The sequence below is a fragment of the Myxococcales bacterium genome (assembly GCA_022184915.1).
Taxonomy (GTDB): domain Bacteria; phylum Myxococcota_A; class Polyangia; order Fen-1088; family Fen-1088; genus JAGTJU01.
The window spans coordinates 115344-576716 of record JAGTJU010000001.1 but is presented as its reverse complement, the minus strand read 5'-3'; the positions used below and the strand labels follow the sequence as shown (position 1 = coordinate 576716).

Below are 461373 nucleotides of genomic sequence, written 5' to 3'. Positions count from 1 at the left end.
CCGAGCTTCGTGGCCCGCTCTTCCATGCCCTTGAGCCCGAAGTGGGCGCCCCCCTGGCGCGCGACTTCCGCCGGGTCGAACCCGGCGCCGTCGTCGTTGACCCGCAAGCGCACCTGTTCGTGGTCTCGCACGAGCTTCACGCTGACGTTGCGGGCCCTGCCGTGGACCAGCGCGTTCGTGACCGCTTCGCGCGCGATGGCCACGAGCTCGTCGCGGACCTCGGGCACGTTCGCCGCCCGGGGCGTGCCCCCCACCGCCTCGAACTTCACGACGGCGTTCGAGGCCAGGGTAGCTTGGTCACAGAGCCGCGCGAGCGCGGTCTTCAGATCACCTTCGCCGTCTTGACCAGAAAGCCGCAGGTCCCAAACAGTCTGCCGTGCCATCAGCCGGCACTGCGTGACCAGATCGTGGGTCTTCTCCAGCATCTGCTGGGCGCCTTGCGGGTCCTTGCCCAGCCGGGACGCCACCCGCTCGAGCTGGTAGCTGATGGCGGCGAAGCCCTGTGCGAGACCATCGTGCAGATCGCGGGCGATGCGGTTGCGCTCTTTGAGAACGGCTGCAAATCGCGAGGTCTCGCGATGTAGACGGGCGCGGTGCACGGCGAACACGGCGCCCGTGAGCAGCGCCAATCCCGCCATCCACGACACGGGCGAGTCGAGCCATCCTTTGCGCCGGACCCCGATGGACACCGCACGCGTGCGGCTAGAGTCGTCGCCCAGGGAGGCGCGCAGCACAAACGTGAACGAGCCTCGGGGAACACGGTCGTACCTCACCAGGTTCGATGCGCCCGCCGTCGTCCATTCCGCGTCGTATCCCGCCAGGCGATAGGAGGTCCGGACCCGATGAGACGCCGTGAGATGGGGCACGACGTACTTCACCGTCAAAGGCCCCTGGCGTACGGTGACGCGTCCATCGGGTGGCACGGACACAAAAGGTCCCTCGTCGACGGAGACCTGAATCACGGGCGCGGTTACGGGGAGCATGCGCGGCGGCGCGGGTGTGGGGAAAGCCACCGCCCCATCGTGCGTGGGGAACCACAGGCGCCCGTCCGAGGCGCGCAGCGCGGCCGGAAGCTGCCGCTCGGAGGTCCGCGCCGAAGCCATGCCTTCCGCTTGCCCGAAGGCCTCGTGGTCGAGCGAGTGCGCCAAGCCCGCAAAGGCCGCGTCAACCTGTGCCCGTGAAAGTCGGTAGACCCCCGTGGGACTGGCCAGCCACACATGCCCCACGCCGTCTTCGACGATGCCGTTCACGCTGTTCGTGGGCAGGCCCTTGCGCTCGTCGAGCCTCTCGAAAGCGCCGGCCCGCAGGCGGGCGAGCCCGGCGTCCTTGGTACCGATCCACAGGACCCCCAAGCCATCGACGTAGAGGCTGAGCAGGCGGAGGGACGGCAAGCCGTCGGCCGGCGTGAAGCGCTGCACCTGCCCCTCCTTGATCCGGTAAAGGCCCATGCCTTCCGTGGCGAACCACACGGCGCCGTCGGGGGTCTCGGCCAGGCTGGACCCTGCGTGGGGACAGCCCGGGCTCAGGGTGGGACGGCAGTGAGAAGGCGGCTCGACCACGAAGTGATCCTCTTCACCAGGGCGGCGCTGAATGAGCCCGCCGAGCTGCGGAGCCAGCCAGAGCGTGCCGTCGCGGGACTCGAAGACCAGACGCGTGAAGGAATCTCGGCCTGCGGGGTTGGGCGAAAGGGTGAAGGTGCGGCCATCGAAGAGTGCCAAGCCCTTGCCACATCCAGCCAGCCACAAACCGCCCTCGCGCCGCGGCCACAGCGAACGCACACAGTCGAGCGGGATATCGTTGTGTACGGTGAAGGCCTGCGTCTCACCGTGCGCCACGCGGACGACGCCGTTCATGGTGGCGTACCAAATCGCGCCTTGCGCATCCTCCTGAACGGAAAAGACGATGCCGTCGGGCTTTGCGCCCGGGTACACCTCGAGCGGCTTGCGCGCCAACCTGTAAAGGGCGATGCCACTTGCCACCCACACGGTGTCGTCCCGATCGACGTAGAGAAGCGCGGGCTCACGCCGGTGAAGAGGCCCGAGCGGGCGGCTGTGTCCATCGCGAGGATCCCAGCCCCTGACGAGGCCACCCGCCGAGAACCATACCCGCCCTGCGCTGTCGGCGGCCAGATCGAAGGGGGGTGAGGCCTCCGGGAAGTGGGTGAGCACGCGCGAAGCATCCCCCAGCCGCACGACCTGGTTCCGGTCGTCGACGATGAGAGGCGGCTTTTCTTCGAGGGCCGCAAGCGCCCGCACGGTGAGCGCGGCAGGCTCGGGGCGCACCACGGCCGCTTCGATGCGGAACACCCGCGCGCCTGCGAGCGCCCACACGTCGCGCCCGGCGCCCGGCACCAGTTTGCTCACGGTGGCCTCGAAGCGGGCATGGGGAGTGAACGCCGCGGCGTCTTTGGTTTTGAAAAAGAGCTTGCGGTCGAACGCAACCCACACGCTGCCATCGGCGGCCACGGTCACCGCGGTGGCCGCTTCGGGGGCCACCACGCCGTAGCTCTTCCATGCGCCCTGCGTGAGCTGGCTCACGCTGCCGTTCGCGAGGCCCACCCATAACGAGCCGTCTTTGCCGGCGGCGAGGGTGCGAATTTCGTCGGCGCCGAGGCCGCCCTGGGTGCTGCGGCTGGTGAACGACTCGAAGTGCGCACCGTCGTACCGGTGAAGCCCCACTTCGGTGCCCACCCACAAAAAGCCGTCGTCCGTTTGGCCTAGAGCGTTTATGCCGTACCAGTTTCGGTTGACCTCGACCAGCTGATACGCCCTCGTGGCCGCGTGCACGGGGAGGGCGGGCACGGCCACTCCCAGGCCCAGGAACAGGAATAGGAATAGGAACGCGAGCCGAGCCACCGACCACCGGATGCAGGACCGCCCGCAACGAGTTGCATGAAGCGAAGAGCTGGGCACGCCGGATCCCATCGACACGGGGAGGGCGTCAAGCATGGCGCAAGCGGCCCGCGAGGCCAACAGAGATGTTAGCCTGACGATCCGCTAGTGCTTTCGCGGCTCGAGCCCCCACATTAAGCAGGATGTTCAGGCGTTCGCCCTCAGCCTTTCGGGCTTTTTCGACTCTCACCCGGAGGCAACTTGGCATCGCGCTCGGGTCGGGCTCGCTGCTGCTGCGTCGGCCCGCCCGCGCCGCGCTGCCCGCTCCCGCGCCCGCTGCGGGTGGGGACGCGCTTTGGCAGGGCTTCCAGGCGCCCCCCCGTTCCTGCCGCCCTCACACCCGCTGGTGGTGGCCCGGTAACGCCCTGACCCTGCCGGAGATCAGCCGGCAGCTCAAAGAGATGGCCACGCAGGGCATGGGCGGCGTGGAGATCATGTCCACCTGGCATCTGTATGAGCGGGGTGGCACGGACTACCTTTCGGACGCGCACCTGGCGCAGCTCAAACATGCGGTGAGGGAAGCGAAGCGCCTGGATCTCGAGGTGAGCTTGACCTTCGGGGCGGGCTGGAGCTTCGGTGGCCCCTGGGTGGGGCCGGACGATCGCAGCAAATGTCTGGCGCAGACCTTCACGGACGTGGCGGGCGGCCAGCGCCTCACGCCGGAGTTGCCGCGGTACCAAGCTCCCAAGGTCACGCTGATTCACCACGTGGTGGACCCGAGCTTTCGAGGGCAAGCCCAGGACGAGGACAGTTTGCTGGCCGTGGTGGCGGTGCCGGCGAAGGGTGACGCCTGGGATTTCGCGCAGGCCCACGTTTTGCCGCTTGCGGAAGGGGGGACGCCAAGACCGTGGGAGGCGCCGCCGGGTCGATGGCGCGTGTTCGGGTATTGGCTGCGCTACACGGGCCAGGAAAACAGCGCGCAGGACTTCGCGGGCCGACATTTCGTGGTCGACCACTTGAACCCCAAGGCCGTCGAACGCTACAGCCGCCACCTCGTGGACAAGCTCGTGGGCGCGCTCGGCCCGGACCTGGGTCACACGATCGATTCTTTTTTCTGCGACAGCTTCGAAATCGTTCCGCTGCCGGAGACGGTCTTGTGGACGAACGACTTGTTCCAGGCCTTCACGGAGCGCACCGGGAAAGACCTACGGCCGCTCTTGCCTCATCTGTGGCACGACGGGGGGGCCGAGACGGCGGCGGTGCGCTTCGAGGTGAACCGCATGCTCCACGAACGGGGGCTCGCGACCATTCGGCAGTTCGCGAGCGCCTGCGAGGCGATCGGGGTGCAGGCGCGCGTTCAGCCTCACTACCGCTTCGTGACGGAGATCGTGCAAAGCGCAGGCGCCGTGGCGCGCCCCGAGACGGAGGTGACGACAGCGTGGCGACAGAGCGTGGAAGATCCGCGGCGCGCGACGGTTTCTGGCGCTCGCTACTATGAACGCGGCTTCGTGTCGGCCGAGGCTTTCACCTTTTTGCACAAGGACCGCTACCGCGCTTCGCTGCAGGACCTGAAGATAGCCACGGATGCCTTCTTACGCGATGGCATCACCCAGGTGTACAACCACGGCTTTTTGGCCTCATCCGAGCCCTTGGTGGCGCCTTCGCGTGACATGCCCTGGGGCAACCCCATCAACCCGTGGATGCCCTGGTGGAAGCACTACCACCATCTTGCCGCGTACACGGCGCGCGCCAGTCACATGCTCCGGCAAGGGCAACCCGTCTCTGATATCGCGGTGTACTCACCCCACTGCGATCGCTGGGCCGCAACGGGTGTATGGAACATCCAAAGGCGCTTCCTCGCGTACGGTGGCCTGGGTGACCTGCTCGTGAGGGCCGGCTACGACTACGAGATCATCAACGACGACGTCCTCCAAAACCGCAGCCAGATCGGTGAGGGCCGCTTGCTAGCCGGGGGGCTTTCGCACGCGGTGGTGATCGTGCCCGACGTGCACTTCATGCCCACACATACCCTTGCCCAGCTCGCGCGCTTTGCCACCGCCGGCGGCAAGGTGCTGGTGTTGGGCGAACCCCCGCAGGCCGCCCCAGGGTGGGCTGACGCCGCGGCCTTCGCCCGCGCGCGGGACGCGCTGTTTCTGGGCGCGCGGGGCAACGTGGTGCGTGTCCCCGCGTGGAGGCGCCCCCTCAAACACGAACCGGCGCCGTGGAGCTTGGTCGAGCCCGCACCGGGTGAGCGCGAGGGCGCCGCTGAACTGCGGCAGGCGCTTGCCCTGTGCGTGCCTCCCGACGTCAGCCTGCCGCGCGGCGAACGTGGACGGCAGGGGCTGACCTGGGCACATCGCCAGCAAGACGGCAGGCACGTGTATTTCGTCGCGAACGTGCAAGCCACAGACTTCGAGGGTGAGCTGTCGCTCCGCATCTTGGCCCGCGAGCTCGAGCTGTGGGACCCCCGGCGGGGAAGCCGCAAAGCACTCGAGCCGCGCACGGAGGGCCCAGGGCCCGAAGGGCGCACCCAGGTGACGCTGCGCCTCGCACCTTACGAGTCGGTGTTCCTCGTGGCCTCGGGGCCGCCTCAGGACCTGCGAAGCGATCGCCCCGCCCGGAGGCAGCCAGGCCCGCTCTTGGTGAACGCTCCGGCGCTCACGCCGGCCCCGTCGCACCCCGGGCCCGCCCGGACCGAGCGCGCTCTCGAGGAGTGGACTTTGCGCGCTGAGGGACGATCACGCCGGCTGACCTCGCTTGGCTCATGGCACGAGCTCGAAGGGCTCGCGCACTTTGCGGGCAGCGCCACCTATGTCACCACGTTCGACTTGGAAGGCAACGACGTGGGACCTGCGAACGCGCTTTGGCTCGACCTTGGCCTGGTGGGCGACGTGGCCGAGGTCTTCCTGGAAGGCCCGGCACGAAAGCGGATGCTCGTCGAGACCTTGTGGATGGCACCTCACCGCGTGAGGCTGGGTCAGGGCATGAAACCAGGACGCTACCGTCTGGAGGTGGTGGTGACGAATGGCCTCGTCAACCACGTGCGCGGCCTGCGTTCGCCCAAAACACCCGTACCTCGCAGCCTGGCCCGGCGGCTCGGGGAGCAACGCCAGACCTACCACGACGGTGAAAAAGCGTTCTTCGACAAGGACCTGCCCGCGGGACCCGCGCTCGCAGGGCTCGTGGGGCCCGCGAAGCTCGTCATCTGCCCGAGCGCAACGGGAGGGCCTTCAGTCGCCGGGTGAGATCAGGCCGCGGGCAAGGCCCAAGGTCACGGCCTCGGTGCGGTTCGAGGCTCCGATCTTCTCGAGGATCTGGCTGACGTACATACGCACGGTCCCCGGAGACAGGGCCAAAGACTCGGCGATCTCCCTGTTGTTGCGCCCCTTGTGCAAGAGCTGGAGGATCTGTCGTTCGCGCGATGACAAGGTGGGGCCGCGTTTGCGGCTCTCGAGGCGCTCAGCCACCGAGGGCGGTGTGTGCCGGCCCCCGGTCGCCACCGAGCGCACCGCTTCGAGGATCTCGGCCCGCCGCGATTCCTTGAGGAGATAGCCCTTCGCCCCGGCCTCGTGAACGCGAAACACTTCTTCCTCGGTATCGTAGGACGAAATCACGAGGACTTTGGCCTTGGCATCTTCGCGGAGCAACGCGGCCGTGGCCTGGATGCCATCGAAGGTGGGCATCCGGATGTCCATCAGCACGACGGTGGGCTGGCAAGCCCGGTAGGCGGACACGGCATCGATGCCCGACCGCGCTTCCCCCACCACCACCATGTCGGCCTCGTCCTCGAGCAATCCCTTGAGGCCCGCGCGGGCCAGATCGTGATCGTCGACGATCAGAATGCGGATTCGTTCGTTCGTCATGTCGAAGGGCGCCTTCTATCGGGGACTTGTCGGTTTTCAGCCTACGGCAAAGCCTCGTTCGTGTCATGTGAGGTCGCTGCCCAATCGACGCGCCGCCATGGGCGCGACGCGACATCATCTTCGACTCAGATTGAGCAAGAGACCGCGCGGCCGCGGCCCCAGACTCCCCGCGGACCTTCCCGCCCCGTGGGCCCGGCGTGGTGCCCTTTTGGCAGGTGGTCGTGGTATATCGCTGCGCTTGAGTTCGGGACTTCAAGCGCTGTTGGCCGCCCTGCCCCTTCTGTTGGGCGGCGTTTTGCTCATCGGGTTTCGCCTGTCCGCCAAGTGGAGCATGGCCACGACCTTTGCGATCGCGGCTGGCATCGCCCTGGGGCCCTGGCAGGTGGGCATGGCCCATGTGGCCGCGGCCTCCGTGAGCGGTTTGTTTGCGGCGTTCGACATTCTTTACATCGTGTTCGGCGCGCTCTTGTTGCTTCACACGCTGGAGCGTTCAGGGGGCGTCAATGCCATCCGCCGAGGGTTTCATGCGGTCAGCGAGGACCGCCGCGTGCAGGTGGTCATCGTGGCCTGGCTGTTCGGAAGCTTCATCGAGGGCGCCGCCGGCTTCGGCGCTCCCGCTGCGATCGCGTCCCCCTTGATGGTGGCGATGGGCTTTCCGCCGGCATGCGCGGTGATGCTGGGCATGATGATCCAGTCCACGGCCGTGACCTTCGGCGCGGTGGGCACTCCCGTTTTGCTTGGCGTGAGTGTTGGGTTCGGGGAGGCCTTCATGACCCGCAGCACCGCCGCGGGCGTCGACGTGCTGCGGGAGGTGGCCGCGCGGGCCGCTTCGGTCCATGCGATCGTGGGCGTGTTCATGCCCTCGTTGATGTGCATGATGATGACCCGCTTTTTTGGCGCCCGGCGGTCCTGGCGCGAGGGGCTGGGCATGCTTCCTTTCACCCTCCTGGGGGGCGTGGCCTTCACGTTGCCCTACGTGCTGGCCGCCTGGTTTTTGGGCCCCGAATTCCCGTCGCTGTTGGGGGGCCTCACCGGCCTTGCCACCATGACGTTCGTGGCCCGAAAAGGGTGGCTCCGTTCCCGAACGACGTGGGATTTTCCGCCGCGCACGGAGTGGCCGCCGAGCTGGGGAGGCCACCTGAACGCGAAGGCCGAGGCCAGCGCCGCAGCGGCCACCTCGTCGCTGCCAGCCTGGAAAGCCTGGATCCCCTACGTGCTGCTGGCGAGCCTTTTGGTTTTGACCCGCGTGGACCTGGGGTTGGGTGCAGCGCTCAAGCGGGTGGCCCTGGTGTGGCCTGGGATCTTCGGAACCAACATCGTTGCCAAGACGACCCCGCTTTACCTGCCCGGCACGATCCTGGTGCTCGTGGTGCTCATCACCAGCCGGCTTCACGCGATGCCGGGTCGTGCCCTCAAGCAGGCCTTCGTGGAGTCCTCGCGCGTGCTGCGCGGTGCAGGGGTGGTGCTGTGTGTTCACCGTTCCGATGGTGCGGATCCTGATCCACTCCGACGTCAACGGAGGGGGTTACGCCAGCATGCCCATCGCGCTGGCGAGCTGGGCCTCGCAAAATGTGGGCGCCGTGTGGCCGGGGGTCGCGGGCGTGGTGGGGGCGCTCGGGGCCTTCATCGCGGGCTCGAACACCGTGTCCAACATGATGCTCGTGCAGTTCCAGTACGGCGTGGCCCAAAACCTCGCGATCAGTGGTCTCATGGTGGTGGCGCTCCAGGCCGTGGGCGCGGCCGCGGGCAACATGATCGCGATTCACAACGTGGTGGCCGCCTCGGCCAGCGTGGGGCTTTTGGGGGAAGAGGGCACCACGCTTCGAAAGACACTGCTTCCCACGCTCTTTTACCTCACGATGGTGGGGATCTTGGGCATGGTGGCGGTTTATGGGTTGCACCTCGCCGACCCGCTCCAGCTACCGAAAGGATGAACATGCATCACGACTACATCGAGGTTGCGGGGTTGAAGGTTGCCCCCGCTTTGGCATCGCTGATTCGCGACGAGGTGGCACCAGGGACAGGTGTGACACCGGAGGCTTTTTGGCAGGCTTTGGCCGTCCTCGTTCGGGACTTCGCCCCGCAAAACAGGGCCTTGCTCGACAAGCGCAACGAGCTGCAGGCCAAGCTCGACGCCTGGCACGCCACGCACAGGGGCGAAGCCTTCAACCTGCCCACGTACGAGCGGTTTTTGAAGGAGATAGGCTACCTCGTCGAGCCAGGTCCGGCGTTTCAGATCGAAACGGCGAACGTGGACCTCGAGATCGCGCGCACGGCGGGGCCTCAGCTGGTGGTGCCCGTGGACAACGCGCGCTACGCGCTCAACGCGGCGAATGCCCGATGGGGCAGCCTCTACGATGCGCTTTACGGCACCAACGTGGTCGCCGACCCCGACAACCTGCGGGCGACCGCAGGCTTTAACGCCACCCGAGGCGCACAGGTGGTGGCCGAGGCCATGAGCCTGCTCGACGGGATCGCTCCCCTCGAGGGGGGATCGTGGGCCGAGGTGACCGAGCTCAGCGTGGGGGAGGGCGCATCCCCAAAGGCGCTGCGCTTGCGTTTGGTGGGCGGACAGGACACGGCGCTCGTGAACCCCAACCTGTTCGTGGGCTTCCGTCTCGAAGCCGGCCGGCCCAGCCATGTACTGCTTCGTCACAACGGCCTCCACGTGGAGATCGCGCTCGATGCCATACATCCGGTGGGCAAAATGCATCCCGCCGGCATCAAGGATGTCACGCTCGAAGCGGCGCTCACCACCATCGCTGACTGCGAAGATTCGGTGGCGGCCGTGGATGCCGAGGACAAGGTGCGCGTGTACCGCAACTGGACCGGCCTCATGCGAGGCACGCTGAAGGCGCGCTTCGACAAGGGCGGCAAGGTCGTCGAACGCGGGCTCGCTCCCGACCGCACGTATGTAGGCGTCGACGGAGCCGCGTTGACGCTGCCCGGGCGCTCCGTGCTGCTCGTGCGCAACGTGGGCATCCACATGTACACGGATGCCGTGCTGTCGTCCGAGGGTGAGCCGATCCCCGAAGGCCTGCTGGACGCGATGGTGACGACCTTGGCGGCACGCGCCGACCTTGGGGGTCTCTCGCCTCTTCGCAACAGCCGCACGGGCAGCGTCTACATCGTCAAGCCGAAGCTGCACGGCCCCGAAGAGGTGGCATTCACCGTGGCCGTATTCGCAGCGGTGGAGCGTGCCTTGGGTCTTGCGCCCAACACCATCAAGATGGGCATCATGGATGAAGAGCGGCGCACCACCACGAACCTGTGGGCGTGTTTGCGACATGCGCGCGAGCGTGTGATCTTCATCAACACGGGGTTTTTGGATCGCACGGGTGACGAAATTCACAGCGTGATGGAAGCCGGACCCGTGGTGCGCAAGGCGGACATGAAGAACGCCACGTGGATCCGGGCCTACGAAGACCACAACGTGGACGTGGGTTTGGCCGCGGGCCTCGCGGGGCGCGGGCAGATCGGCAAGGGCATGTGGGCCATGCCGGATGAGATGAGGGCGATGATGGACACGAAGGCCGCTCATCCGCGGGCCGGGGCCACCACCGCGTGGGTGCCCTCCCCCACCGCGGCCACGTTGCACGCGCTTCATTACCACCAGGTCGATGTGGCCGCCGTACAGGCCCAGCTGGCTTCGCGCGAGCGGGCGCCGCTGCTGTCCCTGCTCACGCCGCCCGTGCTGACCGAACGTCCAAACGCCGAGACGATCCAAGCGGAGCTCGAGAACAATGCCCAGGGCATCTTGGGATACGTGGTGCGCTGGATCGATCAGGGCGTGGGCTGCTCGAAGGTCCCGGACATGCACGACGTGGGACTGATGGAAGACCGCGCCACGCTGCGCATCTCGAGCCAACACATCGCCAACTGGCTGCACCATGGGTTGGTGACACGCGCACAGGTGGTAGCCACGTTCGAGAAGGTCGCTGCCCTCGTCGACCGACAAAACGCCAAGGATCCCGCTTATCAGCCGATGGTTCCGGTCGAGGGGAACATCGCGTTCGCCGCGGCGCTGGATCTGGTGTTCGAGGGACGCCAGGAGCCGAACGGCTACACGGAGCCGTGCCTGCACCGCCGCCGCCGCGAACGCAAGACCGCCTTGCGCACGGCCAGCTGAGCCAAAGCGCGTAAGGGCCTCTCGCCCGGGCCCGTCTCGAAGCGACGGGGGCTCGGGGGGAGGCCCGCGCCGCGTGCGCGACCCGGCGGCTACGGCACCGCCGGGACTGCGCCGAGGTCCAGGAGGAAGAGGCCGTGGCCCTCTCCGGCCTCGTCACCCGAGCGGCCCATTTGGAAGACCAAGGAACGGCCATCGTCGCTGACGATCGGCTGGGCTGCCTTGTATCCCGGGTAATCCGTAAAACGTGTGAGCTGCTGCTTGCGGCCGCTGCCGTCGAGCCACAAGCGATACACGTCCACGAGGGGCCAGGCGCTGCCGCGGCTCGGCGCCGATTCCACCGCGGTGGACAGGCCATCAGGGAAGATGCCTTCGGCCTCGTCGTAGTCGTTGGGGGCCTGGCTCTGGTTCGTGTACACGCCCGTTTTGAGATCGAGAAGATAAGTCTCGGTTCCTTGGAAGCCGTACACGGTGACGGTGAGGGCTTCATCGTGCGGCGGCACGAAGTTCTGGGTCTCGAGCGAATGGATGCGTAGGCCCATCTGCCGGCTGTCGAGCACCTTGCGCTTGTTCGTGAGCGCAAACGTTCCGGCATCCGCGGTGAGCTCGGCTACGAAGATCTCGGTTTCGGAGTCTTTGAGGTCATCGGGGCGCTGGCGCCAGGTCTCGGCCCAGGCGATCCGCATCCTGTAGCGCGACACGGCCGGACCTTCGCTGGCCAGCACCCCAAGCGGAGTGGGCGTCGCGCGCCGCGTGCGCGACAACACGGACAGCTCACAGCCGTTGCGGGCGCGCTCGCGATCGGCGCGGTCGCGTTCATCGAAGGGCGCACGCGGGCCCGAGAGCAAGATGTCGCCGCCCGGAAGATAAAGCGCGCGGGTGAAACCGTAGTGGCGAAAGTGCAGGGTCACCGGGATCAGGGACCCCGTCTCGAGGTCATACTCGTAGACGTCGCCGAAGACCTTGCTGAGGAACAAAATGCGCTTGCCATCGTGTGACCAATCGGGACGCTCGCCAAACTGGGTGAGCCGTTTGATGTGCGCGGGAAGGTGATCCGCCGGGCTTCCCGAAGGCGGGGATTCGGCCGGGGCAGACTTGGCCGCCCGTGGGGCCTCTTGCCGTACGGGCAGCGGCCTTGCGCTGGCGCAAGACGACGCCAGCCACACCACGGACGAAACGAAAGACACCAAGGCGGAGGTTTTCATGGGCTTACTTCTTCGCTTTCAAGTAGGTCAGCAGATCGGCGGCCTCTTGGGCCGTGAACATCTGCAAGAGGCCCTCGGGCATGAGGGAGCCTTCGAGCGGGGTACGCACCTCGACGTCGTCTTTGGCGATGCGCACCCGGTCGCCGGTGGGGACCTTCAGCACGATCGTGCGCGCGTCTTCCTCCACCACGAAGCCCGAAACGCCGTCGCCTGCTTTGGTGCCAATCGACACCGCCACGAACGCGGGGTCCACCTTCGCGTTGGGAGACAGAATGTGTAGGAGGAGTTCACGCGCTTCGTACCGTGCGCCGATGGTGGACAAGTCGGGGCCAAAGTCTCGGCCCTCGTCGCCCATTTTGTGACAGAGGGTGCATTGCCCCTTGCCCGACGAACCGAAGAGCTTCGCGCCGCGTACGGGATCACCCGCACGCGCCAGGATCCCGTCGAGTGCGGGGGCTTCGCCCAGCATCTCTTCGCGCCCGGCGTTGGGATCGAAGCGGCGAAAAAGATCGGCGATGACCACGTCGGGGGACGCCACGCCGGCTCCCCGGGCCGCTGCAGCGGCCTTGCCTTTCAGGACACCGCGCTCGAGGGCGTCGAGCAGCGCCAAGGCATCGGAGACGTTGGTGAGCGGTTCGCTTCGCCGCCGAGGTGAGGCATAACGCGCCACGATCTGCCGCTGGCGCGCGGCCGCGGCCCGCCGCTCCTTCTGGGTGCCAAGGGAGGTGATCCAGGTGCGAAGCAGCGCGAGGCCCTCGGGATCAACCTGCCGGGGGCCGACGAGGGGCATGTGCCCCCGCCCGGGAGTGGCGACCCGCGCGTAGAGCACCGAACGCCAAGGATCACCCGGCGCCACGATACGCGCCTCTTCGAGCCCCAAATCTCCTTGCATGGCAGACGCCCCCACGAGGCCTGTCCGCGCGAGCGGCGGCTCGAGGTTGACCTCGATGGCCACGGAGCCCCCCGCCTGGAAGCGGTGGCAGTGCGAGCAATTGACGTGCAACCAGGAGCGCGCGCGGGCTTCCAGGGTGGCCTTGTGGTTCTTGGGTGCAAAGACGGGGTACGTTGCGCCGGTCGTTACGAAGGCCGGGTCCACGAGGCCGAGGTCCGCGAGGCGCTGGCCTTCGCTGGGTGTGCCCGCGCGCGCCGCGCGCGCCAGCTGCCCGGGCTGAAACGACAGGAGCGTTCCGGCGTGTGGGTTGTGGCAGCGCAGGCACTCCGACCGTGCGGGAAAGCGCCAGGAGGCGGGCGACTCACCATCCGCAGCAGCCAGACGCACCACCTCACCCTCGCCGGGAACGAGGTCTGCATCGGTCTGAGCTTCGTTCCAGCGGTAGCTGTACCCACGCCAGGTCTCGCCATCGAAGTGTAGAAGCTGGGTCTCGATGTTGCGCGCAGGGGCTCCCGGGCGCCGTGACGGCAGCGCGAGGGTTTTGACGAAGACCGCACCCTTGGGACGCGAGGTTCCGAGCACGGTGCGGCCATCGTTGCGCGTCGTCAGCCGCGTGGTCAGGCGTCCCTCACCTGGCAACCCCACGAAGCGCCGCGAGATCGCGCCGTCGGCGAACGCGGGCAGATTGATCTGAAACTCGTACACCCCAGGGCTCGGGACCTGGGCCGCAACCTCTCTGAACACCCCCGTTTCGCTGAGGCGAGTGGGGAAGGCGGCGCTGCGCCCCGCGTGAGGATTCGGGGCAAGCCGGTAAAGGCCCGCTTGGTTGCCCCAGTCGAGGAAAAAGAGCTCACCCGCCCCACTTTCGCCGAACGAAACGATCTTCAGGTTGGTGCTGGCGATCTCCTGCGCCTTGGGCTGCGGCGGGTCGGTGGGCAGGGCCCAGATCTTGCCCGTGACGTAGTCACCGTAGACGTAACGTCCCGCAAGCGCCGGCAAGCGCTGCCCCCGGTAGACATAGCCTCCCGTGATCGACGCGGCTTCCGTATGCGGATGCGCGATCACCGGCGGCAGGATCGGTGTGGGACCCGGTTGGGCCTCCTTGCGCACCGACTGCGGGCCTTCCACGATGGGCCATCCGTAGTTGCCGCCCTTTTTGACGTCGTAGATCATCTCCCAGGCTTCCCAGCCCACATCCCCCACCCACAGGGACCCGTTGTGCGGGTGAAACGCCATCTTCCATGGGTTTCGCAACCCGTACGCGTAGATCTCGGGACGCGCCCCGGGGGTGTTCACGAAGGGATTGTCGGCGGGGATGGCGTAAGGACGCGTGGGGCCCGTGTGGTCCACGTCGATCCGCAAGACCGCGGCCGTAAGATCGGTGAGGTCCTGCCCCGTGTTCAGCGGGTCCGGGGGCGACGGAGCCTGCGCATCGCCCGTGGAGACGTAGAGGTACCCATCGGGGCCGAAGCGCAGGTTGCCTCCATTGTGAGAGCCGGCGGTGAAGGTGAAGAGCACCTGTTCGGACGCGGGCACCAGGCGCAGCGTGGGCTCCCCAGACACCTCGAAGCGCGACACACGCGTCGCTTCGGCGCCGTAGCGCTTTTGCGTGTAGCACAGGAAGACCTGCCGTTTGCGCGGAAACGCCGGATGAAAGGCCATGCCGTAGACGCTGTCGAACTTCGGCAAGAACGACTTGAGATCGGCGAAGGGTTGTCGATCGGGGGGCGCCGCCGGATCGTCGGCGATGGAATCGATCCGGCCGTAGCGCTCGAGCACGAAGAGCCGCGCAAGCCCCGGGGCCGTGACGATCTCGAGCGCCTCGTCGAAGGTGAGCGTGGGCCAGACACGTTCGGGTTTGTAGAGCGGCTCGGGATCCGGGGAGCCCTGCACCTGTGAGCTGACCCATGGCACGCGGGACGCCGGCGTCTCTGCGGCCCACGCCTTTGAAGGCGGCCCGCCCCCCAGGCTGCCGGTCGCCACGAGGATCGCGGCCCCAAGCAGGCGGCGGACTTTGCGTCCCACGCGCGGCCTGTCACTCTGAAATCCGTGAAGCATCATCGCCTATCGAGAGTATGGGCTTGCCTGGGTCTCATGCTCGCCGTGCCTGCCTGTCGCCACACGGTGCCTGCGCCGCCCGCACCGGCACGCGCGTCCGCAGCCCCCCGCACGCCGCCAGAGTGGCGAAGGCACGACGTGGCCACGGGCGTCGACTGTCGCAGCGCGGTGGCTCTCGATCTCGACGGAGACGGGCTGTTGGACGTGCTCGGGTCTGATCGCATCGGGCAACGTGTGGTCGTTTACCACGCGCCGTCGTGGACGCCCTATGACGTGGCCCACGACGTGGCGCCGATTTCGATGCAGACGTGGGACGTGGACGGCGATGGCCTGACGGATGTTGTAGGCGGCGACTTTCGACCCGGCCAGGTGTTTTGGCTGCAGCAGCCGCCGCAGCCCTTCGCAAGCCCCTGGAGCAAGCGGTTCATCGACAGGGCCGAAGCGGGGGGCAGTGATGGCGTTCACAGTGTGCTGGTGGCGAACGTTGATGAAGAGCCCACGCCCGAACTGGTGGTCACGAGCAACCTGCCCGAGGGGGCTCTGCCAAACTCCATCGTGGCTTACAAACGTCCCGCGGCGCTCGACGAGGCGAGCTGGCCCCGCGTCGTGCTGGCCGACCGGGACGCACCAGGGTTCGTTCACTACCTGGCCATGGCCGACGTGTTCGGCACGGGGCATGCGCAGCTTTTCACGGGCGCGAAGGTGGGCAACACGTTCATGGCCTGGCAATGGCCTGGCGTGGACGGCGTGCCCTGGACGCCCAAGCTCATCGCCGCCGCACAGCCGGGAGCCACGCATCTATATCCGGCCGACCTCGACGGCAACGGCAAGCTCGACCTCGTGGGGGCGCGGGGGCACGGCGAAGGCCTGGTGGGCTTTTTAGCGCCAACCTTCACGCCCTTCGCCATCGACACGACCTTGAAGTCGCCCCACGCGCTGGCGACGGGAGACGTGGATCGGGATGGAGACCTGGATCTGGCCAGCTGCGGAAGCGATTCGAACGAGCTCGCGTGGTTCGAGAACGACGGGCACGCGCGGTTCCGCAAACACACGATCTCCTTTGCTCAGCGATCGTACGAAGTGCAGCTCATCGACCGCGACGGAGACGGTGACCTCGACGTATTGGTCTCGGGAGAAAAAACGGGCAATCTGGCGTGGTACGAAAACGTCCAGGCCCCCTGACCCCCGAAACGCCGCCGGGCCCTAGGCCGCGGCGCGCTGGGTTTGGGCCAGGAGCTCCAGCAAAACGTTCTCGTCGCCGAAGCCACCGGGCTTGGTGAAAAACTCCAGAGTTCGTGAACCATAGCGCACGAGGGATCGACACACCCCGCGGGTCACCTCGCCCTGCGAGCCGAAGCTCTTGACGCCCAGGCTGTCGAGCAGGGCGCCCGCGGTGTCGCCTCCGCACGCAAACACCGCGTGAAGCGACCACCGGTCCACGAGCTCGTGGGCGGCGCGGGCCAGGGCGCGCGCCACCTGCGCAGGTGAGGCCTCGATGGCGGGGTGAGGGGCGAGCACCACGGGCACGTTCTCGGCGGGCAAGCTCACGAGCTCGCCCCCCGGCTCACGCGTGGGGTCGATCTGCCAAAGATGCCCTCCCCCGGACGCACACAAGCGTTCAATCTGGCGGCGGCTCTCGTCGGCCCGCGAGCCCACGACGAACAGGCGCGGCGGCTTGCTGGGCCGTGCGTGCGCGTCCTCGGTCGGATGGTCGACGCGCGCCAGGAGTTCGGCCAGAGCGCCCGCCAGCCCGGCCGCGCCGGCGATCACCCCGCGTGCGGCGTGAGCCAGCGCGAAGGCGGCCACCCCGGTGAGTTCCTCGGGCGTGCTGGCGTCGGCCACCCACACGGTGACCTCGCCCTCGAGGGGCACGGGAGGCTGAACGCCCGTGACCACGCGGGCGGCGGGCAGGCACTCCTGAAACTGCGCCGCCAGGGGCTTGGCGCTCGCGGGCGCGCTGTCATCACGGGCGTAGCGCGTTTGCGAGACGGGCTTTCCGTGTACCCACAGCGCGCCGTCCACGAAGAGACGCCCCTGGGCCGGATGGGCCGGCGTGACGACCACGAGGTCGCGCTTGAGCAACGCGAGCACGTCGGCGGTCTCGCGGGCGGGCTGCCCCCGCAAGGTGGAATCGATCTTCTTGAAGAGCACGTCCGCTTTGCGAATCGCGGGGTGACTCGTGGCCTCTTGAAGCCGCCCCCAGGCCTCGACCGAGTCGCAGGCGCGGCTGTCCGTGTCGAACGCCGCCACCGGCACCCGGACGGGTTCGCTGGGCCTCACGCCCAAGCGCAGGATGCGCGCCCGGTAGTGGCGCGCCATGAAGGCCGAGGCCGCGTCGATGGCCCCGGTCAGGTCGTCCGCCACGATGCCCACGCGATGGCCGCCGGAGCGGCCAGGGGCTGGCTCCGTCATCCGTGATAGCCTTCCAGGCGCCACGCGTACTCGATCGCCGCCACCATGTTTTCCGGCCGGGCGATGTTCTTCCAGGCGATGTCGAACGCGGTGCCGTGGTCGACGGACGTACGATCGATGGGCAGGCCCAAAGACACGTTGACCGTCCGGTCGAAGGCCAGGAGCTTCGTGGGGATGTGGCCCTGGTCGTGGTACATCGCGACCACCAGATCGAACTCGCCCTGCGCGGCCCTCAGGAAGACGGAATCGGGCGGCATGGGACCGCGCACCTCGATGCCCTTGGCTTTGGCCATCGCGATCGCGGGCTCGAGCTGCGAGGATTCCTGATCTCCGAACAAGCCGCCCTCACCCGCATGCGGGTTCAACCCGGCGACGGCGATCCGCGGGTTGGCGACGCCGAGCCGCTTGAAGTGCGCCACGCCGACTTCGATCGTGGCGAGCACCCGCTCGGGGCGCACGCGCCGAATCGCCTCTTCGAGCGACACGTGCGTGGAGACGTGAATGGTCGAGAGCTTGTCGCCCGCGAGCAACATGAAGGACGAAGGTGCCTTCGTAAGCGCTTGCAGCAAGCCGGTGTGGCCGTCGTACTTGTGACCGGCCTCGTGAAGAGCCGCCTTGTTCAGGGGGGCCGTGACGAGGGTCGACGCCAGGCCTGCCTGGGCGAGCTGCACGGCCTTTTCGATGTACCCGAAGGCCGCCGCGCCCCCGGCGGCGGAGACCAGCCCGGGCTTGACGGTCTCGATGCCCGCCGTGGCCGCGTTGACCACCTGCACGTCGCCCTGGCGGCCAGGCCCCTCGACGAAGCGCAGGCCCGCCTGGGTGACGACGTTGGCCCGCTCCATGGTGGCCCGGTCGCCGACCACGAGGAGCGTCTCCCTCTGCTCCGGCGAAAGCCGCGCGAGCGCCCCGCAGATCACCTCGGGGCCGACGCCGGCCGGGTCGCCCATGGTCAGAGCGAGGGGCGCGCGCAGCTGCGGTCGGGGGTCACCGGCCTGCCGACCTGGAGGAGTTCCGGGTTGGTTCGTGGATTCACGCGGGAGGTCGGACGTCGTCGGAGGTAGTGACACCCCGAGAGTTGACCGCAGGCCCCCGGTCGCGCACCTTGACGAATGTCAATTGATCGGCAGGGGGGACCCGGTTGGAGTCACCGGTCCAGTGTTCACGCCGACTGATTCGAGTGTTGCCCGGGCTTCCTTCGCCATTTTGTGCCCGGGGGCCCTGCTCCTGGCCCTGGTGACCGCAAGCGCTTGTACGACGGCGCCTGCCAAGCCCGCGGGCACCGCCGCGCCGGCGCGCCTGGCCGGCGTCGTGGACATGCACTGCCACACCGGGCCCGACGTGGTGCCCCGCGCCCTGGACGACACGGCCCTGGCCCGTGCGGCCGAGGCGGCCGGTCTTCGCGCCATCGTGCTCAAAAACCACGTATCGCCCACGGCAGCCCGGGCCGCCCTCGCCACGAAGAGCGTCGAGCGGCTCACGGTGATGGGTGGCATCGTCTTGAACCGCGCCGTCGGCGGGTTGAACGCCACCGCGGTGGACGCGATGGCGCGCATGGAGGGCAGGCACGGGCGAGTCGTGTGGCTGCCCACCTTCGATGCCGAAAACCAGGTGCGGCGTGAGGGCCGCGTGCCCACGGAAGCCGACAGCGTGGCCGTGGTCCGCGACGACCAAGTGGTGGCTGCGCTCGAGCCCATCTTGGAGCTGGTCCGTACGCACGGCCTGGTGCTGGCCACCGGGCACCTCTCGCCTCGTGAGGCCCTGGTGGTGGTCAAACACGCGAATGCCCGCGGCATCGACAAGCTGCTGGTGACGCACGCCCTGTCCTGGCCGGTCAACGCCACACCCGAAGACCTCGCGGCGCTGGCGGCGGCGGGCGCGTTCCTCGAGTTGGTCTTGCCGATCTCCCGGGGCGGCAAGGCACCTCCCCCCGACCTGGAGGGCGAGATGAACGGCATCGTGGCCGCCTTCGCCGCGCTTGGGGCAGGGCCGCTGGTGTTGTCTTCGGACCTGGGGCAGCAGGGTAACCCCTCTCATCCCGACGGCCTCGGAGCCCTGTTCGAACGGCTGCGGCAGCGGGGCATAAGCCAGGCCGACCTCGATCGCGCGGCGAAGGAAAACCCGGCGCGGCTCCTGGGCCTGGCGGGGGCAACGCCATGAAGCTCCTCGATCGTTTGGGCAAAATTCCAGGGGCCCTGATGTTGGTGCCCTTGCTGCTGGGCACGTTGCTCAACACGCTCGACCAGATGCATTTTGGCTTCGTGGGGGCCGCCCTGGAGGCCCTGGGCGTGCCGGCCGATGCAAATGGGCATCGTTCGTTTCTTCGCCTGGGCGGCTTCACCACGGCCCTCACCGGGCCTGGCGCCACCACGCTGATTGCGTTTTTCCTCGTCTGCGTCGCGGCGCAAATGGATTTCGCCGTGGGACGCCGGGCGCTCAAGAAGGGGCTCGCGATCACATCCACGAAGTGGGTGGTGGGGCTCGGCGTGGCCTACGCCGTGGCAGCGCTCGGCGATGGCTTTTCGGGCCCCCTCGGGCTCTCCATGGTGGCGGTGTTGGCGGCGATGACGAACGGGAACGGGGGCCTTTACCTCGCGCTCACGTCCCGCTTCGGCGACCGCTCCGACGTGGGGGCGATCAGCGTGATTTCGCTGAATGACGGCCCGTTCCTCACCTTGCTCGGCCTGGGCATCCTGGGCGAACGGTTTCCCTTCGCCGCGTTCCTGGCCGTGCTTTTGCCCTTGCTCGTGGGCTTCGCGCTCGGCCGCTGGGACGAACGCATCCGCAAGTTCCTGGCCCCTGGCGAGCGGCTCGCCATTCCCTTTTTTGCTTTTGCGCTGGGCACCACGCTCACCTTCACCGTGTTCACCAACTTGCAGGCCCTGGTGGGCGGGGTCGCGCTGGGTGTGCTCACGGTGCTGTGCACCGGATCGATGGCGGCTCTCACCCTGCGGCTCGTGGGCGAGCGCGTGCCCGTGGCGGCCTGGGCTGAGGCGAGCACGGCCGGAAACGCCGTGCAAACGCCCACGGCCGTGGCCCTCGCCGCCGCGGCCCTGGGCACGAACGCCGCGAGCGAGCGCCTCGCAGCCGCCGTGCCGCTCGCCACGGCGCAGATCTCCGTGGCGGTGCTGGTTTCGGCGCTGCTGTGCCCCTTGGCGGTGGCGATCGTGGCACGACGCCAGGCCACGCGTGCCACACCCAACCTCCCAACGCCCGCGGGCCCCTGAGCCCGTGCACATCCAGGGGCGCAAACGCCCTCCACGTCAAGCTGCAGACAATTTGCGCTCGCTCGCGCATCCTACGTACATGCTGAGCTTCGCTCTCACCACGATCTTGTTGGCCACATCGGCCTCTGCAAAAGCACCCAAGGAGAAGACCATGAGCTTTTTCGATCTGAAGGCCGATAGCATCGACGGCACCGCGCAGGAGCTGTCAGCCTACAAAGGCAAGGTGGTCCTGGTGGTCAACACCGCCTCGGAATGTGGCTTTACGCCGCAGTACGCAGGCCTCGAGTCGCTCTGGAAGGCCTACGAAAAAAAGGGGCTCGTGATCCTGGGCTTCCCCTCGAACGACTTCGGGGGACAGGAGCCCGGTAGCGCCGCGGAGATCAAGAAGTTCTGCAGCCTGAAGTTCGGCGTGACGTTCCCGCTCTTCGCCAAGGTGAAAACCAAAGGCCAAGGTCAATCCGCCGTCTACACGTTCCTGGCGGCCAAACACGGCGAGCCGCAGTGGAACTTTCACAAGTACCTCGTGGGCAAAGACGGTCAGGTGAAGCAGGCTTTCCCCTCGAAGGTAGCCCCCGAATCGGACGAGCTGCGAAGCGCGATCGACGCTGCCCTCCGCTAAGCCGCACAAACGCGCCCTTGGGCCTCGTCAAAACGAGGCGATCGGCCCGAGGGTGGCATTGACGGCGCGCACGTAGTCATCGGGTGCGAGCAGAATCTGGGTGCCTCGCACCCCTGCCGAGATGGAAACGCACGCGAAGAGCTGCATCGTTTCGTCGACGAAGACGGGGTAGTCTTTTTTGCACGCGAGCGCGGTGACCCCGCCCCGCACGTAGCCCGTGAGCGGCTGGACCTCCTTGAGCGGCACGGTGTCGATGCTGCGGTTTCCTGACAGCTTCGCCAGCCCCTTGAGGTCGAGACGGGCGCTGCCCGGCAAAACGGCAAGGCAGACGCCTTCCCGATCGCCCCGCGCCACCAGGGTCTTCCAGACCTGGTCGAGGGGCATGCCGATTTTTTGGGCCACGGTTTCGGCCGAAAGGTCCTCGGGGTCGACCTCGTAGGTGCGAAGCTCGAACGGAATGCCCAGGCGTTCCAAAATTCTAACGGCGTTCGTCTTCATGGCATGCGTGGGAAGCGTTGCGCGCCCGTGCTAGGCCTTGACGGAGGTGGCCTTGGATCCGCGCACCCGGCAGCTTACCAGCGCGAACGCGCCGCGCCTCGCCCGTGACACCGGCGCGCGGGTGGTGGCTCACCTCGGCCCCACCAACACGGGCAAGACCCACCACGCCATCGAACGTATGCTCGAGCACGGCACGGGCATGATGGGCTTTCCTCTGCGCCTGCTGGCCCGCGAGGTCTACGACCGCGTGGCCCGGAGCTGCGGGGCGGAGGCGGTGGCGCTCATCACGGGCGAGGAGCGACGGGTCCCCGCGGCCCCCCGGTACTGGGTGTGTACGGTGGAGGCCATGCCCAGGCACCCCGTGGATTTCCTGGCGGTGGACGAGGTACAGCTGGCCGCTCACGTCGAGCGTGGGCACGTGTTCACCGAACGACTCCTGCACTGGCGGGGACGGCAGGAGACCTGGTTTTTGGGGGCCGACACCATCCGCCCCGTGCTCGAAAGGCTGGTGCCCCACGCCCGCGTGGAGCGCCGTGCCCGCCTCTCGCGCCTGGACGGACGGGGGCAACTGCCGCTCGGGCAGCTTCCTCCCCGCACGGCCGTGGTCGCCTTTTCGGCGGCCCGGGTCTACGAGCTGGCGGAGCGCCTCAAGCTCAAGCGAGGCGGTGCGGCCGTGGTGCTGGGGGCGCTGTCTCCCCGCACCCGCAACGCCCAGGTGGCGATGTACCAGGCGGGCGAGGTGGATTTTCTGGTGGCCACCGACGCCATCGGCATGGGCCTCAACATGAACGTCGACTGCGTGGCCTTCGCGGACCTCAAGAAGTTCGATGGCCGCCAAAGCCGGGCCCTCGAACCTGCGGAGCTGGCCCAGATCGCGGGCCGGGCGGGGCGCAACCGCAACGACGGGCAGTTTTGCACCCTGGCCCCGCTGTCGCCCCTGCCCTTGTCGACCACCCGGGCGATCGAGCAGCACGACTTTCCGCCCCTCGAGCGCCTCTTCTGGCGCACCGAAGCGCTCGACTTCAGCAGCGCCGAGGCGCTTTTGCGAGGCCTCGGCACCCGGCCCTTCGATCCCTGCCTTCAGCTGGCCGACCACGCCGAAGATCAACAGGCGCTCGAGCGGCTCGTGCGGCGGGGGGACGTGCAGGCGCTCGCACGCGGCGCGGAGCGTGTGGAGCTGCTTTGGCAAGTCTGCCAGATCCCGGACTTCCGCAAGCTGCTGCTGGATGATCACTTCGAGCTCTTGGCGTCGATCTACGTGCAGCTGTGCCAGCGGCATCGCCTCGACACCACGTGGGTGCAGCGCCAGGTGGAGCGGCTCGACGACGTGAGCGGTGAGCTCGACATGTTGCTGGTCCGCATGGCCGCCGTGCGCACCTGGACGTTCATCACGCACAGGACCACCTGGCTCGATGACGCCCTGGGGTGGCAAGAGCGCACCTTGGCCATCGAGGACCGCCTGAGCGAGGCTTTGCATGAGCAGCTGGTGAGCCGTTTCGTCGACGTGCGCAGCCGCAGGCGCTCCCCGCGCGCAGCAGGCCCTGCGCCCGCGGCCCAGCCCTTGTTGCGCACGGATGGCCCCCGCACCGCCCGCTCGTTCGCGGAGCTTGCCACCTTCCAGGCATCGCCCGAGGCGCCCAACAAAGTGGCCCTGCGCGAAGCCTCAGCCTGGGACGCTGCCCCGGACGAGCGCTTTGCGCTCACGGACACCGGACACATTCTCGATCGTGCACAGCCCGGAGCGGACCTGGCACGGCTCGGCATCGGCCCGGAGCTCCAGCGGCCCGAGATCGTGCTGCTGGGCACGCCGGCGGCCCACGCCGCCCACGCCCTGAAGCGGCGCCTCAGCGCGTGGCTCAAGACCCATCTCGGCACGCACCTGCCGCACCTCGAGCCCGAGGCCGCGTCGTCGCCGGCGCTGCGGGCGGTGCTCTACGGGCTCCGTCGCAGTTTGGGCTCGGTGCCTGCCGATGTCGTCGAAGCCCCCTGGGATGAGCTCGCCGACATCGAAAAGCAAGACCTTGCCGCACGCGGCATCGTGTACACGCCCGCCGCCGTGTTCGTGGTGCACGCCATGACGCCCCTTGCGCTCGCCACCCGATGGGCGCTCTTGGCTCCCCACTGGCCCTGGCCCCGTCCTCCGCGCCCGTCCCCCGAGCGACGCGTGGTCCCTGCCCGCAGCGCCGGGGGCCCCGCCCTCCTGTGGCAAGCCGCCGGCTACGTGTGGCTCGAGGGCACCTTCGTGCGCGCCGACTGGCTGGCGGCATCGTGGGCACGCACGGACCCCGACACGCCCGATACGAAACTCGCGCGCTGGCTGCACTGCCGCCCCGCGGTTGCCCGGCGCATCAAGGCCCGCTGGCTGCACGCCCGTGCCCCGTGAGCGTCGCTTCGCCGCTATGATGAAGCCGCCTTGGACCTGACCGACTTCGTCAACCGCATGGGCTACGGGGTGCGCAGCCGGTTGCGCGTCTCGGCGCCGGCATGGAAGCGCACCGCCCGGCGCTGGGAGCCCCTCCTGGCGCGCCTTGCGCCCGCGGCCGCCGCGCGGGTGCAGCAGCTGCGGGACGAATACGATCTCGAGGCCTGGCCGCGCCTGTCGACGCCCCGCGAGCTGCATGAAAACCTCTTCTGGCTCGACGTGCTGACGAGCGCCTTGCCACGCGCCCGCTCGTGCGGCCCGGCGCTCGACGTGGGAAGCAAAAACGGCAGCTACTTGCCCGCGCTTCACGCGCACGCCCCCGTGCCCTGGGACCTGGTCGAGCTGGACGCGCACCGCCGCTACGCCGATCTGTCCACCCGCCGCGCCCACGGCGAATCCATGTGCCGCGCGTTCGCGGGCTGCCGCTACCACGCCACGTCGGTCACACAGCTCGAGGGCACCTATGCCCTCATCACGTGGTTTTTGCCCTTCGTGCGCTTGCCGCCACTCGTGGCCTGGGGGCTGCCCACCCGCTTCTTCGCGCCGCAGGCGCTGCTCGCCCACGTCGCCAGTCGGCTGCAGGCCCCCGGCACTCTGTTCATCGTGAATCAGGGCGAAAAAGAGGCCGAAGAGCAGCACGCTTTGCTGAGCCGGCTTGGGCTGCCCTTCCGCTCCGTGTCCGAGGTGCCGCGCACGCTTTCGCCCTTCGTAGCTCCTCGTTTCGGGTTCGTGGTGGAAAAGCCCGCGGCGCGTTGACGCCCTGTGTTCTGCGCGCGACACTCGCAGGCACGATGGCGCGCCACAGACCTCAAAGTTACGCCCGGGTGGTCGACGGTCGCGGACGGTTTCGGCTCTCGCAGCTCGATCCCGCCGAAACCTTTGGGCTCGACAAAGACCAGGGCAAATCCCACATCCAGGCGATCGACGACGAGTTTCGCGAGCTGGCCGATCTGTTGGCCTACGCAGGCTCGCACTCCCTGCTGGTGGTCATCCAGGGTCGCGACGCCGCTGGAAAAGACGGCTGCGTCCGCCATCTTTTGTCCGTCTCGAACGTGCAGACCGTCAGGGTGACGGCCTTCAAGGTGCCCTCCGCCGAGGAGCTCTCACACGACTTCCTCTGGCGCATCCACCAACACGCCCCCCGCAAAGGCGATCTGGCAATCTTCAACCGCTCGCACTACGAGGACGTGCTGGCCACACGGGTGCACAACCTGGTTCCACGGGCTGTATGGAAACGACGCTACGCCCACATCAACGCCTTCGAGGAGCTGCTGACCGACGCCCAAACGATTTTGGTGAAGTTTTTCCTACACGTCAGCAAAGACGAACAGGAAAAGCGCCTGCTCGAACGAGAGAGGGATCCCCGCAAGTTCTGGAAACTGAACCCGTCCGACTGGGTGGAGCGGGATCTGTGGGACGAGGCAACGGCCGCCTACGAAGACGCTCTCAACCTGTGCAGCAGCAAGGAGCGTCCCTGGCATGTCATCCCCGCCGACCACAAGTGGTTTCGCAACGTGGCCGTGCTCGACACGTTGGTCAAGGTGCTTCGCCCTTACCGCAAGCAGTGGATGGCCGAACTCGAGGCGATTGGGAAGAAGGCCAAACAGGAGATCACGCGCGCCCGCGAGGCGAGTCAAGCGAAGGGCACGACGAAGGCCCGTGAGGGCTGAGCGGGCGCGCAGTGCGAAGGCGGCTCAGGCGGCCTCGAGGGAGGCCAGCTCGTCGATGTACCGGCCTTGGCCTTCCCGGCAGAGCAACCGCTGCACGACCAAAGAGGCCAAAGCCGCCGCTTGCCGTGAATCGTGTGTGATCTCGAACGCTTGCTCGAAGGCCTCCGAGACCAAGTCCCCGAGCGCCAGCGTGGTCCGCGCGGGCTGCGCTCTTTGAGGTCCCTTCCGTACGGTTTTGGTTTGTTTCGCCATCGTGGTCTCCCTGCGTGGATGGACTGCAAGCGATGTGCCCCACACCGCTCGCGAGCAAACCGACGAAACCCTTGTCACCAAAAACCTGCGACGAGCAGCGCTTCCGTCAAATTGACGCCGGCCCCGTGCAAAGTTGACACAGACCTTCCTGCCCCTCGCAAAAAGCTGGGCGGGCTGCCCGCATCTGCCGCCCTGTGAGCCCCGCTGTGGGGGCGGCGGAACGGCTGTTACCCGCCTGTGCGCCCCGGGGCGCGCCCCCCTTACGCCGACTGGTGGGACGCGGACGTCCGGCTGGACACGACGGGGCAACCAAGGTGGCCGTCAACCCGCCGTCTTTCGAAAAGCCACGGCCGTCATCGTTGACGGTTCCTCCGGCAAAGAAACCGTCAACGATGACGCCGCCAATCTATCGCCTCACTGAAGCGCCCCCTCGAAGCCCTCCCCGACCCGCCCGCACGCCCTCCCCACACGCCGCCCTCCTGCTTCGACCGCTCACCTCGCCCTACACACTCCCGCCGCCCTCACGCGCCTCACACGACCCGCACACACCAAAACTTGTACCAACCCGCCCGCCGCACCGCCGCCCGCCACGCCCTGCCTTGCGGCACAACAACCATCACCCGGGCTCAGTGTGGATCAGATCGCGTTTCGGAGGCGTGACGCGCTTGCAAAATCGAGGTAACGCCCACTTCGGGCGCATAAGCCCCGGGGCAAGCTCCGCGAGCTGGCGTTGGCCTTGGGGCTTGGGGCTTGGGGCTTGGCCTCAGGGCGAAGGCGCGCTTCTAAGCTGGGTGTCGGTGGCCTCGAAGAACGCGCGATCCACGGCGAGCTTCAACATGAAATGCTGATGGATGAAGCTGCGCACGAGAGCGAACCAACGCAGGGAAGGCATGCGGCGTTGGAAGAACACCACCACGCGCGTTTTGCCCTGGAAATCACCTTGCTTCGGCACCGCGTACATCGCCTCGGTCATGATGCTGACGAGCGTGCCGCCCTTGCTGCCGAGCGCGGTGAACAGCTCGGCGTTGCCTTCGAGCGCGAGTGGCCAGCCCAGGTGGCGGCGCACGATCTCCCCTTGCTTCGGTGTGCCCCAGGCCCCGACGGCCACGCGCGCCAAGAGGTCCGCGTATTCCCCCGCCGCCCCTTGAGTCATCGCTTGATCGGACCACAACGATTGAACACCGGCTTCGGGCGTCGGGTGTTTGTCGAGCCACGTTCGTTGAGCGGGGGTACCGGCCTCGTCGCGCAAGAACGCCTGCCACGCGGTGCGGGCGGCTTGTGCCACCGCGGGGCGGCCTTTCGCCAGCAGCGCGCGGGCCCCCGCCTCGTCACCGGCCGTGGACGCAAGAAGGAAGAGCGCAGCGTTCGGCAACACGGGATCGTGATGTTGCAGGCCCGCGTCCCGCACCACGGCGTCGACGAAGCCTTCGCCGAGACGGCCTATCAAGTAATCGCCTGCGGCATGGTCGCCGTGGGTGATCATCGCGGTGGCCAGCTGGTCCAGCGTGACGGTCTTGCGAGGCTCGAGGGCAAAGCCCCCCTGCGCGAGCTTGAGGTCGAACGCGCGCAACGCCTTGCCATGCGCACCGCCATCGGTGCCCGGAAGGTAGTGTCGCTCCCACTCCGAGACCGTCACAGCCTCGTCGGCTGTCACGCGCCCTTCGTCGACCGCCCGCGCGTAGGCCAGCAGCACGGGGATGCGGGACACGGCCGCCAGCGGGAACATCTGGTCGGCGTTGTGCCGAACCACGCCCTCGCCGGGCACGGGCTTGCCCTCGGGCCCCACGGTAAAGGCCACCAGGGCCACGTCGTCACGCAGGGGCGGCAGCGCCTCGAGGAACGCATCCGGATCGGAGGGGCCTCGCAGTTTGGCGCGGAACACCAGGATGAGGGTGCCCACCACGCCCAAGATCAGGATCACCACCAGCGAACGCAGGCTGCGGCGGCGGCGCAGGGCTTCGGGGGACAGCGGCAGGGCGGCTGACATGGAGGCGCGCTACTCGAAGCGGGGGTGGTCAGGGTGCTTGCGGTAAACGAGCACCGTGCGGCCGAGGATCTGCGCCACGCTGAGAGCAGGCTGCGCGGACAGCGCCTTGGCCACGTCCAGGCGCCCTTCAGGACACTCCGTTCCCACTTTCACTTTGACCAACTCGTGGTCGAACAGCGCCTGGTCGAGCTGCTTCAACACGGCCGCGGTGGTGCCTTCCTTGCCGATCTGAACCACCGGCCGCAGGTTGTGACCGGCGGCCCGAAGCTTGCGGCGCAGAACGCCGGCGGGCATGAGGGACTGCTTTTTCGTACTGGTGGCGGTGGTCATGGCGCTTGGAACGGTCGCGACTGTAGCAGGTGGCCTCGGCCGGGTCCGGTGCGTTCTGCGGCGCGCGCGACCGGAACCAGGCGCCCCCGGAGCCTTGCGCCGCGTCTCAAAAACGCGCACGCAGCTTGTTCTGTAGGTTCAAATCGGTTTTTTCGACCCCGGGGGGGGGCTGGCTGTCGTGAAGCACGGACACGGCCACCACCAGCGACAGCGCCTCGGTCAAGGCCACCTCGAGCGCCGCTTCGTCCAGCAAACGAAAGTCACTGGGTGCGGCAAAACGGGGCTGAAAGAACACCGTGTTCGTCACGAACACGTCGTCTTTCAGATTGTAGCGCGCGGTGGCGTACGACGTGGAGCGGTGGTTCAGGGCGTCCTTGGGGTGCGGCGCCAGGTCGACGGCGGAGCCCTGCAGGAGCTCCCGCTCGAGCATGTAGCCGGTGGCGACGAACAGCTCGAAGCGCTCGGCGTGAACCGCCCACACCCGCAGGCCAGCCCCCCACAAGGCCCGCTGTTGCAAGCGCCAAAACCGGTTGAACTGGATTTGTGAGAACACTTCCGTGCCGAGTCGCGGCCACCACATGGCCGTCCAACGGGCGTGGGCGAACCCGTTGTAGATGAAACGCTGTCCATTGCGCTCGGCCAGCGCCAAGGTGCCATGGAGGAAGGGAGAATGACGCCCCTGCGTGTACTCCACGCGCCCCGAGGCCTCGAGGCTGAGAAAGTCGACGTTGCCCTTCTTCAGGGCAAATGCGGCATCGGCAAGTCCCCCAAGGCCGCTGCGCGCCTTGTTGAGCCGCAGGCTCTCGGTGTTGACCTGGGCGCACGCGGGGGGCGTGCGCATTGCCAGCAAGGACAAGGCGAAAGTCAAAGCGCAGGCCGGTACAAAACGTCGCACCGTGGGCAGAGGGAGGGGCCACATGGGGGCGCCACCTTAGCAGCCGTGGGGGCCGGCTACGGGGCGTGTGCGACCCCGCATGTTCAAGCCGCCTCCGACATGCTTTAGTCTCGGCAACTTGATAGGCGTTTTCGACTCTGGCTTCGGGGGCCTCACCGTGTTGCGGGCGCTGCTCGCGCGGCTCCCGGGCTACGACTACCTCTACCTCGGGGACAGCGCGCGCACCCCCTACGGCATCCGCAGCCACGAGACCGTGACGGCGTTTACCCGCCAGGCCGTGGACTTCATGTTCCACCAGGGCTGCCCCTTGGTGGTGCTTGCCTGCAACACCGCCTCGGCCCGGGCCCTGAGGACCCTGCAGCAGCGCCACCTGCCCGCGGCCTTCCCCGACCGCCGTCTGCTGGGTGTGGTGCGGCCCTCGGCCGAAGCGCTGGCGGGTTTACCCCCGGGCGCCCTTCCCGGCGTGACACCGCCGGCGCTCGTCGAAGGCACGGTGGCCGTGCTGGGCACGAAGGGCACGATCGCCTCCGATTCGTACCGCCTCGAGCTGGCGAAGCTCGCGCCCCGGCTACACCTCGTGCAGCAAGCCTGTCCGCTCTGGGTGCCGTTGGTGGAGGCCGGTGAGCTCGAGGGGCCCGGCACGGAGCATTTTCTCCACCAATACCTGGATCCCCTCTTCGCCGAAGCCGCCGTGCGACCAAGCCGCCTTCTGCTGGGCTGCACCCACTACCCTCTGCTTCAGGCGGGCATCCGCGCCATCGTACCCCCGGATGTCGAGCTGCTCGCACAAGGACCCATCGTGGCTGAACGGCTCGCGGATTGGCTCGTGCGCCACCCGGAGATGGAGACCCGGCTCGGGCGCGGGGGCACGCGGCGCTATGCCACCACCGATGATCCCGCGTGGTTCGCCGAGCACGCTGCCTGGATCATGGACAGCGCCGTGCACGTGGAGAAGGTCGAGATCGGCTAAAGCGCCCCGCGGAAGGCGATCAAGGCTTCGGGATCTTGATGGTGCTGATCATGAGCGACCCCGAAACGGCGAAGAGCATCACGAGGGGATGTAAGGTTCCCGGCCCGATCGCGAAGGCGCCGAAGTAGAGCGCCTCGTTCACACGCTCGGCCCAGGCCGCAAAGGCCAGGACCCCGACCAGCACGATGCTGGTGGGAATGGGGGTGCCCTCGAAGAACTTGACCTTGTTGCCGCCATCGGACAGCTGCTCCGCGGTGACGTTGAAGCGGGCCAACCGGCTCACGCCGCAGCCCACGAAGTATGTGAGCACCATGCAATCCCACAAGCCACGCATGCCACTGGCGTACGCAAGCGCCGCCGGGGCGACGCCGAACGAGATCACGTCGGCGAGCGAGTCCAGCTCGCGTCCCATGGCCGAGTGCTTCCGGCGCCAGCGGGCGATGTTGCCGTCGAGCGCGTCGAACACGAAGGCCAGCGGAATGAACGCCGCCGCCGCAAGGAGGCCCCGGGCCGAGCCCGCCTCCATGGCCGACATGGCCGCGAACACGGCGCCCATGCCACAGAAGGCATTGGCCAGGGTGAAAAAGTCCGCCAGGTGAAACGAGCGGATCATCTGAAAGGGTTGCCCCATGGGTAGAACCATACCGGTCTCGATGGGCCTTCGTCATCCGGGATCGGGCCCCTCGCGCCCAGGCGGCCGCCCGCCACGTCCAGCGCGTGGATTTCACGGGCAAACCTTGTAGTATCCGGGGCCCGTCGTCCGAGTCCCCCTGCTCGTAGGGAGCCAACGCACAATGTCATCACCATCCCAGACCTGGAAAGATCAACTCAGCACGCAGATGCCCGAAGCGCTCGCGCGTGAAATCGACGTGTTCGAGACCCAGATCACCCTACGCAAGCAGGGTAAGATCGAGGAGAAGCTGTTCGCGGAGACCCGTCTGCGCCGCGGCGTTTACGGCCAGCGCTACGACAACGGCCAGCGACACGACGGCGAAAAATCGCAAGAGCTGAACTTCCCGTGTGGTGCCCTCACGAAGGGCCCGATCACGGTCTGGGACGCGCCCGGCATGATGCGCATCAAGATTCCCTACGGGAAACTGAGCGCGCGGCAGCTCGAGGTGCTGGCCGAGCTGGCCGAAGAGTACTCCGACCAGATCCTGCACGTCACCACCCGGCAGGACATCCAGCTTCACTTCGTGCACATCGAGGACACACCCGACCTCATGCGCCGCCTGGCCGCCGTGGGCATCACCACGCGTGAGGCCTGTGGCAACAGCGTCCGCAACGTAACGGCCTGCCCTTACGCGGGGGTCTGCAACACGCAGTCCTTCGACGTGACCCCGTACGCCAACGCCCTGACGTACTTCCTGCTCGGCCACGACGATTGCCAGGACTTTGGCCGTAAGTTCAAGATCGCGTTTTCGGGCTGCGAGGGCGAATCCTGCGGCCTCGCGAACTTCCACGACCTGGGCGCCGTGGCCACCACGCGCACCGAGAACGGAACCACCCTGCGGGGCTTTCGGCTCTTCGTGGGCGGCGGCCTCGGCTCCGTCCCGCAAAACGCGCAGCTCTTCGATGCGTTTTTGCCCGAGTCCGAGCTTTTGCCCACGGCCCAGGCGATTTGCCGGGTGTTTGCACGCCTCGGCGAGAAGCAGAACCGCGCCAAGGCGCGCCTCAAGTTCCTGGTCAAAAAGCTGGGGCTCGAAGAGTTCAAGCGCCTGGTGTTGGAAGAGCGTGACAAGCTACGGCCCGACGAGCGCTGGACCGCGTTCCTCTCGGACTTGCACGTCACTGACGAGGCGCCGCTACGTCCCGGCAGCCCGGTGCCCTCCGGCGCCGACGCAAGCTTTTCGGCCTGGCAGCGCACGAACGTGCGCCCGCAGGCTCAGGAAGGCTATGGGGCGGTCACCATCACGCTGCCGCTCGGTGACTTCACCTCCGACCAGGCACGCGCGCTCGCCGATCTCATGCGCAAGTACACGGGCGACAGCCTGCGGTGCACGGCGGATCAGAACCTGGTCATGCGCTGGGTGCCCAACGGCGATCTGCCCGCGTTGCGCGCGGACCTCCAGGCCATAGGCCTCGGCACCGGCGGCGCCGGCACGATCACCGACATTTGCTCGTGCCCCGGTACGGACACCTGCAAGCTGGGCATCTCGTCGTCGCGTTCGCTTTCCTCCGAGCTTTCGCGCCAGCTCAAAGAGATGGGCGACGAGCTGCCGGAAGCCGCGCGCGGCCTACACATCAAGGCGAGCGGCTGCTTCAACTCGTGCGGACAGCACCACGTGGCCGACCTGGGCTTCCTGGGCGTGAGCCGCAACGTGGGTGGCCGTCGCGTACCTCACTTCCAGCTGGTCGTGGGCGGCCAGTGGGAGAACAACGGCGGTTCATACGGCATGGCCATCGGGGCCATTCCCTCGAAGCGTGTGCCCGACGCGGTCAAGCGCATCGTGGGCAAGTTCGTGAACGAACGCCAGGGTGAGGAGACCTTCCACACGTACATCAACCGGGTCGGCAAGAAGGAAATCCGTGCCATCGTCGACGAGCTGCAGGTGATCCCGCCCTTCGAGGTCGACCCCAGCTTCTACAGCGACTGGGGCGATCCGCGGGTGTACACGATCGGCGACATGGGTGTGGGCGAGTGTGCCGGCGAGATCGTGCCCTTCGTCGAGATGGGCCTGGCCGGTGCCGAGCGCGAGGTCTTCGAGGCACAGGAGCTGCTCGAGAAGAACGACGTGGCTGGAGCGGCCAAGCGGGCGTACGGCGCCATGCTCCAGGCCGCGCGCGCCCTCACGAAGGATCGCAACCAAAACCTGGGAGACGACCCGGCCGAGATCGTGGCCGAATTCAAGACGCACTTCTTCGACACGAAGCTGTTCTTCGACCAATTCGCAGGCCCGAAGTTTGCCAACTTCCTGTTCAAGACGCACGACGAGGGGGGCAAGGCCGAGTCGAAAGAGGCGGCCCACCAGCTGGTGGACGAGGCGCAGCTCTTCGTGGATGCGGCTCACCAGTGCTACGCGCGGCTGGGCTCGTCGCTGTCAACCCCGGTGCAGGCCTGAGGCCCGCGCACGAGAAGGACTTGTTCGTCATGCAAGCCGAAAAGCTTCAAATCAAACTGTTTGCCACCACCCACACCGTGTCGCTCGAGGCCTTCGTGCCTGTGTTCCACGAGTGGATTCGCGTGAACAAACTGCCCGAGTTGATGATCGACGTGGCCCCCTACGACCACGTACCCCACGGCCCTGGGATCCTCTTCGTGGGTCACGGGTCCGACTACTTCATCGACGAGGGCAAGGGCCGCCTGGGCCTGCTCTACAGCCGCAAGCGGGAGGCCCCGGCCCCCGGTGAGCGCCTGCGCGACAGCCTGCGCCGCGCCGTGTACGTGGCGAGCCAGCTCGAGGCCGAGCCCAGCTTGGCCGGTCACCTGAAGTTCGCCACCAACGAGCTCCTGCTGCGGGTCAACGACCGGCTCAGGCTCCCAAGCTCTCCCGCCGCGTTCGAGGCGAACAAGGCCGAGCTCCAGGCCTTCTTCGGTGACGTGCTCGGCACCGCGGTCGAGCTGTCCCTGGTGTCCGAGCCCCGAGAGCTCTTTACGGTATCCGTAAAGCTGCCCCCCGGTGCTCCCTCGCCCTCGCTCGCCGAGCTGCTCACCCGCCTCGGCGGCCCGCCCACGGCGTGACCGCAAGTTCCGCGCCCCCGGCCGCCGTGGTCGGGGAAGCGGAACGCCGAACTACCGGGGAGGCAGGTACTCGGCGTAGCTTTCGACCGGGTGCAAGGTCTCGTAGACGCGGGTCTGTGCCACGCGCACGCGCTCGTCGGACATGCTTTCCTTCGTGGCGTGGTAGAGCCACTCCGCCAAGCGCTCGGAGGTAGGGGTGAAAGGAAACACCGCCAACTTGATGCCACCAGGCCACACGTTGCGCGCACCCGCCAGCTCGCCTTCCAGTGCGGGTTGGCGTGTACCGAGTGTGCCGCTGATCTCGAGCCGTGAGGCCACGAGCTTTTCTCCCACGGGCCCCAAAACCGGCTCGAGCTCCGAGAAGCTCTTTTGGCCGAGCGCCAAAGAATGATCGAGCAGCTGATGACAAGGCGTGAGCACCCGGTCGAACAGGATGTCAAAGTCTGCGACGAAGCCCTGCTTGTCGAGATCCTGCGACTCGAGCGTGACCTGGAACAGCCAGGTGTGCCCGTGAAGGGAGATGCAAGGCCCTGCGTGCCCGCGCACGTGATGCCCAAAGTGAATGTGAATTCCGCTCGTGACGCGATACATGATTTTCGGCTCGTTTCCGCTTAATATGGGATGCCGGCCGACGGCTGCAAGGCGCGAACGACCACCCGGGGGGGACGTCAGGGTTTTTCGCCCAGAAGACGCATGCGGCGAAAGCGCTTGCCCTGGATCCGCGCGGCGTTGGCAAGCTTGCAGGCCTCGATGGCGGCCACCGCCTCCTCGGGATCGTCCGTGACGGTCAGAAGATCCACATCGGAGGGGCCAATCATGCCCGAGGTGCGCATGGGCCCTGCGATGAAATCGATGAGAGGCGCCCAGTAGTCCACGCCCATCAGCACGACACGGAACTCGTGCATCTTCTTCGTCTGGATAAGCGTCAGCGCCTCGAACATCTCGTCGAGCGTGCCAAAGCCCCCTGGCATCACCACAAAGGCGTAGCTGTACTTGAGCAGCATCACCTTCCGCACGAAGAAGTACCTGAACTCGACGAATTTATCGACGTAGGGATTGGGCTCCTGCTCCATGGGCAACTTGATGTTGCAGCCCACCGAGTGTCCCCCCACGTCCTTGGCGCCCCGATTGGCAGCCTCCATGATGCCGGGCCCACCTCCCGTCATGACGGTGAAACCCAGCCGTGAAATGCGCGCGCCCATCTCCCGGGCCAGTCGGTAGTGGGGATGCTCTTCCTTGAGCCGCGCCGAGCCGAACACCGTGACACAGGGGCCCACGAAGTGCAGCGCCCGAAAGCCGCGTACGAACTCCCGCGCAATGCGAAACACGCGCGCGAGCTCAGCGGTGCGCCGGCGCGGGCCTTCCAAGAGCTCGGGATCTTCGTGGGAGGCCCCCGCTTTGCCCCACCGGCCTTCCGGGGACGCGGGAGGCGCCACGAAAGGCTCGGGCGAAACCAGCAACGAGGACTCGTTCTTGTCGTCGGCGGCCATGGGCTCTTTAGGTTTAGCACCCCCTGCCCCTGCCTGGCACGCCCCCACCAGGCCGCCCCCCACCAGGTCAGGATCCCAACAAGGAGCGCCTAAACGCCTCGTTCACCGAAGCGGCGATGAGCATCGAACATAAAAGACCCAAAGAGACGTAGGCCACGTCCTTGGCCAACATCCGCAAGGCCATCCGCGCGTTGCCCTTGGCCACGCCCCGAAAGCTCATGGCCAGCTCGCGCCCTGCCAGCAGACCGATGAACACCCAGGTGGTGCTCATGGGGATGTGGCTCAGCGTCTTGAAGACGTAGAGAATCACGGCGTAGATGAAATCGATGACGGTGGCGGCGCGCACGTCCACCACCGATGACTTTTCGTTGATCACCGCCTGGATTCGTTCACCCCGCAGAAAAAACAGCACGCCGAGCCCGCAGAAGATGACGGCCGTGAAACCCAAAAACTGCATGGCACTGAGGGACCGGGGCAGGTAGACGGCTATGTTGGCCGCGTCCTGCATGATCCAGACACTCCACAAAACGCCGCTTGTCACCCACTGGGCACTCCGCCAAAGCGAATGAGCAGGACGTTGGTACCAGCGGGAAAGGGCCGGGGCGCTCACCCCCCAGACCAACGCCGAAACCACGAAGGCCACCACGTATCCCGACAAGCTCTTCGTGAGGATCTGGCCGACGCTGTCGATGCTGGTCGCGAAGCTGCTGAGGAGCAAAAAGGTGGTGGACACGGGCATGCGCATCCGGGTCATCACCATCAAAAACAGCGGCGCGGCGACCTGAAGAAACGAGAAGGACAGCGGCGTGTGCTCGAAGCCCTTGGCGGACAGCCTCTGGAACGAGACATCCCCATCATGTCGGAAGAAGCTATAGGTCACCGTGGCGACGAAGATCCCACCGATGAAGAGCCACAGCGCCCACCAGGGCTTGCGGTCGTTCGAGGCAATGAACGTCCCGATCGTTTGGATGCTGTCGTTCGCCACCACGGCATAGCTTGCGAACAAAAAGCCCAACCAACGCGCCACCTGGGGGGTCTCGAAGAACAAGCCCGCCGCCAAGAATCCCATCGTCACGAAGACCAGGAACGCCCGTTCGCGGACGAAGAACTGAACGAAGTAGTCCGTGGCGTTGGCAAGCCCATACGAACGTTCGGGCGTGTCCTCCACGGGACCGGTAGCGGGCTGCGGGAACTGGTCGGACACGGCGAGGCTTTCTGCCGAGACAACGGCGTGAAGGAGCCCTGCGATTACCGGATCTCGCGAAGGCTTTCAAGCTCCCTCCGCGTGACGATTTCACGACGAACGGCGCGACGGCCCCTGCGGCAGCTCAGAAGGGCGCCACACCGTGGCCGGGAGGTGGAGCTGGCGTAGGGCGTCCTCCCACCTTCCACCGGGGGTCAGGACTGTGCTCCTCGGCCATGAGGGCGGCCATCTCCTGGACGAGCTCGGGATGCTCGCCGGCCAGGTCGTGGGCTTCGCCCAGATCTCGCTCGAGGTCGTAAAGCTCGATCGGCCCCTGTCCGAGACCGGCGCGCACGGCTTTCCACTTGCCCTTGCGCACCGCCTGTTTGCCCCCTTGCTCGTAGAACTCGAAATAAAGGTGTGGGGTGGCCTTTTGCGCGCGCCCCAGGAGCTCTGGAAGGAAGGAGAGAGAGTCGGTGGCAGGGGGGGTGGGCGCACCCGCCAGTTCGGCGAGGGTGGCCATCACATCACCCAGGTACGCCACGTGCCGGCTGATGCGACCGGGAGCGATGTGTCCAGGCCACCAGGCGAGCGTGGGCGCCCGCACACCGCCTTCGTAAAGGTCGCGCTTCATGCCGCGCAGGGGCCCGGCCGGCGTGAACACAGAGGGGTCGAAGCCCCCTTCGTTGTGAGGTCCGTTGTCGGAGGTGAAGATCACCAGGGTGTCGTCATCGATCTTCAGAGCGGCCAAGAGCGCCAGCAGCTTGCCCATGTCCTCGTCGAGCCGGGTGATGCTGGCCGCGTGGCCCTTTTGCGGGTTCGGCCAGGGTTGGTCGGCGTAAGGACCGTAGTCGGGAACCTCTTGCCCATCGCCGAGATCATCCCGGGCCTCGTTGTTGCCGTGAGGCACGGTCAAGGACAGGTAGAGAAAGAACGGTCCCTCTTTGTGAGCGCGTATCCAACGCTCGGCTTCGTTCATGAAAAGCTCGTGCGTCCAATCGACCTTCTTCGTGGCATAACCGCCACGGAAGTCGCCGTAGGCGTTCTTTGCGGGCTCGACTTCGTTGCGCAGCTTCTCCTGCGCGCCGTTCCGCCACAAAAACTCGGGATAGTAGTTGTGCGCGTGAACTTGGTTCAAGTAGCCGTAAAAAAAATCGAATCCTCGATCGTTGGGCGTGGCCCCCGATCCGGCTTCACCCAGGCCCCACTTGCCCACGAGCGCCGTGTCGTAGCCTGCGCTCTTCATCACCTCGGCCACCGTGGGCTCACTCGGTTTGAGCTGTTGGATCTCCCGGTGGGCGTTGCCTCGTACCGAGACGTGCCCCGTGTGGCGCCCGGTCATCAACACGGCCCGGGACGGCGCGCACACGGCGGAGCCGGCGTAAAAATCCGAGAATTTCAGGCCTTCGGCCGCCATGCGGTCGAGGTGCGGGGTGGCGATGAGCTTTTGTCCGTAGGCCCCCAGCTGGCCGTAGCCCAAGTCGTCGACCAGCACGAAGACCACGTTCGGTTTGCGTGGGGCGGACGTGCGCGGTGCGGCCGCCTTCGTGTCGCTCCGCCGCGCGCTGGCACACCCCGAAAATGCAGCCAAGCTCGAAAGAATCGTGAGACCCACGCCTGCAAAGGCCAGGGCTCGGAAGCGCAGCAAGGAGGGCATGCGGGCGACTATCCTTCAGCCGCCCTCATCCTTCAAGCGTGAGCTGCCCTCTCATCCTGCAAAAGTCAGGGGCAGTGTGATCCGGGCGGGTCCGCGCATGCGCGGAAACGACCAGGCCCGCAGGGTGCGCGTGACGAGGCGCAGAAGAGCGAGGCGGTTGGGCTCGTCGACCCGTGCGGTGCGGGTGTTGTCGGAAAGCACCTGGACCCGGCTCACCTGCCCCGCGGCGGCCACGTCGACGCGCAAGCTCACCATGCCCGTCAGCGCAAGGCCACCGGACAGCACCGGCGCCAGGATCTGCGACAGCCCATCGATGCGGCTCTGCAGAGCGGCCGCCCGCAAAGGCCCCTCGACAAAGGGGCGCGGCTGGACGAACCAGCCGTGAATCACCAAGCGGCCCTCGCGAGGATCGAGCGTGCCCTCGACGCGCCGAACGCCGTGCGGGATGCGCGGATCGAACACCACCAGCCGGTTCATGCGGGGCTCGATCTCCTGCAGCACCTCGGGCTCTTCGAGAGCACCGGTCGAACGGGCACCCTGCCAGTAGTCGAGGATCTCGTCACGCAAAAGCAGCGTCTGGCCACCCCGGAAGCGCCGTGTTTCCCAGGGGGTGAGCGAATACACGAACGCCCAAGGGCCGTGCGGCACGTCTCCGTGCAACTCCTGGCGACAGCCCTCGACGTAGCAGGAGAGCCACGGGGGCGAGACGTCATGGCAGCCCAGCACCCGCCGGCCCCACCACACGAGATGGTTGTGGAAGGCCTGGTAGAGCCGCTGCGGGAAGTAGTGGTACGCAGGCGTGCGCAGCGTGGTGTACTGCCCGGGCACGTGCCAGAAGTCCCACACGAAGCGGTCGCCCGTGGCTTTGCGCGGATCGGCGAAGCGCTCGTCGAAGGCCGCCCGCAAGGCACGGCCCTGGGGGGCGAAGCGGTCGACGACGAGAAGGGTGCGGGCCGATCGGGGAGGCATGAGCAGGCACGAGCCGAGGCGCCTGGGTGGGCGCAGCCGGCGATGCGATCAGGCGGCCGCGTTTGCAGGCTGAGGGTGAACCACCAACACCGAACAGGGCGAGGACTCGACCACGTTTTCGGCCACGCTTCCCAGGGCCAGGCGCCCAAGCCCCGTGCGTCCATGCGTGCCCACAACCACCAGCTCCGCCTTGCGCTCGCGGGCGGCCTCGGCCAGGCCATGCGCCGCGGGGCCCTCGCGCAAGAGGCTCTCGGCCCCCACCTTGGCCGACTCTTCGTCGAGCAGGTGGTGCATCTCGGCCCTCACGCTGTCGAGCGCCGACAGGCTCGGCATGGGCACGTCCACACCCGGCAACGCCACGCCCGGCGGGATGAAGTCGAGCGAATACACGAGCCCCAGCGGCTTGTGACGACGCTTGGCCTCCTCCGCCGCGCGCGCCACGGCCGGCTTCGAGGGCTCGGAGAAGTCGGTGCCGGCAAGCACCATGCCGTGGGGCGACGGGCGCACCACCAGCACGTCACACGGCGCGTGCCGCACCACCCGACGTACGGTGCGGCCGAGCATCGACGACAGGCCCCCGCCGCTGGCCCCGAGCACGATCGTTCCCGCATGCACGTGATGAGCCTCTTCGATGATCACGTGGTGGGCGGAGCCCGACCCCAAGAGCACGTGGTACGAATCGGTTTTGCGGCCGGTTTGCTCCTCGACGAACCTTTGGATGGCCGCACCGGCCTTCGGCTCGAGCTCCGACAGTGAAAAGGCATCCTGGAGGTTCAGCTGCGGGAACAGAGGGTGCACAGCGAGCAGCTCGGGCAAAGCGTGAACGACGAAGAGCGGAGCCCCAAGCTCACGCGCCAGCATGTCGGCCTGGCGCAACGCCAAGGCGTTGGGTTCACTCAAATCCACGGCAACCAGAACGGGGCGTGCTGACGACATGAAGGGACGTTACCAAGAAGTGAACGGAGCAGAGTGCGAAAAATTTTCCCTGAAGCCCACGAAGCCTCACGAGTGCCCGCAAATCAAGCCGGCGGTGCGGGCGGCACGGGCAGCGGCGGCGGTTTGCCGGGGGGGCCCACGCCGACCTTCGGAACGCTTGCGGGCACGCCCACGTCGTGAGGGGGCGCGTTGCGCTGAAAGATGAGCCGACCGCTTCTTTGGAAGGTGAAATAAGCCCAGACCCAATTGACCAGCGTGACCATGCGGTTGCGAAACCCGATGAGCGTCACGAGGTGCACGAGCGCCCATGCCAGCCACGCCAGCGTTCCCTTGATGTGCCATCTGCCGATCTGCGCCACCGCATGGGAGCGTCCGATCGTGGCCATGTTGCCTTTGTCGTGATAACGGAAGGGCACGAGCGGCTTGCCGTTGATGGCCCGGCAGATATTGTCGGCCGCCAAGCGCCCCATCTGCAACGCACCCTGGGCCACGCCGGGAACTCTCTTGCCATCGGTCTCGATGCTCGCCAGATCGCCCACCACGAAGATCTCGGGCCGCCCGGGCACCTGTAGCGTGGGCTCGACCTTCACTTGACCGTTGCGTTCGAGCGGCGCCCCGAGCTGGGCGCCCAAGGGCGAGGCCTTCACGCCTGCGGCCCAGAGCACCGTCCGCGCGGTCAGCAACTCGTTGCCATTCACCACGGCGCCTTCTTCCGAGATGGACGTCACCTTGGTGTTCAAGCGCACCTCCACACCGATGCGCTCGAGCGACTCTTTGGCGGACGCGGAGAGATTGGCAGGAAACGTCGGCAAAACTCGATCGAGTCCCTCCACCAAAACCACGCGCGCGGCGCGGGGATCGGCGATGCGGAACTCACCCGCCAAGGTGTTGCGCGCAATCTCGGCGATGGCCCCGGCCAGCTCGACGCCCGTGGGGCCTCCGCCCACCACCAAAAACGTGAGGTGGGGTGTGCGCTCGGCGGGGGTCTCGAGCCGCTCGGCCGTCTCGAAGGCTTGGAACACACGCCGACGAATCTCGAAGGCGTCTTCCACGCTCTTGAGCCCGGGCGCCACGGATGACCATTCGTCGTGGCCGAAATAGCTATGCGTCGCGCCCGCGGCGATGACGAGGTAATCGTACGAGAGCCTACGGCCATCGGTGAACGAGAGCGTGCGGGCTTCGGGATCGACCCGCTCGACGTCCGCCAGCCACACGGTCACGCTCTCGTGGGCGTGCAGGATCTTGCGAATCGGCATGGCGATCTCCGCCGCCGAAAGGCCTCCCGTCGCTACCTGGTAGAGCAGCGGTTGGAACAAGTGATGGTTGCGTCGATCGACGAGCGTCACGCGCACGTGCTGCTTCGCCAGCCGCTTGGCGGCCTGCAACCCTCCAAACCCACCGCCCACGATCACCACGTGTGGCCCCTGCACCCTCATGGGTTCGAGCCTAGCAAACGCAGGCCCCTTCCGCCGGGCGCGGGGCCTTGCCGCGGGGTTCAGATCTCTTCGCCCGGGGCCACGGGCAGCAGCACCAGCCGCAGGTCAGAGCGGGTCGAGGGGCCAAGTTCCACCGTGTAGCTGCCCACGGGCAGCTCGAGGAACACGTGACGGCCGATGCTGTCGCAGCTCAGCGCCGATCCCAGGCTTTTCAGAAAAGGCATGATGGCGCTGCTTTCGTCACGCACGAGGAACGTGATCGAAGGCGCCGCGTAGATGCCGTACTGCCCCGGCTGGCTCACCTGCCAGCGCACGATGCCGCTGTACGCACCCGGGGCCGGCGAGGCGGGCAACGTGAGGTCGTACCGAGAGGCGCTGCTGGCCACGAGCACGGGAGCCGGAGGGGAACCGTAGGGAGCCGCCAACCCGGCGACACCGACAGCGCTGCCCAAAGCCGTGCAGGCCTGCGCGTCGGTGACGGGCGTCGACGAGGTGTCTTCGTTGCAGGCCAGAAGGAGCCCAAGGCCCACGGCCCCCATTTGGCAAACGAGACATCGTCTTCGAGAACTGCGCGCTTCGACCATGGCCTGGAGCATAGTGTTTTTTCGAGGCGCTGGGCCTAGGGCTGTTAGGCTGGCTGCATGAATGGTCGTGCTGGTTCGGACGCCCCGGAAACGGAGACGCCCCCCCCAAAGACCCCCGCGCCCTTCGGCACCTGGCCCTCTCCTTTTTCCCCGCGTTGGTTGACCGCGGCCGCCGTGCGTCTGGGCTTTCCCACGGTGAACGCAGGCGCGCTTTACTGGGTGGAAGGCCGCCCGGTGGAGGGGGGACGCAGCGTGCTGGTGCGCGACGACGGAACGGGCCCCTGCGCGCTTTCACCTGCGCCGCTCGACGTGCGTTCGCGGGTGCATGAATACGGGGGACGGGCCTATGCCGTGGCGGGGCCTCGCGTGTTCGTGGTCGACGACAAAACCCAAAAGGTCCACGCGCTCGTCCCGGGTGAGGCGGCACGGGCGGTACACCCGCCGGGGCCCTGGCGCTTCGGCGACCTCGAACCCGACGAGGGACGGAACCGCCTCATCGCGGTGGGCGAAAGGGCGCGCGAGGGACACGAACCCGAAAACGCCCTGGTCGCGATCGCGCTCGACGAGGGGACGGTGACGGTTTTGGCCACGGGGCATGACTTTTTCGCATGCCCCCGCCTGTCGCCCGATGGAACCCTCGTGGCCTACTTGGCCTGGGACCATCCGTACATGCCCTGGGACGCCGCCCAGCTCTTCGTGGCCCGCGTGGGCCCGGGAGGAGGCCTGGAGGCCCCCCTGCACGTGGCGGGCGACACGACAGCCTCGGTGTTCGGCCCCACGTGGTCACCCGAAGGCCGGCTGGCGTTCGCCTGGGAACGCGACGGGTTTTGGAACCTCTTCGTGCACAGCACGGAGGCGCCCCTGCGCGCGCTCACGGCGGGTTGCCAGGAATACGCGCTGCCGCTGTGGCAGCTCGGCATGAGCACCTTTGGTTGGTTCGACGAACACACCCTTGCGGCTGCGTGCACGGAGAACGGCCGCTGGCGCCTCGAGCGCATCGACGCGGACACCGGCGTCCGCACCACGCTGTCCACGGCGTTTCCGGCGGTGGCGCATCTCGAGGCCCGCGACGGGCTGGCCGTGGCCGTGGCCGGGGGCCCCGCAACGCCCCCCGCGATCGTGCGCTTCGATGCCACGGGGCAGGTGGCCGTGGTGCGGGCCTCACATGAGCTCGGGCCCGACGAAGCCGCCAGCGTCGCACGGCCCCGGGCTCTGCGCTTTGCGTCCACGCGGGGTCAGCACGCGCACGCCTCGTATTATCCACCGCACAGCGCCACTCACGAAGGCGAAGCCGGCGCCAAGCCCCCTCTCATCGTGATGGCACATGGCGGGCCCACGGCGGCCTCGAGCGCCGCGTTCAACCCAGTCATCCAGTTTTGGACGTCGCGGGGCTTTGGCGTGGTGGACGTCGATTACCGGGGCAGCACGGGCTACGGCCGGGGCTATCGCGAACAACTCGCGGGCCTGTGGGGGCTGGCCGATGTCGAGGACTGCGTGGCGGCCGCGCAGCACCTGGCCGCCGCCGGCGACGTGGACCCCCGGCGCCTGGCGATCCGGGGCAGCAGCGCCGGGGGCTTCACGGCGCTCGCCGCGCTCACCTTCCACACCACGTTTGCGGCAGGCGCCAGCCTCTACGGCGTGGCGGACCTCGAAGCCTTGACGCGTGACACGCACAAGTTCGAGTCGCGCTACCTCGACGGGCTCATCGGCCCCTATCCCGCGCGCGCCGATCTGTACCGCGAACGCTCGCCCCTCTTTGCCGTGGAGCGCTTGCGGGCACCGGTGATCTTCTTTCAAGGACTGGAAGACAAGGTGGTTCCCCCAAGCCAGGCCGAGCTCATGGTGAATGCCCTGCGCGCGCGCGCGGTGCCCGTGAGCTACGTGGCCTTCGCCGGTGAACAGCATGGCTTTCGCAAGGCCGAGACCATCGAGCGGGTGTACCGCGAAGAGCTCGCGTTTTACGCCCGTGTGTTCGGGTTTCCTGCGACGGATCCGGCTACGGATTAGGGCTGGTCGGCGCTGTCTTCAGGGGCGCAGCCAACGCATAGTGCGGATGCGTCGAGGGGCGCCCATCGATCCGCAAAGCCCGAAGACCCGGGTGGGTCTGGTCGGGGCGCAGATACGCCACGGCCCCGGCAAACCGCTCCACCACGCGCGCGAGCATCTGCGGGGGTCCAAGATTCCGGGGCGCCCCTTTGAGGCCTCGCACCTTCTGATCAATCCAGTAGCGCGCCATCTCATCGGGTGACAAACCGAGCACACGGCGATCGAACGCTTTCCGCTCGGGCGTGCCGGGCTCCTGGTTGAGCGGCACCAGCGTGCCCCCCTGGTCGTCACGAAGGGTGGCCCCCAAGAAGAGCTGTCGCAGATCACCCAACGAGAGGTTTTCGAGGGGCGTCTTCGTCGAGGTGACCAGCACCAAGGCCACCTCGGCGCCCAGGCCGGTCCGCGCCCCGCCAGCGGTCACGAGGCCCGCGCAGAGCGAGCCCATGAACCCACGACGGCCAATCCGTGATGGCACCGACGACACCCGACCGCTGAACATCGGCGCAACTGGTCAAGCCTTGAGCCTTCGCCGGCGTCGCGCCTCACCGTTCGATGCGGCTGTAGACACGCCGGGCGGGAACGGCCTTGATGACTCGCCCCGGCACCATCAGGGCGGTCAGCCGGTTTCCGTAGACGCAGCCCGTGTCGAGCCCGGTGGCGAAGGGGTGCTGCTGCAGCCCGCGCACGGCGTCGTGCCCGTACACCGCGTGCGCGGGCCCGGGCCACATCGCCCCCCACGGGGTGCCTTCGATCCGCCGCGAGGGTGAGCCGTCCGCGCGAAGGCTGCGCAGGTTGAGCAGCTCTTTTCGCGATTGGGCTTGCAGAGGCACGCCGGGCACGAGGCCCCCGTGCACCGCCAGGTAGCTGCCTCCGTCCAGGTCGAAGGTGAGGGTGAGCGGCAGGTCCGCGAGCCATCGCAGATCCTCGGGGCGCAGCGAGGCGGCCACATGGGCGTGGTGTTCACGTTTCGCCTCGCGGGGGTCCTTGTCGCGCATGTGCAAAACGTGGTCGTCGTGGTTGCCCAGGACCGCCGAAAAGCCGCGCTCGCGGGCCAGCTGGACCACCCCTTGCGAATCTGGGCCCTTGGCCGTGAGATCTCCCACGAGCACGACCTGGTCTTGCCGGCTCCAGCCACACGCGGCCAGCAGGTCCTGCAATTCGTCGAGGCAACCATGGACATCGCCAATGAAGAGGGTTCGAGGCATCGGAACGATCGCGACCCTACCGCACATCCTGGCGCGGGTCAGGCCAGCCCGGGTGACCACCGGCGCGTATAGTTCGCGCATGCTCCTTCCCCGCGCGTTCTGGCTCGCTGCCCTGCCCTTCGGGGTGCTGGGGCTGGGAGCGCTCGCCCCCGCCTGCAAAAAAGAGGCAGTCCCGCCGCCGGCCCCGCCGCCGCCTCCGCCCGCCGCTGTCGAGGCGCGCGAGGCTCCCAAGCCCCCGCAGGGCATGGTGTTCATTCCGCCCGGGCGCTTCGCGATGGGCTCCGACGACGAGATGTTTCCGGACGCGCGACCCATCCACCCGGTCAGCCTCGACGGCTTTTTCATCGACGAGACGGAGGTGACGAACACCGCCTTCGCCGCCTTCGTCGCGGCCACGGCCTACGAGACGATCGCCGAGCGGCGCCCCGATCCCAAGGACTTCCCTGGCGTGCCCCCGGAGGCCCTGGTGCCGGGCTCGGTCGCATTCCACCCCCCCGATCACCCCGTGGCGCTCGACGACCACAGCCAGTGGTGGGCCTACGAGGCCGGCGTGGACTGGCAGCACCCCGAGGGGCCCCAAAGCGCGATCGCCGAGCGGCAGGATCACCCCGTGGTGCACGTGGCGTGGCTCGACGCCCAGGCCTACTGCGCGTGGGCGCACAAGCGGCTTCCCACGGAAGCCGAGTGGGAATACGCCGCGCGCGGGGGGCTCGCGGGCAAGCGGTTCGCCTGGGGCGACGACCCCAAAGAAGGCGGCCAGTGGATGGCGAACGTCTGGCAGGGGCGCTTTCCTTCGGAAAACACCGCCGAGGACGGCTTCGCGCGCACGGCGCCCGTGCGGCGGTACAAACCCAACGGCTACGGCCTTTACGATGTGGCCGGCAACGTGTGGGAATGGGTGCAGGACTACTACCGACCCGATGCCTACGCGCACAGCCCCAACCAGAACCCGAAGGGCCCGAACGACAGCTTCGATCCCAACGAGCCCGGCATGGTCAAACGTGTGATGCGGGGCGGCTCGTACCTGTGCAGCGACCTCTATTGTGTGCGCTACGTGGTGGGATCGCGCGGCAAGGGTGCGGAGGACACGGGCTCGTCGCACGTGGGCTTCCGCTGCGCCCGCGATCTTTAGAGCGCGGACGCTACGGCTTCAGCGGATCTTCCGGTTGCCCTTGCCGCGTCCCGTGCCAGGCCGCACCCGGGCCGCATGCCGCAGAGGCTTGGCGCTCGCCTCCAGGGCGGCCCGCAGTTCGTCCACCACCACGCCCCGTTGCCCCACGTTGCGCAGCCTGACGAGGGCGTTCGAGAGCGTCTCACGCACGTCGGGGCGCTCGGCGCGCGCGCACTCCTCGGCGAACCAGACCTGCGCCGCTTCACCCTTTTGCGTGATGACGGCGGCCAAGGTGGGGGGCAGCGATGAGAGCACCGAGCGGCGGAACCAGGAGCGCTCGGCCGAACGCGGCGCTTCGGCCATCTCTTCGAGGGTGCGCGAGAGGAAGGCAAAAAGCCCCTCGTCGTCATGCAAGTTCTCGAGCACGTGGGTGTCGCCGAAGGCCTTGACCGCCAGCGCGAGCGCCGCATAGCGATCTTCCCGATCCTCGGTGTCCGCCCAGGCCTGGGCGTTGGCGAGCAAGGCAGCGGCTTGCTCAGGGCGCGCGGCCAAAGACACGACGGCATCGAGCACGCCCACCAGCACTTGCGGCCGTACGTCGGCGGCGAGTTGGCCCAAGGCCGCCCAGGCGGGCCGGACTTCGCGCCCTGCCCGTAAGCGCCCCGCCCAGCCGTGCGCCGCGGCCACGGGCAAAAACGCCCGCGGCGAATCGTCGGCGGAGTCTTCGGCCCCCAGATGGTCGAGCAGGGGGGCCAAGGTGCCGGGCTTGTCGCCCAGCTCGGCCCCAAAGGCGGCGGCCAGGCGCACGTTGGGCATGGGACCGGGCAGCCCGCCCGCGCGGGCGAGCAGATCCTCGAGGCGCGCGGGACGGCCCGCCAGGGCCTCATCCAGGGCGTGAATCAACGCTTCGCTTTTTAGCCCTTCGTCCGCCGAGGCCATGGGGGTAACAAGGTATCATCCGCGCGCTCCCGCGCCACGCCCCGCCCTCCAAGATGACCGCCCGCCCCGATTCCCCCGAAGTCATTCTGCGCACCGTCTTCGGCCTGCCGGGCTTCCGCCCGGGGCAAGCCCGCGCGGTGGCCGCCGTGACGGAGGGGCGCGACGCGGTGGTGCTCTTGCCCACGGGGGGCGGCAAATCTCTGTGTTTCCAGGTCCCTGCCCTGGTGGCGCGCCGGCGCGGGCAAGGCACCACCGTGGTGATCTCGCCGCTCATCGCGCTGATGCACGATCAGGTGAGCGCGCTCAGGGGCCTCGGGGTGGCGGCCGCTGCGATGAACAGCCACCAGGACGAGGCCAGCCGCCGTGACACCGTTCGTAGCCTGCTCGCCGGAGCGCTCGACTTGCTTTACGTCTCGCCGGAGCGGGCGGCGCTCGAGAGCTTCCGACGCCTGCTCGCGCGCGTGCCCATCGCCTTGCTGGCGATCGACGAGGCCCATTGCCTGAGCCAGTGGGGACACGATTTTCGCCCGGAGTATCTGCGGCTCGGCGAGCTGCGCGCGCTCGTGTCCTGCCCCGTGATTGCGCTCACCGCGACGGCCACGCCGCGGGTGATGGACGAGATCGTCACGAGCTTGCACCTGCGCGAGCCCGAGCGGGTACGGGGTGATTTTTCCCGCCCGAACCTGCGTTTTTGCGTGCGTCCCCTGCGCACCGATGTGGCACGGCTCGAAAATCTCGTCGCGACCGTGCGCGATCACCTCGGCGAAGGACGGAAGGCCGAGGGGCGCGCGATCATCTACTGCAGCACGCGCAAAAAAGCCGAAAGCGTCACGAAGGCCCTGAAGTCAGCCGGCATCGCCACCGGCTACTACCACGCCGGGCGCACGAAGCTGGCTCGCGAACGGGCGCAGCTTTCGTTCGAGGCCCGGCGCACGCGGGTGCTCGTGGCCACGAACGCCTTCGGCATGGGCATCGACTATCCGGACGTGCGGCTGGTGGTGCACTTTCAGTGTCCGGGAAGCCTCGAGGCCTACTACCAGGAGGCGGGTCGCGCGGGACGCGACGGCAAGCCCGCAAGCTGTGTGCTCTATTTCGGCCCCGCCGATCTCGTCACGCAACGCCGCCTGCAAGACAAGACGGCCAGCGGCACGAAGGGCGCCCTTCTGGACGCGGCGCTCGCGTCGATCGAGCAGTACACGCGCGCGCAGGTCTGCAGGCAGGTGCTGCTGTGCGCGCACTTCACGGGCAGCGAAGCGCATCCCGCCTGCGGCCAGTGCGACGTGTGTTCCGGAACGGCCGAGGCGGAACCCGACCGCAAGCCGCACGTACCCGCCCCCACCCTCGCGCTTCCCGAAGCGGCGCGCGCCGTGATCGTGGAGGCTGTAGGCGCCCTGGCGCGCCCGGTGGGAAAAACCAACTTGGCCCGCGCGTTGCGGGGCAGCCGCGCGCGACCCCTGGCGCGGCTGGGTCTGATGCAGCTCGCGCACCACGGCCAGCTGCGTGCGTACGACGAAAAAGCCATCGTGGCCGCCATCGACGAGCTGCTCGCGGCCGGCACGCTCGTACGCAAGGGCGTCAAGTACCCCACGGTGTGGCTGCCGGGCAAAGCCGTGCGGGCAAGCGCACACGAGCCGCGCAAGGACCCCACGACCCGGACGCGCCCCCGACGCCCCCTTTACAACGATTTCGTGCGCAGCCTCGAAAACTACCGCAAGCGCATGGCCCGCAAGCTCAAGTGGAAGCCCTATATGGTCTTTCAGCAGCGGGTGATCGCGGCGCTCGACGAAGCGCGCCCGGCCTCCCGTTCGGCGCTGGCGAAGATCCCGGGACTCGGGCCCTCCCGCATCGAGCGCTTCGGGGCCGACCTGCTCGACCTCGTGCGCGCGCACGAACGCACAGCTCCTGTCAACGGGCCGAAGGCGTAGTCCGCTCACCGCGGCGCCTTTTGCGCGCTGCCACAAGCAGCGCCAGGCCCATCAGCGTGGCCGACGCACCCGCAGAAGCGCCGCCCCCGCCCACCCGACACCCACAGCCCGCATCGGCCGGTGATCCGTCGCCGTTGACCATCACCACCGGGGGCGTCCTGCCTGCCCCGCCGGGATCCAGGTTCGAGCCCGTGCGTTCGTCGGGCATACCGCCCGCCGTGGGAAGGTCCTTGGGCGCGGCCCCCAGATCCCCGCTGGTGATCTCCTCGGCCGTTTTGGTCATGAGGAGGGTATCGATGTACGCCGCCTGCGCGCGGGTGAGGAAAACGGGCGTCTGGTTCGGCCGCGTCAACGCGATGTGCTCGGCGCTGGGTTCGCCCTGACCCACGCCCCACGGCGTGCCGCCGAACGGCGAGATCTCGCTCACGAACTGAATGACGTCACCCGAGGGCAGCGCCAGCCGGCCGTCCAGGATGCGCCCCCCTTCGCAGCGGCCCGTGCCCTCCGCCACGTGCACGTTGCTCACGTCGGGCAGATTCGGGCTCAGGGTGAAAAAGGGGTCACGGTTCATCTCGTCGGGCGACACCGTCGAAAACAGCCGCGTGAGGTAGGGCGCAGCGTCCAGCAGGGCCTGCGCCTCGCGCAGGGGCTGAACGAGCCGGGTCTCGAGGGCCTGCGCCAGCGCGGCCCCGTCCACCGTCAGCAGAGCCAGGCGCTCGGCATGCTCTTCAGGAAAGCTGTAAATGAACGTGTCTTGCGGCGCGAGGTCCGCTGGCAAGGGCGCGTATTGGCGCAGCAGCGACAGCACGATCCCGCTCGAGCCCTGAGGCAAGGACCCCGACAGCACCGAAACCGCTTGAATGGCCGCGCGCGCGTTCGTGGCTGCACGCACCGACGCAAGGTCGTACGCACCCAGGCGCCACAGCGTGCCCGCGAACTCAGGAGGCATGGCGCCTGCGAACTCCGTGATGAAGCCGTGGCCGGCCGCCTCGTTCACCGCAGCCGTCGCGAGGGCGGGGTAGTTGAACCCTCCCGAGAACCAATCGATCTGACGAGGGTTCACCTCGACGTGAAACCAGTTTTTCGGAATGGCCCGCGAAGCGCCTACCACGAAGATGCGAATGGGCATGTCCGGCGTGGCGGCAATGCGGGTCAGCACGAGCGGCACGCAGCCCTCGGGCTCGTCGAGCTCCAACGACAGGGGCACGATCTCTCCCACCCCCGTGTTCTGTCGCAGCTTGATCGCCACGAAGTGCATCTGCTTGTCGACGTAATGGCGTATGGCGGGCAAGGCCGCGGGGGGCTGGTCGTAGCCGTTGTCGGTCAGCCACTTCGAAAGGGCCTCGGCATCGGTGGCGCTCAAGATGGCCGCGTCGTAGGGCCCCACGTCCTCACGCGAGAGGACCATCACGCCCGGCGCATCGTTGCCGGCGACGGGCGCCCCCGCATCCGCTGCCCCTGCCGCGGAGGGAAAGGAAAAGGCGGCGCAGGACTGAACCTCGGGGGACCAGTTCACCTGAAAGCTGGGGTTCGTACGGTTGCGAAGCAAGGCAAAGAGCGCCTCGCTGCCCACGCCAAGCTTCGGCACCGAGGCCACGGGGACCACCCACGCGAAGCGCTCCGCGGTGCCCGTGTAAGAGATGCGCACGTGTGCGGTCACCTTGCCCGGGGACAGCGCAAACGCCACCTCTTCTGCGCTTTGGTCTATGGGTGCGCTCGCGCAGAAGAAGCCCCCACACGCGCGGGCGACGCTTGGGCCTGCCGCCCACGCACAGACGAAGATTCCCACCGCGAGCCAGTTCCGTGACATGCCCGATGCGGCCAGCAAGTTCCGCGCCAACGCACCGGTTCCCTCTTTTTCGGCCCCTCCGCCCGTCTCGCGCCGGTGGCGTCTCGCCGCATGCGACAAGACCACGACACGAACGTCACGCATCCTCGAGAAACCACGGGAGGTCGAGCCGGGTCCACCGGCAAGCCCACCCTCAAGCCAGCTTCGCGCTCTGCCCCGACTTGATGTGAACGTCCCGCTGAGGGAAAGGAATGCTGATGCCTTCTTGGTCGAAGGCCAACTTGACCCTCTCAGTGAAGTCAAAGCGCACGTTCCAGTAGTCGTCGGGCTTGACCCAGGGGCGCACGACGAGGTCCACACCGTGCGGCCCCAGCTCGGAAACCGCTATCACAGGTACCGGCTCGGCCAAGATGCGTGTCTCCTCTTTGACGAGCTTGTCGAGCAGCGCCTTGGCCTTGGGAATGTCGTCCTGGTACGAAATCCCGAAGACCATGTCCACCCGACGCGTTTCGATGTCGCTGAAGTTGGTGATGGTGGCGCTGAGGATCTGAGAGTTGGGCACGATGAACTTGCGGTTGTCGGGCCCGAACAAGATCGTGGTGAAGAGCTGAATTTCGGCCACGGTTCCCGCCGTGCCCCCGGCTTCCACGAAGTCACCGACTTTGAACGGACGGAACAAGATCAGCAGCACACCCGCAGCGAAGTTGGACAGCGAGCCTTGCAGCGCCAGACCCACCGCGAGGCCCGCGGCCCCCAGCACCGCCAGGAACGAGGCCGTCTGAACGCCAAGCTGGCTCAGCACGGCCAGCCCCACCGCCGCCAGGAGCGCCGAATAGGTCAGGTTGCGCAGGAAGCGCACGAGAGTGCCGTCCACCTTCGCACGCACGAGCGCGCTCTCGGCCACGCGCGACACCCAGCGCGCCATCCAACGGCCGACCAGCAGGATGGCCAGGGCCCCCAGCACACGCAGCCCGTACTCCACGGAGAGGCCGTACAGAACCTGCGCCATCTTGTTCACGTCGAGATCAACGTCCATGCCGGTCGGTATACCTCAGCGGCCGTTTCGAAGGCGTGACAACCGCGCGCACGCAAAACAAAAAAGGCGCCGGGGCCATCCCGACGCCTCTTTTAGCCCTTCGCGAGGGGCGTTCAGCGCTTGGCGACGAGGCCGCTTGGCTTCGGCGCGAGGTCGAAGCGATCGAGGTTCATCACCTTGTTCCAGGCCGCCACGAAATCCTTGACGAACTTCTCCTTGGCATCGTCGGCGGCATACACCTCGACGATGGCACGCAGTTGGGAGTTCGAGCCGAAGACGATGTCCACGCTGGTCCCCGTCCATTTGACGGCGCCCGTGTCGCGCACCTTACCCTCGTAGACCAAGTCGTCCTGGGCAGACTTCTGCCACACCACGCCCATGTCGACGAGGTTCACGAAGTAATCGTTGGTGAGCGTTCCGGGACGGCTCGTGAACACACCATGCTTCGAGCCGTCGTAGTTCGCGCCCAGCGCGCGCAGACCACCCACGAGCACCGTCATCTCCGGGGCCGTGAGGTTGAGCAGGTCGGCCTTCTCCACGAGGAGCTCCGGAGCAGGACGTTCCTGCTCCTTGCCCACGAAGTTCCGGAAGCCATCCGCCCGGGGCTCCAGCACCGCAAAAGATTCCACGTCGGTCATCTCCTGGGTGGCATCCGCACGGCCTGGCTTGAAGGGCACCTTGACCGGGACACCCGCGCGCTTCGCCGCGTCCTCGATGGCCGCCACACCACCCAGCACGATGAGGTCCGCGAGGGAGATCTTCTTCCTTCCAGCCTTCTTGTTGAACGCGGCCTGCACCCCCTCGAGGGCCGCGAGCACCCGGGCGAGTTCAGCGGGCTGGTTCACCTCCCAGCCCTTCTGCGGAGCCAAGCGCAGGCGTGCGCCATTCGCGCCTCCGCGCAGGTCGGTGTCGCGGTACGTGGACGCCGACGCCCACGCGGTCTTCACGAGGTCAGAGGTGGAGAGCCCTGAGGCCAGGATGCGCCGCTTGAGGTCGGCGATGTCAGCCTCACCCACGAGGGCATGGTCGACGACGGGCACGGGATCCTGCCACAGCTGAGGCTTGGGCACTTCGGGCCCGAGCAAGCGCACGTGAGGGCCCATGTCGCGGTGAGTGAGCTTGAACCACGCCCGCGCGAAGGCGGCCTCGAACTCCTTGGGGTTTTCGTAAAACCGCTTCGAGATGGGCCCGTAGACGGGGTCCATCTTGAGGGCGAGGTCCGTGGTGAACATCACGGGCTTGTGGCGCTTGGTGGCGTCGTGAGCGTCCGGAACCATCCGGTCGATGTCGCCCTTGGGACGCCACTGCTTGGCCCCGCCGGGGCTCTCGGTGAGCTCCCACTCGAACTCGTAAAGGTTCTCGAAGTACTGGTGCGACCACTTCACGGGTGTGAAGGTCCAGGCGCCCTCGAGGCCGCTCGTGATCGTATCGGCGCCCTTTCCCTTGCCGTAGCTGTTCTTCCAGCCAAGGCCTTGCTCTTCGAGCGAAGCGCCCTCGGGCTCACGCCCGACGTACTTCCCCGCGTGGGCCGCACCGTGTGCCTTGCCCAGGGTGTGACCGCCGGCGATCAAGGCCACCGTCTCTTCGTCGTTCATGGCCATGCGGCCGAAAGTGGTGCGGATGTGGTGAGCCGCGGCAAGCGGATCGGGATTGCCGTTCGGGCCCTCGGGGTTGACGTAGATGAGCCCCATCTGGGTGGCACCGAGAGGACGCGCCAAGGTTTTGCCCCCGTCGGAGAAACGTTCATCGGCAAGCCACTGGGTTTCGGGCCCCCAGTTGATGTCCGTGGGCTCGTAAACATCTTCCCGACCGCCACCGAAGCCCAGGGTTTGAAAGCCCATCGATTCGAGAGCCACGTTGCCCGTGAGCACCATCAAGTCAGCCCACGAGAGGCTGCGCCCGTACTTTTGCTTCAGGGGCCACAGCAAACGTCGCGCCTTGTCGAGGTTGGCGTTGTCGGGCCAGCTGTTGAGGGGTGCGAAGCGAATGGTTCCCGAAGCCGCCCCCCCGCGGCCGTCGGTGATCCGGTAGGTGCCGGCGCTGTGCCAGGCCAAACGGATCATGAGACCACCATAGTGGCCCCAATCGGCCGGCCACCATTCCTGAGAGGTGGTGAGGACCTTCTCGATGTCTTTCTTCACCGCGGCCAAGTCGAGCTTGGCGAACGCTGCCCGATAATCGAAGGACTCGTCGACAGGATCGCCCTTGGGAGCGTTCTCCTTGAGAACGCGCAGATCGAGGCGGTTGGGCCACCAGTCCTCGACCTTGTAGGCAGATATTCGCTTCTCGCTGGGCGCCATGGCCTCGGCAGGCTTGGCTTCCTCGGGAGGGGCAGAAGGTTCCGACGTGGCCACAGGGCCAGGTGCGGGGGTCTGCTTCGTCGGGGCCGCGCAGCCAAGCGTCGTGGCTGAAAAAGCCAAGGCCACAGCGGCTGTTGCGAAAAAGCGCGACGGGGCCAGGCCCATCGCTCCTGTCGTTTTTTGAAGTCGGTTCATTCTCATCTTGCTTCACTTGCTCCTGAGGCGGTCATCCATTCCACGCGGCCGAGCACCGCGCATCGAAACGAGGGAATGGTAAGCCCTTCGATGTCCTGGTGCGCACATTTTCGTCTCACCCACCGCCCTATGGGCGTACGGGGCCTACGTTTCCCCACCGTCAATTGACAGGCTTCACCGTCGTTCGACCGTCTTCCGGAACGCGCGGGGTGAGGCGCCCATCATGCGCTTGAACGCCTTGGAGAAGGCAAACGCATCAGCGTACCCCGTATGCGCGGCAAGCTCTTGCAAGGAAGGATCGTTCGTCTTCATCAGGTCGACCGCGCGCTGGACCCGCAGGCGCGTGAGGTAGTGAAAAGGCGTTTCGCCCGTCAGGCTCTTGAAGCGGGCCGCAAACGCCGCACGCGACAGCCCCGCCTGTTGCGCCAGGCTCTCCAACGTCCAGTCCCGAGCCACCTCGGAGTGCATGGCCTCGAGGGCCCGGCCGAGCCCCGGATCTCGGAGCGCACGCGACCAGCTGGGCCCGAGGGTCGCACGCACGCTCTCCTCGGCCATCCAGTGGCGAAGCAACGCCACGAAGAGCAGGTCCGTCAGCCTGTGTAAAACGATCTCGCGACCCGGTTGCTCGTTCTTTAGCTCGGCGGTGAGCAGCAAGAGCGCCGCTTGAAGCGCAGACGGTGCGGGCACCTCTTCGGCGGTGAGCACGAAGAAGCGCGGCAGCGTATCGAAGAGCGGGTGGACCGCTTCGTTTTGAAAGGTGTAGACGCCGCACACCAAAGTGGAAAGCGGGCGTGCACCCCGCGGAGGCAAAGCGGCGTCGTGCTGCTGCGAAAACGCCTCGAGGCTCACGGCCGGTACCTCGGGCCCCGACGCAAGCTCGTGGGCTACACCCCGCCCGACCAAAAGCGCGTCGCCCCGTGACAACGACAGCGGCGCTTCGAGATGGGGCGAGCGCACCCACACCTGGCCCTGCGTGACGATGTGAAAGCCCGCGCTGCGGGGACAGGGAAAGTGGAGGCCCCACGGCGAATGAAAACTCGTTTGGTGCAACAAACGCCCCTCGAGCCGGGTCGAGGTGATCACGTCCGTGAGCAGGTCCACTTGGTAAAGTGTTGCAGAACCGGCAGAAGAATCCACCGAGACGATACTCGAAGACATGTATTTTGGACTTTTCTCCATTCTCGTCGTCGCCTCGAGTTCGTATCCTGATTCCAGGCACAACAAGGAGACCTGACGATGAGCAATGCGAAAGACATCTTGGTGGTGGGAGCCAGCGGCACGGTGGCCTCGAACGTCATTTCCGCTCTGGCGAGCACGGGACAGTCCGTTCGGGCCGGAACCCGCAACCCTGCCAAACAAGCCTCCCAAGAGGGCGTCACCTGGGTCGAGCTGGACATCGACCGCCCGTCCACGGTGCAGGCCGCCTTCGCCGGGGCGCGCCGCGCCTTCCTGCTGTCACCACCCGGCTACGCGAACCAGTACCCGATCCTGTCGCAGATGATCGCCGAGGCCAAAAAGAACGAGCTCGAGAAGGTCGTGATGATGACCGCGATGGGGGTCGACGCCGATCCCAGCATCCCGTTCCGGCGCGCCGAGCTCGAGCTCGAGGGCTCGGGCCTTCGCTACAACATCGTTCGCCCCACCTGGTTCATGCAGAACTTCAACACCTTTTGGCGTCACGGCATCGTCGCCGCTCACACCATCGCTCTGCCGGCGGCCGACGGGAAGGTGGGCTTCGTGGACGCGAGAGACATTTCCCAGACCGTGGCGGGCCTGCTGCTGGACGATACGCACGACAACCAGGCCTTCGATCTGACCGGTCCCGAGGCCATCACCCACGCTCAGGCCGCCGAGATCCTCGCGGCCGCCACGGGGCTTCCCATTCGGTACGAAAACGTCTCGCCCGAATCGTTCAAACAAACGCTGCTCCAGGTGGGGCTGCCGGCCGACTACGCCGACCTCTTGGTGCAGCTTTTTGCGGGTGTGCGCGCGGGCTGGGCGAACCGCACCACGCCCAGCGTCGAGCGGGTCACCGGCAAGCCGCCCCGCAGCCTGCAGACGTACGCCCACGACTACAAGCAAAGCTGGCTGTAGGCGACCCCTGCGCCGGGCAAGCAGCCTAGCCCACGAAGCTGATCACCCACTCGTGGGCGTCGCCTTGCAGGTCAACCTCGATCTCGTCGCCCTCGCGCTTGCCCATCACGGCACGCCCGATGGGCGACTGCGGGGTGACCACCGAGAGAAAGCCGTCTCCGCCTGGCCCGGTCAGCTCGGTGCCCGCCCCCACCGGGGCCAAAAAGAAGGTTCGCCCCTGGCTCCCGTCCTCCACCTCCACGATGGCGCCCAGCGCGATCCGCGAGCCCGGGGGCAGGGGCTTGGGGCGAAACGAATCCAGCACGGCCGTTTCGTGGTAACTGCGTTCGGCGCGCACGGCCTGGGCGCGGGCCAAATTGGCGCTGCGCAGCCGGTTGTCGGTGCCAGCGGCGGTCTTCACGCCCACCACGGCACCCTCGGTGGCCTTGACGGCCACCCGCGCGGAGGTCTGCAGGTGCTGCCTGAGCTGCTCGACGAGAAAGCTCTTGTCCATGGGTCCGAGCCTAAAGTCGGCCCGGCGGGTGCCGCAAAAAACCGGACAGCCTAAGCCGCATCGCATCGTGGCCCCGAGGCTCGGATGATTGATCCTTGTCAACCCACGCGCCGGTCCTTGGTGGCAACAGAGGCGCATGAGGATCTCATCCGATCTACGCCCCCGGACCCTTCGTGCGGCGGCCCTTACCGCGGGGATGGCGCTTGCCCTCCTCGTGGGCTGCAGCGGATCCGTCGGCCCCAAAGCGGCTTCCACCGACGAGCCCGAGCCCGAACCCGAGCCCGAACCCGGGGAGCCCGCGAAGCCCGACGAGACGCCCGTGGGTCCCCCCCCCGACCCGATCAAGGACGAGGCGATCACCCAGCCCTCCTGCGGCATCGCGGCGGTGTCCCCCCGCCTTCGGCGCTTGAGCAACTTCGAGCTCGTCAACTCGGTTCGGGACCTCTTCGGCGCCGAGGTGGCCCCCACGGTGGCCGCGCACCTCGTGGGCGACAACCAGGTGAGCCACTACGACAACAACGAAAAGGTGCAAACCGTGCTCGCCGCCGAGGCCAAGGGGTATCTGCGGTTTGCGGAGGATCTCGCCGGAAAGCTTACCGCCGATGTTGCTGGGCTCACAAAGTGCGGCGCCAACGACAAAGCCTGCCTCGAGACCTACCTGACCCAGATCGCGTACCGGGCCTACCGGCGGCCCCTCTCGGACAGCGAAAAGGCCCGCCTGGTGGGCCTTTTCAACGATCTCGCGGACAAGTTCGACACGCAAACCGGGATGTCAGCAGGACTCGAGTTCGTGCTGCAAGCGCCCGAGTTTCTCTACAAACGCGAGGGCGTGGACAGCAAAAACGCTTTCGACGTGGCCACGCGGCTGTCCTACTTGCTGTGGGGCAGCTTGCCCGACGCCGAGCTTTTCGCCGCGGCCGAAGCCGACAAGCTCCGCGAGCCCTCCGAGCTCGAAGCGCAAACACGCCGCATGCTGGACGACCCGCGCGCCCGCAGCAGCGTCAAACACTTCTTCCACCAACTGCTCTTGCTCGAAGAGGTGGACCAGCGGCCCAAGGACACCGCGCTCTTCCCCAGTTACGATGAATCCACGGTGAAGGCCCTGCATGCGCAGGCGGATCGCTTCATCGAACACGTCGCGTTCGACGAGGGAGTCAAACCGCTGGAGCTCTTTGGCGCCCACTACAACTTCTACGATCAGAAGCTGGGCACCCTTTACGGCAAGGACGCGAAGGCAAACACCTTCGAGAAAAAAGACGAGGATCCCACCCGCTCGGCCGGCATCCTCACGTCCGGCGCCGTGCTCGCGGGCACGGCTTTGTCGGACATCTCGTCACCGATTCTGCGCGGCAAGCTGGTGCGCGAGCGCATCCTGTGCACCGAGATCGCCCCGCCCTCCACGCCGGTGCCGGACCTTCCCGCCTCGGACACGGCCGAAACCACGCGCGAGATCTTCGAGCAGCACTCGAAGGATCCCGCCTGCAACGGCTGCCACCGCTACCTGGATCCCATCGGTTTTGCCTTCGAGAACTTCGACGCCATCGGGCGCTGGCGCGACAAGTACCCGAGCGGCGCCAACGTGGACGCAACGGGAGAGCTGGCAGAGGCCGGCGACGCCTCAGGTACGATCTCGGGCGTGGGAGAGCTGGGCGACAAGTTGGGGGCCAGTGATTTCGTCGCCCGCTGCATGGCGCGGCAGATGCTGCAGTTTTCCGTGGGTCGCGATCTGACGGCCCAAGACCAATGCGCCATGGACTGGCTGGCCTGGGATCTCGGCAACGGCGGATCGGCAAGCGTGGTCTCGGCGCTCGAGCGCATCGCCACGAGCGCCCTCGTAACTGGACGACCCTGACCCTTCGAGGAGTGCACTACATATGAGTTCCATCAAAAGCGTGAAGACAACCCGTTTCGGCCGACGTGCGGTGCTCCGGGCGGCCGGGGCTTCCGTGGCGCTGCCTTTCCTCGATTCGTTGCTGACCGCAGAGCGTGTGGCTCATGCCGCGCGACCCACTCGCTTCGTGATCTGGTTCCAGCCCGACGGCAACATGGAACCCAAGGAATTGGGTGGCGAAAAGTGGTGGCCCACGGGTGGGGGCTCGAGCTTTCAGTTGAACGATCACACGGCGCCTCTGGGGCCGGTCAAGGACGACCTGGTCTTCCTCAAGGGCGTACACAACGATGCGTCGAAGTTCTTGAGCGTGGGCAGCGTGCACGGCGGCCTGCTGGCGTCGATGCTCACGGGCGCCGGCAAGGACTCGATCGATCAGGTCGTGGCAGACAAAATCGCAAACGGACGCAGCTTGCAGCTGGGCGTGGCCACCGAAAACAACGGCCGCGCCGATACGCGCATGAGCTACCGCGGGGGCAACATGGTGTCTCCGCAGGGCAATCCGTTCACCGTCTATGCCGAGCTTTTTGGCGGCACGCCCCCCACGGGCGGCGGCACCACCACCCCGGGGGGTGGAACGCCCAGCGGCGGCGACATGGCGCTTTACCGGCTTCACCGCCGACGCCAAAGCGTGCTCGACGCCATCAAGGGTCAGATCGACGACGTCAAAAAGGTGCTGGACCAGGCTGACCGTACGAAGCTGGAACAGCACACGGAATCCATTCGCAAGGTGGAAAGCGATCTCATCGACCTCAAGGTGCTGGAAGACGAAGGCCGCGGGGGCTCCACCATCGTGATCCCCGGAGGCACGTCGTGTGGCGCCCGGCCCGCGCTCGACATGCGCGGGCTGGCAGAAGGGCACAAGTGGACTGACACGGTGACCAGCATGGACAAAATCGCCGCCATCCAGCACGACCTTCTGTTGACGGCCATTCACTGCGAAAAACATCGTGTGGCCACGGTGATGTTCATGAAGGGGCGGGATGATCAGCAGACGTACGAGTTCCTGCCGATCAGCTCCAGCAGCAAAAACACGGCCCAACACAAGTTCGCACACGCCTGGCACAAGGCGAGTGGTGACTACTCCGTTCCGGACGGCCGCAAAGACTACCCTGTGGTGCTCAAGTGGCGCGCGGAGCTGTTCCGGGATCTCATCTTGGCGATGAAGGCCCGCGACGACGGCGAGGGCAGCACGCTCTTCGACAACACGCTCATGGTGTGGACGAGCGACATGGGCCTCGGCAACCCTCACGACCCCAAGAACATGACCATGGTCTGGACGGGCAAGGCCGGCGGCAAGCTGCGGCTCGGGCGCTATCTGAGCTTCAACGATCCCCACTCGAAGGCGTGGGTCTCGGCAGCCCAGATGGTGGGCGCCAACATCTCGTCGTTCGGGCGGGACGGCAACGGCCCGCTCTCGATCTGAGGGTCGCCGACCCGGGTTCTTCGGGCCGCGACACGGCGTCGCGGCCCGGAGGGCGCGTGGGCCGCGGGGCCGCGTTGGCAATTCGCGAGGCGCAGATTGACGCCCGGCATGGTCAGCTGGCAGCATGCCGACCGATCATGCCCAACATCCGAAAACTCTCCTAACGTTTGACAGCCGCCGTGACGCTCGCCGCTCTGACGAGCGCTTGTGCCAGCAGCACGGTCATCCGCAGCGAACCCTCCGGGGCGAAGCTGTACCTCAACGGCGAGCCGGTTGGCCGCACGCCCTATACGATGACGGACACGAAAATCGTGGGCAGCACGACCACCGTTCACATGGAGCTCGATGGCTACGAATCCGTCGACGGCGTCATCAGCCGCAACGAAGAGTTCGACGTGGGCGCGTGCATCGGCGGGGTGTTCCTGCTCGTGCCCTTCCTCTGGATCATGCGCTACAAGCCCGTGCATACCTTCGAGTTGCGGCCCCTCAACGGCTCGGGATACCCGCCGCCCGCGTGGCCGAGCGCGCCTCCGGCCGGATGGCAGCCGGGCGCCGTGCCCCAGGGCCCCCCTCCGGCAGCCGCCCCCCAGGCGCCCCCGCCGGGAGCTTGGGCGCCTCCCCCCCAAAGTGCACCGGCGCCTCGCACGCCCTGAACCAGGCCGGACGTGCGGCGCTTCGAGCCCTACCCGTGGTCATGCCTCGCTCTTCTATGGGCAAGCGGCTGCACGGTGGGGCTCATGAAGCGCCCCGAGATGAACGCGCTCGACGCGCGCTATCGGGTGGAGGGCGCCGCGGCGTGGTTCGGCGCCAGCGCCCCCGGGGCCACGCCCGCCCCCCCCTCGACCGCCGTGCGCACCTATCGCAACGTCATCAGGAAAGCCGTGGGGTCTTCTTGCCCGATGTACCCGTCTGATTCGGCGCTGTTCGCGTTGACGAGCCAACGCTGCGGTCCCTTGGTGGCGCTCACGCTGAGCGGTGCACACCTTCTCCTGGAGCCCAGCGCGCCGCTGGCTGGTCTGTCACCCGTGACCATCGAAGGACGGTTGCGGTGGTTTCACGCCCCCGCACATCGCTCATGTGGTTGGCTCTGGTAGCGGCCTTGTGGGCGTCCGAGGACGCGCCCCCGCATCGCCCCCCCGGGGTGGCCGCCGTGGTGGAGCGCCTGCAGGCGCAAAGGTACCTGGATGCGCACCTTCTGGCACAGGCCGCATCGCTGCAGGCAGCCGACGATACCGAGAGGGTCGAGCTTCTGCGTCTCGACAGCTTGGCTTTGTTCAGACTGGACGAGCGGGCCCATGCCCGCACGCTCTTAGAGAGGGGCTCCCGTCTGGCCCCGAGCGAAGCCGAGCGGCTGCACCTCGACACACTCATCGCCCTTTCCTTTCTCGAGGACAAAGACACACAGGCGTTCGAGGCACGTCTCGCCCGGCTTCCCGCAGAGCAGCAGGCGCGGCTTGGCCTGCTGGCAAAGCCCGAAGCGCCGACCTTTGCATCTGACCTGGCCAGGCTGCCGCTCGCGCCAGAGCTTCGGATGCACATCGCGGGCGCGCGGCAGGACTACCTGGAGGCGCGTGCGACCAAGTCGATCCCACTGGCCGCCGTTGCGAGCGCCCTCCTTCCCGGTGCCGGGCAAGCGTATTGCGGCGCCTGGCAGTCGGCGGCGCTGGCCTTGGTGTTGAACGCCGTTTTCATCACCGCCACCGTCGAGCTGGCGACACAAGATCTGCCCTTTTCTGCCACCGCCGCAGGGCTTGCCGCTTCGTTCTTCTACGTGGGCAACATCGTGAACGCAGCCCAGTTGGCCCAGCAGGCCAACCGCGCGCGCGCGGAGGCGCCCTACGAGGCGCTCGAGCGCGCGCTCATCCCGGCCGCCAACCCGTGAGCTTCCAGGCCACCGGCGGGCTGCCGCGCACCGCGTGCTGCTCGTGCCCGCGCTAGACTGTGCGAAATGGACCTCGCTTCGGAACTGAGGGCGGTGGTGGGTGCGCTCACGGCGCACGAAATTCCCTACGCCCTGGTGGGAGGGCTGGCGGTGGCGGTGTGGGGGGCCCCCCGGGCCACCAAGGATATCGACTTGCTGATTCGCCCCGAGAGCCTTGCAGGGGCGAAAAGCGTTCTTGCGCAGGTGGGGTACACGCTCGAAGCGGGGTTGATGGACTTCTCCGATGGGATGACGATGGCAAGGGTAAACAAGGTCAAAGACGGCGATCTCATGACCGTGGACCTTCTTTTCGTGAACGAAAACTTGCGCGAGGCCTGGGAGGGCAGGGCCACCCGCATGTTCGGGGACGTTCCGTTAGTGGTCGTTTCGCGTGAGGGGCTTCTTCAGATGAAGATGCAATCGGGACGGCCGCAAGACCGGATGGATGTCATCAAGCTCAGCGAGATGGATCGATGATTCACCTGGACATGAGCCCCGGTGCCATCGAGCAACGAATCGTTGCGGCCAGTGCCCTGTCCGACTTGCGGCCCGAGAGGCGACTCGACGCGAAGCTCGACATGTCCCCCGAAGGCATTGCAAAACGCATTCAAGAGGCCTCCGACCTTCGTACGCTATGCCATCAACTGGCGGCCTCGAAGGGCTGAGCGTCCCGTTACTCGTTCGCGTCGCCCCTTCGGACGGAGAGGTCGTCGTATTCGCAATTCGTCCCGGTGGTGTTCGCGAGAAAGATCTGAAGCCAGCGAAGGTCCGTCGGAAGCGTAAAGACGAACGAGCGCTCCGACCACGTAGGGCCGAACGGCTCGCTGTCACGCCTGATTTCGCCCGCACTGGCCCCTCCCTTGATGCCGATGCGGCAGCCGCCCTGCGGGGCGCGCCCCCACCCGGAGATCACGTAAGCCCTGCCCGGAACGAAACGTCCCAGATCCTGTTGCCACCAGCCGAGAAGGCTCGGCTCGAGCAAGCCGGTCATGCTCTCGTAGCCGGGCTCAAACAGCCCTCCTGTACCCCTGACGTTCTTCCAATCCAGAAGGCCCTTCTCGAAGCCGGCGTTGTCGACCAAGTTGGGGCCCTTGCCTGGGGGAATCTGACCGCCCCCCTCACCGCCCTGCCCCCCGAGGCCCGTCTGGCCGCCTTGCCCCACGGGGCCCATGCCACCGCCACCCGGCGATCCACCTTGCGTTCCCGGGTCTGGGGTTCCCCCCGTGCCCCCGGAGGCCGGAATGTCGCCGGATCCGCCGGCGCCCACGACGCCTCCCATGCCTCCGCCGCCAAGGGGCTGGCCGCCCGCTCCCCCGGACCCGTCGGAGCCGGTCTCGGGTTCCCCGACCACGGACGCGTCGGGCGAAACCATGCCGACGCTTCCTCCCGCACCTGGCACGATCCCCGTGTCGAGCAGAGGCTGCGCCCCCGCATCGAGCAGGTTGGGGTCGGGGTCAGCCGAGCCGATCCCTTCGGCCTCGACCGTGCAACCCACAAAAACCAGGAGGGCCAAAAGGCCCGAGAACGCCGTGAAACCGTCGACCGGCCGTACCCGAATGACCATGCCTGTGGGTATGCCACAACGGCAGGTAGCGCACAGGGTTGTTATGTAAGTCAATTGAGGGAGTCATGACAAAACACGATATTTCGCACCGATGAGCGGCGAGCCCCTGGCCCCGCGCGGGTGCCCGCAAGGGCTGTGCGTCCTGGGTCTTGGGCGCTCGGGGGAAGGCCCCGCGGGCGGGCCCGGTGCGCCCGTGATCACGTGTTAGGGTCCGATACGACGGAACGCGGCGCGCGTCGGCGTTCTGCGGGTGGAGCGCTCCTCTTTCGGGCCCTAAACTCGACCGCGACGCGAACGCAACGCACCGCTTCTGTTTCTGAAAGCTCTTCGACCCATGCATCTGCCTGCACCCCAACGTCTCGTTCTCTTCGTCGTGGCCCTTCTGCTCGGGCCCCTCGCGGCCCCACGGGCCTTTGCAGCCGCTCTCCCCCGAGGCGGGGCTGAAGCTTACCGGCCCAACGTCGTGTGGCTGGTCGCCGAGGACATCGGGCCTCATCTGGCCGCCTACGGCGACCGGACCGTGAAAACGCCTCATCTCGACCGGCTGGCCGCCGAAGGCGTCACGTACACCAAAGCCTTTGCCGTGGTGGGTGTCTGCGCGCCGAGCCGCGCTTCGATCATCACGGGCAAGTACCCCACGCGCATCGGCGCGATGAACATGCGGACCAATGCCAAGGGCCTCACGCACGTCAAGCCCTACGAGGCCGTACCTGCGCCCGAGGTCAAGTGCTTCACCGAGTTTCTGCGCGCGGCCGGCTACTACACCACGAACAACCCCAAGGAAGACTATCAGTTCGCGCGTCCGCTCACCGCGTGGGACGAGAGCAGCACAAAGGCACACTGGCGCAACCGGCCCACGCCCGAGACGCCCTTTTTTGCGGTCTTCAACTACATGGAGACCCACGAATCTCAGGTCTGGGCCCAAGCCGACGAGCCCATGGCCGTCGACCCCAAGAAGGTCAAGCTGCCGCCCTATTACCCTGACACCCCCGCCGTGCGGCAAGACGTGGCCCGCTACTACGACAACCTCGCCCACCTCGACATCAAAGTGGGCGAACAGCTGGCCGAGCTCGAAAAAGCAGGGCTGCTCGACAAGAGCGTGGTGATCTTCTACGGCGATCACGGCGCAGGGCTACCCCGGGCCAAGCGCGAGGTCTACGATTCCGGTTTGCAGGTGCCGCTCATCATTCGCTGGCCCGACAAGCGCGGGGCGGGGACCAAGTCGGACGAGCTCGTGACGCTGATGGACCTCGGGCCCAGCATGTTGTCGCTGGCCGGAGCGCCCGTCCCTTCCTGGATGGATGGCCGCCCCTTCCTGGGTCCTCAGAAGGCCAAGCCCCGTGACGTGTTCTTCGCCACGCGCGACCGCATGGACGAAGCCTACGATCTGGTGCGCGCCGCCCGCGACACGCGCTGGAAGTACATTCGCTATTTCCAGCCGGACAAGCCGATGCACCAGACCATCGCGTTTCGGCGCAACCAAAAAGGCATGCTGGACATTTACGATCTACGTGATCGAGGCAAGTTGAACGACGTGCAGTCGTTGTGGTTCCGGCCCCGCAAGCCCGCCGAAGAGCTCTTTGACACCGCGTCTGATCCGCACGAGGTGCGTGATCTCGCGCAGGACCCCCGCTACCGCAAGGAGCTTTTGCGTTTGCGCAACGCCGTGGATGAGTTCGTCATGGAAGAGACCGACTGGGGCTTCGTGCCCGAGCCCGAGATGGTCGAAACGTTCTGGCCTGGCGGCAAACAGCCAGCCACCGCGGCGCCTGCGTTCGAGCGGTATCACGGCTACCTGCGCATGAGCTCCCCCACGCCAGGCGCGTCCATCGCCTATCAGGCGGCAGACGGTATAGGAAGCTCCGCGTGGCAGCTCTATCACGAACCGCTGAAGCTTCCGAAAGGCACCAAGGTGCGCGCAGTGGCCATTCGCATCGGCTACGCCCAAAGCGCCGCCATGGACTCTGAGATGCCCTGAGGGCCCTTCCTTCGTCCGGGCGCGAACGCATTCAAAAACCCTATGATTGTCGCGCTGATTTCGTATTGGGCGCGACGGCCTTCGGGGCCCAAGCTTTGAGAGTCCAGACCACGGCAGCTGACCCCCGCGATGCGCGGGGGCGCTAGGTGGGAAACAACCCTCAGGAGGTTCGGCCATGAAGTCGTTCGCAGCACTCGCAAAGGTGGCAGGTCTTTCGTTGGCACTGCCAGCCCTGTTCACGGCATGCGCGCACTCGGAAGGAACGGCAACGTCGAGTGCCAAGCGCGCCCAGTGCCCGATTGCCCTCCAAAAAGCCCGGGTAGGCATCGAGCACAAAGCAGACGCCGTCGTCGTACGTGTCGAAGCCACCCCCGGGGTCAGCCCCGCCGCGCTCGCGGTTCATGCCGAGCCCCTCGCCGAGGCCTTGGGGCGGCACCCGAGCACGGACGAAGACGGTGCGTGGGGCGCCCGAGCTGCCCTTGGACGCAGGGTCACCGTGGCTTCACACGACTCCGGTATGGACCTGACCTTCACGGCCACCGACCCCCTCGCCTTCGCGGCTCTCCGGCAGCGCGTGCACGAGCGCGTGGAAGGCTGGCAACAGGGGCAATGCCCGATGGTTCCCCACGACGAACGCTCGAGCACGTGGTGGGGCCCCTCGGGACGCATCTAAACGGATGAGAACCGCCGGCGGGCGTCCGTGGTGAGCGGGCGCCCGCCGGTAGGCTCGAACGATGCCCGGGGCTCAGCGCACGCGTCCCACCTCGACGGCGCGCGAGTCCAGGCTCCGGTAGGTCTCGAGCGCCTTCATCGACATGTCGTAGCTCCGCTGCGCCGAGATCATGCCGATGCTGGCCTCGAGCGGATAGCCCATCTCCAGCTCCCCCACCAGCAAAACGGGCTCGGCCAGCTGTCGCGCTACACCTCCGGGCCCGGGCGCGTAGAGCGTTGCCCCGAGGCGTTGCACGTTGCCCTCGAGCTTGAACGTGGCCAGCTGACCCACCACCTGCTCGCCCACGAACACGGCGCCATCCGTTTCGACGCGCACGTCACCTTCGGGGGGTATGGCGATGGGACGGCCCGTGACGTCCAGCACCGGCAGCCCCCCGGACACCAGGACCTCGTTCGACACCTGCAGCGCGCCGTTGCGCGTGTACACCACCGAACCATCGGGGCGTCCCACGGCCATGAAGCTCATGCCGTCGGGCACCACATCCATGGGATTGTCGGTGACCACCTGCTGCCCGGGTGACATGTCCAGACCGGACGACACCGCGGCCGGGAACACCTTGTCCGTGACGCCGCTCGACGCCAGAAACGACTGAAACGCCACCTTCGTGGCGCGGAACCCCGGCGTTTGCACGTTGGCCAAGTTGTCGGCAATCGCGTCGAGCTGCTCGGCCCGGGCTGCGGCGCCGGCCATGCCTACGTAGAGTCCATTCGACATGTGGGAGACCTCGGAGGAAAGTGTCGCGTTCGCGACACAATCGTCTGGCAGCAAGATGCAGGCCCAACACCGAGCCGCCACAAACCTGTCGCGCCGCCGTTCTCACTGGGCACTTTTTGCCCACGGCTGCACGGATATTCAGCCCTTATAGCTGATTTCCGCGATGGTGAGCTCACGCGTGCCCGCGTGCCACTTCACGACCACGGTGTCGTCCAGGCGTTTGCCGAGCAGCGCCTTGCCCACGGGCGATTTCCAGGAGATATCCCCCTGGCCGCCGTCGATCTCATCCACGCCCACGATCCGATAGGTGTGACGCACGCCCTCCTCGTCCTCCACGGTGACCTTGGCGCCGAAGAAGACGCGCTCGTTTTGGCGCTGTTCCCGCGGATCGGTCACCACCGCCACGTCCAGGCGCTTGGCCAAAAAGCGAATGCGTTTGTCGATCTCGCGAAGCTGCTTCTTCCGATAGATGTACTCGGCGTTCTCGCTACGATCCCCCTCAGCCGCCGCATCTGCCAGTGCGCTCACGACCTCGGCGCGCTTTTTGAAGCGAAGATAGTCGAGCTCTTCGGCCAGCTTTTTGTATCCGGCTGGCGTGATGTAGTTCTTCTCGGCGGGCTCGACCTTTTTTTCGGCGCTCTTTGGGGAAGCCATCTGGCGTGCAAGTCTGCAGCTCCGGTGACGAAGTCACAACCAAGTCCTGGAAACTCCACGAGTTCTTTGGGAATTCACGTCTGCGAAGAGATTCTTCGTGGCGGGGGCGCACCGAAAGCGGGCCTTGGGGGTCATCCCTTGCGATCGAACCGCGGAGTCGCACGGGCGCCGCGGGCCCCGAACCCCTCGTGGAGGAAAAAATGATGTACGACGCGTTCCCAAAAGGGCGGCGAACGGCCCCCGTATCCCGCAAGCCCGCATGGCTCGTGGCCCTGGGCTCGATCGCCCTGGCAGCCTGTGAGCCCGCTCCGTCCCCCGACCCTACGATCGAACAACCGGTGGACGTGAACCTGAAGTCCCAGGCGCTGAACGCCAAGCCATCGGCCCGCCAAGTGCTCGCGGGCCTGCCCGACGAAAGCTTGGTCCTGCGTGAGCACGCAGGGCAAAGCGAGGTCATGGTGGAGGTGACCAGGGCCAAACCCGCCAGCATGGCTGCAACGACCTGCTTCCAGTCAGCCGGGCTCCGTATGGTGGCCTCCGCAGGCCTGAAAGCCACCGGGTGGGTCCCCGTTGCCCAGCTCGACACCCTCGAAGAGCACCCCTGCATCTCGGGCGTTCGGCTGCTTGGCAAGGCGCTCACCGACAGCGAGCCCACCTCGTCTTTTCCAAACGGTGACACAGGCACGCCCAATCAAGCGGTCCAGGCCCACGGCGTCGACCGCGTCCGAGCGAAGTACAAGGTCGATGGACAAGGGGTACACGTCTGCATCATTTCGTCTTCGTTTGACCTCGAAAACGGCTTCGCCGCCGGCGTTGCCGCGGGTGAGCTTCCAGGACCCGGGAACCCTCTTTATCCCCAGGCGATCAACGTTCTCCAGGAGGGGGACGCCATATTCTTTCCTCCCGTGTTCGTCGACGAAGGTCGAGCAATGGCCGAGTTGGTTCACGACATAGCCCCCGGAGCTCGCCTTTCGTTCGTGGGATTTGCCGGGGGCGACACTGCAAACTTCGTCGCGGCCGCGGTGGACAAACTGCGGGCCGAAACGGACTGCGACATCATCGTGGACGACGTGGCCTCGAACGACATTTCTCCCTTCTTCCAGGATGACGCCAATGTGGAGTCCATCGAGGCTGCGGTGAAGGAAGGCATCTTCTACGTGAGTTCGGCAGGGAACTCAGGCCTGGGAGGCCGTAGCCGCGGCTCCAACGCGCGCTACTACAGCTCGCCGTTTCGGCCGGTATCTGCCTTGGGAGGCATCTTCCATGACTTCGATCCTGACCCGAACAACGTGGTTGTGCTGGTTCCTCTCGAATTCAACACCAGTGCATCGAGCACGGATCCGGCTTCGACCATCATGCGCCTTGCGCTTCAGTGGGACGAACCCTGGGGCTCACTCTGCGATGAGTGCGCAGGAATCTCGCGTAATCTTCGCTTTCTCATTCTTCGACGCCGCCCCGGCGAAGCCTCGTTCACGTTCTTCGCCGCGGGCGGTTCCTACAACGGACTCGACGCTCTTGCGTTCTTCAGGCAATCGCTCGATCCCAGCGCCGAATACCTCATCGGTCTGTTCCAGGCGAGCGTGGACGGCCCACCGCCGAGCTACGTGAAGTTCGCCCTCTCGAGTCCTTCGGTCAGGATCCCGAGTCTCACGTTCGAGGGCCCCACCATTTGGTCTCGGGCGGCCGCGCCTTCAGCCGTGAGCGTGGGAAGCGCGTCGTGGTTCAACACGCCCTTGGGGGCGTCGCACTGGAACGCGACCTTGGGGGGGCAACCCATCGAGGGAGGCTTCGTCTCCTTCGCGCCCCTACCCGAGCGCCCCATCCTGAGCCACGAAGGCGGTCCGAGCCTCGTATTCCGTGCGGATGACGGAGAGACGCTGATCACGACGTCGTCGGTGGGGGGCGACCCCATCTTCTTCGACACCCTGGGCAACAGGCTGAGCGAGCCCGAGGTGCGCCAGAAGCCAGATCTCGTCGGGGCAGACGGCGTGGAGACGACGTTCTTTGGCGTCCGTACGCGCCGAATCGTCAAGAACTTCTTCTTCGGAACCTCAGCCTCAGGACCGAACGTGGCCGCGATCGCTGCCTTGGCCCTCCAGGCCTCGAACAAAACCCTCAGCCCTTCGGGGTTGAAGTCGCTGCTCATCGAGCGCGCCATCGACATGGACAATCCCTTCGACCAGGGCCTTCAATCTTCAATCGACGACCCGGCTTTCGCTCGCGGCTTCGACTACGCCTCCGGACACGGCTTCGTCGACGCCGAGGCCACCGTGGATGCGGTAGTACAAGCCCAGGAGGTGGAAGCCATGGACCTCGCGCCTGTTTGCGAGAGGACCGATGGCGCCCACCTTTGGTCGGTCACGAACCCCAACGGATTCGCCGTGAGCGGGACGTTCATCACAGCCAGCGGGCTAGAGTTTCCGGCGATCCAAGGTGAAGCGGCAGGGGGACCAGACTGGTTGGTGCCCCCGGGCCGTTCGACCTTCTTGAGCATCCCCGCAAACCCCAGAACCGAAAGTCTTCGGCTCTTTGCGGAGGGAACGCGCGCGAGCTTCACAAAGCGCGGTGGTTGGTCGCGCTGCCCGTGAGCGGCGGAACATAGCTGAACTCCGCGCACGGGACCTCTCGTGGCTGTTCCAGATGGTGACATCTGGGCGCCCCCAGGGGTCCCGTACGCATGCAAGGCGATGGCGTCCACTCTCAATTGCGCTTGCGCCGCTGGAAGAGCGGACACATGCTGGCAAGCCATGCCTGACAGCGAAGCCCTCGAGCGGCACCGCCCCACCTTGACCGGACACTGTTACCGCATGCTGGGCTCCGTCGTGGACGCCGACGACGCCGTGCAGGAGACGATGGTGCGTGCCTTGAGGGGGCTGGATCGCTTCGAGCTTGGCGTTCGTCGCAGCGCTGCAGACGCTGCCTCCCAAACAACGAGCGGCGCTCGTCTTGACCGAGGTCGCGGGATACTCCGCGGTCGAGGTGGCGGAGGCGCTCTCGTCTTCGGTGGCGTCTGTGAACAGCGCACTACAAAGGGCGCGGGCCACACTGGGCGATGGCTTGTCCCGTCCACCGGTGCCTTCCAAAGGTGAAGCGGAGGCTCTCGCTGACCGCTTCGTGGACGCCTTCGAGCGCTACGACATGGACGCGCTGGCCGCGATTCTCACGACCGAGACCACGATGAACATGCCGCCCTACACGTTGTGGTTGCGAGGACCCGCGGCCATAAGCGCCTGGATGCTGGGACGCGGGTGCGGCTGTCGCGGCTCGCGTTTAGTGCCTACGTCGGCCAACGGGGCCCCCGCCTTCGGACAGTACAAGGCCGACGGCTCACCCTGGTCGCTGGTGGTGCTCGAGCCCGCCGGATCTACCCTTGCGGGGATGACCTTTTTTCTCGACACGCAGACGCTTTTTCCTGCCTTTGGCCTACCCCCGACCTTCCCCTGAACGGGCGGGCGCCGAAGCGAGCAGCCAGCGGAACACCACCACGTGTCCCGCGGCGGCCACCACAACCAGAATCGTGGGGAGATACACGTACGGAAACTGTGTGACCCACACGTTGAGGCGCGAGGGCTCGGTCCCAAACGCAGCGATCACGGGGGTGGAGACGACCGCGATGACGAGCACGTTCACGAGCAGCAGCGAACCCGCCACGTTCCAGGCCCACAGTGCCGCACGCGGTAGGGTGAGCCCCCGCCACGACGCCCATGCCAGAAGCGCCGCGCTGGCGCCCGTGACGATGTCGAAGTTGAACCCGGCATAGGACATCTGGGGCGGCATCACGCCCTCGACCGCAGCCTGGTGCATCGCCAGCTCGAGCGGCAGCCGGAACGCTTGCAGTCCGATGAGCGCGGAAACCGGCGTCGCAGCCGCCAGCTGCCCACCGATACGAGACAAACCGAGCGCGAGTGCGGCAGCCATCACGGCCGCCCCCATGAGCATCATGGGCGGTGGCCGAAGGTCAAAGCGCGCGAGCAGGCCCGTGGCAGCCAACATCCCCCACGTTGCGAACCAGGCCCCGATCACCGTCAACGCGACGGCTCCTCGGGGAGCCTTGCCCAGATCCCGCCGCGCGCGTTGCCACATGCGCAAGGCGATCCCGGTGACCGCGACAGCCAGGGCGGGGACCGAGACCTGAACGACGAGGGAAGGTGTGGCGTTCATGGGCTCAGACGTACTACATCCGCTAATGGTTGTGAACGGCGACAGGCGGTCCGGAAGGCCGTGACACGGAGCCGAAACATGCGAGCCCTTGCAAGTCCCTACTTGCTGCACAGCCCTCTTTCGGCGCAGCATGGTTCGCGAGGCACCACGATGAGCACACGGGAAGAAGTCAAAGGCAGCCACAGCGTGCTGCGGTTCGAGGCAAACAAGTGCATCCATTCACGCAGCTGCGTGTTGGACCGACCGGACGTGTTCGTCCCCAACGTGCAGGGGGCCTGGATTCATCCCGATCGCGCCACGCCCGGCGAGCTGGACGCTTTGGCCCGCAACTGCCCGTCGGGCGCCATCACCTGCGAGCCGCTCGACGGACGAAAGCCCGAAACGGCACCCCTCGTCAACGTGGCCCGCCTGCGGGAAAACGGCCCCGTGGCCTTGAGTGCAGAGCTCACGCTCGACGGGCAGCCTGCGGGGCTACGGGCCACGTTGTGTCGCTGCGGCGCCTCGGCAAACAAGCCCTATTGCGACGGCAGTCACGGCGGGGCTGGCTTCGTGGCTTCGGGTGAGCCGGCCGTCATCACATCGCAACCCCTGGCAGCCAGGAACGGCCCCCTTTCCGTGACAGCGTTGCCGAACGGTCCGCTTCTGCTGAGTGGCAACCTCGAGATCTGCTCGGGTACGGGCAAAACCATCAACCGGGTGACGAAAACGGCCCTTTGCCGTTGTGGCCAGTCTGCCAACAAACCCTACTGCGACGGCACTCACACCAAGGTGGGTTTCAAGACCGAGTAGCCCAAACGTCGTGACCATCACGCTTTGCGAGGAGGCGTGAGCGCGGCCGCCCGTTGCGTGAGAAACGTGCGGACAGAAGCGTCCTCGGTGAGCCCGATCGCCCTGGCGAACGCTTCACGGGCACGGTCAGCATCGCCGAGCTGCTCATGTACGCAAGCTTGGGTCACCCAGTAGGGCTGGTAGGTGCTGGCGTGCGCGGCCGAAACGGCCGACAGCGCGGCAAGCGCAGCATGCGCATCGCCGCCTTCCAGCAACACCGCCGCCCATCCCACTTCGACGCCCAACGACGGAGCAAGGGCCAGGAGCAGCTGATAAAGCGTGCGGAGAGCCTCGTGGTTCTTCGTGCCCGTGATCGCACGCTGGACGTGAACAGATTGAATCGCTGCCTCACATTGGAAGCGTCCGAATCGGCGACGCTCCGATGCCGACGTGAGCAACCTTTCGGCTTCCATGACCATGCCCTGATCCCAAAGGGCTGGGTTCTGCTGGTCGAGAGGAACGAACACGCCGCCGGCCGTGCGACGGGCGGACCTCCGGGATTCGCAAAACAGCATCAGGCTCAACAAGCCCTTCGCTTCAGGCTCTTCGGGCATGAGCGCCACCATCAACCTACCCAGGAAGAGGGCCTCGTCGGCAAGATCTCGAACCGCGTCGTTGGCGCCGGGGACAACCTCCCATCCGGCTCCGTAGGCTGCATAGATGGTCGCAAGGACGTCCGACAATCGATGGGGTAGCTCCTCGCTATCGGGGACAGCGAAACGAAGGCCTGCGTCTCGGATCTTGGTTTTGGCGCGCACCAAGCGCTGTCCCATGGTTTTCGGCGCGACCACGAAGCTGCTGGCGATGCGCGCGGCGTCCAGGCCAAGGACCACCTGAAGCATGAGCGGCGTCCGTACGGCCTCCTCGATCGCGGGATGTGCGCACACGAACAGCAGCTTGAGTCGCTCGTCGGGGAACTCGATGTCTGCTTCCCTCCCCTGCTCGAGGCGGCGTGTGAGCTCGATGGCCGCGGCATCCGTCACTTTGTGATGCCGGAAGTGGTTCTTTATCTTGTTGCGAGCCGCAGTGACGAGCCATCCCTCGGGGTTCTCGGGTACGCCGCGCACAGGCCACGTGGCAAGGGCTGAAGCAAAGGCCTCTGCGAGCGCATCTTCGGCCGACGCGATGTCACGTGTGCTGGTGGCCAGCACGGCAAGGAGCCGCCCGTACGATCGACGGGCGGCTGACTCCGCAACACGCACGGCGTGGGGTTCGCTCACGCGCCCCCGGCCTTCATGGGCAGAACAGGCCGCACCTCCACGGAGCCGTCGAGCACACACGGCGCTTTCGTGGCCCACGCGAGGGCCGCGTCGAGGTCAGGCACTTCGATGACGAAGTATCCCCCGAGCTGCTCCTTGCTGTCGGCGAAGGGGCCGTCTTCCACGGAGCGTTTGCCCTGCCGCACCCGAACCGTGGTGGCAAGTTCCGGGCCCTCGAGGCCGTCCCCCTTCACGATCACACCGGCTTGCGCCATGGCCCCAATGAACGCGTTCCAGCCCCCCCAATATGCCTCGGCCTGCTGGGGATCGGCGCGCTTGGCGAACTCGGCCTGCGTTTCGTTCAACATCAACATGTATTGCACTGGGATCGTCCTTTTTTGTGGAGCACAGCGTCGCGCTTGGCTCCGGTCAATGGCCAAAGCCACACCGGAACGTCTCCGGCAGCGTTGGTCTCGACTGAATGACCCCCGACGACTGGTCAATTCTACAGCGGACGAAAATATCTTGGGCATTCCCTCGGCGCCCGCGGAACCCATGACTCGCGTCCGTCGTTCGGCGCTCTCCGAGCGCCGGAAGCCGAAGTTGGTTTCGCCTTGCTCAACGCCCCGACTGTCAGGGAAATTGGGTTTTGTATGCCTGCAGAGCCGCGTCGAGTTCGTCGCGCCTGGCGCTGTGCGTCTGAAGGTTTGCGAGGTTCGACAGTTCGTCGGGGTCTTCGTCCACGTCGTAGAGCTCGAGCCGGCGGGTGCCGCCCTGTACGAATTCGATGAGGCGCATCCCGGGTGCGCCCAGAGCGCGCGCAAACACGACGCCGCTATTGGGCTGCGTGGTGAGCAGCGTGACGGCTCGGCCCCCATGCTCGACGTGGGGTTCTTCATGATGGGGACAAGGCTGCGTCCTGCCAGCCCGGCCCTTGGAGGCAGTCCCGCCAGGTCTACCAACGTCGGATAAAGGTCGACGAGCTCAACCACCTCACGGGTGGCAACGCCTCCCGTAAACCCCGGTGCGGCGATCATGAGAGGCGTGGCGTCGGCTTCGTCGTAGGGGGTGTGCTTGCCCCACCACAAGCGCGAACCAAGGTGGTACCCGTGATCACCGAGCACCACGACGATCGTGCGCTTCCAAAGGTCGTTGGAGTCCATGACATCGAGCAACCGGCCAAACTGGGCGTCCGCAAACGACAGCGCAGCGTAGTAGCCTTGTAGCGACTTGCGGTACTTGGCGGCTGAGAGGGGCATGTTCTGCGGCGACCGCGAAACCCACTCCCCGTATACATTTGGGGGTGCAGGCAAAGAACTCAGCGGATACAGGTCGAAGTACCGTTTGGGCGCTGCCCAAGGCAAATGTGGGCGACGGAAGCCCACCGCCACGAAAAAGGGTTTGTCTCGCTCCTTGCCTTGCTTGATGAAGTCGATGCCCTTCTGGGCGATCATCTCATCCGAGGTTTTGTCGTCCACGTCGCTGAGGACGTACGTCTGCCCGTTCTCGGCCCCCCCCTGGGGAAACACGACGTCCCCGTGGTTGCGCGACTCGAGCACGCTGAGCCCCAACTTCTGAGGCTCTTCGTACTGATACACGTTGCCCTGCCCCGGCGTGCCTTCAACGGAAATGTTCCAGCTCTTCGGATCGTCCTCGCCGATTTCGTAAACCTTGCCCACGCGGGACGAGTGATAGCCGTTGTTCTTGAAGTGCTGCGGGAGAAAAACGTGGTTCGGCAGCCACTTGCGTGGTGTTTCGCCGTTTTTGAGCACTTTCGTTTGTTCGGGCCGGAGACCGCTGAGAAAGGAGATACGTGAAGGTCCGCACACGGGGTACTGCGCATAGGCACGCCGAAAGAGCACGGCCCTGTCCGCGAAGCGCTGGAGGTTCGGCGTTTTGGCGAGGGGGTCCCCGTAGGGGCTGATGTGGCGGTTGAGGTCGTCGAAGACCACGAACAACACGTTTGGTTTCGTGAGCACCGGGGTGCCGCCCGCTCCCCCAGGTCCAGAGCCCGCCCCCCCGCCGCTGCCGCCGTTTCCTCCCCCGCCGCTGCCGCCATTTCCTCCCTCGCCGCTGCCGCCATTTCCTCCCTCGGCGCCCCCGCCACTTCCCCCCTCGGCGCCCCCGCCACTTCCCCCCTCGGCGCCCCCGCTGCCCATGCTGGCAGGAACACCGCCTTGTCCCATCGGGACATCGCCCACTCCCCCGGTCGAGCTGCCTCCCGACCCACTTACGCCCCCTGCCAGCGATGGCTCATCCGCGTTGCCGCCCTGGCCTCCGTAATTAGGGAGGCCCCCGGCCCCACCCGAACCGCTCGAGCCTCCGGCCAAGGCCGAGCCTGCCCCGCCCCTTTCGGAGGCATCTTCGTCGGCCTCAGGCGTGTCTGCATTTTCGTCGTCCATGGACGGCGCGGCACAGCCAAGCGCCACGAAGAAGAGTGACACCAGCACCCCGGGGCGACCCACGGCGCGGCGAACGACGCTTTTGTTGTTCACGATCTCGTGAGTGGAAAGCGCGGCGCATTACCTTACATCCTTTCTACCGCCGAACGACGAAGGATCCTCAGCAGACCGCGACGCCCGCCTCGGCGAGAAGAACGTGAACGCATTCTTTGTGATCTCCGACGCTGACTTGGGTGCATGCTGCAGGCATGCAGAACGAGGAGAGGCATGATGACGCCCGCCCGCTTGCGGGACGCGTCGCCGTGGTCACGGGGGCCAGCCGCGGCGCAGGCAAGGGCATTGCGATCGAGCTCGGGGCGGCCGGCGCCACCGTGTATGTCACCGGGCGAAGCACCCGCAAAGAAGGAGCGCCGGCGGCGTACGCCGACATCATGCGGCTATCGAACCTCTCGGGCATGCCGGGCACGGTCGAGGACACCGCCCTGGAGGTGACCCGGGCCGGTGGCCACGGCGTGGCCTGCGTGTGTGATCATTCCAGCGAAGAGCAGGTGGCGGACCTCTTCCAGCGCCTCTCGCGCAACGAGAAGCGACTCGACCTGCTGGTGAACAACGCGTGGGGTGGGCACGAGGTTTTCGATGGCGTCTTCGAAGCGCCGTTTTGGGAACGCCCCTTGTCGGAGTGGGACGCCATGATCGATCGGGGCGTGCGCAACCACTGGCTGGCCTCTCGACAGGCGGCCCCAATCTTCGTCGCGCAGCGAAGCGGGTTGGTGGTGACGACGACGTTTTGGGATCGCGGTCGGTACCTGCGCGGCAATCTTCTTTACGACCTCGCCAAGTCGGCGATGAGCCGCCTTGCCTTTGCCGTGGCCGAGGAACTGCGTGCGTACGGCGTGGCCTCGGTGGCACTTTCACCGGGCTGGATGCGGACCGAGCTCGTCCTCGCGGGTAACGGTACCGATGAAGCCCGATGGCAAGAGGTGCCCGCACTGGCACAAACTGAATCGCCCCGCTACCTGGGTCGCGCCGTCGTGGCGCTTGCGCGCGATGAAGGTGTGTTGGCCAGGACCGGACAGACCCTGCGCGTCGCGGATCTCGCCCGGGAGTTGGGCTTTACGGACCTGGACGGCCGTTGGGTCCCGCCCTTCGAGTTGCCAGAGCACCACTAAACGCCCCGTGGCGACCCTGAACGTGGCTGCCGCACTACACAACGCTCGCTTCGGCGAAGGGCCTGATCGATGCGCTACCTCGACCGTCAACGCGGCTCCACGAACACCCGACTGGCTGCGGTCCGTCCGAAAATTCCCGGCGATTCTCGATCCTTCACGATCGCTTCGGGCCACAGGAACTCACCCGCCGTAAGGACGTCGGCCACGTACGAAAACTCGTGTCTTCCCGCGGGCAAGCGTGAGGCAAGCGCCTTCATGGTGCCGGGCGACTGTGTCACGACATCCGCAAAGCGCGCTTCGCCATCGTGCTCGTGGCGATACGATTGCCCGTTCAACCGTGGATCGACAGCCGCGAAACCCGCCGGATATGGACTTTCGGCGAGAACATCGAAGCGAGGGGCATGGTTCTCGAACCGGAGCGTAACCTTCACGCGCGCGCCCAAAGGCACACGCCAGGAGCCATCGACCAACTGCTCGCAACGCGCCCCCGATGCGTCGAAGAGCTCGCGCTCTGCGGTGAAGCCCTGATAGCGGGGTTCGTAGGCGGGAAGGCGTTGGTAGTTCATGGTGACCGCATAGGACCAGGGCATACCTGAATTCTCAGATGCGGGTGTCATCGTCAGCGTCTCCGTCGGCCGACGGATGGGCGACCACGAGTGGTCCCAGGCGGCGCGGGGCTCGAGCTCGACCACAACGGGGCTTCGAGACGTCTGGCTGACCACCATCGAGAACGGCCCACCCGGATGCGTTTGCCCCTCCGCCGTGCTGTGGGCTGCTTGATAGCTTCTGAGCGCCACTACGGCCTTGGCCGTGGTGAGAGCACCGCCCCAGGCGGAGCCCGTGTGAAGCCGGAGAAGCCCCCGCACCAAGGGTGTGAGGATCTCCGTCGGGCTGGATGCGCTCCACGCCTCAATGACGTCGGCCTGGAGCCCCGCCTGTAGCGAGGTTCGGACAAAACCGTTGGGCCACGTCACGCCTGGCCCGTCGGTCACCCAGGCTTGGTCGCCAGCTTTGCTCAGGCGCGACAGCAGGTCGTCCCTGATTTGTTCCTTTAGGACCGGCTCCTTTGACCACTTCCACAGAGACACCAGCGTCGAGGAACGTTGTGCACGACGCCATTGTCCATCACGCAAGACCGTTTGCCTTAGCTCATCGCCGAGCTTTCGCGAGCTCTCATCGCCTTCCACGTGCCCGAAGGGCGCTCCCTTCACTGCCGACCTATCGCACTCGCGCTTCACCAGCTGATACGACTCCCCTCGCCCTGAGGCATCTTCCAGGCAGTCTCGATAGCCAAGAAACCACTGCGCATTCTCGCGCTCATTGAGCTCCTGAAGCCTGCTCAACACTTGATTTGGAACGTCGATGCCAGCCTGCTTGGATGAAGCAGCTGCCTTGGCCAGCGTATGCGTCACGTACGTGGGTGCCGAGACGTGACGACCCGGAAAGGCCAAAAATGACGATTGCCCGCCCGTTCGGGTCGCAATCCTCTGCCAGGCGTCGTGGATCTTGTCTCTCGCCACATTCGCGTCGGGTGCACAAGCATTTGCAACCAGCGGCCACTGCGGCAGCCATGAAGAGGCAGCCCATATCCAGGCCGCCAAGGCCTCGGTGGTATCGACCTCAGGGTCGCAAAGCGTCTGCATCGTTGCGCCAAGCGGGGGCAACGCACCCTGCGCGATCCTGAGACCGGCCGAGGCCTGCGTTTTGGCTTCTTCATCGCCGCTGGCTTGCGGCCACATCAGCCCTTCTCGCTGTTCCCCAACACCGTCGCCAAACGAACTCATCTGTTCTCTGATGAGGGGAGATAGGAGAGGAATCGTGTGGGAGATGCGATCCATCGGCCCGGACTTCCCAGCGCTCCCCGTGACGTCCGCGCGCCACGATAGCTGCATGACATCGCCTGTTTCGGGCACGCGCACCTCGGAGCTCAGTAGCTCGCGTGTCTGTGGAGGCAACTGGATGGCTCGAACGGCTCCACCCCGCAAGGGTATCGTGGTTCCGGCCGACAACGAGGCCGTCGTGGTAACGGACAGTGCCAACGTGCGGCGACTTTGGTTCTGCAAAACCAGAGGAATCTTCGCGGTGTCACCCGCTCGCAAAAACGCAGGCGGCGTGGGGCGCAAGACCAGATCCTTGGTGCTCACGATCTCGCTCTGCCCCAAGCCAAAGGAAGCGTTACCCGCTGCGGCTGCCACCATGATCCGGTACCGCGTCGTTGAATCCGGCAAACGGAACTCTACGCGTGCGTCGCCGTTCCGGTCGGCACTCACGTCTGCAGCAAAGTGGGCGGTGGGGCGGAAGTCATGGCGCTCAGGGCCACTCGGAGCGCCTCCCATAAGGCCAGCCACAGTGCCGCCAGGCACCCCTCCAGAGAGGCCTGAACGCATCAGCGCGCGCGTACTCCGTTCGTAAATCTGCCCCGCTGAGGTGATGGACTCATCGTAGAAAGTCTTGAAGGGATCTCTCCAGATCGCGCGAGGTCGCAGTCGAAAGATTGCATCGTCGACGACCGAGACAACCAATTCGGCGCCCGAAGCCGGCTTGCCGTCAGGGAAGATGGTACGGATACGCAATTGCACGGAGTCCCCCGGAGCGAATGAAGCTGGGAGCTCTTCTCGACCGAGAGCGTGGCGTGAAGCCTGTCTGCGCGCCCCGATTTCGACATGTAAATGATGCGACTCACGCTGAAACACCCGCGCCTTCGATGCGAAGTCTTCGATGTGCGAGTAAGAAGCCGGGAAAGACAGAGAGGTCATCTCGGCCCTCAAGGATCCCCACAAGGGTCCCCCAAGGGGTGCGGCAATGGCGCCCGACCTTCCGGCCGAGAGATACTTTAGGTCCAGTATGTCGCCTGCCCGCACAAATCGAAACAGGGCGTGACTGAAGCCCTTCGGCGCATTGTATCTCGCGGTGGTTACGTGGGCATCGTCGAGCCAGGATATCGCGAGGGGCATCGGTTTTTCCGGCAAAGGTGCTTTTGGTCTTGGCTCTGAGGGAATCTTAATCGCTATGGAACTACGATGGGGGCGCTGGGAGGAATCCTTGACCTCTGCCACCAACAGGTAAGCGCCCGCCCCCTCGTTGTCGCGCCTTATCTGAACGGGCCGCGCTTCCGAGCGGACTTCTTGCGTCCACAGCCGCTCGTATCGACTCTTGTGATCGCGTTCGTCGGTTATTTTCCGCCAAAGCGTCAATTCTACGTCGTGTCCACTTTCGAGCTGACCTTTGGAGTCAACGACCACAAATCTGCCCCATGATGTGGCCCTCGTTGATGACGTGGAGTCCGCCCTTGACTCATCGCCCTGGGCCCTCAATCCCACGAGCAGCTTCGCGGGCAATACATTCAGGGTGTGACTCTCGAACCAGCGACGGCTGTTGACGTCCTGGACTTCGGAATTCAGAAGATGAATCCATGGCTGACCACGCTCGGCGGGTGAGGGAAGTCGCAGGTTGTTGCTCGCTTTGCCTCTCACATCGAGGGTCAGGCTCGATGGTCTGTTCTCGACTGGCTGCGGGGATCCATCCGGATCGTCGGCGCGCGCCGAGAACACGTAATCCTCGTAGGGCTGCGGATGCCAACTGTAATGGGATTCGAGCGCGACATCCCAGCGGGCACCGGAGACGACCCCTCCTGATAGGTACGTCGCTTCCATGTTGACCCTAAAAGGATCACCCGCGACGTACGGTCCCTTGGATAGAGTCATCGTGGTTTGCATCTCCGGCCTTTCGTAGATGCCAACGATGATCTCTTCTTCGTGTGCCGGGCTTTTGGTCCCGTCCTTTTGAAAAAGCCGAAAGCGCAAAGTTACGCTTCCGGTGGGCAGGTCGGCAGGCAGAGTCACTTGCCCGGCGAACCGAGAATCATTGGTGACGGGTAGCTGACCGCTCGCAAAGGGGACATCACCATCCTGGGCCTCCCAAAACACCCGTTGAGGTCCCGCAAGCCGGCTCCACTCGGCCTCTCCGCCTGCGCTCAAACGCCGGAGCCAACCGAAGAAGTGGACTTGGTCACCCGGCGCATAGAGCTGCCGGTCGGTACCCGTATACCAGTAGAGGTTCTTCGCTTCGTTCCGGCTCCACGTGGCGCTTGGCGCCGGGCGCTCAGCCGCGGCTTCTTTGCCATCTTCGGCAACCTCGAAGCTCGACCATGCGTCGTGAGGAAGCATGACGCTGTCGCCGCCCGCGCGAACTTCAATCATGTCATCGCCCTCGGGGCGCAAATCGAAAACGGCGAGGTCGTCCTTGTCAGTTTCGGTTCTGCGACCTGAAGGGTGTAGGACGATCTCCGCGTTGGGCACAGGCGTCGCGTCCTTTAGCTTGTTTACCCAGAGGTGCATGCGTGTGCGACCCGCAAAGACGCGGAAAGCCAAGTTGGTCTTTTGAACCCAAAGCCGGACAGCCGGTACATTCATCCTGTCCTGGGCGTCGGACGCAATGGCTTCGACCATGTAGTGTCCGACCTCCAACGGAATGGGTACCTTGAAATGTTGTTCCCGGCCGGCGCGTGCATGGAGCACGTGCTCGCGTTGGGAGATCGTCTGACCCAAATCCAAGACCGTGTGGCTTTTCACCCCGTGTGCCAACATGAATCGCGGAAAATCAACGATAGCCACTTTTGAGACTCGTATGCGCATGGACGCGACGCTTTGTCCGCTTAACGTGACGAAGGAGGGCTGAGATGGCCCATGCACAAGGACCGGATGAGGGGCGCCATACTCGGGAATGTCCTCGAAGCGAAGGCTTGCTTTCGGGGGTAAAGGTTTGAGGATTATCGAGTTCGATGTGAGAGAGCGACCAAAGATGTCGCGAACATCGGCAACCGTGACCTTGTACGCAGTGAATGCGGTCGCATCTTCGCAGTCGAGGTAAATGTCTGTAAGATCGAATCGATAGTGGCCTTCGCAATATGGCCGGATGCCTACAGAGGGTGTCTTCTTGTCAAAAGGATGCGAGAGGGGAATGATCCAGCTTTCCCCTTGTCGGACAGCCGAGCCGTCCTCGTTTCGCGGAGGCAAGAGCCGAAAGGGCGAGGCTGTCCGGAACGAAAGGGTTTGGGGGGCCTTCGTCTTCAAGGGTCCTTCCAGGGAAGGAAGTCCTGTATCGGCGATGAGTAGGGCGGCCGTGTCCGGTGGCAGCTCGCGCGCCGGGGTCACGAACATAATGCGTTGGAGAGATTCGTTCTCCAGACGCGCGTTGAACGGCCACGCCTGATGCGAGCTCAAGAGTGCAGGGATGATGACGTCGGTCCCGTTTTCCTCCGTTCGAAAGCCAAGGTACGGCAGCGCTTTGTCCGGATCGACATCTTGATCAAAGACGAGGGCCACTCGAGGGGTTCTCGAGGTCTGTCCTTCATGAGCGATGTCGAAGGCATGCCAGACAATGTGGGGCGCTCCGGTTGCGAACCGGAACGCACCCGGGTGCCGAGAGGCGTTTCCCTGCGCGTTCCTCCGCCCGTTCTCTGTGACCTCGAAGACGGTCGCCATGGGAAAACGGGTTATGGGGACAAAGCGCAGTTCGCGCGTGGACAGCCACATCCAATGCCCTTCGACGCGGGGGTAGATGGCCAGCGGCGGAGGTGGCAGGGCCTCCCAGGGCATGACCGGAACCAACGGCCTGTCGAAGCGGACCAACACTTCGGAAGGCGTCAGATCTTCCCCCTGAGGCCAAAGGGAGGCGATGCGTGCGTGGGGGTCGGTCGCCAAGGGTGTGGCAGGTAGGGTCGTGCGAAACTGGCACGATAGCGCGGCGAGCGAAACAAGGCCGACGAACAGAGACTGAGCCAGCCGACAACAGCTCAAGGGCAAGGTTTTCGCGCGGGGCTGGCGGTCGACTCGTTGCATTGTCATTTTTGCCTCTGGGCTCTCGTCCTGTGCCCATGAAAGCGAAGGAGGGTCAAATGATTCAAGGGCCACCCCACCTGGAAGCCTCGTGGGCCCACATCGACCGGAAGGGCCGCTGGCTTTCTGGGGGGCCGCGAGGCCCGGGCCGGCCCGCTCACCGCCCCGGCGCCGGCACCTTGGCGAGGCAGTCCCGGTACCTGCGGTCCACGGACTGCGCGAACCACGCCGTGGAGCGCGTTTGGGAGAACTTCGGGCTGGAGATCGCCACGTCGGGCAAGATGGCGTACTTCGGGGGGCGCCCCGTAAGCTGCGCGAACGCGCGCTTGACCGCCTTGTAGGTCTTCGTTTGCTCGAACGAGGCGCTCTTCTCCCCGCGTGCGTCTTTGCGCAGCTCGCGGACTGAGAGCGCGGGCGCGTAGCGGGCCGCAAACGCCTCGAGCGCCGCGAGCGTCTTCGTTGGCGCGTCAAGGGGTGCGCCCCTTTCATCGTAAGACAGAACGTCACCGTCCCAGGACAACTTCGTTCCGATGAGCGTGCCCACCTGCGCCTGAAATGCGGCGTTGCGGCTGGCGTACACCCCAGCATTGTAGTCGGCGAAGCGATAGATGGGATCTTCATAAGCTGCGGTATGCCCCATCAACCGTGCCGTTCCGTAGTAGATGCCCCCTTTGATCGTGTAAAGCTCGTCGCGTACGTGCGCCGGATCGGTGCCTTTTTCATGTGCCGCCCAGGCTTCGGCGAAGCGCACGTTCACTTGCATGGAACCAGCGGTGGTGATGGGGTTGAGCGCTTCCAGACTCTCCACGTCGAACAAGCGGCTGGCCACGTTCACCGTGGCATAGGTCGTGGGGTAGTGCGCGCGGTAGTGGTGAAGCATGTCGCGAAAGACACGGTCCAGGTCGCCCTCGGTGCGCACCGCATCCAGACGATGACGAAAGCTGCGCGCATCGTCAGCCGAGCGAGCGGAGAGCAAACGCTCGAAGAGCGGCTTGCCTACCAACGGAAGTTGTTCCTGGTGCGCCTCCAAGCGCTGCTTCACCAGTTTCGCAAGCCCCGGGACCGCCGGATCGGCCTGGAAGCCCGATTCCTGCCCCACGATCGCGATGACGGCACAGGCCTCGGGCTGCCTTGGCAGGAGGTCATTTGCAAGCAGGCCATACCAAACGGCCTCTGCCCATTGCGATCGGGGCTTCGCCTTGCTCGGCAACAAAGTCTCGATCTGCGTGGGCGACAGGTCGACGGCGACGGGGGGCTTGGGGCCAGGGCGCACCGGCGCGCGCGGGGTTCCGCACCCGAAAAAGCCTAGTAGCAGCGCACAGACAAGGACGCCGCTTTTCAAGAAGCGATCGATGAACACAGCCTGGGCCGGGTTGATCTTTTCGCGGGCGGCAGACGGTGTAAACAGCTCCGCACGATCGATTTCGGGGAAGCACCGGCGCTGTCCCGACCTGGGTGGCCACTCGAGCTCAAAGGTGTTGGCGCAGAGCACGTGCCCCTCGGGAAGCCGCGCCTCGAACGCCCACGCGTGAACGATTTTTCCGCCCTTCTGCTTCACCTCGCCGAGCGGCCACAGGGGTGGCGTGGGCACAAAGCCCACTTCTTCCTGGAACTCCCGCACGGCGCAGGCAAGCCGCTCCTCACCAGGTTCGGGTACACCCTTGGGAAGGCTCCATGCGCCAAGGTCCTTGTTGCGAAAGAAGGGGCCTCCCGGGTGCACCAGCAACACGCGGGGTCCCTCGGGATCCCGCTGAAACATGAGCAGTCCGCAGCTCACCTTTTCACTCACGCCATGACACTAGCAGAGGGACGTGGGAGGCCGTTCACTCGACGGCAAGTGAGGTTCCGCCTGAGGCGCGTCAGACCAGAGGCTTCAGGTACCCGTAACCACCGCCGTGCAGATCGTCCTCCGACAAACCATCCTCGCGCCGTCGATCGCGGAGATCTGATAGGATTCGGCGCATATCCTCAGATTTTCGTGGGGGCGGCCGCGGGGTCGGTGCAAAAACCCCAAGCGTGGCAGCACCTTCTGCTCACGGCACTTCCCTTGCTTTCCCCCGGACCCGTAGGAGGTACCATGCTCAAGCCTTTGCACGACGCCGGCTCCACGTTCCCCTTTCTCTCGTGTGCGTTGCTCTTGGCCGTCGTGCCGATGGCGAGCGGCTGTCCCTCGGGGGACGGCCTGGATCCCTTCGGGCCGGACGGCTGCACGTACGAGGGTGTGGCGTACCGTGCCGGCGATGGCTTTCCAGCCTCGGACGGCTGCAACACCTGTAGCTGCGGCGCCGACGGCCTCGTGGCTTGCACCCTCATTGCCTGTCTGGGTGGCGGGGGCGGCGCGGGCGGAAAGAGTGGCCCTTCTGGCTGCACGAGTGGGGGCAAGGTCCACGCCGTGGGAGAAAGCTTTCCGTCTCCGGACGGCTGCAACACTTGTAGCTGCCAGGCCGACGGGTCCGTTGCCTGCACCGAGAAGGCGTGCCTCCCCCCGGGTACCTGCGTGCGGGGGGGCTGCTCCGGCCAGCTTTGTGTCGAAACGACTGCGCCCTCGTCGAGCACGTGTGAATACCGGCCCGAGTACGCCTGCTACCAGATGGCCGTTTGCGAACGCCAAGCCGACGGCCAGTGTGGCTTCACGAGCTCCGCCGCCCTCACACAGTGTTTGGCAAACGCCAAGGGCTCCGCGTGCACGTACGCGGGCGCCACGTACCAGGAGGGCGAAAGCTTCGCCGCCACCGACGGCTGCAACACCTGTGTGTGCGGGCGGGGCGGCAGCGCGGCTTGCACCAAGCGCGCCTGCCCGGTGCCCGCCTGCGACTTCAAGGCAAGCTACGAGTACGGCGACATCGGTGGCCTTCGGATCTTCGCCGACCGCTCATTCCTGGCGCCAGGCAACAGCTACCGGCACCAGCGTCAGCCCTTCCGAAGCGACATGCCCTTCCTCAGCTGCGAACCGGCCCTGCCCGAGTGCGGCGCCCTCGACGTCGTGACGGCCCTCGACATCGAACGCGACCTCGGCCACCCCCATGTTCAACTGGCCCTCAGCAAGGTCAGTCCTCCCATTTACGGACGCGACACCCGCCCCGTGGATGGCACGCTCTTCGAGTTCCTGCGTAGTGATGGCCGCGGCTTCCTGGTGGGTGCCGATTGTCCCGACACGTCGAGTTCGTGCCAGGCCATTCCCGCCGGCATCAAGCAGCTCCGCGACCGCCTGCGCGCCCTCGACAAAGCTCAATTGGCAAGCGCGGCGTGCCAGCAAGCCGGGTTTTAGTCCGGCGGCCCGCGGCTCCCGACGGGGCCCCGGGCGGAAAGTCGCTACACTCGCCGGACCTTGATCCATGTCTTCATGTGTACGGTGGCCTTCGGCGCGCTCGCCTGGGCGGGATGGCGGGGGGCGCGCCTGGCCTTGCCGGACTGTGCGTGCGGCCTCGAACGCTTTGTCGCCGCTTGCACCTTGGCGCTCGCGTTGGCTCTGAGCAGCGTGGCCGTGTGGGCCTGGCTCGCAGCGCTGTCTGCAACGACCTTGCTCGTGACCCTCGTGAGCGCCGCCCTCGTGCTCGGCGTGTGGGAACGAGGACGCGCGCCGGCCTGCCCCCGAAGCCCTGAGGCACCGGGGGTCGCGGCCTGGGTCGCCATAGCGCTGGCCGCGTCCACCCTCCTGCTGAGCGCGATTTCTGCCTATTTTCTGCCCGTGTGGCAATGGGACAGCCTCGGCTACCACCTGCCCTTCGTGTACTTCGTGTTGCAGGCAGGCGGCTATGCGGGCTTACCCCCTCTCGTGCCTTACCTTTCAACTTACCCCCACGGCGTCGAGCACGTGTTTTTGTTGATGCGCGCCCTCTTGCCCAACGACGACTTGATCGACGTGGGTCAGATTCCGTTTGGGATCGTGGGTGCCGCCGCCACCGCCGGGGTTGCCCGTCGCCTGGGCGCGCCCCCCTTCCAGGCCTTGGTTGCAGGCGCTTGCTGGCTGGCGCTGCCTGCGGTGTTTTTGCAGCTGCCCAGCAACTACGTCGACGTGGGCGTGGCTGCCTATTTTTTGCTCGTGGCGTTTTGGGTCCTGACGCCCACCCCCGCCGTGCGCCCTCTGCTGCTCGGGGCCGTGGCCCTGGGGCTCTTTCTCGGCGCCAAACCCAGCGCCCCTTTGCCCGTCGCCTTCTTGGGATTGGTCCTGGCCGCAAGACTCAAGACCATCGCGGGATGGGCCCACGTGGGGCTGGCGGGCGGGATCGTGCTCGTGCTTGGCGGATGGTCGTACCTCGACAACTTTCTGGCCACCGGCAACCCGGTATGGCCCATCAACGTGGATTTCGGCCCCCTCCATCTGCCGGGCAACCGCGTGGTGGGCAAGCTCGTGGCCGCAGGCGCGGCGGCCCCGCGCCCTCAGGGCGGCCTGCTTGCGCGCTTGTGGACATCATGGACCACCTTGCACGGCCCCCCGGCCTTCGACATGCGGCTCGGAGGCCTGGGGCCCGCGTTTCTCTTCTTCGCACTGCCGGGCGCCCTCGTGTGGGCGTGGCAACGAGCGCGGACCGCAGGGGGACTGCTCTTGACCGTGCTCGTGCTCATGCTGGGGGCGCTTGCGCATCCCGAACCTTCGACCGCCCGCTTCGTCCTGGCGTTTCCCGCGCTGTGCTTGGCGTGTGCGACGGCGGCGGTTGCGCGCGCGCGGCACAACGTGAGTCAGGGCGTGCTCGTGCTGGCCTGTGTGTTTGCCGGGTGGGGCCTCTTGCGAGCGTTACCGGGGCTCACACCGGATGTCGAGCCTTCGTTGTGGGACATGGCACGCTTGCCTCGAGAGGCGCGCCGCAACGCCATCGGCCCCGACGGATCCCCGGCGCGCTGGCGCCAGCTGACCCAGGGCCTCACGTCCAAAGACGTGATCGCCTTCGACGAGACCCTCACGCTGCCCGGTTTGCTGTGGAACGAAGACCTCACGAACCGCGTGTTGCCTTTGCGCGCGGAGTTGGACGCCTCGCAGGTCCTGGCCCTCATGCAGGCCCAAAACGTGAGCCATTTGGTTGCCGGCGGCGAGCTCGCGGCGGGCCAGGTCGTGCGCGCGCACCCTCACCTCTTCGAGCCGCTTTTTTCCTGCGGCTCGGATCCTTGCCACGTCTACCGGGTGCGCACGTGGCAGCGCGAGAACGAGCCCGGCTCAGCGCCGAAACACGACTGACAAGTTGTTGGCGGGCATCTCGACGATCTCCTCAAGGCGAAGCCCCACGCTGCGAGCCTCACGCTCGACGTCCGACAGGTCGCGCACACCCCAACGCGGATCTTCCACGCGCAGGCGACGATCGAAAGCGGCGTTGCTCTCTGCCGTGTGGCGCCCCTCGCGCATGAAGGGACCGTAAAGATAAAGCGGCGCCCCCAACCCGAGCCTCGCGGCGGCGCCTTCCATGAGCGCCTGGCACGCCGACCAGGGCGCGATGTGGATCATGTTGATGTTCACCACGGCGGCCGCATCGGTCACGGGCCACCGGTCCTCGTGCACGTCCAAGCGCACGGCAGGCAGCTGGTTCGGCCCACCTGCGACCTGGCGCCAGGCCTCTATGCTGGCCAGGTGGATGGGATCGGGATCCGTCGGCTGCCAGGTGAGGCCCGGCAGGGCCGAGGAGAAAAACGCGGCGTGTTGGCCCGTGCCGCTCGAGATCTCGAGCACCGCGCCGCTCGACGGCAGCACGCGCTCGAGCACGCGCAAGATCGGCTCGCGGTTGCGCGTCGTCGCGGGCGCATCGAGCCCGCCGTGAGGTGTAGATCCTGGGTCGAAGAAGGGGGGCATCTCGAAGGCGGAGCCTGCGCGCCGCCGGCGAGCGAGGCAAGGACGATCGGCATCGAACGTGGTGCGAACGTAACGTTTTGCCTGCCGGCTTGCGCCGGGCCTGCAACACCGCAAGCCACGGGGGACACGGCGACGCTTCCTCTCGTTGCCCCACGGAATCCGCGGTGTTATGGACCAAGACCCAGGCGGACGTACGCTTGCGCGCACGGCCGAACGGGGCTCCGTCGTGGAGGGTGTGTGTGGCATGTTCGACTTTTTCAAAAACCTGTTCGATACGAGTGACTTCCCCGCGCGCTGGCACTGTGGAAGGTGGACGACCGGCCACGGCTGGCTTCACATCAGCTCGGACGTTGCCATCTGGGGCGCCTATACGGCGATTCCTTTGGTCATCGCCTACTTCGTGAGGCGAAGGCGCGACACCCCCTTTCCCCGCGTGTTCTGGCTCTTCGCCTTGTTCATCTTTGCCTGCGGGGCAAGCCACTTGATGGAGGCGATCATCTTCTGGCAGCCGATGTACCGCGCCGCCGGCGTGGTCAAGCTGCTCACGGCCGCCGCGTCTTGGGCCACCGTGCTGGTGCTCATCGACGTGGCCCCCCAAGCGCTGCGGTTGCCGGGGCTCGACAAGCTGAATCAACAGCTGCGCAAGGAGATCGAAGAGCGCAACCAGGCAGAGCGGGAGGCGCGCGAGGCGGCGGCGCGTCTGCGGGCGATCGTCGAAGAAGCCATGGACGGCATCATCACGCTCGACGAACGAGGCCGCATCGAAAGCATGAACCCCGCCGTGCGCCGCCTCTTCGGATACGGACCCGAGGAGCTCTTGGGCCAGCAGATCCAGCGCCTCATGCCTGAAACACAGCTGACGAAGCCCGCGAGGCACACGCCCGCCCCCGTGGACGTTCACGAGGACAAGGTCTTCAGCCTCGAACGTGAGGTGCGCGGCCGCAGGAAAGATGGCAGCGAGTTCCCGCTGGAGGTCTCGGTGAGTGAGGTGCGCCTCGAAGGCAGGCGCATTTTCTCTGGAATCTTGCGCGACGCCAGCGAACGCAAGCGGGCCGAGGCCGAACGTGAAGCGCTGCTCGAGAGCGAACGCACGGCCCGCGCGGAGGCCGAGCGCGCCAATCGCACCAAAGATCAGTTCCTTCAGGTGATCTCCCACGAGCTCCGCAACCCGCTGAGCGCGATCATCGGGTACACCCAGCTCTTGCAAGAAGGCCGTGTCAAACCCGAGGGTATGCCCAAGGCGCTCGCGGCGCTGCGCCGCAACGCCAAGGTCCAGGTGCAGCTCATCGAGGATCTGCTCGACATGAGCCGGATCACCAGCGGCAAGCTGCGCCTCGACATCCAAACGGTCAACCCGGCCAGCGTCATCGAAGCGGCGATCGACACCGTGGTGCACGCTGCAGAAGCCAAGCGGATCCGCTTGCACAAAGAGCTGGGCTCGGGTGCGGTGGCGGTCCTCGGGGACTTCGACCGGCTCCAGCAGGTGGTCTGGAACCTGCTATCGAACGCCGTGAAGTTCACGCCCGAAGCCGGCGAGGTGCGGGTCAAGCTGACCCAGGACACGACCCACGTGCGCATCCAGGTCTCGGACACGGGCGAGGGCATCAAGCCCGAGTTCCTTCCCTACGTCTTCGAGCGCTTCCGTCAGGCCGAGGCGGGCACCACACGTCGGCACGGTGGGTTGGGGCTGGGGTTGGCGATCGCCAAGCACATCGTGGAGCTTCACGGAGGCTCGGTCTCCGTCGTGAGCGCGGGGGTCAATCAGGGCACGACCTTCACGGTGACATTGCCGCTGCGGCAGGCCCTACAAAACGAAAAGCAGCCTACGCCAGCCTGGTGCGAGGGCCAAGGCGCCGTGCCGACGCCGGGCGTGTCCGTGGACCTGAGTGGCCTGCGCGTCTTGGTGGTCGACGACGATGCGGACACGCGTGAGTTCGTGCGCGTGGTGCTCGAGGAGCGCCGTGCGCTCGTCGTGACCACGAACTCGGCACGCGAGGCGCTCGCGGTGTATGAGGGCCAGCGGCCTCACGTCTTGCTGAGCGACATCGGGATGCCTGAGGTGGATGGGTACGAACTCATTCGCCTCATTCGGCATCGGAGCCCCCAGGAAAGTCCCGTCCCGGCAGCGGCGCTGACCGCCTTTGCCCGCAGCGAGGACCGGACGCGCGCTTTGCTGGCTGGCTATCAAGCCCACGTGACCAAGCCCGTGGATCCCGTGGAGCTCGTCGCCGTGATCGCGAGCCTCTGTGGGCGCACCGGTCGCGGCTGACCCCGAACCTTCAAGCCCTTCACCCGCTTTTTTGCCAAGCGGCCCGCCCACGGCGACACTGCGCCGTGCGCCGGCGGAAACGAAACAAACTCCCCTCGTGGGTGTGGGTGCTGGCCCTCGTGCTGGCGCCGCTCGTCACCCTGAACCTCCTGGTGGCCACCCTCGGGCGCACCGTGGTGTTTCCGCTCTCGCCCTACTTTCTTCGCGAGAAGTCGCACGCCTTGATCGCCTATGCGCAGCACCGTAGCCGCTGCTTGTTCGTGGGTCACGAGCCGCTTTCGCCCTTGCTCGCGCGCCTCGAGGCTCGGCACAAGCTGCCGCGCCATCTCCTGACGGCCGTCGTCACCGTAGAGTCCAACCTGCAGGTCCACCGGATCTCCTCGACGGGTGCCATGGGCCCCGCCCAGCTCATGCCGGGCACGGCCAAGGACATGAAGGTCGACGATCCCTTCGACCCGGAAGCCAACCTCGGAGGCGGCGCCCGCTACCTGGCCTGGCTGCTTGCACGCTACCGCAAGCTTCCGTTGGCCGTGGCGGCGTACAACGCCGGTCCCGGTCACGTCAAGGATCGCATCCCCGAGATCGGGGAGACCCAGATCTACGTCAAGCGGGTCATGGCAACTTACGAAAGCCTGCGTAGCCAGGACGCCCCGCGGCCGCGGGTGAACAAAGCTTCAGCTGCGCGCGTAGACGATCACGTTGTGGTACCGGGCCTCCGCGTTGCCCGGGTTTTCGTAGACGTGGGGTTGATCGGCCAAAAAAGCGAGAGAATCACCGGGCTCGAGCTCGAACACACTCTGGCCCACGCTCACCCTGAGGAGGCCACTCAGCACCACCAGGATCTCGCGGGTCCCTGCGGCGTGGGCCTCGGCCGCATAGCGCGAGCGCGCCGCCACCCGCAGCTCGTAGACCTCGACGAACGGGGTCACGCCTGCCGGCGTGAGAGGACGGCTCTCGAAGCGCCCGTCGGGAGAGCGCAGCACCTGGGTGTCCTGCCGTCGCAGGACCGCCCCTTCGCTTCTGTGCTCGTCGAGGAGCTCGGCGAAGGGCACCCCGAGCCCCACCGCGATCTTCCACACCACACCGATCGAGGGGTTGCTCTTCAGCGTTTCGATCTGGGACAAAGCCGCACGGCTCACCCCCGACGCGCGGGCCAGCTCGTCCAAAGACATGTTGCGCGCGGTGCGCTCGGCCTTGAGCCGCTGTGCGATCCGCCGCGCCAGATCGGCGGCGCCGACGTCGTCGCCCGGGGGAATCTCCCCTTCCTTTTTTGACCCTCGCGCTGCGTTCTTCGTGGACACGTCTGGCGGAGTGTAGCCAAGGCGTGCATCGCAACACAAGACGGCTGTCTGTTCTTACGGCGCGCCCGGAACGCCCCTTCGTGAAGCGGCGTTCCGGGGTGCCGGCCCGGTCAGCGCCGGCGGCGACGGAGCCTAAGACCGAGCGTCAGGCCCACCAGCGCCAGACCGCCTGCAGCGCCAGGGCGAGCCCCTGGCCCTCCGAAGCTGCAGCCCCCGGCCAAGGTCTCGGGGGGAAGAGGCATACCCATGTCGGGCAAGGGCATGTCGACCTCGGTGTCAGGCAGCGGCGGCCCCGCATCCGGGTTCATCACCACGGGAGGCGCCGGCGGTTCTTCAGGGGCGGGGGCAGGCGGAGGGGGCGCGACGGGTGGCGCCAGCACAGGAGGGGCTTCCGGTGCCGGCGGCAGGGGGGCCGGTGCCGGCGACGGCGCGGCGGGCGGCGGCGCGGCCGAGTCGTCCTCGAACGCTCCCACGTCGATGGGGCCCACGATGACCCGCGGTTTGACCGGCGTCACCCCGCGGACCGGTGGCAAGGAGGCCGGCATGGCCAAGGGACGTGGGAACTCGTGGCCACCGATCGTGAGCGGGTTGTCGCTCCCGGCGTTGACCAACACGCTGCCGACCCTGGGACGCAGGTCCGCAGGTATCGCGCGGAATCCGGGGTCCGTGCCCGTGAGGGTGCTTCGCCAGCCTGCCGGCACGTCGGATGAACCCTGGGGAATCCAGTTGTTCGTGCCTTCGATGATCTCGCGGCCGGCAGCCCAGTCGACCGAGTCGAGGCGCCGGACCTGCACACCGCCACCGCCTTCACGGAAGATGACGTTGTTGTGCATCTCCAGGCTTTCGAGCCCCGTGAAGAGGCGGAACACCGCGCCGGAGCCCTTCGCGAGCAGGATCGTGTTGTTCACGAAGCGGTACCGTCCGTAGGTCTGGCCCGTGCCGTCGCCGCCTGCGCGAATGGTGACGTGGTTCGGATTTTTGCCTCCCTTGCGGATGACGTTACCCACCACATCGGAATCTTCGCGTGCGCGCCGCTCGTCGATTCCACCTTGAGGATCGGGCCCAATGAGCTCGAGCTCGTGATAGTAAGAGCCCTCGATCCAGTTGTAGTAGATCTCGTTGCGCTCGGCGCGCGTCTTCACGCCGTTGCCGCCGTTGCCGTCATGGATGTAGCAGTTCTGCATCCGGAACACGGCGCCTGGATGAGCGTTCTCGTCCGTCGCCATGTAGATCTGGTGCTTCTGATCACCCGCCCCACAGCGATAAACTTCTGTGGCATCGAGTGTGAGCGAGCCCGAGCCGTTGTCGCCTCCCAGGATGCCATGTTGAGGACAGTCGTGAATGGCGGTATTGCGGATGGTGATGTCGTGAGCCCGGTGAAATACGCAGCGGCTCGTGCCGCCCGTGATCTCCACGTTCTCGATGACGTAATGGTTGGCCGACACGTCCACGGTGTTTGCACCGCCGCTGAACACGGGGCGCTTGCCTGAGACAGGCACACCCCGAAGCGTAATGGGTTTACCGGGCGCGCCGGCCTGACGAAGGGCGATGGGCCCGTAGGTGGCGTTTCCCATGATTTCGACGACGTCGCCGGGGGCCAATGCAGGGAGGTTGGAAAAGCTGGCCAGGGGTTGACCGGGACCAACGCGATAGGTGGCCGCGAACGCGCGGCTTTCAGACAGAGCGGGCAGGAGGAAAGCCAATCCAATGGCAACCGCCAGGGAACGGGGCAATGCATGGCGCATGAGCGCTCCTTGTTCGAGGGAGACGAGGGGCCTGCCCGTGGGTGGGACAGGTTCCCGTGAATGGGACAGAAGCGAACTAAGCGTCAGTGGGTTCGGACCCCAGTGGGCACACGCGTGGCAAGTGGACACCGGCCGCTCGGGTCCCACAGGGGTTGCACCGACAGAGCGGGCGAGGTGTTCGACGTGACGGTCACACACACGTCACAGGTCGTTTCGTCGTTCGGGACCAAAGGTAGCAGTGACGATCCAGCGGTCCACGAAAAGATGAGGAGAGTCCGCAGTTCTGGAGGACAAGGGGCTCTGCTGTCCCACAGACCTCGCGAACGAGGTCTCACCGAAGGTTTACGTCGCACCTGACGTCCGTGCGCCTCACAACCTGGCGAACGCCGCTGTGGGTGCTGTGAGCCGAGTTACCGGACGATGAAGAAGACGCTATGGTACACCGCATGTCTGGAACCACTCCCTGGCTCGACCCTCACGCGCTCTCGTCCGCCGAGGCCATCGCGCAGGCCGCCGGTGCCCTCTTGCTCGAAGGGTGGGGGCAGCGCCCGTCAGCTCGCACGAAGGCAGCCGCCACGGATCTCGTGACCGAGTTCGACGGCCGCGCGGAAGCCTTGATCCTGGATCGCCTCACCACGACCTTCCCGACACACGGGGTGGTCGGTGAAGAAGGCGGTCAAGCCGGGCCCGCAGACACGGACTTCGTCTGGTACGTCGATCCGCTCGACGGCACGATGAATTTCGTCCACGGTCTTCCGTTCTTCGCGGTCTCGATGGGCCTGGTCGTCGAAGGAGAGCCCGTCTTGGGGGTCGTGCATGCGCCCGTGCTCGGGTGGACTTTCTCCGCCGTGCGCGGCGGAAAAGCCCGTCTCAACGACGACACCCTCCGCGTCTCGAACGTGGGCGCGTTGCCCGACGGCCTGTTCGGCACGGGGTTTCCCTATGTGGCGGGGCAACCGAACGCAAACCTCCCGGAGTTCACGGCCTTCCTGCACAACACCCACGGCGTGCGCCGCCTGGGCTCAGCGGCGCTCGACTTGGCGTTCGTTGCGGCCGGTTGGTTCGATGGCTACTGGGAACGTCACATCAAGGCCTGGGACTTGGCGGCCGGCGCGGCTTTGGTGGTGGCCGCCGGCGGCCGTGTCACCGACCTCGACGGCGGCACACTGGACGTGCGCAGCGGGCGCATCGTCGCCACCAACGGCCTCATTCACGAACAAACCGTCAATCTCCTCCGCGCGGCCCACGCCGCCCATCCCACGCCGTAGCAGCGATCGAGGCGCACCAGAGCGCGCAGCCGACCCCGCAGGCCGCAGGCAACCCCGTTACCGCAAGGTGACGACCGCAGGCCCTTCTCTCTCGCGGTCTGGCGTGCGCGAAGACGAGAAAACGGCCGGGTTTTCAGGGTTTCGCCGCAGCTACGCCCCCCACGGGCTCACCTGGCACGAAACTTCCATCGTTCATCACTTGCCCACTCCGTTGCGATGACACGCGCATCGCCGAGGCGCCCGGTCGGGCTCCGATGCGATGGCGTTTTCGAATGAGACGGAGGGACCCGCGGGGCTGAAGCTCGGCGGATCCCTTCGTCTCGTTTTCCTTAATCGCTGGCGCGGCCGTCGCGCAGGGCCTCGACGCGCGGGATCCTCACAGCGTGATGGCGTTGACGAGCGAGGCGATGCCGCGCGCGTCCTGAGGCGCGATGTCGAGTAGCACGATCCGCGACCCCGCAGGCAGATCCCGGCGTGCCGCTTCCAAGGTGGCCTCGACAGGGTCCATCCCCGCAGGCACCGTGAGATCGATGGGCGTCACGCCCCACGCCAGATGCAAGCGACGCGTGGTGGCGGGCACCCGGCTATAGGCCAGGATCGGGCGCTTGGGGCGAAACGCGGCAAGCCGAAGCGCGCTCACGCCCGTACGCGTGGGCGCCACGATCGCCGCCGCATCGAGGTCCTCGGCCAGCTTCGCCGCGGCACAGGCCATCGCGTTGCCGGGGATGCTTCGTGAAGGCCCCTCGGTGGCCCCCAAGAGCGGCTCGGTTTCGGACAGCACCCGCGCCATCAACGCCACTACGCCTGCGGGGTCGCGGCCCACGGCGGTCTCTTCCGAGAGCATCACCGCGTCCGTCCCGTCCAGCACCGCGTTGGCGACGTCCGTCACCTCGGCGCGCGTGGGCAGCGGGTTCGTCACCATCGAAACCAGCATCTGCGTGGCGGTGATCACGGGGCGCCCGATGCTATTGGCCTCGCGGATGAGCCGCTTTTGGCTTGCAGGCACTTTCTCGATGGGGATCTCCACGCCGAGATCACCCCGCGCCACCATCACGGCATCGGCCGAGGCCACGATCGCGTCGAGCCGATCGAGCGCTTGTTGTTTTTCGATCTTGGCGACGATTGGCAACGAGGTCAGCTTGCGAAGCTCTTCGAGATCGTCTTCGTGACGCACGTACGAGAGGGCCACGAAGTCGGGGTCGAGCACGTCGATATCGGCCACGTCGGCCCTGTCCTTGTCGGTGAGACACGGCAAAGACGAGACGTCGAGCGGCAGGTTGATTCCCTTGCGGGACCGCAGCGTGCCCCCCACGAGCACGCGGCACTTCACGAAGTCCTTGCCCACCTGCTTGGCCTCGAGCGCGATCATGCCGTCCGCGATGTAGACGGGGTCGCCCGGGCGCACCCGCGCGTAGAGCGATGGATCGCCCACGGGAACCCCACCCGCGCCCAGCACGAGCTCGGCGTCTGCGTGCACGTTGAGGTCTTCCGGCAGGTCGCCGAGGCGCAGCTTGGGGCCGCAAAGGTCCACCAAGATGGCCACGTCGGGCTTGATCCGGCGGGCTTTTTGAACGCGTTCGAGTTGCTGCCGGGGCGTAGCGTGGGACAGGTTCACCCGGAGGACGTCGGCGCCTGCCTCGAGCAGGGCCGAGAGTGCCGCTTCGCTGTCGAGCGCAGGTCCCAAGGTGGCGATGATCTTCGTTCTTCTTTTCATGAGGTTTCCAGGGCGCCGCTCATTCTACGGGACGGCTCGTTTCAGAGAGTTTTCGGCTGTGCCAATTCCTCGACGCGGTTCGAGGGCCGCTCCACCTTATTACCCGGGGCCCCGCTTGGCCAGGCACCGTCTGCGCCCGGGGGACGGCGGCGCTCCGTGGCTCGCCTGTGCTAAGGTGCGCGCCCATGCAACGTTTCGGACGTTGGCGCCGCAATTTGCCCACGCTCGTCTTGGCGTGTGCGCTCGCCGGAAGCGCCGGACTTTCCCCGCTCCCCGGCTTGCAGGCGCAGACGCCGCCCGTGCCCTGCGCGGATTTGCCGAACGCCGTGCTCGTGCCCGGCACCACCGACGTCAAGCCGTTCCTGGCGCGGGTGGCCGGCCAGCTGGCGGGCGCCGCTGCCGCCCAACAACTGACGATCGTCTACCAGGCCATGGGCTCCTGTACCGCCCTCGAGCCCGTGCTCGGCAACGCCACGGTGACCGGCGACGCCGTTTATTGGACACCAAACGGAGAAGAACGCACCTGCACCCTGGGCGCGGGCGCCCTTCCGGATCTGGCCCTCTCGGATGTCACCATCGAGACGTGCACGGGCGCACCCGCGCCGGCGAGAATCAGCCAGAGCGCTTCGATGGTCCAGCCGTTCGGTTTCGTCGTGCCCCCTGCATCGTCACAAACGGCCATCACGGCGGCCGAGGCCTACGTCCTGTTTCGATACGGCACGGCCGCCGGGAAGCAGGTGGCGCCGTGGACCGATCCCGCTTTGGTGGCGATCCGAACGCCCGCGTCCAGCACACAGCTGCTCATCGGCCTGGCGGCGGGCGTGCGTGGCACCCAGTTCAGCCCCAACCTCACCAACGTCAGCGCGGGTTCGAGCGCGGTGGTGGCCAAGGTGGCCGCCGAGAACGCCACCGGAAACGCCGAGCGCACGATCGGCATTTTGTCGGCGCAGCGCTACGACGAAAACCGCGACAAACTCCGCATGCTCGCCTTCGAGGCCTACCGCCAACAGTGCCTGGGCGCGGTGTACCCCGATGCGACGGCCACGAGCTTCGACAAGCGCAACGTGCGCGACGGCCACTACGCGATCTGGGGCTATCTGTGGGCGGTGGCACGCACCGATCCGGAGGGCTTGGCCCCGCCGCGCGCCCAAAAGTTCCTGTCGTTTCTCAACGGAACTCTCGACGTACCTGGACTCGACCTGGTGGCCGAAACGGCGAAGGCAGGGGCCATCCCCGCCTGCGCGATGACGGTCCAGCGCACGACGGATGGAGGCCCTCTATTGCCCTACACCCCTGCCGAGCCCTGTGCGTGCCGCTTCGAGCTGGCCACGACCGGCAGCACCCCCTGCGTGCCCTGCCCGGACGGGACGTGTGCGACAGGTCTTTGCCGAGGAGGCTACTGTGAAACGCTGTGAGCGCCTGGGCGTGGCGGTGGGGGCGGCGACGGTCCTTGCCGTCGTGTTGGCGGCTGCGTGCGGAGATGGCGGCGCGGACGCGCGCGGGGATGCGGGGCCCTTGCCCGATGGCGGGACCCTCTGTGTGCCCACCACGGACGAAGGCCGGCTACTGAACGCGCCCACGAGCGCCACCGTGATTCGCAAGACCGTCGCGCTGCCGCCGCTAGGCCCCACCGAGCTGCCCGATACCACGCCGTGACCCTGCTGTGGATCACCCTTGCGGCCGCCGGGGCCGGGGCGATGGTGCCGGACGTCAACGGCTTCCTGAGGCTCGAGTACGTGCAAAGCGAGGCGAGCCTCGACGAGCGCGACGGCGGCAGCGGTGAGCCCCTCAACGAAAACCGGTTCCGTGTGGCCCCCTCGCGCCTGCAGCTGCGCTGCGAAGGCGAAAGCGTGGCGTACTCGATCGATCTCGACTTCGGCAGCGAGGGGCGCTCGTTCGTGGGGCTCCATCGTGCGGTGGCGATCCTGGGCTGGCCTCGGAGCGTGAGCGCGGGCACGGGCAGCTGCCAAGGGCACCTCGGCCCCTACCGGCTGTCTGCGGGCCTCTTTCACGTGCCCTTCGGGTACGAGGTTTACAACCAAAACAACCGCGACCGCGTCTTCGCCAACCGCGCCACCTACTCCGACGCCTTTTTCCCCGGACAAAGTGATCTGGGCGTGAGCGCGAGCGGCGCCTTCGGCCCGCTGGACGTGGTCGTATCCGTGCAGAACGGCGAGCCCATCGGCGGCCGTGGCCTGCCGTCCCGCGACCCGAACGCGGCCAAGGATGTGGTGGCGCGGATGGGGGCGCACGGGCACGTGGGGCGGCGCGTGCGGGTGGATGCCGGTCTGTCATTCCTCGGGGGCAGTGGGTTTCATCCCGGAACCCTGGCCACCAAAGATCAGCTCGTCTGGCGCGACTTCAACCAGGACGGGCTCGTCCAGCTGTCCGAGCTCCAAAACCTGCCCGCCACGGCCGCCACACCCTCGGAGAGCTTCGCGCGCTGGGCTGTGGGGGCCGACCTGCGCGCCTTCGCGGCCATTCCCCGCCTGGGCCCTCTGCTGGTTTATGCCGAACTCGCGCACGCCGTGAACCTGGATCGGGGCTTGCGGCCCGCCGATCCCGTCTTCCTCGGCCGCGATCAGCGCGCCCTGGGATACTACGTGGCGGCCGTGCAACAGCTGCGCGGGGGGTACATCCTGGCGGCACGCTACGACGTCTACGAGCCCGACCTCGACGACCGGGGCCTCGAAGGCGGCACGCTCGTGCGGCAGCGCGAGGTGTTTCGCGCGCTCACCTTGGCCGCAGGCCTCACCTTCGCCCTCGTGCCCGACATGCAGGCGCGCCTCATGCTCGAGTACGCGCACCGACGCGATCCGCTGGGTCTCGACGCTGCAGGACGCCCCACCGACCTCGCGAACGACTTGTTCACGGCTCAACTTCAGCTCAACTTCTGGTAGCGCATGAATCGGGGCCGCATCGCCGGACATCGGGGGCGCCTGGCCCTCGCCCTCACGGGTCTTTGTGGGCTTCTGGCCTGCGGGGGTGGCGAAGCCGCGGGACCTGCGCCCGCGTCGTGGCTGCACGTGGCAGGTGCCCAGCGTGTCGTGGGCCCCTTGCCGGAGGCCGGCGGAGGGCCGGAGATCCTCACGCTCGAGTTGCGCGTCGACGAGGTGGCGCCCGGGCAGGCCGGCGTGGAGGTGTTGGGCCGGGCGGCGGCCGGGACCTACGCCGTGGCGCTGGGCCTCGGCGGCGACGCCGGCCACTACGTGACGCCCGTGGGGCTCGAAAGCCCCGTGGTGCCCAACACCTTCGATTTTTCGGCCGTCCTGGCCTTCGGCCTCGATCTGCCCCGCGTGCCTCAAACGCTCCGGGTGCAAGCCCGGGATACGCAGGGGCGACCGGGCCCCGTCACCGTCCGCGCGCTGCCGGTGCGCACGGACGCGCCGCCGGCTCCGCTCGAGATTGCGCTGGCCTGGGATCGCATCGCCGACGTGGATCTGGTCGTCACCACACCGACCGGGCTCACGCTGGATCCGACGCGCATCGCCACACGCCCTGGCGAGGGCCCCCTGGGCGGGATCGATCGGGACGCCGTGGCGGGCTGCGTGCCCCAGGGCCGCCAGGAAGAAGCGCTCCGGTTCACCACCGAACCCACGCCGGGCGCCTACCAGGTGTACGCCCGCTTGGCCTCGGCCTGCGGTGAGGGGCGCGTGAGCTTGCGCGCGCTGGCCCTTCGTCACGGCACCGTCGGGGGCCGCGCCGAAGGCGTGCTCTACCCCGAAGACGCCCGGCGCACCGGTTTTCCCGACGCGCCCCCGGGTCTGTGGCTGATGGAGGTGAGGGTCGCGCCATGAGGGCGACAAGGTCCGGGGGGGCGAAACGAGCCCAGCGCGCGCGCGGAACCGCGAGAGCCACGCTCGTCTCCCTGGGCGTTCATGGTTTGGGCCTGGCGGCGCTTTGGGCCTTCACGAAGCCGTGGGGCCTGCCTCCGCCGCCGAAGCCCCCCGAGGTCGCCGTGGAGGTGAACCTCGTGCCGCCCGCAACACCGGCGCCGGAGGACGCGCCCCCCACGGGTGCAGAGCCCTCGCGCCCCCCGACCCGTGCCCCTGCGAAGCCCCGGGGGGGGATGCCGAGGCCCCGCCCGGCCCCCGCGGACCTTCGCGGCGAAGCGCCCGGGGGTGCCACCCTGGGCCCCGTCGTGGATCTCGACACCACACTCTCGGCTCCCACGCCCCGGACGACCACACCCGTGGCCACCCCCGCCCCCGGCCCCTGCCTGAGCCGCGCGCCCACGCCTGCAAGCAAAACGCCTTTGCAGTGGCCTGATGACCTCGTGGTGCCAAGCGGGCGACTCGTCGTGGACCTTGCGGTGAGCGCGCAGGGCGAGGTTTTTCAGGTGGACGTGCGCGGCGACGTGCCCCCCGAGGTGCGGCGCGCGCTCTCGGCTTCGTTTGCGCGCTGGCGCTTTTTGCCGGCGCTTCGGTGTGACCAGCCCGTGCCCGAGCGCTACAGCGTGGCGCTCAACGTGGAGCAAACACCGTGAGGCGCCTCGCCGCCGCCGTGGTGCTGGCGGCGCTGGGACTCGGCGGCGTGGCCCGCGCCGACGCACAAGCGCCGCCGTCCCTCGTGCCTCCCGCGCTCCTCGCGGCGCCCGAAGCGCCCTGGCCGGCCGGGATCCCGCCTGAAACGGGACCCGTCACCGTGACCCTGCAGATCCAGATCGACGAGACGGGGCGGGTCAGTGACGCCCAGGTGCTCGAGAGCCCGGAGTCCGCCTTCACGGTCCCTGCCCGCGCCGCCGCCGAGGCCGCGACGTTTGCGCCCGCCACCCGCAACGGGCACCCCGTGCCCGTGCGCGTCCGCTACCAAGTGTCCTTCGTGCCGCCCGCGCCCCGCGGCCCCGCGTTGGACCCACCCGTGACGACGACGCCCCCGGAACCGCCCCGCGCCCCCGCGCGCCGCCGCGACGTCGACGAAGAGCTCACGGTGCACCTGCCCCGCGCCCGCAACGCCGCCGCAAGCATCGGACGCCCGGAGCTCCGCAGCGACGACGCCCGCGTCGTGGCGGGCCTTGCCCAAGATCCGGTTTTGGCGGTAGGCACCTTGCCCGGAACGGCCCGCGCGCCCGCAGGGGAACGGGGCGTGATCGTGTGGGGTGCCACACCCGACGAGACCCGCATCCTCGTCGACGACGTGCCCGTGCCCGTGCTCCTGCACGCGGGGGGCCTGCGCAGCGTCGTGCCCGAGCCCCTCGTGGCCGCGCTCAGCCTCGACCCGGGCGCCTTCGAGGCCGCCCACGGCTTGGGCACCGGCGGTTTGCTCCGCGTGTCCACCCGCCGCTCGGGGCCGCCCGGCACGCACGGCAGCGCCAGCTTGAACCCCCTCGACGCGCAGCTCGGCATGAGCCACACCGCCCACGCGTGGTCCCTCGTCGCCTCGTATCGGGAAGGCTTCGCGAACGAAAGCTTGGGCGCGGTCTCCGGGCGCATCGCCCGGGTTGTGCCCCTGCCGCGTGACCGCGACCTCTTCCTCCAGGCCCGCCACGAAGGCCGGGGACGCACCACCTTGTGGGCCCTCGTTTCCAACGAAAGGGTCGCGCGCCGCCTGGCGCTCCCGGGTCGGATCGACGCCACGGAGGAGCGCTCCACCCTGCGCTTTTGGCGCGTGGCCCTTGCTCACGAAGGGGACAGCGGGCGCTCCCGGCTGTCCTTGTGGGCCGGACAGGACGAAAGCGAGCTGCGCACGCAGCTCGGTGGTCACGAGACCCGCCGTGCGGTGCAGGCCAAACGCGCCGGGGCCCGCCTTGCGCAGGACTTCGGGCCGCCCGCCTTCCGCCTGACCGTGGGCGCCGACGCCGAGCTCCGTCGAGAGTCCCTCCGCCGCGTGGGTACGTTGGGCGTTCCGCCCCGTGAAGGCGATCCACGGGTCTTTGGCCTTCTGCCCAACGACGACGTGGCCAGCGACACCTGGTCGACCGGCGTCTACGTGGCCGGGCTCTACGCGCAGGCCGATCTTGCTCTGTGGGGGGAGCTCTTGCGCCTGCGGCCGGGCCTGCGGTTCGAGCCCACGGTCATCACCGTCGACCCCATCTTGCCCGCCTCCAGCCAGGCCGTGCCGCTCGGGGCGTCCCGCCTCGCCACACCGCTGTCTCCGCGCCTCGAGCTTTTCGGGCGTGCAGCCACGGCCCTGTCCTATCGGCTGGCCGCCGGCGTTCACCAGCAGCCTCCGAGCGGCGCCGATCTGTCGGCCGTGTTCGGCAACCCCCGCTTGCCCTTTGCGCGGGCGCTCCACTTTCTGGCGGGGCTCGATCTGGGCTCTTCCGCGGGAACCCACCTCGAACCGCTCGTGTTCGCACGCCTGTCCGATCGCATCGCGCTGCGCCCCGCCGAGGCTTTCCCGCCCGTGGCGAACGCCCTCGTCGCGCGCGGCCAGGGCCGCACCTTCGGCGTTCGCGTGGCGCTCACCCAAAAAGCCTGGCGGGGCCTCGCGGGGCAGCTGGCTTACACCTTCACGCACAGCCAGCGGCGCAGCGAGACCGACGCGCGCTGGCGCCCTTTCGATTTCGAGGAGCCCCATCGGCTCGAAGCCCAGCTCGTGTGGCACGCCCGGCCTCATGTCACGCTCAGCAGCCGGCTGCGCTGGAGCTCGGGGCTGCCCGTGACGCCCGTGATCGGTGCCGCGTTCGACGCTGCGGCCGCCCGCTACCGCCCCCTCTTCGGCCCCCTGGGCGGCGAGCGCCTGCCCATGTTCTTTCAGTGGGACCTGCACCTCGAGCGGCGGTTTTCGTGGGAGCGTACCGAGCTATCCCTCTTTCTGGACCTGGTCAACGTGACCAACCACACGAATGTCGTCGAGAGGGTGTTCAACCACGACTTCACCGAAAGCGGCGCGCTGACGGGGCTGCCCTTTTTGGCCCTGGCGGGCGGGAAAGTTTCACTGTGAAGGGCTGGCGCCTCGGGGCAGGGGCCATTGGCCTTTCGGCGTGTGTGCCCACGTTCGAGGGGCCGGTGTCGCGCATCGACACGCCCGTGGTGCTCGCGGTCGAGGCCACACCCGCCGAGGCCGCCCCCGGGCAAACGGTGACCCTGCGGGCTCTCTTTGCCAGCCCCACCCCGGAAAACGCGCCCACGCTCTCGTTCTTCGCGTGCACCCAACCCCGACCCCTCGACGAGACCTTCGTGGTGGCCGCCTCGTGCGCCTCGGGTGCCCCGGGTGCCCGCTCTGCCCTCGGGCAGGCCGCACCCGAACGTCCACTCACCTTCGTGGTCCCCCAAGACGCCTGCGTCACCTTCGGCCCCGTGCCCGCCCCGAACGCCCAAACGCCGCTACGGCCCCCCACGCCCGATGCAACGGGTGGCTACCACCTCCCGGTGCTCGCATCGCCTCCCACCGGCTTTGCCGCGTGGGCGCGCGTGCGCCTGCGCTGCCCCCTGCCCCCGGCCCCCGTGGCGGCCGTGCGCGACTTTGCCGCCCGCTACACCAACAATCAGAACCCCGATGTAGGTCCCTTGCGCATCGGCGGGCCCCCACGCGCGGGGCAGCCGCTTGCCGTCAGCGTCCTGCTGCCCGCCAGCGCCGCCGAGCCCTTCGTGCGCTACGACGCCGCCCTGGCCAAGGTCGTGGATGCGGAAGAGAGCCTGCGGGTGTCCTGGTACGCCACGCGCGGCAGCGTGACGCCGGCCGAAACGACGACCGGGTCCCCGCCGACCGAGGCCACGACGACGTTCGTTGCCGAGGAGCCCGGTCCCGTGCGCTTATGGGCCGTGGTCCGCGACAGCCGGGGGGGCGTGACCTGGGCGGCGGCCGACCTGGTTGTCGACCCGTGAGCGGCCTCAGACTGCCCCCGCCTCAGTCGTTGCGGGTCACGAGAACCCCGCGCCAAAAGGCCACACACCCTCCGACGTGCCGGGCAGCGGGCAGCGGCTGCGGGTACGTCCACGCGGCGTCGTGGTTCACCTCGTCCCCGACCACCACGTGAAAGTAGCTGGCTTCGCCCTTCCAAGGGCAGCGCGTATGAGTGGACGACGGACGCAGGTGGGCGGGGTTCACCGCCGACATGGGAAAGTACACGTTGCCCTCGACCAGCTCGACGTCGTTGCTTTCGGCAAGCGTCACGCCCTTCCACTCTGCTTTTGCCATCTCACATAAGATGCCAGGGCGGACGCGTGGATGGCGAAGACGGACTGCGTTGCGACGATTTTGAGCTCAGCCCCCTTGGACTCGCCACTTTTGGACGTGGAGTCGTCTACGTTCCCGCAACGCCCCCGTCCTCTCCGCGACGGGAGCGCCTCCGTCCGGCCGCGTCGCAGGGCCGCCCCTGCGAACACGACGCCCGGGCGCTCCCCGACCCCGCGCTCGTTCGGGGCAGGCCTGCTGGCGCTCCTCGTCGGAGCGGGGCTCGTGTGCGGCGCCGCCGGCACCCCCGAGGTCCAGGCCCGCTGCAGCGATCCCTTCGACCGCCCCGACGAGGTGCTGACCTTCCACTTGCGTATGAGCGCCAAGACCTGGGCGGACCTCGCCTCCGACAGCCCCGACACCCTCACCAGCCCCGAGGACGATTGCGAGCAGTTTCCGTACCGGGACGTTCAGTTCAGGTGTGGCGACGAAGGCACGTGGTTGCGCATCGGCGCGCGGCGAAAAGCCGGTGCGTCCGTGCCAAACCCCAAGGACAGATTCGCCGACCTCAAACCCAGCTTGAAGCTGGACTTCAACCAGTACGTCATGGGACAGCGATGGCCCGCGGACATGGGCAAGGCGGGCTTCAAGAAGCTGACCCTCAACAACGGCCAGAACACCTTCGACGACGAGCCCCTTCAGGTCTTGCTGACCGAGCACATGGGCTGGCGCTTCCTTCACGAAGAGGTTCCCGATGCGGGCCGTTCGGCATACGCGCAGCTCTTCGTCCACTTCGACGACAAACCCAACGACCCACCGGTGTTTGGAGGGCTCTACATCGTCGTCGAAGAGATGGACCGCACCGCGCTCGAAAAGCGCTTCGGCACGTCCAAGGGGCGCCTCGTCAAGGTCTCCGGCGCGGGCAAGTGCAACGGCGTGCGCCACGATGACGTCGTACCGAACCCCACGACGGAGGCTGCTGAGGCCATCCTGGCGCTGCAACGCCCGGACGGCGCCGACTTCACCACCCGCCTCGACAAGGCCTTCGACATGGACACGCTGCTGCGCCAAGAGGCGGTCCGCCAGATCCTGGGCGACACAGATTCGATCTTCGGTCAGTTCTTCAACAACTACCTCGCCTTCGATCCCCCAAACGGCAAACGCCACTACCTGCCCTGGGACATCGACCGCATGTTCCTGTGGAGCGCGAGCTACCCGCTCGAAGCGGACTGCACGAATCCGATCGCGCGGCTCATGCTCTGCCAGGACGATGTGTACAAACGCTACTTGCAGCTCGCCTGCCAGATGCTGAGCGGGACGATGCGCCCCGAGCGGCTCAGCAGCGAATTCAGCCGTGTCGATGCGATCATTCGTCCGCTCATCGAAAAAGAGGTGAACGAGATCTGGAAGGGGGGCCAGAACCCCCTGTCGGCCCAAGTGGGAGGCTCGTACGAGGAACGATTCCAGGAGCTTTCCACCTACTTCCAGGATCGCGCCGCAGCCATCCGCGGAGGCGCGCGCAGCGCGGGCGTCGACTGTCCCGACCGCTGTGCCACGGGCGCCACCGAGAGCTGCCGCTACCTCACCTGCTCCGGCCAACGGAAGTGTGTCGATGGGGTATGGACTTCCTGTCAACCCCAGGGCAGCGGCTGCGAAGACGTCGACGGCGTGCGGGACACCTCGATCGCGCCCGCGGGCCCTGGTGCGGGGCCAGGAGCTCCCGGTGGAGGGCAACCGGGATCAGGCTCGTCGGACACACGAGGCGCGCAGGGCTGTTCGCTCTCCGGCTCCGGCTTGGGCCCGAGCCCCATCTCGCTCTTCGTACTTCTTGGGCTCCTGGTCCGGCGGCGCGCTCGCCGCCCCCGTTAGGCACTCAGGCCAGCAGCCACCCCTCGCTCTTGCTGTCGGGTGCGTGGGTGGTGGTCATGGTTCTGCCGGTCAAGCCCTTGGCCATCGTGTTGTAGGCCTTCGTGGCATCCATCTCGGCGAAGTCGATCCCGGACCCCACCTTCAGTTTGCCGCCAGCGCCCGTCCACAGATGAAAGATATCGCGTAGCGAATGGCTGTCGCCGCCATCGCCGAGCTCCGTGGACATGAGGAACAACATGTTCTCGAGCACACTTTTTCCGTTCTCCTCGCGCGCGCCATCCAGGATTCCCATGAAATAGGCGGCGCGAGACATGACGAGATGCGTGTGCTTTTCGACCCAGTCTCTCGACTTGTAGCTGCCCATGGTCCCGTAGCCTTTGTCGTTACCCCAGCCATGCCAGTACTCGTGCGTGGTGGTGGGATCGTCGAAGGTGATCGTGCGGCCCCCATAGGAGTAGCTGCCCTTCACGCTCAGACGCTCACCCCCCGAGGTGAACATGAGGTTGCCGAAGCGGGCACGGTCACAGATGAGCGCCATGGCGTAGACATCGGCCATGGCACGCCACAGTTTGTCCCAATCGGCCCAGGCGATGGACACGACGTCGCCGTCGTTGCCCACGTCGCCGTCCCCCACGTTGGTTTGTAGCCGGTTAAAGTTGCTCCCGTCGAACACGCCGGGACGCTCGGGCTTCCCACACACCTGCGCGTTCAACGCCGACTGCGTCGCGGCCGTGGCCATTTTCATGGACTCACCAAAAACCGTGAGCTCGAGCTCACGAATTTTGTCCATGTGGTCAGACAGCTGCGCCCGCGAGCCCGCGCCCAGATTGCCCGCCTCGCTCGTCAAAAATTTGTACTGCTGAGAAACGGAGTCCAGGATGGAACGTTCGATGTGACGGGCCTGGTCCGCCTCACAACTACCAGGCTCAGTCGGCTTAGGCGGTGGGTTGGCGGGCTTGCCGGGATCAAATTGCCCGAACACCCGATCGAACAGCGCCTGAGGCACCCGCGTCACCGAGTCCGTGACACCTCCGTTCGAGCGAAACGAGTGATTCTCGCGTTTGCCGTTGTTGCGCGAGTAGGTCCCCGCGATCAGGCTCCGAATGGCGGTGGGGGATTGGCTGCCGTGGAGCTGCTCGAGCACGAACTGGTCGAGGGTCGCGCCCTTGTTGTCGACTCCACGGAACACGAACTCGCATCCCACATCGTGGTTGGCGCTGCTCGAGGACGTGCCGAGGTTCAGATTCTTCGAGAATCCCACCTTCGAGGCAAACGGCGCCAGCGGGGCCAAGGGGCCCGTCAGCCCCTGCGCCGCGTGCTCGGGGCGCACGCCCAAGCCGAAAAAGAACGTGACCACCCGGGGCGGCGGCGCGGCCGCCGCCCCCCACACGCTGCGCGTCTGCATGCCGTCGAGGAACGGCAGCGCAATGGCGATGCTCCCGGCACCGCGCAGCAAGGTACGGCGGTCGAAGGACTTGCGGTATGTCATGAGCGTTCTCTTCATCGGGAGGTCCTCACTCGCGGCGAACGAAGGCAAAGGTGGGGTGACGGGCCAACGCCACCAGGAATTCCTCGTACGAGCCATCGGTCGCCGCCAAGGCGCGCGACAGGTCCTCGATGGTGCATTCGTCGAGGGCCTCGAGCGCGCGGCCCAGGGCAAACTGAAGAGGCTTCTTCACGAGGCACGTTTGCGTCTCCGGGTGTTGGACCAGCAACGCGATGAACTCGTCGACGTCCTTGAAGGGCTTCGCGGGCTCGGTGCCGATCGCCGGGAATTGACCGTCCATCCGTGTGTCACGGCCCGCTTCGTCCTTTGCGCGAAAGACACCAATGCCATCGAAGGGCTCGAAGGCGAACGCCAGGGGCTCGAAGCCGCGGTGGCACTTGCCACAGGTGGCGTCGGCAACGCGGTACTCGGACAGCGCCCGTTTCCCGCTGCCTGCAAGCTCCGCTGGCGGCGCGGTGATGGTGCCATCCGGGGGGCGCGGCACGTCTTGGCACATGATGCTCCGGAAGATGAAAAGTGAGCGCGCGATCATGTCCGCCTCGGCGGACCCACCACTCCTCATGAGAACGCCCGGAGTGGTCAAGATGCCCTGGCGATGCTGGGACGAAGGCAAATCGTAAGCGCGCCATCCTGCGCCTTTGGAGGCCATTCCGTAAAGCTTGGCGAGCTCCGGCGTGGCGAAGGTCTTTGTGGTCGTCAGCAAAGACGCCAGCGGCTGGCGTTGCGTGAACAAAACGTCGTCGGCCAGGCGGAGGACCTCCTCCTTCAAGGCAGGCCTAAGGCTGTCGTCCCACTCGCTAAAGTGATCCCGCGCCCGCGTGACGGTGTCGAGCTCGTCGAGCGTCAACCAGTCGGCCAAAAACCGACGCGCGGTGGCTTTGCCGCCCGGCGTGGTCAAGAGCCGGCGCACCTCTTTGGCGCGTCTGTCTGCGTCAAGCAAATCGCCTGACGCTGCGGCGGACTGCAGCGTCAGATCGGGCGTGGTTCCAGCCGCCAGGTACGAAAGGCGGCTCGCCAGCTCGTACCCATCGAGCGCCCTCCACATGCCTTCGCCCCCCTTTTGCCGCTCGGTTCGGTAGAGGAACTGTGGGGATTGCAAAAGCGCCTGCAACACGGCTTTGGCGCCCCTATCGAACCCCAGACCACAGGACGCAACCGCCTCGAACACAGGCAAGAAACGTGCAACTTCGTCGTCTTGAAGGGGCCGGCGCGCCAGGACCCCGCCCAGGCGGGTGATGAACTCCTTCCGGCAGGCGGCGGACGGGTCGCGGCAGCTCGTGTACTTGCCCACGAACGCTTCCAGATTCGTGATCTTGTCGCTCGCCTTGCGCGCGAGCTCGTTCCACAAAGACACGCGGTCGAGCGTGGGAAGCAGATCCTTGGCGGTGTTGAAGAACCCCTCCGTCCGCAGTTCCCGCGGGTAGCTTGCGAGATCTTCGGTCAGGTCCACCCCCAGCACGTCCTTGACGGAACTGGCGTACTCCCATCGGGTCAAGCGGCGGGCCACGAGGGGGCCGGGATCCCGCACCGGATTGCTGCATGCCCCGGCCGCAGGGGGATTGTTCACCACGGGTTCCGAGGGAACGTCGGTCGGGACAAAGCTGCCCCCAGACCCTCCCCCGCTGCCGCCCGTGCCCGGGGTGTCCTCGTTCATGACGGTGCCACTGCAAGCCACCGCCGCCCATGCGAAGAGCGCCACCATCGCGCGGACTCCCCAAGCCGTCACCGGCCTCGAGGGGTCCAGCCGTGTGGCCGCCAAGCTTGACGCACCACCGGCGCGGGGGGCAAAGGCGGGCCGGAGGACGGGTCCGTGGCGGCTTTCGTCGGTGACCATGTACCTCTTGTCGCGAACCGACGAGGGTTAGGGTCGACGAGACCGAACGATTGTGCCCCCCCTCCGAGCTGGTTCGGCAGACGATGCGGTGAGCCCGCGAGCCGCAGCCCCGGCCAGGCACGCCGGCGCCTTGGTTCAGGAGACCTGGGAGCCGACCCCGGCAGACGTCATCTCGCCGGAAGCAGGGGGGCCGAGCGGCAGGCTGATCGAGAGCGCGCTGGCAGGCGTTTTCCCCGGCCGGCCCCGCCGGCGAACCGGCTCCTTCGCCGCGGCGGGCGTGTCCCGGCCCCCGACGGTTACCGCCAGGGACAAAAGCCGCTCCGACAGCTCTGAATCGTCTTCGGCGTAGATCCGGGCGTACGCAAGGGCCCGCTGGCCGGTGTGCAGAAGTTCGTCCTGCGCTTGCGCCAGACCGGCGCGGGCCTCGGCAAGGGCCGCTTCGGCTTCGGCCACGGCGTCGGCCCGCGCGGCGACCTGAGCGATCGCGGCGCCGAGCACGCTTTCATCGAAGTTGCCGAACCGCAGGTCCTGCAGTGCGGACGTGAAGATGGCATGCAGCGCGAGCAGAGCGGGGGGCACGACGGGATCCTGTGACATGAACTGACCTCCTGCTGAACATCTGAACACAGGTTCAGTGAATTGCCAAGCGAGGAGGTGAAAAAGTGATGAGCGCGCGGCAGAGAACGCCTGCGTCCTTTAGAGGCGCAGACCCGCCAGCAAAGCCAGCTCGGCCGTGGCCGCGTTGGTCGTGCCAACCTGCACACCCAAAAGGTAGTCCCGGGCCACGTTCCAGCGCGCATCCGCGGCCAATCGTCCGTAAAGCGTCAGCCCACCGCCACCGCTCAGGCCGTCGCGCAGGATGTTGGCATCGTAGCCAGGCCCGATGCCCAGACTTGCGCCCAGCGAGAACGTCGGCCGCACCCACAAAGCGTAGCGCGCCTGCGCCAGCGCTCCGAGCACCCGATAGTTGCGGTCGACATCGAGCAGCGCCAGCACCTGGCCGCCGAACTCCACTGAAGAGAGCCACGTGTACCGAAGCGCCAGGGCCACGAGCGGCTTGACGAGGTGGGGAAGCGCATTCGATTCGCTGTTCAGGAGGAACGTGGGCCCCACCTGGGCGTCGACCACGAAGGTGCCGGGAACGTCTGAAAGCGGCGGCCGGCTGGGCTCGGTTTGCGCCCGGGCCTGCGGAGCCCACAGGCCTCCGGCCACCGCCCAAGCGATCTTCCACGCGTGTCGCCTCAAGAAGGCCAAGCCCATCGGCGATGAGCTTAGCGGCCCTGCGGCAGGGGTGCACCTGCTCCGCGTCGCGATGGCTTCGTCCGCGCCGGAAGCTAAACTGGAGCGATGCGCCCCTCCTTTCGTCCTTGCGCCGTCCTCGTGCTCGTCGCCTCGGCGTGTGCCGGATGCGGAGAGTCCCTGCCCCCCGACCTCGCGGGCTACGAAACCCGCTGCGTAAAGTTGAACCGGGACGAGATCCCCCCCTACGAGGGCGATCCGCACGCGGGTTTCAAGAACGTTTTCGCCTGCAACGTTCCGCGAGCGGCCCTCGAGGCCGACGAGCGTCCTTTTCCCGACGGCACGATCATCATCAAGGAGAGCCGCCGCGAGGGGCAGGACTTCACCTGGCTCGTGGCCAGCGCCCGCAAGGAAGAAGGCCGCTGGCGCTGGGATGAATACACCCGCAACTTTGGAAGCGAAGATCACGTGCGCTTGCTCTTGCCCCAAAGCAAGTGCAGCAACTGTCACGAGCGCGTGAGCTCCCGCGACTACATTTACTCGGCGTACGAAGCTCCATGACGCCCGTAGCTTGTACGCCGATCGTATGGACCGGCACCCACCTGCGCCTTCTCGATCAGCGCCGCCTGCCCCACGAAGAAACTTACCTCGCCTACGACGACGCGCGCGACGTCGCCGCCGCCATCACCGACATGGTCGTGCGGGGCGCACCCGCCATCGGCATCACCGCCGCCTATGCGGTGGTGCTCTCTGCCCGCAAGCACGGGCAGACGCAGGCCATGGCCCACGACCTCGCCGCGCTCGCCGCCTCGCGGCCCACGGCGGTGAACCTTTTTTGGGCGCTGGCCCGCATGCAACGCCTGCTCGAGGGCGTCGCAGAGATCGGAGCGTCCACGCAGGCCCGGCTTGAGGCCGAGGCCAGCGCCATCCACGCCGAAGACCGTGCCGCGTGCGCAGCCATGGGTCAGCAGGGGGCGCGGTTCATCTCGCCCGGCAGCTGGGTCTACACCCACTGCAACGCGGGGGCGCTCGCCACAGGCGGCGAAGGGACGGCCCTCGCCGTGGTCCGGGAGGCGCATCGTCGCGGATGCGTGGCGGGAGCCTTCGTGGGTGAAACGCGTCCCTGGATGCAGGGCAGCCGCCTCACGGCGTGGGAGTTGCTGCGCGAGGGTGTACCGGTCACGCTCAGCACCGAGAGCGCCGCCGCCACGCTGTTTCGGCAAGGCCGCGTGCACTGGCTCATCGTGGGGGCCGATCGCATCAGCCGCAACGGCGACGTGGCCAACAAGGTGGGCACCTACCCCTTGGCCTTGCTGGCCCGCCTGCATGGCGTGAAGGTGATGGTGGTGGCGCCGCTTTCAACCCTCGACACGAGCCTTGCCCGGGGAGCCGAGATTCCCATCGAAGAACGCCCGGCCGCCGAGCTCACACACTTTGCTGGGCAGCAAGTCGCTCCGCCAGGATGCACCGCCTTCAATCCCGCGTTCGACGTCACACCTGCCGAGGCCATCGACGTGCTCGTCACCGAACGCGGCGCCCTCGAAAAGCCCAACGAAGCCGGGCTGTCAAGCTGGCTCGCTGCGGGTTGATGCCCTAAAACGCGTCGCCCAGCCGATCGAGCTGTTCGCCCGCCGACCGCAGCCAGATCTTCAGCCGCTGGCGGTCCATGCGGCCGAAGGTTTCGGGCGCAAACGTGGGATTGTGGGCGGCCGCCCAGAAACTGGCATCGCGCTCATCGATCTTCTGCATCACGGGCGGGTACAAAGCGGGAAGGTCCAGGATCACCGCCCCGCCGGCTTCGGCTTTTTGGCGCACGGCCGATTGATCGAAGATCGAAAAGTTCCGTCCGCGGCCATGGTTTTTCACCACCACGAACCGTGCGCCCGCGCCGTAGCTCGACAGCACGCGCTCCAGCGTCGTCACGGAGTCCTTGCCATCATCGAGCACGTGCCAAAACACGACGCTGACCCCGCACTCCTGGGCCATCTCCAAAATGCCCGCGTCCTTGATCCAGTCGGACAAAAAGCGCTCGCTCTGCGCGGGCAAGTCCACCACCACACGTTGGGGCGCCTCGGTAGCCGCAGCCATGATCTCGTCGGCGCCCTCGAAGCGGGCAAGGTCGATGGCCCGCGCGTAGGCGCCGTAGTGCCGGAGGAGCGCGCCGTGGGACATGTCGGCGTCGAAGGCCACGAAGGGCAGGCTGCGGTCGATGCAGCGCTGGGCCACGAGGCGGGCCACGACGGACTTTCCCACGCCGCCTTTTTCGCCACCGATGAAATGAATGATGCTCATGCGGCGCGCAAGATACCCGACTTCGGGTTTCCGGCGTGAAACTTATTCCCGGGTCCCGCAGCAAACCTTTCGCTCGGGCCGGACCCGGGTAATATCGCCGGCCACCATGGAGGGCACTCACTCAGCGGGCGGCTCCGGCCGACGGGCGGTCACCATGGCCGTGCTCGTCGCGGCGCTGGGTTATTTCGTCGACATCTACGACCTGCTGCTCTTCGGCATCATTCGCGTCAAGAGTCTTCAGGACTTGGGGTTGTCGGGCGCCGAGCTCACCCGGGTGGGCCTTCACCTGCTGGACGTGCAGATGTACGGCATGCTGGTGGGAGGCCTCGTGGCAGGGGTCATCGGCGACAAGCGGGGGCGACTGTCCGTGCTCTTTGGGTCGATCATCTGTTACAGCCTTGCGAACATTGCCAATGGCTTCGTGACGGACGTCCAGCAGTACGCCCTCGCGCGTTTCGTTGCGGGGCTCGGGCTGGCGGGAGAGCTCGGCGCCGGCATCACCTTGGTCTCCGAGCTCATGCACAAGGAAACGCGGGGCTACGGCACGGCCATCGTGGCGTCCGTGGGCATCCTGGGCGCGATCGTGGCGTCGTTCGTCGGCGAACTGTGGAGCTGGCGCGTGGCCTATTTCGTCGGCGGCGGCCTTGGCCTGGCGTTGCTGCTCTTGCGCGTGGGCGTGCTCGAATCGGGCATGTTCTCCGCCGCGAAGAAAAGCGATGCCAAGCGCGGCAGCCTGAGCCTGCTCCTCACGGGGCGGCGTCTCGGCCGCTACCTGAGCGTCATCCTCATCGGGATTCCCATTTGGTACGTGATCGCCCTGCTCATCGTGCTGGCCCCCGAGCTGGGGGGCGCCCTCGGCATGGCTGAACGCCCAAGCGCGGGGCGGGCCATCTTGTTTTCCTACGCGGGCCTCGTGCTGGGAGATCTCGGCAGCGGCGTGCTCAGCCAGGTCTTCAAAACGCGCAAGAAGATCGTCGCCACCTTTCTCCTGATGACGGGTGCCAGCATCGCCGTGTACTTCACGGTGGGCCCCACCTCGCTCACCGCCTTTTACGCCTGCTGCTTCCTCTTGGGCGTGGCCACGGGTTACTGGGCCGTGTTCATGACCATCGCCAGCGAGCAATTCGGCACGAACATCCGCGCCACCGTCACCACCACCGCGCCGAACTTCGTACGGGGATCCGTACCTCTGGTCACCTGGATCTTCCGGGAGCTGCAAGCGCCCCTGGGCCTGGTCGGCGCGGCCGCCACCGTGGGGGCCCTGACCCTCGTGGTGGCCTTCGTGGCGCTGATGGCCCTCGACGAGACCTACGGCAAGGATCTGGACTACTTCGAGAGCTGAGCCCCCCAAGCGGGGCTGTGCGGGATTTACCGGCCTCCCACATGCAAGCTGCGGGGGAAGAAATCCTGCCGCATGGCCTTCTTTGCCAAAGCCAGGGTTTCCTCCGCCAACGCGTTGGCGCGCTCGGTGCCTTTCCGAAGCACCTCCAGCACGGCGCCCGGGTCCTTCTCGTAGGCATGCCGGCGTTCGCGCAGGGGCGCAAGGAACGCATTGAGCACCTCCACCAGGCGCTTTTTGATGACCACGTCTCCCACCTGACCCTGGCGGTACATCTGCCGATGCTCCGCCACCCAGGCGCCGTCGGGGTTGAAAGCTTCGTGGAAAGCCCACAGCGGGTTCTCTTCGGGGTTGTCGTTCCCGGGGTCGGTGGCGCGCACGCGGTTCGGGTCCGTGTACATCCCCATCACCTTCTTGCGAACCGCATCGGGATCGTCGGAGAGGAAGATCGCATTGTTCAGCGACTTGCTCATCTTCTGCAAACGGCCATCAGGCCCCGGAGCCCCCGTGCCCACCAGGCGCTTGACGCGGCCGAGGCGCGGCTCCACCACGGGAAACAGCCCCCCCGCCGATACGTGGTCTTTGTCCTCGGTGTGTGAATCCACCCCGCAGTAGACCTGGTTGAACTTCCGGGCCACCTCGCGGGTCATCTCGAGGTGCGGCAGCTGATCTTCACCCACCGGCACCAGCGCTGGGCGGAACGCGAGGATGTCGGCCACCTGCCCGACCGCGTAAAGCGGGAACCCGAAGGGGTAGGCATCCCCGAGCTGCTTGTCCCGGATCTCGTCTTTCAAGGTGGGGTTGCGCATCACCCTGTTGAAGGGCAGCAGCATCGAGAAAAAGAAGGTGAGTTCGTCGATGGCCGGCACCTCGCTTTGCACGAACACGGCGCTGCGTTCGGGGTCGATGCCTGCAGCCAGGTAATCCGTGACGATCTCGATCACCGATTCCCGGATCTCGGCAGGCCGCTCCGCCCGCGTGGTGAAGGCGTGTTTGTTGGCCACGATGAAAAAACAGTCGTACGCGTCCTGCAGGGCCACCCGGTTCTCCAGGCTGCCGACGTAGTGCCCGAGATGCAGCCTGCCCGTGGGGGTATCGCCAGTGAGAATGCGTGGTTTCGAGGACATGGGGCGCCTTTATAGCCGATCCGCCTGCGCGGGGGACCGGCTCCCGACCGTAACGGGGGCGCGCCGGCCGCCCCTCTCGTGTAAAATCCCGGGCTTCTCATGCCTTACGACCACCGTACCGTCGAGCCCCGCTGGCAAGCGCGCTGGAAACAAGCCGCACTGCACAAGACCACCTTCGACCCTGCCCGGCCCAAGTTCTACGCGCTGGACATGTTTCCTTACCCCTCCGGCTCCGGGCTTCACGTGGGCCACTGCGAGGGCTACGCGGCCACCGACATCCTCAGCCGCTGGAAGCGGATGCAGGGCTACAACGTGCTTCACCCGATGGGCTGGGATGCGTTCGGCCTGCCCGCCGAAAACTACGCGATCAAGACCGGCATTCACCCGCAGGTCACCACCGCGCAGGCCATCGCCAACTTCAAGCGGCAAATCGAGTCCGTGGGCTTCGCCTATGACTGGGACCGGGAGGTCAACACCACGGATCCGAAGTACTTCAAGTGGACCCAGTGGATCTTCTTGCAGCTCTTTCAGCAGGGGCTGGCCTACGAGGACACGCGCCCCATAAACTGGTGCCCCTCCTGCAAAACGGGCCTCGCCAATGAAGAGGTCACCGGCGGCCGTTGTGAGCGCTGCGGAAGCCAGGTGGAACGCAAGGATCTGCGGCAATGGATCCTGAAGATCACGGCGTACGCCGATCGCCTGCTCGAAGACCTGAGCGAGGTCGACTGGCCCGAGTCCACGCTGGCGATGCAGCGCAACTGGATCGGCCGCTCCGAAGGCGCAGAGGTGGTGTTCAAGGTGGCCGAAGGCCCTGCCGCCCAGGACGAGCTGCGCGTCTTCACCACGCGCCCCGATACGCTCCATGGCGCCACGTACATGGTGCTGGCGCCCGAGCACCGCTTGGTGGCCAGCCTGACCACGCCTGCCCAAAGGGCGGCCGTCGAAGCGTACCAGGCCAACGCCCGCCACAAGAGCGATCTGGAACGCACGGACCTCGCCAAAGACAAAACGGGCGTTTTCACGGGTGGCTATGCGCTCAACCCCGTCAACGGCGCGCGCACGCCGATCTGGATCGCCGACTACGTGCTCGCCAGCTACGGCACGGGCGCCATCATGGCGGTTCCCGCTCACGACGAGCGCGACTACGCGTTCGCCAAGGCGTTCGGCATCTCCATCAAACAGGTCGTCGCCCCGGCGGACGGCAGCGCGATCCCGGAAGACGCCGCGTTCACGGAAGAAGGTGTGGCCGTCAACTCGGGCCGCCTGGATGGTTTGCCCACCGCCGAAGCCAAGCGCCAGATCACGGCAGAGCTCGAGGCCAAGGGCCTCGGCAAAAAAACGGTGAACTACCGCCTGCGCGACTGGCTGTTTTCGCGCCAGCGCTACTGGGGCGAACCCATCCCGCTCGTTCACTGCGAGGCGTGCAAAGGCCCCGTGCCCGTGCCCGAGTCGCAGCTGCCCATCACCTTGCCCGAGGTCGACCGGTACGAACCCTCCGGAACGGGCGAATCGCCCCTGGCCACCATCGAAGCCTGGGTGAACACCACCTGCCCGGCCTGCGGCGGTCCAGCCAAACGGGAAACGAACACCATGCCCCAGTGGGCAGGCTCGTGCTGGTACTATCTGCGCTACCTCGACGCCCACAACGACGTAGAGCCCTGGTCGAAGCAGGCCGAGCAGCAGTGGATGAACGTAGACCTTTACGTTGGCGGCGCCGAGCACGCGGTGCTGCATCTGCTCTACGCGCGCTTTTGGCACAAGGTGCTCTACGATCTCGGCTACGTGAGCACGAAGGAGCCCTTCAAGAAGTTACGCCACCAGGGCACCGTGTTGGCCTACACGTACAAGGACAATCTCGGCCGCTATTTCGAGCTTGGCGACGTGGAGCTACGCCCGGAGGGAGCTGTGGCCAAGGCCACGGGCGAGGCGCTCGAGGTGCAGGTCGAGAAGATGGCCAAGAGCAAGCTCAACGGCGTCAATCCCGACGACGTCGTCAACGAGTACGGCGCCGACGTCTTGCGCCTCTATGAGATGTTCATGGGCGAGTTCGAGCTGCCGAAGCCCTGGGATCCCCGCGCCATCGAGGGGTGCAACAGGTTCCTGCGCCGCACCTGGCGTCTCGTGGAAGAGTGGAACGCCGCGAGCGCCCCGCCAGAGGATCTGCACGTGCGAACGCGGCACAAGACCATCAAGCGCGTGACGAACGATCTCGAACGCATGCAGTTCAACACGGCCGTCGCCGCGATGATGGAATATGTCAACGCGCTCACGGCCAAGGGCGCGAGCCGAGAAGACCTGCTCACCCTGGTGAAACTGGTGGGCCCGTTCGCGCCTCACCTTGGCGACGAAGCGTGGGCCACGCTCGGCGAAAGCGGCTTCCTCATCGAACAGTCCTGGCCCCGGTACGAAGAGGCTCTGACCATCGACGATGTGGTAACCATGGCCATTCAGGTCAACGGCAAGATGCGCGCCAGCATGGAGGTGTCCCGAACGATGTCCAAGGAAGACGCCGAATCAACCGCCCTGGCCCAACCCAACGTGCAAAAGCACCTCGAAGGTCTGTCGGTGCGCAAGGTGATCGTGGTCCCCGGCAAGATCGTCAACATCGTGGCGAGCTAACCGGTGAGCACCGAGGACGTCGCCGCGCGAGCCCTCTCCTTGCGGGCAGGCGTGCTGCGCATCGACGTCCAGGTGCAACCCCGGGCAAGCCGCAGCGGCATCGTGGGGCTCGTGGCTGACCGCCTCAAGGTGGCTCTGACGGCGCCGCCCGTCGACGGTGCCGCGAACGAAGCCCTGATCGAACTCCTTGCGCGCCAACTCGGCGTCAGCCGCGGCCGTGTGTGCATCGAAAGGGGCCAGACCGGCCGCAAAAAGACGGTGGCGATCTCGGGCGCCGATGAAGCACTCCTGGCCGCCCTGCGCGCAGCCGTTCCGCGTTGACGGCCAGCGAAGCGACGACGAAAGCGTGTAGCCCCCGGGTTTCCCCGAGGTTGCCTTTCGTCGCACCTGCCTGATTGCGCCGACCTGCCGGGGTGGCTTGGTGCTAGGGTGCTCCATGCGTATTCGCATCGGCTACGAGCTCCTTTACTCCTTTCCTCAGCCCACGCCGATGATCTTGACGTTGAACGTCCATCATTCGCGCGTGTCGGACTTGCTGGCACCTGACCTCATGATGACGGATCCCGCGCTCACCGTGCGCGGGTACCGCGATTCGTTTGGAAACTGGTGTAGCCGCATCGTCGCGCCGCCGGGGCGTTTGCGGATCACCGCGGACGCCCAGATCAACGACGCAGGGATTGCGGATGCCTACGTCCCGGAGGCGCGCCAACACGCGGTCGAAGCGTTGCCCGAAGAGACCTTGCTCTTTCTTCTGGGAAGCCGGTATTGCGAGACCGATCGGCTCTCGGAGGTGGCCTGGCAGCTGTTCTCGTCGGTGCCCGCCGGGTGGACACGGGTTCAAGCCATCTGTGACTACGTTCACGATCACATCACGTTCGGCTACGAGCATGCCAGCCCCTTCAAGACCGCCTGGGAGGTATGGCAAGAGCGCAAGGGCGTGTGCCGCGACTTCGCCCACCTGGCGGTGGCGTTGTGCCGTTGCATGAACATCCCCGCGCGGTACTGCACGGGGTATCTTGGGGACATTGGCCTGCCCCCCCCTTACGCCCCCATGGACTTCGCGGGGTGGTTCGAGGCGTATCTCGAGGGACAGTGGTTTACCTTCGACCCGAGGAACAACGCCCCGCGCATCGGCCGGGTCCTCATCGCCCGAGGCCGAGACGCCGCAGACGTGGCGATCAGCAACACCTTCGGTCCGAACACCCTCGAGGGCTTTCGCGTGTGGACCGACGAGGTTCCTTCCTGATGCGGCTGCCGTAGACCGGGCTCACGCGCCCTGGTACCCGGGGGGTATAGAGAGCCAGCGGAGAGGATTGAACTCTCGACCTACGGTTTACGAAACCGTTGCTCTACCACTGAGCTACGCTGGCAGGTACCGGACCGAAGACGTCAGGGGCAGCACTTTACTCGGCGGCAGCGTCAGGTCAACAAGAACGAAAGCAAGATTCGCGAAGGGGCCAATGGGGCCCCGTCCGGGCAGGAGCGCACGAGAACGACGCGTCACTCGAGACCGCGGTCCCCCCCGGGCCCCGGGACCGCGCGGGCCTCGGTGCTAAAGGGGCACACAGGCCCACGGGGCCCCGGGCACGAAGCTCGCAAGGTCCACACAGCGCCAGCCGCTCGGACAAATCTCTGGAGTCGCGTCGCAGGCGACCGCGCTACAAAAACCTGCCGTCTGACCCGGCGGTTTGAGGCACACGGGCGCCGGCGCCTGACAATCGGCGTGGGACACGTCATCGACGCACGTGCGTCCATAGGCCCCTGTCGTCCCCGCCTCCTCGGCCAGGCCGTCGGCCTTCATCGCGGCGTCCGCGGGGGCCGGAAAACACAGACCATCTCGATAGAGCTGGCCCGGATCGCAGGGCTCATCGTTGCATCCGGTCAGGAGGCCCCACACCACGAGTGCCCATGAGAATCGTTGCATGAGACACGCTCCTAAAAAGCAAGCACCAGGCGCGACGTAAAGAACCCCAGGCGATGATCGGACCCGGAGAAGTTATCGAAGCGAACCTCCGCATATTGCGTCTTCAGCTGGGTATACGGAGTGAAATAGATGTTGAGCCCCCCCGAGACCGTGTACCCGGAATCCACGACGTTGTTGCGGAGCCCCCCGTCTCCGTACTCGGCGTAAACGTAAGGCTCGAAGTGCCGCCCACACCGATACGCCGCAATGAGGTAGCCGAAGTATGAATCGAAGTTCGGCAGGAACGCCCCGGGCACCAGGACGGAGGCCTCGCGCAGCCCCTCGTCGTAGCGTGTGCGCCGGTACACGCCCTCGAGCCGCAGGCGCAGGCCCCGCAGGTCCACGGAAAGGTCGAGTCCCGCCATCTGCTCGATGAACGCAAACCTCTTGCTGACCTCGAAGGTCGGGTGGCCAGCGGCGTTCAAGACCAGTCGCTTGGTTTCGTCGCCGGAGGTCCCGCTGTAAGCCGAAAGCCCCACGGCAAAGGCCGCGGCCCCCAGGCGGCTCGCCACCACGCGTCCCCCCAACGCCTTATCGTCCGTGAGATCGAAGAGCGTGGACGTACGGCCGTTCGAGGCGTAAGCCGCGTACGAAACTTGCCAGGGCGGTCCATTCCAGCGGCCGTACACCTCGAGCCCGGTCTGCCGCTGGGGGATCGCCTCCTGAACGAGAAAGGCCGGCATCATCAGCGAGATCAACGTGGGGGTACCGTGGTCCACGTTCCAGATACCCCACGGAGTGAAAAAGTACCCCACACGCACGTTGAGGGCGTCGTTGAAGCTGTACTCGATCTGAGAGCGCTCGACCACCACGCCCCCTAGCTGCACCACGTTGCGGCCCGAGGGGCTGGTCGTATCGAGGATGCGTGTGTTCGTGCGGGTCGCCGGGCCAAGCCCCGCGTACTGGTAGTCACCATGGGGCAACAAGGTCAAGCGCGTCTCCACGAGCGCCCGCCAGCCGCGCACCGGCCGGACGTCGAAGTACACGTTCGTGTTGCCCGAGACGAAGGTCGACTCGGGCGTCACCAGCAAAGCCCGCGTGTCCTCGTCGCGGGGCACGTATCGTTGAAGGCCCGCATCGAGAAAGCCGTACACCAGGAGCCGCGGTTCGCTCTCGGCGACGAGCCCCGGCTCTGCGTCGGTGGCGGTTTCAGCGGTGACCTCTCGGAGGATCCGAGCGGCTTCGTCATCCTCCTCGGCTTGGCCTGCCGAAGACGGGGACGGGACAGGCGCAGAGAGCACATCGGTCGTCAGCGGCGGCGCTTCGGGCTCGCCCCGCGCGGGACCGCCCCCTCCCAGCAGCAGGGCCATCACCAGTCCGAAGGTTGGCAACCCTTTGCGTGTCATGGCCCCAGCACCTGTCCCTCACGAATGCGCGCCACCACCCGCACCGTGGCGTCGACGTGCTCGGGCGCCAGGTATCCAAGTGCCCCGGGCAACGCCGCGACCACGCGTACCATGGTCCGCGCATCCCCTACCTTGCGGGGGGGCTCCCCTTCACCCCGCACCAACTTGTCGATCCAGAACTGCGCGCTGCGGTCGGGATCCATCTGCAGCACCACCTGGTCGAAGCTCAGGCGTTCGGGTGTAGCGGGCCTGAAATTGAAGGGCCGCAGCACGTCCTTGCCCCGCCATACGCGAATGGCGCGCGTGAAAATGGCGGCGACCTCTTCGCGCGAGAGCTTCGCGAAAGGCAGCTCGCGGTTGCAGATGACGTCGAGCGCACGGGGCTCACTGCCGAATGCGGCGCCGGGTACGAGCCCGCCCCCTGCGGCCGCCACCACCCAGGCTCGGCCAAGCCTGTGCAAGGCCTGTCTACGCGTCGCCGTCACGTCTCGCCAGACTCGGCGGATCCGGCACAGGCCTTGACCGGCCCGCACCTCGCGCCCACCCGCGCTCCGACGTCAGGGCGCGCGCTTCGCGCGTCGCGCGCGTGGGTCGCGGGCCCGCGCAAGTTCGAAGCGCACGCGCCGCTCGGCCGAGGTGGGTCGCAGCGCACGCGCCAAAGGACGATAGCCTGTCTTCTCCAGCCTCAGCTGGACCGTCTCGAGTTGCCGGAGCGCCACCCGTGCGGGGGTCACACCCACGAGGCGATCGTCGACGAACACCTGCGCCCCCGGTGGCTCACTCACCAGTTCCACGTCGGCCTCCGGCCGCAGCAGCGGCGTGGAGAACACCACCGGACCGTCCGGCGTCGCGGTCATCGTCACCAGGATCGGCTCGTAGGCGTCCTTGCGCAGGGTCACCAGGGCCCGCCCGCAGGGCACGGGCGTATCGAGCAGCGGCGTTTCGCCGAGGGTTTCGTCCCCCCACACCACGACTGCCCCGGCCGGGTCCGTCGAAAGCTGGACCGAACAGGTCGCACGAGCGGCTGGGGCCGGGTCGACCCGCGCGGGTGCGAGGCGCGGCTCCCGAGACGCGGCGGCCGTCTCTGCGCCGGCTGCCGGGGTCGCTGCTGCGCGCGCTGGGGCAGGCCGTGGCGGGGACGCACCGGGCGCCCACCAAAGACCGCACAGCACCCCCACACCCCATGCCAACACCCCTGCGCCATAGCGGGCGATCACCGGGCGCGCGGCAGGGGGCACGCGTTCACGCCCCCAAGCGGCCACGCGCCCTAAAGGCGCAAGCCAAGCGGGCCACGACGACTTGCGCGCCACCATCACCTTCCCCGTAAACCTGCCCGTTTTTCCCGTGCCGGGGGCCGTCGTGGGCGGCGCGATGCGCGCGGGCGCTGTCAGCGGGGGCGCCGGAATGCCGACCAGGGGCGGCGCGGGCGGCGGCCCCTCGATGACAGGCCTGGCCGCAGCGGGCAGCGGCACCGGGGGCGGCGCAAAGGGGCCTTGCGCCCTTTCGTCACCCGAGGCCATCGGGTGCCCCCTGGTCACGAAGCCCCCGCAGGGCCTCGCACGCGATCTTCGTCATCCCCGTCGGGCTCACGATGACTGCCTCGCACACGCCTCGGCCATGAACACCCCTCCTCGGACGAGTGTAATTCAGGCCGTGGGCTTTTCCGAATTCTAGGCCGCGGGGCGCACCCAAGGTAAGCTCTGCGTGCCACGCGCCTGGCAACCGCCCGACCGGAGCCATGCACCCGGACGGCGTTTCGACAAGCCATGAACCACGACTGGCACAGCCGGGCGCTCGCAGCGCTGGCCCGCGGAGATGCCCTTGCGGCCGAGGCGCTCGCACGCGCCGCGATGACACCGGGAGATGCCGAACCCGCCCTGGTGCTGGGCGTCGCCCTACAAAGCCGCAATGACCACCCGGGCGCCGTGGTGGCCCTGCAGGACGCGTACACCGCGGCCCCCTCGTCGGTGCCCGTACGCCACCATCTGGCGCTCTCGCACCGCGCCCTCGGGAACCTCGTCGAGGCCGAGAGCTTGTGGCGCAGCGTCCTTCATGACGCCCCGCGCACCACGCAGGCTCAGGCGGCCCTCGGAAACCTGCTGCGGCAACGCGCCCTCGCCGGTGAGGAAAGCGGTCGGTGCCTCGCAGAGGCGCGCACCCTCCACGAGCGCGCATTCACGGAAGCCCCCGACGAACCCGGACACGCCCACAACCTGTTCTCGACGCTGGCGGCCGCCGGGGCCTTCGCGGAAGCCTCTCGCCTCTTCGTGCGGGCCGCGAGCCAACGCCAAGACGCCGCGCACCTCCACGAGCTCGCAGCGCGCGCCCTGGTAAGAACCGGGCACTTCGCCGAGGCGCAGGCTCACGCGGAGCAGGCGTTGCGGCTCGCGCCTTCCCAGACGAACGCCCGCATCAGCTTGGCGACCGCCGCCAAGGAGCTCGGTCAGACGGACCGGGCCGAGGCCGAACTCGAAGCCGCCTGTCGCGAGGCCCCGGGCCCTACGGTGGCGGCGTTCAATCTCGCGCAGCTGCGGTGCTATCGCGGGCGGTGGGCGGAAGGTTTCGCGGGCTTTGCCGCCGACCGCGCGCACCAGGTCGCCCAGGGCACGCTGGAGGCTCCCGGGGGCGCACGCTTGTGGGGCGGTCAGCCCGCCCCGGACGCCCACCTCCTGCTCGTCTGCGAACAAGGTCTCGGCGATACACTCCAGTTCATCCGTTACGCCGCCTGCGCACGGGCTCTCACGGGCCGGGTCACCGTGGTGCCTCCGCGGGGGTTCCCACCCGGGCGCCCCTGGCTGGCCAGCTTGCTGCGCAGCGTTCCGGGCGTGGACGAGGTGGTGGCGCCGGGAGCGCCCTGGCCCCGCGCTGAGCTTTTTGTACCGCTGTTCAGCCTTCCCCACGTGTGCGGCCCCCTGCCAGAACGGCTCTTCGCGCCCGCAACGTACCTGCAAGCCGAGCCTCGGCGGGTGGCTGAGTGGGCCGCGCAGCTCGGACCCGCCGACGGCCGGCTCCGCGTGGCAGTGGCCTGGCAAGGCAACCCCCAGTATCAGGCCGATGCCCGCCGCTCAGCGCCGCTGGCTGCGTTCGCCCCCCTCGTCGCCCAGGCCGGGGGCCGGGTGCGTTGGCTGTCCGTCCAGAAAAACCACGGCCGCGAGCAGCTCGCCGCCTTGGCGCGGGAAGGAGGCCTCGCCGCCATCGAGGATTGGGGAGCGCGCCTCGACGAGGGCCCCGAAGCGTTCATCGACACCGCTGCCTTTCTGATGAACGTGGATGGCCTCGTGTCCACCGATACGGCCCTGCCTCACCTGGCGGGCGCGCTGGGACGCCCCACATCGCTGCTGCTCGCGCACGTTCCCGACTGGCGCTGGCAGGAACGGGGAACCCGATCGCCGTTTTACCCGTCCCTGCAGCTCTTTCGTCAAGCGGCGCCCGGCGATTGGGCAAGCGCCCTCGCGCGCGTCGCGCACGCGCTTTCGAACCAAGCAGCCGGGCGCTGAGCCAAGGGGGGCTCGACCGCTCGCCCGGGTGGCCGCTCAACTTCGCGCCGGCGCGCGCCGATGCAAGGGGTGAGGAGACGTGGGCCTTGACCGTAACCATCGACGTCAGTCCGGGCGAGCTCATCGACAAGATCACCATCCTCGAGATCAAGGCCGAGCGCATCACGGATCCCGAGACGCGGGATCGGGTCTGCTTCGAGCTGGGGCTCCTCGAGGCGCGGCGCCGCCAAGCCGTTCCCCCGAGCCCTGACCTCGAGCACGCCGCGGACGAGCTTCGCAAGGTGAACGCCACCTTGTGGGACATCGAGGATCAACTCCGCGACTGCGAGCGCGCCTGCGAATTCGGCGAGCGCTTCGTGAGCCTGGCACGGGCCGTGTACCGCACGAACGATCGACGTGCAGCTCTCAAAAAGCGCATCAACACACTCTTGGGCTCGGCGATCGACGAGGTGAAGGCCTACAAGCCTTACTGAGTCGAAGCGCCGACACGTTTCTTGCGTGATTTCGCCATGCTGTCAGGCCTGTGGCCCGGCACCGCCGGGGGGCGCCGTGGCCCGGCGGGCGCCTCCGTGCTAACTACCTGGTTAGGGAACGCCATGGGCAGCTTGATAGTGAGGGACAAAGAAGTCGCCAAGAAAAAAGGCTACTGGGCGCTCGGAGCCTGGGCGGGATCCGCGGTGCTCTTCACCGTGGCCGGCGCGCCAATCTTGGGTATGGCCGCCGCCGGCGGCGCTTCGTATCTGACGTACAAGTGGTTCGTGTTCCGCGCCAAACGCGGTATGCGGTTCTAGCCGAGTTCTAGCCGCGGCCTTCACTCGGGCCCCTTCGCTCCCGGAGCCGTGACGGCCTCGACCCGGCGGCGAATGGAGATGGGAAAATCTATGGGAACCGGGTTGCCCTTGAACGCGGGAAACCTCAGGTTTTCGATGACGCTCGTGGCGCAGGTCTCGGTTTCCGCAGGCGCACCCCGCACACGAACGCCGCGCGCCTGGCCGCTCGGATCGGCCTCGAAATAGATCCCCACGCTGGTGACGTCACTGTGATCGAAGCATTTGGCCAGGGCCCCCATCTGCGCGTCGAGCGCGGCCTGCAGGTCCGAGCGCTTGAGCCCCTCGGGATCCTCGTTGAGGCTCTTGGCAGCCGCAGCCAGCACATCCTTGCGGACCGTGGTGAGCACCGTGGGATCGAGGTCGGGCTTCTTCGTGCCCCACTGCCGTTCACGCAGCCCCACCTTCTGTGGAGGGCTGCCAGGCTCGACGGGCGTCGGTGCGCGCAACGAGTTCGACACCCGAGGCGCGGGATTGTCGAGCACGGGCTGAGGGCGCTCCTTCGTGCAGGCGCAGGCCGCGCAGACGAGGCCCGACAACACCCAGAGCCGAGCGATCCGGCAGAAACCGCCAGGGGCGACACGGCATGCAGGGAACATGTCATACTTATCGTATCCGCCCCGCCCCGCCTTGAGATCTGCAGGCTCAAGCCTCTTCGGTGAGCGGGCGATGACTTCGAGAAGAGAGTTATCATGTCTCGACGCGGGCCCACGGTATCGTTAGCCGTCGTGGCCGTGGCCTTCGCAGGCGGCGGCGGGCCTCCGGCACACGCAGAGTTTCCCCGGGTGGACCCCGCGGCGTTCGGGGCCGAAAGGGCACATACCGATGCATCCCCCGCAGTGTCCTGGGCCGATCTGGCCGATCCCACGACGCTCACCCCTGCCGAAGAGGCGGCTCCGGCAGGCGCCATTCTGGCGCGCCGGTTCAACCCGGCGATGGCCTTCGTGCATCGAGACATCTGGCCGGTGCCCGTTCGGTACGCGTGGGCCGATGGGGCTGGTTTGACCGCACGGGTGCTGGACGAGCAGGGCCGCACCGTCAGGCAATACGAAGCCCTCCCGCATCGCAGACTCGCCGACGACGACTGGTCAGACCTGCCGACCACGGACGCAGACGGCCGCCGCATTCACTACGCCGTCGATGCGCCAGGAGACGACCGCATGGAGCAGGGGGTCTCAGCCTGGCGTCGACGCTGGCGCGCGATCATGAACGGCGACCCTCTCGAGCATGCCGCACCCGCTGCGTTCGAGTATGCACCCACCCAGCACGCCCACCTCTTTTGGTTCAACCGCGCCAAGGGCCTGCTCGCGATTCAGTATTGGTTTTATTTTCCTTACAACGAGTGGATCAACCATCACGAGGGCGACTGGGAGCACGTCAACGTGATCTTGCGTGGGCCCTCGCGCCTCGACGGCGACGAAGGGTTCCGGCCCGTGGGCTATCAGTTCTTCTTCCACGAGTTCACCCACGAACCCCACGAAGTGGTTCGTGTGGGCGGCAGCGATCCCCGCGAGGACCACGTGGTGGTGTACACCGGAGGGCGCAGCCAGTTCCTGCGCTGGCAGGGGCTGCAAAGCGGCGGCAGCTTCCCCATGCCTGGGGTGTACACGGGGGTGGGCGGCGGCGTGACCGGCTACCGCGCCGACGAGGATGTCTCGCGGCCCGAGCGGTTCATCCGCCCCGAGGACTTCGCGATCACCATGCTGCCTGAACCCGATCGCCTCGACGTCGGGCTTTTTCCGGAGCTGTCGTGGCTTCGCCTCGATTTTTTCGCGGGACAGGCGGTCATGCACATGAATCCCTTGGCCCTCAACGGCATGACCTTTGGGTCCACGCCCCGCCAGCCGGCCCGGCAGGAGGCCTGGAACAACGCCTGGATCCCTCGCCCCTGGCAGGGACGCAGCACCTACGCCCAGAACGCGCCCGCGTTGCCCTCGGGGTGGACGCCGCTCGTCGGCCCGCCGATCTCCGACGAAACGAGCTACGCAGCCCGAAAGCCCGCCCGCCGGACTCCCCAGAAGCCCGTCCGGCGCTGAGCCTCGCGCGGCAGGCCACCCCTGTCAGGATTGCGTGGCGAGCATCGCCGAGAAGCCCGCTGCCGTGTGAAACACGAACACGAAGCGGCCCAGGGTGATTTCGGTGCCGTCACCGAGGAGCACGGGTTTTTGGGGCAAAAGCCGGGTGCCATCCACGAACGTGCCGTTGGTCGAGCCGGTGTCGGAGAGAAGCGCGCCTTGGAGCTCGAGCCGCACCATGCAGTGTCGCTGCGAGATCGAATACTCGGGAATCGGCACGTCGTTGCCCGCAGTACGCCCAATCGTCACCGGCCCGGGAGCGGCCCCGCGCCCCTTGCGCAGAAGAAACACCCGGCCAATCAGGAGGCTCGCCTGACGCAAGTGGTCCATGATGTCCTCCGTGACCAGCGTGCCCCCCTTGCCACTCGAATCTTTCAAGTTACCGCTCACCCCCTTGACGACGAGGACTGGGCAGGGGTAGCGAACGGCGAACACCTGATGGCCCAAGGTTCTGAGCTCGGCCGCGTACTCGGACACGTAGACGGGCATCTGTCATAAGACTACCACTTGCCGGCAATGCGAGACGAATGATGCGGATTGGAATCGATCTCGGGGGAACGAAGATTGAAGCGTTGGCGATCGACGATGCAGGTCGGGAACTGTGCCGTGTTCGGCGTCCCACACCCAAAGACGCCTACGAGAGCCTGATCGGTGCGCTCGCCGCAACCGTAGCCGAGGTCGAGGCGACCACCGGCGCTCGCGGCACAGTAGGCCTCGGGATTCCTGGCACGATCTCCCCGGCCACCGGGCTCGTGAAGAACTCGAACATCCTTTCCCTCATCGGAAAGGCGCTCGACCACGATCTCGCGGCGGCGCTCGATCGCCGCGTGCGCGTGGCCAACGACGCCAACTGCTTTGCCCTCTCCGAGGCAGCGGACGGGGCCGCGGCGCCCGGACACTTTCCTCCCGTGGGCGAACGACCGCGCGTGGTGTTTGGGGTGATCCTCGGTACCGGAACGGGCGGAGGCATCGTGGTCGACGGGCGCATCCTCGAGGGCCCCGATGGCGTCAGCGGCGAATGGGGACACATGCCGCTGCCCTGGCCGGAGCCGGACGAGCTGACCCTGCCGCCTTGCTGGTGCGGGCTGCGTGGCTGCACCGAGCTTTTCCTCTCGGGCACGGGCATGGCGTCGGACCATCGGCGCGTTACGGGCCAAGAACTGTCGGCGGCTGCCATTGCCAAAGCAGCCCTGGACGGCGACGCACGCGCCGAGGCCACCCTCGCGCGCTTCGAGGCTCGCCTGGCCCGCGGGCTCGCCGCCATCGTCAACATCCTCAACCCCGACGTGATCGTGCTCGGCGGAGGCGTCTCGAACGTCGCGAGACTGTACGAATCGGTGCCCCGCCTTTGGACATCCTTCGTGTTCTCCGACGTTATCAGCACCAAGCTCGTCAAGGCCGCCCACGGCGACGCGAGCGGGGTGCGTGGGGCCGCGTGGCTGTGGCCCGTGGGCAGCCAGGTGTGACGCCCGGTGATCGAGCTCGCGTCCCTCAGCAAGACCTACCGCGTCCACAAGCGGCCGCCGGGTGTATGGGCCGCCCTCAAGTCGGTGTTCCACCGCGAGTTCCGCACGGTCGAGGCGCTCCACGACCTTTCGTTCTCGATCGCGGCTGGCGAGCGGGTGGGCTTTTTGGGGCCTAACGGCGCCGGCAAGACCACCACGCTCAAGATCCTGTCCGGCCTCTTGCACCCTACCTCGGGTGAGGCCCGCGTGTTCGGACACAAGCCCCAGGCCCGCGAGGTCGCCTTCCTCAAGGCCATCACGCTGGTGATGGGGCAAAAACAGCAGCTCTTGTGGGATCTGCCTCCGTCAGAGACCTACGCCATGAACCGGGCAATCTACGACCTGCCCAAAGACGAAGCGAAGCAGACGCTCAAGACCTTGGTCGAGCTTTTGGAGATTGAAGACCTCATCGGGAAACCCACCCGACAGTTGTCGCTTGGTGAGCGCATGAAGTGCGAGCTGGCGGCAGCGCTCCTGCACAAGCCCAAGGTTCTGTTTCTCGACGAGCCCACCATCGGGCTCGACGTGGCGATGCAGGCCCGCATGCGCCAGTTCGTGCGCAAATACAACGAGGAGTTCGGGGCCACCGTGCTGCTCACGAGCCACTACATGGAAGACGTGGCGGCCCTGTGCCCGCGCGTGGTGGTCATCGACAAGGGGCGCCTCATCTACGACGGGGAACTCAAGACCCTGGTGCGCCGGATCCGACCCGATCGGCGATTGACGGTAGGCCTGGCCTCGCCCGTTACGCTCGAGGCCGTGACGCCCCTGGGCACGGTGTTGACGCGCGACGAAGGCCGGGTGGTCGTGTCGGTTTCAGCCGACCGCGTGAACGAGTCCGTCAAGTACGCCTTCGCCCACTTGCCCGTGGCCGATCTTTCAATCGAGGATCCCCCTCTCGAGGACGTGATGCGGGAGCTGTTCCAGCAGGCACACGTCGACAATTCCGCGCGGCGGGCGAGGTCCCCTGATGTGGCGTAGCCTGCGCGCGTATCCCGCCCTGTTGCGCGTGGGGCTGGCGGAGATGGTCGCGTACCGGGCCGAGTTCCTCGTGTGGATCCTGACCACGAACATGCCCCTCGTGATGATGGGTCTGTGGACGGCCGTCGCCGCCAGCGGCCCGGTGGGACGCTTTGGGCAGAGGGACTTCGTCACCTACTACCTGGCCGTTCTGGTGGTTCGTATCGTCACGAACAACTGGCTGGTATGGGAGATGACCATGGACATCCGCCAGGGGGCTCTCGCCACGCGCCTCTTGCGCCCCATCTCGCCGCTCGTTCAATACAGCGCCGAGCACATCGCAGCCGTTCCCATCCGCATGCTGATGGTCTCACCGGTCGTGGCCGTACTCATCTACGTGGGCGGAGACCCGCTGCTCTTCGGCAGCTTTGGGCGAGCAGCCGTGTTCGCCTTTTCGCTGCTTGGCGCCTGGCTCATCCTGTTCTTCACGATGCTGACGATCGGCTCGCTGGCGATGTTCGTCGAGAGCGCCTTATCGATCTTCGACATGTGGCTGGCCATACACTTCGTGCTCTCGGGCTACCTCTTTCCCCTCGAACTGCTCCCGACCTGGGTCACACCCCTATCGCGAGCCCTGCCCTTTCGCTACATGTTGGCGTTCCCGGTAGAGACCTGGATCGGCAAGCTCTCGCTGCTCGATGCCACACGCGATCTCGGCATCCAGTGGCTCTTCGTGGCGGGCATGGCAAGCCTCGCGGCCGTGACCTGGCGCCAGGGTCTGCGACGCTTCATCGCCTTCGGTGGATGATGCAGGGGTTCAGACGATACGGGGCCCTGCTTGCCGTTCAGGCGCGCGTCTCGGCGGCGCTGGCCATGCAGTACCGTCTCGATTTCATCTTCAAGGGCATCATGTCCCTGTTCTGGCTCGCAGTGACCCTCGTGCCCCTGCTGGTCGTCTTCGAGCAAAGGGAGACGATGGTCGGCTGGACTTTCCCCGACGCGCTGGTCGTGATCGGCTGGTTCGTCTTGCTCAAGGGCATCCTCGAGGGAGGCGTCACACCCAGCCTCACGTTGGTGACGGAGGGGATCCGCACCGGCACCTTCGACTTCATCCTGATGAAGCCCGCTGACACGCAATTCCTCGTATCCACCGCCCGCTTCGAGCCCTGGCGCATGGTCGATCTGCTGGGCGCCCTGGCGGTGTTCGTTTACGCCTTCGTTCTCCTGGGCCACCCGCCCAGCGTGGCCTCCCTGGCCAAGGCCGCATTGCTGCTGGTGGTGGCCGTGGCGTTGCTCTATTCCGTCTGGATTCTCGTGGTGAGCGCTTCGTTCTACGTGGTGCGCGTCGACAACCTCAGCTACCTCATGACCTCGCTCTTCGATGCGGGCCGCTGGCCCGTCACGGTGTTCCGCGGCCTGCTGCAGGTGCTCTTCACCGTGGTGTTTCCGCTGGCGCTCATGACCACGTACCCAGCGCTGGCGCTGCTGGGACGCCTCACCCTGGTGAACGCCCTCCTCTGTGTGGCGGGCGGATTGGTGTTTACGTGGCTGGCGCGCCGCACCTGGCTCCGCGCCCTGCGCAGCTACACCTCCGCCAGCTCGTAAGCGGTGTCACGCCGGTCACGGCGTTTCACCAGGCGCCCCCGGCGACGAGGGCTGCGGCGACGCTTTCAACGTGGGCCCCTCCGCGGACGGACGGGCCGGAGGCCCTCCTTCGGGATTCACGAGAGCCCGGATGGCACGCGGGCGGCTCTCCCTCGCCGCCTCCGCCGCCTGGCGGCGGCCTAGCGCATAGCCGGACCACATCACGTAGAGCCCCATCACGATCCAAAGGATACCCATGGTCGTGTGGCGACGGCCCGCGGTGCCCCGGCCACCGCCCAGGAACGACAACAGGCCAAAGCCAACCTTCTGGTTGCGCGCAGCTTCCAGCTCTTCCGGTGTGGGCTTGGGCGCCCGGAGACCAAGGAACACCAACCGCAACACACCAAAGAACACGAGCGCGAAGCCCAGTGCGTAAAACAGAGCAGGAGGCATGAGGATTACCCGGCGTTTTCTTCGGCCCGAAACTCGCGAATCACGGTCACGCGGATCTGTCCGGGGAAGGTCATCTCGTCGGAGATGGTCTGCGCCAGCCGAGACGAAAGGTCGATCGCCCCCAGGTCGTCCACACGATCTTCTTTGACATACACGCGCACCTCACGCCCGCCCTGAACGGCGAAGGCCTCCTGGATGTCGCGGAAGCCTCGCACGATGCGCTCGAGATCGGCGATCTTACCGACGTAATTGTCCTCTGTTTGCCGCCGCGCCCCGGGGCGCGCACCCGACAGGGCATCGGCGGCAGCGACCAAAAAGGCGTAGGGGCTATTGAAGGGCTCGTCCGTATGGTGAGCCCCAATGGCGTTGGCCACCAGCTCGGACTCGCCCAGGCGCCGCGCGATGTCGGCGCCGATCACCGCGTGAGAGCCATCGATCTCGTGGGTGAGCGCCTTGCCGATGTCGTGCATCAGCGCCGCCCGCCGCGCCACCTTGGCGTCGAGCTTGAGCTCCTCGGCCATCATGCCGCAGAGGAACGCCGCCTCCACCGCGTGCTTCCACTGGTTCTGGGTGAAGCTCGTCCGATAGTTCAGCCGCCCGACCAGATCCACGATCTCGGGATGAGCGCGTGGGATCTGAAGTGCCGCGAACGCTTTTCGACCAAGCTCCAGCAGTTCTTTGTCGAGCTGCGTCTTTTGGTTCTGCGCCAGGCGCGTGACATCGTCGGCGTTGCGCGCAGGACGCTTGATCAAGCGGTTCAGGCTGCGCCGAGCCACCTCGCGCCCCACCCCGTCGAGTCCCTCGAGACGAACCGCGTCTTGCTCGTCCGTGAGGGTCAGGTGTACGCCTGCCACCTGGGCGATCGCCTCCAGGGCCTCGGTGGGTACGTTCGCACGGCCCCTGCGGGGATCGATCAGGGAGATGACGGAAAGGTGCCGTTCGGTCAGGTAGTGGCCGTGAAAGCGCCCGATGCTGAGCCCCATGAGGCGCTTCGCCATCCTGCCGTGTTCGGCGCCGGGCGTAAGCTGCTCGGCGGCCCGCACCACATTCGCAGCTTCGGCCGTAGCCTGCTCCACCGCTTGGGCCACCAGCGCCTTTTTCACCTCCTCACGCGTGAGTCCCGCTCGGCTTTCCAGCTCACGGCGCGCGGACTCATGGAGCGCCTCGAACTCTTTCCGCGCCACCGCCACGTCCTGCTCGCGTGTCTTGACGGTCTTTGCACGTCGTTCCATCTGGGACCGAACCCGATCGAGCTCCGTGCGCTTGATGGCGAGCGCCGCGTCCCGCTTCGCTACCGCCAGGGAAAGGGCCTCGTGCTTGCGCCGCTGAGCCCCGAGGGGCGCCTCGGCACCCCGGCGACGCTCCAGCGCTTCTTCGCGTGCACGCACCCCCGCCTCCAGAACCAAACGCCGCGCCTCCTCGCGCGCCACGCGGCAAAGCGATTCCGCTTCGTCGTTGGCTTCGAAGCGCGCCTGAGCTTCGTAGTCCCGCCGCCGCCGCCACCGGCCGAGCCATAGCGCCGGGCCCGCAGCGACGGCGGCCGCCACGAGGGCGGCCAGGGTCACTGACGAAGACATCGGTCAGCTTCCAATGCTGAACCCGATCTGCTGCCGCAACGTGAAGTACTCCTCCGAGACGGACCACTCGATGAGGTCCCGGATCTTTTCACGCGGGTCGGCCATACCGATCGTCATGGGCTCCGCCTGCACGAGCCGCACGGCCACCTCGAGGTCGTTGCAGGTCAGAAAGCCTGCCCGCGTGGTCGTGAAGTCCACAGCCTTGACCCACTTCGTGGTGTTCAGGTCGGCCTTGGCTTGCAGGAGCTGCGACACCACCATTGCCAGGTGTTCGAGGCGAGCGGGGGAGATTCCGTTCAGAATCTCCATGTAGCTCGGAAGAACTGCTGCAAGTTCAGGAGGCACCGGCACGTTCGGTTGGATTCGCTTGATGGCCGCGATGACGAACGCCTTGAGCTGTGAGACCTGCTCGACCACCGTGGGCCACCGGACCATGTGATCGGAGCGCAGAAGCGCCGCCTTCCGTCCCAGCAAGTACCCGAGTTCTTTCGCCGTCGGTCCCTGGAGCAGCGCCGAACCCACGACGACGGCCAGCATCGGCCCCTGCTTGTCGTAGAGGGGGTAGAGCTGCATATCGCCCGGGTTTTCCTCGCGAAGGAATACGGCGGGCGGCTGAATGTTCAAGGCCGCCGTCACGGTGTTGAACACCTTGCTGAACTGCAAAGAGTCCACCGTCATGTCTCGCGCGTCTTTGCGCTTGAGATTGTAGACCTTCATGTCGGTCATCTTGGCGCTCAGCACGGCTTCGCTGATGAGCCCCATGATTTGGGACAGGTACCAGTCCTCGTCCCGGTGGAAGATGAAGCGGCGCCACATCTCCTCCGTCACACGCACGCGCGGCTTTTGAAGCCCCTTGCCTCGATACTGCTCGAAGAAGCGGACCTGGTTCTCGTCGGCCTGACGCAAGAACGTAAGCGCCTGAGCCACGCACCACGCCTTGTCGTAGGCCTGCGCGTCCGAGTACGTGCGCCACAGCAGCTGCAGCTGGGGTCCCGTCTGTGTGATGTCCGGGGCCTTGCTGATGATGTACCGGTACTCCCGAACGGCCTTTTCGCCGTGTTCCACGCCGGAGACCGCGTACAGCTCGGCCAGGATCTCGCGCCGCCTGAGGTTGTCGGGCTCGAGCCCCACGCAGACCTCGAACGCTTGCATGGCGGCCGGCAGGTCCTTGAGGCGCGAGCGGTAGATCTCGCCAAGCGAGTTCCATAGCGCCACCTGAACAGGCCGCTTCTCGACCGGCACCTCCGTACCCAGCCGCTTGATCATGCGACGGTAGGCGCGCTCCTGGTTCTTCCAATCCTTCTTCTTGGTGAGGATGCGGTCGATGCGCTCGAAGACCTTGAGGTCGTCGGGATTCTCATCGAGCGACTGATTGTAAAACTCAATGGCTTCGTCAGGCGAGTTCAGCTCGTAGTTGGTGATGTTGCCCGCCGCCTCGAGGTACTTCGCCCGGAAGGTCCTGTCCTTCTCGAGCTCGGCCATCTTGAGCGTGGTCTCCACCGCCTTCTTCCACTGCTTGGTCTCGGAGAAGAGCGCCAGCACCTTGTGCAGCAAGCTCATCGAGTTCGGCTCGATCTCGAGGGCCTCGAGGTAAGCCGCGATCGCTTTTTGCTTGTTGTCGACCTTGGTGAGGTAGATGTCGATGATCTCCTGCAAGAACTGCAGGCGCTCGGCGTCGCTCGTTGCGTTCACCAGCAAGCCGCGCTTTTGTTTGATGACGGCCTCCCAGTCCCCCGTCGCCGTATAGATCTCGACCAGCGCCTCCAGCGTGGGCTTGTGCCCCGGCTGAACCTCGAGCGCCTTCTCGAACATGTTGATAGCCTTCGCTCGGTCACTCAGCTTGAGTTTGATGCGACCGATCCGGTGGAAGACCTCGACCAGCTGGTAGTCACCCTGGGCGTCCCGGTGATGGGCCAGGATCGACTGGTAGAGCTTGAAAGCATCGTCCCACTGCTCGCGTCGGTAGAGCAGATCCGCCCGCCCGAGCAGGGTGGGAAGATGGGTGGCATCGAGATCGTAGGCCTGCTTGAAGTGCTTGAGCGCCTTTTCGTCGAGGCCCAGTTCCGCGCAGGCCTTCGCCAGGCGGAAGTAGGTCGGATGAAGCTCACGCGCGGAGCGGCGATCCCGCTTCCGCGCCAGCATCTCGAGAAGAGGAACCAGAGGGGCCCACTGCTTCCGCTCGAAATAGAACTCCGAGAGGGGCTCTGCCGCTTCGGCATGCTCGGGATCCAGCTCGATGACCTGAGCGTAGAGTTCTGCAGCGCGATCCTCGTTGCCAAGCTCATTGCGGTAAAGTTGCCCGGCCTCGAAGAGCAACCGTGCCTTCTCGAGCACGTTGCGGGTCTGCTGCTCGGCCCGCACCATGAGCTGCGCCGCCTTCAGGTGGTCTCCGCGCCCCTTGTAGAGGTGGAGCAGGGCCAACATGCTCGGCAGGTGGGCCGGCTCCAGCGCGAGGGCCTCGGAGAGCCATTGCTCGGCGGCCTCGGGCATCCGCATCTGCTCGTCGTAGATCTTGCCCAGACGGAAGTTCAGCTCGACCCGCTGGTCACCCTGAACCGAACCCGCGATCCGCGTCATCACGTCGACTGCGCGATCCCAGTTCTCGGTCAACTCGTAGAGCCTGGAGAGAGACCACAGGGCGTCCACGTGCTCGGGGTTGAACGAGACCACGTCGTCGTAGGCCTCGATCGCCCGATCGTAGTCCTTGAGCTCCGTCTCGTACGCCGAGCCCATCTTGAAGTAGAGATCCGCGCGCTCGGCCGGATCAGCTGTAACCAAGATGTGACGGCGGTAGTTCTCGACCAGATCCTCCCATCTCTTCTCTGCCCGGAAGAGCCGTTCGAGATCGCGGTAGGCCTGGACATGGGTCTCATCGACCAACAGACACTTTTGTAGGCAGTCGATCGCGCGGTCGCGCTTGCGGAAGTCGGTCTCCCACATCTGCGCCAGCTGTTGCAGGAGCGTGAGCCGATCGGAGGTGTCGTCGGCCACCTCGAGCTTCTGCTCGACGATGTCCATCTGCGATTCGATTTGGCCTGTCTTGTGGTACAGGCGCTCGAGCGCGTTCAACGCCTCCATGTTGCGAGCGTCGGCGATGAGCACCTCTTTGTAGGCGCCGATTGCACGCCGATCGTCGCCGAGCCGCGTCTCCCAGATCTGGCCGGCCTGCAGAGACAGCCGCATCGCTTCGTCTGCGTCGTCGACCACGTGAGACTTCTTCGTCAGCACGTCCACCAGGCGATCCCACGCGTTCGTGCGGCGGTGCAAGCGTTCGAGGGCCTCGATGGCCGGCAAACAACGCTCGTCCCCGGCCAAAGCCCGCTCGTATGCCAACGTGGCCTGTGGCACGTCTCCCATCTGGACCTCGTAGGTCTCGGCCAGAGCCGTCAACGTGAGGACCCGTTTTTCGGGATCTTCCTCCACTTCGGCGTGTCGCTGCAGCACACCCACGAGCTCGGGCCAAAGGGACGTCTTTCGATAGAAGTCCTCGAGCGCACTCATCGCGCCCGAGTTGCTCGGGTCGAGTTGCAGCGCATACCCTGCGGTCTGAATGGCGTAGTCGGTATTCTGGAGAGCCGAGTCGCCCCACCGGGCAATCTTCACCCAGAGTTCAGCGGCCGTCTTGGGATCCTCCTCCGCCTGCGCCACTTGGGTCCACTGGCCGACGAGCTCGTTCCACTTACCTGCCTGAGTGGCCAACCGCTCGAGCTCCGCCGCGACCCGATCGTTCGAGTAGTCGATCTCGAACGCTATGCCCAACACCTGGAAGGCGTTGTCGGGATCGCCAAGATGGGTCTCGTAGACCTCGGCCACGGTGCACAGCACGTTTTGCCGCTCCCGGGGCTGCTCCGCCAAGTACTCGGCGCGGTCGATGAGAAGCGCCACCAGCGGCTCCCAGTTTTGGCGCTGGCGGTAGAGCTGCTCGAGCTCCACAGACGCTGAATGGTTCGAGGGGTCGATCTGCAGAATGCGTTCGAACACATCGGCCGCGGCGCCGCCATCGCCGATTTTATCGGCCCACACGTTCGCCGCCTGCATCAGCACGTCGACCTTGTCGGCGGGCTCCGCCAAGGCAGCTGCCCGGCGTTCGAGGATCTCGACGGACTCCTCCCAACGCGCTTCCTGCGTGAACAGTGCCTCCAGGGCCGCCATCGCCTGGAAGTCTTCCGGATCGATGGCCAGCACCTGCCGCCAGGCGTCGATGGCTGCGTCCGTTCGCATGAGGGTCTGCCCCTCGAGCTCGCCGAGCTGAGCGTAGAGGGACTTGAGTTCATCCTCGCCCAGCACCTGCGGGCCCAGGTTGATGAGCCGGCGAAGCGCATCGGAAAGCTCTTCCCACGCGCCCGTGGCGCGATAGTTCGCCGCCAAAGCCCGCAAGGCCTCGACGTCACCTGGATCGAGTTCGAGGACCGCCAGCCAACACTCGAGGGCATTGCGCTCCCGAGACAAATGTTCGCCCCAGATCCGCCCGAGCCGTTTGTAGAGCGGGATCTTGACGTCAGGATCATCCGACACCCGGATTTGGCTGTCGAGGATATCGGTCAGCTCGCGCCACTCTCCCGCCAGTTCGTAAAGATCCGCGAGATTCGTGAGCGCCACCAGGTCGGGCCCGCGCAGGTCGAGGACGCGCTGCCACAGCTCCACCGCGCGTTCACGGTTCTCGAACACCTTCGCGGTGATCGTGGCCATTCGGGCATAACAATCGGAGAGCGCCTGGTCGCCCGGCGCAATGTCGATCATCTTCTCGTAAACCTTGTAGAGGTCGTTCCAGCGCTCTGCACGCAGGTAGAGCCCCTCCAGCGCTTCGAGCGCGTCGGGCGAGCGCGACTCGGCTTCCAGCACCTGGTCGTAGGCCGCAATGGCGGCCCCGGTATCGCCGAGCACCTCTCCCAAAACCCGGCCCAGCCGGAGATTGAGCGCGACGAGTTCACGGCTATCGTCGGTCACCGCCAGCCGCCGGCGCAGGACGTCTGCCAGTTGCTCGTAGGCGCCCTGGTTCTCGTAGATCCGATCGAGTGCTTCGAGAGCCTGCGGATCTTGCGGGTTGCCGTGCAGAACGACCTGCAGCACCTCTTCCGCCGACTGCAGGTTCTGCAGCTCGGTCTCGTAAGTGCTGGCCAGCTGCAAGAGCACCTGGCGCTGCACGTCCGGCTCCGCCGCCTGCTGAGCGGCCTCGGTCAAGGTTCCTACGTACATCTCCCACTGGTGCGTGATACGCGCCAAACGCAGCAGTTCCTCGAAGGCTTGCTCGTTGGCAGGATCCTCCAGCATTAAACGGCACCACCAGTCGAAAGCGCCGACCTGGTCATAGAGCTTGTTTTCGGCGATATCGGCCAAGCGCCGGAGCAAGTTGGCGCGCTCGTCCTTGGCCGACGAAAGAACTTCTCCCGCACCCTGCAGCCGCTGAAGCTCGGCCTGGTAAAGCTCGACCAGCTTTTCCCACTCTTCTCCGAGCCGGTAGAGCGGCTCGAGGATCTGGGCGATCTCGCCCTGCATGGTACCCGCGCGTAGCAAATTCTCGAGCGCGGCCCGGGTTTCCGGGTGAGCGGGATCGGCATTGAGAATGTCCTGATAGCACTCGACGGCACCAGGGATGTCGATGAGCGCCAGCTCGAGCACCTGCGCCAAGCGGAACGTGAAGGAAATGATCTCCTCTTCCGTGTTGGCCAGGCGGATCTCTTTGCGAAGAACCTCGGCCAGGTCTTCCCACCGCTGAGCTTTGCTGTAGAGACGGTCGAGAGCGTCGAGTCCATCTCGGCGCTCGGGCTCGATGTGCGCCACCCGCTTGTAGGCTTCGATGGCCTTGTCGTCTTCGCGGGTCTCCTCTTCGTAGATGCGCGCTACACGCAGGAGGGTCTCCACTTGCAAACGCGTTTCCTGAATGTTGTCGAGTTGCCCTTCGAGCAGCGCGGCCATGTCAGACCAACGCGCGGTGACCTGCGCCAAGCGGTCGAGGTGCGCTACCGTGTCGGCGTTCGCGGGCTCCACGGCCAACGCGCGCGCGTAGGCCCCAAACGCAGCGTCGAAATCATTCAGCTGCCGTTCCTGGATGCGGGCGATTTGCCACAAGAGCTCGAGCTTCGCGGGGGCGTCCTGCGTATGCGCCACCATGACCTCGTAGACGTGGACCACGCGGTCCCAATCGCTCGTTCCCTCGTAGATGGGCTCGAGCACCCGGGCGGCCAAGATGGGCTCTTGCCCCTCGGCCATCATGTCTTCGAGCGCGGCGAGCGTTTGCTCGTGCATGGGGTCGACCGCCAGCACTTGCCCGTAGGCCTCCACGGCCCGGGTCAGATCTCCCAGCTGATCGCGCCAGAGATTTCCGATGCGGTAGCGAAGCGAGACGATCTCGGCGCTGGAGGGCGAAAGCTCGGTCTGGCGCTCCAAAACCGACAGCAAGTCATACCAACGCTCCGTCTTTGCGTACAGGCGATCCAAGGCCTGCACGGCGTCGAAGTCGTTCGCGTCGATGTCGAGCACCGAGCTATAGGTCTCGATGGCACGCTCTGCATCGCCGAGCTCGCGATCGTACACCTGTCCAAGCACGTACAGGTTTCGTTTCCGATCGCCGGCGTCTTGCGACAGCTCCGCCTTGCGGCTGTAGACGTCCTTGAGATCGGTCCAGCGCTCGAGACGGAGATACAGGCGTTCGAGGTTGTCGAGCGCGCCCACGTCGGTATCGTCGACGGCAAGAATCTGCTTGAACGCACCGATCGCATCTTCGGGTGTCTCGAGGATCTCTTCATAGATCTGAGCGGCCTTGTACCCGAGCTCTTTGCGCTCTAGTGGGTTCGGCACCATGTCCATCTTCTTGCGGTACAGCTCGACAAGCTGACGGTAGTCACCGAGCCGCGTGTAGATCGCTTCGAGCGCGTTGGCCGCTTCCAGGTCCGAAGGGGCTACCTCGATCGCTTCGAGGTAGGCCTGGGCGGCCAGGTCATCACGTCCCACCTCCTGGGAGGCGAGTTGGGCTACTTTGTGGAGGAGTTCCCGTTTGAGCTCCGGTTCGGAGACCGCCCCCACCAGCTTGCGGTAACGCCCAATCAGATCCTCGAAGCGTCCAAGCACCCGAGCCAAGCGCTCGATACGTCGCTGGCTCTCGGCATCCAACGGGTCTTCGCCGAGCGCACGCGACAAAGCCTCGTAGGCTTTCATCGGGTCATCGAGTCCGTCCTCGTAGCAGGTAGCCACCTCCTGTAGGCGCGCCAAGCGTTGTGCCCCATCGGTGAGGTGCTTGATCTGGATCTCGATCACACGCACGAGCGAAGCGAAGTCGCCACGCGCCCGATACACGGGCTCGAGCAGTTCCGCCAGTGTTTGCTCGAACGAAGGGTTGGGCAGAATGCGCTCGAGCGCGGTGATGGTCTCCGCGTGCACAGGCTCGATGTCGAGCAGGCGGCGGTAGGTCTCGACCGCGGCGGCGAGGTCGCCCAAGCGACGCTCTCGCAGATGACCGAGCCGCGACAGAAGGGTGACCACCTCATCGGGCTCGCCGCTGAGGTCGAGCTGGCGTTGCAGGTTGTCAGCGAGCTCCGTGTCGAGCCCCTCGGAGACGTAGAGCCGGTCGAGGGCGCGTAGCGCGCGAACGCTGGCGTCGTTCTCCGCCAGCACTTCCTTCCAAGCCGCGATCGCCTCGCCGTGGTTGCCGATCATCTCCTCCGCGATGGTCGCGATGCGCTCGTGAACGTCCTCGCGGGCGCCGGCATCCGTCACCAGTTCGGCCTTGCGCTTGAGAGTCTCGACCAACTCCGGCCAGCGTTCCGTGCGGGTGTAGAGGTTGATGAGAGAGTCGAGCGCCGATGCGTCCTCGGGGGCAATCTCCTGAGCGCGCTGCAGGCACTCGACGGCCTTGTCCGATCGGTCCAGACGCGTATCGTAGGTCTCAGCCAGCGTCGTGAGCAGCTCACGTTCGAGCGAGGGCTCGATCCCCCCGGACGCCAACGCGTCCTCGTACAAACCGGCGAAGGTCGGCCAGCGATCGAGGACCCCCGCCAAATCTTGCAGGGCTGCTCGGGCCTTGCCGGAGGCCGGGTTTTCCTTGAACGCGTCCGAGTAGGCCGAGAAGGCCTCTGCGGAGCGGTCGAGTGCCGACTCCAAGGCGCCGATCCGCAACAGCAGGTTCACACGTCCCAGCTTGTCCGACTCGTGCGCAAGCTTGATCTTTTGGACCTCAGCCATGCGTTCGAGGTCCTGCGATTTTTCGTAGATGGGCTCGAGCGCGGCCACCGCCACCAGTTGGAAGGTAGGATCCTCGAGGTAGGCCTCCATGGCGGCGCGCGCGCCCTCGTGGCTCGGCGCAAGCGCCAAAGCGCGCGTGAAGGCCTCCGTCGCGCCCGACGGGTCGGCCAAATGCTGCTGCTTGACCTTCCCCAGCTTGTAGATGAGGTCGGCAGATCCGGCTTCGTCGTGCGAAAGTGACAGCTCTTTTCCGAGCGTCGTCGCCAACTCTTTCCAGTTGGCGGTGGCCGTATACAGACGATCGAGTGCCTGGAGGGCGTGGCGATCCTCAGGGACCTCTCTCAGGATCTCTTTGTATGCGGCGATGGCCTTGCCTGCGTCTTTGACCTCGTCCTCGTAGAGGCTCGCCAGCTTGAAACGCACCTCGCGCCGCTCTTCGTCCGAGTGGGCCAGTGCCAGCTTCTTGTCGTAAATGGCCAGAAGATCCTCGTAGCGCTCCGTCGCGATGAAGAGCCTCTGAAGGGCATCCACGGCCTCTTCGTCATCGGGTGCACGATCGAGCACCCTCTTGAAACGCACGATGGCGGCCTCGGCGTCCACGAGCTCACGTTCGTACACCCGCGCCAGCGTTCGGAGAATGGCCAGCGCGGTCTCGCCTTCCGCGTGCGCAAGGCCCTCCTCGTAGGTAGCCGCCAGGGCTTCCCAGTTGCCCACCTCGCCTGCAAGGCGCTCGCACCATTCCCGCGTCCAGCCTGCGTCAGGGCCTTCCACGAAGGCTTGCAAGGCCATCTCCGCTGCGCCTGACTTGTTGCGGCCTGCACCATCCAGAAGCTCAACGATCCGGAGCATGCGCGACTGGCGCTCGGCGCGATCTGTGGTGTGAGACAGTCTGACTTTGAGGACGTTGGCAAGCCTTGCCGCGTCTCCTGCCTGTTCGTAGAGGGGCTCGAGCGCCTGTGCCGCAGCCAAGCTGTTGACGTCCACCTCGAGCGCTTTTTCGAAAGCCCGCACGGCCCGATCGGTCCGCTCGAGCCGGTCTCGATAAAGGGCACCAATCTTGAGCGCAAGGGTTACACGCGCAGGAGCCTCTTCGGTCTCGGCCTGTCTTTCGAGCACGCGGACGAATTCGTCCCAGCGGTTCTGAGCCGCGTAGAACTGCTCGAGTGCATCCCAGTCTTTGAGCGTGAGGTAAAGCTTTTTGACCGCGTCTTGCGCCCTGCGGTTCTCAGGATCGATCGAGAGCAGTTTCTGCCACGTCGCGATCGCCTTTTCGTTGTTTTCGAGCCGGTCGTTGTAGAGCGTGGCGAGCTTCACCAGCACCTGGGCTGGATCAGCGTCGGTGAGTCTCAGGCCCACCCGCTGTTCGAGGATGGCGGCCAGGCGTTCGTAGTTCTTCTCGCGCTCGTAAAGCTTCTCGAGCTCGGCCAAGGCCTCGGCGTTATCGGGTGCCTCGGCAAGCACCTTCTCCCAAAGCTCGATGGACACAGGCGCCCGTTTGAGGCGTTCGGAGGCGAGCTTTGCAACGTCGAGCAACCGGCGCACCCGCTCCGAAGCGTCGGAGAGCTGTTCGATCTCGGACAGCTGCAACTTGAGAAGCTTGTCCCAATCGCGCCGCTTCTCGTACATCTGCTTGAGGTAGTCGAGCGCTTGGCGGTTTCCGGGATCGAGGTCCAGGACGGCCTCGAAGGCCTTGATGGCTTCTGCCTGGTTCGAGAACTTCTCGAGGTAGAGGTTCGCCACCCGCAAATGCAGCGCGATCTTCTCCTCCGTAGACTCGACCACCTCGACCTTCTTTCGCATGAGCGAAATCACGTCGGGCCATCGGTTCATGGCCTCGTACTGTTCGGCGAGGGCGTCCACCGCGGCGACGTTCTCGGGCTGGATCGTGAGGATCTGGGTGAAGCTCGAGATCACCTTTTGGTTGAGCTTCAGACGGTCGCGGTAGACCTCCACCATCTCCCAGAGCAAAGACACCTTTTGCTCTTCGGACGGCCAGGCAGCCTTGTCCACGCTCTCGCTGAGCACGTCGGCGTAGTTCTTCCAGCGCTCGGCCTGCTTGTAGACCCGCGCCAGCTCGCGCCGGGGCGCCCACGCAGCGGGTGCGGACTGCACGACCTTCTTCCAGGCATCGATGGCCTTGTCGATCGACTCGCCCTCCGCGGCAAGCGCTGCAGCCACTTGCTCGTTGATTTCGGCGGGAAAATCCTCCGGAAGTCCGTTCGTCTGCTGGCTCATCTGAGCGTTATCGTCCTGTTTTGGCGCCTTGGACTTCCCCACGTTGGTCCTCCGGAAATTCGAGCGTCGGGGTCAATGAGAACGACCCTTATACCACGCCGCAAATCCCGGCCACAATCAGCAGAGCCGGGCATTCTGCTGAGAATACGAGGGTTTGCCAGGAGCGCGGTATACTACCCTTGCCCACGTGCAACGACAGCGAAAATTCTCGAGGCAGCCTGACCGCCGGATGCCTTGGGCGTACCCAATGGCTCCGGTGTCCGGGGACCCCAGGTTTGGCAGGGTGCCCGTTCTCGTAAGACGCCCTGGCGGAGCCAGTGCAATCGCTACAGGGTCCTTGGCTCAGGTGCCCGAAAGAGCGTAGAGCTTGTCGTTCGCGGCCTTCACGTAGCCCACACCGCCGTCGTGGGCGCCGCCGCCCGAGACGAACTTTTGCAGGTACTCCCTGGCCATCGCCTTTTGGTCTTCGGCGTGAGACTGGTCGTACCAATCTGCGTACGTCATCCCGATGTTGTAGACGGCCTCGAAGAGCGAAGGCTCGAGCTCGATGGCCTTTTTGAAGGCCTCGGCGGCGGAGGCATATTCCTGCAGATCCTTCTGGGCGAGCCCTCTTCCGTTGAAGCATTCGGCAGAGAACTGGTTGATCCGAGCGCACTCCGAGAACACCACGGCCGCCTGCTTGGGGAAGTCGTACTCCATGTAGAGATAGCCCAGGTCTCGGAAGGCCTTGTCGAAGCGGGGGTTGCCGTTGATGGCGTTCCTGAAGGCCTCGTCGGCGAGTTTTGGCTCTTCGAGCAACTTGTACACGACGCCCAGACGCCAGTGGACCCGGTAGTCCTTGTCGTTCAGCTCCGTCGACGCTTTGAGCGCATCACGAGCCTTGTCGAGGCGCTTCATCTCCAGGTACGCCTCGCCGAGATCGTACTGGTAATTGGCGTTGTTCGGTTCCCCCTCCGTAGCAGCCTCGAACGACTCGACGGCTTTGTCCCACTTGCGTTGCTTCTGATAGACCTTGCCCAAGTTGTAGTGGGCAAGGCTGTAAGAAGGGTCGGTCTGGATCGCCAGCTTGAGCTCACGCTCGGCACGGTCGTACAGGTTGTTCTTGAATGCCATGACGCCCTGGTTCGAGAGCTCCATCGCCTTCTTCCGCTGCTGGCTGCAAACGAAGGCGTCGCAGGCCGGAATGATGAGGCCTAGCACCAGCACGACTTTGAGGTGGCGTTGCATCTAGCGATACTCCTGTGTTCCTGAGCTCTTGGGCCGAATACCTGGGCGAAGGCGCCTATTCTTCCCCGCCGCCGGCTGGGTTGAACACGAACGGATAGGTCACGATGACGATACCGCCGCCCCGTGGCTTGGGGAACTCCCAGCGACGAACCGCCTGAACCACACAGTTCTCCACGCGGGGGTTGCCCACAGAAGAGCTCTGCATGACGGAGGTCACGACCTGCCCCGTGGCGGCGATCGTGAACTGCACCGCGATGCGTCCCGAAAGGTCAGGCTTTTTCGTGAGTTCCTGCTCGTAGCAGTACTTCACCTCGTTGATGTGGCGCCGGATGATGCGGCGAATGATCTCCTTGTCGAGCGATCCGCGCACGGCAGCTACACCGGGGATGACGTCGGGAGCCCTGGCACGACGACCGCGCAGACCGCCTGCACCGCGCCCGTAGCCCGATCCGTCTCCGCCACCGCCGCCCTTGCCAATGGTGCCCAGGTTTCCAAGGCCAATCGTCCCTTCACCCGTGCCGCCGCCGCCCGAGCCTGTGCCCACGAGCCCCAAGCCGCCGACGCCGTAGGCTTCGCCGATTTGATTGCCCAAGAGGCCACCGAGTACGTTCTCTGCGTCGGTCCCCAGGGCCGTGTCACGACCGAAGAGAGATGCGAGGTGAGAGCCCTCATCGGCCTTGATCATCCCGAGGATGCCCGCATTCTTGGCCTCTTCTTCGGCCAGCTTCTTGGCGAGGTGCGGGTCGGGGTTGTCCGGTGGGCCCTTCAGGCCGTAAAGGCCCTGTTTGTTCTTGGACGACTCCTTACCCATCTTCCCTTCGTCGCCCTTGTGACGCTTACCCTTGCCGCCTTGGTCGTCGTTCTTGTTGCTGTTGAGAAACTCGGGGATCTCCTCTTCCTTCTCCTCGGGAGGCTTGATGAGGAAGTTCACGAAGCGGTTGTCCGTGTTGAGCAGATCGAGCGAGAGTGACTTCGGATCCGGCGGCACGGCGAAGATGATCACGAGGAAGAGCAGAAGAACTGCGGCAGCGCCCGCGGTGAACTTTTGCTCGGCCCAGCTCCACAGCAGAAAGGGCACCGGAAGCGTGCGCGGCTTTGCCACTGACGACACCAGGAACCCCGCTTCGCCCAGTTGAAGACGCACGCGCGCCCCTTCGGGAAGAGGAAACACCGGGCCGCGCTGCTGCACGAACTGTGCGAGGGGAATGGCCTGGCCGGAAAGGTAGACCTCACCCTGCATCTGCGGCGTGGTCTGCACCGAGAAATCGGCCCCCGTCGCCTGCACCAACCTGAAGCTGTCGCTGCCCACGTACTCCGGGGGCACGGGGGCATCGACCCCGGGCACGCTGCCGATGACGTAGTCCTTTTCAGTGTGGCCCCATCGCTTGAGACCCATGTAGGACAGCGCCACGCCCGCGATCAGACCTCCGAAGAAGAGAACGTCGAGGGCCGGGTTTCCGCTGCCACGCGGGAACTTCGCGGGATCCTTACCCGCGGCCAGGTGAGCCTCGAAGCGCTCCTTCTCATGACCCTCCTGGATCGAGGCGCCCACCAGGGTCACCAAACCGACGAGCCCGAGCACGCAGCCCACCAGGGTCATCACCTTGCCGGTGGAGCCGTGAGACTTCCCGCTCGGGTCGGTCAGGTGGCGGGTGTCGATGACGACGTTGCGGAAAGAGGCCTGCACCTCGATCGCTTGGCTTCCGATCTCTTCGATCTCGGTGGACGTGGGAAGTGCCGCCATTGCGGCAAAGCCCGGACCCATACCACCTTGCGCGCCCGGGAATTGCGGCGCCTGAAGCCCCGGGGCCCCCTGGAACGGTGGACGAGGGGGCGCGCCCCCTCCCGCGGCCGGCAGAGGAGCCGTGGCGGCCATGCGAGGAGGCAACGCTGCGGCTGCCGGCGGTGCATAGGCCGGGGGGGGCGCGTAAGCCGGAGGGGCGGCGTAGGCAGGAGCGAATGGGGGCGCCTGCACCGGGGCGGGAGACGGCGTGGCTGATTGCACGGCCATGTTCTCCACGAGCTGAGGCGCGGCCACCTTGGTCGCGTCCTCGTCTGCGCGGGACAGAACCACCCGGATCATGCCAAAGGCAATCTCGTCGCCAGGTTTGACCCTGGTGCGGGCGATCTTTTCACCGTTGACCAGGGTCCCGTGTGTCGAGCCGAGGTCGATCACCTGAATGTCGTCGGGGCCGTTGACCTCAATGACCGCATGCATGCGCGACACCGACTCATCGTCGAGGCGCAAGTGCGACGAGGGAAGCTTGCCGACCTTGATGACAGGCTCGCTGATCAGATCTTCTCGCAGCAGCTCGTCGCCGTGAAAGACCTGGAAGCGAAGCGGAACCTTCGGCGTGGACATGAACGGGAACTCCTTGGAACGGATGGCTACTCTAGAGGCCGGGTCTTCGAGCGCAGTGCGGGCAGACCCGGAGGCCAGGGCGGGGCTAAACTCAGGAAGACGGAACAGCTGCAGCCCCGGCGGGCGGGGCGCCTGGGTTCAGATGTCCTCGAGCGACTTCAACATCTCGGGAATGAAGTCTTTGCGAATCTCGATCAGGCTGTCTTGCTTCACGTTTTGGATGGCGCTTACGAGTTCGCCATCGGGACGCTGCAGGTCACCTTCGACCGTGTCGTCATCGAAATCGTAGACGGTCTTGGCCTTGTAAGAAGCGCCGTCCTCCGATTCGGTGGTAGCTGGATTCGCTTCCTCCTGGGCGAAAGCCATTCCGCCCAATGCCGATGACAGGACTGCCGACATGCTCAGGACCCACAGCGTCTTCATGAGTTTCTCCTCGCCTTGCTTCCGTTCAGACAACAGGAACCCTGGAAGGTTCCGAAAAAGTTGCAAGTTGTTGAAATGACACGCAACTTGGTTCACGGCGTGGTTGCGGCCGTGGCACCATCCGTGGCCGCGCCGGGCGCGGCAGCTGCCCCGCCCTCGCCGCCTCCCTGGCGCTGCATCTCCTCTTGCATGCGGCGCTGCTGCTCCTCGGCCTCCTTGAGCATCTTCTCATACTCGGCCTGGAGCTTCTCGGCTTCCTCGAGCGCCGCGAACATGTCGTCGATATCCTTGATGCGCTTCTGCGCGTCGCGTCGAAGACTCCCTCCGCCGCTGGCTTTGCCGAGATAGTCGCGGAAGTACTGCTGGGCCTTCTGCAGCTCTGGCTTCTGGCCTCCCTTGTAGTCTTGGTAGAGCAGGCCCAGGTTGTAGTAGCTCTTGGGGTTGTTGGGTTCGAGCTTCTGGGCGGCGAGGTACATCTGCTCGGCCTCATCGGCCTTCCTGTTGCCCCGAAGCGCCACGCCGAGACCGATGACCGCCTCGTAGTTCGCAGGCTGCGCCTTCATGACGGCCTTGAAATTGTCTTCCGCCGTGTTGTAGTCGCGGAAGTTGAGCGCAATGGCAGCCAAGTTCATGCGGGCCTCCATGAGGTTGGGATCCCGGCCGATGGCGCTCTTGAGGTTGCTGATCGCTCCGGTCACGTTCTGTTTCTCGAGTTCGATGAGGGCGAGCGTGTTGTAAACGAGCGCGATCTGCTCGTTCATCTCCTTGGTGTAACCGGTGCCCTTCGCTGTCTTGACCTTGCGGGGCGCCTCCTCGAATTCCTTGTCGTCCCGGTCGCGTTTTTTGGACTTCGCCTTTGCGGGCGCGCTCGAGCCGCCTTCTTCCTCTACCTCGCCCGTCGCGATCTCCTGGGCGCGCCGAATGGCCTGGTCAGCCACCAGCTTCGCCATCTCCGGATATCCAAGCAGCTGGTAGACGTGACAAAGTGTGGCGTACGCCTGGATGTTGCTACCGTCCATGGCCAGCACCGCCCGCAGGTGAGTGATCGCCCGAGCAGCAATGCGCTTGCGCTCTTCGCCGGATTGGGCCTGCATCTGATCCCGCAAAAGCTGTGCAAGGTTGTTCCGGGCCGTGACCGAGTTGATGTTTTGGTCGAGGTCGATCGCTCGCGTGAAGAGCTGCTCGGCCTGGGCGCGGTCGTCGCGCCTGAAAGCCGCCACGCCAAGCTCGGTGACCGCCGGGGCAAACGCGTTGGTCCCGGAGGCCATGCCCTGGAACACCTGCATGGCTTCGTTGTCGCGCCCGCACTCGAGCAACACCGCGCCCTGGTTGAAGCGGGCTTCGCGCAAGTTCGGGTTGTTGTCGGCGGCCTTCTCGAAAGCGGCTGCGGCGCTTTCGCACTCGCTTGCTGAGAGGGTCCCATCCGCCTTGAGGTCGCGGTACCTGGCCATCGCCTTGACGAAGTCTTCGCGCTCCTCCTCGGAAACCCGACGCGCCGGCTTGTCACTGCTCCCCATGATGATGTCATCGCCCCCCTGATCCGCCCGCGCGGCAGCACGAGGCCCGCCGCTCGTCTTCTGGGGTCCTCCGCAGCCCGCGCCCGCGACCAGGACGCCCAGGGCGGCCGCAAGGCCTCCCTGGAACAAGGCGCCGCCCATGCAGAACTTTGAAATCGTTTTCATTGTGGTTTTGCCGTTTCGAGTTGCGTGCATGTGGAGCGCCCTCATTCCGAACCGCTGCTGAGCGCCACGCTCTTTTTCGCCTCGGGAAGCTCCGTCACGACAGGAGCCGCCGTAATCACGGTGGGCGTATAGCCCGCCTCAGGCTTGGCCTCCGAGGCCAGAGGGTATTCAGAAGGCTGCATCTGGTTGAGCTCGACCTCACAGAGCCGCGACCAATCGTTGAACCAGCTCTCCCGGGTGGCGCCGGTCAAGCACACCTGGAACCCGGTCACGGCCTTCGCCTCGACGGGCTCGGCTTGATCGACGAGGGCGTCGCAGTAGATCTCGCGCGGACGGTTGCCGTATTCGTCAACCTCCTTGAGGTTCTTCGGAATTTCCGCGGTGTACAGCTGGTCAGCGAAGTTTTGCCACACCTGACCCACCCGAGCCGCAGCGGCGATCGTCCAGTGTGCCACCTTGAACTCGAACACGCGTTCGTAGAGGCCTTCGCTCCGGTTGGGCTCTCCCACGAGCTTCAGCGTCAGCTTACCCTTCTCGTCGAGGTACTTCTTGAAGCGCTTTTGAGAATCCTCGAGCGTCTTCTTGAGTCGGTCGTTCCGCGACTTGTTGTAGTAGGACTGCGGCCCCTGGAAGTCCAAGTTCTCGGGGAACTTGACCTGCAGGAACTCTTCGTAGAGTGCCTCGGCCTGATAGAACGCCGCACCGGCCGCGGCCGATGTGGCAAGTCCTGCGCGGGCCTGCTTTTCGGCTCCTTCTCCCGGAACGCGGTCGAGGGCCTTACCCCGGTTGAAGAGCTTGAGCACGGTGTCGAAGTGCTTCTGTGCATCCTTGGCGAAGTTTGCCTTGCGCTCGTGCACGATGACCTTCGAGCGGGTGGCAGGACCACATTGGGTCTGCTTAGGGATGCGAAGGCGCTTTTTGCCCTTTTGTTGGCGCTTGATCTTGTCGAAGGCAAGCTCTCTACCGCTGGCCTCGACACGCTTGACCTCGATGCAGGCGCCGTTGTCATCCTTGACCGGGCAGGCACGCTTCCAAAGCAGCTCGCCCAGCTTGAAGTGCGCCAGGATCTCCTTGTCGATCCCGCCCTTGCGGCCCCACGTCTTCAGATACGCCTCGAGATGCCGGATGAGCCCTTCGTCGTCGCCCTGCTTTTCATAGATCTCACCCATCTGGAAGAACACGTCTGCCGCGTCTTGCGGCTTGCGCCCACCGTAGAACTTGATGAACGCGCTCATGTTGTCCTTGGCCCTTTCGTTCTCGCCCAGGCCAATCCGGAACATGGTGGCGTTGCCGAGCGCCACGGGCGAACGATCCTCTCCGGGGAACTTTGTCGCAAACTGCTCGTAGTACTCGGAGGCCTTCGTGTAGGAGGCGATCTGGTGGTAGCCGGCCGCCACCTGGAACAGCGCCTTTTGGGCCAAGGGGCTATCGGGATGCTTCTCGATCAGCTCCCGGCGGTAGCGGATGGCCTGGCCGATGAGACGCGCGTTCTGGAAACAAAGGCCTGCGTTGTAGAGACGCTCGTCGTGCTTCGGATGGTCCGGCATCGACTCGGCCGCGGCGACCATCGAGATGCCGCACTCCTTGAACTTGTTGGCGGTCTCGAAGTCCTTCGCCTCTTTGACGAGCGCGTCGGTCTTCAAGGAGACCATCTGCTTGCGGAACTCCTCGTCTTCCATGAGCTTCGGGTTTTGAACGAAGCGGTCGACCCACTTCACCAGCTCCTCGGTTCGGCCCAGAATGTTGAGCGAATCGAGCAGAAGGTTGGCCGAGTAAACGGCCAGCTCGTCTTCCGCGTGGCTGTCCACGACCTCGCCAAAGTAGCGGGCGGCTTCCTCGAAGTGGTTGTATTCGTAGTAGACGCGAGCCTTGCGGTACTTGATCTTCACGAGGTCAGGCGAGTCGGGCACGTACTTGATGTACGTGTCGTAGGCCTCAATCATCTTCTTCTGAGCGGCCGGCAGTTCGATTTTCTCGAACTTGCGATCGCCCTCTTTTTGCTGGGGGCGCGTGTCCGTGATGTTGAGCGCGTTTTGCCATGCCAGGACCGCGGCATAGGCGGCATCCTTGGCGTCTTTGTGCTTCGGATTGCGCTCGACGAACTTGGTGTACTGCTCGGCTGCTTCCTTCCACCGCTCGGTCATCCACAGGACCTCGCCGTAGTAGAACATCATGTCACCGGCCGTGGGCTCGTTCTCGAAGTACTTGAGGTACTCGTTGTAAACGAAGCGGACCAGCTCGTACGTGTCCGTGTTCTTGGTCTTCTGGGCTTCCTTGTGCCAGACGAGGGCCAGCTCCTTCGTGGTGTCATGGAAGGCGTTTTTGCACTCCTCCATCACACCCTTCTTCACGTTCTTCTTCTTCGAGACCAGCTCGTAGGCTTCGCCCAACCGCTGCAGCTCTTGGACCTGGTCGCTCTTCTTCCCCTCGGAGAGGGTGTTTCGGAGAATCTTGTTCTGCCACTCGCAGATACGCTCAGACGACAAGTTCAGGCTGATGATGCGGCGGTACACCTTGGTGGAATCGCCGAACATGCCCTGCTCCCAGTAGAGCTCGCCAAGGCCTTCCATCATCTTGGGCGCGAAGTCGGCGCCGACGCGCTGGAAGAATTCCCAGGCTTTGTCAGGTCCGCCCACGCGGGCATAGGCCTTGACCACGTCCTTACGAGCCTCGCGTTGCAGAGCCTCGCGCTGCCCCTTGTTGCCACCCTTGCCCTGCTCGGTCAGGCGAATGACGCCCACGAAAATCTCGAGCGCCTTCTTGAAGTCGCCCAAGTTGACGTAGCACCAACCCTTCTTGTACACGGCGTAGCCGTAAACACTCGAGTCGGGGAACTGCTCCACCCGCTCGTAGAATTTACGAGCCGCATCCATTTCGCCTGCCTGGAAGTAGAACTCCGCAAACGACAGGTACGCGTCAGGAATGTACTTCGAGTTCGGGTAGTCCTTGATGAGCTCGTGAAACACCTCGCGCGCGAGGTCTTCGCGCTTAACCGTTTGCAGGAGGTACGCGAGCTTGAACAGCACCTCGTCCATGCGGGCGTACTTCTTGAAGTTGCGGGCGCCCATGTAGGACTTCACCGCTTCTTTGAGATACGCCTCTGCCCGCTTTTCCGCCTCTTTCTGCTTGCTCTGGAGGTCTCTCTTGTCGCCCCCCTTGGCGTCGAAAATCTTTTGGTCGAGGCCACGCGCGTAGAACGTGTAGTAACGGTGCTTTTCGGCGTAGAGCTCGGCGAGCCGGAAGTAGAAATCGGCTTTTTGCGGGTCGCTATCGTCGGTCACGTTGATCAAGCGCTGCATCTGCTCGATCTGCTTGTCGACGATCTTCATGATCTCCGAGCGCTTCTGCTCGACGAACTCGTCGATCGTGAGGACCGGTCCCGTATCCTTCTTGTTCCCCTCGGGCGCCTTGGGCTTGGTGAGGTCGGTCTGCTGGATGCCCTTCACCTCACGCTCGGATTTCTTGTAGTTGGCTGCCTCGGCCGCGTTGGCGAACAGCACGCAAAACGCCAAGCCCATGGCAGGACCGCGCAAGGCGCGGCCCGCAAGCATCTTCGATTTCAACGTCATCTCAGTCGCTCCTTGGCGTGTCATTCCGTGGGGCCGATCGGGGCGCCCTCGGGGGCGTTCCGTTCGCACTTGTTCAGCAGGCGGACACGGTAGTACCCGAGCTCGTCGCGCCAGTACTCGCCCTTGAAAGGCCACAGCACGTGCTCGTCGTCCACGCGGACGTTTCCGATCTCCTTCGTCTTGAGCTTCTTGGTGATCTGCTGCTCCTCGACGATTTCCTGTTGCAGCGTGCCCTTTTGGCCCTGGAGAATTTCGTACTCGATCTTGATGACCCGCTTGATGAGCTGCGCGAGCTCACCCACCAGACGCGTGATGCGCTGCCGGGCCAGATCGCCCGCCTCGTTCTCGGTGAGCGACTTCTGTAGGCTCAAGTCCGTGTAGACCGCGTTCGCGATCGCCGTGCTCTTCCAGGCCGGCTCGGCCTCCTCGAAGCGCTTGAGCTCGGAGTCGAGCTGCTCCACGTAACGGAAGCGACGCTCGAGACTGAAGTCGGTGAGCACGGCGCGGGCCGCACGTTCGACGTTCTTGTTCAGGCCGGACTTGCCCTTCTGGATCTTGCGCGCCAGCTCGAAGAACTCGGTGTTGTCACTCGTGCCCTCGACGACCTTCGACAGGTCCTGGGCGAGCGGCGGAACACGCTTGTTGAAGTCGACGATCGCGTCAGCAGCGCGGTCGTAGAGGCAATTGTAGAAGTAAATCGTGGCCTTGACCGTGAGCGCCTCAGCCACCGACTCGGGCTTGACGAAGTTCTCGAAGTAGGGCGCTTGCAACGTATGGATGTTGCCAAGCGCCTTTGGGTAGCCGGCGGTCTTCAGCATGAAATTCGCCCATGAAGCCTCGAAGAGGCTGTTGGCCCAGTCATAGGATTCGGGCGAGACCTTGTCGTAGTACTTGGCAGCCAACTGATACTGACCGGTCGAGTAGAAGGTCCGCGCCAGAGACAAGTTCGCGAGCTCGACGTAAGGCTTGAGCTCCTCGTCGTCACTCTCCTCGGCCGCGCGAAGAACCTCTTTGAACGCTTCTGAGGCCTCCTTGCCCTTGTATTCCTGGACGAAGGTGGCGCCCTCGAAAAGCTTCGCCTTGACGTAGTACTTGCTGTTCCTTGGCACGGCCCGAAAAAGCGAGAGTGCCTGGTCGAAGTCACGCTTTCGGTACGCCGATCGCCCGAGCAGGAAGAGCAGCTGGTCCCGCACGCTCGACAGGGCCTCCTGTTCGAGCTCGCCGCGATCGTACTTCCCGATGCGGTCGATGACGGCGCTCGAATCCGAAAGTTCCTGGGCGAGCGAGGCGAGCCATTTGAGCGTCTCGTTGTAGTACGGGTGCGCGTTGCCGGCCTCGACGATGCGGTCGAACAGCGTGAGCGACGCCGAGAGGAACTTCATGTTGTAGAGGGTCTTGCCCATGAAGAACTCGGCCTTTTGCTTATTGGCCTGTCCGTCGGGCGTCTCACCCTCCACGACCTTGAACAGCTCGATCGAAGCGCCTTGGTACTCCTTGGCGTCGTAGAGCTTCAGGGCGCGGTCGAGCACGGGCGAGGGTTGTTCAACCACGGGCGCGGCGGGGGGAGGAGGCGCCTTCTTCTTGGCCGCCCACGCGTTTCCGCCGAGCGCACAGAGAAGGGAAAGGCTGACGGCGGCCACAGTCCGACGAGTCATGTCTTGAGTCCTCACGGGTGTCCTTGTGTTCGAGAAGAAGGCGGCGAAGCTAGTACGGACCTAAGGGGAAGCGGTAAGCCAAAGCTCAGGCTGAGCAAGACGCGTGTACAAGGTACGGGAGGGTATCAGAATGCCCCCGGACCGGGACACGGAGACGAGAGCTTGGAGCGGATACCGAAGTGGCCGGTGGGCCCAACGCCACCGCCCGGACTCCCAGACCAACTCCCAAGCGAAGCGAAGACGAAGCCAGGCAGAATGTGCGGAAACCGGCTCATGCTAAGGCAGGCCGTTTGAAGCTGTCAAGCCGAGCGCACCCGGGACGGTCTTTATCAACCGTGCGTTTCCGAAGGAAAAACTCTGACGAATGCGGTCGATTTCCCCCACGGCCTCCGGCTCGCGACGTGGCGGCAACCGTGTGCGCCCTTTCCGCGACACCTAAGCGTGTGTAGGCAAAGGTAATCAAGGACAGGGGGCCCCGGCGTGACCGAAGGTGGCCGCTGAACCCGTTGCCGTTGTTTTCTGAGCGAGAAAGCTGTCGGGTTGACACTCATACGGTGAAGACCTAAGAATGGAGACCCCCGACGAGGACCGAATCTGCAATCCTTTTTGGTGTCGTCGGTCTTTTCCGCCCCTAACACTTCGTCGCTTCTGCTCGCTTCTTAGCGCCCTTTGTTTTTTGCGGGATTTTCAAGGAGCTTCCATGCGCCCCCAGTCCGGTTCGCGCACCAAGTTGCGCAGCTTCGCTCGCCGTCAGGCTCGTCTGGTATCCACGTGGCTCAGCGTCGCGCTGCCATCCCTTTCGCTGGGGGCCTTTCTGCTCTTGGGCGTCTCGGGCTGTGAAGACCAGGCGATTGGCCGCCCCTGTCAAACTCTGGTCGAGGCGAGTAACTCCCAGGCGGTCTTCAACGACCAGGCCCTCGAGTGTCCCACGCGCCTCTGCATCAAGCCTGCCTACCAGTCTGGCGCTGCCCCCGAGGCGATGACGTCGGCTTTCTGCTCCACTGAGTGCAGCAAGGACTCGGATTGCGACGACGGAGAGCGGCGGGACAAAGGTAACCCGAACGACAAGCGGTGTAACGGCGGGTTCTCGTGCAGCGTCCCATTCGAGGTGGGGCCTTTGGCGTGCCAGAAGATGTGCGTCTGCCGCGACTTCCTGCCCAAGGATTCGAAGGCCGCGACGGCGATCCCCGCCTCTTGCAGCGGCAAGTGAGGGGCTCGTCACGCTCGAGGGCCGACTCGAGGGCCGACGCGTGAGCCGCCGGCCGCCAGGCCCACGCTCGACGGGGGATCCGGGGCCGCCGGAGCGACAGGTGCTTGGCCGAAGGGCGGAAGAGCTTGCCCTCGCGTCCTTGTCACGCGAGGGGCTTCAGCTTGTTTGCCGCAACTGGCGGCGACCTGAGGGAGAGCTGGACTTGGTCATGCGAGAGGGCGACACCTGCGTGTTCGTGGAGGTGCGCTCGCGCACCGGAACCGACCGTGGCCACCCCCTCGAAACCGTTACACGCGCGAAGCGCGCGCAGGTCGTACGGGCGGCACGCCACTTTCTGGCCGAAGAGACCGTCTCGGCGACGGACTTTCGCTTCGACGTCGTGGCGGTGACCTTCGACGACGAAGGAGCCATGGTCGAGCTCGTCCATGTCCCCGACGCCTTCACCACGAACGAATAGACCGCACAACGTCGAAAAGGCCAGCCCCAAGCACCCTCGCGAGGGCTGGGAGACTGACCTTTTGCCGATGTGAGACGACGCAGCGCAACCCTGGCGGGCGCCAGGGAGAATGCCGTTAGGCGCTCGCCGAAGCGACCACGTCGCTCTTGATGCGGGCGGCCTTACCTTCACGCTCGCGGAGGAAGTTGAGACGCGAGCGACGAACGTGACCTCGGCTCACCACCTCGATCTTCTCGATACGGGACGAGTGAAGGGGGAAAACGCGCTCGACGCCCATGCCGTACGAGACCTTGCGGACCGTGAAGGACGAGCGCAGCCCCCCTCGCTTGCGTCCGATGACGATTCCCTCGAACACCTGAACGCGCTCTTTGTCGCCTTCGCGGATTTTCGAGTGCACGCGGACGCCATCGCCGGGGCGAAACTCGGGCAGCGTGTCGCGAAGAAAGGAAGCTTCGATGCTCTGAATGATGGGATTTTGGCTCATGACGAGATCCGCGAAGGGCTGTCATCCTACGCGGAGATCGCGTGGAAGTCAAGCCGGTGGCAGCCGACACGGAGGCCGGTTCCTTTACGGGCACGAGCCTCGCGCCGGTAAGGTGACCGCGTCCTCGGTCAGAAGCGGAGGAGGTGCGGCTTCCGTGGCAAAACGAAGCTCCTCCGCCGTGGGCGGAACCTGCTGCAGCAAGTCCGGTCGGCGAACCCGGGTCCTGAAGAAGGACTGCTTGCGCCGCCACGCTCCGATCTTGGCGTGGTCACCCGATAGCAGAACATCCGGGACCGCGAGACCTCGAAACTCCGGGGGGCGGGTGTACTGGGGGTATTCCAGCCGACCGCTTGCGTGGGATTCATCGTCTACAGATGCGGCGCAGCCCAGGACTCCCGGCAACAAGCGGGAGATCGCCTCGATAATCACCGCGGCGCCGAGTTCGCCCCCCGAGAGCACGAAGTCGCCGATGCTGAGCACTTCGTCCGCGCACAAATCCGCAACCCGTTCGTCGACCCCCTCGTAGCGGCCACAGATGAAGAGCAGCCGTCCCGCGGTGGCCAAACGCTCGGCAGCCCGCTGGTCGAAGCGAAACCCTTGGGGGCTGAGCAAAATCTTGTGGGCGGGACCCCGGCTGGCCACCACGTGCTCGACCGCCGCCACCACCGGTGGCGCTGCGAGCACCATGCCCGGGCCTCCGCCATAGGGCGTGTCGTCGACGCTGCGGTGTTTTCCAGGCGCGAAGTCACGCGGGTTCGTGAAGTGAAACGCGATCGTCCCCGCAGCGGTCGCCTTGCCCAGCAGACTCGTGGACAAGAAGCTCGTGAAGAACTCAGGAAAGAGAGTGACCAGCTCGCAGGTGAGCGCGGATGGTGGCGCCGGGATATCGGTCGCGTTCATGGCCCCGGCTCGGCGCCTTGCAGGTGCGCATCGTCGAGATCCTCGATGTCGAGGCTCTTGACCTGAACGTGGCGCCCTTCAACGTCCACCACGAGCAAAAGCGGCGCCACCAGCGGGATCAGCGTCTCGTGCCCCTGAGCGTCAACGACGCTCCCCACACCGTGGGCACCGTTGTCGAAGATGGCCTGGACGCGCCCCAACAAACGGCCCACCTGGTCCGTGACCTCGCAGCCGACGAGGTCCTGCCAGTAAAATTCTCCGGCTGCGAGCGGGGGCAACGTGTCCCGGGCGACCCTCAGAACCCGCCCCACGAGCGCGGTGGCCTGGTCCCGGTCTGTCACACCCGCGATGCCCAGAAGATAGTGATCATGCGCGAAGCGCGCCTGTTCGATCACACAGACCTGGCTTCCCTCCGGGCCCTCCAGGCACACCGACAACGGCATGCGAAGGCTCGACAGCACACGGCTTCCGTCGTTGAACAGCCGAAAATGCAACTGCCCTCGGGTCCCGTGGGGTTTTCCCACCGTCCCAAGGGGAAGGGTCTTCGGATCGTATGCGAGAGGCGCACCCACGGGTGCTGGCCTACTCGATGATGTCGAGGATTACGCGTCGCTTCATCTTGGCCGAAGCGGCCGAGAGCACCGTACGCAGGGCTTTTGCCGTACGACCCTGTCGCCCGATGACCCGACCAAGGTCGGCCTCTGCCACGCGGAGTTCGAACACCAGGGCATCAGGCTCCTCGAGCTCGGTGATCTCCACCTCGTCTGGGTGTTCGACCAAAGAGCGAGCCAAATAGCTCAGGAGGTCGCGCAACGACGGCACCGCGCCGGTGCCGTCGGCCATGTCCTGGGTGCCCTCGTTCACGGGCGCCCCTTTACTTGGCTTCCGCGCCCGCTTGCGCCGCCTTGCGGGCGGTGCGGAGCAGACCGTCGACGGTGTCGGAGGCCTGCGCGCCGTGGCGCAGCCAGTAATCGGCACGGTCGACGTCGAGTCGCAGCTCAGGCGGCGTGCGAAGCGGGTCGAACACACCGATTTGCTCAATGAACCGGCCGTCGCGGGGGCTGCGGCTGTCGGCAGCAACGATCCGGTAGTACGGGGCCTTCTTGGCCCCAACGCGCGTCAATCGAAGGGAAACGGACATAGATGATCCTCTGGCGAGCGGCACAAAGTACTTTTTAGAGCTCCGCCTGTCAAGGGAAGGTCACCAGGCAGACCGAAGACGTGCGGCCAGACCTCGAGCCGCGGAGGCTCTTTCATGGCATAAGCTGGACACGCCCGCCATGAAACCCGACGCATCTGGTGCTCATCGCTGCCCCTCGCCGAGCCGCCCGCGACGGATTTGGCCTGGCTTCACGCTGGCCCTCGTGTGCGTCGCGGCCCTCGGCGGAGGATGTCCTTCCCGGCAGGCGTCCCGGCCCGAACCCGCCCCGCAGGCCGCGAAGGATGACGTACAGGCGCGCCTGACGATCTTTTATACGAGCGCCATCGGAGGCACGCTCGAGCCCTGCGGCTGCAACAGTGACCCCCTGGGAGGCGTGGACCGCTATGCGTCTTTGGTGCGAGCCGCCTCCGCGCAAGGGCCCGTTCTGCTGGTGGACGGCGGCAACATGCTGTTTTCGCCGAACGGCGTTCCTGCGCTCAAGCGGGACGCAGCGAAGCTACGCGCAGCATTCGTCGCGGAGCGGCTCACGGCGCTGGGACTGGCCGGGTCCGCCCTGGGTCCGGCAGACCTCGTGGCGGGGGCGGAGTTCGTGAAGCCGCCGCGCCTGGCCATGAATGCGAGCCCGCCCACGACCGCAGACCATCTCGTGACCCCTTCGCGGCTCGAGACCCGGGGATCCCTGAAGGTGGGCGTGATGGGTGTGGTGGCCGCCGATGTTGCCGAGGCGGCCGGTGTGCCCGCCACGGATCCGGTGGGCGGGGCGCGCGACGAGGCCGCAAGGCTGCGGGCCGCAGGCGCCGACTTGGTGGTGGCCGTGGCCGCCATCGACCGGCCCCTGGCCCGTAAGGTCGCACGCGCGGCCGAAATCGACATTTTGGTGCTGGGCACGCCGAGCGAAGAAGGCATGTCGCAGGCAGACTTCGTCGAAGGAACGTTCATCGTGGCCGCGGCGGCCGAGCTGCAAAAGGCCGGACGCATCGACGTGGTCTTGAGAAAGCGCGCTGGGACCTGGGCGCCCTTGGTCGACGCCGGCAGCCCCGAGGCGTTGGCGGCCCGGCGCGACGACGTCAATGAACAGGTGGCCGCTCTCGCGGCCCAGTTGGCTCGCTGGAAACGAGACACGGAGGCCGACCCGGACTTCGTGGCGGCGCGAGAGAAGGACCTGCTGGCACTTCGCGCTGAGGCGCAGGCCTTGGCCGGTCAGACCTTTGCGCCCCCGGCCGAAGGGTCGTATCTCGTCAATCAGCTGGTGCCGATTCGGCGGGCATTGCCCCAAGACGCCCAAGTGACCGCGGCCATGCGCACGCTCGACCAGGCGATTGGTAAGCTGAACTTGGCAGCCGCGACGGCGCCGCCCCCCGCGGTGCGGGGGCGCGCCCACTACGTGGGCGATGCGTCCTGCGCCCGCTGCCACCAGGAGGAGCTGGCCTTCTGGAAAACCACGGTTCACGCCCAGGGATGGAAGACGTTGGTCGATGGCGGCAAGGAGGCAGATCTCGAGTGCGTGGGCTGCCACGTGACGGGCTACGGCCAGGTGGGCGGCTCGGCGCTCGGCTTCACGAAGGGGCTCGAGGCCATCCAGTGCGAAGTGTGCCACGGGCCCGGATCTCTGCACGTGGCCGAAGAAGGACTGGACGAGCCCCCCACGGTTCACAGCGAAACCCCCGAGAGCACGTGCGTGCAATGCCACAACGAGAAGCACTCGGACACCTTCGTGTACGAGGCCTACCTGCGCGACATCGTTGGCCCGGGGCACGGGGAGGCAACTCGCAAGGCGCTGGGTGAAGGCCCCACGGGAGGTGAGCTTCGGCGCGCAGCCATGGCCAAGGCCCAGGCCGCGGGGAAAGCCCAGGTCGGCACGCATTGAGGGCCAGGCGCTGCCGCGAGGGCGCAATTCGCGCTATGCCATAGCCACAAAGATGGCGCCCATGTCCCTCGTCACCCTCGACAAACTGGTTCGGTCTGGAAACGTTGAACCCGACGCGGCGGCCCGCGTTCAGTTCCTGTGGGACGAGATCGCGCGGCTCAAACGCGAAAAGCGGGCGTTCATTCCGGCCCATAACTACCAGGTCCCCGAGGTTCAGGCGGTGGCCGACTACGTGGGGGATTCTTTCGAGCTGGCGGTCCGCGCGCGTGATCTCGACGCCCGCCTCGTGGTGTTCTGCGGGGTCAAGTTCATGGCCGAGGGCTGCTACACGCTGGCACCCGAGCGGCCCGTGTACTTGCCGAACCTGCAGGCCCTGTGCTCGCTCGCGGAGGTGGACACGGCGGACGTGCAAGAGCGCCAGGAGTTCTTGAAGTCCATGGGGCGGTCTTTCGCGACGATGACGTACGTAAACACCTACGCCGACGTCAAGGCGATTTCGGATACCTGCTGCACGAGCTCGAACGCCGCCAAGATCGCCGAGCGGCTGGGCACACCCGACATCCTCTTCGTGCCAGACCAAAATCTGGCCTACCAGGTCGCGCTCAAGACCAACCGGATGTACCTTCCGCCTCCGGAGCCGCATACCTTCAAGCCGCACGAATACTGGGAGAGGGTCAAGCCTCTCATCGAGGAGGGCGAGCGCCAGGGCCTCTCGGGCAACGTGTTTGCCTGGGAGGGGGCCTGCCACGTGCACCATCAGATGACCTGTGACGACATCGAGCGCATTCGTCAGCAGGATCCCGGCACCACTGTCATCGTGCACGGGGAGGTGCGCCCTGAGCTGCAGAAGGCCGCCGACCACGTGCTTTCCACGTCGCAGATGGCGAAGTTCGTCGAGAGCAACCCTGACGTGAACAAGTACGCGATCCTTACCGAGTGTGGGCTCGTGGTGCGCATGGAGCTCGAGCACCCCGAAAAGCAGTTCTACAAGCCTTGCCGGCTTTGCCAGTACATGAAGGCTACGGACCTGGAAGCGGTGTACGAGACCCTTCGCGACGAGCCCGAGAGCAAGCGGATCACCGTGCCCGAGGACGTGCGTGGGGGCGCCGCCCAGGCCATGTTGCGCATGATTGAGCTCGCAAGCTGACTCATACCAACGCCGCCCCCCGCGAAAGGGAAGGGACGCGACACCGGCGGGCGTTCCCGCGTTTCGTCAGGCGGGGCCGATCACCTTGGCGGCCAGATCGTATTCGGCGCTGCCCGTGACCTCGGCCCGCACGAGCTCGCCCACGCGGGGCTCGTAGTCTTCAAGCGTCAGGAACACCTGACCGTCGATCTCGGGCGCCTGCCCTTCGTGACGGCCCTTGAGCAGGTACTCGGATTCATCGGAAGGCCCTTCCACGAGGACCTCGATGATGCGGCCTTTGAAGGCGGCCATCTTGCGCTTGGAGATCTCCCGCTGCAGACGCATCAGCTTGCGGCGCCGGCCATCGGCGTCCTTCTTCAGCACGCGCAGCGGCAGAAGCGCCGCGACGGTGCCCTCCTCTTTCGAGTACGGGAACACCCCCACCCGATCGAGGTTGGCGTCTTTGACGAAGGCATGCAGCTTGTCGAAGGCCTCGTCGGTCTCCCCGGGGTGGCCCACGATGAAGGTGGTGCGCAACGTGATGTCAGGGACCTTGCGGCGTACGCGCTCGACCAGGTCATAAACTTGCTTCGAGGTGTGTCCTCGCCGCATCGACTTGAGCACGGCGTCGTCGACGTGCTGAAGGGGCACGTCGAGGTACTTGGCCACGCGAGGCTCGGACGCGATGACGTCGAGCAGCTCGTCGGTGACGGCCGTGGGGTAGGCGTAATGAAGGCGGATCCACCGCAGGCCTTCGATCTGGGCGAGCTGGCGCAGCAACGAGGCCAAACGCGGCCCGTCGTCCAACTTGCCGTCGGGTAGATCGCGACCGTAGGTGGTGAGATCCTGCGCTACCAGACAGATCTCCTTCGTTCCCGCCGCCGCGAGCGCCTCGACCTCCCGCACCACCGATTCCGGTGTGCGGCTGCGTTGAGGCCCGCGCAGTTTGGGGATGATGCAGAAGGCGCAGGGACGATCACAGCCCTCGGCGATCTTCACATAGGCGGTATGCGTGGCCATCGAAGGCTTGCGCGGTGCCAGGTCGTCGTAGAGAAAACGGGGGGTCTCCACCACCTGGACGCGGCGTTCGTGGGCCGAGAGCGCGTGCGTGATCTGGTCCACTTCATCGGTGCCGAGGAAGTGATCCACCTCGGGCATCTCGTCGGCCAGCTCCTTGGGGTAGCGCTGGGACAGACAGCCCGTCACGACGAGTCGCTGACAGCGTCCCGCTTCTTTGTACTTCGCCATCTCCAAGATGGCATCGACGGACTCTTGCTTGGCTTCCCCGATGAAGCCGCAGGTGTTCACGACGATCACGTCTGCGGCGTCGGGCTCCGCCACCAGCTCGTAGCCAGCGTTGGTGGTGTGCCCCAGCATCACTTCCGTATCGACCCGGTTCTTTGGGCAACCCAGGGACACGAAGTGCACGGTACGACGTCCCGCTTCGGCCGGGACAGGAGCCGTTTCGGATGCGTCGAGAGGGGCGGCGGTCATTGGAAGTCACCAAAGGTAGCAGGGTGCCCTGGGTTCACAAGGCGCATCCATGAGCACGCTGCGTCACGGAAAACAGAGGACCGCCTCGGCGCCGAACTGCTCGATGAGCCCATCGATGTGGCGCTGCACGTGGCGACGCCGGGCCACCACGGCCCCGAGCTCGGCGTCGGTGAGCACGGTGGAGGCCGAGACGCCCGGCTCCGCTTCGAAGGCACCACGCAAGCTGGCCTCGAAGACCCGCGGCAAGGCTTTGTAGAGGCGACGAGAGAAACGTTGCGTTACCGCGAGCATCTTCCGGTTCGTCTCCTTGGCGTCGGAACTCACGAAGAAGGCCAACGTGTTGTCCATGAAGTAGAGCTTTTCGCCGTCGGGCGACATCAACATGTTGCCGCCGGAGTAACGATCCGGGTTCGAGGTAAGAAAGTCGAAGACTACGAGATCGGAGATCTGCGCCGCCAGTCTCGCCTTTTCAGGAGGAATGGGCTCGCCTTGCGTGAGCCAACGCAAACTCTCGCGCACGGCCTCGGGACCGTCCAGCATCGAGTCCTTGATGGCCGGAACCCAGTACGAGACCGCCCCCAGGGTGACGCCGGTCGATTGGAAGATCGTTTCGGCTTGAATGCGCGGGACTTGGCCGAGGCTCTCTTCGTTGAGGTGCGCCAGCAGGTCTTCGCGGCTCACCGCCCGTGGGGCGGCGGGAGGCACGGCGTTGAGACCCAGGAGGCGGTTGAGCCGGTAGGCCGCTACTTCCTTGCGCGGAATGGTCTGCAAGTTGGTTTGGGCAGGTTTGAAGGCCGCACGGGATCCGTCGGCGAAATCGAGGCGAAACGAAAGCGACGAGCCGCCCTTGTTCACCTTCGCGCGCACGATGGGTTGGCTGCGGATGCGCGCGAGCAGAAGCTCGTCCGACATGCCGAGGAAGGTGCCGGCCGCCTCTTCGGCCAGCTCGGTCTGTGGCAAAGAAAAGCTCGCCCGCGGGGACAACGCGGCCAGCGCCGGGCGCCCGGCGCCCGAACGGGCCGCAAGCGCCGAGGCGAAGCGCCCCATGCTCAACCACACGCCGCCGATCGACACGGCCAGGACGCAGAGTTCCAGGACGAAATAGCGAGCGATTCTCACGACCGTCGATGGGGGTCTCAAGCTGCGAAACACCAGGCCGAGCCCCCCCGCCAACAGCACGAGCATGAGGAGCGTGTTGAACAGCGAGGGTGGGGCGAAAGTAGATGTCCATATTCATCAGGATGCCCGACAAGATGATCACGGCGCCCCCCACGGTGAGCAGCCATCCCAGCTTCGACTTGCCGTTCCAGAACAGCAGGCCTACACCCAGAAGCAGTGGTACCAGAGAAAGCCCAAAGCTATTCGCGAGGCCCCCGAAGCGCCAATACGACGTGTGCACCACCACTTGATTGGTGAGCAAATACCCCCCGGCCACCGCCATCGCCACGCCCAGGAAGAACTCGCCGAGCCCTCCCGACGTGCCGCCCACGTCGCGCAGGTCCCGGCGCCCCCCGAAACTGGATCCCGATTCGGACATGAGTGTCTCCTGCGCCTCAGGTCACGCGGTACCAGGCCGCAAAAGCGCCGCTGGCCACGATGACCCAAATGACGGCGCTGTTCCGCCGATGCTTCGAGTGGCTCTCATGAACCCGCTCATCGAGGGTTTTATACTGCGCGATGACGGACTCGGTACCCACCTTTTGCGAAAGCACCGCCTGCTGGGCCCTCAGGTTGAGCACGTCGGAGCGGCCGAACGCCATGGCGTGCCAAGCCGCTGGCAAAAATCCAACGACGAGGGCCAGTGTGAGGCCCCACCCTGCCCGTTTGGCGGGATTGTCCCGCAGCGCGAGCAGGCGGAAGCCCAAGGCGGTGCGCTCGATCCTGCGCGCCATCTGCTTGGCAGGTTCAAGGCATTTGCGGCACCCCGAGGCGCTCCGCTGGTCGTAGTAGAGCCCGTGCTTTGGGCAGCGGAGCATGTGCGTTTTGGCGGTCTCGCCGACAGCCTCGAGGCCTGAAGCGGTGCTGTCGGCGGCCAGGCGCATGTGGTCGAGCCCCGAGCTGCCAGGCAGCGAGGTGCGCACGCGGGGGATCACGTCGCTCGTGTCCGCGGTCGTGCGGTTCGCCGTGGGCCGAGCGAGCTCCAGCCGGGGGGCCGTCTCGTCGGGTGCGGCGAAAGGACTGCGGGCGCCGGTGCTGGACATGCGTGACGCCACGGAGGTGGCGGCGCCCAGGGTGTGGGGGCCGCTTTGGGTGTGAGGCGCGTGGCCGTGGGGTGCTGCCAGCGTGGGAACCGCAGGAATCGCGGTGCTGCTGGAAAAGGGGTCCCGCCCCACGAGGTCCGTCCCCGGAACGGAAGCCAAAGTGGACAGGGTGGGTATGCTGGGCTCGCTGGTGGATGTGCCGCGGTTGACCTGTGTCTGCGTGGGGACGCGGGTTCGCGGGCCCGGCACGGTGGGCCGCAATTCGGTGATGGCGCCCATGCTGGCGAGCTGCTGGGACAGCACCCGGGCCTGCGCCTCGTCGAGCGCTTTGCCGGCCCGGAGGTTTCGTGACGAGATCGCCTGCGCGACGCCGGCCACGGGCGCCTGGAAGTGCTTGGCCAGGTCGGCCGCCAGATGCATCTGCGCCACGGGCGAAGGGTCTTTCGACCCCACCACGAAAACGTCGTAAAGCATGCCCGACACGCCTTGCGAGTATAAGGCCGAAACGGGCGCCGAGGCCAATTCGGGCGGTACGGGAAGGCCGGCGCGACATTTCGTGATCGAAAATTTGACCGCAGATACGGGCGCTTCACGATGCCTTGCATGAAGCAAGCGCTGGCCAGCGACGGCAAAGGCACCCGCCAGGCCCGGGAGACCGGGACCGTGCGGGTGTTGGCAGCCTCGCAGGATGCCCGCAGTGCGGCCGCAGCGCTCCACGCCCGCCCCATGGTGCGCGTGGTCGCGCTCGAGCCCGAGGGCATCGGTCGCCGAGGCCGCCTGCGGCCGGCCCGCACGCCCCTTCCCTCCGTGAGCCGCCTCGTCTACCGGGCCGGCGCCGTGGTGGTCCGCTGAAGGGCCCGCCTCAGACCCGGATCTGCAGCCCCGCCTGTTCGTGCGCGAGCTGCTCGACCAGCCGATAGAGCTCGACGCCCTGGCCGCGATCGTCCACCCAGCTTCCCGTGTCGGCTTGGTGGTCGAGGTGCCATGCACGGTCCCGAAAGGCCACCCAGATCTGCCGGACCGGCGTCTGCGGCGAGATGATGAGGCGCAGGCGGTTGTTGAACGTAACGGTGAGCGTGCCCTGAGACAAAGCACTCTCCGCCAGATCAGGGTCGGCGTCCTCGAAGGCGGCGTCGATCCGCGCGAACGCCTGGTCGACGAGCTGTCGGTATACCTTCTCTTCCATGGCTTTCGGTCTATAGCACCTGTCGCTCAGGGCGGTGGGGGCGCCGGGGCGTGGGGGGCCAGGGCGACCCAGAAACTGCCTTGCTCCCGGCGCACCAGCACGGCGTGGGGAGCGTGCGCGGGCGCGAGGGCTTCGGCCAACGCCCCGAGGCTGGCCACCGGCTTGGCGCCGACCTGCACGATGACGTCTCCGGGCAGCAGGCCCGCATCGCGCGCCACCCCGGCAGGCACGGTGCGCACCAGCAGTCCGGGCGTTTTGCCCCGGGCGACCTGAACGTCGAGGCCCAAGGGCGGCTGCTGCACGGGTCCGCCCTCTTGGCAGGACGCCGGGTGCGGCGCGAGCGGAGGACTGGCCGCCGCCACGGTGGCCAGCGTCACCGTGTGGGCCCGGCCGCTCCGGCGCACGTTCACCACGACCCGCTGCCCGGGAGGGGTGAGCTGAGCGTAGATCTTGAAGTCCTCCACACCCGTCAGAGGGTGCCCCCCCCAGCTCACCACGACGTCGCCGGCGCGCAGGCCCGCAAGGGCGGCCGGGCTTTGGGCCTGGACGGAAGCGAGCAAGGCACCCTGGGTGCTGGTAAGCCCGAAGGCTTCGGCAAGCGGAGGATCCAGGGCCTGCACGTCGACACCCAGCCACGAGCGCACGGCGCGTCCTACCGCCGCCAGCTGCGGCAAGAGCCGCTTCACCACGTCGATGGGGATGGCGAAGCCGATGCCTTGGGCAGGCTGCGTGCCCCCCCAAAACGCCGAAGCCACACCGATCACCACACCTCCGCGGGAGAGCAGCGGCCCGCCGGAGTTGCCCATGTTGATGGCCGCATCGGTTTGCAGGTAGAACGCGTAGGAGGCGCCGGCCGCGGGCTCGGGCGGCGCAAAGCGGTCCACGATCCGATCCTTGGCCGACAAGATCCCGGCGGTCACACTGTGGTCGAAGCCGAAAGGATTGCCGATCACGAAGACGTCGTCGCCGGCCTTCACCTGGGTGGAGTCACCCAGGGGCAACACAGGCAGGGGCCGCGGGGGGGACACCTTCAGTAAAGCGATGTCGGTGGGACCGTCCACCCCCACCACACACGCAGACAACTCACGCCCGTCGTGAAGACGCACCCGGAGATCGTCGGCCTCTCGCACCACGTGCTCATTCGTCACCACATGGCCCGCGGAGGAGATCACGAACCCCGTACCCACGGACATTTGAGCCCCGGAGCCACGCCCCGCCCGGCCCGTCAGCTGGCCGCGAATCTGCACCACGGCGGCGCGGCAACGCTCGACCAGCGCCGCCAGAGGCGGCCGGCCGGCGCCACGTCCTTCCTGCCAGAGCGGCTCCCCCGGAGGGCGTGCCCAGGACGTGGCAGGCAGCGTGCCCAGGACGCCCAGGAGAGACAGGAGAGCCGGGCACGCACGCCCGCGGCTCACGGCCGGGACTCGATGAGCTTCCGCAGGGCTTTGCGATCGGCCTCGGGCACGTCGTCCGAGGGCCTGTCTTCGCCTGCTGCCAACGCACGGGCGCCTCGTTTGTCGCCCGACTTGTCCGGCTTGCTCGAACCTTTGGGGTCGTCGCTCGTCGACGTGGACGTCTTGTCGCCGATCAGCTTTCCCACCTCCGAGACACCTTCGGTGAACTTACCTTTCGTGCCTTCGACCAGGTTCCTCGAGGGCTCGCTGTTGACGATCGCCATGAGGTGCTCGTAGAGGGTGAGGTCGCCGAGCTTCACCTGGGTCCCGAACCAAACCATGGCCGCGAGCGTTCCCAGAACAAACACGATGCGGAACATGCGAAACACCTTCTCGGAGTACCCCCTCGCTCGAGGCGGAGCAAATTTTCCTTCACACGCTGCGCCAACAGCGCGCCGGCGTGGGCGCTCAGTCGGACCGGGCGCCGGGCCGGTAAGCCGAGGCACGCAGGAGCAGGTTCGCCAAGCGGTCCCGGTGGTCCTGATCGAGGGGTTCGAGCGTCACGCCAAACCCCGGGGGGCGCTTTCCGGGCCAGCCGGGATCCACCCGGATGACCCGACCCCGACACTGGATGTTGAAGTCTTCCTCATCGCCCGCGCCGTCTTCGGTGCCGAAGATCACCAGTTCGAATTCGCGGCCCGGTATGAACTCGGGGTACGCGTCGGGCGTGCCCACCAGATAGACGCCTCCGCTCGAGAGATTGCGCACGTCCATGATTTGCACCTCCGCACCGCGGAACGTGGCCTGGGCGTACACCTCGACACGGTTGAGGGCGCGGCGGTCGCTATCGGAGGACGGGCTCATGGAAGCCTTCATTATATCGAGGCGGCGGGGGGAACACGAAAAGCGATATGGAAGAGCGATGACGACGCACGCGCGGGCCAGGCACGGCTCGAAAACCGCAGAAGCTTTGCCATAAACAGGGTGGGTGACCTTGCAGCTGCCTGATTTTCTCCACGGCTTTTGGACCGAACGCGACATCCTTCGCAATCTGGTCTCCTCGGCGGTCCTGCTCTTGGCGGTCGTGGCAGGCCGCGCGCTGACCATACGCTCGCTGGTGCACTTCAAAGAGCGCCCGTTGGCGGATCCCCTGCGCCTCAAGGCGCGTACCCGGTGGGTGGCGCTGGGCATCGCAGTCCTTGGGCTCACGGTGATCTGGGCCGACGAGCTCAGAACCCTGGCGCTTTCTCTGGTGGCGATCGCAGCGGCCGTGGTGATCGCCACGAAGGAATTGATCATGTGCATGTCGGGCGCGCTGGTGCGCGCCAGCGGGGCCACCTTCGACGTGGGCGACCGCATCGAAGTGGATGGCCTCCGGGGCGACGTGATCGATCACCAGCTGCTGACGACCACGATCCTGGAGATCGGCCCGGGGCATCAACCCACGGGGCGCACGGTGGTGCTGCCGAACAGCGTGTTTCTTGCAGCCCGGGTCTACAACGAAACGCTGACGGACAACTTCGTGGTGCACGTGGTGGCCGTGCCCTTGAAGTCGGCGGGCGAGCTGCCGAAACATCGCGATCGTCTTCTGTCGATCGCCAACGAGGTGTGTGAACCCTTCGCCGACGACGCCGCCCGCGCGCTCGACGCTACAGCCGCCAAGCATGGACTTCCGCTCAACTTCCCCCACCCGGACGTGCTGGTACAAGCCGTGGCGCCCGAGCACGTGAACTTGCTCTTGCGCGTACCCGTGCCGGCCCGCAAGCGGGGCGAAGTCGAACAGACCATCTTGCGCCGGTTCTACGCGGTTTAGACCTGGCCGCAGCGGCGCAGCCGCTTCAGTCGATCAGTCGGTGAGGAAAAGCGTCATTTCGGAGGTCTTCGTGAAGTCGCTGGTCTTGTAGAGCAGGGAGCCCAGCGGGTCTGTGATGACGAAGAAAGGCAGGCCCACCTTCAGCTCGGGGAACCGAGGATCGGCCGCGAACGAGGAAAAGAGCGACGTGCCATCCTGAACCTTGAGAAGCACCACGTTTGCCAGGGCGGCGTTGAGTTCGGCATCCGCCAGCGTCTTTTCGGCGAAGGCCTTGCAGTTGGTGCACCAGTCCCCGTGAAAGTCGATGAACACCGGCTTCCCTCGCGAAGCCGCGTCAGCGTAGGCGGCGTCCTTGTCCAAGTGCCAGGTGAGGTTGCCGTGGGTCTCCACCGCGGGCGCGGAGGCCACGGCTCCGGCGGCGGGCCCGGGCCACGCGGCAGGAGGCAACGCCGAAGCCAAAACCGTGTGGCCCATCAGCAAAAACCCGCTGACACCGGCGACCGTAAGTAGGGATCGTTTGGTGCGTTCGGCGACGGTGCGCTCCGGCTCTTGCCCCAGCCACACCGCGCCGGCCACGAGCAGGGCGCCTGCGAGCAGGGATCCGCCGGCCACATCCGAGAAGCCGAGGCCCGTCAGGCCCTTGCGAAGGTACCCCCCGCCGAACCAAACGATGAGCAGCCCGAAGAGTTGCTGGACCCGGGACATCCAGGCGCCTCCCTTCGGCAAGACCAGCCCGAAGCCCCCGATGAGAAGCAAGGGAAGTCCCACGCCCATTCCAAAGAGCATCATTTTACCGGCGGCCAGAAGGGTCGCTCCCACGGAGACCTGGCTCGTGTGGGCCGCGAGGGAGATGAGGATGCTGACCACCACGGGCCCCACGCACGCGCTCGACACCAGTCCTGCTCCCGCCCCCATGCCGAAGGTACCCAGCCGCCCCCCGCCTCTGCCGGAGCGAAGGCGGTGACCCACCTCGGGAAAGGGAAGCCAACCGATCGTGGCCAGGGCCAGCACGATGAAAAGCGCTCCGATCCCGAGGTTTACGAGAGGCCAACGCAAGACCTCGTTGAAGCTGCCGCCCGTCAGCGACGCGATGACCCCGAACGAGAGGTACGTCGTCGCCAGGCCTGCGTAGTAGATCGCCGGATGCTCCCAGCGGCCGAGACGACCGACCCGCCGGCCCAAAATGGCCGCGGTGACCGGGTAGAGCGGATACACGCAGGGAAGCAAGCTCGCCAGGACGCCGCCCACCAGCAGCAACAGAAAGCTGGTCAGGCCTTGGGAGCCCGCAAGCTCGTGGCCGAGCCATTCGTTTGCGTGGGCAAGCCAGGATGAAGCCACATTGACCTCCTTCAGCTCCGGAGCCGGGAAAACAAGTAGAAAGCCTCCGTGGCGATCTGACGTGCCCGCCCGTCGTAGACGGCCGCCTCTTCGGGCGTGCCATCCGAAACCTTCGGATCTTCGTAGTGAAGAGGCGCACGGAGGCTGGCGCCAGCCACCATCGGACAGGTTTTGTCGGCATGAGAGCAGGTCATGATTGCCGCAAAATCACGCTTGGGATTCGCGGGATCGTCGTAGACCTTCGAGAAGGCCACCACCGCGGGACGGCCGGCGGAAAACGCGACACGGTAACGAGGGTTGTCGGACCCGGACGGGGTGATCACGAAGCCGGCTCGTGAGAGCGCCGCCACGGCGCGCGGATTGAAGGCGGTGACCTCGGTGCCACCCGAGAAGGTCTCGACCCCTTCGATGCCGTAGTACGCGGCTGCCAGGCTGGCGAAGAGCTGCCCCATGTGGCTTCGGCGCGAGTTGTGGGTGCAAATGTAGACAAGACGCGCGGGCTCGCCGGCGCTGCGCCTTGACTTGATGTAGAGCGCGAGCTTGTCGAGCTGCTTTTTCCGGTCGGCTGGCAGAGCATCGAAGCCAGCGGGAAGCGAGTCGGCGTAGCGGGCCAGCGCCGGGAAGAGGGCCGTGGGAGCGGCTTTGGCTGCGGCGGGCGCGGCATTGGGTGCAGCGAGCGCGCCGGGCGGCACGGCGCACACGAAGGTCAGCGCGCCCGCGAGGGCGAGAGGTGTGAAAATGTCATCGAGGCGAAGCATGGTTCCTTTTTCCGGCACCGCTTGACCCGGGCCGTCGGTATTTCGTACTTAGACGAAATACCCATGAACGACCAGACCGGGGCCTGTTGCCCCTCCGAATGTTGCGAAGCTGACACAAACGCCCGTGTACCGGCCTTGCGTCCCCCGGACGAGCAACGGCTTTCGGAGCTATGCCGGGCCCTGGCACACCCCGCACGGGTACACATTCTGGGCGTGCTCCTGGCCAAGAACGTATGCGTGGCGGGCGAGCTCGCAGGGCAGCTGCCGCTTGCCGCTTCGACGGTTTCGGAACACCTGCGCGTTCTCAAGGCCTGCGGGCTCATCAAGGGAGAGATCGACGGGCCCCGACGCTGCTACTGCGCCAACCGCGCTTTGCTCGATGAGTTCAAGCAGCTGGTGGGGGCGCTGTAGAGCGGATGCGCCCGGCGGCCTGGCAGAGGGTCTTGCCAGGCCGCCCCGCTGTCTCGTTCACGCCGCTTCCCCCACGCCCGGCGCCAGCTCCGCGCGCATCTCGAGCGCCACCGCCGCTGCCGCAAGCGTGGCGGCGATGCGAACGGCGTCGTGTACGTGTTCTTCGGTGAGCCCCCCTCCGACCACGACGCGCTCGTGGGCATGCATGCAGGTGCCGCAGCCGTTGAGCGCGCTCACCGCGCACGAAAACAGCTCGAAATCCACCTTGTCACCGAGCGGCTTGACCATGCGGTTCATGCGGAGCCGCGCGGGCTTGGTGCCGTAGCTGGGGTTTTCCACCAGGTGACGGAAGCGGTAGTACACGTTGTTCATCGCCATCAAGGCCGCGGCCGCCAGGGCGTCGTCGATCACCGCCTCGGTCACGTGCTTGCGCGCCTCGCTGACGATGGCCGCCCGCAGCGCGGGGTTGCGCGTGGCCACGGCGGCCGCCACGGCCACGCCCCATGTCTGCGCGGGGCTCAGCACCGATTGCGCCAGCACGGACTGAAGGTTCAGCTTGATGTCCCGTGCGGGTTCAGGGATTTGGTTGCGCAGCTCTTCGAGGTTCATGATCACCCGACCTCCAGCGTCTTTTCGCCTTTTTTCCAGTTGCAGGGGCACAGCTCGTCCGTTTGCAAGGCGTCGAGCACCCGCAGCACCTCGTCGACGTTCCGGCCGACGTTCAGGTCCGTGACCGACACGAAACGAATCACGCCCTCCGGGTCGACGATGTAGGTCGCACGCATCGCGACGCCCTCGCCTTTGTGCAGGATTCCCAGCGCGGTGGACAGCTCGCGTTTGATGTCCGCCAGCATGGGGAAGGGCAAATCCTTGAGGTCCCGATGGCTTTTGCGCCAGGCCAGATGCACGAACTCGCTGTCGACGCTTGCCCCGAGCACCTGGGCCTCACGGTCGAGGAAGTCCTGGTTATGGCGACCGAAGGCGGCGATTTCGGTGGGACACACAAAGGTGAAATCCTTGGGCCAGAAGAACACCACTTTCCACAGTCCGGGGTCGTCGGTGGAGCGGACGGTCTTCCACTCCTGCCCGGCTTCCAGGCTCACCACGGCTTTCAGTTCGAACTCGGGAAACTTGTCTCCAACGGTCAACATGTGCGCTTCCTCCTGTGACGGCGGCCCTCGTGGCCACCTGATGTGTCTCAAGATGCGCCCGCTTTTCTGAGTTCACCAACACAAGCTTTGTATGAGTTAGATAGCTTTTGGCTATCACATGTCATCGAAAGCGGTCTGCACGGTGCCCGCACGACGACGCCCCGAAGTGGCGCCCCGCTCGATGTAGACTACGCCCGCCCATGAAACGACGTGCCCGCCCCTCCCTGCCTTTTCCTCGCCGCGACCCCAAATTCGTGCGTGTGTCGTGGCGCGACCTCTTCATCGTGGGGCTGCCCGTGGCTGTGGTCGCCGCCCTCGCCATCTGGGTGGCGGTGGAGTTCGTGCGGCCCGCGCCACCGAACCGGATCCGCCTGCTGAGCGGTCCGGAAGGCAGCAATTACAGGAAGCACGCCGAGCGCTACAAGGCGCTCATCGAGAGACACGGCATCACCGTCGAGATCTTGCCCTCCCGGGGGGCCGACGAAAACCTGGACAAGCTCGCTGATCGTCGCGTCGACGTGGACGTGGGCTTCGTGCAAAGCGGGCTCCTGCAGGACGAGGAGGACACCAAGGGCCTCGTGTCGCTGGGCAGCCTGTTCCCACAGCCGCTGATGGTGTACCACCGCTTACCGAACCCCAGCGAGATCCAGCGGCTCACGCAGCTAGCCGGCAAACGCATCGCCATCGGGCTCGAGGGCAGCGGGACACGCGCCCTCGCGTTGAAGTTGCTGGCTGCCAACGGGATGGACACGGCGACTCCTCAGCTGGTGCCTCTTGCAGGGGCAGAGGCTGCCGCTGCGCTTCTGGCAGGTGACCTCGATGCCGCCTTCCTGACGAGCGACACGGCCACGCGCGAGATCTTTCGAAAGCTCCGGGCGGCACCGGAGATCGAGCTGATGAATTTTCGTCAGTCCAAAGGCTACGTCCGCCGCCTCCGCTATTTGACGCACCTCCAGCTGCCCGAGGGTGCGCTGGATCTCGCCGGCAACGATCCGCCTCAGGACTACGAACTCATCGGCCCCACGGTCGAGCTCATCGCCCGACCCGAGTTGCACCCGGCGCTTTCGGACATGCTCATCAGCGCCGCCCGCGAGATCCACGGACCCGCCAGCGTGTTCCGCAACGCGGGCGAGTACCCCTCCCCCGTTGCGCATGACTTTCCTCTCAGTGAAGACGCCGAGCGCTACTACAAAACCGGGGGCAAGCTGCTCTACAAGAGCCTGCCATTTTGGCTGGCGAGCCTCATCGATCGTTTGCTCGTGCTGCTGGTTCCCTTGCTCGTGGTGATCGTGCCCGCCACCCGCGCCTTGCCCGCGCTCTACCGCTGGAGGGTGCGCTCGCGCATTTACCGCTGGTACGGAGCCCTCATGGCGATCGAGCAGGAGCTGTTGGCAAAGCCTGGCGTCGAGGAAAGGCGCAAGCTGCTGGTTCGCATCGACGAGATCGAGGACGCCGTCAACGAGGTCAAAACGCCGCTGTCCTTCGCCGATCAGCTTTATGTTCTGCGCGAGCACGTGTCCCTGGTCCGCCACCGCCTGGAAACGGGTCCGCATACATCGCGCGCGGGCGGTGAGCAGGCGGCGGGCTGACGGGCGACTCGCTGCCCGCTTTCGTCTGTTCAGGCCACGCGAAAGACAGCCGCACGCGCCGCGGCCACCATCTCGTCGAAAAGGGGTTCGTGGTCGGAAAAACACAGCACCGCGGCCGCCGCGACCTGCTCCGTGTGCGCGCGTTCGAGGCGTAGTGACGCGAGCGTGGCAAGCCAGGTGGCCCGCAAAGCCGCCTGCCCGTCGCCGAAATCAAAGAACGCAAGCGATGCGGCGGGGACGTCGAGGGCCGAGGCGAAGCGTGCCCGAAGAACACGCCCGCCGCTCAAGTCGCCCAGGTACCGAACGTAAGCCGGCGCGGCCAGGCAATGCGGCGCCTCACGCGCCCAGGCCTCGATGCGGGCCGAGAGCCGTGAGGTCCACGCGGCCGAGGGGGGTACGCCAAGAGTGGCCAGATCAGCCTCGATCGCCCGGCTGCGGTAGAGCGCGGGAACGCGCAGGGCCGTGAGCGGCGACGCGTCGGCGAGCGCCTCGAGCCCCGCCTCGAGGGCACGGTACACGGGCAACAACCCCGCGAGATAAGCGGCATAGTCGCCCCGGCCCGGCTGGCCTCGCGCGAAGGCCTCCATGAGCGGATGGGCCTCGACCCGCCCGTGCCAGGCGGACGTGGCTTGACGCAGGAGTGTGAGCAGGGGGGAGCCCGCGGTGTCGCCACTCATGAGCCGCACCGGAGGAGACAAGGCGAAGGCGCGTTCGGATTCATGCGGGTTGTCGTGAGAGGCGCCCTGGGTACGGCTGAAGCTACCAGGTTCCTTCCTCCCCTCATTTTCGGCCAGTTCTCACGCGCCGTCCACTCGCACAACCACTCCGCACGACCGCGGACGGCCGCCGACGGCGCTGAGCGGGCGCATGCCGGAGCGTGGCGCAGAGGCGGGCTCCCCCCCGGCTAACCGTCCCGCAACGGGAAACGCCACCAGCCGAGCAGCGCAAAGCCCACCGAGAAGGCCAGGAGCACGAGCAGCGGCCGCGCCACGTCCGCAAGGCCGCTGCCGGGAACGAGCACGAGCATTTGTAGGGCATCGAGGGCCCATCCGTGAGGCGTAAACAGCCCGAGCGCACGCACGCTTTCGGGCATGAGCGCGCGCGGAATCATTGCGCCGCCGAGCATGCCGAGCACGAGCAACACCACCGAGGTCAAGGCCCCCACCGTGCGGGCCGAACGCCCGACCGAAGCGACGAAGAGACCCAAACACACCGCGCACAGCACCACAGCCAAGCAAACCAGCGCCATCGCGAACGCGCTTCCCGCCAGGCGCATGCCCAGCACGCCCCGGCCCACGGCGAAGAGGAAGACCATCTGCAAAATGCCGATGAGCAGATAGGTGAGCATCTTGCCTAGCAGGTGAGCCCCCGGGTGGACGGGGGCCGCGAGCAGGCGGCGCCAGGTGCCGCTCTTGCGCTCCTCGATGAAGGAGATCCCCAGCGTGACGGCGATGAAGAAACCAAAGAGGACGACGTTTCCAGGTACCGACACCTGAAACCCGTCGGCGTTGCGCAGGGGGGCTCCGGCACCCCGCACGTCTTCCACCCGAAGGGGCAGGTTTTCGGGCGGCGTGCGGCACGCAGGCTCTGCGGCCATACGCGCCACGACCGCGCTCACGATCGCCTGGACGGACGCACGCACGGCGAGAGGTGTGCCCCCGTCCATCAGCAGGCGATAAGGGCTCTGCGCGTCTTCCGCTTCTTCGGCGGGCACGAGAAGAGCCGCGTCGGCTTGGCCCGTCTTGACGAGCGCGCGCGCACGCGCCTCGGGGGCCTTGGCGAGGGCAAAGGCGCCCGTGGTTTCGAGGGCCCCCACAAAAGCCTCCGTCGTCGCAGCCCCGTCATCCACCACGACCAGCTTGCGGGGCGCGCTGGCGTCGGTACCGCGGAAGATGAAGCCCATAAAGGTCATGAACGCCAGAGGCAGCAGAAAGAGGCTTGCCAGGGCGCCTCGGTCCCGCCAGAGCAGCAAAGCCTCTTTCTTCACCGTCGCCGTCAGCATCGTTCAATCTCGAAGTTCGTGGCCCGTGAGCGACAGAAACACGCTTTCCAGGTCGCGTGCCCCGGCGTGGAGGGTACGCACCCGGCCGCCTGCCCGCTCGACGGCGGCGACCACGGCCGCGACCGCCCCTGTCTCGATGCGGTACGTACGGTCTCGCCGCCTCACCGCGCCGAAGGGCGACAAAGCGCCTTCGAGCGCGCGCAGCTCTCCTTCGACGGTCAGGTCCACGAAGGCATCCCCGGCGTGCTCCCGCACGAGCCCCTCGGGGGTTCCCTTCGCCACGAGGCGTCCGCCGTCGAGGATCGCGACCTGATCGCACAGGGCCTGCACTTCCTCCATGTAGTGACTCGTGTAAAGCACAGCCAACTGCCGCTCGTCGCGCAAGCGGCGCACCTGGTCGAAGATGTGAGCCCGGCTTTGCGGGTCGACGCCCACCGTCGGTTCGTCGAGAATGACGGCCTTGGGGGCATGAAGCAAAGCAGCCGCGATGTTCAACCTTCGTTTCATCCCGCCTGAAAAGGTGAAGACGCGATCGTGTGCGCGCTCGGCCAGCCCACAGAGCGCCAGGGCTTCCTGAACGCGCGCCGCCCGCAGGCTGCGCGGAACCCCTTGAACGCTGGCGAAAAAAGCCAGGTTCTCCACCGCGCTGAGCTCGTCGTAGAGCGCGAGTTCTTGGGGTACGTACCCCAGCTGCGAGCGGGCGAGCCGCCCGTCCTTGACGACGTCGTGACCGGCGATGATGACCTGGCCATGGGTTGGAGGAAACACGCCCGCAATGACCGAGATGGTTGTGGTTTTACCGGCCCCATTGGGCCCGAGGAGTCCGAGGATCTGCCCCGGCAGGACCTCGAGGTCCACGCCCTTCACCGCGGCGCGCGCGCCGTAGTGTTTGGTCAGGCCTCGCACCTCGATCATGCGGGAACTATAGGCGGAGGCACGGCCGGGCGGTCAAGGTTTATGGCACCCGGGCCGCCCCCCGGTTACTGGACCTGGGCGTGGGGCGCCCCAGCTTCGTCATCCCCCGGGGAAAGCCGCAGCAGCCGACGCCCGCGCCGCCGCAGGTCCTCTGCGATCGAATACATGGTGGGAACCATGACCAGCGTCAGCACGGTGGCGAAGGCCAGGCCAAAAATGACCGCCACCGCCATGGCGGCCCAGAACTGCGTGGACTGAGACCCCGACGTGATCGCGAGCTTGGAAAAGTCGATCGAGATGCCAAGGGCCATGGGCACCAGGCCAAGGACAGTGGTGAGCGCCGTCAGGACCACGGGCCGAAAGCGCGCGGTGCCCGCCTCCATCAGCGCGTCCTTCATCGGCACGCCACGGGCGCGGAGCTGTTCGACGTAGTCGAGGAGCACGATGGCATTGTTCACCACCACGCCCGCCAGCGAGATCACACCGATGCCGGTCATGATGATGCCGAAAGGCGTGCCCGTGATGATGAGTCCCCAAAGAACGCCCGCCAGGGAAAGGACCACCGACATCAAGATGATCATCGGCAGATCGAAGCGGTTGAACTGCGTGACCAGCACGAGCGCGATCAAGAAGACACCGATGACGAAGGCCTTGAGGAGAAACTCCGTGGCGTTCTTCTGCTCATCGTTGGCTCCCCCGAGGCGCACCTCGAACTGGGGTGGCACCTTGGCCTGCGCGATCCAGGCGCCCACGAGGCCCTGCACTTCGTTCTGGTTTGCGCCTTCGACCACGTCGCCCGAGATCGTCACCACGCGCTTCTGATCGATGCGCATGATGGGACCGCTGCCGCCTGCCAGTTCGTGGCGAGCGATCGCCGACAGCGGGACGGCGAAGGTCTCGGGGCTGGTGTCGATACGGCCCGGAATGCGCATCGCGAGCAGCGCCTGAAGGTCGTTCTTGAAGCGAGGGGCGACCTCGACCAGGATGTCGACGTCGTCATCGAGGCCCCGCAGATCGCTTGCCTCCGCGCCAGCGATGGCCGTTCGCAGGCTGCCCGCGACGGCCCGCGTACTGGCCCCCACCCGCCGCGCGGCTTCGCGATCGATGCGCAAGCGCAGCTCGGGGCGGCCGACCCGATAGTTGTCCGTCAACTTGGCCACCCCAGGGATCTCGGAGAGCTGCTTGCGCACAGTCGCGGCGTAGGCACCCACCGCGTGGAAATCGTCGCCGCTCACCTCCACCGAGATGGGCGTGCCCACGGGCGGCCCCATGCGCTCCTTCTCGATCTTGATCTCGGCGCCAGGAATGGCCGCGAGAGCTTGGCGGATGCGCTCGATGGTGGCGGTGGTGCTCTCGATACGCAGCTTGTCCTCACCACGCGCACTGGCCTCGCCGGGCAGAAAGTCCACCGTGATGCGAGCTGCGTTGGGGGTGGACGACGAGCCTGACATGGGATCGTTCGCGTCCCCCGAGACGCCCACCTCTGCGACGTAAACGTCGACGTTTTGCTGCTCCGCGAGAATGGCCTCTACCTGGCGGACGATGGCATCGGTCGCTTCCACATCGGTCCCGTCGGGGGCCGTGACCGAGACCACGGCACGGTTGGGCTCGGCTTCCGGGAAGAACTCGGTGCCGTGGTTGAGGGCACCGTAGGCCATGAACGAGACGACCAGCAGAACGAGGCCCGAAGTCAGCGCCCAATATCTGTGGTTGATCGAGGCTGCCAAGATGTCCCTGTAAAGACTCATCATGCGGCCCGAGCGCGAGCCCGCAGCCTCTGGCCTTGCCGCCTGTTTGACTTTCATCAACTTCGCGGTGAGCACGGGGAGCACGGTCAGGGAGACCACCAACGACGCCACCAGAACGGTAACGACGGTCTTGGGCATGTAACCCATAAACTGGCCCATGAGACCCGTCCAAAAGATGAGCGGCAAGAAGACCGCGACCGTCGTGGCGGTCGAGGCGGCCACGGCGATCGCCACTTCTCGTGTGCCCTCGATGGCGGCCTGCCGCAGGGGTTTTCCCTCCTCGGCGTGGCGATACACGTTCTCCACGATCACGATGGCGTTGTCGACCAGCATGCCCAACACCAGGATGAGAGAGAACAGCACCACCATGTTGAGCGTGATGCCCACCAGGTAAAGCACCAGGATGCCGAGCAGGAACGACAGAGGAATCGAGACCGCCACGAACAGGCTATTGCGCACGCCCATGAAGAACATCAAAACGCCCACGACCAGGATGAGCGCCGTGATGATGCCATTCTCGAGATCGGCAACCATGTCAGCCACCATCTTGCTCTGGTCGCCGAGCACGTGATACGTGACCCCCTGCGGCCATGATTTCGCAGCGTCTGCCGTGAGAGCCTTCACGGCGTTGGCAATCTCTTCGATGTTCGCGCCCGTTCGTTTCGCGACCGCCAAAGACACCGCCGGCTCGCCGTTGAGGCGGGCGTAGGTCTCGCGGTCCTCGAAGTCATCGACGACCTGAGCCACGTCGCGCACGATCACACTTCGCTCTCCCCTGCGCTTGATCGCGATGGCCTCGATCTCGTCGGGGCTCTGGAATTCACCCGGCACGCGCAGCAGGAATCGGGAATCACCCACCGCGATGTTGCCGCCTGGGATGTTCACATTCTCATCCCGGACGGCCATGATGACGTCGTCGAGCGAAAGTCCGTAGTGCTCGAGTCGAACGGGGTCGACCTGGATGCGGATCTGGCGCTTCCTCCCACCCGTGAGATCTGCAGACAGTACGCCCGGCACACGCTCGACGCGATCGGACAGGTCCTCGCCCAGTTCTTTGAGCTGCACCTCGTCCCCGCCCGCCAGCGTGACGATCAGAATCGGAAGGTCGGCGAAGGAGATCTCGTTCACCTCCGTCTCCGAGGCGTCGTCGGGTAGATCCGGGCGGGCCCTGTTCACACGATCGCGGACCCGTTGCAGGGCGTCTTCAATGACGATGCCCGTCTCGAACTCGACGTAAATGAGGCTAAGCCCTTCGGCCGACACAGAGCTCAGCTTCTTGAGCTTTTTGAGGCCTGCGAGCTCGGTTTCGAGCGGCTTCGTGATGAGGGTCTCGATGTCCGAAGGACTGACGCCCACGTAAGGCGTGGTCACCATGACGAACGGAACTTCGACGTCCGGGGCCGCTTCGCGAGGCAAATCGTAGTAGGTGAAGGTGCCGCCGAGGAGCACGCAGAACGCGACCAGCAGCACCGACGCCGAGCGACGGACAAGCCCGGCGATCATCGCACCCCCCCCTGACTGCCCGCAGGTTCGCGGGCCACGGCCTTCGTGACGATCGCATGGCGCACGCGACCGTCCGCGCAACACACCCCTTCGCGAGCCACGATGACAGGATCTCCATCGGCAAGGGACCGGTGCCCCGTGCTGACGACGCGAGCGCCGCGTTCGATGCCCCCCGTGATCTCGACTTGGTCGCCGCGCACGGCCCCGAGCGTGAGCGGGCGCCAGCGGGCGACGTTGTCCTCGCCGACGACAAACACCCCGTTGTCATCCAGCCGCGTGACCAGCATGTCCTGCGGCAGCAGGAGCTTTCCCGCGTCGCCGCCGCGCACGAACTCGACCTGGGCAATCATACCCGGAAGCAGTTGCTGATTGGGATTCGGGAGTTCCGCTTCGACCTTGAACGTGCGGGTGTTGCGTTCGGCCACCGGCTCGATGAGGACGACTTTGCCTTCGATGGGCTCGGCCGAGCCCGTCGTGGAGACCAGGGCCCGCGTGCCTTTGGACAAGGTGCCGATGTCTTGATCGCTCACCGATACGGAGACGCGCACGGGATCCAGCATCACCAGCGTGCCTATCGGCTGCCCAGGGGCCGTCACCTCACCTTTTTCGATCTCGAGGTTGACGAGCACCCCCGCGAAAGGCGCCCGGATCGTGGTGCGAGAGACCTGCGTCAGCGCCATGCGGTGCTGCGCCCGCGCCCGGGCCACACGCGCCGTGGCCCCGTCGATGCGCGCCTGGGCCACGGCTTGGCCCATCTGCTGAATGCGCGCCAGCTCTCGCTCGGATTCGTCGAGTTCGACCTTGGCCAGGTCGAGCTGGGCCGCGTGGGTGGTGGCGTCCACCCGTGCGATGATCTGGTTTTGCTGCACCTTTTGCCCCGATGACACCATGACCTGCTCGACGTAGCCGCCGAGCGCGGCCGCAAGCCGGGCGTCGCGGGCCCCGATGACCTCACCGGGACGAACCAGCCGGTGCGTGGTGGTGCTGCCCTCCAACACCGCCACCTCCACACGCGCAGCCGATGCGGCGGGGGCTTTTTTCGGCGTGGCCCCCGCCGGTGCACCCGAGGGGGGAGGCGGGCCCTTGCTGCAGGCCCCCAACATCAGGCTGCCCGCCAAAGCCCAGGAGGAAAGGATGCGCGGACGCGCGATGAGGGAGACGGATGGCTTGTTCGTCGGTGTGTTCATGTGGCAATCCCGTCGAGGACCAGGTCGATGGTGCGGTGGATACGCGCCCGGTCCCACTGGCCGGAGGCGATCGATTGTTCGAGTTGAAAGTGAATCGCGCCCGCGATGAGCATGGCGCCGTCGAGCGCGTGTAAGCTGGCGCGCAGCTCGCCGCTGCCGATGCCTCGCGCCACGAGCCCGGCCAGCATGTGCAAATGAGCCTCGCGCGCGGCGCACGCCTCGAGCACGGGCGCCGTGTCTTCAGACGAAAGCTCCATCCGTTGCATGAGCCGCATCACGAGAGGCGCACGCATGCAGTAATCAATCATGCCCTCGACGCCGGCGTGAAGGCACGCCCGCACGCTGCCCTCCCCTTTGACGGTGCTCTCCATGAGGGAGGTGATCCGGCCTGCGTGCGTCTCCACCACGTCTCGAAAAAGGGCTTCTTTACTCGAGAAGTGATAGTAGAGCCCCGGTTTGGTGCATTGGCAGGCCTCGGCCACGTCGCTCATGTGCGTGCCGGCGAAGCCACGGATCGCGAACAGGCGCGTTGCCTCTTCGCGAATCCGTTCACGCAGCTCGTTCGGGATCATCGCCATGCGGGCCGATCACTCCTGACGCGCGTCGAGCGCGGCGGCACGTCGGAGGCGCGCCAGAGCAATGCGCTTGTCGATGGCGGCATTGACCAGCCGCAAGGCGGCGTTCTGTCTTTGCACCTCGGCCTCGGTGACGTCGGTGCTCGTGGCCTCGCCACCGCGAAACAGAGCCGTTCGCTGCTCGTACATGGCCAGGGTTGCCGCGATCTCGCTGGCGGCAAGCTCCGTGGAGGCCTCGGCGCGTTGCCATTCTTCCCAGGCAGACCGCACTTCCATCTCGATGGCCCGTGCCATGGCTTCATGCTGCGCCAGCAGCGTCTTCGTGGTGGCGTCGAGCTCGCGCCGCTGGGCGCGGGCGTTGAGGAACAGGTCGAGCTGCCAGCTCACGTTGACGCCCACGTACCAGCTGGTGTTCCATACGGGACTTGGCGGAAAGAAGGCCTGGTTCGGGTTGGCGTGGGTCACGTTGGCCACGCCGTCCACCCGCGGAAACAAGCCTGAGAGCGCGCCGGTCTCGGCGTGGTGGGCCGCGGCGGCCGACGTGCGGAGCGCCCGCATCTCGAGGCGCTCCTCCTGGGCTTTTTTGATGAGATCCTCGAGACGCCCCAGCGTGTGGACGGCAGGCGTGGGCAAGGAGAGATCTTCCCCCGGCACAAGCGCACCCTTCCACTGGGTGGTGACGAGCAGGTTTTGACCCGCCAGACGCAAGAAGCTTTCGGCCTGGGCCAGCGCCACCCGTGACGTGGTGACCAAATTCTCGATGCCAAGCGCATCCGCCTTCGTGATCGTGCCCGCCGCAAGACCAAGCCGTGCGTCGGCCTGCCGGGCTTGGGCGCTGGCCACGGAACGTTGCGCGAGCGCCACCTGGGCCCGGGCCCGCGCCCAGTCGTAGTAGGCGATGCGGGCATTGACGGCCACGTTGTCGGCCTCGGCCGCGCGGCGCAGACGGGCAGCCGTTTCGTCGGCCCTCGCGGCGCGTACGGCGGGGTTCAAGGCGAGCACGTAGTCGGAGAACGGTACGCTCAGATCCAGCTGCAAGCTGTAGTTGTCGACCGGGATGGCGAGCGGCGGCGGCACGAGCGCGTTCACGGGAACGCCGCTCGAGTCGACCACGCAGCTGCCCGGGGTGCCCGGAGGGCAGGCGCCCACGCCGAGGGTACCTTGATTGGCCGCCCCCACGGAGGCCGCGCCGCCCGAAAAATCGAAAGTCAGAGGGTTCTTGCGCAGATAGGACGCCCGGGCGCCGAGCCGTGGCACGTAGCGAGACAGGGTCTGCCGGTTGCGCGCCACCGTGGCTTCCACGTCGGCGTCGGCGGCACCCAGCGACGGGGCCGCTTGCTGCGCGCTGGCCACGGCCTGCTCCACACTGAAGCCACCCGCCTCGGGGGCGACGGCCTGCCAGACGTACCGGGCCGCCGCAGCGGGCTCCACCGGTTCAGGGGTGGATTGCGCCCACGAGGGGGCCTCTCCGGCAACGAGAAAGCAGAGCGTCATGAGAAAGGTCGGGCGGCTCATCCGATTTTACCTACCGTTCGGTAAGTAATCACGCCGGCAGCACGGCGTCAACAGAGAAGGGCACGCGGGCCGGGGGTCAGGGTTCGGACGACATCCCGGCTTCATGCGGCAGCCGGGTCAGCCGATGGCCCTAAACGTGAAGCCCTTACCGAGCATCATCCTGATCGACCCGGTCGAAGAGAGTCGGGACGTGCTGGCCGAGCGGCTGAAGATGCAAGGCTTTGCCGTGACCGCCTTCCCCAACCCGGCCGAAGGCGCTCACGCTGCGCTCTCGAGCCCCCCGGCCGCCGTGATCGCCGATCTGTGGATGCCCAGCATTTCCGGGGTCCAGCTGTGCCGGCTGCTCAAGGCGGAGCCTGCCACCGAGCACGTCCCCGTGGTGCTCCGCGGGCCCGAGGCGCATCGCAACCGCTTCTGGGCCGAGCGCGCGGGCGCCAGCGCCTACGTGGTCAAGGGGCGCATGGGGGACTTGGTGCGCGCTCTGGCGCGCTCGATCACGTCCTCGGCGGCGGAAGATGGTTTCTTTTGTCAGCTGGCGACCGAGACCATGGACATCCGAGACCGGATCGCGTCGCACCTCGACACAGCCCTCTTCGAATCGGTTATCGCTTCCGATATCCGCGCCCTGTCCCTCTGCGGTGCGTTCGACCGCCTCTTCGATCTGTTTACACAGTTCATGTGCCAGATCGTCAACTACAGGTGGCTCGTGCTGTCGACCGAGAAGCCTTTTCGCTTCGGTCTCCATACCCACCCGGCCGGCCGAGAGAGCGCCGAGCCCGAGGCCCGTGCGGCACTCGGCATCCCCGCGGAGGCCCCGTGCATTCTGATCGAGGACGAGGACGCGCTCAACGATCCCGTGGGCGTGGCCCCAGAGGTCGTCCCGGTGCGCTTCGTGGATACTGTGCTGGGACGCCTGGCGCTGGCGCCACTGGTCCCGCTCGATGCCAAGGACACGCAGCTCATCAGCGTCATCGCCCGGGAGATCGCCGGTCCCGTGCGCATGGCGACGCTGGTCGAGGAGGCTCAGCGCCTGGCCACGGTGGATCCGCTCACCGGCCTGATGAACCGTCGTGCGTTTTTGTCGTCGCTGGATCTGGAGTTCGAGCGCTCGATGCGGCTCGGCTATCCGGTGAGCCTCATCATGCTCGACGTCGACCACTTCAAGCACATCAACGACCAGCGGGGGCATGCGAGCGGCGACAACGTGCTGGCAGCCATGGGCAAACTGCTCGCTCACAACGCCCGGCGCGTGGATCTCGTGGCGCGGTGGGGAGGAGAAGAGTTCATCGTGCTGCTCGCCGCGACGGAGGGCGAGAACGCACGCGCGGCAGCCGAGCGACTGCGCGGCGAGGTTGCCGCCATGGTGGTGGGCGACGCCGAAGGAGAGCCGGTGGCCGTGACCGCGTCGTTGGGACTGGCCGTCCGCGGCGCCAGCGAGAGCGCGCAGGATCTCATCGACCGCGCGGATCGCGCCATGTACGCGGCGAAGTCTCAAGGGCGCAACAGGGTGGTGGTTGCGATGGCCCTGCAGGCGGAACGTCTCCCCGCCCGGCCCGTGCAGGCCACGGGCACCTGAGACCCCGTCCGCAGCCGCACAAAAAAAACGGGGACCCGGATTCCCGGATCCCCGCTTCATCGGTCGTGGGCTACGCCAAGACGCGAGACTTCGTTTAGAAGTCTTCGCCGCCCATGCCGCCCATGCCACCCATGCCGCCGCCGCCACCGCCGCCGGCGGGGGGAGCCTTGTCCTTCTTGGGCTTCTCGGCGATGAGGGCCTCGGTGGTGAGCATCAGGCCCGACACCGACGAGGCGTTCTGGAGTGCACAGCGCACGACCTTGGCCGGATCGATGACGCCCGCCTTGACGAGGTCTTCGTACTCCTCGGTGGCAGCGTTGAAGCCGAACGAACCCTTTTGGTTCCGCACCTTATCGACCACGATCGAGCCGTCTTGGCCAGCGTTCTGAGCGATCTGACGCAACGGCTCTTCGAGCGCGCGACGAATGATCTTCACGCCGTACTGACGGTCGTCCGTGAAGGTGAGATCGTCGAGCGCCGACGAAGCCCGAACCAGGGCCACGCCACCGCCAGGAACGATGCCTTCTTCCACCGCAGCGCGGGTGGCGTGAAGGGCGTCTTCCACGCGCGCCTTCTTCTCCTTCATCTCGGCCTCGGTGGCAGCGCCCACCTTGATCACGGCCACGCCGCCCACGAGCTTCGCAAGACGCTCTTGGAGCTTCTCGCGGTCGTAGTCGCTGGTGGTCTCTTCGATCTGGGTGCGGATCTGCTTGACGCGGCCTTCGATGTCGGCCTTCTTGCCGGCGCCTTCCACGACCGTGGTGTTGTCCTTGTCGATCGTGACGCGCTTGGCGCGGCCGAGATCCTTCAGGCTCACGTTCTCGAGCTTGAGGCCGAGATCCTCGGTGATGGCCTGGGCGCCCGTGAGGACCGCGATGTCCTTGAGCATCTCCTTGCGGCGATCGCCAAAGCCCGGGGCCTTGACGGCCGACACCTGCAGAGTGCCGCGCAGCTTGTTGACCACCAGCGTGGCCAGCGCCTCACCATCGACCTCTTCGGCGATGATGAGCAGCGGGCGCCCGCTCTTGGCGGTTTGCTCGAGTACGGGGAGGAGATCCTTCATGTTCGAGATCTTCTTCTCGTGCACGAGGATGTAGACGTCGTCGAGCACGCACTCCATGCGCTCGGCATCCGTCACGAAGTAAGGCGAGAGGTAGCCGCGATCGAACTGCATACCCTCGACCACGTCGAGCGTGGTCTCCATCGACTTGGCCTCTTCGACCGTGATCACGCCTTCCTTGCCCACCTTCTCCATGGCCTCCGCCAGGAGGTCACCGATGAGGGTCTCGCCGTTGGCGCTGATGGTGCCGACCTGAGCTATCTCGGTCTTGCCCTTGGTGGGCTTCGACTGCTTCTTCAGGTTTTCGACCACGGCGCCCACGGCGGCGTCGATGCCGCGCTTGAGGTCCATGGGGTTGTGGCCTGCGGCCACGAGGCGTGCGCCTTCGTTGTAGATGGCCTGAGCCAGCACGGTGGCGGTGGTGGTGCCGTCGCCAGCGATGTCGGAGGTCTTGGAGGCAACCTCCTTCACCATCTGGGCGCCCATGTTCGCCAGCTTGTCCTCGAGCTCGATCTCCTTGGCGACGGTCACGCCGTCCTTGGTGACCGTGGGGCTGCCCCACGACTTCTCGATGACGACGTTACGGCCACGCGGCCCGAGGGTCACCTTGACGGTGTTGGCAAGGAGATTGAGCCCGTGCGCGATCTGATTGCGCGCGACTTGCGAAAAAACGATGTCTTTAGCTGCCATGTTCTGTCTCCGGTTGATTACTTTTCGAGAACGGCCAGCACATCGTCCTCTTTGAGGATCAGGTGCTCTTCGCCATCAATCTTGATCTCGTTGCCCGAGTACTTCGAGAACAACACCTTGTCGCCTGCCTTCACTTCCAGCTTGCGAAGGGAGCCGTCCTCTTGGATCTTGCCGTTGCCCACGGCCACCACGAGAGCCTCCTGCGGCTTCTCCTTTGCGGTGTCGGGGATGTAGAGACCGCCGGCGGTCTTGGTTTCTTCTTCGATGCGCTTGACCAGGATCCGGTCGTAGAGGGGACGTACCTTCATTTGTGTTCTCCTTGTTGACGTTTTGCTTCGAATCACGAAAGCCGCTCGGCCCTTATTTGGCGGCGGCCTTCTTGGACTTGGACTCCGCCTTGGCGGCGGGCTTGGAGTCAGCCTTGGCGTCGGACTTCGTTTCCGACTTCGCTTCGGTTTTTCCCTCGGACGACGACGAGGCACTGTCGGCCTTTTTGTCGCCCTTCGATGAACTGTAGAGGTCCGAGTACCACCCACCTCCTTTGAGGTGGAACGCACTCAAGCTGATGAGCCTCTCGACCTTCTTTTTGTTGCACTTCGGACAGGTCTTGATCGGCTCGTCCGCCATCTTCTGCCACTCTTCGAATTCGTGACCACACGCGTTACAGCGATACTCGTAGACGGGCATGCAACTCTCCCAGGTTCAGGTGCGGCTTAGGTATAAGCACGCCTGATTCGCTGTCAAGCGGACACCGAGAGTGCTAATCGATCTATTAAAAGATAAATTATTTCATGATGTTATGTAGACTCTCTCGCCTGTCACCCGCGCATCGCCCCTGCCAACGGCCAGCGCGGGCCCCCCCGCAGGGCCCCTCAGCGCAGGTCACGCTCCCGCGCAGCACGGCGGCGCCCTGGGATCCCCCCCCTCATTCGAAGACCTGGACGGGGATGCTGCACCCCGGGGGCACCTGAGGGGCCAGGACGCCAAAGGCCTGCAAGCTGGGGTCACTGACGAGGCGACTCAAGGGACGCAGGGCAAAGAGGCTCAGCATGCGCGCATGCACGCGCTTCTGGTCGTCGCAGGACATTTTTTGAGCCCCGTAAAGCGTGTACGCGAAAGAACGGGCTCCGTCTTCGGATTGAAACTCGGCGATGCCGCCGGTCTTGAGGGCTGGGCTGTCGTAGACCTCGACGTACTCGTCCACGAAGTAATCGGTCAGATACGTTCGGGCAAACATCAGGTGGAGCGGCTCTCCGAAGGGGCCAATGCCGTTGCCTGAAGGCGCACCCTTCAGTAGGGAGGGCGAATTCAAGAGCGCGTTGGGGATAGGAGCGCCCCCATCCCAGGGAATGAAATACTTCGTGGATCGAACCATACCGTAGCCCGATTCCTCGATGCTGATCCGCTCCCAGGTCGCCCGGTCCGCGACCGTCTCCACACAGACCTCGTCGATCGCAGGGTGGGCAAACGGCCCCATCTGCCAGAGAGGCAAAAGGGCCTCACAGTTCGGACCCACCGGTGCGCCTCCCCCGCCTGACTGCCCTCCCGCTTGTGCCGGCGCCCCTGCCGCTCCGCCCGCCGCCTGGGCCGGCGCCCCTGCCGCTCCGCCCCCTGGCGCGCCGCCGCTCGCTTCAGGCGCACCCGAGGATCCACAGGCGGAAAGGAGCAACACGATCAGGCGAAGCGGGCAGGAGCGCAGCGTCGGCGCGTCCGGCGCGGTTTCGCGCGCTCGGGCGGCCTCGCAGCGGGATTTCGACGCGCTAAAACACAGGATCATTGTAGGTGGGTGGTCGACGCCCCCCGGTCCTTACAACAAAGGGGGCGCGCGCACCGGCCTGGGCCGCGGTGTCGAGCTGCGCGGGGCTCCCCCTGTCGACGCGGCGCCCGAGATCCGATAAACCAGGCGCATGTCCGTGGTCATTCAGCCCAAGGGCTGGCCTCGCCCGAAGGGTTACGCGCATGGTGTCCTTGCTTCGGGACGCCTCTTGGCCGTTGCCGGTCAGATCGGGGGCAAGCCACCGAAAATGGAGGTCCCCCGGGGGTTCGCGGCCCAGTTCGAACAAGCGCTCACCAACTTTCTCGCCGTGGTGCACGCGGCGGGCGGCCGACCCGAGGACGTCATCTCCCTGACTCTTTACGTGACGGATCAACGGCAGTACCACGCCGCCCGGGATGCGGTGGGCGCGGCGTGGCAAGCGCGCTTTGGCACCCACTACCCCGCCATGGCTTTGCTCGAGGTCAAGGGTCTCATCGATGCGGAAGCGGTGGTAGAGATCCAAGGGCTCGCCGTCATTCCTGACGCGTCCTGACCGGCCCGGGGGGCGCCAGATACCTGGCACGAGAGCTGCAACTGCTTCGGCGTCATGGGAATCAAGCTCGCAACCAGGGACGCAGGCACGATGGTGGTCTCGCTCGAGGGCGTCTTCGACGCCACGAACGTGGGCGAAGCGATACCTTTTTTGGACCGCACCTTTCTGCTCGAGGGCTGGGCTGTCGTCTTCGACCTGCACGACTTGCGGCACGTCGACAGCCAGGGTCTCAAGGCGCTGCTTCGGCTGAACGAGCGCTTCAAGGACGCCGTCTCGTGTGCGGTGGTGATGCCAGGGGGCCAGCCGCGGATGTTGCTCGACCGCTTGGGGCTGACAGAGCGTTTGCAGGGGCCAGGCGCTATACCCAGGACATGCGAATCGCCGTATTCAGCAGCAAGCCCTACGATCGCCACGCGCTCGAAGAGGCCAACCGGCGACACGGCCACGGGCTGACGTTCTTCGAGTCGCGTCTCACGCTGGCCACCGCATCTCTCGCGCAGGGCTTCGAGGCCGTGTGCCCCTTCGTGAACGATGATCTCTCGGCGCCGGTGCTGAGCCAGCTCGCCGCAGGCGGCGTGCGACTTCTTTCCTTGCGCTCGGCGGGGTTCAACCACGTGGATCTCAAGGCGGCGGCCTCTTTGGGGCTGGTGGTGGCGCGTGTGCCCGCGTATTCGCCTTATGCCGTCGCCGAGCACGCGATGGGCCTCGTGCTCACGCTCAACCGGAAGTTCCACCGGGCCTACGCGCGGGTACGCGAGGGCAACTTCGCCCTCGAGGGTTTGTTGGGCTCGGACCTTCACGGCAAAACCGTGGGCGTCATCGGCACGGGCAAGATTGGGCTCGTGTTCTGCCGCATCGTGGCCGGTTTCGGATGCAAAATCCTGGCTTCGGACCCGCAGCCCTGCGCCGAGCTACCTGCCCTCGGTGGCCGCTACGTCCCGCTCGAAGAGTTGTTGGCCACGGCGGACATCGTGGCGCTTCATCTGCCGCTCACACCCAGCACCCACCACCTGATCGATGCGGCGGCCATCGCGCGCATGAAACCCGGTGTGACGTTGGTGAACACCAGCCGCGGCGCGCTGGTCGACACCCGTGCGGTGATCGAAGGCCTCAAGAGCGGGCGCATCGGCGCGCTGGGCCTCGACGTCTACGAGGAAGAGGCCGATCTCTTCTTCGAGAACCTTTCCGATACGGTCATCCAGGACGATGTGTTCGCACGGTTGCTGACGTTCCCCAACGTGGTGATCACGGGACATCAAGCCTTTTTCACGCAAGAGGCCTTGTCGGCGATCGCCGAGACGACGCTGGACAACGCCACCGCGTTCGCGACGGGCCACGGCACGCTTCATGAGGTGGTGTTCGAGGAGTTACAGGCGGTGGCGCCGCCCAGGTGAATTACGCAAGGCTGACCGACGCCCCGTGACTCGGGAGGCCGAAGACTCTATGCTCCCGAGATGAATCGGGTCTGGCTGTGGCCGCTCGTCGTGGTTTGGGTGGGCTGTGCGCACGAGCCCCGCTGGCCGAAGGCACCGCGGGCCGCTGCCCCCGAAGCCCCGCCACCGACCGAAGCCACCCACCGCCCATACCAGCTCATCGATGCGCCCACGGGTGAGGCGCTGGACGATGAAGCGTTCGCGCAGCGGCTGCGCGACGCGCGCCTGATTTTCGTGGGTGAGCAACACGACGACCCGGCTCACCATGGGTTTCAACACGACGTGCTGGCACGAGTACACCGGGAAGATCCCTCCGTGGGGGTGGCCTTCGAGATGCTGCCCTATACGCTGCAAGAGCCGCTCACCGCCTTTGCCGCGGGAAGGCTGGACGAAGCCGCCTTCACCCAGGCCGTGGACTGGGAAAAGACGTGGGGGTTCCCGTTCGGCTTTTACCGCCCGCTGTTGGCGTTCGCCCGGACCCACGGGCTACCGGCCTACGCGCTCAACGCCCCCCGCACGCTCAGCCGGAAGATTTACCGGGGTGGCCTCGCAAGCCTCTCGCCCGAAGAGGCAAAGGACCTGCCCGACATGGAGCCCGGCCCGGGCGCACACCGCGAGTTCGCGCGCGAAGCCTACGGCGGGCACGGGCACCGGCGTTTCAGTGATCCCGCCTTCGAGCGCTTCTACGAAGCCCAACTTACCTGGGACGAAACCATGGCAGCCAAGCTCGCGGCACACTTGCAAGGCGAGGGCGCACCGACCCGCATCGTGGTGGTCGCGGGCGAGGGTCACACACGGCCCTTCGCCATTCCCGATCGCGCGCTTCGACGCGGCGGCGGCCCCGTGCTCCTGCTGCTCGCGATCGAGCGCGCCGACCTCGACGACGCCCGCGCGGCGCAGGTGGCCGACGTGCTCGCCGTCTTCGAGGACACCCCACCCCCGACGCCATGAGCGCTCATCCAGAGCTCGGGAGGCGCCCGCGCCGGACGCTGCGTTTTTGGGCCGGAGCCAACGCCCTCTATGGCCTGACGTTGGCTGGAGTGGTCCTTCGCTTCGTGCCCTGGAAGTGGCCTGCCGCCAGCCTGGTGCTGCTCACGTTCTTTGCGCTGCATGTCGCCACGGCCCCCGGACTTTGGCGCGCCCAGCGCTGGGCCTACCGGTTGGCCGTGGGGGCGGCGTTCGTGGGCTTGGGTCTGGCGGTCGTGGCCGTGACCGGCCTCGTGTCGTCATGGGCCTTCTTGAAGGGCGTCTACGGCAGCTTCGGAGAGGGCGCGTCGCTCGTGAGCCTGCTCTTGGCCGCCACCGTGGCCCAGGTCCTGGGGCTTTACCCTGCCCTGCTGTTGCGGGCGCTCTTGCAAGCCGACCTGCGCACTCACTTCGGCGGTGCGCGGGCCGCCGGCGTGCTGCTCGGGATGCTTCTGGCGTTACCACCCGTGCTGGCATTCGATACGTGGGGGCGTTACCGCATGCCGGAAGCGCCGGGTTGGTCAATGCAAACGGCGGAGGCCGCGCTCGCGTTCGTCAGGGCTCACCTCGAGGGCCGGGCCCCCGGGGGCGGTTCCGGCGTGACTGCGGAGCAGACCGACGAGCTCTTCGTGAGTCTCTTCGTGGCAGGCCGGGTCGTTGCGCGGGCGCACGGCCGAGGCACGACCGAAGAAGCGCTCGCGCAGATCGTGCAATCGTTGGGCGCCGACCCGCGCGCCCTCGCAGGCGCGCGGCTCAAGCTCGACCGCGTGCGCGGGCACGCCCCCCTGCTCACATGGCCCGCTTTTGCCCAGGCCTTGGCCTTCGACCCAGGGCGCGACGGCGTGCGGGCGCGCCAGGGGCACACCCTGCTCCCTGATGACGTGATCGCCGCCGACGTGGCCGGGGCCGCCCCGCTCTTGCCGTTTTTGCGTGAGGTGCGCCTGGGCGTCTCCCCCGCGTGGCTGCGGGCCAGGCTCGCCGTCGCAGAGGACGCACCGCTCGAGCGGGTGGCCGTGGAGAGCTTCATCGAGTGTCCGGGGGCGCCCGGCATCGCGACGTGCCGGGTGGAGCGCGGCGTGGTGCAGCTGCCTGCGCAAACCTCCGCACAGGCGGCGCTGCGGGCGGGGCACTATTTGCTCACGCACCAGAAGCCTGACGGTGCCTTCGTCTACATTTACGAGCCCTGGTCCGATCGTGAGCGCCCGGCGGGCTACAACTTGGCCCGTCACGCCGGCACCGCGTACACACTGGCCATTCTGCACGGCGCGTTCCCAGACCAGGGCTTCGACAGAGCCAGTGCGCGCGCGCTCGGCTGGCTGGCGGCGCGGCTGCGCCCCGTCTGCGGCGGCCGCACCTGCTTGCCCGAAGGTGGCCTCGCCAAGACGGGGAACAACGCGCTGGCCTTGCTCGCGTTCGTGACCCACCAAGCTCACACGCAGGACACCCAGTGGCAGCACGTCGCGCAGCAGCTCGCGCAGATGCTCGGCAGCTTGATGCGTGAAAACGGCGATTTGGCCCCGGGCTTCGACCTCGCCACGAACGCCCCGAACGTCACGCTGCCCCCGCAGATGTTCGCCACGGAAGAAGCGGCGTTCGCCCTGGTGGAAGCGGCCCGCGTGCTCAGCGCCCCCGCGCACCTGGCGGAAGCCGAACGGATCCTCGGCTTCTTGACGGGCCCGAAATACGCGCACTTCCTCGGCCGCTTCACCTATGGCGTCGACAGCTGGACGTGCATGGCCGTGGCGGCGTTGCCTCCGCCCCGCGCGCACGACGCGTGGGTCGACTTCTGCCTGGGTTACGCCGATTTCCTGGGGCGTCTGCAGCTGCAGCCCGATGAAGACAAACCCGCGTTCACAGGGCATTACGGGTTCTCGCATGTGCTCGTTCCGCAGGCACCCGCCGCCGCGGGCTTTGCCGAAGCGCTCACCGCCACGCTGGCGGTGGCGCGCCAACGGAATCGAGCGCCTGTTGCCCTCGAGACGCAGGTAAAACGAGCCCTGGCCGCGTTGGCGCGCGATCAGCTGCGACCCGGCAACGACTACCTTGCGGCGGTGCCCGCAGCCAGCTGGGGTGCCGTACGAAGATCCGTGGTGGAATCGGAGGTGCGTGTGGATTTCGTTCAACACGCGGCTGCGGCGCTCGTGCGCGGTGCCGCGCTGGGTCTGTGAACGCGCGCAGCCTTGGCCCTGGCGCTGTACGCACGGTATCTTCCCGCGAATGGCTGTTTCGCCCGAGCCCCCTTCGCCCTCCTGGCCGCAGGTGGCCCAAGACTTCGACCTTCCTCAGCAGTGCACGTGGCTCAACAGCTGCGGCATCGCCCCCATGCCGAGGCCGGTCCTGGCTGCCGTCAAGGCTCACCTGGACGCGTATGCCCACCGGGGGATCTTTGCCATGCGCAGCGAGCCCGAGCTCGAGCGCGCGATCGCGAGCCGCATCGAAGAGCTCCTCCACGCCGAAGCCGGCAGCGTGGCACCCATCCACCACACCACCGAAGGCATGACCTTCGTGAGCTTGGGTCTTCGGCTCGAGGCGGGCGCGCGCATCGCGCTCATGGCCAACGAATACCCCAGCAACGTTTACCCCTGGCAACACTGGGAGGGCAAAGGCGTCGAATTGGCTACGGTGGCCGATGGCCCCACGCCCGACGCCGTCCTGGACTCGGCACGCCAGACGCTCACGCCCAACACCCGGGTGCTGAGCGTTTCGGCCGTTCACTGGTGCACGGGCATGCCCCTGCCCCTCGAGGACCTGGGCGCGCTTTGTGCCGAACGCGATGTTTTGTTCGTGGTGGACGGCGCGCAAGGCGTGGGACACGTTCCCATCGACGTGGCCGCGCAGGGGATCGGCGTGCTTGCGTTTTCGGCCTGGAAATGGCTCATGGGGCCGCTCGGCCTTGGGGGCCTCTACATCAGGCCCGATCTCGTGGACCGCTTGGCCTTTCCCTTCAAAGGCACCGGGTCCGTGGTCGACGATCAGGTGTATCTGCCCTACCGCGACGCGATCAAGGCGGGCACGAGCCGTTACGTGCTGTCCACGCCCAGCTTCACGGATTGGGCTCACTTCGATGCCAGCTTGACGTATCTTCGCCAGCTGGGCCTCGAGGCGGTACGCGCACGCGTCCAGCAGCTCGCGGATCACTTGGCCGCAGGGCTCAAGGCCCTGGGCTTCACCCTCGCGCGGGACGCGTTCGCGCCGGCGCGCTCTGCCATCGTGGCCGCCCGCCACTCGAGGATCGAGGCCAAACGTTGGGTCGAGCTTTTGGCGACCCGGAACATCGTGACGGCCGAGCGTCTAGGATGGCTGCGCATGGCGCCCCACGTGCACCTGACGGAAGACGACCTCGACCGTGTGCTGCAGACCCTCGCCGCGATGACGGAGTAGGCTTAGCGGCCGTACGCAGCGGGCCTCAGTGAGGCCCGTCCGTGCGCGCCGTCGGGTTGTAGAGGTGGTTCGGATGGGGGCGCTCCTTCGTGCCCGCGCTGGTCGCGCGCGGCATTGCCAGATCGCCTTCGAAGGTGGGGCGAGACAGCGGCGTGGCCGGGGCCGCGGGCACGGGTGCGGACGCAGGCGCATGCGCAGGCAGAAGTTTGACGGAGCGCCTTCGCAGCTCGACCGTCTTTGGGGTAGACCCTTCCCGCGCCGGCGCGGGGGCTGCGGGCTCGAGCGAGGACCACGCCCAAGCCGCCCCCTGCCCCGGACGAGCCCGCGACGATGCATCTCCTGAGGCGGGCGAGACCCTGAGAGGAGAAAGAGCGGGAGCGCGGGCGGTAGGCGGTTGAGTCACGGGGCCAGGGCTCACGAGCCACGCCACGCACACCGCAAGCCCAAGCCCCGTGCTCACGAGCCAAGGGCGCAGCGCACGCAGCCGCGGCACTCCGCGGCCCGCCACGGCCGCGCTCACCTTGGTCAGCGCAGACCATGCCGGGCGCGCCGTGGCGTAGCGATCGGCCCGCGCGGGGGACTGGCAAGTCGCGGTCACGCGGGCGGCCCACCGCACAGCCGTACTGTTTCCGAACCGCTTGACGAACCCGTCTTCGATCTCGTCCGGTTCGAGCGTACGCACATGTCCCAACGCCATCTCTTGCAGAACCTTGCCCATCGAAAAGACGTCGTCGCGCGGATCTCGCTCGCCGGCGCCTGCCAGTTGCTGCGGGGACATGTAGCCCCGCGTGCCCATGACCCGGGGCCTCGACACCCGCTCGGTCATCAGGCCCGCAAGCCCGAGATCCATGACGACCGCGATCTCGGGCTCACCCGTTTGTGGCCGCGTCAGAAATACGTTGTCACTCTTGATGTCCCGGTGAACCACCCCGGCTTCGTGGATGGCGGCGAGGCCCAAGGCGATCTCGAGGCCGTACTTGACGAACTCCTCCAGGGTCAGGCCCCCCCGCGCGCGCACGCGATGCCCCAACGTCTCGCCTTGCAGGTATGACATGGTCAGGAACGGGACGGCCGTTTCCTGCCCCGGTGCGGCGGTCTTCGAGGACATCCGGTGAACACCGAAATCGAGAATGCGGCACACGTGACGGTCTGTGATCCGCCGGGCCATCTGCACCTCGGCCTTGACGAGCCGCACGGCGTCCGTGTCGTCCAGCCCCGAGCAGGGCAAAGTCTTGAGAGCCACCTCTTCTTCCAGGAGGCGGTCGAACACCAGGTAGACCTCGCCCATACCGCCCCGGGCGAGAAAACGCCGGGTCACGAAGCGCTCGGCAACCAGATCGCCGGGACGAAAGGTGGTGAGGCCCCCGGCGTCTCGCATCCCGGCCCCGTCGAACGACCTGGTCTGGTCCTCCCCCCAAGGCGAAGCGCGCAGAGACTCCGCCACCAAGATCCGACAACGATCGCAGCGTTCGATATGTGCCAGCCCAGAGGCCGCAGGGCCGGGCGCTTCGCTGAGAAGCGTCAGCACGTCGTCGGCCGAAAGGCAAGCGTCAGTGGTGTTAGACAGAAGGGGCCGTCCCTCGCTGGTCGGTCGTGCTAAACCGTAGCCGAACTCCTGGCCTGCGCGTGTCGACATGGACGATTCACCTCTCGAAACCGAAGCAGCCTACCAAAGCGGACAGCACGCATGGCCTGACTTTGTGCTGCCGATGTCCGACTTCGTCGCGCACGTGCGGCGCAACGGCATTTCGGCGGACCGGCTGGCGACCTTTGCGGCGGACGTCTTCTGGGCGGCGGCGCTCGCTGGCGGCGACCGCGCAGCCCTGGCGGCATTCGACGCGCAGATCACCGCGCGCGTACCCAGCTTTCTCAGGCGGTTCGCTCCGACCCGCGAGACAGTCACCGAACAAACGCAGCTGCTCCGCATCAAGCTCTTGACGGGCGCGGACGCCAGGATCGGCAGCTACGCGGGGAAGGGGCCCTTGCTGGCCTGGGCCCGGGTCACGTGCGTCAATCAATTCCTGGATGCAGCCGGCCCCCTCGTTCGAGGCGAGGTGACTCTGGAGGACGTCTCGGAGCTATCGGACGGGCGCGACGACCCGGAGCTGCGCATGCTCAAGCACCAGCACGGCGTGACCGTACAGCGCGCGTTCGAGGAGAGCCTGCAAAGCTTGTCGGCTCGCGACAAAACCATCCTGCGTCTTCATGTCTCGGACCGGCTGGGCATCGACGAAATCGGGCGACTTTACGGCGTTCACCGGGCCACGGCCGCGCGGTGGATCTTGGCCATACGGCAAACGATCCTGGACAGCGTGCAGCGCTTCGTGGGCGTGCAGCTAGGAGGCACCAACACCAGCGTGCGAAGCCTCGTGAAGCTGTTTCGCGACGAGATCCACCTGAGCGTCGATCGGCTGCTCGACTTGCCCAAGGGCTCGTCTGCGGTGAGGCCCGAGGCCCGCTGATCTCAGAAGTTCACGGCCAAGCCGGCGTGGCGAGGGCCCGCCTGCACAGACCAGGAGCGCCAGGGCGCCCACATGAAGAGGCTTGCGCTCAGCAGCGCACCCGACGTGGCGCTCAACAGAAGCGCCGACCAGTCCGCACGGTTCTCCAGGGTGAGCGCGCGTCGTTGGCGCTGCTCGAGCTCCGCGTCGCTCGGGGCGGGCGCGCCATCGACGCTGACCAAAGCCGTACCCTCGCGGCGGATAGCGATCGCATCGGCTTCGCGTCCATAGCGGGCGGCCCGCTCGCGCACGAGCACACTGCCCACCGCGGCGAAGAGGCCCAGCGTCAACGTGGACGCCACGGCCACGCGGTGCCAATGCCCCGACGCACCGACATCGGCCGTGGTGGACTCCGAGGGCCCCTGACGCGGGGCGGGCACTGCGGGCGCCGGCGGCGGCGCGAAGACGGACGGGGCTTGCGGGGCAAGGCTGAGGAGGGGGGCTTCCGCGACCGGTGCCTCGACGGGGACCGCCCCGGTGGCAGCCACGGGCGCTTCGGGATTGGCAGCAGCTGTGCCCCCCGGGCACTGCGCCTCGAGCGCCGACACGTTGGAGGCCGCCGCCACTGCATTGGGGTGGCCGGGAGCCAGGCGCAGGAAATGGCTATACACCTGGAGCGCCTGACGACACTTGCCAAACAAACGGTACGCTTGCGCTACGTTGAAAAGAAACCCGGGATCTTGTGTCTCTTCGTAGGCACGACGGAAGAGCACGATGGCTTCTTCGTATTCACCAAGCTCGTAGTGAAGCTTGCCCTGGGCGAACAGCCGTTCGGGATCCGAAGGAGCGCCTGCCGCCGTGGGCTGCGTCTCGACGGCAGCTTCCGCCGCCCCTACGGGCGCAGGGTGCAGGCCGGCGGAACTGAAGCACAGCCCGACGACGAGGCCTGTTCGTAATTTGGCGCGCATCTATGGAAGGGCGCGAATCTAGCATGGAGCCGCCTCCTGGCGGGGGGGGACCCGAGCACTGCGTGGATGCACCCGGGGGGCGTCCGGCGAACGAGGGGGTTCGCCGGGACGCCACCGCCCCTCGGGGGTCAGCGGGGGCTTGCGGCAGGGCCGTCGCCGCTGGGCACGAAGGCCGGGTCGGACGACAGGAGCAGGCGGTCCACCTTGTAGTTGGGCTCCCGGCGGACGAGGCGCACGCTTTGGTTGCCCGCGCTCGCCACTGTCACCGTGCCCAGCGACTTCCAAACCCACGCCGCCGCCGAGCCGACGTTGTCGAACAACGTGGAGGTCGTGCCGTTGAGAGATGCGAACACGGAGTTCGACGAGCCGTTCGCGGCGAAGCGGCGCACCCAAACGGTGAACACGCCCGTGCTGGGAACGAACACGTCGTAGCTCAGCGCTGCGCCGTTGCTCTCCGAGGCCAAGGAAAAGGAGGCGCTCACCGTATCGACGTAGCTGCCCACCGCGCCGCCCAGGGCGCCGCCGGGGGTCCAGGAAACCCCACCGGGATCCAAGGTGGCCACCTGCGATGAGAACGTCTCGGCTTCCATGACCGCCAGGCCGCCAAGAGCGATGGCCCGAGGACGGCTGCGGGGAGCCTCGGCCAGCGTCTCGTTGAGCCGGCTCGCAAAGCCCGCGTCCGTGGTGAGAACGATCTTGTCGACTTTGTAGCCATCTTCACGGCGGCGCAGCGAAAGCGTGTGCGTACCTGCGCTGAGCACGGTGTTCGTTGCGTTTTGCACCCATCGCCAGCCCGACGATGGGCCCGCGTTGTCGATGCGGGTGCCGAGCGCCAGTCCATCGACGCCCACGATGGCCGAATCGTCGCTCCAGGTCGAGGCGGCCACGCGCATCCACACGCGGTAAGTCCCGGGCAGCGCGACCGACACGTCGTAGGTCAGCTCGGCCGCGGTCTCCCAGGTGCCGAGTGCAGCGTGGGTCTCGACGGTTTCCACGTAGGCACCGCCCGACGCCCCCGCCACGCTCGTGGCGGTGCTCCACTTGTGAACGTCGCCGCGGCTGCGGCTCTCTTTGTAGGTCTCGGCCTCGATGACGATGTCGCCGGTCGTGGGCGCAAAGAGCTGATCGTTGGCCACCTTGAACTCGTCCATGAACACGGACCATGAACAGCGAGAGTCTTCCCGGCTTTGGCCCCCGAGCCAACGCACCGTGAAAATGCCCGGGCCGAGGTCTTCCTCGAAGTACTCCCACGAGGTCGTCAGGAGCCCCGTCACACTGGCGATCTGCGTGCCGGCCTCGTTGAAGACGCCCATCATGTGAATGGCGCCATCTTCCGGCAGATCCGTTTTGGCCCAGAAGGAGAGCTTGCCGGGCCCCACGACCTTCGTTTCCGTCTCGACCGAGGGACCACCGCCAAAACACCAGCCGTTCGCGTGCGTGATCTTCATGGAGCCGAACCCATCATGCGATTCGGTCGACTTGCTGACGCCACCGTTGCCAGGAAAAACCACCCAGCGTCCCGGCATGTCTGCCCCGGCTTCTACCGTTGCCACGGGAACGATCGGCAACACCTGGAACTCGTCGACGAACACGGACCAGTCACAGCGGGAATCCTCGGCGCTCCGCGCGTCGGTCCACATCAGCTTCTGCGTGCCTGGGCCGATCTCGACCTCGTACGTGGCGAACGTGTTCGAAGCAATGAGGGTCTCACTGACCTTCGTATCGTTGGCATCGAACACCACGAACTTGTGGGCCAGAGCGGCCGCAGGCGCATCGGACTTCGCGACGAAACGGACGACACCGGGCCCCTGCACCTGTGTCAGCAAGGCGTTCGAGGCGATGCCGCTATAGCACCAGGCGTTGCTATGCCGGAGCTTGGCGGCGGTGCGACCGCTCTCCGCCACGGCCGTGATGCCCGTGTAAAGGCCACCCATGTACCACTCGAGCGGTTCGCTATCCGCAGCCGTCAGCGCGCTGATGACATCGGAATCGGCGTTGTAGAATTCACCGTTCGGTGAGATGAGAGCCAACGACTGCAGGGTCGTTTCCTCCGCAGACGGGGCCCCACAGCCCCCACCGAGTGCACCCATGGCCAAGCAGGGCGCCAGAAGCATCGCGATTCGTTTCGACATGATTTGTCCTCCGCTTGGTGGACGACGCCGCGGAGGAATGTCGCACGAAAAAACGCTCAGGACGCGAACGACGCCTGAAAGCGCCTCTGAAAATGCGCGTCGAGGAAGGCAAGCGTGGTGGGCTCGACGTGGTAGCGCAAGCGCCAGGGCCACCCAGAAAGAAAGCCTGCATGTCCTCCGCGCGCGTAAAGACGCAGCTCGAGGTGCGGGTTGGCCTCGATCGCGTCCATGGGTATGACGGTGTGGGGAATGAAGGGATCGTCCTTCGCGCTGACGAGACACGTGGGCACGGGCACACGCGACAAGTAGGCGGCTGAGCTATTGCGGGCCCAATAGTCGGCGGCCGAAGCGAAGCCGAACAGAGGCGCAGTGACGAGCTCATCAAACTCACGAAAGGTGCGGCAGGCCCGCACGGCCTCCGCGGTAAATGGCGTGGGGAACCGTGTGGCCACATGAACCGCCTTGAGTTTGAGCGACCTCAGAAAATGCTTGCGATAAAGACGCGAAAAAAACGTCTCACCGTCGAGGCGCGCGGCACAGGCTGCCAAGTCGAAGGGCACGGAGACCGCCACCGCGGCGATCAAGGGACAGGACTCGGCGCGCTCGGCCATCCACTTGAGAAGGGCGTTGCCCCCCAGCGAAAAACCACAGGCCGCGAGAGGCACGTTGGGCCATCGGTCTTGCAGGTGCTTCACGGCCGCATCGATCTCGTCGGTTTTTCCCGAGTGGTAGAGCACCGCGCTTTGCAACATACTAGGGCCGCACGAACGGAACTCGAGCACGGCGCCGTTCCACCCCGCGGCCTCCACGGCCGCCAGCAAGCCTCGCACGTAAGGCGAGCGCGCCGAGCCTTCAAGCCCGTGGAGCAGCAGCACGCCGGGCGCGCCAGGCCGCAGGGGCAAGCTCACGAGATCCACGACGCCCTCACCATCGGGGCGGGGCAAGGCCAGCCGCTCGAGCTGCAGACGAGGGGGACGGCGCAGAAGCGAGGGCCAGATCGTCTGCACGTGGGCGTTACGCAGACCGAACGCCGGCATGAACCCCGAAGAGCGCTCCCGAACCCGAGCTTTCATGACGCCCCGGCGCGGTGGCGAAGAAGCCACGACGCCGCCTCTGCAAAGCCGGCCCCCCGCGGCGCGTCCGTGACGAACGCGGGCGGTACGGGCAAACGCGGCAGGTGCGCGCGGACATTCGCCACACCCACGGAGAGCGGGAAATACGCAAACGCCGCAGCGTCGTTGCCACTATCACCCACGAACATCCAGCGCGCCCGATCCGCGGCCACATCGTCCCCCAGGGCCTCGGCAGCGGCGCGCACCAACCCGCGGGCCTTGTCCCACGTGCCGAACACCGCGTGGGCATGCACGCTCGAGACCGAGCAGCGCGCTCCGGCGGCTTCGATCGCGGCCTGTAGGCGGGCGAGGGTGGCCGGCGCGATCGCGGCGGTCTCACCCACGTCGAAGGCCACATCGCAACGGCGCGCCCGCTGATCCGAAGCCAGCAACACATCGGGAAGCGTACGGGCCACTTCCGTACAGAGCGCGGCCAAACGACGTTGCTGGTCTGCCCGGACCTCGGGAGGATCGAAGTATCCTTCGATGAACTGCGCCGACGCGGGCCCCGCCCGGTACACCCAGCCTGCGCCGTTTTCGCCCACCGCCACATCCACCGGCCACTGGCGCGCGACCACGTCGGCCCACCCGAGGGGCCGCCCCGTCAGCGCAATCAGGCGCAGCCCCGCCCGGGCGAGGCGCCACAGGGCGTCGTAGGCCTCGAGCTCCAGCCGGCCGTCGGCGGTCACGGTGTCGTCGACATCGAAAGCCACCCCGCGCAGGGCCCGGCACGCCGCCGGTGCCATCGCCGTCAGCGGCTGCAGGCGTGGCCCCCAGGCCTCGGGCTGGCCCTCGGACGCGCTCATCGGCGCGACCGCGGGGTGTCTAGCCACACGGTCAGACCCGCGGCCGCGAGCAGCCCCAGGTTGCGCAGGAGAGTCAGGCCCGTGATGGGAGCTTCGGCACCACCAAAGCAGCCACAATCGATGTTGATGCCTCTGAAATAGGCAGAGCCCACCGCCACCGTGAACATGGCCAGCATGATACCAATCAAGGTGGCGGCAGCGTGGCGCCAGGGTCGAGGCAACACGACCAAGGCCAGGCCCGCCACGATCTCGATCGCAGGCAGCATGGCGGCCACCGCCGACACGCCCTCACGCATCAGCTGGTAGTTCGAAATCTCGAGCGCGAAGCGCGAAGGGTCTCGGGCCTTCAGAAAACCGGCGAGCATGAACAGCCCGCCCAAACCCAGACGCAAGAGGAACGCGAGAACCGCGCGCCCCGTTGGCCCCCCGTCCCTTCGCAAGGAAACGACCGCCTGCGTGCCTTGACTCACGGTACCGCCTCCCCGGGGGCATGTTCGTGGCGCCCTTCGGAGCACTCGGGACACGGCCCGGAGGAACACGCGAAGCCCGCTTGATCCCAGGCCGAAAACCCACCCTCGATGACGGCCACGCGCAAGCTCGTGTTGCTGTTCCGGCGGCGCAAACCATCGGCTACCGCCAACGCGTCTTCGGTGTCGTCGCCATAGACCACCACGGTTTTCCGATTTTGCAGGATCCGAGGCACCTCGGAGGCCAGACCACCCGGGGCCGCGCACGGCAGATGGACCGCGCCCGCGACGTGCCCAGCGGCAAACGCCGTGGACGACCGCGCGTCGGCGACCAGCACCGTGGGATCGGCGCACAGGCTGTTGGCCTGCTCCGGGGAGAGGCGTTCGACGGGACGAACCGCATCGGGGGCCTTGCAGACAGCGGCAGGGGGCGCGGCCCGCAAGGCCACCCCGTCAGGCCGCAGGCCGTTCAGGATGAGCCCCGCCAGCGCCCCGAGGATCGTCAAAAAGGCCGTACGTCCGAGCAGCTTCGCCATTTTGAGCTGCACGGCTAAGGGGCCCTCCGCCGGTCGTTCGGGCGGCGCGTGCGCGGCACGGCCTTGCCCACGCCGCAGCGCCGGCGCACGGCCGCCAAGGTCACAAGGGGCCGCCTCGCGCTGTCGCGGCCGAGGGCGGCATCGTGTCGGGCGGAGGGAAGAAGGAACATGGCAAAGCGACGAGCCGGCGCGGCCGGGTGAATGCGCTCAGCCTAGCAGGCGCGGCTGTGCGAGTGGAACCCGTCGGCCGTCTCCCTCATTCCCGGCCCGCCCCCGGCGCGTACCTGCCTCCCGCGGCTCCCCCTGCTAACCTGTGCGCCCATGGCCGAGCCCCACCTCGAGCGACACGTTTTCATTTGCACGAACCGCCGCGACCCGGCGAACCCCAAGGGCTGCTGCGCCTCGAAAGGTGCAGAAAAGGTCCGCGAAGCCTTCAAAAAGGCAGTGTTCGAGGAAGGGCTCCGCGCCACCATGCGCGCCAACGCCGCGGGGTGTTTGGACCAGTGCGAACATGGGGTCACGGTGGTGGTCTACCCCGAGCAAGTTTGGTACGGCAGCGTGACCCCGGACGACGTCTCCGAGATCGTGGAGAGCCATCTCAAAGGCGGCGTCCCGGTCGAGCGGCTGCGCATCCGGTGAGGCCTCCCTGCGGACACGCGGCTCCTGCGTGCGCCCCCAAGCGGCGGGAACGTTTCTCGGGCGCCGGCCTTGAGCCCAGCGCCTGCGGTCGTGCATGATGCCGCCGGTGTCTTCCTCGCCCCCCTCTCAGCGCCGCCCAGACTGGACCATTCTCGAGGTGCTCGGGTGGACCACGCAGCGGTTCACCGAGCGGGGCCTTTCCACCCCGAGGCTCGACGCCGAGCTGCTCATCGCGCATGCGCTCGACGCCCGACGCATCGACCTTTACGTTCGCTCGAACGAGCTGCTCACCGGCGAACGCCTCGCGGCGATTCGGGACGTGGTCCGGCGGCGGCAAGAAGGCGAATCGGTGGCGTATATCACGGGAGAGAAGGAGTTCTGGGGCTTGCCTTACAAAGTGACGCCCGACGTGCTCGTGCCCCGCCCCGACACCGAGACCCTGGTCGAAGCGCTGCTCGAACGGCTGCCCAAAGACCGGCCCGCCACGGTGGTGGACATCGGCACGGGCTCCGGCGCGATCGCCGTCGCGGTGGCGAAGGCCCGCCCGCAGGCGAAGGTGTGGGCCACGGATCAATCGGCCGCCGCCTTGGACGTGGCCCGGGGCAACGCCGCTCGCAATGGCGTGGAGATCTCCTTTCACCAGGGCCATTTGCTGGCGCCGGTTGCGTCCCACCGCCCCTTCGATTTCGTCGTGGCCAACCTGCCCTACATCCCCACGGCCGACATCGCGACGCTCAGCCTGGAGGTCAACCGTGAACCTCGGGCGGCCCTCGACGGCGGGCCGGATGGGCTCGACCTGATTCGCGAGCTCGTGGCGGCGGCACCCGCGCACCTTCAGCCCGGCGGGCTCCTGCTGCTCGAGCTCGGTCAGGGGCAAGCCCATGCCGTGGTGCAAGCCTGCCTTGCCGCGGGCCTCGAAGCGCCCTTCGTGTGTAAGGATCTGGGTGGCATCGAGCGGGTGGTGGGCGCCCGCGCCTCGACCTGACCACCGGCAAGGAGAGTTGCTCTTGGAAAAGCTGAATCGCCGCGCATTCGTCACCTGGGGCGCAACGCTTGGGCTCGCGGGGCCGCTTTGGGCCTGCCTGTCACCAGGGCAACAACGCCAAGACGCGCTTCTGCGGATCTCGCGGGAAATGAACAATGACCTGCGCTGGGGCCGCTACGAGACCGCCGTGAGTCACTTCGAGCCCGCTGCGGGCCTGGCGTTTTTGAAGCGGGTCGATCTCGTGGAAGACGATCTGGTCATCGCGGATCACGAAATGACGTCAATCAAGTTCGATGAGCCGCCCGTCAAGGCCAAGACGATCGTGCACTTCGAGTGGTACACCAAACGTGACCCCGTCGTGCACAAAACGTCCGTGGAGCAAACCTGGGAGCACCGCGAGGGCGCGTGGGCGCTCACGAAGCAGCGCAGACTCCGTGGGGAACGATTTCCGCTGGTGACCGAGCCCGCCGAGAAAACCAAGGCCACCGCAGACGCAGAGCCCTTGCCCGAACCGCCCGCGCCGTGAGGGAGCGGACGGTTCGCGACGGTGCTACTCGAGGGCCGGAGGGCTCTCGGCCGAGGGGGCCACCAGCTCTTTGATCACCGACGGCAGGCGTTGTACCGCTTGACCGAACGCCCCTTGCCACAGAGACGTAAAGCCCACGTAGGCATAGCCCGCGAAGAAGAGAAACACGAAGGGCACGGACAGGAAGTGCCCGTTGTTGATGGCCACGGCCAGGGTGAGCGCGAAGTAGAGCGCCATGCCCACCTCGATAAAGGGCGTCACCGACTTGGCGGCGCGGTACTTCTTGGTGCTCCAGCTCTCGAGCCGCCCCTTCACCCCGTGCTTCGGAGTGCGGACGAACTCGGTCTCTCGGCCCAAGACCGCCTCGATCACGGCCCGGGTCTGGTTGATCGACAGACCGATGCCGATCGAGAGCACGAGGGGCAGCCGCCGGAAGGCGCGCCACATACGGCCAGCCGCCGTCGTCCCCTCCATGCGCGCGATCTCTCGCTGAGAGCACACGTAGAAAGAGGCGATGCTCATGGTCGTGCCGAAGAAAAGCGGCAGATCGATGAGGAGCACCTCGCGAATGCCGTGCGAGGTCCGGTAGGCCAAGTTCGGCAGAAGCAGCAACGACAACAGCACCAGGAGCGGGTAGGCGAAGTTGTTGGTGAGGTGGAAGAAGGCTTCGGTCTTCTGTGCAAAGGTGGCGTTCGAGCGCAGGATGGTCGGTAGCAGCTTGCGGGCCACCTGGATCGAGCCCTTCGCCCACCGGAACTGCTGCGACTTGAAGGCAGACATCTCCACCGGCAACTCCGCAGGGGTCGCCACCTCGGGCATGTAGATGAACTTCCAACCGCGCAGCTGGGCCCGGTAGGAAAGATCCATGTCTTCGGTGAGCGTGTCGTGCTGCCACCCGCCCGCCTGCGCGATGGCGGCGCGGCGCCACATGCCCGCCGTGCCGTTGAAGTTGAAAAAGCGCCCCGACCACGCGCGGCCCGCGTGCTCCATCACGAAGTGCCCATCCAGCATCACGGCCTGGGCTTCGGTGAGGGGAGAGAAGTCACGGTTGATGTGCTCCCAGCGACACTGCACCACGGCCACCTGGGGATCCGAGAACTGGTGCACCGTACGCTCGAGCACGTCGGGCTGGGGTACGAAGTCGGCGTCGAAGATCATGACCAGCTCGCCCTTGGCCGTGCGCAGGCCGTTGTCCAGCGCGCCCGCCTTGAAGCCGGTACGATCGACGCGGTGAACGTATTCTATGTCGAGGTCGGGCTCCTCCGCCCTGAGCGCCTCGACCTTCCGGCGGCAGATGTCGCGGGTCTCGTCCGTCGAATCGTCCAGCACCTGGATCTGGAAACGGTCCCGGGGGTAACGAATGGCTGCCACCGCGTCGAGCAAACGCTCAGCCACGTACATCTCATTGAAAAGCGGCAGCTGCACCGTGACCGCGGGCAACTCTTTGTAGCGGGTGTCAGCCTCGGGGCGCCGGCTCTTGTGTTTGTAGAACAAGTAGACCAGGTGCGAGCGGTGGAATCCGAAGACCGCCAAACACAGCAAGATTCCCAGATAAAGGGCAATCAGAGCACCAGAAACGTCCATGTCTTTCAAGGTACCGGGGCAATTGTCATCCGATTGTAATCAGGTGTGATTTGTTGTCGGATAACGCGCCGCAAACTCTGGTTTTCGTAGCGGCGCCCCGGAGCTGCGTCGTCGAGATGCAAAACTTGCGCCTCGGCGCCGAGGTCTGGGCTCAATGTCGGCGACCGAGATGCCGATGGTCCCCCCTCGTGAGAATCACGAGCGGCTCCTTGACGCAAGCCGTGGCCTTGGAGCCCACCGGCCCGCCCCGCCCTCCGTCACGTGCCCGCGCCCTGCTGTGTCTGGCTTCGATCGCGACCTACGCCGCGGTGGCGTGGCCCCTCGCGCGCTGGGTGGGGGAGAGCGCGTTTTTGCTCTCCTTCGTGGCCATCATCACCGCGGCCGGAGCCGGCGGGCTCGTGTGGGGTTCGGTCGCTGCGCTCTGCGCCGCTGCGGTCAACGTGCTGGTCGCCTCACGCCTCGAGCACCTGCCAACGGTCGAGATAGTGGCCCGCGGCATCGTGGGCATCCTGTCGGGTGTGGTGGTGGGTGCGGGGGTGGGTCACCTCAAGGACCTCAGCCGCCGTCTCGCGCACGAGCTGCGGGAGAAGGAGCGCATGCAGGAGGCGGCGCACTTTTTGGCGTTTCACGATCCCGTGACAGGGCTTCCGAACCGCGTGTTGCTCACCGACCGTCTCCGGCTCGAGCTGGCCCACGCCCAGCGCGACAGCTCCCGTGTGGCGGTCATGTTCGTCGACGTCGACAACTTCAAGAAGGTGAACGACACCCTCGGGCACGTGACGGGGGACGAGCTGCTCGAAAAGGTGGCCACGTCATTGCGCGGCTGCCTGCGCAAGTCCGACACGGTGGCCCGCTTTGGCGGTGACGAGTTCGTGCTCGTGCTGCCGGGGCTTCAGACCGAAGACAACGTCTCGTCCATCGCGGCCAAGGTGCTGAGGCTTCAGGACCAGCCCATCCTGCTGGGAGGCACACACAAGATCTTCGTCACGTTCAGCATCGGCGTGGCCGTGTATCCGGGCGACGGCGACGACTGCGACACCCTGCTCAAGAACGCTGACACCGCCATGAACCGCGCCAAGGCCGATGGCCGCAGGCGGCTTTACACCTTCAACCCCACGATGAACGCCAACGCGACCCAGCGCCTCGAGCTGGAGGCCGACCTGCGCCACGCCGTGGGCCGGGAGGAGCTGGTGGTGTTTTACCAACCCCAGATCGACCCTGAATCGAGCCGGGTGATCGGGCTCGAGGCGCTCGTTCGGTGGAACCACGGCGAACGGGGGCTCATCAGTCCCGCGCTCTTCATTCCCCTGGCCGAGGAAACGGGGGTCATTCAGGAGATCGGCACGTGGGTTCTGGAAGAAAGCTGCCGCCAGATCAAAGCCTTTGAGCAGGCAGGCTACGAGGGGCTGCGCATCGCCGTGAACCTCTCCCCCGTGCAGCTGCGCGATCCTCACGTCGTCACCCGCGTCGACGAAATCCTGCAGCGCACGGGGCTCGACCCCACCAACCTCGAGCTCGAGATCACCGAGGCCGTGCTGATGCAAGGTGACTCCAGCTGCCGTGAGCACCTGGCGCGGTTGCGCGCGCTCGGCATCCAGCTGGCCATCGACGACTTTGGCACGGGTTACTCCTCCCTTGCCTACCTGAAGCGCTTCCGGGTGGACGCCCTCAAGATCGATCGCTCGTTCGTGATGGACATGGGCACCGACCACAACTCGGAGACCCTGGTCAAAGCCATGATCGCCATCGCGCAGGCGCTCGGGTTGCGCACGGTGGCCGAAGGGGTGGAGACCGACGAGCAACGCCAGCGGCTGGTGGCCCTGGGCGTGGACGAAATGCAGGGCTTTTTCTTCAGCAAGCCGCTGCCGGCGGCCGAAATCGTGGCCAAGCTCACGAAGGGCAAGGTGAAGCGCAGCACGCCCCACCCCGCCCGTGCGGCCGTGTGATCAGCTGGCCGGGGCCTCGGGCAGGGTGGCCATGAACTTCAGGCATTCACGCAAGCGGTGACGCACCAGATCGCGGCCGAGCACGTCCAGGGTCTCGAAGAGAGGGGGGGTGGCTTTGCGAGCCGTGGCGCCCGTGCGCAGAAGCATGAACACCTCCTTGGGCGCCCAACCCACCTTCTCGGCAAAGGCGCGCACGCCCGGTTCGAGCACCGCGGGCGCAAAGTCACGCTGGGTGTCGAGCCACTCGACGAGCTGCTTGAGCAGGTCGACGGTCTCCTTGCGGCTGCGTTTTTTCGGGAAGAGCTCCGAGACCATGGCGGCGTGGTCCACGTCTCCCTGAAAGAAAAAGTCCGTCTTCCCCACGAAGTCCGAAAGCACGGCGATCCGCTCGCGCACCAGGGGCACCAAGCCGCGCAGGTAAGCGTCCGAGAAGCGCCAGGCCCGCAGCCGATCGACGATCTGCTGATCGTCGAGACTGCGCAGGTATTGCGCGTTCATCGCGGAGAGCTTCACCAGATCGAACACGGGACCGCCCAGGCTGACGCGATCGAAGGTGAATGCCTGGATCATTTCGTCGAGGGTGAAGCGATCGCGATCGCCCGCAATCGACCACCCCATGGTCCCGAGGTAGTTCAGCAAGGCTTCGGGCAAAAAACCCGCATCCCGGTAATAGTCGAGCGAAACGGGATTTTTGCGCTTCGAGATCTTCGATTTGTCGTTGTTGCGGAGCAAGGGCATGTGCACCCAGACCGGCGGCTGCCAGCCGAAGGCGCGGTAGAGCGCTTCGTGCTTCGGGGTCGACACGAGCCACTCCTCGGCCCGGATCACATGCGTGATCTTCATGTCGTGGTCGTCCACCACGTTGGCCAGGTGGTAGGTGGGAAAGCCGTCCGACTTGAGCAGCACCTGGTCATCGATCTGGGTGTTCTCGAAGCTGACGTCCCCGCGCAGCAGGTCCTTGACGAGGGTTTGCCCCTCGGTGGGCATCTTCAGGCGAATCACGAACGATTCGCCCGAGGCCGCGCGGGCCTCTGCCTGGGCAGGGTCGATCTCGCGGCAGTGTCGATCATAGCCCTGGAAGCCGCCGGCAGCCTGCTGGGCTTTGCGCACCTGTTCCATGCGTTCAGACGAACAGAAGCACCGGTAGGCGGTTCCGCTTTCCACCAAGCGCGCGGCAGCCTGTCTATAGAGGTCCGCTCGCTCCGACTGACGATAAGGGCCGTGAGGGCCTCCCACGTCGGGCCCCTCGTCCCACGAAAGCCCCACCCAGGACAAGGCGCGCAGAATGGCTTTTTCAGACTCGGGATGAGACCGGGTTTGATCCGTATCCTCGATGCGCAACACGAACTGGCCGCCGTGCTTCTTGGCAAAAACGTAGTTGAAGAGCGCGATGTACGCCGTGCCCACGTGAGGGTCCCCCGTGGGGGACGGTGCGATGCGGACGCGGACCGGCAACGAGGGGCCCGAGGCAGAGGGGGTGCTCATGGGCGCGCTTCTTACCACAGCCCCGCGCGCTTGGGCCGGCGCGGTGGTGCCGCCGGGGCGTTCTCCCAGGCCCGCGGGCCGGCGTGGGCAGGACCGGGCGGCGCGAACGATGGACGTTGCACGGAGCGGGCGGCGGCCCTAGCTTGAAACTGAGAGTTTGTCCTTGCCTCGCCTTCGATTTCGGGCCGTCGCGCTGCCGTCATGAGTCCTCTACGCGCCCTTACGCTCGACCCTGCGGCGCGCGCGCGCGCGATGTCACTTTCGCTGCTGGAAGCTGTCTTCTATGCCGTGATGGTGGGCGCGGGCGAGGGCTATTTCCTGGCCGATGCCGTGCGGCTCGGCGCAAACGCCCTCCAGCTGGGGTTGGTGGTGGGCCTGCCGCTCTTCGTCGGAGGGCTGGGACCCGTCATCGCCCTGCGCTTCGCCGACCGGGGCGGCGCCCGGAAACCGCTGGTGGTGGTGAGCGCGGGTTTGCAGGCCTTGTGCCTCGCGGCGCTCGCCCTGGCCGACGCCTACGCGTGGCTCACGCCCGCCTCCCTCATCGCCCTGGTGTGCCTGCACCAGGTGTTCGGCCAGGCCTGTGGCACGGCCTGGTCGGCTTGGTTCGGCGGGGTCGTGCCTGCGCCCTCGCGCGGCCAATACTTCGCCCGGCGAAGCCGCCGTGTGCAAATCGCCACGATGCTGGCCCTGCTCGCCGCAGGTGCGGTGCTCGAGGGCCTCGAGCCGGGGTCCGCGGGCAAGGTGGCGCGAGGGGTCGGTGGCAACGGCTTCGTCCTCGCGTTCGGCGTGGCGGCCCTGGCCCGGGCCGTGTCTTGCCTTCTGCTGGCCCTCTCGCCCGAGCCCGTCACCGAACCCCAAGTCGAGCGCATGAACTTCACCACGCTGCTGCGGGCGCCCGGGCTGACGAACGCGCGCCGTGTGCTCGCGGTGGGAGCCACCCTGCAGCTTGCCGTATACCTGGCTTCACCCTACTTCGGGCCCTTCATGCTCGGAGAACTCCACCTCTCGTACAGCGCGTACACGGTGGCCAACCTCGCCGTGGTCGGCGCAAAAATTCTGAGCTTGTCGTCCTGGGGAAGGGTGGTCGACGGGCACAACCCGCGCAGCGTGTACCTGCTCGCGGCTTTCCTCGTGGCCATCATCCCCTTGCCGTGGCTGTGGGCGCAGGGGCTCGGCTGGGTGATCGTGGCGCAATGCTTGTCGGGCTTCGCCTGGGGGGGGCACGAGATCGCGCAGATGGCGCTTTACCTCGACATCACCCACGCACACGCGCGTCAGCACGTCTTCGCCGCGCAGAGCTTTCTTCAGGGAACCACCCAGCTTTTGGGGACGCTCTTGGGCAGTCATTTGCTCGTTCGCTTCGAGGGGCAGTTTTGGCTGTTGTTCCTCACGAGCGCCCTGGCGCGCGCCGCGGTTGCCCTCGGCGCCCCGCGGGCCTTGGCTCACGTCGAGGTGCCCACCGAGCGCAGGCACGTCTTGCTCCTCCGCGTGATGGGACTACGCCCCGCGGGTGGGCTCGTGCACCGTCCCGTAACGCCTCCCGAGACCCCGCCCCCCGAACCGACGGAGGGGAAGACGCCCTGAATGGCCAGGTGACCTGGGGCTGGTAGAACGCCGCAAAGGAGGCCAGATGATCCTGAAGATCGTACAAACCGGGGATCCTGTTTTGCGGCAGGGCACGACCGAGGTCGAGCCAGGTCGCATTGGCTCGCCAGAGCTACAAAGACTCATCGAACTCATGCGCGCGACGATGCTGGACGCGCCCGGCGTGGGCTTGGCGGCGCCTCAGGTGGGTGTGCCGCTGCGTCTGGCGGTGCTCGAAGACCGGGCCGAGGTGATCGCCGCGCTCGATCCCGCAGACGTGCGCGCCAAAGACCGCAGGCCCGTGCCCTTCCAGGTTTTGATCAACCCCCGGCTCCGCGTGTTGGACGCCACACCGGCCACCTTCGTCGAGGGCTGCCTCAGTGTGGCCGGCTTCGCGGCCGAGGTGCCCCGGGCACAATCCGTCGAGGTCAAGGCGCTCGACCATCAGGGCCAACCGCTTTCCATCGTCGCGAGCGGCTGGCATGCCCGGATCCTCCAGCATGAGATCGATCATCTCGACGGCACGCTTTACCTCGATCGCATGAACAGCCGCACGTTCACCAACGTGCTCGCTCACCCGGGGCGTCGGTCCTGAGGGGATCTCAGGGCACCAGCTTGTAGCCGGTGCCGTAGATCGTCACGATGTGACGGGGGTTCGCGGGATCCGCCTCGATCTTCCGGCGCAGCTTCACCACGCAGTTGTCCACGGAGCGGCTCGAACCGTAGCCGGACACACCCCAGATCTTTTCCAGGATCTCCTCGCGCGAGACAGGTTCACCCACTCTTTCGTGGAGCAAGCGCACGATCTCCACTTCGTAGAACGTGAGGACGTGCGTTTTTTTGTTCTGCACCAGCTCGTGTTTGCGCGGGTACACCACCGCCGTGCCGATCGGGATCGCCTCCTCTACCGCGGCAGCCCGGTGCAACCGGCGAAAGATCGCGTTGATACGCGCCACCAGCTCGCCCACGGAGAAAGGCTTTGTGACGTAGTCGTCGGCCCCCACTTCGAGACCGCGGATCTTGTCGCTCTCCTGGGAACGCGCCGTCAGCATGATCACGGGGATCACCGAGTTGTGCTCGCGGATCTGCTCGCAGACGGAGAAGCCGTTGATGTCGGGCAACATCAAGTCCAAGATCACCAGGTCGGGGCCGCGCTCGCGCACCAGGCGCAAGCCTTCACGCCCAAGCGTCGCGGCAAACACCTCGAAGCCCTCGAACTCGAGCGCGTCGGTCAGCCCGCGCGCGATGTCGGGCTCGTCTTCGATGATGAGAATGCGTGTTTTGGGGCTCATGGGGAGGATCCCGAAGACGGTGCCGTCACGCTGGGCATCGACGCGAGGCTGGCACGTTCGGCCACGGAGGCGGGCAGGTGTACGCTAAAGACGGTGCCCACGCCAGGCTGTACGGCCCCCGTGGGCGCCTCGACCGTCACGCGGCCACCGTGGGCCTCGGCGATGTGCTTGACCAGCGATAGACCGATGCCGCTGCCCCGCACGTTGCGGTCCCGGGCGTTACGGGCCCGGTAAAAGCGATCGAAGATGCGTTCACGTTCGTCGACCGGGATGCCCGGGCCGAAGTCGCGGACCCACAAAATCACCCCGCCGGGGCGGCGGGTGATGCCCACGTGCACCGCACCGCCCTCCGCGGCGTATTTGATGGCGTTGTCCACCAGGTTCAAGATGACGAGGGTCATGGCGTTTTCGTCCATGCGCACGGGCGGCAGTTCGGGCTCGATGAACCCGTCGAGCCGCAAACGCTCCTTCTCGAGCCGGTAGCGACACAGATCGAGCGAGCGATCCAGCAACTCGGCCAGATCTCCCTCTGCGAAGTGATAGCTGGCTTTGCCCCGTTCGAGGCGCGCAAAGTCGAGCACGTTGTCGATGAGGTGGGAGAGACGCTCGGACTCTCGCGTGATGATCCCCCCATACTCCTTCACCGCCTCGGGTCCCTTGTTACGGCCCGTGGCCACCATCTCACCGAACATGCGAATGAGTGACAGCGGCGTTTTGAGTTCGTGGGAGACGTTCGCGATGAAATCGCTCTTGAGACGAGACGCACGCCGCTCTGCCAGCACGCCCAGCCACACGATGACGAGCCCCACCCCGATGATCACCGTGGACAGAATCACCAGCAGCGGCCCCAGCACCCGCTGGCGCTCGGCCTGCGCCTGAAGCGTCTCAACGTCACGGGGCGCCAGCTGCAGATCCCAGGCGTACAAGATCTTCCCGAAGGCGCGCTCGACCAAAAAGCGCTCTTCTTTCCGGGGCACCGGACCCGAGAGCAGGGTCCCCGCCACGCTTCGGCGTCGTTGATCGAGAACCGTCACGCGACGACGCTCCGCGAGGGTCGCGATCTCGGTTTCGACGGACTGGCGCACCCAGCTTTCTGCCAGCCGCAGCACCACGTAATAGCCCTTGCCGTTGTGCGTTTGTTTGCGCATGAAGGCCACCAGCGCGTCCTGCCGGTCGATGCGCTGGTGTACGAAGCGAAAACGGCCAGGCTGAATCGAAGCAAAGTCGAGAGAGCGCAAGAAGGTGTCGCGCCAGTCTTCCCGGGTGACGGGTCCGTTGTGGCAGATGATCTCGAGCCGCGCGCGGGCGTTGAAGCGCACCATGACGAAGGCGTCCGCCGCGGGCCGTGTGTTTGCCTCGCACCCCTCGGCATCACGACCTTCTTCGGGTAGGGCCAGCTTGTCGAAGAGCTCCTTCGTGACCCCGTCGACACGGGCCTCCACGGACTCGATGAGTCGACCGGCCTCCGCCCAGGCGGTCTGGCGGTCGGCGGCCTCCATCCGGCGCGACACGTCCTCGGCGTAGAGATACCCGAAGTAAGCAAGCGCCAACGCAGAGCCCACCATCGCCGGAAACACGATGGCCAGGATGACGGAGATCGGCGCACCCGCGCTGCGGTTCCACTTCACGCGCGCCCACTATACGTAAGCCGCACGCGAAGGCGAAGCGTTCTACGGGCAGAGGTCCCGTCGCTCACGGCGCGTCAGGAGCGTGCGGGCTCCCGCCCGAGCCGGACGGCTCCAGGTCGAGCGTCATGAGCACCGCGTCTTCACCGTTGTCGGGGTAATAGCCCGCACGCAGCCCCACCGACCGAAAGCCATAGGCTTGGTAAAGCGCGAGGGCGGCCGTGTTCGAGCGCCTCACCTCGAGAAGCACCGCACGGCAGCCGCTGCCGCGCGCAACGCGCAGCATGTGGTTCATGAGCCGGCGTGCGTGGCCTTTGCGCCGCTCATCGGGCAACGTGGCCACGTTGAGAAGGTGAATTTCGTCGAGGACGATCCAGTAATCGATGAACGCGAGCAGAGGGCCCCCCGGCGTGGCCCGCAGCCCGTCGATGCGGGCCTGCGCGCGCGAGAGCTCATCGGTGAAGGTTTTGGCCGACCAGGGTACCGGAAAACAGGCATTCGCGACCCCCATCAACGCGTCGATGTCCTCCGCACGAAGCGGCTCGATCGTGTACGCGTCCATCGTCGCGGGCTATCCCAGCGTTCCGAAGCTGCGCGCGTCCAGCACCACCTTCCAGACACGATCCATGCCCTGGCCATTCAGGCCCGAGACGGGAAAGGCGCCCGGCAGGTCGCGCTTGAGCAGGCCGCGTTCCCCGGCGGTGAGCTTATCGATCTTCGTGGCCACCAGGCGGTGCACGATGCCCATGCTGTCGAGCCACGCGATGAGCTGGCCTTCTTCTTGTTCGGGGCCGCGGCGGGCGTCCACCAGAACCAGGCACAAACGCAACGCCGCGGTGCCGGTGACGTAGCTTTCCACCAGCGTGCGCCAACTGTCTCGTTCGCCCTTGCCGACCTTCGCGTACCCGTAACCGGGCAAGTCCACCACCCGCAGGCCCACGGCTTCCCCCTCGGGGGTCCGCAGCTGCAAGTCGTAGAAAATCAGCCCTCGCGTGCGCCCCGGGGTTTTTGAGGTGCGCGCCAAGCTACGCCGCGCGGCCAGGTTGTTGAGCAAGGTCGACTTGCCCACGTTCGAGCGTCCCGCGATGGCGATCTGATAGCCCGGCAACGGAGGCAACGACCTCAAATCGGCCGGCGTGCGCGCCTCGGCCACGAAGGTGGCTGAGAGGATCTGAGGATGCGGCAGGGGAGCCATGGCACGGGGCGAGGGTTTATCTGACGGGGCCGGAACAATGACATAGGATTCGCGGTCATGGTGGGAAACCTGGCCTTCGTGGGCCTCACGGGCGGCATCGGCTCGGGCAAGTCGACCGTGGCGAAGCTGTTCGCGGAGGCGGGTGTTCCCGTTTTGGATGCGGACGAGTTGGCGCGCGACATCGTGCGTCCGGGTGAGCCCGCGTGGGCCGAGATCACGGCGCTTTGGCCCGATGTCTGCGCGCCCGATGGCACACTCGACCGGCGCAAGCTGGGCGCCAAGGTGTTCGCCGATCCCGAGGCCCGGGCGCGTCTGCAGGCCCTCACACATCCCCGCATTCAGGCGCTGGCGCTGGCCCGGGCGCGCGCGCTCGCAGCGCAGGGGCACCACCTGGCGGTTTACGACGCCGCCCTGCTGGTCGAGACGGGACGGCACGGAGACTTCGACGCCCTCATCGTGGTGACGGTGCCCCTCGAGGTGCAGGTGGCGCGCGCGGTGGCCCGGGGCCCGCTTTCGGAGGCGGAGGTCCGGGCCCGCATCGCCGCTCAGTACCCTCTCTCGGAGAAGGTGCGGGTGGCCAGCCACGTGATCGACAACGGCGGCACGCGCGAGGCCACCGGCGCGCAGGTCCAGGCGGTGCTCGCGGACCTGCGCTCGCGCTTCGGGCTCACAACAGGGTGACGATCAACGAGGCGTCGGCGATGAAGTCGACCTCGTTGGCAAAGGCGCGGTAGGGAGTCGGATTGGCCATGTCTCGGTCAATGAAGGTCGCGTTCAGCGGCGCCGGGTTCTGATCGTAGCGCATGGCCAGGCCGAAACCGAAGCTAAGGTTCTTCCAGAGCTTGGTGGTGAGACCCGCCTTGGCGTTCACGCGGGTGTCCTTGAAGGGCCCCACACCCTCCTTGTAAGTGTTCACGGAGGCGTCCAACGCCGAACCTTCTTCGTTGAGGTTGAACAACGCCTCGGCATTGGCATAGAGGCCGGTGTCGTCGGAAACCTTGAGGCTCTCGCCGAGGAAGATGCGCGCAGAGTGAATGGAGACGCCCTGCGAATCGCCGTAATAAGACTCGTACGTGAAGTCGTAACCGAATTCGCCGAGCAGCTCGTGCGTGTCGTTCTTGAGCAGCTGACGGCTATAGCCAGCCTGGGAACCACCAAAGAGCTTTTTGCCAGCGATCTTGTCCCGACCGATGTTGGCCTGCAGGTAAGCTGCGTTGTTTTGGGTCAGGAATCGGTCGTAGCGACCCTTGCCCAAGATCAGGTTGGTCGAGTCCACCTCGTTACGAACGATGTCAGCGTCGCCATCAACCAGCGTGGCGACCCCAGTGTTTCCGGGCACAAACTGTCGCACGTTCGCCGTGCCGTAGGCCGCCATGCCCTCGATGCCCAGCTTGTTGTCGCCGGCGCGGCGGGAGGTCGTGACCGACAGTGCGCCGTTCGTGGCCTGCGAGTTGCCGCCCGTCAGCACCAGGGCGCCCTTGACTTGCGCGTTCCACTCCACCACGGGCTTCATCTCCGCGGGAGGCTTTTCGTAGGCGAACGCGGGGTTGCCCTGCGCAAAAGCCGGAGCCCCGAGGAAAACGAGCGCAAGCGCCGTCAGCAGACTTGTGCAGAACTTGCAACGCTTGGCCGCAGCCGGCACGGTCTCGAGGCATTCGCCGCAGCTTTTGGTGGGCGGAGGTGCCGGCGCGGGCGGTGCCTCTTCCTTCTTCATGACCGCGCCCAGGAACTTGACGAGCACGAAAAAGATGACCGTCGCGACAATGAAAAAGTCGAGCAAGGTTCCGAGCAGGTGCCCCACCTTGAAGTTGAGCGGCGTCACCGTGAACTCCCGCCAAGACCCACCCGGTATCAGTGCCGACACGGCAGGCATGACCAGGTCGTCGACGAAGGCCGACACGATCTTGCCGAACGCACCGCCGATCACGACGGCCACGGCCAAATCGACCACGTTGCCTCTCAACAAGAACTTCTTGAAATCCTGACCTAACGACATGCTTTCTCCTCGGGTTGGGTGCGGGAAACGGGGCCGGTGAGATGCCTCTGCCGCCCCCAGCGCGCCACATATCGCATTTTTTCCTGAGCGCGCAACGCGCAAAGTTTTCAAACCTTCCGCAGGACAACGCGTTATCTTGACCCAAGAAGACTACAAGGAGACCACCCTGCTGGCCCTGCCTTGGACTTCCCCTCCCCCGCTGGTAGCCTGCCCACGTGTTTTACGTCTGGGTCAAAGCCATTCACGTCATCTCGATCATCACCTGGATGGCCGGCATGCTCTATTTGCTGCGGCTGTTCGTGTATCACGCCATGGAAACCGAGGCGGTGGTCCGCGAGCGCTTTCAAGTCATGGAACGGCGGCTGCTCAAGGCGATCGCCACGCCTTCCATGATCGCCACCTTCATCACAGGCATCACCATGCTGGTGCTGGTGCCCGACTGGCTCAAGCAGCCCTGGATGCACGTCAAGCTCACCTGCGTGCTGGCGCTGGCCGGGGTGCACGGCATGTCGTCTGCGTGGCGCAAGCGCCTCATCACCGAGCCCACCTTCAAGACCCACAAGTTCTTTCGCGTGTGGAACGAGGTCCCCACCCTCTTGATGGTGATCATCGTGATCATGGTCATCCGTCGCCCCTTCGGCCCCTGAGGGGGCCTGGCGCCGGCGTAACGGCGACGGGCTAAAGCACGCGTTGCGCGCCCGACCCGGGGCGAACGCTGCAGGCAAGCTGCGCTGGGACTCGAACCTCGCAAGCGCCTCCCCAGCCAGCAGCGCCTGTCCGGCGACGAAAAGCCACGTGTCTGCCGGGGCGTCGTGGGCCTCGGGCAGCTTGTCCAAAAGAGTGGGCCGAGTGCCTCTACCTTCGGGGCGTCGTCGAGCTTGATGGCCAGCCGCAACGCCGCCGCCAACGTGGCCACGCCGGCTCTTCTCGACGTTGTTGGGTGAGGAGCACCTGCGGCAGGGGGGCTCAAAACCCCACGCCGGCCGCGGTCTCCAGACGACGCCAATCAGCCACCATCTCGGGCAGCGGGGGTGAGGCCACGTCGTAACCTGCCGCACGGAGGGCTTCCGCCGGGGGCACGTTGCCGGACCGCCCCCGGAACAGCGCCCGCACCAAGCCGAGGCCCGCCAGCTCGCCTCCCAGCAAAAAGCGCTGCTCGATGTAGAACCACTTGTCGTCCCAACCCAGCACGCGCGAGTGCAAATCGTAGCGCACGAACGGCTGCAGCGAGCGCTTGTAGCGGAACACCACGGCCCCCACCAAAGGCATCCAACGCTGCCGGCGCACCTGGGTCCAAAGACCCGAACGCAAGAGGAAATCGAAACGACCGAGATCCATGATCGTGAGATAGCGGCCGTTGTTCATGTGAAGGTTGACGTCGAGGTCGTTCAACCACACCCGGAAAGGCAGCACCGACTCGTCGAAGGGCCCCAACTTGCGACCACGCCACGAGGCCCAAAGCGCTCGCATCGTAACAAAGAAGGTACGCAGGATGAGGTTCATGGTTCCCAGGAATCCAGCCCGGGGCCAGAAGTATAGGCGAAGCCCGAGGTTCGGGAGAACGAACACACGAAGGCCGGCTCTTGTCCTAAACTCGCCCGATGCTCATCCTGCCCAGCACGCCCATTCACCCCCTGCCCTCTGGCCAGGTCACCTTGTTGGGTGCCATGGCAAGCGTCACGGGCGCGATGACCCTGATCGAGACCGGCGGCGCACGAGTCCTGGTGGATTGCGGGGTGGCACAAGGCCGGGAGGCCGAGCGCTGGAGGTTTCCCGCTGAGGCGCTCGACAAGCTCGACGCCGTCGTGCTGACCCACGGCCACAACGACCACGTGGGCTCGTTGCCTCAGCTCCTCGACCGCGGCTACGATGGACCGATCCTCGGCACCCGCGCCACCTTGGATGTGGCCAAGTTGGTCCTGGAAGATGGTCTCCGCCTGGCGCGCCAGTCCGATCCCGAGATCCGCCGCTTCGTTCGGCGTTTCGAGGCGCTCGCCCGCGTTGCGCCCTACGAAACATCGTTTTCCGTACCAGGCCTCGATGGTTCGTGCACCCTACACGAAGCGGGGCACATCCTGGGCTCGAGCAGCGTCGAGCTGACGGCCCCCGGAGGGCGGGTCATCTGTTCAGGAGATCTCGGCCGGCCCAACAGCCCCCTGCTGCGCGACTACAACATGACGTGGGGCCGCGAGCGCCCCGTGGATCTCGTCGTGATGGAGAGCACCTACGGTGACAGCGAGCACCGTCAGAGCCACGAAGACATCGAGGCCCGCCTCGAGAGCATCGTGAACCGCGCCGTCCGCGACGGAGGGCACATTCTGGTGCCCGCCTTTGCGATCGGCCGCACACAAACGCTCATCTATCACCTGAACACCTTGGTGGAGGCCCGGCGCATCCCGGACATCACCGTCGCCATCGACACGCCCATGGGCCTCAAGGTCACGGAGCTCTACCAAAAGGCGCGCCACCTCTTTGACCAGGAGGCACGCGACAAGCTCGCGTCCGGCGACGATCCCCTCAGCTTCGAGAGCCTCTACGCCGTTCATTCCGCGCGCGACTCCGTGAGGCTGCGGGACGTCAAGGAACCCCTGCTCGTCATCGCGGGCAGCGGCATGTGCACGGGCGGGCGGATCGTCGGCCACTTGGCCGAGCTCCTGCCGCTGCCCGAGACCTGCGTGGTGTTCGTGGGCTATCAGGCCCCCGGCACACCGGGGGCGCGGATCCAGGCCGCGGCACGGACGGGGGGCACGGTCTGGCTTAACCACGAAGAGATCCCGGTGCGGGCCGCGATCGAGACCCTGAGTGGCCTGTCCGCCCACGCCGATCGCGACGAGCTCTGGCGCTGGGTGGGTGCCATCCCGAACGTGCGGCGTTTGGCTCTGCACCACGGAGAAGTGGAAGCGCAAGAGGCGTTCGCGACCTGGGCCGCGCGGCGGGTGTAAGCCGGGCGGGAAACGCACGTCGCCCCGTACCCGTCACCCGGAGGGCGCGGACACGGGGCGACCCAGGAGCCAAGCTCCCGTCTTCGCTACGGGATGCTCACCGACTGAACGTTGTCATTCAAGCCTCCGCAGCCCGAGAACGAGGCGCCGCAGAAGTTGAGATCGCTCGTAACCGTGTAGGAACACGCGGTGCAGTTGGGCCCCGACCACACCGTGACGCTGGTCAGGCCCCCGTGCAGCAAGGCATAGGAGGCGCCACCCGGCGCCACGGGTCCGAAGCACCCACTGCCCGAGAAGGTGTTGAGGACATCGGTACCCGTCGCACAATGCAACAGGATCTGGACGTGCGGCACCACGTCCGCACAGGTCGGGCCTCCATATCCACCCGTGCAGGTGCACGTGTACCCATTGACCCCGTCCGTGCAGCTGCCGCCGTTTTGGCACGGGCTGCCCGCGCACTCGTCGATGTTCGTCTCGCACGTGGTGCCGCTAAAGCCCGCCGCGCAGGTGCACGAATACCCATTGACCCCGTCCGTGCAGCTGCCGCCGTTTTGGCATGGGTTGCCCGCGCACTCGTCGATGTTCGTCTCGCACGTGGTGCCGCTATAGCCCGCCGCGCAGGTGCACGTGAAGGCGTTCACGCCATCCGTGCAGCTGCCGCCGTTTTGGCACGGGTTGCCCGCGCACTCGTTGATGTTCGCACATCCCGTGGCTCCCGTGCCCATGTACCCTGCCGGACACGCCCCGCACGTCCGGGAACCGGGGGTATTCGTGCACGTGGTCAGCGCATCGCAGCCCCCGTTGTTCGTCGCGCATTCGTCGACGTCCATGCACCCACTGACGCCACCGCCGCTGTAGCCGCTCGGGCACGCGCCACAGGTAAAACTACCCGCGCTGTTCGTGCAGGTCACCAAAGGATCACAAGGAGGGGTTGTGGCAGCGCACTCATCCACATCGGTGCAGCCTGCCTCCCCGGTGCCCGCATACCCCGCGGGGCACATGCCACAGGTCCGGGAGCCGGCGGTGTTCATGCAGGTCACGAGCGGGTCACAGCCGCCGTTGTTGGCCGCGCACTCGTCGACGTCGGTGCACCCCACCACGCCATCTCCCGCGTACCCCGCGGGGCACGCGCCACACACGGCGCCACCGGCACCGGCCGTACACATCACGAGGGGATCGCAGCCGCCGTTGTTGACCGCGCAGGGATCCCCGGCGTCGGGAGCGCCGGAATCAGGCACGGTGCCTGCATCGGCGTTTCCGGCCGCGTCAGGCATACCTGTCGGCCCACCGGCATCTGCCGTGCCTCCACTGCCCCCTGCGACGGGAGCATCTACGCCTCCCCCGCCAGCGCCGCCGGCATCCGCCGTGCCGGTCCCCGTGTTGGCGTCCGGCGCCACGCTGGCGTCGGCGGGAACGTTGGTCCCGCCACCTGAACCGCAGGCAACGAGCAGACTAAAAGAGCAACGGATACGAAGAGTTGGACGCGCAAGACGGGCCTCCGAGAAAGGGTCGCGGCCGTGCCGGGCTGGGGTAAATGAAAGGGATCGAGCGGCACGGTCATGCCTCGGTGCGAAGCACGCGCCGGGTATCGTCTGCCTGCGGCACGGACTTGAGCCGCGCCACGGGCAGACGCTCGACCTGACCCGATGGGCGTGTGTCTTGCGGGCCCTCGCGGGGCGATCAGAGACTCAACGCTGTCGCTCGTAGCCCAAGTTCGGGGCCAGCCACCGCTCCATCTCGCCCACAGACATACCCTTGCGGGCGGCGTAGGCCTCTACCTGGTCACGCCCGATGCGGCCCACGTTGAAGTAGCGCGCCTCGGGGTGGGCCAGATAGATCCCGCTCACGGCCGCTGCAGGCAGCATGGCGAAGCTCTCGGTCAGCGTGATGCCCACAGCGGGGGCGTCGAGCAACGCAAACAGCTTGGTCTTTTCTGAGTGATCGGGGCAGGCCGGGTAGCCGAACGCGGGACGAATGCCACGGTACTTTTCGCCGATGAGGTCGTCGTTGGTGAGCGCCTCGTCTTGCCCGTAGCCCCAATCGTGACGGGCCTTCTCGTGCAGCATCTCGGCGAACGCCTCGGCCAGACGATCCGCCAGCGCCTTCACCATGATGGCGTGATAGTCGTCATGCTCGGCTTGGTAACGGGCGACCAAGTCATCGGCGCCCAGCCCGGCCGTCACGGCGAAAGCACCAAGAGAGTCCCCTCGGCCGCTGCCCCGCGGCGCCACGAAATCGGCCAGGCAGCGCATGGGCGCATTCGGCGCGTCTTCGCCCGGCTTTTCCTGCTGCTGCCTCAACATGCAAAACCGCAGCTTCTCCTGCGTCTCGTCGTGTTCGTCGAAGACGATGATGTCGTTGCCTTCCGAAGCAGCTGGCCACAGTCCGTAGACCCCTTTGGCCGTCAAGCTGCGCTCACGCAGGATGCGGTCGAGCAGCCTCCGGCCGTCGTCGAAGAGCTCCCGCGCCTGCACCCCGTACTTGGGGCTCTCGAGGATCCCGGGGAACCGCCCCCGCAGCTCCCACGCGGTAAAGAAGAACGTCCAGTCGATGTAGGGGACGATCTCCTCGAGCGGCACCTCGAGCGTGCGGCGCCCGAGAAACGCAGGCTTCGCGATGGCCTCGGGAGGAAACTCGACGATGGGCTTGCGCCGGTTTGCGTCCGTGTAGGCCAGCAGCGGCCGCTGGTGCTTGTTCTCGTGGATGCGACGCAGCTTGTCCTGCTCGGCGCGGTTGTTGTCGCCGTAGTCCTGCACCTGTTTGGGATCGAGCAAGCTGGCCACCACGTTGACCGCACGAGACGCGTCGTTCACGTGCACCACGTTGCCTTCGTACTTGGGTGCGATGCGCACCGCCGTGTGTTCGCGGCTGGTGGTGGCGCCACCGATGAGCAGCGGCAGCTTGAAGCCGCGGCGCTGCATCTCTTCGGCCACATAGACCATCTCGTCGAGCGAGGGGGTGATGAGCCCCGAAAGACCAATCACGTCCACCTTCTCGGCGATGGCCGTATCGAGGATCTTGTCGGTGGGCACCATCACACCCAGATCGACGACCTCGTAGTTGTTGCAGCCCAGCACCACGCCCACGATGTTCTTGCCGATGTCGTGCACGTCGCCCTTCACCGTGGCCATCAAGATGCGGGCGCGGGGGCCGCTGTCGGAGGCAGACTTCTCTTCCTCGATGAAGGGAGTGAGGTAAGCCACCGCCTTTTTCATGGCGCGCGCGCTCTTGACCACCTGGGGCAGAAACATTTTGCCTGCGCCAAAGAGGTCACCCACCTCGGCCATGCCGTCCATGAGCGGCCCCTCGATGACCAGAAGGGGGCGACCCAACTTCACGCGCGCCTCTTCCGCGTCCACCTCGATGAAATCGTCCACGCCGCGCACGAGGGCGTGGGCCAAACGACGCTCGACGGGCTCCTGGCGCCAACCAAGGTCTTCTTCGCGCTTTTTGCCTCCCCCTTTGTAGCGCTCGGCCAGCTCGACCAGGCGCTCGGTCGCGTCCGGGCGACGGTTCCACAGCACGTCTTCCACGTGTTCGCGCAGCTCGGCCGGGATCTCCTCGTAGACACCGAGCTGACCGGCGTTCACGATGCCCATGTCCATGCCCGCTTTGACCGCCTCGTAGAGGAAGGCCGTGTGCATGGCCTCGCGGACCACCTCGTTGCCGCGGAACGAGAACGATAGGTTGCTCACCCCGCCCGAGATCTTCACCCCGGGGCAGGCTTCCTTGATGAGACGCACGGACTCCACGAAGCTCAAGGCGTACGCGTTGTGCGCTTCGATGCCGGTGGCCACGGCCAGAATGTTGGGGTCGAAGATGATGTCGCGGGGGTCGAAGCCCGCCTTTTCCGTGAGCAGCCGGTAGGCGCGCGTGCAGATCTCGACGCGCCGGGGGGTGTTGTCGGCTTGCCCCTCTTCGTCGAAGGCCATCACCACCACGGCCGCCCCGTAGCGGCGCACCTTCCGGGCTTTGTCCAGGAAGTCCGCCTCGCCTTCCTTGAGGCTGATCGAGTTCACCACGCCCTTGCCTTGAACGCACTTGAGACCGGCCTCGATCACCGACCACTTCGAGCTGTCTATCATGATCGGCACACGGCAGATCTCCGGCTCGCTGGCCACCAGGTTCAAGAAGGTGACCATGGCGCGCTCCGAGTCGAGCATGCCCTCGTCCATATTGATGTCGATGATGTTGGCGCCCCCGCGCACCTGGTCCATGGCCACCTCCAGAGCCGCGGGGTAGTCGTTGCCCACGATGAGCCGGGCGAACTTCTTCGAGCCCGTCACGTTCGTGCGCTCACCGATCATCATGAAGTTCGTTTCGGGGCGAAGCTCGAGCACCTCGAGGCCGCTTAGACGCGAAAACGGCGCGTCCGTGTGGGGAGGCTTGCGCGGCGGCATGGTCTTCACGCGTTCGGCGATGGCACGAATGTGCTCGGGGGTGGTCCCGCAGCAGCCCCCCACGATGTTGACGAAGCCCGCGTGGGCGAACTCTTCCAGGAAGTCGCCCGTTTCGTCAGGGGTCTCGTCGTAGGCGCCGAAGGCGTTCGGCAGGCCCGCGTTGGGATAACAGCTGACGTAGCTGTGTCGGGCCAGCTGCGACAGCTCGGCGATGTAGGGACGCATGTCCTTGGCGCCGAGGGCACAGTTGATCCCCACGGACAGCGGACGGGCATGCTCGATGGACGTGAAGAAGGCGCCGATCGTCTGGCCCGAAAGGGTGCGCCCGCTCTTGTCGGTGATCGTCGCGGAGATCATGATCGGAAGGCGCTTACCCTTTTCCTCGAACGCCTCGTCCATGGCCACCAGACAGGCCTTGAGGTTGAGAGTGTCGATGACGGTCTCGGCCAAGAGCAGGTCCACGCCACCATCGATGAGCGCCAGGATCTGCTCCTTGAAGGCCTCGCGCAGCTCATCGAAGGTGATCGCGCGAAAGCCAGGATCCTGTACGTTCGGCGACAGCGATAGCGTCTTGTTCGTAGGGCCGATCGATCCGGCCACGAAGCGGGGCTTGTGCGGGGTCAGGGCGGTGAACTTGTCGGCCGCTTGACGCGCCACCTGCGCAGCCGCCACGTTGAGTTCGTGGATGTGCGACTCGAGTTGATAATCAGCTTGAGCCACCCGGGTCAAGCTGAAGGAGTTCGTCTCGACGATGTCGGCCCCCGCCTCGAGGTAAGCCTCGTGGATGGCGCCGATGACGTCGGGGCGGGTCAGAACCAGAAGGTCGTTGTTACCCTTGAGATCGCAGCCGTGATTGGCAAATCGTTGGCCCCGAAAGTCGGCCTCGGTCAGCTTGTAGCGCTGAATCATGGTGCCCATGGCGCCATCCAGAACCAGGATGCGTCGTTCGAGGAGGGCGGCCAGGGGGTGCGAGGCGATGTTCGTCATGATGTCTTCGTTTCGTCATTCGAAAAGCGAGGCCGGCGGAAAACCTCTCCACCAACGGCTCCGTGGCGAGGTCTGCCAAGACACAGCTTGCTCTTCACTTGTCAGGGGACGAGGACAAACAAAGCCCAGGCAGGGCCCGTATCCTCGATGACGAGCCCTACACCGGTGTCCAGCGTGGGTCAAGTCGGTGGCTTGTCCCCTCCCCCGAGGACGGACCGCTGCGAGGCAGCCTGCGCGCCTCAAGGGCTGGGCAACAAGTGCCGAATGGGACGCTCGCCGTGTCTCCAATCCCGACGAAAACAACGCATCTCGGCGAGCGCTACGAACTCAAGTCCCAGGCGGGCACCGGGGGGATGGGGACCGTGTTCCAGGCCTACGATCGGCAAACGCGCCAGACGGTGGCCATCAAGGTGCTCCACGGCAAGGGCGAAAGCGACGCCGCCCGCTTCGAACGGGAGGCAGCCTTGCTCGCCGAGCTGAAGCACAGCGCCATCGTTCGCTTCATCGACCACGGTACCACGTCGCACGGCGAGCCCTTTTACGTGATGGAGTGGCTCGAAGGCGAGACCCTCGACGAGCGGCTGGCCCGAGGGCGCCTGTCCCCCAGCCTGGCCGCGCGCATGGCGTCGCGGGTCCTCGAAGCCCTGGCGACGGCCCACAACTTGGGCGTCATTCACCGAGACATCAAGCCCAGCAACATTTTTCTCTCCGGCTTCCGCGTCTCCGACGCGAAGCTGATCGACTTCGGCGTGGCACGCCGGACCGACGACGCCTTCCGCCTCACGAAGCGCGGCAACACCGTGGGCACCCCCATGTACAACGCTCCCGAGCAGGCACGCGGCATGGGCGATCTGGACGGGCGCGTCGACATCTTTGCGCTCGGTTGCGTGATGTACGAAGCGTTGACAGGCGAGCCGGCGTTTGCGGGCGACACCGCTGCACAGGTCATGACGAGGATCGCCTCGGGGCAGGGACCCAACATCGATCTCAAGCTGCAGCAGGTGGATCCCGAGCTGCGCCGCTTGCTGAGTTCGATGTTGGCCAATCGCCGAGAGGATCGCCCCGCCGACGCCCTGACCCTCGCCCGGCGCATGGCGGTGATCGCAGAACGTTTGGCTCCGCTCGAGGGCCCCTCGCCCCTGGCCCTGCCCCAGATACCCCAGCTTCGGCGCCTACCTCGCGACGTGCTCTCCCACAACGAGGAGCGGGTGATGTCCGTGCTGCTGGTCGCACGCACGCAGCGGCCAAGCGGCCAAACCCGGGACCTCCCGGGCCACGGCGTCTCCGAAGACTTTCTGGCAAAGCTCGCCGCCACGCTCGAGCCCTTCGGGGGACGCATCGATCGGCTTCTCGAGCGCTCCCTCATCGTGACCGCGCCCACCTTGCTCTCCCTCACCGAGCAGGTGGAGCAGATCGCGCGCATGGGCCTGCACCTGGCCGCCCATCACCCCGATCTCAGGCGATCCATGGCGACAGGGCGGGGCGTGTTGCTCGCGCGCCTTCCCGCCGGCGAGGTGGTGGAGCAAGCGGCGATCTTGCTCGACAAGGCTGCGCCCGGTGGGGTCGTCACGGACGATACGTCGGCGCGCTTGCTCAGCCAACGCTTCGCGATCCTGCACGAACGCGCCCAGCACCTGTTGCTGCGCGAGCGCGACGGGCTGCCCGCTCCCCGCCGCATCTTGGGGGAGATCACCCGGTTTTGCGGACGCGATCGCGAACTGGCCGCGCTCGACACCGCCCTCGCCACGAGCGTGAGCGAAGACGCGTCCGGCGCAGCCATCCTCGTGGGGTCCGCGGGCCTCGGAAAAACACGGCTCCTGGCGGAGTGGCTCCGCAAACTGCAGGGGCGCCCGGAGGACTTCCTCATCCTGCAAGGCCGCGCCTTGCCCATCAGCAGCGTTGCACCCTACAGGGCCCTTTCGGGCATCTTCGACCAGGCACGACTTTCCTTCGACGGTGATGTCACCGCGGCCGCAGGCGCCTTCGTGTCGTGGCTGGAACACGCATGCGGCACACGGCCCACGGTCCTCGTGCTCGAAGACGCGCACCTCGCCGACACCAGCTCCCTGCAGCTTCTCGACCGGCTGCTGACCCAACTCGCCCAGAGCCCCCTTTTCGTCGTCATCTCGGCCCGGCCCGAGCTGGACGATCGCATCCCCGACCTGCTCGAGGGCCACGGGCCACTGCGGCTTCGCCTCCCTCCCCTCGCCCAGCGCCATCTCGAGTTCGCCCTTCGAGGCCTGCTGCCCGCGGGACAATCCACGCTGGACGCCTGGATCCTGGAGCGATCGCGTGGCAACCCGTATTGCCTCGAAGAGCTCGCCCGGCACGCGCTCGTGCCCAGCCGCACCGTCGTGCCCGATTCCGTGGCGGGCCTCGTCCAAAGCGAACTCGACCTACTCGGGGCCGACGCCAAGCGTTTACTTCGCGCCGCCAGCGTCTTCGGAACGACCTTCTCGACGGCAGGCCTCACGGCGCTGCTCGGCGAAACGACCGAGACGCCTCTTGGGGAAATGCTGGCAGCCCTGGCCGCCGGGGGATTGCTGCACACAGGGCGCGAGAACACCGACGACAACTGGCAGTTCTGCGAGACGGTGGTCAGGGAGGTGTGCTTCGGCTCCCTCACGGCCAGCGACCGCAACCTGGGACGACGCCTCGCGCGGGCGTTCCTGGATGCGGCCGGCTGCCCCTTGCCCGCTTGCTTGGCACTCGGACAGTCGCGTGTGGATCTCACACCCAGCGAGCTCACTGCGGTTTCGGCCCTGATGCACCCCTAGCCGCCCTCCTTACGGGTGGCACCCGGGTTGCACCCTGTGCCCCAGGAGGATGGGCATGGAACGAATCTGGAAAGATCGGTTGTTGGTGGGTCAACGGGACCTCGCGCCCCAGACCGTGGCAGTGGCGTGGCCGGGGATGCTGGCGTTCGGCCGCGTTCTCCTCTCGCTCATTTTCGTGCTCGGCGGTGTCAGCAAGGTCGTCGGGTTCGCCGCCACGACCGAGCTCTTGCGTGTTGAGGGAGTTCCCACGCCCGCACTTTTCCTGGCCCTGGCCATCGTGGCCGAGCTTGCCGGCGGGCTGTCCCTGATGACCGGTTCCTTTGCCCGGCTGGGCGCTTTGGTCCTCGTGCTCTATCTGATTCCCGTCACCTTGATCATGCACGACTTCTGGAACCTGGGAGGGCTCGAGCGCCAGATGCAGCTCGTGAACTTTCTCAAGAACCTGAGCGTGATGGGGGGCCTCCTGATGGTCGTCGGCGCCGGCGCCGGGGCGCCCTCGGTGGATAACCGGGTCCAAGGCCGCATCGACGGGAGCCCCCCGATTCCCTGAACGTGACCCTCGAACGTGCGGCCCGCAGGTCGCGTAGACTCGCGCGGCGTGCTCCCTCCCTACGTCCCCACGCTCCGTGTGCTGACGCCCTTTGGCATGTGTGTGGGGGTACACCTTCCCGAAGGGGGTCGCCCAGACGACGTGGCGGGCGTCACCGAGCGCTTGTGGCCCGAAGAGCGGGCGTTGCTGGCGGACTTGCCGGCGGCTCGGGCGCGCACCTTCGCAGGGGGGCGCCTGGCGCTGAGAGCCGCCCTGGCCGAAGCGGGGCTGTCCTGTAACGCCCCCATCCTGCGCGGGGCGGCCGGGGAACCCCTGTTGCCCCCCCACCTCTGGGGGTCGGTCAGCCACAAGGACCAGGTGGCGGTGGCCCTGGTGGCGCCTGCGGTCACGGGCTGCCTCGGGGGCCTGGGCGTCGACGTCGAGGTCCTGACGCCGGGTCACGTGGACATCTCGCGGCGCATCTTGCGTCCCGAAGAACGCGCCGCCCTCGCGGGGTGCGAGGCCGAGGAGAGGCAACGCCAGGCGCGGCTCGCTTTTTCGGTCAAGGAGGCGCTTTACAAGGCCGGCTTTCCGCTCGTGCGGCGCTTTTTCGGGTTTCACGAGGCCGCCCTGGACCTCCCCATCACCTTCGCCCCGGAGCGCTTCGTTTCGGTCGGGGCGCGGCTCTTCCCGGGAGGCCAGGACCTCGAAGCGCAGGTGGAGGCAGCGGCGGTTCCCTGGTCAACTTGGGTCGTGTCCGTGGCCCGCGTCTTCGGCAACGCTGGTAAATCAAGTAGTTACAAAGATTTATAGGGCCGTTAACCATGGAAACATAAGCGTCCCGAAGTGCATCCCGGTGCGTGAAAACTCTAGACAAGGCACAGAACCACGTGTAGGTTCCTGGCGACTTTTCACGAGACTTTTGCTGATTTGTCGGAAGGAGACATAGAGAAAATGCGCCTTAGCAACGTTCTGAAAGTATTCGGCCTCGCTGCCGCCCTCACCATGCCGCTCGCCCTCGTGGGCTGCGACGATGACACCGAAGAGACCCCGGGGGACGCGTCCGTGGGAGACGCCAACGTGACTGACACGGGCGCGAAAGACGGCGCCGTCGGTGGCAGCGGTGGAACCCCCGACGCTAAGCCGGGTGACGCCGCCACGGGCGACGCCGCGACCGGTGACGCCGCCACGGGCGACGCCGCGACCGCCGACAGCGGCGCAGACGCTAGCTAAAGCGTCCCGTTCCCGGCCAGCCATTCAAAGCCGGTCAGCAAAAGGGAATGCAAAGCCCGTCTCGGAGAGCCGAGGCGGGCTTTTCGTTTATTCCCGTGGCCGCGGGGCTGCGGCGCCGGGCCCCCTCCGGCGAGCGGCGGGTGTTACAGTAGTCACTCGGAGGCAACGTCCCCAGCATGTCGGCCCACCTGTCTCCCGGGGACGTCATCCCCGGCACGCGCTACCGGGTGCTGTCTCGCGTAGGCGAGGGCGCGATGGGTGCGATCTACGCCGCCCTTCACATCGACCTCGAAAAGCGCGTCGCCCTCAAGACGCTGCTGCCCGAGATCGCACAGGTGCCGGAGGCGGTGGAGCGGTTCCGGCAAGAAGCACGCGCGGCCTCGAAAATCGGTAGCCCCTACATCTGCGACGTCACGGACTTTGGCGCGCTGCCCGACGGGCAGGTGTACTTCGTGATGGAGTATCTCGAGGGGCAATCCCTTGCCCAGCTGCTCGACATCGAGCGCCGCCTGCCCGCCCCACGCGCCGTGGGCATCTTGCGCCAGATCTGCAAGGCCCTGGGCGCCGCGCACGAAAAGGGCATCATTCACCTCGACGTCAAGCCCGACAACGTCATGCTGCAGGCCGACGCGAAACGGCAAGACGCCGTGAAGGTCGTCGACTTCGGCATCGCGGGCTTGCTCGACCACGGAGGCAAGGAAGACCGCATCGCCGGGACTCCCGAGTACATCGCGCCCGAGCGCGCACGCGGCGCGGGCTACGACCACCGCAGCGACGTGTACAGCCTGGGCGTGCTCGCCTATGAAACCCTCACGGGCCAGGTACCCTTCGGGGGTGAGGACCCGGGGGCGGTGCTCGAGCGCCACGTGAACGCCACACCCCGTGCGCTTCGCGAGCTCAGGCCCGAGCTGCCCGCGCGTCTCGAGCAGGTGGTGCTGCAGATGCTGGCCAAGGCGCCCGAAGATCGCCCGCAACGCATGGAGGTGGTCGAAGCCCTGCTCTGCGAAGCGCAGATCGAGGCCGGCTTCGAGACCGCCTGGGACGACGCCTTGGCCCTGCCCGCGGTGGATGAAGAGTGGCGGCGCAAGCTGGCCCAACGCATGCCGGGCCGCGGCGGGCCCCGCAAGCAGGTGCTGGTGGCGGCCGTCGGGGCGGCCCTCGTCGCGGCGGCGGCCGCGGTCTATCTCGGCGTGCTGCGTGCGCCCGAGCAAGTGGTGAAGGTGGTTCGGGTACCCGTGACGGACACCGAAGAGGCGGAATCCGTGGCGGAGCTGCTCGAGAGCGCCGACCGCGCCGGACGTGCGCAGCGTTTCGTGCGCCCTCAGACTGACTCGGCCTTGCACTTCATCGAACGGGCCGAGCGAGAGGCCGAGGCGCTGGGACGGACCTCGCCCGGCGCGCAGAGCCTCCGACGTGCCTACGCTTCGGCCCTGGCCGCCACGGGTGACGAGCTCCTTGGCGCGGGGCTCCGCGACCTCGCCCTCCTGCGCTTCAAAGACGCCCTGGCGTTCCGGCCCGACGACCCCGCGCTGGCCCGCAAGGCCGAGCTGACGCAGGTCGAACGTCAGGCGCTCGGGCGGCGCCCGCCCCGCGCCGCTCGGGAAGGCTCGGCCGCCTCCCCGCCCCCGGCAACGCCGCGGGACGAGCTTCGCGAAGCCGCCGCGGCGGGATTCCTGGCCGCCCAGAACGAAAGGCTTTCGGAAGCCCGGCTGGCCCTGAAAAAGACCGTGGAGCTCGATGGGGAGGGCCAGGTCAAGGCCAAGCTGGCGGACGCCTTGCGGACGCGCGCCGGCGAAGCCTGGGACCGCGGCGACCCCAACAAGGGCCGCGCGCTCTATCAGCTGGTGTTGCTCCTCGATCCCGAAGACCTGGAAGCGCGAAGCCGCGCCCAGCCTCCGTCCGCCGCGCCCTTGGCAGTGGCGGAAGCGCCCGCCCCGGCGGAAGCGCCCGCCCCGCCCGAGCCGCCCGCGCCTCGCGAGGCCAAGGCACCCACGACGCGGGGAACCAAACCGGGAGAGCCCGCCGAAGATACGCGCCATGTGCCGCGCAACCCGAAGGCCGCGGCCGCGGCCGTCCGTAGGGGTCGCGCCGCCATGGCGCGGGGGGATCTGGCTGACGCCGAAACCGCCTTCAGTCAGGCGGTCAGGGCCGATCCTCTCGACGGGGCCGCCGTGGGCGGCATGGCGCAGGTGGCGTTCGAGCGGGCCCGCTACGTCGAGGCCCTCGACTTCGCCCGCCGCGCGACGCGGCTTGCGCCGAAAGCCGCCGGTGGGCACCTGGTGTTGGGCGACGCCTACTTCAGGCTGTTGCGCTTTTCGGAAGCGCTGAACGCCTACCAAACGGCCGAAAAGCTCCTGGGACCGAAGACTCCCCAGGTGGCCGCCCGCATCGAACGCGTCAAGGCCCGGCTTGGCCCCTGAAGAGCCTCAGAACCGACCCGAAACCCGGAGACCCACCAGGCTGACCGAAGGGCTGTCCCCGTCGGTCCGGCTCTGCTGCGTGGCCACCCACACAGCCACGCCCCCAAGGGCCATCGAGGCCGCCCCCACACCCACCAGCGTCGCCGCGAGCGCGTCGGTGTCGCGCAGACGTGGGCAGCGCCCTCGTACGTCCTTGACTTCCTCCGCACAGGCGAGCTCGCTGCCGTCGATCGCGGCGGCGTAGGCCCCGCCGCCCACCAAGGCGGCTCCGCCCGCCAGGGCCAGCCACCCGACCAAGCGGTAGGGAAACGTGCTCGGCGGGCGTAGCATTTCGAGCTCGAGCGCCTCGTCCACCCCGCTGACCACCGTGAACGTGCGGGCGACGTCATGGTAACCGCGCAGCCGTAGCGCCAGGTGGTGCTGCCCTCCCGTCAGCTCGAGGTCGATGGGAGTTCGCCCTACCGGTTGACCATCGATGGAAGCCTCCGCGCCCCCGGGACGGCTGCGCACCACCACGCGCGCCGGCGTCCGCGCCAAAGCTTCGAGCCGGCTGCGGAGTGCCGAAGCGGCAAGCCCCACCTTCTCGGCCGCCTCGGTCATGCCGCAGGTCTCGCAACGCTCGCGCCGCCGGCCGATCGTGGCGCCCGTGCGGCCGTTGATGATTTCGAGCGTGATGTCGTAGGTCTTGTTGGACTCCGCGACGTGCCCCACCACCAAATAGCCGACGTCCAAAGTGGAGGCGAGCTTGGGGTAACAGTCGCTGTCGTTGCAGGTGAGGTGCTTGGCCTCGAGGCGCCGCGCGACGGTAGGACCGGAGATAACCTGGAATTCGGCTACGGCGAGCCCCTCCACCAGGTGGTCGGCGAAGGCCTGCTGGGCGCCGGGAGGGATGGCGCCCTCGTGTGTCACGCGGACGACGGCCACCCGCTGCACCGTGGACGAGGCCGCCGCCGCATGCCCGGACGCGGAAGCCCCCAGGCACGAGACCCAAGCCAGGCAGCCGAGGGCGGCGTGCGTAACGGTCCTGGCGCGCCCCAGGGAACGCCACGAGCCGGTCGCCGGCAGCACCTTCCTGCGGGCCGGGTCCGCCTCCTTCAGCATGAAAAGATGGTACACCGAAAGGGGGGCCGAATCGAAGCGCTGGTCCCGCGTGGGGCGCCGGTGATAAACTGTGGGATCTCCGGCTTTGATGGGGGCCCTCATGGCAGGTTGCAAGGTTGTCATCGCAATCCAGACGGGTCGGGCGGCCTCGTGCGGCCTTGCCCTGGCCGTCCTGTTCGCTCTGGGGGCCTGCGACGAGCCCAACCCTTTCTACCTGGGCGTGCCTGAGGCCGAAGGGCAGGATGCGGCGGACGCGAAAGACGCCCCCCTCGAAAATCCCACGCCCCCAGATGACGCCGGCGACACGAAGGGTCCCGACAGCGGAGGCGGGAACCCGCCGACGTGCCCGCCCGGCGACAGGATCCGCCTCACGTGCGGCCTGGGCGTCTGTGCCAACACGGTCACCAGCTGCGTCACGACCCTGGACCGGGCTGACGCCCCGATCTGCGAGCCCAAACCCGCGCCCCGCAAGGACGACGGCTGCGGCGGCGGTGACGAAGACTGCGACGGCACGATCGACGAAGACTGTTCGACGTGCGTGCACGTGAGCCAGCTCGGTAACGACGCGAAGGCGGACGGTTCGCGGGCGCTTCCCTTCCGTACACTCCAGGTGGCGATCGACTGGGCCGCCGCCGACCCCGCGCGCCCGCGCCAGGTCTGCGTGGCAGCCAGCCTCACCTGTGTGCCCCCCAAAGACGAGCCCACGGACTTCGTTGCCGGTGAGGGCAAGTCCCTCCTGCTGAGAGACGGCATTTCGGTGGTGGGCGGCTTCGAATCGACCACCTGGACACTGTGCCCGCCCAGCGCCGATGCGCCCGTACCGATCAACGCGCCCACGCTGGTGCTGAGGAGCGTCGAGGGCATCAGCTTCCCCCCGTCCGTGAAGTCCACCACCGTGTTTTCAGGCTTTCGCCTGGCGCAAGCCGCGCCGGGACGACGCGGCGTCGCCATCACGGTCGACGGAGCCAAGGGGGCGGTCGTCTCCCACGTGGCGATCGCCGGCGGGAACAAACTCGACGAGGCGGTGGGCATCGAGGTCAAAAACGGCGCCGAGGCACTCATCACGCGCAGCCAGGTGGTAGGCGGCGAGGCGCAGCAGCTGGCCGTGGGCGTCAGGGTAGCGAACGCGACGGTGCAGCTCGTCGACAACTGCGCCTCCTTCGACGACAAGGGGCGCTGCCGGGCGGCCTGCACGGCCGGAGCCGGGATCTGGGGTGCCTCCCGCGCCAGCGCCGGGGCTCGCGCCTTCGCCGTGGAGCTCATCGGGGCCGCGGCCGCGCGCGTGACCAACAATGCCCTCTGCGCTGGGCCGGCGGATCAAGCCGCCGGGCTGCGGCTGGTCGGCCCCTCACCCGATGCGGTGCTTGCGGGCAATTTCGTGAAATCCGAAGACGGGCGCACCCTGAGCGCGGGCCTGCTCTTCGAGTCCTGCAACGAGGAGACCCCGTGGGTGGTTTCCAACCCGCATGTCAGCGCCGCCCCCGGGGCCGAGCAGGCCACCGTGGTCGGCATCCTGGCGCGGGGGGCCTGCCATCCCCGCTTTGCCGCGAATGGCTTCGTGGGCGTGACGGGAGGCAAAGCGCACAGCGGCTTCGGCGTGCTTTGTGGCGCCGATGGTGAGGCGCGCAGCCTCTGCCAGGTGCTCGACAACGCCGAAATTCGGGGCAGCCAGGTATCCGAGACGCTCGGCTCGGCCGGCGTGGTGTGCGAAGACGGAGCCTGCGCCCTGGTGGCGGGCAACGCCCTCATCGAGGGAGGCAGGGGCGCGCAAAGCTACGGGGTGGTCCTCGCAGGGGGGCCCACACGGCTCGAGCGCAATCGGATTCACGGCGGCTGCGGCAAACGGGCGGTGGGGCTGGCCGCCGACGACAGCCAGGCGCGCGTCGAAAACAACGTGATCTTCGGGAGCCACTGCCCGAAGGACGACGAGCACACCGAAACTGCCAACGCCGTGGTGGTCACGGTGGGCGCGCGCCAGCACGCACCGGACCTGCACTCCAACACCCTCGACGTCTCTCTGGGCGCGGACGAGTGCCAGGGCGTCACGGCCGTGTGGCAAACGGCGGAGGGACGAAGTGGCGCCACGGCGGGCACCGTGCGAAACAACATCTTCAGCCACCACGCCTGCGAAGGCCCCTTCTTCGCCGAGGGTGACGACAAGAGCCGGCCCCGGGTCTTCGAGTTCAACCTGTTTCACGAAGACACCGGCACGGTTTTGTACCGGGCCCCTGGCCAGGCCCTGACGCTGTCGCAACTCAACCAGTCGACCGGGGGCGCCGTGCGACGCAACAACGACGTGGGAGATCCCAAGTTCCTGAGCTGGCCGGACAACCTCGGACTCGACAGCGGCTCGGCCGCCATCGACAAGGGCACGCCCGAAGGCGCTCCCCGCACCGATGGGGCAAATCGCCCGCGCGACACGAAGCCCGACATCGGGGCCTTCGAGCGGGAGTGAGCCCGGTCGGCCGCCGGGCGGGTTGCGGTCAGGACGGGGCGAGGGAGGCAGCCGGAAGCTCGAGCCAGTGGCACAGGGCCTCGAACTCGGCCGGGGTCACGTCCACCCCGGGGTTTGCCACGTCGGGCACCACCGAGACGCCGTGATAGTCCGAACCCGCCGTGGCCACCAAGCCCACCTCCCGGGCAAGCCCCGCCCACGTGGCTCGTTGGCGCTCGCCGTAGAAGCCGTAGAGCGCTTCGAGCCCGCTCAGCCCCAGAGGTTTCCAGGACACGCAGCACGCCTTCACGAACTCGGGTGGGCCCAGAAGGTGGGGGTGCGCCAGGGCCACCCGGGCGCCTGCCGCGGTGGCCAAGCCCAGCCCCTCTTCGACGCTCAAGCGAGGTGAGGGCGTATGGGCAGGCCCACGGTCGTTGAGAAAACGCTCGAAGGCCTCGCGTACCGAGGTGCAAAAGCCCGCCGCCACGAGCGCCCGCGCCACGTGGGGGCGCCCGGGCGTGCCGTGGCCCGCTTCGTCCAGGATGGCCTGCGCGTCGAGGCGGATCCCGAGGTGGGTGAGCCGCTCGCAGATGGCGAAGATGCGGGCGCGCCGCAAGCCCCGCAGCTCGGCGAGGCGGGCTTCGAGGCTCTCCCTGGCGGGGCCTGGCTTCACGCCGTACACCAGCAGGTGCACCGTGCGCCGGTGCGCTTCGGTCGACAGTTCGAGCCCCGGCAGCACGGTGACCTCGGGCAAGTGGGTAGCCACCTCGTCGGCGCCGCCCAGCGTGTCGTGATCCGTGAGGCAGAACAGGCCCACCTGCCGCGCTCTAATCCGGCGCGCGAGAGCCTCTACGGTCTCGGACCCGTCGGAGTGACGTGAGTGGCAGTGTAGATCGATGCGCAAGGGGACTTTAGACCCTAGCAAACGCGGGTGCGGGTTCGAGGCGATTCGGGCGGACTCACGAAGCCCGTTCGCGCTGCAGGCGCTTCCGCTCGGCTTCGGGCAGATATTTGCTGGCCTCGCGCAGCGTGAGACCTGACACGCGAGGCAGATGGTCGGACAGGAAGGCCGCCACGAGCTCCGGGCGCTTCTTCGCGGTTTCGCGCAACACCCACCCTATCGCCTTGCGAATGAAGAACTCGTCGTCTGCGAGCAAGGCCGCCGCCCACGTCGCGAACAGGGCAAAGTCGCCCCGGCCTTGCCGCAGGGGCAGGAGGTGCGCCAGCAGCGCTGCGCGGCGGAGCCAGAAGTCGGGGTCGCGGCGCCACGTCGCAAGCCGGCGCATCGCCTCGGGGCTACCATGCGCGAGCGGCCCCACCACGTGCACGGCCAGCTCGTCCACCAGAGCCCAGGTGCGGGCCGCACGCAGCCACGACTCGAGCACGCCGAGGTCCGAAGCCTCGAGTCGCTCCACCCGCAGCGCCAGCACGAAGACGGCCAGGGCCCGCAGCTCGTGGACCTCCTCGTTCCAAAGCGACTTCACGAAGGCCCAAAGGCGCGGTCGGCTTTCCAGGGCCTCGAAGCGGGCCAAACGCTTGGCCTCGGCCCTGAGCGCGGGCACGGGGACGCCCAGGAACGTGAGATCGCTCTTGAGATACGCCTGGCTTTGCCGGGCCCGAGACGCGGAGCCCTGACGGGCCAAACTCTGGATCAGCTCCTCGGGCGTGGGCAGCCGGGCCGCGCCGGACGCTGCGGAGGTCGCCGCCGTGGCTCGGGCGATGGCGGCGCGCGAGGGTAGCGGGCGGGGCATCCGCGTGGCCTGGGCCCGCGTCACCGGGCGCTCGTCAACCGGTATGGCGCGCACCCGAGGCGAGGGACCGCCGCGGTCGGGGGGTGCTGATGTGCCGTGCGGGCCCACCACGGCCCGCTTGATCTGCCTCACCTTGTCCGTCACCACCTGCTTCAGCTTGCCCACGCGCCCCCCCCGCCCGTCTCGCCTGCGCGAAGGGTTACGATAGCAGCCGCGAGAGAATGGCGTTGACGGCCTTCGGGTTTGCCTTGCCCCCGGTCACTTTCATGACCTGCCCGACGAAGAAGCCCATGAGCTTTTTGTCTCCTCCCCGGAAACGCTCGGCTTCTTTGGGATGCGCCTGCACGACCTCGGCGCACGCCGCCTCGAGCACGCCCTCGTCGGACACCTGCGACACGGCTTCCTTCGCGACGATGTCGGAGGCGCGGCGCCGCTCCGTCCACATCCGGCCGAACACATCCTTGGCCAGTTTGCCCGAGAGCGTGCCCGCCTCGACCAGCGCGAGCAGCTCGGCCAGCGCCTGGGGCGGTATGGGCAGATCGGGGCTGGCCAGAAGGCGCACGTCATCAACACGGCCGAGCACCTCGTTCAACACCCAATTGGCCGCCTTCTTTCCCTGCCCGCTCTGGCTGCCCTGCGCCTCGCCCGCCGCACGTACGACCGCATCGAAGTAGTCGCTGATCTCACGCTCGGAGGTCAGCACACCGGCATCCTGAGCCGTCAGACCCAGGACCGATACATAGCGCTCGAAACGCGCCTCGGGCAGCTCGGGCAGCGCGGCCTTCGCCGCCGCCTGCCACGCCTCGTCCACGTGCAAAGGCGGCAGATCGGGCTCGGGAAAATAGCGGTAGTCGTGCGCTTCTTCTTTCGAGCGCATCGACTGCGAGCGCCCGCGCGCGGCGTCCCAAAGGCGCGTCTCCTGCACCACCGCTTGACCGGCATCGAGCAGCGCCGCCTGGCGCTTGATCTCGTGTTCGATCGCGTCTTTGACGTTCTTGAAGCTGTTGATGTTCTTGAGCTCGGCCTTGGTACCGAGCTTGGTGGCGCCCCGGGGCCGCAGCGAGACGTTGGCGTCGCAGCGCAAGGAGCCCTCCTCCATGTTGCCATCGCTGATACCCAGGTACCGCACCAGCGTGCGCAAGGCGCGCAGGTACTCGGCGGCTTCGTCGGCAGAGCGCAGCGCGGGATCGCTCACCACCTCGCAGAGGGGCACGCCGGCCCTGTTGTAGTCCACCCAGCTCACGCCCCCTTCGGCGTGGATGTTTTTGCCCGCGTCCTCTTCCATGTGGATGCGCGTGAGCGGCACCTCGTGAGGCACACCCTCGAGCCGAAAGCGGACGGCGCCGCCCTCACACAGAGGCTCGTCGTATTGCGAGATTTGATACCCCTTCGGCAGATCGGGGTAGAAGTAGTGTTTGCGGGAAAACCGGCACACCGGGCGGATGCGCGATCCCACCGCCAGGCCAAGCCGCACCGCCATGTGCACGGCCGTGCTGTTGAGCACGGGCAAGCTGCCCGGCAAGCCGAGCACGATGGGATCCGTCGCGCCGTTCGGCTCGATGCCAAAGGCTGCCGCAGAGCCCGAGAAGATCTTGCTCTGCGTGGCGAGCTGAACGTGGACCTCGAGGCCAATGACGGGCTCGTATCTTTCAAGCAAGCTCATGTGTGTCGTCCAGGCAAGCGCATCGGTGAATCAGCCGGCGAGCGGGGCCCGCCGCTCGTGCCAGTCGGTGAGTTTTTGATAAGCGCCCGCGGCGCGGAACAATGTGGCCTCTCCCAGCGTGGGACCGATGAGCTGCATGCCAATCGGCAAGCCTTGCGACGAAAGGCCACAGGGCAGAGCCAGGGCGGGCACACCCGCCAACGCAGGGGCCACGGTGTAGATGTCGGCGAGGTACATCTGGAGAGGGTCACTCGTTTTTTCGCCCAGTTTGAACGCCGTCATCGGGGTGGTGGGGGTCACGAGCAGATCGCAGGAAGCAAACGCCGCCGCGAAGTCGTTCGCAATGAGGCGGCGCACACGCTGGGCCTGGCCGTAGTAGGCGTCGTAGTAGCCCGAGCGCAGAACGTACGTGCCAAGCACGATCCGGCGCTTGGGCTCGTCGCCAAACCCCTCGTCGCGCGAGCGTCCGTAGAGTTCTTCGAGCGAGCCGGCGGTTTCGGTCCTGTGCCCGTACTTCACCCCGTCGTAGCGGGCAAGGTTCGAGGAGGCCTCGGCCGTGCATACAAGATAATACGTGGCGATCGCGTAGGACGTGTGGGGCAGCGACACGGGCACGATCCGGGCGCCCGCGGCGCCGAAGCGATCGATGGCGGCGCGCACGGCGCTCTCGACCTCGGGGTCCATACCTGCCTGGAAATACTCGGCGGGCATTCCGATGCGCAGGCCCGTCACGTCACCCGCCTCGCAGGCGTCGACGTAGGCGCCCACCGGCGCGGCCAGGGACGTGGCGTCGCGGGGATCCGCGCCTGCCATCACCTCGAGCAACGCCGCCACGTCCACGGCCGCCCGCCCGAAGGGTCCCGGATGATCGAGGGACGACGCAAACGCGATGACACCGTAGCGCGACACACGCCCGTACGTGGGCTTGATGCCGCTCACCCCGCAAAACGCCGCCGGCTGGCGGATGGAGCCTCCCGTATCGGTGCCGAGGGATGCCGCACACAGATTCGCCGCCACGGCCGCCGCCGAGCCCCCGGACGAGCCGCCGGGCACCCGCGCGGGATCCCAGGGGTTGCGCACGGGCTTGAAGGCGCTGTTTTCGTTCGACGAGCCCATCGCGAACTCGTCCATGTTCAGCTTGCCCAGGTTGATGGCGCCCGCGTCCTGCAAGCGGCTCGTGGCCGTGCCTTCGTAGGGGGGCACGAAGCCCGCGAGAATTTTGGACGCGCAGGTGGTTTCGATGCCCTTGGTGACGAAGATGTCCTTGATGCCAAGAGGCACGCCCGCGAGCGGTCCCGGCGTCTGGCCCTGCGCGACCTGGCTGTCGACCGCTTCGGCCGCGCGGCGGGCGCCTTCCCCGTTCACCCGCAGGTAGGTCCCAAGCTGGGGATCGAGCCGCTCGATGCGCGCGAGATAGGCGTCCACCAGGGAGCGCGCACGCACACGGCCCGTGCGCACCGCCTCGGCCTGAGCCCGCACCGATTGGCCCGCCACGAGGGCCTCGACGGTCTGCGTCTCGGAAGCCATCAGCCGCCCTGCCCTTCACCCGACGTGGGAACGATGCGCGGCACCTCGAAAAAGCGATCGTGGCGGCGGGGGGCGTTGGCGAGAGCCTCGTCGTTAGACAGAGATGGCTGCACCTCGTCGCTACGCAGCGGGCAGCCGAAGCCCACGGCATGGGTCAAGGGCTCGACCCCGGTGGTGTCCACGCTTTGGACGGTGGCGATGTAGTCGAGGATCCCGTCGAGCTCCTGCGCCAGCCGGGACACTTCCGCCTCGCTCAAGGCCAGCCGCGCCAAGGCCGCGATCTGCTTCACTTCTTCCGGATCGATGCGTGACATGGGTTCCAGCCTGGTTCTATCCTGGGTCGGCCCCCTCTCCGCAAGCCCCCGCACGGGCTTTTTGCGGAGGCCGCACGGCCCATGGACGCATCGCGTTTCGTGGCGAGGGCGCGGGCCCCCGCGACAGGGGCGTCGCGGGTAGCGGGCGCAGAGCCGCACCGGTATACTGTTTGCCTCCCTCGCCGGTTCGCCCCTATAGTTCCCACCTTCAGTTCCCGTCGTCGCGCCCGGCGCCTGTTTTCTCCCGTTTTCACCATCCGAGTTCGTCCCATGCGGTCCCAGCCCCATCGCCGATTTGCCTTCGCCCTCTGGGCCGCCGCTGCGATCGCAGCGTGCGACGGCAGCGTGCGCCCTTCGCCCGACCCGGGCGACGAGGGAAGCCGCACGGAAGGGGGGCAAACCCTATCGGAGCTGCTCGTGCGCCTCGATTCGCGGCTCGACGCCCAAAGCGCTGGCCTGCCCTCGGCCTCGCTCGTGGCTTACAAGGCACGGGTGTTGGGCATCGAGTCGGACCAAGTCGCCGGGGCGGTGGATCCGCTGATGGTGGCAGGCCCCGACGGCCGCTGTGCCCTTCGCCAAGTGGATGAAACCGTTCGACTTTTACGTGAGGCCCACGGTGGGGTCGAGCTCGAAGCCCTGTCGCGCTTCACGGTCGAGCTTTCGGCTTCGGAGGTGCTCCGCCCCTTGCCGCGTGTGTATCCCGATTTGGCCTCCGTCGTCACCGGCGTGGTGGCTGAAGCAGGCCCCGAGGACCTCGTCGAGCTCCCCGAAACCCTGACGCTCAAGTCCGAAGCCGGACCGGACGTGCTCGTGCGCTTGCCGGCTCTGCCCCAAGTGCTCGCGCCCGACGGCACGCCGGTGCGCGGGGGAACGAAGTTCAGCGCGCGGGAAGATCTCCACCTCGTGGTGGTGGGCCCCAAAGGCTCGTTCGTCGAGCTGCGGCCCTTCGGCGCCACCACGTGGGCCGCCTGCCCGATGAGCCCCGAGGGGCACGTCACCATTCCTGCCGATGTGTTGTACCGGCTGGCCGGCCCTGCCGGGCAGGTGCCCGTCTCTTTGGACGTCGTGTGGCGAAACCGTCGTCCCGTGCAGCTGGGCGGCACGTCCACGCGCCTCTCGCTGGAGACGCGGGCCTCGGCCCTGGTGGAACTGCAACCGTGAGCAGCCGGCCCACGAGCAAGACCTCCGGCGGGCGGAAGGATCAACGAAGGCACGAACGGCGACGGGCCGAGCTCAGCATCTCGGTCTCCACGGTTGATGGCCCCAAGGTGCGGGGACAGCTGAGCTTCGACTCCGCCGACTTGTCGGAAGGCGGCGCGTTTTTGTGCTCGGACTTGCTCCTCGAGGAAGGGGAGCTCATCAACGTCGAGATCGTCCTCGCCGGCCACGCGATACGCGCCACCGCGCGCGTGGTGCGCACGGCCCGAACGACTGGGGGCCAGGCGGGCATGGGCATAGAATTCATCAGGCTCTCCGATTCCGATCGGAAAACGTTGTCCTTCGGCCTGATGACCTTGTCCGCGGCCAGCTCCTGACGTAAACAGGGCCCCGTAAAGGATTTGATTCATGGCCGAGACCCTCGACGAGCTCACATACGATTACGAAGATCAGGGCGTGCTTGTGCGCAAGCAGCTGGCGAAAGAGGTGCTGACGAAGGGCACCTGGGCCACCGTGATGTTCCTGTTTCAGGAACTCGACAAGAACACGAACAAGTTCCGGGCCCCCAAGATCGCCATCGTGCGCTTTAAAAAGTTCAAGGGCTCTTACCGTAAGCAGTCGAACTTCAACGTCTCGAGCGTCAAGCAAGCGCAGCAGGTCGCGACCATCTTCGAGACCTGGTACCCGTTGATGAACGAGTCCGCAGACGCCACGGGCGACGCCGACGAGGCCTCGGACGACTGACCCTCACCGCTTCAAAAAGCGGTTGAGAAGCCCGCCCACGCTTTTGGGGGACGCGGGCTCGGCAGACGAGACGGACTTGGGCTTGGCCTTGCTCCGACGCATCTCGATGAGACGCAGCTCACGGCCCGCCTCGAGGAAGTCCTTGTCGACCTCGAGGCACGCCCGAAAGGCGCGTTCGGCCGCGTCCATGTCGCCTTGCTGTTTCACGATCTCGCCGATCCAGTAGTGCCCACGCGCGAAGTGGGGCCGGTGGTTCAGCGCCTCGCGAATGATGCGCAGAGTGTCCGTGGCCAGGAGGGCCCGGCGTGAAGCGTTTTCGCCGTAGCGGGCCCAAGCCAAATAGGCGCGGTACTCGGGTTCGGCGGGGTTGCGCTTGACCGCGTCGTTGAAGCGCTCGAGCGCCTTGGCCACATCGCCCCGCTTGAGCGCCACCTCACCCTGCCGAAACGCCTGCTCGGCCTCGAGGATGTTGCGTGCGCTTTCGGCTTCGGTCGGCTCGCCCCGCAGCTTGCGCACGTATTCGTTGCGGCGTTTGGGATCCGAGAGCACCGACGAGGCCTCGCCGTAACGGGCCATGATGCGTTCGGCCTCCTTCACCAGGTCTGAAAGCCCGAGTCCCACGAGGCGGTCGGGATGGAACTGCCGGACGCCTTGCATGTATGCGGCACTCACCTGCTCGGGTGTGGCCGACTCCGTAAGGCCCAAGAGCTCGAACAAAGACATGTCCTCGAGCCGGGGGAGCAGCGCCTGGATGCGGCGGCGCAGCTCGTCGCCCGCCATGGTGGGCCCCGTGGTGCCCGGGGGAATGGCGCGCGGCACGCCCTCACCCGAGCCCAGGCGGATCCGGGGCGGCGGGGGTTCGGAGGGGGGTCTCTGGACGAGGGGGGAGAATCGTTGGGGCTGTGACGGCGAGCGGGCGGTGGGCACCGGGGACAGGGCCGTCGCCACCCGCGACATTCCGGTCGAGGGTAAGGGTGATGCCTGAGGCGGGCGGCGAACCTCCTGGGGCAGGCGCTCCGTTTCGAGCAGATCCGCATACAACAGGGCCAGCACGGCCGACCGAGACTCGGAGGGCTTCGGGCCGGTGCGGGGAATGTCTTCGAGCTGCAAGGGCCGCTCTTCGAGCGCCCTCACGATGGCCTCGCCCTGCGGTATGCCCATGGCTTCGAGGAAGCCGGCCGGCAGCGCCACCAGGCGGAAGGCAAACCCGGTGAGGGGCTTGAGCTCGTCTATCAGGCGCACGTCATCATAGGCGGTGCGGATTCCGGGGTAGATCAAGCTGCGCGGATCGAGGCGGATGCGTGCAAGCTCGTCGTCGGCCCCAAAGCCGTGCTCGTGCAGATACACCTCGTAGCGGCCCGTGCGCAGGAAAAACAGCCGGATGAGCTTGCGGCGCAGCTGGGCGCGAATGGCATCGGCCAGGACGTCGGCCGTGAGTGCGCCGATTTCCACCAACACCTGGCCGAGGCGCTTGTGGCCTTGGATCGCCAACTGCTCCGCCCGCGCCAGCACGCGGTCGGACACCAACCCCGTGTCCGCGAGGACGCGGTCGAGCCGGTCGAGGTCGTTGGGACGCTCGATGTGAACCGCCGATCCCTCGCGCAGGAACACCACGCTTTCGTCCCCCGCCTCGTCGAGCACCACCAAACGGCCCGTTACGCGTTTGCGGTAAAGCTGCTGAACGAGACGCGGCAAAGGCCGGTCGGACAGGCGGCCTTCAGCAGCGGGGGGGGTGATCGTGGGGTCTGTCACGTGCCAGGCAATCCATCGTCGGGTCCGCACCACAGGGCAGGAGCACGGGGTCCTGTGGGGGCATCGGCTGAACCACCTTGCGCATTAACCACGCCTCGGGCCGTTCGAGGGCAGCGGCCGGGGCGGTCCCCCCACCAAGACCCGTCGGCGCAATCACGAAGGCTCAATACTTGCGGCGGCTGCCGCGTGCGGGTTTACATTGCGCCCGTGGGCATCGCCCTGTTCATCAACCCGCGTTCACGCGCAAACCGCCGCAACCCTGCGGGCATTCACGCCCTGGCGCGGGCCATGGGCGAGACCGGGCAGGTGCTGAGCCCGCCTTCGCTCGATGCGCTCACCGACGTGGCGGCCCAACTGGCCCAAAAGCCTCCTGCGGTGATCGCGATTCACGGCGGAGATGGGACCGTTCACAACGTCCTGACGCGGCTCATCCCTGCCTTCGGCGACACGCCCCTGCCCCCCCTGGCGCTGCTCACAGGGGGCACGATGAACGTGGTGCCCCGCTCATTGGGTCTCACGGCGGCGCCGGTGGCCTTCATGAGCCAGTTGGCGAGCCACATCCGCGCCGGCCACGCCCCCCGTGTGCTCACGCGGAGGTGCCTCCAGGTCGGCGCGCAATACGGATTCGTGTTCGGCAACGGCGTGGTGGCTGCGTTCCTCGAGGAGTACTACGCCACCAGCTCGTATGGCGCAGCGCGCGCCCTCTGGGTGGGGATGCGGGCGGTGTCGTCGAAGCTCGCGGGCGGGGCCTACGGGGCGCGTGCGCTCGCCCCCTTTTCGGGCCGCGTCCTCATCGAAGGCGAAGCCTTACCGGGCCTTCGCTTCACGGCTATTTCGGCGGCCACGGTGCGCGAGGTGGGCCTGGGCTTCAAGTTGAACCACCGGGCCGACGAAGATCCCGACCGCTTCAACGTGGTCGTGATCAAGGCCGATCCCGTGGCGCTCTTGGCGGATCTGCTCCCCGTGCAGTTCGGCCAGGGCATCGCCGCCAGCCGGGCCGATTCGCGCCTGGCCACGTGGGTGCGGCTCGAGCCTGATCGACCAGGCATGCCCTACACGATCGACGGCGACATGTACCGTAGCCAAGGGCCACTCGATCTGCGCATTGGCCCCGTGCTGCGCCTGGTGAGGCCCGGCTGATGGGAGCTTCGGGATTTGCCGAAACCCGCCCCGGGGCGGTAGCATGAGAGTTCGGACATGAAGGCCAGGAATCCATGAGCACGTCCTTCCCCCTCGACGGCATGCGCGTCCGCTTCGCAGGGGACACCAACGTGGGCCTCAAGCGAGAGCACAACGAGGACAGTTACTACCTGCCTCAATTCGAACGCTTGTGCGTCGTGGCCGATGGCATGGGGGGGCACGCCTCGGGCGAGATCGCGAGCCGCATGGCCGTCGAGACCATCTCGACCTTCTTCCGCGAGACGGAGGTCGAGCCCGATCTGACCTGGCCGTACAAAGTCGACCGAGGAAACCGCCAAAACATCAACCGCATGGTCACCGCGGTGAAGCTGGCGAACCTGCGTATCCACGAAGAATCGACCTCGAACCCGAAGTGCAGGGGCATGGGCACCACGGTGGTGTCCTGCTACTTCCTCGACGATGCGTTGGTGATCGGCCACGTGGGCGACAGCCGCGTGTACCGGCTTCGCGAAGGGCTTTTCGATCAGCTCACCGAAGACCATTCGTTGCTCAACGACTACATCAAGATGAAGCACCTGACGGCGGAGGAGATCGCCGCGTTCCCGCACAAGAACGTGATCGTGCGCGCGCTCGGCATGAAGAGCACGGTGCAGGTCGACGTGATCGTCGAACAACCCCGCCTCGGTGACGTGTACCTCCTTTGTTCGGACGGACTTTCGGGCATGGTGCCTGACCCCGATCTGGCCGAGATGGTGGCGAGCGAAACCGATCTCGACAGGCTCTGCGACGGCTTGATCCGCGCGGCGAACCAAAACGGCGGGCTGGACAACACCACCGTGGTGCTGGCCCGCATCGAGCCCGAATAGGCGCATGCCGCCCGGCCGGGTATAGTCCCGGCACCATGACCACGGCAAACACCTTTACGAGATCCTCTCAGTGTCCCGGCGGACCTGGCCTCGCGCTGGCCGCCTTGTTCATCGGGCTTTCGGCCTGTGCCACGGCCAGCGCCCCTTCGGCCGACGAGCAAAAGCTCCTCGACGCGCCCTCCCCCACCCAGCGGGCCAACGAAAAAGCGTTGGCAGCCCTGTCCGGGGCCCATCGCGCGGCGGAAAACAAAGCGCGCGACAAGTACCGCCACCCAGCCCCCACGCTGGCCTTCTTCGGCCTGCAGGACGATTTCACCGTGCTGGAGCTCTGGCCGGGCGGCGGGTGGTACACGGAGATCCTGGCGCCCGTGCTGCGTGACAACGGCAAGCTGCTCGTGACGAGCGCGGACCCCAACGGCGATCCCGAGGACTATCAGGTCAAGCGGGCCAAGGAGCTCGACGCCCTTTTCGCGGCCCACCCCCAAGTTTACGACAAAGTGGGCAAGGTCATCATCGACCCGAAGACGCTGTCGTTCGGTAGCCCCCACTCGGTCGACATGGTGCTTGCCTTCCGCAGCCTGCACAACTGGATGGGGGCCAACGTGGCCGACACGGTCCTCCGCGAAATTTACGAGGTGCTCAAGCCCGGGGGCACCTTCGGCCTCGTCGGCCACCGCGGCCCGCCCGACACCGAGCCGGCGGGCGGGTACGTCTCCGAGGCCCAGGCCATCGAGCTCGTGAAGAGCGCGGGTTTCGTATTGGCCGAAAAGTCCGAGCTCAACGCCAACCCTCTCGACACCAAGGATCACCCAAAGGGCGTGTGGACGTTGCCCCCGAACTTCGCGCTCGGTGAAGAGAACCGTGACAAATACGCCGCCATCGGCGAGAGCGACAGGTTCACGCTGCGCTTCGTGAAACCAGCGCCCTGACGTGCGGCACCGGCTCGACGCACTCGTGGCGGCGGGGCCCGATCCCCAAGGGGCGGGCCCGCGCCTGGCCCGGTACTTCGATGAGGGGGGGCCCATGCCGCTCACGCCGGAGGGGGAGCAGTTGCTCGTCGCCCTGTTTTCGAGCGGCTCGTACCTCTCCGACATCGTGCTGTCCCAGCCGCCCTGGTTCGCGGCGCTCGCACGCGATCCCTTCCTTGGCCAGGAGAAGTCCGACGCCCAGATGGCGCACGAACTCACGGTGGCCCTCGCGGGCACGAAGGACACGGCCGAGCTTCACCTGCGCCTGCGGCGCTTCGCCCGCAGGGAGATGTTGAGGCTCGGGGCCCGCGAGATCGGAGGGGGCAGCACGATGGTGGTGGCCCGTGAGCTGTCGGCCCTGGCGGATGCCTGCCTCGACGCTGCGGCACGGTTTTGGGATGATCAACTGAAAGCCGGCTATGGCGAGCCCACCTCGCCCGAAGGGCCCCCGGGATTCGTCGTGCTGGGCCTCGGCAAGCTGGGCGGCCACGAGCTCAACTTCTCGTCCGACGTCGACCTCTGTTACTTCTACTCGACGGACGAAGGCCAGGCGGGGCGCCTCAGCCTGCACGAGTACTACACGAAGCTCTCCCAGGGCATAACCCGGGCGATCTCGCAGAGCTCCGATGATGGATTTGTGTTCCGCGTGGATCTGCGCCTGCGTCCCGAGGGCCGAAGCGGTCCCCTCTGCAATTCGTATTGGGCAGCGGAGCGCTACTACGAGACCTTTGGTCGCACCTGGGAGCGCCAAGCCCTGCTGCGCGCGCGCCCCTCGGGAGGCAACCACGCGCTCGGGTGGCGCCTGGTCGAGATGCTCGAACCTTTCGTGTACCCGCGCACGCTCGGCCCCTCGGCCATCGACGACGTTCGGGCCCTGCGCCGACTGTTTCGCGAGGACGCCGACCGCGGCTCCTTCGACGTGAAGCTGGGTACGGGCGGCATTCGCGATGTGGAGCTGGTGGCCCAACTGCTGGCCCTCATCCACGGCGGGCAGCGTCCGGATCTGCGCGAGCGCAGCACCTTGCCAGCGCTGCGCAAGCTGTGGGTGGCGGGGCTGCTCAGCGATCAGGAGCAACGCACGCTGTCCGCGGCGTACCAGCGCTACCGCCGCATCGAACACAGGGTGCAGCTGGAGCATGGCGCGCAAACCCACGCGCTTCCCGCGGAAGAAGGACAAGCCCGGCTGGCCCGCAGATTGGGCTACCCGAACATCTCCAGCTTCCATCAGGCCCTCGCGCGCGATCGCCGCGCGGTGAGCGCCATCGCCGAGACCCTGGGGGAGCCCGAAGGCGCACCGCCCGCCTGGGTGCTGCGGCTCTTCGATTCCGCCCGGGATGCCCCTGCGGTGCACGCCGAGCTGCGCGCCGCGGGTTTTCGAGACACGGAGGGGGCCGCACGCGCCCTCGAACAGGCCCGCACCCGCATGCCCCCGGCCTGGCTGCAGGAAGCCTGTCAGGCCCCCGATCCCGATCGCGCGCTGGCCCGCTTCCGCGACCTGGCCACGGGAGGCTCTCCCGGCGTGTTCACCTTGCTGGCCGATCACCCGCAGCTGCTGCGCATGTTGGCAAGCTTGTTCGGCACGAGCGATCGCCTGTCCCGCTACCTCGTGACCCACCCCGCCCGCTGGGAGCCCTTGCTGCTGGGCCTGGGGGCGCCACGGCCCGCCCTGCACACCTTCGCCGCGCAGCTCGACGAACGGGTGCGGGGGCTCGATGATGAAGAAGCCTTGCGAGAGATGCGTCGCTTCAAAACGGAGCATCTTTTGCGCGTGGGCCTGCACGACGTGGCCGGAACCCTGGCGCCCGCCGAGGTCTCGGAGCAGCTGGTGGCTGTCGCCGAAGCCTGCCTCTTGCGTTGTGTGCGCCAGGTCGTGGCCGGCATGGTCCCACGGCGGGGTATGCCCGACGCCGAGCTGACCGTGCTCGGGCTTGGCAGCGTGGGGGCGCGCGAGATGCGCTACGGCTCCGATCTCGACCTCGTGTTTCTCTACGCGCGCCCGGGCACCACCGGCGCGGGCGTGGATTACGGGGAGTGGTTCGCGCGGCTCGCGCAGCGCTTGCTGAGCGCCCTCGGCGCCTGGATGGATGAGGGCAAGCTCTACGAGGTGGACACCCGCCTACGGCCTTCGGGTGCGCAGGGACTGCTGGTCACATCGTACGAGGCCTTCTCCGCCTATCACCTCGCGCAGGCAGCGCTGTGGGAGCGGGCGGCGCTGCTGCGGGCCCGCCCCTTGCTGACCCTGCACCTGCCCACCGACACCGTCAGCAACAGCTTCGCCCCCAAGCTTGCTGCCATCGTCTACGGCCATCCCGTAGAGTCCGCCTCGCTCCGCCGCGAGTTCGTCCGGATGCGCGCGCGCATCGAAAACGAGCGCGCTCCGGGGGGCGGCGTGCACCTGCGCCTGTCTCCCGGCGGCCTCACCGATGGCGAGTTCTTGGCAGCCTACGCACAGCTGCTCTTCGGAAGCGACCACGAAGCCCTCCGCACCACGAACCCGCAAGAGGCTCTTGCCGCCGCACACCGCGAAGCCCTCTTGCCCCTCGAGGCCAGCCTGCTCGACGATTACCGCTTTTTGCAGCGGGTCAGCCTGCGCGCGCGGCTGCTCCGCGACACTGATGAGGATCGCCTGCGTGCCGCGGACCTGCCGCTCCTGGCGCGCACGCTGGGGATGGCCGACGAAGACGCGCTCTCGTCGGCGCTGGCGGAGCGCATGGCACGCATGCGCCACGCGTTCGTGAAGGTGCTCGGTCAACCCTGAGCCGCTAGCCCCGCACGCCGACCCGCTTTTCGTGGGAGAAAGCCCCTTGCACGAGCGGACGCAGGGCGCAGGCGCGTTTGTCTTCTTCGGCCAAGGCCTCGGCGATGTGGCCTACCTGCTGCTCATACTGCCGTGCCAGCTCTTCGTTCGTCTCCTTGTAGGGAAACTCGTGGGTCATTTGCCCAAACGCGTCCTGAAGGCGCGTCCGCAGCTGCATTTCACACACCATCGAAGCCGATGTGAGCCGCCGGCGGCCGTCAGACCGGGCCACGGCATCGTAGGTGAAGTCGGCCAACACGTGCACCGCTCGGTAGCCAGAGGCCTTCGGTCGCGCGATGTAGTCCTCGACGGAGTGCGCACGAATCACGAACTGATGAGACTCCTTCAAGAAGCGCAAAAGGCCGTAGCAGTCTTCGATGAACCAACACACGGCGCGTGCGCCGATGAGATCTTGGATCACGTCGGTGGGGTAATAGAAGTCTGGCCACCCATGGCGCTCGAGCTTCTCGATGAAGCTCGTGAGGGGTTTGACCCGCGTCCTGACGTCGATGGACTCACGGGGCAAGCGGTTGTCCAGGCAATAGGCCAGCACGATCTGGTGAAGATGCACCTCGACCAAGAGCCGCAGGTTCTCCACCTCGGCGCCGTAGCGGGCGTAAAATCGGTTTGTCTTCGCGATCAACGCCTCGGGTGAGGGAGACGCTTTTCCATCCGAGAGCGCAGGCTCGTCACTCATGCGGCCGAGTGTAGCTCGATTCGCGGTGCGACAGCGCAGAGCGCCCGGAGCGTGTGTGTGTCGCGATGAGGACGTTCGTGCTAGATGGCGGCCCGTGAGAATTGCGCTTGGCCAGATCAACCCCACGCTGGGCGACTTCGCCGGCAACCTGAAGCTCATCGAAGCCGCTTTGGCCGGAGCGGAGGCGGACGGTGCGGAGCTGCTCGTGCTGCCGGAGCTGGCGCTCTGCGGCTATCCCCCGCGGGATCTGCTGACCCGGGAGGCCTTTTTGAGGGCCAGCGACGACGCGCTGACACAGCTGCGCCGCCGGGTGGGGAGCCAGACCGCCGTGCTCGTCGGCTTCCCGGAGCGACGCCCCGAGTCCCCATGGGGACGCCCGCTGTGGAACAGCGCCGCCTTGCTGGTCGCCGGCGAGGTGAAGGCGGTCGCGCGCAAGCGGCTCTTGCCCACCTACGACGTCTTCGACGAGGATCGCTACTTTCAACCGGGGGACGGACCCACCGTGGTCGAGCATGCCGGCTGGCGTCTGGGGATCTCGATCTGCGAAGACGCCTGGAACGATGCGACCTTCTGGCCCCGCCGCCGCTACCCACACGATCCCCTGGAAGACCTTGCGGCCGCCGGGGCCGACGTGTTGGTGAACCTGAGCGCCTCGCCCTTCGGCCTCCAGAAGCGGCAAGAGCGGGTGGACATGCTCGCCCACAGCGCCCGCCGGCTGGGAAAGCCCTTCGTGTTCGTGAATCAAGTGGGCGGACACGACGACCTGGTTTTCGACGGGGCTTCGCTCGTGCTCGACGAACGAGGAACCGTCGTCGCCCGGGCCCACGAAAACGAAGCGGACCTCGTGGTGGTGGATCTGGCCACGCGCACGGGCCCGCTGCGCCCGCCTGCGAGTGAAGACGCCGCGCTCTTTGGCGCGCTGGTCCTCGGGACCCGCGACTACGCACGCCGCTGCGGCTTTTCCCACGCGCTGCTCGGCCTCTCGGGCGGCATCGATTCGGCCGTGGTGGCGTACGTGGCGGCCGCGGCGCTCGGGCCCGACAACGTTCACGGCGTCGCCTTGCCCTCGCGCTATTCCTCGGAGGGCTCACGCACGGACGCCGAAGCCCTGGCGCGCACCTTGGGCCTGCGGTTCTCGGAGATCCCGATCGAGGCGCCCTTCGCCGCGTTCCTCGCTACGCTGGCCCCCGCGTTCGGGAGCCGGGCGCCCGACGTGACCGAGGAGAACCTGCAAGCGCGCCTGCGCGGCACCACACTCATGGCGCTTTCGAACAAGTTCGGCGGACTGCTTCTCACCACGGGCAACAAGAGTGAGCTGGCCACGGGCTACTCGACGCTCTACGGAGACATGTGCGGCGGGCTGGCCGTGTTGGCCGATGTCTTCAAGCTGCGCGTCTATGCACTCGCCCGCTACATCAACCGGGACGCCGAGGTGATCCCGTGGGCGACGATCGAAAAGCCGCCCTCGGCCGAGCTGCGGCCCGACCAAAAAGACGAGGACTCCCTGCCCCCCTACGACATTCTGGATCCTCTCTTGGAGGCCCATCTCGAGAGGGGACTGGACGCCGACGCCCTCGTCCGCGCGGGGTTCGACGCCAAGCTGGTGTCGGAGGTGCTGCGCCTGGTGCGGCTGGCGGAGTACAAGCGCTGGCAGATGCCCCCCGGGCTCAAGGTCTCCCCCCGGGCGTTCGGCACGGGATGGCGGTATCCGCTGGCGCGGGGCTTTCGCGACAGCCCCGGCTAATTGCCCTATCACGAGCTTTGGCGCGCCAAGAGCGCGTGGTTTCCGTCCCCTTGGGGCAAAGGTGCCCAGGCGAGCGGCGTCGCTTGCTCCACCCGACCGCCGCCCGCACGCTTGGCCCGATAAAGCGCCTCGTCGGCACACGTGACCAGCTGCTTGATGATGTCGTCGAAGTAGCGCCGGTCGAGCGGTCGAGGCACGGCGTCGGGCGCGAAGGCGTGCGGCAGCAGTTCCACCAAGCCCACGCTCCCGGCCAGCGCCAGGCACTTGCCCTCGGCCATCACGTGTTGGGCGCGAAGCAGCTCCACGGCACGCTCGCCCACGGCTCTTGCGCCTTCGGTATCGGTGTTGGGTAGCACGATCGCGAACTCGTCGCCGCCCAGACGCCCCACCACGTCCCCCGCGCGCACCGCTTGCCGCAAAGCTTCGCCCGTGGCGACCAGCGCCTGATCGCCCACGGGGTGACCGGCGGTATCGTTGATGACCTTGAAGCGATCCAAATCGAGCAGCAGCAAGGTCAGTGGGGCCACGCGGCGAAAGGCGTTGCGCAGCTCGCGCGCCAACCACTGCTCGAAGAACCGGCGCACGTAGACGCCGGTCATGGGGTCCATCGTGGCCATCTCGTAAAGCTGTGCGTTCTGGATCGCCACGGCCGCTTGATTGGCGAACACGATCAAGAGCTCTTCGTCACGCGCATCGGTGCCGAGCTGGTTCACGAACACCACACCCACCAGCGTCTCCCCCACCCGCAAGGGAAGCACGGTGCATGTGTGATCGCGCGACATCTGCCCCTCACGAAGCGCCCGTCTGACGAGGTCCATCTCTTCGGGGGACAGACATTCATCGAGCGTGCTCTTGGTCTCGAAGGTCCCGGTGCTGGCCTTGATGACGAGGCCCAGGTCCTCCTCGAGGAGCGCCAAGAAGCCCTGCGGGCTGCACGCTTGTCGTGCTTCGGGCAACACGGCCACAAAGGAATCGCCGGCACCCATGAACCCCGAGAGCTGCAAGAGAACGCCCTTGAGCAGCTGTTCGAGGGGCTGGATGCGGTGAAGCTCGGGCGTGACGTCGAGGATGTGCTGCAGGCCCTGGCGTCCGCGGTTCAGCGTGCGCACGGCCAGGGCGGCCTTGAGCCCCACGTCGGTCCAGAGCAGCAGCTTTTCTGGACCTTCGCTCTTGTCGAAGTAGCCCTGGATGTCGAGCCGGCGCAGCAGATCGCGTGGCGGCTGCTCATTGGCGTACCCGGTCTGCAAGATCACCTGGACCAGCGGATCCTGGACGCGCAGCGCCTCGACCACCTGGTCTCCCGTCATGTCCGGCATCACGTAGTCGAGAAGACAAAGATCCACACCGCCCTGCCGCAAGATGCCGAGAGCGCTCTTGCCGTCCTGCGCGGTGAGCACGGTGTGCCCCTCGCGCTCGAGCACCAGCGTCGTGGCCTGCAAGTAGTCGAGATCGTCGTCGACGAGCAAGATCTTTCGTCCCGTGGAAGGACGTACGCTGGACTTACGCGCCATGTGGCATGCCCCTTCGCCCCGGCAACGAGACAACGAACGTGGTTCCCTCTTTGGGCTTGCTTTGCACCGTGATCTCTCCCCCGAAGTCAGCCTTCACGATGTCTCTCACGATGGGAAGCCCCAATCCAGTGCCACGGCCAAGTGCCTTCGTGCTGAACATGGGCTCGAACATGCGTGCCTGTACTTCCTCCGACATACCGCACCCCGTATCACGCACACGCAACTCCAAGGTGCGCGTAGGCTGGTGCCCCAACTCGACGTGGATCTGCGCGTCGCGCGTCTCCCGGCAGGCGTCAGCCGCGTTGGTGACGAGGTTGGTCACCACCTGGGCCAAACGGGCGGGATCTCCCAAAAGCATCATCACGGGCTCTTCGGGGGTAAAGACCAACCGCGCACCGGCCTGGCGAACCATGTAGGCCACGAGGGACAGCGCCCCACGCACCGACTCCACGGCATCGAACTCGATGGGCGTACGTGCCCCGAGATCTCGGGTCTGCAGCTTGACCCCCGTCACGAAGCTGGCCGCCCGGGCTGCGGCGGCCTCCGCGAGGCGAACACAATGGCTCATCTCCTTTTCGATCTCGTGGTGGTCCGTGATCGTGACCTCGGCGTCCCCGATTGAACGGCCGTACTCCTCGACCAGCGCTTTGAGCTCGGCCAGGGCTGCCCGCACCGCCGCCAGGGGCGTGTTCATCTCGTGCGCGATCCCCGCGGTCAGTCTTCCCAGGCTGGCCATACGTTCGGTGACCACGAGGTGTTCGTGGTTCGCTTTCAACGCCGCGAGCGCGGTCTCCAGTTCATGCGTGCGCCGCGAAAGGGCCAGCTCCACGCGCTTGAGCGCCGTCACGTCGGAGAAGAAGCCCTGCACGCCGATGACCTCACCCCGCGCGTTGCGCAGCGGCATCTTGTGGACCTGAACGAACGTGGGCTCACCGTCCTTGGGGTTATGCTCCTCGATGTCACTTAGCGTCCCGCCGGTGCGCATCACCCGCAGGTCATCGCGGCGGTACTTGTCTGCCAGCGGCCCCGGCGACAGTTCGGCATCGAGACGCCCCTCGATGGCGGCGGCGCTCATCCCCAGCTTGCGGGCAAGGCTCTCGCTCACGTCGATGTGGCGACCTTCCCGGTCTTTTCTAAAGACATAAAGCGGCAGGGCGTTCACCAGGGCACGCTGGTTGTCGCGCTCTTCCCGCAGGGTCTCCCGGGCCATGACCAGCTGCATGCGCAGATCGTCCCGCTCGCGCCGCAGCGCTTCGAGCTCGGCCCGAACCGCCTCGAGGTCCCTGTCCATCGTCACCGTCCCCGGTTGCCGCCGCCCCGCGCGGGCGGAGCGTTCGACAAGTCTGCACCGCGCTTTGGGGTCGTTTCAAGCCAGGACTCGCGGGTTTTTCCCTTGACTCGGCCCGCGAGTGTAGAGACTGTTCTGCCGCCCCGGCCGGCCCCCGGCCCGTGCCGGGCCCCCAGGGCCAACGCCGGCGCGCCGGCCACCCCATCACGCAAGTCTCAGGAAACGCACATGAAAGCAAAAATCGCAGTCCTTCCAGGCGACGGCATCGGTCCCGAGGTCGTGGCTGAAGCCCTGAAGGTGCTTCAGGCCGTGGCGAACCGTTTCGGTCACGAGTTCAGCTTCCAGGAAGGCCTCATCGGGGGCATCGCCATCGATCAAACCGGCACGGCTTTGCCCGAAGCCACGATCGCCACCTGCAAGTCCGCCGACGCCGTGTTGCTGGGTGCCGTGGGGGGCCCGAAGTGGGACGATCCAAAGGCCAAGGTGCGCCCCGAACAGGGCTTGCTCGGTATTCGCAAGGCGCTGGGTTTGTTCGCCAACCTGCGCCCGGTGCGGATTCACCCGCAGCTGGTCGACGCCTCGCCCCTGCGGCCGGCATTGCTCGAAGGCGTGGACATGCTCGTGGTCCGCGAGCTCACGGGCGGCATTTATTTCGGCGAAAAGAAGCGGGAAGAGACGCGGGCCATCGACGTCTGTGAATACACTGTGGCGGAAGTCGAGCGCATCGTGCGCGCGGCGGCACAGTTCGCGATGGGTCGGCGCAAGAAGCTGACCTCCGTCGACAAGGCCAACGTGCTCGAGACCTCGCGGCTGTGGCGCCAGGTCACCGAGCGGGTCATCAAGGACGAGTTCCCCGAGATCAAGCTCGAGCACATCCTGGTGGACGCCTGCGCGATGTTCCTCATCCGCCGCCCCGCCGACTTCGACGTGATCGTCACCGAGAACATGTTCGGAGACATCTTGACCGACGAGGCCTCGATGCTGGCGGGCTCGATGGGGCTTTTGCCTTCGGCGTCGCTCGGCGAGGGCAAGCGGGGGCTTTACGAGCCCATCCATGGCAGCGCCCCTGACATCGCCGGCAAGGGCGTGGCCAACCCCTACGCAACCATCCTGAGCGTGGCCATGTTGCTGCGCCATTCGCTGGGGCTCGAAGCCGAGGCGGCGGCCGTGGAAGCCGCGGTGTACGAAGCCGTGAGCGCAGGTGTGCTCACCGCCGACCTCACCACGAAGGACAAGGCCAGCGACACCCGCACCGCAGGCCAGGCCGTGGTCGATCGCTTGCGCTAGTGCCGAAAACGCGGGCGCCCCCGTTTTCTCGGGAGGCGCCCGTGAACCGCACTGCGCGGAGCCGCGGAGGGCGTTACACTAGGCCGGTCGTTCATCCGCTCATGGCGCTCCGGTTTCGTATGAAAGTCTCGATATCGCTGGCGCTGTCTTTGGCGGCGTGCCTCGTCGCCCGGTCATCGCCGGCCGCCGAGCTTCCCACCGAAAGAAGCCCGTCAGAGCCCCGGCCAGCTCCCGCCCTCACCGACCCGCTCACTGGGCGCCTTGTGGGGTCCTGGGCGCGTGTGCAGGCCGAGCTCGCACGCGGGAACGTGGGGGAGGCGCAGCGGCTGGCCATGTTGCTGCCGGCGCGCCTGTGGCAGCAGGCCTTCACGTCCAGTGAGAGTGCTGCCTCGCAAGCCGCCGACGCCACCTTGACCGCCCTCACGGTGTTGCCCGCGATGATCGGTGCCGTGGCGTGGCTGCCCGACGTCGCCCGCTTGATCGTGTCTTCGCATCCGGCCGCGCAAGCCAGGGCCGGCCGTGCCATCGACACCTTGGGCGTGCTGCTCGATCAGCACGAGCCCGACAGCCTCGAGAGCTGGGAGGTGCCCCCGCGCAGCCTGGCGTCCGTGTGCAGCGCCCTCGCCTTCGTGGCGGGAGCCCCCGAACGCCCCCTGGAGGTCAGGTTGGCGGCCCTTCAGGCCTTGGCCCGCAGCGCGCCCGTGTGCCCTGCCCCCGCCGAGGACCTGCTGGTGGACCGCCTGCCCGAGATCCGACGCGCGGCCGTGTTGGTCCTGCCCGCCACCCCCTCATCGCGTGCCGGCTGGGTGGCGCGGCTGGACGATGAGGCGCCCGAGGTGCAATCGGCCGCAGCCGCGCGCCTCTGCGGGGACGGCGAATCCGCCGCCCCCGAGGGGGCCTTGCTTCAGGCGGCCCGGCACTTTGCCCTGGAACCGGCGGCTGTCGAGGACAGCGTGGAGCTATTGGGGTGTTTGGCCCGCAGCGCCGAGGGCACCGATCGGAAACTGCTCGAAACGGTCTCCCGCAGGGGTGGGGTGGCCGTTCAAGAACGCGCCCGCGACCTTCTGGCCCGGTGAGGGGCCGGCGCCGAAACGCGCGACTCACTCGTCGGTGTCGAGGTCGTCATCGTCAAGCAGTTTGGCGTAATCGGGACAGCGCTGTTCGAGGGTTTTGCACGAGGCGGGCTCGCCGGGGTCGGCGGGCTCCATCACCGAGTCGCTGGCGAGCTCTGCGCACGACGGGAACTCGTCGAGGTAACCGTCCAAGGCCTTGATGGAATCCTCGAGGCACTTCTGCACCTCTGCCACGGTGGCGTCGCAGTTGGTGGGCGGCGTGCACATGCCGCCGTCGTCAGGCTCACTGGGCGCGTTGATGCAGTCCTTGACGGATTTCTCACATTCCGCCTTCGACTCCGCGAACACCCCCACCAGTTTGCAGAACTTGGGTTCGAGGCCTTTTGCGGCCTTTTCGCCCCAGGATGTGAGGTCCTTGCACAGCTGCGCCGATTCTGACGACGTGAGCTGGTCGATGGATTTTCCGGTGTCGATGCTGGTCTGAAAGCCACTGTCGTCGTCACCGCCACAGGCAGCCACGAAAGCGGCCAGGGGGAAAAGGGTCAACGCCCGTACAAGCTTTTGTGCAGTTCATTCTCGAATGTCTCCTTTAGAGTCGTTTTGCCGCCGAAGGCAGGCACGAGACCCCAGTGTCGGGCCCGCGGCATTCGGGTCAGACTTCGCATCGGGAGCTGCGCGGAATGCCTGAACGGAGTCATCGGGAACCAGGGAAATCAGCGCCCCCGTGGATCGGAAGGGGCGTTTCGCCTCCACTCGACAGCACGAGAGCCGCGGCGACGCCGCCAATGATCACGGCACCCACGCCAGCCCAAAGCCAGGGGCTCGCCAGGAGTGAGTCCTTCTGGGGCGGCGCGTCTGCAGCGGCCACGGCGCTCGGTGCTTCGGATTCGGCTTCCAGCGCTGGTGACTTGGAGTGGATGCTCATCCAACGCGCGGAGACAAACACGGGCAAGGCCACGCTAGCCGAGGCCGACAGCGCCGGCGCAGCCCGAGCGCAGAACCCAGTGACTTAAGCGCAACTCGTCCCCCCCTTAGGGGCCTTCACAAGCGCCCCGAAGCGTCCCAAACGATGACGCAAGGGCGGCATCTTCGTGGTAGTAAAGGCCGCAAGGTCTAGTCCTCATGACGGTGAAACTCCAGATGACCTCCTCCATCCGTTTCCGGCAGCTCGCAACCTTTATCGTTGCCTTTATCGTTGCCTTCTTGGGAAGCTCAGCGCTTCGGTTCGGGCTGAGCGAGCGTACCGTGCAAAGCATCGCCGGAGCCGAAGCAGCCGCAGGAACAACAAGCCGGCCGGTGTCTGCCGCCGACGCAAAACGTTCAGAGGTGCTCGTCAAGAAGGGGGTTGAAATGCGGCTTGTTGGCAAGGATCTACAAGCCGTTCCTGTCTTCCGGGAAGCCCACGAACTGGATCCGAACGGGCGCACGGCCGGGCAGCTTGGTTTGTGCCTACAGGCGGTTGGTCGGTGGGCTGATGCTGAACGACACCTTTCGGAATCCTTGGAAAACCGTGAAAACCCCTGGGTGGAGAAGAACCGAATGGTTCTGCACGACGCGTTGGAGACGGTCAAATCTCACGTCGCCCGGGTTGAAGTGTCTGGGCAGCCCGAGGGGGCTTCGATTTCTGTGAATGGCGTGGTTTACGGTGAACTTCCCCTGGCGGAAGCCATCGCCGTGAACGAAGGCGTTGCGGATATCCTGGCAAGCAAAGAGGGTTTCGCGCCCTTGGTGCGCAGCTTTACCTTGAAGGGTGGCCAGTATCAGCGCGTTGGCGTTGCTCTGCAGCCGTTGGTGGACCTCTCCACCAACGCGACGGCGGCCTCGGTTCAGAAGGCTGAGACTTCGACGGGGCTGCAAGCAACCGCGGCCCCCCAGGATGAAAAAGGCTCCGTGTTTGCCAGTCCCTGGCTGTGGGCAGGCGTAGGTGCCGTGGTGGTGGGCGGGGTTGTCGCCGGATTGTTGTTGTCGGGTGGGACCGAAAGCGCTCCACCTATCCATGGCGGCAAAGACTTTCCGGGCTCGATGTGAAGGGGCGCGGAGCAGGGGCTCTTGTGGCTTCACCCAACTGTACAGTGCGATTCTGACTTCCCAGCATGCCTCTGGGGAGCACGCCGTCTTCGGATTGAATGGTTACGCTGATGCTGCATATATGTTACGACACGCCCCGGCCCCTTGGAGCGTCGAAGAGCTCGGCAGTTCAGAGTCTCGGCAATCTAGACAGAAACACGGCCGTCTTGCTCTGCTTTGTTGCCAGCCCAGCGACGATGCTGCCATCCGCTGAGATGCCCTCGACACTGGTGATGCTGTACCCGTCGAGACCTACCCCGGCTGCGGTCAAAAGGGACTGCAAGGCTAGCGGCGATTGTCCGTACTTGCCAACCGAGGGAACTCCATTCTTGGCCAGTCCCACAATCACCTCACCGTTGGCATCAACTGAATATATCCGTTCCCAATCAGTTAGTATTTCGACGCCTTGATCCACCGCCCAGCGCACGGGCTGGGAACCATTCGGGCCGTCGCTCTCGCCATAGATGACGTTACCGAATTGGCTGGAGAAATCGGCGCTTCCGTTCAGCCAGAGAAACTCAGGATTCGTCGACCCGCTGACTGACAAGAGCATGCGGATGGCCGTATCGCCACTCGAACCTATTGCATAGGCCCCGTCGCCACTGATGTTGCGCGGACGGAAATTGGTCAATTCCCAGCGAGTGACTGAATCCGTCCAATAGCCGTCGGCCGATTCGTGACCGACAAGGCGAAGGCCATCATCCGAAACGGCAGTGCCGTACCTGATGCTTTCGTCGTAGTTAAAACCCACCCCGGCTCGCCAAACGAAGGAACCGGCTTGTACAACCGAACCATCGAAGTCCGTGTCTACGGGCACCCAGAGGAGCGTCTCGGTTCCCAGGTCTTGAACGCCACCCGAGTTCGTCCATCGGAAAACGGATTCTGGCTCGTCACTGGAACTCAGCCGACCGACAACAACCTCGCCATCACCGCTAATCCCAACCTCGAAGGGGTCTCTTCTGCCGAATTCGATCGCGCGGAACGACGGACACGTCTTGTAGCATCCCACAGCGCAGGCGCGATACCCCGCAGCGGATTCACACCCGACAACGCACGACCCGCCCGAGCAGGTTGCGACCGCTCCGATCTCGCTCGTTTGGCAGGCCTGTCGCTGCCAACGACCTTCCGAGTTACACACCTCCTGCGCGAGGCGGTCCGCACTGCAAACACGCTCCGAACTGTTGGGGTTGCATTGCGGGTAGCACCGTCCATTGCTGGCGTTGCAGCCATTCGCGCATGCTGTCGACGCGATCTCAAAGACGCAGCCGTTTTCCTGGCCGCATTCGACCGATGCGGCACCGTTACAGCGATACCCTGATCCGGCGGATGGGCATTGGGCCGGTCGCGCAGGACATTCGCATTTTCTCGCGCTCTCGCTGCAGACTTGACGAGACGGGCACGAATTGGCCGCAGACCATGCGGGACACATGGCATCGCTACAGACGCGGTAGTCCTTCCCTGAGCAAGACCAAGCACCCGGTTGGGGGCAAGCATCATTGGTCGCACAAAGGTAGCCGCATTTACCGCCTTCACACGTGGCCGTGCTGCCAGTCGGCCGCATGGCACTCGAGCAGTCGGCGACAGGCGCTGCGGATAGAACCAAGCAGCCCCTGCCGTCGGTAGTGCATTCGAAGACACCGAGGCCGTTACAGGTCTTGGCGCCGCTCGCCGTACAGCCAGCCGGGGTCGGCGGGCAAGTCGTGCAGCTCGCCGATACACCCTGTTCACGACAGAATTGGGAGGCCGGGCACTTCACAGGGGTACCACGTTGGCCATCGTTCTCGCACGCGACGAGCGCACCGTCTCCGTTACATGCCGCAGTGCCTGGCTTGCAATTCCCAGTGCAGCGACCTGCGTTGCAGACGTTGGGACACATGTTTCCTTCGTTTTCCTCGGGATTGGGAGCCCAGCTACCAGTCACGGTGCAAATGAGGGGCACTCCTTCGTCCGAACAGGACCGACTGCCTCCTACACACGAGCCCGTGCATCCTGAAGACTCGCCAATCCCTGGGGTACAGACATATTGGCAGGTGCTCTCGGGTTCGAATTTCCCGGCCGCAGTACAGCGGAGCAAAGAGAGACCGTTGCATGCGACCTCGTTTTCATCGCAACCATCACAAATCCCGTTGGTGCAACCCTCTTGACACTGTGAAGCGGGGGAAACATCAGGCACCCAATTGCCCTGATCTGTGCAAACTTCAACGTTACCATCAAGGCCGCACTGCTTTTTTCCAGGTTCGCAGCTTCCCACACACTCGCCGTCGACACAGGCTTTCCCGACACATGCCTCCCGCCTCATCCAGACAAACTCTTCGGTGCACATAACGGGGGCGTTATCTTCGCTGCACGTTGCTTTCGAATCCGGCTTACAGTCCCCCACACAAAGCCCCGACTCGCAGCGCCCGGCGCAGGGCTCCTTGAGAACCCAAATACCATCGATGCACTCGACAGAGGCATCGCCGGCGCAGTCCTTCTGGTTCTTGACGCTGGAGTCGCATATGCCTCCCAAGTTGACGGCGCCGGGAACGCCTGCCCCCGACTTGAGAGGGACATTCAGGGTGCTACAGCCCGGTTCAAGGTCGATATCTCCTTCGAACCGGAGGTTGCTCAATACTTGACCATCGACGGTCGGCAATACAGAGACGCGGTAGCGCTCACCGGGACCATACATCTTTCCGAGGCGGACCTCGTAGTTATTGCTGGCCCGGGCGCAATCTAGCGGGAACACATCTTCAAGAACCATGGTCGACGAAGGTACGCCGGCCTCCCATCTCGAGACCCCGACCTTCGACGTTACGACGCCTGCTTGCCCTGCGAGCTCTGTGCCGCACTCGATGCGCATCAGCAAGGTGTTGGGCGTGACACAAGAGGTGGGAGTTGCTCTCTGACAGGATGTGAGAAAGCCGGTCCCCAAAACAACGAGAGCCCCAACGCGAAGGAGCATACGGATACGCAGCGGCCCCGGCGACGCGTTAGTCATGCATGATCTCCGGGGCCCGGTCTTCTTTGCCATGGTTCTTGCGCTCGTCTTTCGCCGCCAAAGTAATCACGCCGGCGTTCGGACTCTAAGCCAACGTCGGCAGCGTCAGCGAGCATAGCCCGCAGAGGGCATCACAAACAACCGGTATTTGGGGGCAAGGGAGCGGCCGTTCCGGCGATACTTTCCAAGCCTGAAGCTGGAAGGAGCCGGGGGTACGAAAAAGCGGCGAGTGTCACGCCGAACATGCTCGGCCGACTCATCCAGACAATACGCGCGTTCGCGTGATTAGGGCGTTCTGAAGCTGAGGCAAGCGTCAAGGATGCGGGCGAAGTTGGGAAACCCTGCAGAGCGCACTATATCCCGGTTTATTGGGCTCCGACGCAGCTTTGGACACCACCGTGACGCCGGGAAGATTCATGCTTATCTCGTGGGGCCAAAGCACCTTGAGTTTGGGGTGCCCGCTGAACGCGTAAGTGATGTCATCCTTAGAGGCGTTCTTGATGTGAAGGCACTCCAGATTCACCAGTGCCTTGGCAACTGACCTCAACTGTTCGCGATTCATGGTGGTTCGGTGCAGCTCAAGCCCAATGATGCTGGGGTTCTTCACCAGAAACTTAGCGCCCTCGGGACCAGCACTGGCATGGTCGAAAACCACATACTGCAGCTTCGGATAGATGCCTAACTCGCCCACCTTGGTAGCAGTGGTCATCTTGAACATGTGTTTGAAGCTGAGGCCGATGAGCCGTGATTTGTGAGCTTCCGCGGTCAACATGAAGTCTGGGCCTATCGCCATAGAGTTGCCTATGTACTGGTACCCGAGATAGTTGAGAACGGGTAATGTCTCCACGACTTTCGTGGCGGAAAGGGAGACCTTGGGGTTCACCAGCTCAAGCCGCTGAAGCGCGTTGAAGCCGGCAAGCATCTTGAGGTGCTTGTCCTCAAATTTCGAGATCACTGTGTTGTCGGTCTCAACACGAATTAATGTGTAAAGGCCGTCCTTCTTTTCTGACGTAACCTTCGCCACCTTCTTGAACTCCTGCACCGCGGCTTCTTGCTCCGCCGCCGACTTTCCTCCGGGAGGAACGACGATCACGTCATCAGCGCCACCCGCACCGCCTGCGCCCGGCATGCCACCCGAACCGCCCGCGTTCGGCACGCCACCCGAGCCGCCCGCGTTCGGGCTGCCACCTGTGCCACCCGCGTTCGGGCTGCCACCGGTGCCACCCGAGCCGCCCTCGCCGTCTTCCCCCGCGGTTCCGCCCTCGCCCGCCCCGTCGTTCCCAGCAGTGCCACCTTGGCCTTCGTCGCTGCCGCCGCTGCCGCCAGAGTCCTCCCCGCCGGCGCCGCCTTGCGAGGCCTTGCCGCCGGTTCCTCCCGAAGAACCGCCGGATTCTCCGCCTTCAGACTGGTCGTCATCGCCCGAAGGAGAATCTTCCGCGCCCTGGCACGCGATGAACAAATGACCAGCACAAAGTAGGCCCAGAACTACAGCAACACTTCGCTTCATGGGTACCGTTCCCCCGGTAGGTATTCGAGTTGTAAACTGAAATGGTACGTGTTTCGGCGCCGCTATGGTAGTTGAACCTTGTCAACGGGGCCCCTCCCGAGTCGGCGCGCCGCTGCGCTCGCCCTAACGTCAGCCGACTCGCATCCTCAGCCTCGCTGCCGCTAGGGGGAAACGAGGCCCCCGCCCGATGTGCAAGGCGTAGCCTTTTTTGGGCTGCTGCGCCTCGGAGGCCATGACCCTTACGCACCTTGGGGCTTGACGAGCCGCACGGCAGAGGGAGAAGGTGCTGGCTCATGCCTACAAAAGAAGAGGAGAAGCAGGACTATGGCTACACCGGTCCTTACGATCCGGAGCGCTTTTGTGAGGGCTATGCGAAAGAATTCAAGAAGGTCCCGAAGTACAACGATCCGTCGGTGCCGGACCTTCTGTTCGTGCTGCGCAAGATTGGTGCCGACGCGCGCGTCACCGACGTGCGGTGGGCAGCCTACATTCTGGCTACCTGCTTCATCGAGAGCAGCCATACGATCAAGGTCACGAAGCAGACCAGGGACAAGAAGGGCGCCATCAAGGAACACGTGCTCAAGGTGTGGCGAAACTTCAGCCCTGCTGACGAATCGGGCCGCGGCAAAGGTTTAGCGTACGGCGATCCGGTGAAGATCTTCCGGCTCCCCACGGGAAGCGCCAGGATCACGGAGCGCGACGGCGACCGGTGGGAAATGAAACTGTCAGGGATCGCGGTCAAAGCGAAGGGGGCGCTAACGATGGGCGTCACTCCCGGAAGCGCTGCGCACGCCACGTACACAGCAGATGAGGGGGAAGAACACCTCTATTACGGGAGGGGGCTGGTGCAGATCACCTGGTGGTACAACTATGCGGTGGCGGGGATCACCTTGGGTCGAGGCCTCGATTTGCTCTTCAAGCCGGAACTCGTGAACGAGCCTGATACGGCTTATGAGATCATGGCGAACGGCATGTGCGACGGCACGATCTTCGCCAACAAGAAGAAGTTGTCGCAATAACTGAATGACAAGCTCACAGACTACGTCGGAGCCAGGAATATCGTGAATCCTGGTTCCTCAAAGGCTCACAAGGTAGAGGTTGCGGAGATCGCTGAGAAGTTCGAGAAGATCCTTTTCTCGTCGAAGTCCGTTTCGAGAGGCGGCGCCAAGTGAAGAGCGTCCTGATTGTCGTGTCGCTCATAGTGAATGGCGGTGGAGATTCGGACATCCACACGCCTCGCGAAGTGGCGAAGCCGCCTGCCGCTCTCGCAGGACGATGGGAGGTGGAGCAAGTGGCGGTGGATGCTGAGGATAGGCTGCATCAGCTGTATGGGCCGGATGATCCGCGACTCGTAGGGCGCACGTTCATCATTGATGGGGAACGCACGTCCCTCGAATTCGGCCACGACCTGTACTGCAAACAGCGAGCTTGGCCCGTCCGGCGAACAACGTGGGGCTTCCTGATCTCACGCGGCTTCTGGAGGCCTCCAATGGGAGGAAGGCCAGCGAGGCCTAGTACGGACGACTTCAACATGGGCGTCACGAAGGCTCAGGGTGTTGCTGCGTATAGAATTTGCCCAACGGCTACGGGCAACCGCGGGCGCAGCTTCGCACGGGGGTACTGGGCGGCTCTTTACAAGCATGACCGATTGGCCCTTCGCGCGGATCCTCAGTTCATTCTCCTGCTCAAGCGGGTTCCTGAAGATACCCCGCCACAGGCGGGCACATTCGACTGCGGCAAGCCCGGGAACGAGACCGAAACGACGATCTGCGCACACCTAGACCTTGCGGCCTGGGACCGCAGCGTCGCGCTGGCGTTGCAACAATATCTCGAGGCAAGTCCGGAGAAGGCGGAGAAGGTGAAGTCGGCGCAGGCAGACTACGTGCGGACGAGGAACGCCTGTGGTCAGGACGTTGAGTGCATAAGAGATGCGCAGGATGCGCGGGTGGACGAGCTGGTTCAGCTAAAGGCGTTGCCGTGACGCTTTAGCAGCGCCGCCATGGAAGTGATCCCGCCGCTGTGAAAGTGATCCACCCGGCGCTCCGAAAGCGATCCGCGGCGCGTCGCGTCGAAGTCAGCTTGCCAGCCACGGCGACCGCGGGCTCCGCTGCGGAGGGGATGCTGCGGATGGACCAGAGAAGCCGCTACTAATGCCCCCGCGACGAGAATTTGCGGAGGCGACGGAACCTGCGCGACGAATTCCGGCAAAGTACAAGGTATTGGTGGGCAATGACTCAGCTCACCCTAGGCGCGGTCAGGGCCGCGGCGCGGTGCAAGCGCGCGGCAATCGTCGGGCTGAACGATGCGAAGAATGCCGGTGGCGTCGCAGCGGTAGAGGTACGTGCCAAACAGCGTGCGCTCCATGGGTCGCCCTTGGGGATGGTCAAACACGATCGCGACCGCCCCAGCGAAGCCGCACGGAACCAGGCTTGGGAGGTGAGTGGAAAAGCCGCGCAGATCCCGCCCATGTCTGCCTGCCTGTTCCCCCAAAGCCGCACCATGGGCCCTATCGTTCGGCCACCATCAGTATCGTAGTTCAGAATTATTCTTCGCTGATCCTTGCCATCCCCCACGCCGCCGGGCACGTCAGATTACACCGTCCACCTCCGCCACGACGGCGGCGCCTGTTCTCGAAGAAGGTGTGGATGTAGAGCAGGCCCCCACCGGCGGGTTGAGCCGCCGGCCGGCGCCCCCTCCTTTTCGTCATCGTTCTGACGTCTCGGAGCGCCAGCCGAGGCCGTGCCCGGGCACCGAGCCGCCTCCCCACCCCGGATCGTCCGGGCAAGCGGCATCCCCCCACGCGGCCGACGGCCTTTGTCCCGGGCCGTGGTAGCCTGATTCCGTGAGTCTTGGAATGACAGCGCCTTGCGCCCTGCCCGTCGAAGCGCGGGACGGGAACCGCCGTGCCTATCGCTTGGCCCTGGCCATCGGCGCCGAGGGCGCCTCCTTCGAAACTCCCCTGCCCTTCGAGCCGGGCAGCCTGGTGGACCTGCGTTTTCGCCTGCCCGACGGCCAAGGGCCCTTCGAGGTGCGGGGCCGCGCAGAGTTGCTGGGTGACGACGCCGAAGGCGACGGTGAGCACGGCTGCATGGCCGTGTCCTTTCCCGAGGCGCCACGCGCCACCAAAGAGCTGCTTGGACAATACGTACGCATGCGGCTAGGTCTGACCCCCGCGTGAGCTTCCCTTCATGAATCCCAAGAACGAACTCGACCCCTCCTCGGCCAAAGAAGCTTCACAGCCCTCGACCTCGGATCCTCTCGCCCGGCTCGAAGACCTGGAGAGGCAAGCCGAAGCCGGAGGCGGACCCGAGCGGGTCGCGAAGCAACACGCCTCGGGCAAACTCACCGCGCGCGAACGCCTCGAGCTGCTTTGCGATCCCGGGAGCTTTCTCGAGCTGGACAAGCTGGTGACCCACAGGTCCACCGCCTTCGGCCTTGGAGCCCAGAGGATCCCTGGCGACGGCGTGGTGACCGGGTCGGCCCGCATCGACGGCCGGCTCGTCTACCTCTTCGCCCAGGACTTCACCGTCTTCGGAGGCTCACTGTCCCAAGCGTACGCCGGCAAGATCTGCAAGGTGATGGACCTCGCCATGAAGACCGGCGCCCCCGTCATCGGGCTGAACGACTCGGGGGGCGCTCGCATTCAGGAAGGGGTGGCCTCGCTGGGTGGCTATGCCGACATTTTTCTGCGCAACACCCTGGCAAGCGGCGTAGTGCCACAGCTCTCTGCGATCCTCGGCCCCTGTGCCGGAGGCGCCGTGTATTCGCCTGCGATCACGGACTTTGTGTTCATGGTCGACGGCACCAGCCACATGTTCATCACCGGCCCCGACGTGATTCGCACCGTCACGCATGAAGAGGTCACCAAGGAGGCCCTGGGGGGCGCCGAGGCCCACGCGTCACGTTCGGGTGTGGCCCACCGGCACTTTCCCAGCGAAGCCGCGTGCCTCGAAGGCCTGCGGCAGTTGCTTTCGTTTTTGCCCTCGAACAACCGCGAGGATCCTCCCCGAAGGCCCTCACAAGACCCCCGTGATCGGGAAGACGCCGACCTCGATGGCTTCATCCCTTCAGATTCCGCGAAGCCCTACGACATGCGTGTGCTCGTGGAACGCATCGTCGACAGAGCCGAAGGCGAACCCAACTTCTTCGAGATTCAGCCCGATTTTGCCCGCAACATCGTGGTGGGGTTCGCACGCCTTGGCGGTCGTCCTGTGGGGGTGGTGGCGAACCAACCCGCCCATCTGGCCGGCTGCCTCGACATCGACGCTTCGGTGAAAGCTGCACGGTTCGTGAGGTTCTGTGACGCCTTCAACGTGCCCCTCATCACCTTCGTGGACGTTCCCGGCTTCCTCCCGGGAACCGCGCAGGAGTTCGGCGGCATCATCCGGCACGGCGCCAAGTTGCTCTACGCCTATGCCGAAGCCACCGTACCCAAGGTCACCGTGATCACGCGCAAAGCCTACGGAGGCGCCTACGACGTCATGGCGTCGAAGCACATCCGGGCGGATCTGAACTTCGCGTATCCCGGCGCCGAGATCGCCGTCATGGGTTCGGAAGGCGCCGTGAACATCATCTTCCGCAACGAGATCGCCCGGGCCCCCGATCCCCAGGCCGCCCGGGCCGCCTACGTGGCCGAGTATCGTGAGCGCTTCGCGAATCCCTACGAAGCCGCCTCGCTGGGTTACATCGATGCCGTCATTCGGCCGCGGCAAACCCGCGCGCGCCTCTGCCGCGCGCTCGATGATCTGGCGAACAAGCGCGAGGTCTTGCCGGCGCGCAAGCACGGTAACATTCCTTTGTGAGGAGCCCCCCACCGTGATGTGGCTTGCTTCCGTTTGCCGCAGCCCTTTTTTGCGAGGGCTCGTGGGGCTCTGGCTAATCCTGGCACCGGCCTGCGCCGCACGGCAGCCCGTGGTCACGAAGATCGTGAACGGCAAGGTGCTCGTGACCCGTCAGGTGAGCCCCCGCGCCTACGAACACGTGGCACGCGCTCTGCTTTTCGAGGAGGAAGAACGCTACGAAGACGCCGTGGCCGAGCTCGAGCGCGCGGTGGGCGAAGATCCCCGCGCCCCCGAGGTTTGGGCGCGCTTGGCGGAAAACCTGCTCGCGCTCGATCGCGCGGACGACGCCCGCAAGGCGATCGACGCATCGCTGGCGATCGACACGACCGTGGACGGCTTGATGGCAGAGGCGCACCTCCTGCTTCACCGGGGCGACGCCCGGGCCGCCGCGGAGGCGTTGACCCGCGCCTTGCCCCTGACGGACTTCGGCCACGGCGCGGAAGAGGCCGAGCGGGTGTATCTCGAGCGCGCCGACCTGCAGCTGATGGCGCTCGATCTGCCGGGAGCCCGGGACACGCTGGGCGCTCTGCTCGAAGGCCTGCCAGCGTCTCAGCCGGGGCTGTATCGCCAGGCGGCGCTCGACTGGGCCACCGGCGCGCGCGACAGCGCCCGGAGGCTCTACCGCAGGCTCGTGGAGATTGAACCCGACCACCTCGAAGCCCGCCTGCTCCTGGCGCGGCTCGACACGGCAGACGGGCACCTGCAGGAAGCCCGCTCGGCCTACGTGGAAACGCTGGCGCGCGCAGAGGGGGATCTGGGGGTCGCCGCCGCCTACGCCTTGTTTTTGCGTACCCACGGCTTCAGTGAAGATGCGGCGGCCCTGGCCGAAAGTCTGCGCGTGAGCGTCGACGACCCATCGACCCTGTACGCGCGCATGGAGCTCGAGCGCGCCGCGGGCCGCCTCGAACAGGCCCTGGAAATGGCGGACGCGGCGTTGAGCACCCAGCCGCCGAACGACGCCCGCGGCAGGGCTCTTTTTGCGAAGGGCGTGGTTTTGGAGGCGGCGCGACAGCCTCTGGAGGCGATGCGGAGCTTCGAGGCCATTGCCGAGGATGCCCCCACCTTCGCCGAGGGCCGCCTGCGGGCCGTGGCGTTGCTGCGAGAGCAAGGCGATGTTCCTGCCGCCCAGGCGTTGCTTTCCACGGTCAGCGACGATGCACTCGACCCCGACATGCAGCGCGAGGTCGTCGTAGCCCAAGCGCTGCTGGCTGCCAGTGCGTCCCAGCTCGCGCGGGCCCGGCAGATCCTGGCCGACGTTCCGCCCGAGCTCCGCAGTGACGTGCGGCTGCAACTTGCCGCCGCCACCTTGGAGGACAAGTACGGGGACAAGGCACGCGCGCTGGCGCTGGCCGAAGAGGTGCTGGTCAAGGACCCCAGCCGCATCGAAGCGCTCAACTTCTGGGCCTTCGTGGCCGCAGAGCGAGGCGAACGGCTCGCGCTCGCCGAAAAGCGCGCGCAAGTGGCGCTGGCGTTCACGCCAGGGTCGGCGGCGATCCTGGATACGGTGGGCTGGATTCATTTCCAACAGGGGCGGTTCGCCACGGCAGCCCCGTTCCTGCGTGGCGCAGCCGCCATCGAGCCCGAAGAGCCGGAGATCGTGGCCCACGTGGCCATGCTGGAGGCCAAACAAGGGGCCATTGAGCCGGCCAGGGCCCGCGCCCGCCAGGCGTTGGCGCTTGGGCCTGAACCCAAGCTCAAGGCCCAGCTGGAAGCGCTGCTTGCGAGCCTGCCGCACGGCCGCTCGGGAGGCCCTGGGAAAGGGCCCCACGAGGCCCGTTCGGACGCGGGAGCGGGAAAACCACGATGAAGCCGGCTGAACAAGGCCCTACGCAACGACGTCCCACGAGTATGCGGCGTTTCGTGATCGTGCTTTGCTGGGGCGCGTGGGCGCTTTCGGCCTGTGGCCACGCGGCAAAGCCCCGCCCCTACGCGGCGCCCGACGCGGAGACGCTCATGACGGCGCTGCGCGAACGCCAGGACGCCGTGCGCGCCCTCAACTTGCAGACCAAGACCACGAGCTGGTTGGGCGGTGACCGCATCAAGGCCACCGTGCTCATGCTGGTCGAACGTTCGGGCCGCCTGCGTTTCGAGGCCGAGGTGAGCCTCAAAGGCACGGTGGCGGCGTTGACGACTGACGGTGCGGGTGGATTCGCGCTGCTCGACATGGAACGCAACGTGTTTCGCGAAGGGCCCGCCTGTCCGCAGAACGTGGCCTCGTTGGTCCGCATTCCCCTGCCACCGGAAGCGATCGCGGCCATTCTCCTGGGTGATGCGCCCGTGGGTCCTGGGGCCCGCGTGGTGGGTTTGGACTGGGACGCGGAGGTGGGCGCCGAGCGCCTCGAGATGACGTCGCCCAGTCCGGACGGCCGCTCACAACGGCTGCGCGTGCTCATGCGCAAGTCGAGCCTGGGCTTCGACGTGCTGGGTGTGGAGGGCGCCGCCAAGGACGCGCACGGCCGGCCCGGGTGGTGGCGCGTGCGCTACGAGGGCGTCACGCGACACGAGGGTATCGCGTTCCCCGAGACCATCCGCTTCGCGGAGCCGGGCGCCAGCTTCGACGACGGCGTGGAGATCAAGGTGCGTGACCGCCGGATCAATCCCGACATCGCAGCGGAGTCGTTCAAGCTGTCTCCTCCCCCGGGTGCGTTGCTGGAACACGTCGGCTGCGGCGCGCCGCTCATGACCACACCTTAGGGCGGGGCGGGCCCGACGCGGGGGGCGCTCGAGCCTACCACCCCACGCGTAAGGCGAGCGTGCCGGATGAACCTGTGAAGATTGTGTGGACACTTCGACATAGACCCAGGATGTCCTCTCGAACGCGTCCGCTGATCCTGGCTTGCCCCGTCCTTGCGAGCGTGCTTTTCGCCTGTGCGGCGTCCCCCGGCAAGGACGAAGAGCCGCTCGAGCCGGGCACAGAGAGCGGCGGACGGGCTTCGGCAGAGAGCTCCGATGACGAGGCCCGCAAGGGTGGCTCGGGAGGCGTCCCGACGGCCGGAGCCGGAGGCTCTCGCCCAGGGGGGGCGGGCGCAGGGGGAACCGGTGCAGGGGGCGCCGGCGGCACGGCTGCGGGCGGTGCGGATGCCGGCGCCGGCGGCGCAGCTGCGGGCGGTGCGGATGCTGGCGCGGGCGGCGCGGGCGGCGGAGAAGCTGGGGCGATGGGGGGCAACGCCGGACAAGCGGGAGCGCCGCCCGAGTGCCCCTACGTGCTATGCGAGACCTTCGAGCAGACAGCGCCAGGCCCTCCGAACGCGGAGCGCTGGAAGGTGGTGGGGAACGCCCGTGTGGGCACGGCCCAAAGGCACGCGGGCCAGCGGGCGCTCAGGCTGCAGACGGGCACTTCGTATTCAGAAAACTTCATCGAAACGAGGTCCTTCGCCCTCTCCGGACAGCCGTTCTATGGGCGCGCCTTTTTGTTCATCGAGCAGCGCCCGCCCGAAAACACGCACTGGGACCTCGCGGAGCACAACGGAACCTCGTTGAAGACCAGCGTCCGCATTGCGGGGACCGCGGGCCCGGGCTGGCATCACATGATGTTCAACGTCGAGACCCGCGGAAACGGGGAAACCGCCCTGGTCGACGGCGACAAGCACCTGCCCGAAGGGGAGTGGATCTGTGCCGAGTGGTTCGTGGACGCGGCCAATGACAGGGCACAGATCTGGTGGAACGGCATGGAGCGGCCCAAGCTCGTCTGGGAAGGCAACAAACAACCCGCCACCTACGCGTTTCCGAAACCCCTCACCCGGATGTGGTTCGGCTTTACGATTTACCAAACCGTCTCGAAGCCCTGGATCGCCTGGATCGACGACCTGGCGCTGCACACCGCGCGCATCGGTTGCAGCACGCCCTGAACGGGCGCGTTCCTCCCGGCTCGACTATAACGTTCGTGTCACAACGCCACCCCAAGGGGCGCGCGTGTGCGAAAAGTTCTCCCGAGCGTCTAGGCGAAGGTACGAATACGTATGGCGAGCCGTTTTTTGTCTTTGATGTACTGGATTTTCGTGAGCGTCACGGCTTTGGCCCTGTTCCCGGTTGCGCTCTTCGTTTGGGGCACAACGGCTCTGTGGGATCCCCGTCGCGCGATTTTGCATCGCTTCACCAGTTTTTGGGCCTCGCTTTACACCTGGTGCAGTCCCCTGTGGCGCGTGGAGGTGAAAGGCAAGGAGAACATCCAGCCCGGCACCCCCTACGTGATGGTCGCCAACCACAGTTCGGCAACGGACATCATGGTGCTCTACCGCCTGTTCACGCACTTCAAGTGGGTATCGAAGGCCGAAAACTTCAAGGTTCCCCTCATTGGCTGGAACATGCGCTTGAACGGGTACGTCCCCCTTCGGCGCGGCGACAAAGCCAGCGTGCAGACGATGCTCGAGGCGTGCCGTGCGCTGCTGGCGCAAGGCAGCTCCGTGATGATGTTTCCCGAAGGAACCCGCTCGGAGACCCCAGAGTTGCGCCCCTTCAAGACCGGCGCCTTTGCGCTCGCACGAACGGCAAACGTCCCCGTGCTTCCCATTGCCATCTTGGGAACCCGGGAGGCCCTGGCCAAGCACGGCTGGATCTGCCGCCCCGCCCGCATCCGCGTGCAGGTCTTGCCTGCAGAGCCTCCCGCGACCTTCGCCGCGTCCGACCTCGAGACCTTCGCCGCGAGCGTGCGCGAAAGAATCGGAGATGCTTTGACAAGCGACGGCAAAGGACGGCCTTCTTTGGGGGCCTAGCTCATTCCTTTGCAGCACAGCGGCCTTTCAGGCACAGGCCATCGGCACAGTCATTGTGCACACGACAGACCTGCCCCTGCGCTCGCAGGCACTGCCCTTCAGCGCTGCAGCGGAAGTTGCCCTCGCACGCGCCGGGGTCAACGTCGTTGACGATGAGTGCACAGCGGCCGCCCTCGCAGGTGCGGCACAAGCCCGAGCACGCCTGGTCACAACACCCGCCCTCCACACAGTGGCCACTGGCACACGCCTCGTTCTGGCGGCACGCCGCTCCCGCAGCAAGCGCGCACGTACCCTGGCCCGTACAGGCAAACAGCCCCTGGCAGCCCACCTCCGGGCGTGGATCCGGCCACCCCACCGGCAGGGGCGCGCAAACACCGTCTGGACCCGTACAGGCCGTGCAAGGACCACAAGCCTGGCGGCAGCATCGGCCGTCGCTGCACAAGGCCGAGACACATTGATCGTCGTGGCCGCATGTTTCACCCTCTCGCTTCGGGGTCACACAGGTGCCGTCCACGCAGGCCTGACCGGTTGGGCAGTCAGAGTGAAGGGTGCACGCAGGCCCGCACCCTCCGACCCCGTCACAGCGTAGCTCGGGCCCGCACGCTTCATCCTCTTTCCCCGCGGGCAACGGCACACACTTTCCCTCTTGGCCCGCTTGCGTGCACGACAGACACGCCCCTGCGCACGCGGTCTCACAGCAAACGCCATGCACGCAGTGCCCCGAAGCACAATCGGCCGCGGCCAGGCAGCGCTGCCCCGAGGACGCACGACAGCTGCCGAGGCCATCACAAGAGCGTTCGCCTTCGGGCGCACAGGCCAAACCATCGCCCTCGCCGGCTGGCACGGCTGAACAGGCGCCTACCTTTCCGGGGAGGTTGCAGGCCTCACAGGGGGAACACGAATCGGTAGCGCAACAAACGGCATCGACACAAGCTCCCGAGAGGCACTGGGAGCGGTCGATACACGACTCCCCATTCGGCGCGAGCCCCAGCAACGCCCCCCCGTCCGGCCACGCCCACGTGGGAAGGATCGTCACCGTGGCCTGGCTCTGAGCTCCGGCAATCACTTCGACATCGGCGCGGCCACGCCCCCGCCTTTCACCATCGCGAATGGCGAAGAGGTCGAGCGCAAAGGTGTTCCGCACGTCACCGACGTAAAGGACGATGTTCCCGTAGTCTCGGTCCGACACAGGATGTAGCGTCCCCGTTTCAGGAAGACGTTCGTCCTCGAAGAAGAATGTCTCTCCCGAACGCGCGAAGACCCGAAACGCGTGCGGCGGGTCCGTCATACCGGGTCCGGGCACCACGTTGACGAGCACGCTCGTGGGCGAGCCGGTGTCCTGGCAAGCGCTCTGCAGCCCCAAAGCCGCAACACCGAGCAACGATCCCGCCACGAGCGTATCAACGCGACAACGTGCCAATCGATCCCTCCTGCACGAGTTCCTCCTCCGAACGCAGAACAAAAAAGCCCAGTACCGCGGCCGCTGCGACGCTGGCTGCCACCCCAGGCCAAATCCACGTACCTTCAGCCGGCGGGTTCCGCCCCGGGGGCGCAGCGGCCGTCACCTCCGCCACCTCGGGCGAGAGCGCGCGCTGTGGCAGGGGCTCCCAAGATCGCACTGCCAGGTCTGTTGCGGGTGCCGCGCTTGCAAGAGGCGGTGCAGCCGGATCGCCTGGAGCTTCACCAGCTTCGTCTCGCGTGGGACCTGGTTTGTCGGCGCGCACGACGACAGTGCGGGATCCCCGCACCGAGGCCGCGCGCAAACCCGGGCCTTCCTTGGGCGCAGGGTAAAGCGGGCCCGCCTCCTTCGGGCGCATCGACGATCGCCCTGCCTCCGCCTCCGCCAGCGCGCGCTCGACGTGCGCCCGATGCGGATCGTCGGCGCCAGCCATGCCAAGAAAACGCAGATACGCCTTGCGCGCCTCTGCGTGATTCCCAAGGCGCAGATGGCAGTCGGCGATGTTCAGAAGAAAACCCGGCAAGGATGTGAGCTTGAAGCCCATGGCGTACTCCTTCATGGCCGCGCGGTAGCGGCCCTCGACGAAGTGGCGCTCGGCCCGCAGGAAGGCGGCGTGCGCACGTGCGACCTCAGGCCGTGCGCCTACGGTCTCCTCGGGTTTCGCGAGCACGACACCCAGGGGCAGGTGTAGCGATGTGAGGATCGCGACCGTGGCGAAAAACGAAGCACATTTGCGGCACGCTTGCATGGTTCACGGAAGGAAAGGATTGACGTGCAGGGATGAAGGCGGCGGGGAGGGCTCTGCGCTCAAACGGGGCGGTGGCTGACGAGGACCCACGAAGGGAAAGGTGCTTTCGCTGAGGTCCTTCGCGCTTGGCAAGGACCGCTCGCGAACGGGTGGGGGCACAAGGCTCACCTCTTCCGCAATCTGATTTTCGCCTGCGCGCATCAAGCTGAGAGAGATACCCTTGGTGGGCTCGAGGTGATTTGCGCCGACGTGAGAACGCTCTGGACGAGGGGCACCGATGCCCCACAACAAACCCAAGGCCAGCCCGGCACTCGCTGCCACCTTGACCATCACGTGCCTTCGGCGAGACGGCAGCTCGAGCACGTCCGTGCGCTCGTACCGCGAGGGTGTGAGCGCAATCAACGACCGTGTGGATGCGGGCGCGCTTGGCCCGGGGGTTTCGGCCGCTCCCCTCGACGTCGTCTCGATCTGCGCGAGCACGGCTTCACCCCCGGGAACGGTATGCAGGGCCAGCTCGAGCGCCTCCAAAAAGGACTCGGCGCTTTCGTAGCGAGCTTGGGGCTCACGCGCGAGAGCCTTCATCACAACGGCATCCAAGGACGATGGCACCTGCGGAGACACCATCGAGGGTTCCGGACAGGGGGACCAAAGCACTCTTTGCAGAGTGTCGGCATCGCTATCGGCCAGGAAGAGCCGACGACATGTGAGCATCTCCCACAACACGACGCCAAGCGAGAAGACGTCCGAACGACGATCCACGGGCAGCCCCTGCGACTGCTCCGGGGACGCGTACCCCAGCTTGCCACGCAAAATACGGTCGTGTGCGCCCGCGGCCGCCCCGTGGGGATCGAAGAGCGCGATCCCGAAGTCGAGCAGCTTGACGGTGCCCGTGCCGAGCAACATCACATTGTCGGGACTGACGTCTCGGTGCACGAGATTGAGCGGCTGGCCGTCATCACCTCGAATTGTGTGAGCGTAGGCGAGCCCACGGGCGAGCTGCCGGGCGATGCCCACGGCGGCCGCTGGCGACATCTTGCGTTTATCGCGTGAGAGCGCCTTGAGGACCGTGGCGAGATCCTGCCCGTCGAGATACTCCATGACCAGGTAGGGCTCACCCGACACGCTCCCGAAGTCGTACACGTCCACGAGATGGGGATGGTGAAGGCGGGCAGAGATGTACGCTTCGTCCGCGAGCAGGTCTTGAAAGCAGCGTGAGTGGGCGAACTCGGGCAAGATGCGTTTGAGCGCACACACACGCCGAAAGCCATGAGGCCCTTCGGCAACAGCCCGAAACACCTCGGCCATGCCGCCCTTTCCGAGCCGCTCGAGCAAGCGATACCTGCCAAGCCGTTCATCGTTCCCGCGGGGCGCGCAGCGGGCATCCCCGCGACCGCGGAGCTGGCCGCTTGCAGAGACGGGGCGGCTGAGGTGCAAGAGGGAACGCGAATCCTGCAACGCCGCGGCGGCAGCAACGGGCGTCAACGCCTCGCGCACTCCGTACCAGGGCGGCGCAACGACGGTGGACTTGTCAAAGATGTACTCCGTCTCGTCGAAGGGCAGTGTCGATGGCGACAAAGAGAGCTCTTCAGGCTCCGTTTCGATCGCTCGCTCGGATTCGCCTCTCGAAGCATAGGGCGAAGCACCAGGCGTGGGGAAAACAGATGGGATCGTGTCGGTCGTCATGGCAGCACGTGCCGTTCCCATCGTGAGGGCATGCCGGGAACATGAGCACGCTTCGCTCACAGAATGGATGCACCCCAACCACGGCATAAGGCTGCTTCCTGCACGCCTGACGCGACCCGGTCTGCCCTGGCCTTTGGCCGCTGGGAGCGGCACTGCCGCATCTGGGACAGGTGACACACGGCCCCCTTCCCGGCCGCCGCGGCGACGCAAGTGCGCAGATGCCCAGATCTGTGAGCGCCTCACGTGCGGTCCGCGATGCCGGCGCGCCTCTCACGAGGCACGGAAGCAGCGCCAAAAGGCCGGCCGAACTTGGTCTGACTGCGCCATGGCCGAAGCTACAATCGCGGCGCCCCGAGCGACTCCTGCTTGAACCGCGATGACCGAACGCTTACGATCGATCGTCATGCTGGAGAAGTGTCCACGGCGTCCGGCCAGCAGGCAATCTGGATGCGGCCGTGCCTTGCGGGTAGGCGTGGTGGCCGTGATAACGAGCGGGATGGGGTTCGGAGGCGGGCGGGGGCTCAACGCCGCCCCGTCGGCCCCACCCGCGGCGCCAGCGCCGATCGTCATCGTGGAAGCCGGACGTGTCGTGGGACCCACGACGCCTGAAGCGGCGCAAAGAGACGGGTTGACCCTCGTCGATCTTTCCGACGAGTGGCTTCCGCACGTCTTTTCGGAGGCGCCCGAAACGCCTCAGCCGCTGCGACCGTACCTCATCGACCTGGCAAACGGCCGGCTGCGCAGCGGCAGCGCGTACGCACGCGCCCGCGAGGACCGCACCTTCGAGGCGTTCGGCATCTCACCCAGCCTCAACGTGCTGCGCCGGCGCCTGGCCGATCGCAAACGCCACGCCTGCCACGATCGGGTGAAAGACGCCGTGCTGGAAGAGCTCTCACCGAAGAATGTGATTCCCCCTGAAGAGCCGGAAAAGGTACCCAATCCCGATCCCGCGACAGTCTCTGAAACGCCCATGATCCTCACCGGGCGAACGATATCGCCCCGATCCTTGACGGCTCTCGAGACGCGGGCTGTGGTCGCAATGCAGGCTCATCTTCGCTGCGAGGATCTGCTGCACCGAAAGGCGACACGGGGACGCATGGACCGTCGTACGGTCGAGGGACTGCACGTCTACCAGCGGCTGCACATGTTGGCCGATAGCGGGCGAATCGATCTCGACACCCGGTCCACACTGCGGGGCGACAGCCGTGAGCATGACTTTCGCGCGCTCCTGCGCGCTCTGCGCGAACGTGTCGTGGACGCCACAGGCCTGCTCGAGGATGGCTCCGCCCTGGGCGTATTGGCAGAGGTGCAAGGACGCCTGCTGGACAGCCCGGAATTTCAGCCGCTGCCCATGCGAACCACCTCCACCCCGCCGCAGGGAGCCCCGCCTGCCCAGGGCCCCTCGCCAAACGCCCCGGGGGAAACGGGCCCCAACGTCACTGCGGCACCGGATCTCGTCGCCGCGGCCACTCACACGGCCGCCGCGGCGCTCGGTTTCACCTCTCCGGATGCCGTGTCCGCAAGCACGCTCGCGGCGCCGTCCCCTCTACCGTCCTCGCGAAAGGCAGCGCGCAAGCCGCCGCGTCGGGGACCGGCGCCGCTGCCCCCCGTGGTCGCGTTGCGCTTGCCGCCGCGGCCCGCCTACCACGGTCAGCACATGGATCTGCGCGCGGAAATCGATCGGGGTGATGTGGTGCTGGCACGTCCGAAACTCGACAAGGATGGCAAGAAGAAGTGGCGCCCCCCCGTGAGCGATCGGCCCACTCTCACCCTCTACGTGCGCGTGGGAAAAGGGCAAGTGGCTCTTGCCCGATGGCCCACCACAATCGGAGGATGGAAGACCATTCAGAAGTCCGACGGTACGATGGCGCTAAAGTACAAGGAGTCAGTGACCGGAGAGGCCCTTTGGCCCGAGGTTCTCGCCACCCCAACCTGGCACCCCTCACCGGGCATGCCCACGCGCAAACTGCTGGTCAAAAGGGGAGACAGCTGGGAGCCGAAGACGGAGATCATTGGCCCCGGTTATCGCGCCGCCTATGGACTCGTGGCCATCGTGCACCACCAGATCGAAGGCGAAAACGAAAGCGGTGAACCGCAGCTGATGGATCACCGCATTCGAACCCACGGCACGCCGGCGTACCGCTCCGTCAAACGCGGAGAGAGCAGCGGCTGTCACCGCCTGCACAACCACCTGGCCCTGCGCCTGGCGGGCTTCCTCGTGCGGCACAGGACGCACGTGCGCCATGGCCTTGCGCCGGAGGACTACGTTCGGCGGCTCGAGTACCAGGGCCAACAAGTGGCCCTCGAAAGTGACTACAAGGGCTATCGCTTCCAGCTGACACCGCCCGTGCCCGTGACCGTGCTCGACGGTGAGGTCAGCGGCAACGCAAAGGCTGTCAAACGCTTGGTGCCGATGACGGTGATGCCATAAGGACGAAGCTCAGGTCAAACCGGGCAAGGGCCCGCGCAGGTCCAAGCCGCGCGCCATGACCTTCTCACCGATCTGGTTGATGTTCATGCCCATCTTCTGCGCGATGGACACGAAGAGCCGGCTGATGGGCGGTGAGTAGTTGTTGTACTTGAAGCCCACGTTGTCGCCGTTGACGTTGAGCAGGTCGGGCTGGCTACCCCAGTGGAAGTAGCGGCCCATTTGAAAGCCCCCCCCCGCCCACCACAACGGCCAGGTGACCCGTTTGGTGAATCCACGCGCCGCACTCCTGGACCCAGAGCACGATGGTGTTGTCGAGAAGGGTGGTGCCGTCAGCCTCCGGCACGGCGTCGAGGTGACCCATGAGGGTCGCGAAGTGCTCCGCGTGCTTGCGGTAAAACTTCGCCATGTTGGCAAGGCGGCCGGGGTTCGTCTCGTGATGGGCGACGTCTTGATGAACGTCGGATATACCCGTGGCGCCGAACTCGCTCGGCGCAAGTTGGGACATCTGGATGCTCGCCACGCGGGTCACGTCACACGCAAAGGCCGCAGCCACGAGCCGTCCGTAAGCGTCCACCCTGTCGTTGGCGTTCCCGCCCCCGTTGACGTTCGGCAGATCGTTGCACGAGATGGTCTCGCGCTTGACCGCAAGCTGCAGCTCGAGATCCCGGATGAGGTCCCGATGCGCCTGCACCTTGGCCGCATCAGCGCGATCGAACGTCTTGAACATCGACTCGTAGCGCGGCGAAACGAAATCGAGCACCGAGGCCCGGCCGGCTTGCAGCTTGGCCGCCCGGCTCGTGTCTGCGCCGCCTCCAGATCCCATGCCGCCCCCGGAGCCCGTGGGGAAAAGCCGCGAGAAGGCCTTGGCAGGATCCGTCTCCGTCGGAAGCTTCGCGTTTTTGCCCTGCCAAACGGCGATCGGGTTGTTTCCAAGCTCGATGGACTTGAGCTGGCCGACCTTTGACACCGCCTTCGCAATGATCTGGTCGATGGAAGGGCCGCCCGCTTGGCGGCCATCCGCAGAGCCGTAATCGGCTGACGTGAGAATCGTCGACGGGCCGCCGAAATGCCCCTTCGGCTCCGCTTGTGCCACGTTCACTGCATTCGAGAGGCAGTCGAAGATCAGCAGCTTTTTGCGATGGGCCCACAGCGGCGCATACACGTCACTGAATTCGTTTTGTGCAAGCCCGCCGAGATCGGCCACCCAATCCGCCTTGTCGGGTTTGGCACCCGGACGCATTTTCCATTGCGTGTAGGGGTTCCCGTGGCTCGTGAAAAAGACCAGCAGCCGCTTGGGAACCGCCGCTTCCGCCCTTCGCGACAGGGAGGGTAGGTAAGGCACCGCGCCCCCGAGGGCAAGCCCCGAGACGAGCGCGCGACGCGACAACTTCGGCTTGATGATCGAGCTCATGGGGCGGTCCTTCCCGGCGACGTAAACTCAGGGCTCGATACGATGACATCGAGCAAATCGAGCACGGACATCCCTTCTGCGGAAGCCTTGCCGAGGCCGTCTTTTCGGCACTCATCGGCGTCGGTCAGAGGACGTCCCGACAGAAACTGGTACCAGTGGCCGGCGTAGCAGCGCTGGGCTTGCGCGCTGCCCGCAAGCTTCTCCACGAAGGCAACGGGCCCATCGTACGGCCCCTCGACATCCGTACCCTTGATCGTGCCAGAGACATCGATGACCTGGCCTTTCTCCTCACGGCGGTACTGACCCGCCGTATCGTAGGCCTCGAAGGCGAAGCCGAAGGGATCGATCGTGCTGTGGCAGTTTTGGCAGAGTTGCGGCGCGGTGCGCTCCTCGAAGAGCTGCCGGTTCGTCTTGTTGGAACTGTTGTTCTCGGCGGGGTTGCTCGTGTCAACGTTGTCGAGAGCCTTCGGCACGGGCTCACAGACCACCCGCTCCATGACCGAGATGCCCCTCAGGATCGGTGACCCATTCAGCGAATGGCCCCGACCGGCCTGGAAGGCCACACGGGTGAGGATGCCCGCGCGCTCGCTGGCCGGCAGCTCGACCTCTTGCCAATCGGCGCCCCCGGACGGCAGCCCATAGAGGGCCGCAAGCTCCCCTTTGACGAAGGCCGTACGGCTCGTCATGAGATCGCGAAACGAGCCGCCCTTGTCGAAGAGCACGTGGGCCGCGAAACGTTCGGATTCTTCGCGGGCGGCTTCGGCCAGAGCGGGCGTCCACGAGGGAAAGAGCGCGGAGTCTTTCGTCTTCGTGTCGACGCGGTCGAGCGAGAGCCACTGGCGGTGAAAGGCCGACAGGCCCGCACGCGTTTTGCCGTCCTCGAGCATGCGCAGCGCTTGCTGCCGGAGGACCGCCGGATCCTCGAGAGACCCATCGTCGGCCTTCGCGAAGAGCTCGTCATCCGGCATCGACTGCCAGAGGCTGTACGAAAGCCGCGACGCCAGCTGGTAGCCGTCGAGCTTGTCTCCGGCTTCGTTGCGGTAGACGAACTCAGGAGATTGGAGAAACGCCGAGAGCGTGAGCGAAAGGGCCGCCTCCGCATCGATTTCGTTTTTCGTTTTGGTAAAGAAACCAGTGAACGCGTTCACCTCCGCCGTGGACAGAGGACGCCGAAACGCGCGCTTGCCGAACGACTCCACGAAGCCCCGCACGCAGGCCGCGTCTTCCTTACCGACAGGGCAATTCAGATACCGGCTTCTCTGGGTCACGGCTTTTTCGGCGAGGCCCGAGATTGAGAGCTCGAAGGAACTCACGAACGCGGCGGACGCGCGCAGCAATTCAGCGTCGTTGGCGAAGCCCTCGCGCTGGTCGTCGGCCGGCAGCTCGAGAGCCGGCCGATCCGGCAGCGCCAGCAGGTCGCGCAGGGTGTTCGCCAGCTCGTCTGTACTGAGCCGCCGCAGCGCGGGCCAGGCGTTCGGAGCCTGCGTGCAGGACGGCAGCACGATCGATCCCCCTGTACCGCCGGCCGGGGACCGGCCCCCACCGCCGCCGGATCCGGGCTGACCCGTGCCTCCCGAGGAACCCGCGCGGCCCCCGGCTTCATCGGGAGCCGAGGGCTCATCGGAATCCCCGATGGAGCCCGAACAGGCGGCCACCCACAACACGCAGGACAAGCCCACGCGCAAGCTGACGTTACCCCTGGAACTTCTTCGGTACATCGTGCTCCTCGCCGCCAACGGGACCAGACAGTCAAGTCGGCCTGTAGCGCAAGGATCGAATCTAGCGACGAAGCAAGCGGATGGCTAACTGACGAACGTCTAAGTCACGGAGAGCCCTGTGCGTTCACCACGACACGAGCGCACGGGCCAACGCTCAGCGTTTCGTCGAATCGACCTTGGTCTCGAGCGTGAGCTCCGCAGGAGCCAGGCCTTCAGCGCTCGCGCGGATGCGGACGGTGCCCGGCTTGGAGGTCGTGCGGACCACAGCCAGGGCCCGCCCCTCGAAAGTGCTACGCACCGGTTGCTGGAAGCTCTCCGCGCTCTTCGGGTTGCCAGAGCCAAATCCAATCAAGGTGCCAGGCCCCAGCACCTCGAGCCGCACGGGCACGGCTGCGCTCGGATGGCGCATCGAAGCTTCATCCACCACCTCCACGGTCACGAAGGCGAGATCCTGGCCGTCCGCGGCAAGTTTCGTGCGATCGGCCACCAAACGCAGTGTCTTTGCCGGCCCGGCGGTCCTCAGCGTCCACTGCGAAGCCTCGATGGGCCCCTTGTACGCCGTGACCGTCAAAACGCCGGGCTCGTACGACACGCCTTCCCAGACGGCCATGAATTTGGTGTCGCGGCCTACCGACTTCACCCCATAGTCGCGATCGTTGACGCGCAGGCGAACCGTATCGGCCCGGGTGAAGGCGGTGACCGTCACGGGTTTTCCCTCATGCCCCGGCCACGTCCAGTTCATCTCCGCGTCGGGATACCCCCACTTTCCAGCCTCCGGCTCACCGAACTTGGCGAGCGGGTCGGGAGACCGGACCACCGCGTACACGCCTTCATCGCCCCATACCACGTTGCGGTAGTAGGCCCCCCGCGCGCTTGAACCCGCAAATATCGAGATCACCCGAGTAGGCGAGCGTCCAGGGATATTTGTTGCGTTCCTTGTACCCGAGCCAACCGATCGACGGCTCTCCCAGGTAGTCGATGCCCGTCCACACGAAATCGCCCACCACGGCAGGATGATCCTCGACGGCCATCCAGTAGTCGAAGATCTCCCGCCCCCGCGATTCCGCGGACATCAAGATTCGGAACGGGTCCCGCTTGTGGCTCTCCGCGTAGAACTCCAGCATGTAGTTGTAGCCGGAGACGTCGAGAGCAGAGATGAAGGGTTCGCGCGAAGGCCAATCCACGTTCGAGCCGATGATGCGGCACAAAGACGCGGTCACGGGCCTCGAGGGGTCCAGCGCCCGGGTTGTCTCGGACAGCCGGTGAGCCCACTTTGCGCCGTGGTCCAGGTGCTGTTCGAGGATCTCGTTGCCGACACTCCACAAGATGATGGAAGGGTGGTTCCGATCCCGGCGGATCATGCTCGTGACGTCGGCCTCCCACGTCGCGGCGAAGGCATCGTGGTGGCTCTTTGCGCTCTTGGGGCGATCCCAGTAGTCGAAAAACTCTGCGATCACCAAGAGCCCCAGCTCATCGCACGCGTCGAGAAGCGCCTGGGAGGGAGGGTTGTGGGAGAGGCGCACGGCATTGAATCCGGAAGCCTTCAATAGCTCGATCTTGCGGCGTTCGGCACGGTCGTAGGCGGCGGCTCCCAGGGCGCCGTTATCGTGGTGGACGTTGGCGCCCTTGAGGAGGAGGGGCGTCCCGTTGAGCAAAAAGCCCTTGGCTTCATCGAACTCGATGGACCGGATCCCGAAGCGTGTCTTTTGCCGATCGACGACGCGACCGCCCTGGCGAAGGGTCGTGACCGCGGTGTAAAGCGCGGGGTCACCGGGCGACCACAGCCGCGGCAAGGACAGGCGATGGCGATGCCGCGAGGGATAACTGAGCTCGGTTCCAACGCGGTGGAGGGTCGACGCCCGGCTCACGGACGTGCCCGTTGGATCGAAAAGCTCGGTCTCCACGGCCACGTCGGTCCGCTGTCCCGTATGGTTTTCGAGCTCGGTCATGACGGCCACCTCGGCCCAATCGCGGGAGACCGTGGGGGTCGTGAGGGAGGTTCCCCACGGGGCGATCGCAACGGGGTCGAAGGCCAAGAGCCATACGTGTCTGTAGAGGCCGGCACCGGCGTACCACCGGCTGTTCGGTTGAAGGCTCTGGGCGCGCACCACCAAAACGTTGCTCTTGCCCGCGGCTTCCAGGTGGGGCGTGAGATCGTGATGGAAGCTGGTGTAGCCATAAGGATGGCGCCCCAGATGATGACCATTGACCCACACGTCGGCGTTCATGTAGACGCCGTCGAATTGCACGAGCACGCGCTTGTTTTTCCAATTCGCGGGGACCTTGAACGACTTGCGATAAAGGCCCGTTCCGCCCCGCGTGTAGGCCTCCGATCGGCCGCCCGGCGACCACGAGTCGAAAGGACCTGAAATGACGCGGGGCTCTTTGGGAGGAGGCGTGAGGGTCTCGAGCTTCAGGGTCTTGGCCACGTCGAGGTCTTCGATGGCCCAATCGTGAGGAACGGTGACGGTTCTCCAGCCCCGATCGTCGAACTCTGCACGGGTCGCGCCTTCGACCTCCCCCAGGTGGAAACGCCAACCGTCACCCAGACGCACCCGCTCTTCGGCGAAGGCCGGGCTGGGGGCAAACGCGAGCCACAGCAGGCACACGAGGAGCAAAGGCTTGGAATCAGGGACGCACATGTTCATGGGGCCGCTTATCGTACGAGCCTCTTGCCACCCGCGCGCCTGCCGAATGGCGGTTTTGGGAGAGGGACATTGTGCGCAACAGCACACACTTTCGGGGACTCACGGGGGGGCGGAGCCTGGTGCGAGCCGATCCAGCGCTTCCACGAGCATGTCGGAGACCACCCGCACACGGGGAATGTGAAGAGCGCTCTTGGCTGCCACCACACCAGATACCCCGTTTCGGTGGGCAGCGGAAGCGAGGTGGGGATTTCGACCAGCTCGCAAAGCGGCGGCGCCTTCACGAAGGCGCGAGGCAGGATCATCGCGCCCAGCCCCGCGAGCACAGCCTGTTGTTGCACGAGGTAGTTGTCGCTCGAAAACGTGGGGCGAAAGTCCGGAATCAAAGCTTCGAGTGCGGGCCGGGGCGGTAGGCTTTCGTAGATGCCACCTGGGCAGATCCACCGTAGGTCTTGCGCGTGCGGCTGTGGGGGCAGCTCGTGCCAATAGCTGCGCGCAACGAAGACGCCCAAGTGGATCGTGAGGGTATGGAGCACCGTCAGGTCTTTGCTCCGGGGCGGGCGGCTCCGCAGGGCCATGTCGGCCTCGCCGCGCGACAGATCGAGATGCTCCACCGAGGCCAGCGCTTCGATACGCAAGCTCGGCCAGCGCCGCCGGACGTCCCCTGCAAAGGGGACGACGAAGTCGCACGCGACACCGGGCGGCGCGGCGATGCGAACGAGGCCCGTTGGGCCCTCTTCAGTCCCCGCAGCCATTCTCTGCCACTCCGCGGCCCATCGGTGCATTTGCGCCGCTACCGGGACCAGCCGCTCTCCCAGCGCCGTTGCCGTGGCACCCTCAGCCGTTCGATTGAACAGCTGCCCTCCCAGTTGCTCTTCCAGCAAAGCGATGCGCCGGCTGATCGTAGGCTGCCCTAACTTGGTCCTGCGCGCCGCCGCGCTGAAGCTGCCTGTCTCGGCAACCGCGAGAAAAAGGCGGGCGTCATCCCACGAGATATCCATTTTTCGATAGCCGTAGCCGATCTTAGTGGATTTTCATCCGAATGCGCATGGATGAGTCTGTCTTTGGAGGAAAAAGACATGCCAAAGATGACACATCAGGACACGGCGACGCTGCGCCCCCTTCCCGCCTTCCTGGGGACTGTGGCCCTGGCGCTCCTCGACGCTTGCGCCGTCACGAGTCACCCCGCGGAGACACCGGGACACGGGCAAGCCACCAGCTTGGCCGCCGTTGAATCCACCCTGGCCACACCTGGCCCCGTGCGCGTCGAAACCCTCACGTCCGCCGATTGGCAAGTGGACAGGAGCGGCCTCATCAATCTGGACCACGAACGAGCCCGCCATCTGCACGAAGGTCCCGAAGCCATTCAGATCTATTTTCACGTGTTGCACCACCCGCAGCGTGGATTGTTCATGATCGATACCGGCGTGGCGCGGGCAATTCTGAAGCCGGACGACTCCCCGCTGTCGTGGCCCGTGACCGCCGCCATGAACATGGAGGCGCTGAAAGTGCACATGACCACGGCGGACTGGTTGCAGGCGCAAGAGCAGCCCTTGCGTGCCGTGTTTGTCACCCACCTGCATCTCGATCACATCATGGGATTGCCGGACATCCCCCACGACGTCCCCCTCTACACGGGGCCCCACGAAGCCGGTGATAGGGCCTTCATGCACATGTTCGTGCAGGGCACCAACGATCGGCTCTTGGCGGGGCGTGCCCCCCTGCGCACATGGAAGTTTTCACGCGAACAACAGCCCGGTGACCTGGCAGCCGTGGATGTGTTGGGCGACGCTTCGGTTTTTGCGCTCCATGTGCCGGGTCATACGCCAGGCTCGACTGCCTTTGTGGTGCGCACACCTGACGGGCCGGTGTTGCTGGTCGGTGATGCCTGCCACACCCGATTCGGTTGGGACAACGACGTGGAACCAGGCACCTTCTCGCGCGATCAGCAACAAAGTGCAGCGAGCTTGAAGGCCCTGCGCGATCTGGCAAAGCGACATCCCACGATGCGTGTGCGCCTTGGGCACCAAGAATGAAGCCGCTCAAAACTTCCACCGTGGCCTCCCAACCGACAAGCGCCCCTTCGAAGACCCGACGATCGCACTTCGGGCTCTGGGAGGCGCTGGTCGGTCGTCAACCGATGGGTGCTCCCAACCTGCCGTATCGGGTTCCGCCTCAGGGATTTGGGAGCACCGTCTTCAGTGTATTGAACCACTGCGTGGCCACCTTCTCCGAGCCCTGCGCGTTGGGATGCACGTACTGCCGCGTATCGGCCGCTCCGAGGATGTCCATGTTGACCACGATGATGCGCGATTGAGTGGTGGTTTTGCTCGCGACCAGCGCGGGCAACAGCATGTTGAACTCCTTGCCTGTCGCTCCCGGCCGCAAGAGCTGCGCTACGAGGATCGTGATGTTCGGGTTCTTTTCCCGAAGCTTTTCGAAGATCTTGCCCATGTTCGTGATCATCTGCTGGGGATTGTTCGAGCCCTGGTCGTTCGTCCCCAGATGGATGAGCGATATGTCGGGCTTGTAGGACACGAGCCACGCGTCGAGCTTTTCCAGAACCTGCGTGAGCTTCCAGCCATAGCGGCCTTCGTGGTCGTGGTCGTAATCATCGTAAAGATGGGGACCATCGAGCTGCTTGTTCAAGGTGCCCACGAAGTCGACCTTGTAACCTGCGGCCTTGAGCTTCTTCCACAACGGCCGACGGTAGGTCGCTTCCTCGGGATCACGCTTGCCTTGCGTGATCGAATCGCCGAGCGGCTGAATCTTGACGACCGCCGCTTGTCCACCGCCTCCCGTCACGCCGCCGCTGCCCCCCATTGCGCCGCCGCTGCCCCCCGTCACGCCGCCGCTGCCCCCCATCGCGCCGCCGCTGCCCCCCATCGCGCCGCCGCTGCCTCCCATCGCACCGCCGCTGCCTCCCGGCATGCCACCTGACCCTTCCCCCAAACCGCCCATCCCGCCGGCGCCCCCAGGTACGCCACCGCCGCCGGTGCTGCCGCCGAGACCTCCCCCGGCGCCCGCCTTTCCACCCCCACCTCCCGCGCTCTGCACGGAGCCTCCCGTGCCCCCCGCTCCTCCCGCCCCCCCGGCCGACGGCTCCTCGTCATCCGCGGCGCCGCCACCCTGTCCCTCCTCGGCTTCGTCATCCATCTCACCGCTGTCGACCTCGTCTTCGTCGTCAGGGGACTCAGATGGCGCGCCGCAGCCTTGCACACTGATCGCGAGGCAGGCGCCCAGGAGCAGCAGAACGCTCGCTTTGCCGTAGACACTTCGGTTCGGGAACATGACGTCTCCTTGAGTTCGTTGCGCGGTTCGTTGCGCCTCGAGGGGCGCTCACCACAGCCCCGTTCGTTCCCCGAGCCCCAGCGGCCTTTCCGCATTCGTCATGCGAAGGCACGTCACGTGCGTCTTCGAAGAAAACGCATCGCACCTGTAAGGTCCCGGTCCGTCGGGTAACCAACACTCGAGGTGCGCGAGTCCCGCCGGCATGCGTAGCTACGTCCAGAACCGAAAAGCCGAAGGGCAGGCCGATCCGAGCTTCGTGGCACTCGACGGCCTCTACGACCAGTTCGCGCTCTCGGTCGAGCGATGGCTGCGTCGCTTGGGGGTTCCCCCGAACGAGATCGAGGACACGCTGCACGACGTGTTCGTCGTAGCGTTGCGACAATATGGTTCGTTTCGAGGCGATTGCCGCGTGGACACCTGGTTGTTTGCGATCGCGACGAAGCTCGTGCGGCGACGCCGGGTGAAGGAGCGTCTTCGGCGGGCCCTGGCAGCCATCTGGCTCAGGCCCCAAGAGCCTGTTTCAGAGACCGCCTCCGAGCTTTTCGCCAACGGGGAGTCCGCCCGCCGGCTGCAGGCCGCCCTCGATCGTGTGCCGGAGATCTACCGATTGCCGATCATCCTCTTCGAACTCGAGGGATACTCGGGCGAGGACGCCGCCGCGCTTCTGGGCTGCAGCGTCTCGACCCTGTGGGTGCGTCTGCATAGAGGCAGGCAGAAGTTGAAAGAGCTCTTGATGCGTGCAGGGGATGAAAGCTAGATGGGACGGAGCAAGGACATCGTCGAGCCCGCTTCGAGGTTGGTGGAAGCCCGAGACGGGTCCGATCGCGAATTGGCGGCACTGCTGAAGAGCTCGCTCGACCTGCCGACCTTGAGCGACGGACGCCGCGCTTTGGTCAAGCGGCGCCTGATGTACGGGATGCGGCGCCGCACTTCGGCGCGACCCCTGCGCCGGGTGGCCGTGATGGTGGCAGCAACCTTGCTGCTGGTGGCGGGCGTCGCCCGCGCACGCTTGATGGCATGGGTACACGCCTGGGTCGGGGACGAGCCCCGTCTCGACGAGCCACTGCCTGCTTCGCAAGCCGCCCACGCGCCTCGTCAGGCACGTCGCGCCTCCGCGCAGGTGACGGCGCGTCCCGACCCGCCCAGGGTCGAACCGCCCGCCGCCCCCCAGGTCCAAGAGCTTTCCCGTGATCGCGCCCCCGCGGCGCGCGTACATCACGCGCAAAAGCCACTCCGTCGCCCAAACCCTGCTGGCCTGGCACCCGCGCCACACGCCGCCGCGGACGCCGTCACGCCCCCCCCGCCGGAGGCGGCAGCGCTTCTCGGCGAGGCGTGGCGACGCCTCCGCAAAGACAGGGATCCCGAAGGCGCCCTTGCCTGGCTGGAACGACAGGAGGCTACCTTGGCGCATGGGCCGCTGCGATCGGAGGCGTTCATCGCCCGCCTCGAGGCCCTCTTGGCACTGGGTGACAGGACACGGGCCACGAGAGAGCTCGAGAACAGCGACTTGACGGCCAAAGACCCGCGCCTTCTGGTCCTGCGGGCTGAACTTTATCTTGCCCGTCACGTGCCGAAGCTGGCATTGACCGACTTTGAGCGGGTCACATCGACCTGTCGAGATGTGGAGACGTGCGCACGCGCGCTTTACGGGCAAGGACAAGCGTGGGCGGCGCAGGGTGAGACGGCGCGCGCGCGGGACGCCTTCGAGCGCCTCAAGAGTAAGTATCCGCACAGCGAGCCCGCGCGCCTCGTCTCTCACCCGCCCCCTTCCGTCCCTGGTCTCGGGAGGTGAATTCAAACTCGTGCTGTGGGTTCTTGCGAGTCTGATGGTGCAAACGGCGCAGGCCCAGGTCGCCGCGGCACCGTGTCCCGAGCGCGCTGCGGTGCTTGCCGAGCTGGCCACCCTCAGTGAGGTTCAAGACGACTTCGCGGCCGCTGTCCAGCTCACCGATCGCGAGGATGGCACGTGGTTGGTTCTTGGTCCCGCGGGCGATCGGGACCTGCGCGAGCGGCGCCTGGCCACGGAGGGCGATTGTGCCCAGCGGGCCCGGGTGGCAGCCGTCGTGCTGGCGGCGTGGGGAGCCGATCTCCGCGGGCCTCTGATGCCGCCCGGCCTGCGTTTGCCTGTGGAGCCCCAAGCGCCCGTGACGCCGATCCCGTTGGCTGCGCCGCGGGCTCGTCGTGAAAAGAGCCTCGAGCTGGCCCTCATGGTTCGTCCCACCACGCCGCAAACCTTGGGCGTCTCATTGGGGGGCCGATTCACGCTCGTGCCTTCGTGGGAGCGGGTGGGTGTGCGGCTCCAGCTGGGGGCGCACGCACCCGCCCGAACGGAGCTGACGGCCGACGCAGCCGCCTCGTGGTCGCGCGCCTTCGCGGCCCTGTCCCCTTCGCTTCGCGTGCTGGCAAGTCCCCGCGCCCACGTGTATGTCGAAACGGGAGTGGCTGCGGCCCTGGTCATCGCACGCGGCGAAGACGTCATGACCACGCGACGCGATCAAGCGCCCGACTTCGCCCTTCAGGGTGGGCTGCACGCGGATCTCTTCCTGTTCGGATCACAGACGAACTGGGCGCTCGGCCTCGACGTTCGCGCCTTCCGATGGGGCGGAAATACTCTAGAAATCTCGGGAGCCCCCAGCGGCCGCCTTCCCACACTCGAAGTTTTGGCCGCCATGGGCTTGGCGGTGGTCTGGCGATGAAGCACGTTCACCCTCTGTCCCTGGCCTTCGTGTGGGCGCTACAGGGAGCGCTCACGTCCTGTACGCCGTCCCTCGACGTGGGAGACCAAGCACAAGTTCCGGACGCAGGCTCGCCCGCTACCGACGTGTCTTTGGCCATGGCAGATGCTCCTGGTTCAGCCCCGCCGCCGGCCGCGTGCCCGGGCGGGAACGGAAACCTCCCCGCACGGGTGCTTTGGCTCAAGCTGGATGGAAGTGCGCGGGACGAAGTGTCTGGACGTGAAGGCATGGTCGAAGGTTTACCCATCGCCTGGGACGAGGGTCGCTTCGATCGGAGTCTCGAGCTCACGGGGGCAGAAAACCTCAGCTTCGGCGTCAGCGACGCCTGGAGAACGCTCGAAGAGGTTCAGCAGGTCACGATGTCGGCGTGGATCTTCGTCGAGGCCCTCCAGCCGGGGTATCTGGGCATCATCACCCAATCCGCGCCGAACAGTGCCGTCGAGACAGTCGGACTTTTCCTCAAGGACGGATTCCCCACGATAACGGTGGACTTTTTGGGCGTTAGCACTCCCGCACCCGTTCCCCTCGGCAGCTGGGTTCATGTGGCCGGGGTTTACGCTGACAGGTCCCTGGAGGTTTACGTGAACGGCCAACCGGTAGCGCAACAGCCGACTCCGTTTGGGATCGGCAGCGTCGACCCTGAGCCGATTCTCGTGGGCGCGAACCGGAACAAGGGCGTGGTTGGCGAGCGCTTTTCGGGGCGCATCGACGAGATCTCCGTGTTTGCGCGCGCACTGTCAGCTGCCGAGATTCAGGCGCTGAGCTGCCGCCCGTGACCACCGGCGCTCCCCTGCGCGCGCAGAGCGAGCACCGGTGTCTCGGTTCCTGTGCAGGCGACGATGGCCCCTACGGGGCGTAGTGCTTCCCCAGTGTTCCAGCGACCACCTTGGCCGCTTCCGGCATCAGGACGCCCGATGTGCCTTTGTAGCCGTTGCACTCGTCGAACTGCACGGTCAGCCCTGCCACAACGTCTCCCCCCACGACTTGCGCGATCGCGCTTTTCAGCGCGTTGAAGTTCTTGCCGGGATAGTTGCCCGTGCACGATGGGCTGCCCACCGGTGGTTGCACTACGATCTGTTTTGCCGACGGACGGTTGGTCCGTATCGCGGTGATGGCCTCTTCGATTTTTTGGCGCCAGTACGCGGCGTCTCCCTCGTTGTGCCCCCAGGGGACGAGCACGACCCGGTCGGGGCTTCCCGACCCCTGGGCGCAAGGATGCGTGGGAGCGCTCTTCCAGACTTCGTCGTCGACGCCGCGCCAGTGGTTGATCCCCGTACTGCCTTGCAGTTCCCAATGGCCCGCACCGACATGGCCATCGAAGACACCGTCGATGAACCAGTCCGCGGTAGGAACGCCCCCGAGCAGCTGTGTGCACCGGAAGGTCGAAGCGACACCCCCGCCGCCACTGCCCCCACCTCCTCCAGCTCCTCCACTGCCCCCTGGGACGCCCCCACTGCCTCCCAAGGCTCCCCCGGCCCCTCCGGCCGCACTGCCGCCCAGGCCCCCCGTGGCAGCACCACCCGCGCCCGTAACGCCCCCGCTCCCCATCCCCGCGCCTCCCGAGCCCGTGAGGCCGCCCGTTCCGTTGCTTCCTCCGCCGCCGGCGCCTTGCTGCGAGCCTCCACCGCTCCCAGCGCCGCCCGCGCGGCCCCCACCGCCCCCGGCCGCATCGCCACCTCCACCGCCGTGGCCGCCACCGCCTTCCCCGTTCCGATCCTCGGCCTCGTCCGCCCCGGTGCCCTGGCACCCGAGGCCGAGCGAAAGGAGCCCGGACACCACGACGAACCCTGCTATCGACCGCGCGCGCGCAACACTCATCGGCCCAGCATCGGGTGGGCGTTCAGGACCAGCACCTGACGAACCAATACAAATCGCGGGGGTGGCAGAAGAGGCGTGCAGCCACCGCGCGCCCGCGGCATTCTCCCTGGGATGCGTACCCCTCCTCCCTCCGACCAGACTGAGGAAGAAGCTCGGATTCAGGCCACCTTCGACGTCGTTGCCGAAGGCTACGATCACCCTTCCGCGGCGTGGTTCGACAAAACCGCGCACGCGATCGTGCGTCTTGCGGATCTTCGGCCCGGCATGGAGGTGCTCGATCTGGCCACAGGCACGGGCAAGGTGGCCTTGGCCCTGGCCGAGGTCGAACCCGAGGCCCGCGTGCTGGGCGTCGACTTGTCGCACGGGATGCTGGCGCGCGCCCGCGACAAAGCAAGCACCCAGGGGCTCACGAACGTGTCCTTCGCGCAAGGCACGTTCGATACGCTGGCTTACGGCGAACGCTTCGACCTCGTGACGTGCAGCTTCGGCATCTTTTTCGTCTCACGCATGGAAGAGGCGTTGAGCCGCCTCTTGGCCCAGGCGCGCCCGGCAGGGCGGGTGATCGCGTCCACGTTCGCTTGGGGTGCATTCTCCCCGTTCACCGACGCGTTCATGGAGCTTTATCGTGAGTACGGGTTCCCCACCCCCCCGGCCCCGTGGCTCCGCATCGCCAGCGCCGAGACGTTCACCGGGTTGTTTCGGGATGCAGGCATGCCCGCGACCACCGTGCGAGAGTACGACTTTGGTTTCGCGCTGCCGCACCCGGAAGCCTGGTGGGAGATCGTGTACAACGCGGGATACCGCGGCCTCTTGCAGCGGCTGTCTCCGGAAGACGCCCCCACGTTCAAGGAACGACACCTGGCCCAGGTCAGCGACCTCTTGCGCGCAGGGCAGAGGCACCTCGACGTGCGCGTGCTCATTGCCGAAGGCACAAAAGGCTGAGGCCGCGCGGTACGCCGGCTTGGCCCGCCCCGCTAAAGGCCGAGCGCTGTTTCATCTTCAGGCGCAAAGCGCCGAAACAGCTTTCGTTGATCGAGGTCCAAACCACAGAGCGAAGGAGGCTGGCTCTCGCCCTCATGGGGTGGCTTGCGCCCGCCGTCCTCGCGGGCTTTTTGTTGGTGCCCACTCGATTTTCGGGTGCCGCACAGTCTGATGAGCGCGCCGCGTGGATCGGCACGGCGGCGGCGCTATGCGGACTGTCGTGCGCCGTGGCCGCATGGGCGCTCTCGAGCCCCGCACAGTCTGGCATGCGTGGAAGCGTCTTGGTCAAGGGTGCCCTGATTTTGAACGTCGTCATGGCGCTCGGTGTGGTTGGCGGTTGGTACACGCTCCACCGCTTCGACCAAAGGCAAACTTTGCTTGCCCTCGAGCGAGCCCGCGCGGACCGTGCGCGGTTTAGCCGAACGGGATGGGTCGGTCGCTGGGCTTCCGACGAGGGTGTCGTCTTGGCGTTCGAGGCGGCTCCCGACGCCGCATTTCCAGAGGCCTTTGCGGCGAATTTTCGCGAGCCCCATCGCTTGGTGATGATCGGCATCCTCGCCGCAGCTCGAGGCCCGGGGATCCGCTTGGACCTCGCCGAAGCGCGCGTTCAGCTCCAAGAGGGTGAGCGGCGCCCCGTACTCGACCGGCACAGGGTTCTCGCGTCAGCTCGCGAGGGCCTCAAGGAAGCCCTCGCCCTCCATGATCACCCCTACCTAGTGAACTCTGGGCAGCTCACCGGCGGGGCCCTTTTGTTTCTTGCTCCCGACCTCGCACCGACAGACATCGGCGCGATCGAGGTCATGGTCAACGGACAGGCAGCGCGGATCGAGGGAAAAACGATGACGCGGGCGGAGAAGCTGGCCTCGTTCGGCATGGCCGCGTGGTAGGCGCAAAGTCACACACTTCCCGCGCGCCCCAGACGGCGCTTGAGCTGCAAAAACGGCCGCTCGACCGCGTGATGCAGCACCGCAGCTGCCGCGACGCTCAGGAGCGTGAACCAGCAGGTGGCAACCAGAAAGTTTCCCAGCGTCGCAGAGCGCGGAACAGAAAAGTACAAGCGCCGCCCGAGATCAATCATGGGGAAGTGAATCAAGTACATCGCATAGGAGAGCCTACCCACGTACCTGAGCGGCCTCGCCTCGAGCGCACGCGTCCACGGTGCGAGGGGAAGTCGCCTGAGCTCCATGAGGGCAACGGTGCTTGCAACAGCCACAGCCGACAAGCCCAGCGAAGCCCCAAGCGCGTTGCCCGCAGGGCGCACGGAGAGGCTGCCGTCGGCCACGAGATAGGCCGAGACACCCGCAGCGCTCAAGCCGACGATCCGAAGCGCCCGCGGCCGCAGGCAGGCCGAATCGAACATCAAGGCCCCCAGGCTCCCGATCAAAAGAGAGTCGAGACGATAGTGGGACGCCGTGTGGATGGTGCTCTCTGCGTCCCACAGGTTCGACCAAGCAAAAAAACGCAGCGCTGGCAGGGCCAGACACACCGCCAAGGCGACGCTCACGCGCACGCGGGTGGAGCGGACCCCGAACAGCACCAGGGGCCACAGCAGATAGAAGTGCTCCTCCACACACAGAGACCAAAACACCAGGAAGGCGTCACCAGGATTGTAGACGGGCTGTGAGAACGCCCCCTGGAAGTAACCCGTGAAGTAGTTGCCCCAGAACGTCGCGTAGGGCCACAGGCCCAAGGCAGACCCCTTCTGCCAGACGTGCATCACCCGCACGCTCGCAAACCAGGAACTGCGAGCGAACACGAACGTCAAGAGAATGAAGACGGCATAAAAGACCGGCAGAATCCGCAGAGCACGACGAAGGTAAAAGCGGCTCAACGAAAAGCGCCCCCGCTCGGCCTCCTCTCGCAGCAGGAGCGTGGTGATGAGAAAACCCGAGAGCGCAAAAAACAGGTCGACGCCGGCCCACCCGCTGGTCACGAGTGCCTGCACGGGGCCAAGCGCCTCCAACGGAAACTGTGAAGCCAGTGCGCTGTGCCAGCTGATCACGGCAAGGATGGCGATCGCCCGCATGCCGTCCAGCCCCGCGATATGACCTGCCCTGAGTCCGCTGTGCTCCGTTGCCACCTTGGGTCATGGTAACATGAGGTCTTCTCCCCGGGCGTGTCCGCGCCAGTGGCATCGCCTCCGGGCCGACGGAAGGCGCGGCGGCGCCCTGCTACAGTTCCTCCTACATCATGCGCTGGGATCGCGACCACTTCAGCAACAACGTGGAGGACCGGAGGGGTCAGGGCCCCGCAAGGGCGGGCATGGGCGTGTTCGGCCTGCTGCCCTACTTCGCCCGCTTCGGCTGGAAAGGCATTGCGGTCTTCGCCGTGCTTGCCGGCGCCGTGTCGTTCGTGGGCACCCAAGACGGCAGCCAGCGCGAGGGCACCGTGGGCAGCGCAGAGGAGCAGGAAATGGCCCGCTTCGTCGGCTTCGTTTTGGACGACGTGCAGGCCACCTGGCAGCGCGTGATGCCCGGGCGGTATCGCGACGCCAAGCTGGTGCTGTTCCGGGGCGCCACCCAGTCAGCGTGTGGGCTGGGGCAAAGCCAAATGGGGCCGTTCTACTGCCCCGCCGACCAAAAGGTGTACATCGATCTCGTTTTTTACCGAGACCTCCATGAGCGCTTTGGCGCACCTGGCGACTTCGCCCAGGCTTACGTCATCGGGCACGAGATTGGCCATCACGTGCAGCATCTGCTCGGCACGACCGGCAAGGTGCACAAGGCGCCGGAGTACCTACAAAAAGGCGCTGAAGGTCTCTCGGTGAAGCTGGAGCTGCAGGCCGACTGCTACGCGGGCGTGTGGGCCCACGACGCGCAGAAGCGCAACTTGCTCGAGGCAGGAGACGTGGACGAGGCGCTGGCCGCGGCCGCCGCCATCGGCGACGACCGGCTTCAGAAGCAAAGTCAGGGGCACGTGACGCCCGAGACCTGGTCACACGGCTCGGCCGCGCAACGGGCATTCTGGTTCAAACGAGGCCTGGAGGCAGGCAAGCCTGCGGTCTGCGACACCTTTGCCGAGGCGGCACGCTGACCGATCAGAAAACGTCGACCGTCGCGCAGCCAAAGACGATCTCCACCCGTCGCGCCTGGCCCGCGAGCAGATCACAGGCCGACGGGCACATCACCACCTCCTTGGGAGCACCAGGATCGTCGTAGTACCAAGCGGGCATGTCCGTCTTGCAAGCCGCGGCGCTCTCCACCCGCCCCAGCGACGATGACTGGCCGGCGCCCTGCAGTTGCACGTTCACACGGTTCGGGTCGAGCGTTTTTCCCGGGCTACTCGGGATCGCGAAACGACACGGCAAAGACAGGGAGCGCACCTCCGCTAGCGCCACGTCGAGCTCTTTCCGCGTGGCTTCGCCCCCCCCACCACTCACGATGAAAGCATCGCGCCCCGTGCCGCCCGCCAAAGCCAGCTGGTTCAAGTTGCTGACGGTGCCAATGCCGATCACGAACGTGTTCACCGGTTTTGGCGCCTCGGAGGCTGCCTTCAAGACCTTGCCGATCTCGGAAATCGTGTTTTTGGCGCAGGCCTTCGTCGGGTTGCCATCGGTGGCCAACAACAGGACGAGCTTGTGATCCGGATGGGCTTGCCCCCATGCCGTCAGGTGCTGCAGGACGCCCTGCACCGCGGCCAGCGTAGGTGTGCCCGAGTGCTCCGGATCCTGGGAATTCGCCGACGTGAAGTGGTTGGCTGCGATGGACATCCGCATGGGATCCGCGTTGCCCGGCAACGCCCCTAGCTCGACCGCCGGGGACGTGTAGTTGTCGATCTGGCAAATCACGGGATCGTCTTTCTTGGTCCCGTTGAGAGGGAAGTACTGAAGTCCCACCTTCATACCCCCGCTCGCGGGTGATTCGACGAACGACAGGATCGCCTCCGTCACGGGCGTCCAGCGATCCCCGTTCTCCGTCATCGAGCCCGAACGATCGAGCAGCACGAACAGAGCGACGGGTGACTCCTTGGCCTCCTGCACGTTCTCCGCACAAGTGGAAGATTCATCCTGGCCCGTCAGTTCGTCGGGCAGTTCGACGGGCAAAGGCGGTGGACCCGCATCCGCAACGCTACCGACCCCGCCAGCCGCAGCGCCCGATCCCCCAGAGCCTCCGCCTGCCTCCTGGCCGATTCCGCTCGGGTCCCTGTCACCTCCCGTGGGGCCACAAGCCGAGAGCAACAACAGAATGGTCAACCCGTGACTGCCGAAAAAGCAGTGAGTTCGTTGAGTTTTCATCGAACGCTCCAGAGCAAAAGGGATCGAGGAACAGCCATGTCCCAGTGCCCCTACCCTACGAGCGATCACGCCGAAATAAAGGGAAATCTTCGCGAGTTTCGATCCTAGCAAGCGAATCTGTGCGCACGCCTCGCACGCTGACCCACGCGGGGGTGCCGACGAACCGGATGTACCGAAGACGTCACCTTCCCCGCCCGCCAGCGTCATGGAGATCTAGGGGTAGGCCACGGGCCGGCGGGCCATGAGGCGAGGCTGTCCCGTGTCACGGGGTGCGGGACAACATCTTCGTGGAACGCCTCTGGCGAACTCTGAAGCACGAGGAAGTCTACCTGAACGACTACGACGACCTCATCAAAGCGCGGATAGGAATCGGTCGCTACCTCAAGCTGTACAACGAACGCCGGCCCCACCAGGCACTCGGATGTCAGACGCGAACCGGCTTCTATGACTTTGAGATGAACGAGCGCCTTTCAATTCTGGCCGCAGCGGAATGAACATCGCAGACTGCCCACAACCGCACGGCGCTCACGGGGTGGGGAGACCCATTGCCGCCGTGCGGATGTGGACAGATGGCCATGTTCCCGCCACCGCTCCGAACGAAACATCACCGCCATCCCAACAATCAGAGACAGCAGAGATCATCCTCATCAATCAGGCCAATGGGTCCCACGTTTGGGGTCCACCTAAGTCCATGCGCCGCGCTCACCGGACGCGGACCTCTCCCATCATGCCGCCCTCGGCGTGCTCAAGGATGTGGCAGTGGTACATTCAGTCGCCGGCCGCCCCCGTCCGCGGCGCGAAGTCGACCACCAGTTCGACCTTCGATCGCCCGGCCACGTTGATGGTGTCCTTCCACTCGGGAACGCCTTGCGGTTGGAAGAAGAAGCCATGCAGGTGGAACGGGTGATCCATGTCGCTGTCGTTCCGCACAGTCCATAGCTGCCGGCTGCCCAGTGAAGCATCCAAGAGGGGCACCTTCGGAAACACCCGACCGTTGATGGTGAATTGCCAGCCGTGATGGGCCATGCGTTCGTCCAGGCGCAATGTGCGTGAGGCAACCGTCGGGGCGATGGTCTCGATGGTGCGAAGCACAGCGGGCAGTGGGGTTGCGTTGACAGGCGGGCGCTCTGTCATCACGAAGCGCACGAGGTCCAGCGCTTCAGCGCCTCCGGCGCCACGCGCCCGTTCGTACGGGCTAGCCTTTAGGGCAGCAGGTGCGGTCACCACCAAGACTACGTCAGCGCGTTCACCAGGGGCCAGGATCAAGCTCTCGAGGGGCCGTGGGGCTGGCAGGAGCCCCCCATCGCCGCCGATCTGGATCAGGGCTGCGCCATCCAGTTGCAGCTTGAAAATGCGCGCATTGGCAACGTTCACCAGGCGAAGCCGCACCCGCTCGCCCGGGGTTACGGACAGGGCGCCGTTGGACGGGCGGCCGTTGACCAGCAGCAGGTTACCCTCGCGTCCCATCATCTGGGCGCGGTGATCTTGGGTCTCAATCAGCTGTCCGGTGGTCGGGTCGACCCCAACGTCGTCGAGCACCATCAAGTGCTCCGTCGTCACGCCCAGCGCTGGCTCGGCAGGATCCTTCACCAAAAGCGCGCCGTAGAGCCCCTTTTCCACTTGCACGTCCGATCGGATGTGTGGGTGGTACCAGAACAATCCCGCATCGGGCACCTCAAACTCGTAATCGAAGGTGCCGCCCGGGAGGATGGGCTGTGCCAGGCGGCCAGCGCCGTCCATTGCATTCGGAACTCGCAGGCCGTGCCAGTGAATGGTGGTGGCCTCGGGGAGGTTGTTCGTGAAGTGCACGATCACCCGGTCGAGGCGTTTCGCCACGATCGTTGGGCCCGGGATCGAGCCATTGAACGCCCAAACGCTTGTGTTCTTGCCGTCTAGATAGGCCAGCTGAGTAGGCCCAGCACTTAGGCGAACCTCCACCGTGTTGGCGGATGGGCCTTCGTTGGTGGCCGTAGCTGGTGACGCGACCTCGCCCGCGGGCAAGGGCCGAAGCATCGGGGCCAGCGCGGGCAGACTCCCGTGATCTAAGTGGCCCCCATCATCGCCGTGATTCATGCAGGCTGACGTCAGGGCGCCTAGGAGAAGGCCAAGAGGTAAGCGCTTCATGGTCCCACTCTACCGCTTAATCCACGGAGGGTCAGCGCATGAGTGCCCGGCGATCTTCGGTTTGGGAACCCGCGGCATGGCGGGTGCATAAGGCAGTTGCATGCTGAAGCTTGTTTCTGGAGATATTCTGTTAAGCGGCGCCAAGGCCATCGCTCATGGCATCGCCCCAAATGATCACTTTGCGTCGGGCCTTGCGCTTGCGCTGCGGGAGCATTACCCAGCCCTGGCAAAAGACTTTCGTCACTGGTTTCACGAGACGCACCCAAAAACTGGCCAGTTGTGGGCGTGGGCAAGCCCGAACGGGACGCGCATCTACAATCTCCTTACGCAAGAGCCGGCCCCCAGCGAAAAAGCGTTGCCAGGAAAGGCGAAGATCGAACATGTGAACCACGCTTTGAGGTCATTGCGACATGTCATCGACGAGGAGAAGATTGCGAGCCTTGCGATCCCCCGCTTGGCCACGGGCCACGGTGGACTTGAGTGGGCGGCGGTTGAACCGTTGATTCGCCAACACCTAGGGACGTTGAGCATCCCCGTTTTCGTTTACGCCAACTATGTTAAGGGCGAAAAGGCCGCCGAGTAAGCAGGAAAAGTTTGCGCTCACGGAAGAAAACTGGTGCAAATGGCGCACGAACCGCAGACCTACCAACACAGCAGGCTCCCCACGGAATCACGCCGGCGCCTCGGGCGGTGGCGTCCACGAAGTCGACGGTATAGAGCGGCCCGTTCACGAGCCCAGCCTGCCGTGGCAGGGGTCGCCGGGGCTAATTCCCGGCGCCCCTATGCCGATTTTCAGAACGCCGGCGTCAGCACGTAGTCCTTGCCTGCGGCGTGACAGCTCGAGCAGAGCCCGACGCCCTGCCCGTCCGCGACCACGCTTCCGTCGAGAATCTCGTACCAATAGAAGCCCTGCCCACCATTGCTCGCGGCTTCGGTCTTCACCAACACGGCCCAGCCTCTGAGCGCGTCGTTGCTTCCGAAGAGCTCCTTGACGGATGCCGCCCCTACAGGGTGATTCGTGCCGCCTGCTGCCAGGGCCGCCGCCAGGGACGCGTTGACGTACGTACGCACCTTGCCATGCGGGCCCGTCGAGGCATGCGCCATGGGCTCGGCCTTGAAGGTCTTGTAGCCCCCGCTTTCCAGGAAAGTCTTCAGGGCGGCCGCCGTCGTGGGAACCGCTGGCTCGGCAGCCGCTTGGGCGCCGACGACGGGGCAGTTCACCGTGGCAACACCGGCGCCCAGCACAGGGGCGGCCTGGGCTGTCGCCAGGTTCTTGACCGTGTCGAAGGCAGCGTTGTCGAGCACGTTCACGCTCCACAGCGGAGAGTAAGCAGCGTCTTGTGGCAAGGTGGCAACCACGTTGTGGGTTTGGCTCGAGCCCATTTCGGTTTTGAAGCCCGAACCGGGGCCTCCGCCAGGTTGGTCTGGGTTGACATTGAACTGCACGTAAATCGGGGAAGGGGGAACCGTTGCACCAGCGAGGGCCCGTTCCTCGAAGGTGAAGTACTTGACGACCTGCCCCTTGAACCAGCCGGCGACCAGTGCGGCCGAACCCATCCCGACTCGCTTGCGCGCCATGGAGCCATCAGGAACCACGGGACAGTTCACGATCACGTCCATGGGGGTGATGACAAGTCCAGCGGCGGTGAGCTCGGCCACGCTCGTGTACGTGTTGGTGACGTAGGCTTCGGGCACGTCGACGCGGTGAACGCGCCAGAAGTCGTTGTAGCCGGGATCTCCTGGGATGACATCGATGATGTTGAGCTGCCCCGGAACGGGCATCTGGGCGCCGGGCTTGAAGAGCACGTAAATCGGCGCCGGTGTCGTCGACTTCACGTCGAAGTTGTAATACTCGACCTTCTGTCCCTCGGGGCCTAGCCCCATGGTGATGAACGGGGCCCCCACGTCGAAGTCAATCGCCTGGTTGGGCTGAGGCAGACCGTTCGTGGCGTCGCGTACCATCAGGGTTCCTGCAGCCGCCGAGAACCGGTCGACGCTTGCCTTGGGAGCCGTGGCGGGGTCTTTCCCGGTGGCTGGCATCGACGTGTCGGCGACGCTCCCCGTGTCGGGGTCTGCCCCAGCGTCCATGGGCCCCACGGGGCCCCCCGGAGTTGCCGCGTCGGGCATGCTCGTGTCGTCGTCGTCGCAGCCGACAACCGTCAATGAAGAGAAGGTGCAGGCCCCAAGCAGGGCCCATCGAAGCGAAACTTTGCGGTTCATGAATGGTTCTCCCTTTCGGCGATGGATACGCAGCGGGAGACACTGCGTTTCAATTATTTTTTTCATGCTAAGGAATTCATGCTGTGAATATTAAGACCATCGACCTCAACCTTCTCGTGGTCTTCTCTGCCGTGATGCGAGAAGGGACGGTCACGCGCGCGGCTCAGCGCCTGGGCGTCACGCAACCTGCGCTCAGCAACGCCCTTGGGCGGCTGCGACGGGCGCTCTCCGACCCGCTTTTCGTCCGACGTGGGCGGCAGCTGGTCCCGACGCCTCGGGCCGCCGCGCTCGAACCCATCTACGAGGCCGACTTTGGGTCGGACTCGTATGGATTCCGGCCCAAGCGAAGCACGCACGATGCACTCAAGGCGGTGGGCGAGAGCATCGCCGAGGGGATGTGCTGGGTGATCGACGCGGACATCGAGCGATACTTCGACTCGATACCGCACGATCGCCTGATGAAGGTGGTAGCGAGTCGAATGTTAGATAGTTTGATGCTTGCGCTGATCCGCATGTTTGTGGCGGCGCCGGTGATCGATGAACGGGAAGGAGGCGGGGCCACGAAGGCCACTGGGCGGCGTGCCGCAGGCTGGGGTGGTCTCGCCGCTGCTCGCGAACTTGTATCTACACCTGATGGATCGGAACTTTCGAAGGCGAGTAGAGCATGGGGAACTGAGATTCGATTCCCTGCTGCGGCCCTGAGCAATGACCAGGTTGGCGCCCGTGACGAGGAGGTTGGTGTTCACGCGCGCGGTCGCGCAATCCCCAGCGCCTTGATGCGCGAGGCGAGCGTCGTGGGCTTCATGCCCAGCAGTTCCGCCGCGCCGTCGGGCCCGAAAATCTTCCCGCGCGATTGTTCGAGCGCCCGGGTGATGCTGTCGCGCTCGGCCTGGCGGAGCTCCTCCCGGGTGAGCACCGCCGACGTCGGTGCGGGCGCTGCTGAACGAAGTTCTGGCGATGTTTGCGACCCGAGGAAATCGAACCGCAGCTGACCACCCTTGGACAGGATGACGGCGCGTTCGACCGCGTGTTGCAGCTCCCGCACGTTGCCGGGCCAATCGTGCCGGGCGAGCTGCAGCGTCATGGCCGCGCTCAGACGCGGCGCCGGGCGGTTCATGCGTCGCGCGGCTTGCAACGCGAAGTGGGCCGCCAGAGGCGCGATGTCCTCGCGACGGTCGCGCAGGGGTGGGATGTCGATCGGAAACACGCTGAGCCGATAGTAGAGATCCTCGCGAAAGCGCCCGCGCGCGCTTTCGGCTTTCAGGTCTCGGTTGGTGGCCGCGATGATGCGTACGTCAATCTTGCGTACGCGCGTGTCACCCACGCGTTCGATCTCTTGCTCTTGCAACACGCGAAGCAGCTTCGCCTGCATTCCCAGCGGCACTTCGCCGATCTCATCCAGCAAGAGTGTCCCGCCGTTGGCGAGCTCGAAACGCCCGGGTTTGTCACGAAGCGCCCCGGTGAATGCACCCTTGACGTGACCGAAGAACTCGCTCTCGAAGAGCGATTCTGGAATCGCGCCGCAGTTGACCTTCACGAACGGACGATCGCGACGGTCGCTGTTTTCGTGAATGGCCCGCGCCACCAATTCCTTCCCGGTACCGCTTTCCCCCATGACCAGGACCGTCGCGGTCGTCGGGGCGACCAGACGGATTTGTTCGGTGACCTTCTTCAGGCCCGCGCTGCCCCCGATGATGTCGCCCACGCCCAGCGCGGACGTGACCTCCTCTCGTAGGTAGCGGTTCTCTTCCTCCAGGCGTGCCTTCAATGACTCGATTTCCTCGAACGCCCGCGCATTGGCGATGCTGACGGCTGCGTGATCGGCCACGACGCGCAGCCAATCGAAGTCTTCCTTCGTCAACGCTCCCTTGTCGAAGATGGCCAGGACGCCCAGGACTTGTCCGCGAAAGACCAGCGGCTGAGCGGCGAAGGTTTGGATCCCCGCGGCTTTCATCCACGCGGGGCGAGCCACCCAGTCTTCGTCGCCGCGCACATGTTCGATGAGCAGTGGCTCGCCCGCTTTGCCAACGCGACCAATCTTGCGCACGCCGAGCGGAAACCGTCGGAAGGCGCCGTCGAGCCGCGCGGGCGCCGTGCCGCGCTCGGTCTCGATCCCCGCGCTCGCCGCCAGGTGCAGACACCGCTCTTGATTCGGGCACTCGGGCCGGAACGCGCACGAGGCGCAGTCGTCGCCCGGACCCTCCAGCCAGATGCGGGCCAAGACGACGTCGTGGCACGCGGTGATGCCGCTGACGATGGCGTCCAGGACCTCCGAGAGCGTTCGGTTCTGCGCCACCGACACCAGGACCCGCGGCAGGAGCGATTGGTTCACCCGTCGAGACTACGAGAAATCGTGAATGAGGGAACGAACTTTCGTCGTATAACGAAAAGTCGTAGACATGCGTATCGGCTAAACCACTTGAAATATTTAGCTTTCTCCGAGAGACCGCCTGGCGCGCTTCTTGTTGTCTCTCGTAGCAGGCACCGCACTTCGCGGGGCCGGAACCAGGAGACGATCCATGTCCAAGCTCGCGATCCCCGCCACCGTCGACGCCACCCCTGCCGCCTCCCAGCCGCTCCTCGCGGCGGTGAAGAATCAGCTAGGCTCGGTCCCCAACCTTTTTCGCTTGCTCGGTACCAGCCCGGCTTCGCTCGAGGGTTACTTGGGGCTCAGTGGTGCGCTCGGCAAGGGCGAGCTCGATGTGAAGACGCGCCAACGCCTGGCCATCCGCGTGGCGGAGCTCAATGGCTGCGACTACTGCCTGTCCGCGCACACGTACCTCGGGCAGAACCTGGCGAAGCTCGACGAAAACGAGCTGGCGGCGGCCAGAGAAGGTCGCTCCGCGGATCCCAAGGCCGACGCGGCCCTTCGCTTCGCGACCGAGGTGGTGCGCGCCCGTGGGCATGTCTCGGCGGCGGCGTTGTCGGCGGCGCGGGCAGGGGGATTGAGCGACGCGCAGGTGATCGAGGTCGTTCTTCACGTGGCAGTCAACACGCTCACCAACTATGTGAACACGGTCGCCGGCACGGACGTCGACTTCCCGCGCCTCTCGGCCCACGCCGCCTACGACGACTTGTGCGCGGTTGCGGTGTCGATGGGTGAGCGGGTTGCGTCCGACGGTGTGTCGTCGAGCCGCTACGCCGATCGCCTGTTTCGTTTCTCGAGCGCCGAAGCCAAGGCCATGTTCGATGCCGATCCGGGCGCGTTCGTGAGCAAGGCGGACGCGCGGTGGCCCTTGCCGTGATGAACGTCCACGCGCAGCCCCTGGAGAAGCCCATGACACGCCCGCCTGTCCCCCCGTTCGATCGTCAATCGGCCACGCGCAAGGCGCGTCTTGCCGAGGACGCCTGGAACCAGCGCGATCCCGACAAGGTCGTGCTGGCCTACACGGAAGACAGCCATTGGCGGAATCGGTCCGAGTTTCTCCAGGGGCGCGCTGCCATCCACGCTTTCCTCGTTCGCAAGTGGAGCTCCGAGATCGACTACCGGCTGATCAAAGAGGTTTGGGCGTTTTCGGACAGCCGCATCGCTGTGCGCTTTGTCTACGAGTGTCGGGACAGCGAGGGTCTCTGGAAGCGCGCGTACGGCAACGAGCAATGGGACTTCGACGAGAACGGATTGATGCGGCGACGTGAGGCCAGCATCAACGACGTCACGATCAGCGAATCCGATCGGCTGTTCCGCTGGCCGCTCGGGCGACGCCCCGACCCTCACCCGGGATTGACCGAGCTCGGACTCTGACCATGGGACCAACGAAGACCTACCCCAGCGACATTGCGTTCAGTCCTGCCGTCAAGGAGGTGCAGCGGCGGCAGGGATCGCGGGCCGCGTACGCGCGTCTCGAAAAGTCGGGAGGCTGGAATACGGCGATCGACGCGGCGCTGGGGGCATTCATCGCGGACCAGACGAGTTTCTTTCTGGCCACAGCCAACGCGGAGGGCCAGCCGTACATCCAGCACCGCGGCGGTCCACCGGGGTTTCTGCGCGTGATCGACGAGCACACGCTGGGCTTCGCAGATTTTCGCGGAAATCGCCAATACATCAGCGTCGGAAATCTCTCCGAAAATCCGAAGGTGAACCTGTTTCTCATCGACTACGAAGAAAGATCCCGCGTGAAGATCTGGGGAGAGGCCCGCGTCGTCGAGGACGATCCCGCGCTGCTGGCGTCTCTGAAAGTGGAGGGCTACAAGGCGACGATCGAGCGCGCGATCGTGATCGACGTCTGCGCGTGGGATGCGAACTGCCCGCAACACATCCCACAGCGCTTCGACGCCGAAGATGTCGCCCGGATGCTCGCCCGCAAGGATGAGACGATCGCAGAGCTGGAAGCGCAGCTGCGGGCGTTGCGGAAGCGAAGCTGACACGGCCTCCGGACCAAGAGCACAATCGACGGTGCGATCACGTTTGCTCGTGCAGCCGCGAGGCCCGTCGCACCAGCGACACTAACCCTCGCCGATGCCCACCTGGGTCCCATCCGAGGCCCCGTTCGGCCCACGCCGCCACGTCCGCGAAGGTGGCCCGACCCGTGTGCGGCGATTGGCGCAGAAGCTACCCAAAGGCTGCCACCGCCGGCGAGAACGTGAAGGCCGGGGAGGGCGGGGCACCAGCCGCGGAATCGGCGCCCACGAGCGTGGAAAGCTGACTCCGTCCGCCCGCCGGGGCTTTGTGGCGAACCTTCACGAAGGCCAGCTCGCTCCCGCGCGGCACGCCCGTGGTCTGGTACCGCAACTGCGGGAGCACGTTCGTGTCGGCGGCGGAGCGGATCTCGTAAAGCGCCACGAGGGTCGCCGGCGTTGCCGCGCTGACCCGCGGGGCACCCACGAACCCCGAACCACTTTCGTCGACGCCTAGGCGATTGACGTCGCCCAGGCGTTCGCTTCCGTGTCTGCCGCGCAGCCGCGTCGAATTGGTCAAGCGTGCGCGATGCCCGTCATTGGGCCTGTCGGCGCAGGAAGGACCGTACCTCGGGGGTGTCGAGCCGAGTCACCCTGTTGAGCAGCGAACCAGACGTGTTCGCGGCCGGCGCGTATTCCGTTCCCGAGTTGACGCCAATCAGGCTGTCGGAATCTTCGCGGAAAACCGGTCCACCCGAGTCTCCCGGGCAGAGCCCCGGGAGACTGAACCCGCTACCCGCCATCAGATGATTCCCCTTTTGGAGGGACGACGCCACTGCGCTTAGGTCACCCTGATAGAAGTTGGAAAGGACATCGGTGGTCTGGTCTTTCGTCAACACGAAGGACGTGCCGTACTCGGCTGTGAACGTGTTGCTGCTCTCGAAGACAATGCGACCCTGAGCGTCGGTTCCACTCGCATTACATCCGTACCCAACGAAGGTGACCGTCGTTAGCGGGTGTACCGTCGCCGTGTCGATTTTCGCAAAGCGAAGCTCCTTGAAGGCCTTTCTCAAGCTCTCCTTCGTCGTGAGCACCGCTAAGTCCGCCGCCCCGCCGAGGGAGAGTTCGCGCACCGTCAAGGCGCCGGCCTTCTTGATCTGGGCTTCCCAGCTGTAATGGATGACCGCGTTTTGGATCGTGAATTGCTTGAACTGCTGCGCCGCCGAGGCCGCCGACGGCGTCACGCGTTCATCGGTCGAAATGCGGAATGTTTGGCCTCGTTTGAAGGCCTCGACGGTTCCGCCTGTAAACACAGGCAGCTCGATGGTCTGTCCATTGACGTCGATCGTCTTGGTTCCCGTATTGGAAATGCAGTGGGCGGCCGTCACGACCACTGTGTCTGCCACGGCCGTCCCGGTGCAGACGATTCCGTTGCTTCCTACGAAGATCAACGAAGACGGGTACTTACCTCTGGGCAAAGGGGTGCCATTCTCAAGCGGTTGTGTTTCAACACCGAGTCCGTCGGGCTCCGTCTGGCCGCCACACGACGGTGACAGCACGGTGCACATCGCCACGAGGCCAGTGAAATGCGCAGCAAGGCGCAATCCGTCGTGAGTTTTCCGAGTATTAGGGCGAAACATTGGGGCTCCTTTTTGGCACTTGTTTGTTGCGCAGCCGTCACATCGCCTCTTCACCAAAGATCACAGACGGTTTCGGGAGCACACTCGCAGCCCATCGGTCTGCCAAGCATGCCTACGCCTGAAGTGGGGGCAGAGGTGACAGACGCATCTTCAAATATTCTGCAAGTCTGGCAGTTTTTCTCTGCGTGAAGAAAAGCCCAGAGCTAAAGCCCTCTGCGCCCCTCCTTGGAGCAATTCGTCCATGCGCAGCCGGGTGGATGAGAGCGGCGCACCCGGCAGGTGACGACACGCGGCGGTGGGCAAGCGCGCCAAAGGCATGCCGCACGGCGCTCGCAGCTCCTTGGGTCTAAAGGCGCTCTATGGCAGAAGTACCGTCGCCGTGTCCCGGGCTTGTCGTAGGCGCGCCTTTTCGCGCTTGGTGAGTTTCGAGGAATCGATCCGCCTCTGGTCACGCTCTTCCTGTTGCGCCGAAGCTGCTCAACGCTGACGTTCACCTGGCGATAGGCATCGTGAGCATTGCGGGACGAACGGGCGAAACGGCGATTGTAGGACGACATGAACTCCGGGGCGAAGTCATTGGCAGCCGCGACGGTATCGACGTTTCGCAGCCGCAGCTCCTTCACGAGACGGTCCTTTAGGGTCAGATTGACGCCCCCGGTTTCACCCTCCATCGAGCACGATGACACTGATGCTGCACCCCTGAGGCGGGGGATCGGCGTCTTGCAAACCTGTCGACACGATACGCGCCATCGGCCGAAGGGCAAAGCTGTCGAGCATTTGCTTGTGAACCTCTTTCTGCTCTTCGCACGAGAGCCGACCATTGCCGTATAGGACGTAGCCGAATGCAGTCGTTCCGGACTGGCTCCGAATCTCATTGAGGACACCGCCGTTCACGACACGGTCGTTCCCCGACGCAAAGTACATGTCGATGTAATCGTCCGTAAAGTATTGCGTCAAGAAGGTGTTCGCGAAGACGTAGTGCACGCCATCGAACTGATTGCCGGCTCCTGAGCCGCCCAGGTTCGATGAGTGAAGGAATGCGTTGGGGATCTGGGTACGGCCCTTCCACGGCAACATGAACTTCGTCGTGGCCACGATGTCACCCGAATCAAAGCGCACAGAAATCCGTTCCCACGCCGCTCTGTCTGGCACCGTCTGGAGGCAGACGGCATCTACGGGGCTACCGAAGCCACCGGCGTTGTAGTGCTCCGTCATCTGCGCGCATGTCCACGTTCCCTCTCTGGGCAGAGGCGACGAGCCACTGTACGGTCCTCCGGAGAACACCCCCTCGTCGCCGCGGTTCCCGGCGCCACCACGACCTGGCCCTCCTGCACCCTGCCCGCCCGCTGGCCCTCCGCCGTTGTCTCTCTGGTCCCCCGGTCCGGACCCTCCGGACCGTCCTGCTTGGCCACCACCCGTTTCGGAGTCGTCCACGGGACCCTCCTTCCCTCCACAGGCGACGTTTAGCGCCAGAAGCGTTGCACAAAAAAAAGCGCCAACGCGACCCAGGCCTCGTCGACCTTTCGGAGGCAGCTGCGTTTGCCGGTTGTCGTGGTGACGCGAAAGCCGCATCGGCGATGTGGGGACAGGACAGTGGTCGGGCTTCATGGAGGCACACTTCATGAATGAATTGAGGGGCTGCATGGGTGTTGAGTGCTTGCAAACGCCTAAGTCCTCGGGAGCGACTAGCGGAGGTACGGGCGGATCTGCTTGATGATGAGGCGACCGTCCTCGAGCACCTTCCACTCGGTGTCGAAGATGACGCTCCGGCCGGGCGAGGCCTGTGCGTCGCGTGGGAAAACCGCCAGCACGCTTTGCATGGCCGCGACCAGGGCGGTCAGCTCCGCGTCGCTCATCACCTCACCGTTTGGCAGGGCGCTCGAGCGACGTACCCGCTCTATTTGGGTGCCTTGAGGGGCGGAGGTCAGGCGCACGCTCTCGGGCCACGTGCCGGGCTCGGGGGCCACCACCTCCAGGGTGCCGATCTGGCTGTCCACGAAGATGCGGTTGTCAGCCGGGTTGTTGGGGTTGCCAGAAAACGCCACCGCGTTCGAGCGCTCGTTCTTGCTGCGCAGGTTGACGAGAACCCCCATGCCAACGCGTTCGTGTGGAATGCCCGAAAAGTCCCGCTCTTCGAACGCCCGAAAGTTCCACACCGAAGCCCAGACCGTGCGCAGGGCTGCACAAACCGTGTGTTCACGTTTTTTGTCGGCGTCGCAGCGGCTGGGCCCCTGTCCGTCCCCATCCACCTCGTCGGCCAGGCAGCCTGACTCGGAGGTGTAAAGGCCCGCACCGTTGAAGCCGAGGATGTCCTCCGCGTTGCTGCTGCTGCGGAAGCGCCACATGAGCTCGGCGGGACCGCGTGCCAAGATCTGGGCTCTCACCGCTTCGATGAGTGCGGGGCTGCAGGGCGTTTGCGCAATGGCCCGACGAAACGCGGTGAGCACGTCGTTGCGCCGTTTCGCCGAAGCCTTGAATTCCGCGTCGGCAAGCACTTCGGGCAGGGCCGTGGCCACCGTGCCCTTGACGGTTTTGGAGGCCAGCCGCACCGACACGGCGGCGCGGCTGACGTGCTCCAGGTAGGCCGAAATGGGGACGAGGAATCCCGGCAACGTCACCTCCTGTGCGATCCTCTGGTTGAGCGTGGCGAGGTTCGTGCCTTTGGCGCCGTAAGCGGACACCGCGGCCGCGCGCTGCTCAGGGCTGGTCGTTTCCAGGGCCAGAAGATCCACCAGGGGTAGCGGCTCGGCCCGGTAGGGTGGCAGATCCTGGGGCGGCTTTTTGAAGGAGGCCCAGAACGCGTTGGCTTCGTCCGGCGTGGCCTCACGGACCTCGAGGCCCGTGTCCGTGCACGCGAAGCGCACGAGGCGATCTTTCCAGGCCGCCAGCCGGGCCAGCGGCGACCTCACGAAGCAATTGGGCGTTCCGCGGGCAGCGCTGCGGATGTTGACGTGCGAGAGCTGCCCCTGGCGGGTGCCGGTGACCACGCCCGACACCACGGTCGTGAGATCAAACGGCGCTTCATCGAGCACCAGCACGTCTTGCCAACCAAAGGCAAACGTCGCCTCGGCCTGCGCGAACTGCTGCGCGTTGTAAAGGCGCACGCGCCCGAAAGACACGCCCGCGTTGTAAAGTTCGTACTCGGGCCGAAACAGGTCCACCTTCAGGGCGGGCAAAAAACACTCGGATGTGTCTTGGCCCGCCTTCGGGGTGAAAAAGACGTTGGTGAAGGGCAAACTGGCAGCCACGGCGTCGTGGCTCGGCTCGAAGACCGCACAGGCCACCTGGTCGGCCGCGAGCGGAGCGCCCGGCTCTGGCACCCACCGGTAAGCGTAGACGGGCCCCAGGGCGCCCGCGTCGATCAGGCGCGCCTCGCCAAACGCAACCACCGTCTCCACACCGGGATGGAGCTGGGCGTGGCTGCGAACGGCGGCGGGCCATGTGCCGGTCTGGGCAGCCTGGGGCGCCCATCGTTCGAGGGCGGCGTTCGAGAGCCAGTGCGCCTTGAGGGTCGGCGTGCCCGTGGAGGTCGTCACGACGAAGCGCCCGGGGCGCTCCTCCGCGGCGGCCTCGTCGGACAGGTGCCGCTGACGCGAGCTGCCCGCCGCGCGCCAGAAGTCGGATTCGACCTCGACCGCCACGGCACACACCTCCGCCGAGGGGGCGTCCTCGACAGGGGCGAAGAAGGGGCAAGGCTGACCCGAGACCGCCTCGTCGCCCCCACAAGCGGCAAGCGCCAACAGGAAGCAGCCGTGCGCAAAACACAGGGTCGAGGCGAACCGCTTCATTCGAACATCCCAATGGAAATGCCGCGGCCGGTAGGCACCTGCGGCGATTGAATGTACGGAGCGGTGGGGACGTGTTGCAAAGTACACCGGAGGTATGTGGAGCGAAAAGTTGTGACCTTACAGAACCGTATGAGAGCCGACCGGGCCGGAGCCACCGGTCCCGCTTCCAGCTACGCCTCCGGTCACGCCCGCGGCCCCACCCACCGCCTCGGGCGAGGACGCGTCTTCAGAGGCACAGCCCTTCGCGGACAGGGAAAAGCTGAGGGTCGCGACCAAAGTCAGCAGGGTCCGACCCTGACCCCAAGCCAAGCGCCGGGTGCGGGAGCGGAAAAGGAGGGTTAGACGGGGGCTCGTGAAGTCGGACACTGCGGACGTTAGTGGGTTCCCGACCGATACGGAGCTCGAAAAAGATGGCAGCTCGTTGCCCGGCGCCGGGGCGGACTGCCCTGAAGCTTGCCCGCCCCCCATGACCACCTCGAGTTGGCTGATCGTTGGCGCGGCAGCCTGGCAACCAGCGTGTGCGTTCAGAGCGACGCGGGCCTGCTGCCCCCCCGCGGTGCCGCGCCTACCAGACGCAGGGGCGGAAGTTGGCCGTAATCGACTCGTCGCAGGCGACAATCGGTGCTGCGAGCCGCGTCGCCTGCGCAATCAACACGCGGTCGAAGGGGTCGGCGTGCGGGAGATCGGCGGAAAACGAAGTTGTCGTACAAGGAATGCAAGGGATGTTCTCGGTATTTTCGCCCGTTTCGCCTTAGGGGCGGCACCAAGAAGTGCGCGAACGAAGCCCACCCGTTGGCGCACGCGCATACCCCAACGATCAGGCCGAGGGATTCGCGTTTTGTGCCGACGCCGTTGTAGTGGTTGCCCACAATGATTCGATCGGGGCGTTCGGCAAAGATGAAGCCTCCTGCACGGCTTTTCATGCATCAGCAACCACCCCGAACGACGGCCATACCTTTCCTGATCGAGGCGTGGGTCACCTTCGCACCAGCGGCGTTCTGCCCAGTGGGTACGTGTTGCAAGACTGGCGCGACGTGCTTCGGCTAGTTTACACGGGCTGCAAAAACACCGACGGTTCGTGTGCTGGAAGAGATGACCGCGTGGCACGTTGTGGAAGCACGGTCCGGCGAGAGCTCATATCGAATTGGGGGAACTTGTTCTCGGGGGTCGCGTGCCCGCAAAGCACGGGATGCCCCAAAGGCCTTCGTCAGGCTTACCGTCCAGGGGCCGACTCTGGTACATCGGGTGAGTTCCTCGCGTTTCTCGGCGTCGCCTACGACCCAAACAATCTCCTTACGCGCACATCGCTTGTGGCCACCACAACTCCCACGCTGACACCACTGCCATCGCGCGGCTCATTTTGCGACGGCGGCGACGCGGAGGGTTTTCTTCCCACAAGCATAGGCCCAGCTTCCGCAACCTTTCCCAGTGGCGAACCACAATTCACCGAGGGCGATCCGATCCGTATCCCTTGTACCGACGAAGACGATTTGTGTGGCGCCGACGGAAACTTGCCGTTGGTGCGGGCGATTACCCGCAACGACTACGCTCATGAAAGCGCAGATCCCACGCATCAATGTAAGCGTCTATTCGCGTATAAGGAGTACGTAGCTTCCGCACTTCCCATTTGTCCAGATCGCACGAAACCCTCCGCGGGACGTTGCAAGTTTCCCTATTACGAGAGTGGTGGTTTCAAGACTTTTACTTGCCTCGCCAGCGCACGACAGTCTAACCCCCTGGCGGCCCCAGGCACTGACGGCCGCGCGTACAACTTTGTTGTCCACAGACAAGACGGCACAGTGATTTACAAAGACGGATTCAAGAAGATGCCGGCAGTCGCTCAATGGCGGCAGAACATGGCCAAGCTCGACAACTCTCCGCTCGCGAATGGCAAGGCGTTCTTGACGAGCGATCTCGTTTGCACCCGCGAGGGCCCATCGCCCTTGAGCTCAAATACACCTCGCCTTATCGGCTGTCTGGTTGCGCACGCGAAATGCACGTTGGGCGCGGGTTCGATTGAAGCCGCCTTTGCGAGCGACGCTCCTGCCGATTCTTTGGCGCAAGAGCCCGTAACGATCAGGGGGTTCTCCGCGTTGAACGGGAATGATGGCAGCAGCGACTATCCGATGACATGGTTGATGTGGCTGAACGCCTTGCGTGGTTTCGAGAACATCATGATTGACTGCAAGGATCGGGGTGGATCAAAAGCCTATTGTGAAGACCAGCGACGCTTGGCTCGGGAGATACTTGATGTCGGCAAGGCGGGCAACGTGATGGCTGGCATCTGCGTTGAGTCTGGCTACTTTCCGCTCAACAACCCTTTCTGCAAAGGTGCTAGTGGAAGCGCCTCTTGTGGGGCACCCACTGTGCAAGACCTCGCAAGTTGCTCGCTCGACGAAAGCGAATGGGAGGATCTCGTCAATCGATAAGCGTCGTGCCAAGACCGTAGATATGACGCCTTCGCTTCGATTCGCATGCGTTGCTGAATTCCTCAGTGTGCAATGCCGAAGTGACTGCGCGCTCACGCCCACAATACACACATTGGCAGGGCGAAGATGTGCGAGCCGCAGCCAGTTCATCGAAGGTCGCTTTGAAATCTGATGCGGTCCGTGTTCCCCCCAAGCGGCTCCAACGCGTCCATTAGCCATTCGTACCGCACGCACTCCTGTTCCAGTCGAACCCGTTCGCCCAGTTCCCCTGCGCGCAGGCTCTCGAACAGCGCCCGCTCCTCTGGCGTTAGCCGGTCGACTGGCAGTCGGTGTGGGTCGGGTTCCTCCACCCAGGACGTGCGATGGGCCATCAGCGTCTTTCGATCCATGAGCATAGACCGCGCTGCGGGAAACGCGGCACGCAGCCGATCGAGCATCGCGAATCCGTGCGTGTCGATGTCGCCCCAGTAGACGATCGACCGGTCACGAAGCCAGTCGCACGCCGTCAGGCGATCGAGGCCATACCCCAACCCGAACACCACCATGCTGCGGGGGACAGGAGGAAAGGCCAGGCCGTTGATCTCGTTCTCCGTGATGAACACCGTCCGAACGGCAAGCTCGAGACGCGCAAAGTCGTCGGCCGGCACGGAAAGGTCCATGAGCCCGCCAACGGCGAGGTCGGGGTCCAGGATCCGGAACCGCACCAGCGCCGGCTTGCTCAACAGGCCGTAACGCAGCTCGAACTGTCGCGTGGGCGACCGTTGCCGGTCCACCGCCTCGGCCGGAAGAACCTGGTCCAACAACTGCGACAGCAGCAGGCGTTTTGCCTCGATGAACTTGCTATCCACGCCCGGAATGTCGACCTGGCGCAGATAGATCCCCGGGCGCGGATGTTCCGAGAACCAGGTGACCGCAGCCAGGATGCGCGCCCAGTCCTCGGCGTGCTCCAACACGCTCAGCGGGTGTTTGTCCACCCAATCCAAAAGCGCGGGGGCGCTCCCCCGGGTTTCGTCGCGTAGCTGCCCGAAGCGCGCCGCCGCACGCCGCTTGCCGATCAGAGACAGGGCGTCATCGCGCGTGGGCACCTCGAGGCCGGTGGGCAGACGGTTGGGCCCCAGCTGCCGGTGGTTCACCTCGCTCCAGACGATCTCGTAGCCCGCCCCCACGCGCGCCTTGCTGCCCTCATCCAGCGCGCGAATCCACTGACGAACTTCGTCGAACCGCGACGCCAGCTCGCTCGAGTTCGGGCGTGACAGGCGCATCGGCAGCGGAAACAGCGGCGCGCCTTCGGGTGGACACAGCAGGTCCCCCCGGTTCCAGCGCCGTTCGAGCGCGGCCCGGATGTCCGCCGGCGTCGTCCAACTCATGACGTCCCCGAAGAAAGCCTGGCCGCTCGTTCGGCCCTGTACTCCTCGATGGTCATGTTGCGAAGCACCGATCGGCGGCCGTCGTCGTTGTGCACGTAGCCCACGGCGGCCACGTGCGGCTCGATGACGTGAATCTTTTGCAGCGGCGTCACGATCAACAGCTGCAGCCGCAGCTTGCCGAACAGCTCCAGGCCGTACCGGGCCGAATCGTCCGAGCCCCGCCCGAACGCCTCGTCGATGACCACGAACCGAAACGAGCGCGAGCGATCCTTGCCGCCGAGCTCCAGGCCAAACTGGTAAGCCAGGCTGGCGGCCAGCACCGTGTAGGCCAGTTTTTCCTTCTGGCCCCCGGACTTGCCACCCGAGTCCGTGTAATGCTCGTGGGGGCTATCATCTTCCCGCCACTTTTCCGACGCCGCGAAGGCAAACCAGTTCCGCACGTCGGTCACCTTGCGCGTCCAGCGCCGATCCAAATCCTCGAGACCCGGGCGCCCCGAAAACCTCTGGATGAGGCGCCTGACTTGCTCGAACTTTTGCTCGGAATACTCGCCCTCCGCAGGACCACTGAGCGTATTCTCCGTGCACGCGCGCAGATCCTGGCGAAAGTCGCGCACCTCGCCGTCGGCCGCCGCCGTGGTCTCGAGCTCGATGTACCGGCCCGGATTGTAGTCGATCTCGCGCAGTGACCGGTTGATGATGGCGATGCGTTCCTTGATGGTCTGCTCTTCGCGATACAGCTGCGACTGAAACCCTGCCACCTCGCGGATGGCGTTTTCGTTCAGCAGCTCCTTGAACTTCGCCTCGAACCGGGGCAGGTCATCGGTGCGTAGGCGCTCGAGCATGGCCGCGAACTCGCCCGCCGCCGCCACCGACGCGTCGACCTCCTGGGTCTCGACCGGGTAGTCCTTGCGGTAGGCGGCCATCGCGTTCACGATCTTCTCGGCCAGGCGCGACAGCTTCAGACGTTCGTTGTCGATGCGCCTTTGCAACCACTCGCGCATCTCCTTTTCGCGGTTGTCGCACGACTCCACGCTCAAGGTATGGGGGCCAAGCGCCTCGTCCCGCATGTCCTGCAAGCGTGAGAAGCAGGCACGCAGCTCGTCGTCGCCAGCCGCGAAAACGTCGTGACACTCCTGCTGCAGGCCCCGGGCCTGATCCAGCTTCAGCCCTGCCCGGGCCAGTTGCTCGCCTGTGTCTTTCTGCTCGACCTCGGCGCCGGCAATGGCTTCGTCCACCATCCGCAGACGCTCCTCGAGCGCCCGCAGAACGTCCGATTCCTGCTCCAGCCTCACCCGTTCAGCGTTCAGGGTCTCGATCTCGATGACCAGAGGCCGAAAGTCGAGCTCGCGGAAGCTCCGGTAGGCCAGCAACTCCTGGGTATCGGCCGCGGTCTGGGTCAGGCTGTCGATCTGGTCCTGCGCCTTTGCGATCCGGGCGGCGCAGTCCTGCAGCTGCACCTGCAGGCTGTGGGCGCGCAACTCGAGCGCCGCAATCTTGCTCTCGTTCGACCAGCCGAGCACGTACCGGGTGCGATCGTCGATGCGATGGCGGTCGTCCTTTTCGTGGCGCTCGCCCTTGCCCTTGACCTGCCCCGCGCGGGTGAGCGCCGTCGGCTCCCGGCGAAACTGCTCCAGTGTGTCGCAGCAGACATAGTCGAACCGCTGCATGATAATGGCTTCCAGCCAGGGGTACACGTCGGAATCGGGCTTGATGGCCAACTTGCGCACCAGCGACCCCGGTTCGGCCCGGCCCGGCGCCCCACCCCCGCGGGATTGTCGCACGCGGTAATAGACGAGGCGGCCCCCGAGGTGCGTCCGTTCGACCCACGTGGCCACCCCTTCGTAAAGCGCGTCAGCGACCAGCAGCGACAAAGCAAAGTTGTGCAGAACGCGCTCGATGGCGCCTTCCCAGTCACGGCTGTCGTCCCGGACCTGCAGCAGCTCACCGGCGAACGGCAGATCGCCTTCGGCGACGCCGCCCAGCGCCTGACACAGGCTGGCGCGCAACTCCAGCATGTGGCGCGGCAGGTTGCTCTTGCGGCTGCGTAGCGACTCGAGCTCGCGGACGATCTCGTCGTGATCCAGCTTGCGGGCGCGAAACTCCACCTCGGCGTCGGTGCGGGCGTTCTGCGCTTGCGCCTGGGCCGTCAGCGCTGCCTCCCGTCTTTGTCCCGCCTCGCGCTGATTGCTGGCGAACAACGACTCATCGGATCCCGAGGGCAAACCCAAACGGGCGGCCACCTGGTCGTAGCGCTGCGAGCGCGCGCGCCGCTCGTCCCGTTCCCCCTGCTTGCGCTCTATTTCCAGACGAATGCGCTCCAGCCGGTCGCCGCCGTTCTGCGCGATCGCCGTCTTCAGCTCGTCGCGCTCGGCCCGACGCGCGCGCAGGCTGTCCTGCACCGTTTGGGACACCGCCTCGAGCCGCACCTGCTCCTGGGTGAGATTCCCGATGCGCGTCGCGAGCAGTTCCAGCTTTAGCCCCGCAAACCAGGGTCCAAGCGCCGTCCGACACAGGCCCAGCGCCTCGACCTCCCGTTCAATCGTCCGGTGCCGCTCGCAGTCGGCCACGAGCGGCGTCAGACGTTCGACCTGCGCCTTGGCGCGCAGCACGGCTTCGTGCGCCTGGTTCAGATCCTGGAAGTGCGCGCACAGCTTTTGGATGCGCTCCTCGACGGGGAATTCGTCCAGCATGTGTTGCCGGACAAAGTCCGTCAGGTTCCCGACCGACTTCATCGACACCGTCTGGTGGAACAGCTCCAGCGCCTGATCGCTATCGATGCCGAACCGGCGTCTGAACGCAGAAGAATACGGGGGAAACGAATCCCACAGGTCGATGCCCTCGGCCTGGCGCAGGCGCTTGCGCAGGTTCGCGATGTCCGCACCGAAACCCGCAAAATGCTCCTTGATGCCCAGCTTCCGATCGCCCAGCACGAACAGCCGCGCCGGCGGTCCATCTGCGTCCTTCATCCAGAAGACCTGCGCCAACGTGACGGTTTGCTCGTACCCCTCGTTGCAGAACTGCGCCAGCACCACCGAATACCCGTTCTGGTCCCGCAGCCCCACCGGGCGCGCGCCGGCCCCCGTTTCGGACCGTTCGGACTTGTAATGGCCAAGCACGTACGACTTGAGGCTTCGCTCCCGCGCCTCGGCCCCAGCCGCCTTGTTGTAGGCAAGCTTCTGGGGGGGCACCAGCAGCGTCGTCAGGGCGTCGACCAGGGTCGACTTACCCGAACCTATGTCACCCGTCAAAAGTGCATTGTCACCCCCGAGCGCCAGCGACCACACGTGCTGATGGAACGTTCCCCAGTTCAGCACCTCGAGCCGGTGTAATCGAAACCCCGCCCGCTGCACCGGGGGCGCCAGGTCGAAGAGCCGTTGCACGCCGTCACTCATGTCGATCTGCCTTCTTCGTCCAGACTTTGGGCGTGGGTGCGGTAATCGGCCAGGCGCTGTTCGAGCTCGCCCAGCCACTGGGCATCGACGTACGCCTTCACTATGCGCTGGACCTCGAACTGGTTCTCCTGCCCTGACTGCCCGGATAACCGACGCAGGAACCCAAGCTCGATGATCTTGTTGATGTGGGCGTCCACACGGTCCACGAACCGCGCCTCGTTCGCCGACGAGGGCAGGAACACCCTCAACATGTCCACCAGAGTGTCGCGCCCCACGATGAGCCGCCGCTCTCCGCTTTCCGCGTCGAGTTCCACTAGCTTTTTGCGCAGCAGCGCCAGCAGCAGGCTGACCGGGTAACTGAGCGGCCGTCGCGCCACCAGCCGAGGCAACGGCGCCTCGTCCTCGGTGGGCGTCCGCTGGCGGACGTAGGCAGACCCCTCGGCGTCGTCCAGCACCACCTCGAGCCCCAGCATACCTAGGTGCTCCCGCACGTCGGCCTGGCGCTCCAACAGCACCTGCCACAGGACGGGATCGTGATGGCGATCCAGAACCCCCTTGAGCAGCGCCACGAGCACGTGCGACAGGGTCATGGCCGCGCGGTTCATGTGACACCTCGCTGGAACACCACCAGGGGGACGGTGGCCTGCCGGCAGATGCCCGTGGCATCCGTCCACACGATGGTCTGGTGAACGTCGTCATCGATTACGTTGTCGCCGCCCTCGGACGCAAGCCCCAGGTACGCCACCAGCTCGGCCAGCCCCTCGGACAGCGGGTTGTCGGCGATGAGATCGGCAAGCGAGATCTGAGTTTGCGTCTGCAGCGCCCTGCGCACGATGGCCGCCAGCCGAGCTCGGTCGACGAACGACTGCTCGAACAGGGCATCGGCGCCCACATGCACGTCCGCCTCTCGAATGCCGTCCGACGCCAGCGTGGCCTTGAACGGCGGGGCGAACAGCGGCCGATCCATGGGCAGTTCGACCGTGGGGGCGGTGTCATCGACCTCAACAAGGACGCCTTCGGGAGGCGCAGCCCGCACGGCCAGGGCGTGTTGTTCGATCTGGCGAATGATTTGCAGGATCCGGCGGTTTTCGACGAAGCTTTGATCGTCAAGGAACCTACGGAGTTGCTCGGAAAGCCGGGCGATCGTCCGTTGCGCCACCTCGCCCGCTTCGAGCCAGTCGTAGTGAACACGCACAAGCCTCGGATCAGGCGCCAGCGTGCGGACGGCGGGTAGCGCCATCACGCGCTCGAGCAGCGCAGAAAGCTCCTCCTGCCGGGCGGGCGACATCAGGAAATCCCAGAACGCCCTGAAGCTGCGCCCTTGATCCGAATCGCTGATGGCGTCTCGGTCGCCGAACACCTCGTCGAGCAGCTTGCCCTTGCCGCCCTCCCACAGAGCAATGCGCTCGCGTACACCGCGATCGAGCGCGCGAAAGTTCTCCTCGACCTGGCGAAAGTCACCCAGCAGGCCGCGCGCGGTCTCGGTCAACTGCAAAAAGCGATCGCGCACCTGCGTGTCGTCCATGATGTCGATATCGCCGGCCTTCACCCGACGAATCTGGCTGTCCAGTTCGTCACGGCGGCGTTCGAGCTCGGCGATGCGCAGGGTCCGATCCACCTCGACACCGGCGGCGATTTGTCGTAGCAGCTCGAACACGGTCAACAGCCGCGACTCGGTGGCCACGAACGCGGGCTGCTGCAGCGACAACAGGAAATCGATGGCCCGCTCGGCCGCGGGGGTCAGATCGTAGTGCGCCTCGTCGGCCTGGGGCGGGTAGTACTTGCGCAGCCACCCACCGCCGTCACCCGCCCAGGCGTCCAGGTACTCGAGCGCGCGGCGCGGGTAGGCGTCGGGCCCTAGCGTGGCGCGCAGGTCGTAAATGTGATCGTCAAGGCACGAGACCAGCTCGGGCTGGGACACGGTGCGCACGTTGGGCGTCACGAACGTGCGGTAAAGGAAGCTGACCGCAAACGGCGCGTGTTCGGCCCGCAAAAGGCGCCACGCCGGGTGCTGCTGGCGCAGCAATTCCAGCGTGTCGTGGTCGAGGCGTGGGGCGCCAGGGGCAGGCATGAAGGGCGGGATTATACGGAAACATCGTCTTGACCACCATGGTGCCAGCATTAAGTAGATCCGAGCCCCACGAAGGTAGCTATTGACCTCGCTGACGAGCTGCGGAAGCGACCGGAACGTCTGCTTCGATGATGGTGGGGATGCCCAAAGGCGGTTCCCCACCATTCGCCTTCGGGATGCGCACCGTCGTGACGTCAGCTTGGCTCACCCACGCCTGGCCGTGACAATGACCGACTCGCGGGCGACCCAACCGCGAAAGGCAAACCCGCTCATCCGAAAACTTTCCCCCACCTCGACCCAGGAGTCGGTTTCCCGATACACCCTCAATCTGTCACCCTCCTTCTCGAACGTGTCTTCGGCCTCGAACTTCTCAGAGCCTCCGTCTTCTTCGTCGAAGTCCCAAGGGCTTGCAGGGCCGAGGGTAATCGCGCTACAGGGGACGGCAAAAGATACGATGCTCGTCCGAAACCCCGTCGCGTGCCCACGCAACGATGAGGCCATCGTCACGTCGAAGCTGCCTTCCGGGGTATGAACCTCCAGCCGATCTCCTGGCCATTCCCCGGCCACGAGGCAGCCCAACGCGGCCGATTTGAAATCAGGCTCGAGCTCAGGGCATACCTCGTCGCCAAACGGTCAAGGAACGCCGTCAGAGGCCGCCGGGTTCGCCCAGCGCTGCGCAGGCTGCTCAGAGGGCATGCAGGCGACGATGGGCACCAACCGAGGGTCATGAAGCCACCGAGTCGCGTCGCCTGGCGTCCTGAAACGTCGAGAGCAAGCTCACTCTTGGTGACCAGTCCTCGGTGTCGCCTGCTGAGCGGCCTGTCGCAGGAGATCTGGCGAGAGCCCAACCTTGGCGCAGTCGTTCAGCGAGCGTCGCGCGTTGGTCGCAGGGGCAGCGCCAAACCAGGTGCGGTCCTCGGCAGGCACGTCGGCATGGCGCAGCACGATGTCGTTGGGGACCGGGAAACGGCGCCGTCGCCATGCAACCTGCAGCGTGAGATGGATGCTTGCAGGGAGTGCATCCGACAATCCGTGAAGCGCGAGCGCGCTTTAGTGCGAGACGACACCGGCCAGCTCGGCCCACAGCCAGGCGGCGACGAGCTCCTCATGCTCGCCTGCAGGGAAATGAACCACCCGATAGATGCTTCGCCGCACCCGGATGACCTTCCCGGCGTGGATGTGTGTCCGTCCGCCGTTCCGCCCCCGGTTGATGTCTCGCGCACGCGGGGGAATCACGGGAGGCTCCCGCGATCATGCCCAAACAGAAGAGAATTTTGCAAAGTGCCGCGGACTCGGCTGTTCCCAGCCGGCGACGTTGGCGAGAAGAGGACGCTCGACGCGTGCTGAAGGCCTGGAGACGAGCCGGTCTGTATGCGAGCGCATTCGCACGCTCAATCGGCATTGATGCCCAGCGGCTGCTGTGGTGGCGCAAGCGCCTCGAGATCGGCGCTGAAGAACAGCGTGCGCTTGATGACGGGTCGCCGAGAACGTCGGCGTTGACGCTCATTCCGACGACAGTGGTCTCGACGACGCCTTCCACGTCAGTCACGGTTCGTCTTCCGCGCGGGGTTCGCATCGACATCGTAGAGACCGGGCAGGTGTCGCCGGCGTGGATCGCAGAGCTCCTGGCGGAGATCAGGAGGGTGGCGCCTTGATTCTGTTGCCGCGCGCGGTTCACATCCACTTCGCCACCGCTGCCGTGAACCTGCGCAAGTCATTCGGAGGCCTGTCGAATGAAGTGCGGGCGGCCCTGAAGCTCGATCCGCTCAGCGGCCATGTGTTCGTGTTTCTAAACCGCCGACGCAACCACGTGAAGCTTCTACTATGGACACGCGGTGGCTTCACGACGGTCCACAAGAGGCTCGACGCGGGCACCTTTTCGCTCCCTCGTCTCTTCCTTAGTGCCCAAGCTGGTTAAGTGCGTTCTATTTCGCGTCAACGAGGGGATTTTTTGTCTTCAGCGCCGGAAAGCTGCTGAAGTCGCGGTCAGCCGAAAGCAACAACCTAACCCCGTGGGCAAGGCAACAGTTGGCGATGCGGGCGTCGTGAACTTTCGCACCCTGAATGTGCGCGCGCACCAAAAGCTCGCTTAAGCCGGTCAGCGCGGTCGCCTCGTCACCCAAAATCCTCAGGCTCATCGACTCGCGCCACGCTGCGATTTGCTCCAATGCTTGATGTGGCGAGGATGGCTGTGACCAAAGGCGAGCATGCGTAGCAACGCCGTAAAACTCGATTAGATTGTGAAAGCAGATGGCCCATGGCGCGGGACTTTCTGCCAACTCCCGCACGACCACTGTCGCGCGTCTGTGAAAGGCGGCGTCGCGGCGATGTGCATGGACAAGAATGTTTGTATCGACGGCGATCATCGCGCCCGCTCGTTCAACTCATCAACCGCGCGATTGACTTCATCGTTCGACACTTCGTTGTCAGCACCACGAGCGTACCCGACGGCGGCATCCCTTAATTTGAAAGAGGGCGCTTCTGTGCCCACGAGGCGCTCGAGGGCGTCGACCACAAGAGCCTTCAGCGTCATCTGACGAGCGGCCAGAAGCGGGCGTGCTCGCTCCAGCAGGGCATCGGGAATGTCCACCGTGGTCCTCATATGTATATGCATATCATGATAGGCATACTGATGCAATGGGCGCGACGACTTGTCGGACCTTCAGGAATCTGAGGCGGATTCTCCTGCCTAGATCGCAAAACCAAGTATTTACGCGACGGAACGCATCTTGCTGCAGGCTGGAGCATGGCGTTCCGAACGCCGTCGCAGAAAGCTTCTTCGCCTCTTTGAAACGGGAGATGCATAACGCGGACTGGATCGAGACGGCATCCGTAGGCACCCTGTCGGCAAAAGAATTCATCGAGACCTACAATTATCGTCGGCTTCATTCGTCCATCACGACCGGACGCCTGTCGAGTTCGAGCTACTACATTCTTTGCAGAAGCGATCCGCTTAACCCAACTGTCCACGAAATCGGGTCAAGCCCAGGGCGGGATGTACCCCAGGTCCCGGTCACCACGGGGCGCAAACGCACGCCGGTCGTGAGGACCTTGTCTATCGTCTCTAGGGGAGCCACCGCCGCCGTGAACTCGTTGACGACGGCCGCCCTCTGCGCGGCGCGGATCACAACTCGTCCAGCAGCCCTTCACACACCGGCGCGGCGTCGCCGTCGTAGCAACGCAGGCGCAGCTGCCAGTCGAGGCGCTCCGCGATGCAGGCCACGAACCTGCGGCGCCTTTCGTCGCACGAGATCGTTGGGGCCGCTTCGTCCAAACAAACCTCCCCTGCCAGCGTGAAGTCTCCCTGTCGAAAGCTGCCGTCGGGAGTAAGGGCGCCCGACAGGGGCAAGCGCGTGGCGCGGTCGGGCGCAAGGGAAAGGCTTCGCTCATCCTGGGTGAGCACGATGCGCGTTTCACCTGCAGCGCAGGTGCCCGTCAGGCGCAGCGTTTCGGGCACCAACCCGTCATCATCCCACAGGCAGGACGCCGGAAAGAGGAACGCCAAAGAAAACAGCGCTCCCAAGGCTCGGCTTCGTGAGCCCGCAGTCATGGTTGCCCCGCCCATGGCTTCAGCGTCGACCGGCAGGTGCGGCCAGCGCCTTCGGGCGTGCAGCTGGCAACGAGAGCTCCGCCCTCGGGGCGGACACTGCATCGTTGGCGGTAGCGCGTGAGGGAAGGCAGGGACGCGCCCGCATCCATGCCAGCACTGGCATCGGACGCTGCCTCCTCAGGGCTGAGCCGCGCATCGGTGCCCGCGTCGGCGACGGGCGACGCGAGATGGCCTCGCGCCTCTCCCCACAGCTCCAGGGTGGCCTCGGCCATGCTGGGGGGGCAGTTGCTGTTGCTGAGCCAACCGCTTGGCTCTTCGTCGAAGAAGCCGAGTCTGGACGCGTTGTCTATGGTCAAGCGGTCGTTCTGGTCGACCGACAACACCACCAAGCCCGAGGGCCCACAATCGCCCGTCACGAAGAAGGTCTGGGGCCCGAGGCCGTCGCCGCAAATGGGCGGAGGACTTTCGGCCAACAGCAGCCAGAACGTTCCCAGAACGGCTCCGGCCCTCAGCCACTGCCCGAGCCGCATAGGCGGCGACACTTTTTCTGCGCCCGCGGCATGGTCTGCGTTCGTGTGTTTCATCAGCGGCCCTCCTCGGAGTTTGAAGGTTTCATGACAGCGAGTCGCGCGCGTGAGCCCGCTTCTTCGGGCGTCCTCAGGCGGTGCCAGCCAAAGGCCACCGCGAGCGGCACGAGCAAGAGGGCCAGCAAGTCGGAAGGGTCGCGGTACAACACGCAGCCGCCCCCTGCGCCCAGCGCGCGCGACAAGGGACGAACGAGGCCGCAGTAAATCGCGCCGGCCGTGTCCGTCAATTCGACCGCCGCAAACGACGCCGCGGTCGCCACCGCGCCCACGCCCAGACGCCACCCCACACGGACCACGCCGAAACCGCCCAGCAGCGCCGAGATCAACAGCGGAAGAAAAAAGAGCACGGCCACATCCGAAAGCTTTCCCGTCACCCAGTTGCTGAAGGCCGGCTTGAGGTAGCGATCGTTCAAACCCATGAGAGCAACGGCCGCCAACGGCAGAGGCGCGAAGAACTCGCGCATGCGCCAGTCCTTCACCGGACCGCCATTCAAAACGCCACCCCCAGGGTCAACCGGGGCTCGTGCGCCCGGCCTGAGCGGCGCGTTCCCGGCACGAGGCGATCGTGGGTGGTCTGCTCGAAGAGGTGAAAGCCCCACGAGAAGGCCAGCCAGAAGGGGCCGTGCCTGGTCAGCGGCTGGCGCACGGTGGGCGCCAGCACGAATCCCGAAGCGCGGGGGCCACCCCAGCGCGTGCCGAGCCACTGCGCGGTCATCCCCACCCACGGCCACCAGGCCGAGGGCGTGGTGTTCGTGGGAAGTAAAAGCGACAGGTCCAGGGACCGGGAGGCTTCATCGTCGGTGGCCGCGTAGCTGCCCCCAACGCCCACCAGGGCATCCTTGAAATCGAATTGCAGGCCAGCGCCCAGCACGCCGCCGATGGCGCTGGCCGGCGCCGGCGCGTTCCACTGGTTTGCCACCCCGACGGTCAGCACCAGGGACACCATGCCAGGCCCGGGCGCCGCCTTGGCGATGGGCGCAGGTGAGGGGGCGGCGCGAACCACTGGCGGGGGCATAGGCGACGGCGCCTTGGCGACAGGAGGAACGGGCATCGGGGCTTGTGCGGCTGGAGCTTCGGGGGCCACAGGCGTCGGCGAAGCAGAGGCCGTCGCTTCCGGAGCAGCCGCTGGGGTCGGGGGCGAAGGCGCCGCAGGCGGCGCACCCGGCGGCAGGGGAACCGGTGCGGACGCCATGGCCGGTGCGCCCTGCGCGGCAGCAGTGGCAGACGTTCCCAAGAGATTGTTGGGGGCCGCACGACCGGCAAGCTCGGCTTTTGCGTCTCGGCACTGGCCGGTGGCCGTCACGCCGAAAATCGCCGAACCGGCGAGCAGCCCCACGGCGAGCAGCCCGCTGGCAAGGCCGTCCCGAGCTTTTTCTCCTTCTGCTCCTTCTTGTTGCGCGCTGCTCAGCATGCCCACCGCCATGAGGCCCGCGAGCGTGGCGTCGATAGCGGGCGCCGTGCGGGAGGACGTGCAGTCGAAGGAGAGCATCTGCTGGTGGTGGGAGGGCGGCTTGTCCACGAAGACGAGCGAGCAGCCCGCCAGACAAAGCGTCGCGGACAAGGTCATCCCAAGGGAGCGCGAGCGGAGAGAGTTGGCGTGGGACATGAAGACGAGTGGGCAGGAGTGCAGCCATCATGCCACGAGCAACCAAAGGGAAAATACGCTGAATTGGCGCGCAAACACGCCCGGAACGTCGCGAACCACGACACGAGGATCAGCTTTTAGGCGCCTCCTTTGGCCCTGCGCAGCCCCCCTCGCTCAGGGCTCTGGTACAAAATCGCCCGGTGATCGGATGAGTAACGACCGCATCACCGATCGCATCCTGGAGTCGATTCGCAAGGCGGCGTTCGTTATCCGCCGCCCTGAGCAACGCCCGGCCCAATGTTTAGGTCGACATCGAAGAGGCTTCGACCCTGCTTCTTGGGGACGTCGTCGTACGCCGGCTCAGCCTCTGGCCGCAGCGATGGTGTCGATGGCCAGGATCATCGGCAGCGGCTCGCTGTGCAACAGTCCAGGGATCCCTGGTCCGGCACCACCCGGCCCCGGCATTCAGTCCTCGAGAAGCGCCAGCAGCGCCTCGACGTCCAGGTGCGTGGGCTTGTCCGTTCCCGCAAGTAGATCTTCGGCCAGCGCGCGTTTGCGGGCGTGAAGCGACAGGACCTTTTCTTCGATGCTGCCTTTCGTGACCAGTCGATAGATCGTGACCGGGCGGGTTTGGCCCCAGCGGTGCGCGCGATCGCTTGCCTGATCTTCCACCGCCGGATTCCACCACGGGTCGAGGTGAATGACGTAGTCGGCCGCCGTCAGATTCAAGCCAAAGCCGCCGGCTTTGAGGCTGATGAGGAACGCATCCACCTGGCCTTTCTGAAAGTTCGTCACGGCCCGAATGCGAGCTTTCTCCGGTGTGCTGCCGTCGAGGTATTCGTGCGAAACCCCTGCCGCGTCGAAGCGAGCTTTCACCAGGGCGAGAAAATCTACGAACTGGCTGAACACCAGGCATCGGTGCTGGTTGTCCCGTAGCTCGGCGACCAGATCCATCAACGTGTCGAGCTTGGCCGATTCGATGTCCGCATTCGGGGTGACGAGGCGGGGGTGGCACGCGGCCCGCCGCAGCCGGGTGATCTCGGCCAGGATGTTCATTGCCTGATCTCGCGCGGGGCCAAGTCTTGCCAGCTTCGTCAGCGCCCGCCGGCGAAGCGCCTCCGTGAAGGCACTCTCGGCGGCCGAGGGCTCGACCTCGAGGACGATCTCCGTGCGGGGGGGAAGCTCGGTCAGGACCTCGGACTTGCGCCGGCGCAGGATGAATGGGGCGATCAGCGTTTGTAGATTCCGGCGCGCCTCGCGATCGTCGTCTCGCTGGATGGGCTTGGCGAATCTGTCCTCGAAGGCCTTTGCATCGCCCAGTAGACCCGGGTTGGCGATGTTCATGAGACTGAACAGATCGCCCAGGTGGTTCTCGATGGGTGTGCCGGTCAGACAGATCCGCGTCTTCGCCAGAAGCCGGCGGGCCGCCTGCGCACGCTGGGTGCCCGGGTTCTTGACCGCCTGGGCCTCGTCGATGACCAGCGTCGCCCAATCGATGACCTCGATGCGATCGAGGGCATTGACCATACCTGCGTAGCTGCAAAGCAGAACGTCGAAGGGGCCAAGGCGCTGGCGCAGATCGGGCGCATCGTCGCCCGACAGGCGATCCAGCACGATGACCCGCAAGGTCGGGGCAAAACGGCGGGCCTCCTCGACCCAGTTGTGTTTGACGCTGACCGGGGCCACCACCAGCGCCGGGCCCAGGGCCGCCCGTTGCACCAGCAGCGCCAGGGTCATGAGTGTCTTGCCCAGCCCCATGTCGTCTGCCAGGATGGCTCCGCCCTCGAAAGCGGCCACGCGGCTGAGGAAAGCAAAGCCCTCTTGCTGATACGGACGAAGCTGCGCCTCGAAGATCTTTGGGACTTCGGGCTGTGACGTGTAAGCCACCTCAAGCCGTTCGAGGTGGCGAGCGGCGGCCGCGTTCGCCGTCACGCTGCGAGCGGCCTTCAGCTTGGACAGCCACCCCGTGGCAAACCAAAGCGCCACGGGGGGCAGGCGCAGCGTGTTTTCGGTTCCGTCCTGCTTTTGCGCGGCGGCCTCTAGCGCACCGAGGTGCTCTGCCAGTTCCGTCGTCAACGTGACGTAGCGGCCAGGTGCAAGTTCAATCACTCGCGTGCTCAGCACCTGCCGTTCGAGCAGGCGGAGCATGGGCAGCACCAGCTCGTCATCGACCTTCGCGTCTGCAGAGATGGTCAGCCACGTGCCCACCTCGTCGACCTGCAACCTCAAATTGGCAAAGTCAATCTCGCGGACCCATTCGATGCGCTGGTCCCCTGACCACACCAAGCCAATCCGATCCTCCGCCGCCAGTTGCATGAGGCGCCTGACCAACTGCACGCACGTGTAGAGATCGTCGATGCTTGGGGATGCGCCCTTGGCCGTGCCCTCGAGCTCGGGCACAGTGGCGATCAGCTCGGCGTATCGTTCGGCTTCGAGGCCAAGGTCGCGCTGACAGCGCACGCGACCTTGCGCCGTCTCGGCCGCCAGGTTGGCAAGACCGGTGCCCGGCACGACCTGCGGCCCGCTGGGCCCCAGCGGCGCCACGAACGCTTTCGCGGTGAGGCTGTGCCCCTTCTGGGTCAACGTGACCACGGGGCGTGGGTCGGCGCTGACCTCCGTGACTGCGGCATCGGCGGTCACCGCGAGATCCGAGTGAATCGTGAACAGGGGCGCAAGGCGGGCCACCGCTTTCATCAACGCCGGCTTGCCCTCGGGTGGAATGGGCGGCAGCGTGCGAATCACGTCGTAGGCGGCGCGCGCGTCGGCGCCGAAGAACATCACGCGAATCAGGCTGCGGCTTTCCACCAGGATGCCAATGTTCGTGGCGTTGGGTGCAGGAACGACCCGCAACGTGAGCCCGTCGGCGGTCTCGTGAACTTCGACAGCTGGTTTTCCGTGGGTCACCGCCACGGGCCCGTCTTGTGGCGACTCGCTCCAGAACAAAAGCGGGTGACCGGACAGGTACAGGGCCGCCGTCTGCCGGAACTCGTGCGTCGTTCCCCGTCCGGTCTGCGAGGCCTCGATGGCCTTGATGAGTTCATTATCGGCCCTGAAGATCGGTACCCCCGGGTCGCCGGAGACCAGCTTCTTGAGCGGAATCGGGCGGCCGACGTCCCACCCCTCGCCGCGGCGCTTTTGTACCTGCGGCTCGATGTGCAGGTTGACCACATCGCCCAATGTGCGTGCGTCCAGCGCGGCGCTGACGGGCCGGAGGTTTCCGTTGATCTTGGGCTTCAAACAGAAGATGAGTCGGGTGTTCGCATCGGCGTCGGACGCGTTCGGGGGCGGCAACGGCTCGGGCACGGCAACGGTCTCGAGCGCTTCCAGGGCGCGTTTCCATGCAGGCTCGGACGAGGCCAGCTGCAGCAGACTGGCGGTAGAGGTGGCCAGCGTCTGCGTGCCGGTGCGTTCCTCCAGGGCCGCGCACACGTGGGTCAGCTGATCGGCCAGGTACCTGAAGCCCGCGGCCACAAACAGGGCCCGGGCGCTCTCGGCCACCTGGATGCTGACGCCGCGTGAACGCGAATGCCGGGCAGACAGCGGCCAGAGCGCCTCTGCGAGCATGGCCGGAAACCACAGCGCAGGTTCGTCCCGGCCGTACAGGTGGTCCGCCACGATGCTGACCACCAGCCCGTCGGTGGCGCGCTCTCGTTCGAGCAGACGGGTGTAAAAGGCCCGGTAATCCTGGCGTCGCTGCGCGGCGGCCTGCACTCCCAGAAGAGCACGCGCGCTGGCATCCCCCGTGGCCAGGACCACCCCCAGCAGGGGCGCGGCGAAGCCCTCGAGACGGGCCTGACGCTTGTCCTTGGGCCCCCGCGAAGCCGCGAAGGCCTCGTGAACCCGCTGGCGTGCGTCGGCCCAGCGGCCTTCCCGCAGGGCGAACACGGCCCGCGCGCACAGCGCCGCGGACGAAGACATCGTTGCCAGCGTGGTGTCGGCCGTCTCGTCTCCCGGACCCAGCGCAAGCCAAAGGGCGGCCTTGGCCCGCAGGTCCTCGGGCTGAGCGGCATTGGCCAGCACGCCTCGCAAGAGATCGGGGTGCGGCATGTCAGGTTCGGCAAAGGCACGCTCGAGCACGCGCTTGGTCCAAAACGTCTGCATCGTCGGGGGGAGCAACGCCACGGCCCCGGGCGGCGCTTTGACGGGCACCACGTCGCAGATGAACGGCGCTTCGCCTCGCGTTGGGGGCGTGTGCTTGTCCTGAGCGGCGAACAGGTCATGAACGTCATCCAGGCGGTCCAAATACATGGCCAGTCGACATTTGAACACGGCGTCCTGCCGCGCCTCGGGGGCGTACCGTACCGAAAGGCCGTGCGAGGGCAGGTCCACCCTGGTCGTGCGGGTGGGGAAGTGGTGCGCGAGTTCCTCGAGCAAGGGCCGGGTGGCCTTCGAGGACAAATGATGATGGGCCGCCCCGGGGTCGACGTCGTACGAAACGTCATCGCTCGTGCGAACCATACCTTTCGATGCCCAACTTTCCACGAAGGGCAGCAAGGCTCCCGCGGATATCAAGGTACCCTTGCCAGCGGCGCCGGGCCTCACCGGTACGCGCAGATTCGTGGCGCGTAGCCGCTCGGATAGCTTCGAGCGTGTCCATCGCCCCATGAGGCATGCCACCGTCCAGCAGTGGGCTTCGAGCGGGGACGACACGCTGGGAGATGCGAGCATGGACGTTACCGCCGCGACTTGGCCGATGCCTGCGGAGCTTCTTTGGCGGGTGGCGGTGGGCGCTGTCATGAGGGGATGATTCCAATATTCGGACGCGCGACTCAAGCCCCAACCCTGAATGGTCACTCTGGGGGTAGCGATAATGCTACTTTTTCGGCATGGGTCGCCGGTGAAGCTCTCAGTCGAACCCGTCAGTGCTGGGCGGGCCATGGGCGAGTTGGCGTCCGCGACGGCCATGGGAGTCAGGCGAGAACGTTTGTAGCCACCTCGCGATTAGGAGGCTGCGGTTCTCAAGAGATGTCCATTTAGGTCTCGGCAATCACGCCCCAAGCAAAAGGCCGCGGGCGGAGTGACGGCTTGGCGTCCTGGCGCGTCAAATGAGTCCTGTACAGGAGGTTCTGGGATGCATCTCACCAGAGAACTCATCGCGGCAGGAGTCCGCCGAAGCTCGAGCCGCGAAAACGGTTGCGAGCTCGGCGCGCTGACACGTATTCGAATGCGCACCGCGCGAAACCGCATAGACTCTCGTTCATGTGGTTTCCCGTCGAAGAGCCGTGGCAATACCGGATCCTTGACCAGCTTCCGCCCGGCATCGATGCCGCACAACTGGCGCAAGCGCGTTCAGCGACCCCGACGGAACGGGTCGAAGCCATGCGTTGTCTGGTGGAACTCGGCGAGCAGATTCGCACAGCGATGACAAAAGAGCGCACGGGCGACCGATGATGACCAACTTCGCCGAGCTTTTTCGTCGCCTCGCGGAGGAGCATGCGGAGTTTGTAGTGGTGGGAGGTCTTGCGGTGATTTCTCATGGGCACGTGCGGGCGACGCTGGACCTCGATGTCTGTTACGCGCGCACGCCTGAGAACGTTGAACGCTTGGTTCGTGCGCTCGGGCCACTTAACCCAAAGTTGCGTGGAGCCCCACCTGAGCTTCCGTTCTACTGGGACACAAAAACGCTGCGCAACGGCCTGAACTTCACGCTGACAACGTCCGCTGGTGACATTGACCTCCTGGGCGAAGTCACCGGCCTCGGCGGGTATGGCGACATCGCGTTGCGTGCGGACCTGGTCGATCTATACGGAGCCCAGGTCCGGATCCTGTCCCTGAGCGATCTCATCCGGTCCAAGGCCGCGGCGGGACGAGCGAAAGATCTCGTTGATCTCGAGGCGCTGCGCCGGCTCGAAACGATGGCAAAGCCGTAGGGCTTGGCGCAGGCGCACGTAGAGTAGGGCCCAGCCAGCGGGTCTATCCGCCGGCTGAGCCCTACTCTACATCCACTGGCGATGTGATTTCCTGCCTCGATCTTTAGACTTCTTGACCAAACTAGTAGAAAGTACTATTTTTAAGAGATGGCCAAAGTCTCGGTTACCGAACTGAACCAGCAAACAGCCAAGGTGCTTGAGCGGGTCAAAGCTGGTGAATCGCTTGAAGTCCGAGAGTACGGCCGCCCCATCGCTCGTATCGTCCCCGTTCTCTCTAACGAATCGATCATCGACCGGCTCGTCAGTGAGGGGCGGGCCATCGCTGCAACCAGCTCTACGGATGCTCTGTTAACACCACTTCCTCCGCCCTCGGGCACTGGCCCGTCGCTTTCTGAAGTGCTCGATCAAGCGCGCCAGGCAGAGCGATCGTGATCTATCTCGACACCTCTGCCCTAGTGAAGCTCGTGGTGCGCGAGGCAGAAACCGTGGCGCTGCAAACTTGGATCAGGTTGCGCGCGGGCGAGACGTTCTTCTCGTCACAGCTTGCGCGTGTTGAGCTTGTTCGAGCTGTTAAGCGAGCAGCGCCGGACCATCTTGATCGTGCGCGCGGCGTTCTAGCGGCCGTTGCCCTACTCAAAATCGACGATCGGATCCTTGCGACCGCGGAGAACCTGCCTCCGGACGTACTGCGAAGCCTCGACGCCATCCACCTTGCAACGGCCTTTACGTACCTGTCTGATGTCAGCGCCTTCGTGACTTACGACGTTCGCCTGGATGAAGCCGCGAGATCTTTGCGGATCCCCGTCGAATCTCCTTATTTGCAAGAGCGCTGAGGCGCTGGTGGCCGAGATTGCGGGAAACCAAGACCCCGCCGAATCAGGGGATGTAAGGTGCCGGAAGATTCACGGGAAGAGCGGTGACAGGATGTTCTGCATGACAAGCACCTGTAGACGCAAAGTGAAAATGTCCGCTTTGTACATCCCGACGCCTTCGTCCCCTGCTTTTCGAAGCCAACCGCGGAACTGCGGACTCGGTGAGGTCGAGCCGCTCGCAGACCGCCGAGATGCTCTCGTCCCCTGATTGGCACAGCTTGACGACATCCGCACGCCTTCGCGCCGCCGCTCTCACAGAGGACCTTGCGGCGAAAACCTATCGAGCCAAAGTAGCAAGTTGGCAATGGCAGCGGCTTCGTGAATTCGCCCTCCGCGCCTCTGGGACGGGTCGAGAAAACGCACTTGTTCATCAGGTGTTGCCACAGCCACCACCCAGCGCCACCCCAGGCGGGCAGCTTCCGCTTCCATTCTTTTCCAATCGGCTGAAGGCAGGCTCAGTGGCAGGGTCGTCCGTTTGACCTGAACCCCTAGCTGAACGCCGCCTCGAATGGCGAGTAGATCGAAGGCGCCCCTCGACGCGCGTGATTGATAAATGAGATCGAATCCCAGGCGGGCCAGGTGGGCCGCCACATTCGCTTCAGCCTCGTCGCCAATCACTTTCATTGGCACCGCAGCGCCGCCAGGACCACGCCATCTCAGCCACGATGCGAAGACGGGATCGGTCAAGGCGTAGAGATCAGCCCGCTTGATGATGGCATCACCAAGCCGTTGAACATACGTCTTGGTTGCGGCACTCGATGCACGAATCGTTGCGGCCAACTCGAAGAGGCGCTGTGGCCTCGTTGCCAGCGCATCGAGAACAGCGGCCAACGTACCCGATCGGCCAACCAAACGCCCATGTTCGTTGAGAAAGTGCAGTGACAGGCGCCCGGTATTGGAGAACACCAGTTCGCCAAGCACGTCCTTCAACAGGTCGGCATCCCCATCCTTGCCCGGCCGACTCCAGGATTGCCCGAAGAGTTGAAGATAAAAAGGGTGGCCTCCCAACACTTCATGGACCTTTTTGGCGAAGTCTCGCGACAAAGGGGGGTCATGGTGGGGCGCGCACAAGAAACCGATCGCGTCTTCACGGTCGAATGGTCCAAGATCCATGATGTCGAAGTGGCCAAAGAATGGCGACCGCTTCGAGGTCACCAAGTCGAGCAGCATCGTCCTTTCCGAACCTGAGATGACGTAGCCAACGCGGCGATGACGTTGCCAAAGCGCACGAAGCATGGGAATGACGTCGCCGCCCTTGCTTTGTGGTTTCGACGTGAGTTCTTGAAACTCGTCTATAGCCACGATCACATACTGATCCCAGGCTTGAGCGAGTTGTTCGGGCAGATCGACGCAGGCGCGCAGCGCTGGTGTTTCATCCATGCCGTCAGCCAAGCTGTAAACGGCCGTGCGCACGCCTGCTGGCAACGACGCGATGCGATCAGAGTGCTGCAAGGTACGGCGCAGCTCGTCAGGCGATGCGGAGAGGCTTTCGAGGGAAACGCCCAGGTCGGAAGAGATGACCCTGTCGAGAATGCGGAGCGCCACGACCTTGAAGATTGAAGTGATGTCGGGCGCGACCTCGAACGTATCGGCCACGGCGAAAATCGTCTTGTGGTGAACGGCGCGACGTCGCTCGAGTTCCCGAAGCAGGCTGGTTTTGCCGATTTTTCGCGATCCGATGAGGGCGATCCAATGAGGATGCCCCTGCTCCAGCCGGTCCACCGCCTGGCCCAGCTTGCCGAGTTCGTGGCTCCGATTCCAAAAATCCCGCTCCGTAACCGGAATGTGTGAACTGAACACAGGGACATGATACAGATGCCAGGGAAGTAGGCAAGGCTGCAGATTAGCAACTTTGCTAATCAAGCCGTCGGGAAAAAGAGGCTGATTTTATTCAGCTCCATGCTTAGCAAATCAGCTAACAGGCAAGGTCGCCGGCCACGCCAGCGCACGGCGTTGTCACCCGCGCGCCCGGCACGGCTCGAGTTTACACGCCACCTCGAAGAAGGCGGGGGCCGCCGGCTCCAGCTCCGAGTGCAGAAAAACGCAGCCGGCGGTGTAACGCCTGCGTACCTCCTCGGGCAGAAGCTCGACATGGAAGAAGTTGTCTCCTCCCGCCCTCCCAGTTGGCGCCCTCACGCGCGCCCGGCCCTCGCGGCGGGCGCGCTGCTCGCGGCGCGGCCATTGGCTCAGGCCTGCGGACTTCTCCGAGTCGACGCCCGCGGAGCCCTGGTCAACCGGCATGGTCGCTCGTGTCGGGGCACAAGGTACACCGCGAGTACGGCGTACTCGAATGGGCCCCTGGTTCAGGAAGTTTTCGCGAAGGCCTTCTCTGATGGTTGCCGCGCGGCATTTGACGGCTTCCGCCCCTATGTGGCCCTATGCGCCCTTCCTGGTTGTTATCGCGAGGAACGTCGCCATAGATTGGTTCCGCCGCCAGCGCAGGGAGTTGGTGCTACGTGACCCATCAGCGACACCGGGATGACGGCCGCCGAAAGGCGTGCGTGGGCTTCAGCCGAGGGTCTTCTTGAATGCGGCTGGGGTGAGGGCGTCGAGAGGGAGTCCGAAGACGTCGCGGTGGGTGCCGAGGCGCTCGAAGGCCCAGGCGAGGTAGGCCTGGGCCGCGACCCCCTGGGCGCGGCAGGTGGCGATGATGCCGAGGAGGACGCAGGCTCGGTGAGCACCCTCCGTGCTGCCGGCGAAGAGCATGTTGAGTCGCAGCTTGGCGACGTTCTGGAACTCGCGCTCGGTGGGCGAGTTGTCGATCGGAACGAGCGGGTCGTCCACGAAACGGAAGAGCGCGTCGTGGTGGTTCTTGTAGTAGCGGATCGCCACGGCGAGTGGCTCGGACGGCAGGAGCGTCGGAGAAACGGCATCGAGCCAGCGCTTGAATTCTGCAATGAGCGGACGGATGAAGGTTTGCCGATGCTCGAGGAGTTGGTCGCCACGAAGGCCGAGCTTTCGGGCCCGTTCCTCCTCGCCATAAATCGCGCCCAAGAATGCGCCCCCTTCGACCGCGAGCACGGGCTGGGTTGCCTCGGCGTCTCGGAACTTCCGGCGTCCGTGAGCGTTGCATCCCGCCTCCAGCACGCGCCCCGAGGCGAATACATCGTTGAAGCGATGCTCGGCATCTTCGGTGAGGGTTCCAGTGAAAGGCGCAAGCTTCTTGGCGACGGTCTCACCGCTCTTGTCAGCCTCGTACTGGAAGACGGCGACTTGGTCGTTGCGATAGAGCTCGATGTAGCCGTTGTGGGCGGCGGGAAGCTTGGGAATGAGTACCTTCAATCCTGTGCCGTCCGTCGCCATCCATCTGCTGCCGAGCAGCTGCTTCCAATGAAGGCGATCGACGCCCGCCAGCAAATCGGAGGCGCGCTCGATGAACGTCACGAGCGTGCTCATCGCGAGCGGAATGCTGCGCTCCGCGAGGTCGCGACGGATGCGGTCGAGCGGCGTCAGCAGCCAGAACTTCTGGTAGACGAGCCACGCGAGCCATTCACAGGTAACCTTGGATCGCTCATACGGAGCGGGCAGCGATCGCATCGTGGTGCGCTCCCCACACGCGCGACAGCGGCACGTGTAGCGGCGAACCACGCGGCGGCGCTGATGCTCTTTGACGACGTGGAGCTTCTCCTCGATGAGCTCGTCCACCAAGTCTAACGCTGCGCTGCCGCAGTCGCCGCACTCCTTCGGCCGCAGCTCATGCTCCTCCGCCTCGAGGTGCTTGGGCAGCGGTTTGCGGCCCGTGGGCTTCCTCGGCTTCTTCGGCGCTGGCTCCTCGGCAGGCTTGTCGGGCGCTTTCGGACGCTCCTCGAAGGCGCGTCGATGCTCGCCCTCGACGACCGGTGGTGATGCGGGCGCGGACGGCGCTACTGTCGGGGTCGGTTTTCGCTGCTTGCGTTGCGCGATGGCGAGCAGCTCGGCGACGCGATCATTGAGCCGCGCCAGCTCGAACAGGAGCTGCGCGATTTGCTTTCGCATCTCCGCGTTCTCCCTTTGCAGGCCTTCGAGCTCGTCCACAGATCAGTAGAGATCATGATCTGCGATCCGTGTCGATCCCCTAATTACACTTTTCGCCGATACCAGCCCCGCCGAGCGGCGGTGAAGTCGATCCCGGCCAGGAGCGAAGCGAAGGCGGAGCCATCGATTGCGACCTGGGGCTTTTCGCCGTCGAGGGGCGGAAGCTGGAAGCTTCCGGCTTCGAGTCGCTTGGCGAGCACGCACCAACCCGAGCCGTCGAACCACAACGCCTTCGCCAGCCGCCGGCGCTTGTTGAAGAAGAGGTACAGATGGCCGTCGACCGGATCGAGCCCGAGACCCCTGACGGCGCCGGCGAGCGCATCGAAGGATCCACGCATGTCGAGCGGCGCGACCGCGACGAACACGCGCACGGTCGCGGGGAAACTCAGCACGAGCGCAGTACCTCGATCACCTGGCGCAGCAGCACCATCGATGCATCGTCGCCGAACTCAACCCGCCCCGCGGCGAGCTTGACCACGTAACGAGCAGTTCCAACAGTGCCGCGAGGTGGAGCGGGAACAAGCTCCACCAAGGCCGGCCGGACCATCTTCCCTTTCACCCGTCGCTGTCCCCGACTTTGCGGCGTCCGCCGCTCCAGCGCCATCACCCAGGCGTGCAGCGAGCGCCCATCGATCCCACGGGCCCGCGCCCAGTCACCGATGCTCACCCGCGACAGCTTCGCGGCCGCCAGATACTCCTGTGCCTCATCTTCGTTCCGAATCTTCCGTCCTGCTGCCAAGTGCAACCTCCAAGCCGTGCAGGAGCCTGCCGGACCGGGCCACCGCCGTCATCCCGCCGTCGCTGATGGGTCACAAAGGAACGATTGCGTGCCCAACGCGCGGAGGCTGAATCAGCGGGACCAACGCCCACGGGCATTAACCCTGGCGCAGCGGAAGCCTTCGCCAGCTATTTGCAAGAGTTTGACCGGGAACAAAAAGCCAAGCAGCGTCGCTACACCGAAGCCGCACGCGCCCGCAGAGCCGCAGCCCGCGAGGCGTCGCAAAACTGCCTGGACCGAGGCACCAACGGCGCCGCGTAGCCGTAGCGGCGGGAGTAGCTCACCAGCCGCTGCGGCATGCTTTTGGCCCTGCACTTGCCCACAGCTGCACGTCGCCACCCGCCCTGGGCATGGGCCGTGCCCGCCGTGCATCTATGGACAAGTGGCCAAAACCCCGCCTCCGCTAATACCCCCTGACGCGCCGCATGGAGGACATTTCTAACTTGCAGAAAAGCGGACATTTCTACTTTGCGTTGACATTTGTAGACGCAAAGTGAAAATGTCCGCTTTGTGCAACTTAGAAATGTCCTCTTTTGGGCGCCGCTGCCTGGCAGCCTCGGGCCGCAATGGCCAGGGATCTTGTCACGATGAGCGCGCTGGAAATGGACCGAATGCAGGTCGTCCAGCGAGTGTTGGAAAAGCGGCTGACGCAAGCAGAAGCCGCCATGGTTCTGAGTCTTAGTCAGCGCCAGGTGCGCCGATTGTGCCAGTCCATGAGGCGTCAAGGGCCTCGGGCTCTCGTGTCGCGAAAGCGCGGACGCCCCAGCAACCGTCAGTTGCCGGAGGTGGTGCAAGAGTACGCCGTAGGTCTCATCAGTGAGCGCTACAGGGACTTCGGGCCGACGTTGGCTCACGAGAAACTTACTGAGCTACATGGCGTTCGTGTATCCCGGGAGACGTTGCGCAAGTGGATGATCGGCGCCGAGATCTGGACGCCGCGGGCGCAACGAGGGCCGCGCATCCACCAGCCGCGAAGACGGCGGGACTGTCTTGGTGAGCTGGTTCAGATAGATGGGAGCGATCACGAATGGTTCGAGGGCCGCGGACAAAGATGCACCCTGTTGGTGTTCATCGACGATGCCACGGGAAGGCTGATGGAGCTGCGCTTTGTGGAAGTGGAATCGGCCTTCGACTACTTCGATGCGACTGCAAGCTACGTACGGAAGCATGGAAAGCCAGCGGCCTTCTATAGCGACAAACACAGCATCTTCCGAGTAAACCAGGAAGGTTCAACCGGTGCGGCAAAGGGTGTCACGCAGTATGGTCGCGCATTGGGAGAACTAAACATAGACATCATTTGTGCGAACACAGCGCAGGCCAAAGGTCGTGTAGAGCGCATGAACAAGACGCTGCAAGACCGTTTGATCAAGGAGCTGCGGCTTCATGGTATCAGCAATGCGGAAGATGCGAATGCCTTCGTCCCTGCCTTTATGGACGCCTACAACAACCGCTTCGAGCGTGCTCCTCGCAGTCTTCATAATGCCCACCGTCCCTTGCTTGAGGGCGAGGACTTGAATCTCATCTTCACGTGGCAAGAGGACCGAAAGCTGTCGCAGAGTCTGGTGGTGCAGTTTCAGAGAAACTCATATCTGGTCGAACCAACGACAGAAACGAGCAAGCTTGCGGGAAAGACCGTGCGCGTGCACTTGTGGAAAGACGGCCAAGTGCAATTGCGCCACAACGTGACCCATCAGCGACGGCGGGATGACGGCGGTGGCCCGGTCCGGCAGGCTCCTGCACGGCTTGGAGGTTGCACTTGGCAGCAGGACGGAAGATTCGGAACGAAGATGAGGCACAGGAGTATCTGGCGGCCGCGAAGCTGTCGCGGGTGAGCATCGGTGACTGGGCGCGGGCCCGTGGGATCGATGGGCGCTCGCTGCGGGCCTGGGTGATGGCGCTGGAGCGGCGGACGCCACAAAGTCGGGGACAGCGGCGGGGCAAGGGGAAGGTGCCCCGGCCGGCGTTGGTGGAGCTTGTTCCCGCTCCACCTCGCGGCACCGTTGGGACTGCTCGTTACGTGGTCAAGCTCGCCGCGGGGCGGGTTGAGTTCGGCGACGATGCATCGATGGTGATGCTGCGCCAGGTGATCGAGGTACTGCGCTCGTGCTGAGTTTCCCCGCGACCGTGCGCGTGTTCGTCGCGGTCGCGCCGCTCGACATGCGTGGGTCCTTCGATGCGCTCGCCGGCGCCGTCAGGGGTCTCGGACTCGATCCGGTCGACGGAAGCTTCCAGCTTCCGCCCCTCGACGGCGAAAAGCCCCAGGTCGCTCGGCAGTAGATGGATGGCGACGGACGGCACAGGATTGAAGGTACTCATTCCCAAGCTTCCCGCCGCCCACAACGGCTACATCGAGCTCTATCGCAACGACCAAGTCGCCGTCTTCCAGGACGAGGCTGACAAGAGCGGTGAGACCGTCGCCAAGAAGCTCGCGCCTTTCACTGGAACCCTCACCGCAGATGCCGAGCATCGCTTCAACGATGGATTCGCCTCGGGGCGCGTGCTGGAGGCGAGATGCAACGCTCACGGACGCCGGAAGTTCCGAGACGCCGAGGCAACCCAGCCCGTGCTCGCGGTCGAAGGGGGCGCATTCTTGGGCGCGATTTATGGCGAGGAGGCACGGGCCCGAAAGCTCGGCCTTCGTGGCGACCAGCTCCTCGAGCATCGGCAAAACCTTCATCCGTCCGCTCATTGTAGAATTCAAGCGCTGGCTCGATGCCGTTTCTCCGACGCTCCTGCCGTCCGAGCCACTCGCCGTGGCGATCCGCTACTACAAGAACCACCACGACGCGCTCTTCCGCTTCGTGGACGACCCGCTCGTTCCGATCGACAACTCGCCCACCGAGCGCGAGTTCCAGAACGTCGCCAAGCTGCGACTCAACATGCTCTTCGCCGGCAGCACGGAGGGCGCTCACCGAGCCTGCGTCCTCCTCGGCATCATCGCCACCTGCCGCGCCCAGGGGGTCGCGGCCCAGGCCTATCTCGCCTGGGCCTTCGAGCGCCTCGGCACCCACCGCGACGTCTTCGGACTCCCTCTCGACGCCCTCACCCCAGCCGCATTCAAGAAGACGCTCGGCTGAAGCCCACGCACGCCTTTCGGCCGCCGTCATCCCGGTGTCGCTGATGGGTCACTCGACACGCAGCTCGGTTGGGCATAATCGGGTGGCATTGACGCCACGTCCGCGTGCCCACCGAGGCCCAAAGTGATATCGAGCGAAGATGTGCTCACCACAGCGTTGCTATTGGGTACTGGGTTACCAGAGGGTCCGGCGTAACCAAGGTAAGGCCTCCCATAACGGCCTGGCAAATGAGCATGCGGTCGAAGGGATCGCGGTGCAGTTGTGGCAGTTTCGACACGGCGAGGGCTTCCGTCTCCGATAGTGGCAGGGGCACAATCGCGTGTCGCGCGCGCTCCTCAGGCACAAACGCAGCAGCCGCTCGAGGTAGAGGCAACTTGCCCAGGTCTTGCTTGACCGTGATCTCCCACGCCGAGACCGCACTCAGGAAAACCTCGTTGTCGGGGTCCGCGAACGCCTCGCGCACCCGATGAGTCAGCTGCCGTGCGTCCGTGATGATCCAAAGAAACGTGCACGTGTCGAGAAGAAGCTTCACTCGGCTCCCTCGAACGCATCGACGATGTCAGCTGGTAGCGGGTCGAAGAACGATTCGGCAACGTCGAAGGTGCCGCGGGCAAGGCCTATCGGTCGTGGCTCAACCCGGCGGGGTGCGATGGCGCGAAGTTCGGCCACAGGAACATTGCGATTGCAGATCAAAACCGTCTCACCCGACGCCGCAGCTTCGAGGTACCGCGACAAGTTGGCCTTCGCTTCATGCACGTTTACACGCACCATAGTCACATACTTGACCAAGTTCATGACCATGTCAAGCGGCGCAATCCCTTAGAACAACGCAGCGCACCAGCGTCGGCTTCACGAAACCTGCTCAGAGCCAGACGCGGTTCGGGCAGGTGGCCGGTGGCTCAAGTCCCAAAGCCTCACCAGCGGTCGCCACTTCTATGGGGGGACATGCGCAACGAGATCCGCTCCTTCGTGGTGAAGGACGAAACGGTCACCTATGCCCTCGAGGGTGCAGAGCCTCACCGTCTGTGCGAAGACAAAGACGGTGAGATCTCCGTGCTCGACCTCGCGGGGTCTCCCCCTTGCCTCTCTTCAGGGCGCGCCGGTGGCCTGACAGGTGCCTCCAGCCTGGGTCCCCAGGCCCACGCAAGAGCTGCCGGTGGCTGTGCATCGCCCGAAGGCGCAACAAGGCTGGCCGATGCCTCCGCAGGCTTCACAGGTCGCTGCAAGGCCCACTCCACTGCAACTCAGAGTACCACCACACCGGACGTCTCCTGCGCAGCAAGGCTGGCCCTGGCCACCACAAGCCACGCATTGAGCGTTCTGGCCGAAGCCGCTGCAGACGGCGTTTTCCCCCGCACCCCGAGGCGAAAGCTCCTCCGCAGCAGGGTTGACCCATACCGCCACAGGCCACGCAGCTCGAAGCGCCGCTTCCGCCGCTCCGACAGGCGGTGCCCTCCGCCGTGCACTGGCTTCCGTTGCAGCAAGCCTGACCCGCGCCACCGCAAGGCGAACACATCGCCATCGTACCCTCGCCTGTGCAGCTCAGGCCCGAAGCCGTGCAGCTGCGTCCGGCGCAGCAGGCCTGGCCCTGCCCGCCGCAGGAGCCGCAGCTTCCGTTGGAGCACGTGCCGCCCGTGGCCGGGCAGGTGGCATTCGCCGCTACGCAGCTGTTGTTCGAGCAACAGCCACCATTGGGGCAGCTGTTGCCAGGGCAGCAAACCTGTCCAGGGCCGCCGCAGGCTTGGCAAATGCCACGGCCACCACCGACGCAAGCAGCACCCGCGCCGCACGTCTTGTCGTCGCAGCAAGGCTGGCCAGGCCCGCCACACGCTTCGCAAGTGTCTTCAGCACTGCAGAACGAACCCTCGGCCGTGCAGAGGTCCTCGTTGCAGCAGGCCTGGTCGAGGCCCCCGCAGGGCGGAGGGGTTTGCCCACCGCTTCCTCCAGCGCCTGCGGTGCCACCCGCGCCCGGCGTACCGCCCGTGCCCGGCGTGCCACCCATGCCCGGTGTACCACCCATGCCCGGTGTACCGCCCGTGCCCGGCGTGCCACCCATGCCCGGTGTGCCACCCGCGCCCGGTGTACCGCCCGTGCCCGGCGTGCCACCCATGCCCGGTGTACCACCCATGCCCGGCGTGCCACCCATGCCCGGTGTACCACCCATTCCCGGCGTGCCTCCCGTGCCGAGCGCGCCACCCGTGCCGGGCGTGCCGCCGCTGCCGGTGTCGCCGCCCACGCCGCCCGCCCCCGAATCACCACCGCTGCCGGCCAAACCACCCTCTCCCCCTTCGCCTAGCTGCCCCCCTGCACCACCGGTGCTGACTGGGGCGTCTACCGGAGCACCGCCAGCGCCCGCGTCGAAGTCGTCGTTGAGCCCACCGGTCCCGGGCAAGTCCACGTCTCCACCGGCAGAACCTCCAGATCCGTTGCCTGCATCGCCAGAAATTCCGCTTCCATCCGTGCCGCAGCCCAGAACCCCTGCGCCGAGGAGCAGCGCGGCCCCCAACCCGATCCTCAACCATGAGGTCCCGTCTCTTAACTTCGCGTTCATGTTCCGTAAGCCCTTTCGTGACCAATCGCCTGCCGTCGTGCGGGCAGACGAGTGTTGGTGGAACACCGGGCCGCGAAACGTTAAAGAAAATTGAGCCCATATCCGGCCCTGGTGCCACGTGGCCGCCCGCACCAAAATGCTTAGGCGTACCGTCAGTGTGCCTTGGCTGAGCCCTCAGTATGCCCTGCCGACCCCGAATTTCGTGCAACACGAAAAGCCGCGCTTCTTCGCGCAGTTCGCGCCTCAATGACGTTTCTTCTCACCATTCCGGGGAGCGGCACCCGATCCCCGCCCCTCAGCCGTCGACTATGGAAAGTTCGATCGGCCCCGAGACCTGCGAAGAAGTACCAGATGGCCCTCACGGGGCACGCCCCAGAACGACGCGGCGGATCTGCCACCTCTATCGCCTCGCGAACGTGGCCCTGACTCGACCGACCGTCAAGGCGGTGGGTGCGGTCTCTGCTCGCTCGCAAGACCTGACCAGAGGACCGAGAGCACACGCTTGGACTCGTCGAGTGCCCGTGATCGATTGGATGAGTCGGCGATGACGAACACCGCCTCGTTCAACGCGCCGGAGAGCCAGTGCGCGAGCACATCGAGATCCACGTCGTCCGCGTTGATCGCCCCATTCTCTCGACATGCGAGGAGGCCCTGCTTCAAGGAACCGAGGCCGTACTCGGCATCGATGGCACGCCACTTCGACCAGCCAAGTACGCTCGGGCCGTCGGTCAACACGATCCGTCGCAGCTCATCGTCGGTGGCCAGCTCGAGGAACACCTCGCAGCCCGCTCGCACCGCGTCCAAGGGAGCTACGCTCTGGTCGGCGCACGAGATCTCGTTGTACTCCGCGAAGAACAGCCTCAAAGAGACCCTCTTTGCTACCGAAGTGGTAGTACGCCGCGCCTTTGGTCAGGTTCGCCTCTGCTGCGATTCGTTCGACCGACCTGTCGACGTAGCCGTGCCGCGAGAAGTCGCGTCGGGCGAGGCGAATCAGCTGCTCGATCGACGCGGCCGACCATTGTTAGTTCGTGCGCGGATGGACGATGACATCGCTGCCCTTCGAATGTTCGCGTACGCCTCACAACAAGACAGGCAATGTCCAAGGGAGTGCAAGTCCCTTGGGTCGCACCATCCAAAGGGGCGGTGCTTAAGTGAACAGCATTGCGGGCTTGCTAATGTTGTCACAGCCCTAAGGGCTGCCGCGCACGCGTCGCAAAGGGCAAAAGCCTGCCAGCGCGAATCGCCTCAATCTGCAGCATCGGAGGAATGACTTTGCGCACGCCTCGTCATGCTCACCATAAAGTCTCCAGCAACCCGCTCCCTATCAGATTTTTGTCAGCCGTAACAAGGCGGGCGTTGTGGATGATCGATGTCGCCGCAATGATTCGGTCCGCGGGATCACCACTGATTTCTGGTCCAAAATTGACTGACAGATCGGCAACGTCAGGTGTTATCTGAACTACAGACACGTTTCTAGACTGCAGGAATAGATTTACAAAATCTGCGGCGGTGGTCTGCAACTCGACTCGCCCTTTTTTGACCAACATTGCGATCTCCCAGATCGATATGTCGCTGATTATCAGTGCATTACGATCGTCGGCTTCTTGGATAGCTTGCGAAGCTTTGGCTGTCAGCTGACTGTCTCCTAACGCATCCCAGAGTATTGCGCAGGTATCCATCAGAATCATGCCGAGGCATCCCAGTCACTGCCGGTGGGCGAGACAACGTCTTTCAATTTGGCGGTTGCTGCGAGAACCACAAGTTTCTGCTTGGCTTGGTCTCTTTGGTTTACAGGAGGGGTGATAGTGGCCAGGAGCCGCCCGTTGGAGGTAACGGAGATGGGCTCGCCGGCATTAGCCTTTTCAAGATATTTCAACAGGTTGGCTCTGAATTCGCTGATGTTTATCGTCTGCATAGCGGCCGACCTCATCTGTACAATGTTCTTGTACAACTATAGAGTTTGATGGCTGGCAACGCAAACCCGACTCCTGACTTTTTCTCGAGGCCAGCTCTCAGTGACGAAATAGCCGCCGAATAGGGACGGGCATAAGACGAACAAGCATCACGTCCACTCGCGCTCGCACCGTTGCCGCGGTGGCCCACGCCGATCGAGGCTGACGGCACGCGCTCCTCGAACCCCGCGAGGATGTCCGCCGCCTTCGCGACGGCGTGCCCGAGTTCGTCGTCGGTCGCGCTCGTGCCGCTCGTACGCTCCGCGTCCACGTCGATGTAGAGGGCTCGTCGCGGGTCAGCTCGCTGACGCCCGGCTCGGTCCGCTTGCAGGCCGGATTTCCGCAGAGCGGCTGCAAACGCTCACGACCAACCCGAACACGACGCGTTGCGTGATTCGTCCGCGAATGCGCCCAGTGCGCTGTAGGCGAACGATGAGGGGCTGAACGCCCTGCCCTCCGTGCCGGTTCCGCCGGCCGGTAAGGTTGCCTTGGCGCGGCATCAATCGAACTGCCAAACCCACGGCAATACGCATTTCAAGGCGACGCCGAACTCGGCGGGCCCACCCAGTATGGGAACGCGCACGAACGGCGTAGCGTAGAGAAGCTGGATGCTCTTTCTACTCGACGCGTGCCAAAGCGGAATGGGCACACCGATGAACATGTGCGGGCGCACTTCGTCGGCCGTTCCCTGGAAACCTAGGCCAATGACATACACCCCCATTTCGCCGTAGACCCGAGTCCGCTCGAGAGTGGACGAGCCTTGCGCGCCTACCATGACCCAATAGGGTAGGAGTATGCCCTTTTGACCCAGGAACCCGAGCTCGAGGCCCAACATCAGGCGCCGGGCGGAATCGCCGTGCTCCTCTGCGGCTCGCTCTCAGGGCTCGCCGGAGACGGTCACTCCCGCCGCCACTTCCCCCTCGTGGTTTGAAAAGTCGGGCAGAACAAAGGCGTGAATCCACACAATCGCAGCAAACATTTTCTTGGACTCTGAAAGAGGCTCCGGCAACACCTACGGGCGCAACAGCCATGACGACGCCGACCCAATTATGCCCGCGCCGTCCGCCCCGTGTATCGACTTCGCGCCTGCCGAATCCCCTTGCAAAGGAGGGGACGCGGCAACGAGGTCCTTGTCGCCAGGGGCACACGAACCGGCGCCGGTGATCGTGGCGCAGAACAAGACGCGGACTGTACACATGCCTCTTCCTGTACGGAATGAGGCGAAACCGGGTCAATAAATCGCATCCTCCGCCTCGCTGCCGGGCTTGTGGACGGCTGGCGCGACCTAATCGACCTAGCCGAGGGCGTGCGTATAGTAGGGCCCAGCCAGCAGGTCTATCCGCTGGCTGGCGCCCCCTCATCCCACCGGACGTGCGGATTTCCCGCATCCGGCGGTTCGACCGGATTCGTCAACGCGCCCACGCGGTGTCTTGACTACCACCTTCATCAGACGATCGTGCGGTATCGAGTCGAAGTATCGCTCGATGTCCGCATCAATCACCCAGTACATCCCGTCGGCGATGCTCTCGCCCACCGCCTTGAGTGCATCGTGCGCGCTCCGCTTGGGCCGGAATCCATACGAGTCCGACTCGAAGTCGGCCTCGTAGATGGGTTCGAGAACCAGCTTCGCTGCAGTTTGCACAACTCGGTCGATGATGTTGGGGATTCCCAAGGGGCGCTCCCCGCCATTGGCCTTCGGAATGTACACCCGTCGGACCTCTGCCCAGGCGACCGCTTCGCACGTTGACACAGCGCTCTCTGCAAGTTCCGAATCTTTTCAGGCGTGGCTAGCTTCATGGCAATCACCCTTCCTTTCCTGCTTCGATACGCGTACCGGTTCGCAAGGTCCCTTCGCTCCTGCGGCATTACCCGCTCTCCTCGCTGCTACGAACCTCGCCGACTCCTTCGACGACCACGCGGCCTCGGTCTCCCTTGTGCCGTCTGTTGCGGTGGCTACCCGCTTCGTCAAAGATCTCCCACGTTCCGCACTCTCCCTTTGAGAACCTGCCGTCCCTGATACCCCGGGGGAGCGACATCCACCTTTCTACCGAGCACGCTGGATGTCGTGCTGACTTCGCCCAATTCCTAGAGGCTCCTCCTCCCCGTCTTCGATATCGGGGCTACTTTCGGGTTCACACGTGTTCGGCCCGCTCTCTCGCCTCACGCTCGCTTCGACAGGAGCCTCGCGACTCTTCGCCGGAGCGCTGGCTTCATGTGTTCTCGGTTCTTTCACATGGTGGGTACCTCCCACAGGGTTGCGTGCATCCTCGTGGCGCACAGGAAGTTTTAAACGAGACAAGGCGTCGAGTCAGAAAGTCCGACATAACTTGTTCTGTCGACTAACGTAAGCCGCCTTGCATCCTCAGCCTTGCTGCCGGGTGTCGTGCGACGATGGCTCGGAAGCTGGTCTCGAAGAGAAGAAAGAGTCGCTTCATTCGGATTGGACACAGCGGCGGCCGGAATCAGAAAGTCATTCCAGCGAACCAGTTCTCCGGCTTTGACAAAGTAGCCACAAGTAGCTACATTATTAAGTATGCGGTCTGTGGGCGTCAAAGTGCTGAAAAACAAGCTCAGCGAATATGTGCGCCTTGCCGCCAGTGGAGAATCCGTGCTGGTCACGGATCGAGACCGAATTGTCGCCGAACTCGGCCCTCCGCGGCTCGAGCGCAGCCCGATCCTGGCAGACGCTCTGCTTGCCGAGTTGGTTCGCACCGGCTGCCTGAGGCCGCCGAGCATCTGCGATCATCAGCCCCCACCGCGTCTGCCTGTTGCCAGCGCTGCAGAGCTGCTTAAAGAGCTGCGCGGCGATCGAGACGACCGGTGATCTATCTCGACACCTCGGTGGCGCTCGCGCATCTGCTTGCCGAAGACCGGTTTGCGTCCATGGCACTGTGGTCAGAGACCCTCGTTTCAAGTCGCCTTCTAGAGTACGAATTGTGGACGCGCATCAACGCGCGCGGCCTGGCCAAGGCCCATGGCGAGAGCGTTCGAGCGCTGCTGGCGCGCGTGGCATTGATCGAGCTTCTTCCGCTCGTGCTTGCGCGAGCGCTTGAGCCATTTCCTGAACCGGTGCGCACGCTCGATGCGCTTCATCTCGCATCGGCCGCCTTCCTACGCGATCAAGGGCAAGTGATCGAATTGGCATCATTCGACGAACGAATGCTAGCGGTGGGCCGTCGCATGGGCTTTCCCGTATCCACCCACGTTTCGTAAGCCCGCCAGCAAGACCTGAACGATCTGGCGACGCTCATCGACAGCCGGGTCGATGCGTAGTGCCCCATGAGCGACACCGGGATGACGGCGGCCGAAAGGCGTGCGTGGGCTTCAGCCGAGCGTCTTCTTGAATGCGGCTGGGGTGAGGGCGTCGAGAGGGAGTCCGAAGACGTCGCGGTGGGTGCCGAGGCGCTCGAAGGCCCAGGCGAGATAGGCCTGGGCCGCGACCCCCTGGGCGCGGCAGGTGGCGATGATGGGAACGAGGGGGTCGTCCACGAAGCGGAAGAGCGCGTCGTGGTGGTTCTTGTAGTAGCGGCTCGCCACGGCGAGTGGCTCGGACGGCAGGAGCGTCGGAGAAACGGCATCGAGCCAGTGCTTGAATTCTACAATGAGCGGAAATCGCGCCCAAGAATTGTAGACGCAAAGTGAAAATGTCCGCTTTGTGCAACTTAGAAATGTCCTCTTTTGGGCGCCGCTGCCTGGCAGCCTCGGGCCGCAATGGCCAGGGATCTTGTCACGATGAGCGCGCTGGAAATGGACCGAATGCAGGTCGTCCAGCGAGTGTTGGAAAAGCGGCTGACGCAAGCAGAAGCCGCCATGGTTCTGGGTCTTAGTCAGCGCCAGGTGCGCCGATTGTGCCAGTCCATGAGGCGTCAAGGGCCTCGGGCTCTCGTGTCGCGAAAGCGCGGACGCCCCAGCAACCGTCAGTTGCCGGAGGTGGTGCAAGAGTACGCCGTAGGTCTCATCAGTGAGCGCTACAGGGACTTCGGGCCGACGTTGGCTCACGAGAAACTTACTGAGCTACATGGCGTTCGTGTATCCCGGGAGACGTTGCGCAAGTGGATGATCGGCGCCGAGATCTGGACGCCGCGGGCGCAACGAGGGCCGCGCATCCACCAGCCGCGAAGACGGCGGGACTGTCTTGGTGAGCTGGTTCAGATAGATGGGAGCGATCACGAATGGTTCGAGGGCCGCGGACAAAGATGCACCCTGTTGGTGTTCATCGACGATGCCACGGGAAGGCTGATGGAGCTGCGCTTTGTGGAAGTGGAATCGGCCTTCGACTACTTCGATGCGACTGCAAGCTACGTACGGAAGCATGGAAAGCCAGCGGCCTTCTATAGCGACAAACACAGCATCTTCCGAGTAAACCAGGAAGGTTCAACAGGTGCGGCAAAGGGTGTCACGCAGTATGGTCGCGCATTGGGAGAACTAAACATAGACATCATTTGTGCGAACACAGCGCAGGCCAAAGGTCGTGTAGAGCGCATGAACAAGACGCTGCAAGACCGTTTGGTCAAGGAGCTGCGGCTTCATGGTATCAGCAATGCGGAAGATGCGAATGCCTTCGTCCCTGCCTTTATGGACGCCTACAACAACCGCTTCGAGCGTGCTCCTCGCAGTCTTCATAATGCCCACCGTCCCTTGCTTGAGGGCGAGGACTTGAATCTCATCTTCACGTGGCAAGAGGACCGAAAGCTGTCGCAGAGTCTGGTGGTGCAGTTTCAGAGAAACTCATATCTGGTCGAACCAACGACAGAAACGAGCAAGCTTGCGGGAAAGACCGTGCGCGTGCACTTGTGGAAAGACGGCCAAGTGCAATTGCGCCACAACAACCAGCCGCTTTCCTTTGCACTCTTCGACAAGAGTCCCCACGTGAACCAGGGTGAGATTGTCGAGAACAAACGATTGGGCACTGCGCTGGCGGTCATTCAGCAGCAGCAGCAGGTTCGAGATGAAGCCCGTCTTAGGTCCAAGAAGCTCACGCTTCGACAAAAGGAACGATTGCGTGCCCAACGCGCGGAGGCTGAATCAGCGGGACCAACGCCCACGGGCATTAACCCTGGCGCAGCGGAAGCCTTCGCCAGCTATTTGCAAGAGTTTGACCGGGAACAAAAAGCCAAGCAGCGTCGCTACACCGAAGCCGCACGCGCCCGCAGAGCCGCAGCCCGCGAGGCGTCGCAAAACTGCCTGGACCGAGGCACCAACGGCGCCGCGTAGCCGTAGCGGCGGGAGTAGCTCACCAGCCGCTGCGGCATGCTTTTGGCCCTGCACTTGCCCACAGCTGCACGTCGCCACCTGCCCTGGGCATGGGCCGTGCCCGCCGTGCATCTATGGACAAGTGGCCAAAACCCCGCCTCCGCTAATACCCCCTGACGCGCCGCATGGAGGACATTTCTAACTTGCAGAAAAGCGGACATTTCTACTTTGCGTTGACAAGAATGCGCCCCCTTTGACCGCGAGCACGGGTTGGGTTGCCTCGGCGTCTCGGAACTTCCGGCGTCCGTGAGCGTTGCATCCCGCCTCCAGCACGCGCCCCGAGGCGAATACATCGTTGAAGCGATGCTCGGCATCTGCGGTGAGGGTTCCAGTGAAAGGCGCGAGCTTCTTGGCGACGGTCTCACCGCTCTTGTCAGCCTCGTACTGGAAGACGGCGACTTGGTCGTTGCGATAGAGCTCGATGTAGCCGCTGTGGGCGGCAGGAAGCTTGGGAATGAGTACCTTCAATCCTGTGCCGTCCGTCGCCATCCATCTGCTGCCGAGCAGCTGCTTCCAATGAAGGCGATCGACGCCCGCCAGCAAATCGGAGGCGCGCTCGATGAACGTCACGAGCGTGCTCATCGCGAGCGGAATGCTGCGCTCCGCGAGGTCGCGACGGATGCGGTCGAGCGGCGTCAGCAGCCAGAACTTCTGGTAGACGAGCCACGCGAGCCATTCACAGGTAACCTTGGATCGCTCATACGGAGCGGGCAGCGATCGCACTCCTTCGGCCGCAGCTCATGCTCCTCCGCCTCGAGGTGCTTGGGCAGCGGTTTGCGGCCCGTGGGCTTCCTCGGCTTCTTCGGCGCTGGCTCTTCGGCAGGCTTGTCGGGCGCCTTCGGACGCTCCTCGAAGGCGCGTCGATGCTCGCCCTCGGCGACCGGTGGTGCTGCGGGCGCGGACGGCGTTACTGCCGGGGTCGGTTTTCGCTGCTTGCGTTGCGCGATGGCGAGCAGCTCGGCGACGCGATCATTGAGCCGCGCCAGCTCGAACAGGAGCTGCGCGATGTGCTTGCGCATCTCCGCGTTCTCCCTTCGCAGGCCTTCGAGCTCGTCCACAGATCAGTAGAGATCATGATCTGCGATCCGTGTCTGTTAGGTCTCACGTAAATCCGTAAACCCCCAGGAAGGATTTCCCGCACTGGGTCCCTGGTGGTTTTCGTGATGAGGGGGCGGAAAGCGGGACAAGGGTGAGGTGGCTTTTTGCGGGAAACGGGGATCTGGGTGAGGCTACCGGCCGGCAGGCATAACGCCCGCCCTTGGGACCCCAGAAAAAGGTTGGGCCCGCCACGGAGGCAACCGTGCGAGCCCTTGGCCGGTCGTGCAGTTGCGCCAAGCGACAGTACTGACCAGCGAGCAATACGTTAAGCAGGAAGGCTGGCAACAGGCAAGGCTCGAGCGGTGTCCGGCGCACGGATCTGGTAGCAAATGTGGCTTTCGCAGCCTCGGGACCTACGCCCGGGTGGAGCCAGCTGGGATGCGGGTGGCCCGGTACTACTGCCCGACGGCACATCGGACCTTCAGCCTGTTGCCCGACTGCTTGGCGTCTCGGCTCAGTGGCTCCCTGGAGGAGGTCGAGGCCGTGGTGACCGCGGTGGAGGCCGCGCCGTCGATAGAGGCAGCCGCCGATCGGCTGCGGCCAGACATCGAACTGCCCGGGGCGGTGCGATGGGTGCGCCGCCGCTACAGCGCCACCCGGGCGGCCCTGCTGGTGCTGGTGACCTCGACGCCCGCGCTGCTCGGCAACTGCGAGCCCACGCTCGCTGAGGTCCGCCAGCGTCTGGGCACTCCGGTACTGCGGCACGTACGAGCCGAATCCGAGAAGCAGCTTGGCGCCTTGCCCGCGCCAGTCGGATTCGGCCCCCGCAGTCGAGCCGCCAGCAGACTGTGGACACCTCGCGAACACGAAACGGGGCCAGACCCGCCGCCCTAACGCCTGTAGTGGTCGAGGCATAGGCGCTCACCGCCAAAACCACGGGCGCCGAGGAGAAAACATGGACACCCAAGCCGACGACAACGAGCGACGCAAGGCCGTCGCGCTCTTTCGCTATGGTGTGATTGCCGACCTATTGCACTGGCCCAAAGGCAAGCGAGGCCTGGGCGAGCAAATCGCAAAGAAGGCGGACCGCACCTACGACATCCCCGGCTCACGCAGGAGCCGTATCGCTGCCGAAACCATCAGAGACTGGCTCAAGGCCTATCGCCACGGCGGCTTCGATGCCCTGATGCCCAAGGCGCGCAGTGACGAGGGGCAGGCACGCAAGATCCCACAGTCCATCGTGGACCTTCTGTGCATGGTCAAGGAAGACAGGCCCGCACTGTCTGTGCGCATGGTCATCGATGCCGTGCGAGCCTCGGGCGAGGTACCACAGGACCTGGAGCTGGCGCCAGCCACGGTGCATCGGGTGCTCTCTCGTGCAGGCTTGATGGCTCGCAAGCCCGAGACGCCAACGAGCAACGACCGCCGTCGCTTCGCCTTCGCGAAGGCGGGGGAGATGTGGATGAGCGACGTGATGCACGGACCGTCCGTGCTGATCGGAGGCAAGCGCCGCCAAAAGACGTATCTCATCTCATTCATGGACGACGCCACCCGAGTCGTCCCGTACGCTGCCTTCGCGCTCGGCGAAAACGTCTCTTGTTTCATGCCCGTCTTCGAGCAAGCGCTGCGACGGCGTGGACTTCCCCTGCGGCTTTACGTCGACAACGGGGCAGCATATCGGTCGCATCATCTGTCCCTCGTCTGTGCCAGGCTGGGCGTGACTCTCATCCATGCACGCCCCTACCAGCCCCAGGGCAAGGGCAAGCAGGAGCGCTGGCACCGCGAGGTGCGCCGGCAATGCCTTGGCACCCTCGCCGAAGGAGACACTGCGAGCCTCGAAGCCCTCAACCGCAAGCTCTGGACCTGGGTCGAGGGGGAGTACCACCAGGCCCCTCACAGAGGCCTTGATGGCGAGACCCCGCTCGAGCGCTGGGCTCGCGCTTGCGACGAGGTGCGGCTGCCGGACATCGGCGCAGACTTCAGTGCGCTCTTTCTCTTCGAGGAAAAGCGCAAGGTACACAAAGACAGGACCGTCAGCTTGCGGGGCGTCGTCTATGAGGTGGACGCTTCGCTCGTCGGCGAAACCGTCTCTTTGCGCTTCGACCCGAGCCGGGTCGGCAAGCCCGTCGAGCTCTGGGTCAAGGGGCGCAAAGTCGGCCTGGCCAAACCCGTCGATGCGTATGCCAACTGCTTCGTCAAACGCGACAACGAGGTGCGCTCCGTCCTGCGTGCCGACCGCGTTGCACCGAATCCGCCAGAAGGACTTCGCCTGCGCGACTTCGACGTCGTCGAGCACCACGACCAAGGAGAGCGATGATGTACCGCAAGCACTTCGGCCTGAACCGCCATCCCTTCGGCAAGGAGGTCGAGCCTGATGACCTCTTTGTCTCATCTGCAAGTCAGGAGCTGTCGGTCCGCCTCAATCACCTCATCGAGATGAGGGGCATCGGCCTCGTCACGGGCGACAGCGGCAGCGGGAAGACCACTGCCTGTCGCAAGGTAGTCTCGGGACTGCACACGGGGCTACACAAGGTGGTCTACGTCGCCCACTCGACCGGCAACGTCATGGACGTCTACAAAGCCATCGCCTGGGAAATGGGCCTGCCCACCGAGCGCAACCGTGCCGCCGTGTATCGGCAGATCCGAACCGAGGTCACACGCCTGACCACCGAGGCACGGTGTCGCCCCATCCTCATCGTCGATGAGGCCCATCATCTCAGGCCTGACGTGCTCGAAGACCTCAGGCTCCTGACCAACTACCAAATGGACGCAGAGAATCGGCTTTGCCTGCTGCTGGTGGGACAATCTGAGCTGCGTCGTCGACTGGGCATGGCTGTCTACGAGGCGCTCAGCCAGCGCATCGTCATGCGCTATCACTTCGCAGGTCTTTCCCGTGAGGAGCTGTCCGGATACTTTGCTCACCGGCTTCGCCTCGCGGGGACCGAGCTGCCGCTCTTTGATCCCGCAGCCCTCGAGGCAACCTTCCAGGCCACAGGAGGTCTGCCACGAAAAGTGAACCTCCTTGCTCACCACGCCCTCATGGCCGCAGCTCTCGCACGGGCCAAATCCGTGACTGTCGAGCACGTCCAGGCAGCTTTGCCGGAGGTCGGGTGACCATGGGCACTACGATTCCATTGGAGGCTGGTCCCATCATCCAGCCCGGGCTCGACGAGCTTTGTGTCGCGCCCGCGATCGGCGTCCTTGCCGCCCTGGACGCCACGCTCGCAGCTGCTGCCCAACAGCTACACGCAGCGCATCCAGACCTAACCCTGGGCGGGCTGGCCTTTGGTGAGCCGCTCTCACCGCAAGCGCGCTCGGCGTACCTCCTTCTCTTTCGCTGTGTCGACTTGCGCACCGCGATCAGGGAATACAGGCACGTGGCCATCGACAACGCCTGCGACCAGCTCGACCTGCCCTTCTGAACCCCGAGAAGAATCCCCAAATCAGCCCCGGCTTCGCCTCAACCGCGCCGGGGCTTCTCCATTTGTGCCCTTATCCAACCCGGCACGCACCCACCCTCCAATCTGAGAAATCAACCCCCTGTCAGGGTGATCTTCGCTGAGAAACTCGAGGTGAGATAGCGTGAGAGACAACACGTGTCGATCCCCTAATTACACTTTTCGCCGATACCAGCCCCGCCGAGCGGCGGTGAAGTCGATCCCGGCCAGGAGCGAAGCGAAGGCGGAGCCATCGATTGCGACCTGGGGCTTTTCGCCGTCGAGGGGCGGAAGCTGAAAGCTTCCGGTTTCGAGTCGCTTGGCGAGCACGCACCAACCCGAGCCGTCGAACCACAACGCCTTCGCCAACCGCCGGCGCTTGTTGAAGAAGAGGTACAGATGGCCGTCGACCGGATCGAGCCCGAGACCCCTGACGGCGCCGGCGAGCGCATCGAAGGACCCACGCATGTCGAGCGGCGTGACCGCGACGAACACGCGCACGGTCGCGGGGAAACTCAGCACGAGCGCAGTACCTCGATCACCTGGCGCAGCATCGCCATCGATGCATCGTCGCCGAACTCGACCCGCCCCGCGGCGAGCTTGACCACGTAACGAGCAGTCCCAACGGTGCCGCGAGGTGGAGCGGGAACAAGCTCCACCAATGCCGGCCGGGGCACCTTCCCCTTGCCCCGTCGCTGTCCCCGACTTTGCGGCGTCCGCCGCTCCAGCGCCATCACCCAGGCCCGCAGCGAGCGCCCATCAATCCCACGGGCCCGCGCCCAGTCACCGATGCTCACCCGCGAGAGCTTCGCGGCCGCCAGATACTCCTGTGCCTCGTCTTCGTTCCGAATCTTCCGTCCTGCTGCCAAGTGCACCCTCCAAGCCGTGCACGAGCCTGCCGGAGCAAGCCACCGCCGTCATCCCGGTGTCGCTGATGGGTCACCTCGTACGCTCCGCGTCCACGTCGATGTAGAGGGCTCGTCGCGGGTCAGCTCGCTGACGCCCGGCTCGGTCCGCTTGCAGGCCGGATTTCCGCAGAGCGGCTGCAAACGCTCACGACCAACCCGAACACGACGCGTTGCGTGATTCGTCCGCGAATGCGCCCAGTGCGCTGTAGGCGAACGATGAGGGGCTGAACGCCCTGCCCTCCGTGCCGGTTCCGCCGGCCGGTAAGGTTGCCTTGGCGCGGCATCAATCGAACTGCCAAACCCACGGCAATACGCATTTCAAGGCGACGCCGAACTCGGCGGGCCCACCCAGTATGGGAACGCGCACGAACGGCGTAGCGTAGAGAAGCTGGATGCTCTTTCTACTCGACGCGTGCCAAAGCGGAATGGGCACACCGATGAACATGTGCGGGCGCACTTCGTCGGCCGTTCCCTGGAAACCTAGGCCAATGACATACACCCCCATTTCGCCGTAGACCCGAGTCCGCTCGAGAGTGGACGAGCCTTGCGCGCCTACCATGACCCAATAGGGTAGGAGTATGCCCTTTTGACCCAGGAACCCGAGCTCGAGGCCCAACATCAGGCGCCGGGCGGAATCGCCGTGCTCCTCTGCGGCTCGCTCTCAGGGCTCGCCGGAGACGGTCACTCCCGCCGCCACTTCCCCCTCGTGGTTTGAAAAGTCGGGCAGAACAAAGGCGTGAATCCACACAATCGCAGCAAACATTTTCTTGGACTCTGAAAGAGGCTCCGGCAACACCTACGGGCGCAACAGCCATGACGACGCCGACCCAATTATGCCCGCGCCGTCCGCCCCGTGTATCGACTTCGCGCCTGCCGAATCCCCTTGCAAAGGAGGGGACGCGGCAACGCGGTCCTTGTCGCCAGGGGCGCACGCACCGGCGCCGGTGATCGTGGCGCAGAACAAGACGCGGACTGTACACATGCCTCTTCCTGTACGGAGTGAGGCGAAACCGGGTCAATAAATCGCATCCTCCGCCTCGCTGCCGGGCTTGTGGACGGCTGGCGCGACCTAATCGACCTAGCCGAGGGCGTACGTAGAGTAGGGCCCAGCCAGCAGGTCTATCCGCTGGCTGGCGCCCCCTCATCCCACCGGACGTGCGGATTTCCCGCATCCGGCGGTTCGACCGGATTCGTCAACGCGCCCACGCGGTGTCTTGACTCCAAGGTTGCACAGGAGCCCATTCGAGTACGCCGTACTCGCGGTGGACCTTGTGCCCCGACACGAGCGACCATGCCGGGTATTGGCTGCGTTTCCGACGAAACCATTTTGCGATTCGCATGGCGACGTAGCTGTCGAGACGGCGTCTTGACCACCACGGCGCCAGCTTGAAGTAGTTCCGGGCCCCACGAATGTAGCTGTTGCTCTCTGACGAGCCGCGGAAGCGATTGAAATGTTCGCTTCGTTGGCTCGCGCAGCATCTCTCGGATCCGGGACACCGACTTCGGGCTGATATCGAGCACCAGCCGGCCAACCCGCCTTCGGACGCGGTAGCCGAGGAAATCGAATGACTCCTTTCGGCTCCGCCATTGGCCTTCGGAATGTACACCCGTCCGACCGGTCCAACCCGATATGTCTTCCTTCGGAGCTCTTCCGATACCTTCGTCAAGTGCGCCTCGACTTCGGCCTCTCCGATGCTCTCGAGAGTCTTGCCGTCAGGTCCCGCTGCTCCACCATTCGCGCGGCAAAGCGCGTATGCGTGATCCAGCACGTCCTGTCGGTATACCTTGTCGTACGACGAATAGAACCTCTGCCCAGGCGACCGCTTCGCACGTCGATGCAGCGCTCTCTGCCGGTCCAAAGGCCCTTGGCCTCGGAGCCGCCCCTACTGCGCCCGGGGCGCGTTGGCCTCGTCGGCCACTATGCGCCCGTCGCGAAAGCGCACCACACGCTGGGCGTAAGCCGCCACGTCGGGCTCGTGGGTGACGAGCACGATCGTTTTGCCCGTGGCGTGTAGCTCCTGAAACAACGACATGATCTGCTCCGTGGTCTCGCTGTCGAGGGCGCCCGTGGGTTCGTCGGCGAGGAGCAGCACGGGGTTTTGCACCAGCGCCCGCGCGATGGACACGCGCTGCTGCTGCCCACCCGACATCTGGCTTGGCAAGTGGTGCATGCGGGCGGCCAGGCCCACCCGCTCGAGCGCGGCCTCGGCGCGCTTGCGGCGCTCGGCGCGGGGCACGTTGGCGTAGCGCATGGGCAGCTCGACGTTGTCGAGAGCGCTGTAGCGAGGCAGCAGGTTGAAGGATTGAAACACGAACCCGATCTTCTGGTTGCGAAACCGCGCCAGCGCGCGATCGTCCATGCTCCGGGTGTCTTGCCCGTCAAGCAGGTAGCGGCCCTCGGTGGGTTGATCCAGTGTGCCCAGTAGGTTCAGCAGGGTGGATTTACCCGAGCCCGACGCGCCCATGATGGCCACCATCTGGCCGCCTTCGATGCGCAGGCTCACCTGGCGCAGTGCGTAGACCGGAGACTCCCCCGAGCCGTACACCTTGGACACGTCCGAGATTTCAACGATGGTTTGCTGCATTGGACGAGCGCTTGCATCGAGCAAAGCGCGATCCCACCTTTGCGGCAAGCGAGGATCGCCCAAGGCCCGCGAAATGATTGCCGTGCGCCACCCCACATGTCCAAAACGTCGAGCATGCAGGCCACACCTGCGCGGATAAATTGTCTCAACTTGCCCTCTGAACGCGACAAAACGGCACGAATGGCCCCCCCTTGGCGGCCGGCCAGGGTTTGTGTGGTCATGGCCACGGCGTGGGCGCTGTTTTCCGGGTGTGAGGGATCCCGCACCACGTCCGGCCCGCAAGAGCCCGCGCTGCTTCAAAGCGCAAAGGCTTCCTTCGAGCAGCGGGTGCTGCTGACGGGGGAGATCGACGCCGTTTCGGCCGCCGAGCTGCGCGTGCCGCCCGTGGAAAACGGTCGGGCCACGCTGAGGTGGCTTGCCGAGATGGGGGCCGCCGTCAAAAAAGGAGACCGCGTCGCCGAGTTCGACAACTCGTCGTTTGCCACCGAGCTTCAGCAGAAGGTGATCGCCGTGTCCCAGGCCGAGTCGCAGCTGCAAAAGCAGCTTTCGCAGGCGGCGCTCAGCGAAAGCGAGAAGGTGCTGGACGTGGAACGCAAGCGCATCGCCGTGGACAGGGCGCGCATCAACGCCGACATGCCGGCCGATCTGTTCTCGAAGCGGGACGTACTCGAAGCCAAGTTGGCGCTGACCAAGGCCGAGGCCGATCTGGTGAGAGCCAAGGAGGCGCTGGCCACACAACGCCGTACGGCCGCCATCGATCGGGACACGCAGCAATTGGGCCTGGCTAGGGCACGGCGTGAGCTCGAGACCCTGGAGCAGGGCATCGAGCGGCTTGCCTTGCGCGCGCCGCTCGATGGCATCGTGCTGGTGGGAGATCACCGGGAGGGACGGCCCCTGCAGGTGGGCGACGAGGTCTTGCTGGGCATGGTGGTGGCCAAGATGCCCGACCTGGCGCAGATCCGGGTGAAGGCCTTTCTGGCCGACGTGGACGATGGAAAGGTCGCCGTGGGCATGCCCGCCGAGGTGACCGTGGACGCGTACCCGGGGCAAACCTTCAAGGCCCGCGTCGACGCGGTCTCTGCGATCGCGCGCGAGCCCATGGAGAAGTCTCTTCGTCGGGTCTTCGAGGTGGGCCTGACCCTCGAAGGCGAAACCGATTCCCGCCTGCGGCCGGGGCTCTCGGCGCGGGTCGAGGTGATCGCGCACGCACGCTCGGAGGCCATCGTGGTGCCGCGCCAGGCGCTGCGCTTTTCCGAGGACGACGCCGCGCAGGTGCGCCCCCGGGGTGAGAAGGAAAAGCCGATCACCCTCGGCCCCTGCAACGCCATGGTTTGTGTGGTCGAAGAGGGCTTGGCGTCGCAAGTGGACCTTGCCTCGGGGGACGCCTCGTGAAGGCCTTGCCCGGCCTGTTGTCGCTCTGCCTCGCCTGCGGTCTGCTGGCCTGCGGCGAGGAGGGCCCCACGGCGGTGGTGCCTGTCACGAGGGGCGATCTCGTGCTGGAGGTGGACGTCACCGGCACGCTCAAGGCGCTGAGCTCCGCCTACCTGAGCCCGCCGTCTGCGCCGGGCATGTGGAACTTCAACGTCGTGCGCATGGCGGCCGAGGGCGAGGAAGTGAAGGCGGGCCAAACCGCGCTCGTGTTCGACGGCTCTGAGCTCGAGCGGCGCCTCATCGAGCGTCGCGCCGAGATGGAGGTGGCCGACAAGGAGATCGCGCGCAAGCGGGAAGAGATGGCCCTGGCCCGTCGCGAAGACGAACAGAAGGTGGCCGAAGCGGCCGCGGCCCTGCGCAAGGCAGAGCTGAAGGCCGAGCTGCCGGAGAAGTTCACGGCCGCCGTGTCCATGAAGCTGGCCGAACTCGACGTGCAGGCCGCGCGGGTGGAGCTCGCAGGGGCCGAGGCGCGGCTGCGTTACGCCACCCAGCTGGGAGACGCCGACATGGCCTTTCTCCGTGACCGCAAAGCCCGCGCCACCAGCCGACTCAAGGAGATGGAGGACGCCATCGCCTCGCTGGCCGTCAAGAGCCCCATCACGGGCATGGCCATGTACCGAATCGACTGGAATGGCAACAAAAAGAAGGTGGGCGACCTTTGTTGGTCGTCGGAGGCTTGCCTCGAGATCGCGGATCTTTCGCGCCTGAAGGCGAGCGGTGAGGTGGATGAGATCAATACCGCGCACCTGCAGGTGGGGCAGACGGTGAAGCTTCGCCTGGAAGCCCACCCGGAACGGGAGTGGCGCGGAAAGATCACGGAGATCGGCCGCAGCGTCTACAGGCAGTCGCCGAAAACGCCGCTCAAGGTGGTGCACGTGGACGTGGCGCTGGACACCCTGGATCCCATCGCCATGCGGCCTGCCATGCAGCTCCGTGGACAGGTGGAGATCGAACGCAAGCCTGACGTGCTCTTGGTTCCAGTGGAGGCCATCTTTCATCGCCCCGAAGGCCCCGTGGTGTTCCGGAAAACGGCCACGGGGTTCTCGCGCACGCCGGTCACGCTGGGAAAGCGCAACGTGCGCTTTGCCGAAGCGCTTTCGGGTCTGTCGCCTGGCGATGAGCTGGCCACGAGGGATCTCGAGGTGAGCGAATGAGCCGCGGGGGCAAGGCTTTCAGCTTGGTCCTGCTCGTGGGCGCCCTGGGCGGCTTGGCCTTCTTCGGCCCACGTGCGCTCGATCTGGGCAAAGCTCCGGCGGCGCCCCGCGCGTCCGACGTGCCCACAGCGCGCATCCAGCCCGAATTTTTCGCCCGCGTCGCCGAGGCGCGGGGCTATCTCGCACCCGTGGACTCGACGCCCATCACGACTCCCCGGGCCCACCGCGGCGCGCGCGTGATCGCGTGGATGCTGCCCGACGGCACGGCGGTCGAGGCCGGCGACGTGCTCATGCGCTTCGACGACACGAACGAGCGTTTGCAGGTGGCAAGCAACGAAGACGAACAAACCAAAGCCGAGCAGGCGCTGGAAAAAGAGCGCGTGGCGGCCGAGGCCAAGCGGGCCGAACGGGACCTGTCCGCCGAGGTGACGAAAGAAGAGCTCACCCGCACCCGGGAGCTTGGGGTCAAAGACGAACGCTTTTTCCCCCGGACGGAGGTGATCGAGTCGCAGATCGACGAGGCACTGTACGCGTCGCGGCTGGCGCATGCCGCCGCGGCGAAAACGCTCGAACAACGCGTATCGAAACGACAGCTCGAGGTGCTCGCGGTGGATCGCAAGAAGGCGATCGAACGCGCGCGGGAGACGCAGCGAGCGCTCGATTCGCTGGAAGTGCGCGCCGAACACGCCGGTCTCTTCGTGGTGGAGCCGCTCGTTCGTCAGGGCGATCGCGTCTGGGGCGGCATGCGCATCGCCCAGCTTTCTTCCAACAAGCTCATGGAAGCCGAGGTTTACGTGCTGGAGGCCGACGCCGGGGGTTTGGCTCCCACGAAGCCCGCCGAGGTGATCATCGAGTCGCAACCGGGCAAGGTGTGGAAGGGCGAGGTCAAGTCCGTTGAGCCCTTTCCCAAACCTCTTCACGCCGACTTGCCCACGCAGTATTTCACGGCCCGCATCAGCTTGCTGGCCCAGCCCACGGGCCTGGGACCAGGCCAGAGCGTACGCGCCCGCATCTTTCTCGAACGCCGCGAAGGCGCGCTGGTGGTGCCACGACAGGCGCTTTTCGAGCGAGACGGGCATTTCGTGGTGTTCGTTCGGCGGGGCGGGCGTTTCGTGCCCACGCAGGTCTCACCCGGCCCCGGCACCATTGGCCGGGTCGTCATCGAGCAGGGCTTGACGGCGGGCGACGAGGTGGCACTGCGAGATCCCGAACGCGATCCCGAGGCCCCCGCAGGCCCACAAGGCGGCCGATCCGGTGCCGAGGGCACGGCCATCTCCAGCGGCGCCCAGGCAGCGGGCCCGCCCCGCGGCGCGCGGAGGCCCAGGCCATGAGCTGGGGGGAGGCCTTTCGTTCGGCACGCGACAGCCTGGCCACGCGCAAGCTACGCGCAGGCCTCACCATGTTGGGGGTGATGTTCGGGGTGGGCGCGGTGATCGGCATGCTGGCCATTGGCGCGGGCGCCGCCGCGCAAGCGCAGGATCTCATCGATCGCCTGGGCATGCGCAACGTGCTGGTGCGCGCACGGCAGCTTCGCCCCGACGATCTGCGAGAAGCACGGAAAAAATCCCTGGGGCTCTCTCTGCGCGACGTGCAGGCCATCGAAGAGGCCGTTCCGGGGGTGGCCATGGTGGGCCCACGTCTCAAGGTGGAGCCCTGGCGCATCCAGGCCGCAGGGGCCAAAACGGAGGGCACGGCCTACGGGGTGTCTCACAAGCACCAGAGCTTGCTTTCGCTCTCCCTGGCCGAGGGGCGCTTCATCGACCGCCAAGACGATCGCGCTCACGCGCAGGTTTGCGTGGTGGGCGCGGGCCTGCGGCGCGATCTCTTCGTTTTGGGCCCGGCGCTGGGGCGCCGGCTCAAGGTCAACGATCTCTGGTGCGAGGTGGTGGGGGTGCTGGCGCCCGCGGGCCAAGCCGCCAGCGATGGTGAGAGCCCGGGCGGCTCCCTGGATCGGGCCGTTTTCCTGCCCATCAACACGGTCACCCGCAAGTTGGAGCGCGACCCGCTGGCGTCCCCACTCGACGAGGTCATCGTGCGGCTCACGGACAAAGCGGACTCTCGGCAGACGGCCGCGGTGGTCAAGAGCTTGCTCGACAAGCTGCACGGCGGGATCGACGACTACGAAACCGTGGTGCCCGAGGCGCTGCTGGATCAAAGCCGCCAGACGCAGCGGCTGTTCAACATCGTCATGGGTTGCATCGCCGGCATCTCGCTTTTGGTGGGCGGCATCGGCATCATGAACATCATGCTGGCCTCGGTGCTCGAGCGCACCCGCGAAATCGGCGTGCGACGGGCCATCGGGGCCGCGCGGGGCGACGTGGTGCTGCAGTTCCTCGTGGAGGCCTTCACCCTCAGCGCCATCGGAGGCTTGCTGGGTGTGGCCATCGGCGTGGCGCTCGCCAAGTCGGTTGCCCTCTACGCGGCCTGGCCCACCATCGTCACCCCCGCCTCGATCGTCATCTCGCTCGCGGTGTCCGTGGCGGTGGGCCTGCTTTCCGGCCTGTACCCGGCGCTGCGGGCCGCACGCGTGCCCCCGATCGAGGCGCTGCGGTACGAATGAGCCGCCACAAGGCAAGGGACCTCGAGATCGTCTGGAACTCAGCGCTATCACCGCTCGTTGGTGCAGACGCAGCGGATCACACAAACGGATTATGGATGGTGATGCCCTCGATCTTTTGCCCGTGTTGCATGTCCTCGCTCAACAGGACGGCGCACCCGGCACGTCGGGCTGCCTGTACAACCAGTGCATCCCAGAAGCTCACGTTGTAAAGGCGGTGGATCTTGATCGCGTCAACGATGTGGGGCACGTCGACCGCAACGACCGTGAAATGAGCCAAGAGTTCAAGTTTACGCTGCGCAACCTCGGCTCCAATCTTCAGCTTGCGCGTGGCAACGGCAAAGTATTCCTGCAAGACCTGAGTCGAGACAACGCCGTTGCCGGCTGACATCGCACCGGCAACCAGTTGCTGGGATGTCTGTTGCTTCACGCCCGCGTCGGCGTCGTCGGCGTAGACGAGAATATTTGTGTCCAAGAAGATCCGATCCTTCAAAGGCGTCCCTCGTAGGCTTCTTCGCGGGCAATCTTTCGGCCTCCCGAATGCCCTGGTGCCGATGCCCACAGCAACTTCAGCTGCTCTGCAACCTCGGTACCCGAGACCTCTCCGGCCACACTTTCCAGATGCTTCCGAATCATGTCGTTCAATGTGGTGCCTTGCTGCCGAGCAATGTCGCGTGCGCGGGCAACCAAATCGTCGTCCAGGGCCACAGTAACGTTCATGGACACAGGATACGTGTACACGCCTCCAGGAGCAAGCCGAGCAACCTGGATATAGGGGGATACGACTTCTAGACTTGCAAGAGCCGCTGACGCGTAGCGGCAACGGAAGAAGCGTAGGCCGCCTCGCGCCCTCAGCCTTGCTGCCGGGAAGATCGCCCGCTGTTCAGCGGCTGGCGGCTTGGCCATGTTAAAATAACGAAATGACAACGAAGGCCGAGCGTACCGCGTCGCGCCGATTGTGGCCCGTGCGGAAAACAACCCTGGCGCAGGACGAGAGCACCGACTTGGTGCATGGGCCTCCCGGCGAGCTTGTGGCGATGGTCTGGCGCTTGACCCAAGATGCGTGGGCGATGTCGGGCATGCCCTACCCGGATTATTCACGCAGCGAGATGCCCGGGCGGCTCATTCGAGCAAATGCGCCGACGAGCGTCGCAAGCGAGCTTTGAGTGAAGGCACCTGAACTCAACGAGGACTTTGTAGATTTCCTTGAGGCGTTGATCGCAAGGCGCGCGCACTTCGTTGTGGTCGGCGCGCATGCACTAGCTGCACATGGCCTTCCAAGGGCCACCGGCGACCTCGACATTCTCGTCGATCCAACACCAGAAAACGCCCAGGCGGTATTGGCCGCCCTGAGTGACTTTGGCGCTCCCATCGAAGCCCATGGTGTAGCTCAAGAGGATTTCGCAAAGCCGGGCACCGTTTACCAAATGGGGCTTCCACCTCGAAGAATCGATCTGCTCACCAGCGTCTCGGGGTTAAGCTATGAGAGCGTGTGGGCAGGGCGCCTGGTTGCAGACGTACAAGGAATGTCCCTGCCGTTTATTGGCCGCGCTGAACTCATCAACAACAAGTTGGCTTCCGCTAGACCCAAGGATCTTCTGGATGTAGAGGCGCTTCGTTCTCGCATTTCCAGATGATTTGGTGCGGTTGTTCGCGGCCGACGCACCTGCCGAAGCTGCAGGCCCTTTGTCGGAAGACTTGTACAAAGCGGGAGCCGGAGCTCAACTGAGCAGCGCTTTTCGCAGATTGGCTCATCTTGGAAAGGCGACCCGCTGCTTGCACAGCTGCTCGCTGCCACCGTTGGTCGGCCCGCTGAGTGCCTCGCCAGAGCAAGGTTCGTCGCAGCCGCATCTGCCGGGGGGACAAAACCGCGCGGTTGGCGCGTCGGCACTTTACCGTTAACGCCGAGGCACGAATACGATCTCGTCGTGGTGCAGCTCCGTGAACGTGGGCGCCAGGTAAATTCCGTGGGGGGCCTGCACATTCCGTTGAAGCCGATCGTCGATGGCACGCCGTTGCTCTGCGGCTGTTGTTCTGTCGAAGCGTAAGCCCGTTACGGAGCGCCTGCTGGGCGAGAGGCGAAGGGGCTAGTAGACTCTGGCGGGGCGTCCTGGCCGGAATCGGAATGGGTGCAGATCCTCCGATTGGTCATGATATCCAGGACTTGGCCTGCGTGGCGTATGCGACTGCGAGGTGCAGTGGAAGCACGACAGGAATGGGGGCGGCTTGCGTGAGCGAAGGCGCAGCGGCGAGGAGGGCTCACGTTTGGCGAGGTTGCTGTGGACCCAGGAGATGAAGTCATCCCACTGACCGTTGAGTTCGATGCAGCGGAGCTACAGCAGGGGCTCTGCACGGTCAGCAATCCAGCGCATGCCACCCTGGTCGAAGCGCAGCCCGACGAGGTTGCGGACGGCACCCTCGACCATGCCGGAGGCAAGCTCGAGGTCAGCCGAGCGGCGGGGTGGGACACCGCCAATCGCCATTGACTCGCTGGCCGCTACCACAAGGGCTACGTTTGCGGCGATGAATTCGCTGGCTACGGTGCTGCCGGTAGGGGTGTAAGGTCATCAAGCGCTTTTGGCGCAGGCGGGTCAAAAACGAGCCGAGAGCCATTGCCGCTTGAATGCCTCCCACCCTTGCAGCCCCTTAGACGCCGACGCGATCGAAAGAATCCCGATGCCTATCAAGGCCGCAGATGCTCCAATGGCCACTCGGCCTTCAGGAGATTTTGTGCTGCCCGACCAATAGTCATGCGACGCGTGTGCATCGTGATTCTGCTCGGCATAGACGTAAAGTTGCCGCACTGGCGCGGCAAAGTCGGTGTATCCGGGCCGGCACACGCCGGGCGCGTCGGTGCCGTACGCCCGCCGCGTGTGGCCCGGCGAAAACGAATCTTGAAGGCTGTGAAGAGCCAACGCCAACTCGCGAACCTGCGATGCGATCACTTCAACTTTGGGCAAGGCCCGTGATGAGCCTCGTGCGTTCAATCGCAGTTGCGCCACCAGCCGCATCTCTTGCTGAGCCGACAGCACCCATTGATTTGCGTGGTGGTAGACAAAACGGCAGGCATTTTCGTACCCATCCGCGTCGCTCTCACCCTTAGCCTTCATGAAGTGATACTTCTGCCCTTTGGGATCGTCATGGGTCCACATTTCGTCGAGATCGACGAAGGCCACTGCATCGGGCAGTGTCACCTGGAAAACAGCGTCCGGTGTCAACATGTACCCTAGGTAATTCACCACCGCGGCGCTGTAGTTTTCGAAGCTGGTGGACTTCTCGTTGTGTCCTAGCCAGATGCGAGCGATTGACCGCACGAGAACCGGCGAACGGCAGCTCTCAGGTGCCGGGCAGTTCAAAGCCACCAATCGCAGCGCCTCCATTGTTAGCTTTACGTGGCCGTCGAACTTCGACGTCTCCTTCTCGAAAGCCGCCCGTAGGCGAAAAGGGTGGCGGCATAGCCCGTCCAGAAGCCAAGCGCTGGGGCGAACACCAACTTGAAAGCTGTATCCCAGGCGCCGCGCCAGGAGCCGTTCAAAGCTACGAAGGGAAACGTGAGAGGGTGTCGCCACCGGCGCGGAGGGGTACCACTTTCGCCGGAATCACCGGTACCCAGGAGCCCACCCCGAAATTGGCGCAACGGGCCGGTCTGGATGAAGCTGGCCCGACGAGAGGTTGAATGACGAAAGGCCCGGAGTTGGCGCTCCGAGCCTTTCGTGGGCAGCGCCAACCAGGGCACCGCACACTCCCCACACAGGTGTGTCGATGATGCGGGAAGGTGATGGCGCTGTCCAGTTCCTCGACCTCGCCGAGGGCGACTGGAGATTCGAGAGCGACAGTGTCGGCAATGCGGAGGCCTGTTGTCTCTCACGCTATCTCACCTCGAGTTTCTCAGCGAAGATCACCCTGACAGGGGGTTGATTTCTCAGATTGGAGGGTGGGTGCGTGCCGGGTTGGATAAGGGCACAAATGGAGAAGCCCCGGCGCGGTTGAGGCGAAGCCGGGGCTGATTTGGGGATTCTTCTCGGGGTTCAGAAGGGCAGGTCGAGCTGGTCGCAGGCGTTGTCGATGGCCACGTGCCTGTATTCCCTGATCGCGGTGCGCAAGTCGACACAGCGAAAGAGAAGGAGGTACGCCGAGCGCGCTTGCGGTGAGAGCGGCTCACCAAAGGCCAGCCCGCCCAGGGTTAGGTCTGGATGCGCTGCGTGTAGCTGTTGGGCAGCAGCTGCGAGCGTGGCGTCCAGGGCGGCAAGGACGCCGATCGCGGGCGCGACACAAAGCTCGTCGAGCCCGGGCTGGATGATGGGACCAGCCTCCAATGGAATCGTAGTGCCCATGGTCACCCGACCTCCGGCAAAGCTGCCTGGACGTGCTCGACAGTCACGGATTTGGCCCGTGCGAGAGCTGCGGCCATGAGGGCGTGGTGAGCAAGGAGGTTCACTTTTCGTGGCAGACCTCCTGTGGCCTGGAAGGTTGCCTCGAGGGCTGCGGGATCAAAGAGCGGCAGCTCGGTCCCCGCGAGGCGAAGCCGGTGAGCAAAGTATCCGGACAGCTCCTCACGGGAAAGACCTGCGAAGTGATAGCGCATGACGATGCGCTGGCTGAGCGCCTCGTAGACAGCCATGCCCAGTCGACGACGCAGCTCAGATTGTCCCACCAGCAGCAGGCAAAGCCGATTCTCTGCGTCCATTTGGTAGTTGGTCAGGAGCCTGAGGTCTTCGAGCACGTCAGGCCTGAGATGATGGGCCTCATCGACGATGAGGATGGGGCGACACCGTGCCTCGGTGGTCAGGCGTGTGACCTCGGTTCGGATCTGCCGATACACGGCGGCACGGTTGCGCTCGGTGGGCAGGCCCATTTCCCAGGCGATGGCTTTGTAGACGTCCATGACGTTGCCGGTCGAGTGGGCGACGTAGACCACCTTGTGTAGCCCCGTGTGCAGTCCCGAGACTACCTTGCGACAGGCAGTGGTCTTCCCGCTGCCGCTGTCGCCCGTGACGAGGCCGATGCCCCTCATCTCGATGAGGTGATTGAGGCGGACCGACAGCTCCTGACTTGCAGATGAGACAAAGAGGTCATCAGGCTCGACCTCCTTGCCGAAGGGATGGCGGTTCAGGCCGAAGTGCTTGCGGTACATCATCGCTCTCCTTGGTCGTGGTGCTCGACGACGTCGAAGTCGCGCAGGCGAAGTCCTTCTGGCGGATTCGGTGCAACGCGGTCGGCACGCAGGACGGAGCGCACCTCGTTGTCGCGTTTGACGAAGCAGTTGGCATACGCATCGACGGGTTTGGCCAGGCCGACTTTGCGCCCCTTGACCCAGAGCTCGACGGGCTTGCCGACCCGGCTCGGGTCGAAGCGCAAAGAGACGGTTTCGCCGACGAGCGAAGCGTCCACCTCATAGACGACGCCCCGCAAGCTGACGGTCCTGTCTTTGTGTACCTTGCGCTTTTCCTCGAAGAGAAAGAGCGCACTGAAGTCTGCGCCGATGTCCGGCAGCCGCACCTCGTCGCAAGCGCGAGCCCAGCGCTCGAGCGGGGTCTCGCCATCAAGGCCTCTGTGAGGGGCCTGGTGGTACTCCCCCTCGACCCAGGTCCAGAGCTTGCGGTTGAGGGCTTCGAGGCTCGCAGTGTCTCCTTCGGCGAGGGTGCCAAGGCATTGCCGGCGCACCTCGCGGTGCCAGCGCTCCTGCTTGCCCTTGCCCTGGGGCTGGTAGGGGCGTGCATGGATGAGAGTCACGCCCAGCCTGGCACAGACGAGGGACAGATGATGCGACCGATATGCTGCCCCGTTGTCGACGTAAAGCCGCAGGGGAAGTCCACGCCGTCGCAGCGCTTGCTCGAAGACGGGCATGAAACAAGAGACGTTTTCGCCGAGCGCGAAGGCAGCGTACGGGACGACTCGGGTGGCGTCGTCCATGAATGAGATGAGATACGTCTTTTGGCGGCGCTTGCCTCCGATCAGCACGGACGGTCCGTGCATCACGTCGCTCATCCACATCTCCCCCGCCTTCGCGAAGGCGAAGCGACGGCGGTCGTTGCTCGTTGGCGTCTCGGGCTTGCGAGCCATCAAGCCTGCACGAGAGAGCACCCGATGCACCGTGGCTGGCGCCAGCTCCAGGTCCTGTGGTACCTCGCCCGAGGCTCGCACGGCATCGATGACCATGCGCACAGACAGTGCGGGCCTGTCTTCCTTGACCATGCACAGAAGGTCCACGATGGACTGTGGGATCTTGCGTGCCTGCCCCTCGTCACTGCGCGCCTTGGGCATCAGGGCATCGAAGCCGCCGTGGCGATAGGCCTTGAGCCAGTCTCTGATGGTTTCGGCAGCGATACGGCTCCTGCGTGAGCCGGGGATGTCGTAGGTGCGGTCCGCCTTCTTTGCGATTTGCTCGCCCAGGCCTCGCTTGCCTTTGGGCCAGTGCAATAGGTCGGCAATCACACCATAGCGAAAGAGCGCGACGGCCTTGCGTCGCTCGTTGTCGTCGGCTTGGGTGTCCATGTTTTCTCCTCGGCGCCCGTGGTTTTGGCGGTGAGCGCCTATGCCTCGACCACTACAGGCGTTAGGGCGGCGGGTCTGGCCCCGTTTCGTGTTCGCGAGGTGTCCACAGTCTGCTGGCGGCTCGACTGCGGGGGCCGAATCCGACTGGCGCGGGCAAGGCGCCAAGCTGCTTCTCGGATTCGGCTCGTACGTGCCGCAGTACCGGAGTGCCCAGACGCTGGCGGACCTCAGCGAGCGTGGGCTCGCAGTTGCCGAGCAGCGCGGGCGTCGAGGTCACCAGCACCAGCAGGGCCGCCCGGGTGGCGCTGTAGCGGCGGCGCACCCATCGCACCGCCCCGGGCAGTTCGATGTCTGGCCGCAGCCGATCGGCGGCTGCCTCTATCGACGGCGCGGCCTCCACCGCGGTCACCACGGCCTCGACCTCCTCCAGGGAGCCACTGAGCCGAGACGCCAAGCAGTCGGGCAACAGGCTGAAGGTCCGATGTGCCGTCGGGCAGTAGTACCGGGCCACCCGCATCCCAGCTGGCTCCACCCGGGCGTAGGTCCCGAGGCTGCGAAAGCCACATTTGCTACCAGATCCGTGCGCCGGACACCGCTCGAGCCTTGCCTGTTGCCAGCCTTCCTGCTTAACGTATTGCTCGCTGGTCAGTACTGTCGCTTGGCGCAACTGCACGACCGGCCAAGGGCTCGCACGGTTGCCTCCGTGGCGGGCCCAACCTTTTTCTGGGGTCCCAAGGGCGGGCGTTATGCCTGCCGGCCGGTAGCCTCACCCAGATCCCCGTTTCCCGCAAAAAGCCACCTCACCCTTGTCCCGCTTTCCGCCCCCTCATCACGAAAACCACCAGGGACCCAGTGCGGGAAATCCTTCCTGGGGGTTTACGGATTTACGTGAGACCTAACAGCATTGAACGCCGACAAAGCGCGAAGGTCACTTTGAACCTAGACATGTCAGCCTGATGCGAGCGACAATGGTGTCTTGACCGTTAACTAGCTTTGCGGGTTAACGCCAAACACGTTAGCCCGTCGCAAAGACCCAATGTTGCCCCTTCATCATGCGTATAGGAAGTTCAAGCACCAAGTCCACTCGCGTCAAAAAACGCCCGATAAAATATGTTCTGTCAACTAACGTAAGCCGCCTTGCGTCCTTAGCCTTACTGCCGGGCTCTGATTCTGTGTTCTTCCGCTTCGACGGCGGTAGTTCCGTTTTGTCTGTGGATGCGCCTTTAGGAACTTCCTTCAACTGGGGCCTCCTGGGTGAAGTCCAAGTGGCGAGCGCGGGAGTGAAGACGTTCACGCTGCAACGGCGTGAGTCAAACGCAAAGGTTGATCGCTTCGCAATACGCAAGACTCAAGAACTGCCCACGGGGGTCGGGCCACCGCCAAGTCCGAAGGGCAAGTGACGCCGCCCGCCTGTTGGCTGTAGCCATCATAGTGTTGTTAGGGGCCAACGGCCGGCCCACCTACCTTAACGAATCCTCCCCGTGTTGAACGGTTTTGAGCCTACGAGCTTACTGGTACAAGGTTTGCAATTGGTTGAATCTCTCGACATGGGGCTTTCCCCTCGGGAAGGACATAAATGACTGCGGAATCGAAGTTCATCATGGTTTCGTTCGTGGCTTTTTGGGCGGGCTGTACAGGCACCGTCGATCCGGCAGGCAGCTCGGGTGGAAGCGACGGAGCACCCCAAGGGGGAAGCGGGGCCAATGGGCGACCTGGTCCGGGCGGTGGTACGGGGGGCTCCTCGCCAGCGATGCCCCCGGAGGGATGCGCCCTGCCGACAGGCAACATCCGGCAGCTCACACCCTCTCAGATTGAGGCATCGCTGCAGAAGCTCTTGCCGGGCGTCAGCGCAGCAGAACTCGACCTACCTCGATACGGGCGAGGTGGCAACGGATTCACCAACGATTCAGATCGCAAGCTACTCTCGCTAGACGACGTGCAACGCCTCTACACAGGCCTCTCTAAGGCGGCAGACAAGGCCTCGGCGTCACCCGCAGCGCTGGCGAGCTGCCTTTCATCGCCCGACGATAATTGTGTTCGAGGCTTTGTCTCTACGTTTGCGACCCGTGCCTTTCGCCGGCCTGTCGCCGCTGAGGAGCGCGATGAATTGGTGGCGTACTGGAAGGCCCGTAAGGCCGCCGATTCTACCACTGCGCTTTCCTTGCTGATCCGGCGCATGTTGATGGCGCCGCAGTTCCTGTTCCGCACTGAGTTGGGCGACTCATCGAATCAAGGCGTTTTGGAGCTGACCCCGCACGAAAAGGCCTCGGCCTTGGCCTTCACCATTTCAAACGCGCCCCCAGATGACGAACTGATGGCTGATGCCGATAGTGGCGCCCTGAGCGACCCTTCGCGCCTGGCCTTCCACGCCGAACGCCTGTTGGGCAAACCCGAGACCGCCAAGGGACTCCTAAACTTGTTCGAGGAGTTGTTTCGTGTTGATGGTGTGGTGAACGTCTCCAAGGACGATGTCTTTGAAGGCTGGTCTCCGGCGATTGCCAGCGACATGGCCAGCGAGACGCGGGCCTTCCTCAAAGAGTTGCTTTGGAAGGACGACGGCACGATCGAGGGCTTGCTGACGGCACCTTATACGGTGGTCAACGGCCGCCTGGCTTCGTTCTACGGGCTCTCAGGTAAGCCGGCCAACGACACTACGTTTAGCCGTGTGGCTGTGGGTTCACAGCCCCGTGCGGGCATTCTGGGGCAGGGCTCGTTGCTGAGTCTTCTTTCGCACGCGAACCAGAACGATATTGTTAAGCGTGGCCGGTTTGTTCGCGAGCTGCTGATGTGCGAGGAGCTCCCGGATCCGCCGGAATCCGTCAAAGCGGTGCCGCCGCCACCCCAAGGAGATCTGACACTGCGGGAGCGGCTCGCTCAACATTCGAGTGACCCCACTTGTGTAGGGTGCCACCGGCTCATGGATTCCATTGGCACCGCTTTCGAGCAGTTTGATGCTGTAGGACGGTTCCGTGACAAGGAGGGTGGTAAGCCCATCGACGCGAGTGGTGAAATCGTCGACTCGAAAGGGAGTGACGGCAACTTCACCGGGCTCAAGGGGTTGGCTGTGCATCTGGCCAAGTCGCCCCAGGTGAGCGCGTGCCTGGCCAGAGCCACGTATCGATACACTCTAGGCCGTGAAGACGTGAGTGCGGACAGCTGCCAACTGCGTGAGCTCGAAGCTGCTGTTGATAGAAGTGGAGGCAACTTAAGGAAGTTGTTCGTCGACATGATAGCGAACCCCTCGTTCTCGAAGCGCGCCGCTAGCACAGGAGAGCAAAAATGAACGCCTTTGGACGTCGCAAGTTCATTGCCAGCTTAGGTTTGGGTGCCGGTTCGTACCTTTTGCACCCGCTTGGCAACCAGTTGTTGGCCCAGGCTTTTGCTGCTCCTACGCCAAAGCTTTTGATGTACATCACCGGAGGCGGCTTCTCTCCTGGTGATGACGAAACCGCAGGTTTTTGGCCCACCAACCAAGCAGGCCTCGACTTTGGCCCTGCCATGACGGCTTTGGCGCCGCTCAAAAACAAAGCTGTTTTCCTCGAAAGCTTTTACAACCCGTTTAATAAACATCTGCACGGCAACGGCTACTCCACAACCACCATGGTTGGCGATACGGGAGCCGGGGAAGCAAGCCAACCGTCGGGCGTGAGTTTTGACCGTCTGGTAGCCAAGGCAATCAAGGGAACCGCGCCCATTACGTCTTTGAACCTCGGCACCATGGAGCAGGACGACAACGATCCGCAGCATACTTTTTCGGCGGATGGTGCCAAGGCCGTTGTGCCTCCGATGGTTAACCCCGTTAAGGCCTTTGAAACCGTTTTTGGTGGCGCGCCGAACCTGAGCCAAGGTGACAACGGAGCAGAGAAACGCCTCCTGCAGGACAAAAGCGTCTTTGATGGGTTGGTCAAAGACATTGAGCGTATGAACAAGGCGCTTGCCTCCAGCGAAAAGGCGAAGCTTGATCAATATGTTTCATCGGTGCGGGCGTTGGAAACGCAGCTGGGTGAAGTGGTCAAAACGCGTGCAAGCTGCAGCAGTCCCTCGGCCCCTGGGGCAAACATTTACGCGGAAGGAATGAAGAGCGCCAAGCTCCCCGTATATAAGGCAATGATGGACATCGCCGCAAACGCCTTGGCGTGTGGCCTCACCAACACGGTGTCGTTCTTGGCTTCCGAAGGCAGTCTGGAATTTATGCCCCTTGATTCCGGCGCTGGCTTCTGTGGCGAGCACCAAATGTGGCATGGAAAAGGCGCGCGAGCCGATCACCTGCGCTACTACAACTTCCAGTACGGCAACATTGCGCTGCTGCAAAAATCGCTCATGGAACTAGGCGGTGAAGCGCTGGCCGACAACACGCTGGTTCTTAGCTTTTGCCAAACGGGAGGACCACATCACAACGGTCAAGACCGGTACTTTGCCCTGCTATTGGGTAACCCTGGGGGCAGGCTTTCCCCGGGAAAATACATTCAGTCCCCCGTGGGAAAACGGTCGATGGCGGACGTCTTCATGACGGCAGGGGCGGCGTTAGGCGTTGCCATGCCGTCCTTCGGAAGCTCCGATCTCAAGCCCTCTGTCATCCCGGGAGTGCTGGCTTAGTGCCAATGCTGTTCACTTAAGAAACCTCGTAACCATCTGAAAATATTGTGCAATTCATCTTGACAAGGACCGAGGCTGCGAGCGCCGGCCTTCATGAGCCTGCTTCGTGGACCTGGCGATCACTTTCGAGCGTTCTTCAAACTGACCAGTGGCTGTGCGGACAAGTTCGACCGGACACGGACATGGAGCGCCCGCAGCGTCTTGATGTGGCTGATGGTCCTGACGATGCCGGACCGAAAGATGAGCTATCGACGGAGCTTGCGGATCGTGGCGTACTACGGGCGCAAGGTGTTCGATTGGGCGAAGGTACCGACGTTGTCGTCCATCAGTGAAGCAAGAAAGAAGGTCTCGATCGAGACATGCCGTGGGTTGCTGCACCAGCTGGTCGAGCGGTGCGAGTCCATCATGCCGACTCCGAAAACCCCGTGGGGGAAACGTCGATTCATCGCGTTCGATGGAACGCGAGTTGTGTTGCCGCGCAGCGCGGATACAGCGAGGAAGATGGCGCGGCCGAAGCGGCCGAATGGGACGTCGGTGCACAATCCCGTGATGTCCACAAATCCATCGCGATGATTCTCTCATAAATTCGCGGCATTCGGCAGTCTTGAAAGCAACGCCTAGGCACGCGATTCTGACCGCCACCCATGCTTCCGGCCACCGTCCAATTCATCATCGCCATGATCGCTTCGGCGCTGACTAATCGGCTGGCGCAGAAGATGGATTACATGCGGGAAGAGCAGAGAATCCTCATGGAACTCCTGCAGCAGGCAACCGGCAAAAAGCGTATCGCCTTCACTGCCGACCAACGGCGCCGCCTCGCCATCAAGGGCAGAGAACTGACGGCCAAAGAGCGCAAGGCTTGTTGCCATATCGTGCGTCCGGAAACCATCCTTGCATGGTATCGGCAACTCGGTGCCCGCAAATACGACAGCTCGGGCACGCGCAACGTGGGAAGACCGCGAAAGGCTGATGAGATCCGGAAACTCGTCCTTCGCTTGGCCAATGAAAATCTCGGATGGGGCCATACCAAAATCCGCGATGCGCTTCGTGGGTTGAAGATCGAGATCGGTCGCACCACCGTCGCCAACATTCTCGCGGAAGAAGGCCTTGAACCGGCGCCTGAACGAACCAAAAGGAAAACGTGGGCGGCTTTCCTGAAGAGCCATTGGTCCACTCTTTACGCCTGCGACTTCTTCAGCGTCGAAACGCTTGGCACTTTCGGCACCGTCAGGCACATGGTCTTCTTCGTCATTGAGTTGAAGACCCGCATCGTTCACGTCGCTGGCGTTCGCGCTAATCCTGACGAAGCGTGGATGATCCAAATCGTTCGCAACCTTTGCGATCCAACGGATGGCTTCCTTCGCGGCGCTAAATTCTTGGTGCACGATCGAGATCCGCTTTTCACGAAGCAGTGGAAGCTGCTGTTAACCAGAAGCGGCATCAGCAGCGTTGCCATTCCTGCGCAAAGCCCCAACTGCAACCCTCACGCTGAGCGCTTCATCAAGTCCGTTCGGAATGAGTGCCTCGATCACTTCATCGTGTTTGGCGAAGCCCACTTGCGACATCTTGTTCGCGAATACGTCGCCCACTACAACGCCGAACGCTATCACCAAGTCCTTGGTGGCAAGCTCTTGACCGAAACTGCGGTTGCCTCCAACGACAACAGCTCCACCGGCGTCGTAAAGGCCCGTTCCAGGTTGGACGGCACCCTCAATTTCTATCACCGCGAGGCAGCTTAACTCGCCGCGATGATTTTGTGGACACGAAGCGTCAGCATGGCTCAATTGTTCTTGGTCGGGCACAGTGCCCGCACGTGCCGAAATTCTCACCACTCGATGCAGACCGTATCTTTCGATCGAGCGTCGTTCTGCAGAAACCGATGGTGATTGGCCAATTTAGAACTCGAAGAGAACGAGGAAGCGGCGGCTGCCTTTCGCTCCGCCTTAGGGGCTGCCGCGAAAAAAGTCGATCGTCTCGTCATGTCGGTACGGTCGGGTGGATGGTGTAGTTCCACTCGCCGTGGAAGACGTTGGGATCGAGATTCACGAGTGCGAGGTCCTTGTCCGAGACGCGGCGACCCTTGGCGTAAGTGCGACTGTCGACTCGGCTCTTCACGAGCAGTCCGGTCGTCGTCGTCGTCGCTGCGATTAGATTGACGATGACTTGATGGGTGACCAGAGGCTTTCCGCGCCAGTTCTGGGTGATGAAGGAAAACAAGCGGTGCTCGATCTTGTTCCACTTGCTCGTTCCCGGAGGCAGATGACAGACGGTGATGGGGAAGCGCAGGTCGTCGACGAGCTTTTGTAGCTCGAGCTTCCATAGGCGCAGCCTATAGCCGTTGCTTCCACCTCCGTCCGCCGTGATCACGAGCGAGGTCGCGTTTGGATACCTCGAGGCGCCCATCTCGCTCCACCAGGTGCGGATGCTCTGCACCGCGAATTCCCCCGTGTCGTGGCTCACGCCAACGCTGACCCACGCCTCGTTCTTCTGGAGGTCGTAGATGCCGTACGGTGTGGCGCGTCCCTTTTCGTCGTCGACGAAGTCGTGCACGTTGACATCGACCGGATCTTCCTTCCCGCTGAGCTCGCGGCCGCCGTTCTTGTACGGTCCGACAAGCTCTCGTTTCTTCGTGTCCACAGAGATCGCCGGCTCGTTCGTTTCGAGCTGTCGACGGAGTGTCTCGTTGATGTGCTCAAACTGAGCGTTTCGATCTGGATGCTGCGCGCCCTCAAGCCGCTTGCGATTCGCCTGGAGACTGTAGCCGAGCTCCTTGAGCAGTCTTGAGACCATCTTCATGCTCGTTTGGTGCCCCTGCTTCTTGAGCGCCTCCACGAGATTGCGCTGGCTACGAGCTGTCCACAGAAGCGGCGACTCGGGATCTCCGCGTGTCGTCGATTCTACAAGCTTCTTCAGATCCGGAATCAATCTCGGATCCTTCTCGGTTGCCTTCTTGCGCCCGGCGCCTGGTCGACGGCTTCGCGTTGGCGGTAAATGCCTCGCCGTCCCGTTTTCGATCGCCCGTACTTCGGCGATCCCGCGCCCCACCACGCTCGGTGCCATACCCGTCGCACGAGATGCAGCGACAATGCCGCCGTAGCCAAAAGCGATCGCCTCGTTCGCCACGAATAGCCGCCGAGCTCTCTCTGTCAGACTCCCCTTTATCTTGCCGTAGCGATCCCGTATCTCGGATTCACGCCGCGATCGTTCCTTGGTCATGCACCTCCAATGGAGATCCTCCTCGCAGATAAAGTCAACCTATTTATTTCGCGGCATGCCCTTAGTTCTTGATCCAAGCAATGCAGAGGCCCAACGTGGCCTCCAACGGGTGGCTGGCGTCAAGTAGTCAGGGGTCTGGCGTGGCGACAACGTCGCCGCAACACCTGAGACGAGTGTCTTTGAACACGTCAGATAGCCAAGGTGGCTTAAGCATGGATCGTCACCATGCTGATGCGTTGACCACGGCCGATCTTCATTCGTCGCAGTGTTTCCATACTCGGCTTCTTGAGTTTGCAAATATGCACCGAGCCCCCAAAGCCACACTGTTGAGGTCTTCTGGGCCAGTAACGCTTCGCCATTGAGAAGCGCCCACCCGTAAGCTCATTACGTTTTCGCTACAAATAAACGCGTAGCCAAACTCGTTCTTGTTTGCACCCGTGGCATAAGGGGCGCACTCGGCGGGGATATTGCCGAGGGCAACGCTGTTCGCCCCGATATAGGAAAACACTCGACCATCTTCGCAGATGTACCAACCGTGCCCATGCGTGGACCAGCGCCAAAGCGTCGGCTCGCAAAGCAGTGCACCTGTGGGGCCGGCCCGCACCGTACTCAGCAACGAGCCATGCTCGGCTGCCGAGACCACCGACCACTGGGGCTTACGCGGCGCCAATTCGTAAAGAAACACGGGACCACTAACCGTGGTTCGAAGGCGGCCTTGGGCGTCCCGAATGATGTCGGCGTAGGAGAGAATATTTGCGAACCGGCGTTTCGCGTCGCGTGTGCGGGGCGCTGCTGTTCGTTCGGCCACCCATTGGTCAGATCGACGGGCCATGATCAAAAACGGGCTACCTACGGCGAGCAGTTGATCACCAACCTGCGACACGCGCTGGATGAAGCGCTGGGCAAATCGATGAACGACCGGGGAGCCTCCCTCTTCTTCTCCTTCGACGATAACTTCCTTACCCGGAGCGAACCACTTGCGGCCCCAAACCGTCAGGAAACCAAGTCCGAAGTCCTCCGCTTCGTTCTCGAATATCGTCTTCCAATTCGCCGAAGGGGGCGAAGACGGATGGGGAATCTCAAAGGTCTGTGCACCACCCTCCTTCGCGGCAGCGTCTTGCACGTTCGAGGGCAAAGCGGCACTTGGTATGACCTTCCGTTCGGTCCTAGCGCCAGGATGGGTACAACCTATCAATAGAAGCAAAAGTGCAGCGGGTCGCATGGCCTTAGGGGAGTCTCAGAAGTTCGCTACTGGAAACCCACAAGCGTTCTAGAAACAAAGCCTCAGCCGTACGAGCCTTGGCTATCCGGATCCATTCGACGTTGTTAAGTTCGGGGAATTCGCACACCTGCTCAAGCTGACGAAACGGCGAAGCGACCGCGTCGCTCGCCTGATGCTTCAAGAACTCTAGAGCGGTAATGCACCCGAAGGGTTGGCCGCTTTGGGCCGCGACCGTCTTTTTTGGATCATAAGTGCGACCACCAGGCGCGAGGAACGCGTATTCCTTCCAAACCATCAACGCCGATCGCTTTATGGAGCTGAGGCCGGCGGGATCTAGACCGAATACTTTTTTGACAGCGGGCGAGAAGTTCCTCATGAAGCTTGCGCTGACCTGAGCAGCGTACGCCAACACCTGGTCGCCCGCAGGGATCATCGCAGGAGAGACCACTGAGCCTGACTCTGGATTAACGAATTCTGGAACTTTTTCCCACTTGCTCGTCACGGCCCGTGGAAGGCCCAGCTTCTCCTTCTCTTTCCAGAAATAATCGAGCCCGCCCTCTCTGAAGGAATCAACCATTCGTGAACCAGACGCCCCAATCGATGAATCACTCTCTCTCGCGGCCGTCGCTAGCGCCAGCATGGTTTCAGTTTCCGTGTATTGCCGCGCTCGAGTGAGGTTCAACGAAACCTTGGCGCAGTATGCAAGACTCAGCATCCGCCGAAGCATTCCGGTCACGCGAACGTCGCCATTCACAATCAGGCGTGAAAGGCCACGCGCCCATCCGCCCGCCGGAATGCCAAGCAATTCTCCGACTGCGTTCATCAACGCGACACGGCCGGCAACTCCCAAACTGGCACCCATCGAAGCCGTCGCATTTAGTTCGTTGCCGGTAGGTGCGCGCCCTGAAAACGGCGAGGTGCTGAGCAGAGTTTCAAGGATTGACATGGTGAAGGTGGCTCTGGGTTGATCGAAAACGTCATTCAATGGGCGTTTTTAGGAGCAGGGGCTGCTCGTTTGGTGGCCGGTGCTTGCACAAGACGCGCGGCTTTCGGGTCGTAGACGTACTTGGTGATCGTCCCGTCCTTGATGCGTTCTACGGCCTCGTCGATCACGAACAAGGGCACCAGGAACCACTCTTGCGGTTGGACGGGGTGACCGAAACGGTCGTTGATGGTGATGTCGAGGCGGGCCGAGGCAAACAGCCTGTGAAATACGTTTTCCATTTTCGTGCGGTTGATGCCTGCCAGCTTGTACGTGGCGATCACCTCAACTTTCGCCAGCAAATAAGTGGCGTCGTGCTCGGCATCGGCGATGCGCACGTCGACCTTGCTGCCCGTAACGCCAATTTTGTGAATCAGGCCGCGGTGCTGCGCTACGTAGGGATGATCCGATAGGGAACGCAGGACGTAGATCGTGCCGCTTTCGACGTCGTCCGCCTCCAACGAACCGCCGAAGGACAACTGCCCGGTTTCGGGCGAGGCCAAGCGTCGCGCGGCGGGGTCGTCGTAGAAGGCGCGCTGAAGCGAGCGAAGCAAGAGGTTGCTCTCGGTGCCGTTCGCGAAGATGACGCGCAGGCGGCGGTCAACTCACGGGCAGTCATTTTCAAGGGCTCCCCCAGTTCCGCGACATACAGAGTGACGCCGCCGAGAACGAAGAAGTCTCCAACCTCGATGGTGCGGCGGCCGGCCTCGATCGGCTGCGACTGCCGCAAGCCGGTCTTGAGGTCGGCCTCTGCTTTCTCGAAAAGGGGCTTGAACGTCTCAAAATCCTCGCATCGCTTGCGGTCTGCGATCTCCTCGGCGGCGCGCTTCTCGGCATTCGTTCGCACGTGGCGAAGAACTGTGATGTCGCCGTCTTCGTCGGGACCCGCAAGCTCCGCCGCCAACTCGTCCACGCCATAATTGGCCGAAGGCTCAGCCGCCCGTGTTGCGATTTTTAAAAGACGTTGATGGTCTTGCGGCTCAAGCAGCACACGACATTCCGGCAAAGAGCGCAGCCGATCCAAGCGAACGGCGTAAAGGCGCTCGAAGATGTCGCGGTCTTCTCCGTGCCGAGGGGCGTGCCCGTGCTTCTCGACAAAGCGCTGAATTTCCTCGAAACCCGCGATGATGCGCTCCTCGCGCGGAGGCCGCCCGCCTTTGGCCTCTGGAGCATCGAACTCGGAAAGCTCGTCCGCCAGTTCATCAACGTCGCGCTTACTCATAGCGACCCTCTTTGCGATGGCGCATAAACGCGGCTGCGCCTTCGGCCATGCGGCGTTCCCACGCATCGGCCGCGTCGAGCGCGGGCACCCTGCCCCGCTCCCTCTTGAACTGCACCGCGCGCACGGCAAGCTCTTTCGCTTCATCGGGTGTCAGGTTCGCGCGCTTGCCCGAGATCGCGGCGGCGACCTGCTTTAGGCTTTCCTCGCTCATCGTCTTGGCGAGGATGGCGTAAGCTTCTCCAAAGGGGTTGATGCGGTCGATGAGGTCGATGTCCAGTTCGCGCACGTTCATCGCGAAACGACGGACGCCTTCGATAAGCGCAGTGTTGGGGGCCGCCTCATTATTTTCGCCGGTTGTCACAGGGCCCTTTGCCTGCTGGGTTAACGTGAGGGCGGCAATCGCGTGCTGGCGTACGGACTCTTGATCTTCCGCGTCCAGCTCGGGGTACTTGTCTTTGATGATTTTGCCCATGCGAACTTGCGTGAGCTCTTCGGGCACCAGCTCTTCATCGAACAGGCCGCGCTCAATGTTTGTCTTGTCTTGAATGAAGGTGGCGATCACCTCGTTCAAGTCCTCCTGGCAAATGCGCGCGGCCTCCTTGCTCTTGGGCTCAGCGAGACCCTTGATCTCGATTTGCACCTGGCCGGTCTGGTGGTTGACGCCGACGTTCGACTTTTCGGGATCATAACCGCCCTCGCCATAGTCGAAGCCGGGCGTCGGGCCATTGTCGACGTTCTTGGGCCTGAACTCAAAGCGTGGGGCTAGAACTTGCTCCATCAAGAGGCTGGCAGCGATGGCCTTGAGGGTGTCGTTCACCGCCTCGGTCACGGCTTCTTCGGAAGCATCGGGCTCGGCGATCAGGTTGGTGAATTTGGCGCGCGTTTTGCCGGGGGCATCGCGGGTGGCGCGCCCGATGATCTGCACGATCTCGGTCAAGCTCGCGCGGTAGCCCACGGTAAGCGCGTGTTCGCACCAGATCCAGTCGAAGCCTTCCTTGGCCATGCCAAGGGCAATGATAATGTCCACATGGTCCCGGTTGTTCTTCTGCGCAGGATCCTTAAGCGACGCGGACACGCGGTCGCGCTTGGCGCCGTCATCATCCACAAGGTCGGCGATGCGCAGCACTTTGCCGTCGGGCCGCTTCACAAGCTGGAAGCCAGTGACGGGGTCAACGCCCTGCCACTCGCCGAGCGCCTCCATGATGTGCTCCACCTCTTGCATCTTTTGCTTCGTGCTTTCGCGCGAATTGACGCTGGGGATGTGAATGATCGTCTTCTGGCTGGGGTCAAGAACGTGGAGCAGATCATCGACGTAGGGCCCACTGTAGAAGAAGTAGCCGATGTCGAGCTGCTTTAGGTGCTCGTAGCCGTTGAGCTGTTCGTAATAGGTATAGGTGACGGCATCGAATTTGGCTTCGTCCGCTGGGGACAGGACGGCCTCGGCGTCGCCGCGGAAATAGGAGCCGGTCATGGCCACAATGTGCGTGCGCCCACGGGCAATGAAATCCCCAAGGTGCGAGCCCAGCTTATTATCTGGGTTGGCAGAAACGTGATGAAACTCGTCGACGGCGATTAGGCGATCGTCGAATGCCTCGACACCATAGGCATCGACAGCGAAGCGGAACGTTGCGTGGGTGCAAACAAGAACCTTGCTGCCGCTTTCGAGAAACGCACCGACCGACTTGACCTTGCCGCCGTTGTCGTTGCCTGGGGCGTTGCAAAGATTCCACTTGGGTTCTACGAGCCAGTCGGCCCAGAAGCCGTACTTCGATAGGGGCTCGTCGTTGAAGCTGGACCCGATCGACTTTTCGGGCACGACGATGATCGCTTGCTTTACGCCTTGGTTATGGAGCTTGTCGAGCGCCACGAACATGAGGGCGCGGCTTTTGCCCGAGGCAGGCGGCGACTTGATGAGCAGGTATTGTTCACCGCGCCTTTCGTAGGCGCGCTCTTGCATGAGCCTCATCCCAAGGGCGTTCGCCTTCGTCGATGCGCCGGTGCGGACGTAGGAGACTGAAACGGTTGGAACCGATTTGATCTTGTCGCTCATACGGTGGCTTTCGATTTGCGGCCCTTGGCGTTGGTTTTTGGCGCGGCGGCGGTCATCTTGGTGTACAGATCAAAAAGCTTTTCCAGCCGCTCGGTGTCGTTCTTGAAGCGGCGACCGATGTAGATGCGCTCAAGCACTTCGTCGTTGCGATCGTGCGCTGCTCGAAGGTCCGGAACGTGTCAACGATTTAGAGACAGAAGGTTTTGGAAATATGTGTAGCGCCGCTGCAGCACGGCTCTGGCAATCTGCCCACAACCGCACAGCGTCGCTGGTCATGTGAGGACCTACGACCGCTGTGCACATGTGGACAGAGCCAGAGCCGCACCTCCGCTCATGGCTGGCTCGGAGCCTCGGCGCCGGGTAGCACGATGACAGGCGGTCCTGATGGAGGTGGCGGTGTCCAGAAGACAGCGGCCTGCTCGTCATCCAGGCGAAGCACGGTGTCAGCTGTTTGAGGAGCAGCATCAATGGGGTTGAGTTCGACGCGCACAGGGGGACGCAAAGCGATGGGGCGCCCCTTCACAAAGCGTTCTGGGTTGCGGGCAAATGCATCGTCCAGCGCTTGCTGACGACGCATGAGGATGTCCTCGACCTGGCCCTTGAACACCTGCTCCGGCGTGTAGAGGGCCAAGCCATCGTGATGGTGCTTTTCGTTGTACCAACCAAAGAATGCGCCTGCCCAACGGCGCGCGTGGTGGACGTCCTTGAAGCGTCCCGGGTAGTCGGGCTGATACTTGACCGTGTGGAAAAGTGATTCAGAGAAGGCGTTGTCATTCGACACCCTCGGGCGCGAGTACGTTCGCTCGACGCCCAACGTACCCAACAGCTCGGCGAACCCATGGCTGGTCATCGGAGCGCCCCGGTCTTGATGCACCGTAAGCGTCTTGGGCTCTATACCGTAGCGTCCGATCGCCTCGCGGAATAGCTGCTGCGCCAGTGCGCTGTTCTCCCGCTCCGAAATCATCCATGCCACCACGTAGCGGCTGTACATGTCGAGAATCACGTACAAGTTCAAGAATGTTCCCCTCACGAAAGTCGCGAGTTTCGAGACATCCCAGCTCCACACTTGGTTCGGTGCGGTTGCCGTCAAGCGCGGCACTGCATGGCGCTGAGGAGTCCGGTGATTCCGCCGGTCCTTGATGGGGGCTCGCTCTGCAAGCACGCGATACATCGTCCGTAGTGAGCAAAGATAAATCCCAGCTGAAAGCAGCTTCCCATAGACCTCGCGTGGTGGCTGATCCACGTTCTCGTCCGAATCCAACACGCTCAGGATGTTCTGCCGCTCTTCATCGGGAATCCGTCTGTGCGCCTTCCGCGGCCCGCGCTTCCTCTGCGGACCTGCTTTGGGATACAAGTGTCGGTAAGCTGTCGCGCGGCTCAGCCCTACTGCGTCGCATGCCGCAGTCATCGAGACCTCCGGCGGGCGCTGTTGGACGAGCTCAAGGAGCTGTCCTGTGCTTCTTCGATCCTCGGCAGCGCTATCCCGAGAATCTCGTGCGCTTTTCCCGAAAGCTCCAACAGCGCCTCCGAGATGCGAAGCTTGTCTTCCAGCTTTGCATTGCGCTTCTCCAGCTCGGAGATCCGCCGATCCTTTGCGTCCCTGATCGGCTTACGCCCGACCTTCTTTCCTTTCAGACCCTTGGCCCCCTCCGCCTCGAGGCGCAGCCGCCAGCTCGCAAGCTGCGACGCGTAGATGCCTTCCTTCCGCAGTAGCTTCCCCACGTCACCGCGCTCGGTGCATGCGTCGGCTTCTCTCAAGATCCGGAGCTTCTCCCCCGCGCTGAACTTTCGCCGCTGCGGCCCGTCGTTCTCCGGCAGCGCGATCACTTCGTTGTCGATGCTTACTGGTTTTGGCACTTCTTCTTGACCACTCTCGCCCCACAATGTACTTCAGTTCTTGTCAATCTGGCGTCTCGGGTATTGTTGCCACGGGGGGGGTCAGCCGGCATGGTGTCGGGATCGTAGAGATCGGCGATGGTCGCCGGGAAGTGTTGCTCGCGCGCGAGCAGGATGTCTTCGGCGCAGCGGGTGAGGTCGGACTTGTTTTTGTCGGTGAGAGTGGGCACGGGGAAGGTGTTCCAGCCGAGCGTTTTTGAAAACCTAAAATCTGTTTTCATACGACCGCAGACGGCGGCAACCCAAGCCAGATGCAATTTCGAGACGAGAATGCTCAGCTCGCAAAGCAGACCACCGTATATTGCATATGCAGCGTTAGATATGACCAACCGGTCGTCGCAAATGTCAGCGGGGAGGTACTCGCGGTTCTCAGAGCTTGTGGCAGAAACAATTGTTGCTCGGCCCTTCTTGTGTGACCGCTGTGCAAATCTGTGAGGTATGCGAGCGTAACCTCGGGTGGTCTTTGCGGACGATGCCAGGCGAAAAGTCCGAACATCTTCTATTCGTTGTCGGACTGGTGGGATGCGCATCGCCAACTCCAAATCTGAGTCGTCTATCCAAAGGCACCAGCGAACTATCCCTCCCGTAAGCTCGTTGGTACCTGAAAGCCTCCTCGTTATCCCACGCGCCTCGGGATACTGTGCGATCAGCCCTTGCCGTTCATGTTCGTTGAGTATGAGATGTCCGCCATCTCTTGGCATGCTGCCTGCAACCACCTTAGAGAGGTCATGAGAAAGTGGCGAATCTGCTGAGACTACAAATGTCGCGGTCCCTGGCACTAGATAGGGAGAGATCGCAATACAGCCGCGGAAGGTGCCATTCTCAAAAATTCCAGTGGGGCTGCGGCTATCTATGTTGCTCATTCCGACGATGACACAAGTCACCATTGCGTTATTGCTGGCATTGTTTCGCCAAGCAAAGGGCCGGTGAGCAAAGATGATCCTGCACCCCTGACTAAATACGCGACTCCAGACGTGCTGAACCTGCTCTCCTTCACAGACTGAGCTTGTCGAGACAAAGGCAAGGGCCCCGCGGATGAAACGGATGAACGCCGCGCCCTTGAGGTACCAGCCACACACATAGTCGCAGTCCTTGTATTCGTTTCCACCACCAAAGAGAACGCACAAGTCTGATTTTTGTTCTGGCGTTTGCTTTCGCGCGCCTTTAAACGGCGGGTTGCCACAGATGTATGTCTCGCCCCCTTCGTTCGCAAAGTCGATTTCGGCCTGGTCGAGCGGACTTGCAAACAAATCGTCGCTCTTCAACTTCACGCTTGTTCCCGTCGGGGGGCAGATACTTTGCCAATCAAGCCGGAGCGCATTCCCGCACGTGATCCAGTTCTCATCGCTCAGCGGCAGAAACTCGGCCAATGCCAGCTTGTGTCCCCGATAGGTCACGTCGCACTGAAAATCAGCGATCACCAGTGCCAAGCGCGCAATCTCCGCAGGGAAGTCGCGCAGCTCGATCCCGCGAAAGTTGGTCAGCGGAATCTCTGAACTGCGATCAGCCTCGCCGCGTCGCTTGTTGATCTCGGCCTCGATCTCGCGCATTGCCTTATAGGCAATGACAAGAAAGTTCCCCGAACCGCAGGCCGGATCGAACACGCGGATCTTCGAGATACGCCTGCGCAAGTTAAGCAAGCTGCGCGGGTTGTTGCCCGACTCATCGAGCTTCGCACGAAGGTCATCAAGAAAAAGCGGGTTCAACACCTTCAAGATGTTGGGCACGCTGGTGTAGTGCATCCCAAGCTCACCGCGCTCTTCGTCCTCTGCGACCGCTTGGATCATCGACCCAAAGATGTCCGGGTTGATCTTGGTCCAATCCAACCCCCCAACGTGCAGAAGGTAAGACCGCGCCATCTTGCTGAACTTCGGCACGTCCATGTTGCCCGAGAACAAGCCGCCGTTCACGTACGGAAAGTTTTCAGCCCAGCGTGGGATCCCCGCCGCCCCATGGTCCTCCCGCTTGGTGTTCATGGCCAAAAACAAAGTGCCAATCACCTCGTGCGTGTTCGACGAGTCTTTCGCACTCATCTGCGAAACCGTTTCGGTGAACCGGCCCTTGCCAACGAAGATGTTCGTATCCTCCGCGAAAAAGCAGAAGATCAAGCGCGCCATGAAGTGGTTCATGTCGTGGCGGCGCTCGGCCTTGCCCCAGTCAGGGTTGACCTTCAGAAGCTCCACATAAAGGCGATTCAGCCGGCTGGTTGCCCGAATGTCGAATGCGTTTTCGCTGATCTGCCGAACCGTCGAGATGCCCGCCAGCGGCAGGAAGAAGCCGAAGTGGTCTGGAAAGTCCTTAAAGGCACACGCCACCGTTTCGCCGCTGTTCAAATCTTCAGCCTCGAGGTCCGTTCCATCGGTGGCAAGGATGAACTTCGCCTTCGCCTTCGTGGTGGCTGGGCTTTCCCTAAGCGACTTGAGCGCCGCTGGCACCTGCCCCACTTCGCAGGTCAGGAGGTGAATGTTGTTTGTCTGCAGCACTCCGCCCAAGTCGGACTTGTTCGAAGCGCCCGCGCGAAGACGCTTGATCGTGGTTTCCTTATTGCCGAACGCCGCAAGGAAGGCATAAGGAAAGCCAGCGGGGTCAAAGGGTTGCTCCGCAAGGTCGGTAATGGCCTGCTCAATTTCAACGGCGTTCAAGACTTATCGCTCCCCCGCGCCAAGATCCGAAGCCTGCAACATGCTGCAAGAAGGGTATGTAATCGTGTTCGGGATGAATGGCTTTCACGCGTCGTATCCGGCCAAGCATATTGCCCGTTCGGGCCCCCAAAGTCGACGCACTATCAAACACTTAGAGCGAGGGGTCGAGATTGGGACGGAGCTAGGGCTTGAAGCACGCGCGCTCCGGACGCGGGACACCGCAAAGTTACGGCTCAGGTAAGCGGCGCCACTTGAGGTTGGGATAGCGGCCAAAGCCAGCGTCTGAGGTTATCCATTCACTGCCACTCTCGATGGCCAATGCGGCGAAGTAAGCATCGGGCACCAAATTCCCGGTTGCACGAAACTTAAGACAAAGTTCGCTGAAGATGTCCCAGTGGCGGCGGCCCGCTGCGGTGGATAGGAAGTTCAAAGGAGACAACGCGTCGAGTCAGATGTCAACGCAAAGTAGAAATGTCCGCTTTTGTGCAAAGTAGAAATGTCCTTCACGCGTCGCGCCATGAGCTATTAGCGGAGGCGGGGTTTTGGCCACTTGTCCATAGATGCACGGCGGGCACGGCCCATGCCCAGGGCGGGTGGCGACGTGCAGCTGTGGGCAAGTGCAGGGCCAAAAGCATGCCGCAGCGGCTGGCCCGCCGCTACGGCTACGCGGCGCCGTTGGTGCCTCGGTCCAGGCAGTTTTGCGACGCCTCGCGGGCTGCGGCTCTGCGGGCGCGTGCGGCTTCGGTGTAGCGACGCTGCTTGGCTTTTTGTTCCCGGTCAAACTCTTGCAAATAGCTGGCGAAGGCTTCCGCTGCGCCAGGGTTAATGCCCGTGGGCGTTGGTCCCGCTGATTCAGCCTCCGCGCGTTGGGCACGCAATCGTTCCTTTTGTCGAAGCGTGAGCTTCTTGGACCTAAGACGGGCTTCATCTCGAACCTGCTGCTGCTGCTGAATGACCGCCAGCGCAGTGCCCAATCGTTTGTTCTCGACAATCTCACCCTGGTTCACGTGGGGACTCTTGTTGCATATACCGGCGAACGTGATCAATCAGATCGGGCATCGTGATCGGTCGGAGCGGAGCGACGATGGAAGTTGTTCTGGGGGCAAGGTTACTCGGTCGGGATCTCCTGGGTTGTCTTTCTGCGCGAAGGACCCTTTAGCACGATGCGGTGAGAGTTGTGAAGAAGGCGGTCGAGGATGGCATCTGCCATGGTTTGGTCATTCAGATGTTCGTACCAGCTGTTGGGCGGGAGCTGGCTGGTCATGATGGTGGACCGCTGGCCATAGCGGTCCTCAAGGACCTCGAGAAAGTCCCTGCGCTCCTGCTCACGTGCGGGTGCCAGTCCCCAGTCATCCACCACCAGGACATCTGCGCGCGCGAGCTTTGCAAGAAGGCGCACGTAGCTGCCGTCCGCTCGGGCGAGCGCCAGTTCGTCGAAGAGACGAGAGGCTCGACGGTAGATGGCGGAGAAGCCCTTGCGGCACGCCTGCTGGGCGAGCGCACAGGCAAGAAAGGTCTTTCCGGTTCCAGTCATTCCCGTGACGATCACGTTTTGGTGTTGCTGGATCCAAGCACAGGAAGCCAGCTGACGAACGGTGGCTTTGTCGATCTCTCGGCGTGGTGAGTAGTCGATGTCCTCGATGCAAGCTTGACTCAGGCGTAGCTTGGCTTCTTTCAGCAATCTCGAAAGCCGCTTGTTTTCTCGCGCGAGGCATTCCGCATCGACGAGCAATCCAAGCCTCTCGTCGAAGGACAGTCTGGCGATTTCTGTGTTCTTCTGCTGCTCTGTCCACGTCGTGGCAAAAGCGTCAAGACGTAGGCTGCGAAGCTTGTCGAGTGTCTGTTCCTTCAGCATGTGGTTCCTTCAGTTGTAGTAGTTGGGTCCGCGAATATTCGAATGTGCAGCAGGTGCTGCGCTTGACGAGTTTTCCTGCGAAGGCAAAGGCGAAGCATCCAAGCCGTTTTTCAAGATCGAATCGACATGGCGATAGGACCGCGCGCCCACGGCAACGGCCCGCGCGCATGCGGCCTCCAGCCTTGAGGCGCCGTAGCGCTTCTCCAGGCGCAGAATTCCAAGGCAGGATCGATAGCCCTGCTCCGGGTGGGGCCGATCGCCGAGGATTCGTTCCACCAGAAGGCGCGTCTGTGGTCCGATCGTTGCCGCCCAGTTCGCAATGCGCGAAGGAGACCACTGCATGTGTTTGCGGTGCGCAGCCGGCATATGCTCGGGCACGGTGGTGTGGCGCCCGCGCTGGAAGCTCCTTGCGTGCGAGGCGATGCGATGGCCGTCGCGAATAACCTCAACCGTGAAAGCCGACATCCGAGCCTCGACCTGTTCCCCCACATGCTGATGGGGAACCGAGTAATAGTGACCATCCACCTCGACGTGGTAATCGATGTTCACCTTGACGGCCTTCCACTCGCCGTAGGAGAACGGACGTTCGGGAAGCGGTCGGAGCATCGGTTTATCGAGCCGCTCGAACATCTCGCGCCGGCTGCGTTTGTATATCCGCATCTGCCGGTTGTTCAGGTCCTCAAGCAGTTCCCAAATGCGCTCATTCAACGATACGATCGAGAAGTGCTTCTCGTGGCGCAGACGCGCCAGGATCCACCGCTGTGCGACGCGCACGGCGGTCTCGACTTTGGCCTTGTCCTTGGGATGGTGTGGACGAGCAGGAATGACTGACGTTCCGTAATGTTCTGCCCACTCTTCGTAGGTCCGCTGGATGCCGGGTTCGTATCGGCAAGGGGCCGTGACGCCAGAGCGAAGCTGATCGCACACAACAACCTCGGTGGCACCGCCAAAGTATTGGACCGCGTGGCAGTGGCTCGAAATCCAATCGGGCCCCCGTTGTGTGGGCGTCGCCTCAGCGTACGTGTAGTTGGAAGCTCCGACAACCGCCACGAAGAGCTCAACGTCGATGCGCTCGCCCGTCTTCGGATCCCAAATGCAAGGCTTCTTTCCGGAGTAGTCAACGAACGTCTTCTCGCCGCCGCGGTGAACCTGCCGCATCGAGTAGCTACGCTGCTTGAGCCACGCACGATACATGTCGCAGAACCGCGTGTACCCGTAGCCATTGGGGTTGTCCTGGACATACTCGAGGTGCAGAAGCTCGAGCGTCACGCCAGGATAGCGCCGCTCGCGATGGATCCACGCACAGTCGGGGCGTGGCCTCTTCTGCCTCAGCAGAGGACGGGTACAGCCGCCTTTCAAGCGCGCTTGCTGCCAGCGTGTCCACCTCCGCGAACTGTGTGAAGCCTGCTTCCTTGGCACGGCGAACGGTCTCGCCTACCGCCCCCGCGCTGATTCCGAGGCTGCGGGCGATATCGCGATGGCTCCGCCCAAGCAGCCATTTCTGTCGAAGGATTTCTCTGACTTGTCTCATTGGTAGTCGCTCCGTAGGCATCCCCGGCTTTTAGCCGGGGGGCAGCCCCTTCGAGCAACTCCATCGCCGCGACGCGGCGTGTTCCTTCGCAGGACACGCTGCGGCATCCGCTGATCACGATCACCGATCTAGGTGATCATGATGGCCGATCCCGCTGATCGTGAGCACCGATCCAGGTGATCATGATGGCCGATCCCGGCGATCACGATGGTTCGATCCGAGCGATCACGATCCGCCGGTGCATGCAGACTCTTGTCGAAGAGTGCAAAGGAAAGCGGCTGGTTGTTGTGGCGCAATTGCACTTGGCCGTCTTTCCACAAGTGCACGCGCACGGTCTTTCCCGCAAGCTTGCTCGTTTCTGTCGTTGGTTCGACCAGATATGAGTTTCTCTGAAACTGCACCACCAGACTCTGCGACAGCTTTCGGTCCTCTTGCCACGTGAAGATGAGATTCAAGTCCTCGCCCTCAAGCAAGGGACGGTGGGCATTATGAAGACTGCGAGGAGCACGCTCGAAGCGGTTGTTGTAGGCGTCCATAAAGGCAGGGACGAAGGCATTCGCATCTTCCGCATTGCTGATACCATGAAGCCGCAGCTCCTTGACCAAACGGTCTTGCAGCGTCTTGTTCATGCGCTCTACACGACCTTTGGCCTGCGCTGTGTTCGCACAAATGATGTCTATGTTTAGTTCTCCCAATGCGCGACCATACTGCGTGACACCCTTTGCCGCACCGGTTGAACCTTCCTGGTTTACTCGGAAGATGCTGTGTTTGTCGCTATAGAAGGCCGCTGGCTTTCCATGCTTCCGTACGTAGCTTGCAGTCGCATCGAAGTAGTCGAAGGCCGATTCCACTTCCACAAAGCGCAGCTCCATCAGCCTTCCCGTGGCATCGTCGATGAACACCAACAGGGTGCATCTTTGTCCGCGGCCCTCGAACCATTCGTGATCGCTCCCATCTATCTGAACCAGCTCACCAAGACAGTCCCGCCGTCTTCGCGGCTGGTGGATGCGCGGCCCTCGTTGCGCCCGCGGCGTCCAGATCTCGGCGCCGATCATCCACTTGCGCAACGTCTCCCGGGATACACGAACGCCATGTAGCTCAGTAAGTTTCTCGTGAGCCAACGTCGGCCCGAAGTCCCTGTAGCGCTCACTGATGAGACCTACGGCGTACTCTTGCACCACCTCCGGCAACTGACGGTTGCTGGGGCGTCCGCGCTTTCGCGACACGAGAGCCCGAGGCCCTTGACACCTCATGGACTGGCACAATCGGCGCACCTGGCGCTGACTAAGTCCCAGAACCATGGCGGCTTCTGCTTGCGTCAGCCGCTTTTCCAACACTCGCTGGACGACCTGCATTCGGTCCATTTCCAGCGCGCTCATCGTGACAAGATCCCTGGCCATTGCGGCCCGAGGCTGCCAGGCAGCGGCGCCCAAAAGAGGACATTTCTAAGTTGCACAAAGCGGACATTTTCACTTTGCGTCTACATTATGACGCAGATGGAGGTGGCGCTTGAACTTCCTGTGCGCCGACGGCGGTGAGCTGTTCGTGTACGGCACCGTGAAATCGCATGTCCTCCCGATCCCGGCGAAACAGGCGCAAGAGCGGGGCGATCGAACCCCCGCATCGTCTCTTTGGCCATGGCAGTCCACGGACCAGGCCAGCACCCCTGTGTCAGGGCCCGTGCGAAGGCCGGGGCGTCGGTCACCACCAGCTCCTCGTCCGCATCCAAAAGCAGCGCAAAAGGCAGGCGGGCCTGCGTGAGCGACGTGTTTCGCGCGTGGGAGAAGGGCTGCAGCGAGGCCGAGCATGCGAGACGGCTTACGTTAGTTGACAGAGCGACGTAAGAAACCGAATCGCGATGCCGATAGGTAATCCCAAGGTCCTGGCCGTCAGGCACGCACGTAACCGGCGTCTGACGGCCAGACCGTCGTGTTCAAGAGAGTGGGCGTGGCAATTCACTTGTTGATGCAAATAATCCGCTGGCGGTCGCAAATCTGATCTTCTGGACAGGCAGCGTTGTCGAAGCAAGTGATCACGCCAGTATCGACAGCGCGTTCCACCCGTGATGACACCACAAACCCCACGCTGGGGTGCGACGGCAGCGGCACCGACGAGGTCCGTGACACGATGACCGAAGGCGCGCCGGCAAGCCCCAGGTTGATGAGAGCGTCAATCAGCGGCGCAGGCACGTCGAAAGTGCCGGTGTCGTCCACATCGCACAGGATCTCGCCTGTCTTGTTGCCGCCGTGATGAGCGATATCCAAGCGGATCTGAATACGCGAAAGGTGAGGCAACGACGGCGCGTTCCACGCTAACCGCAATGGTTGGCCAAGGCGCACCGGAAGCGCGTCGTTGCGCGCCATTGTGAGCGGCGCCACACACCGGTTAAGCGCCGTTTGCCCCATCGCAAGCAATGTCACCTCGGAGCCCTCGTTGCACGGGGGGTACGCCAGCTCGGAGCTTTGGTACGCAAAGCTTGGTGGCACGGCAGGCAGAATCACTGGTGATGCCAAACCGAGCACGGAAAGCTCACCAGCGTTCTTGGTTTTGGGATACGCCTGGCATGTGTTGCTGGCAACGCAGACGCGGTCCTGCGCGCAAGCCGGAGTGCAGAACGGCAAGCTGGGCTTAAGAAGCTGACACGATCCCATGTGCATGGCCACATGTAGCGGCATCGAGTTTGGGATCGGCCCGTCGTAAAGTTTTCCGCTTATCACACTGCGAGCCGCACGCATTCCCACGCCAGGAAGCTGCGCCTCCTGGATCTGCAACTCGACGTTGCCCCAAACGGTTGTTCCGTCAAGTGAGGCGTCTAGCCCCGCATCATGCGAAGGCCTAGCTGTCTCATAGGAACATCCGCCGTTTGCTGCAACCTGCAAGCACAACAGTGCGCGCCACAGAATCCCAAGGGTAGACCTTTTCATCATAGACAAGGGCCGCCGCTGCCACAGATGCCGCCGTGGCATGCCACTGTGTCTAGCCTCACGGGCCCCCCAACGCTCTGGTTGTTGACAAAAATGGTGAGTGTGGCGGGACGTCCCCAAGTGGTGGGATCAACGACGTCGACGGCCGTATCAGGGTTGTCGATCACGTACCGTTTGCTTCCCACAGTCAACGTCAATTTGTCGCTGCAGTTATGACGGCTTCCTTGATACGCCGTGCCAAGCGCGCTTTCGTCAGTGATGCAAACATTGCCATCCGGTGTTTGCAAAGCAACTCGGTAGACCGACCAGGGCCGCGTGCCCGAAGTTCCGAAACGACCGGCGGTCTCCAGAGCCAGGCGCATGCGGTACTTCATGTCCGCGCTTTCCTTGGTGGCCACTTGGAACAGATCTTCGCCAGCACGAAGCCCGGCAAAACAATCGTCTGGGTTTGGCACCGAGGTGCCGCCAGCACCACCTGCGCCCGGTGAGCCTCCGGACCCGGCGCCACCGGCCCCACCCACTTGCGCGCCACCGGCCCCACCCACTTGCGCGCCACCGGCCCCACCCACTTGCGCGCCACCCGCCCCACCCACTTGCGCGCCGCCGGAGCCTCCCGCAGCCATTGCGCCGCCGAGACCGCCGGTGTTTGACGCGCCGCCGCTGCCCGCTGGCACGCCACCCATACCGCCGGTGCCTGCATCTGCACCCGTACCTCCCGTGGCACCGGCATCAACCCGGCCATCGCTGCCCGAGCTACAAGCGGCGGTCGCGCCCAGAATGAAGACGAGCAAAGTTAAATTCTTGTTCATGAACTTATTGTCGCCTGAGATTGAACGGCAAGCCAGCACCGCTAGTCTGCAGAGAGACCATGTGGAGATGAATTCGCGCTCCGTGGGTAGCTGCGGCCCCTGGATCCCCGCAGGTACGGTTGAGCGATGCGCCAGGGGAGCTTGATTAACATGATAGGTCGTGTCGTGGCGTTGCTGGGCCTGACGTGCGCACAGTGTGACCCAGCTAGGGTCGAATGCGCGAATGGTTGCAGATAGGTCATGCGAACGACGCCTTGAGGATCTGAGAGCTCGGCCGGACATGCGGCATTGCGATGACGTGGCCGCTTTTGGGGGCGCCGTTCGTCCTCCCTCAGGACGACCGTTCGCAGACGAGGAGCTCCCCCATGCCCGCCGCATTTCTGTATCTCCGCGCGCTCGCCCCGTACGCGCTCGCGGCCCTCTTGGCCTCCGGCTGTGGCGGCATCACGCCCGCGCCGCTCGAGGCGGGGTGCACCGGCACGGACGGCGAAAGCCATTCGTCCGAGAAGCCTTCTGCCCTCTCCGCGAACGCGTTCGGCGCGGCGTCCGCCTGCGCTACCGACGAGCCTGCCGAGTGGGCCGTTTTCCGCCCCGTTGCCGCGGCGCATCCGACCGGCAGCGGAGAATGGGTGGCGGACGCCGGTGACGCCCTGACGCTGTATGCGTTGGGCGAGCCCACTTGGCGCTCGCAGGACGGCGGCCGTTCTTGGTGTCGGCTCGACTGGGCGGGGGCGACGCTGCGCCTCCTTTTCGCGAAGCAGCCCACGCGCACCCTGTACCGGTTGATCGAGGGCTCGGGGCCTGACCGCGGTGATCGTTTGGTGAGATCCGTCGACGGGGGGCAGACGTGGACCCAAACAGGCACGACACCTCCCGGCGCCGAAGCGCTCACGGTCATTGACGGCGCCGAACGGCCGGTCTTCCTCGCAAGCAGCTCGGCCGGGAGCCGGATAACGCGGAGTGAAGACGAAGGCGCTTCATGGCACTCATTCGACCCGCGGCCCGAGCCTCACATCATCTCGCCCGATCTCGGAGAGATCCTCGTGGCGCCCGGGACAATCTACATTGGCGCGCGAAACGTCTCGGCGGGCAACCTTTTACCGACGTTTCTTGTTTCGACGGATCTCGGTAAGTCCTTCGTGGTGCGCCCGAGCCAGCGCCGCTCACCCGAGCCCAGGCCACGAAGTTACGTCGTCGACTGCGCAGGGCACCTTTACGAAGCCGACGGCGATCAGATCTACCGATCCAGGGACCGGGCCTTGACCTGGGAATCCTTCGCACGGCTCGAACCGAACGTCACTCTGTTCGCTTTGGTTCCCGCGCTTGGCGGATCGTGCGTCAAGAGCGTGCATGCACTTGGGGAGGCGGGCGCGGACCCAACCCTGTGGTGCTTCAACCACGAGGGAAGCGTCACTTCGCACCCGATGCCATCGCTGGGAAGTCTCGCCCTCGTCGCCGAGGAGGGACTGCTGCTCAGCGACTTCGGCCTGCGCCAGCGTTCGGACGACGGTGGGCGGAGTTGGTGGGTCTCGGGCGTCTCACTCGAGCTCGGAGACTTGGTGGTGAGCCCGGCCCGCCCCGACCTGCTCTTCGTCTCCTCAATCTGGGGGATTTTTCGCTCCGACGACGGAGGACGACATTGGCGAAAGGGTGCGCCTAGAGCGGCGAAGCGCTCCTTCGATCGCCTCTACCCGCATCCACGCGATCCCGGCATATTGTATGCCTCCAGCTTCCTCGCCGATCACGACGATCCGCCGCCGCAGGCGCGAACACCCCGTGGTAGCGAACCAGGTGGGCACGCGGACGTGGCACCAACGCCACCAGCTTCTCGATGAACTCCTCGGGCGTGAACGCAACGTGCGTGGTGCCGTCGCGCCACGGCCGTTTGAGCCTGACGGCCACACGCCCATCGGACAACTCCGAAAGCCTAGCTTCGCTCAGCGGGGGCCGGGCGATGTAGCGAATCAGCCGCTCCAGGCCGTCTCTGTCGTTGGCTGCGATGCGCGTGCTGGCGTGCAGGTTGAAGCCCTCGACGAAAGCGCACTGCTTCCCCAACACGTAGGGTTCCCACGACGCGATCGGATCGTTGCCGAGCCGCATGACCGCTTGTCCTCGGCGCCTTCCCGTGGCGATGAGGGCTTTGACCGAAGCGCCTGCGATCACGGAGAGCGCCTCGGCGTCGGCAGCGTCTCGTTCCTCTGACGAGGCAAGCGCCCGCGTCACACCCTACCAGATCCGCGCGGTCACCTCAGCCACCTCCTCATCGCGCGGCGGGGGCGTGGCGAAGAATGCGGGCCGACCGGGCGTGTCGACACGGAACACGCCATCGGTCACTACGGAATGAAAGTGAACGTTCAGCGCAAGGCCCGAGCCGAAGCGCTGAATCACCGTCACGGCGCCCGTCGCGAGCGCGCCGCGCACTCCGGCCTTGCGCGCACGCTTTCGGTACCACCGGCTCACCTCGCGCAGAAAGACCCTCAGCACCACGCTGGCCAGGTGTGGCTCGCGCGCCATGCGGTAGCGAAGCGCGTGCGGCACCGTCAGCGCCTCGCCGTTTGCACGAAAACGCCACGAGCCGCGTCTCGGCGCAGGCTTCGCAACGAACGTTGACGAACCCCTTGCCCAGAATCCCGCAACCCAGATACGCCTCGAACTCCGTCGCGACGAAGGCGGGCAGAAAACCACCCTCGCCTTGTAGGTTGTCGCGGAACGTGAGCCAGGTGTCCTGCACCACGCGGTGAAGCTGCGTCTTTTCAGGCTCCCGGCGCCGATACCCGGAGACCTTCCCTGCGGCTCTGTCGACCACCCGGGCTTATCGCGCCCGCAAACGCCTTCGTTGCGGGGAGACCCGCCCCCCTGGAGCCCCGAAGAGGCTAGCCTGACAGGAGACGGAAGGGTGTACCCGGTCTGCCGGGCGGCCAAACGAAGCCTCTGGCCCCCCAACAGGAGAACGCCTGTTTCCAGGACCGGCCGGCACCTGATAGAAAGGCCGCCATGTGGACGCAGGCGTATAGGAAGTTCAAGCACCAAGTCCACTCGCGTCAAAAAACGCCCGATAAAATATGTTCTGTCAACTAACGTAAGCCGCCTTGCGCCCTAAGCTGGCTGCCGGGCGATCCGCGCATGACGCTGGTGACCCCGGGTGACTCGGGCTTTAAGCCGCAGGTCAATAAGGAGATACCTGTTCACTCCGTATCCGACTTTTTCGTGTCGATGGCCCGCGTCGTGGGCGCGGACATAACCGCGTTTGGCGATCCACGCATCAACAAGGGCCCGTTGCAGGAGGTCTACGCATGACCCACGTCACATTTTTTGCAATGTCTTGACCCATGCTATGCTTCCGCCGGGACGCGACCGTTGCCTACTGTGGCATTGACCACTTCCACGCTTGATGGAGGAAAAATCCAAGATGTACCTGCTCAAGAGACGAGGTTTTGTGTCCGCAATGGGCTTGGGCGCGGGCGCCTGGCTGCTTTCCCCCATGCTTAAGCAGGCCATTCGGCCCGCCTTAGGGGCCGCAACGTCCAAGCAGCGCATCTTGTTTTTTATTGACCAAATTGGTTTGCATGACGAGATGCGTCCCTCGGGGAGTGGCACATCGATTTCGCTCAACGGCTACACGCCGCTTGATCCTTACAAGCAAAAGATGCTCGTTGTGCAAAGCCTTTACAATCCCTTCGGGCACCATCTGCACGGAAATCTGTGGCCTTTGACTGCAATGGATCGAAAGCCGCTTGAAGGAATCAAAACCGCGCCCCTTGGGCCTTCTATCGACCGCGTGATTGCCAAATCAATGGGCACCGACGCTCCGATTTCTTCGATAAACTTGGCCACGTGGCCTGACGACGAAGTGGGTACTTACAGCGTGGATGGCCCGCTTGCCCCGTTGGCATCTGAAAGCAACCCCGTAACGGCGTTCGCCAAGATTTTCGGCAAAACCACTCCCGCGGATCCTGCAGCGAATCAAGCAGCTGCGGCTGCGCTGCTGAGGCAGAAAAAGAGCCTGCTCGATTTCGTTGTCTCCGATATAAAAAAAGCGTCGAACCAGCTTGCGTCCACAGAGCGCGCGAAGCTTGACCAATACATGACATCGCTTAGGGACATTGAGTCTAAGCTCGAAGGGGTGGCGCAAGCGCAGCTTTCATGCACATCGCCACGCGCACCGGACCCCGTTGTGGCGCAGAGGCCGAAGAACAAGAACGCGCCCGCCGCCGTGGCCGACATTATGTTGCAGGCGTTCTCCTGTGGGTTTAGCCGGGTAGGCCTGATCGACCACAACTCGGGCTTTGGAGGTGGGCTTCCATTCTTGACGCCTTGGTTGAATTCAGACGGGAAAAAGAACTACCCCGGCTCACATGGCATGTGGCACGGCGGTGGCACATCCGAGCATCACCGTGAGTACTACAACTTCTCGGCCAACTCGATGGCCTACATGCGCGGGCAGATGGAGAAGCTATCCGATGGCGAAGGCACCCTTGCTGATAACACGTTGATCGTCTTCGTTAACAATTCGGGCGGCAAACACCACGGTGGCCAGAACGACTATCTCTTTATGACGATCGGCGACCTTAAAGGGCGCTTGAAGACTGGGCGAGCGGTGCAGCTGCCTAACTCGAAAGTGGTGAACGGCGACGAGCGTATGAGCCTCGTGACTCCGGGCGATTCGGGCTTTAAGCCTAAAGTAAACCAGGAGGCCCCGGTGCATTCGGTTGCCGACTTCTTCGTGTCAATCGCGCGAGCGGTAGGCGCCCCCATCACAAGCTTTGGCGATCCACGAATCAACAAGGGCCCGTTGCAAGAGGTTTACGCATGAGCCAATCCAAACTGTTTACGCAAGCTGCCCGTGCCACGATCGCTTTGTTCCTCGTCACAGCTGTTGCCTGTACAGGATCAGTAGGCAACCAACAAGGGCAAGGCGATGATGATTCGGACGGTGGGGGATCTAGTGCTGGTTCTAACGGCGGAGGGAGCGCCAGCGGTGGCAACGGAGCGGGAGGGACGGGCGCGCCTGATGAGTTGAACGCCTGCGGCCCGTTGCCACAACGGCTTTGGCGGCTGACCCCCCTTCAGCTTGAAAACGTGCTCAAAACTTTAAACACAGGCACCAAAGATGTTGCCAAAGCGCTTGAGCCGTTCGTCACCGATAGCGGCACCGCTTCGGGCCTCGCGCTTACGGTGCCGCACGTAGAAACTATCGTTGACAAGCTGGGCACGCAGGCCGCCGCCGTATTCACGGCACGCAAGTCGCTCAATTCGTGTTTGGAAGGAACGCCTTCAGACGATTGCGTGAAGGCTGCCATCGAAAAGCTCGCTCTTAAAGCCTTTCGCCGCCCCCCGAACGCCGCTGAGGTGGATGCCTATCTGAACTACTACAGCGCTGAAAAAGCGATCGACGGAGCCGAGGTGGCCTTTCGTCAGATGACACAGGCGATCCTTCTATCGCCCAACACGTTGTTTAGATTCGAGCTGGGCGCGAAACCTGATAGCGGTAAAGTGGAGCTGACGGGCTACGAAAAAGCGTCGTTCTTGTCGTTTACTTTGCTGGACGCGCCACCCGATGCGGAGCTTCTTGAAGCGGCGGGCAAGGGCGAGTTGGATTCGAAAGAAGGCGCGGCCAAACAAGCGACGCGGTTGCTGGCGGCTGCGGAGTCTGGCGGCGCCTTGCAACGGTACTTCGACGAGGCCATGAATGTGCAGGCGGTGACGTCGGTACCGAAGGATGAAGAGGCGTATCCGAAGTTCACCGACGTCATCCGAACCGATATGCTCGCCGAGTTTCGGGCGTTCGTGAAAGATGTTGTTTGGAAGGGCGACGGGCGTTTGGAGACGCTGCTTACGGCCCCTCACACTTTCTTAAACAAGCGCTTGGGCGCGTTCTACGGGCTGTCCGGCAGCACCGACGACGCAAGCTGGGTTAAGGCCGACACAGCCGCTCAAGGTCGGTCGGGGCTGCTGACCTTGGGTGCGTTTCTGGCCACGCATGGATTGGAAAACGATACCGATATCATCCGTCGTGGCCGCTTCGTTAGGGAGCAACTGCTGTGCGACGAATTGCCTGCCCCGCCTGCGAACGTGAACGCCTTTCCCTTACCGCCGGATGGTGTGCTGACACACCGTGAGCGCTTGGTTGCTCACTCTGAGAATCCAAGGTGCGCCGTTTGCCACGATCTGATGGATCCGCTTGGCTTTGGCCTCGAAAATTTCGACGGCGTTGGCGCTTACCGAACCATGGATGCGCGTGCGAAAAAGTCGCTTGATGTAAGCGGATTTTTGGCCGAGGCCGAGCAGAAGATTGCCTTCGATGGCGCGCGCGGACTTGCCAAGGTTGTGCTTGACCAGCCTCGCGCCCACACGTGCTTTGCGCGCAAACTTGAAGCCTTCGTCACAGGCCGCGGGCTGCAAGAGGGTGGTGTGTGTGCGGCGGACGCTGCTTTTGTTCAGGACGTCCGGCAGGAAGGGGTTCGTGGGGGATTGGTTCGCAGGTTCTCAGACCCTGCGTTTTGGAAGCGCGCTGTGGCCAATTAGCGTCGCTTCACCGCTTTTCTCAGGAACAAGGAGACACGTTTATGACTCGCAAACTTTCTCTATCCCGACGAACACTCTTGCGCGGTGGCGCTGGCTTTTCCTTGGCCTTGCCATTTTTGGAGGCCATGACCCCCTTGGGGAAACAAGCACACGCGGCCCCTGCGAAGAAGCTGCTTTTTTGGATGCAGCCACTTTCGATTTACGCCGACGTGTTCTGGCCCGCCGCGCCCGGAGCCAAAGCCTACGACTACCGCACCGATCCAATGAAGGAGGTTGCGTGGAGCGGGTCCGGCACTATGGACAACGACAAATACGTGCTGCCCGAGATGCTTAAGGCCTTGGAACCTCACCGGAGCGAACTGACCTTCGTAGAAGGCCTAGACAACTCGGGCGGAAACCATCCTGCGTACAGCACGAGTTTAACAGGCACCGATGGATACGAAAAATCGCCAAGCAACATGATCTCCATCGATCAAGTGATTGCGCAAAAGTTGAACCCAAGCACGCGCTTCAAAACGATGCACGTAGGGGTGCATAATGGAGGGTCCAATCAAGGGCAGGCGGTCTCGTGGCTGTCGAAATCGCAGGCCGTTCCCGCCTCCCACAATCCCATTGAACTTTGGGAGCGTGTGTTCGCCGATGTGTCAGCGGATCCGGGCCAGGCGCAGAAGCTCCGTGCAAAAAAGCAGTCGGTTTTGGACGCGGCTTTGGCGCAGGCCAACGGCTTGAAGGCGAAGCTTGGTGCGGCCGACAAAGCCAAGGTTGATCAATACCTCACTTCGTTCCGTGAGTTGGAGAGCCGGCTTGGCACCGGTGCACAGCAGGGCTGCAACCCGCCGGAGAAAACCAGCTCCATCAGTCCGTCGCACGGCAAAGTTTTGTACGACGGTGACGAACTTGAATCGATTGAGGACACGCCGTTCATCATGAAGCAGCAGATTGATCTTATGGCGATGGCCTTCGCGTGCGATCTTACGCGCATCGGTACTTTTCTATGGGGAACCGAAGCGAACAACCTCACCTTTCCTTGGATCGGCTTGCCTTCGTGGCGGTGGCACGATGCCTCGCACTTCGAGGCCCAAGACGGCAAGTGGCCGGAACAAGCCAAGCATGCGGAAGGGTGGCGAGCGGTCGCAAAATGGAGCCTTGAACAGTTTGGCATGTTGGTTCAACGCCTCAAAGATTTTGGCGCCTTCGACGACATGATGGCTGTGTTCCTAACGTCGATGAACCACGGTGGTGCTCACAAGGCGCGCAATTGCCCGATTCTTATCGCGGGTTCCGGCGGCGGCGCTTTGCGAGCCGGGCGGCACATTCGTGTGGCACATCAGTTTAACGGTGGTGGAAAAACCAGACGCTTCAACGATCTGCATCTCACGTTGGCGCGGGCGATGGGGGTGAATTTGACGAGCTTTGGCGACGCCGACAAGAGCACGGGACCCATCACGGAGCTGCTGACATGAAAGCCAAGATCTACAGTATCGAGGTGGTGTTTGCGCTCGCTATGGCAACGAGCCTGGCCGCTTGCACGGGAAACGTAAATACAGCGAATCCTGGTGGAGATACCGATGATGGCGCAGGTGGCGGATCCGGCCCGGGCGGCAACCAAAGTGGCGGCCAAGGCACGCAGCCGGGAGCCACCGATTGCAAGAACGCTGATGATTGTCCCGCCGCTGCCTTCGTGATGCGCAGGCTAACCCGCGAAGAATATGACAACACGGTCTCGGATATGCTTGGCGCGCCGTTGACGCCCGCACAATCTTTCCCAATGGAGGAAAAGGTAAAGGGATTCGACAACAACGGATCGGCGCTGTCGTTTCCAGGTGTTTTGGCTGAACAGTCGTTGGCCGCTTCTTCACAGTTGGCAAAAGCGGCCGCCGCGAAGGCTCAAACCTGGAACAGCTGCGCCTCTGCTGCAGGCGGATCCCCCGAATGTGCCCGCAAAGTGATCGAAGGGTTTGGTAGGCGCGCCTGGCGCAGGCCTTTGGCTGCAGACGAGCTCGATCGCCTGATGGGTGTTTTTGAAAAGGCAGACACCTTTGCAGAGGGCATCGAGATGGCTGCGCAATCGTTGCTTATCTCTGTTCCGTTCTTCTACCGCGTTGAGCAAGTGGGCGACCGCGCACGGCCCGCCACGTCGTGGGAGATGGCCTCTCGCCTTTCGTACCTCATCTGGAAAAGCCTTCCCGATGACGAACTTTTTGCTGCGGCCGCAGACGATAAGCTCTCGACTGAACAGCAGATCTCTGCGCAGGCCCAGCGCATGCTTGGCGATGAGAAAGCCAAACGCAGCTTTGCGGCCTTTAACCAGCAGTGGTTAGAACTTTCCAAAATTTCAACCGCTGCCAAAGACCCAAAAACCTTCCCGAAATGGAACAACGATTACGCCAATTTGCTGCGCAAAGGCGCCGAAGCTTTTGCCGCACACGTGGCGGCCGAGGGGAAAGTTTCGGATCTTTTCACGGCGAGCTACGTGTTCGCGAACGACGACCTGGCGCCCTACTATGGTGTTGCTAAGCCTGGCAGCCAAGCGTTCAAAAAAGTGGAATTGAACGATTCCAAACGCCGAGCTGGCATCCTAACCCAAGGCGGTATGTTGGCCAGCCACTCGGGCTTCGATTCAACCTCGCCAACCTTTACGGGCCGCTACATTCGCGAGCGCCTTTTGTGTGGCGATTTGCCTCCGCCTCCCCCGGAGGTCAACGTAATGATCGGTTTGGCACCGCCCGACCAAACCACGCGCGAGCACCACACCGCGCACAACAACAACCCACAGTGCACGGGTTGCCACCGGCTCATGGATCCCATTGGGTTCGCGTTTGAGGAATACGACGCCATGGGGCAGCACCGCACTACCGAGCACGGCAAGACAATCGACGCCTCAGGTGAAGCGCTGGATACCGACGTGGGTAAATTCACTGGCGTGACGGAACTGGCGCAAAAGCTTGTGAGCAGCGAAGACGCTGCCTCTTGCTGGGCTACACAATGGTTTAGGTTCGCCTACGGGCGTCTAGAGGCAAGCACCGACCAAGCTGCGCTGAAGGCTCTCAAAACCAGCCTCCGTGAAGAGGGGACCTTTCGCGGGCTGCTGCTCGAGACGATCAAGAGCAAGACGTTCGTCGAAGTGCCCGCGGGCGGCGGCTGAGCGCGCGGACGCCATCCGGGATGTTGCGAACGGGCTAAGTAAGGCATCTTCCTTTTCCCCCCGGCACGTATCCGTCGGAAGTGCTCGCGGGCGCCATAAAGGCGTGCCAGGGGGTGCAGGGTGCTCGGCCTACAGCGGGCAATCGTCCCAAACAAACGCGCCAGAACCTCCGCCGCTGCTTGGGTCGTTGAAGTCCTTCTTCACCCCGGCGACGTTCGGGCCACCGTTCGAACAGCTGAAGATCCAGATGTACTCAAGGTTGGGGTGGTCTAGTTTGTTGAGTACGTCGATGCCCGCCTGAGCGTTGCCCCCCTCGCATTTGAGGTGTAACCGCTCTAGCTTTTTGAGGGGACGCAGCGCCGTGCGAATCTGCTCGGGGGTCATTTTTGTACGATGAATTTCAAGCCAACGGAGGTTTGTTTGCTTTGCGATGAATGCGGAAGCCTCGGCGTGAGCACTTTCGTTGTCGACTATCAGCTTCCAGAGGTTCGGGAAGGCTGGCAATTCATCAATGGCGGTGCCATCGGTGCCAAACAGGTGCTTGAACTCGAGCACTTCGAGCTTGGACATGTCGTTGGCGGAGCGCTGAAAGTCTCCTGTGACGACGGGCCCGTTGCTGATGCCATTGTCGTCCCAATAGCGGCTTGCGTAGTGTGTCCGGTATGCTTTGAGCCCCGTCAGTTTCGCAAGCTTCGCGTAGCCGCTCATCGTGACCGGCATGCGCTCGAACCACACGCGCTCAAGACGGGGAAACCGGGCCAGATTTGCCACGTCTGCATGTGGATAGGAAGTTTAAAGGAGACAACGCGTCGAGTCAGAAAGCCCGATAAAATATGTTCTGTCAACTAACGTAAGCCGCCTTGCGCCCTAAGCTGGCTGCCGGGCCAAAGAGAAAAACTTCCTGAGGCCACGTGCCGCTTCGGGTGTCTTTATGAGGCGGCGCACATGCGCTTCGAGCTGTGCGGCGGAATCCAGCTCATCGTTGCCAGCCGCCTGCATCAGTTCATCGTCGGGGGGACCATCCAAGAGGAGGTAAGACAGCGCCGAGGCGCGCTCGTAAGAAGTTATGCGCCCTGCTTCTGCGCCGCTTGGTGACCCCAGCTCTGTGCGAAAGAGAAAGTTGGGTGACAGCAAGAACGCATGCAACAACTGATCGAGGGCAAGGTCCGCACTTCCTTTGTTGGCTTCGGTCTCGAAGAAGGCAACATAGTCGCTGACTTCGTCTTGACCAAGCGGCCTACGAAAGGCCTTCTTTCCAAACGTTTCAACAAACGACCGGATGCATCCTGGCTCTGCGCGGCTAGCAGCTGTTGCCAGGCAAGTGTGGAGCTTCCCGGGGTTGCGGACGGCCGTTGCCACAAGGGCATCCGCGGAGCTGAGCAGCGCCTCAGCATGGGGGGGGCTGATTTCCAGCCGTGCGGCTTCGGTCGCGAAACCAGAGGCCCGTGCCAAGGTTAATTCAAGGGCCGCTCCTAGTTGCGCGGGCGCCTCCGGAACGAGCGCCGTGATCGTCGCGGCGTACTGGTCGGGCGTCAACTTCCACAGACGTTTGGGGATCGCGGCGCAAGCACCAGGGGTGTCAGGGGTGCCAGGGGCGCCAGGTAGGCCAGGCGTGGGCTCAGAACCTTGACCAGGTGCGCTGTCACTTTGCTGGTCGTCTTGGCCGTTTGTTCCAATGTTGCCTGTGCACGAGGTGCTCCAGGGGAGCCCCAGGGCCACAAAGGCTATTGGAAACACACCCTTGCCCATAAACCGCGAACGGACTGAAAACTGGCGCGTCATCTTCGTTGGGTCGCGGGAGCCCAACTTTCCGGGTCAATCTCGAACCAGTTCTTGAGACGCTGGGGAGATGGCCCAGGGAAGCATTTGACAGGGCAAGCGAAAGCATAGGGCTGGCCGCTCGACGTGCGCTAATCCCTGGCCTGGTTACGAGACGCGCAGATCGGGCAGTGGCCCCGTCGAGATGTCCCCGAACTTCTCGATCGGCAGTCCAGCGAAGTTGGCAACCGAGATCAGAACGTCGCTCAGCGCGTGCTTTTTGTCCGGATATTGCAGGTAGCGGCCGCCGCGAAAGTACCCCTTTCCCCCGATCAAGATGGCGGGGTGCGTTTGGGTGCCCTCGTGATGAATCCCGCCGGCCGCGTTGACCCAAACGAAGACGGTGTTGTCCGCCATCGTTCCGCCGCCCTCGGCCGTCGCCTTGAACTTGCCCACCAGACTGGCAAGCCAGGCTGCGTGCTGGGTGTAAGCCTTGGTGAGCTCGGGCATCATCGAAAAGTGGTGCATCTGGTGATGGATGGACCCCTTGATTCCCAGGAACCCATATCCCGAACCGGCCCCGTTGTACCCTTCGATGGAGATGAGCGAGACGTGGGTGAGGGAGCACAGGTGCGCCGCGAAAGTAAGATCGAGCAGCGGCGGAACAGCCTCGCTCGGGAACTCATCGTTGCGCTGGCGGTAGGCGCTCTCGGGCTTTGCCGGGGCCTTGACGGTGTCACACTTCAGCGAGCCGCTGGCCGCCAGGCGACGCTCTATCTCCCGCAGCGACTCCAGGTACTGGTCCAGCTTCGCTCGCTCGGGGCCGGCGAGCCGACTTGAGGCACGCTGCACGTCCTGCACCAGGAAGTCGAGGGCGCTGCGCTTGGAACTGAGCAGCTGCTGGCCGAGATCGGGCTGCGCCGCCGTCCCGGTCCGACCGGCGAACAGCGTCTGGTATATCTTGTTCGGGCTCCACTCGGCCGGGAACGGTTGGTTCGGACCGTCGGCGCTGACACAGACCACCTGCTTGTTCTCGCCGCCGAGTGTGCCGAAAGCGGTCGAGGAGACGGGATCCGTCTTGCCCAAAGAGCGGGCCAGCACGCGGTCCATCGAGGCCCCGCCTGGCTTTCCCGCGACACCGGTGAGCGTCGCGTAGCCGCTGCCGTGGTTGTCCTCACGGTGCATGTGGAACTTGTCGAGGATGAGGACCTCGTCGCGGTACGGAGCAAGCGGCGCGAGGATCCCGCCCAGCTCGAAGCCACTCTTCGGGGCATAGAGTGCGGGGAGCAGGCCGCAGCTGTCGACGAAGAAGATCACCCTGCGGCGGGGCTGCGCCTGCGCCGTGCCCTCGCCGACGAGCTTGTTCAGCATCGGAACGAGGAAGCTCGCGCCGGCGCCGAGCCCCATCATGCGCACGAAGTCGCGTCTTGTGTGCCGTGTCATGGTTACTTCTCCTGGTTGGAAGCGTTGCTGCGGAAAAGGAAGTGCTCGCCCACCGCGACCTGAACAACCAGCTCGCGGATGTTGCCTCCCGAGGCGACGAACGCGGCGTTCAGGCGTTTGAGCTCGCAGGCATCGTCGCCGGCCGCCGGCTCCCCACGCGCGTAGCGGTACAAATGCTGGACGAAACACTGACCCACGCGCGGGGATCCGGCCAACAGGGAAGAGAGCTCCAGCGCGCTGCCGACCGGGACCCGGCCGCCGTCGGTGACGACCTCCCCTTGCGAGTCCACCGGCCGGGCGCCGTCGGCGGTCCGGTAGGCTCCGATGGCGTCGTAGTTCTCGAAGAGGAAACCCATCGGGTCGATCAGGTTGTGGCAGGCTCGGCAGGTCGGGCTTGCGGAGTGGGCGTTCATGCGCTCGCGGTGGGTCAAGCGCGGGTCGGGCGGCGGCGGAAATATGTCGACCCCAACCGGCGGCGGTGGCAACGGCTCGCAGAGGATGACGTCGCGCAAATAGAGTCCTCGGTGCACGATGTCCGTCTCGGTGTCCGTGGCCAGGACGGCCATCGGCCCCGCCAGGGTCAGGAAGCCGCGGCGCTGTGCGGGCGGCAGCGCCACCCGCTGGAACCCCGAGCCGCCCGACGGGATCCCGTAGAGCCCGGCGAGAGCGGGTGAGACGACGGAGTGATCGGCCGTGAGCAACGTGTGCAGCCGGGCGTCCCCCTCCCACAGCACATGGGAGAACAGCATGCGTCCCTCGCTGGCCATGTCTGCGGCCATCGCCTTCGAGAAGCGCGGGAATTGCGTGGAGTTCTTGGCCTGTTGGGGAACGAGGTCGAAGTTCGCGTATTCCTCAAAGAAGCGAATGATGCCGCGGGCGCCGTCGGGTGTCGCCAGCAGGCGACGCGCCTGCTTCTCGACCTCCGCCGGCGCCCCGAGGGCGCCCGACTCCGCAGCGGCACGCAGCTCGCTGTCCGGCGGTGCGCCCGAGATGAAGAACGACAGGGCCGACGCGCGTTCGGACGGCGTCAACGGGACGACCGCCTTGGTGTCACGAGGATCACCTTGCTCCCAGCGGAAGAGCGCCTGTGGAGACGTCAGGATCACGGTGAGGACCTGCCGCAAGGCCGAAGCGGCCCCGGCGCGGTCGTACTCGGCGGTCGCGTACTGCTCGTAGGCCGATGTCTCCTCGGCGGTCAAGGCGCGCCGGAACAAACGCGGTGCCAAGCGCGCAACGGCGAGCTGCTTGAGACACCCCAGCTCCGGGGTGCCGCTTGGACACTCCAGCAGCTCCGATCGTCTCGCGTAGATCTCGTCGGCGATCTTGGCCGCTTGATCCAGCAGTTCCTCGACGGCGTTCACGGCGACGCCTGCCTGCCGGGCGTCGCTGCTCGATGTCCCCGGCAGGCGCAGCCGAAGCGTCGGGGCGGGCGTCCCTTTGAGACCACCGGGAACCAGCGCCGAGACCGTCTCGAAGGCCTCTTGCGGGGAGAGCCGCCAGATCCGCGCCGCCGGCACGCGGCAGCCCTGGCCCCAGTCGAGGGGCGACGACCCTAGCGGATCCGGCCTGTCGTCCCCGGGGGGCGGGGTGCCAGGGGTGCCAGGCGTTGGCTCAGAACCTTGACCCGGCGCATTGTCACTTTGCTGGTTGTCTTGGCCGCCTGTTCCAATGTTGCCCGTGCACGAGACGCTCCAGGGGAGCCCCAGGGTCACAAAGGCTATTGGAAACACGCCCATGCCCATAAACCGCGAATGGACTGAAAACTGGCACGTCATCTTCGTAGGGTCGCGCGAACCCAACTTTCCGGGTCAATCTCGAACGAAATCTTCCCGTATTTAGGCCTGGCTCCCGACCTGAGACGCTGACGTTTGCGTTCGCACAGTCGACACCCCTGCGCCTTATAGGTACGGTTCTAAGCGTGGGCGCACTGACAGAAGCCGGCCTAAGCGAACTGGTGACCCAAGGCTGCACGGCGTGCAAATCCAGCCGGTTCTTGTTCCGCGCCTTAGTTGATGGCCGCCTGCCGCTGATGGCGGGCGAGCCTGTGGGTGCCATCACGTGGATATACGATGGAGAGAAATTCGTTGATGGCGTCTTTGAGGTCAGCTGCGGTGACTGTAAGAAGGTTGTGTTCAAAAGCGAGGTCTGCCCTCGGTGCAACGCAGCCGGCGCATTGCCGAAAGTGCTGAGCACCTGCAACGGTTGGCCCGTGCCCACCGCATGCCCCAGCTGCCATGATGAGGAAGTGCGCTATGTGGCGTTGTTACCCGTCGAAGTCATGCACGACGGTCAGCGCGCGGGCAAGGCTCGCACCAGCACCGAAATGCATGACCCTGGATTTCACGGAATCAGCGTCGATTGTATTGATTGCGGCGTCGTGGCACAAGCCAGCGACGCCCTCAAGCCTAAGTGTCCCTTATGCGCAGCCCACGGACCGCTTCGCGCCCGCCCCTAATGCGCATTGCTCGCGAAATAGAAGATACGAAAGCCCGCCACGCCGCGCGCAGTTGCTTCATGACGGCGAAGCAAAGTCGCACCTCATCGGCGGATTGCGCCAGCTTGACGAATGACATGTGTTGCGTCCTATAACGGCCCAGACCGGGTGTAAGGCGCCCTTTGGGTAAAGCCGCTACAATGCGGCGCATGTTTCGCCCTGCCATGTGGTGTTTGGTCCCTTTCATCCTTTCGGGGGCCCCGTTGGCGCGCGCTGACGAAGGCATGTGGACGTTCGACAACTTCCCCAAGGCCAAGGTGAAAGCGGCCTATGATTTTTTGCCTGATGACGCGTGGCTGTCGCGGGTGATGCATGCCTCGGTGCGGTTGGCGGGTGGCTGTTCCGGCAGCTTCGTCAGCGGCGAAGGCCTGGTGGCCACGAACCACCACTGTGCGCGCACCTGCATCCAAGCTCTATCTACGAAAGAGCGTGATTTGGCAGCGCAAGGCTTCGTTGCGAAAGCGCAAACGGATGAACGCCGCTGCCCCGATATGGAGGTGCACCAGCTGCAAGAGATAACCGACGTCACCGACTCCATTGTCAAAGCCACGCAGGGCTTAGATGGCGAGCGCTATCATGACGCCCTCAAGGCGGGTGGATAGGAAGTTTAAAGGAGACAACGCGTCGAGTCAGAAAGCCCGATAAAATATGTTCTGTCAACTAACGTAAGCCGCCTTGCGCCCTAAGCTGGCTGCCGGGCTCAAGAAGGACCGAGGAGCCACCGAATTGACGCGTCAGGATTTTCTCAAGGACAAACCATGCGCATGAACGCCGTATCCGACCAGTGCCCAAGTCTCTGCCTTCCTAGTGGAGTTCCGCTGCAAAAAGCAGCCTTCATCCTGTTTGCCGCCTTCCTGGCTGCAAGCTGCGGGGGATCGACCAAGAAGGGCGGAGGGATCGGCGACGAGATTGACGCCGGCGCTGGGACGGGTGGCACGAATATGGTAGGCGGCGGGGCCGGTTCGGGTGGCACCAGTGTTGGCGCCGGGGGCAATGCGATGCCTTTGGGTGGCACGGGCGGGGCCGCAATGATGATGATGGGCGGACAACCGGGCGTAGATGGTGGTCCCGATGCACCCGTCATGGGCGGCATGGGCGGCGTCGCTGGCATGGGCGGAATCGCTGGCATGATGGCCGATGCGGGTGCGGATACGGCCGGGGCTTGCAGCGCTGAAAACAGTGCCTGCCAAGTCAGCGGAAAGAATGGACTGTGTCGCAGCAAAGTCTGTGTCGTTTGTGCAGACATCACGGACGATGCGACATGCAAGGCCAGTTACGGTGCGGGTTCACTCTGCATCGCCGGCGCCTGTGTTGATGCCACATGCCGCAACACCAGCGAATGTAGCAACGGACAAGTGTGCACAAACAACAAGTGCGCGGCTTGCACCAGCGACGTAGCCTGCGGCGCGGGAAAGCTTTGTATCGCTGGCGCTTGCCAAACGGCCAATTGCCGCGCCGATGGCGATTGTCAATCGGGCCAACTTTGTAAATCTAACCAATGTACAGCCTGTGCCGGCCCCGCCGACGACGGCGACTGCGCCACGCGATACGGTTCTGCAGCCATCTGCAACGCAGGTGTTTGCAAAGATGGATGTCGTTCTCAAGCCACCTGTTCCGGTGGGCAGATCTGCAACGCTTCCAATGTTTGTGCGGCCTGCACCTCAGGCGACAACGCTTTGTGTATTGCACGCTATGGCGCAACCAGCGTCTGTTCAGCGGGAGCTTGTTCGCAAGGGACTTGCGCAACGGACGCACAATGCGGCGGCGGCACCGTTTGCGAAAATGGCGCCTGCGCAGCGTGTGGCGGCAACACGGCAGACACACGTTGCCAAGCTCGTTACGGAAACAACAACTTGTGCATCAGCGGCAGCTGCGTGGTTGCAAACTGCCGAGCCGATAGCGAATGCAGCAATGGCCAACTTTGTGTTTCCAACGTCTGCTCCGCTTGCACCGACGTAGACGACGATGCCAAGTGCGCGGCTGCTCTTGGCGCAGGAAACATCTGCACAGCAGGCAAATGCCAAATAGGCTGCCGCACGAATGCTGCATGCACTAACGGCCAGCTTTGCCAAAACCTCGTTTGCGCCGCTTGTGCCAGCACCGATGCAGACGACGCTGCGTGCTCGGCCCGCTACACCGCAGGTGACATTTGCAAAGCAGGAACCTGCCAAGCTGGTTGTCGCACGGATGCGACGTGCAGCAATGGTCAGCTGTGCAAATCTCTTTCGTGTGCCGCTTGTACGGACGTGACAGATGATGCAGCCTGTGCAACCAAGTACGGCGACGGAAACGTCTGTCTTTCTGGAGCTTGCAAGCCTGGTTGCCGAACGGCGCAAGGTTGTTTGGGCAACGACGTAGGAAAGCTTTGCAATGCACAAAGCGCCTGCGCTGCTTGTACAGAGGACGCACCTGGAGACGCCGCTTGCACCAACCAGTACAATGCCACGAGTGTCTGTTCACAGGGCGCATGCGTTCCTGGCGATTGCCGCACCTCTAGCGACTGCATTGGCGCAAACCAAGGAAAAGTGTGCACCAACAACAAATGTACGGCGTGCGCTTCAAATAGCGTTTGCCAAGGTGATGCGGTTTACGGGGCAGCAACCATCTGTAACGTCGCCGCTGGCGCGAAACAGGGCCAATGTGTCTCTGCTACTTGCGGCCAACCAAACGCCACATGCAGCGCGAACCCCACGGCAAACTACTGTTGCGCGGCCAACGGCGGTGGCAACAGCTGTGTCACTGGTAACTGCTGCGCGGCATCGGATTGCCAGTTCGGTCAGATCTGTACCAACAACCAATGCGTGCTGTGCACCACTGTTACAGACGGCAACTACTACGTTGATCCACTAAACGGCTCCGACACGGCCGGAGTGACAGGCAACAGCACATGCTCATGGAAGACCATCACGTACGCCTTGCTGCAATTGGCAGCCAGCAACCAAACCGCCACGATCAACGTAAAAGCAACAGGAAACGTTGTGGCCACCGCAAATGAAGTTTTCCCCATAGGCATCGCGCAAACGCTGATGAACGGGGCCAGCGTCCGCATTGTGCCAGCGAACCGCATCATCCGCGGTGCCGGCACGGACGTTCCAACCATAAAGGTGCCTGCAGGCAATTTCGCTTTCGCGATGGCTGCGCCAAACTCAAGGGTGTCGCAGATGATCATTGAATCGGCGGATATTTCCACCGACGCCGCGAAAGCTAGCTATGCAATCCGCGCCTTCCAAGGCTCGGACGACACAACGGTCATCGACCACCTCACGATCCGGAACACGCGATACACATCGATTCTTTTGGAGAAAAACGGGGCTGTTGCAAACACGCCTTCGGGTGTGTTGACAGTTCAAGGTGGGCTGAGTGTCTCAGGCGCAGGCGGCAACGGTGCCATCCACGTTTTGCACAACGGAAAAATCACATTGAACGCTGGGCCCGGACCTGACGCCATATCGTTGTCGAACAACACTTACGGAATCGTGGTAACGGATCGTGGCCAGGTTACTGCAACCGGCGTAGCTTCATGGCCACTGGTTAATGGAGGCTCTCTTGGGACCTTTGTTATCAAGGGGAATACAACCGCTGGCATTTACGTCCTACCTTGTGTTTCTGTTGCCACTCAATACAGCGCAAACCAAGCCTTGGCGCCTCTGCCCGCAGCTATCGCCGTACAAGGAAACTGCAGCAACGTTACTTTGAATGGGCTCGGCACCGCGTCACCTGCAAACTCGTTCGACGGCATCGCGGTGTGGGACCAGAACTCAGGCACGGCGAACGGTGTTGGTTTGATGGCTGGAGCGAACGTGAAGATTCGCAACAGCGTCATTCTCGGCAGCGCTCGTTCAGGCGTGTATGTTGAAAACGGACCAACGGCAACGATCGCCAATGCTGGCGGCACTCCAGCGAACTGGACCTATACGGTTTATGACCTCTCAACCATCGACCTAGGTACATCGGGCTCTGCAGGCGGCAACGTTCTGCAAGCTGCCCAAGGCTCCGGTCTCACCAACAAGGGCGCAGGCGTACAAATGGCCATCACCGACAACAAGGGTCAGACCTTGAACGCGGTGGGCAACACTTTGCAAGACGCTGCCATCAAGACCCAGACCGTCAACTGCGGAAGCACCTCAGGAACGGTTAGCCGCAACTACCCAAATATCAACACCTGCCAAGCGGGCGATCCACAAGGCGGAATCTCGGCTTGCGGAAACCTCACCGGCGCCACACCGAACAAGTTCAACTTGTCGATGTGCACCGTGCCCTAGCGAATGTTAGTTTGAGCGGGTGCGCTCAAACATCGTCGCAGTTTTGCTTGTAGCCTTGGCCTCTACGGAGGCCATTGCCGCAGGTAAAGTGGATAGGAAGTTTAAAGGAGACAACGCGTCGAGTCAGAAAGCCCGATAAAATATGTTCTGTCAACTAACGTAAGCCGCCTTGCGCCCTAAGCTGGCTGCCGGGCGACCACATCCCTGCCACTCGCCAAGTTGCAAGCCCCACAGGGTGGAGAATACGATGATGAACGCCATGTGCAGCGTCCAGCCGGCGAAGTCGTAGGTGCCCAAGTAGGTGGAGCCAAATCCATAGAACATGAATTGGCTGTACCAAATAACCCCTGCCATTCCCGAAAATAGGTAGTTGTTCGCCAGCGGCTTTTGGGTGTCAACGTAATCGCCGCTGCTGCGGTTGCGCGCATGCAAGAACGTGCACCACAGCAAGTTCGTGGTGAAGCCTCCGCCCATGATGAACACGAACGCGACGCTGTTCTGCCACAAATTTGGCGTTCCTTCGGCCAGCGCCAAGGACGCCAGCGGTTTGCCAGCCGCTAGGCCGAAGGCGAAACACGCGCTCAGTAGCCCCGACACCACCGCCACCAGCAAGCCGCGCCCCAAATGAAACTCGGCCACCGTGGCCCGCTGTTGTGAGGGCGATAGCTCGCGCTCTTTCAGCATGCCGGCTTGTCCGCACAACGCGATGCCAACCACACACAAGGCCACCCCGCCCAACGTGGCCAAGCCCGAAGCTTGCGTGACCAGAAATCCCAACTGCCCTTGCTGCAGCATGGGCACCAAGGTGCCGAAGGCCGCACAGAAGCCCAAGGCCACCGCCATGCCCAAAGACACGCCTAGGTAGCGCATGGTCATGCCGAAGGTCAGGCCGCCAATGCCCCACAACAAGCCAAAGCCAAAGCAGGAGAGGATTACATTCTCGGACGCCGATTGCATAAGCCGCTCCCAATGCGGCACCATGGCCAGCACCACCAGCCACGGCATCAACAGCCACGCGAACACGCCATTGACCAGCCAATAGCTTTCCCACGACCACCCGCGTACGCGACGAAAAGGCACGTAGAAACTGCCGGCGGCCAGGCCGCCAATGCCGTGAAACAACACCGCAAACAAAGCGCTCATGCTGTGCCACTTCTTGGCCTCGATGGCCGCTTTCGCATTTGACCAGATTGTCCATGCCGCCCACCAGCGGGCACATGGCCTTCGCAAGCCGCGGCGCCCATCATGGCAGCTGTATGAAATTGCAAGTCATGAGGCATTTGTGGGGTTTGGATGCGGTGACGCCCTCGCTGCTGACGCGGATCAAAGGCGCCGGTTACGACGGCGTGGAGGGCATGCTGCCTGCGGGCATGGAAGCGCACGTTTACCGTGAGCTTTGCCTTGAGTATGGCCTCGACTGTGTGTTTCAAGTGGTCACATGTTTTCCCGAACCGGGCGGCAGCGTGCAAGACCACGTGCGGTCGTTTCGCGCGCAGATGGAGGTGGCGGCGCAGGTGCGTCCGCGCTTCGTGAACGCCCACAGCGGCGTTGACTGTTGGGAGGCCGAAGAAGCCAAGGCGTTTTTTCGTGAAGCTTTGGCGATTGAACGCGACCTGGGATTGCTGGTGGCCCACGAAACCCACCGCGGGCGCGTGTTGTTTAACCCGCGCGACACGCTGGCCATGTTGCGCGCGTTTGCCGATCTGAAGATCACGGCAGACTTCAGCCATTGGGTGAATGTGTGTGAGCGGTTGCCGTTTGATCAGAAGGCGGCGTTCGATTTGGCAATTGAGCACGCCGTGCACATTCACGCGCGCGTGGGGCATGAGCAGGGGCCGCAGGTGTACGATCCGCGCGCCCCGCAGTGGCAGGCCCACGTTCAGGCCCACGAAAATTGGTGGTCGCGAATTTGGCAGCGGCAAGCCGCACGTGGGGCCACGACCTCCACGCTGACGCCCGAGTTTGGACCGCCACCTTATGAGATGCTCATGCCCTACACACAAGCGCCGATCGTGAACATGTGGGACGTGGCCGTGTGGCAGATGCAGCGCCAGCGCCAGCGTTTTGCTGACGCGTGCGGCGCCTGATCGCGCCTGCAACATCAGCAGATCTTCCCGCGTTTGCTGGCGGGCCCATGTCCGGGGGGATCGGCACCTACCCAACGTTCGTCCACGGGCTGGCAAGCCAGCTGATAGCGGCTGTCGGATGACAATCGAAAGCTTTGGCTTCGGTTGTCGAGGCCCCCATGCACGAGAAACATATCGAAGATCAGCACGTCACCGGTCGCGAATGGGCTTGTGAGCCAGCGGCCCTTGAACCCGCGTTGCAGGTTCACCGGATCGTCAGAGAGCCATCCGTTAAGCCCGCGCGCTGAGCGCGAATCGTCGTCGGGTTTGTTGCTGCAATAGGTATCCACGTCGCGTTGGCCGTAGCCATTGCGCAACCGCTCGTTCAAATGCGAGCCTTCAAGCACCATCACACCGCCCATGTCGAGATCCACATCGCCGAGCGGCGTCCACGCGGTGTAAAGCCTGTGCGTGCCGCGGCCCATGTACACAATGTCGCAATGGGGGGGCGTGCCTTTTCCCGGGGCCACGCAGCGCAACCATGTAAAATCAAAATGCCGAACTTGCCCGCCCAAGAAGCCCTCAAAAAAGCGCATCATGCGGCCTTCTGGGTTGTAGAGCAGATGCTTGAGCGCCGCGTTTTGCGCCGCCATATCGGGGCGAAAGTAAAGGTCCGTACCACGCCGGGCCACGGCCTCGTCGATGTTGGTGCCGGGTTCAAGCTGCGCTTCGTCGGCCAGCGCTTGCACGATCGGACCGCGCGCGGCCAACACTTCGTTGCGATCCAACAAGTTGCTCAGCAGCAGGTATCCGTCTTGCTTCATGCGCGCCTGAAGCGCCACGGTGTCGGCGGCGATGTCGTCTGATCGGCGCATTGGTCCAAAACGCTCGGGGCTTGTGTCCAAGGCCTTGCCCAATGATGTGATCGGCTGCGCGTGCTCCATGTTCATGGCGATCCCCCTGCCGTCAAGCATGCGCGCCTTGGGCGGGCGGGGGCATGGCGGGCTTGGGCAAAGACTTGTGCGTTTTGGTCGCGCGCCCCGAGCTATCCGCGCTTAGGCCGTTCGCGACATTTTGCGGCGGTAGCTGCGAGGGGGCACGCCAATGATCTGTTTGAAGCGCCGCGAAAAATGAAATTCGTCGCAGAATCCCAGCTCAAGTGCGATTTCCTTGTCAGTCATGTGGCCATGACGAATCAGCTCGCACGCCCGTTCCAGTAATCGCGCGCTGCGGTATCGGGCCGGGGGCACGCCCACAACTTGCACGAATTTCTTGCGAAAAGTTTCGTAGCTCATGCCCATTTCTCGCGCCAGGTCTGCCAAATCCACCGACTGGTCTACGTCGGACGCCAGCAGCGCGCACGCGCGAGCGATTTCGGGCAAGGGCCCTTGCCCGCGGGCCGCCGCCGCACCGCCCGTGACAATTTCCGCCAACACGTCTTGCAGCCGGCACACCTCAAGCAGCGGCAGCGTCAAGCCGGGCTTGCGGGCGCGCTGCACCACCTGCTCAAGCCGCCGCAACCAAACGTCCACGGGGTGGGCGTGATGTTTGGGCGCGGTGGGATCCAATATGCCCTTGGCCCGCCAAAGATCGAACACGGGGCCGTCGAAGATGAGATAAAACTCGCTCCACGTTTGCCCGGGCTTGGGGCCATAGGCATGGGGCAGGTCGGGAAACAGCAGGATCACGTCACCTGGATCGATGTCTTGGTGGATGCCATTGCGATCGCGGTACTGGGCGCCGCCCGACAACGAATACACCAGCGCGTAATGACCCAAGGTGCGCCACTCGTGCGGGCCTTGGCTATTGCGAATGAGGCCGGCTTCCGTGATCCGTCCCAGTTGTGAGGCGGTGGAATACTGAAAGCGAAAGCGATTGCCGGGCCGCATGCAGTCGGCAGCTTAACGCAAAGTCGGCCGCCCGTTTGGTGCCTGTCACCGGCACCCGAGAAACGCCAAAACCTGAGCGCACTGGTGTGAGATTCGCCTGATCGAGGGTTCCGGGGTAGACGGGGCGCCGCTCGAGGGAGAAGTGGGGAGCTGGGTCTAGACAGACGAGGTCACCCGGGCGCGCTGGGGCTCTGGGTCTAGCGTGGATAGGAAGTTTAAAGGAGACAACGCGTCGAGTCAGATGTTAGGCCCAAGTAGAAATGTCCCCATTCCTGCAAAGTAGGAATGTCCCCTTATGGGTATTGAGGGATGGTAGCACCTTGGGGGCGGCGGGTGCGGAGTCGGCCGATCAGCGGGCCCCCAATGGCCCGCAGGCCGGCGGACCCGTTGCCATTGAGTTGATGCTCATCGCCGCCCCCCGTCAGCGGCCCTCGCACTAGACTCGGCCGCCTTGGCTCGGGTTTGGATCTCCAATTGTTCGCGGTCGCGTTTGCGCTGCTTACTGGCGTCGTTGTATCGCTTTCGCCGTGCTTTCTGTTCGGCCTCGAACTTGGCGAAGAAGTTTGCCATTTCAGTCCCGCATTCAGGTGACCCTTGCGTGGCCGCAATGGCTGAAGCCAGTCGGTCAGTGTTGGGGACTGATGGGATCACATCAGCAGTACGATTGGTTTCTGCGCGCGACTCGCGTAAGTGCGTTTTTTGTCGAAGCGTAAGTTTTTTCGAGGCCAATCGACGCTGGTCGCGCTCCTCCTGGCCTGCTCGGATGGTTGAGAGCACGGCGCCAAGCCGCTTGTTCTCGACAATCGCACCGGGAGCCACCAGAGGTTGCTTGTCGAGCACGGTATAGGTCAGAAGATGGTTGGCGCAGCGGATCTCGACCTGACCATCCGCCGCTTCGAAGAGGCGCACGCGACGTCCGGCGAGGCTGAGTGATTCTGGGCTGGGCACAATCAGGTACGTACGCCGCTGATAATGCACGACCAGGTTGCGCGTCATCGTGCGCTCCTCTTGCCAGGTGAAAACCTCCGAAAGGACTTCGCCTGGTTGCACCGGGCGGTGCGCATCATGGGGGTTCATCGGCGCATGTGCAAAGCGGCGGTTGTAGTCGACCATGAACTCCGGTGCATACGCGTTTGCGTCCGCCATCGTGCTTATTTCACGCAGACGCATTTCCTTGACGAGCCGGTCCTGCAAGGTCTTGTTCATGCGCTCGACACGGCCTTTGGCCTGCGGCGTATTGGCGCAGATGATCTCGATGTTGAGATCGCCCAGCGCGCGACCGAACTGTGTAACACCGGCGGAACGGCCGCTCGAGCCTTCCTGGTTCACGCGGAAGATGCTGTGTTTGTCGCTGTAAAACGCCACCGGTTTTCCGTAGTGACTTAGATACGACTGCGTGGCGGCAAAATAGTCGAAGGCCGATTCACTCACCACAAAACGCAGTTCCATCAACCGTCCCGTCGCATCGTCCACGTAGACCAATGCCGTGCAGCGATCAGCGCGCGCCTCGAACCACTCATGGTCGCAGCCATCAATTTGCACCAGCTCGCCAAGACATTGGCGGCGGTGCCGGGGCTGATGAACACGCCGTTTGCGCTCCCCACGGGTGAGCCACAGTCCGGCCTCAGCGAGCCACCCACGGACAGTCTCACGGCTCGCGTGTATGCCGTGGATCTCAACGAGCTTCTCGTGCGCCAGCTTCGGCCCGAAATCCGCGTAGCGCTCGCGTACGAGAGCCACAACCATTGCCTTCGTTTCAGCAGCGAGCTTGCGATTGCTCGGACGCCCTCGCAGCTGCGACGTAAGCCCAGCCAACCCTTGCGCTTTGAACTGCCGGCAAAGGCGCTTTACTTGGCGTACGCTGAGCCCCAGCAGGCCCGCGGCTTTGGACTGTGTCAGACGCTTCTCGAGTACCCGACGGATCATCTCGCCTCGATCGATCTCTCGGTTGGACATGGTTACGAATCCCTTCGGCATGAGTCCACCCATGAGGACGCATAACGCGGCTCAAAGGGGACATTTCTACTTGGGCCGAAGGGGACATTTGAACTTGGGCGCTACATTGCACTTGTCCGATAATAACCCTTATGACAACTTCGTCTTCCCGATCCCCGGATTTTCTCTACCCACAAGATGCCTTGCAAGTCGCCGCTAGCCTCCCGAGACGTCCCCGTCCTCTACGGCATCAGCACCATGCCCAAGGTCACGCTGATACAGTTCGCAACAAGGGAAAGCCCGAGGCTTCTGCGCCATGGGACCGAGGCCATGCGCAGGTACAACGCTTCTGTCACCCAGGCGAAAAGTTCCGCCGTTATGACGAACGCCATGTAGTGGACGCGGGGTAGCATCACCGGCTGAATCACAAACCACACCAACGGGTGGGTAAAGGCGCTAGCGCCTGCACCCAGTAAGGAGGCCGTACTCAAACCCTTGCGCCGCAACCCAATCGTATAAATGGGCACCTCAATCGTTTGCGTTATTAGAAAGGCGAGCAGCCACGCGCGTAAGTTCAACGCAGGCCTCCTCGCAACCACAGCCAAGTGGCTGCGGCGATCTCAAGATGGCCGTGGAATAGGGCCAGACGCAGGTACCCTCTACGTGCGTTCGTCAGATCGACGGCGCCCCACAGTGCTATGCCCAGTGCGAAAGCAATGATGACGGCGAGACTGATGGGGCCAATCTCAGTTGCGAGCGTCCTCATGGTGTGGCGGTAGCTTCGTGGGGTTTCACGGCGCTGGGCTTCATCAGGAATCATGCGAAGCCAAATGAGGTAGTGCACCGACTGCAAAAACGCGAACGACAACACCAGTCGTATGCTCCACGGCGCGGGCAAACCGCCTGATAGCTCACCGACGAAACTGCCAAGCACGAGTTGCGGGGCGGGTGATCGCTCCACCGCGCCTAAGGTCCAGACAAGGCCATCAAGGGCGCCGCCGAGAATCAGCGCGCTTCCAATGAGCACAAGCGCGAGGGGTATGTAGTGCAGGCGACGCGCGCGGGGGCGCCAAAACCACCAGAATCCTATGGCGACAAGGTTGTGAAGGTGAGCAAAGGCGAGGTCGCGTGAAGGTCCGATGTACCAGGCAACAAAGAAGATTGCGGTAAGGGCAAGGCCGGCTTGGATCGTGCGTTTCCACGATGCCTCGGCTGCCACAATGACTGCAGCGCAAGTTACGAGACCCGCAAAAACGCCTGCCCCAAGGGCTGCAAATGCAAGCGGAGGTGCTGCCCAGGCCATCAACCGCAGCTGTCGATGGAGCCCCGGCTGCACCACGAGGTAGCGAACGTCAGCCAAGAGATGCGGAACACCCCAAACGATTGGTCCGACAGCCAACAACCAAAGCGGCGCAAGAAGGGCGGCAAACCAGACTACGGTGATGCCACAGGCCCCCAACACAGCAACCCGGATCTCGCGGCTGCGCACCAGCTGGCGCATCGGTGCTCCGATCGTGCTCAATAGCAGGCGGCGCACGCGATCAAGAGGACGCGTCGTGGCTTCGATGTAGCCGGCGAGATTTGCAACGCTGAGACGATTCACGGTGCACTCTGGGTTTCAGGCACGCGGCAGCACGGCACGCAACGTTCGGGATTGTGGTGTCATCACAACGACGCCTATAGTACCTCATGACTAAGTTGCAGCGGCTGTTCATTGCCACCCCCGTGTTGTGTCTGTTTCTGGTTTCCGACGCGGCTTTGGCCGACGTGATTCGTCCCCCACCTGATAAATGTCCTGCAGGTGGCGAGCCAAACTCGTGCTTCGGTGGCCCGTACTGTAGAGCATTGATCTGTACGGCCAATGCCGACTGCAGAGAGGGGTTGACGTGTCAGCCGCTTGCCCTATGTGCGAAGACCATCAACTGTGCGGGTCGGGTTGCGCCGGGCGAAGACCGTTCCAAGTATGACTACGATGACATCAAGGGCTTTTGCGGCGCTAACGATGAGTGCGCGACTGGCGCCACATGCAAGCGGCTGATGGTGTGCGCGAAGCCCGGCGCGGACAAGCCGCCGTCCGGTGGTTGCACATTAAGCGGCGCGGCTCCGCCTGCGGCGTCGGTGATCGTAGGGCTGGCAGTCTTGGTTTGGGTGAGGCGTAGGCAAAGGCTGCTTGCGCGCGCCGGCCAACCAAACCGTTAGCGTTCTCACTCGCACGCCCACGTATGGAACCATTGATTCCCGTTGCCGCCAGCACCAGGTGGCGCCGGCTCAACGCATATGCACCCGCATGGAACTTCCTTTAGCTCCTAGATTTTTTTTTGCGCTGAGCCCCTTACCCGCATGAGCCTACGCCTCACACTCGAACCGCTACAATCATCTACTATTCGAGGGGATTGAATACGCGAGGTTACCGCGCTGTCGGTGTGACGACCATCTCGCCTTTGCAAAGAACTGCCTTTGTGTCCGCATCAACGATTTCCATTTTTACCCTGTGCGGAGACCGATCGTACGCTGAAATCAGGTACCTGGGTATTGTCCAGGTTTCAGTCTTTGCTGCTCGATATTGATCTGAGTCATAAGTGCTAACGCTCGTGTCGCTGCTGTCAATAACAGTGAAGCGCGCATAGTAATTTTTTCCAGCAACTACACTCATGGTCCCACCGACTTTGATATCACCTTCTTTGGATGTATCACCTCCGCAACCACCCTTAGCGGGCGGGACATAACTGGCAATTACGCCGCATTGATCTCCGGCAACCTGAGTGACAAGTTCACGTTCTTCCGAGCTAGCAAACGAAGAGAACGCAAGAGTTAGGACGGCAGCGATTAGAAATTTCATAGGTTCCTCGTAACGGTTGTAGAGAGTGGGCTTGCACCGATTTGGTTGACGGTTTGTTGAAGGGGGCTCGTGCGATCAGGGGGCCAGTGCATCTCCGGGAGTTGCGGCGCCGCTCGACGTTGATCCTGCATCCGGCGCTGCTGCGTCACGCTTCGACCCGCTGTCACCGGGTGGAACGCCTGAATCGGGCCGTGGCTCTAAGCCTGAATCAGGCCCTAAGTCGCTGCTTTCACACTCCGTGTCCAAGGTCTGAAGCGCTCGCTGACAGCCCTCGCTTTGGGCAGGGGTATCGAGGCCTCCTGAGCTCCTTAACGACGCGCATGAAGCTGGTACGATGCATTCGTCGAGGAACGCATCGAAATGCGAGGGACAATCCGCCGGAAGCCCTTGGAGGGTGTCCCGACATGAGAGCTCGAAAGCTCCATTTTGCTCCTCAGCGTTCAGTGTGCCGCACTCCTGAAACCGTGCTGCTGCGCGTGCACACCCACCACCTTGCTCTTCAAGGGCAAAGCCCCATAAGCCCGAGCCCTCAGCGTCGCCTTCCCAGATTTCCCAGCCATCGTTCGCGTCGCTGGCTGGTTGGATCACGCGGGCGCGTCCACGCTGCACGAAGGCATTCGCGTTGTCGGGCACGACCACCATGCGATAACGGCGGCCCGCGGGAGCGGGAGGCACGAGTTGTCGCACGCGAACTGGCGCGATAAAGATCAGCGCCTGAGGCTCGATCAGCACCGCTGTGCTTGTGGCGGGGGCGCGTCCGCGCATTGCGGTGCCACCGACCAAACTGACCTTCACCGGGCGTGGCACCGCCAGGGCTGCGGCCGGGGCCGTGATCTCTACGCGTTGTCGGCCGCGGCCGAGCGTGTGCAGTTGTTCGACGCCACCCACTTCAATGTCCAGCGTTGCCAAAACATCGGAGTAGAGCGGCCCTCCGCATACCTGCTGGCATGCCGCAATCGACGCGGGATCCGCAACCGCCTCACATGAAGCCGAGCGGAGTTGCGCGAGGCATGCATCCACCCTCGCAGGTTGAAACGGTACTCCGCTTGGGCATACGAGGCCGCTGACACACGCGTGGGTCGCGCCGACTTTGCAGGTCGCTTCGTCTTCGCCTTTGGAAAGCATCCCACACGATGTCAGGCGTTCGCAGCGCAACCCGGCCGCCTCAACGCAGGCTTCAGTGGGTGTGGGCAAGCGATTGCAAACGCTGGTCAAGATCACCAATGACAGCAGCGAAAGAGACTTGATTGCTTTCATGTTCAAAACCACTCCACGCCCAAAGTGACATCAACAGCAGTGCCCGTCCCCCCTCGCTGTCTGAGCTCCTCGGAGTCTGACCCTTGGGCAACTAGCGCACCAACGGCGCCTGAAGCAAAGCCAATGTCCAAGGACGCACCTAGCCATCCGCTGTGGCGATACTTTCCGCCGACACCTAATCTGGGTCGCGCTAAGACGCCAGTCTCGTTGATTCTCCGAGACGAAACCACATCTACCGCGAAGCCTGAAGTGATGTAAGGGAACAGCCCGTACCGCGGGAAGTACCAGCCGAAATTCAGAGGGTAAAGGCCCAATCCGTACAGTTTTGCGGCGCTGTTCCAGGAGTGGTTGGCGTCGATGCGGAAGAAGTAGTAGTCGCCGCCTAGGTGGGCGGAGAGCCCCAGCGTCTTTAGTGATTCTGTGAAGTTTAGGTCGCACGATTGGCTTTGCGGATCTGGTGTGATCCATGAGCCCGTACTCGGTTGGCTTTTGCAATCATCGACAGCACTTTGCAGAAAGGAAGCGCGACCCGCGCGCAAGCTTACGGAGGTCACGCCCAAGCGCACTGACGTAACCGCCCAACTCATTTCTGCGCGTTCATCAGGCTTGGGGAGTGCTTGGGCTTTCTGATGCAGGTCTTGAGTGGTAGTGGAGCGCGATGCCGCGAACGGCGTGGGCGCGGCCACGCCTGCCTTTGCGGGCGGAACCGGCGCCGGCCGCGCGGGGACCACTACAGGAGCGACTGGTGATGGGGCTGCTGCTTCCACAGGAGATTGGGGTTCGGGCGAAGCCGCAGGCTCTGAAAGCGCGGACGTCGCGGGGGGGACGTTGGCGGAGGACGGGGTGGGGTCTGAAATTGGGGCCGAGGGGTTAGTTGCCGGCGATTCGGGCACCGCCACGGGCGGCGGTGGTGGGTCCGAAGGCGAATGAGGCCGTTCCCTGGGCGGCTGGCTTTGCGCCCCGTGCTCCCTGTCCGCACGTTGCTGTGCATTCAATTGCGCCTGAGCCGTAAACTCGATCGAGCTTATCGCGATGAAACCAAATACTCCGGCCGAAGCACGCCCCCACCCGAAAGCCCAGGAAGAGAACAGCCGCGGCAGGTAGCCACCAAAGAAGCCGTTACACGCAGAGGAAGAGTTCATTGTGCAACACCAATATCGCGACGGTTTCTCAGGAGGCGGCTGGTTGTTAAAGCCTTGCATGACCTCGCCAAGATAAATCGCGACCTATCAGCCCGTCCTCATCCAAATGGGGTATGCGACAGTAAACGCCCCGAGAACACAGACGCGGTCTCCGGAACTGCAAATTAGTACAATCTCTATCGTGCCGCTTCTGAAGCGGATCCGCCCGGTACCACACCATCCGCACTTGCCATCTGAATCGCGACGTTCCCTAACAGCAAGTGAACAAGTTCCGCTTGGCGATGCGTTCCGGTCTTCTCAAGAATGTGTTTGAGGTGCGTTCGACAGGTCTGGTCCGTGCAGCCAACGTTGGAGGCGTGCTGGGTGAGAGAATCACCAGCGGCAAGCGCTACCGCAAGCCGTGCCTCACTCGGTGTCAAACCGTGAAGTCGTGCGACGACGTTTGCGCTTAACCGGGCACCCGCTTCCGGGTCGTGAAAGATCACCACTACGCGCGCCTTCTGGTCTGCAACATCACGCAACGTATGTCGTGGCCGAAGCGGAAGGAAGATGAGGCTCAATGGCCGTCGGTCCAATCGCTCTATCGTCACTACCGGCGGAGCCTGCAATGCCACCGGGCGTACCGTCGATGGCGTCGCCAGCTGGCAACAGACGGCAACGGCCTGCGCTATCGCGCTCGTATCGCGAGGCCGGGTACCCGCAATCCTCTGCCCCTTGAGAACGACAGCGGGCCCCTTCAATAGCATCGCTTCTGCAGGCGCGTTCGCAGTCAAGAAGCGGCCCTTATCGTCGACGACCGCCAGCGGAAGGGGAACCATGTCTAGGGCGCTTCGCAAGTCCGATGCGTGAGCGCGAGTCTTGTTCAGGATCTCACGAAGTCGCAAAGCACGTGAGAGATGCGGCTGGAGGCGCTGTAGGCATGAGACATCCTCGTGACTAAAGGGGCCGCGCGAGCGCGGCCTCATGAAAGCCTGGGCCGCCTTCAAGTCCGGTTGGATTTGATGCATGCCGAAAAGCGTATACCTAATGTTTCCCGGACCAAGATGCTCGTTGTACAAGGCTGACGCTTCGAACTGCCGAGAATCAATCACATCAACGTCAGACATGAAGCGTCCCAAGTTCTTTATGCCCAGGGTGATGCGGGGATCTTCGGCCTGAAACCGCTCAAAGTACGGTGCATTCAAGCTGAGATCGTAACCGTGGACGCATGTGTCTGTGAAAGTAGCGTCACCCGCAATCAAGAAAAGGTGCCCAAGGTCCGCTGACAATTCTGAAGCCAAAGCCGAGATCACATCAGTCCAAGCGCTTGTGCCTTCTGCGGAATCGTAAATGAGTTCCACCAATCGCTCATGCGTGGCGCCTAGTGGGATGTTAGAGCGGGGCACATGCCACCCAATATATGAAAAAACTGCGAAGCGCATCTCCCATTTGGGGTAGGAGACGGTTAGACGAAACTACCGCCAAACGTGGCCGCATGTTTGATATCGTCCACGCTTGATGGTTCCACGGGCGAGGTCCTCTTCATGTTTTGCATTCAAAGAGCGCGTACGCACGCTCCAAGGAAAGATGGCTGCGCACGCGATCCGCCCCCGGCGCAGCCAACTGACGTGGCTCACGCTCACCCTCTCATCCCTGCTCATCGCTTGTACAAGCAACCCCAGCGTGCCCGAAGCCCCAATTGACGCCCGATCGATTGAAGTAGACGCTGCCACCATGTTGTTCGACGGCAGCTCTATCGAAACCGCGCCCGAAACCGATACCAACACCTCAAACTGCCCCATGGATGAGATCACATCTTGCGCGCGGTCAGGACTACAGGACATCCATGGTGCTTGTGCGCTGTACCATGAGGGCACGATATGCAGCCCCTCCGCCTGCGAAAACGCATTTACGATGCTTCCCGCACGCAGCTGTGACGGCAAAGGGACGTGCCTTCCCGCTGCACCTGTTCTCTGCTCGCCCTTTGCGTGCTCTGGAGGACGTTGTGCGCCAATCCATTGCAACGAATCTCAACGGTGCCCCGTTCAAATGAGCTGCTTCAACGGCTTCTGCGCGCCACGAGCTCCTTCATTGTGCGATGGCGGCGTCGTGGGCGAATCCCATTGCAGTGCCCTTGATGGGGGCCACTGAGTTCTATGCCGCGTGAAGTACCAGCGAGGGTGCTTGGCTTTGTGCGCGCCCTTGGCATTCACCTCGGAAAAGACGTGGAAGCGGCCAAGGGCCGTCTATCGTTGAGCAACGTGGAGCCGACCACCATTGGTGAACGCGTTGATGGGACGAGCTTGCGCTCTTCATCGATCGCATCTTCGATGGTCGTTCCGTAGCCGAGATCGAGAAACTACGCGCCGTCGCCGTGAGCGCACGCAAGAGCCCTGGCGCCATCCTCTTGCCGGCAGACTTCAAACCGTAGAAACGTGCGCACGCACCACGTCGCTGGACCTGTCAACACGGTCCACGAGGCGTTACGCTTGTTCGCCCTATGCTCCAAATCCTCAACGCAGGTTAGTGCTGACGTGCCAGTGGTGCAGATGACTCGGCGCCGCCAAAATCTTGACGCTCTTGCTTGTCCATGTCCCGGCAGTGGGCACAACCTTCCCCTCGAAACTTCCCTCAATAAGCAGCGACGAAATAAACGCCTGGCCGATGTAGATCCGTCGGACCGCAGTGTCGTCAGCGTACAGGTCAAGCTCCGTTCGATTCTCTCTGATCCATGCCAGCAACTTAGAAAGATTCGGCAGCCCTGCAACGTTAGGTGGAACACCGCCATTGGGCGCAGCCGCCTTTACTTCCGCAAGCGCCTCGCTCGCAAGTTGCGCAATCCCGGCGCCGTGGTCCACTCCATTCAGCGGCTCGGTGAATCCGCCTGACCCGTCCCAATACCGAACATCGACCTGCTGACCATCGCTGTGTCCAGAATGGTCAAGCACGGACCGTATCTTCGTCGCGAATTCGGCCGGAATTTTCTTTGGCATTGTCTCCTTCGTGACCTTTACCTGCTTGACTTGGGCGGCCGAGATATCGTTGTAGACGAGCGGGGATGCGAAGAGCCAGTCGAGTAGCGATTTTGTCCCCCAAGCGTCTCCGCCGGACTCTTTCTGCGTGGGATAGCGAAGCGAGGAGGAGTAGCCCGCTACGTCGGGTGCTAAATAAATAGGCGTAAAATTACTGTAGAGGTCATCGATGACCAGCGGAACGGCTTTCGAGGTCGCTTCTTTTCCTGCGACGGTACCCTTGAGAACAGCTACTACCTGGATTCGACTGGCAGTCGGCTCTTGGGCCGATGGCGCCAGTCGGAGGCCTTTGAAGTGGACTTTACCGGGTTGGGATTTTTCCGCCTGTAACAGGTAGTTCTTGCCTAGGGTTTTGTCGATGCCTCCAACCCTCTGGAACAGCTCGACTTCCGTGATCACGGCGCTGCTCGGGGTATAAGTAAGCGTCGCTGGCATGCCGAAGGCAGCTGGTAGCTGCGACTTCAGCGGAATCGAGAGATATTGGCCCGCTACGTTGCCATCGCGCTCATTTTCTTTCGTAGCAGCCACCCTGGGGAACAATGCGAAACCGTTATCGCTCGTCTTCGCCGAACCTTCGAACTCGGTGATTTCGAGAACCCCATCGCACGTGTCAGCGATGCTGACCGTTACGATGGTCGTTCGATCATCGTCGGCGACGTTCTGAGCCCCGATCACGCCACGAAGCGGGAACGCTGCATTTTTGGCCGCATCTTCTATATCGAGGCAACGTTCAAAGGTGGTCGTTGCGCCTTGGGCGTGAGACTGGTTCACTTTGCCCGTCATCTCGAATTTAGCTATAGGGTCTGGGAACATGAGGCTGAACATCCAAACGTCGTTGAACTTGCTGTTCTCCAGCACGTACATTGGATATTCTTCGGTTGACACCTCGACGCGAACGTAAACGTGCGTTGAGCCTTGTGGAAGGTCCAACATCACCGGTTTGTTGATTAAGGTGTCCTTTTGGTCAGCCCTGACACTCTCGCTGTACAATGGGGTTGGTACAGTTGCTCGGCGGATGGGTGGCTGTGGAACCGTGTCGATGCGGTGGCGGACCGGTCTCGCTCCAAGGTCGGCGAACTTAACTATTGCCTTTGTACGGAAGCGGGAAGGAGAGTCGCGCTTCACCGCCTTCGAGAGCTGCATAGCTGGGGCTACGATCGTCAATTCGACTTCCGCATCGGGCGAAGGTAGCGTGGCATACCCGGTCATCGGCGTTCCGCCCCTCATTAGCACTTGTCTGACCTCGAAGGTGTCGGCGTTCAACCGATTGATGGTGGCATGTCCATTTGCGTCCACCTTTGCTAGGAACGTTCTCCCGGAATTGAAACCACGAAGCGCAAATTCGGTTCCTGCGAGGCGCGTAGCGGGCTCGCCGTTAGCCTCGACCACCTGCAGATCGAGGATGCCTCCCGAGTAAGTTAGCGTCTCCTCGAAAAGGAAAGTCCCCTCATAGCCACTTGTTGGTAGGGAGAACGCTAAAGTCGCCTTCCTGGCCTCCCTTACGGTCTCCAGCAGCGTCGGAAGCTTCGACGGCAAGAGCACCATTTCTCGAGCGACTGGATCCCACTCGAACCAAGACGTGGCGTCCAGTGCGCCCTCGGCCCCGATCATGCTCACCTGAATTAGCTCCCTATCCAAATCGGGTATCCCTGCCAACTTCAGCTTAAAATGAGTGGTCATGGGGCCAATGGCTCCGTCGACGCTGACGCCCTCAACCACGGCCGAACTGCCATCGTCCGCATTCTCCTCGCCTTCACCCTCGGCGTGCTCGACCTTGACCAGGGCCGCGCTTTGGCGCGTGGTCCACTGGAATGAAATATGCCAGCGTGAGCCAGCAGCATTCCGGAGCTCCACCGTGGAGGTGGTGTCGTCGAATTGTTCCTCGGGAGATAGGAACCGAAGCACATTGCCCTCGTCCAGCGCGAGCCGCATCTGAGGTCCGCTAATCTGGGTCGCGGTAACAACTGAGCCGCTGAGCGACGGATCTGCATCGGCTATCGAGATCTGCCCAGCCCGCAGGTAACCAAGCGGGCGGTGATCGGGCAGCACAACGAGCGGCGGTAGGGCGTCGTCTGCAACATCAATCCCCGCTGTGTCACTCGCTCTTGGTCCGACATCTACGTCGCCCATGGCCGAGTCGAGAGTCCCAGCATCCCCGTCCCCAGCCTTCTTAGTTGAGTCACCCTCGCATGCAGCGGCCAAAGCAAAAACCATTGCCATCGGGAGAAAGCTGCGACGCGTACAAGACCTAGAAATCGAGAAGACTGCGGCAGCGTGCTGTTGGGAAGTTCTCTTCAGTAGGTTCATGATCTATCTCCAACTTAACTTCGTTGCATGCGAAGGGTGGCCTGAGTACCTCTTTGACCATTGGCAGAGGTAGTGCCGCGGTGTTTGCGGGCGATAAAAAAGATCGGCGGAGACAGGAACGTTCGTCGGCTTGTCACGACCTGTGCGACCGCATTGCTCGCTCGAGATTTTTGAGACCACTCGGCCGAGACTATTCCGAGCACCAAAAAGGTGCCTCCCTCGTTTGGGGTACACTGGCGCGTTTTACCCTTTGCCGACCAAGCTTGGACGTCAACCTTGCGCCTTTGCTTTGAGCAAGCATGCGCTGGGGCTTGTCTCAGCTGCCGGTTGCTGCGCGTCGAGGGAACGTGCCGTGCCTTGCCGGCGGGTGCCGCGGCCAAGGAAGGTGGCTGCCGCCAAGAGTCCGCCAGCACCTGCGGCCTTACCGGCAAATGTGACGGCCTTGGCGCCTGCACTGTCTATCCTGTTGGCACGGCCTGCTCGGCTTCTCGCTGTGAGGCCCAAACCTTGTTCTTGCCGCGCATGTGCGATGGGGCAGGAAGTTGCTCGCCGGTTCAGTCAGCCTCCTGCGCTCCCTATTTTTGTAACAACAACCGTTGCGGATCTCCCTGCTTGATGACACCGTTTTGTGCCCGGCGCGGTCTGCACCCCTTACGGCTGCATGTCTCGGCGAGGGACTGGGGCCACTGAGTTATATGTCGCGTGAAGTACCAGCGAGGGTGCTTGGCTTTGTGCGCGCCCTTGGCATTCATCTTGGAAAAGACGTGGAAGCGGCCATGAGCGGTCTTTCGTTGAGGAACGTGGAGCCGACCGTCATTGGTGAACGCGTTGATTGGGACGAGCTTGCGCTCTTCATCGATCGCATCTTCGATGGTTGTTCCGTAGCCGAGATTGAGAAGGCCGGCGAAGACTACGTTCACATAAACATGTGGTTTGCGTTGGCCTTGCCATTTTTTGCAACGCCTCGGCTCTTTTATAATGCAGTCCTTCAGATGACGAGCCGCTTGGCCTTCTTCCCACACATGAACATCATTGTGGAGCCGTACGAGACCCATCTTCACGTCGAATTTCATTTGCCCGATACCTTTCGAGCCTGCGCACCCTTCTTTCACGGTAACGCCGGCCAGTATCGGCAGAGTAAACCCTTTACGGGCAGCCCCTCTCAAAGTCGAAAGGAGCGTTTAAGCTTTGGTGGGGCGCTGGAACCTAAGGTGTTTCGCTGGCAGGGCGGATTCGTGCCGCTGCCCAGTTGTCTGGAATGAGTTCCGACAGGCGACTTACTGGCCACCCGGCTTGGCGCTTTTTAATCACGTCAATCAGGTATTCGCGCGTGTCGATGCCTAGGTTCCGACAAGACAGGATCAGGGTGTAGACCGCGGCGATCCGTTGGCCACCAGCGATCGATCCAGTGAACAGATAGTTCTTGCGACCGATCGCTGGTCGCCGTATTTGTCGCTCTGTCTTGCCGTTGTCGATCTCGAAGCGTCCATCGGTGAAGCAGCGTTCGATGAATTCCTTTTGGGCAAGAGCGTAACGAACGGCTCGCGCAAACTTGGACGTCTTGCCAACCTCGCCTTTGTAACCCTCGAGCAGATCATACATCCGCTTGAGCAGTGGCACCGAGTCTCGCCGTCGTAGCTCGAGACGTTGCTCAGAAGTTAGAAGAAGTTCTTTTGCCTTGGCTTCGACTTCGTAAATTCGCTTTATCAAATCTACCGGCTCTGACGCGCGCTTATCCTTGAGCACGAAGGCTTCGTAAAACTTTCGCCTAACGTGCATCATGCAACCGAGTCGCCGATGGCGTTCTACCAAGGGGCCCACACGCCCGTCAGGAAATGTGTAAATGGCGCTGTAGCCCTTGTAGTCATCGACCTGAATGAATCCTGTGGCAGCGTCGATCCAAGGCGCAATTTCAGTGTGGCTCCAGGTTTCCGTGAAGCGAAATGCGGTTAATGGTCCGGTGTTGGTTACGCACCAGAGATGACCTTTGATCTTGCCCTTGGCCTTTCCTTCGATCAACGCATCAAGCGAGGTGTCATCCAGCGCGACAACGAAGTCATCAAGCACTTTGCTCATCGTGGCATCAGCGATTGCAAGCAGTAGATCTGCCGCATAGGCCCAGTATCGCAACAGCGTCTGGTAAGGAACATCCCAACCCAATCGTGCGAAGCGGTCTGCTTGGCGATAGATCGGCAAGGCATCCTCGCCCTTGCCATCGAGCAACGTTGCAAGCACGCTGGCGCCCACCCTGACGTCCAGTGGCGTTGATTCACGCGGCGCCGTTGCAATGTCTTTGCGGCAGCTCTTGCATGCGACCTTCTCACGTCGTTCGACGTTGACCACGATTTTCTCTGGAATGTGCTCAACGGTTTCATGGTCTAGAAAACCGATCGATTCCATTTCCGAGCCGCAGCATTGGCACTTGCGCTCAGTAGCTGGCACAAGGACCTCTTTCACAATGCGCTCGAGCTCCTCGGAAAGTTTGCCTCTTCCTTTGTGATTGGGCCTCTTGATCTTCTTCTTCTTCTTCTTCGTGCCTTCGTCTTTGGCGTCGAGCTCTTCCTCGCTGTTTAAGTTGGGCTCCTGGGGAACGGGCAAAATGGGAGCTTTATTTTCGGCAGATACATCGGCGTCAAAAGCGAGGCTGAGTTGCGTGAGCTCTTCGTCCGTTAGCTTTTCACTGCGACGTCCAAACAAAAGCCGGCGCAGAGTCTTGATGTAGATGTCTTTGACACGCACATCCTCTTCAGACTTGTCGCAGCGTTCGATGAGCGACGTCATCTTCGCTGCCATCTCGCCGATAAGCTTCAGCAGTCCGTCAACATCGTTGCTTGCAGCAAGCTGTTGAGCGAGGGAAACAGAATCTTTGTCGTCCACGATTGACATCGGCGATGAAGGCCTTAACAGCACTATCATCGCCGATCTGAAATACAACTATTTTCGTGAGATACTGTTTAGCTTTCCTTGAATCTTTTGCGTCGTCGCAACACCGTCGTATCGATGCCTTCAAGCAGCAACGTTAGCTCGGCAGAGCTCATCTCAAAATGGCTCCCGTCTCCCGATGAAACGCGCCGAAACGTCCCCGCCTCTAATCGCTTCATGAAAATGCAGTATCCCGTCCCGTCCCAGAACAGCATCCGAAACTGCGTCCTGCGTGAGTTGAAAAACACAAATAGATCGCCTGACATAGCGCCGCCGCAATCAAACCCCTCCACCATGGCGCCAAGGCCATCGAAGCTGCGCCGTAGGTCAGTGCTTTCGCTCGCCACAAACATCCGTCGAAACGGTCTTGCTAACCACACTGAAGCACCGCCTTCAGTGCGCGTATCAGACTCCCTTCATCGGTGTCAGCGTACACGCGAATCACCACCGAATTCGGCGCATGAATTTCAGCAGCCTGCGTTTGACCCTGCGTCACTTTGACAGGAAGGAACTTGGGGCTCGTTGGCCTATCGCCATCGTCTGCTTGGTACCGCTGGCGCCACTTGTACAGCGTCGATACCCCGACGCCGTGCTTTAGCGCAAAGGCATCTGCATTCAGACCACTGCGTGACCATGCCTTGAGCAGATTGCGCCTCTCACCACTTGTAACTTGATTCTTGGAGCGTTTCTTGAGCGTCATACGCTCAAGGCTATTTGCCCCTCAGGGCTTCATCCGGGAGGCGGTCCGTAAAGGGTTTACTCGGCAGATGACAAAGTTCTTTGGCCAACCGCAGGCGCGCGTGGAATCAAATGTCAACGATCGGCACGGCATCTACGATATTTACTTTCCCGAGCCGCCAACGAAGATGGACAGACTTGTCGAATCCGGCAGGAACTTGTTCGATGGTCTAGCCGGCGAATTCCGTCGGCTGCTCGGCAGTGCAGTAAGAAGCGCTGATTCCGATGCGATTTACAGTTTACAACGCGCCCATGGGCTCACTCTCGCGGAATCTCGCGTGGCATATAGTCTATCAACCGGGCGCAGCGTCTCTGAAGTGTCTGCCGACCTGCGTATATCCATCGGGACCGTCCGATCACACCTAAAGTCGGCCTACGCCAAGACCGGTGCCCGAGGCCAAAGCGAACTTGTTCGAATCGCCATGAGCACATCGCCCTTAGGTCGAAGCCACTAAGGCCGAACAAGCTCGCTGATGATTGGGGACTATTGTGTAGTTTGGCCGCCCAATACGATTCGGACCAATTCGGCCTGACTTCTTGCACCTGTCTTCGCATAGCTGGCCTTCAGGTGGGACCGCACCGTACCCGTCGAGATCTTCAGATCCAGACCGATCTCGGGCACGCTTCGGCCTTTCGCCAATCGCGACGCAACTCGCGCTTCCGCCAGGGTCAGGCCGTGGGATTTCTGCATCTGGATTACATTTAAGGACGCCTCGGCAGAGCTAGCGCTGGTGCCAGTGGCTGCGAGCAAGAGTCGACGGAACTCGCCTGCAACACCGTCGTAAGCATTGATTCCCGTTTTAAAAATGCGATCGAGTGCCGTTGGCGCGTCCGTGAAAAAGATCTCGTATATACCGCTGCGACCAGTGGTATGCGCTTCAACGTGAGCCTGCGGCTTTCCGAACAAGGTGTTCATTTGTCGGTATTCGCCTGTCGTTCCATGGAAGAAGAAAGGGCATGGCTCGAACGTTTCAGGCAAGTGGAATTCGATGTGCAAGGACGCTTCTTGCAACTCGACATCCGTCCGCATATGCGGGAAGAAGCCCAACGCTTTGGTCATCTCCGCGACGCCGAAATACAACAAGCGAGGAGTGCCGAAAAAAGCCAGAGCCATTTGGATCCACGCATTGACCCGGACGTAGTCCTCTCCGGCCTTTTCCATCTCCTGCACGCTCAGTCCATCGAACATGCGATTCATGAAAACGGCCAAGTCGTTCCAATCTACGCGAGCGCCAGCTACGTTCGTGTCCACGTGACGCAGGGACAGGCCGCGAAGGGCGCCTTCGACATCCCGTCCTTGGTAGACGCCAAGTTCTCGCAGGAACTCAAAAACTTTCGCAGGGACCTCTCGCGACATCGCTTGTGGGGCTAACCCTGCTTAGTCATGACGCAAATGTCAAGCGACATGCGTCAACGGGCTGCGTACAGGAACTACAAGCGCCACGTCCCTCCGCGTCAAATTTGTCTGATAAAATATGTTCTATCAACTAACGTAAGCCGCCTTGCGTCCTTAGCCTTACTGCCGGGCTTTGTGGCAGTACCCCCGACGAAATCCTGCTTCAGGAAAACGTTTGCGCAGGGCTTGCAGTATGCATGTTTTCCCGACGCCTTTGGCAGGTGCGCTAGTCGCTATAGGGAGCGAAGGCGCCTCCGTCGCGATTGCACGCCTGCAGATCGGCCTGAGTATAAGCATCGGCATGGGAAGCGGGCAGCCTTAGTCGAACCCACGCCGTAAACGCGGACGCGAACGAGCTACCTGCCCCTTGGTTGCGATCAACCTCGTTCCATAGCAGGCACACTAGACGCTTCTTTTCTCGCATGGTGTGGTCAGAATTGCGCCAGATTCCATCCAACATAGCGGGGAGCTGAGTTGCCGCTACGTGAAGCCGGCGTGCGTGGTGTGCAGCAGCCAGACGCGCCCGGAAGTCGAGGGTGTCTGCTAGGAAGCGCGCGTGCTCCCGGCGGTTGGGGGACCGGGAGCTGACGAGGCGATCGAACTCATCCGTTAGGTCAAAGCGCCCTGTCACGCGGATCAGGAGGGGCGCAGGTGAACGATCGATGGGACCGCTTGATTGCCGCGGATCTGGAAAGGGCCGGTAACGAGACGGCTGGGTGAAAGACGACTCTCCTCCTTCGGCCTCGGCCCAGCTTTGAAAAGACCAATCTCCTGAAGCCGGATTGCGCTTGAACGTGAGCGGCCCTATGCCGATCTGCTCAATGACCACACGCCTGTCCGCGAACGTAACTTGACCGTCGGCCGCTACGTGCGCCTCGAAGAGAGGCCCAGCGTAGACATAATCCCCGCCAGGCTTGGGAACGAGCTCGTATTCACGGGCGGTCGCTGAAGCGTCTTGGCTTTGAGGCGAGGCTGTGCGCGCTTCGCGCCGCTGCTCCTGTCGTTCGAGGAGATCGTGACCGGGCAGCAGGCTTGCGCTCCCGATAGAAGTCGGAGGGGCAGTTAGGCTCGGCTCACCGGTGAATGTATAGGGGGGGGCTGCGACGCTGAACCCCGTCGCGCTGGTTACTACGAGAGCAACAACAAGAGGGACCATTCTATAACCTCTCACTAGAATAGCCTATGTTGATTTCCGAGGAAGTCAACGTAGGCTATGAAGCAAGCACGAGCCTCTCAGCTCTGGCCTTTACGCATAAACGTTAACGCCAGAACCCTAAGCACCACCCGCACCGTTTCAGGTACTTGCACTCGAATGGGCCGCTGTTTACGGAGATGAGTTTTCCGCAAAACTGCAGCACGCCGAAGCACTTTGTGCACTTGCGCAGATCGACGTCGAGCGCCTGCACCGTCAACTCAAGCTCACCGTTCTTCTGGGAGCCGGCGCTCATGGCAAGCTGCAGAGTTTCCGCATCTTGAGAGACAGCGGCCAGGGCAGCTGACGCTTCAGCGGACAACGTGTTGTCTTGAGCTCGGCCGGAATCGTCCAGTATCACCTTGTCCCCCGAGACTTCGTCGGTAATGGAGCTCTCGCTGTCCTGTTGCAAGAAGGTCAGGTTGGCCTTCACTTTCCCGCCCTGATCGAGACCTCGAACATTTAGTGAGGAAGAGCTTAAACGGCTCATTTCCCACCCGTAGATCCCTGCACTGTTCGCAACCGATTCAGAGGCCTTGATGGAGATAGCTTTTTCACTCTTCTCCAAAATGGCAGGACCATCACCTTGGTCCACGTCTTGATCGATCGCGCTACATGCTCCTAAGGCAATTGCGATGGTGGCTGCCAACAAAAGTTTCGCTCGAATCATGGGTTCCTCCTTGAGTAAGAAAATGCTTCCAAGGATTCGAATACAGTAGGTCGACCGTCTCCTGCATGTGAGGAGGATCCTGTCAGGAGGCTTCCGTCGTCGCAGGGCGCTTCGCATGGCGTTCAGACGTGACCTATGACTGTGCCTTATTCATGAGTTAGGTAGGACCTCGGCACATGACGGAGCGGTGTTCAACCTCGCCACCGAAGCCCGGGCAGCCATGAATGTCGCGTCCAGTGAGCTTGCGACGTTGATGAGTCCAAGTAAGGTCCAACTCAGTGTCAACCTCAGGCGGCTGGAGCCAATGCCGAAGGAGCGAGTTGGTGGTGCGCAGCAAGCCGTGGAGTTTCACGGCAGCTGCATAAATGCCAAGGTGACGAATTTGTGAAAGGCGTCGGGCAGGACGTGTTGGACATATGTGCGGGAAAGCGCAGATCCCGAGTCCACGTGTGCAACACCATGGTGATTCCAAGGCGCGCGTGCAACCGCAAGTCTACAAGACGCGATCAGCGTTTTGCTGGCCGGAAAACAGCGCACCAAGTAGCTCGCGAGAATAGAACTGCTTAAGCGCGTGCAGCTCGCTCGACAGACAGCGTGAAAACCACATGAAAATGTCCAGCTGGAAGTAGCCGCTCAGCGCACGCAGCTATCCAATTCTCCTCTCGCAGAGCCTGGCACTTAGGGCTGTGCAGACTGCGACAGCAGCACAGCAGCTAGATGAAGGGCGTTCGAGTCCGTACGAGCGGCAGGGGCGGGCCCAAAAGATAAGCTGCGGCAACTTGAATGCTCCGTTGCTCTATGAACCTATCGCATTGCTTGCCAGGGGCTACCTGGGCGAAGGTTCTGAACCAGCTGAATATCAGCACGCACACAACCGCCGCCACGGCAACACAACTGCGTCTACACATCTCAACACTTTACCATGGGCCAACAGCACCCGACCGTAAGGCGTCGCATCGAAACGCGCGGCGGCGCCCCGGTGACCGATTTCCCCAAGTGCTACCGCCACCACCCGATACACCAGCCGCATCTGGTGAGGTTTGTGCATTGAGCGCCGCCGCCGTCCTCGATCACGAGATCGCCGCACAGCTGAAGCACGCCATAACAGCGAGTGCATCGCCGGAGGTCTACATCTAGAGCTTGCTGAATAGGTTGACCCGAGCCGCCCGCAGCAGCTGGCTTTCCTCCGTCCTTAAGCGTGGATGCGTCGAGGGAGAGACTATCCAGCGCCGCGAGGGTATCCGGCGACAACTTCTCACCTACGGGCGTGCCGGAGTCATCTAGCAGCATCAGAGCGCCGGTCAGCCCATCGGTGATCTCACTGCCTCCTTCGCCTCGTTGCGCAAAAATGAAGTGCATGCGTTTGGTCCCTGTAGCGCCGAGTCCCACAACATCAATGACACCCTCCTCCGGATGTACGACCTCCCAACCGACGACGCCAGATCGAGTCGTCACCTCCGCAGACGCCTTTATGGAAAGCGAGGTGGCCGTCGACGAAGTAACCGCTGGGCCTTCAGTTGTCCTTTTCGGGTCAAGGTTTTCGTTCGAACACGCTAGCAATGCGAGAACAGTGAGAGGTACTAGGAAAAAGCGCATGATCAGATCTCCCTGCAAAGATGGTTGATGTCTTAGCCAAACCTAAAATTTGCGGTCCTGCACGTCCGGCAATTCCCGACAGCCACTGCCCTACGGAGAGACCACTAGGGGGGCGCGTGTAAGCTCCGCCCGCAAGGCCAATCAAACGCGCCGAGGTTCTTATCTTCCGTAGGAGTTGCGCTGTCGGGCACGTCCTGACGTGCGCGTCGAGGAGTGTACGCGTTAGATAACACCCGTCCGTGCTTGCCTAAGTCTTGCGTCGGTCGACGGGCCATTGCCGGTGAAGGTTGGCTGCTTACCGCAAGGTCATTGAACAAGTGGCCCGTGGCCTCGCGCCCATTCACCGTCTCCACAACAAGGAAGGATCAATGCCATGCATCATCTTCGCGACTCACTAGCTTATCTCGCGTTCTTTGGCCTTCTGCTAACCCTGCCAACGGCTTGCTCAGAAACGCCTTCCGCTCCGGAAATCCTTCAACAGGCACTTGATACGAATCGTCTCTATGGAACGCGTTGCCAAGAGAATTACGAGGGCACATGGATAGCCACCTTGGCTGGAACCTGGTCGACCTGCTCCAAGTTCAACAAGGCCATGGACAACCTCGCGCCCCGTTCCTTTTACTTCAATCTACAGAATGCCGAAACGCGCTTTGAGGACACATTAGACCATTGTGGGGGATCGTGCGGTGGGATCGACACCGTTGACATGTTGTTCGTGAGCACTCATGGCGGCGCTTGGTCCAATCCGGCGAGAGGCACCCAGGTCATGTGGAATCGGAGCACCAGGGCCTTCTCAACAAACATGCGTCTTGGCGACGAAGACCGGGGCCTCAGCCTATACGCATCACACTCTTGCGACATACTCAAGAACGATGGCCAGCTGGGCACACGTTGGCAGTCGGCCTTCGACGGTGGCTTGAGGATGATTGTGGGAAGCCACGACAAGATCTGGTTCAATACTTCGTATACCACCGATGGCGAGCGCTTTGCGAACAACATGAGAAATGGTCAGCTCTTGAAGGACGCCTGGAAGAACAGTCTGGCGGGTAACTCAGCTGACAACGACGCCGCCGTCATGACGACCGGCGCCAACGACAGTGACTGCTGGAACCGTATGGACAGTATGACCTGGTCAAATCTTCTATCGACACCCAGGTTACGTGACTGGGATTGGCAGACTTGGTGTCAGCTCCAATGGGACAACCAGTAGTGAATCGACTTCTTCAACCGAACAAACTTCTGAGAAAGGTTTCGCTATGAGAACTATCCTTGCGTGCAGCTTGCTCGTTTCAATCTCGTTGGCAGCGGCCGGTTATGCTTCCGCAGCCGATTCGGTCGAGCGGCGCCTCATGGGCGCCGAGTCTAAGAAGGCTGGTATTTCTAAACCCGCGCTGCGAGTTGCGCGCAAGCAGGTCCGCTCCTTGGGGCGCAGCCAAGTTGTCTCCCAGCTGGCTCTGCGAGTAGGTCTTGATTTGTCTCAACAGAAGCGGGAGAAATCGGCAACTCGTGTAGAAGGTGAACGAAGCTACATGCAGATCTTCGGCGATGGTAGTGCTGGCGAATACTACAGCGCCAAGGATTCTACCCCTGTGCCATCTTCCCAAAAGCCCTCCGATGAGACAGTGACAAGCCTTGCAACCGCCTTCCTAAACAAAAGCCTGGTTCCAACTCTTGAAATTGGTATCGACGAGATATTCCCCCTAAAGGTTCGGCATCAAAAGGCGATAAGTGGGCGTCGCGACGGCACCAGCACTAAGGTGAGCTACGTGTCGAGCGAAGTAACTTTTGCAAGGCGAATCGATGGTGTTCAAGTGATCGGTCCAGGATCAAAGATCGCGGTCGAAATTCGCTCTGACGGCTCCGTCAAAGCGTTCCGTTATGACTGGGCGCCTGTCACCTTGATCGAGACGACGGATGTGCCCGTGAAGCCAGAGAATGTCTTGAGCAGGCTTGCGACGATACGTGGCAAGGACCCCGTAGGATCGGTAGAGCGATTCGAATGCGGGTACCTCGACGGCGGGTCAAGTACGGAAAGCAAAGGCAACGCTCTGCAACCTGCGTGTCTTATTCAAACAAAATTTGTTGGTTCAGATGGCAGCGTGGTGGCTCGCGAAGACTACGTGCCAGCGGCCGAACGCTTTGTCGCCGACCCCAGTTGGGTGGAATCAACGACACTGGCTGGCAGTGCACGTCCCGCCGCTGAGATTCCCGGGATGCAGAGGTAGTATGGCCACATGTGCGCCGGGCGCTCGAAATCACCCAAGGGAACCTCGGCTCCTTGGCTTCGAGCTTTGCTGGGGCAAGAGAGGTGCAGGTAAACTGCTTAAAGTGAAGACCATTCCGAAACGGCTTTCCAGAAGTATGCAGAGTGCCACGAATTGGATTAAAGCCATGCGAAATCGCAAAACGCTTAAAACCCTGGGGGAGGGAACAGCTGCCAAACTTCGCGGCCTTCACTCCTACTATGGTGTTGCGATTAACGAAGCAAAGCTTCACCATTTCCATCACCACTGCATTGGCACACTGTTTCTCTGGATCAACCGGCGATCTCAGAAACGCTCCTCTACCTTGGAGCAATTCTTGCGCCCTCTTCACTTCAACCCTCTGCCACGCCCCCCGCGTGGTGTAGAAATGTTATCACTTTCCTCCGTGCATGGTGCTACGAGGAAACACAAACGAAGAGCGGTACGCCTAAATCGGGCACTTACGGTTCTGTGAGGAGCGCCGGACGAAATCCGGCGTTGACGATAGGGCAAGGCGCCGATCCCTTGGTCGCTAAAGGGGTGGCAAATGCCTCAAGGCACGTTAAGCCAACCTACTCGCTGAGCTATCGGCCTCTTGGGCTGCTTGTTCTCGTGGCAACGGCCGCAGTGTCGTGTGGCGGGGACGACCAAGGAACTCCAGATGAAGCTTCGTGGTCCTCGGCGTGGAAATCAATGCAGGGAAATACGGCGATCTTCGCGCCCGGCTTTTCAATCAATGAAGACGGGCCGCGACGATTCTATAGAGTGTCGCTACACGACACCAGTGAGCAAGCTGCCTGTCAGCTTTACGCTGGAGCGCCCGGAGCCACGTCAGCAGAATGGACCTTGGTTCTCTCCTTAGGAGGAGACGCAATTGGTGAGTACCCTGTCGCTGCGGCAGCGGACCAAGGAGCTGCGACGGCTCGACTCGTGCAAAACCAGGAGGGGGTCAAAATCGCCAGTTTCCGCGCAGTTGGAGGCTTTGTAACTGTCACAAAAGTGGCTGAAGATCACGGTGTCCCCACAGGTTTGTCGGGTACTGCAACTATCGAATTCGTTGAGAACCCGATCATGGAATTCTCTTGCGAGCTTTCCGGCACCCGCACTCAACAAAACCCCACTCGATGTCGTTGTTTGCTGGCGGACGGCTCAGCACATTATTGTGATGAGGACCAGACCTCTCCGTCGTGTTGCTCAGTCAAAAGGGCCCCTACCCTCACGCGAACCTTTTCATTCGACGCTTCCCTTTGTGCCAACATGTGCATCTTCGACGACCCTACGCTTGCCAATGAATGCGTCATGCTGAGGGAGGCAGACTCGCTATGAAATTCAGTTGGATAGGTTACAGCCAGAGGTTCATCTTCGCGATGCTATTGAATGCTATGAGCGTCGGATGCGACGACCACACTTCCTCCCAGGAAGAGGCTGCGGACAATACGGGCGGTGCGTGTGTGAACTCCTGCGAGACCAGAGATTGGCCCCGCGTAATACTTGGTGTTGTGGCTCAGCCTGGCTCTACTCTCAAGGTTGTGTCGGCGTCCGCTGTCGACCAAGATGGGCGCGCCCTTCCCAACAGCGGCCCTGGCTGTCCCACCAATAATGAGCTCGTTTGCTCGTCTTCATGGACAACGGGTCCATCAGACAAGTCTCTTGGCATAAGTGTGTCGATTTCGGATGGCCGGGTTCTGACGGTGGACGTGCCATTAGCAAAGCACAACTACTGCGCAAGACAGATTTCGTACGTGGAGACGATCATCTCCACTGAGGATGTTGAAATTCGAAAACCCCGGCGGGTCTCGCCATGCAACGGTCTCAACGAATGAATGACTCCGGCAACCATCCTTGCTTGGCCCTCCGGCGGAAGTTGAGGGACCTGCAGTGTCTGCACACTCGAAGCTACGCGCGGCCCCATCCTGCGGCGTGCCCTGGGGGCGCCTCTGAGGCGTCACGTCAAGAGGACATCGAGACGGCAGTGCCTGCCCGTGAGCGGCTCTCTGTTGGCGGAATGCCCACGGCATCAGCCCCCAATCACCGCATCAAACTGCACCATCGCGGTATGCAAGAAGCTCGTTAGGGGGTCCCGCCTACTAAGACGTCATAGTTCCAGACGCTTGCAGGTGCAGACCCTGCAATGAACTTGCGACTTCTGCAAGCGGTGTCCTTGAACTTCCTAGCCACGAACTTTCCTAGCCACCGCGAGGTGGGGTCGGTCGCCTCGGGCCGGGACGCCCTGGCCTTCGTGGCTTAGCTGTAAAGGGAGGGGCTTTTGCCCAAGCTGTGGCGGGCGCCGCATGAATGAAGGCGCTGCAAACCTGGTTGCCCACGTGTTGCCCAATGGCGTGGCGCTTCGCCAGTGGGTGTTAGCGCTTCCCTTCGTGCTGCGCTTTCCCTTGGCGTTCGACGCGCGCCTACTGGGCGCTGTGCACCGTCTGTTCACAGACACGGTGGCAGCCTTTTAACGCGAGCGAGCCGCCAAGACATGCAGCACTGACAGTAAGCCCGAGTGCGGCGGCCTCACGGTCATTCAGCGCGCTTCGAGCGACCTGCCCTGCAACCCGCATTTTCACACCTGTTTCTCGATGGCGTCTATGTGCGCTGCATGCACCGGCGGATCGTGATCGCTCGGATCGAACCATCGTGATCGCCGGGATCGGCCATCATGATCACCTGGATCGGTGCTCACGATCAGCGGGATCGGCCATCATGATCACCTAGATCGGTGATCGTGATCAGCGGATGCCGCAGCGTGTCCTGCGAAGGAACACGCCGCGTCGCGGCGATGGAGTTGCTCGAAGGGGCTGCCCCCCGGCTAAAAGCCGGGGATGCCTACGGAGCGACTACCAATGAGACAAGTCAGAGAAATCCTTCGACAGAAATGGCTGCTTGGGCGGAGCCATCGCGATATCGCCCGCAGCCTCGGAATCAGCGCGGGGGCGGTAGGCGAGACCGTTCGCCGTGCCAAGGAAGCAGGCTTCACACAGTTCGCGGAGGTGGACACGCTGGCAGCAAGCGCGCTTGAAAGGCGGCTGTACCCGTCCTCTGCTGAGGCAGAGAGGCCACGCCCCGACTGTGCGTGGATCCATCGCGAGCGGCGCTATCCTGGCGTGACGCTCGAGCTTCTGCACCTCGAGTATGTCCAGGACAACCCCAATGGCTACGGGTACACGCGGTTCTGCGACATGTATCGTGCGTGGCTCAAGCAGCGTAGCTACTCGATGCGGCAGGTTCACCGCGGCGGCGAGAAGACGTTCGTTGACTACTCCGGAAAGAAGCCTTGCATTTGGGATCCGAAGACGGGCGAGCGCATCGACGTTGAGCTCTTCGTGGCGGTTGTCGGAGCTTCCAACTACACGTACGCTGAGGCGACGCCCACACAACGGGGGCCCGATTGGATTTCGAGCCACTGCCACGCGGTCCAATACTTTGGCGGTGCCACCGAGGTTGTTGTGTGCGATCAGCTTCGCTCTGGCGTCACGGCCCCTTGCCGATACGAACCCGGCATCCAGCGGACCTACGAAGAGTGGGCAGAACATTACGGAACGTCAGTCATTCCTGCTCGTCCACACCATCCCAAGGACAAGGCCAAAGTCGAGACCGCCGTGCGCGTCGCACAGCGGTGGATCCTGGCGCGTCTGCGCCACGAGAAGCACTTCTCGATCGTATCGTTGAATGAGCGCATTTGGGAACTGCTTGAGGACCTGAACAACCGGCAGATGCGGATATACAAACGCAGCCGGCGCGAGATGTTCGAGCGGCTCGATAAACCGATGCTCCGACCGCTTCCCGAACGTCCGTTCTCCTACGGCGAGTGGAAGGCCGTCAAGGTGAACATCGATTACCACGTCGAGGTGGATGGTCACTATTACTCGGTTCCCCATCAGCATGTGGGGGAACAGGTCGAGGCTCGGATGTCGGCTTTCACGGTTGAGGTTATTCGCGACGGCCATCGCATCGCCTCGCACGCAAGGAGCTTCCAGCGCGGGCGCCACACCACCGTGCCCGAGCATATGCCGGCTGCGCACCGCAAACACATGCAGTGGTCTCCTTCGCGCATTGCGAACTGGGCGGCAACGATCGGACCACAGACGCGCCTTCTGGTGGAACGAATCCTCGGCGATCGGCCCCACCCGGAGCAGGGCTATCGATCCTGCCTTGGAATTCTGCGCCTGGAGAAGCGCTACGGCGCCTCAAGGCTGGAGGCCGCATGCGCGCGGGCCGTTGCCGTGGGCGCGCGGTCCTATCGCCATGTCGATTCGATCTTGAAAAACGGCTTGGATGCTTCGCCTTTGCCTTCGCAGGAAAACTCGTCAAGCGCAGCACCTGCTGCACATTCGAATATTCGCGGACCCAACTACTACAACTGAAGGAACCACATGCTGAAGGAACAGACACTCGACAAGCTTCGCAGCCTACGTCTTGACGCTTTTGCCACGACGTGGACAGAGCAGCAGAAGAACACAGAAATCGCCAGACTGTCCTTCGACGAGAGGCTTGGATTGCTCGTCGATGCGGAATGCCTCGCGCGAGAAAACAAGCGGCTTTCGAGATTGCTGAAAGAAGCCAAGCTACGCCTGAGTCAAGCTTGCATCGAGGACATCGACTACTCACCACGCCGAGAGATCGACAAAGCCACCGTTCGTCAGCTGGCTTCCTGTGCTTGGATCCAGCAACACCAAAACGTGATCGTCACGGGAATGACTGGAACCGGAAAGACCTTTCTTGCCTGTGCGCTCGCCCAGCAGGCGTGCCGCAAGGGCTTCTCCGCCATCTACCGTCGAGCCTCTCGTCTCTTCGACGAACTGGCGCTCGCCCGAGCGGACGGCAGCTACGTGCGCCTTCTTGCAAAGCTCGCGCGCGCAGATGTCCTGGTGGTGGATGACTGGGGACTGGCACCCGCACGTGAGCAGGAGCGCAGGGACTTTCTCGAGGTCCTTGAGGACCGCTATGGCCAGCGGTCCACCATCATGACCAGCCAGCTCCCGCCCAACAGCTGGTACGAACATCTGAATGACCAAACCATGGCAGATGCCATCCTCGACCGCCTTCTTCACAACTCTCACCGCATCGTGCTAAAGGGTCCTTCGCGCAGAAAGACAACCCAGGAGATCCCGACCGAGTAACCTTGCCCCCAGAACAACTTCCATCGTCGCTCCGCTCCGACCGATCACGATGCCCGATCTGATTGATCACGTTCGCCGGTATATGCATGTGCGCGACAAACACGGCGGCCCACCCGTGTTTGCCCCCGCTGCTCGCGTGAGTATTTAAAGCCCGACGTCCCGATACTCGCGCCGCGATCATCGAATTCATCGGCCTTGCGACGGCCCGCTTCGTACAACTCACTTGTTCGGGCAGGCCTCGAAGGCCGCGATGCAGGGTTCGAGGCGTGCACCGCTGAAGGTCGCTTGCGGTAGTGGCACCACGTGTGAATCGCCGACATCTGAGTTAATACACGAGCAGGAGTAGGATGCGGCGGTCCTCTCGCACAACACCCACTTGCTCGCGCCATCGCAGTCAACGCCCACCTGGCACGAACGGCTCGTGTGCCAGGTGTCGCGCAGAAGACAGAGGCCCGCCGAGTACCCTGGCGGCAGCTTTCTCGATGGCGTGTACATGCGCGACAAGCACGGGGGCCCACCCGTGTTTGCCCGCGCGCCTCCACCCTCGCAAGCGCAGGTGGAGGCGGTGGTGAACAAGGCTGCCCAGCGCATCGTGCGCTTCTTGGCAAAGCGCGGCCTCATTGCGCTTGCCACTGCCCCAGGTGATGACGAGGTGACGGTCAGCTCCTTGCCGCCGCCGCCGCTGGCTTACCACCTGCGGGGCCAGCGCAGCGGCGCGCGCCGCTGCGCATGTCCGTATCCGCCAACGATAAACCGATACCCAAAAGCCGCCTGTGCGCGCAGCATTGGGGCTTTAACCTGCACGCAGCCACGTGTGTGCACGGCAACGACAAACAGGGCCGCGAGCATCTGTGCCGCTACATCCTGCGCCCCCCGCTGGCAAACGACCGATTGCACATCCTGCCCGCCAACAAAGTGCAGCTCGACTTCAAACGCCCGTGCTCTGATGGCACAAGCAGCATCGTGCTTGAGGCCCAGGCCCTCATCGCCCGCCTTGCCGCCATCGTGCCCCCGCCCAGGCGACACGTCACGCTCTACTTCGGCGTCTTGTCGTCCCACAGTGCCTTACGGCGCTTCATCGCGCCCTCGCCCCAGGCGCCCGCCGAGCAGCCCCAGGCGCCACTCGAAGAGTCTAAGGCCACCCCTGCGCCGAAGCCGGCGTGCAAGTCCAAGTACATCGCTTGCAGCGAGCTGCTTCGCCGCACATTCGGCATTGATGTGATGTGCTCCCGCTGCCACGGCAAATTGCGCCTCATGGCTCTGGTCAAGGAACAAGCCACCATTGCCAAAATCCTCGGCGCCATGAGCCTGCCCTCCACGCCGCCGCCTCTTGCTCCCGCCAGAGCGCCTCCTCGTCAGGGCGATCTCGATTGGTGTAACTGACATCCCCCTAAATTGTGGCCCCTGCGGGCCTCAAAGGCGCAGCTATGCCCGCCCCACGACGAACACGCCTTGGCGGCCAATCACCGTCCTCTTTCTTGGCCCAATCCGCCGATCTTTTCCACGCCCCTTCTCCCCATCCTCTGCGCCCACGACCACAAAACACGCTTTGATTTACCTATCGGCAGACGCGCGTGGGAAGCGCGAGCCAGCTGCGTTACGCCTCCTAGAGTACCGGGATGCCAGGGCAGCCGAAAAGAACTGAGACCTGTGCTTCGCCCTCGATGAGTTTCGTGCACGCATTGCCCTGCACCAGCACGACGTCATTGCCGTCGTAGACCCAACCGTTTTCCGAACCGAACTCAAGCTTTGTTTGCCCGACCTTCACGAGCACGTTGTCTGCAACGGGAGGCGCCTCGCCGAGGTCCAACCGACAAGAGGCGAGCTGCTGGCTGAGCGACATGAGGATGTTGCGAATGTCCTCGTCGTTGAACGATTCGTAGAACTTGATCTCATCGTCGCGTGCCACGCCTCCTGCCAAGGCCATCTCGTTCAGCTTTTCCCGTTCGTTGACGATGCGAGACGTGCCGAGCAGATAGGTCCTGATCCCTTGCGTGAGGGCCGCCGTGATGGACTCCTCGGGGTGGTAGTCATCGGGGCTGCAGTGGCCAAGGCCCCCTCCGGAGGTCATGAGAATGATGAACTTGTCGCGGCCCATCCCAGATTGCGCCATGAGACGCGTGGTCGCACTATCGATGGCTGCGCGCAGCGACGCGTTGCCCTGCCCAGTCCACTTCGACTCGTCGTCCATCACCTCTTTCCACCGGGCGGCATTGGAGCCAAACCCCACTGTTTGCTGGATTCCGCAGTTGGCTGTCGTTGCCGATGGCGTGGTCGTCAAAGACCAGCCGCTGAGGTTTTGCTGGTCGACGAGACCACGGAGCGTGGTGAATGCGTAGCGGAGGCTCTGTGCGCCGTTCTTCGAGGCATCAGCCACCATGACGACCGAGGACCCTCGTTTGGTCGGCATGACAGTTTTGACGCCACAGTTGTTCGTCTCGGTGGGCTCGGGTTCGGGCGGCGGGGGGGGCGAGCTGACCACCCTCCGGAAAGTCGCCCAGCCCCCGGAAGGCGTCACCGGCGTCAGGGCCCATCCCGGAGCCTCCGGCCCCAGTCGCGTCGCCACCTTGGGGTCCGCACGCCAGGAGACCGCATGCCAAAAACGCAGCCAGGCCCGCCCTCCCGGGTTTAGCCTGACGCCGAGAGCGGCAGACCCGCGCATAGGTGCGCTCGGCGCAAAGTCCAGGGGCAGGGTTCACGGGACGAGATGATGTGCTCAAGCTGCTACCTCCAACACCGGGAGACGCAGTGGCTCTGTTCGCGGCTCAGTTTTCGGTGGGGGCACCCGGAGACAGGGAAGGGTGAGCACCGCGGCGTGGTGGCCCTCGCGCGGTGATTGGTGCCCCCGGGTGTCAGGACGGCGCGACGACGGCCCCGCGATTTCAGGGCTTCGGCTCCTCGATCTGCACCTTGGCGACGAAAGCGGCCTTGCCGGCGAGCCCTTTGAGACCCGCAATGATGACGGCGCCGTCGCCCGCAGGCGCGATGCGCAGCGCGGCCAAGCCTTCTTGCACGGGCAACGCCCCCTCCTTCTCGAAGGGACCGACGGGGAGCTGGCAAAGCGCGGCCTCATTGCGCTTGCCACAGCCCCAGGTGATGACGAGGTGACCGTCATCGTTACGACCCGCCAGATGCATTTTGCGGACACCGGCAGATCCGAAGGCTGGTACATCGGCGGCATGGCTAGGACCGCCCGGCATCTCGCTTGCCTATGCCAGCCGGCGCATGGCTTTACAGGACCGGAACTGTTAGGCACTCGCTCGAGGTTTCCATCCGAACGCTCGAAAGCGGTGTCTGCCGTTCGGCGTGAAAAGTCTCGAAAGCGTAGGTTTGACGTGGTGAAGTGAAAATTGTGTTCCTGCCCTTGGTTGCCAAACCCCGCACCGTCAACTGGAAAAGACGCCGCATCCTCGAACACGAAGACGCCCGGACTTTTTTTGTCGTTCCTGCGGAACTAAGGCACGAGGCCGCTTGCCCTTGCCCAAGCAACCTCCAATGTTCCGCTGGGCAGCGCCGATCGTCAGCCGTCTAGGGCAGATTCGCGCTTCGCAGCGTTGCTCACCAAGGCGTGAGCAAGCGCCCGTCGCGCGCGAAACAGGCGAACACCTACGTTCGTGATCGAAATGCCCAACGCCGCGGCCACCACTTGGGTGGATTGTTCCTCTAAATATACGCGGCCAATGACGTCTCGCTGGGACGCGGTTAGGCCACCGAACGCCACTTGCATGAGCCGAAGCGCTTCGTACCTTTCCAAGGATTCCTCCGCCCGAGGCGATTCAGTGAAGATTTCTGGGGCCACGTCCGCGTGTTCAATGAAGCTCACGTGCCTACTCGCTTCGCGCCGCAGGCTACTGGCTTTCCTCTGCGCGATCACAAATAGCCAAGTCGAAAGCTGCCCCTCGCCGCGAAAACGTGACAACGATCGCCAAGCCGTTAGGAAAATCTCTTGCACCACGTCGTCTACGTCGGCGTCCCTCGGAAGCCGGCGGCGGATCCAGCGGGCAACGGTGCCACGGTTCTCTCGATAAAGTGACGCGAGCTTTAGCTCTAGACCTTTCGGATCAGGCTGTTCGTCTTCCAGCGCCATCGCCATCGGCGAGGAGACCCGTGAAGGGCTTCAAACGGTCCAACTTTTTTTACAAGCTGCCTTGAAGGTCTCAAACGCTCACTCGTTGGCCGCGCTGAGTGTGATGCCCTTCAAGGGGTACGGTCCAGCCAAACCTTCAAGACGAAGGGGAACTCACTCGTCACCGCATGGTCACCCGCAATGAGAAAGCGCCTGTCCTTAGCGGGTATGACAAACTTGGGAATCAGCCCTTTGGTCCCAGGAATGGCCACAGCACCAGTCGTTATGAACGGCGATCGTACGTTGCCCGTGTTTCGATCGAGCACGGTCATGTAGATTCCAGGTTGCTGGCCGGTTTCGCGGTAGCCGACGAAAACGAGATCGCCATCGTCCAAAACAAAATCCGTCCAGGCTATGCTCGGGTCTGGAAGCCGTACCACTCCCTTTTCCCCAAATGCCGACCTGGGCTGTCCTTCTAAGCCAAAAGAAAATACGCCGAAGATCGTCTCAGATGGTACAGCACCGGTGGGCAAGATCGACGTCATCAAATACCGGGTGCGCTCAGGCGCAATCTTGACCCGCGGCAACTGAGCAGAGGCGAAGGTGTACCCAAACGAATCCCCCGGGCCCACGCTTTCGCTCAACTTCTCTATGCCGAATTTCGACAGGACCGCCGAGAAATAGGTCTCGGCACCTAAGCCGCCCTCTGACGAGGCTACGCCAACGATGTCTACGGAACCGTTGTCGTCAGCCAGGGCCAAGGGATAGTCGTTACCTGCCCGAACCGCTCTGTAGATGGATCCCGTCAGATCTCCGGAAGACAGGTTCAGTGTCACTAGGAATGCATCCTCGTCTTTGTTCTTAGTGGACGGGTAAAATCCGCCAAGAACGGGTCCAAGCGAACTGAGCCCCAAGAGGGTGATTCCTGCCTGGCCTAAGTCAGCGACCTCAAAATAAGCCCCTTTCAAGCCCTGGCCGGTCATAGACCGAACCGCAATAAAAGATCCGTCCTGTGGTTTACTCGCGAGCAGCATCAGCTCTAAATTAGGTTCCCAGATCATCCGGGCCCCCTCGCATCCAAGCTCCTGGAAGAGGACCCCTTTGGGGAACGATTCGACAACGACCCCTGAATGGTCGAGCATGACGATCGTACAGTCGGTGCTCAAGAGCGCGGCGATTGCGGTGTTCAGTTCAACGATGTCACGCACCTCGGTGCCCCCCCTTGTTGGGAGGGTCGAGATTCCTGCCGAACCGAACTCCTGAACGAGCCCTGCGACCGATAGCTCGCCACTCGGATCAACATCGGCGGCGTACAGGAACTACAAGCGCCACGTCCCTCCGCGTCAAATTTGTCTGATAAAATATGTTCTATCAACTAACGTAAGCCGCCTTGCGTCCTTAGCCTTACTGCCGGTCTGATAAAATATGTTCTATCAACTAACGTAAGCCGCCTTGCGTCCTTAGCCTTACTGCCGGGCGACCTGCGGGCGCAATGGTCTATGCGATGGCGCGGGTGGGTGCGCTTCGTTCGCGCCCAACGCCATCTGTCAGGCCTCGCGCTGCGAAAACGGGCAGCAATTTGAGGCGGCGACCTGCCGCAACGGAACTTGTGCACCCGCATTGTTCAAAGCCTGCGCCCCTTATACCTGCGGTGACAACAATGCCTGCAAATCCGTTTGTAGCGTGGCGGCAGATTGCGCGCCGGGGGCCAGCTGCGAGCAAGGGACGTGCAAGGTTGCGCCTGTGACTGTCATGCTTGAGGAATACTTGGGAAAAGAAGTGCGCCCCGTCGTTCAACCCCAGGGGCTTGTCAATGGTGCACGACAAAACCTAGACAGGAACTCGAACTGGGATCAGGTACCTCCGGCGCTAACGGGAACCACCTACCTCCTGACATCCCGCGATGACAAAGACGCGCGCAACGGCCCCGAAAACGCGGTCATCTACCGCGTTCGGGTGGACCGCCGTGCCACCGTTTACCTGCTGCTCGACGAGCGGGCGCGCGCGGCGCCTCCCGCGTGGGTCGCTGCCGACGGGTGGGCCGACACAAGTTTGACGCTTCGATCCCAGGGTGCCGACCCGCGTGCGTACCATGTCTATGCACGAGAAGTCGCCGCAGGCGTGCTTGACCTAAAGCGTGTGCGCTCGCTTCAAAACAACGGCACAAGCTACGCCTTCGTCGCGCGCCCCTGAGGCCCTGTCGCACGACCGTCATTCGGTTTTGCTCTGGGCTCAAGCCGCGCGTCCCCGCTGCCGACAACCAGGGACGGCACGAGCGGAGGCTCAACGAAGAGGGAGCGGTTGAATGTCCACGGTCAAGCACACCATGTTTGCTGCGCAAGCGCTGTCTCAGGCTGAGATGTTCGAGGCCCTCTTGGGCCCCATTCGCTTGCCAACCAGCCAGGGCGATTATCGGCCGCAGTTGTCCACCCCCGAAGGCGAATCGACGGGCGGAGGCAAACAGTCGGTTCAGCACATCAAGCTGGTGCCTGCGCAAGCCGCTGGCCCCACGCTCGTCATGGGCTCGGTTGATGCCAAAGCGAAGACGGCTGAGTTGCGCTCGTTTGAGGGCTTCTGTCAGATGGTCGACGCTCGCTTCAAGGGCACGGGCCCCATTCCGGCCGCCGAGCCCTACGCTGCCTTACTCAAGAAGATCATTGGATTTTACAACTCGCAGGCCGTGGCGGTCACGATGAAGGGGATTGAAGTGTTGGCGGCGCCCGAGGTGGCAGAAGACCCTGGCGCGCCCATCCCCCCAAACAAACACAAACTTGGCCTCGCCATCGGCATCGTTATAGGGGTAGGCGTGGCCGTCCTGGGTGCCCTGGTTCTGGTCTAAACTGGTTGGCGCTTGGTGGCAAGCGGCGGCATGCGCAGCCACGCCGGGCATGAGCCGGGCATGATTGGTCGGACAAAATCGGACGGCCGCGACGTTTTCCGGTGACCCGATCGGCGCCACACGGGTCTCCCCCCTCTCCATGACAACACGGTTTTTCGTTGCTCACCGGAGCCGCTTTTCGCTCCTCTCCCACTCAATCCTCGGGGCCCCGCTCGTGAAAAGGCTCATGGGCCGTGGCCTCCGACAACCGCTGGCTTGCGGGCGCTCTGTTTTGCTGGTGCTTGCGCTGGTAGCCTCTGGCATGACGACAGCGGGGTGCTCGGACGACGACGAAGACGAAAAGGAAACGTCCGGCGAGGGTCAAAACACCCCAGGCGGCACAGATAACGCCGCAGGCGGAAACGGGGGCAATGGGGTTCCTAGCGCTGGCGGGGCGGGCGGCAATTCCCCCTCCACTGGCGGCAGCGGCGGCAGCGGCGGCATGGCGCCGGGCACAGGCGGCTCGGCAGGCGCCCCGGGCTCAAACGACGACGACGACGACAACGCCGACGAT

At 64.7% G+C, this 461373-nt stretch carries 387 protein-coding genes, 1 tRNA gene and 9 pseudogenes (2 of these 397 running past the window's edge); 172 read left to right on the top strand and 225 right to left on the bottom strand.

What is annotated here, in order from left to right:
* Nucleotides 1–2801: the 5' portion of an ATP-binding protein gene (locus KA712_02470; GenBank protein ID MCG5051801.1), read on the bottom strand. 64 nt of this gene lie to the left of the window's left edge; only the first 2801 of its 2865 coding nucleotides appear in the window; the start codon lies at nucleotides 2799–2801; its stop codon lies off the left edge, out of view.
* A gap of 233 nt (nucleotides 2802–3034) precedes the next feature.
* Here KA712_02470 and KA712_02465 point away from each other — a divergent pair, with 233 nt between their 5' ends.
* Nucleotides 3035–6076 carry a hypothetical protein gene (locus tag KA712_02465; protein ID MCG5051800.1) on the top strand — a complete coding sequence of 1014 codons (3042 nt, stop codon included), beginning with the start codon at nucleotides 3035–3037 and terminating at the stop codon, nucleotides 6074–6076.
* Here the strand turns inward: KA712_02465 and KA712_02460 are convergent.
* A complete protein-coding gene (locus tag KA712_02460; protein MCG5051799.1) occupies nucleotides 6062–6694 on the bottom strand; it encodes a response regulator transcription factor in 633 nt (210 codons plus the stop codon). The genes KA712_02465 and KA712_02460 overlap by 15 nt on opposite strands.
* A gap of 262 nt (nucleotides 6695–6956) precedes the next feature.
* Between KA712_02460 and KA712_02455 the strand changes: the two genes are divergently transcribed.
* On the top strand, nucleotides 6957–10823 hold the full coding sequence (locus KA712_02455; protein ID MCG5051798.1) for a malate synthase G: 3867 nt from the start codon (nucleotides 6957–6959) through the stop codon (nucleotides 10821–10823).
* Nucleotides 10824–10912: 89 nt separating this feature from the next.
* Here KA712_02455 and KA712_02450 read toward each other — a convergent pair whose 3' ends face one another.
* On the bottom strand, nucleotides 10913–12025 hold the full coding sequence (locus KA712_02450; protein ID MCG5051797.1) for a hypothetical protein: 1113 nt from the start codon (nucleotides 12023–12025) through the stop codon (nucleotides 10913–10915).
* A gap of 4 nt (nucleotides 12026–12029) precedes the next feature.
* Nucleotides 12030–14942 (bottom strand): PQQ-dependent sugar dehydrogenase, encoded by a 2913-nt coding sequence (locus KA712_02445; GenBank protein ID MCG5051796.1) that lies wholly within the window; start codon nucleotides 14940–14942, stop codon nucleotides 12030–12032.
* Between the two features lie 69 nt (nucleotides 14943–15011).
* On the opposite strand from KA712_02445, the gene KA712_02440 reads away from it, so the two are divergent.
* Complete coding sequence (locus KA712_02440) at nucleotides 15012–16157, top strand: VCBS repeat-containing protein (GenBank protein ID MCG5051795.1); 1146 nt, start codon at nucleotides 15012–15014, stop codon at nucleotides 16155–16157.
* Between the two features lie 21 nt (nucleotides 16158–16178).
* Here the strand turns inward: KA712_02440 and KA712_02435 are convergent, their stop codons facing one another.
* Complete coding sequence (locus tag KA712_02435; protein MCG5051794.1) at nucleotides 16179–17387, bottom strand: hypothetical protein; 1209 nt, start codon at nucleotides 17385–17387, stop codon at nucleotides 16179–16181.
* Nucleotides 17384–18334 carry a 4-hydroxythreonine-4-phosphate dehydrogenase PdxA gene (pdxA, locus tag KA712_02430; GenBank protein MCG5051793.1) on the bottom strand — a complete coding sequence of 317 codons (951 nt, stop codon included), beginning with the start codon at nucleotides 18332–18334 and terminating at the stop codon, nucleotides 17384–17386. The genes KA712_02435 and pdxA overlap by 4 nt, the downstream gene beginning before the upstream one ends.
* Before the next feature lie 208 nt (nucleotides 18335–18542).
* Between pdxA and KA712_02425 the strand changes: the two genes are divergently transcribed.
* The 3 genes from KA712_02425 to KA712_02415 all read left to right on the top strand — a co-directional run bounded on the left by KA712_02425 (nucleotide 18543) and on the right by KA712_02415 (nucleotide 21230).
* A complete protein-coding gene (locus KA712_02425; GenBank protein MCG5051792.1) occupies nucleotides 18543–19544 on the top strand; it encodes a hypothetical protein in 1002 nt (333 codons plus the stop codon).
* Complete coding sequence (locus tag KA712_02420) at nucleotides 19541–20611, top strand: 2-keto-3-deoxygluconate permease (GenBank protein MCG5051791.1); 1071 nt, start codon at nucleotides 19541–19543, stop codon at nucleotides 20609–20611. The genes KA712_02425 and KA712_02420 overlap by 4 nt, the downstream gene beginning before the upstream one ends.
* Nucleotides 20612–20762: 151 nt before the next feature.
* Nucleotides 20763–21230 (top strand): glutathione peroxidase, encoded by a 468-nt coding sequence (locus tag KA712_02415; GenBank protein ID MCG5051790.1) that lies wholly within the window; start codon nucleotides 20763–20765, stop codon nucleotides 21228–21230.
* A 27-nt stretch (nucleotides 21231–21257) separates the two neighbouring features.
* Here KA712_02415 and ybaK read toward each other — a convergent pair whose 3' ends face one another.
* The gene (gene ybaK, locus KA712_02410; GenBank protein ID MCG5051789.1) at nucleotides 21258–21728 is read right to left on the bottom strand and encodes a Cys-tRNA(Pro) deacylase; all 471 of its coding nucleotides are present in this window, start codon (nucleotides 21726–21728) and stop codon (nucleotides 21258–21260) included.
* A 178-nt stretch (nucleotides 21729–21906) separates the two neighbouring features.
* On the opposite strand from ybaK, the gene KA712_02405 reads away from it, so the two are divergent.
* From KA712_02405 to KA712_02395, 3 genes are read left to right on the top strand one after another with little or no spacing between them, the layout of a single operon-like run.
* The gene (locus tag KA712_02405) at nucleotides 21907–24111 is read left to right on the top strand and encodes a helicase (protein ID MCG5051788.1); all 2205 of its coding nucleotides are present in this window, start codon (nucleotides 21907–21909) and stop codon (nucleotides 24109–24111) included.
* A gap of 30 nt (nucleotides 24112–24141) precedes the next feature.
* Nucleotides 24142–24906: a hypothetical protein gene (locus KA712_02400; GenBank protein MCG5051787.1), complete on the top strand. Its 765-nt coding sequence runs from the start codon at nucleotides 24142–24144 to the stop codon at nucleotides 24904–24906.
* Nucleotides 24907–24941: 35 nt separating this feature from the next.
* On the top strand, nucleotides 24942–25820 hold the full coding sequence (locus KA712_02395; protein ID MCG5051786.1) for a polyphosphate kinase 2 family protein: 879 nt from the start codon (nucleotides 24942–24944) through the stop codon (nucleotides 25818–25820).
* 24 nt (nucleotides 25821–25844) lie between these two features.
* Here the strand turns inward: KA712_02395 and KA712_02390 are convergent, their stop codons facing one another.
* The 4 genes from KA712_02390 to KA712_02375 form a co-directional block, all read right to left on the bottom strand.
* Nucleotides 25845–26072 (bottom strand): hypothetical protein, encoded by a 228-nt coding sequence (locus KA712_02390; GenBank protein MCG5051785.1) that lies wholly within the window; start codon nucleotides 26070–26072, stop codon nucleotides 25845–25847.
* A gap of 763 nt (nucleotides 26073–26835) precedes the next feature.
* Nucleotides 26836–28059 carry a serine hydrolase gene (locus KA712_02385; protein MCG5051784.1) on the bottom strand — a complete coding sequence of 408 codons (1224 nt, stop codon included), beginning with the start codon at nucleotides 28057–28059 and terminating at the stop codon, nucleotides 26836–26838.
* 9 nt (nucleotides 28060–28068) lie between these two features.
* A complete protein-coding gene (locus KA712_02380) occupies nucleotides 28069–28389 on the bottom strand; it encodes a YhbY family RNA-binding protein (protein ID MCG5051783.1) in 321 nt (106 codons plus the stop codon).
* Nucleotides 28390–28495: 106 nt separating this feature from the next.
* Nucleotides 28496–29308: a DUF481 domain-containing protein gene (locus KA712_02375; protein MCG5051782.1), complete on the bottom strand. Its 813-nt coding sequence runs from the start codon at nucleotides 29306–29308 to the stop codon at nucleotides 28496–28498.
* Nucleotides 29309–29402: 94 nt separating this feature from the next.
* Here KA712_02375 and murI point away from each other — a divergent pair, with 94 nt between their 5' ends.
* Nucleotides 29403–30254, top strand: a complete 852-nt coding sequence (gene murI / locus KA712_02370; GenBank protein ID MCG5051781.1) for a glutamate racemase — start codon at nucleotides 29403–29405, stop codon at nucleotides 30252–30254.
* 19 nt (nucleotides 30255–30273) lie between these two features.
* Here murI and pssA read toward each other — a convergent pair whose 3' ends face one another.
* Entirely contained in the window at nucleotides 30274–30867 is a 594-nt protein-coding gene (gene pssA / locus KA712_02365) for a CDP-diacylglycerol--serine O-phosphatidyltransferase (GenBank protein ID MCG5051780.1), read from the bottom strand.
* Nucleotides 30868–31048: 181 nt separating this feature from the next.
* Here pssA and KA712_02360 point away from each other — a divergent pair, with 181 nt between their 5' ends.
* Both KA712_02360 and KA712_02355 read left to right on the top strand, forming a co-directional pair.
* A complete protein-coding gene (locus KA712_02360; protein MCG5051779.1) occupies nucleotides 31049–33316 on the top strand; it encodes a nitrite/sulfite reductase in 2268 nt (755 codons plus the stop codon).
* Nucleotides 33317–33345: 29 nt separating this feature from the next.
* A complete protein-coding gene (locus tag KA712_02355; protein MCG5051778.1) occupies nucleotides 33346–33936 on the top strand; it encodes a hypothetical protein in 591 nt (196 codons plus the stop codon).
* A 51-nt stretch (nucleotides 33937–33987) separates the two neighbouring features.
* Here KA712_02355 and KA712_02350 read toward each other — a convergent pair whose 3' ends face one another.
* The 8 genes from KA712_02350 to KA712_02315 form a co-directional block, all read right to left on the bottom strand.
* Nucleotides 33988–34527, bottom strand: a complete 540-nt coding sequence (locus KA712_02350; GenBank protein ID MCG5051777.1) for a 6-carboxytetrahydropterin synthase — start codon at nucleotides 34525–34527, stop codon at nucleotides 33988–33990.
* Nucleotides 34528–34604: 77 nt separating this feature from the next.
* Nucleotides 34605–35426 carry a TIGR00730 family Rossman fold protein gene (locus tag KA712_02345; GenBank protein ID MCG5051776.1) on the bottom strand — a complete coding sequence of 274 codons (822 nt, stop codon included), beginning with the start codon at nucleotides 35424–35426 and terminating at the stop codon, nucleotides 34605–34607.
* Between the two features lie 67 nt (nucleotides 35427–35493).
* On the bottom strand, nucleotides 35494–36594 hold the full coding sequence (locus KA712_02340; protein ID MCG5051775.1) for a hypothetical protein: 1101 nt from the start codon (nucleotides 36592–36594) through the stop codon (nucleotides 35494–35496).
* Nucleotides 36595–36754: 160 nt separating this feature from the next.
* Entirely contained in the window at nucleotides 36755–38266 is a 1512-nt protein-coding gene (locus KA712_02335) for an arylsulfatase (protein ID MCG5051774.1), read from the bottom strand.
* A gap of 51 nt (nucleotides 38267–38317) precedes the next feature.
* A complete protein-coding gene (locus tag KA712_02330; protein ID MCG5051773.1) occupies nucleotides 38318–39235 on the bottom strand; it encodes a 2OG-Fe(II) oxygenase in 918 nt (305 codons plus the stop codon).
* 48 nt (nucleotides 39236–39283) lie between these two features.
* Nucleotides 39284–40171: a universal stress protein gene (locus KA712_02325; GenBank protein ID MCG5051772.1), complete on the bottom strand. Its 888-nt coding sequence runs from the start codon at nucleotides 40169–40171 to the stop codon at nucleotides 39284–39286.
* A gap of 83 nt (nucleotides 40172–40254) precedes the next feature.
* On the bottom strand, nucleotides 40255–41607 hold the full coding sequence (locus tag KA712_02320) for an NAD(P)/FAD-dependent oxidoreductase (GenBank protein ID MCG5051771.1): 1353 nt from the start codon (nucleotides 41605–41607) through the stop codon (nucleotides 40255–40257).
* A gap of 59 nt (nucleotides 41608–41666) precedes the next feature.
* Complete coding sequence (locus KA712_02315) at nucleotides 41667–42137, bottom strand: hypothetical protein (protein MCG5051770.1); 471 nt, start codon at nucleotides 42135–42137, stop codon at nucleotides 41667–41669.
* 111 nt (nucleotides 42138–42248) lie between these two features.
* On the opposite strand from KA712_02315, the gene KA712_02310 reads away from it, so the two are divergent.
* The gene (locus KA712_02310; GenBank protein ID MCG5051769.1) at nucleotides 42249–44198 is read left to right on the top strand and encodes a prolyl oligopeptidase family serine peptidase; all 1950 of its coding nucleotides are present in this window, start codon (nucleotides 42249–42251) and stop codon (nucleotides 44196–44198) included.
* Here the strand turns inward: KA712_02310 and KA712_02305 are convergent.
* On the bottom strand, nucleotides 44188–44682 hold the full coding sequence (locus KA712_02305) for a hypothetical protein (GenBank protein MCG5051768.1): 495 nt from the start codon (nucleotides 44680–44682) through the stop codon (nucleotides 44188–44190). The two genes, KA712_02310 and KA712_02305, sit on opposite strands and share 11 nt — an antisense overlap.
* Nucleotides 44683–44779: 97 nt before the next feature.
* Nucleotides 44780–45442 carry a metallophosphoesterase gene (locus KA712_02300; GenBank protein ID MCG5051767.1) on the bottom strand — a complete coding sequence of 221 codons (663 nt, stop codon included), beginning with the start codon at nucleotides 45440–45442 and terminating at the stop codon, nucleotides 44780–44782.
* 79 nt (nucleotides 45443–45521) lie between these two features.
* On the opposite strand from KA712_02300, the gene KA712_02295 reads away from it, so the two are divergent.
* Entirely contained in the window at nucleotides 45522–46574 is a 1053-nt protein-coding gene (locus tag KA712_02295; GenBank protein ID MCG5051766.1) for a formylglycine-generating enzyme family protein, read from the top strand.
* 18 nt (nucleotides 46575–46592) lie between these two features.
* On the opposite strand, the gene KA712_02290 is transcribed toward KA712_02295, so the two are convergent.
* Entirely contained in the window at nucleotides 46593–47492 is a 900-nt protein-coding gene (locus KA712_02290) for a hypothetical protein (GenBank protein MCG5051765.1), read from the bottom strand.
* 53 nt (nucleotides 47493–47545) lie between these two features.
* Here KA712_02290 and KA712_02285 point away from each other — a divergent pair, with 53 nt between their 5' ends.
* Nucleotides 47546–49417: a RecQ family ATP-dependent DNA helicase gene (locus tag KA712_02285; GenBank protein ID MCG5051764.1), complete on the top strand. Its 1872-nt coding sequence runs from the start codon at nucleotides 47546–47548 to the stop codon at nucleotides 49415–49417.
* Here the strand turns inward: KA712_02285 and KA712_02280 are convergent.
* The 4 genes from KA712_02280 to KA712_02265 all read right to left on the bottom strand — a co-directional run bounded on the left by KA712_02280 (nucleotide 49398) and on the right by KA712_02265 (nucleotide 55895).
* Nucleotides 49398–51350 (bottom strand): DUF2330 domain-containing protein, encoded by a 1953-nt coding sequence (locus KA712_02280; protein MCG5051763.1) that lies wholly within the window; start codon nucleotides 51348–51350, stop codon nucleotides 49398–49400. The genes KA712_02285 and KA712_02280 overlap by 20 nt on opposite strands.
* 49 nt (nucleotides 51351–51399) lie before the next feature.
* Entirely contained in the window at nucleotides 51400–52242 is an 843-nt protein-coding gene (locus KA712_02275) for a mechanosensitive ion channel (GenBank protein ID MCG5051762.1), read from the bottom strand.
* A gap of 113 nt (nucleotides 52243–52355) precedes the next feature.
* On the bottom strand, nucleotides 52356–54542 hold the full coding sequence (gene katG, locus KA712_02270; GenBank protein ID MCG5051761.1) for a catalase/peroxidase HPI: 2187 nt from the start codon (nucleotides 54540–54542) through the stop codon (nucleotides 52356–52358).
* A gap of 369 nt (nucleotides 54543–54911) precedes the next feature.
* Nucleotides 54912–55895, bottom strand: a complete 984-nt coding sequence (locus KA712_02265) for an AraC family transcriptional regulator (protein MCG5051760.1) — start codon at nucleotides 55893–55895, stop codon at nucleotides 54912–54914.
* A 78-nt stretch (nucleotides 55896–55973) separates the two neighbouring features.
* On the opposite strand from KA712_02265, the gene KA712_02260 reads away from it, so the two are divergent.
* Nucleotides 55974–56831 carry an NAD(P)H-binding protein gene (locus KA712_02260; GenBank protein ID MCG5051759.1) on the top strand — a complete coding sequence of 286 codons (858 nt, stop codon included), beginning with the start codon at nucleotides 55974–55976 and terminating at the stop codon, nucleotides 56829–56831.
* A 25-nt stretch (nucleotides 56832–56856) separates the two neighbouring features.
* Here the strand turns inward: KA712_02260 and KA712_02255 are convergent, their stop codons facing one another.
* On the bottom strand, nucleotides 56857–57324 hold the full coding sequence (locus tag KA712_02255) for a GreA/GreB family elongation factor (protein MCG5051758.1): 468 nt from the start codon (nucleotides 57322–57324) through the stop codon (nucleotides 56857–56859).
* Between the two features lie 136 nt (nucleotides 57325–57460).
* On the opposite strand from KA712_02255, the gene KA712_02250 reads away from it, so the two are divergent.
* The 7 genes from KA712_02250 to KA712_02220 all read left to right on the top strand — a co-directional run bounded on the left by KA712_02250 (nucleotide 57461) and on the right by KA712_02220 (nucleotide 63224).
* Nucleotides 57461–59176, top strand: a complete 1716-nt coding sequence (locus KA712_02250; protein ID MCG5051757.1) for a DUF1592 domain-containing protein — start codon at nucleotides 57461–57463, stop codon at nucleotides 59174–59176.
* Nucleotides 59177–59198: 22 nt separating this feature from the next.
* Complete coding sequence (locus KA712_02245) at nucleotides 59199–60638, top strand: DUF1552 domain-containing protein (GenBank protein MCG5051756.1); 1440 nt, start codon at nucleotides 59199–59201, stop codon at nucleotides 60636–60638.
* 167 nt (nucleotides 60639–60805) lie between these two features.
* Nucleotides 60806–61291, top strand: a complete 486-nt coding sequence (locus KA712_02240; GenBank protein ID MCG5051755.1) for a PEGA domain-containing protein — start codon at nucleotides 60806–60808, stop codon at nucleotides 61289–61291.
* 84 nt (nucleotides 61292–61375) lie between these two features.
* Nucleotides 61376–61732, top strand: a complete 357-nt coding sequence (locus KA712_02235) for a hypothetical protein (GenBank protein MCG5051754.1) — start codon at nucleotides 61376–61378, stop codon at nucleotides 61730–61732.
* Nucleotides 61714–62520 carry a hypothetical protein gene (locus tag KA712_02230; GenBank protein ID MCG5051753.1) on the top strand — a complete coding sequence of 269 codons (807 nt, stop codon included), beginning with the start codon at nucleotides 61714–61716 and terminating at the stop codon, nucleotides 62518–62520. The genes KA712_02235 and KA712_02230 overlap by 19 nt, the downstream gene beginning before the upstream one ends.
* A gap of 66 nt (nucleotides 62521–62586) precedes the next feature.
* On the top strand, nucleotides 62587–63036 hold the full coding sequence (locus KA712_02225; protein MCG5051752.1) for a nucleotidyltransferase family protein: 450 nt from the start codon (nucleotides 62587–62589) through the stop codon (nucleotides 63034–63036).
* Nucleotides 63037–63047: 11 nt separating this feature from the next.
* A complete protein-coding gene (locus tag KA712_02220) occupies nucleotides 63048–63224 on the top strand; it encodes a hypothetical protein (protein MCG5051751.1) in 177 nt (58 codons plus the stop codon).
* A gap of 8 nt (nucleotides 63225–63232) precedes the next feature.
* Here the strand turns inward: KA712_02220 and KA712_02215 are convergent, their stop codons facing one another.
* A complete protein-coding gene (locus KA712_02215; protein MCG5051750.1) occupies nucleotides 63233–64123 on the bottom strand; it encodes a hypothetical protein in 891 nt (296 codons plus the stop codon).
* A 334-nt stretch (nucleotides 64124–64457) separates the two neighbouring features.
* On the opposite strand from KA712_02215, the gene KA712_02210 reads away from it, so the two are divergent.
* Both KA712_02210 and KA712_02205 read left to right on the top strand, forming a co-directional pair.
* A complete protein-coding gene (locus tag KA712_02210) occupies nucleotides 64458–66101 on the top strand; it encodes a sulfatase-like hydrolase/transferase (GenBank protein ID MCG5051749.1) in 1644 nt (547 codons plus the stop codon).
* A gap of 175 nt (nucleotides 66102–66276) precedes the next feature.
* Nucleotides 66277–66774, top strand: a complete 498-nt coding sequence (locus KA712_02205) for a hypothetical protein (GenBank protein MCG5051748.1) — start codon at nucleotides 66277–66279, stop codon at nucleotides 66772–66774.
* Between the two features lie 72 nt (nucleotides 66775–66846).
* Here the strand turns inward: KA712_02205 and KA712_02200 are convergent, their stop codons facing one another.
* Nucleotides 66847–67548: a flagellar hook basal-body protein gene (locus tag KA712_02200; GenBank protein MCG5051747.1), complete on the bottom strand. Its 702-nt coding sequence runs from the start codon at nucleotides 67546–67548 to the stop codon at nucleotides 66847–66849.
* A 138-nt stretch (nucleotides 67549–67686) separates the two neighbouring features.
* On the bottom strand, nucleotides 67687–68202 hold the full coding sequence (gene greB, locus KA712_02195) for a transcription elongation factor GreB (GenBank protein MCG5051746.1): 516 nt from the start codon (nucleotides 68200–68202) through the stop codon (nucleotides 67687–67689).
* A 200-nt stretch (nucleotides 68203–68402) separates the two neighbouring features.
* On the opposite strand from greB, the gene KA712_02190 reads away from it, so the two are divergent.
* Together KA712_02190 and KA712_02185 are read left to right on the top strand one after the other, a co-directional pair.
* A complete protein-coding gene (locus KA712_02190) occupies nucleotides 68403–70790 on the top strand; it encodes a hypothetical protein (GenBank protein MCG5051745.1) in 2388 nt (795 codons plus the stop codon).
* Between the two features lie 159 nt (nucleotides 70791–70949).
* Nucleotides 70950–71646 (top strand): annotated as a pseudogene (locus tag KA712_02185) (hypothetical protein).
* Here the strand turns inward: KA712_02185 and KA712_02180 are convergent.
* Nucleotides 71626–72363 carry a hypothetical protein gene (locus tag KA712_02180; GenBank protein ID MCG5051744.1) on the bottom strand — a complete coding sequence of 246 codons (738 nt, stop codon included), beginning with the start codon at nucleotides 72361–72363 and terminating at the stop codon, nucleotides 71626–71628. The pseudogene KA712_02185 and the gene KA712_02180 sit on opposite strands and share 21 nt — an antisense overlap.
* Before the next feature lie 150 nt (nucleotides 72364–72513).
* Here KA712_02180 and KA712_02175 point away from each other — a divergent pair, with 150 nt between their 5' ends.
* Nucleotides 72514–73152 (top strand): CDGSH iron-sulfur domain-containing protein, encoded by a 639-nt coding sequence (locus KA712_02175; protein MCG5051743.1) that lies wholly within the window; start codon nucleotides 72514–72516, stop codon nucleotides 73150–73152.
* Nucleotides 73153–73169: 17 nt separating this feature from the next.
* Here KA712_02175 and KA712_02170 read toward each other — a convergent pair whose 3' ends face one another.
* Together KA712_02170 and KA712_02165 are read right to left on the bottom strand one after the other, a co-directional pair.
* On the bottom strand, nucleotides 73170–74411 hold the full coding sequence (locus KA712_02170) for a hypothetical protein (GenBank protein MCG5051742.1): 1242 nt from the start codon (nucleotides 74409–74411) through the stop codon (nucleotides 73170–73172).
* Entirely contained in the window at nucleotides 74408–76885 is a 2478-nt protein-coding gene (locus KA712_02165) for a sulfatase-like hydrolase/transferase (GenBank protein ID MCG5051741.1), read from the bottom strand. Before KA712_02165 ends, KA712_02170 begins: the two co-directional genes overlap by 4 nt.
* Before the next feature lie 155 nt (nucleotides 76886–77040).
* Between KA712_02165 and KA712_02160 the strand changes: the two genes are divergently transcribed.
* Nucleotides 77041–77961 (top strand): SDR family oxidoreductase, encoded by a 921-nt coding sequence (locus KA712_02160; GenBank protein ID MCG5051740.1) that lies wholly within the window; start codon nucleotides 77041–77043, stop codon nucleotides 77959–77961.
* Between the two features lie 86 nt (nucleotides 77962–78047).
* Here KA712_02160 and KA712_02155 read toward each other — a convergent pair whose 3' ends face one another.
* Nucleotides 78048–82547, bottom strand: coding sequence for a hypothetical protein (locus tag KA712_02155; GenBank protein ID MCG5051739.1), 4500 nt, complete (start codon nucleotides 82545–82547; stop codon nucleotides 78048–78050).
* A 1408-nt stretch (nucleotides 82548–83955) separates the two neighbouring features.
* Nucleotides 83956–85587: a DUF1615 family protein gene (locus KA712_02150; protein MCG5051738.1), complete on the bottom strand. Its 1632-nt coding sequence runs from the start codon at nucleotides 85585–85587 to the stop codon at nucleotides 83956–83958.
* A gap of 288 nt (nucleotides 85588–85875) precedes the next feature.
* Here KA712_02150 and KA712_02145 point away from each other — a divergent pair, with 288 nt between their 5' ends.
* Both KA712_02145 and KA712_02140 read left to right on the top strand, forming a co-directional pair.
* Entirely contained in the window at nucleotides 85876–87066 is a 1191-nt protein-coding gene (locus KA712_02145; protein MCG5051737.1) for a hypothetical protein, read from the top strand.
* 60 nt (nucleotides 87067–87126) lie between these two features.
* Nucleotides 87127–88971, top strand: a complete 1845-nt coding sequence (locus tag KA712_02140; protein ID MCG5051736.1) for a hypothetical protein — start codon at nucleotides 87127–87129, stop codon at nucleotides 88969–88971.
* Here the strand turns inward: KA712_02140 and KA712_02135 are convergent.
* Nucleotides 88951–89577, bottom strand: coding sequence for a DUF938 domain-containing protein (locus KA712_02135; protein MCG5051735.1), 627 nt, complete (start codon nucleotides 89575–89577; stop codon nucleotides 88951–88953). The genes KA712_02140 and KA712_02135 overlap by 21 nt on opposite strands.
* Before the next feature lie 169 nt (nucleotides 89578–89746).
* Between KA712_02135 and KA712_02130 the strand changes: the two genes are divergently transcribed.
* Entirely contained in the window at nucleotides 89747–91846 is a 2100-nt protein-coding gene (locus KA712_02130) for a PAS domain S-box protein (GenBank protein ID MCG5051734.1), read from the top strand.
* A 101-nt stretch (nucleotides 91847–91947) separates the two neighbouring features.
* Nucleotides 91948–92472 (top strand): annotated as a pseudogene (locus tag KA712_02125) (lytic transglycosylase domain-containing protein).
* Nucleotides 92473–92520: 48 nt separating this feature from the next.
* Here KA712_02125 and KA712_02120 read toward each other — a convergent pair.
* The gene (locus tag KA712_02120; protein ID MCG5051733.1) at nucleotides 92521–93147 is read right to left on the bottom strand and encodes an XRE family transcriptional regulator; all 627 of its coding nucleotides are present in this window, start codon (nucleotides 93145–93147) and stop codon (nucleotides 92521–92523) included.
* A 539-nt stretch (nucleotides 93148–93686) separates the two neighbouring features.
* Nucleotides 93687–94892 (bottom strand): annotated as a pseudogene (locus KA712_02115) (right-handed parallel beta-helix repeat-containing protein).
* A 446-nt stretch (nucleotides 94893–95338) separates the two neighbouring features.
* Between KA712_02115 and KA712_02110 the strand changes: the two are divergent.
* Complete coding sequence (locus tag KA712_02110; protein ID MCG5051732.1) at nucleotides 95339–96160, top strand: inositol monophosphatase; 822 nt, start codon at nucleotides 95339–95341, stop codon at nucleotides 96158–96160.
* Nucleotides 96161–96536: 376 nt separating this feature from the next.
* Here KA712_02110 and pyk read toward each other — a convergent pair whose 3' ends face one another.
* Nucleotides 96537–97874, bottom strand: a complete 1338-nt coding sequence (gene pyk, locus KA712_02105; GenBank protein ID MCG5051731.1) for a pyruvate kinase — start codon at nucleotides 97872–97874, stop codon at nucleotides 96537–96539.
* A 185-nt stretch (nucleotides 97875–98059) separates the two neighbouring features.
* Between pyk and KA712_02100 the strand changes: the two genes are divergently transcribed.
* Genes KA712_02100 through KA712_02070 form a run of 7 tightly spaced genes read left to right on the top strand, consistent with a single transcriptional unit; the run spans nucleotide 98060 to nucleotide 105643 of the window.
* Nucleotides 98060–99289: a hypothetical protein gene (locus tag KA712_02100; protein MCG5051730.1), complete on the top strand. Its 1230-nt coding sequence runs from the start codon at nucleotides 98060–98062 to the stop codon at nucleotides 99287–99289.
* Nucleotides 99276–99530, top strand: a complete 255-nt coding sequence (locus KA712_02095) for a hypothetical protein (GenBank protein MCG5051729.1) — start codon at nucleotides 99276–99278, stop codon at nucleotides 99528–99530. The genes KA712_02100 and KA712_02095 overlap by 14 nt, the downstream gene beginning before the upstream one ends.
* Nucleotides 99527–100774, top strand: coding sequence for a hypothetical protein (locus KA712_02090; GenBank protein MCG5051728.1), 1248 nt, complete (start codon nucleotides 99527–99529; stop codon nucleotides 100772–100774). Before KA712_02095 ends, KA712_02090 begins: the two co-directional genes overlap by 4 nt.
* A 3-nt stretch (nucleotides 100775–100777) precedes the next feature.
* A complete protein-coding gene (locus KA712_02085; GenBank protein MCG5051727.1) occupies nucleotides 100778–101671 on the top strand; it encodes a hypothetical protein in 894 nt (297 codons plus the stop codon).
* Nucleotides 101668–102360 (top strand): hypothetical protein, encoded by a 693-nt coding sequence (locus tag KA712_02080; protein ID MCG5051726.1) that lies wholly within the window; start codon nucleotides 101668–101670, stop codon nucleotides 102358–102360. The genes KA712_02085 and KA712_02080 overlap by 4 nt, the downstream gene beginning before the upstream one ends.
* Entirely contained in the window at nucleotides 102357–104759 is a 2403-nt protein-coding gene (locus KA712_02075; GenBank protein MCG5051725.1) for a TonB family protein, read from the top strand. Before KA712_02080 ends, KA712_02075 begins: the two co-directional genes overlap by 4 nt.
* Entirely contained in the window at nucleotides 104756–105643 is an 888-nt protein-coding gene (locus KA712_02070; GenBank protein ID MCG5051724.1) for a hypothetical protein, read from the top strand. The genes KA712_02075 and KA712_02070 overlap by 4 nt, the downstream gene beginning before the upstream one ends.
* Before the next feature lie 22 nt (nucleotides 105644–105665).
* Here the strand turns inward: KA712_02070 and KA712_02065 are convergent, their stop codons facing one another.
* Nucleotides 105666–105956, bottom strand: coding sequence for a DUF427 domain-containing protein (locus tag KA712_02065; GenBank protein MCG5051723.1), 291 nt, complete (start codon nucleotides 105954–105956; stop codon nucleotides 105666–105668).
* 75 nt (nucleotides 105957–106031) lie between these two features.
* Here KA712_02065 and KA712_02060 point away from each other — a divergent pair, with 75 nt between their 5' ends.
* The gene (locus KA712_02060; protein ID MCG5051722.1) at nucleotides 106032–107801 is read left to right on the top strand and encodes a CotH kinase family protein; all 1770 of its coding nucleotides are present in this window, start codon (nucleotides 106032–106034) and stop codon (nucleotides 107799–107801) included.
* A gap of 4 nt (nucleotides 107802–107805) precedes the next feature.
* Here the strand turns inward: KA712_02060 and KA712_02055 are convergent, their stop codons facing one another.
* From KA712_02055 to KA712_02040, 4 genes are all read right to left on the bottom strand, one after another.
* Nucleotides 107806–109290 carry a DUF1552 domain-containing protein gene (locus tag KA712_02055; GenBank protein ID MCG5051721.1) on the bottom strand — a complete coding sequence of 495 codons (1485 nt, stop codon included), beginning with the start codon at nucleotides 109288–109290 and terminating at the stop codon, nucleotides 107806–107808.
* A 25-nt stretch (nucleotides 109291–109315) separates the two neighbouring features.
* On the bottom strand, nucleotides 109316–111142 hold the full coding sequence (locus KA712_02050) for a DUF1592 domain-containing protein (GenBank protein MCG5051720.1): 1827 nt from the start codon (nucleotides 111140–111142) through the stop codon (nucleotides 109316–109318).
* A 135-nt stretch (nucleotides 111143–111277) separates the two neighbouring features.
* Nucleotides 111278–111739 (bottom strand): hypothetical protein, encoded by a 462-nt coding sequence (locus KA712_02045; protein ID MCG5051719.1) that lies wholly within the window; start codon nucleotides 111737–111739, stop codon nucleotides 111278–111280.
* Between the two features lie 99 nt (nucleotides 111740–111838).
* The gene (locus KA712_02040; GenBank protein MCG5051718.1) at nucleotides 111839–112402 is read right to left on the bottom strand and encodes a hypothetical protein; all 564 of its coding nucleotides are present in this window, start codon (nucleotides 112400–112402) and stop codon (nucleotides 111839–111841) included.
* 87 nt (nucleotides 112403–112489) lie between these two features.
* On the opposite strand from KA712_02040, the gene KA712_02035 reads away from it, so the two are divergent.
* Both KA712_02035 and mtnA read left to right on the top strand, forming a co-directional pair.
* Complete coding sequence (locus KA712_02035) at nucleotides 112490–112942, top strand: cytochrome P460 family protein (GenBank protein MCG5051717.1); 453 nt, start codon at nucleotides 112490–112492, stop codon at nucleotides 112940–112942.
* Complete coding sequence (gene mtnA, locus KA712_02030; protein MCG5051716.1) at nucleotides 112939–113970, top strand: S-methyl-5-thioribose-1-phosphate isomerase; 1032 nt, start codon at nucleotides 112939–112941, stop codon at nucleotides 113968–113970. The genes KA712_02035 and mtnA overlap by 4 nt, the downstream gene beginning before the upstream one ends.
* Before the next feature lie 4 nt (nucleotides 113971–113974).
* On the opposite strand, the gene KA712_02025 is transcribed toward mtnA, so the two are convergent.
* The gene (locus KA712_02025) at nucleotides 113975–114673 is read right to left on the bottom strand and encodes a hypothetical protein (protein ID MCG5051715.1); all 699 of its coding nucleotides are present in this window, start codon (nucleotides 114671–114673) and stop codon (nucleotides 113975–113977) included.
* Between the two features lie 106 nt (nucleotides 114674–114779).
* Here KA712_02025 and KA712_02020 point away from each other — a divergent pair, with 106 nt between their 5' ends.
* Nucleotides 114780–116015, top strand: a complete 1236-nt coding sequence (locus KA712_02020; GenBank protein MCG5051714.1) for an MFS transporter — start codon at nucleotides 114780–114782, stop codon at nucleotides 116013–116015.
* Between the two features lie 26 nt (nucleotides 116016–116041).
* Here KA712_02020 and trpS read toward each other — a convergent pair whose 3' ends face one another.
* Nucleotides 116042–117139: a tryptophan--tRNA ligase gene (gene trpS / locus KA712_02015; GenBank protein MCG5051713.1), complete on the bottom strand. Its 1098-nt coding sequence runs from the start codon at nucleotides 117137–117139 to the stop codon at nucleotides 116042–116044.
* A 99-nt stretch (nucleotides 117140–117238) separates the two neighbouring features.
* Between trpS and leuS the strand changes: the two genes are divergently transcribed.
* The 3 genes from leuS to KA712_02000 all read left to right on the top strand — a co-directional run bounded on the left by leuS (nucleotide 117239) and on the right by KA712_02000 (nucleotide 121004).
* Nucleotides 117239–119758 (top strand): leucine--tRNA ligase, encoded by a 2520-nt coding sequence (leuS, locus tag KA712_02010; protein MCG5051712.1) that lies wholly within the window; start codon nucleotides 117239–117241, stop codon nucleotides 119756–119758.
* Nucleotides 119759–119797: 39 nt separating this feature from the next.
* Complete coding sequence (locus tag KA712_02005) at nucleotides 119798–120079, top strand: DUF167 domain-containing protein (protein MCG5051711.1); 282 nt, start codon at nucleotides 119798–119800, stop codon at nucleotides 120077–120079.
* Between the two features lie 115 nt (nucleotides 120080–120194).
* Complete coding sequence (locus KA712_02000) at nucleotides 120195–121004, top strand: transglutaminase family protein (GenBank protein MCG5051710.1); 810 nt, start codon at nucleotides 120195–120197, stop codon at nucleotides 121002–121004.
* 52 nt (nucleotides 121005–121056) lie between these two features.
* On the opposite strand, the gene KA712_01995 is transcribed toward KA712_02000, so the two are convergent.
* The 5 genes from KA712_01995 to KA712_01975 form a co-directional block, all read right to left on the bottom strand.
* Nucleotides 121057–121128, bottom strand: a tRNA-Thr gene (locus KA712_01995).
* A 182-nt stretch (nucleotides 121129–121310) separates the two neighbouring features.
* Nucleotides 121311–121682, bottom strand: a complete 372-nt coding sequence (locus KA712_01990; protein ID MCG5051709.1) for a hypothetical protein — start codon at nucleotides 121680–121682, stop codon at nucleotides 121311–121313.
* 11 nt (nucleotides 121683–121693) lie between these two features.
* Nucleotides 121694–123067, bottom strand: coding sequence for a hypothetical protein (locus KA712_01985; GenBank protein MCG5051708.1), 1374 nt, complete (start codon nucleotides 123065–123067; stop codon nucleotides 121694–121696).
* Nucleotides 123064–123552, bottom strand: coding sequence for a hypothetical protein (locus tag KA712_01980; protein MCG5051707.1), 489 nt, complete (start codon nucleotides 123550–123552; stop codon nucleotides 123064–123066). The genes KA712_01985 and KA712_01980 overlap by 4 nt, the downstream gene beginning before the upstream one ends.
* A 72-nt stretch (nucleotides 123553–123624) precedes the next feature.
* Nucleotides 123625–124587, bottom strand: a complete 963-nt coding sequence (locus KA712_01975; GenBank protein MCG5051706.1) for a PEGA domain-containing protein — start codon at nucleotides 124585–124587, stop codon at nucleotides 123625–123627.
* A 246-nt stretch (nucleotides 124588–124833) separates the two neighbouring features.
* Between KA712_01975 and KA712_01970 the strand changes: the two genes are divergently transcribed.
* The 3 genes from KA712_01970 to KA712_01960 all read left to right on the top strand — a co-directional run bounded on the left by KA712_01970 (nucleotide 124834) and on the right by KA712_01960 (nucleotide 127355).
* Nucleotides 124834–126564, top strand: a complete 1731-nt coding sequence (locus KA712_01970) for a tetratricopeptide repeat protein (protein MCG5051705.1) — start codon at nucleotides 124834–124836, stop codon at nucleotides 126562–126564.
* 86 nt (nucleotides 126565–126650) lie between these two features.
* A complete protein-coding gene (locus KA712_01965) occupies nucleotides 126651–127037 on the top strand; it encodes a hypothetical protein (GenBank protein MCG5051704.1) in 387 nt (128 codons plus the stop codon).
* 123 nt (nucleotides 127038–127160) lie between these two features.
* Nucleotides 127161–127355: a hypothetical protein gene (locus tag KA712_01960; GenBank protein MCG5051703.1), complete on the top strand. Its 195-nt coding sequence runs from the start codon at nucleotides 127161–127163 to the stop codon at nucleotides 127353–127355.
* A 20-nt stretch (nucleotides 127356–127375) separates the two neighbouring features.
* Here KA712_01960 and KA712_01955 read toward each other — a convergent pair whose 3' ends face one another.
* Nucleotides 127376–127990, bottom strand: a complete 615-nt coding sequence (locus tag KA712_01955) for a hypothetical protein (protein MCG5051702.1) — start codon at nucleotides 127988–127990, stop codon at nucleotides 127376–127378.
* Between the two features lie 93 nt (nucleotides 127991–128083).
* Between KA712_01955 and KA712_01950 the strand changes: the two genes are divergently transcribed.
* Entirely contained in the window at nucleotides 128084–129427 is a 1344-nt protein-coding gene (locus tag KA712_01950) for a hypothetical protein (protein ID MCG5051701.1), read from the top strand.
* Nucleotides 129428–129451: 24 nt separating this feature from the next.
* On the opposite strand, the gene KA712_01945 is transcribed toward KA712_01950, so the two are convergent.
* Nucleotides 129452–129955 (bottom strand): FHA domain-containing protein, encoded by a 504-nt coding sequence (locus tag KA712_01945; GenBank protein MCG5051700.1) that lies wholly within the window; start codon nucleotides 129953–129955, stop codon nucleotides 129452–129454.
* A 41-nt stretch (nucleotides 129956–129996) separates the two neighbouring features.
* Here KA712_01945 and KA712_01940 point away from each other — a divergent pair, with 41 nt between their 5' ends.
* Genes KA712_01940 through KA712_01925 form a run of 4 tightly spaced genes read left to right on the top strand, consistent with a single transcriptional unit; the run spans nucleotide 129997 to nucleotide 133536 of the window.
* Nucleotides 129997–130932 (top strand): ROK family protein, encoded by a 936-nt coding sequence (locus KA712_01940; protein ID MCG5051699.1) that lies wholly within the window; start codon nucleotides 129997–129999, stop codon nucleotides 130930–130932.
* Nucleotides 130933–130938: 6 nt separating this feature from the next.
* The gene (locus tag KA712_01935) at nucleotides 130939–131952 is read left to right on the top strand and encodes an ATP-binding cassette domain-containing protein (GenBank protein ID MCG5051698.1); all 1014 of its coding nucleotides are present in this window, start codon (nucleotides 130939–130941) and stop codon (nucleotides 131950–131952) included.
* Nucleotides 131942–132739: an ABC-2 family transporter protein gene (locus KA712_01930; protein ID MCG5051697.1), complete on the top strand. Its 798-nt coding sequence runs from the start codon at nucleotides 131942–131944 to the stop codon at nucleotides 132737–132739. The genes KA712_01935 and KA712_01930 overlap by 11 nt, the downstream gene beginning before the upstream one ends.
* Complete coding sequence (locus tag KA712_01925) at nucleotides 132739–133536, top strand: ABC-2 family transporter protein (GenBank protein MCG5051696.1); 798 nt, start codon at nucleotides 132739–132741, stop codon at nucleotides 133534–133536. Before KA712_01930 ends, KA712_01925 begins: the two co-directional genes overlap by 1 nt.
* 15 nt (nucleotides 133537–133551) lie before the next feature.
* Here the strand turns inward: KA712_01925 and KA712_01920 are convergent, their stop codons facing one another.
* The 9 genes from KA712_01920 to KA712_01880 all read right to left on the bottom strand — a co-directional run bounded on the left by KA712_01920 (nucleotide 133552) and on the right by KA712_01880 (nucleotide 156876).
* The gene (locus KA712_01920; protein ID MCG5051695.1) at nucleotides 133552–133968 is read right to left on the bottom strand and encodes a hypothetical protein; all 417 of its coding nucleotides are present in this window, start codon (nucleotides 133966–133968) and stop codon (nucleotides 133552–133554) included.
* A 5-nt stretch (nucleotides 133969–133973) separates the two neighbouring features.
* A complete protein-coding gene (locus KA712_01915; protein ID MCG5051694.1) occupies nucleotides 133974–135545 on the bottom strand; it encodes an Rnase Y domain-containing protein in 1572 nt (523 codons plus the stop codon).
* Nucleotides 135546–135548: 3 nt separating this feature from the next.
* Nucleotides 135549–145958: a tetratricopeptide repeat protein gene (locus tag KA712_01910; protein MCG5051693.1), complete on the bottom strand. Its 10410-nt coding sequence runs from the start codon at nucleotides 145956–145958 to the stop codon at nucleotides 135549–135551.
* A gap of 342 nt (nucleotides 145959–146300) precedes the next feature.
* Nucleotides 146301–147185, bottom strand: a complete 885-nt coding sequence (locus tag KA712_01905) for a tetratricopeptide repeat protein (protein ID MCG5051692.1) — start codon at nucleotides 147183–147185, stop codon at nucleotides 146301–146303.
* Nucleotides 147186–147240: 55 nt separating this feature from the next.
* Nucleotides 147241–149547: a TonB family protein gene (locus KA712_01900; protein MCG5051691.1), complete on the bottom strand. Its 2307-nt coding sequence runs from the start codon at nucleotides 149545–149547 to the stop codon at nucleotides 147241–147243.
* A 138-nt stretch (nucleotides 149548–149685) separates the two neighbouring features.
* Nucleotides 149686–149970, bottom strand: a complete 285-nt coding sequence (locus KA712_01895) for a hypothetical protein (GenBank protein MCG5051690.1) — start codon at nucleotides 149968–149970, stop codon at nucleotides 149686–149688.
* A 92-nt stretch (nucleotides 149971–150062) separates the two neighbouring features.
* Nucleotides 150063–151652 carry a tetratricopeptide repeat protein gene (locus KA712_01890; GenBank protein MCG5051689.1) on the bottom strand — a complete coding sequence of 530 codons (1590 nt, stop codon included), beginning with the start codon at nucleotides 151650–151652 and terminating at the stop codon, nucleotides 150063–150065.
* Nucleotides 151653–151693: 41 nt separating this feature from the next.
* Nucleotides 151694–155221, bottom strand: a complete 3528-nt coding sequence (locus tag KA712_01885; protein MCG5051688.1) for a tetratricopeptide repeat protein — start codon at nucleotides 155219–155221, stop codon at nucleotides 151694–151696.
* Between the two features lie 20 nt (nucleotides 155222–155241).
* Nucleotides 155242–156876: a hypothetical protein gene (locus KA712_01880; protein ID MCG5051687.1), complete on the bottom strand. Its 1635-nt coding sequence runs from the start codon at nucleotides 156874–156876 to the stop codon at nucleotides 155242–155244.
* Between the two features lie 700 nt (nucleotides 156877–157576).
* Here KA712_01880 and KA712_01875 point away from each other — a divergent pair.
* Both KA712_01875 and KA712_01870 read left to right on the top strand, forming a co-directional pair.
* Nucleotides 157577–158086 (top strand): hypothetical protein, encoded by a 510-nt coding sequence (locus KA712_01875; GenBank protein MCG5051686.1) that lies wholly within the window; start codon nucleotides 157577–157579, stop codon nucleotides 158084–158086.
* Between the two features lie 40 nt (nucleotides 158087–158126).
* Nucleotides 158127–158543 (top strand): YraN family protein, encoded by a 417-nt coding sequence (locus KA712_01870; GenBank protein ID MCG5051685.1) that lies wholly within the window; start codon nucleotides 158127–158129, stop codon nucleotides 158541–158543.
* Nucleotides 158544–158658: 115 nt separating this feature from the next.
* Here KA712_01870 and rplS read toward each other — a convergent pair whose 3' ends face one another.
* The 5 genes from rplS to rpsP form a co-directional block, all read right to left on the bottom strand.
* The gene (gene rplS, locus KA712_01865) at nucleotides 158659–159027 is read right to left on the bottom strand and encodes a 50S ribosomal protein L19 (GenBank protein ID MCG5051684.1); all 369 of its coding nucleotides are present in this window, start codon (nucleotides 159025–159027) and stop codon (nucleotides 158659–158661) included.
* 84 nt (nucleotides 159028–159111) lie between these two features.
* A complete protein-coding gene (gene trmD / locus KA712_01860) occupies nucleotides 159112–159927 on the bottom strand; it encodes a tRNA (guanosine(37)-N1)-methyltransferase TrmD (GenBank protein ID MCG5051683.1) in 816 nt (271 codons plus the stop codon).
* The gene (rimM, locus tag KA712_01855; protein ID MCG5051682.1) at nucleotides 159924–160499 is read right to left on the bottom strand and encodes a ribosome maturation factor RimM; all 576 of its coding nucleotides are present in this window, start codon (nucleotides 160497–160499) and stop codon (nucleotides 159924–159926) included. Before rimM ends, trmD begins: the two co-directional genes overlap by 4 nt.
* A 10-nt stretch (nucleotides 160500–160509) precedes the next feature.
* Entirely contained in the window at nucleotides 160510–160770 is a 261-nt protein-coding gene (locus tag KA712_01850) for a KH domain-containing protein (GenBank protein MCG5051681.1), read from the bottom strand.
* Between the two features lie 31 nt (nucleotides 160771–160801).
* Nucleotides 160802–161068 (bottom strand): 30S ribosomal protein S16, encoded by a 267-nt coding sequence (gene rpsP, locus KA712_01845; protein MCG5051680.1) that lies wholly within the window; start codon nucleotides 161066–161068, stop codon nucleotides 160802–160804.
* 139 nt (nucleotides 161069–161207) lie between these two features.
* Here rpsP and KA712_01840 point away from each other — a divergent pair, with 139 nt between their 5' ends.
* Nucleotides 161208–162956: a hypothetical protein gene (locus tag KA712_01840; protein ID MCG5051679.1), complete on the top strand. Its 1749-nt coding sequence runs from the start codon at nucleotides 161208–161210 to the stop codon at nucleotides 162954–162956.
* Between the two features lie 61 nt (nucleotides 162957–163017).
* Nucleotides 163018–164103: a quinolinate synthase gene (gene nadA / locus KA712_01835; protein ID MCG5051678.1), complete on the top strand. Its 1086-nt coding sequence runs from the start codon at nucleotides 163018–163020 to the stop codon at nucleotides 164101–164103.
* Nucleotides 164104–164169: 66 nt separating this feature from the next.
* Here the strand turns inward: nadA and rimO are convergent, their stop codons facing one another.
* The 3 genes from rimO to KA712_01820 all read right to left on the bottom strand — a co-directional run bounded on the left by rimO (nucleotide 164170) and on the right by KA712_01820 (nucleotide 168251).
* Nucleotides 164170–165576 (bottom strand): 30S ribosomal protein S12 methylthiotransferase RimO, encoded by a 1407-nt coding sequence (gene rimO / locus KA712_01830; GenBank protein ID MCG5051677.1) that lies wholly within the window; start codon nucleotides 165574–165576, stop codon nucleotides 164170–164172.
* A gap of 63 nt (nucleotides 165577–165639) precedes the next feature.
* Entirely contained in the window at nucleotides 165640–166761 is a 1122-nt protein-coding gene (locus KA712_01825; protein MCG5051676.1) for a hypothetical protein, read from the bottom strand.
* 368 nt (nucleotides 166762–167129) lie between these two features.
* Nucleotides 167130–168251 carry a hypothetical protein gene (locus tag KA712_01820; protein ID MCG5051675.1) on the bottom strand — a complete coding sequence of 374 codons (1122 nt, stop codon included), beginning with the start codon at nucleotides 168249–168251 and terminating at the stop codon, nucleotides 167130–167132.
* Nucleotides 168252–168380: 129 nt separating this feature from the next.
* On the opposite strand from KA712_01820, the gene KA712_01815 reads away from it, so the two are divergent.
* A complete protein-coding gene (locus KA712_01815) occupies nucleotides 168381–168629 on the top strand; it encodes a hypothetical protein (GenBank protein ID MCG5051674.1) in 249 nt (82 codons plus the stop codon).
* Between the two features lie 10 nt (nucleotides 168630–168639).
* Here the strand turns inward: KA712_01815 and cyaY are convergent, their stop codons facing one another.
* From cyaY to KA712_01795, 4 genes are all read right to left on the bottom strand, one after another.
* The gene (gene cyaY / locus KA712_01810) at nucleotides 168640–168963 is read right to left on the bottom strand and encodes an iron donor protein CyaY (protein ID MCG5051673.1); all 324 of its coding nucleotides are present in this window, start codon (nucleotides 168961–168963) and stop codon (nucleotides 168640–168642) included.
* A gap of 26 nt (nucleotides 168964–168989) precedes the next feature.
* Nucleotides 168990–170378, bottom strand: coding sequence for a trypsin-like peptidase domain-containing protein (locus KA712_01805; GenBank protein MCG5051672.1), 1389 nt, complete (start codon nucleotides 170376–170378; stop codon nucleotides 168990–168992).
* Complete coding sequence (locus KA712_01800) at nucleotides 170375–170737, bottom strand: hypothetical protein (GenBank protein ID MCG5051671.1); 363 nt, start codon at nucleotides 170735–170737, stop codon at nucleotides 170375–170377. The genes KA712_01805 and KA712_01800 overlap by 4 nt, the downstream gene beginning before the upstream one ends.
* Nucleotides 170738–170825: 88 nt before the next feature.
* Nucleotides 170826–171221, bottom strand: coding sequence for a PilZ domain-containing protein (locus tag KA712_01795; GenBank protein MCG5051670.1), 396 nt, complete (start codon nucleotides 171219–171221; stop codon nucleotides 170826–170828).
* Between the two features lie 130 nt (nucleotides 171222–171351).
* On the opposite strand from KA712_01795, the gene KA712_01790 reads away from it, so the two are divergent.
* The gene (locus KA712_01790; GenBank protein MCG5051669.1) at nucleotides 171352–172170 is read left to right on the top strand and encodes a mechanosensitive ion channel family protein; all 819 of its coding nucleotides are present in this window, start codon (nucleotides 171352–171354) and stop codon (nucleotides 172168–172170) included.
* Nucleotides 172171–172203: 33 nt separating this feature from the next.
* On the opposite strand, the gene KA712_01785 is transcribed toward KA712_01790, so the two are convergent.
* On the bottom strand, nucleotides 172204–173508 hold the full coding sequence (locus KA712_01785; GenBank protein MCG5051668.1) for a thioredoxin family protein: 1305 nt from the start codon (nucleotides 173506–173508) through the stop codon (nucleotides 172204–172206).
* An 11-nt stretch (nucleotides 173509–173519) separates the two neighbouring features.
* Entirely contained in the window at nucleotides 173520–174266 is a 747-nt protein-coding gene (locus KA712_01780) for a hypothetical protein (protein ID MCG5051667.1), read from the bottom strand.
* A gap of 63 nt (nucleotides 174267–174329) precedes the next feature.
* Here KA712_01780 and KA712_01775 point away from each other — a divergent pair, with 63 nt between their 5' ends.
* Nucleotides 174330–174677 carry a metalloregulator ArsR/SmtB family transcription factor gene (locus tag KA712_01775; protein MCG5051666.1) on the top strand — a complete coding sequence of 116 codons (348 nt, stop codon included), beginning with the start codon at nucleotides 174330–174332 and terminating at the stop codon, nucleotides 174675–174677.
* A 57-nt stretch (nucleotides 174678–174734) separates the two neighbouring features.
* On the opposite strand, the gene KA712_01770 is transcribed toward KA712_01775, so the two are convergent.
* Together KA712_01770 and KA712_01765 are read right to left on the bottom strand one after the other, a co-directional pair.
* Nucleotides 174735–175289, bottom strand: coding sequence for a carboxymuconolactone decarboxylase family protein (locus KA712_01770; GenBank protein MCG5051665.1), 555 nt, complete (start codon nucleotides 175287–175289; stop codon nucleotides 174735–174737).
* Nucleotides 175289–175828 (bottom strand): peroxiredoxin, encoded by a 540-nt coding sequence (locus KA712_01765; GenBank protein ID MCG5051664.1) that lies wholly within the window; start codon nucleotides 175826–175828, stop codon nucleotides 175289–175291. Before KA712_01765 ends, KA712_01770 begins: the two co-directional genes overlap by 1 nt.
* A 200-nt stretch (nucleotides 175829–176028) precedes the next feature.
* Between KA712_01765 and KA712_01760 the strand changes: the two genes are divergently transcribed.
* Nucleotides 176029–177417 carry an ABC transporter substrate-binding protein gene (locus KA712_01760; protein MCG5051663.1) on the top strand — a complete coding sequence of 463 codons (1389 nt, stop codon included), beginning with the start codon at nucleotides 176029–176031 and terminating at the stop codon, nucleotides 177415–177417.
* 29 nt (nucleotides 177418–177446) lie between these two features.
* Here KA712_01760 and KA712_01755 read toward each other — a convergent pair whose 3' ends face one another.
* The 7 genes from KA712_01755 to KA712_01725 form a co-directional block, all read right to left on the bottom strand.
* Nucleotides 177447–178094 carry a biliverdin-producing heme oxygenase gene (locus KA712_01755; protein ID MCG5051662.1) on the bottom strand — a complete coding sequence of 216 codons (648 nt, stop codon included), beginning with the start codon at nucleotides 178092–178094 and terminating at the stop codon, nucleotides 177447–177449.
* Between the two features lie 227 nt (nucleotides 178095–178321).
* The gene (locus tag KA712_01750; GenBank protein MCG5051661.1) at nucleotides 178322–179419 is read right to left on the bottom strand and encodes an ABC transporter permease; all 1098 of its coding nucleotides are present in this window, start codon (nucleotides 179417–179419) and stop codon (nucleotides 178322–178324) included.
* A 3-nt stretch (nucleotides 179420–179422) separates the two neighbouring features.
* Nucleotides 179423–180334 (bottom strand): ABC transporter ATP-binding protein, encoded by a 912-nt coding sequence (locus KA712_01745; GenBank protein ID MCG5051660.1) that lies wholly within the window; start codon nucleotides 180332–180334, stop codon nucleotides 179423–179425.
* Between the two features lie 65 nt (nucleotides 180335–180399).
* On the bottom strand, nucleotides 180400–183585 hold the full coding sequence (locus KA712_01740) for an efflux RND transporter permease subunit (protein MCG5051659.1): 3186 nt from the start codon (nucleotides 183583–183585) through the stop codon (nucleotides 180400–180402).
* The gene (locus KA712_01735; protein ID MCG5051658.1) at nucleotides 183582–184772 is read right to left on the bottom strand and encodes an efflux RND transporter periplasmic adaptor subunit; all 1191 of its coding nucleotides are present in this window, start codon (nucleotides 184770–184772) and stop codon (nucleotides 183582–183584) included. The genes KA712_01740 and KA712_01735 overlap by 4 nt, the downstream gene beginning before the upstream one ends.
* Nucleotides 184769–185350: a TetR/AcrR family transcriptional regulator gene (locus tag KA712_01730; protein MCG5051657.1), complete on the bottom strand. Its 582-nt coding sequence runs from the start codon at nucleotides 185348–185350 to the stop codon at nucleotides 184769–184771. Before KA712_01730 ends, KA712_01735 begins: the two co-directional genes overlap by 4 nt.
* Before the next feature lie 9 nt (nucleotides 185351–185359).
* Nucleotides 185360–186862 carry a TolC family protein gene (locus KA712_01725; GenBank protein ID MCG5051656.1) on the bottom strand — a complete coding sequence of 501 codons (1503 nt, stop codon included), beginning with the start codon at nucleotides 186860–186862 and terminating at the stop codon, nucleotides 185360–185362.
* A gap of 136 nt (nucleotides 186863–186998) precedes the next feature.
* On the opposite strand from KA712_01725, the gene KA712_01720 reads away from it, so the two are divergent.
* Nucleotides 186999–188438 (top strand): diguanylate cyclase, encoded by a 1440-nt coding sequence (locus KA712_01720; GenBank protein MCG5051655.1) that lies wholly within the window; start codon nucleotides 186999–187001, stop codon nucleotides 188436–188438.
* A 94-nt stretch (nucleotides 188439–188532) separates the two neighbouring features.
* Here KA712_01720 and groL read toward each other — a convergent pair whose 3' ends face one another.
* From groL to KA712_01700, 4 genes are all read right to left on the bottom strand, one after another.
* On the bottom strand, nucleotides 188533–190188 hold the full coding sequence (gene groL, locus KA712_01715) for a chaperonin GroEL (protein ID MCG5051654.1): 1656 nt from the start codon (nucleotides 190186–190188) through the stop codon (nucleotides 188533–188535).
* A gap of 17 nt (nucleotides 190189–190205) precedes the next feature.
* Nucleotides 190206–190496, bottom strand: coding sequence for a co-chaperone GroES (groES, locus tag KA712_01710; GenBank protein MCG5051653.1), 291 nt, complete (start codon nucleotides 190494–190496; stop codon nucleotides 190206–190208).
* Between the two features lie 52 nt (nucleotides 190497–190548).
* Nucleotides 190549–190875: a zinc ribbon domain-containing protein gene (locus KA712_01705; GenBank protein ID MCG5051652.1), complete on the bottom strand. Its 327-nt coding sequence runs from the start codon at nucleotides 190873–190875 to the stop codon at nucleotides 190549–190551.
* 238 nt (nucleotides 190876–191113) lie between these two features.
* The gene (locus KA712_01700; GenBank protein ID MCG5051651.1) at nucleotides 191114–191860 is read right to left on the bottom strand and encodes a hypothetical protein; all 747 of its coding nucleotides are present in this window, start codon (nucleotides 191858–191860) and stop codon (nucleotides 191114–191116) included.
* Between the two features lie 235 nt (nucleotides 191861–192095).
* On the opposite strand from KA712_01700, the gene KA712_01695 reads away from it, so the two are divergent.
* From KA712_01695 to KA712_01670, 6 genes are read left to right on the top strand one after another with little or no spacing between them, the layout of a single operon-like run.
* Nucleotides 192096–192497, top strand: coding sequence for a RidA family protein (locus KA712_01695; protein ID MCG5051650.1), 402 nt, complete (start codon nucleotides 192096–192098; stop codon nucleotides 192495–192497).
* A 54-nt stretch (nucleotides 192498–192551) separates the two neighbouring features.
* Complete coding sequence (locus KA712_01690) at nucleotides 192552–192950, top strand: STAS domain-containing protein (GenBank protein MCG5051649.1); 399 nt, start codon at nucleotides 192552–192554, stop codon at nucleotides 192948–192950.
* Nucleotides 192869–193891: a 2-hydroxyacid dehydrogenase gene (locus tag KA712_01685; GenBank protein MCG5051648.1), complete on the top strand. Its 1023-nt coding sequence runs from the start codon at nucleotides 192869–192871 to the stop codon at nucleotides 193889–193891. The genes KA712_01690 and KA712_01685 overlap by 82 nt, the downstream gene beginning before the upstream one ends.
* Before the next feature lie 60 nt (nucleotides 193892–193951).
* Complete coding sequence (locus KA712_01680) at nucleotides 193952–194881, top strand: ChaN family lipoprotein (GenBank protein MCG5051647.1); 930 nt, start codon at nucleotides 193952–193954, stop codon at nucleotides 194879–194881.
* On the top strand, nucleotides 194878–197064 hold the full coding sequence (locus KA712_01675) for a hypothetical protein (protein MCG5051646.1): 2187 nt from the start codon (nucleotides 194878–194880) through the stop codon (nucleotides 197062–197064). Before KA712_01680 ends, KA712_01675 begins: the two co-directional genes overlap by 4 nt.
* A 49-nt stretch (nucleotides 197065–197113) precedes the next feature.
* Nucleotides 197114–198277, top strand: a complete 1164-nt coding sequence (locus tag KA712_01670) for an aminotransferase class V-fold PLP-dependent enzyme (protein MCG5051645.1) — start codon at nucleotides 197114–197116, stop codon at nucleotides 198275–198277.
* A 25-nt stretch (nucleotides 198278–198302) separates the two neighbouring features.
* On the opposite strand, the gene KA712_01665 is transcribed toward KA712_01670, so the two are convergent.
* Nucleotides 198303–199913 (bottom strand): protein kinase, encoded by a 1611-nt coding sequence (locus KA712_01665; GenBank protein MCG5051644.1) that lies wholly within the window; start codon nucleotides 199911–199913, stop codon nucleotides 198303–198305.
* Between KA712_01665 and KA712_01660 the strand changes: the two genes are divergently transcribed.
* Complete coding sequence (locus KA712_01660; protein MCG5051643.1) at nucleotides 199912–200739, top strand: hypothetical protein; 828 nt, start codon at nucleotides 199912–199914, stop codon at nucleotides 200737–200739. The two genes, KA712_01665 and KA712_01660, sit on opposite strands and share 2 nt — an antisense overlap.
* A gap of 2 nt (nucleotides 200740–200741) precedes the next feature.
* Here KA712_01660 and KA712_01655 read toward each other — a convergent pair whose 3' ends face one another.
* The 6 genes from KA712_01655 to KA712_01630 all read right to left on the bottom strand — a co-directional run bounded on the left by KA712_01655 (nucleotide 200742) and on the right by KA712_01630 (nucleotide 206751).
* The gene (locus KA712_01655; GenBank protein MCG5051642.1) at nucleotides 200742–201686 is read right to left on the bottom strand and encodes a tetratricopeptide repeat protein; all 945 of its coding nucleotides are present in this window, start codon (nucleotides 201684–201686) and stop codon (nucleotides 200742–200744) included.
* Nucleotides 201687–201814: 128 nt separating this feature from the next.
* Nucleotides 201815–203818, bottom strand: a complete 2004-nt coding sequence (locus KA712_01650; GenBank protein MCG5051641.1) for a hypothetical protein — start codon at nucleotides 203816–203818, stop codon at nucleotides 201815–201817.
* Nucleotides 203819–203874: 56 nt separating this feature from the next.
* Nucleotides 203875–204891 carry an alpha/beta fold hydrolase gene (locus KA712_01645; protein ID MCG5051640.1) on the bottom strand — a complete coding sequence of 339 codons (1017 nt, stop codon included), beginning with the start codon at nucleotides 204889–204891 and terminating at the stop codon, nucleotides 203875–203877.
* Nucleotides 204888–205736 (bottom strand): HAD-IIB family hydrolase, encoded by an 849-nt coding sequence (locus KA712_01640; protein ID MCG5051639.1) that lies wholly within the window; start codon nucleotides 205734–205736, stop codon nucleotides 204888–204890. The genes KA712_01645 and KA712_01640 overlap by 4 nt, the downstream gene beginning before the upstream one ends.
* Nucleotides 205733–206206 (bottom strand): hypothetical protein, encoded by a 474-nt coding sequence (locus tag KA712_01635; protein ID MCG5051638.1) that lies wholly within the window; start codon nucleotides 206204–206206, stop codon nucleotides 205733–205735. Before KA712_01635 ends, KA712_01640 begins: the two co-directional genes overlap by 4 nt.
* On the bottom strand, nucleotides 206203–206751 hold the full coding sequence (locus tag KA712_01630; GenBank protein ID MCG5051637.1) for a hypothetical protein: 549 nt from the start codon (nucleotides 206749–206751) through the stop codon (nucleotides 206203–206205). Before KA712_01630 ends, KA712_01635 begins: the two co-directional genes overlap by 4 nt.
* A gap of 309 nt (nucleotides 206752–207060) precedes the next feature.
* Between KA712_01630 and KA712_01625 the strand changes: the two genes are divergently transcribed.
* The 3 genes from KA712_01625 (at nucleotide 207061) to KA712_01615 (ending at nucleotide 208889) form a co-directional block, all read left to right on the top strand.
* The gene (locus tag KA712_01625; GenBank protein ID MCG5051636.1) at nucleotides 207061–207378 is read left to right on the top strand and encodes a (2Fe-2S) ferredoxin domain-containing protein; all 318 of its coding nucleotides are present in this window, start codon (nucleotides 207061–207063) and stop codon (nucleotides 207376–207378) included.
* A gap of 106 nt (nucleotides 207379–207484) precedes the next feature.
* Nucleotides 207485–208363: a peptide chain release factor N(5)-glutamine methyltransferase gene (prmC, locus tag KA712_01620; protein ID MCG5051635.1), complete on the top strand. Its 879-nt coding sequence runs from the start codon at nucleotides 207485–207487 to the stop codon at nucleotides 208361–208363.
* 22 nt (nucleotides 208364–208385) lie between these two features.
* Nucleotides 208386–208889, top strand: coding sequence for a hypothetical protein (locus tag KA712_01615; protein MCG5051634.1), 504 nt, complete (start codon nucleotides 208386–208388; stop codon nucleotides 208887–208889).
* Between the two features lie 24 nt (nucleotides 208890–208913).
* Here KA712_01615 and KA712_01610 read toward each other — a convergent pair whose 3' ends face one another.
* On the bottom strand, nucleotides 208914–210473 hold the full coding sequence (locus KA712_01610) for a glycosyltransferase (protein ID MCG5051633.1): 1560 nt from the start codon (nucleotides 210471–210473) through the stop codon (nucleotides 208914–208916).
* 188 nt (nucleotides 210474–210661) lie between these two features.
* On the opposite strand from KA712_01610, the gene KA712_01605 reads away from it, so the two are divergent.
* A complete protein-coding gene (locus KA712_01605; protein MCG5051632.1) occupies nucleotides 210662–212419 on the top strand; it encodes an EAL domain-containing protein in 1758 nt (585 codons plus the stop codon).
* Here the strand turns inward: KA712_01605 and gltX are convergent, their stop codons facing one another.
* Nucleotides 212420–213904, bottom strand: coding sequence for a glutamate--tRNA ligase (gene gltX / locus KA712_01600; GenBank protein ID MCG5051631.1), 1485 nt, complete (start codon nucleotides 213902–213904; stop codon nucleotides 212420–212422).
* A gap of 201 nt (nucleotides 213905–214105) precedes the next feature.
* Here gltX and KA712_01595 point away from each other — a divergent pair, with 201 nt between their 5' ends.
* Together KA712_01595 and def are read left to right on the top strand one after the other, a co-directional pair.
* Nucleotides 214106–215488, top strand: a complete 1383-nt coding sequence (locus KA712_01595; GenBank protein ID MCG5051630.1) for an MFS transporter — start codon at nucleotides 214106–214108, stop codon at nucleotides 215486–215488.
* Nucleotides 215489–215534: 46 nt separating this feature from the next.
* A complete protein-coding gene (gene def, locus KA712_01590) occupies nucleotides 215535–216083 on the top strand; it encodes a peptide deformylase (GenBank protein ID MCG5051629.1) in 549 nt (182 codons plus the stop codon).
* A 7-nt stretch (nucleotides 216084–216090) separates the two neighbouring features.
* On the opposite strand, the gene KA712_01585 is transcribed toward def, so the two are convergent.
* The 4 genes from KA712_01585 to yihA all read right to left on the bottom strand — a co-directional run bounded on the left by KA712_01585 (nucleotide 216091) and on the right by yihA (nucleotide 219600).
* Complete coding sequence (locus tag KA712_01585; GenBank protein ID MCG5051628.1) at nucleotides 216091–216780, bottom strand: response regulator transcription factor; 690 nt, start codon at nucleotides 216778–216780, stop codon at nucleotides 216091–216093.
* On the bottom strand, nucleotides 216777–218408 hold the full coding sequence (locus KA712_01580) for a HAMP domain-containing histidine kinase (GenBank protein MCG5051627.1): 1632 nt from the start codon (nucleotides 218406–218408) through the stop codon (nucleotides 216777–216779). Before KA712_01580 ends, KA712_01585 begins: the two co-directional genes overlap by 4 nt.
* 64 nt (nucleotides 218409–218472) lie before the next feature.
* Nucleotides 218473–218967 carry a ribosomal protein S18-alanine N-acetyltransferase gene (gene rimI / locus KA712_01575; protein ID MCG5051626.1) on the bottom strand — a complete coding sequence of 165 codons (495 nt, stop codon included), beginning with the start codon at nucleotides 218965–218967 and terminating at the stop codon, nucleotides 218473–218475.
* Nucleotides 218968–218976: 9 nt separating this feature from the next.
* The gene (gene yihA / locus KA712_01570) at nucleotides 218977–219600 is read right to left on the bottom strand and encodes a ribosome biogenesis GTP-binding protein YihA/YsxC (GenBank protein MCG5051625.1); all 624 of its coding nucleotides are present in this window, start codon (nucleotides 219598–219600) and stop codon (nucleotides 218977–218979) included.
* A 69-nt stretch (nucleotides 219601–219669) separates the two neighbouring features.
* On the opposite strand from yihA, the gene coaE reads away from it, so the two are divergent.
* A complete protein-coding gene (gene coaE, locus KA712_01565) occupies nucleotides 219670–220281 on the top strand; it encodes a dephospho-CoA kinase (GenBank protein MCG5051624.1) in 612 nt (203 codons plus the stop codon).
* On the opposite strand, the gene mscL is transcribed toward coaE, so the two are convergent.
* On the bottom strand, nucleotides 220268–221596 hold the full coding sequence (mscL, locus tag KA712_01560) for a large conductance mechanosensitive channel protein MscL (protein ID MCG5051623.1): 1329 nt from the start codon (nucleotides 221594–221596) through the stop codon (nucleotides 220268–220270). The two genes, coaE and mscL, sit on opposite strands and share 14 nt — an antisense overlap.
* A 215-nt stretch (nucleotides 221597–221811) precedes the next feature.
* On the opposite strand from mscL, the gene hemJ reads away from it, so the two are divergent.
* Complete coding sequence (hemJ, locus tag KA712_01555; protein ID MCG5051622.1) at nucleotides 221812–222243, top strand: protoporphyrinogen oxidase HemJ; 432 nt, start codon at nucleotides 221812–221814, stop codon at nucleotides 222241–222243.
* 319 nt (nucleotides 222244–222562) lie between these two features.
* On the opposite strand, the gene KA712_01550 is transcribed toward hemJ, so the two are convergent.
* Nucleotides 222563–223099, bottom strand: coding sequence for a thioesterase family protein (locus KA712_01550; GenBank protein ID MCG5051621.1), 537 nt, complete (start codon nucleotides 223097–223099; stop codon nucleotides 222563–222565).
* A 98-nt stretch (nucleotides 223100–223197) separates the two neighbouring features.
* On the opposite strand from KA712_01550, the gene KA712_01545 reads away from it, so the two are divergent.
* Nucleotides 223198–224538 (top strand): MBL fold metallo-hydrolase, encoded by a 1341-nt coding sequence (locus tag KA712_01545; protein MCG5051620.1) that lies wholly within the window; start codon nucleotides 223198–223200, stop codon nucleotides 224536–224538.
* A gap of 86 nt (nucleotides 224539–224624) precedes the next feature.
* Here the strand turns inward: KA712_01545 and KA712_01540 are convergent, their stop codons facing one another.
* Both KA712_01540 and metH read right to left on the bottom strand, forming a co-directional pair.
* The gene (locus tag KA712_01540) at nucleotides 224625–225812 is read right to left on the bottom strand and encodes a hypothetical protein (protein MCG5051619.1); all 1188 of its coding nucleotides are present in this window, start codon (nucleotides 225810–225812) and stop codon (nucleotides 224625–224627) included.
* A 414-nt stretch (nucleotides 225813–226226) separates the two neighbouring features.
* The gene (gene metH, locus KA712_01535) at nucleotides 226227–229925 is read right to left on the bottom strand and encodes a methionine synthase (GenBank protein MCG5051618.1); all 3699 of its coding nucleotides are present in this window, start codon (nucleotides 229923–229925) and stop codon (nucleotides 226227–226229) included.
* Nucleotides 229926–230203: 278 nt separating this feature from the next.
* On the opposite strand from metH, the gene KA712_01530 reads away from it, so the two are divergent.
* From KA712_01530 to KA712_01510, 5 genes are all read left to right on the top strand, one after another.
* Entirely contained in the window at nucleotides 230204–232702 is a 2499-nt protein-coding gene (locus tag KA712_01530) for a protein kinase (protein ID MCG5051617.1), read from the top strand.
* Nucleotides 232703–232838: 136 nt separating this feature from the next.
* Nucleotides 232839–233252: a DoxX family protein gene (locus KA712_01525; GenBank protein MCG5051616.1), complete on the top strand. Its 414-nt coding sequence runs from the start codon at nucleotides 232839–232841 to the stop codon at nucleotides 233250–233252.
* A 48-nt stretch (nucleotides 233253–233300) separates the two neighbouring features.
* Entirely contained in the window at nucleotides 233301–234044 is a 744-nt protein-coding gene (locus KA712_01520) for a 4'-phosphopantetheinyl transferase superfamily protein (protein ID MCG5051615.1), read from the top strand.
* A gap of 141 nt (nucleotides 234045–234185) precedes the next feature.
* Entirely contained in the window at nucleotides 234186–234464 is a 279-nt protein-coding gene (locus KA712_01515; GenBank protein MCG5051614.1) for a hypothetical protein, read from the top strand.
* A gap of 176 nt (nucleotides 234465–234640) precedes the next feature.
* Complete coding sequence (locus KA712_01510) at nucleotides 234641–236884, top strand: protein kinase (GenBank protein MCG5051613.1); 2244 nt, start codon at nucleotides 234641–234643, stop codon at nucleotides 236882–236884.
* Between the two features lie 6 nt (nucleotides 236885–236890).
* Here KA712_01510 and KA712_01505 read toward each other — a convergent pair whose 3' ends face one another.
* Nucleotides 236891–238087: a PEGA domain-containing protein gene (locus KA712_01505; protein MCG5051612.1), complete on the bottom strand. Its 1197-nt coding sequence runs from the start codon at nucleotides 238085–238087 to the stop codon at nucleotides 236891–236893.
* On the opposite strand from KA712_01505, the gene KA712_01500 reads away from it, so the two are divergent.
* Complete coding sequence (locus KA712_01500; protein MCG5051611.1) at nucleotides 238086–240440, top strand: hypothetical protein; 2355 nt, start codon at nucleotides 238086–238088, stop codon at nucleotides 240438–240440. The genes KA712_01505 and KA712_01500 overlap by 2 nt on opposite strands.
* Before the next feature lie 28 nt (nucleotides 240441–240468).
* Here the strand turns inward: KA712_01500 and KA712_01495 are convergent, their stop codons facing one another.
* The 5 genes from KA712_01495 to gatC all read right to left on the bottom strand — a co-directional run bounded on the left by KA712_01495 (nucleotide 240469) and on the right by gatC (nucleotide 245674).
* On the bottom strand, nucleotides 240469–241236 hold the full coding sequence (locus KA712_01495; GenBank protein MCG5051610.1) for a hypothetical protein: 768 nt from the start codon (nucleotides 241234–241236) through the stop codon (nucleotides 240469–240471).
* A gap of 142 nt (nucleotides 241237–241378) precedes the next feature.
* Nucleotides 241379–242335, bottom strand: coding sequence for a DNA alkylation repair protein (locus KA712_01490; GenBank protein MCG5051609.1), 957 nt, complete (start codon nucleotides 242333–242335; stop codon nucleotides 241379–241381).
* Between the two features lie 34 nt (nucleotides 242336–242369).
* The gene (gene gatB / locus KA712_01485) at nucleotides 242370–243833 is read right to left on the bottom strand and encodes an Asp-tRNA(Asn)/Glu-tRNA(Gln) amidotransferase subunit GatB (GenBank protein ID MCG5051608.1); all 1464 of its coding nucleotides are present in this window, start codon (nucleotides 243831–243833) and stop codon (nucleotides 242370–242372) included.
* 30 nt (nucleotides 243834–243863) lie between these two features.
* On the bottom strand, nucleotides 243864–245360 hold the full coding sequence (gene gatA / locus KA712_01480; GenBank protein MCG5051607.1) for an Asp-tRNA(Asn)/Glu-tRNA(Gln) amidotransferase subunit GatA: 1497 nt from the start codon (nucleotides 245358–245360) through the stop codon (nucleotides 243864–243866).
* Nucleotides 245360–245674 carry an Asp-tRNA(Asn)/Glu-tRNA(Gln) amidotransferase subunit GatC gene (gatC, locus tag KA712_01475; GenBank protein MCG5051606.1) on the bottom strand — a complete coding sequence of 105 codons (315 nt, stop codon included), beginning with the start codon at nucleotides 245672–245674 and terminating at the stop codon, nucleotides 245360–245362. The genes gatA and gatC overlap by 1 nt, the downstream gene beginning before the upstream one ends.
* 270 nt (nucleotides 245675–245944) lie before the next feature.
* Here gatC and KA712_01470 point away from each other — a divergent pair, with 270 nt between their 5' ends.
* The 3 genes from KA712_01470 to KA712_01460 are packed head-to-tail and all read left to right on the top strand — an operon-like array spanning nucleotide 245945 to nucleotide 247576.
* Nucleotides 245945–246835: a hypothetical protein gene (locus KA712_01470; GenBank protein MCG5051605.1), complete on the top strand. Its 891-nt coding sequence runs from the start codon at nucleotides 245945–245947 to the stop codon at nucleotides 246833–246835.
* Complete coding sequence (locus KA712_01465) at nucleotides 246832–247209, top strand: PilZ domain-containing protein (GenBank protein MCG5051604.1); 378 nt, start codon at nucleotides 246832–246834, stop codon at nucleotides 247207–247209. The genes KA712_01470 and KA712_01465 overlap by 4 nt, the downstream gene beginning before the upstream one ends.
* Nucleotides 247210–247240: 31 nt before the next feature.
* On the top strand, nucleotides 247241–247576 hold the full coding sequence (locus KA712_01460) for a hypothetical protein (protein ID MCG5051603.1): 336 nt from the start codon (nucleotides 247241–247243) through the stop codon (nucleotides 247574–247576).
* Between the two features lie 3 nt (nucleotides 247577–247579).
* Here KA712_01460 and KA712_01455 read toward each other — a convergent pair whose 3' ends face one another.
* Complete coding sequence (locus tag KA712_01455) at nucleotides 247580–249328, bottom strand: DnaJ domain-containing protein (protein ID MCG5051602.1); 1749 nt, start codon at nucleotides 249326–249328, stop codon at nucleotides 247580–247582.
* Nucleotides 249329–249535: 207 nt separating this feature from the next.
* Between KA712_01455 and KA712_01450 the strand changes: the two genes are divergently transcribed.
* The 4 genes from KA712_01450 to glnE all read left to right on the top strand — a co-directional run bounded on the left by KA712_01450 (nucleotide 249536) and on the right by glnE (nucleotide 255060).
* On the top strand, nucleotides 249536–250468 hold the full coding sequence (locus tag KA712_01450; protein MCG5051601.1) for a hypothetical protein: 933 nt from the start codon (nucleotides 249536–249538) through the stop codon (nucleotides 250466–250468).
* 101 nt (nucleotides 250469–250569) lie between these two features.
* Nucleotides 250570–251334 carry a Stp1/IreP family PP2C-type Ser/Thr phosphatase gene (locus tag KA712_01445; protein ID MCG5051600.1) on the top strand — a complete coding sequence of 255 codons (765 nt, stop codon included), beginning with the start codon at nucleotides 250570–250572 and terminating at the stop codon, nucleotides 251332–251334.
* A gap of 35 nt (nucleotides 251335–251369) precedes the next feature.
* A complete protein-coding gene (locus KA712_01440) occupies nucleotides 251370–252263 on the top strand; it encodes a methyltransferase domain-containing protein (protein MCG5051599.1) in 894 nt (297 codons plus the stop codon).
* Nucleotide 252264: 1 nt separating this feature from the next.
* Nucleotides 252265–255060, top strand: a complete 2796-nt coding sequence (glnE, locus tag KA712_01435; GenBank protein MCG5051598.1) for a bifunctional [glutamate--ammonia ligase]-adenylyl-L-tyrosine phosphorylase/[glutamate--ammonia-ligase] adenylyltransferase — start codon at nucleotides 252265–252267, stop codon at nucleotides 255058–255060.
* A gap of 4 nt (nucleotides 255061–255064) precedes the next feature.
* Here glnE and KA712_01430 read toward each other — a convergent pair whose 3' ends face one another.
* Nucleotides 255065–255796 (bottom strand): RelA/SpoT domain-containing protein, encoded by a 732-nt coding sequence (locus tag KA712_01430; GenBank protein ID MCG5051597.1) that lies wholly within the window; start codon nucleotides 255794–255796, stop codon nucleotides 255065–255067.
* Between KA712_01430 and KA712_01425 the strand changes: the two genes are divergently transcribed.
* On the top strand, nucleotides 255795–257540 hold the full coding sequence (locus KA712_01425; GenBank protein MCG5051596.1) for an NAD+ synthase: 1746 nt from the start codon (nucleotides 255795–255797) through the stop codon (nucleotides 257538–257540). The genes KA712_01430 and KA712_01425 overlap by 2 nt on opposite strands.
* A gap of 8 nt (nucleotides 257541–257548) precedes the next feature.
* On the opposite strand, the gene KA712_01420 is transcribed toward KA712_01425, so the two are convergent.
* Entirely contained in the window at nucleotides 257549–259051 is a 1503-nt protein-coding gene (locus tag KA712_01420) for a diguanylate cyclase (GenBank protein MCG5051595.1), read from the bottom strand.
* Nucleotides 259041–260348 (bottom strand): PAS domain-containing protein, encoded by a 1308-nt coding sequence (locus tag KA712_01415; GenBank protein ID MCG5051594.1) that lies wholly within the window; start codon nucleotides 260346–260348, stop codon nucleotides 259041–259043. Before KA712_01415 ends, KA712_01420 begins: the two co-directional genes overlap by 11 nt.
* A 219-nt stretch (nucleotides 260349–260567) precedes the next feature.
* Between KA712_01415 and leuB the strand changes: the two genes are divergently transcribed.
* Both leuB and KA712_01405 read left to right on the top strand, forming a co-directional pair.
* A complete protein-coding gene (leuB, locus tag KA712_01410) occupies nucleotides 260568–261626 on the top strand; it encodes a 3-isopropylmalate dehydrogenase (protein MCG5051593.1) in 1059 nt (352 codons plus the stop codon).
* Nucleotides 261627–261727: 101 nt separating this feature from the next.
* Nucleotides 261728–262702, top strand: a complete 975-nt coding sequence (locus KA712_01405) for a hypothetical protein (GenBank protein ID MCG5051592.1) — start codon at nucleotides 261728–261730, stop codon at nucleotides 262700–262702.
* A 24-nt stretch (nucleotides 262703–262726) separates the two neighbouring features.
* Here KA712_01405 and KA712_01400 read toward each other — a convergent pair whose 3' ends face one another.
* Both KA712_01400 and KA712_01395 read right to left on the bottom strand, forming a co-directional pair.
* Complete coding sequence (locus tag KA712_01400; protein ID MCG5051591.1) at nucleotides 262727–263245, bottom strand: hypothetical protein; 519 nt, start codon at nucleotides 263243–263245, stop codon at nucleotides 262727–262729.
* 148 nt (nucleotides 263246–263393) lie between these two features.
* On the bottom strand, nucleotides 263394–263624 hold the full coding sequence (locus tag KA712_01395) for a hypothetical protein (protein ID MCG5051590.1): 231 nt from the start codon (nucleotides 263622–263624) through the stop codon (nucleotides 263394–263396).
* A 197-nt stretch (nucleotides 263625–263821) separates the two neighbouring features.
* Between KA712_01395 and KA712_01390 the strand changes: the two genes are divergently transcribed.
* A complete protein-coding gene (locus KA712_01390; protein ID MCG5051589.1) occupies nucleotides 263822–264727 on the top strand; it encodes a PEGA domain-containing protein in 906 nt (301 codons plus the stop codon).
* Between the two features lie 169 nt (nucleotides 264728–264896).
* On the opposite strand, the gene KA712_01385 is transcribed toward KA712_01390, so the two are convergent.
* Both KA712_01385 and KA712_01380 read right to left on the bottom strand, forming a co-directional pair.
* Entirely contained in the window at nucleotides 264897–265517 is a 621-nt protein-coding gene (locus tag KA712_01385; protein MCG5051588.1) for a hypothetical protein, read from the bottom strand.
* Between the two features lie 2542 nt (nucleotides 265518–268059).
* Nucleotides 268060–269253: a hypothetical protein gene (locus KA712_01380; protein ID MCG5051587.1), complete on the bottom strand. Its 1194-nt coding sequence runs from the start codon at nucleotides 269251–269253 to the stop codon at nucleotides 268060–268062.
* 248 nt (nucleotides 269254–269501) lie between these two features.
* On the opposite strand from KA712_01380, the gene KA712_01375 reads away from it, so the two are divergent.
* The 8 genes from KA712_01375 (at nucleotide 269502) to KA712_01340 (ending at nucleotide 278806) form a co-directional block, all read left to right on the top strand.
* A complete protein-coding gene (locus KA712_01375; protein MCG5051586.1) occupies nucleotides 269502–270272 on the top strand; it encodes a hypothetical protein in 771 nt (256 codons plus the stop codon).
* A gap of 149 nt (nucleotides 270273–270421) precedes the next feature.
* The gene (locus tag KA712_01370; protein ID MCG5051585.1) at nucleotides 270422–271234 is read left to right on the top strand and encodes a hypothetical protein; all 813 of its coding nucleotides are present in this window, start codon (nucleotides 270422–270424) and stop codon (nucleotides 271232–271234) included.
* 873 nt (nucleotides 271235–272107) lie between these two features.
* Nucleotides 272108–272431: a PilZ domain-containing protein gene (locus KA712_01365; GenBank protein ID MCG5051584.1), complete on the top strand. Its 324-nt coding sequence runs from the start codon at nucleotides 272108–272110 to the stop codon at nucleotides 272429–272431.
* 10 nt (nucleotides 272432–272441) lie between these two features.
* Nucleotides 272442–274055, top strand: a complete 1614-nt coding sequence (locus tag KA712_01360; GenBank protein ID MCG5051583.1) for an acyl-CoA carboxylase subunit beta — start codon at nucleotides 272442–272444, stop codon at nucleotides 274053–274055.
* Between the two features lie 13 nt (nucleotides 274056–274068).
* Nucleotides 274069–275901: a tetratricopeptide repeat protein gene (locus KA712_01355; protein MCG5051582.1), complete on the top strand. Its 1833-nt coding sequence runs from the start codon at nucleotides 274069–274071 to the stop codon at nucleotides 275899–275901.
* On the top strand, nucleotides 275898–276788 hold the full coding sequence (locus tag KA712_01350) for a hypothetical protein (GenBank protein MCG5051581.1): 891 nt from the start codon (nucleotides 275898–275900) through the stop codon (nucleotides 276786–276788). The genes KA712_01355 and KA712_01350 overlap by 4 nt, the downstream gene beginning before the upstream one ends.
* Nucleotides 276789–276898: 110 nt before the next feature.
* Nucleotides 276899–277942: a hypothetical protein gene (locus KA712_01345; protein MCG5051580.1), complete on the top strand. Its 1044-nt coding sequence runs from the start codon at nucleotides 276899–276901 to the stop codon at nucleotides 277940–277942.
* Between the two features lie 111 nt (nucleotides 277943–278053).
* Nucleotides 278054–278806 (top strand): 1-acyl-sn-glycerol-3-phosphate acyltransferase, encoded by a 753-nt coding sequence (locus tag KA712_01340; GenBank protein MCG5051579.1) that lies wholly within the window; start codon nucleotides 278054–278056, stop codon nucleotides 278804–278806.
* 1 nt (nucleotide 278807) lies between these two features.
* Here KA712_01340 and KA712_01335 read toward each other — a convergent pair whose 3' ends face one another.
* Genes KA712_01335 through KA712_01325 form a run of 3 tightly spaced genes read right to left on the bottom strand, consistent with a single transcriptional unit; the run spans nucleotide 278808 to nucleotide 282588 of the window.
* Nucleotides 278808–280226, bottom strand: coding sequence for a hypothetical protein (locus tag KA712_01335; protein ID MCG5051578.1), 1419 nt, complete (start codon nucleotides 280224–280226; stop codon nucleotides 278808–278810).
* The gene (locus tag KA712_01330; GenBank protein ID MCG5051577.1) at nucleotides 280207–281013 is read right to left on the bottom strand and encodes a hypothetical protein; all 807 of its coding nucleotides are present in this window, start codon (nucleotides 281011–281013) and stop codon (nucleotides 280207–280209) included. The genes KA712_01335 and KA712_01330 overlap by 20 nt, the downstream gene beginning before the upstream one ends.
* A 3-nt stretch (nucleotides 281014–281016) precedes the next feature.
* A complete protein-coding gene (locus KA712_01325) occupies nucleotides 281017–282588 on the bottom strand; it encodes a serine/threonine protein kinase (GenBank protein ID MCG5051576.1) in 1572 nt (523 codons plus the stop codon).
* A gap of 589 nt (nucleotides 282589–283177) precedes the next feature.
* Between KA712_01325 and KA712_01320 the strand changes: the two genes are divergently transcribed.
* The gene (locus KA712_01320) at nucleotides 283178–285127 is read left to right on the top strand and encodes a hypothetical protein (protein ID MCG5051575.1); all 1950 of its coding nucleotides are present in this window, start codon (nucleotides 283178–283180) and stop codon (nucleotides 285125–285127) included.
* Nucleotides 285128–285136: 9 nt separating this feature from the next.
* On the opposite strand, the gene KA712_01315 is transcribed toward KA712_01320, so the two are convergent.
* From KA712_01315 to KA712_01290, 6 genes are all read right to left on the bottom strand, one after another.
* A complete protein-coding gene (locus tag KA712_01315) occupies nucleotides 285137–285346 on the bottom strand; it encodes a hypothetical protein (GenBank protein ID MCG5051574.1) in 210 nt (69 codons plus the stop codon).
* Nucleotides 285321–286538 (bottom strand): DUF1552 domain-containing protein, encoded by a 1218-nt coding sequence (locus KA712_01310; GenBank protein MCG5051573.1) that lies wholly within the window; start codon nucleotides 286536–286538, stop codon nucleotides 285321–285323. The genes KA712_01315 and KA712_01310 overlap by 26 nt, the downstream gene beginning before the upstream one ends.
* Nucleotides 286535–288256, bottom strand: a complete 1722-nt coding sequence (locus KA712_01305; protein ID MCG5051572.1) for a DUF1592 domain-containing protein — start codon at nucleotides 288254–288256, stop codon at nucleotides 286535–286537. Before KA712_01305 ends, KA712_01310 begins: the two co-directional genes overlap by 4 nt.
* Before the next feature lie 154 nt (nucleotides 288257–288410).
* Nucleotides 288411–289103 carry a DUF4982 domain-containing protein gene (locus KA712_01300; GenBank protein ID MCG5051571.1) on the bottom strand — a complete coding sequence of 231 codons (693 nt, stop codon included), beginning with the start codon at nucleotides 289101–289103 and terminating at the stop codon, nucleotides 288411–288413.
* The gene (locus KA712_01295; protein MCG5051570.1) at nucleotides 289087–290904 is read right to left on the bottom strand and encodes a hypothetical protein; all 1818 of its coding nucleotides are present in this window, start codon (nucleotides 290902–290904) and stop codon (nucleotides 289087–289089) included. The genes KA712_01300 and KA712_01295 overlap by 17 nt, the downstream gene beginning before the upstream one ends.
* Before the next feature lie 8 nt (nucleotides 290905–290912).
* Complete coding sequence (locus tag KA712_01290) at nucleotides 290913–291902, bottom strand: LysR family transcriptional regulator (GenBank protein ID MCG5051569.1); 990 nt, start codon at nucleotides 291900–291902, stop codon at nucleotides 290913–290915.
* 87 nt (nucleotides 291903–291989) lie between these two features.
* Between KA712_01290 and KA712_01285 the strand changes: the two genes are divergently transcribed.
* Complete coding sequence (locus KA712_01285) at nucleotides 291990–292937, top strand: MBL fold metallo-hydrolase (protein MCG5051568.1); 948 nt, start codon at nucleotides 291990–291992, stop codon at nucleotides 292935–292937.
* A gap of 139 nt (nucleotides 292938–293076) precedes the next feature.
* Here KA712_01285 and KA712_01280 read toward each other — a convergent pair whose 3' ends face one another.
* Nucleotides 293077–294192, bottom strand: a complete 1116-nt coding sequence (locus tag KA712_01280) for an SGNH/GDSL hydrolase family protein (protein ID MCG5051567.1) — start codon at nucleotides 294190–294192, stop codon at nucleotides 293077–293079.
* A gap of 202 nt (nucleotides 294193–294394) precedes the next feature.
* Between KA712_01280 and KA712_01275 the strand changes: the two genes are divergently transcribed.
* Genes KA712_01275 through KA712_01260 form a run of 4 tightly spaced genes read left to right on the top strand, consistent with a single transcriptional unit; the run spans nucleotide 294395 to nucleotide 297703 of the window.
* Nucleotides 294395–294949: an RNA polymerase sigma factor gene (locus KA712_01275; protein ID MCG5051566.1), complete on the top strand. Its 555-nt coding sequence runs from the start codon at nucleotides 294395–294397 to the stop codon at nucleotides 294947–294949.
* Nucleotides 294950–295984: a tetratricopeptide repeat protein gene (locus tag KA712_01270; GenBank protein MCG5051565.1), complete on the top strand. Its 1035-nt coding sequence runs from the start codon at nucleotides 294950–294952 to the stop codon at nucleotides 295982–295984.
* 10 nt (nucleotides 295985–295994) lie between these two features.
* Nucleotides 295995–296888: a hypothetical protein gene (locus tag KA712_01265; protein ID MCG5051564.1), complete on the top strand. Its 894-nt coding sequence runs from the start codon at nucleotides 295995–295997 to the stop codon at nucleotides 296886–296888.
* Nucleotides 296885–297703, top strand: coding sequence for a LamG domain-containing protein (locus tag KA712_01260; protein ID MCG5051563.1), 819 nt, complete (start codon nucleotides 296885–296887; stop codon nucleotides 297701–297703). The genes KA712_01265 and KA712_01260 overlap by 4 nt, the downstream gene beginning before the upstream one ends.
* 70 nt (nucleotides 297704–297773) lie before the next feature.
* On the opposite strand, the gene KA712_01255 is transcribed toward KA712_01260, so the two are convergent.
* A complete protein-coding gene (locus KA712_01255) occupies nucleotides 297774–298745 on the bottom strand; it encodes a hypothetical protein (GenBank protein ID MCG5051562.1) in 972 nt (323 codons plus the stop codon).
* Nucleotides 298746–298856: 111 nt separating this feature from the next.
* On the opposite strand from KA712_01255, the gene KA712_01250 reads away from it, so the two are divergent.
* Nucleotides 298857–299687, top strand: a complete 831-nt coding sequence (locus KA712_01250) for a class I SAM-dependent methyltransferase (protein MCG5051561.1) — start codon at nucleotides 298857–298859, stop codon at nucleotides 299685–299687.
* Between the two features lie 134 nt (nucleotides 299688–299821).
* Nucleotides 299822–300613: a hypothetical protein gene (locus KA712_01245; protein MCG5051560.1), complete on the top strand. Its 792-nt coding sequence runs from the start codon at nucleotides 299822–299824 to the stop codon at nucleotides 300611–300613.
* An 8-nt stretch (nucleotides 300614–300621) separates the two neighbouring features.
* Here the strand turns inward: KA712_01245 and KA712_01240 are convergent, their stop codons facing one another.
* Nucleotides 300622–301806 (bottom strand): acyltransferase, encoded by a 1185-nt coding sequence (locus KA712_01240; protein ID MCG5051559.1) that lies wholly within the window; start codon nucleotides 301804–301806, stop codon nucleotides 300622–300624.
* Nucleotides 301807–301916: 110 nt separating this feature from the next.
* On the opposite strand from KA712_01240, the gene KA712_01235 reads away from it, so the two are divergent.
* Nucleotides 301917–302759 carry a neutral zinc metallopeptidase gene (locus tag KA712_01235; protein ID MCG5051558.1) on the top strand — a complete coding sequence of 281 codons (843 nt, stop codon included), beginning with the start codon at nucleotides 301917–301919 and terminating at the stop codon, nucleotides 302757–302759.
* Nucleotides 302760–302763: 4 nt separating this feature from the next.
* Here KA712_01235 and KA712_01230 read toward each other — a convergent pair whose 3' ends face one another.
* Nucleotides 302764–303960 (bottom strand): VWA domain-containing protein, encoded by a 1197-nt coding sequence (locus KA712_01230; GenBank protein ID MCG5051557.1) that lies wholly within the window; start codon nucleotides 303958–303960, stop codon nucleotides 302764–302766.
* A gap of 287 nt (nucleotides 303961–304247) precedes the next feature.
* Here KA712_01230 and KA712_01225 point away from each other — a divergent pair, with 287 nt between their 5' ends.
* Nucleotides 304248–304454 (top strand): integrase core domain-containing protein, encoded by a 207-nt coding sequence (locus KA712_01225; GenBank protein ID MCG5051556.1) that lies wholly within the window; start codon nucleotides 304248–304250, stop codon nucleotides 304452–304454.
* A gap of 208 nt (nucleotides 304455–304662) precedes the next feature.
* Here KA712_01225 and KA712_01220 read toward each other — a convergent pair whose 3' ends face one another.
* Complete coding sequence (locus KA712_01220) at nucleotides 304663–304728, bottom strand: multicopper oxidase domain-containing protein (GenBank protein ID MCG5051555.1); 66 nt, start codon at nucleotides 304726–304728, stop codon at nucleotides 304663–304665.
* Nucleotides 304729–306084, bottom strand: a complete 1356-nt coding sequence (locus KA712_01215; protein MCG5051554.1) for a multicopper oxidase family protein — start codon at nucleotides 306082–306084, stop codon at nucleotides 304729–304731. It lies immediately after the preceding gene.
* 100 nt (nucleotides 306085–306184) lie between these two features.
* Here KA712_01215 and KA712_01210 point away from each other — a divergent pair, with 100 nt between their 5' ends.
* Complete coding sequence (locus tag KA712_01210) at nucleotides 306185–306667, top strand: hypothetical protein (protein MCG5051553.1); 483 nt, start codon at nucleotides 306185–306187, stop codon at nucleotides 306665–306667.
* Nucleotides 306668–306876: 209 nt separating this feature from the next.
* Here KA712_01210 and KA712_01205 read toward each other — a convergent pair whose 3' ends face one another.
* On the bottom strand, nucleotides 306877–308304 hold the full coding sequence (locus KA712_01205; GenBank protein MCG5051552.1) for a hypothetical protein: 1428 nt from the start codon (nucleotides 308302–308304) through the stop codon (nucleotides 306877–306879).
* 83 nt (nucleotides 308305–308387) lie between these two features.
* On the opposite strand from KA712_01205, the pseudogene KA712_01200 reads away from it, so the two are divergent.
* A pseudogene (locus KA712_01200) lies at nucleotides 308388–308603 on the top strand (LysR family transcriptional regulator).
* Nucleotides 308604–309046: 443 nt separating this feature from the next.
* Here the strand turns inward: KA712_01200 and KA712_01195 are convergent.
* The gene (locus KA712_01195) at nucleotides 309047–310636 is read right to left on the bottom strand and encodes a sigma 54-interacting transcriptional regulator (protein MCG5051551.1); all 1590 of its coding nucleotides are present in this window, start codon (nucleotides 310634–310636) and stop codon (nucleotides 309047–309049) included.
* 187 nt (nucleotides 310637–310823) lie between these two features.
* On the opposite strand from KA712_01195, the gene KA712_01190 reads away from it, so the two are divergent.
* From KA712_01190 to KA712_01180, 3 genes are read left to right on the top strand one after another with little or no spacing between them, the layout of a single operon-like run.
* Nucleotides 310824–311549, top strand: coding sequence for a carboxymuconolactone decarboxylase family protein (locus tag KA712_01190; protein MCG5051550.1), 726 nt, complete (start codon nucleotides 310824–310826; stop codon nucleotides 311547–311549).
* 32 nt (nucleotides 311550–311581) lie between these two features.
* Nucleotides 311582–312046: a nuclear transport factor 2 family protein gene (locus KA712_01185; GenBank protein MCG5051549.1), complete on the top strand. Its 465-nt coding sequence runs from the start codon at nucleotides 311582–311584 to the stop codon at nucleotides 312044–312046.
* A 2-nt stretch (nucleotides 312047–312048) separates the two neighbouring features.
* The gene (locus tag KA712_01180; protein MCG5051548.1) at nucleotides 312049–312666 is read left to right on the top strand and encodes a pyridoxamine 5'-phosphate oxidase family protein; all 618 of its coding nucleotides are present in this window, start codon (nucleotides 312049–312051) and stop codon (nucleotides 312664–312666) included.
* 187 nt (nucleotides 312667–312853) lie between these two features.
* On the opposite strand, the gene KA712_01175 is transcribed toward KA712_01180, so the two are convergent.
* The 4 genes from KA712_01175 to KA712_01160 all read right to left on the bottom strand — a co-directional run bounded on the left by KA712_01175 (nucleotide 312854) and on the right by KA712_01160 (nucleotide 318067).
* Nucleotides 312854–313219 (bottom strand): DUF3520 domain-containing protein, encoded by a 366-nt coding sequence (locus KA712_01175; GenBank protein ID MCG5051547.1) that lies wholly within the window; start codon nucleotides 313217–313219, stop codon nucleotides 312854–312856.
* Between the two features lie 16 nt (nucleotides 313220–313235).
* Complete coding sequence (locus tag KA712_01170) at nucleotides 313236–314090, bottom strand: trypsin-like serine protease (GenBank protein MCG5051546.1); 855 nt, start codon at nucleotides 314088–314090, stop codon at nucleotides 313236–313238.
* 849 nt (nucleotides 314091–314939) lie between these two features.
* Complete coding sequence (locus KA712_01165) at nucleotides 314940–315713, bottom strand: hypothetical protein (GenBank protein ID MCG5051545.1); 774 nt, start codon at nucleotides 315711–315713, stop codon at nucleotides 314940–314942.
* A gap of 251 nt (nucleotides 315714–315964) precedes the next feature.
* The gene (locus tag KA712_01160; protein ID MCG5051544.1) at nucleotides 315965–318067 is read right to left on the bottom strand and encodes a PEP/pyruvate-binding domain-containing protein; all 2103 of its coding nucleotides are present in this window, start codon (nucleotides 318065–318067) and stop codon (nucleotides 315965–315967) included.
* Between the two features lie 1799 nt (nucleotides 318068–319866).
* Between KA712_01160 and KA712_01155 the strand changes: the two genes are divergently transcribed.
* A complete protein-coding gene (locus tag KA712_01155) occupies nucleotides 319867–320496 on the top strand; it encodes a hypothetical protein (protein ID MCG5051543.1) in 630 nt (209 codons plus the stop codon).
* Nucleotides 320497–320642: 146 nt separating this feature from the next.
* Here KA712_01155 and KA712_01150 read toward each other — a convergent pair whose 3' ends face one another.
* The 5 genes from KA712_01150 to KA712_01130 form a co-directional block, all read right to left on the bottom strand.
* Entirely contained in the window at nucleotides 320643–321863 is a 1221-nt protein-coding gene (locus KA712_01150) for a hypothetical protein (GenBank protein MCG5051542.1), read from the bottom strand.
* A complete protein-coding gene (locus KA712_01145) occupies nucleotides 321860–325255 on the bottom strand; it encodes an ATP-dependent exonuclease SbcCD, C subunit-like protein (protein MCG5051541.1) in 3396 nt (1131 codons plus the stop codon). Before KA712_01145 ends, KA712_01150 begins: the two co-directional genes overlap by 4 nt.
* Nucleotides 325252–325860, bottom strand: a complete 609-nt coding sequence (locus KA712_01140; protein MCG5051540.1) for a DUF4194 domain-containing protein — start codon at nucleotides 325858–325860, stop codon at nucleotides 325252–325254. Before KA712_01140 ends, KA712_01145 begins: the two co-directional genes overlap by 4 nt.
* Nucleotides 325857–327326 carry a DUF3375 domain-containing protein gene (locus KA712_01135; protein MCG5051539.1) on the bottom strand — a complete coding sequence of 490 codons (1470 nt, stop codon included), beginning with the start codon at nucleotides 327324–327326 and terminating at the stop codon, nucleotides 325857–325859. Before KA712_01135 ends, KA712_01140 begins: the two co-directional genes overlap by 4 nt.
* 1050 nt (nucleotides 327327–328376) lie before the next feature.
* Entirely contained in the window at nucleotides 328377–328562 is a 186-nt protein-coding gene (locus KA712_01130; protein MCG5051538.1) for a hypothetical protein, read from the bottom strand.
* 104 nt (nucleotides 328563–328666) lie between these two features.
* On the opposite strand from KA712_01130, the gene KA712_01125 reads away from it, so the two are divergent.
* Nucleotides 328667–328981, top strand: a complete 315-nt coding sequence (locus KA712_01125; GenBank protein MCG5051537.1) for a hypothetical protein — start codon at nucleotides 328667–328669, stop codon at nucleotides 328979–328981.
* Nucleotides 328978–329244, top strand: coding sequence for an IS66 family insertion sequence element accessory protein TnpB (gene tnpB, locus KA712_01120; protein ID MCG5051536.1), 267 nt, complete (start codon nucleotides 328978–328980; stop codon nucleotides 329242–329244). Before KA712_01125 ends, tnpB (KA712_01120) begins: the two co-directional genes overlap by 4 nt.
* A 7-nt stretch (nucleotides 329245–329251) precedes the next feature.
* Here the strand turns inward: tnpB (KA712_01120) and KA712_01115 are convergent, their stop codons facing one another.
* Together KA712_01115 and KA712_01110 are read right to left on the bottom strand one after the other, a co-directional pair.
* Nucleotides 329252–329692 (bottom strand): PIN domain-containing protein, encoded by a 441-nt coding sequence (locus tag KA712_01115; protein MCG5051535.1) that lies wholly within the window; start codon nucleotides 329690–329692, stop codon nucleotides 329252–329254.
* Nucleotides 329689–329916, bottom strand: coding sequence for a hypothetical protein (locus KA712_01110; protein ID MCG5051534.1), 228 nt, complete (start codon nucleotides 329914–329916; stop codon nucleotides 329689–329691). Before KA712_01110 ends, KA712_01115 begins: the two co-directional genes overlap by 4 nt.
* Nucleotides 329917–329963: 47 nt before the next feature.
* Here KA712_01110 and KA712_01105 point away from each other — a divergent pair, with 47 nt between their 5' ends.
* On the top strand, nucleotides 329964–330623 hold the full coding sequence (locus tag KA712_01105) for an integrase core domain-containing protein (GenBank protein ID MCG5051533.1): 660 nt from the start codon (nucleotides 329964–329966) through the stop codon (nucleotides 330621–330623).
* A gap of 249 nt (nucleotides 330624–330872) precedes the next feature.
* Here the strand turns inward: KA712_01105 and KA712_01100 are convergent, their stop codons facing one another.
* The 4 genes from KA712_01100 to KA712_01085 form a co-directional block, all read right to left on the bottom strand.
* On the bottom strand, nucleotides 330873–331460 hold the full coding sequence (locus KA712_01100) for a hypothetical protein (protein MCG5051532.1): 588 nt from the start codon (nucleotides 331458–331460) through the stop codon (nucleotides 330873–330875).
* The gene (locus tag KA712_01095; GenBank protein ID MCG5051531.1) at nucleotides 331460–331927 is read right to left on the bottom strand and encodes a hypothetical protein; all 468 of its coding nucleotides are present in this window, start codon (nucleotides 331925–331927) and stop codon (nucleotides 331460–331462) included. Before KA712_01095 ends, KA712_01100 begins: the two co-directional genes overlap by 1 nt.
* 26 nt (nucleotides 331928–331953) lie before the next feature.
* Entirely contained in the window at nucleotides 331954–333030 is a 1077-nt protein-coding gene (locus tag KA712_01090; protein MCG5051530.1) for a hypothetical protein, read from the bottom strand.
* A gap of 483 nt (nucleotides 333031–333513) precedes the next feature.
* The gene (locus tag KA712_01085; protein MCG5051529.1) at nucleotides 333514–337785 is read right to left on the bottom strand and encodes a DEAD/DEAH box helicase; all 4272 of its coding nucleotides are present in this window, start codon (nucleotides 337783–337785) and stop codon (nucleotides 333514–333516) included.
* A gap of 462 nt (nucleotides 337786–338247) precedes the next feature.
* Here KA712_01085 and KA712_01080 point away from each other — a divergent pair, with 462 nt between their 5' ends.
* The 4 genes from KA712_01080 to KA712_01065 all read left to right on the top strand — a co-directional run bounded on the left by KA712_01080 (nucleotide 338248) and on the right by KA712_01065 (nucleotide 339751).
* On the top strand, nucleotides 338248–338439 hold the full coding sequence (locus KA712_01080) for a hypothetical protein (protein MCG5051528.1): 192 nt from the start codon (nucleotides 338248–338250) through the stop codon (nucleotides 338437–338439).
* Entirely contained in the window at nucleotides 338439–338918 is a 480-nt protein-coding gene (locus tag KA712_01075) for a hypothetical protein (protein MCG5051527.1), read from the top strand. The genes KA712_01080 and KA712_01075 overlap by 1 nt, the downstream gene beginning before the upstream one ends.
* Before the next feature lie 147 nt (nucleotides 338919–339065).
* Nucleotides 339066–339350, top strand: a complete 285-nt coding sequence (locus tag KA712_01070; GenBank protein ID MCG5051526.1) for a type II toxin-antitoxin system prevent-host-death family antitoxin — start codon at nucleotides 339066–339068, stop codon at nucleotides 339348–339350.
* On the top strand, nucleotides 339347–339751 hold the full coding sequence (locus KA712_01065; GenBank protein ID MCG5051525.1) for a type II toxin-antitoxin system VapC family toxin: 405 nt from the start codon (nucleotides 339347–339349) through the stop codon (nucleotides 339749–339751). Before KA712_01070 ends, KA712_01065 begins: the two co-directional genes overlap by 4 nt.
* Nucleotides 339752–340042: 291 nt before the next feature.
* Here KA712_01065 and KA712_01060 read toward each other — a convergent pair whose 3' ends face one another.
* From KA712_01060 to KA712_01040, 5 genes are all read right to left on the bottom strand, one after another.
* On the bottom strand, nucleotides 340043–341653 hold the full coding sequence (locus KA712_01060; GenBank protein ID MCG5051524.1) for an ATP-binding protein: 1611 nt from the start codon (nucleotides 341651–341653) through the stop codon (nucleotides 340043–340045).
* Nucleotides 341654–341746: 93 nt separating this feature from the next.
* Entirely contained in the window at nucleotides 341747–342031 is a 285-nt protein-coding gene (locus KA712_01055) for a hypothetical protein (protein MCG5051523.1), read from the bottom strand.
* 267 nt (nucleotides 342032–342298) lie between these two features.
* Nucleotides 342299–343765, bottom strand: a complete 1467-nt coding sequence (locus KA712_01050) for an IS66 family transposase (protein MCG5051522.1) — start codon at nucleotides 343763–343765, stop codon at nucleotides 342299–342301.
* Nucleotides 343766–343848: 83 nt separating this feature from the next.
* A complete protein-coding gene (gene tnpB / locus KA712_01045) occupies nucleotides 343849–344196 on the bottom strand; it encodes an IS66 family insertion sequence element accessory protein TnpB (GenBank protein ID MCG5051521.1) in 348 nt (115 codons plus the stop codon).
* Nucleotides 344190–344543, bottom strand: a complete 354-nt coding sequence (locus KA712_01040) for a hypothetical protein (protein ID MCG5051520.1) — start codon at nucleotides 344541–344543, stop codon at nucleotides 344190–344192. Before KA712_01040 ends, tnpB (KA712_01045) begins: the two co-directional genes overlap by 7 nt.
* Nucleotides 344544–344627: 84 nt before the next feature.
* Here KA712_01040 and KA712_01035 point away from each other — a divergent pair, with 84 nt between their 5' ends.
* The 5 genes from KA712_01035 (at nucleotide 344628) to KA712_01015 (ending at nucleotide 347659) form a co-directional block, all read left to right on the top strand.
* Nucleotides 344628–344843 carry a hypothetical protein gene (locus KA712_01035; protein ID MCG5051519.1) on the top strand — a complete coding sequence of 72 codons (216 nt, stop codon included), beginning with the start codon at nucleotides 344628–344630 and terminating at the stop codon, nucleotides 344841–344843.
* A gap of 326 nt (nucleotides 344844–345169) precedes the next feature.
* The gene (locus KA712_01030; GenBank protein MCG5051518.1) at nucleotides 345170–346414 is read left to right on the top strand and encodes an ISNCY family transposase; all 1245 of its coding nucleotides are present in this window, start codon (nucleotides 345170–345172) and stop codon (nucleotides 346412–346414) included.
* Entirely contained in the window at nucleotides 346411–346692 is a 282-nt protein-coding gene (locus KA712_01025) for a hypothetical protein (GenBank protein ID MCG5051517.1), read from the top strand. The genes KA712_01030 and KA712_01025 overlap by 4 nt, the downstream gene beginning before the upstream one ends.
* Complete coding sequence (locus KA712_01020) at nucleotides 346686–346859, top strand: hypothetical protein (GenBank protein MCG5051516.1); 174 nt, start codon at nucleotides 346686–346688, stop codon at nucleotides 346857–346859. The genes KA712_01025 and KA712_01020 overlap by 7 nt, the downstream gene beginning before the upstream one ends.
* Before the next feature lie 362 nt (nucleotides 346860–347221).
* Entirely contained in the window at nucleotides 347222–347659 is a 438-nt protein-coding gene (locus KA712_01015) for a transposase (GenBank protein ID MCG5051515.1), read from the top strand.
* A 145-nt stretch (nucleotides 347660–347804) separates the two neighbouring features.
* Here KA712_01015 and KA712_01010 read toward each other — a convergent pair whose 3' ends face one another.
* From KA712_01010 to KA712_00970, 9 genes are all read right to left on the bottom strand, one after another.
* Nucleotides 347805–348191 (bottom strand): type II toxin-antitoxin system VapC family toxin, encoded by a 387-nt coding sequence (locus KA712_01010; protein MCG5051514.1) that lies wholly within the window; start codon nucleotides 348189–348191, stop codon nucleotides 347805–347807.
* Nucleotides 348188–348454, bottom strand: a complete 267-nt coding sequence (locus tag KA712_01005) for a type II toxin-antitoxin system prevent-host-death family antitoxin (GenBank protein ID MCG5051513.1) — start codon at nucleotides 348452–348454, stop codon at nucleotides 348188–348190. The genes KA712_01010 and KA712_01005 overlap by 4 nt, the downstream gene beginning before the upstream one ends.
* A 415-nt stretch (nucleotides 348455–348869) precedes the next feature.
* Nucleotides 348870–350210 carry a hypothetical protein gene (locus KA712_01000; GenBank protein ID MCG5051512.1) on the bottom strand — a complete coding sequence of 447 codons (1341 nt, stop codon included), beginning with the start codon at nucleotides 350208–350210 and terminating at the stop codon, nucleotides 348870–348872.
* Between the two features lie 438 nt (nucleotides 350211–350648).
* Nucleotides 350649–351074, bottom strand: coding sequence for a hypothetical protein (locus KA712_00995; GenBank protein MCG5051511.1), 426 nt, complete (start codon nucleotides 351072–351074; stop codon nucleotides 350649–350651).
* A complete protein-coding gene (locus KA712_00990) occupies nucleotides 350959–351213 on the bottom strand; it encodes a TetR/AcrR family transcriptional regulator (protein ID MCG5051510.1) in 255 nt (84 codons plus the stop codon). The genes KA712_00995 and KA712_00990 overlap by 116 nt, the downstream gene beginning before the upstream one ends.
* Nucleotides 351214–351502: 289 nt before the next feature.
* The gene (locus KA712_00985; GenBank protein MCG5051509.1) at nucleotides 351503–351898 is read right to left on the bottom strand and encodes a type II toxin-antitoxin system VapC family toxin; all 396 of its coding nucleotides are present in this window, start codon (nucleotides 351896–351898) and stop codon (nucleotides 351503–351505) included.
* Nucleotides 351895–352125, bottom strand: a complete 231-nt coding sequence (locus tag KA712_00980; protein ID MCG5051508.1) for a type II toxin-antitoxin system prevent-host-death family antitoxin — start codon at nucleotides 352123–352125, stop codon at nucleotides 351895–351897. Before KA712_00980 ends, KA712_00985 begins: the two co-directional genes overlap by 4 nt.
* 536 nt (nucleotides 352126–352661) lie before the next feature.
* Entirely contained in the window at nucleotides 352662–352997 is a 336-nt protein-coding gene (locus KA712_00975) for a hypothetical protein (protein ID MCG5051507.1), read from the bottom strand.
* 522 nt (nucleotides 352998–353519) lie between these two features.
* The gene (locus KA712_00970; protein MCG5051506.1) at nucleotides 353520–353870 is read right to left on the bottom strand and encodes a hypothetical protein; all 351 of its coding nucleotides are present in this window, start codon (nucleotides 353868–353870) and stop codon (nucleotides 353520–353522) included.
* Nucleotides 353871–354695: 825 nt separating this feature from the next.
* Between KA712_00970 and KA712_00965 the strand changes: the two genes are divergently transcribed.
* Both KA712_00965 and KA712_00960 read left to right on the top strand, forming a co-directional pair.
* Nucleotides 354696–354986 (top strand): hypothetical protein, encoded by a 291-nt coding sequence (locus KA712_00965; GenBank protein MCG5051505.1) that lies wholly within the window; start codon nucleotides 354696–354698, stop codon nucleotides 354984–354986.
* Nucleotides 354983–355375 (top strand): PIN domain-containing protein, encoded by a 393-nt coding sequence (locus tag KA712_00960; GenBank protein MCG5051504.1) that lies wholly within the window; start codon nucleotides 354983–354985, stop codon nucleotides 355373–355375. Before KA712_00965 ends, KA712_00960 begins: the two co-directional genes overlap by 4 nt.
* A gap of 111 nt (nucleotides 355376–355486) precedes the next feature.
* Here KA712_00960 and KA712_00955 read toward each other — a convergent pair whose 3' ends face one another.
* Nucleotides 355487–355960, bottom strand: coding sequence for a transposase (locus KA712_00955; protein ID MCG5051503.1), 474 nt, complete (start codon nucleotides 355958–355960; stop codon nucleotides 355487–355489).
* Between KA712_00955 and KA712_00950 the strand changes: the two are divergent.
* Nucleotides 355895–357163, top strand: a pseudogene (locus tag KA712_00950) (ISNCY family transposase). The gene KA712_00955 and the pseudogene KA712_00950 sit on opposite strands and share 66 nt — an antisense overlap.
* Nucleotides 357164–357553: 390 nt before the next feature.
* On the opposite strand, the gene KA712_00945 reads toward KA712_00950, so the two are convergent.
* Together KA712_00945 and KA712_00940 are read right to left on the bottom strand one after the other, a co-directional pair.
* Nucleotides 357554–358138: an IS66 family transposase gene (locus KA712_00945; protein MCG5051502.1), complete on the bottom strand. Its 585-nt coding sequence runs from the start codon at nucleotides 358136–358138 to the stop codon at nucleotides 357554–357556.
* Nucleotides 358051–358473 carry a hypothetical protein gene (locus tag KA712_00940; protein MCG5051501.1) on the bottom strand — a complete coding sequence of 141 codons (423 nt, stop codon included), beginning with the start codon at nucleotides 358471–358473 and terminating at the stop codon, nucleotides 358051–358053. The genes KA712_00945 and KA712_00940 overlap by 88 nt, the downstream gene beginning before the upstream one ends.
* A 418-nt stretch (nucleotides 358474–358891) precedes the next feature.
* On the opposite strand from KA712_00940, the gene KA712_00935 reads away from it, so the two are divergent.
* The 4 genes from KA712_00935 (at nucleotide 358892) to KA712_00920 (ending at nucleotide 361875) form a co-directional block, all read left to right on the top strand.
* The gene (locus KA712_00935; protein ID MCG5051500.1) at nucleotides 358892–359347 is read left to right on the top strand and encodes a hypothetical protein; all 456 of its coding nucleotides are present in this window, start codon (nucleotides 358892–358894) and stop codon (nucleotides 359345–359347) included.
* A gap of 61 nt (nucleotides 359348–359408) precedes the next feature.
* The gene (locus tag KA712_00930) at nucleotides 359409–360770 is read left to right on the top strand and encodes a DDE-type integrase/transposase/recombinase (protein MCG5051499.1); all 1362 of its coding nucleotides are present in this window, start codon (nucleotides 359409–359411) and stop codon (nucleotides 360768–360770) included.
* Complete coding sequence (locus KA712_00925; protein ID MCG5051498.1) at nucleotides 360767–361567, top strand: AAA family ATPase; 801 nt, start codon at nucleotides 360767–360769, stop codon at nucleotides 361565–361567. Before KA712_00930 ends, KA712_00925 begins: the two co-directional genes overlap by 4 nt.
* Nucleotides 361568–361569: 2 nt before the next feature.
* Nucleotides 361570–361875: a hypothetical protein gene (locus KA712_00920; protein MCG5051497.1), complete on the top strand. Its 306-nt coding sequence runs from the start codon at nucleotides 361570–361572 to the stop codon at nucleotides 361873–361875.
* Between the two features lie 189 nt (nucleotides 361876–362064).
* Here KA712_00920 and tnpB (KA712_00915) read toward each other — a convergent pair whose 3' ends face one another.
* The 4 genes from tnpB (KA712_00915) to KA712_00900 all read right to left on the bottom strand — a co-directional run bounded on the left by tnpB (KA712_00915) (nucleotide 362065) and on the right by KA712_00900 (nucleotide 365371).
* Nucleotides 362065–362412, bottom strand: a complete 348-nt coding sequence (gene tnpB / locus KA712_00915; GenBank protein ID MCG5051496.1) for an IS66 family insertion sequence element accessory protein TnpB — start codon at nucleotides 362410–362412, stop codon at nucleotides 362065–362067.
* Entirely contained in the window at nucleotides 362406–362759 is a 354-nt protein-coding gene (locus KA712_00910; GenBank protein ID MCG5051495.1) for a hypothetical protein, read from the bottom strand. Before KA712_00910 ends, tnpB (KA712_00915) begins: the two co-directional genes overlap by 7 nt.
* 322 nt (nucleotides 362760–363081) lie before the next feature.
* On the bottom strand, nucleotides 363082–363417 hold the full coding sequence (locus KA712_00905; GenBank protein MCG5051494.1) for a hypothetical protein: 336 nt from the start codon (nucleotides 363415–363417) through the stop codon (nucleotides 363082–363084).
* A 1264-nt stretch (nucleotides 363418–364681) separates the two neighbouring features.
* Nucleotides 364682–365371: an ABC transporter ATP-binding protein gene (locus tag KA712_00900; protein MCG5051493.1), complete on the bottom strand. Its 690-nt coding sequence runs from the start codon at nucleotides 365369–365371 to the stop codon at nucleotides 364682–364684.
* 231 nt (nucleotides 365372–365602) lie between these two features.
* Between KA712_00900 and KA712_00895 the strand changes: the two genes are divergently transcribed.
* The 4 genes from KA712_00895 to KA712_00880 are packed head-to-tail and all read left to right on the top strand — an operon-like array spanning nucleotide 365603 to nucleotide 370528.
* Nucleotides 365603–366775, top strand: coding sequence for an efflux RND transporter periplasmic adaptor subunit (locus KA712_00895; protein MCG5051492.1), 1173 nt, complete (start codon nucleotides 365603–365605; stop codon nucleotides 366773–366775).
* On the top strand, nucleotides 366772–367968 hold the full coding sequence (locus KA712_00890; GenBank protein ID MCG5051491.1) for an efflux RND transporter periplasmic adaptor subunit: 1197 nt from the start codon (nucleotides 366772–366774) through the stop codon (nucleotides 367966–367968). Before KA712_00895 ends, KA712_00890 begins: the two co-directional genes overlap by 4 nt.
* Nucleotides 367965–369299, top strand: coding sequence for an efflux RND transporter periplasmic adaptor subunit (locus KA712_00885; GenBank protein MCG5051490.1), 1335 nt, complete (start codon nucleotides 367965–367967; stop codon nucleotides 369297–369299). The genes KA712_00890 and KA712_00885 overlap by 4 nt, the downstream gene beginning before the upstream one ends.
* Nucleotides 369296–370528, top strand: coding sequence for an ABC transporter permease (locus KA712_00880; GenBank protein MCG5051489.1), 1233 nt, complete (start codon nucleotides 369296–369298; stop codon nucleotides 370526–370528). The genes KA712_00885 and KA712_00880 overlap by 4 nt, the downstream gene beginning before the upstream one ends.
* A gap of 76 nt (nucleotides 370529–370604) precedes the next feature.
* Here the strand turns inward: KA712_00880 and KA712_00875 are convergent, their stop codons facing one another.
* Nucleotides 370605–371000, bottom strand: coding sequence for a PIN domain-containing protein (locus KA712_00875; protein ID MCG5051488.1), 396 nt, complete (start codon nucleotides 370998–371000; stop codon nucleotides 370605–370607).
* A 14-nt stretch (nucleotides 371001–371014) separates the two neighbouring features.
* Nucleotides 371015–371245: a hypothetical protein gene (locus KA712_00870; protein ID MCG5051487.1), complete on the bottom strand. Its 231-nt coding sequence runs from the start codon at nucleotides 371243–371245 to the stop codon at nucleotides 371015–371017.
* A 245-nt stretch (nucleotides 371246–371490) separates the two neighbouring features.
* Between KA712_00870 and KA712_00865 the strand changes: the two genes are divergently transcribed.
* From KA712_00865 to KA712_00855, 3 genes are all read left to right on the top strand, one after another.
* Complete coding sequence (locus KA712_00865; protein ID MCG5051486.1) at nucleotides 371491–371691, top strand: hypothetical protein; 201 nt, start codon at nucleotides 371491–371493, stop codon at nucleotides 371689–371691.
* Entirely contained in the window at nucleotides 371692–372162 is a 471-nt protein-coding gene (locus KA712_00860) for a hypothetical protein (protein ID MCG5051485.1), read from the top strand.
* A 642-nt stretch (nucleotides 372163–372804) separates the two neighbouring features.
* Nucleotides 372805–373011 carry a hypothetical protein gene (locus KA712_00855; protein ID MCG5051484.1) on the top strand — a complete coding sequence of 69 codons (207 nt, stop codon included), beginning with the start codon at nucleotides 372805–372807 and terminating at the stop codon, nucleotides 373009–373011.
* Nucleotides 373012–373116: 105 nt separating this feature from the next.
* On the opposite strand, the gene KA712_00850 is transcribed toward KA712_00855, so the two are convergent.
* The 5 genes from KA712_00850 to KA712_00830 all read right to left on the bottom strand — a co-directional run bounded on the left by KA712_00850 (nucleotide 373117) and on the right by KA712_00830 (nucleotide 377537).
* Nucleotides 373117–373905 carry a hypothetical protein gene (locus KA712_00850; protein MCG5051483.1) on the bottom strand — a complete coding sequence of 263 codons (789 nt, stop codon included), beginning with the start codon at nucleotides 373903–373905 and terminating at the stop codon, nucleotides 373117–373119.
* A gap of 648 nt (nucleotides 373906–374553) precedes the next feature.
* Nucleotides 374554–374859 (bottom strand): hypothetical protein, encoded by a 306-nt coding sequence (locus KA712_00845; protein ID MCG5051482.1) that lies wholly within the window; start codon nucleotides 374857–374859, stop codon nucleotides 374554–374556.
* Between the two features lie 2 nt (nucleotides 374860–374861).
* Nucleotides 374862–375662: an AAA family ATPase gene (locus KA712_00840; GenBank protein ID MCG5051481.1), complete on the bottom strand. Its 801-nt coding sequence runs from the start codon at nucleotides 375660–375662 to the stop codon at nucleotides 374862–374864.
* On the bottom strand, nucleotides 375659–377020 hold the full coding sequence (locus KA712_00835; protein MCG5051480.1) for a DDE-type integrase/transposase/recombinase: 1362 nt from the start codon (nucleotides 377018–377020) through the stop codon (nucleotides 375659–375661). The genes KA712_00840 and KA712_00835 overlap by 4 nt, the downstream gene beginning before the upstream one ends.
* Before the next feature lie 61 nt (nucleotides 377021–377081).
* Nucleotides 377082–377537: a hypothetical protein gene (locus KA712_00830; GenBank protein ID MCG5051479.1), complete on the bottom strand. Its 456-nt coding sequence runs from the start codon at nucleotides 377535–377537 to the stop codon at nucleotides 377082–377084.
* A gap of 1233 nt (nucleotides 377538–378770) precedes the next feature.
* On the opposite strand from KA712_00830, the gene KA712_00825 reads away from it, so the two are divergent.
* The 4 genes from KA712_00825 to KA712_00810 all read left to right on the top strand — a co-directional run bounded on the left by KA712_00825 (nucleotide 378771) and on the right by KA712_00810 (nucleotide 383355).
* Nucleotides 378771–380303, top strand: a complete 1533-nt coding sequence (locus KA712_00825) for a DUF1588 domain-containing protein (protein ID MCG5051478.1) — start codon at nucleotides 378771–378773, stop codon at nucleotides 380301–380303.
* Nucleotides 380300–381616, top strand: coding sequence for a DUF1552 domain-containing protein (locus tag KA712_00820; protein MCG5051477.1), 1317 nt, complete (start codon nucleotides 380300–380302; stop codon nucleotides 381614–381616). The genes KA712_00825 and KA712_00820 overlap by 4 nt, the downstream gene beginning before the upstream one ends.
* 93 nt (nucleotides 381617–381709) lie before the next feature.
* Entirely contained in the window at nucleotides 381710–382189 is a 480-nt protein-coding gene (locus tag KA712_00815) for a hypothetical protein (protein MCG5051476.1), read from the top strand.
* Nucleotides 382190–382293: 104 nt separating this feature from the next.
* On the top strand, nucleotides 382294–383355 hold the full coding sequence (locus tag KA712_00810) for an integrase core domain-containing protein (GenBank protein ID MCG5051475.1): 1062 nt from the start codon (nucleotides 382294–382296) through the stop codon (nucleotides 383353–383355).
* 238 nt (nucleotides 383356–383593) lie between these two features.
* Here the strand turns inward: KA712_00810 and KA712_00805 are convergent, their stop codons facing one another.
* The 19 genes and pseudogenes from KA712_00805 to KA712_00715 all read right to left on the bottom strand — a co-directional run bounded on the left by KA712_00805 (nucleotide 383594) and on the right by KA712_00715 (nucleotide 404771).
* Nucleotides 383594–384832 (bottom strand): ISAzo13 family transposase, encoded by a 1239-nt coding sequence (locus KA712_00805; GenBank protein ID MCG5051474.1) that lies wholly within the window; start codon nucleotides 384830–384832, stop codon nucleotides 383594–383596.
* Between the two features lie 253 nt (nucleotides 384833–385085).
* On the bottom strand, nucleotides 385086–385955 hold the full coding sequence (locus KA712_00800) for a hypothetical protein (GenBank protein ID MCG5051473.1): 870 nt from the start codon (nucleotides 385953–385955) through the stop codon (nucleotides 385086–385088).
* A gap of 103 nt (nucleotides 385956–386058) precedes the next feature.
* The gene (locus KA712_00795) at nucleotides 386059–387039 is read right to left on the bottom strand and encodes a hypothetical protein (GenBank protein ID MCG5051472.1); all 981 of its coding nucleotides are present in this window, start codon (nucleotides 387037–387039) and stop codon (nucleotides 386059–386061) included.
* Nucleotides 387036–388258: pseudogene (locus KA712_00790) on the bottom strand (GIY-YIG nuclease family protein). The gene KA712_00795 and the pseudogene KA712_00790 overlap by 4 nt, the downstream one beginning before the upstream one ends.
* Nucleotides 388251–390308: a DEAD/DEAH box helicase gene (locus KA712_00785; GenBank protein MCG5051471.1), complete on the bottom strand. Its 2058-nt coding sequence runs from the start codon at nucleotides 390306–390308 to the stop codon at nucleotides 388251–388253. The pseudogene KA712_00790 and the gene KA712_00785 overlap by 8 nt, the downstream one beginning before the upstream one ends.
* Nucleotides 390305–390445, bottom strand: coding sequence for a hypothetical protein (locus KA712_00780; GenBank protein MCG5051470.1), 141 nt, complete (start codon nucleotides 390443–390445; stop codon nucleotides 390305–390307). The genes KA712_00785 and KA712_00780 overlap by 4 nt, the downstream gene beginning before the upstream one ends.
* Before the next feature lie 194 nt (nucleotides 390446–390639).
* A pseudogene (locus KA712_00775) lies at nucleotides 390640–391767 on the bottom strand (IS3 family transposase).
* The gene (locus tag KA712_00770; protein ID MCG5051469.1) at nucleotides 391713–392165 is read right to left on the bottom strand and encodes a hypothetical protein; all 453 of its coding nucleotides are present in this window, start codon (nucleotides 392163–392165) and stop codon (nucleotides 391713–391715) included. The pseudogene KA712_00775 and the gene KA712_00770 overlap by 55 nt, the downstream one beginning before the upstream one ends.
* The gene (locus KA712_00765; GenBank protein ID MCG5051468.1) at nucleotides 392150–394846 is read right to left on the bottom strand and encodes a lactate dehydrogenase; all 2697 of its coding nucleotides are present in this window, start codon (nucleotides 394844–394846) and stop codon (nucleotides 392150–392152) included. The genes KA712_00770 and KA712_00765 overlap by 16 nt, the downstream gene beginning before the upstream one ends.
* Before the next feature lie 226 nt (nucleotides 394847–395072).
* A complete protein-coding gene (locus tag KA712_00760; protein MCG5051467.1) occupies nucleotides 395073–395285 on the bottom strand; it encodes a PIN domain-containing protein in 213 nt (70 codons plus the stop codon).
* Nucleotides 395286–395508: 223 nt separating this feature from the next.
* Entirely contained in the window at nucleotides 395509–395853 is a 345-nt protein-coding gene (locus tag KA712_00755; protein MCG5051466.1) for a hypothetical protein, read from the bottom strand.
* Between the two features lie 101 nt (nucleotides 395854–395954).
* On the bottom strand, nucleotides 395955–396701 hold the full coding sequence (gene istB, locus KA712_00750) for an IS21-like element helper ATPase IstB (GenBank protein ID MCG5051465.1): 747 nt from the start codon (nucleotides 396699–396701) through the stop codon (nucleotides 395955–395957).
* A gap of 9 nt (nucleotides 396702–396710) precedes the next feature.
* Nucleotides 396711–398253: pseudogene (istA, locus tag KA712_00745) on the bottom strand (IS21 family transposase).
* Between the two features lie 107 nt (nucleotides 398254–398360).
* Complete coding sequence (locus KA712_00740; GenBank protein ID MCG5051464.1) at nucleotides 398361–399611, bottom strand: ISNCY family transposase; 1251 nt, start codon at nucleotides 399609–399611, stop codon at nucleotides 398361–398363.
* 576 nt (nucleotides 399612–400187) lie between these two features.
* Nucleotides 400188–400595 carry a hypothetical protein gene (locus KA712_00735; protein ID MCG5051463.1) on the bottom strand — a complete coding sequence of 136 codons (408 nt, stop codon included), beginning with the start codon at nucleotides 400593–400595 and terminating at the stop codon, nucleotides 400188–400190.
* Between the two features lie 560 nt (nucleotides 400596–401155).
* Nucleotides 401156–401530, bottom strand: coding sequence for a hypothetical protein (locus tag KA712_00730; GenBank protein ID MCG5051462.1), 375 nt, complete (start codon nucleotides 401528–401530; stop codon nucleotides 401156–401158).
* Nucleotides 401527–401898 (bottom strand): hypothetical protein, encoded by a 372-nt coding sequence (locus KA712_00725; protein ID MCG5051461.1) that lies wholly within the window; start codon nucleotides 401896–401898, stop codon nucleotides 401527–401529. The genes KA712_00730 and KA712_00725 overlap by 4 nt, the downstream gene beginning before the upstream one ends.
* 1723 nt (nucleotides 401899–403621) lie before the next feature.
* Nucleotides 403622–404188: a transposase gene (locus tag KA712_00720; GenBank protein MCG5051460.1), complete on the bottom strand. Its 567-nt coding sequence runs from the start codon at nucleotides 404186–404188 to the stop codon at nucleotides 403622–403624.
* 37 nt (nucleotides 404189–404225) lie between these two features.
* The gene (locus KA712_00715) at nucleotides 404226–404771 is read right to left on the bottom strand and encodes a transposase zinc-binding domain-containing protein (GenBank protein ID MCG5051459.1); all 546 of its coding nucleotides are present in this window, start codon (nucleotides 404769–404771) and stop codon (nucleotides 404226–404228) included.
* Nucleotides 404772–405088: 317 nt separating this feature from the next.
* On the opposite strand from KA712_00715, the gene KA712_00710 reads away from it, so the two are divergent.
* The 5 genes from KA712_00710 (at nucleotide 405089) to KA712_00690 (ending at nucleotide 411635) form a co-directional block, all read left to right on the top strand.
* On the top strand, nucleotides 405089–405262 hold the full coding sequence (locus KA712_00710) for a hypothetical protein (GenBank protein ID MCG5051458.1): 174 nt from the start codon (nucleotides 405089–405091) through the stop codon (nucleotides 405260–405262).
* A 94-nt stretch (nucleotides 405263–405356) separates the two neighbouring features.
* Complete coding sequence (locus tag KA712_00705; protein MCG5051457.1) at nucleotides 405357–406778, top strand: DUF1552 domain-containing protein; 1422 nt, start codon at nucleotides 405357–405359, stop codon at nucleotides 406776–406778.
* A complete protein-coding gene (locus KA712_00700; protein MCG5051456.1) occupies nucleotides 406775–408490 on the top strand; it encodes a DUF1592 domain-containing protein in 1716 nt (571 codons plus the stop codon). Before KA712_00705 ends, KA712_00700 begins: the two co-directional genes overlap by 4 nt.
* 41 nt (nucleotides 408491–408531) lie before the next feature.
* Complete coding sequence (locus tag KA712_00695; GenBank protein MCG5051455.1) at nucleotides 408532–409953, top strand: DUF1552 domain-containing protein; 1422 nt, start codon at nucleotides 408532–408534, stop codon at nucleotides 409951–409953.
* Nucleotides 409950–411635: a DUF1592 domain-containing protein gene (locus KA712_00690; GenBank protein ID MCG5051454.1), complete on the top strand. Its 1686-nt coding sequence runs from the start codon at nucleotides 409950–409952 to the stop codon at nucleotides 411633–411635. Before KA712_00695 ends, KA712_00690 begins: the two co-directional genes overlap by 4 nt.
* Before the next feature lie 129 nt (nucleotides 411636–411764).
* Here KA712_00690 and KA712_00685 read toward each other — a convergent pair whose 3' ends face one another.
* The 4 genes from KA712_00685 to KA712_00670 all read right to left on the bottom strand — a co-directional run bounded on the left by KA712_00685 (nucleotide 411765) and on the right by KA712_00670 (nucleotide 416566).
* Entirely contained in the window at nucleotides 411765–412406 is a 642-nt protein-coding gene (locus KA712_00685) for a hypothetical protein (GenBank protein MCG5051453.1), read from the bottom strand.
* 96 nt (nucleotides 412407–412502) lie between these two features.
* On the bottom strand, nucleotides 412503–413171 hold the full coding sequence (locus KA712_00680) for a DUF1595 domain-containing protein (protein MCG5051452.1): 669 nt from the start codon (nucleotides 413169–413171) through the stop codon (nucleotides 412503–412505).
* Between the two features lie 390 nt (nucleotides 413172–413561).
* Nucleotides 413562–414836 (bottom strand): DUF1552 domain-containing protein, encoded by a 1275-nt coding sequence (locus KA712_00675; GenBank protein MCG5051451.1) that lies wholly within the window; start codon nucleotides 414834–414836, stop codon nucleotides 413562–413564.
* A gap of 2 nt (nucleotides 414837–414838) precedes the next feature.
* Entirely contained in the window at nucleotides 414839–416566 is a 1728-nt protein-coding gene (locus KA712_00670; protein MCG5051450.1) for a DUF1592 domain-containing protein, read from the bottom strand.
* Nucleotides 416567–416754: 188 nt separating this feature from the next.
* Between KA712_00670 and KA712_00665 the strand changes: the two genes are divergently transcribed.
* Both KA712_00665 and KA712_00660 read left to right on the top strand, forming a co-directional pair.
* Nucleotides 416755–417291, top strand: coding sequence for a hypothetical protein (locus tag KA712_00665; GenBank protein MCG5051449.1), 537 nt, complete (start codon nucleotides 416755–416757; stop codon nucleotides 417289–417291).
* A 203-nt stretch (nucleotides 417292–417494) separates the two neighbouring features.
* Nucleotides 417495–417932, top strand: coding sequence for a S46 family peptidase (locus KA712_00660; protein ID MCG5051448.1), 438 nt, complete (start codon nucleotides 417495–417497; stop codon nucleotides 417930–417932).
* 132 nt (nucleotides 417933–418064) lie between these two features.
* Here the strand turns inward: KA712_00660 and KA712_00655 are convergent, their stop codons facing one another.
* On the bottom strand, nucleotides 418065–418520 hold the full coding sequence (locus KA712_00655; protein MCG5051447.1) for a hypothetical protein: 456 nt from the start codon (nucleotides 418518–418520) through the stop codon (nucleotides 418065–418067).
* Between the two features lie 1611 nt (nucleotides 418521–420131).
* Here KA712_00655 and KA712_00650 point away from each other — a divergent pair.
* Nucleotides 420132–421592, top strand: coding sequence for a hypothetical protein (locus KA712_00650; GenBank protein MCG5051446.1), 1461 nt, complete (start codon nucleotides 420132–420134; stop codon nucleotides 421590–421592).
* A 150-nt stretch (nucleotides 421593–421742) separates the two neighbouring features.
* On the opposite strand, the gene KA712_00645 is transcribed toward KA712_00650, so the two are convergent.
* Nucleotides 421743–422735 (bottom strand): L-rhamnose/proton symporter RhaT, encoded by a 993-nt coding sequence (locus KA712_00645; GenBank protein ID MCG5051445.1) that lies wholly within the window; start codon nucleotides 422733–422735, stop codon nucleotides 421743–421745.
* 128 nt (nucleotides 422736–422863) lie between these two features.
* On the opposite strand from KA712_00645, the gene KA712_00640 reads away from it, so the two are divergent.
* Nucleotides 422864–423679 (top strand): TIM barrel protein, encoded by an 816-nt coding sequence (locus KA712_00640; GenBank protein MCG5051444.1) that lies wholly within the window; start codon nucleotides 422864–422866, stop codon nucleotides 423677–423679.
* 14 nt (nucleotides 423680–423693) lie between these two features.
* Here the strand turns inward: KA712_00640 and KA712_00635 are convergent, their stop codons facing one another.
* The 8 genes from KA712_00635 to KA712_00600 form a co-directional block, all read right to left on the bottom strand.
* Nucleotides 423694–424632: a phytanoyl-CoA dioxygenase family protein gene (locus tag KA712_00635; GenBank protein ID MCG5051443.1), complete on the bottom strand. Its 939-nt coding sequence runs from the start codon at nucleotides 424630–424632 to the stop codon at nucleotides 423694–423696.
* An 81-nt stretch (nucleotides 424633–424713) separates the two neighbouring features.
* A complete protein-coding gene (locus KA712_00630) occupies nucleotides 424714–425547 on the bottom strand; it encodes an AraC family transcriptional regulator (protein MCG5051442.1) in 834 nt (277 codons plus the stop codon).
* Nucleotides 425548–425952: 405 nt separating this feature from the next.
* A complete protein-coding gene (locus KA712_00625) occupies nucleotides 425953–427503 on the bottom strand; it encodes an ISNCY family transposase (protein ID MCG5051441.1) in 1551 nt (516 codons plus the stop codon).
* Nucleotides 427504–427724: 221 nt separating this feature from the next.
* Nucleotides 427725–428060 (bottom strand): hypothetical protein, encoded by a 336-nt coding sequence (locus KA712_00620; protein MCG5051440.1) that lies wholly within the window; start codon nucleotides 428058–428060, stop codon nucleotides 427725–427727.
* Nucleotides 428057–429085 (bottom strand): hypothetical protein, encoded by a 1029-nt coding sequence (locus KA712_00615; protein ID MCG5051439.1) that lies wholly within the window; start codon nucleotides 429083–429085, stop codon nucleotides 428057–428059. Before KA712_00615 ends, KA712_00620 begins: the two co-directional genes overlap by 4 nt.
* Before the next feature lie 1311 nt (nucleotides 429086–430396).
* A complete protein-coding gene (locus tag KA712_00610; GenBank protein MCG5051438.1) occupies nucleotides 430397–431578 on the bottom strand; it encodes a hypothetical protein in 1182 nt (393 codons plus the stop codon).
* Nucleotides 431579–432896: 1318 nt separating this feature from the next.
* A complete protein-coding gene (locus tag KA712_00605) occupies nucleotides 432897–434060 on the bottom strand; it encodes a helix-turn-helix transcriptional regulator (GenBank protein ID MCG5051437.1) in 1164 nt (387 codons plus the stop codon).
* Nucleotides 434061–435212: 1152 nt separating this feature from the next.
* Nucleotides 435213–437951 carry a hypothetical protein gene (locus KA712_00600; protein MCG5051436.1) on the bottom strand — a complete coding sequence of 913 codons (2739 nt, stop codon included), beginning with the start codon at nucleotides 437949–437951 and terminating at the stop codon, nucleotides 435213–435215.
* Nucleotides 437952–438757: 806 nt separating this feature from the next.
* Here KA712_00600 and KA712_00595 point away from each other — a divergent pair.
* Nucleotides 438758–439300, top strand: a complete 543-nt coding sequence (locus tag KA712_00595; GenBank protein MCG5051435.1) for a hypothetical protein — start codon at nucleotides 438758–438760, stop codon at nucleotides 439298–439300.
* On the opposite strand, the gene KA712_00590 is transcribed toward KA712_00595, so the two are convergent.
* The 3 genes from KA712_00590 to KA712_00580 form a co-directional block, all read right to left on the bottom strand.
* On the bottom strand, nucleotides 439245–440924 hold the full coding sequence (locus KA712_00590; GenBank protein ID MCG5051434.1) for an IS66 family transposase: 1680 nt from the start codon (nucleotides 440922–440924) through the stop codon (nucleotides 439245–439247). The genes KA712_00595 and KA712_00590 overlap by 56 nt on opposite strands.
* Before the next feature lie 68 nt (nucleotides 440925–440992).
* Nucleotides 440993–441313, bottom strand: coding sequence for an IS66 family insertion sequence element accessory protein TnpB (tnpB, locus tag KA712_00585; GenBank protein ID MCG5051433.1), 321 nt, complete (start codon nucleotides 441311–441313; stop codon nucleotides 440993–440995).
* A 17-nt stretch (nucleotides 441314–441330) separates the two neighbouring features.
* Nucleotides 441331–441660, bottom strand: coding sequence for a hypothetical protein (locus KA712_00580; protein ID MCG5051432.1), 330 nt, complete (start codon nucleotides 441658–441660; stop codon nucleotides 441331–441333).
* Nucleotides 441661–441727: 67 nt separating this feature from the next.
* On the opposite strand from KA712_00580, the gene KA712_00575 reads away from it, so the two are divergent.
* Nucleotides 441728–442153 (top strand): helix-turn-helix transcriptional regulator, encoded by a 426-nt coding sequence (locus KA712_00575; GenBank protein ID MCG5051431.1) that lies wholly within the window; start codon nucleotides 441728–441730, stop codon nucleotides 442151–442153.
* A 29-nt stretch (nucleotides 442154–442182) separates the two neighbouring features.
* Here KA712_00575 and KA712_00570 read toward each other — a convergent pair whose 3' ends face one another.
* The 4 genes from KA712_00570 to KA712_00555 all read right to left on the bottom strand — a co-directional run bounded on the left by KA712_00570 (nucleotide 442183) and on the right by KA712_00555 (nucleotide 446552).
* Nucleotides 442183–443055 carry a LuxR C-terminal-related transcriptional regulator gene (locus tag KA712_00570; GenBank protein MCG5051430.1) on the bottom strand — a complete coding sequence of 291 codons (873 nt, stop codon included), beginning with the start codon at nucleotides 443053–443055 and terminating at the stop codon, nucleotides 442183–442185.
* A 1298-nt stretch (nucleotides 443056–444353) separates the two neighbouring features.
* On the bottom strand, nucleotides 444354–444956 hold the full coding sequence (locus KA712_00565) for a hypothetical protein (protein ID MCG5051429.1): 603 nt from the start codon (nucleotides 444954–444956) through the stop codon (nucleotides 444354–444356).
* 563 nt (nucleotides 444957–445519) lie between these two features.
* The gene (locus tag KA712_00560; GenBank protein ID MCG5051428.1) at nucleotides 445520–445669 is read right to left on the bottom strand and encodes a transposase zinc-binding domain-containing protein; all 150 of its coding nucleotides are present in this window, start codon (nucleotides 445667–445669) and stop codon (nucleotides 445520–445522) included.
* Between the two features lie 286 nt (nucleotides 445670–445955).
* Entirely contained in the window at nucleotides 445956–446552 is a 597-nt protein-coding gene (locus KA712_00555; protein MCG5051427.1) for a hypothetical protein, read from the bottom strand.
* A gap of 373 nt (nucleotides 446553–446925) precedes the next feature.
* Between KA712_00555 and KA712_00550 the strand changes: the two genes are divergently transcribed.
* The 6 genes and pseudogenes from KA712_00550 to KA712_00525 all read left to right on the top strand — a co-directional run bounded on the left by KA712_00550 (nucleotide 446926) and on the right by KA712_00525 (nucleotide 455298).
* Nucleotides 446926–447762, top strand: a complete 837-nt coding sequence (locus KA712_00550) for a hypothetical protein (protein ID MCG5051426.1) — start codon at nucleotides 446926–446928, stop codon at nucleotides 447760–447762.
* A 139-nt stretch (nucleotides 447763–447901) separates the two neighbouring features.
* The gene (locus KA712_00545; GenBank protein MCG5051425.1) at nucleotides 447902–448777 is read left to right on the top strand and encodes a hypothetical protein; all 876 of its coding nucleotides are present in this window, start codon (nucleotides 447902–447904) and stop codon (nucleotides 448775–448777) included.
* Nucleotides 448778–451035: 2258 nt separating this feature from the next.
* Nucleotides 451036–451254 (top strand): annotated as a pseudogene (locus KA712_00540) (transposase zinc-binding domain-containing protein).
* A 363-nt stretch (nucleotides 451255–451617) separates the two neighbouring features.
* Nucleotides 451618–453159 (top strand): IS21 family transposase, encoded by a 1542-nt coding sequence (gene istA / locus KA712_00535; protein ID MCG5051424.1) that lies wholly within the window; start codon nucleotides 451618–451620, stop codon nucleotides 453157–453159.
* Nucleotides 453160–453168: 9 nt separating this feature from the next.
* Nucleotides 453169–453915, top strand: a complete 747-nt coding sequence (istB, locus tag KA712_00530; protein ID MCG5051423.1) for an IS21-like element helper ATPase IstB — start codon at nucleotides 453169–453171, stop codon at nucleotides 453913–453915.
* Nucleotides 453916–454644: 729 nt separating this feature from the next.
* Nucleotides 454645–455298 carry a transposase gene (locus tag KA712_00525; GenBank protein MCG5051422.1) on the top strand — a complete coding sequence of 218 codons (654 nt, stop codon included), beginning with the start codon at nucleotides 454645–454647 and terminating at the stop codon, nucleotides 455296–455298.
* A 223-nt stretch (nucleotides 455299–455521) separates the two neighbouring features.
* Here the strand turns inward: KA712_00525 and KA712_00520 are convergent, their stop codons facing one another.
* From KA712_00520 to KA712_00505, 4 genes are all read right to left on the bottom strand, one after another.
* Entirely contained in the window at nucleotides 455522–456325 is an 804-nt protein-coding gene (locus KA712_00520) for a VWA domain-containing protein (GenBank protein ID MCG5051421.1), read from the bottom strand.
* Between the two features lie 472 nt (nucleotides 456326–456797).
* A complete protein-coding gene (locus KA712_00515) occupies nucleotides 456798–457115 on the bottom strand; it encodes a hypothetical protein (protein MCG5051420.1) in 318 nt (105 codons plus the stop codon).
* A 320-nt stretch (nucleotides 457116–457435) separates the two neighbouring features.
* Nucleotides 457436–458008, bottom strand: coding sequence for an RNA polymerase sigma factor (locus KA712_00510; protein MCG5051419.1), 573 nt, complete (start codon nucleotides 458006–458008; stop codon nucleotides 457436–457438).
* Between the two features lie 104 nt (nucleotides 458009–458112).
* Complete coding sequence (locus KA712_00505) at nucleotides 458113–459189, bottom strand: hypothetical protein (protein ID MCG5051418.1); 1077 nt, start codon at nucleotides 459187–459189, stop codon at nucleotides 458113–458115.
* Between the two features lie 544 nt (nucleotides 459190–459733).
* On the opposite strand from KA712_00505, the gene KA712_00500 reads away from it, so the two are divergent.
* The 3 genes from KA712_00500 to KA712_00490 form a co-directional block, all read left to right on the top strand.
* A complete protein-coding gene (locus KA712_00500) occupies nucleotides 459734–460174 on the top strand; it encodes a hypothetical protein (GenBank protein ID MCG5051417.1) in 441 nt (146 codons plus the stop codon).
* Between the two features lie 112 nt (nucleotides 460175–460286).
* Nucleotides 460287–460820, top strand: coding sequence for a hypothetical protein (locus KA712_00495; protein MCG5051416.1), 534 nt, complete (start codon nucleotides 460287–460289; stop codon nucleotides 460818–460820).
* Between the two features lie 226 nt (nucleotides 460821–461046).
* Nucleotides 461047–461373: the 5' portion of a hypothetical protein gene (locus tag KA712_00490; GenBank protein ID MCG5051415.1), read on the top strand. It continues 165 nt past the right edge of the window; the window shows 327 of its 492 coding nt (coding positions 1–327); it begins with the start codon at nucleotides 461047–461049; its stop codon lies off the right edge, out of view.

Excerpts from the sequence above, each read along its gene's own strand:
- KA712_02465 (MCG5051800.1), top strand. The coding sequence starts at position 3,035 with ATGTTCAGGCGTTCGCCCTCAGCCTTTCGGGCTTTTTCGACTCTCACC.
- KA712_02460 (MCG5051799.1), bottom strand. The coding sequence starts at position 6,694 with ATGACGAACGAACGAATCCGCATTCTGATCGTCGACGATCACGATCTG.
- KA712_02450 (MCG5051797.1), bottom strand. The coding sequence starts at position 12,025 with ATGAAAACCTCCGCCTTGGTGTCTTTCGTTTCGTCCGTGGTGTGGCTG.
- KA712_02440 (MCG5051795.1), top strand. The coding sequence starts at position 15,012 with ATGCTCGCCGTGCCTGCCTGTCGCCACACGGTGCCTGCGCCGCCCGCA.
- KA712_02435 (MCG5051794.1), bottom strand. The coding sequence starts at position 17,387 with ATGACGGAGCCAGCCCCTGGCCGCTCCGGCGGCCATCGCGTGGGCATC.
- pdxA (MCG5051793.1), bottom strand. The coding sequence starts at position 18,334 with ATGGGCGACCCGGCCGGCGTCGGCCCCGAGGTGATCTGCGGGGCGCTC.
- KA712_02420 (MCG5051791.1), top strand. The coding sequence starts at position 19,541 with ATGAAGCTCCTCGATCGTTTGGGCAAAATTCCAGGGGCCCTGATGTTG.
- KA712_02415 (MCG5051790.1), top strand. The coding sequence starts at position 20,763 with ATGAGCTTTTTCGATCTGAAGGCCGATAGCATCGACGGCACCGCGCAG.
- ybaK (MCG5051789.1), bottom strand. The coding sequence starts at position 21,728 with ATGAAGACGAACGCCGTTAGAATTTTGGAACGCCTGGGCATTCCGTTC.
- KA712_02405 (MCG5051788.1), top strand. The coding sequence starts at position 21,907 with ATGCTCGAGCACGGCACGGGCATGATGGGCTTTCCTCTGCGCCTGCTG.
- KA712_02395 (MCG5051786.1), top strand. The coding sequence starts at position 24,942 with ATGGCGCGCCACAGACCTCAAAGTTACGCCCGGGTGGTCGACGGTCGC.
- KA712_02390 (MCG5051785.1), bottom strand. The coding sequence starts at position 26,072 with ATGGCGAAACAAACCAAAACCGTACGGAAGGGACCTCAAAGAGCGCAG.
- KA712_02385 (MCG5051784.1), bottom strand. The coding sequence starts at position 28,059 with ATGTCAGCCGCCCTGCCGCTGTCCCCCGAAGCCCTGCGCCGCCGCCGC.
- KA712_02380 (MCG5051783.1), bottom strand. The coding sequence starts at position 28,389 with ATGACCACCGCCACCAGTACGAAAAAGCAGTCCCTCATGCCCGCCGGC.
- KA712_02375 (MCG5051782.1), bottom strand. The coding sequence starts at position 29,308 with ATGTGGCCCCTCCCTCTGCCCACGGTGCGACGTTTTGTACCGGCCTGC.
- pssA (MCG5051780.1), bottom strand. The coding sequence starts at position 30,867 with ATGATCCGCTCGTTTCACCTGGCGGACTTTTTCACCCTGGCCAATGCC.
- KA712_02360 (MCG5051779.1), top strand. The coding sequence starts at position 31,049 with ATGTCATCACCATCCCAGACCTGGAAAGATCAACTCAGCACGCAGATG.
- KA712_02355 (MCG5051778.1), top strand. The coding sequence starts at position 33,346 with ATGCAAGCCGAAAAGCTTCAAATCAAACTGTTTGCCACCACCCACACC.
- KA712_02350 (MCG5051777.1), bottom strand. The coding sequence starts at position 34,527 with ATGTATCGCGTCACGAGCGGAATTCACATTCACTTTGGGCATCACGTG.
- KA712_02345 (MCG5051776.1), bottom strand. The coding sequence starts at position 35,426 with ATGGCCGCCGACGACAAGAACGAGTCCTCGTTGCTGGTTTCGCCCGAG.
- KA712_02335 (MCG5051774.1), bottom strand. The coding sequence starts at position 38,266 with ATGCCCTCCTTGCTGCGCTTCCGAGCCCTGGCCTTTGCAGGCGTGGGT.
- KA712_02330 (MCG5051773.1), bottom strand. The coding sequence starts at position 39,235 with ATGCCTCCCCGATCGGCCCGCACCCTTCTCGTCGTCGACCGCTTCGCC.
- KA712_02325 (MCG5051772.1), bottom strand. The coding sequence starts at position 40,171 with ATGTCGTCAGCACGCCCCGTTCTGGTTGCCGTGGATTTGAGTGAACCC.
- KA712_02320 (MCG5051771.1), bottom strand. The coding sequence starts at position 41,607 with ATGAGGGTGCAGGGGCCACACGTGGTGATCGTGGGCGGTGGGTTTGGA.
- KA712_02310 (MCG5051769.1), top strand. The coding sequence starts at position 42,249 with ATGAATGGTCGTGCTGGTTCGGACGCCCCGGAAACGGAGACGCCCCCC.
- KA712_02305 (MCG5051768.1), bottom strand. The coding sequence starts at position 44,682 with ATGGGCTCGCTCTGCGCGGGCCTCGTGACCGCTGGCGGGGCGCGGACC.
- KA712_02300 (MCG5051767.1), bottom strand. The coding sequence starts at position 45,442 with ATGCCTCGAACCCTCTTCATTGGCGATGTCCATGGTTGCCTCGACGAA.
- KA712_02295 (MCG5051766.1), top strand. The coding sequence starts at position 45,522 with ATGCTCCTTCCCCGCGCGTTCTGGCTCGCTGCCCTGCCCTTCGGGGTG.
- KA712_02290 (MCG5051765.1), bottom strand. The coding sequence starts at position 47,492 with ATGGCCTCGGCGGACGAAGGGCTAAAAAGCGAAGCGTTGATTCACGCC.
- KA712_02285 (MCG5051764.1), top strand. The coding sequence starts at position 47,546 with ATGACCGCCCGCCCCGATTCCCCCGAAGTCATTCTGCGCACCGTCTTC.
- KA712_02280 (MCG5051763.1), bottom strand. The coding sequence starts at position 51,350 with ATGCGTGACGTTCGTGTCGTGGTCTTGTCGCATGCGGCGAGACGCCAC.
- KA712_02275 (MCG5051762.1), bottom strand. The coding sequence starts at position 52,242 with ATGGACGTTGATCTCGACGTGAACAAGATGGCGCAGGTTCTGTACGGC.
- katG (MCG5051761.1), bottom strand. The coding sequence starts at position 54,542 with ATGGCGCCCAGCGAGAAGCGAATATCTGCCTACAAGGTCGAGGACTGG.
- KA712_02265 (MCG5051760.1), bottom strand. The coding sequence starts at position 55,895 with ATGTCTTCGAGTATCGTCTCGGTGGATTCTTCTGCCGGTTCTGCAACA.
- KA712_02260 (MCG5051759.1), top strand. The coding sequence starts at position 55,974 with ATGAGCAATGCGAAAGACATCTTGGTGGTGGGAGCCAGCGGCACGGTG.
- KA712_02255 (MCG5051758.1), bottom strand. The coding sequence starts at position 57,324 with ATGGACAAGAGCTTTCTCGTCGAGCAGCTCAGGCAGCACCTGCAGACC.
- KA712_02250 (MCG5051757.1), top strand. The coding sequence starts at position 57,461 with ATGAGGATCTCATCCGATCTACGCCCCCGGACCCTTCGTGCGGCGGCC.
- KA712_02245 (MCG5051756.1), top strand. The coding sequence starts at position 59,199 with ATGAGTTCCATCAAAAGCGTGAAGACAACCCGTTTCGGCCGACGTGCG.
- KA712_02235 (MCG5051754.1), top strand. The coding sequence starts at position 61,376 with ATGAAGCGCCCCGAGATGAACGCGCTCGACGCGCGCTATCGGGTGGAG.
- KA712_02230 (MCG5051753.1), top strand. The coding sequence starts at position 61,714 with ATGTGGTTGGCTCTGGTAGCGGCCTTGTGGGCGTCCGAGGACGCGCCC.
- KA712_02225 (MCG5051752.1), top strand. The coding sequence starts at position 62,587 with ATGGACCTCGCTTCGGAACTGAGGGCGGTGGTGGGTGCGCTCACGGCG.
- KA712_02220 (MCG5051751.1), top strand. The coding sequence starts at position 63,048 with ATGAGCCCCGGTGCCATCGAGCAACGAATCGTTGCGGCCAGTGCCCTG.
- KA712_02215 (MCG5051750.1), bottom strand. The coding sequence starts at position 64,123 with ATGGTCATTCGGGTACGGCCGGTCGACGGTTTCACGGCGTTCTCGGGC.
- KA712_02210 (MCG5051749.1), top strand. The coding sequence starts at position 64,458 with ATGCATCTGCCTGCACCCCAACGTCTCGTTCTCTTCGTCGTGGCCCTT.
- KA712_02205 (MCG5051748.1), top strand. The coding sequence starts at position 66,277 with ATGAAGTCGTTCGCAGCACTCGCAAAGGTGGCAGGTCTTTCGTTGGCA.
- KA712_02200 (MCG5051747.1), bottom strand. The coding sequence starts at position 67,548 with ATGTCGAATGGACTCTACGTAGGCATGGCCGGCGCCGCAGCCCGGGCC.
- greB (MCG5051746.1), bottom strand. The coding sequence starts at position 68,202 with ATGGCTTCCCCAAAGAGCGCCGAAAAAAAGGTCGAGCCCGCCGAGAAG.
- KA712_02190 (MCG5051745.1), top strand. The coding sequence starts at position 68,403 with ATGATGTACGACGCGTTCCCAAAAGGGCGGCGAACGGCCCCCGTATCC.
- KA712_02180 (MCG5051744.1), bottom strand. The coding sequence starts at position 72,363 with ATGAACGCCACACCTTCCCTCGTCGTTCAGGTCTCGGTCCCCGCCCTG.
- KA712_02175 (MCG5051743.1), top strand. The coding sequence starts at position 72,514 with ATGAGCACACGGGAAGAAGTCAAAGGCAGCCACAGCGTGCTGCGGTTC.
- KA712_02160 (MCG5051740.1), top strand. The coding sequence starts at position 77,041 with ATGCAGAACGAGGAGAGGCATGATGACGCCCGCCCGCTTGCGGGACGC.
- KA712_02155 (MCG5051739.1), bottom strand. The coding sequence starts at position 82,547 with ATGTTGGCACACGGGGTGAAAAGCCACACGGTCTTGGATTTGGGTCAG.
- KA712_02145 (MCG5051737.1), top strand. The coding sequence starts at position 85,876 with ATGCTCAAGCCTTTGCACGACGCCGGCTCCACGTTCCCCTTTCTCTCG.
- KA712_02135 (MCG5051735.1), bottom strand. The coding sequence starts at position 89,577 with ATGCCCCCCTTCTTCGACCCAGGATCTACACCTCACGGCGGGCTCGAT.
- KA712_02130 (MCG5051734.1), top strand. The coding sequence starts at position 89,747 with ATGGACCAAGACCCAGGCGGACGTACGCTTGCGCGCACGGCCGAACGG.
- KA712_02110 (MCG5051732.1), top strand. The coding sequence starts at position 95,339 with ATGTCTGGAACCACTCCCTGGCTCGACCCTCACGCGCTCTCGTCCGCC.
- pyk (MCG5051731.1), bottom strand. The coding sequence starts at position 97,874 with ATGAAAAGAAGAACGAAGATCATCGCCACCTTGGGACCTGCGCTCGAC.
- KA712_02100 (MCG5051730.1), top strand. The coding sequence starts at position 98,060 with ATGCAACGTTTCGGACGTTGGCGCCGCAATTTGCCCACGCTCGTCTTG.
- KA712_02085 (MCG5051727.1), top strand. The coding sequence starts at position 100,778 with ATGAATCGGGGCCGCATCGCCGGACATCGGGGGCGCCTGGCCCTCGCC.
- KA712_02080 (MCG5051726.1), top strand. The coding sequence starts at position 101,668 with ATGAGGGCGACAAGGTCCGGGGGGGCGAAACGAGCCCAGCGCGCGCGC.
- KA712_02065 (MCG5051723.1), bottom strand. The coding sequence starts at position 105,956 with ATGGCAAAAGCAGAGTGGAAGGGCGTGACGCTTGCCGAAAGCAACGAC.
- KA712_02055 (MCG5051721.1), bottom strand. The coding sequence starts at position 109,290 with ATGACATACCGCAAGTCCTTCGACCGCCGTACCTTGCTGCGCGGTGCC.
- KA712_02050 (MCG5051720.1), bottom strand. The coding sequence starts at position 111,142 with ATGGTCACCGACGAAAGCCGCCACGGACCCGTCCTCCGGCCCGCCTTT.
- KA712_02045 (MCG5051719.1), bottom strand. The coding sequence starts at position 111,739 with ATGTCACAGGATCCCGTCGTGCCCCCCGCTCTGCTCGCGCTGCATGCC.
- KA712_02040 (MCG5051718.1), bottom strand. The coding sequence starts at position 112,402 with ATGGGCTTGGCCTTCTTGAGGCGACACGCGTGGAAGATCGCTTGGGCG.
- KA712_02035 (MCG5051717.1), top strand. The coding sequence starts at position 112,490 with ATGCGCCCCTCCTTTCGTCCTTGCGCCGTCCTCGTGCTCGTCGCCTCG.
- mtnA (MCG5051716.1), top strand. The coding sequence starts at position 112,939 with ATGACGCCCGTAGCTTGTACGCCGATCGTATGGACCGGCACCCACCTG.
- KA712_02025 (MCG5051715.1), bottom strand. The coding sequence starts at position 114,673 with ATGAGCATCATTCATTTCATCGGTGGCGAAAAAGGCGGCGTGGGAAAG.
- KA712_02020 (MCG5051714.1), top strand. The coding sequence starts at position 114,780 with ATGGAGGGCACTCACTCAGCGGGCGGCTCCGGCCGACGGGCGGTCACC.
- trpS (MCG5051713.1), bottom strand. The coding sequence starts at position 117,139 with ATGTCCTCGAAACCACGCATTCTCACTGGCGATACCCCCACGGGCAGG.
- leuS (MCG5051712.1), top strand. The coding sequence starts at position 117,239 with ATGCCTTACGACCACCGTACCGTCGAGCCCCGCTGGCAAGCGCGCTGG.
- KA712_02000 (MCG5051710.1), top strand. The coding sequence starts at position 120,195 with ATGCGTATTCGCATCGGCTACGAGCTCCTTTACTCCTTTCCTCAGCCC.
- KA712_01990 (MCG5051709.1), bottom strand. The coding sequence starts at position 121,682 with ATGCAACGATTCTCATGGGCACTCGTGGTGTGGGGCCTCCTGACCGGA.
- KA712_01985 (MCG5051708.1), bottom strand. The coding sequence starts at position 123,067 with ATGACACGCAAAGGGTTGCCAACCTTCGGACTGGTGATGGCCCTGCTG.
- KA712_01975 (MCG5051706.1), bottom strand. The coding sequence starts at position 124,587 with ATGGCCTCGGGTGACGAAAGGGCGCAAGGCCCCTTTGCGCCGCCCCCG.
- KA712_01970 (MCG5051705.1), top strand. The coding sequence starts at position 124,834 with ATGAACCACGACTGGCACAGCCGGGCGCTCGCAGCGCTGGCCCGCGGA.
- KA712_01960 (MCG5051703.1), top strand. The coding sequence starts at position 127,161 with ATGGGCAGCTTGATAGTGAGGGACAAAGAAGTCGCCAAGAAAAAAGGC.
- KA712_01955 (MCG5051702.1), bottom strand. The coding sequence starts at position 127,990 with ATGTTCCCTGCATGCCGTGTCGCCCCTGGCGGTTTCTGCCGGATCGCT.
- KA712_01950 (MCG5051701.1), top strand. The coding sequence starts at position 128,084 with ATGTCTCGACGCGGGCCCACGGTATCGTTAGCCGTCGTGGCCGTGGCC.
- KA712_01945 (MCG5051700.1), bottom strand. The coding sequence starts at position 129,955 with ATGCCCGTCTACGTGTCCGAGTACGCGGCCGAGCTCAGAACCTTGGGC.
- KA712_01940 (MCG5051699.1), top strand. The coding sequence starts at position 129,997 with ATGCGGATTGGAATCGATCTCGGGGGAACGAAGATTGAAGCGTTGGCG.
- KA712_01930 (MCG5051697.1), top strand. The coding sequence starts at position 131,942 with ATGTGGCGTAGCCTGCGCGCGTATCCCGCCCTGTTGCGCGTGGGGCTG.
- KA712_01925 (MCG5051696.1), top strand. The coding sequence starts at position 132,739 with ATGCAGGGGTTCAGACGATACGGGGCCCTGCTTGCCGTTCAGGCGCGC.
- KA712_01920 (MCG5051695.1), bottom strand. The coding sequence starts at position 133,968 with ATGCCTCCTGCTCTGTTTTACGCACTGGGCTTCGCGCTCGTGTTCTTT.
- KA712_01915 (MCG5051694.1), bottom strand. The coding sequence starts at position 135,545 with ATGTCTTCGTCAGTGACCCTGGCCGCCCTCGTGGCGGCCGCCGTCGCT.
- KA712_01910 (MCG5051693.1), bottom strand. The coding sequence starts at position 145,958 with ATGAGCCAGCAGACGAACGGACTTCCGGAGGATTTTCCCGCCGAAATC.
- KA712_01905 (MCG5051692.1), bottom strand. The coding sequence starts at position 147,185 with ATGCAACGCCACCTCAAAGTCGTGCTGGTGCTAGGCCTCATCATTCCG.
- KA712_01900 (MCG5051691.1), bottom strand. The coding sequence starts at position 149,547 with ATGTCCACGCCGAAGGTTCCGCTTCGCTTCCAGGTCTTTCACGGCGAC.
- KA712_01895 (MCG5051690.1), bottom strand. The coding sequence starts at position 149,970 with ATGAAGACGCTGTGGGTCCTGAGCATGTCGGCAGTCCTGTCATCGGCA.
- KA712_01890 (MCG5051689.1), bottom strand. The coding sequence starts at position 151,652 with ATGAAAACGATTTCAAAGTTCTGCATGGGCGGCGCCTTGTTCCAGGGA.
- KA712_01885 (MCG5051688.1), bottom strand. The coding sequence starts at position 155,221 with ATGACGTTGAAATCGAAGATGCTTGCGGGCCGCGCCTTGCGCGGTCCT.
- KA712_01880 (MCG5051687.1), bottom strand. The coding sequence starts at position 156,876 with ATGACTCGTCGGACTGTGGCCGCCGTCAGCCTTTCCCTTCTCTGTGCG.
- KA712_01875 (MCG5051686.1), top strand. The coding sequence starts at position 157,577 with ATGCGCCCCCAGTCCGGTTCGCGCACCAAGTTGCGCAGCTTCGCTCGC.
- rplS (MCG5051684.1), bottom strand. The coding sequence starts at position 159,027 with ATGAGCCAAAATCCCATCATTCAGAGCATCGAAGCTTCCTTTCTTCGC.
- trmD (MCG5051683.1), bottom strand. The coding sequence starts at position 159,927 with ATGAACGCGACCGATATCCCGGCGCCACCATCCGCGCTCACCTGCGAG.
- KA712_01850 (MCG5051681.1), bottom strand. The coding sequence starts at position 160,770 with ATGGCCGACGGCACCGGCGCGGTGCCGTCGTTGCGCGACCTCCTGAGC.
- rpsP (MCG5051680.1), bottom strand. The coding sequence starts at position 161,068 with ATGTCCGTTTCCCTTCGATTGACGCGCGTTGGGGCCAAGAAGGCCCCG.
- KA712_01840 (MCG5051679.1), top strand. The coding sequence starts at position 161,208 with ATGAAACCCGACGCATCTGGTGCTCATCGCTGCCCCTCGCCGAGCCGC.
- nadA (MCG5051678.1), top strand. The coding sequence starts at position 163,018 with ATGTCCCTCGTCACCCTCGACAAACTGGTTCGGTCTGGAAACGTTGAA.
- rimO (MCG5051677.1), bottom strand. The coding sequence starts at position 165,576 with ATGACCGCCGCCCCTCTCGACGCATCCGAAACGGCTCCTGTCCCGGCC.
- KA712_01825 (MCG5051676.1), bottom strand. The coding sequence starts at position 166,761 with ATGCTCGTGCTGTTGGCGGGGGGGCTCGGCCTGGTGTTTCGCAGCTTG.
- KA712_01820 (MCG5051675.1), bottom strand. The coding sequence starts at position 168,251 with ATGCTTTACGACGTTTTCGTGGTGGGGTCGAAAGACCCTTCGCCCGTG.
- KA712_01815 (MCG5051674.1), top strand. The coding sequence starts at position 168,381 with ATGAAGCAAGCGCTGGCCAGCGACGGCAAAGGCACCCGCCAGGCCCGG.
- cyaY (MCG5051673.1), bottom strand. The coding sequence starts at position 168,963 with ATGGAAGAGAAGGTATACCGACAGCTCGTCGACCAGGCGTTCGCGCGG.
- KA712_01800 (MCG5051671.1), bottom strand. The coding sequence starts at position 170,737 with ATGTTCCGCATCGTGTTTGTTCTGGGAACGCTCGCGGCCATGGTTTGG.
- KA712_01795 (MCG5051670.1), bottom strand. The coding sequence starts at position 171,221 with ATGAGCCCGTCCTCCGATAGCGACCGCCGCGCCCTCAACCGTGTCGAG.
- KA712_01780 (MCG5051667.1), bottom strand. The coding sequence starts at position 174,266 with ATGCTTCGCCTCGATGACATTTTCACACCTCTCGCCCTCGCGGGCGCG.
- KA712_01775 (MCG5051666.1), top strand. The coding sequence starts at position 174,330 with ATGAACGACCAGACCGGGGCCTGTTGCCCCTCCGAATGTTGCGAAGCT.
- KA712_01765 (MCG5051664.1), bottom strand. The coding sequence starts at position 175,828 with ATGTTGACCGTTGGAGACAAGTTTCCCGAGTTCGAACTGAAAGCCGTG.
- KA712_01760 (MCG5051663.1), top strand. The coding sequence starts at position 176,029 with ATGAAACGACGTGCCCGCCCCTCCCTGCCTTTTCCTCGCCGCGACCCC.
- KA712_01755 (MCG5051662.1), bottom strand. The coding sequence starts at position 178,094 with ATGAGTGGCGACACCGCGGGCTCCCCCCTGCTCACACTCCTGCGTCAA.
- KA712_01750 (MCG5051661.1), bottom strand. The coding sequence starts at position 179,419 with ATGCTGACGGCGACGGTGAAGAAAGAGGCTTTGCTGCTCTGGCGGGAC.
- KA712_01745 (MCG5051660.1), bottom strand. The coding sequence starts at position 180,334 with ATGATCGAGGTGCGAGGCCTGACCAAACACTACGGCGCGCGCGCCGCG.
- KA712_01740 (MCG5051659.1), bottom strand. The coding sequence starts at position 183,585 with ATGATCGCCGGGCTTGTCCGTCGCTCGGCGTCGGTGCTGCTGGTCGCG.
- KA712_01735 (MCG5051658.1), bottom strand. The coding sequence starts at position 184,772 with ATGAACACACCGACGAACAAGCCATCCGTCTCCCTCATCGCGCGTCCG.
- KA712_01730 (MCG5051657.1), bottom strand. The coding sequence starts at position 185,350 with ATGGCGATGATCCCGAACGAGCTGCGTGAACGGATTCGCGAAGAGGCA.
- KA712_01725 (MCG5051656.1), bottom strand. The coding sequence starts at position 186,862 with ATGAGCCGCCCGACCTTTCTCATGACGCTCTGCTTTCTCGTTGCCGGA.
- groL (MCG5051654.1), bottom strand. The coding sequence starts at position 190,188 with ATGGCAGCTAAAGACATCGTTTTTTCGCAAGTCGCGCGCAATCAGATC.
- groES (MCG5051653.1), bottom strand. The coding sequence starts at position 190,496 with ATGAAGGTACGTCCCCTCTACGACCGGATCCTGGTCAAGCGCATCGAA.
- KA712_01705 (MCG5051652.1), bottom strand. The coding sequence starts at position 190,875 with ATGCCCGTCTACGAGTATCGCTGTAACGCGTGTGGTCACGAATTCGAA.
- KA712_01695 (MCG5051650.1), top strand. The coding sequence starts at position 192,096 with ATGTCCGTGGTCATTCAGCCCAAGGGCTGGCCTCGCCCGAAGGGTTAC.
- KA712_01690 (MCG5051649.1), top strand. The coding sequence starts at position 192,552 with ATGGGAATCAAGCTCGCAACCAGGGACGCAGGCACGATGGTGGTCTCG.
- KA712_01685 (MCG5051648.1), top strand. The coding sequence starts at position 192,869 with ATGCGAATCGCCGTATTCAGCAGCAAGCCCTACGATCGCCACGCGCTC.
- KA712_01680 (MCG5051647.1), top strand. The coding sequence starts at position 193,952 with ATGAATCGGGTCTGGCTGTGGCCGCTCGTCGTGGTTTGGGTGGGCTGT.
- KA712_01675 (MCG5051646.1), top strand. The coding sequence starts at position 194,878 with ATGAGCGCTCATCCAGAGCTCGGGAGGCGCCCGCGCCGGACGCTGCGT.
- KA712_01670 (MCG5051645.1), top strand. The coding sequence starts at position 197,114 with ATGGCTGTTTCGCCCGAGCCCCCTTCGCCCTCCTGGCCGCAGGTGGCC.
- KA712_01660 (MCG5051643.1), top strand. The coding sequence starts at position 199,912 with ATGGACGATTCACCTCTCGAAACCGAAGCAGCCTACCAAAGCGGACAG.
- KA712_01665 (MCG5051644.1), bottom strand. The coding sequence starts at position 199,913 with ATGTCGACACGCGCAGGCCAGGAGTTCGGCTACGGTTTAGCACGACCG.
- KA712_01655 (MCG5051642.1), bottom strand. The coding sequence starts at position 201,686 with ATGCGCGCCAAATTACGAACAGGCCTCGTCGTCGGGCTGTGCTTCAGT.
- KA712_01650 (MCG5051641.1), bottom strand. The coding sequence starts at position 203,818 with ATGTCGAAACGAATCGCGATGCTTCTGGCGCCCTGCTTGGCCATGGGT.
- KA712_01645 (MCG5051640.1), bottom strand. The coding sequence starts at position 204,891 with ATGAAAGCTCGGGTTCGGGAGCGCTCTTCGGGGTTCATGCCGGCGTTC.
- KA712_01640 (MCG5051639.1), bottom strand. The coding sequence starts at position 205,736 with ATGAGCGCGTCCGAGGGCCAGCCCGAGGCCTGGGGGCCACGCCTGCAG.
- KA712_01625 (MCG5051636.1), top strand. The coding sequence starts at position 207,061 with ATGGCCGAGCCCCACCTCGAGCGACACGTTTTCATTTGCACGAACCGC.
- KA712_01610 (MCG5051633.1), bottom strand. The coding sequence starts at position 210,473 with ATGGACGTTTCTGGTGCTCTGATTGCCCTTTATCTGGGAATCTTGCTG.
- gltX (MCG5051631.1), bottom strand. The coding sequence starts at position 213,904 with ATGAGCACCCCCTCTGCCTCGGGCCCCTCGTTGCCGGTCCGCGTCCGC.
- KA712_01595 (MCG5051630.1), top strand. The coding sequence starts at position 214,106 with ATGAGTCCTCTACGCGCCCTTACGCTCGACCCTGCGGCGCGCGCGCGC.
- def (MCG5051629.1), top strand. The coding sequence starts at position 215,535 with ATGATCCTGAAGATCGTACAAACCGGGGATCCTGTTTTGCGGCAGGGC.
- KA712_01585 (MCG5051628.1), bottom strand. The coding sequence starts at position 216,780 with ATGAGCCCCAAAACACGCATTCTCATCATCGAAGACGAGCCCGACATC.
- rimI (MCG5051626.1), bottom strand. The coding sequence starts at position 218,967 with ATGGACGCGTACACGATCGAGCCGCTTCGTGCGGAGGACATCGACGCG.
- yihA (MCG5051625.1), bottom strand. The coding sequence starts at position 219,600 with ATGGCTCCCCTGCCGCATCCTCAGATCCTCTCAGCCACCTTCGTGGCC.
- mscL (MCG5051623.1), bottom strand. The coding sequence starts at position 221,596 with ATGTCGTTAGGTCAGGATTTCAAGAAGTTCTTGTTGAGAGGCAACGTG.
- KA712_01550 (MCG5051621.1), bottom strand. The coding sequence starts at position 223,099 with ATGAACCTCATCCTGCGTACCTTCTTTGTTACGATGCGAGCGCTTTGG.
- KA712_01545 (MCG5051620.1), top strand. The coding sequence starts at position 223,198 with ATGCTCATCCTGCCCAGCACGCCCATTCACCCCCTGCCCTCTGGCCAG.
- KA712_01540 (MCG5051619.1), bottom strand. The coding sequence starts at position 225,812 with ATGCCTGACGCGGCCGGAAACGCCGATGCAGGCACCGTGCCTGATTCC.
- metH (MCG5051618.1), bottom strand. The coding sequence starts at position 229,925 with ATGACGAACATCGCCTCGCACCCCCTGGCCGCCCTCCTCGAACGACGC.
- KA712_01525 (MCG5051616.1), top strand. The coding sequence starts at position 232,839 with ATGCTGGCGTTCGGCCGCGTTCTCCTCTCGCTCATTTTCGTGCTCGGC.
- KA712_01515 (MCG5051614.1), top strand. The coding sequence starts at position 234,186 with ATGCGCCTTAGCAACGTTCTGAAAGTATTCGGCCTCGCTGCCGCCCTC.
- KA712_01510 (MCG5051613.1), top strand. The coding sequence starts at position 234,641 with ATGTCGGCCCACCTGTCTCCCGGGGACGTCATCCCCGGCACGCGCTAC.
- KA712_01500 (MCG5051611.1), top strand. The coding sequence starts at position 238,086 with ATGGCAGGTTGCAAGGTTGTCATCGCAATCCAGACGGGTCGGGCGGCC.
- KA712_01505 (MCG5051612.1), bottom strand. The coding sequence starts at position 238,087 with ATGAGGGCCCCCATCAAAGCCGGAGATCCCACAGTTTATCACCGGCGC.
- gatB (MCG5051608.1), bottom strand. The coding sequence starts at position 243,833 with ATGAGCTTGCTTGAAAGATACGAGCCCGTCATTGGCCTCGAGGTCCAC.
- gatA (MCG5051607.1), bottom strand. The coding sequence starts at position 245,360 with ATGGCTTCCGAGACGCAGACCGTCGAGGCCCTCGTGGCGGGCCAATCG.
- gatC (MCG5051606.1), bottom strand. The coding sequence starts at position 245,674 with ATGTCACGCATCGATCCGGAAGAAGTGAAGCAGATCGCGGCCTTGGCG.
- KA712_01470 (MCG5051605.1), top strand. The coding sequence starts at position 245,945 with ATGCGGTCCCAGCCCCATCGCCGATTTGCCTTCGCCCTCTGGGCCGCC.
- KA712_01460 (MCG5051603.1), top strand. The coding sequence starts at position 247,241 with ATGGCCGAGACCCTCGACGAGCTCACATACGATTACGAAGATCAGGGC.
- KA712_01445 (MCG5051600.1), top strand. The coding sequence starts at position 250,570 with ATGCGCGTCCGCTTCGCAGGGGACACCAACGTGGGCCTCAAGCGAGAG.
- KA712_01440 (MCG5051599.1), top strand. The coding sequence starts at position 251,370 with ATGACCACGGCAAACACCTTTACGAGATCCTCTCAGTGTCCCGGCGGA.
- KA712_01425 (MCG5051596.1), top strand. The coding sequence starts at position 255,795 with ATGCGGCCGAGTGTAGCTCGATTCGCGGTGCGACAGCGCAGAGCGCCC.
- KA712_01430 (MCG5051597.1), bottom strand. The coding sequence starts at position 255,796 with ATGAGTGACGAGCCTGCGCTCTCGGATGGAAAAGCGTCTCCCTCACCC.
- KA712_01420 (MCG5051595.1), bottom strand. The coding sequence starts at position 259,051 with ATGGCGCGTAAGTCCAGCGTACGTCCTTCCACGGGACGAAAGATCTTG.
- leuB (MCG5051593.1), top strand. The coding sequence starts at position 260,568 with ATGAAAGCAAAAATCGCAGTCCTTCCAGGCGACGGCATCGGTCCCGAG.
- KA712_01405 (MCG5051592.1), top strand. The coding sequence starts at position 261,728 with ATGGCGCTCCGGTTTCGTATGAAAGTCTCGATATCGCTGGCGCTGTCT.
- KA712_01395 (MCG5051590.1), bottom strand. The coding sequence starts at position 263,624 with ATGAGCATCCACTCCAAGTCACCAGCGCTGGAAGCCGAATCCGAAGCA.
- KA712_01390 (MCG5051589.1), top strand. The coding sequence starts at position 263,822 with ATGACGGTGAAACTCCAGATGACCTCCTCCATCCGTTTCCGGCAGCTC.
- KA712_01380 (MCG5051587.1), bottom strand. The coding sequence starts at position 269,253 with ATGAAGCGAAGTGTTGCTGTAGTTCTGGGCCTACTTTGTGCTGGTCAT.
- KA712_01365 (MCG5051584.1), top strand. The coding sequence starts at position 272,108 with ATGACAGCGCCTTGCGCCCTGCCCGTCGAAGCGCGGGACGGGAACCGC.
- KA712_01360 (MCG5051583.1), top strand. The coding sequence starts at position 272,442 with ATGAATCCCAAGAACGAACTCGACCCCTCCTCGGCCAAAGAAGCTTCA.
- KA712_01350 (MCG5051581.1), top strand. The coding sequence starts at position 275,898 with ATGAAGCCGGCTGAACAAGGCCCTACGCAACGACGTCCCACGAGTATG.
- KA712_01345 (MCG5051580.1), top strand. The coding sequence starts at position 276,899 with ATGTCCTCTCGAACGCGTCCGCTGATCCTGGCTTGCCCCGTCCTTGCG.
- KA712_01340 (MCG5051579.1), top strand. The coding sequence starts at position 278,054 with ATGGCGAGCCGTTTTTTGTCTTTGATGTACTGGATTTTCGTGAGCGTC.
- KA712_01330 (MCG5051577.1), bottom strand. The coding sequence starts at position 281,013 with ATGCAAGCGTGCCGCAAATGTGCTTCGTTTTTCGCCACGGTCGCGATC.
- KA712_01315 (MCG5051574.1), bottom strand. The coding sequence starts at position 285,346 with ATGGGCCGCTACTTCCACTGGGGTAGCCAGCCCGACCTGCTCAACGTC.
- KA712_01310 (MCG5051573.1), bottom strand. The coding sequence starts at position 286,538 with ATGAGCTCGATCATCAAGCCGAAGTTGTCGCGTCGCGCGCTCGTCTCG.
- KA712_01305 (MCG5051572.1), bottom strand. The coding sequence starts at position 288,256 with ATGTACCGAAGAAGTTCCAGGGGTAACGTCAGCTTGCGCGTGGGCTTG.
- KA712_01295 (MCG5051570.1), bottom strand. The coding sequence starts at position 290,904 with ATGAACATGTGCGTCCCTGATTCCAAGCCTTTGCTCCTCGTGTGCCTG.
- KA712_01290 (MCG5051569.1), bottom strand. The coding sequence starts at position 291,902 with ATGGATATCTCGTGGGATGACGCCCGCCTTTTTCTCGCGGTTGCCGAG.
- KA712_01285 (MCG5051568.1), top strand. The coding sequence starts at position 291,990 with ATGACACATCAGGACACGGCGACGCTGCGCCCCCTTCCCGCCTTCCTG.
- KA712_01280 (MCG5051567.1), bottom strand. The coding sequence starts at position 294,192 with ATGTTCCCGAACCGAAGTGTCTACGGCAAAGCGAGCGTTCTGCTGCTC.
- KA712_01275 (MCG5051566.1), top strand. The coding sequence starts at position 294,395 with ATGCGTAGCTACGTCCAGAACCGAAAAGCCGAAGGGCAGGCCGATCCG.
- KA712_01270 (MCG5051565.1), top strand. The coding sequence starts at position 294,950 with ATGGGACGGAGCAAGGACATCGTCGAGCCCGCTTCGAGGTTGGTGGAA.
- KA712_01260 (MCG5051563.1), top strand. The coding sequence starts at position 296,885 with ATGAAGCACGTTCACCCTCTGTCCCTGGCCTTCGTGTGGGCGCTACAG.
- KA712_01255 (MCG5051562.1), bottom strand. The coding sequence starts at position 298,745 with ATGAGTGTTGCGCGCGCGCGGTCGATAGCAGGGTTCGTCGTGGTGTCC.
- KA712_01250 (MCG5051561.1), top strand. The coding sequence starts at position 298,857 with ATGCGTACCCCTCCTCCCTCCGACCAGACTGAGGAAGAAGCTCGGATT.
- KA712_01245 (MCG5051560.1), top strand. The coding sequence starts at position 299,822 with ATGGGGTGGCTTGCGCCCGCCGTCCTCGCGGGCTTTTTGTTGGTGCCC.
- KA712_01235 (MCG5051558.1), top strand. The coding sequence starts at position 301,917 with ATGCGCTGGGATCGCGACCACTTCAGCAACAACGTGGAGGACCGGAGG.
- KA712_01230 (MCG5051557.1), bottom strand. The coding sequence starts at position 303,960 with ATGAAAACTCAACGAACTCACTGCTTTTTCGGCAGTCACGGGTTGACC.
- KA712_01215 (MCG5051554.1), bottom strand. The coding sequence starts at position 306,084 with ATGAAGCGCTTACCTCTTGGCCTTCTCCTAGGCGCCCTGACGTCAGCC.
- KA712_01210 (MCG5051553.1), top strand. The coding sequence starts at position 306,185 with ATGCTGAAGCTTGTTTCTGGAGATATTCTGTTAAGCGGCGCCAAGGCC.
- KA712_01205 (MCG5051552.1), bottom strand. The coding sequence starts at position 308,304 with ATGAACCGCAAAGTTTCGCTTCGATGGGCCCTGCTTGGGGCCTGCACC.
- KA712_01190 (MCG5051550.1), top strand. The coding sequence starts at position 310,824 with ATGTCCAAGCTCGCGATCCCCGCCACCGTCGACGCCACCCCTGCCGCC.
- KA712_01185 (MCG5051549.1), top strand. The coding sequence starts at position 311,582 with ATGACACGCCCGCCTGTCCCCCCGTTCGATCGTCAATCGGCCACGCGC.
- KA712_01180 (MCG5051548.1), top strand. The coding sequence starts at position 312,049 with ATGGGACCAACGAAGACCTACCCCAGCGACATTGCGTTCAGTCCTGCC.
- KA712_01160 (MCG5051544.1), bottom strand. The coding sequence starts at position 318,067 with ATGAAGCGGTTCGCCTCGACCCTGTGTTTTGCGCACGGCTGCTTCCTG.
- KA712_01150 (MCG5051542.1), bottom strand. The coding sequence starts at position 321,863 with ATGAGTTGGACGACGCCGGCGGACATCCGGGCCGCGCTCGAACGGCGC.
- KA712_01145 (MCG5051541.1), bottom strand. The coding sequence starts at position 325,255 with ATGAGTGACGGCGTGCAACGGCTCTTCGACCTGGCGCCCCCGGTGCAG.
- KA712_01140 (MCG5051540.1), bottom strand. The coding sequence starts at position 325,860 with ATGAACCGCGCGGCCATGACCCTGTCGCACGTGCTCGTGGCGCTGCTC.
- KA712_01135 (MCG5051539.1), bottom strand. The coding sequence starts at position 327,326 with ATGCCTGCCCCTGGCGCCCCACGCCTCGACCACGACACGCTGGAATTG.
- KA712_01115 (MCG5051535.1), bottom strand. The coding sequence starts at position 329,692 with ATGATCGCCGTCGATACAAACATTCTTGTCCATGCACATCGCCGCGAC.
- KA712_01105 (MCG5051533.1), top strand. The coding sequence starts at position 329,964 with ATGGGCGCGACGACTTGTCGGACCTTCAGGAATCTGAGGCGGATTCTC.
- KA712_01100 (MCG5051532.1), bottom strand. The coding sequence starts at position 331,460 with ATGAAACACACGAACGCAGACCATGCCGCGGGCGCAGAAAAAGTGTCG.
- KA712_01095 (MCG5051531.1), bottom strand. The coding sequence starts at position 331,927 with ATGCGCGAGTTCTTCGCGCCTCTGCCGTTGGCGGCCGTTGCTCTCATG.
- KA712_01090 (MCG5051530.1), bottom strand. The coding sequence starts at position 333,030 with ATGACCTTGTCCGCGACGCTTTGTCTGGCGGGCTGCTCGCTCGTCTTC.
- KA712_01085 (MCG5051529.1), bottom strand. The coding sequence starts at position 337,785 with ATGACAGCGCCCACCGCCACCCGCCAAAGAAGCTCCGCAGGCATCGGC.
- KA712_01080 (MCG5051528.1), top strand. The coding sequence starts at position 338,248 with ATGTGGTTTCCCGTCGAAGAGCCGTGGCAATACCGGATCCTTGACCAG.
- KA712_01075 (MCG5051527.1), top strand. The coding sequence starts at position 338,439 with ATGACCAACTTCGCCGAGCTTTTTCGTCGCCTCGCGGAGGAGCATGCG.
- KA712_01070 (MCG5051526.1), top strand. The coding sequence starts at position 339,066 with ATGGCCAAAGTCTCGGTTACCGAACTGAACCAGCAAACAGCCAAGGTG.
- KA712_01055 (MCG5051523.1), bottom strand. The coding sequence starts at position 342,031 with ATGCCGGTTGACCAGGGCTCCGCGGGCGTCGACTCGGAGAAGTCCGCA.
- KA712_01050 (MCG5051522.1), bottom strand. The coding sequence starts at position 343,765 with ATGCGAAAGCAAATCGCGCAGCTCCTGTTCGAGCTGGCGCGGCTCAAT.
- KA712_01030 (MCG5051518.1), top strand. The coding sequence starts at position 345,170 with ATGAGCGCGCTGGAAATGGACCGAATGCAGGTCGTCCAGCGAGTGTTG.
- KA712_01005 (MCG5051513.1), bottom strand. The coding sequence starts at position 348,454 with ATGAACTTGGTCAAGTATGTGACTATGGTGCGTGTAAACGTGCATGAA.
- KA712_01000 (MCG5051512.1), bottom strand. The coding sequence starts at position 350,210 with ATGAACGCGAAGTTAAGAGACGGGACCTCATGGTTGAGGATCGGGTTG.
- KA712_00985 (MCG5051509.1), bottom strand. The coding sequence starts at position 351,898 with ATGATTCTGATGGATACCTGCGCAATACTCTGGGATGCGTTAGGAGAC.
- KA712_00980 (MCG5051508.1), bottom strand. The coding sequence starts at position 352,125 with ATGCAGACGATAAACATCAGCGAATTCAGAGCCAACCTGTTGAAATAT.
- KA712_00975 (MCG5051507.1), bottom strand. The coding sequence starts at position 352,997 with ATGTTGGGCCTCGAGCTCGGGTTCCTGGGTCAAAAGGGCATACTCCTA.
- KA712_00965 (MCG5051505.1), top strand. The coding sequence starts at position 354,696 with ATGCGGTCTGTGGGCGTCAAAGTGCTGAAAAACAAGCTCAGCGAATAT.
- KA712_00935 (MCG5051500.1), top strand. The coding sequence starts at position 358,892 with ATGCGGGTGGCCCGGTACTACTGCCCGACGGCACATCGGACCTTCAGC.
- KA712_00930 (MCG5051499.1), top strand. The coding sequence starts at position 359,409 with ATGGACACCCAAGCCGACGACAACGAGCGACGCAAGGCCGTCGCGCTC.
- KA712_00925 (MCG5051498.1), top strand. The coding sequence starts at position 360,767 with ATGATGTACCGCAAGCACTTCGGCCTGAACCGCCATCCCTTCGGCAAG.
- KA712_00920 (MCG5051497.1), top strand. The coding sequence starts at position 361,570 with ATGGGCACTACGATTCCATTGGAGGCTGGTCCCATCATCCAGCCCGGG.
- KA712_00905 (MCG5051494.1), bottom strand. The coding sequence starts at position 363,417 with ATGTTGGGCCTCGAGCTCGGGTTCCTGGGTCAAAAGGGCATACTCCTA.
- KA712_00895 (MCG5051492.1), top strand. The coding sequence starts at position 365,603 with ATGGCCACGGCGTGGGCGCTGTTTTCCGGGTGTGAGGGATCCCGCACC.
- KA712_00885 (MCG5051490.1), top strand. The coding sequence starts at position 367,965 with ATGAGCCGCGGGGGCAAGGCTTTCAGCTTGGTCCTGCTCGTGGGCGCC.
- KA712_00880 (MCG5051489.1), top strand. The coding sequence starts at position 369,296 with ATGAGCTGGGGGGAGGCCTTTCGTTCGGCACGCGACAGCCTGGCCACG.
- KA712_00870 (MCG5051487.1), bottom strand. The coding sequence starts at position 371,245 with ATGAACGTTACTGTGGCCCTGGACGACGATTTGGTTGCCCGCGCACGC.
- KA712_00850 (MCG5051483.1), bottom strand. The coding sequence starts at position 373,905 with ATGGAGGCGCTGCGATTGGTGGCTTTGAACTGCCCGGCACCTGAGAGC.
- KA712_00845 (MCG5051482.1), bottom strand. The coding sequence starts at position 374,859 with ATGGGCACTACGATTCCATTGGAGGCTGGTCCCATCATCCAGCCCGGG.
- KA712_00840 (MCG5051481.1), bottom strand. The coding sequence starts at position 375,662 with ATGATGTACCGCAAGCACTTCGGCCTGAACCGCCATCCCTTCGGCAAG.
- KA712_00835 (MCG5051480.1), bottom strand. The coding sequence starts at position 377,020 with ATGGACACCCAAGCCGACGACAACGAGCGACGCAAGGCCGTCGCGCTC.
- KA712_00830 (MCG5051479.1), bottom strand. The coding sequence starts at position 377,537 with ATGCGGGTGGCCCGGTACTACTGCCCGACGGCACATCGGACCTTCAGC.
- KA712_00825 (MCG5051478.1), top strand. The coding sequence starts at position 378,771 with ATGCCCCCGGAGGGATGCGCCCTGCCGACAGGCAACATCCGGCAGCTC.
- KA712_00820 (MCG5051477.1), top strand. The coding sequence starts at position 380,300 with ATGAACGCCTTTGGACGTCGCAAGTTCATTGCCAGCTTAGGTTTGGGT.
- KA712_00815 (MCG5051476.1), top strand. The coding sequence starts at position 381,710 with ATGAGCCTGCTTCGTGGACCTGGCGATCACTTTCGAGCGTTCTTCAAA.
- KA712_00810 (MCG5051475.1), top strand. The coding sequence starts at position 382,294 with ATGATCGCTTCGGCGCTGACTAATCGGCTGGCGCAGAAGATGGATTAC.
- KA712_00805 (MCG5051474.1), bottom strand. The coding sequence starts at position 384,832 with ATGACCAAGGAACGATCGCGGCGTGAATCCGAGATACGGGATCGCTAC.
- KA712_00785 (MCG5051471.1), bottom strand. The coding sequence starts at position 390,308 with ATGAGCGACAAGATCAAATCGGTTCCAACCGTTTCAGTCTCCTACGTC.
- istB (MCG5051465.1), bottom strand. The coding sequence starts at position 396,701 with ATGCTGAAGGAACAGACACTCGACAAGCTTCGCAGCCTACGTCTTGAC.
- KA712_00740 (MCG5051464.1), bottom strand. The coding sequence starts at position 399,611 with ATGAGCGCGCTGGAAATGGACCGAATGCAGGTCGTCCAGCGAGTGTTG.
- KA712_00735 (MCG5051463.1), bottom strand. The coding sequence starts at position 400,595 with ATGGCGCGCAACGACGCGCTTCCGGTGCGCCTTGGCCAACCATTGCGG.
- KA712_00730 (MCG5051462.1), bottom strand. The coding sequence starts at position 401,530 with ATGAAGTACCGCATGCGCCTGGCTCTGGAGACCGCCGGTCGTTTCGGA.
- KA712_00725 (MCG5051461.1), bottom strand. The coding sequence starts at position 401,898 with ATGGCCGGGTTGATGCCGGTGCCACGGGAGGTACGGGTGCAGATGCAG.
- KA712_00710 (MCG5051458.1), top strand. The coding sequence starts at position 405,089 with ATGACGCTGGTGACCCCGGGTGACTCGGGCTTTAAGCCGCAGGTCAAT.
- KA712_00705 (MCG5051457.1), top strand. The coding sequence starts at position 405,357 with ATGGAGGAAAAATCCAAGATGTACCTGCTCAAGAGACGAGGTTTTGTG.
- KA712_00700 (MCG5051456.1), top strand. The coding sequence starts at position 406,775 with ATGAGCCAATCCAAACTGTTTACGCAAGCTGCCCGTGCCACGATCGCT.
- KA712_00695 (MCG5051455.1), top strand. The coding sequence starts at position 408,532 with ATGACTCGCAAACTTTCTCTATCCCGACGAACACTCTTGCGCGGTGGC.
- KA712_00690 (MCG5051454.1), top strand. The coding sequence starts at position 409,950 with ATGAAAGCCAAGATCTACAGTATCGAGGTGGTGTTTGCGCTCGCTATG.
- KA712_00675 (MCG5051451.1), bottom strand. The coding sequence starts at position 414,836 with ATGACACGGCACACAAGACGCGACTTCGTGCGCATGATGGGGCTCGGC.
- KA712_00660 (MCG5051448.1), top strand. The coding sequence starts at position 417,495 with ATGTGGTGTTTGGTCCCTTTCATCCTTTCGGGGGCCCCGTTGGCGCGC.
- KA712_00645 (MCG5051445.1), bottom strand. The coding sequence starts at position 422,735 with ATGAGCGCTTTGTTTGCGGTGTTGTTTCACGGCATTGGCGGCCTGGCC.
- KA712_00640 (MCG5051444.1), top strand. The coding sequence starts at position 422,864 with ATGAGGCATTTGTGGGGTTTGGATGCGGTGACGCCCTCGCTGCTGACG.
- KA712_00635 (MCG5051443.1), bottom strand. The coding sequence starts at position 424,632 with ATGCTTGACGGCAGGGGGATCGCCATGAACATGGAGCACGCGCAGCCG.
- KA712_00630 (MCG5051442.1), bottom strand. The coding sequence starts at position 425,547 with ATGCGGCCCGGCAATCGCTTTCGCTTTCAGTATTCCACCGCCTCACAA.
- KA712_00625 (MCG5051441.1), bottom strand. The coding sequence starts at position 427,503 with ATGTCCAACCGAGAGATCGATCGAGGCGAGATGATCCGTCGGGTACTC.
- KA712_00610 (MCG5051438.1), bottom strand. The coding sequence starts at position 431,578 with ATGAAAGCAATCAAGTCTCTTTCGCTGCTGTCATTGGTGATCTTGACC.
- KA712_00600 (MCG5051436.1), bottom strand. The coding sequence starts at position 437,951 with ATGGCAATGGTTTTTGCTTTGGCCGCTGCATGCGAGGGTGACTCAACT.
- KA712_00590 (MCG5051434.1), bottom strand. The coding sequence starts at position 440,924 with ATGTCAATCGTGGACGACAAAGATTCTGTTTCCCTCGCTCAACAGCTT.
- tnpB (MCG5051433.1), bottom strand. The coding sequence starts at position 441,313 with ATGTTTGTGGCGAGCGAAAGCACTGACCTACGGCGCAGCTTCGATGGC.
- KA712_00580 (MCG5051432.1), bottom strand. The coding sequence starts at position 441,660 with ATGACGCTCAAGAAACGCTCCAAGAATCAAGTTACAAGTGGTGAGAGG.
- KA712_00575 (MCG5051431.1), top strand. The coding sequence starts at position 441,728 with ATGACAAAGTTCTTTGGCCAACCGCAGGCGCGCGTGGAATCAAATGTC.
- KA712_00570 (MCG5051430.1), bottom strand. The coding sequence starts at position 443,055 with ATGTCGCGAGAGGTCCCTGCGAAAGTTTTTGAGTTCCTGCGAGAACTT.
- KA712_00565 (MCG5051429.1), bottom strand. The coding sequence starts at position 444,956 with ATGATTCGAGCGAAACTTTTGTTGGCAGCCACCATCGCAATTGCCTTA.
- KA712_00555 (MCG5051427.1), bottom strand. The coding sequence starts at position 446,552 with ATGCGCTTTTTCCTAGTACCTCTCACTGTTCTCGCATTGCTAGCGTGT.
- KA712_00550 (MCG5051426.1), top strand. The coding sequence starts at position 446,926 with ATGCATCATCTTCGCGACTCACTAGCTTATCTCGCGTTCTTTGGCCTT.
- KA712_00545 (MCG5051425.1), top strand. The coding sequence starts at position 447,902 with ATGGGCGCCGAGTCTAAGAAGGCTGGTATTTCTAAACCCGCGCTGCGA.
- istA (MCG5051424.1), top strand. The coding sequence starts at position 451,618 with ATGCCTACGGAGCGACTACCAATGAGACAAGTCAGAGAAATCCTTCGA.
- istB (MCG5051423.1), top strand. The coding sequence starts at position 453,169 with ATGCTGAAGGAACAGACACTCGACAAGCTTCGCAGCCTACGTCTTGAC.
- KA712_00525 (MCG5051422.1), top strand. The coding sequence starts at position 454,645 with ATGTCCGTATCCGCCAACGATAAACCGATACCCAAAAGCCGCCTGTGC.
- KA712_00520 (MCG5051421.1), bottom strand. The coding sequence starts at position 456,325 with ATGCCGACCAAACGAGGGTCCTCGGTCGTCATGGTGGCTGATGCCTCG.
- KA712_00515 (MCG5051420.1), bottom strand. The coding sequence starts at position 457,115 with ATGCCGGGCGGTCCTAGCCATGCCGCCGATGTACCAGCCTTCGGATCT.
- KA712_00510 (MCG5051419.1), bottom strand. The coding sequence starts at position 458,008 with ATGGCGATGGCGCTGGAAGACGAACAGCCTGATCCGAAAGGTCTAGAG.
- KA712_00500 (MCG5051417.1), top strand. The coding sequence starts at position 459,734 with ATGCTTGAGGAATACTTGGGAAAAGAAGTGCGCCCCGTCGTTCAACCC.
- KA712_00495 (MCG5051416.1), top strand. The coding sequence starts at position 460,287 with ATGTCCACGGTCAAGCACACCATGTTTGCTGCGCAAGCGCTGTCTCAG.